The following is a 453130-nucleotide window of genomic DNA, read 5'->3' on the forward strand; positions in this document are numbered from 1 at the left end:
GCCAGGGGCGGACCGCTCCGGCCGGGCGACGCTCGCGTCCCGCAGTTCCGCCTGTCCGACGCAGCAGCCGTTCGCGCCGGCTGAAACCCGCGTCCGAGCGGGCCCTAAGACAACGGCTGCAGATCTCATCGGGCATGGCGGCGCACCGTGATCGGCGCCTGCCGGTTCGCGGCAGGCGCCGGGTCGGTCATGACCGGTGCCGATGGGCGGGATCGAGAGTGAGCTGGTCGGTGTCGGTGTCGTAGTCGAACAGTTCGGCGTAGCGGCCCCAGTCGATCGCGGTGTCGAGCTGTCGCTGGGCGTCCTCGGCGGAGAAGCCGCGCCGGAGGAGGTCGAGGAAGAACCCGGCGCGGAGGGTGCCGTCGGCACCGGCGGCGAGGCCGCGATGGATGGTGCGGACCAAGGGGGCACGGTGCCGGGCCTGTTCGGCGAAGATCTTCTTGCTCTGCTGGATGTCCGCGGTGGTGAAGGCCTCCCCGATGGGTGTCAGGTTCAGATCCGCCCCGGCGACGAACAGCAGATCGAGCAGCGCGGCGGCGTCGACCAGCGGCAGGAGATCGTCGACCTCGAAGTTGAGTTCCGCGGCGATGTCGGGCAGGTCGACGCGGCCGCCCTGGGCGTGGACGATCTCGACGAGCCCCGCGAGGCCACCGACCGACGCGGCGGGCAGCGGCCGGGCGGTGGGCGTGGCCTGAGTCGGTTCGGGCACGTCGCGGTCGGGCTCACGGCCGGTGAGCAGGTCGTAGAGCCGGTCGACGAGCGCGGCGAAGCCGGGAGCACGCCGGTCGCGGGGCCGGGCGAGATCGACCGGGACCTCGGCGCGGATGTGTCCGGGGCCGGCGCCGAGCACGATGACCCGGTCGGCCAGCAGGACGGCTTCCTCGATGTTGTGGGTGACGACGCAGATCGACTTGGTCGGGAAATCCTGCCCGGCCCACAGCGCCATCAGCTCGGTGCGGAGGTTTTCCGCGGTGAGGACGTCGAGCGCGGAGAACGGTTCGTCCATCAGCAGCAGGTCGGGTTCGAGTACCAGTGCTCTGGCGAAGCCGACGCGCTGGCGCATCCCTCCGGAGAGTTCCTTGGGATAGGCGGATTCGAAACCGTCGAGTCCGATGAGGTCGATGGCTTTCAGCGCGCGTTCCCGCCGCTGCGCGGGCGGCACTCCTCGTGCGGCGAGGCCGAGTTCGACGTTGTCCTGCACGGTGAGCCAGGGCATCAGGGCGAAGGATTGGAAGACCATCGCGGTGCCGGGATTGGCGCCGGTGAGTTCGGCGCCGCGGTAGCGCACCACGCCGGTGGTCGGGCCGATCAGCCCGGCGATGGTGCGCAGCAACGTCGATTTGCCGGAGCCGGAGCGGCCGAGCAGGGCGACGATCTCGCCCGCGCGCAGGTCGAGTGTGATGTCGTCGAGGACGCGGAGTTCGTCACCGGCGGCACCGGTGAAGCTCTTGGACACCGAGTCGACGCCGACGAGGATTTCGCCGTCGGTGACGGTTGTGCTGGACAAAGCGATTCCTCCGGTGGGAAGTCGTTCAGGACAGGGAAAAGCGGCGTTCGGCGAGGGCGTAGAGAGGCCGCCAGAACAGGCGGTTGAGGCCGACGACGTAGAGGCTCATCACGGTGACGCCGATGAGGATCCGGCCGGCGTCACCGGCGCTGGTGGCGCCGGCGATGTAGGCACCGAGCCCGGTGGCGGTGAGTGTGGTGCCGCCGTAGGAGACGATTTCGGCGACGATGGAGGCGTTCCACGCTCCCCCGGCCGCGGTGATCCCACCGGTGACATAGCTGGGGAAGACGGCGGGCAGGATCAGTTTGCGCCACCACAGCGCGCGCGGGAGCCGCAGGTTCGCCGACGCTTCCCGCAGGTCGTTGGGGATGGCGCTGGCCCCGGCGATGACGTTGAACAGGATGTACCACTGCGCGCCGAGGCTCATCAGCAGGATCCCACCCCAGTTCAGGCTGATGCCGGTGGCGACGAGCACCCCGGTGATCAGAGGGAACAGGAAGTTGGCCGGGAAGCTGGCGAGTACCTGCACGATCGGTTGCGCGAGGCGGGAAACCCGGGGATTCAGCCCGATCCACACGCCGACCGGCACCCAGACCAGCGTGGCGACGACCACCAGCGCGATCACGCGGCCGAAGGTGATCAGCCCGAGCAGCAGCGCGTGGCCGACCTCGCCGAAGCCGCTGGTGCCGGCGATGAAGCCCGTCATCCGCGCCAGGCCGTACGCGAGCAGCCCCAGCACGATCACTGCGAAGACCACGTCCCCGGTGCGGCGCCGGACAGGCGAGGTCCGCAGCGGGTGTTCGGCCAGCCCGAACACGGCCATCATCCGGTCGAACGGGAACACCAGCTTGCCGAGGACCCGGCCGAGCAGGGCGGGGATACGGGATCGGCGCAGCACCTGCAAGGCGATGCTGCGAGGTGCTTCAGCCGCTTCGGAGTCCTCCACCCGGAATCGCTCGGCCCACGCGGTGAGCGGCCGCCAGAACAGCACGTTCACGCCGACCACCATGATGATCATGGCCACGATCGCGAGCAGGACCTTGTCCAGCTCGCCCGCGTCGGTCGCGGTGGCCACGTAGGCGCCGATCCCCGGCAGTGCCCAGTCGTGGTTGTTCACGCTGAGCGCCTCCGAGGCGACCAGGAAGAACCATCCGCCGCCGAAGCTCATCATGCCGTTCCAGACCAGCGGGATCATCCCGCCGGGAACGTCGACGCGCCAGAATCGTTGCCAGCGCGACAAGCGCAGCGACCGGGACGCCTCGTCGAGATCACGTGGCTGGGAGACGAGCGAGTGGTAGAACGCGAAGGTCATGTTCCACGCCTGGGAGGTGAAGATCGCGAAGATCGACGCGCATTCCAGGCCCAGCTGGGAACCGGGGAACAGGGCGATGAAGCCGGTGATCGTGACCGACAGGAATCCCAGGATCGGCACCGACTGCAGGATGTCCAGCAGCGGCAGCATCACCTTCTCCGCCCGCCGCGACCTCGCCGCGGCCGTGGCGTAGACGAAGGTGAAGACGATCGACAGTGCGAGCGCGGCGAACATCCGCAACAGCGAACGTGCCGCGTAATAAGGAAGTTCGGCCGGGTCGGTGGACACTGTGGACGGCGCGGTCACCTCGTCCCACGGGACGGTCATCCCGTGGGCGAGCGTCACGAGAAGCCACAGCAGGACGGCCGCCCCGAGGAAGACGACGACATCGGCGGCGCCACGCCGTGGCCGGTCCACCACCCCGCGGGTGGGAAAGGTACGCAGCAGGGACATGTTCAGCTCTCTTCGTCACTGTCGCGATAGGACAGTTCGGTTTCCCAGCGCACACTGGTCACCGACGGTTCCAGGGACAGCCGGCTCACGGCCGACTCCATCTGCTTGTCGTCGCGGTGATCGGCCTGCAGCTCCGCCCGCACCTCGACCCGGCCGCCCAGGTCGAGATTGGTGCTGGTGATCGACCGCAGCGCGAAGTCGGTACGCGCCAGGGCCTGCACCAGCAGCGCGCGGACATGCGCCTCGGCATCGTCCTTCGTCACCGCGAGAAACGTGTAGGAGGTAGGGGTTTCCGTGCCGGTGTCCGGCCGCCGGTCGACCGCTCTCCCCAGGGGCCGCAGCGCGACGTTCACCGCCACCACGGCCACGGTCCCGGACAGCGCGACGACGTAGAGTCCCGCTCCCGCAAGGGATCCGACGGCCGCGGAACACCACAGGGTCGCCGCCGTGTTCAATCCGCGCACGGTCAGGCCCTCCCGCAGAATGACGCCGGCACCGAGGAAGCCGATACCGGACACGATCTGTGCCGCGACCCGGGTGGGGTCCGCGCTCTCCCCGGTGAACCCGTGCGCCGAGAGCAGGACGAACAAGGTCGCCCCGGCGGCGACCAGCGCGTTGGTCCGCAAGCCGGCCATCCGGGCCCGGTATTGGCGTTCGAAACCGATCACGGTTCCCAGTCCTACGCCGCCGCCCAGGCGCAGCAGCATCTCCGCAGTCGTCATCTGCGCTCGCTTTCGCTTGTGTGCTTGGAAAAGTTCGGTTACCACCAGGCCGGGCGGCCGCGACCGTAAGCTCTCTTGGCCAGCTGGGCGGACAACCCGTAACCCACCAGCACGACGAGCAGCCACACCGAGTACCCCGAGGGAAGTGGCTGCATCCGGAGCGCTTCCGCCAAAGGCGACAGCGGCATCAGCAGCCCTGTGATCCCCGCGACGGCGGCCGCGACCAGCACCGGCCGCGCCGGTCGCGAGCCCCGCCTCGGCGACAGGCGGCCGCGGAGGAGGAGAACGACGAACAGCTGGGTCACCAGGCTTTCCACGAACCAGCCGGTCTGGAAGGTCGCGGGATCGCCACCGGTGTCGAACACCCACCACAGCACCGCGAACGTCGACAGGTCGAACAGTGAGCTCAGCGGCCCGAACACCAGCATGAACCGGGTCAGGCCCCGCGCGTCCCACCGCCGGGGCGAACGCAGATAGCCGTCATCGACCCGGTCCCACGCGAGCGAGAGTTGCGCGGCGTCGTAGAGCAGGTTCGCCACCATCAGCTGGACGGGCAGGATCGGCAGGAACGGCAGGAACGCGCCGGCCACCAGCACGGTGAGCACGTTGCCGAAATTGGAACTCGCCGTGATGTTGACGTATTTCAGGGTGTTGCCCAGCGTCCGCCTGCCCTCGACGACGCCGCGGGCGAGCACGCCCAGGTCCTTCTCGAGCAGGACCAGATCGGCCGCTTCCTTGGCGACGTCGGTCGCGGTGTCCGGGGCGACGCCGACGTCGGCGGTGCGCAGCGCGGTCACGTCGTTGACCCCGTCGCCGATGAACCCGACCGCGTGCCCGTCCTCGCGCAGCGCGGTCACGATCCGGGCCTTGTGCCCCGGACCGGCTTTCGCGAACACGGTCGTGCGCCGGACCAGCGAACGGAGGTCGGTGTCGTCGGCGGCGTCGATCTGGCTGCCGAGCACGACCTCACCCACCGGGACACCGGCTTCGGTGGCGACCTGCGCCGCGACGTGGCCGTTGTCCCCGGTGAGGATCTTGACCGCCACGCCGTGGGCGTTCAGCTCCCGCACCGCGGACGCGGCGCTGTCGCGGACCGGGTCGACGAAGCCGACGAACCCGACGAGCACGAGGTCGGTTTCGTCCTCTTCGCCGTAGTCACCGAGCCGCGCCGGATACTTCCGCGCGGCGACGGCCAGGATCCGCATCCCGTGCTCGCCGTAGGCCCGCACCAGATCGTCCGCGTCCGTCCGGGCCGTCGGCGTCAGTTCGACGACGTCGCCTGCCTGGCGTGCGTGCGTGCATCGCGGCAGGATCTCGTCGGGATCCCCTTTGGTGATCAGGATGTCCTCACCCGCCCGGCGCACGATCACCGTCGCCCGCCGCCGGACATGGTCGAACCCGATCTCGTCGGCCTTGGCGAACAAGGCTTCGGTCACCAGGTCGTCGTCGTCATCCGCCAGCTGCGCCACGATCGCCTCGTCGAGCCGGTCGCGGACCCGGTCCTGGAAGTGCACGGCGAGATAGGCGTACTCGGCCGCCTCACCGTCGGGCCGGCCACCCGGATCGACACTGTGCGCATAGGCGACCCGGTCCTCGGTCAGCGTGCCGGTCTTGTCCACGCAGAGCACGTCCATCGCTGCCAGGTCCTGGATCGCGTTGAGCCGCTTGACGATCACCTTCCGCCGCGACAGCAGCATCGCGCCCCGCGCCAGATTCGTCGTGACGATCACCGGGAGCATCTCCGGGGTCAGCCCGACCGCCACCGCCGCCGCGAACATCCCCGCCTGCGCCCAGTCGCCGGTCACCGTGCCGTTGACCACCAGCACGATCGGCACCATCACCAGCATGAACCGGATCAAGGTCCAGCCGACCGCGCGCACTCCCCGATCGAAACTCGACTCCGGACGCCGACCGGAAAGCTCCGCCGCGACAGCACCGGAATAGGTGCCGGCTCCGGTCGAGACCACCACCGCCGTCGCGGTTCCGCCGAGCACCGAGGTCCCGGCGAAACACAGGGACGGCATGTCGACCAGTTCCGGTTCGTGCCGACGCGGGGGCCCGCCGGCGGGCGGCAGCCGCTTGGAGACCGGCAGGGCTTCACCCGACAACGCGGATTGGTCCACGAGCAATCCGGAAGCGGCGACCACCCGCAGGTCGGCGGGTACGAGGTCACCCGGGCCCAGTAACACGACGTCGCCCGGCACCAGATCCTCCGGCGGAATTTCACGTTCGAGCGCCGGATAGCCGTCGCCGGCACGGCGCCGGACGGTCACCGTCGTCCTCACCCCACGGCGCAGTGCCCGCACCGCCCGATCGGACCGGGTGTACTGCCAGAACCGCAGCGCCACACTCAGCGCCACCATCACGCCGACCGTGACCGCCCCGCGCAGATCACCCACGACCACGAAAACCACACCGAGACCCGTCAGCAACGCGACGAACGGGCTGGACACCGCCGCCGCGACCCGCCTGGCGCCGGAATCGACGACGTCACGCGTCCGGTTCTCGCCCAGGGCACGCAGGCGGCTCTCAGCTTCGGATTCGGTCAGCCCTTTCGGCGAGCCGCCCAGCCGCTGGAACACCGTGAGAACGGGAGCCAGGGCGAGTTCACGCAGCATCGCGTCATCGCCCGAGCCGGGACCGCGTCGCGTCCGCGACACGGGAAGTGAAGTCATCCGAAAAGTCCTGTCCGTGGAGGCCGGTGCTGCGGAAACCACAGCGACAGCTGCCACGCGGACGGCACGGGCCTACCCCGGCCCGGCGGCGTACGGCCGGGAGTCCGCGTGACTGCGACTACTACTTCCTTCGCCGGTCACCCGGCTCACCTCCCTCCGCACCTCACGTCGTGAGCCTGAAACCAGTCAAGCGCACACCCCCGGAACAGTCAAACACTTGTGCAAGTGTTTGTCCTACGTCACGCTGGGAGGGCCACCTGAGAGGATGACCCCGTGCCCGCCGCCCATCCCCCGCAGACCGAGCCCCTGCCGCCTGACGTCCTCCAAGACGCCGCGGCGACCTTCGGGCTGCTCTCGGCCACCGTCCGCCTGCACATCATGTGGCTGCTGGCCTCCGGCGAACGCGACGTCGGCACGCTCGCCACCGAAACCGGGCAAACCGTCGCCACCACCAGCCAGCATCTGAGCAAGCTCAAACTCGCCGGGCTCGTCCGTTCACGCCGTGAAGGCAAGCGGCAGATCTACCTCGTCGACGACCCCCATGTCCTCGACATCGTCCACCTCACGGTCCAGCACCACACCGACCTGCGAGCGCCGTCGCGCCGACGACGATCCCGCAGCGCTTGACGCGCAGCACCGCCCCTCCTCCTGCCGATCAAGAACGAGGCTGCGGAGAGTCACCGTCCTCAGCATCCACGACATCGAGCGTCTCTTCCGCCAGCCTCGTCGACGCGTCCCGAATCCGTCCGTCGAGTGCCGCGAAAACCTGTTCCGCGCGGATGGCTGGCCAGTCCGGGGGAAGATGTTCGGCGGGGAGATGGGGATCCTGGCGGACGGCCTGAAGCCAGTCGGTGTGCAACAGCAGGCGGCGCGCGAGGTCGTCCGGCGCCGACGGGAGGGGACTCGGCACGTCCCACCGGTCGAGGAAGGCGTGGTACCGGGCGGAGATCTCGTCGATGTCGAAGGCCTTGCGGACCAGGTCCGCTGATTCGGTCGGCTTGGCCTCCTGCGCGGTGAACACCGTGACGTGGTCGAGCAGGCCGAGCGGACCGGCGATCGCGGTGACGTCCCGCGTGCCCGGCGCGATCCACAAACCGTTCTGCAGCAACCCGAAACCTGCCCAGACGAGCTGACTGCGCAAATCGTGCCGCTCACTGCGCCTGCTGTCGGGCAGCGAGTAGCCGACGAGTGTCCAGGTGCCGTCCCAGTCGCGATTGACCGCACCGGTGTCCCAGATCCGCCGCCGGCCGTCCTCCAGCACCTCGGTCGCGCGGGCCGTCAGTCCAAAGTAGACCCGGCGGCCGTGACGCTGCCTCGTCAGCAGCCCGCGGCCGACCATCCGGGTCAGCGTGGAGCGCACCGCCTCCTCCGAGACGCCCACCCTGGCGAACACGTCGATCACGCTGCCGGAGTAGACGGCGGTGTCGCGCCCGAGCACGTACAGCCCCAGGAAGTTGAGCATCAAGGATTGCGGCCGATGGGCCGGGCCGGGCGCGGTGTCGTCTTCGGTCACGGAGAGCAGCTTAACCGATGATGTTGGGCAGATTGTTGACGGCGGTTTCAATTCTGACCTACTTTGGGCTCGCAACGGACGACGAGAGGACGGCTCCATGGACTTGTCGGGCAAGGTCACGGTGGTCACCGGCGGTGGCCGCGGGCTGGGGCGCGCCTACGCCGAAGCTCTCGCCGCCGCGGGTGCGGCCGTCGTGGTCAACGACGTGGACGAGGCGGCGGCCGGTGAAACCGTCGCGACGATCGCGGCGGCGGGCGGGCGTGCCGTTCCCGTGATCGCGCCCGTGGGTGGCGCGGAGGTCGCCGACCGGCTGGTCCGCACCGCGATCGAGGAGTTCGGCCGGCTCGATGTGATGGTCACCAACGCGGGCATCCTGCGCGACCGGGTGCTGTGGAAGATGTCGGACGAGGACTTCGACGACGTCGTCCGCGTCCACCTTCGCGGCACCTTCACCTGCGCGCGGGCGGCCGCCGTGCGGATGAGGGAACAGGGAGAAGGCGGCAGGCTGATCCTCGTTTCGTCCCCCGCGGGGCAACGGGGCAATTTCGGGCAGACCAACTACGCCGCCGCGAAGGCCGGGATCGCCGCGATGGCGCGCACCTGGGCGATGGAACTGGCCAAGGCGGAAATCCTGGTCAACGCCGTCGTCCCGGTCGCCGCGACCGAAATGACCCGCACCATCCCGGCCTTCGCCCCGGCGATCGACGAGGCCGAACGCGCCGGAAAGCCGTTCCCGCCTTGGCTCCGCCGGGACGAAGGGCTGGGGACGGCCGAGGACGCCGCGTCGCTCGTCGTTTTCCTGGCTTCGGACGAAGCGAAGGGCGTCACCGGCCAGGCGATCGGCATCGGCGGTGACCGGCTCACCCTCTGGGCGCATCCGCGGGAGAAGGCCGTCGCCTTCGCCGACGGCGGCTGGACCGCCGGCGGAATCGCGGCCGAATGGCCGGGTGGGGTCGGCGCGGCGCCCGAGACTTTCGGGATCCCGGCGCCGAAAGGACCGTGACATGCCCATCGACATCGACGCGGTGGTCGCGATCGACGTGCACACCCACGCCGAAATCTCCAAGGACGGGCACGGTTCGCTGAGCCCGGCTCTGTTCGGAGCCTCGGAAAAGTACTTCAAGGCACACGGGCACCGGCAGCCGTCCATCGCGGAAACGGCGGCGTACTACCGGGAGCGCGACATGGCCGCGGTCGTGTTCACCGTCGATGCCGAACACGCCACCGGCCATCCGCGGATCGCGAACGAGGAGGTCGCCGAGAGCTGCTCCGAACACGGGGACGTGCTCATCCCCTTCGCGAGCGTCGACCCGTGGAAGGGCAAGGCCGGCGTCCGCGAAGCACGCAGGCTGGTCGAAGAGCACGGCGTCCGCGGCTTCAAATTCCATCCGAGCATCCAGGACTTCGCTCCGAACGATCCGATGGCGTATCCGCTGTACGAGGTCATCGAAGAACTCGAGGTGCCCGCGCTCTTCCACACCGGACAGACCGGCATCGGCGCCGGTGTTCCCGGCGGCGGCGGGATCCGGCTCAAGTATTCGAATCCCATGCTGGTCGACGACGTCGCGGTGGACTTCCCCGAGCTCCGGATCATCCTCGCGCATCCGTCGTTCCCCTGGCAGGACGAGGCGTTGGCGGTCGCGACGCACAAGCCGTACGTCCACATCGACCTGTCCGGCTGGTCGCCGAAGTACTTCCCGCCGCAACTGGTGCGCTACGCCAACACCCTGTTGAAGGACAAGGTCCTGTTCGGTTCCGACTACCCGGTGATCGCCCCGGACCGCTGGCTCGCCGACTTCGCCGAACTGGAGATCAAACCCGAAGTCCGCCCGAAGATCCTCAAGGACAACGCGGCGAGGCTGCTGGGTCTCGTCAAAGGCGATCAGGAGAAACCATGACGCACGCGAACGGCATCGAAGAGATCAAGGCGCTCGCCGGCGCGGACCTCGGCCATGGCGACTGGGTGGAGATCACCCAGGAACGCATCGACCGGTTCGCCGACGCGACCGACGATCACCAATGGATCCACGTCGACCCCGAACGCGCCGCCGTCGGACCGTTCGGTGGAACCATCGCGCACGGATACCTGACCCTTTCCCTCCTGATCCCGCTTTTCTCCAGCCTGCTTCAGATCACGGGCGTGCGGATGAGCGTGAACTACGGGTTGGAAAGGGTGCGTTTCCCCAGTCCCGTCCCGGCCGGCGGCAAGATCCGCCTCGCGGGGAAGGTCGCCGAAGTCGTCGACATCGCCGACGGCGTGCAGATGGTGCTCGACTTCACGATCGAACTCGACGGCTCCGCCAAACCGGCCTGCGTCGCGCGGGCCGTCTACCGGCATTACGCCTGACGAGGAGGAGAAGGCCATGGGCAACGTCCAGCTCCGCCGAGCGGTCGCTTCGAGCTATCTCGGCAGCCTGATCGAGTACTACGACTTCCTGCTCTACGCCACGGCGTCCGCTGTGGTGTTCAACAAGGTCTTCTTCTCCAATCTGGATCCCGCGCTCGCCACGGTGGCCAGCTTCGGCACGTTCGCCACCGGATACCTCGCGCGGCCGCTGGGTGGCGTGCTCTTCGGCCATTTCGGCGACAGGCTCGGCCGCAAGCGGATGCTCGTGATGACCATGACGCTGATGGGCGTCTCCAGCTTCCTCATCGGGCTTTTGCCGACCTACGGCCAGATCGGCGCGGCCGCACCGCTCGGGCTGATCCTGCTGCGGGTGCTGCAAGGCGTCTCGGTCGGCGGCGAATGGGGCGGAGCGGTCCTGATGTCGGCGGAGCACGCCACCACACGGCGTGGTCTGTGGGCGAGTTTCGCGAACGCGGGAGCGCCCAGCGGGATGGTCGTGTCCACTCTCGCGATGACGACGACGGTGGCCGTCACCGGGGAGGCCGCGTTCCTCGATTGGGGCTGGCGTGTGCCGTTCCTGCTCAGCGTGGTGCTGCTCGCGATCGGGTTGTTCGTCCGCTCCAGGGTCGAGGAGACCCCGGTGTTCCTTGCCGCGAAGACCACGGCGCCACGCCGGCGCTTCCCGCTCGTGGCCGTGCTGCGTGACCAGCCGAAGACGCTTTCGCTGGGCGTCGGAGTCGGTCTCGCGGCGTTCGTCGTGCAGGCGACGTTGACCACTTTCGTGCTCGCATACGGCGTTCAAGCGGGCCATGGACGGCAAGCGGTGCTCAACGCGCTCACCGTTTCGTCCGCCTGCGCGGTCTTCGGGATCGTCGGCTGGTCGGCGGCCTCGGACCGGTTCGGCAGGCGGCCGATCGTGATGATCGGCGCGCTGGTGACAGCGGTTTACGGATTCCTGCTGTTCCCGCTCGTCGACAGCGGGAACGGGGCGTTGCTGCTCGTGGCGCTCGTCGTGGGGCAAGGCGTGCTTCACCCCATGATGTACGGGCCACTGGCCGCTCTCTACACCGAACTGTTCGCCACGGAGAACCGGTACACGGGAGCCTCACTCGGCTATCAGCTCGCCGGACTCGGCGCGGGCTTCGCGCCGGTGCTGTTCGCGGAGTTCCAGCGCGCGTCCGGCGGAGCCTCGACGACGGCGGTCTCCTGGACGATCGCGGCGTTCTGCCTGCTGTCGGTCGGTTGCGTGCTGGCGCTGAAGGAAACGAACCGGCGAGACTTGGCCGAAAATCGCCCCTCCGTCCGAACCGCCGATTAGGAGAGCATGGATGTGCGACGAGGGAATCGGCGGCTGGCCCGCCCGCCGTGCGCGGATCTCGCCCGGCCGGACCGCGCTGCTCTTCGAGGACGAGCCGACGACCTACGCCCAGCTGTCCCAGCGGATCGCGAAGCTCGCGTCACGGCTCAACGCCGCGGGCGTGCGGCAAGGAGACCGGGTGGCGTACCTCGGCCCGAACCACCCGTCGTTCGTCGAGACCCTCTTCGCGACGACCTCGCTCGGGGCGATCTTCGTCCCGATCAACTTCCGGCTGTCCGCGCCGGAGGTCGAGCATGTCCTCACCGATTCCGGTGCCACGGTGCTGATCCACGCGCCCCGGGACATTCCGGAGAATCTCACTGTTCGAACCGTCGCGCTGGACGACTACGAAGCCTGGCTCACCGAAAGCGGTGTGGAACCGGCCGCCGTGACGGTGGCTCCCGACGACGTCGCACTGATCCTCTACACCTCCGGCACGACGGGGCGGCCGAAGGGCGCGACGCTCACCCACGCCAATCTGCTTTGGAACACCTTCAACCTGCTGATCGGGGTCGACGTCGCGGGCGACGAGGTCGCGCTCGTCACCGCGCCGCTCTTCCACATCGCCGCGCTCGCACAGACCTTGCTGCCGACGCTGATCAAGGGCGGCTGTGCCCTCCTCACCCCGTCGTGGGACGTCGACGGCTGCTTCGACCTGATCGAGCGGCACCGAGTGACCTGGATGTTCGGCGTGACGACGATGTACGCGGCGCTCGCGGCCTCCCCTCGATGGCCGACGGCCGACCTGTCGTCGGTACGCAGCCTGCTGTGCGGCGGCGCGTCGGTACCGGAGGAGCTGGTACGGACGTATCAGCGTCGCGGCCTCGTTTTCTGCCAGGGGTACGGGATGACCGAGACCGCGCCGGGAGTGACGTTCCTGGAGGCTCGGGAAAGCCGCGGCCGGGCAGGCTCGGCGGGCGTGCCGGTGTTCTTCGCCGACGTCCGGCTGGACACGCCCGGAACCGGCGAGATCCAGGTGAAGGGACCGAATGTGTCGCCCGGCTACTGGCGAAACCGAGCCGCGACGGCGGCGGCGTTCACCGAGGACGGCTGGTTCCGCACCGGCGACCTCGCCACCGTCGACGAGGATGGGCATTACCGGATAGTCGACCGGCTCAAGGACATGTTCATCTCCGGCGGGGAGAACGTGTACCCGGCCGAGGTGGAGAACGCCCTCTTCGAGCATCCGGCGGTGACCGAGACGGCCGTGATCGGTGTCCCTGACAAGAAATGGGGCGAGGTCGGCTACGCCTTCGTCGTCCCTTCCGGTGACGTCAGCGCCGGGGATCTGCGCGACTTCCTGCTGGGCAGGCTGGCGAAATACAAGGTGCCCGCGCGGTTCGAGTTCGTCGAGCGGTTGCCGAGGACCGCGTCCGGGAAAGTGCGGAAATCCGAACTGCGAGCACGGTACTGACTCATCGGACTCCGAAGGGGACGGGCAAGCACCACGCGCCCGGAGAACCGGCCGGCGTTCCATCGGTCGACTTGGTACGCGGTGGTATAGCCCCAAAGCGGGCTGCGGTCGTCGGATGCGTCCGCAACGAAGCCGCGTACTACCTCTGCCAGATCAGGAACAACGACCGAGACCGGCCGGACAAGTACGCCGACCTCGCCGCCGACTCGACGAGGCCGATAAGGCGGAGCAACGTCCACTCGACGAAACGGACATCGATCTGCTGGACGCCCAGCCCCACCTGGCGCTCGACTTGGCCAAGGCCCCAAGACAGCCACTCGGCACACTGGCCGACATCACCCAGCTCAGGGTGGAACTACCCGCCGACCAGCTACCTGCAGGTCGATGGCCAGGGCGCTGGAGAAGGCTCGTGCCTTGATGTCGACCATGCCGATGTTGAGCAGTACCCGGAGCTGGAGCTGATCGGCATGGCGGAGGTTGTCTTCCTCGAGGTGGCGACGGGTGCGCATGGTCAGGTCCGCGACGAAGCCGGGCCGCCATTCCTGTTTCGGGACGAACACCAGGATCGCGTCGCCGGTGGTCGTGGCCAGGGCCTCGGGCAGGATCCGGTCGACGAGGTCGCGTAGCCTCCGGCGAAGTGGTCCACATCTGTTCAGCGACCGGCAGCACGAGGTCGACGAGCTGATCGTGCTCGTGCTCGCTGGCGATGCCTTTCTGCCAGCGCACGTGCCGGCGGGCCAGGACGTCGTCGGCGGAATAGCAGAACTGCTGCACCGTTTCCCGCGCGATCGAGCACAACGTCACCGGCTTTCAGCTCCCGGGCGCCGATGGTGACCTCCATCGTGATCCCCAGGAGTTGCGCCAGCTTCACCGTGCTCATCCTCGGCCGGTCCAGCCGTTCTACGAACTGGCGGCCGACGACGTTGAAGGCCAGCTTGTGCGCGGTCGCGCAGCGGACGTTGCCGCCGAACTTTCGCTCGGTCTCGGCCGCGATCGACTTGTTGAACTCCAGATACCGGCCTTGCCAGCGGGTGGCGTTGCCCAGCATCGTCAGCGTGGTCGTCTTCCCTGTCCCGGCGCCGGCCTGTAGTACCAAGTCGTCGCCGCGGCGGAACGCCGCGACCGCGACCTCCTGCTCCGGCGTTGGACGACGTGACGACATCCTGCTCCCTCCCCTGCGAACAACGAGCGAGTACACGATCACACACCGGTACGACAGTTTCGTTGTTCGGTCTCACGGAAGGCGAAAGAGCACGATCACCGCAGCGGCGGCAATCCGGCGAGGTCGGCGAGGTCATCGGGGAGGTGCTCGCGGGTCACCCCGGCGTCCTCGAGCACGGCGCGGACTTGGCCGGGCGCGGTGCGGGGCAGGAGGTCGAGGATGCCGCCGCGCAGCCGCTGCAGCCGGTGTACCACGCGGTCGACGTCGACGTGCCGGTGTTCACCGGCCCGTACTTGGTCCCAAACGAAGCGGTGCTTGCCGGCCCAATCCGCGAGGTGCTTGAGTTCCCCCGACTCCGCGACCGTGGAGGCGGGAGCGTCCGCGCGGCCGTGGACGTCGAGGGTAGTCATGGGGGTGTGGCGGTGGTGGTCCGCGGCGGACACGGTGTGGAAGGCCCACACGAAAGCCGTGTCTGCGGTCCCGGTCCGGCTGTCTTCGACCACCACCGCTCCGCGCTGCAGTCCGTAGGTCGCGGCGATGAAGTCCTCTGCGTCGCGAACGTCACCGATGTGGTGTTCGCCCGGCACGAGTTGCACCTGACCGCACCAGCCTGTCGGCAGCGGCGCCGGGTCAAGGATCGCTCCGGCCAGCGGCCCGCCTGAGCCTGCCACGCTGCGCTCCCACAGCGCGAGCAACCGGTCGCGTTCGGCGGTGTAGTCCTGGTGCCGGGCTCGGGCGTTGTCCATCAACTCTCCTTCTGATGCGGATCCAGGGCGTTGGCCGCTCGTGGAAACTTGCTCCTGCGGCAGCCGTCCTGCACGTGCGCGATGCGGAGGGTCACCCTGAGGCCGAGGGACGTACCGACGTCTGTTCGGCCGACATGATCGGTGGCCAGGTGGTGCCGGGGAGCAGGTCGGTTTCGGTGAGCAGGAAAAGCGCCGCCGGGCCGTATTGCGAGTCGACGAACGCAGCGGTCCGGCCCGTCGAGCACAGCCCCATGTCCTCGAGCTGGTTCGTCGTTCGCAGAAACGGGGGCGCGGCGCCCGGGCGGTAGCAGGGCAGACCTGTCTCGGACCGGCGGTACGGCGTCGGCATCCGCGAATTCCTCTCCGGCTCGTCGGAGTACGTGTGCACGCCAGTGCATCGTGATCGGCGAAGCCGGCGTCGTGCGACGCGCCGCCGCCCTACCCGGACGCCGCAAAAGAATCACCCGCTTGCCGTACAGGTGAACGACGTGATCGCGATCGTGGATTCTTCAGCGAACTAACTTGTCAGACCCCGGTCGTATCCTGGGAGGTCGTCGCAGGGAGGCGCCGATGTCGACGTTGGTGCGTTACAGCAGAGCCGGGGAAGAACGGCTGCTCGATCTGGCCAGCTCGCCCCCGAGGATCTCCAGCTGATCGAGGGACTGCGCGGCGAGATATGCCGCGGTGGCCGGGTCCTGTTGTGTCAACAGGCGCCGGCTGACGACGATGGCGCGGAGATGTTCGTCCGGCTGCGCGGCGGCCGGTTCTGGGCGGTGCATTTCCCCGGCAGCTCCTGTAAGGAGCAACAGGTCGATCACAGCCCGCATGGTTCAGGAGACCCGGCGACACAGTCACGTCAATCGCCTTCCGAGCCGGAGGGCGAGGCTCTGGTGGCCAGGAGGGCGAGTAGGACAACTGCGGCGAGGAAACCTGTGGTGCTCGTGCTGGCGGCGATCAGCGGCCCGAGCAGCAGCGGGGACACGAACTGCCCGGTTAAGGACGCGGTCGCCGACAACGCCAACGTCTGTTCACGCAGTTCCGGCGGCGCGGCCTCGGCGACCAGCAGACCTCAGCCAGCAGCGCCGAGCTTTCCCCGATCGCGCTCACCGTTCCCGCCTTGCTCGGCGCCCGGGTGAGGTCCGCCCCGCAGCGACGATCGGCCTCGAGATCGGCGGTCCGCCCTACCAGCTCCGCGCGACACACTCCGGCTTCGAGGTCGACCCGCACGACGGCTGCGAACTGGACGCCGTCGTCCGCACCGTCTTCGCCGCCTGCCCTCGCCGGGTCAGGCGGCCGCACTCATCGCTACAGGACCAGTTCTCTCTCCTTGTCACTGATCCTGTGGTGAACGGCGGCTGGGGTATGGCGTTGTGTGCTCCGGGAAAGGAAGCCGGCGCTGTGGTTTTCGCTGTCAGACATACGTGATTTCTGCTGTCTTGACATCGTTTTGGTGAGTGTTTCGATCGCACAGAGATTGGTTTGCTCCGTGGCGAGCCAGGTCCGTGCTTGTTCGGAGGTGACGAAATTCTGGGTGCGCGCGTAGTCGCCACGTCCGCCGAGGATGGTCTTCTCCGGGGCGATCTGCGCCATCGCGGCCGTGGCGGTGTGCCGGTAATGGTCGACCAGGCGGGTGAGTGCTTTGGTTCGGCAGCTGATCGGCTGGTCGATGCGAGCCCGCTCGTTCGCGTACGCGCGGACCAGATCGTGCATGCCGTAGCGCTTGTTTCCCCGGGGCTCGAGCAGGTGCGCGGAGAGCAGCGTGTCGAGATAGTGCTGAGCGGCGGTGACGGTCACGTTGGCCGTCGCGGCGGCCGCGGAGGCGTCGAAGTCGTGCCCTGGATGCATGGCCAGCAGACGCAGTAGTCGCTGGGATTCCGCGGGAAGACCCCTGTCGGACATCGCCAGGGCGGCTCGGAGGCCGCCTTCCATCGCCAAGGTGGTCAAGGGTTCGAGGTAGTCGGCGAGGGTCCAGTTCAAATGGTCGTGCAGGTGCCTGCCGATGATCGACAACGCGAGTGGATGATGGCCGAGTAGCGCGGCGATCTTGCGCGCGGTGTCCTGGTGCACGTCGACTCGCCGCGGGCGAGCGGTGCTGCGAAGGAGCTGCAGGGCCTCGTTGGGAGAAAGGACGCCCACGGCCAGGCGGTTCGTGCCGGGGATCTCGGTGAGCTTGTTGCGGGTCGTGATCAGCGCGGTGCAGGTCGGCGGCGGCAGCAGGGGTGTCACCTGGTTGTCGCTTGCCGCGTTGTCCAGCACGACGAGCGCGCGGACACCGCGGAGCTTGCGCTGGTACAGCGTGACGCGGGTCTCCAGGCCTGGCGGTACCTGATCGTCGGGGACGCCGAGCAGGCGCAGGAACGACTCCAGCACTGCCTCGGCGGCGACCGGACGGCCGTGGGGGTCGTCACCGGCCAGGTCGACGTGGAGTACTACGTCGTCGACAAGCTGGCGGCGTCGCAGGGCATGGCCGAAATGGATCGCTGCGGCTGTTTTGCCGATCCCTGGCATGCCTTCGAAGATCAGGGTGCGGCACCTATCGTCGAGCATGGAGGCGGCCCGGCCCAACAGGTCCGCGCGTCCGGCGAACTCGGGCACGTCGGCGGGAAGCCGCCCGGACACGGACACGCAGCCGTCCGCGTCGGCCTCTCCCAGCACGGCGTGCAGGGCATGCCGCCATTGGGCGACCACCGCGACGTCGCTGTCCACCAGCGTTTCCACGACCGCCAACACCAGGTCGACGTTCGGCCGGCGCCGTCCGGTCAGAAAACAGTTGCCCACGGTGGATCGGGCAGGCCACTCGCTGCGTGGTCGGCCGGCGTGCTGCCACGTCCGATGGATCCGCCGCGTGATCTCGGTGATGGACGGGCTACCGGCTGCGAGTTTCAGCGACCGCAAGGCCGCGGTGAACTCATCGAGCGTGCGCGGTTTCCCTGGTGTCATCGTATTCGACATAGGCGCCTCCCCCTGTTGTCAGCACCGCGCAGGCGTCAGTCGCGGTGCTCATCCCCCCTTTGAACGACCTCGGCGTGGGACGGCACCGGCCCGGCCGGTCGACGGCTGTCTCTTCACCGAGAATCAACCTGGAACGACTGTTCCAGGTTACTGTGCCGGGCTCACCTGCTGTCAAGGGATTTCCCATCCCGGATTTTCGGCCGTCCAGGATCGTCCACGACCGGCCACCGCGAGGTGTCGTTCCGGCAAAGCTGGCTCCGACAACCACACCGGTGGAACAGGAGCGGAAACTGCTGTGGCCGAACTCAGCGTGACACTCGAACCGTTGGTCGACACCGTCATCTCCGGGCACGCCCGGACCCACGACATAACTGTCGACCGACCGGCGGAAAAAGGCGGAACTGACAAGGGACCCATGGGCGGAGAGCTGCTGTTGCTCGCGCTCGGCGGCTGCTTTTTGAGCACCCTCATCGGCATCGTGAAGGCCGAGGAAAGCTCGCTTGACCTGACGCAGGTGAACGTGCGTGTCATCGGATCGCTGGAGACGGCACCGAGCCGGTTCGCACGGATCCTCGTCGCAGTGTCCGCGCCGCAACGGTTTCAGGACCAATTGGCGAAGCCTCTGCTGAAAGCGGAGCGCGCGTGCATCGTTCACAACTCGATCAAGAACGCCGTCGACGTCGTATTCGAACAGCACTGGACGCCGTCGGTCTGAACCGACTCAATGTGGAAGGAAGAACAGATGGGGGAAATGCATCACGGCCCGGTCCGGAGAGTCACCGTCATCGGTGCCGGCTTCTCCGGAACGCTCACCGCGACCCGCTTGCTGCAATTCGCCGACACCCCGCTGGAGATCTGCGTCATCGAACGCAATCCCGGCGCCCGTTATGGCGGCATCGCCTTCGGTGAAGCGTCGACGACCTGGGACCACATGCTCAACATCCAAGCAGGGCGGATCACGCTCTATCGCGAGCGCGCCGAGGACTTCCTGGAGTGGGCCAACCACGAAGCAGATCGCTCGCGGTGGCCGCTGCGGTGGAAATACCACGCCTTCGGGCTCACGTGCGTCGTCCCGCGGCGTATCTACGGCCAGTATCTCGCCGAACGCCTGCACAGCACCGCCGCGAAGGCGAGTTCGGCCGTGTCCCTGCTGGAACTCACCGGGACTGTGGTGGACGTGCGAGCCGACGAGGACGCCCACCTCGTCCAGTACGTATCCGGTGACGAGGGCTTGGTCACCACGCTGCGCAGCGACTTCGTCGTGTTCGCCACCGGTCATCTCGAGCCGGTACGCAAGTCCTTCTATGACCCGCTCGAGGGTTCGGACCGGTTCATCGTGAACCCCTACAGCGCCTCCGCGCGCGGGAGGTTCGCCTCGGTGAGGCCGGACGAGAGCGTCCTGCTGGTCGGATCGGGACTCACCGCGTTCGATTCGATCGTGTCGCTGGTCAACGCGGGCCATGAGGGACAGATCCAGGTGTGCTCCCGTGCCGGGTACATGCACGCCACCTATCCCGCGGATCATCAGCACGACATCTGGCAGGTCCGCCGCCCTCCGTTCCTCGACGCGCCGGAGCTGACCGCGGACGACGTCGTCGACGGGGTGCGCGCTGAGTACGAGTACCTGCGCGGGACATTCACCGACACCGCTCCGCAGGTGCTGGCCGAGCGCATCATGAAGGCGTGGGAGCCCTACGTCATCGAAGTTGCATCGAGGCTGGACGCGGTGGACGTGCGGGCGCTGCTGGACAAGTACAAGAGCCTCATCGTGGCGAACCGCACCAGTACGGTGCCCGAGATCGGTGACGTCGTCCGCAGCAGGATGAAGAGCTACCCCGGAGCTCCCCGGACGATCTCGCAACTCCCCGGCGACATCACCGGCATGGCGCTGGTCGACGACGACACGCGGATCCGGGTCGCCTTCGCCGACCGCGACCCGGTCGTCGTCGACCGTGTCATCAACTGCCTGGGCAACACCACCGACTACGCCACCGCGGAACACCCGCTGTGGCGGGGGCTGGTCGGCGACCGTGGGCAGGCGATACCGCATGCCGTCACCGGCCGCGGTATCGAAGTCCGGCAGCACGGCCAGCTCACCGGGCTCGACGGTGCGGTCAGTGACCGCCTGTTCTGCGTCGGGCCCATGCGTCAAGGCGACGAAACCACCCGGCGCGGGCGCCTCGGCGCCTTTGTCTTCAGCATCGGAACGCTGCGCAACCAGTGCTTCGATACCGCGACCGAGATCGTCCGGCAGCTACGCACGGACTGGCGTGACGACATCGCCTCGATCCCCGACGGCCTCCACGAAGACCTCGCCGCGGCCGCGACCTGGCTGACCGAGGCCATCGTGCCGCCGACGACGGCCGACGTCACGGCGAAGCTGACACAGCGGCTCCAGAGCGAAGCGGCCGATTCGCTGGTCTCGGCGAACCGCAGTCACCTGACGGCCACCGATCACGACGAGCGTGTGAAGCTCCGCGGTGCCATCGACGACCGGCTGACCGAATTCGCCGAAACGCTGAGCGACGAGTTCGGCTTCGAGGGCGGCACGGCCCGCAGGCTGACCGACCTGCTCGACGTCATGGCCGAACGGCACGTCGTCCACACCATGTGCGACATCACCCGCCTGTCGGAATGGCAGTCACCGCAATACCTGGAACTGGTCAAGACATTCCAGCCCAAGCCGGTCGAGACCGCCCCGCCGGCCACGCTCCGGAAGCCGGCCCGATGACCAGAGCTGAGGAAGGCACGTTGTACGAGCGTCTGTTCATGGTCCGTCACGGCGAATCGTCCTGCAACGTCGTCCACCGGATCGCGGGCAACCTCGACGCACCACTGACCGGCATGGGCAGGGCCCAGGCCACCAAGGTCGCTGGAAAGCACACCGGAACCGACTTCGACCGGATCTACGTCTCCCCGCTCTCACGCGCCTACGACACGGCACGCACCATCCACGGGGACGACGCGGACCTCCTCGTCGACGACCGTCTCATGGAACGCGACTTCGGCGGCTACACGCTGGAAAGCAAGTCGCTGCTGCAGAAGAAGCACGGGATCGCCGAGTACGAGAAGGCGATGAACGGCGACAGCACGACCATGTCCGGAGGCGAGACGTTCGCCCAGTTCCGTGACCGGGTCCACGATTTCTACGAGGAGGAGGTCCTGCCGGCGTTGCGGCGGGGCGAGACCGTCTGCGTGGTCTCGCACAAGTACGTCGTGGAGCTGCTCTGCCGGTTCATCCTCGATCGGCCCGGCGACGAAGCCTACGACCTGCGCCTGCCGAACTCGGAGATGCTGCGCGGCGACCGGATCGAAGGCTACGTCCGCGGCGAGAGCAAACAGCGGAACATGGCCTACGACTGGCTCGTCGTGCACCATCCCGTCGTGTTCTGCGCCGGGATGGTGGCCGGTCTCCTGGCTAACCTGGCCGGTCTGCGGCTACCTCCGCTGCCCTACGTGCTTCTGGGGATTCTCGTCGTCGCCAGCGTCATCACGATGTGCCGCATCGAGATCGAAAGTTCCCGCCGCTATCTGACCGATCGTGGTGTGCTGCGGTCGGTTCTGGTTCGCTACGCGGCTTTGCCCGCCGTCGCGGCGCTGCTCCTCGCGCTGCTCGACGTCGGCGGATCGCATGCGTGGGGCTTCACCGCCGTTTTGGTGGCGACGCCGAGCTCGGTCGTGGCGATGACGGTCAGCCGTTGCCTGGGCGGCATGATCATGCCCGCGTTCGCGCACGTGATCCTCTCCTCCCTGGCGGGAATCGTCTCCTTCGCCGCGGTGCTGCCGGTCGTCCTGGCCCATGGCGCCGTGGCCGCGGTGGCGATCAGCGTGGCGGCGTCCACCGGCACGGTGCTGATCTCCTATCTGCTCGTGGCCCGCCTCCGCCGGAGCACACCGGTCCGCACCGCCAAGTTCGGCGAACGCAACGCCTACCTCGCCGTGCTTTTGCTCACCACCTTCATCGTCCTGGTGTCACTCACCATCGACCTGTCCAGCTTCTCCGCCTACGGCCCGACGGCGATCGCCATCGCCGTGGGCCTGCGGCTGATCGCTTTCGCCATGACCCGGCGACGTCACGTCCAAGGCATCGACGACTACGTCGCGATGACCTACCCCAACGTATTCGTCGTCGTGGTCATCGCCGGCCTCACCGGCAACACCGACCTGGCGACACTGGCGATCTGGTGCCTGCTGCCGACCTTCGCGCTGTCGTTCTTCGACAGCTGGTACGCCCGCCGCATCGCCGTGCCCGCTCGCGACCCGCGATGGTTCACCGAGCTCGGCATCCCGGCACACCGACCCGACCGCGCCGGCCATCGACGGCCTGCCACTCAGTAGATCAGGGGGATCCACTGTGCAAGACACCTATCTCGCATCGGCGACAGACCCGAACCTGATGCTCGTGCTCAAAGTCCTGCCCGCCATCGTGGTCATTCTCATCGCCTCGGCGATCTGCGGACGGCTCGCGATCTTGATCAAACAGCCCCGCGTTCTGGGAGAGATGGTCGCGGGCGTCCTGCTCGGTCCGACCTTGTTCGGCGCGCTGTTCCCCGAGGCGCAGCGCGCCATCTTCACCGCCGACGTCAAACCCATCCTCTACGTCCTGAGCACCATCGGCCTCACTGTGTTCATGTTCCTCGTCGGCGCCGGGCTCGACCACGGCCCCAAGGAAGGCAAGAGCCGCGCGGGCCGCAACGGTGCCGTCCTGGCGATCTCGGGAATCGTCCCGTCACTGGTGCTCGGCGCGGCCGCCGGTCTGCTGTTGTTCGACAAGCTTTCGCGTCCGGACGTCGGAAAATTCGAGTTCGCGATGTTCGTGGGCGGCGCGCTGTCCATCACCGCGTTCCCCATGCTCGCCCGCATCCTCTACGAGCGGAAACTGCAGAACTCCCGGCTGGGCCGCCTCACGCTCGTCGGGGCCTCGATCGACGACGCGATGGCCTGGTGCTTCCTGGCGGTGCTCTCCGCGATGCACGCGAACGCAGGCCTCGGCAGTGCCCTGGTGACGATCGGCCTCTCGGCGGTGTTCGTTGTGCTGATGCTGACCGTCGTCTCTCGTCTCCTGCGGCCGCTGGGCGAGAAGGTCGAACGAACCGGGCGGATGGGCTTCGACCAGCTGTACATCGTCATCGGCGTGATCCTGCTCGCCGGGTTCTTCACCGACTTCATCGGGATCTACTCCGTGTTCGGCGGCTTCATCGCCGGCCTGGCGATGCCGCGCAACGCCGCCTTCCGCAAGGCGCTGCAGGACAAGATGATGGACGTCACCTGCGTCCTGCTGCTGCCGATCTTCTTCGCGTTCTCCGGCCTCAACACCCAGCTCAACGGGCTCGCGGGCTGGGCGATGATCCTGCCGTTCCTCGTCATCCTCATCGCCGGCTTCGTCGGCAAGTACTTCGGCTGCGCGCTCGCGATGCGCAGCATCGGGTTCTCCTGGCGTGAGTCCTACGCCGTGGGAGGCCTGATGAACGCCCGCGGGCTGATGATCCTCATCTTCATCAACATCGGCCTCGCCCAGCAGATGATCACCCAGGAACTGTTCTCCATGCTGGTGCTCGTCGCCGTCATCACCACGGCGCTGGCCGTACCCCTGTATCGATGGGCGATCCCCACCAAGCACGAACAGGCACTCGTGCACGGCGAATTCGTACCGGACAAGCAGAAAGAACCGGCCCTGGTCTAGCGCGGAAACGTGGTGTGCCACCGGCGACCTCCCGGTGGCACACCACACTGTCCGTCAGGGGCGCTTCCACTCCTGCTGTTCCCACGCCGGATCGAGCGGGGTATGGGCGATGTGGTTGGTGTAGTTGGACAAAGTCTTCATGCCCACGCCGAGGATCACGTCCATCACATTGCGCTTGGTGTAACCCGCGGCCAGGAATTCCTCGACGTCCTCATCCGAAACCCAACCCTGGTTCGCGACCATCGACGCGGTGAAGCGCCGCGCAGCGTCCAGCTTATCGTCGGCCAGCGGTTTGCTTTCCCGCAAGGCGGTCACCGTGTCACTGTCCACACCGGACTTCAAGGCCAAGGTGGAATGCGCGGCGACGCAGTACTCGCAGCCGTTCTGGACGCTGGCGGTGATCCAGACGACGTGCTTCGCCCTGACCGGAAGGGAAGACTTGCCGAACAGTTCCGCCAAGGCGTTGTACCCGGCCAGCAGCTCCGGCGACTCGGCCATCACCGCGTTCAGCGTCGTGATGAAACCCATGCGCCGTTTCGCCGACTCCAGATGGGGCCGGGAGTCTTCGGGCGCGCTGGCCTCATCGTGCAGGGTGAACTCGGGCATCCGAACTCCTTTCAGGCGGCCAGCAGGCTGATCGTGGCCGACACGGTTTCCTTGAGCGTGTCCGGTTCCGCGCCCGCGCGAGACCGGAGATTGACGCCGTATGCCAGTAACGCCAGCATGTCGGCCGCCGCGGCCGCCGACACCTCCGGCCGCACCTGACCTGCCGCCGCCGCGTGCTCCACAGCGGTGCGCATCGCGGCACGCAGCTGGTCGTGATGCAGATGCAAGACGTCACGCACGTCGGGGTCGTCGTTCTCGCCGTTCGCGTGAGCGTTGGAGATCATGCACCCCCAGCGCGCGTACTCCCCGGAGCACCGCGTCGTTATCAGCCCGTCGAAGAAGTCCGAGATCGCCGGCAAGCCCCGGGTGTCCTCGGTGAGCCGCCGCATGATCGGCTGGGAGCGCTGCGTGACATAGCGGCGCAGCGCCGCCACGTAGAGATCGCGCTTACCGCCGAACGTCGAATACAGACTCGACCGGTTCACCCCGGTCGCGGTCACGATGTCCTGCACCCCGGTGGAATCCACACCCTGGCGCCAGAACAACCGCACGGCGGAGTCGAGTACCGCGTCCGGATCGAAGTGCTTCACGTCGGGCATAGTCACCCCGCTATCTTGAAACGTTCATTCCAAGATAGCGCCCTTTCGGGCAGCCCGCAAGCCACCATCCAGGATCGTCCACGAACGTGGACACCCTGCCGGTGGCGGCCGGACTCTGAGCAGATGACCAAAGTTCCCGTCCTATGGAGCATCGCCTACAACCCGAAGAACAACATCCTGACCCGGCTGGCAGCCCGCGCGACCCTGCGGGCACTCACGTTCCTGCGCGCACTCGCTCAAGCCGACCACGACACATTCGTTGTCCTATAAGACATATACGAAGCCGATCGACGCCCCCAGCGTTTGCAACCTCATGGGCTTGAGCACCGTTGGGGTCGCGGCCCCGCAGATCCGCGGGCGGTCCGGCGCGACCCGCGCGCTTGCGCGACCAAGCGCGCGAATCACTCCCGTCACCCTCCACACGAGGACGACCGGACGCGACCCACTGGATCACACGGCACGGAACAGCAGGATTGTTGAATTGGATGGGCGGTTCGCGACTAACCGTAGACCGTGTTGGGTTCCACTGTGGACACCGTCCTGGCCATGACTATCGCCACGGGAAGACAGTGCTCGTTTCAAACGTGCGAACTACGACTCGAGGCCTTGCCGCTCCCTACCCGGGGCGGTTCGTGCATCAAAACATCCACGGTAGACACCATCGCTTAGCTGACGGGGCTGCGGCGCTCGAGGAAGACGATGCCGTGCCAGACGCCGTCGCGTCGGGCGATGCGTTCGCGGATGCCGACGGTGCGGTAGCCGGCGCTGTGGCGCAAGGCGATGCTGGCGCGGTTGTCGGTGAAGATCGAGGTCTGCAACGTCCAGAGCCCGGCGGCGTCGGCTTCGGTGACCTGCTTGAAGAGCATCGCCTTGCCCACGCCGCGGCCACGATGGGATTCGGCGACGTAGACCGATGTCTCGGCGACTCCCTGGTAGCACTCGCTCGGCGAGACCGGGGTGACGGCGGTCCAGCCGGCGACCTCGCCGTCGATTTCGGCGCCCCAGCGGTCTTCGACTCCGGCGAGGCCGACGCGGCGCGAAGCTGTCAAGGCGCTGTCCGACCCCGGTGCGGATCAGCCTGCTGTCACTGGTCCGCTACTCCCCCGGCGGCGAGGCGTGCTTCTGCGATCTCGCCGAAGAGTTCGACTTGCCGCAGCCCTCACTTAGCCAGCACCTGCGCGTGCTGGTCTCCGCAGGCATCCTCGAGCGGGAACGCCGCGGCACCTGGAGCTGGTACAGCGTCGTCCCCGAACCCCTCGAAACCTTGAGTGACCTGCTCCCCGCGGGCGGGCCGCTCGCCGACCGGCTCGCTACGCCGCACTCCCCGATCTTCCGTTTCCCGCAGACCCCGAGTCGTATCCGGGCAAAGACCAGGTGGCCGACTACCTGGCCACCTACGCGTCCGGGATCATTCCCGGCGGTCTTCCCATCCAGTCCGCCACCGCGGTCACCGCACTGACCCGCACGGGCCGGATCTTCGATCTCGCCACCACCGCGGGCCCGGTCCGGGCACGCCAGGTCCTGGTGGCCACCGGACCCTTCCAGAAACCGGCGATCCCCACCTGCGCGACCGGGTTCGCTTCCGATGTTCTCCAACGGCACAGCAGCGCCTACCGCGATCCCGCACCATTCGGTGGGAGGCGGGTCCTGGTCGTCGGGGGCGGCAACTCCGGTTTCCAGATCGCCGCCGAACTGGCCGCCGCGCCGGTCACCTTGGCGGTCGGGACGCGCAATGCCTGCGTCCCGCAACGGATCCTGGGCCGCGACCTGTTCTGGTGGCAGATCCACACCGGTTTGATCGCCGCGCCGGCCACCTCACGCCGCGGCCGGTGGATGCGCCGCGGTGAAGGAGCCGTCATCGGGCACAGCCGCCGGTCCCTTCTCCGGCGCGGCGTCACCTTCCGCCCCCGGCTGCTACAAGCGCACGGGCACATCGCCGTCTTCGCCGACGGACAGTCCGCCCACGTCGACGCCGTCGTGTGGGCGACCGGCTTCCGGCAAGACCACACCTGGGTACACATCCCGGACGCGCTCACCGGTGGACGGCTACGCCATCACGGCGCGCACACCCCGGTCGACGGACTCTACGTTCTCGGCCTGCCATGGCAGCGCACCGCCGGCTCGGCGCTGCTCGGTTTCGTCGGCCACGACGCCGCCCACCTCGCCCGGCACATCCTCGAACGCCACCGCCACGGCACGGAGCCCCGATCGAACGAGTTCCGGGAAGCCTGACGCGACCTGTCGAGTTACGGTCGAGCCGTTCGTCATCCTCTTCGACGAATCGACACCGCCCGAGCTGGAGGACACGTGCAGTACATGCTGCTGATCTACAACTGCGACCGGCCCGAACCCACGGATCCGGCGTTCCCCGAGGCGCTCGCCAGAGTGAACGCCTTCGCCGAGGAGTGCCGCCGCCGCGGCGTGTTCGTCGCCGGGCATCCGCTCCAAAGCGAGCACACCGCCACCACGGTCAGCGTCCGCGACGGCAAGACCTTGATCACCGACGGCCCCTTCCCCGAGACCCACGAACACCTCGGCGGCGCCTACATCCTCGACTGCCGCAACCTCGACGAAGCACTCGAACTGGCCGCACTTTGCCCGCTGGCCGAGGTGGGCACGATCGAAGTCCGCCCGATCGCCGGAGTTCCCGACCTCGACCACCGGCCCTCGGCCGGAGTATGAGCGCGGCGGCGGTCCTGCGGGAGGTCTACCGCGAACACAGGTCACGCATGCTCGCGGCACTGGTGCGCGTCCTCGGCGATTTCGAGCTGGCCGAGGACGCGCTGCAGGACGCGTGCGCGCTCGCCCTGCGCAAATGGGACGCCACCGTGCCGGACGATCCGGTGGCCTGGCTATTGACCGCGGCCCGCAACAGCGCGATCGACCGGCTCCGGCGTGCCCGCACTGGCCGGGACAAGCTCGCCGATCTGGGACCGCGACCGGAGGCGACGACCATGAACCTCGACGAGAGCAGCCTGCTCGGCGTCGGCGACGAGCGGCTCAGCCTCATCTTCACCTGCTGCCATCCCGCCCTGGCCGAAGAAGCCCGCGTCGCGCTGACGCTGCAAGCCGTGGCCGGGATGACCGCCGGGCAGATCGCCCGCACCTTCCTCGTCGCCGAACCCACACTCGCCCAGCGCCTGGTGCGGGCCAAACGCAAGATCCGCGACGCGGGCATCAGCCTCGATGTTCCCGCCGACCACCTACTGCCCGAGCGGCTCTCCGGCGTGCTTGCGGTGATCTACCTGATCTTCACCCGCGGCTACACCGCCGGCGGCGACGAGCCGGAGTACCGGGAACTGCAGCAGGAGGCAATCCGCCTCGCCAAACTCGTCGCCACCCTCATGCCCGACGAACCGGAACCTCCTGCCCTGGTCGCGCTGCTGCTGATCCACCACTCGCGCTCGGCCGCCCGGTACACACCGGCCGGGGACGTGGTCCTGCTCGAGGACCAGGACCGGTCACGCTGGGACCGCGCCGAGATCGCCGAAGCCGTCCGGCTCCTGGACCGCGCCCTGCGATTCGGGACGCCCGGGCCGTATCTCCTGCAGGCGACCATCGCGGTCCTGCACGCCCAGGCACCGACAGCGGAGGAGACGAACTGGTCCGCGATCGCCGCGCTGTACGAGCAGCTGCTCGCGGCGACCCCGTCGCCGGTGGTCGCGCTCAACCACGCCGTGGCGGTTGCCATGGCCACCACTCCGGACGAAGGTCTGGCGTTGATCGACCGCATCGAGGGCCTCGACGGCTACCACTTGCTGCACGCCGCCCGCGCCGACCTCCTGCGCCGTCTCGGCCGCACCGACGACGCGGTCGCGGCGTACCGGCGTGCGCACGAGCTCGCCACCAACCCCGCCGACCAGCGCTACCTCGCCGGCCGCATGCGCGCTCTCGAGAAAGCCGGAAACTCGATGAACTGAGCTGTCGAGAAGCCCGGCGGCCGTTCGTCCTCTGGTGCGTCAACCGACGATGCACCGAAAGGACCCACCCATGAGCAGCACTTCCCAAGCCGTGACCTCCGTGCAGGCCGACATCGTCGTCGATGTCGGCCAGGAGAACGCCTTCCGCGTGTTCACCGAACGGTTCGACGAGATCAAGCCTCGCGAGCACAACCTGCTCGCGACGCCGATCGAGCGGACAGTGCTGGAGCCTCGCGCCGACGGCACCGTGTACGACGTCGGCTCCGACGGCAGCCGCTGCACCTGGGCGCGGGTTCTGGCGTACGAGCCGTCGGAGCGGCTGGTCCTCAGCTGGGACATCAGCCCGCGCTGGCAACTGGAGACCGATCCCGGCCACGCCAGCGAGGTCGAGCTCCGGTTCATCGCCGATGGTGCCGAGCGCACCCGGGTCGCGCTCGAACACCGGCATCTCGACCGGCATGGCGAGGGCTGGGAGAGCTTCACGAGCCTCGGTGCCGGCTCGGGCTGGCCGCTGTATCTCGAGCGGTTCCGCGCCGCGACACGACGGGATGCCGCCGGGGACTGAAGCGGATACCGTCCACACCGGACCCGATCCCAGCGGCAGCGGAGAGGCCATATGAGCACAGGCACCGACGACTCGCACCGCTATCGCGCGGAAACGTTGCGCTCGGCGATGGCCGGCGACACCGGAATCACCGAGGTCGCACTGCGGACCGCGGTAGCGGCCCGCAGTGCGGGCGGGCCGCCTGTTGCCGAACCGTACGACGATCTGGCCTGGCAGATCGGTGACGCCTCCTACCGGGTGACCGACGCCGAGCTCGCTGCCGTCCGGCGGGCGGCCGGCAGCGACAAGGCCGCGTTCGAGATCGTCATGTCCGCCTGCATTGGGGCGGGTATGGCCCGGTGGGACGCCGCCACCCGAATACTCGCGGAGGCGACCGATGCGCCTTCCTGAAGTCGAACGCGGAGACGGTCTCCGCACCAGGATGCTGATCCGGGTCATCTCCCTGGCGCTGGGAGCGCGCCTCCCGGACGCGGCCCGCGTTGCCTTCTACCACAAGGGCTTTGTCGGCACAGCGCTCGGCGCGTGGACGCAGGATGCGATGCGCGGACCGAGCGAGTGGTCCGTGGCGGAGCGCGAACTGATGGCCGCGATGGTCGCCAAATGGAACTCGTGCCCGTTCTGCGTCGGAGCTCACCGGGCCATAGCCGTGCACGGAATGGACAAGGCGGTGGCCGACGCGGCCCTCGCCGACTACCACACCGCGCCGATCTCGGACCCCCTGCACGCCACACTCACCGTCCTGGAAACCGTGACCCTGCGTCCTGACGAACTGGAGGCCAGGCAAGTCCAAGCGGCGCTCGCCGCAGGTGCCACCCGGCAACAGCTCGAAGACGCGGCCGCGGTCGCAGCCGTGTTCAACATCGTCACCCGCTACGCCAACGCGTTGGACTTCGCCATCCCAACCGACGCCGAGTTCGACAAGGCCGCCGTAATGATGCTCAAACGCGGCTACTCCTAACCCCCAGTGGATTGTCGAATCAGCGTGATCGCAGCACCCGATGGCGGCTGTCTGGAGTTCACCACATCGCCGACCGTGGCGATGGCGTCGCGCAGCTTGTGCGTGTCGTGCCGGATCTGCACCGTGTTTTCGCCACAGCGCAAAGGCCTGGAATTCGGTCGACGCTCGTCGCGATGCTGCTCATACGGCTAACGAACTCAGAGGGGAAGACCATGACGAGCAGGCGCTTCGCCACATTCACCGGAGCGGTCGTCGGGCTGGCGATCACAGCTTTGACAGGGAGCGCCGCGCACGCGACGCCTCACTCCGAGGGCGCCAAGGCCGATAAGTGCGTGAACCTCGGCAACAGCGGCCGGGTCTGCCACCAAGACAAGGGCGATTGGTTCAGGGTCGAGGACCTGCGCAAGGACGGCTATGGCGTCTGGGGTTTTCTCGGTCGTTCCGATCATGAGAAGCCTGTCCTGGCCAGCAATTACGCGGGCGGCAAGGGCGAAATTGCGTTCTTCCAATACAACATCAAGGAAGGCAAGCGGTACAGGCTCGGCCTGTGCACCATGAAGAGTATGGACGTCGTCAAATGCGACGAGGCAAACCTCTACGAGTAGTTGCTCGGTCAGGCCAAGCTGGTGACCGCAGGACGGCGTCGAACCTGCACGCCCTCCTTCCACCGCCAACCTGGGGAGCCGCCGCATCGAGCGCGGCCCCACAGGGCCACGCTCTCCCAGGACAACCGCTGCCGAATGCCACGTCGCATGGCTGTGAGGGACTTCCCGTACTAAGCACCGTGTGCTGTTTCAGGACCTCACGGACAGATGTGTTTCAGGAGTTGTCGGACAGTTTGTTGTTGAGCGGTTGGTAGCGTACTGCTCGGTTGAGGGTGAGCTGGCGGGCGATGGTGTCGCCGATCATGATGGTGACACGGTCGCCTTGCCAGAACACGGTGGCTGTGTGTCCGGTCCAGTGCCGGCCCAGGACGATGGAGCAGCCGGAGAAGGCGATGACGCCGGTGGCTGAGACGGTGCGTTGAGTGCGGCCGCTGGGGGCTTCGCGGCCGCTGGCAGGGGTGGCTTTGGGGCTGGCGTCGTAGCGTTGCCGTGGGGTGTGGCCGTCGAGGCTTTGGTGGCGCCGGTGGTTGTTGTAGATGTGGCGGTAGTCCTCGAGTAGCTGTTGCAGGACGGCAAGGTTCTCGGCCGGCGGGCGGGCGGCAAGCCATTTCCGCAGGGTTCGGTGGACGCGTTCGTTCTTGCCGCAGGTTTGCGGGCGATAGGGCCTGGACGCGATGGCGGTAACGCCGTGTTCGGCGAGGTGACGTTCGAGTTCGACCATCTGCCCACGGTGTTTTCCGGAGAAGGCTAATCCGTTGTCGGTCAACACTTTCACCGGTAGGCCGTGGCCGGCGAAGGCCTGCTGCAGCGCGGCCCAGGTGTCGGCGCCGTTCTCGCTGGTGGCAGCGTAGGAGCCGACGTCGAGCCGGGAGTGGTCGTCGAGGATCTGGACGATGCAGACCTTCTGGCCGTCGGCCAGGTAGTACTCCATGCCATCGATCTGCCAGCACCCGTTCGGATCGGAGTACTCGAACCGGCGCCTCGTGCGGGGTCTCTTGCGGGGCTCCGGTTCGATCTGGCCGTGCTCGCACAGGATCCGATAGATCGCCGACTTCGACGGCAACGGCGCGAACCCCGCCTTCTCCAGCCGCCAGCGGATTGAGATCGGGCCGTTGTCCCAGCCCTCGTCCGCAAGTTCCTTGCGGGCCCGCAGCACCGCCTCGGCCACCTCCGCGCCTAATGCGGTGGGACGGTGACGCGGAGCGGTGCTGCGGCGGATGAACCCGTTCGCCGCCTCACTCCGAACCCGGGCCACATACCGATAGAACGTGTCCCGGGAAACCCCGTGCTCACGGCAGAACCGCGCCACGTTGACCTTCTCACCCGCAGCCACCCGAGCAACCGCGGCGACGAACTCAGGATCCATCGAAAACCCTGCACTGCCCATCGCCGCATGATCACCACACAAGCCCTGGTCACCACACCGACAGGCCGGTCAGTGTCCGTGAGGTCCTGAAACATCAACTGTCCGACATGTCCTGAACTCAGACACCGTACTAAGCACCGGAAGTCCCTCACAGCTGCTAGCACCAGCCAACGTTCCACCGGTCGATCTGGTACGACATGCCACCGCCCCAGAGCGTTGCCCAGATCCTTTGGCCACCGAAGTCAAGTACGTCGTACAGGCCCTGCCCCTTGTTGACGAACCGAAGGATTACGCCGTGATACCACAGCAGCACGTTGTCCTGGACGATGCACTGATAGAGCTCCTCGCGCGGCGAGGCCGAAGCTTGGGCGTCACTGACTCCCAGGACGGTCGCACAGGCGAAGGCGGTGAGAAGAATTCTTGTTGTGACAGACATGGTTTCTCCTAAGATTCGCGCGCCTTCGAGCGAAGGCGAGACCATGCCTATCGCGACGTATTCGGGTGAGTGCAAGGTAAATCCGTGGTGAGCCTGCCCTCACCAGGGTTGAGCAGGGTGTCGATGAGCGCGGTGGTTTCCTCGTCGATGTCGACATCGAGTGCAGCCGCGATATCGGCCAACTTCTCGACCGTGGCTTTCACCGTGGCGCGGTTACCCGCTCGGTGCTCAACGTGGAGGAGGTCGCGGTAGAGGAGTTCGCTGACGGGTTCGGCGAGGAGACCGCGCTAGATCGCGCGACGGACCGCTGGCAAATCGCCGTCCTGTTGGCAGATTCCGGCCAGGGCATGGGCGACGTCGACGATGGCGTCGATCATTTCTCGCTGGTGCCACGAGTTCCAGGCGTATCGGCCGGGACCGATGTTGCTGAAGGGCATGCCGGTGACGAGTTCCAGTGCGGCTTCCAGTCGAGCCCGCCGATCTGACGCGTCACGGTTCAGCCCGGAGCCGGCGAGTTGCCGGAACCGATACCAGTCGCTGTTCATCGACTTCGACAGGCGGTAGCCGCCTCCGTTGGCCTCGACGTTGGGAAGGTAGAGGTCGCCGTTCTCGTCGTGGCCGAGCCAGGTCCGCAAGCGGGAGATATAGCCCGTCGGCGGTCGCGCCGGGATGGAGCAGGAGGAACGCGGCGAGTTCGGTGAGCCGGTTGATCTTCTTGCCCTCGACCTTCATCGGGTCGACGTTGTGCAGCCCGACCGGCCCGAGGAGTCTCAGCTCGGGTCCCGTTGCCGACTGCGGCACGAACGGAACATCCACCTGGTCATCCGCGGGTATCTGTTCGGCGTTAGCCTCGGCGGTGAGCGTCGCGATGAGTTCTTCCGTCTGTTCGACGGTCAGACGCTGGAGTTCGACTTCGATGCCGAATTCGTCGATCGACGTGGACTTCCCGGAAACGTCCAGCCGCCAGCCACCCGAGGCCGACGGGCCGGTGGCAACCACAGCGGCAAGGCACTCAGGCTCCAAGTCGAACGGTTCAGTGGACAGGACGACGCCCGCTGGGACCGGGGCCGCCGCGGAAAACTCATCCACCGTCGTGAAGTGGCGGAAGCGATCAGGTTGTGCGCAGCCGTGGAACGACCGAAGCCGACCAAAGTCACGGGAACGGATTCGGACCAAGCTGACGTTGCCAGTTCCCAGGCCATGGCCAGCAGGACCGGCTCGGTTTCTTCCGCGGTTCCTTCGAGCGTGACCGTGCCGATCTCCGCGGCGGCGTCTCGCCGTTTGGAACGATAGGTCTCGGTAGGCCGGGACGGGACGGGCTGGACGAACACTTCTGGGACAGCGCGACCGTTCCCGAGCCTGCTACTGCAGGGTCCTGCGCTGCTCAGGAGTGGAAAGCATCGTCGAACGACAGGAGCGACTTCGGGTGAGCGAGCTGACGCCCGGAGCGAGGTGAGCGGGCTGGAGGCAGGTCCGTGGGCATGGACATCGTGGCGGTCCTTTGAGCGATGGCACGATCGCCACGAGGCTCGAATCCCACCAGCTTAGGCACCTGGAGGAGTCTCCAGACGCTTCCACCAGAACCGGGCGGAGGTCTCGCCGAGTTCCACGCAGACCGCGATTGTTCGAGGGCTACTCTCAGACGCCTGCCGCGCGTTTGGCGAGCGCCGACCAACGCATCGGTGACGGGTCGAGAACATGCCCAGCCCATCGATCAGGCTGTTCAGCACCATGCAGTTAAGCAGCCGAGAAGACCGGTCTCGACACCAGTATCTAAACGAGTGTACATCACCGGCATCTCTATCGATCGCCTCGATATTTATACTGCTCAAACCCCGTAACACCAGCCAACCTGAATTATTCGATGATACTGCTGCGCATGTCCTCAGAGACCTCTTCAGGCCGGCGAGACCGGATGCGAGACCGAGCGAGACCTGCCCCGACATAGGTCTCGGCTCCGCACCGACCGCCGAGTCGGAGTCTCGGAGGACCGGTGGAACGAGTATCAGAAGAGGCGGAAACCGAATCGGCGCCTCGCCCAGATGAGCCCGCTTGGCGCTACTCTCAGCCGAACAAACGCGGCATTGATCGCACCTTTTCCGGTCACGTTTACCGGGTCCATGGGAACCGAAGCCGAAACGATCCGGAAGCGACTTGCCGTCGCCACCAACGGTCTCTTGCGCTGGGCTCAAGAGACCGCCCGTGCCGAATTACACGAGGACGGCAAGCCCGAATGATTTCACCTGACGAGTTGCCGGCAGCCGCTCCGGCTCTGCTGTCCACTCCTGACGGCCGCATGACCCAGATTCCGGTGTCCGGTCCCTCGGGCCTCTCGGACTACGCGGTGTCGCCGTTGGGCATGCCCACAGCGCTCCTCCGCGACGAAGTCCGTGTCGCCTTCCTCGCGCGAACCCCTACTGAGGACCAGCAGGACCCGCGCCAGTCCATCCTTCGTCAGCTCGGCAACTCCAAGGCCGCCATCCCCGAATCCTGGGTGATCGTCGCGCACTTCTACGACGTCGAGTCGGGTCGGATGGACCTAGCGTCCCGCGGACGCGGCGAGAACTACGAGCGATTCGACATCCCGATCGCACGCGACGGCGGCATCACCGACCTCCTAGCCGAGTCCGCCAGCCCGAAACGCCGGTTCGACGTCGTGATCTGCGAGAACATCGCGCGAGTCGCCCGGCGGGCCTTCGAAGGCCTGTCGGTAGAGCGCGAACTGGAGCGCAACGATGTGCCGTTGTTCGCCTCGAACGAGCCGATCACGGTCTCCGGGAGCCGCGCTCAGCGGATCCTGCAGCGCCGGATCAACCAGTCGGTGGCCGAGTACGAGGTCCTCAACACTCTCGAACAGTCCTGGGGCGGCCTCTGCACCCATGTACGCGAGGGCTGGAACATCGGTAAACCCTGTCACGGCTACAAAGCGAAGGTCTTCAAGCACCCGAATCCAGCGAAGGCGGCCAAGGGCTACACGAAGTCGCGGCTCGAACCTGACGGCCTGAAGGGCGAGACAGTCACACAGATCGCGTTGTGGCGGTACTACGAACGTCTTGGCTGCGACACGATCGCCGACCGGCTGAACGCGGACCTGGACAAGTACCCGCCTCCCGAACCGCCGGGCAAGCGACGTGCACGTGGCGTTTGGGCACGATCAAGCGTGTACGACATCCTGCGGAACCCGAAGTACACCGGCTATCAGGTCTTCAACCGACGAGCCACCCGATCACGACGAGGCAAAGTCAACGACCCGATCAAGTGGGTCTGGTCGGCTGCCCCTGTGCATGAGCCGCTGATCCCGAAATGGATGTACGACGCGATCAACGCGGGCTGGAAGTCCAACCAGGGATCGAGGGACGCAACCGAGGCAACCAACAAACACCCGGCCACAGCCAGGACCTACCTGTTCCGTGGGCGAATGCTCCACGAATGTGGAAGACGGATGTTCGGCGACCCGCGCCATGACCGGGCGTACTACCTCTGCAGGCCGAACAACAACAACCGCGGCCGTTCAGACAAGTTCGCCGACCATGAAAGGGTCCTCTACCTTCGCGAGGACGCCGTGCTGGACGCCGTGTCCAAGTTCTTCGCCGACCGAGTCTTCGGCCCCGACCGGCGGGCGATCCTGGAAGCCGACCTGGCCGACGTCGACGATCACGCGGCAGCAGGGCGCGAGGCCGAACGGGACCGTATTCAGCGAAAGCTGGCCGAGATAACCAAACAACAGGCGTCGATCCTGAAACAGGCGCAGCGAGGTGCCCCTGACGATCCCTTCACCGCCGCACTGCGGGGTAGTTACAACGACCTCGCCAAAGAGGAGAAGCAACTCCAGGCCAAGATCACAGAGCTGGACGAAGCGGACCTTGCGGCGACGCCGAAGGGGGTGACGGCCGACGAACTGCCTCTGATCGACGCACTGCCGTACCTCGCAATGCACCTCGGGTCGGCGCCAGAACCGTATCTGCGGGCGCTGTTCGAAGCCGTCCAGTTCGCCATCGTGGTCCACGACGACGGCGAACATGCGCCAATCACGATCAAGCTCCCGGCAGACCAGCCGCTGGAGATCACTCACGTAGCGGAAAGGATCACCGACGTGACGCCCTCCCACGAGCTCCAGCGCGCAGCCGCGCCTGAGCTTGTGGGGATGTTGTCTGTGCCCCCGGACAGGCTCCTCCGGGATGCACAGCGAGAAGCACTCTGCCCGCAGTGAACGGGCGGCACTCTCAGGATGCACATCGATCACCGAGAAACCACTGGTCATCAGTGCACGCGTACCGCTGATCATGCGGCGTAGGAAACCTTCATCGACCTGAACGTGCCCCTACCGGCCTGCACACGCATCAAGTCTTCCAGACTGGACACAACCAGGCGACGTTGAAAAGTCACCAAGCCTGACAACATTTCCGTCATCAGGACCACGACGGGTCACCCCAGGCTCGACCTGAACATCGTTCGACCTGCAATTTCGCCCTTGAATCGGGCCCTAGTTCGTACCGAAGCGGCTAGCCCCAGGCGACTCGGTCCACCTGATCAAGGGTTTCGGTCAGACGCGACGGCAACCAAAGTGAACGAAATTCGCCGGTATGATCGCTAAACAACCAGGTCAAGCAGTGTCGTCCCCGCGCAGGCGGGGCTGGTCCCGGCCATGGAACGCGCCCTCACCCGGCTCCTGCGTCGTCCCCGCGCAGGCGGGGCTGGTCCGTCGGCTGGGCTTCGAGCCGGAACAGGTCCTTGGTCGTCCCCGCGCAGGCGGGGCTGGTCCCGCGACGGAGCCGATGAACACCAGCGCCGCGATGTCGTCCCCGCGCAGGCGGGGCTGATCCCTTCCTCGACCAGGCGGCGAAGAGCGCCGCTGAGTCGTCCCCGCGCAGGCGGGGCTGGTCCCACGTCCTCGGTACTCGCGGAGGCGTCGTGATCGTCGTCCCCGCGCAGGCGGGGCTGGTCCCACTCTGGCACGTAAGGGGAATCCGTTCCGGGCGTCGTCCCCGCGCAGGCGGGGCTGATCCCTTCCTCGACCAGGCGGCGAAGAGCGCCGCTGAGTCGTCCCCGCGCAGGCGGGGCTGGTCCCACGTCCTCGGTACTCGCGGAGGCGTCGTGATCGTCGTCCCCGCGCAGGCGGGGCTGGTCCCACTCTGGCACGTAAGGGGAATCCGTTCCGGGCGTCGTCCCCGCGCAGGCGGGGCTGGTCCCAAGGCGGTCGCCGAAAACAAGGCCTCCGTGATCGTCGTCCCCGCGCAGGCGGGGCTGGTCCTCCCACGGTCACGGTGGTGCCGCAGTCGTTCAGGTCGTCCCCGCGCAAGCGGGGCTGGTCCTCTGACATGTGTCAGTACGACCGAAGGGAACATGTCGTCCCCGCGCAGGCGGGGCTGGTCCCCTTTCCCCCGCCCCGCTGACAAAGGGCCGATAGTCGTCCCCGCGCAGGCGGGGCTGGTCCGACATGCAGCTCAGCGGGCCAGCGGTGCACGACGTCGTCCCCGCGCAGGCGGGGCTGGTCCCTTCTCCAGCGCCCGCCCGCAGTACAGGTCGTGGTCGTCCCGCGCAGGCGGGGCTGGTCCCTCGGCCACCGCTTCCACGGCGGCCGCCGCGCCGTCGTCCCCGCGCAGGCGGGGCTGGTCCGGGCCCGGCCGACGAGTGGCCGGCCGGGCCTGTGTCGTCCCCGCGCAGGCGGGGCTGGTCCTGCACGGCGGCGCCTCACCCCTGTCGCGCCAATGTCGTCCCCGCGCAGGCGGGGCTGGTCCGAAGGACAACCGGCCGTTCTGGCGGCCGGACTGGTCGTCCCCGCGCAGGCGGGGCTGGTCCGGTCCGCAGGCGCGTAGCCGTCGGGCTGCCACGGTCGTCCCCGCGCAGGCGGGGCTGGTCCCGTGGCCATCTGCCCGGTCGTGTCGTCTCCCGCGTCGTCCCCGCGCAGGCGAGGCTGGTCCCACCCGTACTCGACCCGGATGTTCCTGCTCGGTCGTCCCCGCGCAGGCGGGGCTGGTCCCTCCGCGGCCAACTTCTTGAGGTCGTCGGTCTTGTCGTCCCCGCGCAGGCGGGGCTGGTCCCCGGCGCCAGCGAAGAGCCGGCTCGACGCCGGTCCTGCTCGGTCGTCCCCGCGCAGGCGGGGCTGGTCCGGGCTACCCCGGCCCGGCCGGCTGGTCGGCAAAGTCGTCCCCGCGCAGGCGGGGCTGGTCCCTACACCGAGCTGATGATCTGGACCCAGCGCGGGTCGTCCCCGCGCAGGCAGGGCTGGTCCGTGGCACGAGGTCCAGCAGCTGACCGTCCTGGAGTCGTCCCCGCGCAGGCAGGGCTGGTCCGCCGACCGTCGAGGCCGTGCGGGACGCGCTCGAGTCGTCCCCGCGCAGGCGGGGCTGGTCCCAGCGGGGTGTTGAAGTCGGCTTCGGTCCAAGCGTCGTCCCCGCGCGAGCGGGGCTGGTCCCATCTGGAAGATCGCCAACCAGACCCGGCTCAAGTTCTCCCCGCGCGAGCGGGGCTGGTCCCATCTGGAAGATCGCCAACCAGACCCGGCTCAAGTTCTCCCCGCGCGAGCGGGGCTGGTCCCTGCGCGGCCTGGCGATCGGAGCCGCCGCAGCGATAGCCGGGCAGGTTCTTCCCGCGCGAGCGGGGCTTGTCCGCTCAGGGCGGGCGGCCCTACCAACACCTCCCGTTCTCTCCGCGCGAGTGGGGCTGGTTCAAGGCGCAGCTCGCCGGGGTCGAGCCCCCTGGAACGTTCTTCCCGCGCGAGCGGGGCCTGATCCGGTCCGCGCCGAGCTGGCCTCAGCGGTGGCCGAGTTCTCCCGTGTGAGCGGCTCTGGTCCGTGCCTGTTGACCTACGTCGAGTTCGCCGATTCTCCCCGGTCGCGAGCGGAGCTAGTCCAGGCCGGCGAGCGCCGCGTGCTCGTTCTCCCCGCGAGCGGCGTTTGCTCGGGTCGCCAAGCGCGCCACGAACTCGAGCAACTGTCGCCCCGGCGCAAGCTGGGCTGGTCCCTGGCTGCGTCCTCGACGGCGGCACAACGGCATACATCGTCCCGCGCAGGCGGAGCCGGTCCGGCGATTGACCCGCCGTCCACTCCGCCCGGATCCTGGCTGGTTCCAGCAGGTTCGAAATGCGGGGTCAAACAGTGCTCGTAATCGAAGTGTTGTGGCATATTCACAGGGCTCGCGCTTCTCGGCCCTCTTCGCCGAGTTGACCCCAGTGCACGCAGCCGAAGTGCTGTTTTCCCTGCTACGGCAGGGTTCGAAGGCGAGCATACGAAAGGACTGGACGTAACATGGGCGGAGAACGATCGAACGACGACGATTCAAGTAGATCACCAACTGCACGAACACTTGCGATTGTGATTGTCGCCAGCGTGCTGGCTTGCCTGACGGCGATGAGCACAGGCATGACCACATGGCTGAGCGTCCGAAGTGTGGCCGAACCGGCTCTCACCCTTATTGCGTCTCTGGCCGCAGGGTTGACCGGCGGGCTCGGCTCCTTTCTCCTGGCGGCGATAGCAATGAAGCAACTCCTGCGCTGACCCATGACTCTCAAAGACCTTCGCGCCCTCCTGGAAGCTAGCAGCCCAAGTCGCCTGCCCATCACGTGAACGCAAGCTCCGGTTGAGCACGCCCGCTAGCCCTCATGCCCGTGCCACGGCTAGGCCATTCGAATGAACCGTTTCGCGGAGCGAAACGAACACGAGGCTACTGAGGACCTTGGGGCGTGGGAGGTGGGTCGTTGGGAATCAGGAGGACATCGTGTCTTCAGTGTGGGCGAAGTCCAACCGAGATGAAGTTGGAGCTGTCACGGAATGGCTTCCCTTGCAGCAGCATCTGGACGATACGATTTCTGTTGCCCGATTGTTAATTGATCATTGGGTTTCGCCGCAGGTCTCGTCGAGGATCGAGCGTGATTTCGTGGGCGATGGCGCTGCCTTTCGAGCTGTTGCGTGTTGGCTGGCAGGGTGTCATGACGTCGGGAAGGCCAGTCCTGCGTTCAGCTGTCAGGTGGATGTGCTTGCGGATCGTATGCGTCAGCACGGTTTTCCGATGCAGCCACGCTTGAGCGAGGATCCAGGCCGACGAGCTGTGAATCACGCCTTGGTGGGCCAGTGGGCAGCGCGTGACTGGCTGGCCGATGAGGCGGGTTTCGACTTCGCTGGAACCGCGGTGCAGTGGGGTTCGGTGATCGGCAGTCATCATGGCGTGGCTCCGGAGGAATCTCAGCTGGCTCTCGTTGATAGCTCGTCACACCTCACAGGGTCGGGCGTTTGGGAGCGAGTACGAGCGGAGTTGTTCGCCTGGGTGACCGGCGAGATCGGCGGACTCGACGTCCTGAAGAACTACGCAGGCATGAATGTCTCGATGCCGGCGCAGGTACTAATCACCGCCGTTGTCATCGTCGCGGACTGGATCGCGTCGAATTCTGACTTGTTCCCGCTGGCGCCCATTTCCGAGACTGCATTCCACCCTTCAGCTGCGAGAACCACTACTGCCTGGGGCCAGCTGAATCTTCCGCCTCGATGGGCTGCCCAGTCCTTTGGCGGCGACGTTGATCAGCTGTTTCGTGCCCGGTTCGGGCCCGTCCACACGGTCGCGCGGCCGGTGCAGGCCGCTGCGGTGATGGCCGCGGCGGAGCAATCAGTGCCGGGCATGTTGATCGTCGAGGCTCCGATGGGTTCGGGGAAGACCGAGGCTGCGTTGCTGGCTGCGGAGGTCCTGGCCAATCGTTCGGGGCGAGCGGTGTGTTCTTCGCTTTGCCGACTCAGGCGACGACGGACGCCATGTACGGGCGGGTTCGGGCATGGCTGGACCGGTTTCCGGTAGAGGGCAAGCACAGCGTGAATCTGGCGCATGGCAAAGCACATCTCAACGACCAGCACGCCGGCCTGGTCCGAAGCGGAAAGTTCAACGATATCGGCGCGGGGGCCGAGTCGGTGGTGGCACATTGGTGGCTCAGCGGACGGAAGAAGTCGGGCTTGGCGTCGTTCGTTGTCGGGACGATCGATCAGGTGCTTTTCGCGGCGTTGAAGAGCAGGCACGTGATGCTGCGGCACCTCGGGCTGGCGGGCAAGGTCGTGATCATCGACGAGGTGCACGCCTATGACGTGTACATGTCGCAGTACCTGCATCGGGCCTTGCACTGGCTGGGCGCCTACGGGGTTCCCGTCGTGCTGTTGTCGGCGACCTTGCCCGACGAACGACGGGCCGGTCTTCTTGCCGCTTACGACAGCGGCCGCGACGTTGAGACGGAACAGCAGGATGGGCATCCGGGATACCCCGTCGTATGCGGCTCCGGGGGGTTGACCCCGCGCGCCATCGCTCTGACCGACGACGCCACCGACGTGACTCTTGATCATCTAGCCGATGATCTCGACGCACTCGTCGCCTACCTCCGGCTGCATCTGCGGGTGGGCGGATGCGCGGTCGTGGTCCGCAACACGGTGAGCCGGGTGCAGGAGACCGCCGAGCGATTGATCACCGAGTTCGGTGAGAGCGCTGTGACGATCTCGCATTCGCGTTTCCTGGCGTGTGACCGCGGCCGGATTGATACAGACCTGGTTCGACGGTTCGGACCGCCGAGTTCGGGCTCTGATCGGCCGGGTTTCCATATCGTTGTGGCCTCGCAGGTGGTGGAGCAATCCCTGGACGTCGACTTCGATTTGATGGTCAGCGATCTCGCCCCCGCCGATCTGGTCCTGCAGCGGCTGGGGCGGTTGCATCGGCATACTCGTTCGCGACCCGCAGGCGTGGTGAATCCGCGGTGCGGACTGGTCGGGGTCGAGAGCTGGTCATCCGCTCCGGTGACCGCGGTTCGTGGTTCCCGCCGTGTCTACGGTGACCACACGCTGCTTCGCTCAGCCGCGTTGCTGGTTGGCCGTGAGTCGCTCCGTCTCCCTGACGACATCGCTCCCCTGGTACAGCAGGCCTACGCGGACGATGCCCTCGGGCCGGCTGGATGGCAGCCCGCAATGCGTGCGGCCGCCGAGACGGCACGAGCCAACGCCGATCGCCGGATCCACCGTGCTCAGGAGTTCCTGCTCGGTGAGGTCGGCGAGTCCGACTCGCTCGTGGGTTGGATGCGGGCGAGCGTCGGCGACGTCCACGAGGACAGCCCGAAAGGCGCGGCTCAGGTACGGGACGGCGCGGAATCGCTGGAGGTCCTGGTCGTCCAGCAGGATGCCGACGGCGGTCTCCTCACACCCTCATGGATCCCCGGGGCGGCCGGCAAATTCCGTTGCTCGAGGCGGTTCCGTTCGGCCTGGCGAAAGTGATCGCGGCGTGCGCGCTGCGGCTACCGGTGGCGTTGAGTCATGGTGGTGTCATCGATGCCGTCATTGCCGAACTGGAACAGCACCGGTATTCCAGCTTTGAACTGAACCCGTGGCTGAAAGGGCAGTTGGTTCTGCCGCTCGACATCGACCGCCGCGCCCGCCTGCACGGCTACGCACTGACCTACGACCCGCGGCGAGGGCTGATCCATGAGCGACTCTGACGGATACAACCTGTTCGACGAACTCTGGCTACCGGCCCGCGACCTTAACGGAAAAGTGCAGGAGCTGTCGCTCACGGACGTGCTCCGCCGCGCGGACAGCCTCGCCGGCTTGCTTGGTGATGTGCCGACACAGGTGTTCGCCCTGAACCGCCTGCTCCTGGCCGTGCTGCACCGTGCCCTGGGTGAGCGGCTGAACATCGCCCTATGGAAGGACATGTGGCGAGATCGCGCGTTCCCCGAAGACGACCTCGAGCGCTACGTGACCGCCCACAGGAACCGGTTCGACCTCTTCCATCCCGTCGTTCCGTTTATGCAGGTCGCCGACCTGCGCACAGCCAAAGGTGACGTCCCGGAACTGAGCAAGTTCATTGCCGACGTCCCCAACGGCAACCTGTTCTTCTCTGCCCGGATGGACAAGGACTTGACTTTGTCCTACGCCGAAGCCGCGCGGTGGCTGGTCCACTGCCACGCGTTCGACCCGTCGGGCATCAAGTCCGGGGCCATCGGCGATCCGCGAATGAAGAACGGCAAGGGCTACCCCATCGGCACCGGCTGGTCCGGCTATCTCGGCGGGGTCCTGCCCCACGGCACCACCTTGCTGGAAACCTTGCTGCTCAACCTCATTCCCGGCTCCAACCTCGCCGACCTTCCCGCCTGGGAACGAGACCAGGCAGGCCCTCGCTGTGACGACCGCGAACCGACCGGGCCGGTCGACCTGTTCACGTGGCAGAGCCGCCGGATACGGCTGGCCCGCTCCCAGGGACGGGTGGCCGGGGCGCTCATCTGCAACGGCGACCGCCTCACCCCGCAGAACAGGTTCGGCGCAGAGAGCCACACCGCGTGGAGACGCAGCCTCAACCAGGAACGACTACGCAAATCATCGACACCCGTGTACATGCCGCTGGTCCACGATCCTGAACGGGCAGTGTGGCGGGGACTACAAGCGTTGCTGCCGATGAGCTCGTCGAGCCCTAGTGCTGACGCGGCATCGCGGCTGGCGCCGGCGGTGCTGGAATGGATCAGCAAACTCACCAACGACAGGGTCATCCCGAAGAACTTCCCGCTCCATGTACGCACCATCGGCATGACGTACGGGAACCAGAGTTCCACCACGGCCGACATCGTCGACGATGCGATGACCTTGCAAGCAGTTCTCCTCGCACAAGATGCCGACCACCTCAAACAGGCGGCTGTGGCGTGCGCCGCGGCTGCCGAGAACGCGGCAGCAGCCTTGGGAAAGCTCGCGGCGAATCTGGCCGAAGCCAGTGGCCTCAGAGATCCCAAACCTCAACCGGGTAGCCCGCTGGATGGGCATCGGTCGCGGGCGATCGAATCCGCGTACGCCGCCCTGGATCCGTTGTTTCGTTCCTGGCTGGCGTCACTAGGGCCGGACACCGCCGCTGTGAGCAGCCAGATCGACTGGCATACGACCGGACACGCCGTGGTAGGCGCGCTGGGCGCCAAGTTGATAAGCGACAGCTCGCCCCAGGCGTGGACGGGCCGCGTCGTCAACAAGAAATGGATGACGAGCAGTCACGCCGACATCTGGTTCCGCCGGGACTTGAATGCCGTGTTCCCTCTCGCCGACCGCGATCCCGTGAAGGACAGCGCATGACCGAGACCACCGCTCGCCCAGGTGCCGTAGTCGGTTCCCGGATCAGCGCATTGCAGAAGGGCTACCTGGCCAACCGTTCGGACTCGGTAGCGACCTTGGTCCGGCTTCGGCGTGCTGCCGGCAAACCGCCCGGCAGCGTGCTCGAGATTCTCGACTACACGACGGCTGAGGAGTTCGTCGTCGGCTGGAGTGCAGATGAGCCGAGCCGGGCCGAGATTGCGGCGCATCACGCCATGTCACTGTACTCGATCCACCAGCAATCACAACGTACTCCGATGCATGCGCGCGATCGATCGCTGGGCACCGCGATACGCCGTCTCATTCCCGCTGACGACTACAAGCCCGATCATGCTGTCGCCCGTCGGTTCGCAATCCTCGGCACCGCCGACGAGCTGTCCGAGCTGATTCACCATCTGCGCGGGATGGTGCAGCTTCTCCGAGTCGCCGGGATCGCCATCGACTACGGCCGCCTCACCGAAGATCTTCTGACATGGCAGCACAGCGGTGGCCCCGACCGTGTGCGGTTGCGATGGGGCCGGGACTTCCACGTACCGCCCAAGGCCCGGCCTGCCGACTCCGAACAACTCTGAGCAAAGGACATCTCACTCATGCCTCGCACCATTATCGACATCCACATCATTCAGACCGTTCCGCCGAGCAACATCAACCGCGACGACACCGGAAGCCCGAAGACCGCCGTCTACGGCGGCACCCGCCGCGCGAGAGTGTCCAGCCAGGCATGGAAACGCGCCACCCGCGACGCCTTCGACGAACTCCTTGACCGAGATCACCTGGGTGTCCGGACCAAACGTGTGGTCGAGCTCGTCGGTGACGAGATCACGCACCAGGCTCCCGATCTCGCCGACCGTGGTCCGGAACTGGCCACCGCGGTCCTGACGTCCGCCGGCTTCAAGCTCAAGGACGCACGAAACAAGAAGGACGCACCGCAGGAGTCCGAGTTCCTGCTGTTCCTGAGCAATCACCAGGTCACCAACCTGGCCGCACTCGCCATCGACGCCGCGCGTGACGCCGGTGAAGGCAAGCTGACAATCCCCAAGAACGAGGCCAAGGCCCGCGCCGACAGCGACCATTCAGTCGACGTGTCGCTCTTCGGGCGCATGGTCGCGAACCTGCCCGACCTCAATGTCGAAGCCGCCGTACAGGTCGCGCACGCGCTCAGCGTCCACGCCGTCACCAACGAATACGACTACTTCACCGCCGTCGACGACCACAAACGCGCCGACGACGAGGAAGACGCGGGCGCCGGGATGATCGGCACCGTCGAATTCAACTCCTCCACCCTCTACCGCTACGCCGCACTCGATGTCGATCAGCTCTCCGGGAACCTCGGCGACACCGAGGCCACCCGGCGCGCGGTCGAAGCATTCCTCCGCGCCTTCGTCTCGAGCATGCCGAGCGGAAAACAGAACACGTTCGCCAACCGCACACTCCCGGACGCGGTACTCGTCGTCGCCCGCGAAACCCAGCCGATCAACCTGGTAGGCGCCTTCGAGGATCCCGTACGGGAAGGCGAGAAGGGCGGCAGGATCGCCGCCTCCATCTACCGCCTCGCCACCCACGCCACCGAACTGCACGACGCCTTCGACGAGACACCCGTTCAAGCGTGGACCTTCGGAGCGGGCGAACGAGTCGAGCCCCTGACCGAACTCGGATCACGATCGACCTTCGACACCACCGTGCGCGCCGTCGGTGCCCTCGTGGCTGAACGGCTGGAATCATGACGGCTCTGCTGTTGCGGCTGGCCGCGCCCCTGCAATCATGGGGAACCAGCAGCCGGTTCGTCCGCCGTAACACCGACCGGGCACCGAGTAGAAGCGGAATCATCGGTCTCTTGGCGGCCGCCAAAGGGATCCGACGCATAGACCCGATCCAGCACCTGCTCGAACTCCGCATCGGCGTCCGTGTCGAGCAGCCGGGCCAGCTCGAACGGGACTTCCAGACCGCGAGAACCCGCGACGGCTCCGAGTCGATGCCCTTGTCCTACCGGTTCTATCTCGCCGACGCGGTCTTCGCCGTCGCGGTCGAAGGTGACCAGTCCACCCTGGACGGGCTCAGCGCCGCCTTGAACCGGCCCGCGTTCCCGTTGTTCCTCGGGCGGCGGTCCTGCCCGCCTGCCGGCAAGCTCGAACACGGCATCCACGAGGGCGACGTCGAACACGTCCTCCGCACCGTGCCGTGGATGGCATCGCCGCGGATACGCCAGTGCCACCGCCAGCCTCAGGTTCAGCTGGACACGATCATCGATTGCTCACCAGGTTCCGCTGGCAGCGACGTCGTCCGGGACGACCCGATCAGCTTCGACCCCCGCCACCGCCAGTACGGGTGGCACACCGTCGCGCACCGGCCCGTGACCGTCACCAACCCCGACTACCACGTCGACGACCGAGACGTGCATGACCCGATGGACCTGCTGGGAAGTGTCAGCTGATGCACCTCACCCGTTTTCAGATCAACCCCGCACGCCGAGGCGCGCGCGAGCTGCTCGCGTCGCCGCACCGTATGCACGGAGCAGTCCTGGCCGCGTTCCCGCCCGACCGACGCGACGCCACCACCGACGGACGCGTGCTCTGGCGCCTCGACCAGCGCGCCCACCAGACCACGCTCTACATCGTCAGCCCGCACGAACCCGAACTCACCCACCTCGTCGAGGCCGCGGGATGGGCGGCCGCACCTGGCGACACGCGCCCCTACGCACCGCTGCTCCACCGCTTGACCGCCGGCGACATGTGGGCGTTCCGCCTAACGGCCAACCCCGTGCGCAGTACCCGCAAAACCGACGACGCGACACGATCCCAACGATTCGGCCACGTGACCGTCAAACAGCAGACAACCTGGCTGCTCGACCGAGCCAACGGCCACGGCTTCACCATCCCGGAAGGAACCGGCAAAGAGCCGGACGTCGCGGTCCACAGCAGACGCACCTGGCGCTTCCAACGGCAGGGAAAAGCCGTCACGCTTGCCACCGCGACGTTCGAAGGCAGACTCGAGATCACCGACCCGGACGCCTTTCGTCACGCCCTGGCCCACGGCATCGGTCCCGCGAAGGGATACGGCTGCGGCTTGCTCACCATCGCCAGAATGACCTGACGATGCGCGAGATCCCCGGCGCGAAACCCGTTCCCCTCTCACAACTCACCCGCGCCCAAGACCGGCTGACGTTCGTGTACCTCGAGCACAGCGTCGTCCACCGCGACGCCAACGCCATCACCGCTCGAGACGCCCGCGGCACCGTCCACATCCCCGCCGCCACACTCGGCGCCCCTCCTGCTGGGCCCCGGTACCACCATCAGCCAACAAGCCATGATGCTCCTGGCCGAAAGCGGCTCGACAGCTGTCTGGGTCGGCGAACACGGAGTGCGCTACTACGCCCACGGCCGCACCCTCACCAACTCCTCACGCCTCCTTGAGCAACAAGCGGCGCTCGTGTCCAATCGCACCTCCCGCCTGCGAGTCGCACGACAGATGTACGCGATGAGGTTCCCCGACGACGACACCCACGCCCTGACCATGCAACAGCTCCGAGGCAAGGAAGGCGCCCGTGTCCGCCGGCTCTACCGGCTCCACGCCGAACGCACCGGCGTCGCATGGCAACGACGCGACTACGACACCGACGACTTCGCCAGCGGAACACCCGTCAACCAAGCCCTGTCCGCAGCCAACACCAGCCTCTACGGAGTCATCCACGCCGTCATCGTCGCCCTCGGCTGCGCACCCGGACTCGGCTTCGTCCACACAGGACACATCAAATCCTTCGTCTACGACATCGCCGATCTCTACAAGGCGGACCTCACCATCCCGATCGCCTTCGACATCGCCACCCGCGATGTAGCCGATATCGGCGCCGAAGCACGACGAACCGTCCGCGACCACATGAAGGACGGCGCTTTCCTCGAAACCTGCGTGCGCGACATCAAAACCTTGCTCACAACCAACGACGACGCGATCGAATACGGACCAGACGCCTTCGACAACCCCGACGTCGTCATGCTCTGGGACTACAACGGCCGCAACGTCGCCGGCGGCACAGCATACGGCGACGACATCCCCGAGGAACCCGAATGACCGTCATCGTGGTCACCGCCTGCCCCGTCGGCCTACGCGGCCACCTCACACGATGGCTCCTCGAAATCTCCCCAGGCGTCTTCGTCGGAAAAGTCACCGCACGTGTCCGAACGCTGATGTGGCAACGCGTCATCGACATGGTTAAAACAGGACGCGCCATCATGGTCTACACCGCAGACAACGAACAAGGACTCGCCTTCGAAGTCCACGCACACGACTGGACCCCCGTCGACTTCGACGGCATCAACCTCATGCTCCGACCAGCACCACGGCAGAAACCAAGCACCGGCCACCGCAAAACCGGCTGGAGCAACGCCGGCAAACGACGCAGGTACGGAAGCCGTTAACGCAGCCTCAAAAGCAGACTAACCGTCGTTATGGCACCTAATCTGCAGGTCAGAAAGTACGCTCCCCGCACGAGCGGGGCTGCCCCCGCGACCATTGGGCTTCCGCTGTACGTTCCCACGTGCTCCCCGCGCGAGCGGGACTGCCCCCTCGACGGCCTCATGTACTCCGTCGACGGCCACGTACTCCCCGTGTGAGCGGGGCTGATCCCAAGGTAGCTGCCCTGATGTCCGGTTCCAATCAGTTCTCCCTGCGCGAGCGCGGGGCCCTGACGGGTCCGGTTGCAGATCAGCGTACTCGCGCTGGCGACATTCCAAGTTGCCGCCATTCGGCATCCGACTTGCCCCCAGCACGAACTGCGCATCAGGGCCTCGGCGACGTATCAGCCGCAACCCGCCTACGGCGCCATCGCCGAACGCCACAAGCCTCACCGCAGGCCCGGCGGCCGATCTCAACGGCTTTCAGCGAAACTCTCGAAAGACGGCTGGTCGGGATAGCCGTCCGGAGCGCCCACCACTCGGTCACCAAGCACGTGGACTTCAAAGCGCCGAAGGTCGTAGCCTCCGGCTTCCCACGCCATGTCACTGGTCTCCACGCGCGGTGACACGCTCCCTCACCAACCAGCCCAACCCGCCCACCTCCTACCCGCGTCTCACGCTGCGACCTACCCCACTCCACCACGATAATAGAACACATGTTCGAGCCAAGTTCGAGAGGGCAGCCACCGTCACCCCGTGGCACCGACATGCCCAGAGCATGAACTCGTCAAAGGTCACGACTTCGGATTCGCGGTGCTGTCGCCGGCGCAACTCAAGGAGCCGCTGGGGTCGGACCACCTGATCACAGGATTGTGATCAGACGCGACAGCTACCAAACTAAACAAATTCGCCAGTACGATCTTCAAACAGCCAGGTCAAGCAGTGTCGTCCCCGCGCTGGCGGGGCTGGTCCTCGTCGGCATGATCGTGCTCACCGGTTCGGTGTGTCGTCCCCGCGCTGGCGGGGCTGGTCCCTGGCTGGCAGGTGAGGAGCTCTACCTGGCGGAGTCGTCCCCGCGCTGGCGGGGCTGGTTCCGCCGCGGCCGCGACCCGGGAACTGACCCGCTAGTCGCCCCCGCGCCGGCGGGGCTGGTCTGGCGTTCACCCCGCCGTCGGGCGCGATCCCGCCGTCGTCCCCGCGCCGGCGGGGCTGGTCCCGCTCGCGCTCCGAAACGCGTCCGTTCATATGGTCGTCCCCGCGCAAGCAGGGATGGTCCCGGCCCGCTGCTCTGCCGATTGAGCTACCAGGGGTCGTCCCCGCGCAGGCGGGGCTGCTCCCGGCAGGATGTGCGTGGCGTCGGAGTAGACCGGAGGCGCCCCCGCCCGAGCGGTACTGGTCCGTGCTGGGGGCGGTCGCCGGGCGGTACGTACACGCCGCCCCGAGCAGGCGGGCTGGTCCCACGCATGTGATCGAGCTGGCCAACAACCTTTCAGTCTTCACTGCCCATGCGGGGTTGTCCCACACCTGAAGTCCTTTGCAAGCAGGTGCTCGAGCCGTCCCCGCGCAAGCGGGACTGGTCCAGTCATCTGGACTTCAAGACCGCGGCGCGGGCCACGCCGTCCGGACTCAGTGGGTAGAGCCGGCGGCGTGGCCCGCGTGTCTGGATCACCGGTTGCCCGCTCACTCACATGCCCTGCGAGCGCTGTGGGGCACCGCTATCCGCCGATCGACCAGTGCGCAGAACCGAGATTATTGACAATTGATTCATTACCAAGCCCCGTGGCGGTCCCCGTACAGTTGCGATTCGTCCACAGCTTCTGAGAGGTTCCCGTTCGGTTGTACGCCGAGAGATACCCCCGCAACCCAACCAGGGTAGGGATGACCGCGAGAGTGCAACTACCCGGCATGGTGCGGCCAAAATGCTTCCACCCGGGAACTCCGCCACCGTTCGGGGCGGCGTAAACGCAGATACGACCGACTGGGCAGCTCGCGTAGTCGTCTGATCCAATTTTTCCGTCGACGACGAAAACACTTATCGCGCTTGCCATGCTTGCGGGCGCGTTGGCCCTATTTGCAACTGGCCGCGTCCCCATCGACCCCATCTTGTCATCCGTGAACAAACTGCCTGACGCTGCACTCGACTCCCGGGCAGGTACAGCGGCTGCCACAGGGTTGACGGCAGCCAACGACGAGGCCACGACAGCGGTAGCCAGAACAAGCATCTTGACGAACATCAGTCCTCCCCTTGTTTCCTGAGAATCTTCGTTTTGTCGGGATTCAATTCGAGTCGTTCCACCTCGTCTCCGATCGTCTTGACTAGGTATCGGCGGTCTAATGAACCGGCTGGCACCGCTGCGGCACAGCGGGGTGATAGCGATGGCCCGCGCACCCACTGACGTTCTTTGCTTGACCTGTGCATGTTCGAACACCCTGAGAATCAACTCGAGACCAACATCTCCGACGGTCGGTTTCTGCTAGATCACCGGAATCAACGGGGTTCACACGCATAGATCAGCGACGGACCACCCTCGGTGAATCAACGCTCCGAAAGGTCGAACGCACCATCGCGTCGATCAGCGCGAGCATCCCCGCGCTCCTGGACCGTCTCGTCTGGATTTATGGCCGCATTGCAAACCTCGGTTTCCGGCAGGTCTGTGCATCCCGTTCCTCGCGGAGGTCGTCACCCCCGCGCCAACCTGGTGGCGGATGGCGGCGGCCGCTGAGCGGGTACACGATCAATGGTGTAGTGCTCACCTGCGTCAACCAAGCCTGGAGAACCTGCGGCGGTATCCGCTCGCTGCTCGGTGCCCGCGAGCTCGGGTCAGCGCATCTCTGATCTGCAGCCTCCAGCGCCTGGCTGCGTCGTATTCGTGCTGAACATCGGCGATTCGGGCTCGGGCGTAGGCGTCGGAAATCATCACAGCTCCTGGCACTGGTCGTTCGGTGTTGTCACGGTGCACCGGGGACATGCGGAAAACCTTGAACAGACCTTGTACGAGCAACAGCGATCCGCTACCAGTGGAGATGGAGAGGAGCGGGATCGTGCTGAAGATGGGGGTACTGGGGCCTGTTGAGGTTGTTGCCGACGGGGTCCGGTTCGATGTCGGACATGCGCGTCAGCGTGATGTTCTGGCGGTGTTGCTGCTTGACGTCGCCCGGGTGGTACCGGTCGACGTTCTCATCAACCGTGTATGGGGTGAACGTCCGCCCACGCAGCCGAGGAACGCGTTGTACGGCTACGTATCGCGGCTACGCCGGGCCTTGGCCGCGCTGGACGGTGTGACTATCGAGCGTGACCGCGGTGGCTATGTTCTCCTCACCGACCCACAGACGGTGGACACCTACTATTTCGAGAGCCTGCTGGGCCGCGCGCGAACAACGGTGGACGACGATGCCGCGCTGGCCTTATACGAGGAGGCCTTGGGATTGTGGCGGGGCAGGCCGCTGGGCGAGCTGGAGTCTGCGTGGGCGGACAGCGTCCGCCTCGAGATGGAGTACAAGCGCGAAGCAGCCGTGCTGGAACGCAACGACCTCAGACTGCGGACCGGTGCCCACACAGCTGTGCTGACCGAGCCTCCGCCGGACGGCATGGCCGGTGAACGAGCAGCGGCGCAGCGGATCGAGGCGCTGTACCTCGACGGACGTCCGGCCGACGCACTTCGGGAGTACGAAACGTTCCGGTCACACCTGGCGGACGAGTTCGGCGCCGACCCGGGACCCCGATTGCGCGGTCTGCACCAACGAATCCTGATCGGCACCGTCCAGGATGGTGAGCGGCCGGCCCCTCGGCAGCTGCCGAGGGCGCCTCGCTCGTTCGCCGGCCGCGCGGACGAGTTGACGATGCTTGACCGGGCGCTCGCCGCACGGGGTGCGATCGCGGTGATCTCCGGCGCGGGTGGTCTCGGCAAGACCTGGCTCGCGGTGCGATGGGCGACCGACCATGTGAGCCGATTCCCCGACGGTCAGCTCTACGTCGATCTTCGCGGCTTCGACTCGGCCCTGGAGCCTGTGCCCGCAGTCTCCGCCCTCCGCGGTTTCGTGAGCGCGCTGGGCGTTGCCGGGACGTCGATTCCGTCCGAGCCGGACGCGCTGGCGGCTCTGTACCGGAGTCTGACCGCCCAGCGTCGGCTACTTGTGCTGCTCGACAACGCGCGAGACACCGATCAGGTCATTCCGCTGCTCCCTGGCGGCTCGTCGTGCTCGGTCCTCGTCACCAGCAGGCATGAGCTCGGCGGGCTGCTGACCACTCATGGCGCGAGCGCGTTGCCGCTCCGGGCCCTCGATGAGATCCAGGCGCGGGAGCTGCTCATGCGCAAGGTGGGCGCGGTCAGCCTGGCCGAGGAGCCTGAAGCAGCGCGGGAAATCGTGCGCCTGTGCGGTGGATTGTCCCTGGCGCTCGCGATCGCCGGGGCACGGATCGTCGCCCAGCCGGGTAGGCGACTTTCCGCAGTCGCCGCCGAGCTGCGTGAAAGCCGGCTGGACGCACTGGACACCGGGGAGCTGTCCGCGAGCGTGCGCGCGGTGTTCTCCGCCTCTTACCGTTCCCTCGACCTCCGGTGCGCATCCGCGTTCCGCCTCCTTGGTCTCTGGCCTGACGGTGATATCGATGGAGCGGCCGCGACCGCCCTCTTCGCTGACGCCCGACCGTTGCGCGCACTGTGCGCCGCCAATCTCCTGGAAGAGGATCCGCCGGGCCGCTTCCGGATGCACGACCTCGTCAAGCTCTACGCTGCTGAACTCCTCGCCGACACCGACTCCCCGGACGCCCGTCTGGCCGCCTCCACCCGGCTGTTCGATCACTACCTGTCTTGGGCATCAGCGGTCATGGACCTGATGTCGCCCAACGAGCCCTACCTCCGGCCACCAACAACGCATTCGGCCGGGCCGCAGCCACACTTCGCGGATCACGACGAGGCGCGCGCGTGGCTGGATACCGAACGCGCCACTATGCTCACGCTGGCCGAGCGCGCGAAGGAAATAGACCTGTCAAGGCACGTGGTTCGGCTATCCGCGATTCTGTGGCGATATCTGTATGTAGGGGCGCACTACCAAGAAGCGCTCACCCTCCACACGACCGCTCTCGCGCTGACCCCTCCCGGCACGACAGACCATGGCTTCGCCGGCCAGGCTGTGGGCATGGCCCTGTTTCGGCTCGGCCGGTACGACGATGCCGCCGGTCATTTCGAGCAGGCCTTATCAATTGCCATCGACCGGCGAAATGCTCTCCTCGAGAGCATGGTCCGCAACGGCCTCGCATCGGTGGATGACATGCGCGGCCGGCGGAAGACTGCCAGGAAGCAGTACATGCTCGCTCTCACCGCCGCACGCCGTACCGGTCACGCTTTGCTGGAGGGTATTGCACTGTGCAACCTCGGCGAGCACTACAGCTGGTGCGGCCACTATCAGACCGCGATCGGCTTCTTGGAGCAGAGCGGCAGAATCGCGGAAGACCTCGATTCGGCCGGTCTGGGTGGACCGGTGCTGGCCGCGCTCGGCAGTGCCTACGCTGGCCTCGGGCAGAGCCACAAGGCCGCACAGCACTTCCAGCGCGCCCTCAAGTTCGCCCGTGCCGGCAGGGACACCAACCTCGAAGTCGCCACCCTCAACGAGTTCGCCGCGACGAAAGCCGGTGCCGAGGCAATCACGCTGTATGAGGACGCGCTACTCCTCGCTCATCGGATCGGTCACCTGCACGAGCGCGCCAAGGCACACCACGGTATCGGCAAAACCCACCTAGGCTCGGGGAACTACAGCGAAGCACGACCGCATCTTGAGGCCGCCCTCGCCGCCTACAGCGAGCTCGACGCACCTGAAGCCCATGACGTGCGCGCGCTACTCAGCACGCGACGTCGTTGAGGTACTCCGACAGATCGATCACACCCAGTAGCGTGCCGCCTGATCATCCACTTCGGACAGATTCCCCGCGACCCGAAGTTGGCCGTTGCGTGGACGGAGTGCGGTCCCTTGCCGCGCCCAACGATGACGCATCGATCGAACGCCCTCATCTGGGTGAAGGAATGGTCAGTGCGGGAATCCATACAGCAGGGCGAACAAGCGGCCTTCCTCACGTCACGAGCCCACGACGACACGCGAGGAACCAAATGGCGGCTGACAGAGACCAGGCTCCGGCTGACCGAGCCGCGATCTTCAGCCGGAGCCTGCCTGGACCCGCCACGAAGCAGAACCGCCTGGACGAATCGTTCTTCGAAACGTATTGACACCAACGGTGTCGATACGTCCAAGCCACAGCAGGCTGCATGCCCCCTCTTGGCAACAGATTCCGTTATTGTCACAGGCACCTGTGACCACAGGCACTGGTCGTCATAGCGGTGGCCGAGGGCACTATGACTGACCAAATTGCTGGGATTTGAAGGTTCCGGCCTTCGTCGCCATGGTGGACTCGCTGACCCGGCTGGCGGCATCAGCGCTGGGTGTGATCGCGCGCGAGAGTGGCCAGCAGCTGCCTGAGCTTCTGGACGAATCGATGCCGTGGCTCCGACCCCGACGAGGGTGATCGGTACACAGGCACGCCGGTGATGCCCGTGCGGGCGAGTAGCGGCTGGTCGTTGCGGATCACCTGGTTGTTGACGCCACTGCGGCGATTCTCTTGGATGATCTTGAGGGTAGCTTCCACCAGGAAGGGCGCGGCGCCGTCCTGGCCGTGCTCGACGGAGCACACAAGTTCTTGGGGGTACACCGCGGTGATGGGCTGGCTGGCCATTCCGTGGGTGGCGAGGGTGACGTACTCGGGGCGTTCGTGCCGCTAGGTCTCGACACCGTCGATGTCGGCCTCTTTCGTGCCGGGTCCGAGGTAGCGGGTGAGGTGGTCGTCGAAGGCCTGGGCAAAGAGAGTCTCGGCTGGTTGTTCATCGACGAAGCCGGCCAGCCACACCCCAGCAAGCGGTCGGCGGCCTCTGGCGGTGCAGCCGCGCCGTCATCGTCGGCGATCCCCAACAGCTCGAGCCCATCGTCACACTCCCCCTGCCCGCCCAACACGCTCTACGCCGCCACCATGAGGTGCACGACCAATGGACCCCGGAAAACACCTCCACCCAACGCGTCGCCGACCGGCACGCCCGGCACGGCACGATGCTGCCCGAGCCCGACGGGGGCGCCGTGTGGGTTGGTGCCCCGCTACGCGTCCACCGCCGCTGCGACCGTCCGATGTTCGAGATCTCCAACACCATCGCCTACGGCGGCGACCTCATGATCTACGGCACCAGCCCCAACGACGACTACCCAGGACGGAACAGCTGGATCAACGTCCGATCCAGCCAATCACAAAGCAACTGGATTCCTGCCGAAGGTGAAGCGCTGATCCGGCTGCTCGTCGACCTGGAAAGGGACGGCGTGGAGCCACACGAGGACCGCGTGATCAGTCCGTTCCGCGACGTCGTCCGCGAAGGCAAGGACCTCATCGCCAAGCGATTCAAGCACTACGAAGGCTTCGCTGCGAAGAACATCGGCACCGTCCATACTGTACAGGGTCAAGAAGCCAACGTCGTGATTCTCGTTCTGGGCAGCAAACCCAACGGCACCGGCGCCCGCGCCTGGGCCTCAGGAAAGCCCAACCTCCTCAACGTCGCTGTTTCCCGTGCCAAACACCGTCTCTACGTCATCGGCAACCGCGACAACTGGAAAGGCCTCCGATACTTCGACGTTCTCGCAGCAGCCGTCCCCGACGACCTGAACTAGTGCGTGTCTCATAATTTGCGGGCGAGTGATGATCGGCTGGCGCTGGAAGGCATCGGCTGGCGGTTTCACACGGGTGCCCGTGGCGTGATGCGCCGGTGGAGCCGGGGTCGTGGAAGACGTTGTGGCGGGGCCATAAGGGCAGGTCCGGAACGGCCCGTATCAGGCGATGTTCGATCGTGTGCTGATTGCCCGGGACGATGCAGAGGGCTGGGCTGGCTGATCTCGGGCGGTTCCAGCGCTGTCCGCGCTCACCAGCACGCGCAGAGCAGGCAGTACAGCGGGCGGGATCGATGACAACAATCCCGTCCGGGAGATCATCGCCAAGCCCGCCGGGCACGCTGTGGGCCGGCCTCGGGCGGGTTAACCACCAGGATCCACGCCTTGGTCACGCCAGCCGCGGACACCGGAGCGGCCACGACCACCAGTGTCGCGCTGGGTGCCACCGACAACGTGATACCTCGACGAGATTCGGCTTCAAGCCACGCCAGGGGACGTTCCAGCCATAGGGAGGTGTTCGTAGGAGCCCTTCCCTGCGCTTGGCTACCGCATCCTGGGAATGAGCGCGAAGAGAGTACCTGTGCAGGACTACTGATACTGGTTGGTCATCATATATTTCGCGAACTTGTCCGCGACATCGTGGTGTGGACTGCGATGCACGAAGAGCTGCCGTCGAACCGTCGGGTTCAACGGCTTGAGGACCACTTCTTGCGGCAATCGAGACGGAGCAGCCATCGCCGGAACCACCCCGGCGGTGATGCCCGCGGAGACCATCGTGACCACTGTGGAGATCTCTCGCACCGTGTGCTCGGGCCGCCACGCCACGCCGTTCTCGGCGAAGCTTCGTGCGAGGATTGGTCCGCAAGTACCTCCCGGATCGACGAATCCCGCCGCAGCCAGATCCGCGAGGTCTACCCGGTCGGCCTTCGCGAGACGATGCCATGCTGGCAATACCGCGAGAAACTCGTCGATGACCGGCCTGGCCGACTCGATGCCGCCGATCCGAACGGTGGAGACACTCAGATCTATCGTTCCGGCCTCGAGCCATTCGGCAAGCTCGTCGTCGTCGCCTTGAATGGTGAGCACCTGAAGTTCCGGGAGCTCCGAATGCATCACGGCGAGCGTTTCGGGTACCAGCCGGACCAGCGCACTCGCCACCGCGCCGATCCTCAGGCGCGGTGGAGCGGATCGATGTCCTAGTGCCTCGATCATCTTCAGATGCCGGAGTATGGCATGCCCGTGCTCGGCAACCTCGCGGCCGGCTGCGGTCAGCGTGGCACCCTGTGCCCGCCGGTGCACGAGTGTGCGACCCAGCCGTCGTTCCAGCATCGCGACAGCCCGGCTGACCGCCGGCTGGGTCAGACCGAGTGCTTCGGCCGCACGGGTGAAGCTGCCGTGCTCCTCAACCGACAGCAGCGCTTCGACGTGCCCCACGGTGAGATCCACATGGTGATTATTTCACGGCATAGCCGGTATGCACAGGGATCATTGGACAGCCACCTGGGTGATCGGCTTTGCTCACAAGGTGCCAGCGTCAGCCCAGCCGCTTTCAGCCTCGACACCCAAGGTGCTCGCGGCACTGTTAGCCCTGTGGTTGTGCTGGGGTTCGTCGTTTCCGGCGATCCGGGTCATGGTGACGACGCTGCCACCTCTTCTTGCTTCCGGGGCGGTCTTCCTGACCGCGGGGCTGCTGCTCGCGGCGGTTCGGCCTCGCTATCTCCGCGGCCTCGAGTTCCGCTCGTCCTGCCGCACAGCGGGGGTAGGAGTATGCCTCCTGGGCGCACAGGGAACGATCGCCGTCGCTGAACAGCATGTGTTCGCGAGCACTGCCGCGCTACTGGCCGCGGCGGTGCCGCTTTGGGTGATCGTTCTCCGGCTCGTGACCGGAGACCCGCCCACGGCGGCCGGGGCGGGCAGGCTGTTGCTCGGCTTCACGGGGGTGAGCGCGGTGTTGCTGGCGGGCTCGGGCGGAGTCGGCGACTGGACACCGTGGAATCTCGCCATCCTCGGCGCGGCCGTGAGCTGGGCGGCCGGCACCCTCTGGGCGTCACGGTCACAAGATCTACCGCCCCCCGGCCCGTCGACGATCGTGCAATTACTCTCTGGCGGCGCCGCGCTTCTCATGCTCGGCGCCGCTACTGGTGAAGGTGCTGCCTTCACCGTGAGGGCCGTGGACACGACTTCCTGGATCGCGCTCGCCTACCTCGTTTTCGTCGACTCGGTCGCCGGATTCGCGCTCTACAACTGGCTGCTCCGTAGCGCACCGGTCACCATTGTGAGCACGTACGCCTATGCGGTTCCGATTGTGGCCTACATCGTCGGTATCGTTGTCCTGGCGGAGCCGTTCCATTTCATTGTCCTTCTCGGCGCGGCACTGATCGTGGCAGCCGTAGCCGGAGAGGTCACCTCCGCCGCTTCCCGATGAACGACGCGTCCACACAGCTCAGGCCGACGACGACTCGTCACACAATCCAGCATTGTCCAGCACCATCGCACTGCAGACCGAAGCGCCTTTCAGAGAGCTACGATTTTCGCGACAGACGCAACGGGATAACACGGATTCGTCACCTGTGGACACTCGAACCGAATTGACCGGAATGAATGCACGCAATGCCCGAAACTCGCCGATGCAGACCTGTCGGAAAGTAACGAACTAGGCGCAAACGACCCCCTTCTGGCCCAATGACAGAAGACTCTTCACCGAAGTAGGGTTGTGATGACCTCAAAATCCCACCCGCACCCAAGGGCCGCATTGACGCCGCCGGCGAGCTACTCACGGCAGGCAATGGCCAAGGAAATGGCGGCACCTTACGATCGCGGGGCGAATCGGAGGTGATACATGACTTCTCCACCTATCCGCCTCCAGCGAGCCGAGGCAAGGGGCGATACCATTCGCTTCGAAAGACCCGACGGGGCGGCCCGCGCTCTCGCGGACGGATTCTTCGCGTTGGCGATCCCGGACCACTTCGATCCAGGCCCCGGGATCAACTTCTGCCGGAAATTCCACCTGCCCAGGCACGGGCGGGAAGATGACGCATACCGTGGATTCCGGAGTCTCCCGAAAATCTACTTCGACCGCGAAGACTTTCAAGTCGAGCACGTGCTGACCGACACGGAAAGCCGCCGCCGCTACTTTCCTTCACAACTAACGAAGATGGTCGACTCCATGACGGACATCGGCCTGACCGTCCTGCGCTCGACGCTGGCCGATCTGAACATCCCGGCCACTCTGTGGGATCGCGCCACCAGCGGCGCCGCCCATGGCCACGGCACGCACTGGTTCGTGGCCCACCACTACCGCGGCCGCCGGGATCAACCGGGATGCGCTCCCCACAAGGACACGGGGTTCGTAACCATCCTCTTCGCCGAAACACCTGGCCTGGAGACTTTTCGCGACGGGACATGGCACGCAGTAGACCCCTTGCCAGGCCATTTCATAGTCAACTTCGGACAGTCCTTCGAGATCTTGACGAGACGGCTCGCTCGCAGCACGACGGCGAGCCTGCATCGAGTACGGAGATTCGCTTCGCGTGAGCTCGCGCAGGACAGGATCTCCTTCGCAGCATTCATCGACCCACCACTGACTGGGAAGCTCTATCGGATCCACGAGGACGAAACCGTCTCCAGCGAAATCAGCATCGAAGACTTCCTGAGGCTCAACAACGAGAAAACCTGGAATGACCATGCGGATTTCGGCGTGTCGGCGCCGTCGAGAAAGAACTGAGGCACGCCTTATCTGACTCATATAGCGGATCAATCCCATTCCGGAGGATTGCCATGCCGTGGCGCTTTTCCGAATCTCCATCCGGCATAACCGCGGATTCAGGCGTCTATATCGCGTCTACGGAGTCCGATCTCGATGATGTCGACGACCTGTGGCGGGAAGTCTACGGCCATCAATACGGCTGGCTACCCGTCAACGCGCCGGCGTTGCACAAGGACCACTATCACCACAACTCCACGTATCTGCTTGGCGTGTCCGAAGGGCGGGCGGTCGGTACGATGCGACTCGTGCGAGATTCCCCGCAACGGCTTCCGGTCGAACAATTCACCTCGATCGAAGAACTCCGCGCCGAGGAGCGGCGGCTGATCGAGGTTCAACGACTGATGATTATCGACGAATACCGCAACCGACGAGTGCCGGGGATGCCGTTCGGCGTCTTCGCGGCTCTGATCAAGGGCTGTCTTCACTGGTGCCTGCGCAACGGCTACTCGCATATCGTCGCGGATCTTTTCCTGAACACCGCCACGACACCGATGTCTCCGCTGCTCGCCTTGGGCTTCCAACAGACCGGCATCGAGTTCGTCGACACCGAACTCGACGAACCCGACCGTAGCGTCGCCTTACTCCTGGAGGTCGGCGAACTGTTCTCCAGACCGTTCCGCACCACCAACGCGTTCTATCGCTACCTGATAGAGCCGGACGCCGCTATCGACGTCTACGCCTGACTGATCACCGCACATTTCGCGTGAAAGGTGAAACAATCGTGCCTGAAAACGATGAAGTCTACGACGTCGTGGTGATCGGCGGTGGCCCCGGCGGTGCCATGTCCGGCACCTTGCTCGCGGACGCGGGCAAGCGCGTCCTGATCATCGAGGCAGCGAAATTCCCGCGCTACCACATCGGCGAGTCGCTGCTGTCCGGGACGGCGGACCTGCTGAACCGGATCGGAGTACTCGACCGGCTCGAGAGCGGTGGCTACGTCAAGAAGCACGGGGTCGAATGGGTCTGGGGCGACAACCGAGAGCCGTGGACGGTCTACTTCAAGGACGCGCTCGCGATGCCCTACGACTACGGCTATCAGGTGGAACGGGCCGAGTTCGACAAGCTCCTCCTGGACAACGCCCGCGAGCACGGGGTCGAGGTCCTCGAACAGACCAAGGTCGAAGACTTCGCGCTTGGTGGCGACGCGCCGTCGACCGTTTTCATGAAGGACGCCGACGGGAAACAGAGCACTGTGCGGACCCGATGGATACTCGACGCGTCCGGTCAGGGCGGCACGGTGACCAAGCGCCTGCACCGGCAGGAATGGGATCCCTACCTGAAGAACCTCGCCGTCTGGAGCTATTGGAAAGGTGCCCGGCGTCCGCCCGGCCTGGACGCGGGCAATACGTTCCTCCCGACTTTCGACGAAGGTTGGTGGTGGTTCATTCCCCTGCGTGACGACATCACCAGTGTCGGAATGGTCGTCGACAGCAAGGTCGTCCACGAAAACCGCGGGCAGGGCATGGAGTCGTACTACGCCGACTGCCTGGCACGTACCCCGGAACTGGCCGAGCGATTGGCGGGCGCGGAGCGCACCGACGAGATCCATGTAGCAAGGGACTGGTCGTACGTATACGACAGGTTCAGCGGGGACGGGTACATCGCCGTCGGGGACGCCGCATGCTTCATCGACCCGCTGTTCTCGACCGGCGTCCATCTCGCCATGCTCAGCGGCTTCCTGGCCGCGGTGGCGATCAACACCGCGCTCGACAAGCCCGAGATCGACCGGGATGAGGTGCTGGACTTCTACGAATCCGCTTATCGCAAGGAGTTCGCCAGGCTGCGCGCACAGGTGTACTTCCTCTACGGCGGGCACGGCAGCAGCAAGGACTCGTACTTCTGGCACGCCCGCAGCCAGTTCGAGGTCCCCGAGGTGGATCCGGAGAAGGCGTTCATCTCCCTGATCGCCGGCGCGTTCCAGCATCGCTCGTGGTACAGCCGCTACCTCGAACGGCTCGATGTGCCCTCCGATCTCCGATCCACCATCGAAAAGATCTTCGACGGCAAGTCGACGGGGATCGGTGTGGACCCGCACCGGCCGATCACCCGCGCTCCGGACATCGGGTATGTCGACGACCTGGCGATCGACGGGGCACATCTCCGCCGTGGCCGGTCGATCGTCACCTCCAGCGGTATGTCGGTTCCGCTGACCCCGCGACTCGAGCGGCTCGTGGAACTGGCCGACGGGACGAAGTCCAGCATCGAACTCGTCGACGAACTCGCCGGGACCGAGATCGTGGACCGCGACTCCGCGCAGAGCCTCGTACACGAGGCGACCAGCTACGGGTTGCTGGTCCCGGTCACGTGATCTCTCGCTCCCCCGGCCGAAGGCACCACACGAAAGGAGGTTCACGATGGCCATGATCGCCCCGCTCCACGAGGACGAGGTGACCCCGGAAGTCGCGCACGTATTCGCGAGGGTCGAACAGGAATACGGCTTCGTCCCCAACATCCTGCGTACAATGGCCCATTGCCCCGACCTGCTGACCACGTTCGTCCCGCTGTGGGCACAGATCTATCAGTCGCCGACGATCGGAGCGCGACTACGCGCACTTGCCGCCCTTGGAACGGCGAAGGCGCAGGAGTGCACCTACTGCGTCGCACACATGACCGCATCCGCCCGTAAGGCAGGGTTCGGAGAAGAGCAGATCCTGGCGGTCGGCGATCTCAGCGTCATCAACACGGCGTTCAACGACCGCGAGTCGCTGATCCTCGAGACCGCTGACGCGCTCACCCGCGACCCGGACGGCGTCTCGGATGAGCTGCGCCGCCGTCTGGCGGACGAATTCACCGAGAGTGAAATCGTCAACATCGTGCTCGCCATCGGCATGTACAACCTGACAAGCCGGTTTCTCAAGGCTCTTTCAGTGGACGTCGAGAACGTCTTCACCGAAGCGAATTCCGCGGCAGGATGAAGGAGGACAGCATGGCCGAAGCGATCGCATCGCGTCCCGATTCGACGACGTACAAGGACGAGATCATCGACCGGTACGGGAAACACGCGTGGGACCTCATCCTCACGGTGTACGTCAATTTCTACTACTCGGAGCTCGACATCATCGATCTGTGCGCGCGCTGGCTACCGCGCAGGCACGGTCTACGGGAGAAGAACTACCTCATCAGGCACGCCGCCGACGAAGTGGTCCACGCCAGGTTGTTCCGGGAGGGGGTCGAGCGGCTCGGCCAGCCCTGGCACGACTTCGATCATGACCCGTACCGGATCGACGACATCGGTGACCGGTTCGCGAAGCTGTTCTACAGCGACGACGAGGTCGAAGTGCTGATCGGCCTCAACCTCTACGCCGAAGGCGTGCTTGCCATGGAGGAACTCTGCCAGCTCGGGCGCAGCCAGTCGCCGTACTTCTACCAGTTCGACCGCATCGAGCGGGAAGAGCGACGTCACGTCGCGTTCGGTATCACCGTAGCCAACCAGTTCCTCGACGCCAATCCCGAGGCGCGGAAACGAGCAGTGGACTACTGCAAGTGGTACCGCGAGCATCTCGAGGGTTACCTCGGCGGCCAGCTCAAGGAATCCATCAGCTGGGCGATGGAAGCGGGGTTCGTCTCGTCAGACTACCTCGACCGCACGCGGGAACGATTCAACGACGTGATGGCGAAGATCGGAATCAAGGAGGAACTGGCATGACCTCGCCGTACGACCAGGCGCTCGAAGAAACCTCCTCGGTGCTGCAATCCGCGGTGGTCGACCACCCGTTCATCAAGATGATCATCGATGGCGAGCTGACCGAGGAGGTCTACGCTGCCTATCTCCGGGAAACCTACTTCCTGGTCAACCAGACCCCGTACTTCCTGTCGGCGGCGGCTTCCCGGAGTCGCGAGGGATGGTTGCAGGACTTCTTCCTGAATCTGGCCATCGAAGAACGTCATCACGACAGGCTGTGCGTCCAGGATCTGCGCCGGCTCGGCTACGACACCGACACGTATCTGGCCTGTCTGCCAGGGCTGGGAACCTGGACGATGATCGGGCAGAACCACTGGACCGTCTCTATGAAGGACCCGGTGGCGCTGCTCGGCTTCGCCGCGGCCACCGAAGGACTCGGCGCGTCACTCGGGCCGAAGGTGACCGCGGCGATGGCGGACTACCCGTTCGCGGAACGCGCCCTCACCTTCCTCAAAGTGCATTCGGAGGAAGACCAGGAGCACATCGAGATGGTGCGAAAAGCGTTCGACCGCGCGGGAAGCACACCAGAACGTCATGAGTTGATGCGCACCACCTGGACTTACACGCTCAGGGCGTACGGTCAGCTCTTCTCCGACGCCCTGGCACGGACTCCGGTCGGCGTATGAGCACCGCCACCCCGGTGACGGCACCCTGTCCCCTGCCGTCGATGCTCGACGCGATCACCACGGACGAGGTCTCCTCAGTGATCTTCCGCCGGGCCGGGCGCTCGATGCGGGTGAGCCATGGGCAGTGCCGCAAGGACGCCGGTGTCGTCGCGGCCGCTTTTCGCGAGAAGGGGATCTCGACCGGCGAGCGGGTCGCGATCCATGGGACGACCAGCTACGAGTGGGTGCTGGCGGACCTGGCCTGTGTCCTCGTCGGGGCGTTGTCCGTCGCCCTCTACCCCAGCGCTCCGCTCGAAAGAGCGGTGGGGGTCGCCGCCGAGAGCCGCTGCGGACTCGTGTGCACCGATCGGGCCGACGCGGTGACGGCGTTCCGAGAAGCAGGTTTCGCCGTACTGTTCCTCGGCTCGTCTTCGGAGGCTCCCGACGGCACCGAATCCGTGGAAGGGCTCCTCGCCGCCGCAGAGGACGAGCTCGCTGCCACGGCGGCGATTCCCCGAGAGGGGCCGTTCACCGTCGTCTCGACGAGCGGCACGCTGTCAGAACCCAAACTGTTCACGGTCGCGGCGACTCCGCTGCTGTTCACCATGGACCGGTTCGCCGAGATCTACGGGTTCGGCCGGGGCGATCGGCTTCTGCTGTACTTGCCGCTGTCCCATTTGCCGCAACGGATGATGCTCTACTGGGGACTGTGCAACGGACTCGACCTCATCTTGTCCGATCCCGCACACATGACCGCCGACGGTGTCGATCACCGGCCGACGCTGCACGTCACGGTCCCCAGGGTGCTCGAACACGTGCGCTGGCGCGTGACGAAGATGCTCCAGGGCACGGAGGCCACACCGGAGGCGGTGACGAACGCCTACCAAGCGGTCTTCGGCCCGGCGATCCGCTCGATCTTCGTCGGCAGTGCTCCGACCGATCCCGGTCTCATGGCCGAGTTGCTCGCCGCCGGCCTGCCGGTCCACGAGGTCTACGGCACGACCGAACTCGGGATGATCGGGCTGAACACCCCGGATCACCGCCGCCCGGGGACTGTGGGCAAGCCGATTCCCTGGGGCGCGGTGGAACTCGACCGGGAAACGCGCGAAGTGCGGGTTCGCACCCCCACACCGTTCTTGCACGGCAGGCTTGACGGCGGTGAGGTGCGGCCGCACCATTGGGAGCCCGGCCGGTTCGAGCCGACCGCCGACGTCGGCGAGTTCGACGCCGATGGGTTCCTCCGGGTGATCGGCAGGCTCCGAGACTTCGTGGCGCTTCCGAGTGGCGAGAAGGTCTTCGTCCGACCGATAGAGGACGCGGTGTCGAAGTCGGCGAAAGCCGAACTGTGCCAAGTATCGATTCGCGCCGATGGCGCACTCGGCGCACTCCTGTTTTTCGCGCCTGACGCCGACGAAACCGATGACGACGCTGTCAACGCGCTGATCCGTGTCAACCAGGACTTGCATCCGTGGGAACGGGTGAAGACCTACGCCGTCGTCAGGCGGCTGCCTACCGTCGAGGAGGGTTGCCTCACGGAGACGTCGAAACCAAGGAGGCATGTGATCGAGCAGGTCCACGGCGAGAAAGCGAACTGGCACCGGCTCGATACCAAATCCGTGAGAACGGGCTAGACCAGCGGTCCTCGGGCTGAAGGGATGAACAACGTGGAACGAATCGAGGTCGACGGAGGCGACATCCGCTACCGGTTTGACGGCAGCGGCCCCTCGCTGGTCCTGCTGACCACGCTGTCCGGCACCTGGATGCGGCAGCTACCGGTCTTGACCCGGCATTTCCGGGTATTGACCTACGATATGCGCGGCTTCGGCGAATCGGTGTCGGACACCGGATTCCCGGCCAACGCCGAGCACGCGGACGATCTCGCCGTCCTGTTCGACCGCTTGGACATCGACCGCGCCGCGGTGATCGGGATGTCCCACGGCGGCCTGGTCGCCCAGCACTTCGCGGCCAAACACAGCGAGCGGCTGTCCGGTCTGGGCCTGGTCGCCACGTTCGCGGCACCACACGGGCCGACCTCGCTGCTGCTGAGGATGCTGAACGGCTTCCTGGACCGCGGCGACCTGGCGGGCTTCTGGGAGGTGCTGAAGAGCATGCTGTTCTCGGCCGCGGGCGCGCCTGCCTTGCTTCGCCGGGAGAAGGCTTTGCGCAGGGCCATGTTCGACCAGTACGACGTCGATTCTCTCGGCAGTATCTACCGGCAGGCGATCGAGCACGACAGTCGGACGTGGCTCGGCGACCCCGGATGTCCGACGTTGGTCGTCGGCGGCGCCGAAGACATCCTCTTCCCGCCGGTGCTCACCGAGGAACTGGCGGATCTCGTCCCGGGTGCGCGGACGGAACTGCTTCCGGCTGCGCACATTCCACCAGTCGAGGCTTTCCGGCCGTTCAACGACCTCGTCGTCGAAACCTTCGGACGGGCCTCATGACCAGTGTGCGGCACAGTCTCGGTGAAGGACGAACGATTGAGCTGCCGGGAGAGTCACTTCACGTCTACGAGACAGGCCCGCCCGACGGTCCGCCTGTAGTCCTCCTTCACGGGTACCTGACTTCAGCTCTCACCTGGCGCGACATCCATCCGGTCCTCGCCGAGACCCACCGTGTGATCGCCGTCGACCTGCCGGGTTGCGGTCGTTCTCCCGCGCCGTCCCGCAGCGACTGGACGGCCGGACGGGCCGCGGACCTGATCGCCGGGCTCTTCGACGCGCTCGGCCTGTCGACGGCCGCCGTGGTGGGTAGCCAAATGGGCGGCTCTCTCGCCGCCTGGTTCGCAACCCGGCATCCACGACGGGTCTCGCGACTCGTCGTGATGGCCGCCGGCGCGCTCGGCGAGAGTTCCGCGAACCTGACGCTGTACCGCGCGTTGGCGACTCCCGGCCTGGGATCGCTGCTCGCCCGGCTGTTCCCGTACCGCGCCTTCACCCGGCTCTGGGCAGCGGCACACGGACCGGATCACCGGCTCGACCCCGGCCCCACCCGGATCTACCACGAACAATTCCGCAGGCACGGTCAGGCCATGACCCGGTTCGGACTCGGAGTACGGCTCAGCTACGGCGCGTCGTATGACGCACTGGCACGTCCGCTCACCGCACTCGGCATACCGACCCTGCTCCTTTTCGGAGACGCGGACCGGCTGGTCCCGCCGTCCACCGGAGAACGCTTCGCCTCCCTGATCCCCGGGTCCCGGCTCATCCTGTTGCCGGGCTGCGGGGACTTCCCGCAAGAAGAAGCACCTGTGGTCGTCGCCGCCACGATCAAGGAGTTCCTCACCGAGCCTGAGTGACACGGAGAATCCCACCGTCGCCAAGGAGCCGCCCATGGCCGCCTTCTCAGCATCCCGGTCCTCCCGATCGGCACTCGCGGTGGACGACCCCGCCGCCCCCACCGCGGTGATCGTCGATGGATACTCGACCGGCAATTTCCTCCCGCGGGCTTTCGCCGCACTCGGGGTCCGTGTGGTCCACGTACAAAGCACCCCGGAGTTGATGTCCGCCATTCTCGCGCCGAAGTTGGACGAGTACACGGACAATCACCTTTGCGCAGCACCTGACCAGCTCGAAGCCACCTGCACCACCCTCGTCCAGTTGAAGCCGATCGCAGTTCTGGCGGGCCAGGAACCTGGAGTGCGCTTGGCCGACCTGCTCGGCGAACGGCTCGGCGTCGCCTCGAACGGTGCGGCGAGTTCTGACGGGCGGAGGGACAAGTTCGTCATGATCGAGTCGCTGCGTTCAGCCGGACTTCACTGCGCGGCCCAGGCGAAAGCGGCAACAGCGGCGGATGCCGTGGTCTGGGCACAGCACGCCCCTGGCGGGTTTCCGGTAGTGGTCAAGCCGTTGAGCTCCGCGTCCACCGATCATGTCGTGATCTGCGACGGACCGGAGGAAGTCGCCGCAGCCGCGGAGGCCGTACTCGGCTCGACAGACATCTTCGGTGACACCAACACGGAAGTCCTGGTCCAGAGCTACCTTCCGGGCACCGAGTACATTGTGGACACCGTGAGCGCAGACGGATGCCACTACACCTGTGGTGTCTGGCAATACCGGAAGCGCACAACTCCGAGCGGGAACCGCATCTACGACCGCGACATCCTCCTGGATCCGGACGAGAAGCCGGTTCGAGAAATCGTCGAGTACGTCGAAACCGTCCTCAAAACGCTCGGCATTCGTTACGGGCCGGCTCACGCGGAAGTGATCGTGACCCCGAACGGTCCGGCCCTGGTGGAGATCGGTGCCCGCCTCAACGGCAACATGCATCCGGGATTCCACGACCGCTGTCTCGGGGTCAACCAAGCCGATCTGACCGCCCTGGCCTATACGCGTCCCGACGACTTCCTCGACCGCTACGCGGGGAAGAGCTACACACGGGTTCAACCCGCCGTCGTGCACAACACGTTCACCGCCAGGCACGGGGTCGTGGAAAAGGTGGATCAACGGACCGTCGACCGCATCTCGGCGTTGCCCAGCGTTCACCTCGTCACAGTGAAACTGTCCGCTGGGCGGGTCATGAAGCCGACCGTGGACCTGCTCACGAGTCCACTTCGGATCTTCCAGACTGCACCCGACCCGGGTGTGATCGAAGCCGACTACCGGGCCATCCAGGACCTCAAGGAGCAGGTCTATCAGCTGTATCCCAAGACATCCGATGACAGGTGGTGACAGGTTGCCGAATTCTACGAACGTTCAAAGGCTCACCGCGGCGATCAGGGTCGAACCCCGGCCTCTGTCTCGGCCCTTCCGGTTCGCTCATGCCGCGATCGAACGGGTCGACCTCGTCCACCTCGACCTCATCGGCGAGGGCACGGTCGGCGAAGGAGAGATCGCGGCCGGGATCGACCACGGCCAGAACCCCATCATGATCGCCGACGAAGCCCGAAAGCTGTCCTCCGTGGTGGCCCGTCAGGGGCGGCTCGACGTGGCCGGCTTGACGGCCGTGCTGCGCGAAAACGAAATCCAAGCTTCCGGGCCCGCCCGGCTGCTGGTCGAAATGGCATACCTGGACCTCCTCGCGAAGGACGCTGCTGTACCGGTTTGGCATTTGCTGGGCCTCCCGCCACCACGAAACATCCGCCTGGTCCGGACCGTGCCACTGGACGAGGAGTTTCCCGAACGGCAGCGTCCGCTCAAGGTCAAGCTCGGCGGTCCGGATGACGAACGGATTCTCGGCCGTCTCTCAGCCGTGCCCGGCCCGATCATCCTCGATGTGAATCGAGGATGGGGGCGAGCCGAGTGGCTGCGGTTTCGTGAAGCGGTACAGGCCATCGCGCCGGCAGTGCTGGAAGACCCGGTAAGCGACGAAGAACTCCTGCCGGAGATCAGAGCCGCCCTGCTGGGCACCGCGGTGGTGCTCGACGAGGGGATCGAAGGAATGGCGGACGTCGAACACGCGTCGACGATCGCCGACGGGGCGAACGTCAAGCTCATGCGCTTCGGGGGGATCCTGCCCGCGGCCGAAGCGCTCGACACGCTCCGCGAGGCTGACGCCACAACGATGCTGGGGTGCTACCTGGAACCGCCTCGGGCCATCGCATATGCCGCGCAACTGGCAGGCCTGTGCGATTGGACCGATCTGGACGGACACTTCTGGCTGACCGATGACGCCGCGACGTCGGCCTATCGGCTCGATTCCTCGCGGCCGGGTATTCCCGAAATCAGCTACACCGTGTGAACGCACCAGAGAGTGAAAAGAGGACACGATGAACGAACCGGCGTTCGAGATCAGGTACGTCGAGACCGACGACATCCTCTGGCACGACACGACTCACCTGACCCGATCCCTTTCCTCCGATCGGCCCCGAATCCCCGAGTACTACGGATATGACAAGCGGGGCAGTCTGCTCTTCGAAGCCGTCACGAAGCTCGCTCGATACTACCCGACCCGGGTCGAACAGGCTCTGCTGTCGGAGACCGCCGACAAGATCGCCACGACGATCGCAGGCTGCGCCCTGGTGGAACTCGGCAGCGGAAGCGCGAAGAAGACAGGCACCCTTCTCCGCGCCTGTGCGGAGATCTCGGATCCACACTTCGTACCGCTCGACGTCGATCCAGCGATGATCCAGCACAGCTTCGAATCCCTGTCCAAGTCCGTGCCGAATCTCAGAATGACCGGAGTGGTCGGGCGGTACGAGAACACCCTGCCGCAAGTGACGCGCGAGGAGTTCGGTCCTCGCTGCGTCACCGCTCTCGGCAGCAACATCGGCAACATGCTCCCTGAGGAGCGCCGCTCGCTGCTGGCGATGATCTGCGCCAACCTTCACGCTGGCGAATACTTGTTCGTCACAGCCGATCTGACGAAATCGAAGGCGATGCTGGAGACGGCGTACAACGATCCACCGACCGATCGGACACACACGGACTTCCGGCTCAACCGGCTGGTGCACCTGAACCGACTCTACGGCTCGTCGTTCCGGCCGGAGCGCTTCTACGAGTACGCGCACTACGACGTCGAGATGCAGCGGATCGTCGTACACCTTTACAGCACCGAAGACCAGGTCGTCGATCTGGGCGCGCTCGGCCGCTCACTCAAACTCGGCAAGGGTGACTCGATCATCATCGATCATTCCTGCAAATTCACCATCGACGCGCTCTCGGACGAGATCTGTGGACTGGGGTGCCGTCCAGTCAACTCGTGGTTCGACGCGCGGTACCGCTACGGCGCCTTCCTCTTCCAGAAGAGGTGACCCGTCGTACTCGGTACTGAACTGTTGACGGCTCGCTGCACCAGGCGCTGAAACGGAGGGACATGAGCGCGGCGGAGTTGAATGTCAGGATCCTGCTCGCGGTAGTGGTGATCCTCATCGGTGTACGCGCAGTCGGCTGGCTGTTCGGTCGATTCGGCCAGCCCCGGGTACTCGGCGAGATCGTTGCCGGAATCGTGTTAGGCCCCAGCGTGCTCGGCTTGCTCCAGCCGGCGGCCATGGCCTTCGTGTTTCCGGGCCCGGTGATCGACAGCCTGCGCGTACTGGCCCAGTTCGGGTTGGTGATCTTCATGTTCCTGCTCGGGCTGGACCTCGACCTCGGCAAACTACGCGGCAGCGGCCGCACCGTGACCGTCGTGGCGAACGCCTCCGTACTCGTTCCGTTCGCACTCGGAGCCGGCTTCGCGGTGCTGATCTGGCCGCGGTTCGGCGCGCCGGTCGACCCAGCCGTCTTCTACGTCTTTCTCGGCGCGACAATGAGCGTGACGGCGTTCCCGGTGCTGGCCCGGCTGTTGCAGGAGTCCGAGCTGGCGAAGGAGCGTGTCGGTGTGATCAGTCTGGTCTGCGCCGCGATCAACGACCTCGCCGCCTGGATTCTCGTCGGTGTTGTCGCCGCCCTCGCCGGCTCGTTCGGTGACTCGCACGCGACCCGATCGCTCGCATTCGCGGCGGCCTTCGTCGCCTGCATGCTCATGGTGGTCCGGCCACTGCTTCGACGCTGGGGTGAACCACCGGTATGGGCTGTTCTCGTCATCGCGCTGTTGAGCGCGTGGGCCACTGAGCAGATCGGCGTACACGCGATCATCGGCGGATTCGTCGCCGGCCTGGTGATGCCACGGAGACCGGAATGGCAAAGCCGGCTGAGCGACCGGATCGGCGTGGTCGTGTCGAATCTCCTGCTCCCGTTGTTCTTCGCGGTGGTCGGCCTGTCGACCCGCATCGATCAGCTTTCCGGCGCCGGACTCCTGCTGCTGGCCGGTGCCGTCGTCGTGGCGATCGCCGGGAAGCTGGGTGGGTCGGCCATCGCCGCGCGTCTCACCGGCGAGACACGGCGAGACGCTCTGACCATCGGAATCCTGATGAATACCAGAGGAATCACCGAAATCGTCATGCTGACTACCGGCCTGCAACTGGGCATCATCTCCACGACGGTCTTCACGGTCATGGTGCTGATGGCGCTGGTCACCACCGTGATGGCCGCCCCCGCGTTACGCATCGTTCGACGGCCACCGGAAACGCCGCGCAAGCCGCCCCTCCGGCAAAGCTCACCGACTGGCGCGGGGAGGCCGATGTCATGACAGGCAGTGGAGGACCGCGTCTGTTGGGACTCGACATCCCGCTGGCCCTGGCACCGATCGGCAGCGCGTGTACACCGGCCCTTGTGGCCGCTGTCAGCGAGACGGGGGCATTGGGCATCCTCGCGGGATCATGGTCGGACGGGGAACAACTGGCAAACCACATCCTCGCGATCCAAGCAGCTACTTCTCGTGTCTTCGGTGTGAACCTTGTCCTTTACCGGCCGCAGCGAGAACGACTCGCGGTCGTGCTCGACCACGGAGTCCCGATCGTCTCGACCTTCTGGGGAGACCCGGCTCCCTATCGTCGTGCGATAGCCGCGGCGGGTGCCCTGCACATCCACACCGTGGGTTCGAGCGAGGAAGCGCGAGCCGCCGCTGACCTCGGGGTAGACGTGCTCGTCGCCCAAGGCTGGGAGGCAGGTGGGCACGTCCGAGGTACGACCTCGACCCTCGCCCTCGTCCCGGCGGTCGTCGACCGCGTCCACCCGCTGCCGGTGTTCGCCGCGGGCGGGATCGCCGACGCACGGGGAGTCTCCGCAGTACACGCGCTGGGAGCCGTCGGCGCCTGGGTCGGCACCCGGTTCCTCCTGGCACAAGAAGCCGCGACGCACCCGACGTACCGCGAGCGGCTCATAGCCGCTGTCGGCGAGGATTGTGTTTACACCACCGCGTTCCGCGACAACTGGCCAAACGCACCTCATCGCGCTCTGCGTAACAGCACGATGGAACGCTGGCTGGACGCGGGAAGCTCGGCTTCCGGAGCACGCCCTGGCGAAGGCGACATCGTCGCCCGGCACAGCCGCGAAGGCGCGGTTCTCCGCTACGCCGACAAGGTTCCCACCGACGAGCACGTCGGAGACATCGAAGCCATGGCAATGTACGCGGGCCAGGGCACGGAACTTCTGCGTTCCAGCCAGCCGGCCAAGGAAATCGTGACAGAGCTGGCCCGCGGCTGTCCGCGACCGACCCCCTGATCCCGGAGGAGTCAGATGGGCGAGATGACCACCGTGTCGGTGACGCACTCGACGATGGATCGCCATGCTCGATACCTTCGCTCGCACGGCGTACCCGACGCGACGAGAATCGCTCAGGTCGATGGCACGATCGTCATCGACGTCCCTGAAGCCGAGTTCCGGGTATCGCTTGACAGCAATGCGGCAGGCGCGTCGACGCAGTTCTTCGCGGTCTTCCGGGAAGACAAACCAGCTGGTGGCACCTGGTGGTCCAGGTGGACTGTCCTGGTGGAGACATCGGCGAGCGCACACGAGATTGGTGTCCTGATCGCCGACCAGGTGCACGACAGTCGACGCCGATTCGCCAGAATCCTCGCCGAGCAGCGATAGGAGCGGGAAGGCATGTGAGCAAAGTGACAGCCTGTTCGTTCGGGGCACCAAGGCCGTGCCACGTATACCGCGTGCGACGCCTCTGCTCCTGCACAGGGCCTGCTGGAGACTGCCCTCGCCGACAGCGGCGTTCCGCACGGCCGCGGTCGCCGAAGCCTTCTTCGCCACACTGAAAACCGAGATCGGTGCCACGATCTGGCAGACCCGCAACCGGGCCCGCCAGAACGTATTCGCCTACCTGCACTACTACAACCACACAAGGCTGCACTCCACCCTCGGCCACAACACCCCAGCCGAAACCCGAACCAACCACCACGATCAAGTCTCCGCTGCCTGAAACCCCGTGTCCGCCCCACCGGGGCAACTACACGGTCGTTCGTTGGACGGGCGTCACTGTCGATACTGCATCGCTCTGGAGCCCTGACACGAGGAAGCCCAGACCACCTGCTCTGATCACCGCCTCACGCCGGAGCGTTCCTGCCTTGTCGGGATTTGTCGGTGCTGGATGTCATGCTCTCCACGCTCAAGATCTACTTGAGCTGGGTGGGTATCCGGCTGGGCCGCGTCGTCCATAACTGCGCTGCCCAGCGCCCATGCTTGGCCGTCAGTATTCGCCGGAGGTCGTGCCTGCCGCCCACCTGTCCGCTAGGTAGCAGGGTGCTCTTGCTTTGGCGATTCCGGGGCCGAGGAAATGACGGCGGCGAGTCGCTCGGCCGCTGTTTGGGCGGTGCCTTCCTCGGCGGCCTCCACCATCACCCGTACAAGCTGTTCGGCACCGGAGGGACGGATTAGAACCCGGCCATGGTCGCCGAGCTCGAGATTCGTCTTCTCGACTGCGTCACGGACCTCCGCTGAATTGACGATCGCGGTCTTGTCGTGAACCGGCACGTTGACTAGAACCTGCGGTAGGCGATGCATGACGCTGGCGAGTTCGGCAAGCGACCGGCCGGTCGACACGACCCTGCTCATCAGGAGCAGGGCGGTGAGTAGCCCATCACTGGTGGTGGAGTGGTCTGGCAGCACGATGGCTCCGAAAGGAGCCCCTCCCAGCGAGTACTTGCCGGCACGCAGCTCCTGCATCACATGCCGCTCCCCAACCGCCGTGGTCACCACGGTCACACCGTGTGCCCGCATAGCCAGGTGCAGACCGAGATTACTCATCACGGTGGTGACCACGGTGTCGTTCGCCAGCTTCCCAGCATCGGCAAGGGCCAGAGCCAACACCGCCGTGATCTGGTCACCGTCGACGATCTCACCATTTCCGTCGACGAAAAGGCAGCGGCGCCCTTCACTGTCGTGGGTAATGCCGAGATCGGCTTTGCGGTCCCGCACTGCGTCCCGGAGACGGCGCAGAGAAACTGACTCGTCGTCCTCACGCTGGGCGGTCTGGACAGCAGCGAGATCGACACCCGCCCGGCGGTAGACATCCGACGCGAACGTCACGACAGCACCAGCAGGACAGTCCAAGACGACCCGCAAGCCATCCAGCGGACGCGGTACAGAGGTGAGGAGGTGTGCGACGTAACCATCGCCAGCATCTCGGGAATCATTCACACGACCGATCGACCTGGACGCAGCCCCGGCGAACGACGCAGCGGCGAGAGCCACCTCGATCTCGTTCTCGATAGCCACAGGAAGGACATATCCATCCGCGCCAAAAAACGAGATCTTGACCTGCCCGACCTGACCGCGTGGCACAGAGATCATCACACCGAGATCGGCACCAGACTGGACGACCTGGTATACGAGAGACGGGATCGTCGACGAGCCGCACCGGTGAACATCGGCTCCGGCCGAAGCCAGGCCCGCGACCACAGCCGCCTCGAGCATCTCGCCAGCCTCGCCAGGTTCCACACCGACTACCGCGACCACACGATCCGTGGTGGTCCGCTGCCTGATGACATCGGCCGCGGCCGAGGCGAGCGACATCGCCAGGGCAGGACTCATTTCGGCGTTGGCAAGACCTTGGATTCCGGACGTCCCGAACAAGCGCCCCTTCGTGCTGCGGTCACGCGGCAGGCTGGCAGGGGTGGTCGGCGGTGGTGTCCCGGTTGAAGGATCAGACGTCTCGGCATCGGCAAATCGGCCTTGCTGTGCGCGCGTCTCGACGGCGCTGGCGGGCAGTATTCCCGGGTTCGCCATCTCAGCGATCCTCTGGACGAGCTCGGGCGTGTGCAGGCCGAGTTTTCTGTCCAGCACGATCCGCAGCTTCGCCGCCGCGATCTGCTGCGCGGTCACGTGAGGGAGTTCAGTCATGACTGAGTCGCCTCCTCCTGAGGATCAGGATGATCTCTCAGCAACTCGTCCAGTAGGCGCTTCTGAAACACATACAACAACTGACTCTCGTCCCGTTGAGCGAGATCGGACTCGGCGAGCGTGACAAGCAGCTGCAGCCCAGCCGTCTGCTTCGCCGGTGAATCGTCGGACAGCGCCAAGTCAGCTGCCCACGCGAACCGTCTCCACCATTCCTCACGCCGCGCTGCGAGCTCACGCTGTTCGGTCGCCCGATCGTTCCCCCTGACCACGTGTCGCACACCGATCAGCGCACCACCGGCAGTCAGCAATCCAACGCCCAGCGACAGCCCAGCCTGAAGCCACACATTCACGATTAACCGCCATCACGGGTCGACTGGCCAGAACGCATCTTAGCTGGCGACCGGAGCTCCTGTGGAGCTCCTCCACCCGCGCAGTGCCGCCCACCGGCCACCCAGTGCCGGTGGCACGGTCCTCGACCGGGATCGAGCCGCCTGCCCCGGTTCTCGGACGACCTGCCCGGCCAGCAACGTACAGGTGTCGCGGCGGCGCTGACAACTACGGGCCGGACCGATGTGCCACGCGGACGGCTTCCGGCCGATGCGCGAGCGCGCAGGCGCACTATTCGGTGATCGTGCCGCTTCTGCACTCAGTGATCTCGCCGTCGTCCCAGCTGCACGCAGACCAGTAGACGTAATCGCCGTTAGGAACGTTTCCCACGCCCATGCAATAGCCGTTGCCGCTGTAGACATGCTTGTAGTACTCCTTCCCGGTGGCGTGGTTCTTCACCCGTAGGGATACAGATCGTCCGTCGCCGAACGTGTCCTGAATGAAGAAGTTGTCCTTGTCCGTACTTCCGTCGTAGTCATGCCACTCGACCTTGCCCGCGTAGCCGCCCTCGCCGTCAGGAATCGACCAACTCTTGCTCGGCGACCAGCACGTCGGCGACTGGGCCTCTGGGGCCTGGGCTGTTGTGGTAGCCGCATTGGCCGAGGCCGGCGCATACAAGGCAGCGGCGATGAGAGCCACGAAGGCCAGACTAAAACATGTTCGGTTTTTCATCCTGCACTCCCGTGTCTTCTAGATAACTTCGTCCGACGCAGTGCCGACCAGTAGCTTGATGCGGCCGATGATCGCGGCTGCCACTAAAGGATGGAGCGACCGACCGGACTGGGCCACACCTTTGCGCCCTGTCGAAAACAGTCTCGTGAGGACTGACTGTTGCCATGCTCCGAGCCAGACAACGCCGCACGTACGCGAGATGTTTTGCGCCTGCTCCGGCACACAACCGGTTCACACACCACGACATCTGGAACTTGTGAGTGCCGAGAACTGTGTCACGTCATGCGACCTGCTGATATTCGTGGATCAGGCCGCCGAGGCGGTCACGTCGACGAACCCGTCCGACGCCAGTCATCCGGCTGGGAACCTGCCCTCGATCGGGCGGATGCTCGGCTAAGGAGCGATCGGGCTGATGCTGGTTGAACTGATCGACATACTCGGCCAGCACCTGCTCCGGATGACGCCAGCTGAACGACATTCACAACGCAGCGCGGACACCCGGAGCGAAAACAACGTAAGGCGCGGTGGTGAGCAGCACGGCGGAGCCACGGCCGAAGCTGACCAGCCCGGCGCACTGACCCCAGCCATAGACGTCCATAGTGCGCTACGGGCCATCGCCGACGAGTCCCTGGAGCACGGCGCGACCGGTTTGTTCGGCAGTCAGATAGGGACGGACATCGTGGGCCTTGGCACCGTTGTGGACCAAGACGTCCCGGAGTTCCTGCCCGAACAACGGAGCCAGGGCCTTGGTCAAGGCCACGATATCGCCGTCATCCGCGACATTCGTCCAGCGCCGGATTCCAGCCGGCCAGCGGCCACGGCCTTCCGTTGGCCGAGGAAGGAGCCGGTCGAAGATCAGATTGGGCACGCCGAGGGGCGAGCCGAGCGTCACGAACGTGGTCACCCGCTGGTGCGGCATTGCACACAGCGCCTCGTACGCGACGACGGAGCCCAAAGAGTGGCCCACAATGACCCGAGTCTCCGCTGTCACCGCGGCGAGAACCCGATGCTGGATCCGTTCCCGGATTCTCGCGTCTGCGAAATAGGCGTGGGTCTGCTTGAGGTTTCCGATCATGTCGGGCACACGATCAAGCGGACGTCACAGGCCCAGACCGGAGCAGGCAGGTGTGGCAGTCGGCTTGCGTTGTCGTCCGGCCACATCGATTCCGCCGATCCGTCGGTGTACGCGGCCGTCCTGGCGGAGTTCTTCGCCCGATGAGGTTCCAACCGATGACCGATCCGATGGTTCCGGCAGCAACCGAAGCGCGGACACCACTCCATCGACGAACAGGAGAGCCAACGTGCGGTAGTGGACGCCTTCGCCAGGACCCAGAAGCGATGGATGCGTTTCATCCGGCTACGTGTCGGCTGCCCGGCGAGGCCGAGGCCCGGGTGTGCGCGTCGCCGACATGCACGATCGCTCGAGAGGTCGGCCCAGCACGGCGGTCGACCGATTCCCGTCCATCGATCGCTCGGGTCGACCAGGCACGATGGCGTCGCCAGAGGCAGTCGATGGTGAATGATCCGTTCACGCAAGGGGTTCACATTCAAGCGCGTGATGCCCACGACACCGTCGTGCTCGACAGGACTCAGTAGCCGGGGCCGCCGGCCCGCGACGGCCAGATCGCGGGTGACGGGCGGGATCGTCGTCCCTGCGGCGACCGCGACACGCAATGCCTCGTCAACAAAGGTCTTGATCGTGCACGACGGCGCCAGCCACGTTGACCGAACAACTCCAGTGGCGCCGCCGACGCGAGACCCCACGAGTTTGTCGGCGCTCACGTAGTTCCAAGCAACTCGGCACACGTATAGTTCGCAGTCGCGCTGGAGCACTGGCACAAGCTGCTGACCGGTGCCCGTCGACTCGGTAGGGTTCGCGGGGAGTCGTGACCCATTATTACTTTTTGCAAAGCGGGATGACTCTCCGTAACTTGACTTCGCACCGGGAGCGCGGTTGACATCGAACCGGAAGCAAGTCGTCGTGGCCGCGTCGATCACCTCGATCAGCATCGGGGTCGCGATCACGGTGAACCTGCTGACGTCGGGCTGGAGCTGGCTGTTCTTCGTCGTGCTGGCCCTGCTGTCCGGCGCTTGGATCGGGCTCGAATCCTGGCGCGCGGTGCCCACGCGAGTCAGTGGGGAATCCCTCGGGGCACCGGTCAAGCCGACCGTCATCGGCAGTTTCGTGCCACGCCCCGAACTCGCCAGTCCCATCGTCCGCATGCTGCTCGCCGGCAAGACAGGCAAAGTCGGCATCACCACAGGACTTACCGGCGCCGGTGGCTTCGGTAAAACCACACTCGCCGAAGACGTCTGTTCCCGCACCGAGATCAACAAGGCCTTCGCGCACATCTATTGGATCCCGGTGGGGCAGGAGCTGCGGGGCGCAGCACTCGCCGACTCGATCAACGACATCAGCGAACGTGTCGACGGGCAGCGACCGGGACTGACCAGCCCGGAGCAGGCCGGTATCCGGCTCGGCGAACTGTTGAAAGCCAAGGGCAGATGTTTGCTCGTCGTCGACGACATCTGGACTGCCGAGCAGCTCAGACCGTTCGTCAACGCCGGCCGCGGCTGCACCCTGCTGGTGACCACGAGGTTCACCGAACTGCTCCCGAACGACACCGAAACCGTCGAAGTCGACCAAATGAGCCGGACGCAGGCCCGCGAGCTGGTCACCGGCGGGCTCGCACTGCCCGCCACCGTGAGCGACCAATTGCTGGACATCACCGGACGATGGCCGCTCGCGCTGGGCCTGGCCAATGGTGCGTTGCGGCGCGCAGCGCGGGATGGCGCCGACGTGACCACGGCTGCGGAGAAGTTGCTCCATCGGCTACGAGAACTGGGTCCGGCAGCACTCGACGTGACCGACGCCGCGCGGCGAAGCCGAGCCGTGGCCGCGACTTTGGAATCGTCGTTCAGCCTCCTAGGCGACCGCCGCGAACGCGTCGTCGAGCTGGGAATCTTCCCCGAGGACACCGAGATCCCCGTGGACCTGGTGATCCAGCTCTGGCAAGCGACAGCGGCGCTCACTCGTGACGAGGGTGACGAACTGTGCCGAGAACTGGCCGACCTGTCGTTAGTCGTCAGGTCCTCCAGCCAGCACACCTTGCGACTGCACGACGTCATTCGCGCCTACCTTCGCCACGACTCGGGCGCAGAACGAATCAAGTATTCGCACGGTGTCCTACTGGATGAGATCTCACCGGAACTGACGGCGCCGACGTCGAAGAGCACACAGTGGTGGCAGTTGCCTGAGTCTTCGGAGTATCTCTGGCGAAACCTCGCTTACCACCTCCTCGGCGCCGGCCGAGACACCGAGGTCGCGGCGCTGGTCACGGAACCACACTGGGTCATCAGGAAGCTCCGGAAACTGGGCCCGGTCGCCGTGGCCGAGGACCTCGCCCTGGTCGACACCGGCCCCGCCAGGGAACTGGGCAGATTCCTCGACCAGCTTGGCCACCTGCTGACTCCAACCGAACCTGAGCACGCAGTCGTCAACGCACTCGCTCACCGCCTGCCGCCCACCCCCACGTTCGCCGAGCTCCGACGAGTCGCGGTCGCGGAGGTGACTGGGTTCCCAAGGCTCGTCCCGTACCGGGAATTGCCGGACATGCCGAACCCGGCCCTCAACCGGGTGCTGATCGGACACCAGAACGACGTCGAAGCCTGCGCCTTCACCCCAGACGGGAAATGGCTGCTGTCCGCCGCGGACGACGGCCTTCGCGTCTGGGACGCAGAACGAGGCCAACTGGTCCGTCTCGTGGTCAGCACGGAGAGCTCCTTCTACAGCGGTTTCGCGTTGTCGCCGAGCGGGCGGCTGCTGGTAGCCGAAGGCAGCAACGACAAGACGGTGCAGGTCCTCGAGACAACCGGTTGGCAGACCGAAACGTTGCTGATCGGGCATCGCAGCTGGGTGACCAGCTGCTGTTTCTCCGCCGACGAACGCACCGTCATCAGCAGCGGGGACGACAACACATTGCGGGTCTGGGATATCGAGACCGGCAAGCAACTCCACGTCATCAAGACCACTGCCCAGGTCCGGGGCTGCGCAAGTCTCCTCGACGGACGTGTCATAGGCCTCGAAGACGGGCATCCGAAGATCTGGGATCCCGCGTCCGGAAATGCCATCACCCTGCCCAAGACACAAATGTCCCACGGCACAGAGCTTGCAGTGAGCCCGAACCAGCGGTGGGCCGTGGTTCCGGCAGAAGAAGGCATGGTGGTTCACGACCTGAAACGAGCCGGAGAGCCACCGCGGATGCTCCGCCACCACCACAACCTCACCTGTGCTGTGTTTTCACCGGACGGCACTGTCCTAGCGACAGGCAGCGAAGACGGACACATCGTGCTCTGGAACGTGGAGACTTGGCGGCCGGCGGGCCAGATCCCTGCTTATCTCACCGAAATCAACAAGCTGGCCTTCTCCCCGACGGCACGACGCTGGCATCGGCCGGAGACGACGCCACCGTGCGACTTTGGAACCCAGCGCTGGCTGAGAGCACCGTTCCGCAGAGGGCGACGAACACCAACGCCAACGCCTGCACCGCAGCGCCGGATGGGACCTGGCTCGCGGTTTCGACGAACACCGCAGTCGCCATTCACGACCCGAAGACGACCGAAGTACGAGAACTTCTCGACTCGCCCGAGCGAATCCACAACATGGCCCCGCTGGCGGACAGTTTCCTAACCGCCGAGTTGTACGACCAAGTCCTGGTCTGGGAGGTCGGTAACTGGAAGGCCTCCCGCATGCTCGGGAACCCCTCTGAATCCGTGATCAGAAATGTCTCCACAGGAGGCAACCTGGTGTGCGCCAACGATGATCGCCAGGTCATCGTGTGGAACGTCAGAACCTGGGACCCACCTGTCTATCTCGAGATCAGCGAATCAAGACTGTGCCTGCGCGATAAACCGCTACCAACACGGCCTCCGCTCCGAATTCGACTCGCGCGCAAGCTACGCGGTCCGATCAGCCGTATTCGCCGGTGGCCGCTCGGGCAGCAGCTCAACGGTTGGCTCAATCGACGGCTGACTCTGGCACGCAAGCCGGCAGGCGAGCTGGGTGTGGAGATCTCAGCGAGCGGCGACTGGATCGCCGTCGCCGCTCGCAACGAAGTGCACATCACTTCCACGCTAACGTGGAAATCAATCACCAAGCTGTCTCTGGACGACTCCGTACAAGGGCTGCTCGTCATACCCAAACGACACTGGCTCGCCATTGTGTCCAACGGGCGCGTCCAGTACTGGAATACCGAGAACTGGCTACCAGAGCAAGGAAACATCGACAAGCACATCATCGAGTCAGCGAATGACGGAGACTGGTCACCGGATGGCAGCCTGCTGGCCACCGTGTCGGAAGAGCGAACCCTCCGAGTACATGACAGTGGCACCGGCGTTCTCCGAACGGAGATCCGGATCGATGGCGAATTGACCGGCGTCGCATGGCTTTCGTCCGACCTTCTTGCCGCCGTCGGCGCGCACGGCGTGTACTGGTTCAACTATGTCTCCGACGACAAGGTCGCCGAAGCAACACAGAAAGCCGAAGCGGTGAGGAACGAATAAGTGCGACGACGTCGTTGCAGGCACTACTCGTGCACAAAGTTGACAGTTTACGAGCACGGTCTCTCGACATTTAGGTCAACCGGCCCGAATCGTTCTCGTCCGCCTGGCTACAAGGACCTCCGCTGGGGGCAAAGATGACGATTCCACCCAAAGTCGTTCGATCATCACGGAAAGTCGACTCGTACGCTTCAACCTCCCATCCGGCCCAGCACGCTGAATCTTCGCGCGCTCACCGATGCAGCTCGAAGTCGCCTAGTGAACTTCCGCCGTCGTGGACCACTTGCTCGACAGCCCATCTCGCACGTACTGCCAGCGGTCAGCCGGAATTCCCGTGGACGGCGACCCACGGACGGCCAGTTCGACCCCCTCTTGCGGCCAGTTGCACGGTCAGTTATCGCATCAGGTTCGTCGGCCGGCGCAGTAGTGCTGATCATGGCGCGAAGTTGATCGCGTCTCGCCCGCCAGCATGGTGCGGCGCGGTTGCACGGGGATCCATCAATGCCCAGGTCGCGGGAGCACCGTATTGCCAGCGATAGGCCCACCTTGCAGCTCAACGACATCGCAAGAACACGTTCTCGATAGCGGTGCCCGCGCCTCAGGCCCTCTCGTCACGAACGCCCGCTTCTGCCGACGTCAGGATGTCCGGGCGATGTTGGTCGCCCAGGTGATGAGAGCCGGGCGCATCATCGGTTCGTCTGCCGTGGTTCAGGTGGGCCAGCGGGCGCGGACGGTTCCGTCGTCGTCCGGTCGCACGGCGACGAGCAGTGGGTTGTGATCGGCGGTGGTGAGCGGTACGAGGATGGCCGCGCGTGCGCCCGCGAACGCTTCGGCCAGGTCCGCTCGGCTGTCGCCGTCGGTGTAAAGCCGTGGATGCTGCCGTCCGCGTGCTCCAGGACGGCCATGCCGGTGGAGTTCGGCGCATCGTGCGCAGCACTGCTGGAATATCGGTGGATAGGTCCGGCCACACGTTCAGCAGGGCGCGCGGACCGGGGTCGGGCACGGCGTCGCCGGTGAGTCGATGCCAGCGGGAGTGGTTGCCGACGACCTGCTCTTCCAGCAGGAGCCTGCCGTGCTGTGCCACGAGCGCCGCGACCTCGGCCCAGAAGCCCGTGTTCGCCGGACGCGATTCGTATGGTTCGTCGTCGTCCGGCTCGTAGGGCGATCCGTCCACCGGTTCGGCGAACAAACCACTCGCGGTCGTCAGCGCGATCCCACGTCCGCAGGGTTGGTCGCTTCCGATGTACATGTACTGGTCATAGCCGACGTGGACGAAGAACCGGTCCTCGGCCTCGAGGCGGCACCATGCACCGTTGTCGCGCAGCATGGCGCGCACCAGCTCACGTCCGACGTCCAGAATGGCCTGCGCGCCGTCGTGGTAGCCGGTGAGGTCGACGGGAAACAGTCCGTGCAGTCCGTGCAGTCCGTGGCCGTCGCCGGGTGGCTCTACTCCGAAGTGGACGAATCCGGCGACCTCGGGGTCGCGGCTATTCAGCTGGTCACGCCGGAGCCTTCGGCGAAGGCCGTCACCGCGGCGAGGTAGGCAGCCTCCACCGGACCGTGGTCGCTCGCCACGTCCTCGGACCCGCGGTACGTTCCCCTGGCGTCACGATCGGCCGGGTCGTACGTCGTGGTCCGGTAGAAGTAGGACGTGCTCATGATCGACGGGGCCGTCCTTCGAAAGTCGGATGATCGATTCGGTCGCGTTAGACGGGCCACCACGTCGACAGCGACCAGGTAACAGGCACAGCCCTGGACTGACACCGCCATGGCCTCGGCCCGACCGCGATTCCGCGCTCGCACGCCCCTATCTACACCTCCGCGTGCCCACGAACGCCCTGGCATGCCGCTGAGCGGTCGTTCAGGAACACGGCGGCGGCCCCACGAACCGCGTACTTCGCGACAGAGCAAGCGGTCCACCTCCTGCGTCAGGCGATCAAACTCGGACACGCCGCCGAGATCGCCGCAGGCGTGACGGCCGCGATCGACTCGGTATATCACCAGTTGCGAGAAGCACAGCGTCCTGTCGGCAAACGTGCGGTGCCCCGGGGTCGAGCGAGTCCCGGGGCACCACAGGCAGCACGAGGTCTATCTTGGGCCTGGTTGTCTCCCACCGACGTCTCGGCCGTCTCTGATTCCGCCGAGGCCTGCGGGCGACCCGCCGCCGCCTGCCATTAACGGTATGGTCAACGCGTCGGCCACGGCGTTGGCTGAAACGGTGAACCCTCGGCCGAGAGTCTCGGCTCCCGCTCGGACGACGTTCGCTCCGGCGCGAACTGTTCGGCCGACGGCCTTGCCGGTGATGTGCGCGCCGTTCACCATATGCCAGACGGCCGGAGTTACACCTTCCTGCAGCACCCAACGAGCGCCTTGCTGTGGACCGTGGAAAATCCATGTGAGGATGCTCTTCTCGCGGATATTCAATGCGCCCGCGACGGAGGAGACGGTGGCGAGCGTGGACGCCACATAGCCATTGACTATCAACCCGGACATCGGACCGCTGATCCACGTGATGCCGGCGACCTCACGCACGATGAGCAAGCCACCCAAAGCGTCTCCGAATCCTTCATTGAAGGGCTTCATGAACTCCCGATACTGCCGATAGGCGGCGTCATACCTGTTCTTCTGGACAATCGCCCTGACCCGGCGAGCTTCGGACACGGCCACCTTGGCCTTGGTGCGGGTGTGCACACGTTTGGCCGCCTGGATGCTCTTGATGCGTTTCACGTGCCGTGCCATCGTGGCGCGCTGGGCGGCGGCGCGAGCGTTGGCCTTGGCCGCTTTGTTGTACGCGAATCGGGCCATCGAGAACGCGAGGCCCCACAGTTTTCCGGTCGGGTCGCTGAAGCTGGCCGGGCTGTTGTTGGCGTAGGCGTAGGCGTTGAGCTGTTGCGGGTTGTCGGCGTCCAGGACGGGGTCGACGGACGTGAACCGGCCCGTGTCCGGGTCGTACTGCCGGACTCCGACGTTCACCAGACCGCCTGGTTCGCGTGCACCCATCTGGAATCCGTGGTCGTTCGGCCACGCCGCGGCCTGGCCGCGTACCTCGCCGAACGGGGTTTGCCTGCGCTGCACCACTTCCTGTGTTTTCTCGGTGACCGCGGTGTGTGCGGTGCCCTGGGTGTCGGTGACCAGCCAGGTCACCCCGGCGATGGTGCGCTGGGCGACGATGGCGCCTCCGTGCTCGTAGAACCTGATGCCGTCGACCTTGCCGGTGGCCCGGTCGAACCGGATCTGTGTGTCGGACAGGAACAGTGTGGTTCCGGCCGGGTCGGCGCGGACGATCCGGTTGCCTTCGGCGTCGTCGACGTAGGTCGTCGTGCCGGCGCGGTCGGCGGTGGAGACGAGGTTTCCTTCGACGTCCCAGGTCATTTTCTGCTCGCCGGGCCTGCTGGTGGTGTTGCCCAGTTCGTCGTAGGCGTAGCCGTCCGTGCGCGTCCCCGTGTTGTCGGTCGTGGTGGTCGAGGTCAGTGCGTGAGGCTTCGCCGCCTTCGCCGCCGGATAGGTGTAGGTGGTGGTGACGTCACCCGTCGGCGTCGCGTGCCGGACGCGGCGGGTGCGGTTGCCGACGGCGTCGTAGTCGAAGCTCTGCCAGTAAGGCGCGGGACCTCCGAGGCCTGCCGTGCTGGGTGTTCCCGCGCAGTCGCCGGACTTCGGGGTCCAGGCCCCTGTCATCCGCTGGTTGTGGTCGTAGGTGAAGCATTGGGTGTCGGCGGAGGCCGCCTCGGTGATCCGGGTGACGTTGCCCGCCGGGTCGTAGTCCTGCCGCAGGTCGGACACGACGGGCGTGCCGGTTTCCTTGGTGGTCAGGGCCTGCGTGAGGCGCCCTGTGGGTTCGTAGGTGTACTGCGTCTCCATCAGTTTGCCGGTCGTGCCGGTGGCGAAACTGTGCACGCCGGTCTGGCCGAGGTTGGTGTACTGGGTGGCCGCGACGTAGGTGGTCACCGGTCCGGTGCCGAGTTTGGACTTGAGCACCGAAGGTTTGCCCAGATCGTCGTAGCCGTACTCGACCACTTCCGTGGGCAGTTCGCCGACCTGAGGGTAGGTGCTGGTGACGAGCTGCCCGTTGGCCCGGTAGGAGTTCTTGAACTCGTAGACACCGGCGAGCTTGCCCGCCGGGGTGCCCGCGGTCTCCGGGATGGTGACCTTCGTGCCGGTCGGCTGGTAGTGGTTGTCGTAGCCGGTGACCTCGCTGGTGTAGGTCTTGCCGTCCTGGTGGCGGATGCTCGCGTCGAGGTGGCCGTCCTGTTTGTCGTCGTAGGTCCATTCGGCGCGTTTCACGGTGCCTTCGTGCAGGGCGGTGCGCCTGCCGAGCACGTCGTAGGTCGTGGTCAGGACGCGGCCTTTGGCATCGGTCGTCGTGAGTTCGTCACCGGCGGTGTTGTAGGTGCTCCTCGTGGTTCCCGAGTCCGGGTCGGTCGTGGACGTGCGACGGCCGCGCAGGTCGTAGCCGTAGCTCCACGTGTTGCCCGCGGGGTCGACGACGGTCGCTTCGAGGTTCTTGCGGGTGTAGGTGTACTTGGTGCTGTCGTAGGGCCCGGTCGGTGTGCCGCCCCGGTATTGGCGTAGTTCCACCTTGCGGTCGCGGCCGTCGGTGATCGTGCTCGTCGCGGTGCCGCCCTTCGGCGGGGTGACGTCCACGCGGTCGCCGCCGTAGGCGGTCGTGGTGGTGGACCGCACCTGGTCGTAGGACTTGACCACTTGGGACACGGGCCGGTCGGCCGCGTCGAAGGTGGTCAGCACCTGGTTGGGGATGCCGTTGTCCTGCAAGGCGATGAACAGTTCGGTGCCGGGTGTGCCGCTGGCAGGGTAGGCGGAGTTGGCCTTGGCGACCCGGCCCGCCGTGTCGTGCACGGTGTCGCTGACGATGCGCCCGGACGATCCGGGGCCCTGTGTCTGGCGTTGCCGCAGGAAACCGTCGTAGAGCACCGTGGACGTCACGTAGCGCACGTCGTCTGGATGCAGTTCGGCCGTGGTGACAGCGGTTGGCGCGTCGGCGCGGAACAGATAGGTGTGCTTGACGTGCGGCTCGGCCTTGCCCTGGAGACGTCCCGGTTTCCAGACGGCGGTGAGATGCCCCAGCGGGTCATACGCCTGACTGGTGATCTTGCCGTTGGGGTCGGTCGTGTTCAGTTCGGCCTCGTCCCAGGCCGGTTCCATGGTGGTGGTCGTGGTGTGCCCGAGGGCGTTGGTCTCGGCGATGGCGGTCACCGGGCCACCGGTCGCCGGGGTGAACACGGTCTTGGTGAGCGCGTCACGGGCGTCCCAGGACTCCACGACGCGACCGTGCACGTCGTACGTGGCGCGCGAGACGGTCGTGTAGCCGCGCGCGCCGCCCGAGACCGAGGAGATCTCCTCGGTCCGGGTCTCGTCGCCCTTGGTCGGCGCGAGGCCGAAATCACGGCCGTCGTAGGACGTCCGGGTGTCGCTGACGATCTCCTCGTCCCGGGTGGGCTGTTTGTCGCAGGACAGGGCATAGGTGTGTTCGCGGGCGGGAAACTCGATCAGCCAGCGTCCCTCGTCCCGGACGTATTCGGTCCTGGTGCACTGGTCGTCGTCGGCCGTGTTCTCGTCACCCAAGTCATTCTGTGCGACGGGAAGGCCGTGCTTGTCGAACTCGGTCGTGGTGCGGGTGCGGAGGAATCCTCGTTCGCCGTCGAGCGCGATGCGGTGCCGGGTCGTTCCGTCGGCGACGAAACGGGCATGCACCGTGGCACCACCGCGGACATCCGTAGCGGTCGGATCCGACAGCCACGGGTCGACGATCTCGCCGGAGATCTCGGAGCCGCCGGGTCCGGAGAAAGTGCGCTTCTCCCGAGCCCGTCCCTCCAGGCCGGGGCTGTCGGGCGCTTCGAAGTTCTCGGAGTCCTTGACACGCACGGAACGTTTGCCGCCGCCGGGCAGCTGGTCGCCGTCCATGCCCCGGTAGTAAAGCGTCTCGCTGTGGCGTGTGCCGGCGCCGGTCCCTTCGGTCACGCGGACTTTCTCGTAGCCGCGCCAGCCGTTCCATGTGCGGTATTTGTCGGGCACGGTCTCGTCCTCGGTGTGATGCCACGCCGCTCCGCCGACGTACTCGTAGGCCGTGGTGCTCACCGGATTGCCACCGGTGTGGTCCACTTCGGACACTGAGGTCACGACGTACTTGTGGAAGTAGTCGATCTTGGGGTCGGTGTCGCCGGTCCTCGTCCAGTAGGACGGGAAGCAGCGCAGCGTGTTGGTTTCGGGTGCGGCCGGCATCGTGCCGCCCACGGCGCATCCGGGATCGGAGTAGCCGACGACGATTTCACCGCCGGTGCCGTTGCGGATACGTTCAATGCGGCGCCACTTCATGGGTGGCGCGGTGTCGGAGACCGCGCGGACCCGGTTGTCCCGTGCCATTCCGGTGAAGGTGGTCTCGGGCAGGTTGAGCGTGCCACCGACGTGGCCGGTGTGGGTGATGCCGTCCAGCCACAGGCCGGCGCGCGTGTTGTCGCCAGGATCGGGGTAGGAATGCCGCAGCGTCCACGAATCGACCGCGCGGCGCCCGGTGCTCACGGCGACGCTGGTGGTGAGCTTGGCCAGGCGTTTGGTCGTCCAGAAGGTGGGACTTGCCACGCGGCACGGGCTGCCGGCGCACTCCAGGTCCCAGGGAACGTCCTTCCACGTGGTGGCGTTCTTGGTGCCGCAGTTGGCTTCGCACCGGTCGGCGACCTCGACCGCGACCTGCATGGGCACCTGGCCGTACTCGGAATCCGAGCGGGTGCCGTAGTCGATCCGGGTCAGCCAGCCGCCGCGGACGTAGTCGGTCGCCTTGGTCGCGTCGTTGTTCCGGGCGTACTTGTTGGTTTCCTTGGCGTACCACAGGGACATGGAGTTGCCGTGGGTGTCCACCACGTGGTCGAGGTTCCACCGCCAAGCCTGTGAGCACGACGGGCCCGTCTGATCGGCGGTGCGGCACGGATCGGTGCCGTACACGGGGACGGTCCACGTGGAGTCGGTCTGCGGACGGCCCTCGGCCCAGCCGGGCAGGCGGTTCCGGCCGAACCAGAACTCGGTGCCGTGCCGGTCGGTCACCACCCAGTGCTCGCCGTCGTTGTCGCCGTTGACGGCTCCGGTGCGGCGCTCGACGCGCATCCCGGCGTCGTGCCGGGCGCGCAATTTCCCGGTGACGTCGTCCCGCACCAGTTCGACGGTGCGCCCGTCCAGCGACAGGACGGCGTTGTCGGAGACCCAGCACTGGTCTCCGGTCTTGGCGACTCCCCCGCCCATGTCGGCGCAGGACCGGTAAGACCGCTCGACATAGCCTTGAGAGAACGAGAATCCTTCCCCCGCCCAGCTCGGCTGGTTGTTGGTGGCGGCGGTCATCCCGTCGACCGACTGGCTGGAGTAGTCCAGACGGAGCTGAGGCTGGGGCCCTTCCAGAGCGGGCGGAGTCCGCATCGGGTACTGCCAGGAGAAGTCGCCGGACGAGCCGCCGAACTCCCACGTGCCGGAGGGTTTGAGCTCGGTGGCCTTGAAGTCGCCCGAACTCCCCTCAGGGCCCGCCGCCAGCGCGACCAGGCCGCCGGCCGGGACCCGGCCGGAAACCCTGGTGCCGTCGTTGACCGACGGCACCACGATTCCGGTGCACTTCGGGTCGCCGGGCGTGTCCACGGCGCAGGCGGGCAGGCTGAGCAGCCGGAGCCGGTTGCCGTAGTCGGCGCCGAAAGCCGAGCGGAACGCCGAGTAGTCCAGAGAAAGGTCGGCGTGGCCCTTCTCCGCGCGGGTGTTGCTCTCCAGGCGCATCACCACGGCCCAGGAGCCGCGTTCGGCCACCTTCCGGTCCAGTACCTCGACGCTCGTCGTGCCGGCGGTCCCGACCGGGGTGACGCTGACCGGCAGGCCGCCCACCCTGGCGGTCGTGGCCTGGCGGACGGCGGCTTTGCCCGGCTGCGGCCACACGGGCGCGGGAACGGGTTTGCGGGCGGCTTCGTCGTCGGGGTCGGGCGCATAGGGCACCGCGGACGCGGTTTTTCCTTCCACCACAGGGTGTTGCTGGGCCTTCAGCCGCTCGTAAGCCGCGGCGTGGGGTGCTGTTGCGACGGACAGCCCGGCCGCCAGGATCGGCACCAACGTCGCCGCCAGTCCTCTGTGTACCAAGGAACGTAAGGGTCTTTTTCTTTGCACGTCGTCATCCCCTAGATGTGGTCACTGCTGGTAGAGCGCGGTGATTTCCAGGTCTGTCGGCACGCCGGCCAGCACCCGGACGTCGTCGAGACCGCCGAACCAGGAATCGGAGTCGGCGCCGTTCCACCGGCCTTGGCCGACGATCAGCGGGCCTGCGGAGTCCCAGGACGTCGGGGCCGACACGGTCGAGGCGAGTTGCCCGTCGACGTAGAGCCGGACTTGCCGTGCTCCTGGGTCGTGTACCCCAACCAGGTGCGTCCATCGCCCCGGCACCGCTTCGCCGGTCGAGTACGCGCGGTGCTGCACGGGGTTGTCGACGTCGGCACCGGTGACGGCGAACGCCCATTTCCGCGAAGTCGCGGCGTACTGGAGGAAGAACGGGCTCGTGCGTGAACCGTGGCCCGCGACCGCCGCCTGCCAGCCCGGCGTCAGCTGGTCGATCCTCACCCACGCGGATATCGCGAACCCGGTTGTGGACCGCGTCACCGCTCCCGGCGTCGTCCCCGGCCTGCCGCCGGTGTGGATCGAGCGTCCCGTCCCGCCGTGGCCCTCGCGCCTCCCCCAGCCGGGATGAGTGCCGCCGGGGAAGGTCAAGTTCCTGCCGAAACCAGAGGTGTCGAGCGCAGTGACCCCGGACTCCTCCTCGAAGAGCCACTCACCGACCGGGGTGGTCGCGTTGGCCAGCTCGGTGATTTCGCTGAGATAGATCCGGCGGGGCCAGACCTGGACGTCGGCCAGCTCTCCCTGCCAAGGATCGGCGGCACCGAGGCCCCGTCCCAGAACCAGCGGGCCGGTCGCGGCCCATGCCTCCGCCGGAGCGACGGTCTCCCCGGCATGGCGCCCGTCGACGTACAAGGTGAGCTTGCGGGTCGCCGAGTCGTAGGTGCCCGCCAAGTGGGTCCACACGCCTTGACGCACAGGAACGGCGGAGGACGCCGTGCTGCGTGCGGCGGTGCCGCTGTCGCTCTGCGGCATCGAGAACACCCAACGGTCACCGGCACGCCCGAGCGCGAAGCCACCCACGTGAGTGCCCTCTTGGGTGACGGCCGTACCTGCGGGCGCGGTCGAGCGCACCCACGCGGCCACGCTGAAACTGTCGGCGGTACCGACCACCGGTCCCGCCGTGGCCGCAGTACCGCCGGCCAGGGCGGTGGGGCCGCCGAAGAGCCTGCCGGGCGCGCCGGGGGCACCACCGCTCAAGGTCGCCGGTTGCCGTCCCTCCGCCGTGTCGGCGAGAGTCGGGCCGGTCGCTTCGTCCAGCTTCCAGCGGCCGACCGGAGGAGCGCCCGAGCCGACCCGGAAGTGGTACTGGGCGGTGCCGGACTGGTTACCCGCCCTGTCCACCGACCGGACGTACAACGTGTTGGTACCGCGCCATTCCGGCGTCACTCCGGCGGTCGCCGTGCCGCCAAGGGCGGTGGCGGGCACGAAGTGCGCGGGCGGGTCCGCGACCCCGACGAGGTAGCCGGCGACGTCGGCGACGCCCGCGGCCGCGAGCGTGAAGTCTCCGCTGACACCCACCCCACCGTGGACAACGCCATCGGACGGGTAGCGGCCATCGGCGGTGGCAATGGTGGGCGGCGCGTGCGGGCGGGTCACGTCGATGTGGAACTCGCAGTACGCGGACTTCTCACCGGGGTCGATGCCGTCGTGGGACTGGCTGTGGAAGGCATAGAGCTTCCCGTCGGCCAGCGGACCCGCCATGCGGTACTGGGCGACGGCTCCGGCGGGGATACCGGAGACGAACGTCGATTCCCAGGTGACGAACCGGCCTCCGGACGACTCGCGCTCGCCGCGGGCGAAGTAGGTGTCGTGGATCTGGCCGTCCTCGTCGCGGGGACGGGCACGCAACGTCGGGCTCGTCGTGCCGACGTAGAGCGGCTGTGCGCCACACGCCTTGCCTTCGATGCTGAGCTGGTCGGGAGCCTGGGGTAGGAGTTGTACTCGATCGACAGCGCCGTGCGGTTCTCGTCGAACTTCTTCCAGCCGGTGTTGATCGTGCCCTCGTCACCGGCACGCAGGCCGAGGGTGAGGGTCCCCCAGCCGGTGCCGTCCTGCGCGGCCTTGGTGACCTTGTCGCCGCCCCATTCGCTGTACCGCCCGGCGTCCCGGCAATCGCTGTTGTTCGCCCCCGCCAGATAGCTCGACCACGGCCACGAACCCCAGTGGTTGGCCCACGTGGTGCCGGCGTTGACCGAGTTGACCAGGTAGAGGTCGGTCCACGTGTCGGAACAGGAATAGGTGTGCTTGAGGTAGGAGCTGAACCAAGCGCGCAACACGTGTTTGCCGCGCAGGTTCTCCATCGGGAAGGTCCAGATCGAACGGTAGCGTTCCCACCCGTCGCCGCTCTGTTCGACGTAGCCGACTTTCGCGCCCTCACCGCGGTCATAGGACCAGTAGGACTGGTCCGGATGCCGTTCGTTGATCATGGTCCAGTTCGCGGCGCCCACGGTGGTCGCGGGCGCGACGACGGCGGGGTATACGGCGTCGGCAGCGGTCAGGCGCGCCAGATCCGAGTCAGGGACCGGCGAAAGTGTTCGCACCGCGGTGGCCAGTTCGGCGCTGCCCGCCGCCTCGCGGGACTTCACGCTCAGCGCGGTGACGACACCGCCGACGTCGAGGGTGGCGGCCAGGTCCACTCCCGGCAGGGCCTCGCGGTAGACGGCGGTGTTCCCGTCGAGGACCGGAACCGGAAGGGTGCGCGGCCACGTCAGGACGCGGTCACCCGACGCGAACAGCGGCCCGGTGCCGCCCCCAGAAAGCGTTGCTCGCAACGACGACATCGTGGCGGACACCCGGCCCCCGGCGTCGCGTCGCAGGGTCGTGTCGACCGGGGCCCAGGCTCCGCCGGGCAGGCGCACCCGCACCGGTCTCGCGTTCACGACCGCGGTGAACGTGCCGCTGGGGTTGGCGAACACCTGGGAGGTCTCCGACTTCAGGCCGGCGACCTCCACTTGCCTGTCGAACCGGCCGGCGGCCGCCGAGGCCGAAGCCTCGTCGGGCAGCTCGGCCGGCGCCGCGACCGCGGTGGCGCCACCCCCTTGTACGAAACCCGACACCACCGCGGCCACCATGAACGCCACGATCGATCTTCGCTTCGCCACCCTCGCCCTCCCCAGTCCGAGAGCGACGGAAGCGCGGCCGTGTGCTCCCGCCGGCGTGGCGGGCCGCGTCGCTCGAACAGGACCGTAGGGCGAGAAACGCGATGGCCTCTGTCGTCGCGCTTGCGCGGCGCTGTCAGCCGTGCGGCGCGGTCAGAAGTGCCCGAATCTCGTCGGCGGCGGTTTGATCGCCCTCGCGCAGGCATCGGTCATAAGCCTCCCGCCACACCTGGTGCGCCTGGTCGACGTCGCCGAGCGCGAGCAGCGCATGTCCCAGTTTCACCCGCAGCGGCACCGCCGACCTCGTCACGTGGACCTCCTCGACGAGGTCGATTGCTTCCCGGTAGGTCGCGGCGGCGGCGTGGTGATCGCCCGAGCCCGCTTGGACGGCGGCGATGGTCTCCAGACCGGCGACGATCCGCGCAGGTTCTTCCCCCTTTCGAAACGTGTCCAGCGCCCGCTGGGCGGGTCCCCACGCCTCCTCGAAGCGGCCGAGGCCGACGAGGGTGTCCGCGAGGTTGTTGAGCGCCATCGCGGCGGACAGGTGGTCACCGACGGCCTCGTAGAGCCGGACGGCCTCATGCAGAGGCTCGACCGCCTCGGCGAATCGGCGCAGCCAGTTGAGGGCGGACCCCACGTTGAGCAGCGACGTCCCCTGTTCGGCGCGATCACCCAGCTCGCGGAAAACCGCCAGCGCCGCGTAGCAGTAGTCGATCTGCTTGTCGCGCTCGAAGACCCGGCCGTAGCCCGTGCTCACCCCGTTGAAGCACTTCGCCTGCAGGAACCGGTCCCCCACGATGGCCGCGCTGCGGATGGCGGCCTCTCCCATCGCGACCATCCGCCGCCACTGCCCGCGCAAGTAGAGATACTGCCAAGACAGCTGGAAAAGCACTGCGGCTTGAACGTGTAGGCCATGCCCGTCGACACCGAGTACGAGCCTGGCGACAGTATCGATTTCCCGGTCGAACCAGGCAGCCGCCGAGTGGTGGTCGGTGAACTCGACCACGGGCACGTCCGGGCCGGCCGGAGCGATCGGCATCCGGTGCGGAGTGCCGCTGAGGTGACCGCGTGCCCTTTCCGCAGTGCACACATAGTGAGCCATCAGCCTTTCGAACGCCGCCTGCGCGCCTGGCAGCATCTCCGCCTTGTCGCGCGCGTACTGCCGCAGCAGGTCGTGCAGCTCGAACCGGTCGGGCAAGCGCTGCTGGAGCATGCTGACCTCCGCCAACCGCCTGAGCGCGGCACCCGCGTCCGCCGCCGGGATCGCGGCCAGGGCGGCGACCGCCTGCCGTCCGATGGTGTCGCCGGGAAACAGGCCCAGCACAGCGAAGACCGCGGCCGCCTGCGCATCGAGTACGTCGTACGACCAGTCGAACAGCGAACGCAGGTCAGTGTCGCGGTCGTCGTCGACCGACAGCACCTCCAGCCCGCGCTGGCCCGCCAGCTCGTCCCGCAGCGACGACAGCGGCCACTCCGGATGCCGGGCGGCGTGGTCCGCGGCCAGCCGTAACGCCAGTGGCAGCCGCGCGCACAACTCCACGATCGCCGCCGCCGCATCCGGTTCGGCCGCCACCCGGCTCTTGCCGACCTGATCGGTGAACAGCTCCAGCCCTTCAGCCGGCGAGAGCAAGCCCAGGGTGAGGTGGCGCGCTCCTTCCCGAGCGGACAGGCCGCGCAGCTTGCGGCGGCTGGTCACCACGACCGAGCCCCCGCCAGGCAGCAGCGGCCGCACCTGGGCACTGTCACGAGCGTTGTCCAGCACGACCAGCACCCGGCGCACCGCGGACTCGGTACGCCAGAGCGCGGCTCGTTCTTCGACATCCGCCGGGACACGCTCGGGCGGCACCCCCAGCGAACGCAGCAGCACGTCCAGCGCATCCGCCGGCTCGACCGGCGCGCTGGGGCCGTAACCACGAAGATTCAGATACAGCTGCCCGTCCGGGAACCGTGGCACGACCTGATGTGCCCAGTGCACGGCCAAAGTTGTCTTCCCGATGCCGGCGGCCCCGTCGACCGCGGAGATCACGACCGGTTGCCCGTCGGCTCCGCTCACCAGGCGATCCAAACCCGTCAGCTCGTCCCCACGCCCCACGAACCCGCGCACGTCACCCGGCAACTGGCGAGGCACCTGCACCGCGGCCGGCTGCTCGATCACGAGCGCCTCGTCGTCGAGCAGGATGGCTTGGTGCAGATCGGCGACCGCACGCCCCACGTCGAGCCCGAGTTGCTCGCGTACCAGTTCGGAGACCTGACGGTAGGCGTCCAACGCCTCGGCCCGCCGTCCTGCCCGGTGCAGCGCCAGCATCAACCTTGCCCACAGCGACTCGCGCAGCGGGTGCCGGGCGGTCAGGTCCCGCAGTTCGGCGACCACCTCCTGCCCGTGACCGCGTTCCAGCTCGACGTCCAGCATCCGCTCGCGGGCGGCGAACCACAGCTCGGCGACCTTCGGTCCCGCCTCCGCCCGCAGGCCCGGCGACGCGACGTCCTCCAACGGATCGCCACGCCACAGCCGGACCGCAGACGCCAGTAACGCGTACTCCCGGCCCGTATCCCCTTCTCGTGCCGCGGCGGCCGCCGAGTCGGCCAGCTCACGCAACGCGAGCAAGTCCAGCTCGGCGGCATCGGCACGCAGCAGGTACCCACCCTCGGTCGTCTCGATGACGTCCGCACCGAGACTCCGCCGCAACCTGCTCACCAGCGTCTGAAGGCCATTGCGCACGTCCAGCGGCGACTCCTCGCCCCACACGTGGTCGATCAGCTTCCACTGCGGGACGACCTGATTCGCCGAGAACGCCAGCGACGCCAGCAACGCCCGCTGCCGGCCACCCACCTCGACCGGCCCCGAGGCCGTCTCGACCTCGAACGGCCCCAGCACCCTGATCCGCAAAACTCGAGCCACCGATTCTCCCCGCAACCCGCCTGGCGTCTTCAGTCTCCGTGCACGCCGCAGAAGATATTCACCCGTGTCTGTTTCGCAAGGCACTATTCAGGAAGCTCGGGCAAGGTATCGGCAGAATCTGCGTGGCTGCCCAGGTCGCCGGCCGTGTCGCCGTCGGCGACCCGTCACAGGGCGTCGTCCGGACGGTCAGGCGCCGGGTTCCTCCTGGAGGGCGCGGACCTCGACCCTGCTCCGCAACGCGCGCGAGGCCTGCTTGGTCCACTCGATCGCGACGTCGTCGTTTTCGGCCTCGATGATCCAGAAGCCGCCCAGGTACTCCTTGGCCTCGGCGAACGGGCCAGGGGTGAGCACGGGGGTGTCACCGGAGTAGTCCACCGTGGTCGCGGTCGACGGCGGCTGCAGGCCGCCGGCGGTCACGAACGCGTCCGCCTCCTCGAGGGCGGTGTTGAACGCGCCGACCGCGGCCATGATCTCCTGCAGTTCGGCGGGGTCCATGTTCTCCATCGTCGGCTCCTCGGCGGAGTCGTGCGGGAGGCTCAGGAAGTACTTCGTCATGGTCGGCTCCTCGTTGTCGGTGCTGTACCGAAAAGCTATGCGGGAGACCCCGGCCGGCGAATCAGTCATCGTGACCGGTATCCGGCGACCGGACGAGCCAGGCCGGCCCCGCGTGAAGGGGTCGGCCGCGACGCACCCGACCCCTTCACGCTCCTCTGTGGACTGTCTTCAGGTACCGGTGGAGAGGATTCCGCCGTCACGGACGCTGGTGAGCGGTGGGCAGAACACGTAGGAAGCCTCACCGATCGCCGTCCAAGAGCCCGGTTCGCGAAAGACGTCCGGGCCCCCGCCCAAAGGCGTGCAGATCACTGTGGCCTTGTACCTGCCGGTACCCGAGGTGCATTGGGCCGTCCAGCCATTGCCGTTCTGAGCGTCAGTGCAGTTCTCCGGCCACGGTATGGGCGCCGCAGGCACCGCCACGGCAGGTGCGGACGCCCCCAGCACGGCCGCCGCGGCCATGCCGATGGCGGCGACCGGGACACGGATGTTCGTCATGTTCGTCCTCCTGGTTCGTGTCCGGGCCTTCACAGCGGGTCCGGCGACGAATTGATACCGGCACCGTCCGTCACGGCGTTCTCGGTGCCCTGGCAATACGCGTCGGAAAAACCACTCGACACCCAAGGGCCGAAGCGGTGAACGCGGCCGACCTGTCCGCCTTCGCAGATCACGATGCCCTGGTACTTTCCCCCATTGGGGTTCTGGCACACTGCTCGCGCCATGTAGCGGTTGAGGACGCCGTAGTTGCATTCGGACGGCCAGCCCATCACCTCCACCCCGGCGCCGCTCGCGGCCTGCGCGGCCGGGCCGGAGCCGAGCAACGCGCCTGCCACCCCCACCAGCACCGCGCCTGTCGCCGCCAGCGACCTGCGAATTTCTCGCTGCTTTCGCACGATCGACCTCCCCGATCTCTAGATGATCTGTCTCGGCTCACGATGCCGACACGGCGTTGTCCTGGGGTTGTGCGATCGTTGAACCCGAAGGTCAGCGACGCTCCGGCCCCTGAAATGTGCGGACCGGGACGAGGGTTGGGGGACCATGTCGATGGTGATCAGGTTGCTCGGCGAGGTATCCGCGGCCGTCGGCGGACACGAAGTGGATCTCGGGCCCGCACGCCAACGTTGTGTCCTGGCCGTACTGGCCTTCGAGGCGGGAGACCCGGTAACCGGTGACGAACTGATCGAACGGGTCTGGGGCGAACACGCACCGGTGCGCGCGGCCGGCACCCTTCGGTCTTATCTTTCGCGCCTGCGCGCCGCTCTCGACAGAGTGCCGGACGTGCGGATAGAGCGCACACCGTTCGGTTATGTGTGCCGTGTGGACCGAGAGGCCGTGGACGTGCACCGGTTCCGCGAGCTGGTGGGCCAAGCCAGGGGCGCCGACAGCGACGAACAGGCGGCCGGTCTCTTCGGTTCGGCGTTCATGCTGTGGCGAGGTGAACCGTTCGCGTCGCTGGACAGTCCATGGCTCGCGCAGATCCGGGCAGCACTGGCGGTGGAGAGATTCACCGCGAGGCTCGACCACATCGATGTGGAGTTACGGCTCGGCAGGGACGCGCTCGTGCTCCCCGCTCTCGCCGAAGAGGTGGCCGCGCACCCGCTGGACGAGCGGCTCGCCGCCCAGTATCTGCTGGCGATGTACCGGAGCGGGCAGCAGGCCGAGGCACTCGAACACTACCAGCGATTCCGGCGCGACCTCGCCGACCAGCTGGGCGTGGACCCCGGCCCCGCGTTACGTGAACTGCACAGCCGTGTGCTCAGCGCCGACCCCGCTCTCCGGCGGGCCGAAACACCCCGGCCGACACCCCGCCAGCTCCCGCTCGCGCCGCGCACGTTCACCGGCCGGCACCGAAAGCTGGAGGAACTCACCACGACACTGTCGGCCCCCGGCGGCGTCGTCGCGATCGTCGGACAAGGCGGTGTGGGCAAGACATGGCTCGCGCTCCGCTGGGCGCATCAGCACACCGGCCTGTTCCCCGACGGACAGCTGTATGCCGACCTGCGTGGCTGGTCACAGGACGAGATGCCGGTCACGCACACGACGGTGGTCCGGCGGTTCCTGGACGCGCTCGGAGTTCCGACGGCGGCGGTCCCCGACGACCCCGCGGCCCAGGTGACCCTGTACCGCAGCCTTTTGGCGGACAAGCGGATGCTCGTGCTGCTGGACAACGCACGCGACAGCGCACAAGTATCCGCGCTGCTTCCCGGCGGCGACTCCTCGGTCGTGGTGACCAGCCGCGACAGCCTGGTCGGCCTGGTCGTCGCCCACGGCCTTCACCTCTGCCCGCTCGAAGTACTCGATACCGCCGAGGCGGAACGGCTGCTGGAGAGCCACCTCGGACGTGACCGGCTCGCCGACGACCGTGCCGCCACCGACGTTCTCCTGGAAGTGGCGGCCGGGCTGCCACTGGCGCTGGGCGTGCTCGCCGCACAGCTCGCCGTACGACCGAAACTGGGCATCCGTTGGCTGGCCGCCAAACTCCACGACTCCGGCGCACGGCTCGACGTCCTGGACTACGGCGGTCTCACGGAGGGCTTGCGCGCGGTGTTCGCGGCGTCCACCAAGGCACTGCGCGATGACGAAGAACGAATGTTCCGCCTGCTGGGAACCTTCGACCTCCCCGACTTCACGGTGCACTCCGCCGCGGCCTTGTCCGGGGGCACCCACGAGGCGGCACAGTCGCTGCTGGAAGCGCTGGAGTCCACCCACCTGCTCGAACAGCATGTGCACGGCCGCTATCGCATGCACGATCTCGTGCGGTTGTACGCGGCCGAGCTCGGACACGAAGACACATTCGAAGCCGGACGGCGGCTCGTCGATTTCTACCTGCACACCGCCCTGAGCGCCGACCGGATGCTGCACCCCTACCGGCCAGGAACCGAAGCCGCGACTCCCGATCCCGCCATCGCACTACCGCACCAGGACCAGGATTCGGCGCTGCGCTGGTTCCAGGACGAGCGCCTGTGTATACCCGCGGTGCAGCGCCACGCGTTCGGACAGGGATTGCACACCGACTCGTGGCGGCTGGCATGGGCAGTCACCACAGCACAACGACGGCAAGCCGACTGGCAGGAGAACGCGGAGATCTGGAAGACCGGGGTGGCGGCAGCTGGCGGCGATCCGGAACGGCTGGCTGTGGCTCACCGGTTCCTCGGTCTGGCGCTGGCCCGGCTGGGCGGTACGCAGGAAGCTCTGGAACACCTCGAGCGCTCGCTGTCACTGGCCGAGAAACTGGGCGATCAACGTGGACAAGCACATTCACACTACGCGCTCACCCAAACTCTGGAGCTGGCCGGTGAACTGGACCAGGCCCTGACGCACGCCAACCGAACATGCCAGATCTACGAGGACCTGGACGCCCCAGCGGAGCAGGCCCACAGCCTCAACTCACTCGGCTGGTGCCATGCGCGAACAGGCGACTTCGACGAAGGCGAACGGCTCTGCGCACGCTCGCTCGAATTGCACCGCGACATGAACAACGACCTCGGAATCGCATCAGCGTCGGACAGCCTCGGCTACATCGCCTACCACGCCGGGAGACACCACGAGGCCACACAACACTATGAGACCGCGGCACGCGTGCACGAACGCCTGGGCGACATGGTCGTACTGGCCGACGTCCTGGCAAGACTGTCCGACGCTCTGCACGCGAACGGCGATACGACAGAAGCCGCCCGTGTCCGCACCCGAGCTGTCGAGCTCTTCCACGCACAACACCGCATCGAGGAAGCGAACCGCGCCGAAAACCGCCAACGATCGTGAGCCACAGCTAATGCCTCATCACGCTCTACTCCGCGATCGGAATTCGTAGTCCGAACACCCACGCCGTGCAGAGCCAGCTGGACGAGACAGTCGCACGGGAGCAGCTCGCCGCGTACAGCGTATTGGCACGTTCGGTCGACGACGCGAAGGGCGAGCGCTAACCTCGGCGCACACTGACCTGCAGGAATGCATCTGAATGCCGACCTCCGGTGCAGCCTCCGATTGGCTGACGCTCTGGGGAGGGCTGTTGCGAAGGGCACTGCCACGAAACCTGCCGGTCGGCACTCATGACAACGTTTCCAGCCCCGCTCCCGCCGTTACTTAAGTCGGCGATAAGCCGCACTCGATGACGTTCCTCTGCTTGGCCGCCGCGCTGTGCGCCACCGGCTGCGGTCCGTACTCTCCCTGTCCTGGTCGAAAATCCTGTCACCCGCTGTGGGCTGGAGTTTCACGCGGCGGGATGGTACTCGTTGAGCAGTCCTCCCAGGCGTTGTCGGCACATGATCCGGTGGAGAGCAGTGGGCAACGGGATCACGTTGGGGTCATCGTCGGGCGCGCGTAACCCCACGTCGTGACCTTGGTGGCTGCGGCCGACGTTGTAATGCCGAACGTAGTCGTCGAGCACCCGGTGGAGGTGGCTGCGGCCGGTGATGAGCAGCCGGTCAGTACATTCGCGGCGAGCCGAGGAAATCCATCGTTCGGCGATCGCGTTCATCCGCGGTGCCTGGGGCGCGGTCAGTACGACGTCGACACCGATCGAGGTTGCCTCCTCAGCACCGCCTCAGCATCAGCGCGCAACGCCGCGCGTAGTTGCGGCGGCAGCAGCACTTTGCACCGTGCCTGCACCGCACCTGGCGTGCGTTCCAAGCTCTCCGCCAGTGCTTCCAGCCTCGCACCGCGCCGGAGCCTGTCCAGCAGCATAGCGGTGTCCTCTTCCGACCGGGCCGCGCCCGCGCGGCCCGGTGCGGATCCGGCGCCCTCGTCTCGGCTCTCAGTAGTCACTTCGTCACGCTATCGGCAACCAGCGACAAATTTGCAGGTTCCGCGAACAGCAGGCCAACCGCGCTATGCGTAATAGCAGCAATGAGCCGTGGGATGATGCGTTTGACCAGCGGAAATCCCAGCGCGCCCAGACTGATCAAGCGCCGGTTAGCAACGCGAGGAAGTCGGCGTGGGCCTGCACAACGGCCCCGGGTAGGCCTGTCGTTCCTCGTTATCGGCCATAGCACGGTAGATGCTGGCGAAGCGCGGGTTCCGCCCCCGCCCTTTGCCGGACGAAATGATGAGGTCGTCGCGAATCGAGTTGACGGATTCACTGCTCGCGCGACCACGGAGCACGGTGTGGATCTTGTCGTCGATGACGTCGAGCCACTGACACGTGCCCAGTTCGGAGCAGTAACTGATTCGAGGACGATCGGCCGCTAATGTCGGATGTTACGTTCTGGAGTTGTTCAGCGACGATCCGAGTGGTCGTCGATCTCGCCGGGGAGGGGACGGGTTTATGGGTCTGGAAGTGGTGGTGGGGTTTCTGATCGCGTGGGCGGCTGGGAAGGCCCAGCGTGTGGGCAAGCAGCTGGACGGGGTCGCCGATCAGGTGGTGGATGCCTCGGCGGAGCGGTTGCGGAACGTCGTGATGCGCAAGCTGGGCGCCGATCCCGCGGTCGAGCGGCTCCGGCTGGAAGCCGGCCAGCCGGGCGGGGTTGGTGATCGAACCCAGCAGCGGGTGATGCTGGCGCTGGAGGACGCCGTCGAGCAGGACACTGATTTCGCTACCGAACTCAAGACCGCGCTCGCGGAAGCAGAGAAGAACGGCGTGGTCACCACGTCCGGCGGGACCGTGGTCAGCGGGGCGGTAACCGCGAGCGGGCATGGTGTCGCGATTGGCGCGGTCGGACGGGACGCGAACCTGGGGCAGGCGCCGGACCCTTATTGGCCGGACCGGGCCTAGAGCACCCCGGCCCCGGAACCACTGCCGCTCTCCCTTCTCCGTCGGGCGTGCACGCCACGCACGGTGGCGCCGCCGTCGCCGCCGTGGGTGGGGACTTCCATTTTCATCAAGCCGCCGTGCCCAGCGCGGCCGCGGTCGTCACCACAATCACCGGCAGCACACAGGTAACTCGGGAGCGGTTCGTCGGCCGAGCCGAACAGGTCACCCAGCTCCTGGAGCTCCTCGACCCCGTCGGACAGTGGCCGGGACCGATCGTGGTGTCAGGGATGGGCGGGCTCGGCAAGACCGCCTTGGCCAGCCACACAGCGGCGGCCACCGTCGACCGGGGCTGGTTTCCCGGCGGTGTACTGTTCGTAGACCTGCGCGGCTATGACCTTCAGGGCCAGCACGTCCGGCCCCAGCAGGTGTTCGCCTCGATGCTGCGCATCCTTGCCCCCGACAGTCCGATACCCGCCACGCTCGACGAGCAGGCAACGGCCTATCACCAAGTCCTTGACCGGCTAGCCACGCGGGAACGACGCGTCCTGCTGGTTCTCGACAACGTCGCCACCAGCACACAGATTGTCGATCTGCTGCCGCAGTCTGGATCGCATCGTGTGCTCGTCACCAGCCGTGACACCTTCTCTGTGCCCGCCGCACGCCAGTTCGCCCTGGACGTTCTAAAGCCCGAGGATGCGTTGCGGCTGCTGACCGACGGCCTTGTCCGGCGTTTCCCCGGTGACCAGCGGGCCGAACTCGAACCGGACGCCGCGCACCGGATCGCGGTGACCGTATGTGGTGCGCTGCCACTGGCACTCGAGATCACGACCGCGGTCCTGACCGGTGAACCTGACCTGTCCATCGCAGACTTGATCACCGAACTCACCGCGCCAGACGGGACCGGGGTACACCGGCTCTCCGACGGCGAACGCATCGTCGCGACCGTCATCGACCAGTCCTGGCACCGCCTACGCGCCCGCCACCCCGACGCCGCCCGCCTCCTCCCGCTCCTGACCCTCAACCCCGGACCCGACTTCCACACCGACGCCGCCGCCGCGCTCACCGGGCAACCCTCCGCGACCACGGTGGCCTGGCTACGAACACTTCGTCACGCGAACCTCCTGCACCACACCGGTAACGGACGGTGGGCGATGCACGACCTCATCCGCAGCCACGCTCGCGACCACCTCCACGACACTGCCACCCCGGACCCAAGCGCAGCGACCCTAGGACTTCTCGCGCACTACGTTTCCGCCACCGCCGCGGCAGACCGTCATTTACGTGTCTTGCCCGGCGATTCTCTGCCCGGACGGTTTACCGGACGAGCAGAAGCACTGGCGTGGCTAGACGCGGAGCGAGCCAATCTCACCGCCGCTGTCGTTCTCGCTCTGGCTGCCAGATGCTTCGAGATCGCCGGATTCCTGGCCGATTGCCTCGGCGCCTACCTGAAATGGCGTCGCCACATCAGCGACCTCGTCACGACAAGCGAACATGCTCTCACAGCCGCGCGGCAACTCGACGATCTCGGATTGCTTAGCTCTGCCTGGAACAACGTCGGGGTCGCACTACAAGAGGCGGGGAACTCCGATGGAGCTATCGCGGCTCTCCGGAAGGCCCGCGACACCCACCAAGAACTCGGTGACCTCCACGGCGAAGGCCTAGCCTGGAACAACCTCGGCAACACCCTGCGAAATGTGGAGCGCTTCGACGAAGCCCTCACCGCCCACCGCAAAGCCCTCGACATCTTCCAGAAAATCGGTGGCCTCCACAGCGAGGGCGACGCCTGGCACAACCTCGGCAACACCCTGCGAGATGTGGAGCGCTTCGACGAAGCCCTCACCGCACTACAGAAAGCCCACGAGATCTACCAAGAACTCGGCGACCTCCACGGCGAAGGCATAGCCTGGAACAACCTCGGCAACACCCTGCGAAATGTGGAGCGCTTCGACGAAGCCCTCACCGCCTACCGCAAGGCACGCGAGATCCACCAAAGACTCGACGACCGCCACAACGAAGGCAATTCTTGGGATGGCCTAGGCTGCGCCCTCCAAGCGAAGCGGCGCTTCGACGAAGCCCTCACTGCCCACTGCAAGGCACGCGACATCCACCAAGAACTCGACGACCGCCACAACGAAGGCAAGTCCTGGAACAACATCGGGCTCGTCCTTCAGGAAATGCGGCGCTTCGACGACGCCATCACCGCCCACTCCAGAGCCCTCGACATCTACCAAGCAGTTGGCGACCGCTGCCAAGAAGGCCTAACGTGGTGTTGCATCGTTTATGCCCTAGAGGAATTAGAAGAAGTCATGGGGGCGAAAGCCGCCGAAGACGCGTTTTCACGAGTGCTCACCACGGCAGATGACACCTACATCGAGGATGCGGTTCAAGAAGCCATGGAGAAGATGGACACCCGGCGCTCCACTCGGTCGCCGATCCCATCGAGTAGTGACGAGAAGTAGCACCAACACTGGACTTCGCTGCTGTAAGCATCCCTAGCCGGCTTGGCAGGTTAGGCCGCGCAGTTGGATCACCACCATTGTGTCCATCGCGATTCGCCGAGGACGACTCCTTGTTCGGTCTGGTGTGTGCAGGGGTACGGGCTAGGTGGCCCGATGGCTCCGACGCGTGCTCAGAACGCGACCGTCATCGGGTCCTGTCCGATCGGGAGCGTCGTCCAGTCGTAGCGTGGAGCCCGGGCGGCCGCGGCAGCGACCAGTACACGGCCGGCGCCGCGGCGGCGGTGCTTCTTCTCGACCTCGATGTGGACGAGGATCGCGCGGCGATCGATGCCGCACAAGGAGAAGCGGATCTCGCCGAAGATGGTGCGCCTCAGGTGCAGTTGGATAGCACCGATCCCGGCGGCCGTGACCGGTCGCATCAGCACCAGGCGCAGCCCGTACTCATCCGCCTGCTCTTCGGTGACGTCTGGCGCGGCTGCGGGGTCGATCATCGCCCATGCACCTTCTCGGCCGGGAAGGGCGTAGCACGCTTCGCAGAGCCATTCCGGCGACCGCGACGTCGTGCCCCCATGGGCACCGTGCCGGTGTCCCGGCGCCGGGGCGGATCGGGATCACTAGGGTGCGCCAGTGTAGGGTCTCGCCGCTCGTGACATGTCGATCTTGCACGACCTGTGCGTTCTCGGTTGTCTCGCGGTCACTCCACCATGATCAATCCCAAACTCTTGGCATTTCCTCGACCGATCAGCCATGACGCTGTCGTCTACGCCCATTTACGGGACTGCGGTTGCATATCCGAGGCTGGCCCTTGCTGCCCGACGTGGGCGGCAAGTGCTGTTCGATCTCTGACTGCCCAGCGGGTCAGGTCATGCACGCGCACCACGACGCGGGATCGAACCAGTTCATCCGCTGCCGCGTTGAGGACGTTGTCTAGCGCCAACTGGCGGCGGTGTCGCGCTCCATTCGCCGCGAGCCTGGGGCTGGACTTCGACTCGCCCGCGGTGCGGCTGGCAGTGCGGCTCTACGGCGACGGCGGCCGACCAACTCACCAGGGACTATCTAGCCGAGGGGATGCGCTCGATCCGGACGTGATCGTCGAGATGCTGGCGGCAGTGCTGGCAGGTGCGCTGCGCGCCGCGCAGGTCGCCGATCCCGAGTTGCGCGTCGAGTCGGTGCTGGAGGAGGTGGAGTCGCGCTAGACCCGTCGATCGTGTTGAGCGCCAACGACTCCGTCCCACATCGGCCGAGCGCGGGGGGGGGGCATGCCGAGGTCGCGTCCGAGCCGGCCGAGGTTGCGCAGAAGCTACGTGCGGTGACGCCGCGGCTGTCGGCGACCCTGTCCAGTGACCTGTGGCCGCGCAGGGCGGCGAAGCAGGTCAGGCTCACCTCGGCGATGAGTCCGCGATCAAGGCGTACACCTTGTTGTTCCAAGGCCCGGCTTCTCACCGACCGCTTCAGGTGACGCGAAAGACCGGCCAGCCGATCTCGGTGCGCCACGCGGCGGGATCGTCGGCGTCACGCGGGCCGACGAGGTAGACCTCCCGCACCGGCCCGGCCACCGACATCGCATTCTCCACCACCCAGGTCCCGAGTTCGCCGTAGGTGACTTCGACGCCGTCGTGCTCACCGACGTGGGTGGTGACGGCCAGTTCCACGGCCGGAAGAGTTACGGGGTGCACGCGTCCGCTGCGGGGTGGTACATCGGTCGGCAGGTAGACGAGCGCGCGACCGCGCTCCTGCTCGAACAAGGCGTTGTCGTAGCAGCCGCCCAGAGGTCCGGACACGGCGGCGCCGACGGCCGCCTCCAGCTCGGCCATCGCGCCAGCGAACCAGGCCTCGACCTCGTGATGCCCGACTACGGCTTCCACCGCCGCGACCGTCCGGGCAGGCTCCGCGCGCAGCTCGACGTCGATCGGCGCGGGGTCGGGCCGGAGCAGGCGCCGCAGCGACACAACCGCGGCCCGGGTGCGGTCGAGCACGTCCTCGAGGCGTTGCAGGTGGTCCGCGACCAGGGCCGCCCGGACACCGGGGTCGGGGGTCCGCAGGATGCGCTGCACATCGCTCAACGGGACGTCGAGTTCGCGGAGCCGGTGGATGACCTGCGCGGTCGGGATCTGGTCGAGCCCGTAGTAGCGGTAACCGGTGCTTTCGTCCACCACGGCGGGTTCCAGCAGGGCCGCCTCGTGATACCGCCGCAGCGTCCGCACGCTCAAGTGGGTCAGCCGCGAGAACTCCCCAATGCTCAGCACCTCTCCATTCTGGACTCTCCCCCGGGGAGAGAGTCCACGGCTTGACCCTCCCACCCCGCGAGATCACACGATGGGCTCATGACACAGCACACCGATTCCCAGTCCGATCTGCTCCCGACCACCGTGCGGGAGTTTTTCGCCGCCCACGTCGTCCACGACGCCGACACCGCCTCGTCGTTCCTCACCGAGGACGCGGTGATCATCGACCAGGACGAGACCTTCCGCGGACGCGAGAAGACGCACGCGTTCCTGCGGGAAGCCGGGACCGAGTTCGAGTACACGACCGAACAGATCGGCGCGCACCGCGCAGACGACAACCACTGGGTCGTGACCCTGCGGCTCGAAGGCAACTTCCCCGGCGGGATCGCCGAGCTCGACTACCGGTTCACGCTCCGGGACGACCGCATCGCCGAAATCGTCATCGCCAACCACGCGGCCTGACCGAACCCGCGCACGTCGATCTTGAATGGAGAAGAATCATGAAGGTTTGGTTCATCACCGGTGGGACGCCCGGAGGGTTCGGTCTGGTCTACGCCGAGGCCGCACTGGACCAGGGCGATCGAGTCGTGGTGACCGTGCGTCGGCCTGCTGAGCTTCGGGAATGGGCTGAGCCTTACGGCGACCGCGTGCTGGTTCTTGAGCTCGACGTCACCGATGCCCAGCAAGTGCGTGCGGCGGTCAAGGCGGCGGAGGATCGGTACGGCGGAATCGACGTGCTCGTCAACAACGCGGGCCGCGGCTGGTTCGGTTCGGTCGAAGGGGCCCCTGACGAGACGATCCGCCGCACGTTCGACCTCAACCTGTTCGCCGTGGTCGACGTGGTGCGTGCCGTCCTGCCGGGTATGCGGGCACGCGGCAGCGGCTGGATCGTGAACATGTCGTCGGTGGCGGGCCTCGTCACCGCGCAGGGGTTCGGCTACTACTCGGCGGCGAAGTTCGCGGTCGAAGGACTGTCGGAGGCGCTGCGGCTCGAGGTCGAGCCGTTCGGTGTGCGGGTGCTCGTCGTAGAGCCGGGAGCAACCCGCACCAAAGCCTTCGCCGGCTTCCAGGACCAGCCCGTCAACGAGACGCTTACGTGCCGATGATCGAGAGCGTCAAGGCGGCGTTCGTGGACCACAATGGCAAGCAAGAGGGCGATCCCGTGCGGGGAGTGCGGGCCGTGCTCAGTGCGATGAACGCACCCGTTCCGCCGCGCCGGATCGTACTCGGAAACTCTGGCTACGACGTCGTCACCGGGATGTACGAGAAAGCTCTCGTGGAGCTGCGCGCCAACGAGAAGCTTTCACGCAGCACGGACTTCTAGTCTTGTGGCTGCGGGCGTCGCTCGACTGCGCCCGGCGCCAGCTCCGCGCCGAAGCATTCACCGCAGCCGGGTACGCCGTGACCTTTCCCGAGCACGCCCCGGGTGAGCTCGGCGTCATGATCGTCAGCAAGCTCGCCGCCACACCCGACCCGCTCAGCACCGCCATGGACTACTTGCCCGCCCGTGCCGCCGGGGTCGTCGTTGGCACCACTGACGGACCGCTCCGCGTCGCCGGTGCCTACGTGCCGTCCCGCGATTCCAGCGCGGCCAAGACCGAACGCAAAGTGACCTGGTTACAACACTTCCAGGACGTCCTCGACCGCACGGCGAACGGCACTCCGCTGCTGCTGCTCGGCGACGGTTCGCCGAACGGTGGTCCCCATGAGAGGGTGTCGTCCCCCCGCGCCGGGCCGCTCGGTCTTCAACACTTCCCGCGTTCGCCTTTCCAGGCGGGGGCACCCCGTCTGGAAAGGCGAACGAGTCGACCGCGAGATCAGCGACGTCGTCCTGCCCCCCCCCGACACCTTCGTCGACACCGCCTAGCGATCAGCCCCGATCCAGGGCGAATCGGGTGCCCGGTGACGAAGAGGTCGCGAACCAGCCAGGTGTGGGCGGGCCGCAGGGATTACGCGGGACGTCCGAGGCTCGATTTCGCCGATGTCACGGGCAGTCCGGTGAGCCGGATTCCGGCGTGCGTCTTGTAGCGCCGGTTGACACCGACCAGCAACGCGGTGATCCGTTCACAGATACCGCTCATGTCCAGGGGGCCGCAGTCGACCGCGCGCAATCCGTGGATGCTTTCGATGAGACCAGCTGCGACAGCCTTGTCGGCGCTCTTGTCGCCGCAGATCAACACGTCCTCGTCGAGGCGCTGTCCGAGGTCCTGCAGGATGGCGGCGCTGACCGTCTGCATCGCGGAGATGACCGAGACGCCTGCCGGAAGCAGGTCTTGGGCCTGCTCGGCAGCTGAGCCCGCCCACGGCATGATCGGCCGAAGGCCTCGGCGCCCTGGCACCATCGGCGCGGTCGTGTCGATCAGCAACTGCCCCGGCTGGATGACCTTGGCGAGCGATCGCAGAGTCTCGAGGTGAGCGCTGAACGGGACCGCGATGACGACGACCGGCGCTCCATCGATCATCACGGCGTTCTCACCGCCGGACGCTCGTGGTAGCCGCGTAGCAACAGCCTGCGCGGAGTCCGCGCGGCGAGAACCGATGCGGACATCGATACCGGCGTGCGCCCACCGCGTCGCGAGTCCGAGCCCGAGGGCACCGGTGCCACCGACGATGGCGACGGTCCCGACGCGCTGGGACTGCTCATCGAGCCGTGGCGCGGGCTGAGGGGATGTCATGGGAGCTCCTTCGATCTCGGCCTGGTGGTTCATTCGCTGAGCGGGTGGTCTTGGCCGTTTTGCGCAGGCCCGACCCAGACGCTCTTGATGTTGGTGAACTGCCGGATCCCGAAGACGCCCAGCTCACGCCCATAGCCGCTGCGCTTGACGCCGCCGAAGGGCAGCCGGGGGTCGGACGCGACGATGCCGTTGACGAACACGGCGCCTGCGTCGATGCGGGGCACAAGGAGGTCAGCGCGGTCGAGGTCGGACGTCCACAGGGCCGCACCAAGACCGAACTCGGTGACGTTGGCGATGTCGACGGCATCGGACGCGTCCTTCGCCCGGACGACCGCGGCGACCGGTCCGAAGGTCTCCTCAGCCGCGACGGCCATCTCGGGGGTGACGTTGTCCAGGACGGCGGGCCAGAGGTAGAAGCCCGGTCCCTCGGGCACCGTGCCGCCGGTGACGATCCTGGCGCCCGCCGAGACGCTGCGGCGCACCTGGTCAAGCACGTCCGCGCGGATGCCCGCCCTGGCCAACGGGCCGATCCGGACGTCGCGGTCGAAGGGGTCGCCGACAGTCAGCGCGGCGACGCCTGCGGCGAACGCTTCGGTGAACTCCTCGGCGACCGCGTCCTCGACGATGAAGCGCTTGCCCGAGATGCAGCTCTGCCCAGCGTTGAGCATCCGCGCCGTGACGGCGGCGGCCGCGGCGGCGGGGATGTCGGCGTCTGCGAGGACGATGAACGGGTCTGAGCCACCGAGTTCGAGCACCTGCGGCTTGAGGTGCGCGGCGGCCATGGCCGCGACCTGGGCGCCGACCTCGGTCGAGCCGGTGAGGGTCAAGGCGTGGATGCGATCGTCGGCGATGAGGCTCGGCACGGCGTCCGGGCCGACCAGCAGCGTGGTGAACAGCCCGGCCGGGCAGCCCGCCTGCTCCCAGACCTCGGCGATCGCGAGGGCGCAGCGCGGGACGTTCGACGCGTGCTTCAGCACGGCGCCGTTGCCCGCCAGCAGCGCGGGCGGCGCGAACCGGAACACCTGCCACAGCGGGAAGTTCCACGGCATCACGGCGAGCACCAGACCCAGCGGGTCGTAGGCGATGTGGCTGCGCGTGGCGGCGGTCTCGACCGGCTCGCGGGCGAGCATCGCCGGACCGTGCTCGGCGTAGTACTCACAGCACCAGGCGGACTTCTCGACCTCGGCTTCAGCCTCAGCGATGGGCTTGCCCATCTCCTCGGTGATCAGCGCGGCGAGCCTGTCCCGGTCGGCGCGCATGATGGCTGCGGCGCGGAGGAGGTGCTGGGCGCGGACCTCGATCGGAGTTGACCGCCACTGGGCGGCCGCACCGGCCGCCCGGGCGAGGGCCGCCTCGATCTGGTCCGGGGTGTGCGGATCGAAGCGACCCAGGACTTCTTCGGTCGCGGGGTTGACGGAGGTAATCTGACGAACGGACATCGTGGTGCCCTTCTCTGGTCGGCACGGGAACGCGGCGGGAATCTCGGTGGCCCGACCTGGACGCCGCGCCACGCGGGGGACGGTCAGCCAACGGCCTGACGGCGGACGAGCTCCGCGTCCGGCCCACTCCACAGCACGTCGTCGGCGGCGACGCGCTCGTGAGCAGCGGTCGACTCGAGCGCGTCGAGCACCTCGCGTGCCACGCGCACGTACCAGTCCGCGACCTCGGCGGGGTAGTCGGCATAGCTGCCGTTCTCCCGCAGCACCGGGCCCTCGACGGTGGGGATGTCGGTGTGGCCGTCGTAGTCGACCGCGTACGGCTTGCCGAGCTTGGAGGCGGTGGGCGCGTCGATCGTGGCGTCGAGCTTGACCCACCGGCCGTCGACGAACGCCTCACCGAGCGAGTGCCACGGCAGCGGACGCCCGACCGGCCCGCCCCACAGCACGCGGACCTCGGGCGAGAGGAACTCCATCTCGGGGGCGTCCAGCGCCTGGAAGGCGACGCGCGCCGGGATGCCGGCAGCGCGGGCCAGCGCGACGAAAGAGCTGGCCTTGCCCATGCAGAACGCGACGCCGTTCTCGAGGACGTCGCTTGCGGCCGTCTGCCCCGTCGCGAGGTAGCGGAACGAGGCGAGGATGTCGTAGGGCAGGTCACGGACGTGGTGGTAGATGCGGCCCAGACGCTCGACGTCAGTCGTGACGCCCTCGGTGATCCGGCGGGCGGTCTCGACGACGGTCGGGTGGTCGGAGTCGATGTACTCGGTCGGGCGGAGGTACTCCTCACCGGCGGTCTCGGTCGACTGGGAGGTCACATCGGAGGTCATCGTGCGGCTCGCTTTCAGCGGGTGTGTACGGAGGTCAGGCGGGTTGGGGGCTCCGGCGGTATCGAGATGCGGAAGGATCTGCTCGCCCACCACGTCGAGATAGTCGGAGTCGGCGACGTCCGGGATCGTGAACAGGAAGTGGTTGATCCCAGCGGCCTGGTACTCGCGGATCTGCTCGACGCAGGCGTCGGCGGAGCCGGTGATGAGGCCGCTCTCCGGGATCGACTTGAACCGAGCGCGCAGCTGTTGCTGGACCGCGGGCGACTCGGTGGGTGCGAGCACCGTCGTCACTGAAAGCTCGAGGGTCGAGGGATCACGGTCGATCGCCTCGCACTCACTGTCGAGCAGCGCCCGGCGCTCTGCGCACTTCTCGGCAGACCACCACCTGACGTTGACGCCGTTCGCGTGTCGGACGGCGATGCGGTTGACCCGCAGCCCTTCGCCGCCGACCCACAGCGGCGGGTGCGGCTTCTGGACGGGCAGTGGGTCGCAGATCGCGCCGTCGATCGTGTAGAAGTCGCCGCTGAAACGGGGGTTGGCCTCGGTCCAGACGCTGCGCATCACCTGCAGCGACTCGGCGAGCGCCGAGACGCGGTCGCCGGTCGACGGGAACGGGATCCCATAGGCCTCGAACTCCTGCTGGAACCAGCCTGCCCCCAGCCCCAGGTCCACGCGCCCGCCCGAGATCACGTCGAGGGTCGCGGCCATCTTGGCGAGGACGGCGGGATGACGGTACGAGTTGCACAGCACGCTGGTGCCCAGGCGCAGAGAGGTCGTGTCGCGCGACAGCGCCGACAGCGCCGTCCAGCACTCCAGGAGCGGGATCGACGACGGACCCTGCGCCGCGGGCGCGTCACCGTTCGCGTTGTCGGTGATCCCGGCGTCGCGGACGTAGTCGTCGGGGCTGAGGGTCAGGAAGTGGTCGCACAGCCACGCCGAGTCGAACCCGTGGGACTCCGCCGTCTGCGCGACGCGGGTCATGTCCGGGTAGTTGCCCACGGAGAGGCCGCGGATGGTGAGGGCGAGGATCAGCCCGACGTGCGGGCCGTCCCCGCCGGAATGCCCCGGCGTGCCGGTATCGGTGTTGGTCATGAACGCAACCTTTCTGTTCTCTCTGTCATGCCGACCGTCCCGTTCGCGATGACGCGGGGAAGCGTCACCGAGAATCCGTAGCGATCCGGCCGGTAATGGAAGACCACGACCTCCAGCGGTCGGTTCTCGTGGTCGAAGCTGACGCGATCGAGGACGAGGACCGGTGCGCCCTCGTCGACGTCCAGCGCCGCCGCGACGTCCGCGGACGCGCCTGCGGCGTGGATTTCGTGCCGGGCCTCCGCGATGCGCGTGCCCAGCCGCTGTTCCCACATCGTGTAGGTGGTCTCGGTAGCCGGTTCGGCCGAGCGCAACGGCTCGGCGGCGTCCAGCACCCGCGTCGGGAGATGGATCGTCACCAACGCCACGGGCTGCTCGCCGTCGCCGTAGCGGCGGCGGATGGTGAGCACCTCACGCTCCCCCAGCGTTCGCGCGACGTACGCCGACGCAGGCTCGACTCCGAAGCTCATGACCTCGATCTGCGGCGTGACACCGCGGTCGAGCAGGACCTCCGTGATCGTGCGGACCCCGGACGACAGCTCCTGGTCCAGTGGTTCGGAAACGAAAGTGCCCAGCCCTTGCCTGCGCACGACCCAGCCCTGACGCTCGAGGGCGCCCACTGCGGCACGGACGGTGATCCGACTCAGACCGGACTCCTCGATCAGCTCCTTCTCGGTGGGCAGTCGTGCGCCCGGTGGCAATTGCTGCTTGACGATCAATGCCTTGATCTGTTCGGCCAGCTGCGCGGTGGCCGAGGTTCGACCGCGCTGGATCCGCAGGTCAGCGTCCGTCAGGTCGAGGCGAGGTTCGGCGTCTTCACGGGATGTCATAAGTCGTATTGAACTCGGTGGAGGTAACCCACCATGCCGCGACATGCCCATGAGAACAGGCGCCGAGCGGGCGAGCTGTGGCTCAGTCTTGACAACGGGCATAAGACGTTTTATAACGTATTACCGAGAGGGACGCAAGAGGCGCCCGCCCAACCGACTGGAGACGCCATGGCCGACGAGAGCCCCGTGACCGTGATCGCCCGCTTCACCCCGACGCCCGAGACCTCCGGCCGGCTGCGGGAACTGCTCGAGGGGATGGTGGCTCCGACGCGAGCCGAGGCGGGCTGCCACTTCTACAACCTGTTCGCCGCCCAGGGAGACGGTGCGGAGTTCGTCCTCCTCGAGTGCTACGAGGACTCGTCTGCCCTGGAGGCGCACCGCGTGTCGACGCATTACAAGAACTACCGGGCTCAGCTTCCGGACTTGCTCGCGGCGCCGATCAGCGTCACCGTTCTTGCCCCGGTCGACGCACTCAACTGATCACTCGGACGACGAAGCTTCGGCTCAAAGGAGAGCACTGTGTCCGACCTGGAGAGCGGCGTACCACCGCTCGACACCCGCGATCGAACCGTGACCCTGCGCAGCATCGACAAGACCAGCCGCCGCGCACTCGTAGCGTCGTGGCTCGGATGGACGTTCGACGGGTTCGAGACCTACGCACTTGTCCTCGCGGGTTCGGCAGCTGTCACCAGTCTGGGGACCAGCGGCCAACTCGAACGACTTCCCGCCTACGTCGGCGCACTGGTCGCCGCGACGCTTCTGGGCTGGGCCGTAGGCGGGATCGCCGCCGGCTTCGCCGCCGACTACCTCGGCCGTCGACGCACCCTGATGATCTCGATTCTCTGGTATGCGGTGTTCACGGGCCTGACCGCGTTCGCGCCCGACTACTGGTGGCTACTGGCCTTGCGCTTCGTCACAGGCATGGGCTTGGGCGCCGAGTGGGGCAGCGCGACGGCCCTCATCGGCGAACTGTGGCCCGACCGCTCCCGCGGACGGGCAGCCGCCGTATTGCAGTCCGGGTTCGGGGTCGGCGCCGTGCTCGCGGCCCTGACCTGGTTTCTCCTTCAGCCGGTGGGAACCGAGGCCTGGCGGTATCTGTTCCTCGTCGGTGCCCTGCCCGCACTGATCGTGCTCTACGTGCGCCGAGCCGTCCACGACCCGGAGATGTGGACAGAGATCCGCGACCGCAGGCGCAAGGCCAAGGCCACTGCTGTAGGCGGTGGACAGGTCGGCCCAGCGGACCGGGAGCTCCTGCGGTCTCCGTTCACGTCGGTGTTCAGTCAGCCGCACCTGCGTCGGCGGGCTCTGCGACTTCTCCTGATCACCGTGGTGTCGGTCATCGGCCTCTACAGCGTGTCGGCCTGGATCCCGCAGTACACCGACCAGCTCGCGAAGAACACGGGACTGCCCGCCGGCGCGTGGGCCGCGAACGCGGGCCTGGTGTTCAATGCCGCGTCCGTGCCGGGGTATCTACTGTTGGGCTATCTTGCCGACAAATGGGGCCGCAAACCCACCATGCTCGTCTACTACGCGGGTTCGGCGTTGATCCTCCCGGTCTTCTTCTTCGCCGTTTCGACGCCGGGGGCGGCCCTCGTCGCCGCAGGCGTCGCCGGATTCTTCATCCTGGGGCAGTTCGCGTGGATGCCGATCTACATGCCTGAGTTGTTCCCTACCGCGGGACGGGCGACCGCGATCTCGACGGTGTTCAACTCTGCCCGGATCGCAGGCTCGCTCGTCACGCTCGCCGCTGGTCTGCTCATCAACCTGCTCGGGAGCATCTCGACGGCGGCGACGACTATCGGTGTGGCGTCCTACGTGATCGCACTCGGCCTGATCTGGTTCGTCGGACCGGAGACCAAGGGACAGCCTCTGCCCCGCTGAGCCCGCCGTCTCACCCGCGACGTCTTGGGTGTGGGGCGCGAACCGGCGGTTCGCGCCCCACACCCACAAAGGACGGATGACGTCGGTCGTCCGCACGAGGGAGACGACGACGTGGTCGCCCGGGGCACGCCGCGGCGGTCAGCGCCGCCGCGGCGAGCCGTCGTCCGGTCATGGACCCGCTGGTGTCGATCAGCAGACACTGCGCGATCTCCGGTTTTCCCACTGCTGGGCGAAAAGCTCGTCCCGGTCGGGTGTGCGCCGGTGGCCGCCGCGTCCAGCAGGGCGGGCAGGGACGCGTCGAGATCGAGCTCGCCACCGAGTTCCGCCTTGACCCGGCTGAGCCTGCCGATCCCCCGGGTGCTCGCGACGCCTCGGCGGGCCAGGTCGAGCACGAGCCGGGTCGCCAGGCGCCTCGCGGCGGCGCGGACTTCTCATCGGTGGCGGAGGCCATCTCCACGAGCAGCGACACGGCCTGATCAGGGTCGCCGCGGAAGACCGCGTCGAAGGCCGGCTCGTCGAGCACGCCCACTTCTGGCGAGACTTCCCCGAACCGGCCTGTTTCGCCAGTTCGGCGCGTGGGGTGCTGCGTCTCCCCTGTCCAGGCCGTGGCCGGGGTTTGCCGGTGTTCGTGCCCACCCTCGGCGACCTCAGGCTTCCCCCGGCGAGCCACCTCGTGCCCGGTTCTCCTCGTCTTGGCCGTCTTCGGGTTTCGCGCCGAACACCGCAGTATAGAGGTCCTCGATCACCGACTCAGCGGTCGGTCATCCTCGCCGGCGACCGTTCCTTCGACGGCCCCGTCACCCTCGCCGCGCCGTCCGCCGTCACCTTCGGCGATCTCGCCGAGATCGCCTCCGACCTCACCGGTCGCACCATCGAACGCGTCGTCGTGGACGACGACCAGCGGGTCGCCGACCAGCTCGCGACCGGCGTCCCGGAGCAGATGGCCCGGCTTCTCCTCACCTGGTACCAGGCCGCCCGCGCCGGCCACTTCGCCGAAACCGGCCCGGTGCTGGCCGAACTCCTCGGCCGCGAACCCCGCAGCGTCACAGACCGGCTCGCAACCCACATCGCCACCTGAAGCTTCTTCTCGATCGCTTGATCGTTGATCTGGACATACCTTCAGCTGATGCGCATTGGGCGGATCGAGCCACCGCCACCGAGCCGAACACCGAAGCGCGGCGGCCGGTGGAGCGATCACCGGCAGGTGATCGCTCCACCACGTTCAAGTTCCAGACCTGGACGCAATGGGTCTATTTCCCCTCAGTGCCGCGACGGTACGGGAAGGGCTGGGACGGCCGAGTCGCTCGGCCAGCCACACACTCGTTTCGACCGACTTCTCCAGGCTGACACCGGTTTCGACGCCGAGGCCGTCGAGGTGCCAGAGGAGGTCCTCGGTGGCGAGGTTGCCCGTGGCTCTACGCGCGTACGGGCAACCACCGAGGCCGCCGGCACTGGCGTCGACAGTGGTGACACCGCACTGGAGAGCCGCCAGTGTGTTGGAAAGGGCCTGACCGTAGGTGTCGTGGAAATGCACCGCGACTCGCTCCAGTGGGGTTCCGGCCGCGGCGAGCGCCTTCAGCAGCAGCACCACACGCCCCGGCGTGGCGACACCGATGGTGTCGCCGAGGCTCAATTCGGTACATCCCAGCGCCATCATCCGGGACGCGACTTCGACGACCTTCCGGACCGGTACCTCACCTTCCCACGGGTCGCCGAAACACATCGACAGGTAGGCCCGCACGGCCATCCCGGCCTCACGTGCTCTTCCGACCACCGGGGCGAACATCTCCAGGGACTCGTCGATCGACCGGTTGAGATTGCGCTCGGCGAACGATTCGGTGGCGCTACCGAAGACGGCGATGTCCCGCACGCCGAGGTCGAGTGCGCGCTCCAAGCCACGCTCATTGGGCACCAGCACCGGGTACCGGACGCCCTCGGCCCGCTCGATCACCGCGAACAGGGCCTCGGCGTCGGCCAGTTGCGGTACCCACCTCGGGTGGACGAAGCTCGTGGTTTCCACCAGGGAATGGCCGGCATCGACGAGGCGGGCGATGAACTCGGCCTTCACCTCGACAGGCAACACTGCCGACTCGTTCTGCAGCCCATCCCGGGGGCCGACCTCGCAGATCGTGACCCGCGGCGGGAGACCGTCCAGAGGCGTTCGGCCGTAATTCATGGTTTCACCACGGTCGGATGACGGCTCCCGGTCGGTGATCATCGGTTCGCGAACCTGACAAGACCGGCCGAGATCGCCGGCGTTCCGTCCACCGTCCTGACATCGAAGGCGATGGCGTCCTCGGCCGCCAGGCCGGCGTTGACGGTGAGCGTCTGGCCGGGGAACACCGGGCTGGTGAAACGACCGTCGACGCCGGTCACCCTGGCATGGCGTGGAAAGACAGCGGATCCGGTCACGGTTGAGACCGCTCGCGCGAGGGTTTCCGTACCGTGCAGGACCGTGTCGGGCAGCCCGGCGTCGCGAGCGACGCGAATATCCGTGTGGATGGGATTCCAGATGTTCGCGCACTCGCTATAGATGACGGCGTTGGTCGCGTCGGTGTCGAAGGACCCGACGCGATCGAGCGCGCCGGTTTCAGGTGTGGGGACTTCTTCCACCGTTCCAGGGATCGGCACACCTTCGAGGCGTGTGCCGCGATAAAGCGTGCCCAGGTGGGTGGTGACGAGTCCCTCTCCGGTAGTGGAAAAGGTTCGGAACTCGGTGACGATGTGAACGGCACCGCGTCGCGCTTCAGCCCGATGCAGCCGGGCTTCCGTACGCACCCGCCGCCCGGGACGCAAAGGTTCTGCCATGCGCAGACGATGCGAAACATGCAGGCCCACGTTCAAGGTTTCCGTGCTCAACTCGATACCCGGGGCGCCGTGCGCGATGAGTGGCCATTCGACACAGACGGGGAACAGTGGATGGCCGACGATGCCGTTCTCCCGTTCGAGGTCGAAGAGTTCCTCTCGGAGGTCGCCGACAGCGACCGCGAAGGCCCGCAGCCACCGCTCGCCGATCCGATGCTCGATCGAGCGGGCCAGACCAGGAGTGCCCGGCGGCAATATGCGAATGACGTGTTCTCCTTGTGTCACAATGACCTTCCTTGTTCTGTGACATGACGCAACCCGCGGGCGACGAGCACGCGGATCGCTTCATCCACACCCAGCTCGTCCTGCCGCGCCATGTGCCCGGCGCGGAAGCGGGCGCCCACGCCCTCGAGGATCACGGCCAGCTTCAGCGAACCCAGGCCCAGGAAGAAGTTCAGGTGTTCGAGGCCCCCGCCGCTGAGCTCCGCGTATCGGTCGGCGACCTCAGCCGCGCTGGGAAAACCCGGGAAGGCGGTGACCCCGGCCGCGGCGGGGACGAGTGCACGCTCGTCATCGCCGAGGTCGTGCCAGTAGGTCAACGCCAGGCCGAGATCCGCTAGCGGGTCACCGAGTGTCGCCATCTCCCAGTCGAGGACGGCAGCGATCCGCGGGGCGCCGCCGAGGTCGACGATCACGTTGTCGAGCCGATAGTCGCCGTGCACGATGGAGACGCCGCTTTCCGGCGGGACCTGCCCCTCGAGCGCATCGAAGAGTTTGTCCATATCGGCAAGCCGGCGTCGCCTGCTGCTGTCCCATTGGCGGCGCCAGCGTCGCACCTGCCGTTCGTTGAATCGACCGGGCCGCCCGAAGTCCTGGAGCCCGACCTGCTCGGGAACCAAGCTGTGCAACCGGACGAGCGTCTCGACGAACGCTTCCGAGACCTGACGGCGTCGCTCGGCACCGAGCGCTTCGGTTTCCGCGGGTGAACGCAGTATCGCCCCGCTGATGTCGGACATCGCATAGAACGCCGCGCCGATCACCGAATCGTCTGTGCACAGCGCCAGCGGTTCCGGCACCGGGACGCCAGTGCGGGACAACGCCGTCAGCAGCCGCCATTCCCGGCGCATGTCGTGCGCGCTGGGCAGCACTCCGCCGAGCGGGGGCCGGCGGAGAATGACCGACTGGTCGCCGAGCCATACCCGGTAAGTCAGATTCGACAGCCCACCCGAGATCGCCTCGGCATGCCATTGCCCTACGTCGAAGCTTTCCCCGAGGGTCTCCACCAGCCAGCGATCGACCGGCGTCCGCGGCAACCCGACGAGTTCGTCCATGCCTTCGTTCATCCTTGCTGGCTTCCTTCTCCGCTGTTCACGCCTTGCCAAGAATCGACTGGTCGGTACAGTATGTACATCCCAGTACACGGTCAAGATGCCATCTAGCCTTTATGAATACCGCCGAACGACTGGTACAGATTCAGAACCGGAGGAGCACCGTGCGCGCGATCCAGATTTCTTCCCTGGCAGGCCCGGACGCCGTGGAGCGGGTGGACATACCCGAACCGGAAGCGGCGGCGGACGAGATCACCATCGATGTGAAGGCTGTCGGGGTGAGCTTCGTGGACGCCCTGATGACCCGAGGCCAATACCAGGTGCGCCCTGAGCTGCCCTTCGTCCCCGGTGTCGAAGTGGCAGGTGTGGTCCGGTCCGCTCCCCCGGGCGCGACCGTGAAGGCAGGAGATCGCTGTGCCGCCTATGTGCCCAGCGGCGGATACGCGGAGGTCGTCGTCGCCAAACCGGCGACGACGTTCGCTCTGCCCGACGAGCTCTCGTTCGAGCAGGGTGCGGCGTTCGCGATGAACTTCCAGACCGTGCACTTCGCCCTCGTCCGCCGAGGTCGGCTCAAGGCCGGCGAACACGTGCTGATACACGGAGCCGCGGGCGGCGTCGGCACGGCTGCGATCCAGGTCGCGAAAGGGCTCGGCGCGGAGGTCACCGCGGTCGTGGACTCGACGGCCATGATGCCGGTCGCGGAAGCGGCCGGCGCGGACACCGTTGTGGTGGCGCAGGACGACTGGGCGGACGAGGTGCGCGCGACCGGTCCCATCGACGTCACGGTGGATCCGGTCGGCGGCGACTACTTCGCCGATTCGATCCGGCTGCTGCGCCCCGAGGGGCGCCACCTGGTGATCGGCTTCGCGGCGGGCGGGATCCCCGAAATCGCGGTGAACCGTTTGCTGCTGAAGAACATCGAGGTCGTCGGCGTGTACTGGGGTGGCTTCGTCGAGCTCGACGACAGCATCGCCGCCACGTCCGCCGCGGAGCTGACCCGGCTCGCGCGGGAGGGATTCGTCCGTCCTGTGGTGGGCGCGGTCTATCCGCTGAACGACGCCACCAAGGCGCTGCAGGCCTTGGAGGACCGCACCGCTTCCGGGAAACTCGTACTCAAGGTCGGTAGTATCGGCTAGCCGCGTCGAGGCCGACGTCTCGCGTCCGGCCTGCCCCTGTCGTCGTCACATCAGCGAGGAACCGTCACATGGCTGCGAAGCCGAGCTTGTCACCGCGGCGATCGAATCGTGCGGGCGAGGACGCCAGGCAACGCATCATGGCGGCCGCGGTGCGACTGTTCGCCGAGAACGGCTACCACGCCACGGGAATCGAGATGCTCTCCAGCGAGACACAGATCGGCCGTGGCGCGATGTACCACCACATCGGCAGCAAAGAGGCGCTGCTGTTCGAGATCTGTCATACGCGGATGTCCGATCTGCTGACCCGGTCCGGCCGGATCCTCGCCGTGGACGCAAGTTACGAGCAGCGGTTCCGTGAGTTGATGCGCTCGACCATGCGCAACCTCGCCGACCATGCGCTCGAATGGACGGTTTCGTTCCAGGAGTTCCGCGCGCTCACCGGGCAGCGGCGCGTGGTGGTCCAGGAGGCCCGGGACCGCTACGAGCGCATGGTCGCCGAACTACTCGAAGGCGGCGCCGAGGCCGGCGAATTCCGACGGCTGGATCCGTTGGTCACCAAGGGCATCCTCGGTCAGTACAACTATTCGTACGCCTGGATCCGGCCGCACGGGAAACGGACGCCCGAGGAGATCGCGGATCTGTTCACCGACACCCTGTTGCGAGGGGTGCTCGAGGATCCGATGCGATAACGCCGATCGGGGGCCCGGTCGCCCCGGGCCCCCGATCCATCACCAGACCGATTCCAGCAGTTCGGAGATGACCGTCTCGTCGACCGTGCGAGGCGATTCACGGACCACGATGTCCCCCAGTGCCGCGCGGGCCACACCGGGCATCTTCTCCCGGCCGACACCGAACTTCGAGACCCGTCGTGGCACGCCGAGCTCGTCGAGAATCCGCTCCAACCGGTCGGCGGCGGACAAGTCCTCGCCGTCTCCCTGGACCCTCGCCAGCGTCTGCGCCATGCGAGCCTGTTCCGCGGAGGTCACCGGCTCCAGGAAACGCATGACGTGCGGCAGCATGATGCACGAAGTCACCCCGTGGGGGATGCCGACGGCGCCGAGTTGGTGACCGATGGCATGAGACAACCCGAGCGAGACGTTGTGCACTCCGATGATGGACATCCACGCCGCCCGCAGGCACGTGAGCGCGGCCTCGTGATCATGCGGATCGCGAACCGACCGGGGCAGGCTCTCGGCGAGCATCCCCAGCGCCCCATTGGCCAGCGCGGTGGTGAGAGGGTGCGCGTTCTTCGCGTATGCGGTCTCGACGGCGTGGTCCAAAGCGCGGACACCGGTGGTCGCCCACAGGTCGCGCGGTGTGTGGGCGCAGAACTCAGGATCGAGGAATACGACCCGGGGTGTGGCTTCGAGGTAGACGGTCAGATCCTTGGTGTCGCGGGAGGCGTCGACCGAGCCGGCGAAGCCGTCCCATTCGGCCGCCGACAGCGTCGTCGGTACAGCGAACACCGGCATCGGCGTCCCCGTCAGCGGTCGCTGACGGATCGTGCTCGGGTACTCGAACTCAAGATAGTTGCGAGCGAGGTCGGCGACGGAATCCGAGCCCTCGCACAGCCCGATCGCGGCCAGTTTCGCGGCGTCGCAGGGCGAACCACCGCCCACGGCGACGAAGGCCTCCGCTTTCGCGGATCGCGCCTCCCGGATCAGCTCGACGATCAGTTCGACCGGGTTGTGGGCCTTGACCCTGTCGAAGATCCCGACCACACGGTCCCCCAGATCGGCCGCCACCTCCTTGAACGCGGCACCGGACCCGACGGAGTTGCCGGTCACGAGGAACACCCGCCGGAGACCGCGGCGATCGAGTTCGGCGCCGATCTCACGCACGGCTCCGGCACCTTCGACAACCGTCTCGACTCGGGGCATCTCGAAGCTTCCGCACTCAGGCATATCGCTACCTCCAGGTTCCTCGCGTCATTGTGGGCGGCGCTCGCTACACGCCGCAGAACTGTACCGATCATTCGGTACTGAGTCCACGCCTGAAGTGACGAAGCCCGACACTTGACGGGCGGCAAAGGACATGAAACTGTACCGGTCGTTCAGTAAATTTACGCGCGGGTTCCGCGGAAGGAGCGTGCCGTGCCGACCGATCCGAGGATCCCCTCTCGTGAGGACGCTGTCCTGCGTTACGTGCTCGAACGCCGGGCCGCCGAGGAACCGGACAAGATTTTCGCGATCTTCGACGACGGGCCCACCTGGACGCGGAGCGATCTACTGCGGGAAGTCCGGCGAACGGCCGCCGCGCTGGAAGAACTCGGTGTTCGCCAGTTCGACAACGTGGTGTGCTGGCTGCCCAACGGTCCCGACATGGTCAGGTTCTGGTTCGCCCTCAACTACCTCGGTGCGGTATTCGTGCCGATCAACACCGCCTACCGCGGCGGTCTGCTGTCCCACGTCCTCGGCAACTCCGAGGCGAAGGTCATCATCGGGGACGCCGGCCTGTTGCCTCGCCTCGGCCAGATCGAGTCACGCGGCAGCCTTCGGCTCGCCGTCCAGGTCGGCGGCGTCGATCGGCTCGGCATCGACGGGATCGACGTACTGACCGCCGCGGAGCTCGACGGCGTGCGGGGCACGCCGTCGGAGCCGCCGGTTCCGGTCGAGCCCTGGCACACCCAGGCGATCCTCTACACGTCGGGCACAACCGGGCCTTCCAAGGGGGTGCTGACGTCCTATGTGCAGGCGTGGTCGGCCTTCGGCCCGGAGACGATGCCGATCATGACCGCCGACGACCGATTCCTGATCAACATGCCGGCTTTCCACGCCGGCGGGTCCACCTTGCTCTACGCGATGTTGCTCAACGGAGGCTCGGTGGCGGTCGTCGACCGATTCAGCGGGGAACGGTTCTGGCGGCAGATTCGGGACAGCCGGAGCACGATGGTCTTCCTGCTCGGCGTGATGGCCAATTTCGTGAACCGGCGGCCGCCCGAGGACGACGATGCCGACAACCCGCTGGCGAAGGTGTTCATCGTGCCGCTCCTGGACGACATCGCCGCCTTCTCACGACGGTTCGGAGTCGACGTCTACACGATCTACAACATGACCGAGCTGTCCGCGCCGATCGTTTCGGGGCCGAACCCGGTCGAGAAAGGCACCTGCGGCAAGGTGCGGCGCGGGATGGAAGTCCGGCTGGTGGACGAGGCCGATCGCGAAGTGCCGATCGGTGAGACCGGAGAAATCGTCGTGCGCGCCGACACCCCATGGGCGCTGACGCACGGGTACTTCCGCATGCCCGAAGCGACCGCGCGGGCCTGGCGGAACGGCTGGTTCCACACCGGCGACACCGCGAGAAGGGATGCCGAGGGCAACTACTACTTCGCCGACCGGCTCAAAGACTCGATCCGCCGCCGCGGCGAGAACATCTCGTCGATGGAGGTCGAAACGGAGATCATGGCGCATCCCCTGGTCCAAGAGGCGGCAGTGGTCGCCGTGCCCAGCGAGGTCTCCGAGGACGAGGTCATGGCCGTGATCGCACCCGTACCGGGCGCCCGGGTCGATCCGGTGGACCTCCTGCGTTTCCTCGAACCACGGATGGCGTACTACATGGTCCCCCGCTATCTCCGCTTCGTCACGGAGCTGCCGAAGACACCGACGGCCAAGATCCAGAAGTCCGTCCTGCGCGAGGCGGCCGTCACCTCCGACACGTGGGACCGGGAAACCGCCGGGATCAAGATCACGAGAGGCAACAGCGGATGAAGGCAGTGGTCTACACCGAAACCGGCGGACCGGACGTGCTCCGGCTCGTGGACAGGGAGAAGCCTGCGGTACGGGCCGGCCAGGTGCGGGTCCGCGTGGTCGTCTCGGCGGTGAACCCGACCGATTGGCGCAGCCGTTCCGGACAGTCCTCGGGCATGAAGTTCACGGAGCAGGTTCCACACCAGGACGGTGCCGGCGTGGTCGACGCGGTGGGGGACGGCGTCAGCGGCTTCGTGCCAGGGCAACGGGTTTGGCTGTGGGACGTCGCTTTCGGCCGCCCGTCAGGAACGGCGCAGGAATTCGTATCGGTGCCCGCTCGCCACGTACGGCCCTTGCCCGACACGGCGAGCTTCGACGTCGGCGCGTGTCTCGGCATCCCCGCTTTGACCGCGCACCGCACGCTCACCACCGCGGCCGACGGCCCCCGCCAGATCGCGCCCGGCACGTTCACCGGGAGAACCGTCCTTGTGCACGGTGGAGCCGGGGCGGTCGGCCACGCGGCCATCCAGCTCGCCGTCCGGGCGGGCGCGACGGTACTCACGACCGTCAGTAGCGCGGAAAAGGCCGACCTGGCCAGCTCAGCGGGTGCACACCACATCATCAACTACCGCACCGAAGACGTGGCCTCACGCGTGTTGTCCTTGGTGCGCCGAGGCGTCGACCACATCGTGGAGGTAGACCTGCCGGCCAATCTCGACACCGACGTCCAAGTACTTGCCCAGAACGGCAACATCAATGTCTACACCTACGGAAGCGGCGCGCCGTCCGCGATCCCGACCCCGGCGATGCTGATGAAGAACGTGCAGCTCGATTTCACCTACACCTATACGACGCCCGCCGCCCACAAGGATTCCGCTCTGTCCGATGTGGACGCCGCCATCAAGGACGGCGCCCTCCGCGTCGGCACGGAACACGGGCTGCCCCTCCAACGCTACCCCCTGGGCGACACCGCTCAAGCACACGCGGCCCTCGAACGCAACATCGTGGGAAAGGTACTCATCGACCTCACCGACGCATGAGACCGGACCATAATGGCACGGGCAGGCGCGTCGCACCGGCCCGTGCCAGTTGTGCCACCTGGTGTGGATGTCGGATCCATTCGAGCACGTCTTCGAGCGACGAAGGACGAGTTCGTCCCTGAGATTCCCCGGTTGTCAGGACACCTTGGCGCTGCTACACCCAGATGATGGACTCGGGTTTGTGGAGTCGATGGCTTGTCGTCTGGAGGGCGCGCTGACCGTCGAAACGGCAACAGCTGGGACCAGCCCATACAGCACGGCTCGAACTAAGGATGTGGCGCCGGTCGGGTTTCGTTCCCCGGCCGGGGTCACGCTCCGGAGGATCGTCCCCGGAAACATCGCCGACGTCATCACCTATCTTGCCGTCACTCACCCGGTTTCCTTCCTCGGTATCGAGGTCGGTCCCGACCCCGGTACCGAGGATCGGGAGCGGCAATACGAGCATTGAGCGACAGCGGGTGGAGCGTATCTTGCCCAAGTGTTGTACATAAATACGGGGCTCTGTAAGGAAACCTCGTCACACGTGTTGACGAAGTGACCGCGCGGACATCTCAAATGTCCCAGCGAACGTTAGGCGGTGGTCGTCATGGGAAAGCGCGGCCCCGCAGGGAAACCGACCTCACTGCGCATCCTGCACGGTGACCGCAAGGACCGGATCAACGACGCCGAGCCCGTGCCGCCTGCGGCGGAGATCGTGCCGCCGGAGTGGCTGTCGGAGAAGGGGAGGGCGATCTGGGCTCGGCTCGCGCCGAGCATGATCACCCGCAAAATCTTGACCGCGTGGGATGTCGACGCGTTCGGTGTGCTGTGTGAGGCGCTGGCCCGCTACACCGTGGCCACCGCGCTGGTGAATGGCTCGGCGCTGCTGGTTCCCGGTGGCGGCGGCTTGGTGCCGAATCCGGCATTGAAGGTGCAGGCCGATTCTGAGCGCACGTTCCTGACGTTCGCGGCGCGGTTCGGGCTGACGCCGTCGGACCGGCAGGCGATCAAGGCCGAGGTGAGCGCCGATGGCGGGACCTCGGGCGACGCGGGCCGCCTCCTCTCCTAAACCCCGTTCCCAAACGACCAAACCCAGTTCCCAGACCGGCACGCCGAAGCCTCCGCGGCTTCCGGTGTGCGGCTGGTCCTTCGACGGACGTGCCTGCCGTCAACGCGGCGACCACCTCTGTGCCCAGCGCGCCGATCATGCGCAGGCGTTCGCCGAAGAGATCTGCGTGCACACCAAAGACCGGTGGGCACGGACACCGTTCATCCTGGCCGACTGGCAGCGCGACGACATCGTCCGGCCGCTGTTCGGCGAGGTCCGGTGGGATCAGGAGTGGCAGACCTACGTCCGCCGCTACCGGTCCGGCTGGATCGAACTCGCCCGCAAGAACGGCAAGTCCGAGCTGCTGGCGTTCGTCGCGCTGTACATGCTCGTCGGGGACGATGTCGAGTCCGCCGAGGTCTACGGCGCCGCCCGCGATAAGGACCAGGCACGGCTGGTGTTCAACGTCGCCGCCCGCATGGTCGCCCTTTCACCAGTGCTGTCCAAGCGGCTGCGGGTGGTCGAGCACGCCGCCCGGATCGAGGACGAGAAAGCCAACAGCGTCTATCAGGTTGTCGCGGCCGACGCGCGCTGGGCAACCTCGGCTCGAACCCGTCGTGCGTGATCTTCGACGAGGTCCTGACCCAGCCGAACGGTGAGCTGTGGGCCGCGCTGCGGACCGGCATGGACACCCGAGTGCAGCCGCTGCTGCTCGCCGCCACGGCGGCGGGCAACGACCCCACCTCGTTCGCCAAGTCCGAGCACGACGAGTGCGTGAAGATCGCCGAAGACCCGTCCCGCGCGCCGCACAGGTTCGTCTATCTGCGCAACCTTCCCGCCGACGCGGACCCGTGGGACGAGGCGAACTGGTACTACGCCAACCCCCGCCCTAGGTGACTCTCTGTCACTGGCCGCGCTGCGCGAAGAAGCGCTGGAAGCGCGTAACGATCCGGCGCGGGAGAACAGCTTCCGGCAGTACCGGCTGAATCAATGGGTGTCGCAGTCCACGCGCTGGATGCCCATGCACCTCTACACCGCGTGCACCGGAACCGAGTTTCGCCGAACCCGCGCGGTTGCGGGAGCTGGTTGCTCGCCGGCCAGCGTGGGGCGGCCTGGACCTCGCGGCCAAGCTGGACCTGACCGCCTGGTACCTGATCGTGCCGGACAGCATCGACGGCCACGTCTCGGCGCTACGGCGGTTCTGGCTGCCCGAGGCCGGTGTTGATTTCCTTGACGAGCACACCGATCACCGCGTCTCTCAGTGGGTCGATCAAGGGTGGATCAAGGGTGGATCATCACCACTCCCGGCGAGGTCATCGACTACGAGGTGATCGAGGCCGACGTCGCCGCCGACTGCGCGGCGCTGCGGGTCGCCGATATCAACTACGACGAGTGGAGCGGCGAACCTGTCCGCCAGCGCCTCGAACGGGACACGCGGGTGCCCATGTACCCGGTGCCGCAGACGTTCCGCGGAATGACCCACGGCATGACCGAACTCATGACGCTCACCCGCTCCCGCTCATGGTCGCACCACGGCAACCCCGTGGCGGCCTTCTGCTTCGACTCGGCGGAAGTGCGCCATCCACCCGGAGAACCCGACCTCATCCGACCCGACAAACCCCTACGCGGGAAGACCGGCAAGCGCATCGACGCGGTACCCACCGCCGCTATGGCGGTCTCGGGCTGGCGGTTACGTGGTCAGAAGCCGAAGAAGTCTGGCGCGATGGTCGTAATGTGAGGCTACGAATACACTTGAGATTCGACACCAGACAAACCTAGGTCCATTCTAAAGCAGATCTCCAATGCCTGGCGCCCAGTATATATTTCCTGTGCAACCTCGCTGATTTCCTCAACAGTTTGCTTCCTCTTGATTCTGGAATAGTGCTTATAGACAAGTCCGAGCAGTCGGTCCGCGGCATCTTCAGTCTCGCGGCTGCCAACTACTCGAATTCGCGAAACAAGCTTGCGTAGCCTAGCGGCACGTTCGTCCATGCTGTCTATCTCCTTGGAAAATTCCACATCAGTCGCGTCCATGACCTTCAAGGCCCCTCTAGCCAGACCATGAGGGCATCGTGCAGGTCTGAGTACGCTTCAACGCGGCGATCTCGCCAGTTCATGCGAGACTCGTGACTAAGGTCTTGGCGCCTCTTGTCATCTTCCCTTTGCCAGCGCTCACGCTCTCTCGCCAGCTCCCGAGACCAACGTTTGTCGTCCCTTTTTGTTGTAATCCAGGCCGCGCCCAATGGTCCAATGAGTGCGATTCCAGCTAATAGCATCGATACCCAAAGCGGCGTCTGACTGTTCGGCATGCATGAATGATAGCCGTGGTTATGGATGGCAGTAGACTTCGCCACACTGAGCTCCGAGCAGTGGATCACTCGACAACACGATGCGCAGATCCCTGGGCTGGAAATACTCGATGCCTACTACGAGGGCGAACAGTCGCTGTCGTACATGCACCCGGAGCTGCTGCGCCGCCTGGACACCCGCGTGCGGCAGGTCGTGATCAACTGGCCTGAGCTGGTCGTGGACTCGCTGGATGAGCGCCTCGACGTGACCGGGTTCCGGCTCGGCGGTGAGCAGGCCGCCGACCGGGAGCTGTGGAACATCTGGGCGGCGAACGAGCTGGGCCTGCACTCCGAGCAGGCCCACATCGACGCCCTGGTGCTCGGCCGGTCCTTCGCGATCATCGGCACGAACGAGGCCCGGCCGTCGGTACCGCTGGTGACGGTCGAGTCCCCGTTCGACGTCCACGTGGACATTGACCCGCGCACTCGCGAGCTCCGGGCCGCGCTGAAGCGGCAGTTCTCCGAGGACGGCGACGGGAACCAGTCCGAGGCATACGCCACGCATACGTGCCCATGACGGCGGCTCCGACGATGGTCGCCGTGCCCACGCGTCCTTGCGCCACCCCCACTCCCCCTTGCCTTTGGCGGCTGCCTCAGCGTAGGCGCGCTCGATCGGCATGAGCCCGGCTTCGAGGTCGAGTGCTGTGGTGACACCGTCCATCGCTTGCAGCCGCCGGCCGGCGATGGTGTGGACGTGGCTGTGCAGGTCGACGAACCCGGGCCCGACGACATACCCGGAAACATCGATCTCCACCTGGTCCGCGGCAGCGGGCAACCTTGGCCCGACCGCGGCGACCGCGCCCTCCACGATCAGTACGTCGGCAGGCCCGTCGAACCCCGTCGCCGGGTCGACGCCGCGGCCGCCCCGCAGCAGTGTCCTCATCCTTGTCCTCCTAGCCTCACTGCTGGCGGCCCTAGGAGGTTTTGCCTCCCGGTCCGTTCGTCCCAGCCGACGAATCCGAGGGCGCAGGACTATCCGATCCCACATTTGCGGCCGGGATCGAGATCGCCCGAAGGGCACTGCCAGCCGCACGATCAGCGGGTACTGCCTGAACCGGGCTGACGTCTTGACGCCCAACAAGGGGTCCAGTTCGATCCACACCGGCCGCGGCTCGTCCTGAGCTGCGAGCGTTCACGTTCATGGTGGCGTCGGCACATCCGGAGACGTCGGGTTCTCCGATTCACGGTCGCGGTCGTTCCAGGACCCATGGGTCGAGCGGAACGGCTTGCACTGAGCAACCGTGAGAGTCGAGTACTCTGCCGGAGAGTTTGAACTGCTGTAGCACGACTTGCCGGTCGGTGACCGTGGCCTGCGGGCCATACGAGCGAGCCGGGCGACGAGCTCGTCAAGTTCACCGACTGAGCGCAATCCCCATGCAGCAACGAGGTTGGTATTGCCGACCACTTGGACGCACAGCCGCGATTCCGTCCACGCCGCAAGGCAGTGTCCCACCTGGGACAGTTGGTCGTCGGGGACCACGAGCCAGAGGAGGGCGAGCAGCGGCCATCCAGCCAGTGGCCGCGCCAGGTCGCATCTGAAGGCAATGTCCCCACTGCGCTGCAGGGTCGACAATCGGCGTTTGACGGCTTGCGGTGTGGTTCCCAGCCTGGCCGCGAGGTCGACGAATCGTTGTCGTCCGTCGACGGCCAAGGCGAGCAGCAAATCACGGTCTGCAGGTCCGAACGGGCGGGCCGTTTCTGCGCTCGGTTCTGGAGTGTCGTCGGCGATTCCTGCCGCCTGCGCGTCGCCGATGGCGCCCAGACGCCAGGAGATCGTTCCGAATAGCCGTCCACACACGACCGTGCGTACCGCCAGGACGGGCAGATCCTGTGGTATCGGGTCGATGAGCAGCCGCGACAACGTCGGCAGGCTGGGCGCGACGACTATGACGAACAACTCGTAGTCGCCCGTGGTGTGCTCGACGGTCGCGACGTATGGCAGGTGGGCCAGTGCGGTCGCCACGGCGCCCACGGCAGATGGGGCACAACGAACCTGGAGCAGTGCAGTGCTGAACAGTTGCCACTGCCTCATCCCGGGCCACGCGATGACCCAGGCGTACCCGGACCGCTCCAGCCGGGCCCACCGCCGGGCGAGGGTAACGGGCGCAACGTCCAGCTGGCGGCCCAGCCGTTCCCATGAGATCCGCGGTGAGATCTGCAGCGAGTCCACGAGCGCAAGGTCCAGCTCGTCGATCGGGTGGTCCACCGGCATCGTTGACATCACGGTCACATGATGCGGCGGCGCCCGGGTTCGGTCGAGTGGGAATCCTGCCCGACGGCGCGTCGCCGGGCAGGATTCCATCATCGGACGGCGCTCGAGGACGATTATCCGTAAGAACGGGCAGAGCTGCCGTAAGTCGCGGGAGCCTGTGGGCACTACTTCCGTTGACTATCGAAGGGTTCACCGTGCGACGTGGGCAGCTTGACGAACGGACCCTCGCCCCGGGTACTCCCACCCGTCCGTGTGACCTCGTGCTCCGTGGCGGGCGCGTCCTCGACCCCGAGACCGGCCTGGATGCAGTGCGGCATGTCGGTATTGCCGATGGTCGGATCACGGTGGTGAGCGATGAGTTGCCGGAGAGCGACGTCGTTCTGGACGTGACGGGCCAGGTTGTCGCGCCGGGGTTCATCGACTTGCACAGTCACGCACAGAGTGTTACCGGTCTGCGGCTGCAGGCCCTCGACGGAGTCACGACCGCGTTGGAGCTGGAGGCAGGGGTGGCGCCGTTCACTCGTACTCGTGAGACAGCCACCGAAGAGGGCCGGCCCATCAACTTCGGATACTCGGCTTCGTGGGCACTGGCACGGATGCAGATGCTCGCTCACGTTCGGCTCGATGGGGCGGAAGACCCGATCACTACGACCGTGCGCCTGATGGGAGATTCTCGCTGGCGCCGGCCGGCCACGCCGGCTGAGGTCGAGGCAATCCTCGACCTTCTCGAAGAAGAAGTAGCCGCCGGGGCTTTGGGAATTGGCGTGCTCCTCGGGTATGCCCCGGAGAGCGGCCGATCCGAATACGTCCGGATCGCTGCGCTGGCTGAACATCTCGGTGTCCCGACGTTCACCCACTCGCGCTTCATCTCCCGGCGGGAGCCACACACCTCGCTCGAAGGAGCCGCCGAAGTGCTGGCGGCAGCCGCGGGAACGGGTGCGCACATGCACCTGTGCCACCTCAACAGCACATCCAACTGGATGATCGATCAGATCGCCCAGATGGTCGCCACCGCACAACGGCTTGGCGTCCGGCTCACCACTGAGGCCTATCCCTACGGCTCGGCCGCCACCGGCATCGGAGCAGCGTTCCTCGACCCGGACAAGCTCGACCGCATCGGGATCACTCCCACGGATATCGTCTTTCTTCCGACCGGGGAACGCGTGGCTGACGCCGATCGGCTGCTGGAATTGCGCGAACAGGATCCCGGCGGGCTGGTCGTCTACGATTGGCTGAACGAGGCTGATGAGCGCCAGCGCGCCGTTCTCGAACGGTCGCTGCTGCTGACGGACACCGCTATCGCGTCCGACGCCACTCCACTGGTCAACGCCGCCGATCCCAACCTGCACGATCGGTGGCCGGTGCCACCGCACACGGTCACTCATCCACGCACCGCAGGGTGCTACGGCAAGTTGCTGCGCTGGGCAGTGCGGGAAACGCGGATTCTGTCCCTGGCCGAGGCTGTGCGACGATGCACGATCGTCCCGGCACAGGTTCTCGAACAGGTGGCACCGTCGATGGCCTGCAAGGGCCGGGTCCAGGTGGGCGCCGACGCCGACCTGGCGATATTCGACCCGGCGACAGTCAGCGACCGCTCGACGTACCACGACTCGGCACGGCCATCGGCCGGCTTCCGGCACGTCCTCGTCGGCGGCACCTTCGTGGTACGCGACGGTCAGCTGCTGCCCGACCGCCGACCAGGCCGATGCGTGCACAGCAAGTTCATCTGATCAGCGCTACCCGTGTGTCATCCGACTGCCGAGAGGTGGACCACGGCATCGATAGTTTGCCGCGACGGTCGTCGAATATGTCGACCGCTTCGGCGCCAAGCGAATGATCCTGTTCGCGCTCGTGGCCCGAGCGCCTGCGTCCCCAGCCGCTGCGCCAAACCGCTGCCCAGCGCCGTCGCTGCCAGCTGGCTTGAGCCAGCGACCTGTCTCGTTGCTGCGAATCGGGTTACTCTGGCGCCTCGCCGCGCTGAACATCGTCACCTACGGCATGCCTCGATCTCGTGCGCTCGCCGTCGCGATCAGCTGCACCAGCCCACTCAGCGCCGACCACTTCCCGTCACAATTCGCCAGAGCTACGACTGCCGGTTCCGCTTGAGTTCTCGAGGCGGTCGCAACACCGGCTGTGAAAGGTGTTGCTGTGGCTGGACTCCGGCGGAACATCCCCAGGCACGGTGCCGAGTCTCAAGTGGCCATGGCCTTTTCGAGGTGGCTGGTGGCGGTGTGAAGGGTGGTGGCGAGTTCGGCGAACCGGGTGTCGGGCAGTTCGGCGTCGAGGCCGACGAGGGTAAGTGCGCAGACGGGCGTTCCGGTGGTGGGATGGCGGACCGCGCGGGCGATGGAGGCGACGATGCTGTCGTTGCGGCCGCGGATGAGGGCATAGCCGTGGTGTTCGGTGGTGGTGATGTCCGCGTGCAAGCCATCTGGGCCGTCGAGCGGGTGCCCGGCATGCTCGGCGGCGAGCAGGTAGGGCGTGCGCGCGTCGCGGGAGAGCGCGGCGACGAGTGCGAGCGGTCCGGCGAAGCGATGGACTTGCAGCAGTTCCCCGAGCAGGTCTTTGATCATTTCCAGCCGGGCGGGGCGAGCGACGTCCACGACGCGGGAGCCGCCGGGTTCGAGGACCTGGAGGTTGGCCATCAGACCGGTGGTTCGGGCCAGGTTGTCGAGGGTGGGGCGGGCGAGGGCGATGATCGCATCGGGGGTCCGCAGGCGGGTCATCCGCATGATGACCGAGCCGGGGAGGTAAGCGTCGTCGGTGCGGGCGATCCAGTCGCGCCGCACGAGGTCGACCAGTACCCGGTAGGCGGTGGCCCGGTGCAGGCCGACGGCGCGGGCGACCTCGGCCAGTCGCACGGGCTGCCCTGCGTCGACGACGGCTTCGATGAGGTCGAGGGCCTTGTCGACGGCCGAGCTGGCCGGTTTCGGGTCGGGTTCGCCCATCGCGTGCGCTCCTTGTTCTTGCTGCTGACTGGCCGCCTTGCTACCGTGTAGCAGATACTGTAACACATGTTACCCCCACTGTAACAGTCGACCTGGGGAACGAGGATGGACTATGGCAAAGCAGTTACCGGCACAGCCGGACCTGGCAGCCGAGGAGCGGTTCCGGGCCGCGGTCACCGGCACGGAACGTGCGCCGGCGCCGGTGCCGTACGCCGAGCCGGCGTCAGGTGAGCGGGTGGTGTACCGGAATGCGACGGTGTTCGACGGCCGAGGTGGTCCGGCCCGGCCGCGTACCTCTGTCGTGGTGGACGGTCCGCTGATCGTGGGGGTGGAACCGGACGCGGCGGTGGACGCCGAGGCGCTGGTGGGCGTGGAGGTGGTCGAGCTGGGCGGGCGCTTCCTGCTGCCCGGGTTGATCGACACGCATCAGCATTTGAATACTCCGCCAAACAGGCAATGGGCCGAGCGGGTGTTGCGGCGCGCGGTCTACGGCGGGGTGACCGCGGTGCGGGACATGGCGGGCGATCTTCGTCAGACCGCCGACCTCGCCCGCGTCGCGCTGGTCGGGGAGACCGCGTCCCCGGACATCTTCTACGCCGCGCTGATGGCCGGTCCCGCGTTCTTCACTGATCCTCGGACCTGGTCCGTGGCCGCCGGGGCACAGCCAGGAGCGGTGCCATGGATGCAGGCGATCACCCCGGACACCGACCTGCCCCTGGCTGTGGCGAGAGCGAAAGGGACCGGCGCGGTCGCGATCAAGATCTATGCCGAACTGCCCGCCGAGCTGATCACGGCGATCACCGCCGAGGCGCACCGGCAGGACATGCAGGTCTGGGCACACGCCACGGTGTACCCGACCCCGCCGTCGCAGGTGGTCGCCGCGGGGGTGGACGTGATCTCCCATACCACCCTCCTGGTGCATGATCTGGACGGTTTTCCGCCCCCGGCGACGTTCGGCGACGCGATGCTCGAGCGGGATGCCCTGGACTGGTCGAGTGTCGGGGACAGCGATTGGTCGTCGCTGCGGGAGCTGTTCGCGCGGATGCACGGCCAGGGAACCATCCTCGACGCGACGATCGGCATGCTCACCACCAGCGGGACCTCCCCGCAGCGGGAGGCTGCGGTGACGGCCCGGCTGACGGCTGAGGCGTACCGGGCGGGGGTGACGATCTGCACCGGAACCGATGGGGAGAACGCGCTTGCGGACGAGTTCCCGGCGCTGCATCACGAGATGCGTGCCCTGGCCGAGGCCGGGGTGCCCGCTGCTCAGGTGATCCGTGCTGCGACTCAGGGCGGCGCGAGGGCGATGGGCCAGCAGCACCGGATGGGGACGATCACGCCCGGTCTCCTCGCCAACTTGGTGATCCTGGCCGAGGACCCGCTCGCGGACCTGGCCAACCTCTCGAGCGTGACATGCACGATCAAACGAGGCCGCCGCTTTCCCCGCGAGATCCGCATGCCCGCCGCGGCCGCGTCGGAGCCGCGGCCATGACCGGGAAGCCGCGGCCGTTGATCATCAACGCGCTCGGCGCGTTGGCGGATCCGAACACCCCTCCGGCGGACCGCGCCGGCGCCGACGATCCGGGCTCCGGCCAGACCGGACTCAGTGACCGGGTCCTGCGCGACGCACACGCCAGTGGGCTGACCGCGGTCAACGTCACCATCGGCGCGGTCACCGACCTCGGCGACCCGTTTCAGGACACCATGGCCGACCTCGCGGCCTGGGACACCGCTCTGTGCCGCCATTCCGGTGACTTGCTGCAGGTTCGCGAGGCCGCGGATCTCTCCCGGGCCCGCGACACCGGCCGGATCGGCGTGATCTACGGCGTGCAGAACACCACGATGCTGGGTGCCGACGCGTCCCGGGTCGCGGTGTTCGCCGAGCGGGGGGTGCGGATCGTGCAGCTCACCTACAACCCCGCCAACCGGGTGGGTGGTGGCTCGCAGGCACCCGCTGATCGCCCGCTCACCGACTTCGGCCAGGAGGTCGTCGCCCAGCTCAATCATCACCACCTGATGGTCGATCTGTCCCACAGCGGTACTCAGACCTGCCTCGACGCCATCCATGCGTCGACTCGGCCGGTGTCGATCAACCACACCGGCTGCCGTGCCCTGGTGGACCTGCCCCGCAACAAGACCGACGCCGAGCTGCGCCTGGTTGCCGAACAGGGCGGATTCATCGGCATCTACTCCATGCCCTTTCTCTCCACCTCGGGTTCCGCGACCGCCGAGGATGTGGTCGAGCACATCAGGCACGCGCTGAACGTGTGCGGCGAGGACCATGTCGGCATCGGCACCGACGGGACCACCACGCCCGTTGACGACCTCGCCGCCTTCCGCCGCCACATCGCCGTCGCCGTGGCGCGGCGCCGGAACCAGGGCATCGGCGCCGCCGGGGAAACCCCCGACACCCTCCCGTTCGTCGCCGACCTTTCCGGTCCCGGGCAGTTCACCCGGCTCGCCACCCTGCTGGCCGGACGGGGCGTGCGCTCCTCGGTGATCGACAAGGTCCTCGGGGCGAATTTCCTGCGCTACGCCCACGACATCTGGGACCACTGACCCGGCCCGCACGCACCTCCCTTTCCTCTGCACTCCCCTGTCACCGTGGACAAGGAGCAGACATGCCAACACAGACCATCCCGGGCCGCTTCGGTCCACTGGCCGTGACCACGGTCGGGCTGACCGTCGTTCTCCTCTATGCGCTGGAGGCAGTGATCGGCCCGGCCCTGCCGGAGCTGCAGCGGGCTCTGGAATTGCTCCCCAGCGAGGGAGCGCTGCTGATGGCTGCCAAAGGCCAGGCCGCCGCCGTCGCGACAGCGATCATGGGCCCGCTCGGGGACCGCTACGGACCCCGCCGGACTCTGGTGCTGCTGCTGGGCACCGTCGTCATCGGCGGCGCGATCTCCGCGACGGCCGCGTCGTTCCCGATGCTGCTGGCCGGGCAGATCCTGGAAGGCCTGGGAATCGGCGCCATCCCACTGGTCTTCGCTCTGACCCGTCAGCATACGACCCCCGACCGGATGAAAGTCCTGGTCGGCATGATCGGCGGAGCCGTGGTCGCCGGCGGCGTGGTGGGCAACCTGCTCGCCGGGCCGATCGCCGGCGCCTGGGGCTGGCGCTGGATATTCGGCGTGCCCGCATTGGCGGTCGCGGCGATCATCCCGGTGATCGTGGGGGTGCTTCCGGCAGCCGCTCCGCGCACGCGCAGCGGCATCCGGCTCAACTGGGGGAGCGCCCTGGTCTTGAGTGCCGCCCTGATCGCGCTGACCTACTGGATTTCCTCGCTGGCGGACTGGCCCGTCCTTCTCGTCCTCGGCGGCGCCGCCGTGGTGGTGGTCCTGGCTCTGCTCTGGATCCGGGTGGAGCGCCGCGGCCGCGGTTCCCTGGTCGACCTGCGCCTGCTGGCCATCCGCGGCATGCGCGGTACCACCCTGGCCGCCGTCGCCGTGTCCACCGGCGTCGGCATCACCAGCTTCCTCGTCCCGCAAATGCTGGCCGCCCCCGCCGCCTCCGGCATCGGGTTCGACGCGTCCACCACCCAGATCGGCCAGTACCTGCTCCCCGGCACCCTCGCTGCGGTCGCGGCCGGTCCGCTGGCCGGCTGGTGCCTGCGCCGCTGGGGGCCGCGCCTGGTGATCGTGTACTCCAGCCTCCTGCTGGTCGCCTCGTCGCTGATCGTACTGGTGCTCCATGACGCGGTGTGGCAGATCATCGCCGCGCAGGTCCTCGCAAATTTCGCGACCAACGGCGCCATCACCGCTCTCTACGGCTCCACAATCGCGCTCGCGCCAGCCTCCAGTACCGGCACTGCCACCGGGATGATCGGGGTCTTGCGCATCATCGGCATGAGCGCCGGCGCCCAGGTCGCTGCGCTCATCCTGACCTTCGGCCTGGTGTCCGCCACCCACAGCCCCAGCGAACACGCCTTCATGCTCATCCTCCTGGTCGGCGCGGTCATCTCCGCCTTCCCGCTGGTGTTCGCCCGCCTGCTCCCCCGACAGGACGCCACCCCGCCCACCTCCACTGGCGCGGCAAAGGACAGCGGGGCACCCGCCCGATGACTATCGCCCGGCCGACCTCCGCCCCGCACGGCACCCTCATACTCGACCGCGCCCACACCCGCGCCGCCCTCGACCCCACCCAGGTCATCGCCGCGGTGCGAACAGCGCTGATCGCGATCAGCCGCGACGAAGTGTCCGCTCCGCCCCGCATCGCCGCGCACACCCCCACCGGGCTCGTCGGCGCCATGCCCGCCTGGCTTCCCGGCACCGGGCTCGGCGCCAAACTCATCTCCGTGTTCCCTCAGCCCGCAGCCCCCGGGCGCAGCGCCCACGAAGGCGTCGTCGCGCTCTTCGACGACAAAACCGGGCGCCTGCAGGCACTGATCAACGCCTCCGAGATCACCGCCGCCCGCACTGCCGCCACCGCGACCCTGAGCATGCACGCCCTGGCCTCCCCGCACCCGCATCAGATCGCCGTCATCGGCACCGGCACCCAAGCCACCGCCCAGCTTGCGATGCTCGCCGCCCTCGACGACACCATCCCGGTCACCGTCGCCGGACGCGACCCGGCCCGCACCGCACACGCCGCCACGACCCACCCGCACAGCACCACCGACACCATCGAGAACGCCGTCCGCGGCGCCGACGTCATCTTCTGCTGCACCGGCGCCCGCGCCCCGGTCATCCACCGATCCTGGATCCGCGACGGCACCCACATCAGCTCCATCGGCGGATCCGACGGGCCTGAAATCGACCCCGGCACCATCGCCGACGCCACCCTCTTCACCGAATGGACCGGTGCCGCACACCATCCGCCCCCGCCGGAGCCCACGAACTCCACGGCCTGCCACACACCAAGCTCACCCTGCTCGGCCGCGTCCTCGACCACCACCACCCCGGCCGCCGGACCCCCACCGAAACAACCCTGTTCAAATCCACCGGTCATGGCGCCCTCGACATCGCCACCGCCGCCATCATCTACACCACGGCCCGCACCCGCGGCCTCGGAACCCACCTCGACCTCTAGCCACAACGACAAACACACACATCGACTGAGCTTGGCCCCCTGGTCCGGACGCATTGGCGGTCCTCCGGGCTTCCCGCCCGGGACCGTTCCAAGATCGGTGTTTCTGGCCCGACACCAGCGTAAGACGGATTTTGTCAAGTGGGATCGGGGGCTCGCCGGCTCCTCGACTCTACGCAGCTGGCAAGGGGGTTGTTGGCCCGACAGCGTGGCTTCAAGTCCGCCACGAAGCACCGGTCGAGCTAGTACTCCAGCCGGACTTCGTGATGTCGCTGGTGGGCTGCCTGAAAACAGGTGCGGCCACCAGTTGATCATGGTCGGTTGTGTGGACTAACCCTGATCGGCTGGTGGCCGCAGACCCTAGCGGAAACCCTGACCGATGGCGTGTGATGTTCGAGGAGTTGATCAGCCGGATCTCCGGCCGGTTCACCCGCGTCGAACCCCGTAGGAGAGCGCGGGCGTTGCTGCTGGGGTTGTTGTCGGACCTGCCTGCCAAGAATTGCTGGACGATGTCCGAACATGCCGGCGAGGACACCCCCGACGGGATGCAACACCTGCTGCGTAAGGCAGTCTGGGCCGCGGACCAGGTCCGCGACGACCTGCGTGAGTACGTCACGGAACACCTCGGTGACGCCGGTGCGGTGCTGGTCGTCGACGAGACCGGCGATCTGAAGAAAGGTGTTCACACCGTCGGGGTGCAACGCCAATACACCGGCACCGCTGGGCGGATCGAGAACGCCCAGGTCGCGGTGCATCTGACCTACGCCACCGACGCGGGGCACGCGTTCATCGACCGGGCGCTGTATCTGCCGAAATCCTGGACCGGCGATCCCGGCCGGTCCGCGGACGCCGGAATACCCACGGACACTGTGTTCGCGACGAAACCGGCCTTGGCGAAAACCATGATCGGCCGTGCACTCGACGCCGGGGTGAGGGCAGCGTGGGTAGCTGGCGACGAGGTCTACGGCGCCGACCCTGGCCTGCGCGAGGACCTCGAAACCCGGGGCGTCGGATACGTGCTCGCCATCGGCTGTGCCCGCAGAGTCGCCACCCCTGCGGGCATGTTGCGCGCCGACGTCGTCGCCGCACACCTGCCGAAACACGTGTGGCAACGGCTTTCCGCAGGCGCTGGGGCGAAAGGGCACCACTACTACGACTGGGCCTGGATCGACATCGATACCGAGGAGCCCGACGGGCATCGGTGGATGCTGATCCGCCGCAACCGCACCACCGGTGAACTGGCGTTCTACCGTTGCTACGCACACCACCCGGTTCCACTGCGCATCCTGGTCGGCGTCGCGGGCAGGCGGTGGACCGTCGAAGAATCCTTCCAGACCAGCAAAGGACTCACTGGTCTCGACCAGCACCAGGTCCGCACATGGACCTCCTGGCACCGCTGGACGATCATGGCGATGCTCGCCCACGCCTTCCTCGCCGCCGTCGCCACTACCGAACGAACCGACGAAACCACACCGAACGGATGGATTGCGTTGACCTGCAACGAAATCCGCCACCTGTTCACCACTCTGATCAGCCAGCACACGATGCCGCCCACCGGCTCCGCTGCTCGAAGTGGCGCAGACGCCACCAACACCGCGCCCAGCAAGGCCACTACCAGCGACAATCCACCCGCGAACCATAGACATCACAAACCACGGCGAGGTGGAAGACGAGCGGGGTGATGAGCTGGATCGTGCAGGCGATGGCGCGGGTAGGCCGCTGTCCGATGACGTTGACCCGCGTCGACCCGCGCGGAGACGACGCGTTCGCCAGGTATCAGCGCTCGTTTGTGGACCGAGCTAGGGTGTGCACGTAGAGGTTCTTGAGTCGTCGGTGCACGATCCGCCAGCCCTCGGGGCGCCGCTCCAAGGTGTCGTAGAACATGCCTGCGGCGATGACGTTGGCCGGCTCGCCAGACTTTGTCTCGTGAGTGTGCAGGTGCGGTGAAACGGCGGTGGCCCGGTCCCGTCGATCGTCACGGTGGCGTGTCCTTCGACGTGCTGCCATACGGTGTAGATGTTGGCCATGCCGCCATCGCGGTGGGGGCCGCGCATGAGGTCGGCGAGGTCCTCGCGGCTCATCGCTGCAGGCATCCCGGCCTCGGAGTAGTCGAGTACGGCATCCTGGGCGAACACGTCCGCCCAGTGCGCCAGTACATCGAGGTTCTCGTCGTGGGGCTGATGCACGTCCTGACCGAGACCGTAGCGCGCGATCACGTCCTGGATCTCGAGACGATCCAGGAGGTAGCGGACGTCTGACTCGAGTGACATCGGGTCCCTTCGTTTCCTGGGTGGTTTCCGCCGTACCGAGCCGAGCAGTGGGGACGCCCACGGCGTCGCGGCGTCGTCGGCGGTGGTCACGACGCCGCGAGCGATGACGACTCCGGAGCCGAGCCCACCGGGGCCGTCGGTGGGAGTGTAAGTCTCAGGGTAGCGCCCAAACGCGGGCGGCGCCTTATTGCAGCGCGTCTACCTGGGCTTGCCACTTGTCACCGATGGCGCGGCCCGCGGTTGCTAGGAAGTCCCGCCCCACCGGGGCAACTCCAGCGGCCCACCTTCCTGTTCGGTAGCTGTCGCTCGCCTCGCTTCGGCGCTCATGACGATTCTCGGCGAGCGCCCCGGCCGTTGAGGATGTCCCTGATCCGATCGAGCGCCGTGGCGTCCTCGATCGTCGAAGGGACCGGTTCGTCCCGGCCTTCCGCGATACCCCGCATCGTCTTCCGGAGGATCTTGCCCGACCGGGTCTTCGGCAGCGCGCTCGTGACGGACACCTGACGGAACGCCGCCACCGGGCCGATGTCCCGGCGCACGGCCGCGATCAGTTCGGCTTTCAGCGTCTCCTCGTCGACCTCCACACCGGCCTTGAGCACGACCAGCCCGTGCGGCAGCTGCCCCTTGAGCCGGTCGTGCACCCCGATCACCGCGCATTCGGCCACGGCCGGGTGGGCGGCCAGCACGGCCTCCATCGATCCGGTGGAAAGGCGATGGCCGGCGACGTTGATGACGTCGTCGGTGCGGCCCATGACGAACAGGTAGCCGTCTTCATCGAAATAGCCCGAATCACCGGTGAGGTAATGGCCCTCGTACCGCGACAGGTACGCCTGGACGTAGCGCTCGTCGTCGCCCCACAGTGTCGACAGCGTGCCCGGCGGCATCGGCAGCCTGATGCAGATCGCTCCCTCTTTCCCGGCGGGCAGTGGATTTCCGGCCCGATCCAGGATCCGCACGTCGTAGCCGGGCATCGGCTTGGTCGCGGAACCGGGCTTGACCGGCATCGGTTCGAGACCGCGCGGGTTCGCGGCGATCGGCCAGCCGCTCTCGGTCTGCCACCAGTGGTCGATCACCGGGACGCCGAGCTTGTCCACGGCCCAGTTCAGGGTCTCCGGGTCGAGCCGCTCACCGGCCATGAACAGAGTCCGGAACGCGGAGAGGTCGTACTTCGCCGACTCCGTGCCGTCCGGGTCGGCTCGCCTGATCGCCCTCAGCGCGGTCGGTGCGGTGAACAACGCCTTCACCCTGTGCTCGGCGATCACCCGCCAGAACGCGCCGGCGTCCGGAGTACCGACGGGCTTGCCCTCGTACATCACCGTCGTCGCGCCGACGAGCAACGGCGCGTACACGATGTAGGAATGTCCGACCACCCAGCCGACGTCGGAGGCGGTCCACCAGATGTCTCCAGGCCCGATGTCGTAGATCGCGCCCATGGACCAGGCCAGCGCGACCGCGTGCCCGCCCGTGTCACGCACCACGCCCTTGGGTTTCCCTGTCGTGCCGGAGGTGTAGAGGATGTACAACGGATCGGTGGCGGCGACCGGCACCGGGTCGGCCATCGGAGCGGCCGCGACCAGCTCTCTCCAGTCCACGTCCCGCTCGCCCAGCGTCGCGCGCGCCTCGTCGCGTTGCAGCATCACGACTTTCTCCGGCTGGTGGCCGGTCGCCGCGAGCGCCTCGTCGAGGATCGGCTTGTACTCGACGACCCGGTTCGGCTCGATGCCGCAGGACGCGGCGACGATGACCTTCGGCTTCGCGTCCTCGATCCGGGCCGCGAGCTCCTTCGGCGCGAATCCGCCGAAGACCACTGAATGCACCGCCCCAGCCGCGCGCAGGCCAACATCGCCACGACCGCCTCGGGCACCATCGGCAGGTACACGATCACCCGGTCGCCCTTGCCGACTCCGAGCGAGCGCAGCGCCCCCGCGAACCGCGCGACCTCGTCCCGCAACCGCGCGTAGGTGAAAGTGCGGTTGGCACCGGTCACCGGCGAGTCCCAGATCAGGGCGGGCTGCTCGCCGCGACCGCGCTCCACGTGCCGGTCGAGCGCGTTGTAGGCGGTGTTCAGCTCACCGTCGGCGAACCAGCGGTACAGCGGGGGCTCGGCCGGGTCCAAGGCGCCGGACGGTGCGCGCGTCCAGTCGATCGCCTTGGCCGCGGCGAGCCAGAACTCTTCCGGATCGGCGAGACTGCGCCGGTGTTCCTCCTCGTGCCGGCCATGGTGACGGGCTCCCCTACCGCCCTTCATCGCCCCTCCATGGCGAGTTCGGCGGGATAGAAAGCGTGCCCGGCCATCAACCGCCGCGCCGTGCGGCTGATGCCGAGCAGGCGGAACCCCGCATCCGAACCCTTCGCGACGTCGCGGGCCACCACGGACACCGTGGTGACACCCGACGGATGACCGATCAGGACCTCGTGCGAACCACGGTCGCGCGTCACCTCGGACACCGTCGTCCCCGGAATCCGGGACGCGGCGGCCAGGCTGATCGAGGCCGTGCCCGCCACACTTTCGTGCAAGCGGTTCATGAACATGAGGTGCAGCCGCAGGTCCATCTCCGCCGCGTCGACTTGCCGGCCGTTCAAAGTCCGGTACTCGACCGGAGGTGCGACGAAACCGATGATCGGAACCGCGGGAACAGTCGCCTCGCAACTCCGCCAGTCATCACACAGGCCCATCATGACGCAGGCCTTCCCTCGTGTTTCCCGTACGAGGCCGAGGAAGCGGTGATCCTCGTTGATCTCGCTCCGCGCGCTGGCGTCCAGGCCGAAGTCACCGGAATGAAGCCAGATCACGGGATTACCGGCGTCGACGATCGAAGCCGGGACGGTACGGCCGTCCTCCAGCGTGATCTTGTCGACGGCGGCGCCCGTCGGCAGGAGACGTCCGGTCATGGCGCCGACGGTGGCCGACCAGTCCATGACAATTTCCGCCCCGGTTCCCGGGACACCGGGGATCGCCAGGTCGCCTTCCACTTCGGCCACCCCACCCGAGACCGGTACAGCCGCCGTGAGGATCTTGCCGGTGTTCGTGTTGTGGATGCGTACCGTGGTGACACCGTCGTGTGCCGGCACGAGTCCTTCGTCGATCGCGAAAGGTCCCACACCGGACGAGATGTTGCCGCAGTTGCCGTTGTAGCTGACTTGCCGGCTTTCGATATCGACCTGTGCGAAGGTGTAGTCGACGTCCGCGTCCTCGCGTGCCGACGGCCCGACGATGGCGACCTTGGACGTGATCGGACGCGAACCGCCCAGCCCGTCGATCTGCAGAATGTCCGGAGATCCCATGAGCCTGCTCAGGAGCGCGTCCCGAACCGGCCCCACCGGCGGCAGATCGCGGTCGTGGAAGTAGAGCCCTTTGCTCGTGCCACCCCGCATGAGGACGAGCGGAATCGACGCCTGGCCTCCCATCAGACCGCACTCCCCTTCCCGGCGTGCGCCGGGCTCGACGGCGGCACGAGGCCGAGGCGATCGGGCCAGCGCAGCCAGTCGTCGAGACCGACGACGCCGAACAGCTCGGCCGGGCCCATCGCGTCCTGCGGTGGCAGCCCGGTTTCCCGTAACCCGGCCAGCGCCGAACCGACGACCGCGGTCACCGCGGCGATGTTCATGATCGGGTAGATCGCCAGGCGATATCCGAGCTCGGAATAGTCCGAAGACTTCAGCACCGGGGTCCGGGAATTCGCCAGCACGTTCACGACGAGCGGTACGTCGATGCTCCGCGCGATCCGCTCGAGCTGCCGGACGTCTTCTGGCGCCTCGACGAAGACCATGTCGGCGCCCGCGTCGGCGAAGCGACGACCACGGTCGATCGCCTCGTCGAGGCCGAGCGGGGTCAAGGCATCGGTGCGGGCGATGATCACGAGTTCCTCGGACCCGCGGGCGGCGACGGCGGCCCGGACCTTCGCGACCGCCTGGTCGGCGTCGACCACCGTCTTGCCGGCGAGGTGTCCACACCGTTTCGGGAAGACCTGGTCTTCGATGTGGACGGCGGCCGCACCCAGCCGGACGTACGTCTCGATCGTGTGGCGGACGTTGAGCTCGTTGCCATAGCCGGTGTCGATGTCCACGATCAGCGGCAACGAGGTGGCCCCTCGCAACCGGAAGACCTGTCCGGCGACCTCACCCGCGGTCATCAGGCCGATGTCGGGCCTGCCGAGGAGGCTGATCGACGCCGACGCGCCGCTGACGTACGCCGCGGGGAACCCGGCGTGCTCGACCAGCGTGGCGGTCAGGCCGTCGTAAACCCCTGGAGCGATCACCAAATCGTCGCCGTCGATGAGGTCACGCAACACACGCGCGCGATCAATGGTCACTCGTCGCTCCCTTGCGTCCTTGTCCCGCGATCCGCCCGCGGGAACTCGTCCCGTCAGTCTGTGTACGGGCCGGCGGATAAGGGAAATGACCGTCCTTCAGGCACCTTATGCGTCGCGCGTATGAAGCGTGTCCGTCACGAACGTGAAGAAGCGGCGGGCCGCGGGCGCGGCCGGCCCACCCGCGGCGGTCAGCATCCCGATCTCCCGCCTCGCCTTGGCGTCGGTCAACGCCAGTTCCACCGTGCCCGGATGGTGGGCGGCCCCCGGTCGCGATTCCGGCACGATCGCGATACCCGCCTCCGCCGCGACCAGGGCACGCACCGTGCCGATCTCGGTACCCTCGATGACCGCATCGGGAGTGAATCCCGCTTCGCCGCACACGCGGTCGAAGATCTGCCGCACTCCGAACACGCGCGGGAAAGCGACGAAGGACTCGGCCGCGAGTTCGGCGGCCGCGACCGACTCCCGCACGGCCAGCGGATGGTTCGCCGGGACGAGGACGTTGAGCCGTTCCTCCAGCAACGGGTACCAGCGAACGTCTTCCCCGGCGGGCCGGGGGCTGGTGACCCCGATGTCCAGGCGCCGGTGGCGAACCTCGTCCACCACGACGTCGGCCGCGTTGCCCCGCAGCTGGAAGGTGGTGGACGGCGCGACTTCCCGGTATTTCCGGATCAGGTCCGGGATGAGCCAGCCGCCGAGGGAATGAAGGAATCCCAACGCGACGGTGCCCGCGGCCGGGTCGAGCAGTGCGGTGATCCGCTGTTCGGCCGAAGCGACCTCGCCGATCGCTCGCAGCGCGTGCGCCCGCAGCACCTCGCCGTAGCGATTGAGGTGCAGCCGGTTCTGCCGCCGGTCGAACAGCCGCACACCCAGTTGCCGTTCGAGCCGCGCCACCGCGCGGGAGAGAGTCGGCTGCGAGATGTTCAGCTGCTGCGAGGCCGCGGTGACATGCTCGCACTCGGCGAGCGTGACGAACCATTGCAGCTCACGAAGCTCCATCCAGCGACTATACGTCTCACGCATGATCCGGTCGATATGTGTTCATTTCACAAGCACCTCCCGGCCGCCGATCCTTGGGCGAACACCAGCCGATCGAGCAAAGGAGCAGTCGGGATGACCATCGAAAGCCAGCGTGGCGAATCATTGGCTGGACGGGTAGGCGAGTTCGTCGCGCGAACAGGTTTCGGAGACATCCCCGACGAGGTACTCGTCCGGGCTCGCCACCTCATCCTCGACGCCGTCGGCATCGCCTTCGCATCCACGACGTTCCCTTTCGCCGACGTCGCACGCGACGCGCTGACTTCCTTCGAATCCGGGGAGCACGTGGTACTCGGCATGAAGGACCGGCTCAGCGCACGAGACGCCGCCTTGCTGAACGGAATCCTGATTCACGGTCTCGACTTCGACGACACCCACCTGCCCGCGGTCGCTCACGTCACCGCGGCGGTCCTTCCCGCCGCGCTCTCCACGGCGGTCGCTTCGAACGCCACGACGCGTGACCTCCTCCTCGCCTATGTCCTCGGCGTCGAGGTGATGGCGCGAGTCGGCATGGGCGGCGCCGGTGGACTACACGATGTCGGTTTCCATCCGACCGCTGTCGCCGGAGCGTTCGGTGCCGCCGTCGCCGCCGGCAAGGTCATGGGCCTCGACGCCACCGGATTGGCCGCCGCGCAAGGCATCGCCGGGTCGCAGGCAGCGGGCCTGATGGAGTTCCTGGAGGACGGCGCCTGGACGAAGCGCTTCCATCCTGGCTGGGCGGCCGCGAGCGGATTGACCGCCGCGAGCTTCGCCAGGGCCGGCTGGACCGGACCGCCCGCCGTTTACGAGGGTCGCTTCGGCCTCTACAACACCCACCTGGCCACCAGGGTCACCCGCCCGGACGCCGTCGTCGAGGGCCTCGGCTCGAGCTGGGAACTGCTTCGCACCGCGGTGAAACCGTTCCCCGTGTGCCACTTCAACCACGCCTTCGCCGATGCCGCACTGATTCTTCGCGAACGGCACGCCGTGCGGGCCGAAGACATCGCCGAGATCCGCTGCGCCATCCATCCTGTCCCGCGCAAGGTGGTGTGCGAGCCCGTCGAAGCGAAATGGGCACCGCGAGACGAGTACGACGCCAAGTTCAGCCTTCCGTTCGCCATCGCCGCTTCCCTGGTGCGTGGCCGATTCACCCTCGACGAACTCGAATCGGATGCCCGCGCCGACTCCCGGATCCGGGAGCTGTCCCGCAAGGTCGTCGTGCGAGACGATCCCGAGAGCGCGTTCCCCGCGGCCTATTCCGGCTTCGTGGAGATCGAGCTTCTCGACGGACAGGTGTTCAGCCATCGGGAGCAGTACAACCGCGGCCACGAGGAGCGGCCGCTCTCCGATGACGAAATCGTCCGGAAGTTCCGCGGCACGATCGGGCGGGTCGCCGATAGCGAAGAGGCGGACCGTGTGCGGCGCGCCGTGCTCGAGCTCCCCGTAGACCGTCCGGCCGCCGAATTCGCCGAGGCCTGCGGCGCCCGATAGAGAGGTGAGGAGCAATGTCGCTCGAACTCATCGGTGTCCTGATCCTTGTCGTCCTGTTCGCGCTGTCCGGTCTGCGCGGTCTCAATCTCGGAATCCTGGCCTTCGTCGCGACGTTTCTCTTCGGAACTGTCGCATTGGGACGAAGCACGAAGGAAATCCTGGCCGGTTTCCCTGGAGAACTGTTCATCGTCCTGCTCGCCGTGACGTTCCTGTTCGGCATCGCACGGGTCAACGGGACGGTCGACCTCCTCGTCCACCACGTCATGCGGCTGGCGGGCAAGCGCGTCGCCGTCATCCCGTGGGCGCTGTTCCTGATCACGGCCGGGCTGTGCGCCGCGGGAGCGGCCTCACCCGCGGCGATCGCGATCGTCGCGCCGATCGGCATCACCTTCGCCATCCGCAACGGCATCAAGCCACTGTATGCCGGCTTGATGGCGGCCAACGGCGCCGCGGCCGGCGCTTTCGCACCGAGCGGCATCCTCGGCGGGATCGTGCTCGCCTCCGTCGAGTCACAAGGCCTGCCCGTCGACCGCGCCCTGCTGTTCGGCGGGACATTCGCCTTCAACGTGGCCGTGGCGTTGTGCAGCTGGGTGCTGTTCGGCCGCAAACGTGATCCGAATCCACCACGGCCGACGGAATCGGCCGCCGAGGAAGCCACCGGTGGTACGGCGGCGGGTCGACCGGCAGGCGATTTGCCCGCCGGGGCAACGAGGTCGGGCACCGAGGTCGTCGCAGCGCCGACGGCGACCAAGGTGGGTGCACGCCCTGATCCCGACGAGCCGGAGGACACGCGGATGACCCCCGAGCGCATCGCCACGATGCTCGGGGTGGTCTTGCTCGTCGTCGGCGCGGCATTGGCGGGCCTCGACACGGGCTTCACGGCGCTGACGATCGCGACCGTGCTCGCCCTGGCGTTCCCGAAAACCGCCGCGCGTGCCGTCTCCGAGATCGCGTGGCCGGTGATCCTGCTGGTGTGCGGGATCGTCACGTATGTCTCGCTGCTCACCGCGCTGGGGGTGATCGACTCGCTCGGCGCCGCGATCGCGACGATCGGCGCACCACTGCTCGCGGCGTTGGTCATCTGTTACACCGGTGGAGTGGTGTCGGCGTTCGCCTCGACGACAGCCATCCTGGGAGCACTCATTCCGCTGTCGATGCCGTTTCTCACGACAGGCGCGCTTCCGGTCACCGCTGTGCTGATCGCCGTGTGCACCGCGTCCACCATCGTCGACGCGAGCCCGTTCTCCACGGGTGGGGCGCTCATCATCGCGAGCGCGCCCCACGAGCAACGGGCCCGTACCTATCGCGGGCTCCTGCTGTGGGGCGCGGGCGTCTGCGCCATCGGGCCGGCGGCGGGCTGGCTCCTTTTCGTCGCCCTGTGAGAGACCGGTGCCCGTCGCCGGCTCCCACGGGACGGGCACCGGATCCACAGCTGCCTATTGAGGGGTAAGGCAAATATGGCGTGTCCGACACCTCTGCGGCGAGCCTTCTCTCGAAGCCGGCGCCCGGTACTCGTGTCGCGAAAGCCACTTTCGGGACACCAGACGTCGCGAAAGTGGCTTTCGCGACACACCCGATCGCACCAGGACGTCGCACGCCACAATCGACCCTGCCTGACCGGCCACCCACCCCCGCCGACGTTGCGAAAGCCTCTTTCGCAACGTTGAAGGTTGCGAAAGAGGCTTCGCAACACGCCACCTTTGCCTTACTCCTCAATAGTGAGTCGCACGCGACAGCATCCGAGGGGCCGGGTTCACCGGACTCCGCCTTCTTCGCGTGGCGCCATGTTCAGGCGCTGCATCAGGAAGGCCAGCCAGTGGGTCGCGTGGGTGACGGCTTCGGACCTACTGGTAGCCGTTCCGTGTCCGACGCCGTCCCAGACGCGCAGTAACACCGGAGCCGGGCCCGCCGTGGCTTGCGCTCGAGCGATGAACTTGCGGACAGGCCCTGGAGGACACGCGACGTCCGCTCCACCCGCGTGCACGTAGAGCGCCGGGTAGACCGTGTCTCCCTCGATGAGCTGATAGGGCGACATCCCGGAGAGGCGCGCGATGTCGTCCGGGTCGCCGAGGTCGCCGTATTCCGCGGTGATGGCGAACCGGCCGTAGGGATGCCGGTGGCATCCGATGATGTCGAGGACAGGGCACTGGGAGACCACCGCCGTCCACAGGTCCGGGCGCTGGGCGAAGGCGACACCTGCCATGATCCCGCCATTGCTCCACCCGGTCACCGCGAGCCGTTCGGCTGTGGTCACCCCGCTGTCGACGAGATGTCCGGCAATGGCGTAGAGGTCGTCGAAGCTGTTCTGCTTGTTCCGGACGCGCCCGGCGTCGGCCCAGCCGGAACCGAGGTCACCGCCGCCGCGCTGGTGCGAGATGACCAGGGCTCCGCCGGCGGCGACGAAAGCCGCGACGGGGCCTGGGTACTGAGCCGGCCAGGCGACCCGGCCGCCACCGTAAGCGGTGATGAGGGTCGGGAGGGCGCGGGTTCCGTCCGCGCCGTCCGGCAGGACGAGGTGGTAGGGCACCCTGGTGCCGTCCGCGGACCGCGCCCAGCGGAGTGAAGAAGTCGCTCCCGGGAGATGAACGCGCGGCGCGCGGAGCGTGTCGACCCGCCCGGAGCCCGGGCGGTAGCGGTACAAGCCCGGTGACGAGGTCGGGGTGGAGAACAGGAAGACGAACTCCTCCGGGTGGCCGGTGGGAGTCAGAGCGGCATTGGGGAGCACGTCGAGCGGCAAGGCGCCCCGGCCGGGCAGCGGTACCTCCTCCAGTTCCCGTCCGTCGCGGTCGAACACCCAGGCGCGCGCCTCGGTGTCGACCGATCCGGTCACCACCAGACGCTCGCCGACCAGCCTGACGTGGCTGAGCACCCGCCCGGACTCAGGAACCAGTTCCCGCCAGGTGGCCGGGTCCGAGGGAGCAGGCTCGTCGAACGGGATCGCGATCACCCGCCCGCGAGGGGCTCCGTGGTCGGTGACCGCGATGTACCGGTCCCCATCGATCACCCCGGCGACGGACGAGCCGAGCCCCTGGACGAACGGCCGCCACGCTCGCTCCGGGAGATCACATACGTACTGCGGGAGCGGCCAGACACCGGAAACCACGGCACGTTTGCCGTCCACCGAGACCTGGACGGTCGCCCCGTGGGCGACATCGACCGGTTCGGGTTCGGTGGCGGGCGCGCCGCCGACCGCGTGGAAGTACACCCGGAAGGCGAACGACTCCGACGACAGGTCACCGGCCGTGTAGAAGAACCCGGAACTGTCGGGCAGCCAGTGCGGAGTGACCAACGGCCCCATCGTCCGCTGCGGGATCCGGTCCGGCAGGCGATCACCGGTTTCCGCGTCCAGCAACCAGATCTCGCCGAGTTCGGAACCGTCTTCGCAGACCCCGAAAGCGGCGATCCGCCCGTCCGGGGACGGGGCGAGCCACGAGATCTGCCGGGTTCCGTCGTCGTTCGGGTCATAGAGCGCGCGTCCAGGCCCGTCCGGCGCATCGGAGACCACGAGGACCGCCCGTTCCGGATAGTCCGGCGCGGGAGTCCGATCGAGGCGGAACCACCGGCCGCCGGCGAAGCGCGGCGCCGGGTCGACCATCCAGTTCGGCGAACCGGTGCCGTCCGTGACGCACCGGTCGACCGAGGCGCGGAGGGCCGCCATGTGCGGCCACCCTCCGACGAAGGCGTCGGTGAGGGAGTTCTGCGCCCGCTGCCACGCTTCCGTTTCGCCGGAATCGTCCTCCAGCCAACGGTAAGGATCGGGAAAGCTGATGTCCATGACGGTGTCCTGGGCATCGACAGTTCTCGCCGCCGGGTAATCCAAGCGTTCACCGACCATCGTTCCGTCCTTCCGCTGCCGCTTCCACTGTGGACAAGCACCGTATTTCCCGGTGCCCGCCACCGCCACCGACGATTGCCGGGCGATTCGCGCCGCAGGTCAGACATCTGTCGAACGACTCCGGCGCAGGCGATCGCTTTCGACAGATGTCGTGTTCGCCGACGCCGGCTTCCGCTGGAAGCATGATGCTTCGCGGGCACTCCGGCGCCGACAATGTCACTGTCCATTGTGGCCGGTGCGGGGACGCGCGCGGCCGAGCCTGGGAGGGAGCGAACCATGGCCACGGACGTCGTGGTGATCGGTGCGGGAGTCATGGGCGCGTCGATCGCATGGGAACTGGCCCGGAGGGGCCGGCGCGTGACGGTCGTCGACAAGGCAGGAGGAGCAGGGCACGGCTCCACGAGCGCGTCGAGCGCGGTGGTGCGGTTCAACTTCTCCACACTGGCCGGCGTCACCGCCGCCTGGGAGGCGCAGTTCGGCTGGCGGTCGTGGCCCGAGCACCTCGGTCATGACGTCGGCGAACCGGCCCGGTTCGTGCGGTGCGGGATCGCGTTGCTGGACGTGGACATCATGCCGCGGCAGGCTTTCCTGCCCCTGTTCGCCAAGGTCGGCGTCCCGTTCGAGGAGTGGTCCGACACGCAGCTGCGGGAGCGGATCCCGGGTATCGACGTGGGTAGGTACTGGCCGCCCAAACGCATCGACGACGAAGGATTCTGGCGGGAGACCGAAGGCACCCTCGGCGCGGTCTACACACCGGACGCCGGCTTCGTCAGCGACCCGCAACTGGCCGCGCAGAACCTCGCCGACGCGGCGCGGGCGCACGGCGCCGAGTTCAGGTTCCACGCCACCGTCAGCCACATCGAGCGGACGAACGACCGCGTGACCGCGGTGACGCTGGCGGACGGCACCCGGCTCCCCTGCGCCGTCGTGGTCAACGCCGCGGGCCCGTGGTCGGGCCGGATCAACGAACTCGCCGGGGTCGGCGCCGACTTCACGGTGCGCTCGCGACCGCTGCGCCAGGAGGTCGCGCACATGCCCGCCCCGCCCGGCGGGCTCGGCATCGCCGTCGCGGATCTGGACCTCGGGACGTATCTGCGCGGCGATACCGGCGGCGGGCTGCTGATCGGCGGGACCGAGCCGGACTGCGATCCGCTCCAGTGGATCGAAGACCCCGACGCCCTCACCCAGCATCCCACCATGGCCGTGTTCGAGGCACAGGTGACGCGCGCCGCGCGCCGGTTCCCGGAGCTCACGATCCCCAACCGTGCCCGAGGGGTGGCCGGGGTCTACGACGTCACCGACGACTGGACCCCGGTCTACGACCGCACCGACCTGGACGGCTTCTACGTCGCCATGGGAACAAGCGGCAACCAGTTCAAGAACGCCCCCGTCGTCGGCGGATTCCTGGCCGCGATCATCGAGCACACCGAGCGCGGTGCCGACCACGACGAACGGCCCGCGCGGTACGTCGGCGAGCACACCGGTCTGGAGATCGACCTGTCCGCGTTCTCCCGCAAACGTCCGCTCACGGCCGGGAACTCGGGCACGGTGCTGGGATGAGCGCCATCGAACCCCCGGGCACCCGCACCGGCGACGACATCGACGAGGCGGCCGGGGTCCGGTTCGCCGACCCCTACCGATGGCTGGAGGCGAACACCGACGAGGTCCGCGCCTGGCAGGACGAACAGGGCGAGGCGGCCGCCGCCTACGTCCGGGACTGGCCGCATTTCGATCGGTTGCGCGAACTGGTGGCGCACTACGACACCGAGCGGTTCCCCGCGGTGCCGACGGTCGCCGGCGGCCGCTGGTTCCGGATCGACGCGGGGACTGGCAGGCCGAGCGCGCTGGTGGCCGACGAACCCTACGGCGAAGGCCGGGTGCTGTTCGATCCGGCGTCGGAGAACTCCGGGAAACCGCCGTTCCTCTCGTGGATCTCGCCGTCACCGGATGGCACGCTGCTCGCGCTCGGCGTATGCACCGACGGCAGCGAGCGGAACACGATCCGGCTCGTCGACGTGGCCACCGGCCTACTGGTGCCGTCCCCGCCGACGCAGATCCTCAAGGACAACTGGACCGGCGGGGCGAGCTGGCTCCCCGACTCGTCCGGGTTCTACTTCACCGCCACCGACGACGATCCCGCCGGGCTCGCGCACCAGGTGTACCTGCACTCGCGGGGCCTCTCCCCCTCGACGGTCCCGGTCGAGGTGCCATGGTCGCCCGGTGACGACTACCGCGCCGTCGTGGCTTCGGCCGACGGCCGGCATGTGGTGGCGGTGCAGGGAATGCTCGACCCCGTACCGGTGGCCGTCGCGGCACTGGCCGACCCGGCGGCCCCGGCCTGGCGCGACTTCGTCACCGACGTTTCGCTGAACCTCGCGGGCTTCCTCGTCGGTGACGAGTGGATCGCCGTCACCGACGCCGACGCACCACGCGGCCGGGTGGTGGCGGTCAGTTTGGACAGCGCGACCCCGAACGAACCCGCTTCGTGGCGCACGATCGTGCCGGAGTCCGGCGCGACGATCCGGTCCGTGCGGCCGGTTGGTGACGTCCTGTACCTGTCGGAGCTCATCGACACCTGCGCTGGGCTCCGGATCGTCGGCCACGACGGGGCACCACGCGGGACCGTTCCGTTGCCGGGCAAGGGCGCGCTGGGCGAGCTGCCGCTGGCGATGATGAAGATCCTCCGGCCGACGGACGGGAACGACATGGTGTTCGGGTTCTCGACGCTGACCAGCGGCTGGGGCGTCTACCGCCACCGGCCGGGCGAATCACGCCTGGAGACGTTACGGGAACCCTCGGTGCGGCTCGAGGACTGCGTTGTCGAGGACGGCTGGGCCACCTCCGAAGACGGCACCCGGGTGCCGTACCACCTGGTGCGGCACCGGAGCGTCCCGCTGGACCGGCCGCGTCCGGTGTTGCTCTGGGGATACGGCGGTTTCGGCGCGCCATGGGTCCCGCAGTTCCCCGGCTCGATGGCGGCCTTCGTCGCGTCCGGCGGCGTGTTCGGGCACGTACACCTGCGAGGCGGCGGCGAACTCGGCCACGACTGGTGGGACGACGGCAGGCTCGAAAACAAACAGAACGGCTACGCCGACCTCTACGCGATCGCCGAGAACCTCATCGCCACCAAGGTCACCAGTCCGGACCTGCTCGCGCTGACCGGCGCGTCGGGTGGTGGACTGCTGTGCGGAGTCGCCGCCACGCAGCGGCCGGACCTCTGGCGGGTCGTGGCGCCACGCGTGCCGCTCCTCGACCTCATCGGCGCTTGCCGCGAGGGCTACGGCCGGTTCGTCGTCCAGTCGGAATTCGCGCGGATCGACGATCCGGACGAGGTCCGGCGGCTCGCCGGGTTCTCGCCCTACCAACTGGTGCGTGACGGAACCGGTTACCCCGCGATGTTCATCGAGGCAGGCGACACGGACCCCCGGTGCCCGCCATGGCACGCTCGCAAGTTCGCGGCCCGGATGCAGGCGGCCACCGGGTCCGGTGCACCCGTGTTCCTCCACGTCTGGCACGAGTCCGGGCACGGCTGGGCCACCGACAAGGAGCGCCAGCTCGCCCAGGCGACCGAATGGCTCGCCTTCGTCGAGAAAACACTCGGCATGACGCCGCCGGAGTGAGCGCGGCCGGGCGGGCGCGCCCATCGTGCGCCCGCCCGGCCGGTCAGCGACGATCCTTGACGATCCGTCCGTTCTGGACGACCAGGACCACGGCGTCCCGGTCGGCGAACAGTTCCGGCGCGGACAGCGGATCACCGGCGAACGCGACGAGATCGGCCCGCTTGCCCACCTCGATCGTGCCCACCTCGTCGGCGATCCCGAGGATCCCCGCGTTCACCGAAGTGGCGGCGACGAGCGCCGCCATCGGCGATTCGACCTCCGCCCTCAACACCAGCTCGTCGCCGCGGTGGCCCTGGTCCGGCCCGATGAGGTCGGCCCCGAGCCCGACCCGGACGCCCGCCGCACGGGACGCGTGGATCGCGTCGATCTGTCCTTGCCACGCGCCCTGCGCGCGCTGCGCGAGTTCGGCGGGCAGGCCGTGGCGGGTCGCGTCGTCAAGCAGGTCCCTGACCACGGTCAAGGTCGGAACGTGCGCCACGTCGCGCTCAGCCATCAACGCGGCCATCTCGTCGTCGATCTCGGTGCCGTGCTCCACACAGCGGGCACCGGCCTCGATCGCGTTGCGCAGACCGGCGTTGTTGTGGGCGTGCACGGTCACGTACGTGCCGCGCGCGGTGGCTTCCTCCACCGCGACGCGGATCTCGTCCACGGTGAACTGGGTGTCGGAAAGTTCGTCGTGGTAGGACACGACACCGCCGGTCACGCACAGCTTGAGGAAGTCCGCGCCGCGGCGGAACGCTTCCCGGACGTTGCCGCGCATCTGATCCGGGCTGTCGGAGAGCATGGCCAAGTGCCGCAGTCCGGGAATGCCGTGGCCGTCCCAGAGGTGCGTCGGCTCCCAGGCCGCTGCCAGATGACCGTGCCCGCCGGTCTGGCAGTGCACCGGACCGCATTGCAGGATGCGCGGTCCCGGGATCTTGCCCTTGGCCACCACCCCGGCCAGCCCGCCGTCGATACCGCCCGTGTCCCGGACGGTCGTGAACCCCGCGTCCAGCGTCTGCGCGCAGTTGGCGAACATGTCCGCGGCGATTTCGGCGACCGGCAACCCGTATCCGGTGTCGGCCCCGATGTCGCTGGAGATGCCCAGGTGGACATGAGCGTCGATCAAGCCGGGCAGGAGCGTCATCCCGCCCGAAAGGTCGACGACCTCAGCGCCGGCGGGCGGTTCCCCACCGAGCCGCGCGATCCTGCCGTCTTCGATGAACACGGTCTGCCCGATGACGGGGTCCGCGCCCGTCCCGTCGGCCACGGTCGCTCCTACCAGCCACATACTCGCGTCGCTCCCTACTGTCCTGCGTCGGAGATCCTTGGTGCGCAACAGCTTTCCGGTCCGCGGCGCACTCGGGCCAGTGAGTGACCGTCGGGCATCGCCTGGCCGCCGTGCGACGTTCGTCGCGACGGTGGTGTCCGATCAGGACACCGAGCGGATCCTTGGCGGCTCACCCGTGGTGGCCGCCGCGGCGGTTTCGGAGCGGTAGCCCGCGGCCAGCGCCCGCATCTTCAGGCCGAGGTGCAGGGTCAGCCGATCCTCGCCCCGATTCAGCGCGCAGCCCGTGAGCTGCTCGATCCGCTTCAACCGGTGGTACAGCGTCGCGCGGTGGATGTTGAGTTCCTGTGCGGTGCCGGCGACATCGCCCGCGTTGTCGAGGAATTTCTCCAGAGTGGTGACGAGTCCACGGCTCCCCGCCTCGCGCTCCAGCGCCTCGAGCGCGGGTGTGCGCGACGCGGCGATCAGGGCGTCCGCCGGCATCTGCAGCAGTAGTTCGTAAGGACCCAGTTCACCCCACTGGGCGACCGGCCCGAGCGAGGGCACGAGTCGCGCCGCACGAGCCGCGAGAAAGGCCTGCCGATAGGAATCGACGACGTGTTCGATGCGCTCGACGACCGTGCCGGCGCCGAATACGAGCTGCCCGCCGTCACCGGTGAACCGGTCGAACCGCGCGACGAGCCGTGCGCAGGTCGCGTCGAGCTCCTTACGGGAAAGCGGTTCGCGCCGGACGAACAGAAGCCACGCCCTGGCCTTGTTGGCGGCCATCAGCGAGCACCCCGCGGACGCGGACCCCTGGGCCGGCGGGTCGATGGCGTCCCCGACCGCCACCTCGAGCGCCGCGTGCTGTGGTGCGGTGGCACCGTCCACACCGGGATGCTGCACGCCGAGGACCTGGAATCGCATCGCGCCCGCCGGGAAGAGCTGCTCGGCCCGCAAGTCTTCCACGGCCTGGGAGCGGATGGCACGATCGGCGGAGACCAGCTCCCACAGGATCGCCTCGTGCCGCGCCTTGGTGCGCTCGTGCACGACGAGCCGCCGGTAGAGGATCACTCCGGCGCGTTCGGCGGCCTCACGAACCAGTTCCCGGTGCGGCTCGTCCAGCGGGATGCCGGCGTCGATGAGCCACAGGTAACCCAGCAGCAGCCCGGCGCAGCGCACCGGCGTGCACAACCTGGGGCGCGCTCCCTCCACCGGCGCCGGTACCCGGCCGGGCCTTGTCCACTGTGCGATGCCCAGCGCGAGGATCTTCTCCCGGATGTCCGCGTCGATCGAACGGTTGAGCACCGACGACACCCGGATCTCGTCCTCGTCCCCGAAGTGACGGCTCGCCGCGAGCAGCCGGATCGCGGGATCGTCGATCGCCACCGATCGCCGCAGCCGTTCGGCAAGGTCGTCGACGATGTCCTGCAGATCGTCAGCCACGGCGCCCGCCTTCCCGTCGTCCGGACCTGCCTCCACTGTGCCTCGGCAGCCCTCGAATAGCGAGCGACGTATGACGCGCCGCAGGCGCACTACCTGCGACAGCTGTCGCAGGGCCGGGATCTCCTGACGGGCGACATCCGTCGCAAGGCCGCCCACGTACTTCCCGACTCCTGTGTGAAGCGCGAGCGGGGCCGGCTGTCCGATACTTGACGATCAGCGAACGACGAGGAAGGAAACTCTCCTGAACACGCCGGAATTCATGTCCTCCGCACACGTCGACCGGATGAACCGGCTTCTCGCGGAGTCGGCCGAAGTGCGCGACGCGTCCGCGGCGTTGGGCGGGATCTACACCATGACCTTCCAGCTCGACAACGCTCCCGCGGGCACCGAGTACTGGACGACGATCTTCGGCCCGACCGGAATGCGCTTCGCCTTGACGGCTCCGCGAACGCACCCGGACGTCCTGGTCCGAGCGGACTGGACCACGACGATGCGCGCGTTGCACGCACAAAAGGAAGGGCGCGAAGCTCAGCCCGTGGCAGAGGAAACCACCGGCGACAAGGCGCTGGTGGAACGGCTCGAGCAGGTTCTGGCGATCGGCAGGCGCGTCGCGACGATCGACACCCGCCTTCCTCCCGTATGAAACGCTTCGCCGGGCGATCGCACAGCGCTCGAGCGTGCCGTTCGCCGCGCCATCCGGGACCTGGTCCGGATCTCATGCCCGCTTGGCTCCGAAACCAAGGAGATCTGTGATGACCGAACCCGTCCACGCTCCACGATCACACCGAGGTTTTCCCGCCTATCGGTCGTTGACCGTGCACGTCACCGACAGGCTCGACGGAGCCGCACGGGTGGTGATGCTGTTGCGGGCCCGCAGCTATCGGGTTCGCGACATGACCGTGGAAGTGCGCGAAGGAGTCGTCGAGAGCCGCGTCCAGTGCACGGTTTGGCTCGGCCGGGACGACGTGGAACTGTTGCTGTGCCGGCTACGGCGGATGCCCGGCGTGGTGTCGGCGGAGAAACGGTGACGCATCGAGACCTCGCCAGTGGTTCAGGACGGCGCGCAACGTCGGCTGGAGGCTCGCCGTCCGCACGACAAGGTCATCGACGCTCAAGTAGGTCCGGTCGATCGCGGCCGCTGCTGCGGCAGCACCGATAGCGCCGCGCGGTCAGGGCAAGCATTCCCTCAAGCTCGGCGTCCTTCCGCACCCGAGGCACGGCAGCACTGTCGCGTATTTGCCACATCGTGTCAAGTTCTTGCATGACATCTCCTGTCTGTTGCATGCTCGTACCGGCAGGTGGCATTCCGCCGCGGTTGCTCCCATCCCACGGCCAGTGGCCTGTCCACTGACTGCCGCTGCCGTTCAAGCCAGACCGGATCCACGCTGATCGACCACGTTCGACGACGAGGAGGTCGTTGTATGCGTTCCGTTCACGGCAAGGTCCCTCGGCTCCTGAGCATCGGGCTATCGGCCGCACTGGGGCTCACCCTGGTGACGGGGGCCGAGGCAACAGCCGTCTCCTCCACCGACGCCACCCCCGGGGAAGGCCGCACCGTGCTCCTGGTGACGGGTGACCGGGTCGACGTGCGCGAAGCCGCCGGACGGCAGACCGCCGTCGTCCGGCCGCGCGACGGTTCGACAGAAGCCTTCCTTACCCAGCAAGAGAAAGACGGCTCGCTGTATGTGATCCCGTCCAGCGCGCTGCCGTATCTCGGCACCACGCTGGACCGTTCGCTGTTCGACGTCTCGGCGTTGGCGCGCGCCGGTCTCACCGACAGCGTGCCTGTCGACATCACGGGAACCGCCCCCGGAGTCGTCGGCGGCAAGATCACCGCCGCCACCGCACCCGCCTTTGGGGCCGCGCTCGCCGCACAGGCCGCCGCAGACGGAGACCGTCCCGGCCGCGGGAAGCTCTTCGGCACGGCCGATCACATCCGGCGGGCGGGCACGAACGCACCGGCCGCTGTGACGCCGCGAGCCGAAACACACGCCGTCGGGTTGCTGAGTTACGACGACACCGGTGCCCCGAACAACGTCACGGTCGGAATCACCAACCTGGACGACGTGAGTCGGTACCGGCAGTTCGTGAACACCGTCGACGGCAAGGTCGGGCTCAACCTCCCCGCGGGGCGTTACGAGGCCGCCGCGATCATGCCCCGCTTCGTCGATGGCCGGTTCAGGGTCCGGTTCGTCATCCGGAACTTCACCGTCACCGGGAACCGGACCGTGGTGGTCGACGGGCGCACCGCGACCGTACCGGCGAAGAGCAGCACTCCCGAACCGGCGGACCTGGTCGGCAACTCCGCCCACTACTCCTCCGAGGACGCCGGCGGAATCCTGGGGCTCAACATCGGGTTCAACGCGAAGGACTGGGCCGACTACTATTTCTCGCCGGCACCCGCTCCCGAGGTCGGCACCCGCCATGTCGCCATCGGCGAGCACAAAGTGTCGCCGGTGAATGTCAAGGAGCCGTACACCTACGACCTGAAATTCAGGGTTGAAGGCGCCCTCGGCGACAACCTTCGGCACACCTACCGGAAGCGCGAACTGGCCTCCTTACGCGTGGCCTACTACGGTGACGTGCCCCACGACGCCGGGCAGGCCCGGGTGTCCCTCTTCGATTTCGAGGGCGTGGGCGTCGCCTTCTACCGCTACTTCCCAGCACCGGTGCGCCGAACCGAATACGTGGTGGGCTCACCCGATCTGTCCTACCAGGACACGGTCGTCGCCACCAGACAGGGCGGCGGGACGACCCGTGGACATCTCCAGACCTACCGGCCGGGCAGCACCGAGACGAAGGACTATCACCGCGGTCCGCTGGCGCCAGGGATCGCCACGCCGCCGCCGGGCGACGCACCCTGGGTCTGCGCGGGCTGCCGTCAAGGCGACTCGATGCTGTTCTACCTTGCCCCGCTCCAGAGCGCGGACGGGCGCGTGTACCTGTGGGACCGGCCCGGAACCTCCGCCCGCCTGCAACTACTGAAAGAGGACGGAACCAGCCTCATGGACATCGCGGACACCTACGCCGGAGAAGCCGCCGTCCCCGCCGAGAAGGGGCGCTACCGCGCCGTCATCGACGTCAACCGGGACGGGCCGTGGTTCCGGCATTCCACCGCCAGCCACACCGAATGGACCTTCACCTCCGGCCACTCGGACACCCAGACGGTGCCGGACAACTGGGCCTGCTCCGACAACACGCCGACGAACTGCTCGGCACTGCCGTTGATCACCGCGGCGGCCAAGCTGGACACCGGACTCGACGGGACATTGCCCGTCGGCCTGGCACAGCTGGGCGTCACCTTCGGCCACGCACCCGGCGCGCCGAAGCCCGCCATCACCAAAGCCTCGGCCGAGGTCTCCTTCGACAACGGAAAATCCTGGCGCAAAACGGTCATGATCCCGATCGGCGAAGGCCGCTACACCGCCTACTGGATCAATCCGTCGTCCGCCCAAGGGAACGACGTCGCTTTGCGCTTGAGCGCGACGGACGCCGGCGGCAGCTCGATCACGCAGTCCATCACCGCCGCCTACAGCGTCGCCAAGCGCTGAGCCGACGGGCGGCGGGAGCCCTGGCCGGGCTCCCGCCGCCCGATTCAAGCGGATACCTCGACGAGATCCGGCATTGTCGCGCCCGCAGGCTTGGTGGCCGCGACCGCCGTCGCGCTCGAAGTGATCAGACGGCTGTGCACCCCGACCGCAGCCCAGGCTGGGCACAGCGTTTTGTGTGGTGCCGGCGCGTCATCCGGCTCAGTATCGGTGTGACACTTCGGCTCGGCATCGGTGTGGTTGCGGCAGGCGGAAGCAGCCCGGCGTCCGCACGGATGATGCGTTCGGGTCGTAGTGGCGCAGACGAAAGGGCTCGCCGTCTTGCACGTACCGTGCTCCGACATCGCCTGACGGCCGACCGTTGTACCGCCGACGGCAGCACTCGACAGAAGCAGCTGGCAACTCTTCCTGGCCAGCCGTCCGCTCATGACGCTCCCGCGGGCGACACGATCGAATCGGTCGAGCGCGACGTGAGGAACGCATCTTCAATCTGACGCCCGCTTACGTGGAGGCCGTCGCACGTTCGGCGGACCCGGCGGTGGTTGCCGCGCGCTGCCTGAGGATCAGCGCGCCGTGCTCACCCCACCTGAGGTTTTCCTGCTCGAACGAGATCCCACGCAGCAGCGTCAGATAGGGGCCGACCCGGTCGTTATCGCGCAGATTCTCGCCTTCCGGCCGACCCCCCAGCATGCGCTCACGCAGCCGCTCGAAGCGAGAAAGCTTAGCGCGGCTCCACGCCATGCGTTCTTCAATGGCGGCGATCACACCTTCGACGTCACCGACGTCACAGCCCTGCACCTTGATCAGCAGCTCGTCCCGGATGGTGACGGGTTGGGCCGATTCGGCGGTGAACTCGCGCAGTGCGCGTCGCCCGGCGGAGGTGATGCTGAGCATCCGCTTGTTGGGACGGCGCTCCTGCTCGACGACTCGCGCAGTAACCAACCCGTCGGCCGACAGACGCTCCAGTTCACGGTAGAGCTGCTGGGGTGTCGGCTGCCAGAAGTCGACGACCGACGCGTCGAACGACTTGGCCAGGTCGTAGCCGGAGAACTCCCCCTCCGGCAGAGCTGCTAGCACCGCGAACTTCAAGGATACCTGGACACGGTAGCACATCAGCGATTAATCTCATCCGCACCTAATCAACAAAGTTACTAGGAGCCTGTATGCACCCCCTTCGCCTCGCCGTGGAGTGCGGTGAACACACGGCAGTTGAGGCCCTACTCGCGGATGACGTCGTATTCACCAGCCCGGTCGCCTACAGGCCGTACCCCGGCAAGCCGATCACCGCGGCCATCCTGCGCGCCGTGAGCGGCGTCTTCAGCAACTTTCGCTACGTCCGCGAGATCACCAGCGCCGACGGGCACGACCACGCTCTGATCTTCACGGCACAGGTCGGGGACAAGGAGGTCAACGGCTGCGACTTCGTACACACCGATGAGGATGGGCTGATCGACGACTTCATGGTCATGGTGCGTCCGCTGTCCGCAGCGAACGCTCTGGCCGAAGCGATGGCCGCCCGATTCGAGCAAATCAAACAGGAGGCTGGCGCGTGACCATCCGCTACGTCGCCCTGGGCGACAGCCAGAGTGAAGGCATCGGCGACGGTGACGAGACCACCGGCTACCGAGGGTGGGCGGACCGGTTCGCTGAACAGCTCGCCGCCACTGGGGAACCGGTCCTGTACGCCAACCTCGCGGTCCGGGGACGCCTCGCCGGCCAGATACACGCCGAACAGCTCGGCCCGGCCGTCGCTCTGCGCCCGACGCTCGCCACCGTCGTCGCGGGAATGAACGACCTAATCCGACCAAATTACGACGCCGAGGCGGTAGCCGGACACCTGGAAGCCATGTTTGCCGCACTTACCGCGGCTGGTGCCACAGTGGCCACCGTCGCCTTCCCGGATATCGGCCGGATCGCGCCGATCGCGGCGCCGCTGCGGCGGCGCGTCGCCGATCTCAACGGCCGTATCCGGAACGCGGCCGCCCGGCTCGGGGTGACCGTGGTCGACGGCGACCGGTACGAAGTCACCAGCGACCCACGCCTGTGGTGTGCGGATCGTCTGCACGCCAACCCTAGCGGCCACGCCCGCATCGCGGCCGCCGTCGCGCACGGCCTCGGCATCCCCGGCAGCGACGACAGCTGGACCCGCCCGCTGCCGTCAGCCACCGGCAGGACGGGATGGCAGTCGGCAAGCACCGAACTTCTCTGGCTTGCCGAATTCCTCGGCCCATGGCTGGTCCGCCGACTCCTCGGTAAGTCCTCCGGCGACGGCCGCACCGCGAAACGCCCTTCCCTGCTGCCCGTGTGAACCGAGTAACCCTGCATCCGGATGCGCAGCGTCGCCGACCACCGGGCGGAAGCACACCACCGTCGTCTCCGACGGCGACACCGCGTACCCGCCACGCTCTGTCCGGGAAACACGACCTGCTGCTGCTCGACATCGGCCTACCCGCCAAGGACGGGTTCGCCGTGCTTCACCAACTGCGCCAGCAGCTTTGTACGATCCCGGTCATCATCCTCACCGCCCGCGGCGGAGTAGCCGACACGGTCGCCGGCCTCGACGGCGGCGCCGACGACTACCTCAGCAAACCTTTCCGGTTCACCGAACTGCTCGCCCGCATCCGCAGGCGGGTACGTGACGACCACGGCCCCAGCGCCCACCAGCTCCGCCACGGCCGAATCACCTTGGACCTACACTCCCGCGTGATCGAAGTGGACGGTCGCACCATCGAATTGACAGCCCGCGAGTTCACCCTGGCGGAAACCTTTCTCCGCAGCGACGGCGAGGTACTCACCCGGGAACACCTGCTGGCGACCATCTGGGGTCCCGCCTACGACGGCGAATCCAACATCGTCGACGTCTATGTCCGCTACCTGCGACGCAAAGTCAGCACCGCCTGGATCACCACCGTCCGCGGTAAGGGCTACCGGCTGAACAACCCCGTGACAGCTCTCCCCGCCCATCACGACAGCCCCTGAGGTTCCTGCGCCCGCCCCGGGGTGAAGATCGACTTCCGGCACCGGCACCGGCGCCTACGCCCGGAGCGAGCCGGGAATCGTCATGACGTCGGACGCGAGTGGTAATGGACGGTCCGGCGACGTCGGCGGGGGCTTCCGTCTACGGAGGTCGCACTCTTTAGTGCGCCACCTAGCAGTACAAGTGCTACCTACGCCGCAGGGAGGTCAGGCGGCTGACCGGCTCCACAGTCACGCGGTCCGTCCTGATACTGATGGGCAGCTCGGCATACTTGGTACATGGGAGTCGTGGGCTGGACGCTGACCGGAATCGTTCCCTTGGGGCCGTGTTGCTGTTTACGGTTCAGAACCCTGTGGCTTCGCGGAGGAGCAGGACGGTGCTGCGCCCCGGAAAGGGTTCCGCGTTCAGGACGAGCAGGCGGTTGACGGCACTGGGCCACCCGTAGACGGCCTTGGCGCGGGCGCTTTCCAGCGGGAGGCAGTGGTCTTCGACGCGGCGCAGCGCGGTGCTCAGATCCGGCACCACCTTCTGCGCCCCGACGATCCAGATCGCGCGGGCGGCACCGCCGGAGTAACTGGGCAGCTGGCTACCGCTGCCGGAAGCGGCTACGAGTGAACCCGTTTCGGTGACCGCGGCGACGCTGCCCACGACGACGTCGGGGCTGGCGCGCAGCCGCCGGATCTCATCCATCTGACTGGCGCGATCCATGGCCAACGTGCTTGCCTTGATGGACCGGTACCGTCCGCCGGCGTTGATGTCATCGTCGATGCCGGACAGGCGGAGAGTTTCGCTGGCCGCGGTGAGCACGCTGGCACCCTCCGGGATCAGCTCGTTGACGCGGGCGCGCGCGGCGGCGGCGTCGTCGAGGATCTCGACGGTGAAACCGTGGTCCGTCAGAGCGGCGGCAGCCAGCTCCAGGCGGTGTGCGGGCACCGGGTCGGTGAACGAGGGTGCCGGTGTCGAGGTGGTCATGGTGTCTCCTGGGCTTGTCTTGTCGCGGGTGGTGGGCGCAGCGCCGGTCCGTCGAACGTCGGCGTGTCCCGGTAGTCCGACAACACGGCCGCTCGGAATGTGAGGCGGCACGCCGGCCTGACGTTCTGGTGCGTTGTCTTGTCGAACCAGTGAGGAAGATGCGACCGAGGGAGCCTCCGACACCATGCCCACCCCCGCCGCGCCGGGCACGAGCGCGATCCTGAGCGAACGACGTCAGCTGGTCAATCTCGCCTACCGGCTACTGGGCTCGCTGGCCGAGGCGGAAGATGTCGTCCAGGAAACCTACGCCCGCTGGTACGCCCAGCCCCGGGAACAGCAGGAAACCATCGAAAATCCCGGCGCCTGGCTGACGACGGTAGCCGGACGCGTCTGCCTCAACCTGCTCAACTCGGCACGGGTCCGACGAGAGACCTACGTGGGCGATTGGCTGCCCGAACCCCTACCCGAACCGTGCCGGCCCCACGGCAGCACCACGGACCCCGCCGACCGCGTCACCTTGGACGAGTCGGTCGACATGGCCCTTCTCGTCATACTCGAGTCGATGACCCCGGCCGAGCGCGTCGCGTTCGTCCTGCACGACGTCTTCCGATACTCCTTCGCCGAAATAGCCCAGATCGTCGGTCGTACCCCGGCGGCATCCCGCCAGCTGGCCTCCTCAGCCCGCCGCCGCATCAGGGCCGCACGACCCTCCACGACTCCCCCCGCACAGCGCGCCATCATCGTCAAAGACTTCAGACAGGCATGGGAGGCCAAGGACATCAAGGCACTCCTTGGCCTCCTCGACCCCAACGCCACAGCGACCGCCGACAGCGGCGGGCTCGTCACCAGCTTCCTGCACCCCATCGAAGGCCGGGAGCAGATCGCCCGCGCCTGGATAGAACTCACCCGCCGGAAGCCGGACAACATGACCTTCCGGGAACGTACGGTCAACGGGCAACCCGGACTGGTGGCCGAACAAGACGGCATCGCCGTGACCGTGTTCGCGTTCGCATTCACCGACGACCGGATCAAGCACATCTGGGTAGTACGCAATCCCGAGAAACTCCGCCACTGGACAACGGATCAAGTCACTTGACCCTGAAACATCCGCCAACCGATCTCGTGGAGCGCAGGGATCAACAGATCGACATCGGCCTACGACGGCTCGCCGACCTGGCCCCAGCAGCCCAAGGTGGTGTGCGTGGATCCGATCAAGACATCCCAGCAACCGGCCTCGTCGTAGACGGCGACCTCACCGTCGAGGACGGCGCGCCGTCCATTCCGCTGATCAGTGAAACACCAAGGAGGCCTGCCAATTCGTCGGTGAATACTGATGAGCGGCTAACGCTTGATCGCGACGCCTCCGGTCATGAAGCGCACCCCGATGGTGGTCGCGTCGGTGACAACCTTTTCGGGCCGCCAGAGCGCCAGAGGCACGATGCCGGGCAGCAGGATCTCCAGCCCGTCGAAGAAGCCCTTCAGCTCCGCCGGAGTCCGGACCCTGCCTGTGCCGAGCTGGGACAGCAGCACGCGCTCCAGCTCCTCACTCTCCGAAGAATCGCTCAAGCGCGTGAAGTTCGTGATGAAGAAGTACGAACCGGCCGGAACGGCGTCGCGAAGCTTCGCGACGATGCCGTTCGGGTCCTCCTCGTCGAGGATGTGGTGCAGGATGCCGCACAGCATCACGCACACCGGCTTGCCGAAGTCGATCATCTCCCGCACGTCGGGGTGTGCGATGACCTCTTCCGGCTCGCGAATATCGGCGGTGACGACCCTCGTGTTCGCGTTGTCCTGCAGCAACGCCCTGCCATGCGCGAGCACGATCGGGTCGATGTCGACGTAGACGACCTTCGCGTCCGGATTCACCTCCTGCGCCACCTCGTGAGTGTTGCGCACGGTCGGCAGCCCGGAGCCCAGGTCCAAGAACTGCGTGATGCCCTCGTCGGCGGCGAGCTGCCGCACCACACGATGCAGCATCGCCCGGTTGTGCAACGCGATCTCTTTCAGCTCCGGCATCACCTCGAGGCTCGCCGCGGCAACCTTCCGGTCAGCCGCGTAGTTGTCCTTACCATTCAGCATCACGTCATAGACGCGTGCCGCGGTGGGGACCCCGTCGTCGAGAATGACGACATCGGACCCAGGATATGCACTGTCGGAGGACATCGGAAGCAACTCTCCTCGCCGATCGTCAAGAACACCCGGCATCGTAGCGGTTCCGGCACCGCGCGTCACCGGGCCACCCGCGGTCTCACGGCGTCGCGTCTCGACCGAATCAACGAATATGAAGAGGTGCTGAAAGGGTAGACCGCTAGCGGACGGCCACCGCGACCGCGGCGCGGAGACAAAGAGGCCGGGCGTTGCGTCGTCGGCGACCCAACGCGGTACAAATGGCGCGCGTCTGAGTCGTTACACCGCTCCCCCGGCGGCTGCGCGCCGGCACTTCTTCGCCTCGTCCTTCTTACCGCCCTCTTCCTTGTCCTTGCGTTCCTGCGTCATTGTCGGTCGTTGCGCAGGTGTGCTGGTCACACTTCTGGTGACAGAGTCACCGTTGATCAACAGACCACGGTCACCGGGGATCTGCGTGAGCACGTGGGTCTCGCGGATGGTCCGGCCGTCCGGGAGCGCGATCTCGAGTCCGGCGGACACGGAGTCGACCGCACTGACGACGGGTCGCGTGGTGACCTTGAGACCACGCCGACCTTCATGGCGAACCCGCCGTCGAGACGAGCCGGGGGCGAAGGACTGGGCCGGCGCAGGCGTCGTACGCCCGGAAGTGACCGCCGCGGACATTTTCGCCCTTATGACCGCAAGCGCGTGGACGCGGAGGCACGCATCCACCGGCCAGGCGAACAACCTGGTCGGCTATGTCATAGACGGACTGCTGAAGACCCGTCAAGGATCGTGAATCCCTTGCGCTCCTCCTTGCCGCCTTCAGTCGTCCGGCCGTCTGTGAGCAGCACGAGAAGATGACGGGAGGCGTCGAGAAGATCGCTTCTCAGCTCATCGGTCCGGCCCACGGCCGCGTGCGAGAAGGCCGCTCGCAAGTAGACGAGAATCACCGGTTCCTCGACCGCGAGCAGCCGCTCGAGGCTGATCGCCGTGCCCGCGAGCCGCTGCATCAGTATCCGCACGTCGGCCGGGCCGGACGCGACGGTCAGCATCACCACCAGTTCCTGCAGTTGTTTGTGCAGGAGGGAGAGACTGTCCAGTGTCAACCTGCCGTCGAGCTGGTTCATGTCGCCGTCCTTCCTCACCGCAGTTCTCGGAGGGTACGTACGAGATGACGAACACGTCGTCGGCTCATGACGGGAAAGTAGACAGAGCCGGGCCGAACACGCACCGGCCGGACAAAAATGCGAGTGCTCAACTCGATCGAGTGAAGATCAGTTCATAACACGGTTCCACATAGGTGGCTCTCGACACATTTGCCTGCTGGGACTGTCACCGTGGTCCAGCACATTGGCTCGGGTACTTCACAAACAGCGATGCGCTTGCGGCCCAGGTTCGGCCAACGCGTCGCCGCCCAGGTAGAACCCGCGCCGCCGTACGACGCGCTGCCCGGGATGATCCGCGTCCGGTGGGTGTCCCCAGCGTGGGCGCGATCAAGCCGCGCGATACACCCGGCACCGGGCACTCACCGGCGAGCACCGCGCCCGAGCGCTGCACCTCCGGCCGGCCGCGCCTACCTGGCACGCCACGCCCTCGCCGGCACGCTCGGTTCCCCTGGCGCCGGAGCCGGGGTTGGCCCCCTTAGCTGGCTGCTGACCCTCGTCGGCGAATACCTCACCGTCGCCCGCTTGAGCGGCATCCTGGACCTGCTGTCCAGCCCACTTCAGATTCCTCTGACGACGAACACTGATGTCTGATCGGAACACCTGTCAATGCGTTGACGGGCAGGTGAGCTCGGCCGCCATGAGTGAGACAAGGCGTTCGACGGCGCTGTCGACTGCGCCGATGGCAACCGTGCCGCGTCTGGCGGCGCGCGAGCCGGGCGCGGAGATCATCTGTTGGTTCATGCGCTGCCGCCGCTTCGAGTACCCGGGCCCACGGAGGTGCGTCGCTGTATATGGGCCCGGTCGCCGCGAGGCTGATACCGAGCTACAGTTGCGGAGTCGCGAAAAACGATGCTCCGCGGTTCAGCCGCCGAGCTTCGCGCATACATCGATGCGGACAGTTCTGATCGATGAGCGTCTCCTTGCCGAGATCGGACGTCCCGTTCGCTCACGGCGCTGACCACCGCTGGCGCGTGCCGGCGCAACAGAGGAGCGTCTCATGCAGAAGACTGTCGCCATCGTCGGAGCAGGACTGGGCGGGCTGATGCTCGCCCGGGTGCTTCAAACTCATGGCGTCGCCACGATGATCTACGAGGGTGAGGCGTCGGCGACGAGCCGCGGGCAGGGTGGGCTGCTCGACATCCATGAAGAGACCGGACAGGCCGCGCTCCGCGCAGCCGGTCTGTACGACGAGTTCCTCACTCTGGTCCGTCCGGGCGAGGACGCCAAGCGCGTGGTCGACCGCCACGGCACGCTTCTGCTCGACAAGCCCGCCGGCCCTGGTTCGCCCCGACCGGAAGTGGACCGAGGCGAACTGCGGCGCCTGCTCATCGACTCGCTGGCGCCCGGAACGATCTGGTGGGACCACAAGCTCACCTTGATCCGGCATCACCCGGCTGGTGGCCTCGACCTCACCTTCGCGGCAGGATCCCCGGCCCACGCCGACATCGTCGTCGGCGCCGACGGCGCCTGGTCGAAGGTGCGTCCACTGCTCACCTCCGCAGAGCCTCGCTACAGCGGAACCTGCTTCGTCGAGATCGCGCTGACCTCAAGCGGCCGCACCCATCAGGAGAGTGTGGCCGCGATCGGCAGCGGCACGCTGATGGCGGTTGCGCCTGGCAAGGGCATTATCGTCCACCGCTACGCCGACGGGCGGGTACGCGGATATGTGGCGCTGAACCGGCCCGAGGAGTGGATGAGGTCGATCGATTTCGACGACCCGTCCGCAGGGCTCCGCCGGCTCAGCCGCGAGTTCGACGGCTGGTCGCCGCTGCTCACCGCGTTCGTGACCGAGAGTGATGCGGACCCGTGGCTGCGGCCGATCCACGCCCTACCTGTCGGGTTGCGCTGGGACAGGCTGCCCGGTGTGACGCTCGTCGGCGACGCCGCGCACCTGATGTCGCCCTTCGCCGGGGAGGGCGCGAACCTCGCGATGTATGACGGTGCCGAACTGGCGGCCGAACTGGCCGCGCACTCCGACGTCGAGGCCGCACTTGCCACATTCGAAGAGCGGCTATTTACGCGCAGCCGCGAGGTCGCCGACCGCTCGGCGCAAAACCTCGAAGTCTTCTTCGGCGAAAAGGCGCCACAGAGCGTCGTCGCGTTGTTCGACCATTCCTGAGCGGCCGTCTCTCACCACGGTTAGCCTCATCGCTGCGGAGACGGCCTATGACGGAGACGTGCGGGGTCGGCCGGACAAGTCGGCGTAGCTGACGACGCCATCCGGGGCGCGCTTGTCCGTGACCGACAGGCCGCCGCCGTTTGCGTGAATCGCGTTGCCCTCGTGCTTCTGGGCTTCGTCTGCTGCCGTTCGACGCTGACGTCGCAGGCTGCGCTGTAACCGGCTGTGGACCTGGTCTAATACGAACCGGACCTTGGACGATTTGCTGCACGGCAACGGCTTCGGAACATTCACGGACGTATCGCGCCAGCTCAGGACCCCAGGAAGCTGGGCCCTTAGCTTGACAGCCGAAATTCGGCCCGACCAGGAGTGCCACGGATGACCGCTACCGGCACCGTGTCGCGGTCACCGACCGACCTTCAGGTACGAGGAGTTGCACCATGCCCTCCTCCTCCCCGGGCCGCATGTGGGAGCCCGGGTTCTGCTGCTCGATGCCCAGGATCGTGTCCTGCTCATTCACGCGTGCGATCCCGACGTTCCCGCTCATCGCTGGTGGGAACTCCCCGGCGTCGGCGTGGAAACTGGCGAGACGCTCGCCCACGCTGCGTACCGGGAGATCATTGAAGAGTCCGGCATCATCCTGTCCGGACTCAACCGGAAATTGTGGACTCGTGGGCGGTGCTGCGGATCGAGACCTAGCCAGGACGCCACGACCTACCGGAGGATGGCGGGCATCGGAGCGACTACGTCCGAGGCGGAGCTGCAACCACGGTGCCGTGTCCGCACGACCAGCCCGACCCCGAAAATCGCCTAATCCTCGTCACCGACCTGGAGGGGTGCGCCGCGCCCTACCAGAGCACCAATGATCGGCTTTCGCTTCGCCAAGGGCTGTACGACATCCTGCAGCAGGCATTCGACGCCGTGGCCCTGCCCTAGGAGAAGACCCGCACGCTCAGGAACGGTTCTTCATCCAGATCAACCCCTGACGAGAACCTGTAACGACACCATGGTGGTCAGCCGGGGACGAACGCCCCCGGCGGACCACCGCTGGCATGGATGACCGGGAGGAGCCCGTGACGGTGAGCGGCGTCGTCGACGCGGCCTGGGAACGGATCACAACCTGGCTGCAGAGCCATACGCCGGTCACCGCGGCCACCCTCCGGCCTCCGGCACCGGCCGACGACATCCACGCGGTGCAGGACACAGCGGGCCGGCCGTTCCCGGACGATCTGCTGGTGTGGTGGCGGCTGATGGACGGTGTCGACGACGAGGCCGACTACCGCACCGCCTTCACCCTGCCTGGGGTGTACATGCCGCTGTCGGTCGCTCGCGTGCGGGAGGAGTGGGCCAGCCTCAGCGCCTACCCCGACCAGGACTGCTGCCGCCCCGACGGACACCACCGACGTGCCGCAGGCGACGCCACCTTCGGATACTGCACCGCGCTGCTGCCCGTCTGCCGCGCCGTCGATGGCGCCGTCCTCGCCCTCGACCTGCGCCCCGGCCCCGACCACGGCTGTGTGATGGACTGGATGGCGCAAGCAAGCGCCCACCACACCAGCTGGACCAGCATCGGCGGCATGCTCACCGACACCGCCGAACGCCTCGACCGCCACACCACACCCACGACCCCACCGCGGCCAGGCGAGCCGACTGTCCGCGACGACGGAGCACTGACCTGGACGTGAATCTCAGCCGCGGACGCGGGACCCGCTGACCACGGTGGGCCGTGAGGCCCATTCGGGTTCGGCTGTCCTGGGTCAGGCTTCCTCCGCCAGTGAGGCGATGGCGGCCGAGGTCACCGGGCTGGCGAGATAGTTCGTGACCTTGTGGAAGTCGAACAGGCCGATCTGGTCGGTGAGATCTGCGGCGATGCCGGTGAACCGCTCAGGCAGGCCATGCGGGACCGCGACGATGTCGCCGCTGTCGGCGACGTTGATCCATCTCCGCACACCCGGCGGCCGGCTCCCTTGTCCGTTGTCCGGCACAGGATCCAGCCTGTCGAAGATCACGTCGGGAAGACCTAGAGGAGAGCCGAGCGTGACGAGCAGCTCCACGTCGAGGTCCGGCAGTCGCCACAGTGCCTCATAGGCGAGTACGGATCCGAGCGAGTGCCCGATCACCACCTTGGGCCGAGCGTCGGTGAGCAGCCCGGTGACCCGTCCGCGGGCAGCGTCGCGGCGTTCCGGTTCCTCGAAGTAAGTGGATACCTCACGGCAGAACCGGCTCACGAAGATCCGCACCATTCGGGAGTCGAGCCCGAATTTCTGGGCGATCCAGCTCGCGGCTACGCGGGCTGGGGCGGTGAGACGACCTTGCGCGACCTCGGCCGGCGCGCCAAGCTGGCCCGCCCAGGCCAGCAGCAGTTCCCGCTCGGGTTCGGTCAGCGTCTCCAGATCATCCACCGCGCCCTGCGCAGTGCCTCGGTCGAGCCGGTCCGCGTAGTAGGCCACGCGAAGGTCGAGTCCGACGTTCCCACCCAGCCGCCGCCGCATCGCGGCGAGCCACCGTCTACTCACGAGAGCCGCGGCTTGGTCGGCTGTGAGACCCGATTCATGGTTACCGATCCCATGCACACCAACGATCCGGGTCATTCAGTCTCCCTGTGTTCCAGCATCACCACATCGTTGCCGCAGCTGACCACGAGCCGGCCATCGGCTGTACCCGCCACCGCGCCGACCCAGCCCGGAATCAGGATCTCGTCCAGTACCCGGTGTTCTCGCAGGTCGTATCGCGCGACGAAGCCGTGCATCACGTCCTGAGATCCCGGGACTCCGCCCAAGATCAGCGTCTCTCCGACGGAGGCGACGGGAATGCATGCCCAGCTGTCCGGCCAGTGCGTCGGCAGTCGTTCGCGGGTGGCCAGATCGAAAAGAAGCGCGCTGAATCTCGGGGACTCGCCGGAGGCCCACCGCGTCGTGATGGCCAGCACAGCTCGGCCTTGGACGTTAGTCATGGCCAGCCGGATCAGGTCCCAGTCCGATCGGCGCCCGGGCGTCGGTAACGGTACAGGGTCTGTAGCCGGATGGTTGAGATCCCAGACAAGCACTGTCTCCATATCGGCGATCGCGACCAGGGAGCCACAGCAGACGACCGTGCCTGCGTTGTAACCCGGCACGGTGGTCGAGCCGATCACGACCTCGCTCTCCACATCGAGGATGCCCCAGCCTGTGCCGTCTGCGCGCTCGCCGATCACCACGGCGAGGGGCCGTCCACCGACCACAGTGGCCAGGACGACATCCTTCTTTCCCTGCGCCCACGGCGGTGTGCTCACGCGTCCATCTGCGAGGTACCGGATTGCGTGCCCGTCAAGAATCATGGGCACCTCGCCCATCAGTGTGGTCGTGGATCTCCGCCACGCCATGGCCGATCGGATCGGCGGCCCGAACGGTGCACCGTCCGCCAGCCTCCAGGAGCGGACCTCGTAGTCGTCCCAGGTAACGACAAGTGGTTCCGGTGCTTCGTCGAGGATGTCGATCCGTCGGACGGGCTCGTCGTGCGCGCCTGAATGACGTGGCGTGGCCAGGTGCGCGGCCAGATCCCAGATGCGAATTCTCGTGCCGTCCACGGCGACCAGGCGGACGTCGCCGCCATCGGCCACCGTGGTCACGGCAGAGGGGAAAGCCCTTGCGAGCAGGCGCTGACCGACTGGTTTGCGTCGGGCGAGATCCCACAGTTGGATTCCTCCCGTCTCCAGACTGATCGCCGCGATAACCAGCTCACCCCAGTGGACGCAGTGGATGGCGGAGGCGTTTCCGACGCAGGGAACCGGGTCACCGACGCTGTCCCCTGTCACGAGATCAATCACGGCCAGAGTGCTCCCACCTACGATGACCAACACTGTGCGCTTGTCGAGCTCGGTGACGGCGAGGGTGAACTGCAGGTTCCCGTACCTGTCCGGCCGGCGTATCAGCTCGGCCAGCTCGCGGCCCGTGTCCGAGGAGCAGATCCAGATCGACGACGAACCACCCAGTAGCGGCCCCTTTTTGCCGCTGACGATCAGCACATCCCGATCAGAGACGGTGGCACACGCAACCTCGCGGACGTTCAGATACAGTGGCGGCTCCAGCGGTTCGCCGGTGGCGAGGTCCAGGATTTGGGGTTGGTTCGTTCGTTTCCCCACGCGGATCGCGACCGTGCCGCCGGCCCAGGGGGCACAGCTCAACCCGTGGTGTGGGAATCGCTTCGTCGGGTCGCCCCATCTACCCAGCCAACGCAGGGTCCGTAGATCCCACAAATCGACCGCATCGGTGTGACCGGCGCTGACCACGATCTGCCGACCCGCCACCGTGGCACAGGCGATCTCCAGGCCGTAGGTCTCGGTGTCCACCTCGGCGATCTGCTTGTGCTCACGCACGTCCCACAGCCGCAGCTTGCGGTCCGTGCTCGCGGTAACGACCACTGGATGGCCATCCAGCGTCGCACAATCAAGGCCGGTAATGATGCCTGTCTTCCCGACACCACCGATCGTGGCAACTAAGGCAGGGTTGACCTGGCCATCCGTGGCCCAGCGCGGCACCCAGTCCAAGGCGGGCAGCCCGGCAGGGTTGGCCAGCCGGCGAGTCAAGTCGACGTGATGGTGCCTGGCGGCGTCGATGGCGAGGAGCTGGCGACGTTCTGCCGGGCTCACGCGGCGGTGCTGGTCAACCGAGGTGTGGTAGATCGCGGAGGCCCACCATCCAGCTCGGGATTGCGCTCGCGAAAGGTCGGGGCCGAGCCATTCTGGCTCAGCGTGGACGAGGAACTCGGCATCGTCGAGCAGTTCGTCCAGGCGGCCCGCATCGATCGCGTGTTGGCTGGCGTGCCGGAGCATGTAGGGCTCGGCCAGGTGCCATCGTCGACTCCGACCGGCTGGTGTGGACAGTGGCGGCAAGATTCGGTCCAGCAGCGCACCACGATCGGCTTCGGGGTGAAGGTGATCGGCGAGCGCTTGGTGGAAGAGCCGGTAGAGCGTGGTGCCGTCGTCGTCGGCCATGCTGCGCAGGTAGTACCGGCAGCGACGCAAGGTCTCGCGTACCTCGGCCTGGCTCGGCTCCGTGCCGTCGAGCAGGGCGGCGACCGCGCGGGTCGCGACGTCGAGCGGCATCCCTTCGCCTCGCGCGCAGGCGAGCGTGACCATCAACGGCCGTCCGAGCGGTCCGACACGCGCCGGTGCCAGCTCGGCTTCGAACAGGTCGGGCAGCGTGAACGCCAGGTTCTTCACCAGCCAGGCGGTAATCGCATCGGGGTCGCGCGGCAGGCCCGACTTGAGCGCGTAGTGCGTGATCATACCCGCGCGCAGGAACCCGCCCCACGGTCCAGCTTCGGTGGTGACGAGCCGCTCGGCGACGGTGTCCGCGAACAGTTCCCGCAAGGGCCGGAACGCGACCTCACCGAACTCCGGTGAGAGTTCGAGCAGTTCGGTCAGGTAGGCGGCCAGATCACTGCGCAGCTGACCCGGGACCACAGCATCCAGGTCGATCACGAGCCCGCCTCGGTCCGCCGCCGTGCGCAGGTCGCCCAGCTCGGGCCACGGGCGCGTACCCACAAGTACCCGGGCGCGACCGCGCTCGGCCAGCGGCAGCACTAGGTCCCGCAGCACATTCTCCGGATCAATCGCTTCGTCCAGGGCGTCCAGCACAATCACCGGGCTCAGTCCCGGCCGATCGTCGAACTCGGAGCACAGTTTGGCCGGCGGCAGTGCGCCGATCCCGAGCTGTCGCCCGATTGAGGCGGCGATCTCGTCCACGTCGCACTGGCGGCCGTGCACCGCGACCAGGTTTCCGTTCGCGGATGGGCGATGGGCGACATGCCGCCACAGATCCATGGTCGACGACCGCAGAACCGGATGGGCCGCGCAGACAAGCACACCCAGCAGAGCCGACTTACCCGACCCCGGGCCACCCGCGACCATCGCCAGCGGGCTGTGTCCTCGGTCGAGCCAGTCCGACAGCGCGGCCAGTTCCTCGGCGCGACCGCTGAAGCAGCCGGCCCGGATCCGGCCTCGCAGTGGCCCCAGGCCCGAGGCACGATCGCGAAAGTGGTCGGCATCCAGCCGCACATCCACGAACGGCTCCACCCGGACATCCACCGCGGACAGCGCCCGCCGGACCGGGTCGTCGTGGAAGTTCGGATTCGCGAAGAACGGCAGGTCCGGGTATTCACCGCTCACCGGTGTGGCCTGCACCCGCTGGCCGAACCCGGCCGCGCCGAGCCGCTCTACCTCGCGGCCGATCCGTGTGATCACCGTGCCCAGCGGCACGTGTCGCAGGTTCGGGTGCACGTCCAGCTCACCGCGTCGGATCGCTCCCAGCACCTCCACCACTGCCTGGCTGAAGTACCCGTTATAGGCGGGATCGCGGGGTCCGGTCGCCGCGATCACCCAGGCACGGGCGGTCTCGGCGGCGACTTCCAACCGCCAGCCATGCCGGGTCGCCGAGCCCGAATAGCACAGATCCAGCAGGAACAGCGTCGGCGGACGATCCGGGAAATCCTCGACCCACGACAGCCAGTTCTCCACCCTCGTGTCCAGGTCATGGACACCGTCAGCGCCGATCGCGTACAGACCCGATGGCAGTACCTCGCCATGGCTGAGCAGGTGTACCACCAGCACGTCCTCCGGCCCGGCCGACGTGATCATCGATCGCAGCCGCCCGGCGAGCTCAGCGGCCCCCAGAAAATCAGCGTCCACGGTGAGACAGCGATATCCGTGCTCGGCCAATTCGGCACCCAGAGCCGACGATCGCTCGCCCGCGAAGGGCAACGCTGGCCAACGATCCAGCTCGGGCTCGCATTCAGGATCAGGCGGAGGTGAGAATGACTCGACGCCAAGGCAGAGTGCCTGCCGCTGTCCGGTCTCGCTCACCACGCCCCCACTCCCCCGCTCGTATCCGACCACGGTAGCGAATGCCCGCAGCCGGCAGGACCCGCCGAGCACCGCTATCGGGGCGCAGGTGGTGCTATCTCGGCCGGTGGGCATAGGGCGTTCGAGACACCGAAGGAAACCACAGGCGCGGTCGTGTAAGAGACGGCTGAGGAGTTCGGCGGCTCGTGAGTTGCCCTCGCGGCCTCGACCAGCAGGTGGGTGTCGAGACGAGTTTGAGTTCTTCGGCTGGGCTAGAGGAGTGTGCTGTCCTGCGGCGCCGGTCATGCATCACGTACGTGGAGGGCGGCGTTCGACGGGACACGCCCACACAGCCGAGCCCCATCGTCGGGAACTCTCTTGGCCGATCAGAAGTCGGCCAACCCAGCGAGAGACGACGAAGATCACGTGCCCCTCAAGCCACTCGCGAAAGGCCCGGTGGACGCCGAGGCAACTCATCACCACTGCGGGATCGCCCATTCGTGTCGACCTCGATGCGGCTACGTTGACACTCTCCAAGCCGAGGGTTCCTCTCGCTCCGCGAGGTGGACGCCGCACGGATCAGCAGGAGACGAGGTGTCAGGAGTGCGCAGGAGCCGTCGACGACGGGACAAGCTGCGGGCCCGCCTGGGCGCCCCAGGGACGACGACTGCTCCTGAACAGGTGCCGCTGGTGGTCGGACCACTTCGAGCAGTTCCCGATCATGGTGCTGCACAGGGCCTTGCTTGGCCGCGGCTGGGTATGGAACTGGCCAGCGGGGCAATTCCCGCCGCCGGGAATGCGCCCCGAAGACGAGTGGGTCCGCTACATCCCCACGGACTGCGCGTGGCGCTTTCCCGAATCCGTGGAGGGCCCGGGAGAAGAGGACCCGGCGGCACTTCAGTGGATCGCCGAGGCGGGGATCAGCTGGGACGCCCACCACGACAGCGAGGCGGAGATCGGTGTACATCCCGCCTACGTCGACTGCTGCGGCGACCACGAACTCCGGACCTACCGCAGCATGGTGTACCCCCCGACCCGGGACGGTGTCCAGGCGCTGCTGGCCGAGCTCGAGCAGATCGAGCGGCAGGTTCTCCGTCCCGCGGAGTTCGCCGCCTGCCCAGGGACGAGCACCGCGACGCCGCGGACCGATGACATCGACTCTGCAGTACTGGTCGCGCCAGACCTGCTACCCGCGGATGCCGCGGACACGCCCCTGGTGTTCCGGTGCGCGCCCGCAGTGCTGACTCAGCCGCATGTCCTCGGGATGTCGCGTCCTGACTGGGAGCTCGTCTTCGGCCGCATCGATCAAGTGCGACGCAACGCCACCGGCAGAGTTGATGGGCAGTTCGGGCCGCGGCAGAAGATGTCCTCGGCCGACATCGTCCTCGCGGCCGCGCTGTCACGCCGCTTCCAGACGCCGCTCACAGCGATCGCCGAGTTGTACGGTCTTGCATACGAGACAGTGGTGCGGCGAGTTCAGCGAGAGAAACCGTGGCTTGAGGCCGTCCTTCCGGACCGCGCGATTGCCCGCGCTGACGTGACGCTCCGTACGGCCTCCGCAGTCCGGAACCACTGGGGACTCGACCGGCCGGTCGTGCAATCAGTGGTGGCGACCGACGACAGCTTCCCGCCTAGCCACGACCGCCCGTACTCCGAAGTGCCGCCGACAATGCCGGGTCAGGTGCCGTCCGCCTGAGGACACAGACCGCCACGGTGACTATCGCGTGTGCTCCCTCGCCCCTAGGAGTCGAGCAGATCTGCTCATACGCAGCTCATCGGATTGATACCGGGCACCGCTGACGTTGCTCCAGCCCGCCCCTGCTCGATCGAGATCTCGCCAGAACACCACGGTCTGCCGCAGGCTGGCGGACAACTTGGACATCGGGCGACCATACGGCATCGTTCATTCTGACCTTTCGGTTTCGGAATAGACGTATGCTCGTTGCCGAGGAATCCGCCTTCGAGAAGCGCGTCGACATTCCCCGCGGCTGGCGCCGACCCCGCCGCCGCCAATCGGGGCAAGACTCAGCGCCCGGTACCAGCACACCTGCGAGTCGGTGCCGGTACCGGACGCTCGTCAAAGGCCTTGCCAGTGTGTCACTCCGCGATGCGGCGTCCTGCGGTTCGCGCCTTACAGCGTGGTCGGCTCAACGTCGGCTACCGATCGAATGAACGCGATCATGCGCGAGCGCAGACCCTCGCTGCGTTGCTTGATGGCGTCCTCGACCGACGAGTCGATGGGCCTGCGCACCGGCTTGCTGCGAATAATCGCCATGCAATCGAGATCAGTGCATAAGTGCAGACCGCGGGCGCTGAGCCGTTGACGCTTGTCCCGCGACGAGCGCTGAGCGGTGAAGAGCGAAACCTCGTTGAACCGGCGGCTGGACCGGCACAGGTCACACATCATCGCGCGCGACGCGAGAAACGCGTGATTCGGGGCCTGGCGCAGAAGCACGCCGAAAGCCTGATCATCGGTCGCGGTGACGAGATAAGCCCGTTTCGGGGCGCGCAGATCTCGCCATCCGAGGTAGTCGATCTCGTGCCACGACACGTCGTCGAACCAGACCGGTAGCCGAACCTTCTTCTCAGCTGGTTCCAGGTTCACGATCGCACCGCGCACCTCGTCTCGGGTCATGGGGCGCATAGCGTTCTCCTCGCAGATCGCACCAGGGGTGCAGGAGTATTGGTATAGGTCAATGGCCCGAGCTCCTCGGCTTTCGATGACGAAGCCCCTCGGGACGGGAAACGGGTTACCGACGACTGTGCAGCCTCTGCACACGGGCCGTCATCAGTCCGCAACTCGACACGCTGGCACCATTCGTCACGGGCGCGGAGTGGCAGCACTCCAAATGACTTGGAAATGCCCTCACGAACGATTCAGCGGCATGCATTCACACGAACGCGCATAAACGCCGAGAGCTGTGCACGTCAGCCAAGAACTGGCATACGTGGAAAGTCCTTACCAGGACATGTGGCTTTTCGATCCGGCGAGATGAACAGAACCGAACGATAGCCAAATCTCATGTCTCTGTACGGATCACCGCCCCAAGCGACTCACACGATCGTGACGCGACTTGACGGCTGTCCGGGACATAATTCACCACTTTCCACCTGCGTCTCGTACACCACGCCACCCCAACATCGAGCCTTGGTTCGCAATGCCCGACGTAACCACACCAGAGCGACCCGGCTCATACGAGGAGACTTCTGGCAGTGTACCGCAGCAGTCAATATCGGCGTACGACCTCCGTGCTCGTGGAAAATCTTGCGCGGAACCCCCACCTTCGCGGCATGCGGCGTCTCCCATATCGTCTCCACGACGACTCAAAGACGAACTCACCGACGGGCAACGACTGAGTCAAGCTGCGATCGCCACCGCAGCAGACGACTAGAGACGGCGACCTAATAAGGATCGCCCGTCGATCAGGCGAGCGCCATTGGGTCACCGGCCCGAGAGTGCTGCCGACGAGAGAGTTCTAGTCGGGAGCAGCCCTTGTCCCGACGTCCGGACACCGGCCGTAGTTCACTCCGCCCGGCGGTCGTCGCGCGCCTTCTTGGTAAGCGACCTGCTGACGTAGACCAGCCCGCTGGCCAGGACCACGATGTCGTCGAAGTACACCGGGTCGGGCAACAAGTCGAACGGGAACACCGTGTAGGCCAGGGAAACCCAGTAGGCGGCCTTGGTCGGCACCGGCGTGCCCGGCTGATGGACCTGACGATGCTTCCGCACCAGCTTGACCACAAGGAACAACGCGACCAGAACGAGGACGATGGCCACCACCACGGCCACGACGCCGAGTGTCGTCCACAGAGACTCCATTAATCCTCGCTCATCAGGTCACGCCGTGGCGGATGTCGAAAGACGAGCCGTGAGATCGCCGGCGCCGTCGCCGGACAGGCGAGGGAGAGCGGCCAGGCGGCCGGCGCAGACCAGCAGCAGTGCGCTCATCGGGCCGCAGACCTCCGGACCGGCGCCGGTGGACCAGGAGATGTCGGTGGCGGTCAGCCGGAACCCGGCCATCTTGCGCGCCGCCGGCAGCGGCGGCGGCCAGCGCATGGACAGCACTCGGTCCGCGGCGACGGCCGCCGCGTCCGGTGGCATCTCGTGGCGGAGGCCGAGGGGGATGGCGATGTCCTGGCCGTGGATGAGGATGTCGGTGAGCGTTTCCAGGTAGGTGACGCCGAGGGTGTGCCGCCGCGAGCCGGCCGTCGCGCGGATCTCGGCGGTGATCCGGGCGGTCGACAGTTCCGCGGCGCGCCGGCGGGCCGCGTCCTGGATGGTCCGGTCCATGCTGCCGCGCCAGTGGGCCATCGTCGCGATCAGGTCGCGGAGGCCGAGCTGTTGCAGCGTCAGGTGCGCGGCGACGTCGCGAACGGTCCAGCCGGCGCACAGCGACGGGTGCCGCCACTGGTCGTCGGACAGGTCGTCGAGCAGGTCTGCCAGGCTGGTCCGTTGGGCGGCGATGACCCGCCAGATCGCGTCGCGGTCCGGCGCCGGTCGTTTGCCGGTCATGTCGGGACCTCCTCGGAGCGGGGGCGGACGACGCTCGTCACGAGCGCCGCGATCTGCGGGTAGGGGTCGAAAGCCGGGTCCGGGATGGCCAGCTCGTGCAGCACGATCCCGGTCCAGTGGTTGGCGATGATGGGCGCGTGACGCTCGGGATCGGTGGAGCCGGCGGCGCGCAGCCAGTTCATGAACCAGGCGTTGACCCGGGCGCCGGTGGCCAGCAGCTGTGGCCGCAGCGTGGGATGGATGCCGGCCTCGACGAGGATCGCGTACCGGGCCAGGGTCAGCGTCCGGTTCGGGCCGGTCGCCTCACGGGCCAGCCCGGCCATCGCCTGCGCCAGCTCCTCCGGCGTGACCGGGTAGTACGTCGTCGCGAGGGCCTCCCAGATCGCGCGCTCCCGGTCGGACGTGCGTTCCACGACCGCGTTGAGCAAGGCGTCCCGGGTGCGGAAGTGATTGGAGGCCGAGCCGGTGGGCAGCCCGGCAGCGGCGTCGATGGCGCGGTGGGTCAGGCGCGGAGTACGCCGCCGCGATCGGCAAAGCGATCGGCGAACCGGTGCGCTACCAGGCGGTACCCTTCGAACAGATGCGGGAGTCCTCGGTGGAGATGGCCAACATGATGCAGTTCTACGCCGAAAACGAGAAGCGGTTCGTCGGCGACCGCGACCTCGACGCCGTACGTGCGCTCAACCCGGATCTACAGTCTTTCGGCACTTGGCTCGCAGCCAACAAGGAAGCCCTTTCCGGCATCTGACCGGATCTGTCCGCGTCGGTGCTTCGACGTGGCCCGGCCGACTTGGCTGACACATCCTGGCGCCGATGGCGGCCCCGAGATGTGTCAGTGTCGGCGGCCGGCGTCGTCTGATCGCGATTCCAAGACTCTCGACCGTGCGAGTTGCAGCGTGAGGTAGGCGAGATCCGTTCCGATCTGATCGGCTTCCGCGCTGGCTCGGCGCATCGCCCGGATCATCGCCGTGTTCGCTTCCTGGACGATAGCGACGACTGCCGCTGTGTCTTCGGACCGCGCGAGGGTGACCAGCCGGTCGAGCAGGGCCGTTCCGATCCGCCGCCCTTGCCACCGGTCCTCGACGAGGATGCCGACCTCCGCGCATCGGCCGCTTTTCCGCACCGTCGCCACCGCGACCACCGCACCCGTCTGGGTCTCGGCGAGGTAGGTACGACTCCCCTTGTGTCCGAGCAAACGCTCAATGCCCGGCGGCCGGTGCGCCGGCGAGGCGGCGCTGGAGGTCGAGGACGGCCTTTACCCTCGCGAACTCCACCGGGGTGAACGGCAACAACGAACGCGTGATCACCATCAGACCACCGTCGGGATCGACCAGGCGCATCGACGTGCCCTCGACCTTCTCACCGAATTTCGCCTCCCGCCCCCTTCCTTCAGGCGGCTGCCAGGTGATGTCGCACTCGCCCAGCATGGCCTGGAGCAGCTGCGCCAAGCCGGCTTGCGAACCGGCCGATTGGGCCGCGATCGTCAGCACACGGGTGGGCAGGTCGACGAACTCGTGAACGTCCGCAGGTACGACCCGCACCTCCCGGCCACCGCCCAACTCGGTCACCTCCGCGATGTCCGCTGCCGTCGCGCCGGCCGGAGCGCGCACCAAGAACTCGTCGACCGCACCATCCGGCAGCGACAGAACCTGCATCGAGACGATGTCGTACCGGTGTGCCGCCAACGCGGCCGTCACACTCGCCAGACTCCCGGGCACGTCACGCACGGTGGCGCGGATCCGCCACGCCACGCCCGGTTGCGGCGCGTCATCCTTCGGCGCCTCACGAGTCGCTTCCGCTTGCGGCCGGTGTACCCACCATCGCCGCAGGGCGGCAGTGGCTATCAGGAGCAGGCCGAGCCCGAACAACACGACCGGTCCCACGCTGTTGAGCGACACCGTGCTGACGAACAGATGGGCGACACCCGCAGCGATGAAGAGGGCCGCGAGCTCGATCAGCTCCCGGCCCATCGAGGTCTTCGCCCCCTTGGCGGTCTCCGACCGCACCTTCGATTCGCTCATGCAGACGAGCTTCGGCCGTTCCCTTTACCCCCAGCTTGTCCGCCTGTCACGATTCAGTTAACGCGGATCGGCCCCACAGCAGTGGGCGTCTCGAGCAGGCAGGTCGCCGGTAGCCAACCGCGTCCACAGCGGGCGGCGAGCACCCAGCCCCCTCCACACTCCGACCTCACACGAATCTTCCTGAGCAGATCTGAAGGGCGGCGTCGACCACGACTGCCGCGGCTCAGCGGGCCTGCTTGCCCTGAACCGCTTGGCACACAAGCGTTCTGTTCGAGCCGTGATACCGCCTTATGCCACAACACCGTGGCGGTATCGGAGTCCCGCTCAGTCCTGACGGTTCGCTGTCACACGACAAGATCACCAGTCAGCGATATGAAACCGGTTCGAACGATTACTCGTGGGACAGTCTCCAGGGGTTGATAAAGCAACCTTCACCGCCGGGAGAACAAGGCTGAGACAAAGTCAATGTGTGACCGTTGACGATCTTGCCCGGCTCAATACAAAACCGGCGATGCCGGGCCGAGTCGAAACGGCGGCACTTCCGGCTCGACAGTGCGCAACGAACGAAAAGGAGACCATCATGTCACGTAACTTGCCGACCGACGCGCCACAACGAAAGACGAACCGGCCGAGCCGGCGAGCCGGCGGCGGCCGAGCCGTCACGGTCGCCGCAGCCACCGGCGCAATGATTCTCGCAAGCGCAGGCGCCGTCAGCGCCCAGCAAACGCCGGCAGTCCCAGGACCTCCGTCGCACACGGCCGGGTTGGACGTGGTCCCGTGCAACACCTGGGGGCATGTGGGCGTGTGGAACAACCAAGGCGAACACTGCTTCGATGGCTGGGGATCCAGGACCGTGTACCTCGACACGGTGCGCAGGGTATGTTCGGGGAACAAGAATCTCGCCTTCCGGATTTCCTGGCGCGGAGGTGGACCCGCCCTCCATACGATCCCGGTTTGGACGTGCCAGGACTACATCGACGGTGTCGTCACCGAACTCATCACGCACTGACCCTCGGGGAGCGGATCTCGTGGAGTCGCCGCCCTGGCTATTGGTCAGGGCGGCCCGCCGCGTCAGGCCGCTCCGGTCTCCGCGCCATACGAGGCGGGCCGACCTCAATGCGGTGATACCACGTTTTCGGCGTGCTACCGGATTCCCGCACTGACGGGACCTCGAGTCTCACAGACCTACCAGGAATGCTATTCACCTGGCGCGCCGGCAATCCCGCGCAGCTCTGACGACGGCAGGCTGCCGAGTTCGGCATGCAAGGCGATCGCCTTTTCGGCGTGGTGCGCTGCATCAGCAGGTCTCTGAAGGTCGCGGTATACCTGGGCGAGCCCACCGCGTCCACGAGCTTCTTCATGTCGGAATCCGGTGTTTCTGGCGAGCGTGATGGCCTCCAGGTAATTGGAGATCGCCTCCTCCTGATAACCGAGGATTCGAGCCGTGCCCCCCAATCGGTTGAGCACCTCCACTTGGAGGCCGAGGTTGGCTCGTGCGCGCGCTATCACAAGCGCCTGACGATAGTTCTCAAACGCGTCTTGACATCGTCCGAGGCGTTCGTAGACCGTGGCCCGCGCGGACAGCAGCCAGTTGTCCAGCCCCGCTTCGGGAACGTCCCGTACGGCGTTCCCAGCCTGGTCAAGCGCTTCGAGCGCGGCTTCATAGTCACCGTTTTCCTCATGGTAGTAGGCAAGGTTAAGCAAGGCTGTGCCTTCTTCGGAGGGATGACCGGAACGCCGAGCCATATCCAGCGCATTCTCGATGTGGTGTAATTGCTCGTCGCTCCGACGGAGCTTGTCGGAAATCACTGCCAGCAGCATCGAGGCCGAGGTGCCCAGGACGAGGTCATCAGTCCTCGACGCGAAGTCGAGCACGCTCTGGCCGAGAGACTGGGCATGGGAATAGTCACCCAGGCGCACAAGTGCGTATGCGCGGTTCCACATGGTTCGATGGTAAGCACCCGGATCGTGTTCACGAACGGCTTCCATGGCGGCGGAATGTAGTTCGAGAGCGTCGTGGTAGCGGCCCGAGTAGTCGAGATAGCGCATCAACGTACTCGACAGGTGGGCAGCGTGGTCTGGCATCCCACTTCTCGCTGTGTAAAGGCCGGCGGCGAGCAAGGTGGCGCATTCCCTGTCCAGCCATGCCCTGGCTGCGTCCTGATCCGGTAGCGCGGGGGCCGACTCGATCGGCTCAGGGACCGGAGGCCGACGATATGGCTCCACCGGGTCGAGAAGGTCTGCCGCGATCGCGGCCGCGTAGCGATAATGGTCCATCAGGCGCAGCAGTCCCTCCTGACGCTGGAGGTGGCTGGTCAGGCCTGAGGCGAGTTCAGTCGCGTACAGACGAACCAAGTCGTGCATGCGATAACGCCGTGGAGCGTGCTGCCGCACCACGTTCGCGGCCTCCAGCGCTCGCAGGTCTGATGCGGCCGAAACGACCGATCGATTGATGAGGGTTGCCACGGCGTCCGCGGTGAAGTCAGGTACGGGCGCGACCCCGAGCAGCGCGAACGTCCGTGCAGGGCCCCGGTCGAGTGCCCGGTAGGACGTGGCGAAAACCGCGCGCAGGCTGGCAGGAAGCTCGCCGAGGTCGAGAGCGTCCAAACGTCCGGCCTCGTCTCGGAGGTCGTGCGCGAGGGTTTCGAGCGGGAATTCGGGGTGCGCTGCCGCTCGGGCCGCCATGACGCTTAGCGCCAATGGTAGTCCCGCGCATCGGCTGACCAGTTCGTCTGCGGCCTCTGATTCACGGCGCACGCGGTCATCGCCGATATGTCGTGTCAGCATCGTTCTCGCCGCGGCCGGAGGAAGGACATCCAGGATCAGCGTGTTGGCACCGTAGCCGGCTGTCAGGCCGCCGAGCCGATTCCGGCTCGTGATGAGCACAGCGACGCTGTCGGTTCCTGGCAGCAGCGGTATGACCTGGGCTGAGTCGCGTACGTCGTCAAGCAGCATCAGCACGCGCTTGTCAGCGAGTTGACTGCGATACAGGGCTGCGAGCGCGTCGAGGTCGCTGGGGATCGCTGATGCCGCCACGCCGAGGTCTCTGAGCACCCGTCGCAAGCAGGCCTGCGGTTCCAGCGGTTCACCAGCAGGGTCAAAGCCGCGCAGGTTCAGATAGAGTTGCCCGTCGGGGAACTCATCTGCGTGCTCGTGTGCCCAAAGTAGCGACAACGCGGTTTTGCCGATGCCTCCGACGCCGGTCACGATCGTGATCGGGGGCCCGTCTCCCCTGCCGGTGGCCGGTGAGAGAACCTTGGTCAGAACGGCGAGGTCCTGTTCTCTCCCGGTCAAGACGAGGCGGCGTGCCGGGAGCTGTCGCGGAACTATCGAGTGTGCCGATCCCGGATCTTTCTCTGGCGCGTTCAGCGTGGGGTCGAGGTTCAATATGCGCCTGTGCAGATCTTGGAGAGCCACGCCGGGGTCAGCGCCGAGTTCTTCCGCAAGCCGCAGGCGTAGCGTCTCGTACCGCGCGAGCGCGTCAGCCTGCCGCCCAGTTCTGTAGAGGGCGAGCATGATCAGTTCGGCAAGGCCCTCATGCAACGGATACTGCCCGGTCAACCTGCTGAGTTCGGGCAGAACGTCGGCATGTTCACCGTGACGCAGACGCCAGGAGATCAACAGCCGGTAGGCGGCAAGCACGCGTTCTTCGCACGGCCACACGAACTCCCGCAGCGCTGCTTCACCATCGACGTCGCCGAACGCCCGGCCACGTCGGAGCGAAAGTGCCTGATCGAGCATCGCCACGACGTCGTGTCCGGCACCTCGACGATCGGCCTCTCGAGCTTTCGTGAACAAGTCGTCGAACTCCGCCAAGTCCAATTCGATCGCGTCGGCGACGAATTGGTATCCGCCGATGTCGGTGCGAATCCGTTCGTCTCCGAGGATGTCCCGCAATCGCCGAACGTAGGTCTGGATGGCCGCCTTCGGGTTCGCGGGTTCACCGTCGTCCCACAGCCAGCGTGCCAGCGTGGCTGTCGGCACCGTCTCATCCGCCCGCGAAATCAGCCCACAGAGCAACGTCCGTAGCTTTCCAGCGGGCACGGGCACCTCATGCCGGCCCTCCCAGACCCGCAGGACCCCCAGCACCGCAAATTCCGCCACGCCCGGACACGTTACCGAAGTCGGCCACCCGCAGTGGCCGATTCAGACGATGCTCGCTACCTTCAGGCGCAGAAGCGTTGCGATGAGACCATCGAAAATGCCCGCTGGTACGAGCACGTGTCGCCCGATCCGGTGCAGCAGTAACTCACAATCGTGAAAGCTTAGCCGCTCCTGGCATTGTCGACGACCGGTGTGCGCCCGATTTCACCCAGACCGCGGTCGGCTTGACGAGGGCCAGCACCAGTGTGGCGATAGCGGGCAGCAGGGCGAGCAGGAATGTGAGGTAGTACCCGCCGAGTTCGACCCCCACGTGCAGATGCAGGCCAGCCGTGGCGGACAACAGTGGAGCCAGCACAAGATATCCGGCCGCCGTCCCGCTGCCGATGATCACCAACACGCGCCCGGCTGGTTTGCGGGCGAACAGCAGGATGCCGCCGATCAAGAGCAGCACGGCCAGCACGGCGTACAGCACCAGCAGCGCCACCTCCTCCGCCGCGATGGGCGCGGACGCGACGAGGAGTACCGTGGTGACAACCGCGCCGGCCAGGTACCAGAGAGCGTTGACGACCGTGAGCACGCCCGCGACGATGGCGGTGGCTGGGCTCGGCGGGGCCGGATACCCGAGCGGATGACCTCCCTGATGCGGGTACCACTGATACGGCGGCCGGTGCCCCATGTGTTCTCCCCCGTGACGTGTTTTCCTGACTTCGCGGGCACTGTAGCGACGCCCCGCTGACAGATTGCTTTCAGTTCGCGCACATCCGGACGGGATCGTCGCCACATTGCGACGGTCACGACGGCGTGACTAGATTGACGGCCCGGTCGGCGTCGGGGAGGGATTGTGGAAAGGCTCGCTGCGGGCGACCCCGTTGCCGTCGGCCAGTACAGGCTGGTCGGCTCGCTGGGCGAGGGCGGCATGGGGCGGGTGTGGCTCGGTGTCGCTCCGGACGGACGGCTGGCGGCGGTCAAGCTGGTCCACCCGCACCTTGCGCGCGATCCGGGCTTCCGGTCCCGGTTCCGCCGCGAGGTCGAGGTGTCTCGGGCGGTGTCGGGCGCCTACACCGCTGCCGTACTGGACGCGGACACCGATGCCGCCGCGCCCTGGCTGGCTTCGGTGTACGTGCCGGGCCTGTCGTTGCGGCAGGCGGTCGACCTGGCGGGACCGCTGCCGGTGCATACGCTGCGCGTGCTCACCGCCGGTCTGGCCTCCGCACTTGCCGACATCCATCGGGCCGGGCTGATCCACCGCGACCTCAAGCCGTCCAACGTTCTCCTGGCCGAGGACGGGCCCAGGGTCATCGACTTCGGCATCGCCCGCGCGATCGAGGGCAATCACGAACTGACCTCGACGGGCTCGATCATCGGCTCGCCGGGTTTCATGTCGCCCGAGCAGGCTCTGGGTGCCGGCCTCACGCCGGCCAGCGACGTGTTCTCCCTGGGCGCGATGCTGGTGATGGCCGCCGTCGGCCACGGGCCGTTCGCTGGGAACTCGACACCGCAGATCCTTTACAACGTCGTGCACGCCACGCCCCGGCTCGACGGCGTCCCGATGCCGTTGCGTGCCCTGCTGGGCGCCTGCCTCGACAAAACGCCGTCACGTCGGCCGGAGCCGCGGCAGATCCTGGACGCGGTCGCGGGTGCGTCCACCGCGCTCGGCTGGCTACCGCCACCGGTCGCGATGGCCGCTGACCAGCACCGCGCGCAGGCGCGCGCGTTGGTCACCGGAACTCCGGCTCCGAAGAAACGAATGCGCGCCACGAGATGGGTTCTCGCGGCCCTGCTCACGGTGCTGGTAGTGGCCGGTGGTGTGTTCACCGCCATCCAGCTCGGGTCACCGGGTGAGCTTCCCGCCGCCTCCTACGACCGGATGCCCGGCTGGTGCCGCAACTTCACCCCGGACGCGCTGCGCACCGTGTCGGTGGCGCATCCGTATCCCGAGGCCACCGGCGAACACGGCTCCACGGTCAGCTGCGAGTGGATCGGCGAGCCCAACGTGAACCACTTCTATGTCTCCCGTTCCGCCGTGGACGACGCGCCCGGCGAGTTCGAGCGCCGAGCGTCCAACGAAGGCTTTTACCAGGCCTCAGGCAGCACCGTCGGCACTGGCTGCCGGTGGAAGCACAGCGGCCGGGCCGGCGAACTGACCGTGGAACTGCTCGCCCACGACGCCCATGCGCTGGTCAACATCAAGTTCGCCAGCGACCGCCTCGACATGGGCAACGAGGCCGACATCGAAAAAGCACGCCAGCTCCTGCTCCCTCTCGCGAACACCGCGTTGACCAGCGGCAGTTGACTGTCAGCCGAATGAAAGCGCTCTGTGAGCGGTCCTCGGTTAGCGTCGCGGCGTTGACAGTCCGTGAGTTTCAGGGGGAGCACGAACGTGACACCATCGACGGCCAAGCCGGCCACCGGAAAAGGACCGGTCGGCGGCGGAAAGCAGTTCGGTACCGACCTGCACCGGCTCTACCGCGCGGGGCGAGTGCACCTGCCCGACTTCGCCATCAAGTACGCCGCCGGCACCGCACTGATCCATCAGGCGGGCCAGGGCTTGTCGGCTCTGCGCGAAACCTGCCCGAACCTGCTGGCCCTCACCTACCTGAGGCAGCTTCAGGAGGAACTGCAGGAAGGGATGCGCGTCACCGCGATCAGCGTGCACGACGCCGGCGAAGCCCTGGTGAAAGCCGCCGAAGCCTACGCCAAGTCCGACGACGACGCGCAGGCCGAGTTCAAGAAGCTGATGGCCGATCCGGCCCACCGGGCGGTGCTCGACCGCGGTCCCGCGCCGGGACGCCAGTGGCAGGCCCCGCCGACGGCCCGGTGAGGACGGAAATGTTCGGCGTAACCAGCCACGAGGCTTTTGTTGATTCCCTCGATCGACTTTCCGATTTGCTCCACGATGTCCTGGTGATGGACGGTGCCGCCGAGGTGGTCAAGGAGCCGCCGTTCAACAAGGACGTCCTGGTCAAGAATTTCGCGCCGCAGAGCCGCAGCGGCTGCCAGTATCTGGTCAGGGCTCCGGGGCTGATGACGACCCGGATCGACGGAACCGATGCGCGCAAGGAGTTCGAAGAGGCCCTTTCGTGGGTCAGTGCCGTCGCGGACGGCAAAGCGGCCGCCGTGGTCCAGGAAGTCAAGGACACCCTGGAACCGATCATGCTGCTGGACTCCGCCCACGTCCAAGAGACCCATCGCCTGCTCACGGAGGCATGGGAGATATCCCGGTATCCACCGGAGGACTTCGCTGACCTGAAAACCCACGACGACGCCTGGAACGGCGACGCGGCCGACGAGTTCTTCGGCAACTTCTACCAGCCGCTCCACGGCGTCCGGCAGAACCACGCCAAGGTCGTCCACGAACTCGCGAAACTGCTGGGCGCCACCAACATCGCCATCGACCGGATCCAGCAGGACATCTTGTCCTGGCTCGACGGCGAGGAGGTGACGCTGAAAGCCATCCTGGCCACGACGGTCGCCAAGCCGAAGGGCACCCCCTCGTACAAGGTGTGGAAGCGCATCGGCGCGATCACCTCCGTGGTCGGACCAGTCCTGGCAAGTCCCACGAATGTGGGTGCGGGCCTGTTCCAGGCCGTGGCCGCCCTTCCGTCCGCCATCGGCGAGCTGACCGAGCCGGAAGTCGTGACAGGCCAGGCAAGTCCGGCGCCCGACACGATCGTCAACTACATCCCGGAGCAAGCCGCCGAACTGCGACGGGACTTCTTCGAAGCAGGCGAGGCGATCACAGCCGAGGCGACGAAGATCCTGTCGGAGATCCATGGCCACCAGGAGTACGGCGACTTCGCCGTCCGGCGGCCGAGCATGGCAGACGGCGTCGACGGGCGCGGATTCCATCACAGGTCGGTCGCCGGGTCCTACGACTGATCCAGTGACCTCGGAAGTCCGAATCCGCTGCGGGCGCACCGCCACGGCCGCAGGTCGTCGCGGCTTCCGCGCGGTTGGTCCGTGAGAGGGCGTGACCGGAGCGGACCTGTTCGCCTTGATGAACGCCGGAGCGTGGACCCGCACCCCCCTCGGGTAGACGCCTCCCGCCGAGGGGACTTCCGTGTCACCGCAGCCAGCCGGTGACTTCTTCGATGAACCGGGTCCTGCCTTTCCCGGGCCGGTCCAGGTGCACATGGTGCGTGGCGCCTTCCAGTGTCACGGCGCGCACCTCCCTCGCCGCGGTCAGGTCCCCGGCCAGTGCCGTCAGATCGGCAGGCCGCGACCAGAAGTCGTACTCGGCGCGCAGCACGAGCGTCCGCGCGCGGATCCGATGTGCGTCCCAGAGCTGGGTGCCGTTCGCCAGCCGGTGGCTGTCGGCCATGGCGCCCGTCGGGGCGCGGAAGCTCGGCGGCTCGCGGTCCGCGGACGTGGGATCGCTCGCCAGCGCCGCATCCACATAGGACTGAGCGACGCGCGGGTCACGCCATTCGGTCTTGTCCGGCACTGGGATGCTGGAGTCCCACGCGGGCAGCAACTGGGCTCCCGTGCTCAGCCGGTACGCCCCGGAGGGCGGCGGTCCGCCGAACAGCGGGTGACCCACGGTGGCACCGTAGAGACTGCTGTGCACCACCAGGTTCGCGACCCGGTGCGGGTACTCGCTCGCGTACCACGCCGCCCAGTGCCCGCCGGTCGCCCAGCCGACGAGGTCCACGCGGCCGGACCGCAACCACCGCACCACCGCCTCGATGTCCTTGACTGCCTGCTCACCGGTCACCACGGGCGGGTTCGCCTCGGGTGGCTCGGTCATGGCAGGTGGGCGGGTCGAGCCGCCGTAACCGGTGGCGTCCATGACGATCACGCGACGCCCTTCCCTCGCCAGATCCTCGGCGAGCGACCCGCCCGCCACCGGGAGGTCGAACGACGCGACGCCGGGCACCCGCGCGCCGTGCACCAGGATCACCGGCCGGGCCCGCTTCGCCGAGTCGAGCCGCACTTCACGAACGTGGAGCGTGCCCGCGCCGCCAGGGATGTCCCAGTCGGCGCGCACGAGGTGATCCGGCGCCGACGCGGGCATGACAGTGGTCAACAACGCTACGACAAGACTTCGGAGCATGCCGCCAGGATGCCGCCGCCGGAGACCGGTTCGCCTATTCTGTACATAATCGACCCCCATTGATCTGGTGCCGATATGGATCTCAAACACCTGCGTGCCGCCGTCGCGGTCGCCGACCACCTGCACTTCGGCCGGGCGGCCGTCGCGCTCGGCATCGCGCAGCCACCGCTTTCCCAGCAGATCAAGGCTCTCGAGACCGAGCTGGGCGTGACATTGTTCGAGCGCAGCACCCGGACGGTGCACCTGACCCCGGCGGGCGAGGCGTTCGTGGCCGACGCCCGTACGGCACTGTCCATGGTGGACAGTGCCATACGCGGGGCGCGGGCGGCGGGGCGCGGGGAGACCGGCGAGCTGGCGATCGGCATGGTCGGGTCGGCGGTGGCCCACCCGCTGCCCGCGATCGTCCGTGCTTTCCGCGCCCGCTACCCGGACGTGACCCTGACCTTTCATGTGCTGCCCACGGTCACGCAGGTCGAGCGGCTCCGAGTGGCAGCACTCGACCTCGGTCTGCTGCGCCCGCCCCTGCCCAGTCCCGCCGATGACCTCGAACTGGTCTCCGTCTCTCGTGAACCACTCGTGGCGGTCCTGCCGAACGATCACCGGCTCGCCGGCAGGCGCCGCCTCGCGGTCAGCGCCCTCGCCGACGAGCCGTTCGTGCTGTTCCCACGCGTGCTCGGGCCTGGCCTGTACGACGAGATCACCGCACTGTGCAGACGCGGCGGCTTCACACCGAACGTCACCCAGGAAGCAGTGCAACTTCAGACGATCGTGGGCCTGGTCGCGGCGGGCTGCGGTGTCAGCATCCTGCCCGGCTCGGCCGCCCAGCCCCGGCACGAGGTGGTGTTCGTGCCGGTCAGCCCTCTGGTCCGGCTGGTGGACCTGGCGATCGCCCTGCCGAAGGCGAACCGCTCCGTCGGAGCGACCAACTTCACCGCGCTCGCGAAGGATCTGACCCGGTGACGACGCTGCGCCACAGGGCGTGGCGAAGGCTTCAGTCGGTGCGGGATCCGACGCCGGACTGATCACCCAGCTCGGAAACGGCGGCGCCGGATTGGCAGAGCTTCGTCCGCCTGGGTGCGTCCTCAGCCTGCTCGCCCTGGGACCGCCCACGGCGACGAGGTCGAACTCAGCGCAGACCGCGACCAGGCCCGCGAAGCGACCGATCTTGCCATCACTCATCGGGACCGGAGCGCCGTACCTGCATCTGTCGTCGATACGGCCGAGATGAGAGGCTGCAGGCCGTCGAACTTCCACGCGAGTCTTGCGGCACCGATGATCACGCGGCAGGACCGGCGCTTGGCGACCAGATCCGCGTAAGGAGCGCCGATGAACAAGGAGTCACCGACTGGCGAGCGCAATCCTCGGAGTGCGGGCTGGTCGTGGTTGACATCGCCCGACGGCGTCATCCTCGACGGTGGCGCCCTGACTTTCGTCCGTCACACGAGCGTGACCGACGTGTTCCGCGGGTTCGACATCGACCCCGGCTCAGCCAGAACGATGACCGCGAAGCAGGCATTGGCAGACCCGGTACTGCGCACCGCAGGGTTCGACGAGGGCCCTCAATGGATCCGCGTTGCCGAATCAGGCGACTGGACGGTCGCCGTGGAATATTTTCAGCAGAAGACCCATGTCGACGGCATCTCCAGCCATCTGGCCAAGGACACCGATGTCGTCTACATCGCCGCCAACGAATCCGAGCCCGCGGTCGTCACCTGGCTCTCACGCGGCGAATACGTCTTCGCCTTCGAGTGCGGGGCTTCCTACGACTCTCGTGGAGGGCGCCGCCGCCACATGTTCGATGACGCGATGTCCGACGCCGGTCTTCTGGAATTCGGCTCGGGAGCGTCGATCGGTGACTGCGCGATCGCGATGATGACGATCCTGGGACAGCACCATGGATTCACCCTCACCCCGGCGACAGTCGCCGGACCGCTCCCCACCGCCTATCGAACCCACCGTTACGCGCCACCACCGCCCGCTTTCGACCGCGGCTGAGCCCGGCCAGAACGACAAGAAACCCCTTCTTCGTCCTGCCTCACGACAGTGGTGAACAGGGTCAGCAGTGACCGCTGCCCTCAGTCGATCTACGGGCCCATCATGCAGGGACCACTTCCAGACGGTCTTTCTTGTCAGTCTTGGACGAAAGCCCCGCGCCCGCCCTCTGGCCGTATCGTCAGAACTACGTATCCGCGTGCGACGGCCTTGTTCCCGCGGACCCCGGCGCTGTTTGGATCAACCCTCGGAACCCGGGAGATCGTGATGCGCCGAACACGGTCGCTGCTGACCACGCTGACCGTCGCCATCGCGGCGCTGGGCCCACCGCCATCCGGACCGCGGTGGTACTGGCCGACTTCGGCGGGAAAACGGTAGATCCCGGACCGCGCTACCGCGGTTGGCTCACAGACACCTATTTCGGCTCCGCCGACTCACCGCGCTCCTACTAGTGTCGTGACCTCCCTGCTCCGCGTCCGTATCAGCACCGCTGCAGCCAGGCCGCCGTGTCCGGTGGCAGCGACCCGTCGCCGTCGAGCGGCCCGGACACCAGCAGAGGGCTGCAGCCGCCTGGGAGCGGGACAGGCCGGTAGGACAGGTTGATCATGCACAGCAGTCCATCGCCTCGTTCGAAGAGGAGAGTGCCGTCCGGGCCGTCGTGCCAGCGGAAATCCTCGGTTCTCAACGCGGCGTTCGTCCTGCGCAGGCGCAGTGCCGCGCGGTACAGGTGGAGCATGGAGGCGGGGTCGGCCTGGTTGCTGTCGACGGTGTAGGACTTCCAGTCCCGGGGTTGCGGAAGCCACGGGGTGGTTCCGGGTTCCCCGAAACCGAAGGGTGGTGCGTCACCGCTCCACGGCAGTGGGACTCGGCAGCCGTCCCGGCCGCGGAGGGTGTGGCCGGAGCGTTCCCAGGTGGGATCCTGGAGAGCGGTTTCGGGTAGGTCTTCGACCTCGGGGAGGCCGAGTTCTTCGCCTTGGTAGATGTAGGCGCCGCCGGGCAGGGCCAGCGTCAGCAGGGCGGCGGCTCGGGCGCGGCGTGTGCCGAGGACGTGGTCGGACGGGTGGCCTTGGTCCCGCATCGGGGTGGTCACCCCGGTGTAGACGCGGCCGTAGCGGGTGACGTGCCGGGTCTCGTCGTGATTGGACAGCACCCACGTCGCGGGGGCGCCGACGGTGGCGAGATCGGTGATGCTGCGGTCGATGACCTTTCTCAGTTCGGTGGACTCCAAGGGGCATTTGAGGAAGTCGAAGTTGAACGCCGTGTGCAGTTCGTCCTTGCGCAGGTAGGCGGCCAGCCGTCCGGGGCGAACGTGCGCCTCGGCCACGAAGACGCGGCCGCCGGGGTAGTCGTCCGCGATGGCCCGCCAACCGCGGAAGATGTCGTGGACACCCTCACGGTCCCAGTGTGGATGGTCTTCTTGGCCCTCCGCGGCCAGCACGGAGAATTCCGACATGCCCAGATCGGGTAGCGCGGGGTCTTTGACCATGCCGTGGGCCACGTCGATGCGGAAGCCGTCGACGCCGCGGTCGAACCAGAACCGCAGGATCGACTCGAATTCGTCACGGACGGCGGGGTTGTCCCAGTTGAGATCGGGCTGGGCGGGCGCGAACAGGTGCAGGTACCACTGGCCGTCCTCGGTCCGGGTCCAGGTGGGACCGCCGAAGGCCGCGTGCCAGTCGTTGGGAGGCAGGGAACCGTCCGGGCCCCTGCCCTCGCGGAACACGTACCGCTCCCGTTCCGGGGAGCCGGGTCCCGCGGCCAGCGCCTGCTGGAACCAGGGGTGCTGGTCGGAGGTGTGGTTGGGGACGATGTCCAGGATCACGCGCAGGCCGGCTTCGTGGGCCTCGGCGATCAGCTGTTCGGCTTCGCCGAGAGTGCCGTAGACGGGGTGGACGTCGCGGAAGTCGGAGACGTCGTATCCGCCGTCGGCCAGCGGCGAGGGGTACCAGGGATTGATCCAGATCGCGTCGACCCCGAGGTCGGCCAGGTATCGCAGGCGGGAGCGCAAGCCGGTGACATCGCCGACCCCGTCGCCGTTCCCGTCGGCGAAACTACGGATGTACACCTGGTAGATCACCGCGTTGCGCCACCAGGATTCGTTCGCGTCGACCACGTTTCTCCGTTCAGGAATGTCCATTGTGTACTTAGCCTTTGACCGCACCCTGCAGCAGGGCCTTGACGAAATGGCGTTGCAGGAAGAGGAACACGATGATCGTGGGGGTCATGATCAGCAGGGCTCCGGCGTTCAGCAGGACCTGGTCGGTGCTGTACTTGGTGGTGAAGGCCTGCAGCGCGCCGGCCATGGTGCGTTGCTCCGGATCGTCGATGAGCACGAGCGCGAGCAGGAACTGGTTCCAGGTGGACAGGAACATCAGCAGGCACAGGGACGCGATCGCGGGCCGGGCGAGCGGCAGGTGGATGTGGACCAGTGCGCGCCAGGAGCCCGCGCCGTCGATGCCGGCGGCTTCCGTCAATTCCCGCGGGACGTTGGCGAAGTGGGCCCGCATCCAGAAGATCGCGAAGGGCATGTTCAGTCCGATCAGCGGCAGGATCAACGACCACTGGGAGCCCAGCAGTCCCATTTCCTTGTTCTGTTCATAGAGCGGCACGATGACGATCTCGTACGGCAGGGTCAGGGTCAGGACGAGCACCGTGTAGAAGACGCGGCCGAGCGGGATCTTCAGGATGACGATCGCGTACGCGGCCATCGTCGAGATGAGCACCGCCGCCGGGACCACGCCGAGCACGATCAGCGTGCTGGACCGCAGCAGTGTCGTGATGTTGGCGACGTTCCAGGCGTCGACGAAGTTGTGCCATTGCGGGTCGGTGGGCCAGCTCAAACCGCTGGGGAACGTGCCTTGTGGCGAGAGCGCCGCGCTGACCATGCTCAGCAGCGGGACGACCGAGTAGAGCGCGGCTCCCGCGATGAGGATGACTCCGGGCGCGCGTCGGCTCATGGTCTGTGCGGGCATGCCTACTTCTCCCGGAACAGGCGCTGGAGGGGCGCGATGACGGCGATCACGATCAGGCTGAGGACGACGGCGAGCGCGGACGCCGCGCCGAGGCGGCTGTCGTTGAAGGCGAGGTTGTAGACCGCGACGCCCGGGACCATCGTTTGCGTGCCAGGACCGCCTTGGGTGGAGAGGTACACGACGTCGAAACTGGCCAGCGCGGCGATGATCGTGATGGTGACGCAGACACCGATCTCGTTGCGCAGCCCGGGAAGGGTGACCGCACGGAACTGGCGGAGCGGTCCGGCACCGTCGATGCGCGCGGCCTCGTACAGGCTTCCGTCGATCCTGCCGATCCCGGCCAGCAGCAGCATCGTGCACAACCCGGTGGACAGCCAGGTGCCGATGAAGCCGACCGCGGTCAGCGACCAGGAGAAGTCGGCCAGCCAGGAACGGGCCAGTGAGCCGAGACCGACGGCGCGCAGCACCTGGTTGACCACGCCGTTGTCGGAGTACATCCACGTCCAGGCCACACCGGCGGCGGCGCCCGGGATGATCTGTGGCAGGAAGAGCAGCGTCCGCGCCACCGCACCGGTGAACCGGCCACGGAGGTCACGCAGGACGGACGCGGTGAGCAGCGCCAAGCCCACCGGCAGGACGGTGAAGAACAGGATCAGATAGAAGGCGTGTGCCAGGGAGGAAATCTGCTCGGGGTCGGTGAACACCTCGACGTAGTTGTCCAGACCGACCCACGTGGAGGCTCCGACGCCGTCCCAGTCGTAGAAGGAGTACTGGATCGACATCAGTACCGGGCGGAAGCTGAAGACGCCGTAGAAGGCCAGTGCCGGCAGGGCGAAGAGCCAGCCCGTCCACCGCGTGCCCCGGAACGGGCGCCGGATTCTGGCGGCGGTGACCTTTTCCCGGCTGCCGGCGTTCCGGTTTCCGACGGGGAGGAGGTCGTGTGGTTTCGCCGGTTGCATGGTCGTCATTTGCCACTCTTGAGGGCGTCGGCGTAGGTAGCCTGAAGGGTCTTGACCATCGCGGCCGGCTCGACCTTGCCGGACATCAGCAGCTGGAGCTGCTGGGTGAGCTTCGTGTCGACGGCGGGTGCGGAGTTCTGCAGCCAGCTGTCGAAACCGTTGTCGGCGGCGATGGCCGCGTAACCGGTCTGGATCTGGTCGGTCAGATTCGCCGACAGTGACGGCGCCGGTTTGCCTGCCGGGCCAGACAGGAGCGCGGCATATCCGTTGCCGACCGCGACCTTCGCCGCTTCCGGCGTGGTGAGGAAGTCCAGGAACAAGGCGGCGGCGTCCTTCTGCTTGCTACGGGCGGCGATGGAGAACGCGAGCGTGTTGCTGGTCATCCCGGCGTACTTCCCGCCCATGTCGGCCGGTGGCATCGGGAACACCCCGTACCTGCCCTCGAAGTTCTTGTCGAGGGTCTGCACGATCCAGCTGCCCTGGAAGAAGAACAGGCCCTTGCCGCCGGTGAACCTGCCGTACGACGCCTCCTGGTTGAGGGCGTTGACGTCGGCATCGAAGTATCCGGCCCGGACCCACTTCCGCAGGGTCTCCGTGGCTTTCACCGCCGCCGGGGAATCCAGGGTGGCGCCCGGTTTGTGGTGCACGAGGTCGCTGAGCGCCTGGGCACCGAGGTAGTCGCCGAGCAGCAGGTTGTACAGGTGGCCGACGAGACCGTCCTGATTGGAGGCGACGATCGGGGTGATCCCGGCGTTCTTCGCCTTGTCCAAAAGGGTTTCGAGTTCGCCGATGCTCGACGGCGGGGCCGTCATGCCGATCCGGGCGGCCAGGTCCCTGTTGTAGAAGACGCCGGTCAGCGGTCCGGCCGAGCCACCGGCCTGGTACAGCGGACCGGAGCCGATCACCCCGTTCGACACCCGGCCGGGGGCCAGTGCGGATGCGGGGACCTTCTCGCTCCAGCCGTAGGCCTTGTCGTAGGCGTCGAGATCGGTGAGCAGATTGTCCTTGACACCGCCGAGGAGGTCGTAGGGCTGCACGATGTCCGGCGGCGAGTCGGAGGCGAGCAACCTCGGCAGCACGGTGTTGAAGTTGGTGTCCGCCTCGACCCGCAGCTTCACCGTGATCTTCGGGTACTTGGCGTGGAAGGCGTCGGCCAGGCCCTGCTCGTAGGCCTGGAGCCCGGCAGCGGAGAACAGCGTCAGCGTCGCCGGGGTGTCGCCGGCAGCGGTGTTCACCACCGTCGGCGTCGCGTCGGCCGGTGTGCCGGCACCCGAGCCGGGCGCGCCGCACGACGCCAACGCGACCAGCGCGGTGGCCGCCACGGCCATCAGCGATCCACGCACGCGCCGGACGGCGGTGCCCGGCTGGGCCGGGGACGGGTGCTCCAGCATGATGCCTCCTCGCATCCTGCGGCTGCCGTTCACGCTCGGCAGACGAAGTCTCTGCGTGCTTCCCGGCGACCACGAGACCTGGGCGGCCAGCTCATCGGAAGCGTTTCCGTTGCTGAAACAGTGGGCGCCATCACCAAGCCTGTCAAGTAACGAACGCGTAACGCGCACGCTACATGGACTTACGATGAAGTCGTCTCACCTACCCATTCGCACGAGAAGTAAGCAGCTCGCTCGCCCGTGCATCAAAATGGAAACGCTTCCGATAGTGGGTTAACCTTCCGGACATGGCGCAGAACCTCGCGAAGATCAACATGGCGGACGTGGCCCGCGCGGCCGGCGTCTCGATGGCCACCGCGTCCCGGGCACTCAACAACGAGAGCGGCGTCGCGGAAGCGACCCGGCGCCGCGTTCTCGCGATCGCGGAAGAACTGTCCTACGTCGTGTCGCCCGAGGCGTCGCGCCTGGCCGGCGGCGCCACCGGCCGGGTCGCGGTGGTCGTCCCGCACCTCTCCCGCTGGTACTTCGGCGCACTCCTCGAGGGCTTGGAATCGGTGCTGCGCGCCGCCGACCTGGACGTGCTGCTGTACCACGTCGGCGGTATCGACGACCGCCACGACTTCTTCCACCGCCTGCCCGCCAGGCGCAAGGTCGACGCCGTCGTCGTCCTTGCCTTCCCTGTCGAAGAAGAAGAACAACGCCGGCTGTCACTCATGGGCGTCACCATCATCGCCGCGGGCGGGCAGCACGCGCCGTACCCGAACGTGTCCATCGACGACGAGACCGCCGGCCGCCAGGCCATGGACCACCTGCTTTTCCTGGGACACCGCCGCATCGCCATGATCGCCGCGGTCGACCCCGACCAACCGGACGACGAGCAACCCTCCGGCCGCTCCAACGCCTATCACGCGGCCTTGCGCGAGGCGGGGATCCCGTTCGACGAGCGTCTCGTCGTCACCGTCGACTGGGGTGGCGCCGAAGGAGCGGACGCGATGGCGAAGCTGCTCAGCCAGCCTCAGCCCCCCACCGCCGTCTACGCCCACTCCGACGAGGTCGCCCTCGGCGCCGTCCGTACCCTGCGCCGCTCCGGGCTGCGCGTCCCCGACGACATCTCCGTGATCGGCATCGACGACCATCCCCTGGCCGAACTGACCGACCTCACCACCGTCCGCCAGCCCGTCCGGCAGCAGGGCGAACTCGCCGGACGGATGCTCATGGACATCCTCCGCGGCGACCGGACGGACCACGACGTCGTGGTACCGACCCAGCTCGTCATCCGCGGCAGCACGGCACCGCCACGCACCTGAGCGGCTCGCCGCAGTACCGGTCTAGAGTGAACACATGGCGCGGGTGACCTTACGGGACGTGGCCGCGCGCGCGGGGGTGTCCCGAGCGACGGCATCACTCGTCCTGCGAGGAACCGGACGGGTCTCGGACGAGACACGGCAACGCGTCATGGACACCATGGCCGAGCTGGGCTACGTCTACGACCGTGTCGCCGCGTCGTTACGCACTCAGCGCGCACCCTTCGTCGGCGTGGTGATCACCAACATCACGAACCCCTTCTTCGGCGAACTCTTCAAGGGACTGGAAGCGGCACTGCTGGAATCCGGGTTCATGCCCTTGGTCGCCAGCACGAGCGACGATCCGAAGCGGCAGGACGAAGTGCTCACCATGCTGCGGGAGCACCAGGTCGCCGGACTGGCCGTCGTACCCGCCACCGGCTCCGACTCGGTGCTGCTGGATCGATTGACCACCTGGGGCATCGGCCACATCCTGATGACCAGATACCTCAAGGACGGGCACGCGACCTACATCGGCGCGGACGACGTGCGCGGCGGGCAACTCGCCGGTGAACACCTCGTCGGACACGGCTGCCGCAAGCTCGCCTACATCGGCGGTCCCGTGACGATGGTGTCACGGCACGACAGGCTCACCGGATTACGTCAGGCAGCGGCCGACGCCGGGCTGCACGAGGCGGACGTGATCGACCTGCCGGGTGAGACCAGCGGCCCGGGCGGCCTCTCATTGGGGCGACGGCTGCTCGAACTCGACGAACTCCCGGACGGAATCCTGTGCCACAGCGACAATGTCGCCTTCGGCCTGTCCCGGGCGCTCCATGACCAAGGAATGGCCGACCTGCCGGTCATCGGGTACGACAACATCAGCAGCGCCGCGTTGTGGCAACCACCGCTGACCACGGTGGACACGCACGCCCACGCACTGGGCCGTCAGGCAGCCGAGATTCTGCTCCAGCGCATGGAACTGCCGGCCGCTCCGTCAGTGGTGACCTGGACACAACCCGAACTCGTCGTGCGCCGGTCATGCGGATGCCACAAGCCCTCTTGACAGCGCCACCCGAGCTGTCTGTAATAGTGCGCACATCTGCTAGATCGATCTATCACCACCGTCAGTGATCGATAGATCGATCTACCAATCGATTGTCCGACTGTTCGTGCTCGCGGACGGTCGCCCTGCAAAGGAGCAGTCATATGCCTCGTCGGGCGCTCAGCTCCGCCATCGCAGCGCTCGCCCTGGTCCTGTCGATGGCCGGATGCGGGCTCAGCACCACGGCGGCGAACGATTCCGTGACCATCTACGCCTCCCGGCCCAAGAACATCGCCGATCGGGTGGTCGCTCGGTTCGAGGCGGCGAATCCGCAATACAAAGGCAAGGTCAAGATGCTGACGATGGGCGCTCAGGAGGTTCTCGAGCGGGTCCGGGCCGAGGCCGGCCGCCCCCAGGCCGACATCTGGTGGGGCGGCACGTCGCAACAGTTCGAACAAGGTGTCGCGGCGGGCCTTCTGGCACCGATGCCCTCGGCCGCGGCTCGGCGAGTGCCCTTGGCGTACCACGGGCGGAACGATCTGTGGCTCGGCGAAATGCGGATGGCGCAGGTCATTTTCTACAACCGGGACATGCTGACCCCCGAGCAGGCGCCGAAGGACTGGGACGACCTCGTGACTCCCGCTTTCCGGGACAAGGTCCTGATCCGTGACGTCGCGGCCTCCGGCACCATGCGCAGTGCCTTTTCAGCGATGGTCGATCGGAGCTTCGCCCGCACGGGCAGCCCGGAGCAGGGCTACGAGTGGTTGCGGGCGCTCGACGCCAACACCAAGGAGTACGTGCCGAATCCATCCGATCTCTATCTGCGGGTACAACGGCGCGAAGCACCGGTCAGCGTATGGAATCTGCAGGACATCCTGGTCCAGCAGAAAAAAGGAGCTCCGTTCACCCCGGTGATACCGGCCTCGGGGGCGCCCATCCTGATTGACGGGGTCGGGAAGGTCAAAGGGGGCCCGAACGGTGCCGCCGCCGACGCCTTCGTCGATTTCCTGTTCCAGGAACCGATCCAGCAGGAACTCGCCGAGACCTCGTTCCAGATCCCGACACTGCGCCTCTCACGCGAGCCCGCCTGGCTCACCGCGATCGGCTTGAAGGAGATGCCGGTCGATTGGGCGACGGTGAACCAGCGAGAGCACGAATGGATCACCTACTGGAGCGAACACATCAAAGGACACCGGCGCTGAATGAGTTCCCCTTGTCAACCCGTTTCGGATCTATCACGGAGCTGTGAATGATTCCCGTCAGGCTCGACCAGGTCAGCAAGACCTACGCGAACAACACCCCCGCCGTGAGCATGGATGTCACCATCGAGAAGGGGGAGTTCTTCACTCTCCTCGGCCCATCCGGCTGCGGAAAGTCGACGATGCTCCGAACGATCGCGGGATTCGTCCAGCCGACCACCGGACGCGTTTACTTCGGCGAGCGCGATGTGACGCGCACTCCCCCACATCGCCGCGACACCGGGATGGTCTTCCAGAACTACGCGCTCTTCCCGCATCTGACCGTCGCTCAGAACGTGGCGTACGGCCTGACTGTCCGTAAGGTCACCAAGGCCGCGCGGGAATCCCGCGTCGAGCGCGCGCTGGATCAGGTCGGCCTCACCGGCTATGGAACACGCCGCATCGATCAGCTTTCCGGCGGCCAGCAGCAACGTGTCGCACTGGCCCGCGCGGTCGTGATCGAACCCGCCGTGCTGCTGCTGGACGAACCGCTGTCGAATCTCGACGCGAAGCTGCGAGAGGAGACCCGCGCCCAGATCCGCGAAGTCCAGCGGAATGCCGGAATCACCGCCGTGTATGTCACCCACGACCAGTCCGAAGCGATGGCGATGAGCGACCGGATCGCGGTCCTCGAAGGCGGGAAGGTCCACCAGGTCGGCACGCCGAGGGAGATCTACCACCAGCCCGAGACCGCGTTCGTCGCCAAATTCATCGGCCGTAGCAACGTATTGCCCGCGGAGCTCGGCGCGGTCGGCGCCGAGCGCACCACCGTGGTGCTGCCGGGCGGGATCAAGCTGGCGGTGCGGACGCCAGGGAACAAGCCGATCCATGGGACAAGCGTCGGCGTGTCCCTGCGCCCGGAAGCGCTGGCCTTCTGCGACCCGGCCGACGGGTTGCTGCGAGGCACGCTGACCAGTGAGGAGTTCACCGGCGCGACCAGTTCCTACGACGTCGCCGTCGGCGACCTCACCGTCACCGTCACCGGCGACGCACAGCGGGGCGGCCCGCGACAAGGAGACACTGTCGGCCTCACCACCGACCCGGAACGCGCCTGGCTGGTGTCACTGTGAGCACTCAAACCCTCGAGCCCGCCCCCGAATCGACGTCGTCGTCCGCCCGAAGGCGGCTGTCGGCCCGCGCCACGAGCAGCGACCGGTTCATCTACTTCCTCGCCGCCCCGGTCCTGTTCGTATTGCTGTTGTTCGTCGTCGTCCCGATGGGACAGACAATGCTCGCCAGCGTCGACGGCGGCGCCGCCGACAATTACGCGAGCTTTCTCGATGGCGCGTCAGGCGAGGCGCTGCTGCTGTCGGTCGGCACCTCGCTCGCCTCGGTACTGTCCTGTGGGCTGGTGGGTACCGTCCTCGCGATCCTGCTCGCTCGCTTCGACTTCCCCGGCAGACGGGTTCTCGAAGTCGTCGCCGTTCTGCCGATGGCGTTGCCGCCGTTGATCGGCGCGGTCTCGTTCGTGCTGCTCTACAGCGAAACCGGCATCGTCCCCAGGGCACTCGCCGAGTGGTTCGGCCTCTCCCCCGCCGACACGGCGGTCACCGGCGTCGCCGGTGTTCTCCTCGTGCACACCTTCACGATGTACCCGTTCTTCTATCTGTCCGTCTCCGCCGGTCTCGCCGGCCTGGATCCCTCACTCGAAGCAGCCGCGGCCAACCTCGGCGCCGGCCGGGCGAGGGTGTGGCGAACGGTGATCCTGCCGATGCTCACCCCGGCCCTCGTGTCCGGAGCATTGCTCACCTTCATGATCTCGATGGCGTCCTTCACCGCGCCGCAGCTGTACAACGTCCCCACGCTGACGATGCAGATCGTCTCGACGCGCACCTCGGGCAACGAAGGCCTCGCCGCGGCACAAGCCACAGTGCTGTCCTTGGTGTCGATCGTCTTCCTCGTGTCGATGCGCTGGTATCAGGGTCGACGCGTACACCGCAGCCTGTCCAAGGGAAGTCAGCTCGACCGCACCGTCACACGCGGTCCGGCGAGGATCGCCGCGTTAGTCGGCAGCGCACTGCTCACGGTCGTGCTGATGGCACCGATTCTGGTGATCGTGCTGGTGTCGCTGTCGGTCGACGCCTCGTGGACCACACAGGTCCTCCCCGAGCGGTACACGTTCGACAACTTCACCGGGATCTTCACCGACCCGGGCAGTCTGCTGCCGATTTCAGTGAGCGTCCAGATGAGCCTGCTCGCCACCGGGGTCGCCATCGTCATCGGCGCGATCGCCGCCTGGGTGGTGGCCCGCTGGAAGCGGCTCGGCGGGACCGTGCTGGACATCATGGTGATGCTGCCGTGGGCCCTGCCGGGAACCGTGATCGGCGTCAACCTGATCACCGCCTTCAACGAACCTCAGCCCGGCAACCTCGGCCTGACCCTCGTCGGCACGCTGTGGATCCTGCCCGCGGCCTACTTCGTCCGCTACGTACCGCTGATCTTCCGTTCGACCGGAGCAGCGCTCGACCAGATCTCCCCGTCGCTGGAGGAGGCCGCGCGCAACCTCGGGGCCGGACCGGTGCGAGTCCTGCGGACTGTCACCTTCCCGCTGGTCGCGCGAGGAGTGCTGGCGGGCGCGCTGCTCGCGTTCATCGACGGCGTCGGCGAATACGTGGCTTCGGTGGTGATCTATCCGGCCGGGCTCGCCCCCATGTCGGTCGAGATCTACAACCGGATCTATTCGTCGCAGTTCGGTTCCGCCGCCGCCTACGGAACGCTGCAGATCGTGCTCATCCTCGTCGTGCTGATCGTCTCGAACCGGCTCAAAGCAGGACGACGGGACTCGTCCGGCGCGGCACTCACCGCCGCTCCCGCCTCGTGACGGCCGACCTCTGAAGAAGGCAGGACAACGACATCATGACCGAACGCTTCACCGCGGGACGGGTACCCGAAGCGGGGATCGCGGAACTGTTCGCGACACCGGCTCGCTGGCAGGCATGGCTCGACGTCGAGGCAGCGCTGGCTCGCGCGCAGGCGGAGCTCGGTATCATCCCCGAACCGGCCGCGAAAGCCATCTCCGAAGTGTGCACGCTGGACCGCCTCGACCTCGCGCGAATCCAGGACGGCATCGCGCGGACCAGCCATCCGCTGATGCCGCTGATCACCGAGCTGGCCACCGCTGCCGGTGAACCGCACGGCAGGTGGGTCCATTGGGGCGTCACCACCCAGAACATCACCCAGACCGGAGACGTGCTGGTCATTCGCCGCGCCCACGAGAAGCTCCTCGGGATGCTCAGCGAACTGCTGAGGTCGCTGGCGGACCTCACCGAACGCGGCGCCGACATGGTGATGGCGGGCAGGACCCACGGCCAGCACGCCGTGCCGATCACGTTCGGCCTCAAAACCGCCTCGTGGCTGGACGAGCTGGGCCGGCACATCGTTCGGCTGAGACAGCTGGCCCCTCGCCTGTTCGTCGCCATCATCGGTGGCGCGGTCGGGAACTTCGCGTCACTCGGCGCCCGTGGCCCCGGCCTCCAAAGCGCCGTCGCCGACCGTCTCGGCCTCGCCTCGATGCTTGTGCCCGCCCGGAACATCAGTGACCATTTCGCCGAGTTCACCGGCGTTCTCGGCCTGCTCGCCGGTACCTGCGGTCGCATCGGGCGCGAGATCTACACCCTGATGAAGACCGAGTACGGCGAAGTCGAGGAGCCCGTGCCGCCAGGTACCGTCGGCAGTTCCACCATGCCACAGAAGCGAAACCCCCAGCTGTGCCAGGACATCATCGGGATCACCGCCGAGATCCGGGCCTTGGTGCCACTCGCCCTGGAGGCCATGGGCAACGAACACGAGGCGGACCACGCGCCGTCGATGATGTTCGACGTCGTCCGACGCTCGTGTGTGCTGACCGGCGACGCACTGACCCGGATCTCCGTCGTCACCGGCGGGCTCACGCTCCACCCGGACCGTATGCGAGCCAACCTCGGCCTCACCGGTGGCGCGATCAGCGCCGAAGCCATCATGCTCGAACTGGGCAGCACGATCGGACGGCAGACGGCACACGAAATCGTCTACGAGGCCGCCCAAACCGCGGCCGCCACGGGCCAACGGTTCGTCGACCTGGTGAAAGCCGACTCCCGGATCACCGATCACCTCTCCCCCGCCGCCCTCACCGCGATCCTCGATCCATCCGAGCACACCGGGCTTTCCGCCGCCATCGCGCACGGCAGTGCCGCCGACGCACGAACGGTCGCCGTCGAACTCGAAAGTGTGGGCAGCGGCGACTCGGACTGCCACGGCTGAACGGCCGGTCAAGCGTGCCGAGCATGGCTTCTTTCGGTCACTTGTCCTACGCGTTCGACGGAAGTGTCGACCTGGCCGCGCGGTTCATCGGCCACCACTACCGGTGATCGAAGGCTTGTTCCTCCGAATGGGCGAATGCGGGTTAAACTGATCATCCGTCGTACGGAGTCGGATGTGAGGTGGACGTGCTGTCATCCGCGCCGGTCTCGGCCGAGTCGACCAGCTATGTCGGCCGTGCCCAGGAGGGCGCCGCGATACGCCGGTTGCTCGGCCAGGCACGGCTGGTGACGCTCGCGGGTCCCGGCGGGGTGGGCAAGACGAGGCTGGCGGCCAGGGTCATGCGGGACTCCGTCCGGGCCTTCGAGCACGGCGCGGTGTTCGTGGAGCTGGCCCCGGTGCGAGACGGCGCGCTCGTGGCGAACCTGGTCGCGGACCGGCTCGGGCTTCAGGATCGGTCCGACGCGTCGGCGACGCGCATCGTGATCGAACATCTGCGGCACCAGACGCGGCTGCTGGTACTGGACAACTGCGAACACGTCATCGACGCCTGCGCCGGGTTCGTCGCGGAAATCCTGGCCGAATGCCCCCGGGTGGTGGTGCTGGCCACCAGCAGGCAGTAGCAACTTCCCGGACGAGCCGAAAGCCGGACAGCTCCAGCCCGCGCAGCGGAGGAACCCGAGCTGACCGGCGCGACCGTGTACGAAGCTGCCGACAAGCCCTCCCTCGGCGGAGGCCGCTGGTACGTCCTACCCGACACACCACCTACAACCGGCCCTTCGAAGATGCTCCTCGCCCCGCCCTCGTCGCCGCATCCACCCTGCGGGACATGCCCACCTGGAGCGCATTGGCGAGCTAGCCCTCGCACCATGAGGACTCCTACCGAGTGGCGCACACCAATCTGTGCTAAATCGGCCAGTCGCGCAAGGTCCAGCTCGACGCCCTTGATGTCCCCTGCCATGTCGACCAGAAACGTCTCCACCCGTTTGCGCGACGATGAAGGTCACGACCGACGATGCGCGGCCCGGAGCCGCCAGTCCACCTGCGCTGCCGCTCTCGACGTCTTCGTCAGTGAAGCGGCTGCCTGAGCTGACCCGGGCTGTGATGTGGTGAACCGCGATCGTGATCGCGATCCTAACCGCGGGTGTCGTGACCGTGCTGTGGTGGCCGATCACGGCCGGACTCACCGGCGCGGACCTAGTCAAGGCCCGCCTCGATGCGCTGAAGATCGGGCTCAGCATCGGTGTCGGCAGCGGCAGCGTGGTCGCGCTCTACCTCGCCTGGCGCCGCCAGCGCTCCACCGAAGCCGACCTCGACAACCGCGAACGCGCTCTCGCCCAGCAATACGAAGTCCTCGCCCACCAACAAACCGTCGCCGCCACCAGACAGGCACAGCAGGAGCGTGTCGCCGACGACGCCCGCGAACGCCGGATCACCGAGCTGTGCACCAAAGCCGTCGAGCAACTCGGTTCCGATAAGGCTCCGGTCCGTCTCGGTGGACTCTACGCGTTGGAGCGCCTCGCTCAGAACAACGAAACCCAGCGTCAGACCATCGTCAACGTCGGACACCATGGCGTTTTATCGACGCCGAATCGCCTCAGCAACACTGCCTCGACGGTGGCCAGCTCGCACCCTAGGGCATTACGTTCCTCTGCCTGGACTTGGACCAGAAATCCTGCAGGGTAACTGCTTCGACCCACGCCCCTGTTCTCGATGGCAAATACTTGAGACAGCCTTGTCCCCGAATGGCGGGTTTCATGGAGTTAGAGGATGCGAACCCGTTGCGCACCCGACAGACACGGCGCGCTTGACCAGAGCCCATCACCCGAGCGTAGATCTAGGTGGACATTGTTCGCATTATCGGGCAGGGCAGCCGAAGGGTAGAGATGTCACCACAAGAACAGCCACTTCTTTTGCGAACGGGTGCGGCGTGAGTACGCAGCACCCGGCTGGGCGACGGGATCCTGCCGGGCCAGGACGTGTGGGTCGCCCCAGCAGGAATCGCTTGGCGTCGCGAGCAGTCGGCGTCTACGGCGCCGAACGTGCTTGGACATTTGCTACCGAAGTGCGCCATGTCGAACCAGACGCCTGGCTGAGACAGCAGTTAGCGACCGTATTCCAGGAACTCGTGACATGGGCCCACCGCCGGAAGAGCAGCGGTTCATCGACGGAATACGAAGACCAGGCGAGGACTTCATGAGCACCGAAAAGGAGCGGACTCAGGACGGCGCCATGAAGAAACCAACTGGCACGCACGGTCTCAGCGATCTCGCGCGTTCTCCCTTCGGTCTGCCGCTCGCGCTTCACGCCAAAGACGTTCGGGTCGCCTGGGCCGGCCGGACATCCACCGAGGAGCACCAGGATCCCCGCCAGTCGCTGTTGCGACAACTCGACCGCTCGAAGTCCGCTCTGCCCGAGTCGTGGGTCGTGGTATGCCACTTCTACGATGTGGAATCCGGGCGTATGGAGCTCGAGCGGCGCGGCCGGGGTACTGGCTATGAACGTTTCGACATCCCTATCGCCCGAGACGGTGGCATAGCGGATCTGCTGTCCGAGGCGAAGCAGCCGGACCGCCGGTTCGATGTGGTGATCTGCGAGTCCATGTCCCGGATCGCGCGGAAAATGTATGAAACCTTGTCCGTCGAGCGAGAACTCGAACGCGCCGAGGTTCCCGTCTTCGCATCCAACGAGCCAATCCTGCTCTCAGGCGGCCGAGCCCAGCAAATCCTGCAACGCCGGATCAACCAGTCGGTCGCCGAGTACGAAGTCCTGAACATGCTGGAGCTGTCGTGGGGTGGCACCTGCACCCACGTCCGCGAGGGCTACAACATCGGCAAACCGCCCTACGGGTACCGCGCGAAGACCCTGCGCCACCCCAATCCCGCCAAAGCCGAGAAAGGGCTCACGAAGACACGCCTGGAGCCAGACGGAGAACAAGCGAAAACCGTGGCCTTGATCGCTAAGTGGCGATACCACGAAGCACTGGGTTTCGACACGATCGCCGAGCGCCTGAATCAGGGCACCGACGAGCACCCGCCCCCACAGCCACCTGGCGGAAGCCGGGCGCGGGGCGCGTGGTCGAAGTCCAGCGTCGCCGACATCCTGAAGAACCCGAAATACACGGGGTACCAGGTGTACAACCGGCGAGCGCGCCGCAGCCGTGGCGCACGAAACCGCCAGAACTCTCCAGAGATGTGGGTATGGTCCCCCGAACCCGCGCACGAGCCGCTCATCCCCAAGTGGATGTTCGACGAGATGACCGCCACCAGAACCCAACGCCAAGGATCACGCGACGGCGCCGGACTGAAGCAGGATCCGCGCTCGCGGCGAACCTACGTGCTGCGCAGCCGCGTCACCTGTGATTGCGGCCGCCGCATGATGGGCATGGTGCGCAAATCCGGCGTCTACTACCGCTGCCACCCGGCAGGCAACAACCGTGGACGACCGGACAAGCACGAGGGCCACCCGCCCACCGTCTACATCCGCGAAGACCTCATCCTCGAACAAGTGGAAGCCTTCTTCAACGAGCGCCTGTTCGGCACAGAACGGCACGCACTGCTACTCGCCGATCAAGACGACAGCCGAACCGACAAGCAAAAGGACACGGAGCGTCGGCGGCAAGCACTGCAGAAGAAGATCGCCGACGCCGCTCGAAAAAAAGACAACCTGCTACGCCAAGCAGAAAACGCGGACCCCGACGACCCCTTCACCCAAGGCCTCAGACAGCGTTACAACGAGGTGTTCAACGAGCGCAAGACACTCCTCGAAGCCTTAAGCCGAATCACCGAAGATGCGGAGGCCCACGGTCCATCGAACTTGGACCAAGCGAACCTGCTGGACGCTTTGCCATACCTGAAGGCCAACCTGCGCCACGCCCCAGCAGACCTGCTACACCGCCTGCTCGACCTGACCCAGCTCACGATCAAGGTCGACTACAAGAACGACCGAGCGACGATCACGGCCACCCTGCCCGCCGATCCAGCCTCGATCACATCCATCGGCGACACCGCTTCGCAGCAAAGCTGCGCAGGTGGGAGCGAATGTGCATCCTGCGTGTGCCCCCGGTGAGATTCGAACTCACACTGGACGGGTTTTGAATCCGTTGCCTCTGCCAGTTGGGCTACGGGGCGGTGCTTGGTGAACTTTACGGGATCACGGGAGCGCGCCGTTCGCCGGGCCCGGGAGTGTGACGACCGTCTGACGTGGTGAACGCCATCTAGCCGTCTGGATCGTTCCCGGTAGGCTTCAGGTTCGCGGACAGACCGCGAGCCGAACTGCCCGACGACCTTCAGGAGGACCCCGGTGACCGAGCAGGCTGCCGAGGCCAATGGTGCCGTCGCCGCACCCCAGCGACGGGTGCTCGTGGCCGAAGACGAGGCCCTCATCCGTTTGGACCTCGTCGAGATGCTCCGCGAAGAGGGCTACGAGGTGGTCGGTGAGGCCGGGGATGGCGAGCAGGCCATCAACCTGGCCACCGAGTTGAAGCCCGACCTGGTGATTCTCGACGTCAAGATGCCGAAGCTCGACGGTATCGAGGCCGCTTCCAAGATCACCGGCGACCGGATCGCGCCGGTCGTCATCCTGACCGCGTTCAGCCAGCGCGACCTCGTCGAGCGGGCCAGGGACGCGGGCACGATGGCGTATCTGGTCAAGCCGTTCGCCAAGCGTGACCTGGTGCCTGCCATCGAGCTGGCCGTGAGCCGGTTCGCCGAGCTCCAGGCGCTCGAGTCCGAGGTCGCGGGCCTCACGGACCGGCTCGAGACGCGCAAGGTCATCGACCGCGCCAAGGGGCTGCTGATGAGCCGTCAGGGGCTCACCGAGCCGGACGCGTTCCGGTGGATACAGCGCACCGCGATGGACCGCCGGACCACGATGAAGGCGGTCGCCGAGGCCGTCGTCGAGAGCATCGGCTGACGAACCCGCGAAGAAGGCCACCTCCGATGGCGGAGGTGGCCTTTTCCGTGTTCAGAGACCGCTCGCCAGCCGCATCACCCAGTAGACGTCGGTGTTCTCGACGGTGCCACCCAGCCGGGTGGCACCGGGGCCTTCGGCGGTGACCGGGGTGTCGGCGCCGGTGTGGTCGTGCGTCGTCCAGTCCACTGTGAACCGCAGGTTCGAACCGGGTACGTCGAAAGGACCGTCCTGGTCGGGATCGGTGTCAGAGGCGTCGTGGTTCTCGATGCTCAATCCGCCTGTCTCGTGGTCGCCGCCGATGATCACCAGCGTGTCGGGGTGCGCGCGGACGAACCGCAGGACATCGGCGACGGTGGCGTCGAGGGCGCGGCCCGCGTCGATCACGCCGTGCGCGTTGTTCTCGTGCGACATCCCGTCGGTCCCCTCTTCCTCCAGGAACAGGAAGAAGCCGCGCGGGTTCTTCGAGAGGGTGTCCAGCGCCTTGCGCGCCATCTGCTGGAGCGGCACCCGCGGCGCGTACTTCCCGACGCCGTCCGGCCCGTAGTCGACCATGTCCTCGTTCGCGAACAGGCCGAGGATCCGGTCCGCCCGCGTGGTCCGCAGTTCGTCGCCGTCGCGCACGTAGGTGTAGCCCGTTCGCTGCGCGCGTTCGACCAGGTTGCCGTACGGGCTGCGGCTCTCCTCCCCCGGTTTGTCCGGCCAGAGCCCGGGGTTCCCCTTCGGATACCACCAGTCCTCGCCGCCGCCGAGCAGGACGTCCGGGCGGCTGTTCTCGATGTACTGCTTCGCGATGTCGCTCTGCGAGTCCCGGCTGGGCACGTGCGCCGCGAAGGCCGCCGGCGACGCGCCCGTCACCTGCGCGGTGGTGACCAGGCCGGTCGACTTCCCCGCCCGTTTCGCCCGTTCGAGGATGGTTTCCAGCGGGCGTCCGTGGCCGTCCACCCCGACCGCGCCGTTGCGTGTCTTGTGCCCGGTCGCGAGGGCGGTGGCCGCCGCGGCGGAGTCGGTGACGATCTCGTCGGGGTCGGCCGAAGACGTCCGCACGAGACCGGTGGCCGCGAGTCCGTCCATCGCGAGCCTGCCGTTCTTGCCCTTGAGCGCCAGCCGGAGCAGATCCCGCTGGCCGAGGCCGAGGCCGTCGCCCTGGATGTAGATGATGTTGCGCGCCGGCCGCGCGCCGGACCCCGCCGTCGTCGTGTCCGCGACGGCGGCCGAGCCACCGCACAAGACCACCAGAACCGCCGCCACCGCAAGACCACGTCCGCGCACATCGCCTCCAGTTTGTTAGGAATCTTTCCTAACAGAGATGAGGGGCTCGTTCAACCGCGCAGAATGCCCGCGTCGTGCGCGCGGTTCGCGCAGACAGCTCGGCGAGGATGCGGCTGACGTGGATCTTCACCGCGCCGTTCGACAGCCGCAGCTCCCCGCGCGGCGTCCTCGTACGCGGCCAGATCGGTGACATGGGCACGGTCGAGACAGTTGACGACGGTGAGCGCTCGTCGGCGGGCTCGCGCCGGAAAAGTGAGTTTCGCGGAGATCAGCGAGCGGAGACCGCTCGGGGGCGCAGCGCGTGCTCAGGTTCGTCCACTTTGGTCACCGGCGCCGACACTTCTTTGCGACCTGGGACATCCAACCCGTGCGCACGACCCTCGACGGCGGGAAAGGCCACGGGACCAGGCCGAAAGGCATACCCACGATCGATGAGATCCAGACCACACGATCGGGTCGTGACGATCTTCGCGCGGCTGGGTCTATGGAGTGTGGAAGCGAAGAACTTCCACCGCAGGCAACGGAATCCGAACCGAGGAGATCGCGATGACGAACACCGCCACCACCGCCAAGCCGAGCTCGAACTCCACCGCCGCGGGCGAGAACAGCGCGCTCGTCTCCACGCAGGGCGTGACCACGATCGCCGACACCGTCGTGCAGAAGGTCGCGGGCCTCGCGACCCGTGAGATCACCGGTGTCCACGCACTGGGCGGCGGCGCCGTGCGGGCGTTCAACGCGCTGCGCGAGCGCATCCCGGGCGCCACCGCGTCCGCCGGGCAGGGCGTCTCCGTCGAGGTCGGCGAGCGCCAGGCCGCGGTCGACCTGCAGATCGTCGTCGAATACGGCGTCGCGATCGCGGACCTCGCGAAGTCGGTGCGCCGCAACGTGATCGGCGCGGTCGAGCAGATGACCGGGCTCGAGGTCGTCGAGGTCAACATCAACGTGTCCGACGTGCACATCCCGGGCGACGACGACGCCGACGACAACACCGAGTCCGGCCGCGTCCAGTGACCATCGGCGCCGGTCCGCGCCAGACAGCAAGGAGAACGTTCATGAACGCCACCCAACTCGGCCTGTTGACCGGTCTCGTGCTCGGCGTGGCCGGCGCGTTCGGCGGCTTCGGCGCCTTCCTCGTCGTGCTCGTGCTCGCCGCGCTCGGCCTGCTGGTCGGCCGGTTCCTCGACGGCAAGCTCGACCTTTCGGCCCTGGCAGGCCGCGACAGGGGCTGATCGCCATGACGACCATGACCGCCGCCGCGCCCGCAACGGACGGGCGCGGCGCGCTGACCGTGGCCGACGGCGCCGTCGAACGGCTCGCCACGCGGGCCATCACCGAACTCGAAGGTGTCGGCGGCGCGGCCTCCCGGGTGCTCGGGATCGCGGTCGGCGCCGAAGACCTCGACCGGGGCGCCAAGGTGAGCGCGCACGTCACCGGTTCGACGACCACATTGGACGTCCGGCTCTCGGTGAAGTACCCGCTTTCGGTGCGAGCCACCACCGAGACCGTGCGAGAACACCTGATCCGCCGCGTCGGCGGGCTCTCGGGCCTGACCGTCACACGGGTCGACATCACCGTCACGGCCCTGCACTCCGCCGAGACCGAAACGAGGAGGGTCCGATGAAACGGCGTCCCCGCCGCAGCGTCCCGGCCGTGCTGGTCGCCCTCGTGGTGCTCGCCGGATGTGTCCTGGCCGCCGCCGTCGCGATCCAGACGATCGCCGGGGAGAAACCGTGGATCCGCTACGACACCGTCGCGTCCGCGCTGCACGACATCCGGTGGAGTGATCCCCTTCCGGCGATCGCCGGCGGCGTGGTCGCGCTGCTCGGTCTGCTGCTCCTCGTGAGCGGGATCGTGCCGGGAAAGCCGACCGTGCTGCCGCTCGATGGCGGCACGGATTCAGGCGCCTCCCGGCGCAGCTACCGATCGACCCTGCGCACTGCGGCATCCACTGTGGACGGTGTCTCGACGGCGAAACTGAAGGTGAAGCGGCGCGGGATCGTCTCGGTGGTGACCACCGGGCGGACGAACACCGCCGGGCTCGCCGACGCCGTCCGCGCGGCCATCGAGCACCGCCTCGCCCAGATCGGCCCCGCCACCGTTCCCGCCGTGCGGGTCCGGGTCAAGGCCACCAGGAGCGCGTCATGACCGACCTCAACCGTCCCGCCCGGCTGAACCGCACCCTCCTGGTGCTGACCGGGCTCGTGCTGATCGCCGGTGGCGGGTTCGCCGTCGGCACCCATTTCGGCCGGATCCCGCTGCTCGATCCCGGCACCACGCTCGTCCCCGGCACCGCCATGCCACCCGGCTGGGTCTGGTACGCCGTCGCCGGCGGCGCGGTGCTCGTCGGCCTGCTGGCCCTGCGCTGGCTGATCGCGCAGCCCGTCCGCAAACCCAAGTCCCACACCTGGCGCTTCGAGCAGGACACCGGCCGGACCGCGCTGGCCGCGAGCACCGCGGTGGAACCCTTCACGGCGGAGGTCGCGACCTATCCCGGCGTCCACGCCGCGCACGCCACGCTCGGCGGCACCCAGGACGCGCCGGTGCTGGCCGTGGTGCTGAGCGCCGAACAGGACGGTGATCTGGCCGCCATCCGCGAGCGGATCGCCGAAGAAGGCCTGCCGCGCTTGCGCCAGGCGCTGGATCTCGCCGAGCTTCCGACGACCATCGAGTTCCGCTTCTCCGCGAAGGCCGGTCCCCGCATCCAGTGAGAAGTTTCCGCTGCGGGCCTGCCGGGAAGACGCGTACTACGACCGATGAAGGAGCGTCCGCATGTCCGCTGTGACCCGAGCCGCCGACACCGTGCTCGACCGGACCCTGCTCGGGTACGGCAACATCGGATACCTCCTGCGCCGGAAGTGGTGGCCGGAGGATCCCGCGCCGGACGCGCTCGCGGGCAAGGTCGCCGTGGTGACCGGCGCGAAGGCGGGCCTGGGCAAGGCGACGGCCATCGGCCTGGCGAAGCTGGGCGCGACCGTCCGCATCGCGATCCGCGGCGACGGCGAAACCGCTCGCGCCGAGATCGAACGCGCCGTCCCCGGTTCGCGGATCATCGTCGACCAGTGCGACGTCAGCCTGATCTCGTCCGTCCGCGACTACGCCAAGGATCTCGATGGCGAGGTCGACGTCCTCGTGCACAACGCCGGGGTCATGCCCGCGGAACGGACGGAGACGGCCGAGGGCAACGAACTCATGCTGGCCACGCACGTGCTCGGCCCGCATCTGCTCACCGCGTCGCTCCGGCCGAAGCTCGCCGGCGGCGCGAGGGTGATCTGGGTCAGCTCCGGTGGCATGTACGGCCAGCCGCTGCGCGCCGAAGACCTGCAGTACCGCCGCGACGAGTACAAACCGGCCGCCGGCTACGCGCGCACCAAACGGATGCAGGTGGTGCTCGCCGAGCTCTGGGCGGACCGCCTGGACGGTTCCGGGGTCACCGTGCACAGCGCCCATCCCGGCTGGGCCGACACGCCGGGGGTCGCGACCGCCCTGCCGGCGTTCCGGAAGCTGACGCGCCCGCTCCTGCGGAACCCCGAGCAGGGCGCGGACACGTTCGTCTGGCTCGCCGCCGCCGGGGAACCGGGCCGGTACAACGGCATGTTCTGGCACGACCGTGTCCAGCGCCCGACGCACTATCTCCGCAAGACCCGGGAAACCGCCGCGCAGCGCCGGGAACTCTGGCAGGCCTGCGAGCGGCTGACCGGGCTCTAGGCCAGATCCACCATGGCGACCGCCGGAACCGTCGGCGCGGGCGACCCGCCGGCGGGTTCCGCGGTGATGCCGACCCGGTCGATCCCGTCCGGCAGGTCCGCGAGGACCGGCCGAGTCCGTTGTGGACTGTCCGGCGCCAGCAGACCGGCGGAATGCACCCCGCTCTTTCCGATGAGCCACACCTGATACACCTTGCCCGCCGCCAAGGGCGGGAGGTCACCGGCCAGTACGACGATCTTGCCCTGGCTCCGCGAGGTCACCACCGTGGTCGTCCCGCGTTCGGCGCCCCTCACGGTCGAGGCGTCGGGCGCGGCGAGCACGGCGTCGACGCCGGTCAGCTGCGGTCGCGCGGGGTCGGTGCCCGTGGTCACCAGACCGAACACCAGCGCTCCGACGGCGGCCGCCGCGGCACCCCAAAGGGCGACGCGTGTCTTCACGGCCCCGCCGCGACGCGCGACCGCGGGCGACCACTGACGGGTTTGGGATACCCGCGTGAGCGTCGCTTCCCGCAGTCTCGGCGGCGGCGCGGTGGCCAGCCCCCTTCCCAACCGCGCGGCGGTCTCCCGGAGTTCCCGGACCTCCTGGCCGCACGCGGGACAACCCCGCAGATGCCGTTCGAACGCCGCGGCCTCTTCCACCGGGACGGCGTCCAAGGCGTAGGCCCCGGTCAACGTGTGCAGCTCGGCGGTCATTGCCCCACCCCCAAGCAGTCGCGCAGCCGGATCAGGCCGTCGCGGATACGGGTCTTCACCGTGCCGGGCGCGGTGTCGAGTACTTCCGCGACCTCCGGGTACGTGCACCCGTTGTAGTAGGCCAGCACCACCGATTCGCGTTGCAGGTCGGTCAGCGCGGACAGGCACTGGCGCACCCGCTGCTGCTCCAGGTTGCTGATCGTCGATTCGGCGACCTCGTCGAAGGGGCGCCGGAAATCGAGCCTGCCCGCGCGATCGTCCCGGTCGAGCGCGGCCTGATGCGACCGCACCCTGTCCACCGCCCGCCGGTGCGCGATGGTGAGCACCCAGGCCAGCGTGCTCCCCTTGCCCGGTTTGAACCGCGCGGCCGTCCGCCACACCTCCACCAGGACCTCTTGAGTGACCTCCTCGGCGAACGTGCCGTTGCGCACGACCCTGTTCACCACGCCCCACACCGGCCCCGCCACGACGTCGTACAGATCGGCGAACGCCTGTTCGTCGCCGGCCGCGACCCGTTGCATCAAGCTCGTCTCGGCGGGCTCCGTTCCGGTGCCGCCACTTCCGCGCGGACTCGTCCGCACACCCTCGACCATCAAGCCGCCTCCACCTCACCCGACGCCCGGCTACGCGGTTGCCATGGCGTCCGGGAGGGATTCGGTGCCGAGAGCGGATCGGACTGGTCCGGAGCTAAGCCTGTTCTTCGAGCACGTTGTCCATTGTGGACTTCAGCTGCCGCAGGAAGCCCTCGAAGCGTTCGATCTCCTCCGGCGGATACTCCGCCACGAGCGCCGCGAGCCCGGCGCTGAACGGCCCGAAGAACTCCCGCGCGGGCGCCTGGATGTCGGTGCCGCTGCGCAGGGTCACCACCCGGCGGTCGGTGTTCTCCCTGGTCCGCACCACGTAGCCGAGGTTCTCCAGCCGGTTGAGCAGGTTCGTGGTCGCGCCGGAGGTCAGTGCGATGCGTTCGCCGAGCCGGGCAGGCGACAACGGTGATCCGGTGTCTTCGGCGTAGAGGATCTCCACAAGCGCGGCGGCGTCGGTGGCGTGCAGCCCGAGCCAGTCCGCGAACCGGCGGGTGAACTCGGTGTAGTTCGCGCCGAAGCTCCGGAGGCCGTCCAGGAGCGACGCGCTCCGCGCCGCGACATCGTCCGCCATCACCCCTCCTCGGTTCCGTGCTTTGACAACCTACCGGCCACAAATATACCTTCATGGTGAAGCTACTTTCTCATGAAGGAGTTCTTGTGCTCCCCGCCCCGTTCGCCGCGTCGACCCGCGGCATCACCGAACCCGACCCGGTGCGTCCCGCGCTGCGTGCCGCCGGTCCCCTCGTCGAAGTGGCCGCCCCCGAGGGCGGAAGCGCGTGGATCGTCACCGAGGAGGCGCTGGCCCGCGAAGTCCTCTCCGACCCGCGCATCGCCAAGGATCCGGCGCTGGCCCCTGCGGGCTGGACCCAGCTCGAACAGACCGCCGCCGAACAGCCGTCCCTCACCACACTGGACGGGCCTGAACACACGCGTTTGCGGCGAGCGCACGCCCCACTGCTGAGCGCCAAACGGATCCAGGCTCAAGCGGACCGGATCCACCGGATCGCGCGCGCCCTGCTGACGGAACTCGGCGGCGGGACCGTCGACCTCATGGACGGCTTCTCCACCCGGTTCCCGCTCACCGTGCTGCTCGACCTGCTCGGCATCCCGCTCGCCCTGCTCGACACCGCCGTCGACGCCTGCCGCCGCATGTCGGACCCCGAGCCGGGCGCCCAGGGCAAGGCCATCGCCGCGATCGCGGACCTCGCCGCCGCGGGACTGACCCCGAACCGGACGGGGCTCGCGACGGAACTGCGCGACAGCCTTCCACCCGGGACGTCCGAAAAGGACCTGCGGTATCACCTGTTCGCGTTGATCTTCGCCGGACAGCTGACCACCGACGCCTCGATCGGTTTCCTGATCTCGCGGCTGCTGAACGGGGACAAGGCCTCCGTGAACGACCTCGTCCGCGAAACGCTCAAGGACCATCCGCCCGCGCCGTTCACGCTCTGGCGGTTCACCACCGAGGAACTCGACCTCGCCGGGATCCGGCTCCCCGCCGGAGCGCCGGTGCTCGTCGACATCCAGGGCATCAACACGGACCCGGAGAGGAGACCGGGTCCGGACCTGACTTTCGGCGCGGGGCCGCACTTCTGCGTCGGCGCCCAGCTCGCGCAGCTCGAACTGCGGGCGGTGGCGACGGTGCTGCGCACGGACTTCCCCGAAGCCCGGCTCGCCGTGCCGTACCGCGAACTCCGGCAGACGTTCCTCGGCGGCATCCAGGGCACGCGGCTCACCGGCCTGCCGGTACGGCTGCACAGCTGAACCGGGCCGGGGCGCGGGAAACCGCCGCCCCGGCCCGGAAGGACCGCTACTTCTTGAAGGTGTCGCGGATCTTGTCCGCCGCGTCGCCGACGGCGTCCTTCACGTTTTCGACGGCGCCCTTGAGACCGGCCTTCGCCTGGTCCGCCTGACCTTCCGCGCGCAGTTCGTCGTTGCCGGTGGCGTCGCCGGCGGCCTCCTTGGCCTTACCGCCGAACTCCTCGGCCTTGTTGCTGATCTTGTCGCCCAACGACATCGCGTCCTCCTCCGGATCGTGCGGCTTACGTCCGGAGGACAAACGAAGATCGGGATTCGTCACGCGCACGGACGGGTGATCGCCCTCACCGGAGCAGAGACGTCACCGCGTCGGCGAACGCCTCAGGCGCCTCCTGAGGAACGTTGTGCCCCACCCCCGGCAGCACCCGATGCTCGTACGGCCCGGTGAAGTACTCGCGGTCGCCCTCGGCACCGGGCCCGCCGATGCCGTCGTCCCCGCTCTCCAGCACGACCGTCGGCACCGTGATCGCCGGTTCCCCCGCGATCAGGTCTTCGAGCGCCTGATACCGCGGATCACCCTCCGCCAGACCGAACCGGTGCCGGTACGAATGGATGACGACGTCGACGAAGTCCGGGTTGTGGAGGCTGGGGGCGCTCGCCGGGAACGCCGTGCCGGCACCGGCCCAGGTCGGCGACCAGGTGCGCCACAACAGGGCGCACAGCTCGTCGCGATTCTCCGTCAGCCCGCGGCGGCCGCGCTCGGAATGGAAGTAGTACTGATACCAGTAGGTGCGTTCCCATTCCGGCGGCGCCGGTTCCCCGGCGTAAGCGAGGTTCTGGACGTTGTAGCCGTCCACCGACACCAGTCCGCGCACGCGCTCGGGCCGGAGCGCGGCCACGATACAGGCCGCGCGGCCGCCCCAGTCGTAGCCGGCGACGACGGCGTCTTCCAACCCCAGCGCGTCCATGAACTCGATCAGGTCCTGCGCGAGCGCGGCCTGCTGCCCGGAGCGGGGCGTGGCGTCGTCGAGGAACCGCGTCCCGCCGAAGCCGCGGAGATACGGGACGTACACCGAGGCGCCGTCCGCCGCGAGGACCGCGGCGACCTCGTCGTAGGCACGGACGTCGTACGGGAAGCCGTGCAGCAGGACCACCGGCGGCCCGCCCGCGTCGCCGAGGTGCTCGTATTCGATCTCCAAGACCGGGGTGGCGACACGCTTCGTGGCCATCAGCCGGACCAGCCGCTCAACCTCGTCAAAAGCCGTTCCAGGACTTCGGGATCGGCGCCGACGGGCTCACCGGAGACGGGTTCGTCCACCAGCGTGCGCCGGTCGCCTCGCCTCGGCAGCCGGACCTGTCCGGCGGACAGGCCACCGGGCAGCGGCAGCTCGCACCAGACGGTCACGCCGCCGGTCGCGCTCGGCGCCACCCCGGTCCGCTCGCCGGGCGCGGGCGTCGGCACGGGAAGCCCGTCCAGCTCGTGGTCGACCTCGATGACCAGCACGTCCGACCGCAGGCGCAATCTCAGCGTCAGGAACGGCGGCTCCTTCGGATCGGCCGCGTCGACCAGCGTGCCCACCAGTCTGGCGGCGGCGGTCTTCGCCTGATCGAGCAACGGCCGCAGGGACCAATCCGACAAGATGAGACGGACGAAGAGCTCGGAGCACAACACGGCGTTCGGTTGTGCCACCAGCCGGAGGTCGTCCACCTGGGAAGTGCGCGCGCTCAAACCAAGGCCTTCCTCGTCGACGTGCGAGCGTGCATCATGCCACTCCATCCGGTGAACCCGTCGATCAACCCTTTGGTCCAGTGAAGCGAAGCGGGTTTGGCTCTGTCCATCGGGCCAAACGGCGCGCACAGTGACCTCGTGAGCATCGCCTTCCTGATCACCACGCTGGTCGTGGTCGCCACGCCCGGCACCGGCGTGGTCTACACCCTTTCCGCCGGGCTGGCCCGCGGGAGACGCGCGAGCGTCCTCGCCGCGACCGCCTGCACCCTCGGCATCGTCCCCCACATGATCGCCGCGATCACCGGCCTCGCCGCGCTGCTGCACGCGAGCGCGGTGGCGTTCGAAATCCTGAAGTACCTCGGTGTGGCGTACCTGCTCTACATGGCGTGGGCGACGCTGAAGGATCGGGAAGCCATCGTCGTGGAGGGCGATCCCGAACCCGCGTCGGCGCTGCGGACGATCACCTCCGGTGTGCTGATCAACGTCCTGAACCCGAAGCTGACGCTGTTCTTCTTCGCGTTCCTGCCCCAGTTCGTCCCGGCGGGCGAGCCCGGTTCGCTTCCCCGGATGCTGCTGCTGAGCGGGGTGTTCATGCTGGCGACGTTCGTGGTGTTCAGCGTGTACGGCGTCCTCGCCGCCGGCGTGCGGCACCACGTCCTTTCCCGGCCGCGCGTGCTCGCCTGGCTCCGGCGGGTCTTCGCCGGTTCCTTCGCCGCGCTCGGCGTCAAACTCGCATTCACCACCCAGTAGACAGGCCCGGTATGCGACTCCAGCACCACCCGGAAATCCGCTCCGCCCACCCCGGCCTCGCCGTCGGCACGCTCCGAGCCGCCGGGATCACCCCGGAACTGCCGGTCGATCTCGAGAAGTTCGTCGCGCGGGCGACGCGACGGCTCTCGGACGGCCCGGAGTCCGAGTTCCCCGAGATCCAGGCGTGGCGGCGGGCGTTCGCCAAGATGGGCCTGAAGCCGACGCAGTACCGCTGCGCGTCGGAGTCGTTGCTGCGCAGGCTGCGGAAGGAAGGCACGCTCCCCCGCATCCATCCGGTGATCGACCTCTGCAACGCGGTTTCGGTCGCCTACGCCATCCCGGTGGCGGTGCTCGACGTCGCGAAGATCAGCGGCTCGCTGGAAGTCCGCCACGCGCGAGGCGACGAGAAGTACGTGACCTTCGCCGGCACGGTCGAGCAGCCGAACCCGGGCGAGGTGATCTTCGCCGACGAGGACGGTCAGGCCCACGCGCGGCGCTGGACGAACCGGCAGAGCGGGCACTCCGCGGTCTCCGCCACGACGTCCGACGTGCTGATCGTTTCCGAAGGGCTGCACGCGACGGCGGCGGAGGACGTCCGGCTGCTGATCGAGGCCATCGCGGGCGAACTCGCCGCGGCGGGCGTCGTCACGAGGCCTTGAGCGCCTTCTCCAGACTCGCGCGGGTCATCTTCGACCGTCCCTTGATGTCCCGTTCCCTCGCCAGCTTGTCCAGATCCGCCTTCGACAACGAGGACAGGTCCTTCTTCGGCGCGGCCTTCTTCGCCCCGGACTTCTTCTTGGCCTTCCCGCTCTCCACGCTCTTCGAAAGCGCCTCGAACAGGTCGACGACCTTCGTCGGCTCCCCGGGTTCGGTGGCCGGCGTGATGGTGTCGCCCTTCTTCTTGGCCTTGATCAGCTCCCGCACGCGGTCGGTGTAGGTGTCGCGGTACTCCTCGGGGCGCCAGTCGTCGCTCATCGCGTCGATCAGGTTGACGGCCATGTCGAGTTCCTTGCCGCGCGCCTTCGCCTTGCCGGGCAGATCCGGCAACTGCTCGGCGGGATCCCGCAGGTCGGCCGCGAAATGGAGGGTGTTGAGCACCATCACGCCGTCGCCGGAGCGCACCAGCGCCAGGTACTCGCGGCCGCGCATGACGAATTTGGCGATCCCGGCCTTGCCCGAGGAATCCATCGCCTCGAGCAGCAGCGCGTACGGACGCTCGAACTCGTCCTTCGCGGGCGCGAGCCAATAGGTCTTGTCGAAGAACATCGGGTCGATGGCGTCCAGCTCGACGAAGCTTTCGATGTCGAGCGACTTCGAGCGACCGGGCGCGATCTCGTCCAGTTCCTCCGGCTCGACGACGACGTACTCGCCGCTGTCGAGTTCGTAACCCTTGACGATGTCCTCGTAGCCGACTTCCTCGCCGGTGCGCTCGTTCACCCGCCGGTACCGGATGCGGTCCTCGGTGCCGCGCTGGAACTGGCGGAAGTGCACCGTATGGTCTTCGACCGCGCTGTACAGACGGACCGGCACGGTCACCAGACCGAGCGAAAGCGAACCGCTCCAGACCGGGCGCATGGGCACACACTCCTCTCCTCCAGCGACTGGTACCCGCGATCGCGGCGGATCACACCTGGTCAGAGGCTGAAGGCGAGGGACTGCAGCAGGACGACCCCGAGGAACACGAGGGTGAAGGCGAGGTCGAACGCCACGCCACCGGCCCGCACCGGGCGGACCACCCGGCGGACCGGCGCCAGCACGGGCTCGGTCAGCCGATGGGCGAAGTCGCGGACCCGGAACGCCCAGCCGGGCAGCCGGGTGGCGAGGTTGACGGCCCAGTCCAGCAGCATCCGGACGATGAGCACGACCAGGAACAGGGTGAGCAGGACACCTACAAGATCACCAAGAGCACTCATGACGGCACACTCCTCTTCGGTCCAGTGTGCCGCGCTTTGCTGGGAGCAACCTGTGACAGGAAAAAAGGGCTACCAGGGCGGTTGGCCACCCCCAGTACGAAGGCCAACCGCCGCGGAGCCCCTACACACGGTTCGGCGCGCTGCCCCGTCGCTCCGACCCGCCAGCTGTGCCACCAGCTTTCCAAGGGCCTGCATCGGAATTACATCGGCTCTCCACCGCCGGACATCCGCGCAGATCAGGGGTCGTGGGGCGTAGAATCGGGAAGGTTTCAGGGCACGCCCGCGCACGCTCGTTAGGCCGAATGCAGTACGGCGCACCCCGCGCCGATCTGGCTGGAGGCCGAAGCGGTGGGCTAGGGTGCCGATCAGCCGGCGAACGGACTGGAGGTAGTGCGTGAGCACGCTCACGGCCTCGGACGACATAGTCGCATATGACCGCTGATCGTCTACCCGATTCGGCGGGATCGCCTCGAACCGCCGTCCACAGTTCCCAGCTCGGCTTTTCCGTTCTCGGCCCGCTCGAAGCCGAGGTCGACGGTGTCCCCGTCCGGCTGGGCGGACGCCGTGAACAGCGGCTCCTCGCCGCCCTGCTGATCAACGCGGGGCGGTTGGTCCCGGTGTCGTACCTGATCGGCACGATGTGGCCCGAAAACCCGCCGAAGACCGCGGTCCGCCAGGTCAGCAACGCGATCGCGCGGCTGCGGCACGACCTCGGGGTGGCCCGGTCGGCCGTGGTCACCACCGGTTCGGCGTACCGCGTCGTCATCAGCAGCGCCTCGCTCGACTCGGCCCGTTTCGAAGCCGACTACAACCAGGGCGCCGAACTCCTGGCGGCCGGGCTGATCTCCCAGGCGGCCGCCAAACTGGCCGACGCGCTCTCGCTCTGGCGCGGCCCGGCGTTCGACGGTCTCGAAGGCGACGCCATCGAGCAGACGGCACGACGCCTCGACGAAGAACGGCTCGCCGCCTGTGAGCTCCTCATCGGCGCCAGGCTCCGGCTCGGCGAGACCGAGGCGGCGGCTCGCGAGGCTTTCGACCTCGCCGCCTGGCATCCCACCCGCGAGACCCTGCAGTGCCTCACCATGCTCGCGCTCTACCGGGCGGGCCGCGGCGCCGACGCGCTCCGGACGTTCGACCGGACCAGGATCGCGCTCGCCGAGGAACTCGGCGTCGATCCGAGCGCCGAGCTGAGCGCGCTCCACCAGCAGATTCTGCGCGCCGACACCGAACTGATGGAGGACGGCGCCCTCGTCCGGTACGGCGTCGGCGGGCTCCGGGCCGGAATGGACACCGGCGGGCGACGCGAGGACGCGGACGCGCAGAAGGCGCTCTTCCCCCGTCCCGCCCAGCTGCCCGCGGACCTCCCCGCGTTCGGCGGCCGCGCCGCGGAACTGCGGACCGTCCTCGAGATCGGCCAGGACGGCTCCTCGGCGGGGCCGCGGCTGATCGCGATCGACGGTATGCCCGGGGTCGGGAAGACCGCGCTGGCCGTCCACGCCGCGCACCGGCTCGCCCCGCTGTTCCCGGACGGGCAGCTGTTCGTGAACCTCGAAGGGTTCTCCCCGGCCGGAGACCCCGTCGACCCGGGGACCGCGCTCGAAGCGCTGCTGCGGTCCCTCGGCATCCAGGGTTCGGACATCCCCGCCGGGACCGAACAGCGCGCGGCGTTGTTCCGCAGCTGCCTCGCCGGCAAACGTGTGCTCCTGGTGCTGGACAACGCCATCGGGGCGACGCAGGTGAGCCCGCTGCTGCCCGGTGCGGCGAGCTGCTGCGTGCTGATCACCAGCCGCACCCGGCTCGTGGACCTCGACGGCGCCGAACTGCTCTCGCTGGAACCGTTCAGCCGGGCCGACGCGGTGGACCTGCTCGGCCGGATCGTCGGGCCGTCCCGGTTGAAGCGGGAGTCCCCGGACGCGGCCGACCAGGTCGCGAGCCTGTGCGGCGATCTCCCGCTCGCGCTGGCCGTCACGGCGAGCAGGCTGCGCGCGCGGGCGTCGTGGACGCTCGACTTCGTCGCCAGGCAGCTGCGCGACGAGCGGAACCGGTTCGGCGAGCTCACCGCCGGCGAACGCGACGTCGCGGGCGCGTTCCGGGTGTCCTATCTGAACTTGAGCGAAACCGAACGGCGGGTGTTCCGCCGGTTGAGCCACCATCCCGGCGCCGCGTTCGATCTCCACTCGACCGCGGCCCTGGCCGAAGTCGACCTCGCCGAAGCCCGGCGGCTCGCCGAACGCCTCGTCGACGTGAACCTCCTGCGCCAGCCGTCGATGGACCGCTACGAGATGCACGACCTCCTCCGCAGCTACGGTCGCGAGCTCCTGCTCGCCGAGGAGCCCGAACACCAGCGCGAGGCGATGATGCGGCGGCTGTTCGACTACTACCGCTGCACCGTCGCGGCCGCTATGGACTTCATCGACCCGGATTCCGAGGAGGAGCCGGGCGGCCTCGAGGTGCCGAAGAGCGAGTTCGGACAGTCCTTCGCCGACTACGACCAAGCCGCGCACTGGATGGACGCGCAATGGCAGAACGTGCTGCCGGTGGCCGTCGCGATGAACAACCACCAGCAGTACTCGGACCTGGTGCCCTTCTGTTCGGCCGTGTGGCGCTACTTCGACAACCGCGGCTACTACCGGCAGGCCAGAGAGCTGGAGACCCTCGCCCTGTCCGCCGCGCGGGTCACCGGGAACGTGGTCCTCGAGTACCAGGCCCTGCACATGTACGCGCTGACCCTGTGGCGGCTCAACGAGTTCACCGAGGCGAACCGCCTGTTCAACGAGGTGTTCGAGCTGGCCGCGACCACCGGCGACATCCGGATGCAGTGCCGGGCCAGGGGCAACTCGGGGGTCACCCACTGGCTCAAGGGCGAGTCGGACGAGGCGATCGAACACCTCGGCTGGGTCCGCGAGACCGCCCATGCCCACGGCAGCGTGCTCATCGAGGCCCGCGCCAGGCACCGGATCGGGCTGATCCACACCGAGAGCAGGCGCTATCCCGAAGCCGCCGAGGAACTCGACCAGGCACTGCGACTGGCGCAGGAGAACGAATCCCCCGATCTCGAGGCGGAATGCTTTCTCGCCCTCGGTATCAATTCGCGCGGACTCGGCGACGGCGCGCTCGCGGTCAGCCAGTTGCGGACGGCGGTGGAAGTGCTCGAATCGACCGGGAATCGCAGCATGCTGCCCATCGCCCACAAGGAGATGGCGTTCGCGTTCGACATTCTCGGTGATCGGCTGAATGCGGACCGTCATCGCCGGTTCGCATTGCGCCTCTACACCGATCTCGGCATTTCCGAGTCACCCGAGGTTCGTGAACTCAAACAGCGCCTGAACGATTACTCGGCGTAATTAGCCGTTCTGCTCCGGTACTCTGTTGGCGTAGGTATATTCGCTTGACCGGAGTAACCGTTCACGGAGAGGATCAACGGCATGCACGATGAGGACGACGAGGAGTTCTTGTACGAGCTCGAAGCGGAGTACAAGGCGCAGAGCACCTGGGGCGGGTTCGAGCCGCCGCACGGCGGGCCTCCTTTCCGCTCGCGACGCTGAATGACCTGAAGTATTCGGAAAGTATTACTGGGGACTGGGGCGCAAGACATTCGATGCTGGTCAGGGTTTCCTCATGCGGAACGCTCTATTGGTCCGATGGTGACGTCGTCTGGGACGATCACCTCGGACATCGCCAGCTCAAACTCGCCGAAGGAACCGAACGTGTCCTGCGATGGTTCAGTTCTTGGCGAGAACCGGAATCGGTCCGCGACGCGGATGAGAATCCCGAGATCGGGGAAAGGCTCGTCCGTATCGCGCGAGCGATGATCCGGTACGAAGTACTGGTGGTGAAAGGTTCTCACCGGCAACAACGCGAAGAAGAGATCCTTCGCGATTGGGGTCCTTGGGGAACGTCCGCGCGGGCGTTTCACTTCGGCACCCGCTCGTTGCGCGAGACCGAGTTCACGACCAGCGAAACGACGGCGAAAACCTTGCTGGAGAAGGCGAAGGTCAGCCCTCCGCCTTCTCCAGTGAGGCCGTCGGGCGAGCACCACACGATCGCGCTGCCCGAACCGTCACCGGAACCACTGAACACGATCGGGCTCGGCGACGCGCTGAGCCGGCGCAGAAGTGTCCGCGAGTTCGGTGAAGAACCCTTGCGGCTGCCCGATTTGAGCGCGCTTCTCACGGCGGCCAGGGCGACGAGGCCGGAAACGCATCCCGACATCCCCGCCACCGGGAACGTCTTCAAGACGAGCCCTTCGGGCGGGGCGCGGCATCCGACAGAGGTGTACGTCTACGCGAGGAACGTCGAGGGCCTGGCCCAGGGCGTCTACCACTACGACGGCTTCCGGCACGGCCTCACCCCGCTGGACGGCAAGATCGACGACGACCAGCTGATCGCGCTCGCCGGCGACCAGCAGTGGGCTGGGAACGCGGGCGCGCTGCTGATCTACACCAGCGTCATCGAGCGGAACCAGTGGAAGTACCCGGTGAGCCGCACGTACCGCGTGCTGCTGATGGACGTCGGCCACCTCAGCCAAACCGTGTACCTGCTGGCGACCGCGCTGGGCCTGAACGTCACGTTCACCGCCGCGCTTCGCGACGAACTGGTCGAGGACCTCCTCGGCTGCGATCCCGCGAACGAGCTGGTGCTCGGGATGTCGGTGGTCGGCACTCGCCGGTGACGGCGGTTGATGCTGTTCGGCGGCGGAGGCGCCTGGCCGGATTTCGGCGGCGGCTCTTCGCGGCCGCCGCGGGATCGCGCGGGCATGGCGCCGGGCCTGGCTCCGGGCCTGGCGGGGCATCGAAGAAGTACGTCGTGATGGCGGTCCTTGATCAACCCGTTGCCGCTTTTCGGCGACGGGTTGAACGGCGAGGTTCGTCCGAGCCGCCAGGTTCCTCGGTGAGGGGTTCGTGGGGCAGTCAGCTGATATCGAGCCGGGTTCTCTGGTGAGCGCATGGCCGTTTTCCGGCAACCGGGTCACGGTGGCGCCGCACAGGTCCCTCCATGCGGCCGATAGCGATCGCAACGCACGACAACGACTCAGAATGGTGACTCGTCAGCGCGGGGTGCGCGCAGTGGCGGGTGAGCCGTCGTAGCTCTGTCCGGTGGGTTTGGTGATGGTGAGGGGCCCATCCAGCCGGGTTTGTCGTTCAGGCATCGACCAGCTCGGTATCGGCGGTATGACCACCGAATTGCCAGGGCGACGAGTGGTCGAGGTCGCAGGCCTGGGATGCGGTGGCTGCCGGGTCTTCGGTACTCACGGTCCCTGCCCCGTCGCCAATTCCTGACAACGCCATCGTCGTTTTCCGGCAACAGCTCAGAACCCGCACGAACTCGTCCGCTCCAGCCATGGGTCGATACCGATCCCGCCCGAGGTCGAGAACCTGCCCCGAGGACGGGCCGGTGATCCGCCGCAGCAGCAACAACATCCACATCCCCCGACCCATCGCCAATCCCCGACAACACCGTCGTCGTTTTCCGGCAACGGCTCAGAACGGCGGTGGTTCCTCGGCGCGGGGTTGGCGCAGTGGCGGAGGTGAGCTGTCGTACCTCTGCCCCGTAGGTGTGGTGATCGTGAGGGTTCCGTCGGGGCCTAGTCGGTAGTTCCAGCCGGGTTCGTCTTTCAACCGGTGGTCGCGGCGGCACAGATCGACCAGCTCGGTATCGGCGGTATGCCCGCCGAACTGCCACGGCAGCGAATGATCAAGGTCGCAGGCCTGCGCCACACGGTGACAACCGGGTCTTCGGCACTCCCGATCCCGCACCCGCACGAACTCGCCCAGGCCCGCCGTCGGCCGATACCGGTCACGGCCCAAGTCGAGGACCTGTCCGGAGAGTGGGTCGGTGATGATCCGCCGCAACACCGTATTCGGCCCAGAAGCGATCTCCCGCGCCAGTGAGGCGGGGATGTGCCCGTGTCCGGCCAGCTCCGCGGGATCATCGTTCAACCCCAGATACGTGTGCAGGTCCATATAGAGGAACACCTCCGACCGCTCACTCGTCCCACCCTGACCACCCAGCAGAAGATCAAGAGCGACATCCGCCCGCAGCTGGTCCAGCGTGCGTGTCTCGCCACCGGCCCGTAGCGCGCGTGCCTCGCGGTCGATGCGGGTGTAGGCGGCGGCGACTTTCTCCACCGGCCCGTCTTCGACCTCGATGGAGGCCACTCCGGTCTCCCCCTGCCGCACCGTCAACCGGCGCCCGCCACGATTCCGCTCAGCCCGCCGCGCCGCACCCTCACGGTCGGCCATCATCGCCGCGTGATTCGCCGCCTTCCGGATCTGATCAGAGTTTCTGTCCGGCAGCCGGTCCTCCAACACCGCATCCACCGCGCGGGCGTCCTCATCGGAAAGCCAGGCGGTGGCGGCGGCGACTTTCATCGCTCCGAAGCCGCCCACCTTCCCCCGGTCCAGCAGCCCCAGCGTGCACGGCAGGCGGGTGGTCAACGCCTCAGCCGTCGACACCAGACCGGCAGCGTGACCGTCCACAACGGACAGAGCGAGCGCAACCTCCTGCACCACACTGCCGGCCCCATCACGATGACGGCTCAACCGCCCCAGCGCACGGAACCGGACCGCCTCCAACCGTGCGATCCCCTCCGACGCCGCCACCGCGGCATCAATGGCATCGTTGTCCCCCAACGAATCCAGTGAAGCATTGACCTCCCGAAGAGCATCCGACGACGTGATTTCCTTCAATAGCGCCACAGTGGCGTTGAGAGTGTCCACACACAGAACGTACAACCGACCACCGACAGTTTCCGACGAGAGCGACTCAGACCAGTCCGGAAGCCAGAAACTGTGGCACGGCAACACAATCAACCTGCTCCGCCAGCCAAAACTCCCCCTCTTCAACGGAAATCGCCCCCACCCGGACCGCGACCTCCACCAGCCCGCGAACGAACGATTCCCCGCCGAGAAACCCGACGACCGCCTCCACCGAGACATCACGAAACCCGCATCCGGTGAGCAGCCGCCGAAACCCGCGCGCGATCCGGGGCGCGGCGATCACCGAAGCCCGGGCACGCACGATCTCCCGCGTCAGCGCCGGATAGGAGGAGTCGATCATCAGGCCTTCCCAATCGGGCCCGGACAAGACGATCCGTCCACCTGGGACCAGAACCCGCCGCGCCTCCGCGAGAGCGAGCTCCGGCTCCGCCAGTTCGTGGAACACCTTGTCCGCCCGGTAGCCCGCGAACCCGCCCTCCACTGGCAGCGCGCAGGCGTCGCCGAGCAGGAAATCCCCCTCAGGCGACCGGCGACGCGCTTCGTCGATCATCTCGGCCGAGAGGTCGACGCCGGTAGCGCGGAAACCCCGCGACGACAACTCCGAGACTGCCAGCCCGGCGCCGCAGCCGACGTCGATCACCGCGTCACCCGGTTCGAGCCGGAGCAGTTCGTAGGTCCGGGCCCGCAGTTCGGCGGCTCCCGGCAGGGCATCGGCGGCGTCGAGCCGCTGCAACATGGACATACCCCGGATCGTCCGACTTAATGACGACATGAAGTCAAGCACCTTGAGCGTCGGCGAGGTCGCGGAGCGCTTCGGCCTGGCGACGCACGTCCTGCGCCATTGGGAATCCGTGGGCCTGCTCAAGCCGGCGCGGACGGGCGATCGGCGGCGGTACGACGACAACGACCTCTACCGGATCGCGATCATCCTGCGCGCGAAGGAAGCGGGGCTGAGCCTCGACGGCATCCGCGAGATGTTCCAGAAGCCCAGCGAGCGCGAAGCGATCCTCAAGCACCACAAGCAGGAACTCGAGCGACGTATCGCGACCGCGCAGGCCTCGCTGGCGATCATCGACTGTGCTCTCGGATGCGAGCACGACGACTTCACCCAGTGCGCGCATTTCCGGGAGGCGGTGGCACGGGCCGGTTGATCCCGGGCCCGCGCCACCGTCCCGCTCAGCCGAGCAGCGCGCGCATTTCGGTGATCTCGGCCTGCTGACCGTCGATCACCTTCTGCGCCAAGGCTTTCACCTCGGCGTTACTACCCTGCCGCAGCGCGGTCTTCGCCATTTCGAGCGCGCCTTCGTGATGCTTGACCATCATCTCCAGCCACTGCTTGTCGAAGGCGGCGTCCTTGGCCTTGCCGAGTTTCGCGAGATCGTCCTCGGTCATCATGCCGGACGCCGAGCCGTGTCCGGAGTGCTCGCCCGACGGCGCCACTCCCCAGCCCTTCAACAATCCGTTCAGCTGCTGGATCTCCGGATCCTGCGCCTTCTGGATCCGGGCGGCGAGGTCGACGACCTTCGCGTTCCGGGTGCGGCCGTCGACGAGTTTCGCCATCGCGAGCGCCTGTTCGTGATGCGGGATCATCCCTTGCGCGAACGTGACGTCGGCCTGGTTGTGGCCGGCATGCTGGGGGGCCGGCGCCTTCACGGTGGACATGTCGTGCCCGGTGGAAGCGGTGTCGGAGCTGGCGCATCCGGTGAGCACGGCGAAGGAGGCCAGGGCGGCGAGTGCCGCTCCGACCAGTTTCCTGCTGGTCATGGTTCTTCCTCGAATCGGTTTCGGGCAGGGCGGGACGAACCCGCCTGTCACACCCGCAACACGCAGAGGAGGGACAAATTCTCCGGTACCGGTCTCCAGCGGGGCGGATCACGGCCCGACGCCGAACCGCCCGCCCGCCGTGACTTCCACGTCGCCGCCGTCCGTCCATCGCGTACGAGCAGCCAGGTGACGATCAGCAGCACACCCGCGGCGAGCACCGCGAGGCACAGGTGCAGTCCACTGTGTCCACCGTCGTCGTGCGAAGGCGTGTCCGCGCAACAGGGATCCGCCATCGCGACCGCGGAGTGCCCCGCGTCGTGGCCGGACTCGGCGACGACGTGGTGCATGCCGACGAGCCCCAGCGCCACCACGCACAGCAGCAGCCACCGCAGGACGGCCGGGCGCGAGGACTGGGTCACGGCTCCACCGTAGCCGGATTCAGCGCGCCGCCGGACGGTGGGGTTTCGCCGCCGAATGCAGTGCCGGGATGTCGCGATCGATGTGGTCGGCGTGGAACAACGCCTGCGCGAGCAGGCCACGGACGTGATCGTTGGCCGCCGAGTAGTAGACGAACGTCCCCTCACGGCGGCCTTTCACCACGCCCGCGAGCCGCAGTTTCGCGAGGTGCTGGCTGACCGCCGTCGGCGCCGCGCCCGCCAGCTCCGCGAGACAGGCGACCGAGGACTCGCCCTGCAGGAGCGCCCAGAGGACCTTCACCCTCGTCGGATCCGCGAGCAGCCGGAACGTCTCCGCGGCCAGGTGGACCTGCTCCTCGGTGGGCATCTCGAAATCCGGAACCGACTCGTGCATACCAGGAGGATAGCCGCTATCCTTCTGGCTGCGTACCTGCATGACTGCGCAGGTATCAGAACAGTGAGGTGGAAGATGCCCGGGCATGGACACAGTCATGGCCACCAGCCTGCGAAGAGCCGTCTCCGGCACCTTCTGACCCCGCACAGCCACGACAGCGCAGACCGCGTCGACAGCGCGTTGGAGACCAGCAAACGCGGCGTCCGGACGCTGATCTGGTCGTTCGCCGCCCTGTTCCTCACCGCCGTCGTCCAGCTCGCGCTCGTGCTGATCACCGGATCGGTGGCCTTGCTCGGCGACACGATCCACAACTTCGCCGACGCGCTGACCGCGCTCCCGCTCGGTATCGCCTTCCTGCTCGGCCGCCGCGCCGCCACCCGCCGCTACACCTACGGGCTCGGCCGCGCCGAAGACCTGGCCGGTGTGCTCGTCGTGCTGCTCATCGCCGCTTCGGCCTTCCTCGCCGGGTACGAATCCGTGCAGCGGCTGCTCGATCCGCGGCCGGTCCAGCATCTGTGGGTGGTCGCGGCGGCGGGGGTCATCGGCTTCGCGGGCAACGAACTCGTGGCCCGGTATCGGATCACCGTCGGCCGCGAGATCGGCTCGGCCGCACTGGTCGCGGACGGCCTGCATGCCCGCACCGACGGGTTCACGTCGCTCGCCGTCGTGCTCGGCGCCGTCGGGGTGGGGCTGGGGTTCCCGATGGCCGACCCGATCATCGGTCTCGCCATCACCGTCGCGATCCTGTTCGTCCTGCGCGACGCGGCCAAGGAGGTCTTCCGCCGCCTGATGGACGCCGTCGACCCGGCCGACGTCGATCGTGCCGAACACGCGGCCGCCGAGGTCCCCGGCGTGCTCGGCACGCGGGACCTGCGGATGCGCTGGATCGGGCACAGTCTGCGCGCGGAGCTGGCGGTGTCGGTCGAGGCGGGGCTGACGGTCACCGAGGCGCACCGCCTTGCCCACCGCGTCGAGGCGCGGCTGCGTGAGGTCCTCCCGCGTCTCGCGGAAGCGGTCGTGCACACCGAACCGGTGAACGCCCATGAGATCGTCAGCGGGTGACGCCGTCCGACAACGACATCCGCGCCGTCCGTGCCCGCGCGCAACTGCTGACCGAGCCGGCCGCGGACGTGCTCACCGTCGCCACCTCCGTCGCCGCCGTCCAGGCGCAAGCGACGCCTGCCGCGCGGCTCGCCTTCCGGGCCCGTAGCCGGGGCCTGACCGCGCAGGACGTCGACGCGTCCCGCGAGGTGGCGCGCACCTGGCTGATGCGCAAGACGCTCCACTCGGTACCGACGGTGGATCTCCGCTGGCTGAACCGCCTGTTCGGGCCGCGAAACGTCCAGGCGGGGCAGGGCCGCCGCCGGCAGCTGGGCCTCACCGACGAACTCTGCGACCGAGCGCTCGACAAGCTCCAGGATCTCTTGCCCGGCAAGGCACTCACCCGCCAAGAGATCCTCGACGGCTTGGCCGCCGACGGCATCGCGCTCGACGCGAAGTCTCAGGCCCCGGCCCATCTCCTGGCGTATGCGGCCAATCGCGGGTTGCTGTGCCGGGGCCACGACGCCGGGACAGAGCCGACGTACGTGCTCCTCGACGAATGGACCACCGAAGACCATGCCCCGGCGGAACCGCATACCGAGCTCGCCCACCGGTACCTGACCGCGTACGGCATCGCGACCGCCGAGGACTTCGGTGCTTGGTCCGGGCTCCCGCTCGGACTCTGCCGCAAGGCTTTCGCCGCACTGGATCTCGTGCCCGCCGGTGGCGGTTTCGCGCTTGCGCGGACCGAGCTGACCGCTCTTCCCTGTCCGCCGCGTCTGCTCGGCGCCTTCGACACGTACCTGCTGGGCTACCGCGACCGCGATCTGCTCCTCGATCCGGCCGAGGCGAAACGCGTCAACGCCGGTGGCGGGATGATCGCGCCGACCGTACTCGTCAACGGCCGGATCGCCGGAACCTGGCACACCAAGCGGACCGCGAAGCAGACGAAGGTCGTCGTGGAGCCCTTCGCCGTGCTTCCTCGATCCGCCATCACCGGGCTGGAGTCCGAAGTGGACGATTACGGCCGCTTCCTCGGCGAGACGACCGTCCTCGTCATTTGAGGGACCGGAAGAACTCCCGTACGTCCGAGACCAGGATCTCGGGCTCTTCCAACGCCGCGAAATGCCCGCCGCGATCGACGTCGGTCCATCGCACGATCGTGTGGGCGTGCTCGGAGTACCGCCGGATCCCGACATCGTGCGCGAAGATCAGCGCCGCCGTCGGCACGCCGGAGTTCTTCTCGACGGCTCCCCAGGTCTCTGCCTGCGCGTAGCCGACGTACGCGGACGAAGCAGCCGTGCCGGTCAGCCAGGTGAACATGACGTTGGTCAGCAACCGGTCCCTGCCGATGATCTCCTCCGGCAGCGTGGGGCGCGGATGCGTCCACTCGCGGAACTTGTCCATGATCCAGGCCAGCTGCGCGACCGGGGAGTCGACGAGCCCGTAGCCGAGGGTCTGCGGCCGCGTCGACTGGATCGCGATGTAGCCGAACTCCTCCTGCATGAAAGCGCCGATCCGCTTGATGCGGTCACGTTCGACGTCGGTGAGCGAAGCGAGTTCCTCGTCCGACAGCGACATCGGGGGCATCGGTGTCAGCCCGCCGTTGACGTGCACGCCGATCACCTTGTCCGGCGCGGTCCTGGCCACCTCCGGCGACACCGAGGCGCCGAGGTCGCCGCCCTGCACGCCGTAGCGTTCGTATCCGAGCCGGCGCATCAGTTCCGCCCACGCCCGGCCGATCCGCGGCATGGTCCATCCGGAATCCGAGACAGGGCCCGAGAAACCGAAGCCCGGAAGCGACGGGATCACGAGGTGGAACGCGTCCGCCGGGTCGCCGCCGTACGCTTTCGGGTCCGTGAGCGGACCGATGACGTCGAGGAACTCCACGACCGACCCCGGCCAGCCGTGCGTGAGGACCAGCGGCGTCGCATCGGCTTCCGGCGAGCGCACGTGCAGGAAGTGGATCCGTTGCCCGTCGATGACCGTGGTGAACTGCGGGTGGCGGTTGATCTCGCGTTCGGCGGCGCGCCAGTCGTAGCCGTCGCGCCAGTATTCGGCGAGTCCGCGCAGCCAGGTCACCGGCACTCCGGTGTCCCAGCCGTCGCCGGGGAGCGGCGCGGGCCAGCGCGTGCTGTCGAGCTTCGCGTGCAGCTCGTCCAGCTGCTCCTGGGGGATGTCGAGGCGGAAGGGGCGGATCTCGGTGTTTTCCATAAAGCCCACGTTACGAGGGATTGCGGACAGTTTCGGTCCTCGATCAGGAAGACATTCCGGATGCGGGAGGATTCGCTCGTGACGGACAAGTACTTGGCATACGGCAGGCTCATCCGCGACGGAAAGATCCTGTTCATCCGGCGGCAGCCGTCGTCGTTCCTGGGCGGCCGCTGGGAACTGCCGGGCGGGACCGTCGAGCCCGGCGAGCGCCCCGCCGAGACCGTGGTCCGCGAGTTCGCCGAGGAGACCGGGCTGACCGTCCACGTCACCGGCGAACGCGGCACCCACAGCTGGGACGACGTCGCCGGCAGGCCGATGCGGATCCACGCCGCGGTGTACGCGCTCGCCGAGGAGGATCCGGGCGAGGTCGTGCTCGACCCCGAGGAACACGACGCCTTCGTCTGGTGCGCCCGGGACGAGGCCGCGGAGCTCGACCTCGCGGAGCACTTCAGGCGAGCACTCGAGGACTGACTCCCAGACCGGGCTTCGGCCTGGTCCGCTCCGCCCAGCGGACGGCGGGCGCGGTGAGCGTCCCCGCCAGCAGGAACAACCCGCCCAGCACCACCCAGCCAGCCGTCCCGCCGACCAGGATCAGACCGGTCAGCAGAACCGGGCCGAGCATCCGGGCGATGGCCGTCCCCGCACCGAATAGCCCTTGGTACTGCCCTTGTTTGCCGTCGGGCGCGAGACCGAAGCCGATCTCCCAGGAGCCCGCCGCCTGCGCCATCTCCCCCACCACCTGCAGCGCGGCCCCCGCGAGCAGGACCAGCGCCGCCGCCCACGCGGAATCACCCATGGCGGAGAACGAGAAGATCAGGCAGGAGACGAAAAGCAGCAGCCCCGCGTGCCGGACGTAGCGGGAGGCGCCACGCAGGCCGGTCACGCCGCGCGCCACCCGCACCTGGAACACCACCACACTCGCCGTGTTGAGCACCAGCATCGCCGAGACCAGCCAGCTCGGCGCCGCGGTCCGGGTCGAGATCCACAGCGGGAGGACCAGGCTGAACAGCGGCAGGTAGAGCAGCATGATCATGTTGAGCAGCGCCAGAAGCGCGTACGGGCGGTCGCGGAGGACGGCCACGGACGGCTCACCCGCCCGGATGGGCACCGGAGCGACCGAAGGCACTTTGCGGAGCATGAAAGCCGCGGCGACGAAGGTCAGCGCGTCGACGACGAACACGGTAAGGAACGCTTCCCGCGTCCCGATCGCCAAGGCGATCCCACCGAGCGCCGCGCCGATCGCGATCCCCGCATTGGACATCGCCTGCAACCGGGCGCGGAACGTGGTGCGCTCGGCGGGGTCGATCAGACCGGCGAGCAGTGCCTGCCGTGCCGCGCCGAGACCGCATTGGAAACAGGCGTAGACACAGGCCGCGATCACGAACGCGAAGACCGAGCCCACGAAGAGGAACGCCGTGACCGACGCGGCCGTGCCCAGCGCGAGCAGGACGGCCGTGCCCTTCGGCCCGCGGCGGTCGGCCAGCTGCCCCAGGGCGACCCCGGCCACCGAGCCGACCGCCCAGCCCACGGTGAGGCCGAGTCCCACCTGCGCGGGCGAAAGCCCGACGATCAGCGTGAAGTACAGCGCCGAGCTGACGTAGTAGGCGCCGTCGCCGACGGAGCTGATCAGCTGAGCCGAGGTCAGTCGCTTCATACGCTCAACCTAAGCACCGGATTGGCCACATCCCAGCGCCAATATCCGTCAATCCGGTTGGACCAATATAGGCTCGGCACGTGCCGTTCCACATCAGCCTCGACGGGCACGCCGACCTGGCCGCGCGGATCTACCGCCAGCTCCGCGACGGCATCCTCGACGGACGCCTGCGCGCCGGGGAACGCCTGCCGCCGACCAGGGAACTGGCCCGCGAGCTCGACGTCTCGCGCAACACCGTCGCGGTCGCCTACGAACGGCTGACCGCCGAAGGCTTCCTCGACAGCCATGTCGGACGCGGGACCTTCGTCAGCCCCGGCTTCGTGGCACGTGCGAAGCGCGCCGCGCCCGCGGGCACCGGGGTGCGGCCCATCGCGCGGTGGAGTTCGCCGCCGGGCCCCGTCGGCGACGACCGGCCCGAGTTCGACTTCCGGGTCGGCGCCCCGGATCCGGCCCTGTTCCCGTTGCGGACCTGGCGACGGCTGGTCAACCAGGCACTCCGGCCCTCGCTGCTGCCACCATCGGGGTACGCCGACCCCGCCGGGCTCGAAGCGCTGCGGGTGGCGATCGCCCGGCACATCGGCGCCGCCCGATCCGTGCGAACCGGCGCCGAGGACGTCCTGGTCACCCAAGGCGCGCAACAGGCCCTCGACCTGATCGGCCGGGTCTTGATCGAACCCGGCACGCGTGTCGCCGTCGAAGACCCCGGTTATCCCCCGGCCGAGCGGCTTTTCACCGCTCACGGCGCCCGGATCGTGAAGGTGCCGGTGGACGCCGAAGGCCTCGACGTCACCGCGCTGACGAAGGGCACCCGTCTGATCTATACGACGCCCTCGCACCAGTTCCCGCTCGGTACGCCGATGTCACTCACCAGGAGGACGGCGTTGCTGGCGTGGGCGGAACGGAACGACGCGGTGATCATCGAGGACGACTACGACAGCGAGTACCGCTTCTCCGATCGGCCGCTCGAACCGCTCCAAAGCCTGGACCACGACGGCAGGGTGCTCTACGTCGGATCCTTCTCGAAAACCCTGCTTCCCTTGCTGCGTCTGGGTTTCCTCGTCGCGCCCGGCTCACTGCGCCCGGCGTTGCGGCAGGCGAAGCAGCTCATGGACTGGCACGGGGACCTCGTCACGCAATCGGCGTTGGCGAGCTTCATCGACGAGGGGCTGCTCGCCCGCCACGTACGCAAGGCCACCCGGGAGTATTCGGCGCGACGAGACCGGATCCTGGCCTTCGTCCGCGACGAGCTGCGAGACTCGCTGGAGATCGTTCCTTCCAGCGCCGGGCTCCATCTGTGCGCGCCGGTCTCTCCACACGCGACGGTCACTGTGGACGGTGCGGTCGCCGCGGCGGCTCGGGCCGGAGTCGCCGTCGAAAGCCTGTCCACGTACGGAGGAACACGCGGCGGCCTGGTGATCGGCTACGGCCTGGTCGGTTCCGGCCGCATCGACGAAGGGCTCGCCCGGCTCGGAGAGTGCTTTTCCGGTTCCGGAATGCCCTGAACGACCCTGTCATGACATCCGATCGCCGCGGGACGCCGAAAACTGTCGTACCCCGGTGGTCTCCTCTTCCCAGGCGACAGCGGGCCCGTCCGGGGCCGCGCGCGAAGCAGAGGAGGAAAGTCCCATGGCCGGAGAAACGGTGCTCACGGTGATCGGCAACCTGACGACCGATCCGGAGCTGAAGTTCACCCCGTCGGGAGCCGCGGTCGCGAACTTCACGGTCGCGTCGACACCCCGCGTCCTGGACCGCGCGAGCGGGGAATGGCGCGACGGAGACCCGCTGTTCCTGCGCTGCGCGCTGTGGAAGCAGGCCGCGGAGAACCTGGCCGAGTCGCTCACCAGGGGGACGAGGGTGATCGTGCAGGGCAGGCTGAAACAGCGATCGTTCGAAACCAAGGAGGGCGAGAAACGCACGGTGGTGGAGCTCGACGTCGACGAGATCGGCCCGTCGCTGCGGTATGCCACGGCGAAGGTGAACAAAGCGGGCCGGAGCTCGGCCGGCACGCCGTCGGACGGCGCGTGGGAGCGAACGCCGGTGGCCGCCGGAAATCCGGAACCGCCCTTCTGACCGGGGCGGTTTCCCTCTCGGGAGGGAGCGATCTCCCTCCCGCGCGTCAGGCGGTCACGCACCTCCGGCTCGGATGCTGGAGGGCGTGAACACGACCACGATCGTCACGGAACTCGGGCTGGACCCGGCCCTCGAGGGGCACGTGGAATTCGCCGCCGAACTCCGCACCGGGCTCGCCCGGGTCGAGGAAAGACTTCAGGAGGTGTTGCGCAGCCCAGGTCATCCGGAGCTCACCGAAGCCGCCACCCATCTCGTCCGCGCGGGCGGAAAGAGGCTTCGCCCGTTGATGGCGTTGGCCGGAGCCGCGTTCGGCGACGGGCGGGACGAGGCGATCTCGGCGGCCGTACTCGTCGAGCTGGTCCATGTGGCGACGCTCTACCACGACGACGTCATGGACGAGGCGCCGATGCGGCACGGGGTCACCAGTGCGAACTCCTTGTGGGGGAACAAGAAAGCCGTCTTGGTCGGAGATTACGTGCTCGCCTGCGCGGCGCGGGTCGGTGCCGGGCTCGGCGACTACGCGTTGCGCTCGCAGGCGGAGACGTTCGGCAGGCTCGTGCGCGGCCAATTCCTGGAGACGACAGGGCCGTTCGAAGACTGCGGCCGTCACGCACCGTACGAGCACCACATCCAGGTGATGGCGGACAAGTCCGCGTCGCTGATAGCGATGGCGGGCAGGCTCGGCGCGCAAGTGTCGGGCGCGGATGAGCGGACCATCGAAACGTTGGGCCAGTACGGCGAACTGATCGGCGTGGCGTTCCAGATCTCCGACGACGTGCTCGACATCTCGGCGTCCACCACCGACCTCGGCAAGTCCGCGGGTACGGATCTCCGCGAAGGCATCGTCACCTTGCCGATGCTTCACGCGCTCGACGACGACGGGCCCGGCGCGGCTCGGCTGCGCGAGATCATCGGGCACGGGCCGGTTTCCGATCCGGCGGTCCGCCGGGAGGCGTTGGGGCTCCTGCGCGAGTCCGCCGGCGTCGTGCGTGCCCTGGCCGAAGCCCACGGGTACGCCTCGAAGGCGAGGGACCTCGCGCTGAGCCTTCCCGACCGGCCGGCCAGAGCGTTGCTGGTCGGCCTTTCGGCGTTCGTGGTCGACCGCGGCGAATAGGCGCACGGTGCCCGAAACCAGGGTTACAGTGGCGGAATGACCACCGAAACCCTGGAAAACGTCGAAGGCCGCGACATCGGCTCCGGAGTCTCGATCATCCGCGAACGGACCGACGTCGACGGGTCCGGACCGAGGCTGCACCAGCACCCGTATCGCGAAACCTTCGTCATCATCCGCGGCCGGGCCAGGTTCACCATCGGCGATTCCGAGCGCGAAGGAGGGGCGGGCGACGTCCTGGTCGTGCCCGCGGACACCCCGCACAAGTTCGCCGTGATCGGCCCGGAAGTCTACGAAGCCGTCCACATCCACGAAAGCGACCATTTCATCACCGAATGGCTCGAGTAATTCTGTCGCACGCCAGAAAACCCTTTCCCGGGCTAGAATCCGACGACGTGCTCGTGGCCGGGCGGGCACCCGAGGCGACGGGAACCGGGAACCGTGACCGACGTGGCGGACCGCAGCGGCGACAAGACCCGCCAGGTGGACAGATTCGACCAACGGCGCGCGCAGCTGGCGATGTCGGCGCTGGTCACCTTGTCCGAACTGGGCTACGCGCGCACGAGCCTGCGGGAGATCGCGCAGAACTCCGAGTTCTCCCACGGGGTACTGCACTACTACTTCCGGAACAAGGCCGAGCTGATCACGTACTGCGTCAAGCAGTACAAGGCCGAATGCGTCACCCGGTACGACCGGATAGTCGAGACCGCGGAAACGGCCGAAGCGTTGAAGACGGCCTTCGGTGCCGCGACGGCCGCCACGCTGCGTGAAAACGCCCGGCTGCACAGGCTCTGGTATGACCTGCGCAACCAAAGCCTGTTCGAGAAGCTGTTCCAGGCCGATGTGCTAGCGATCGACGAGACACTCGAACTGATGATCTGGCGGGTCGTGTCCCGGTACGCGGAGCTGCTGGGCAAGCCCACGGATTTCGCACCATCGACGACGTACGCGCTCTTCGACGGCCTGTTCCAGCAGGGCCTGCTGAAACACCTCGCCGGCCGGGAGGACGCGGCGAGGTGCCTTCAGGATTCGGTCGAGCAGGTGCTGACGCGGCTCTTCACCACTTGATGGTCGGATACCAGATGACGCCGGTCCGGCCGAGCACCCGCAGGTCCCAGTACAGCAGCGTGAACGTCCCGGCGACCAGCAACGCCGCACCGGTCACCACGGCGATCCGGGTGGGCTTCGCGAGCATCCACCGCTGCAGCCGCCCGCCCGTGCCGTGGGTGAGCAGCAGGAACAACAGCGCCATCACCAGGATGTTGCCGACCGATTGGAGGGCGAACGCGGCCGCGCCGTAGAAGACGTTGTGGCTTTCGGCCGCGCTGCGGAACATCATCCGGAACAGCGGGAACGGCCTGCCGATCAGGAACCCGCCGATGAGCGCGCCCATCAGCACCAGCGGCGCCGACGGGAACCGGCGGGTGAGCCCGGCGATCGGGTTGCGGACGACGCCGACGGAAGCCAGGCCCAGCACGATGAACACGATCCCGATCACGCCGTAGACGATCATCGACTGGATGTTCCGCGGCGTGAGCCCGCCCGGCGACGAGACGGTCGAGAACTGCGGCATCCGGGTGCCCACGAGCGCGACGACGACGCCGTACACCACGGAAACCGTCAACATCCCCGCCGCGATCCAGCCCAGCGGCTTCAAGGTGTCGATGAACTTCGGCCGCCCGGTGGCTCCTCCGCCGACAAGCGGGGCGACGGCACCGAAAGCGGCGATGTTGCACGCGGTGAACGTCCCGGCGAGGCCCGAGACGAACGCGAAGAACGTTCCGGCCAGCACTCCGCCGATCGGGGTCGCCTTGGCGTCGTGCCCCAGCAGGGTGTTGGCGACGCTGTCCCCGATCACACTGTCCACAAAAGGCGCCGACCAGATCACCGTCAGCGCGAAGCCGGCGAGAACGGACCAGAGGATCACTCGCCATCGGTGTTCCGGATACGGTCCGGAGCCGAGGAAATGCGCTCGCGGGGAAACGGGAGCGCGTTCGGTCACGGACATTCGTACCTCCAGCGGCTGGTGGCTTCCCCCCGCTGTTCATCGTTGTGCCGTGATCCGGGCCGCGCCACCTCCAAAGTGCCGATCCGCCCTTGGTCCGACCGGCTCCGGGCAATCCGCCGCGTGAGTGGAGCGTCACCGGGTCTCGTGGGATCATCGTCGGACGCGTGCGGCTACCGAACCTGCGGAGGGCGATGGACTTCGACGAGGTCGCGGACGAGCTCTACGCCGGCGATCCGGCCGAGTTCGTCGCGATGCGCAACCAGCGGGCGAAAGAGGCCAAGGCGGCGGGCGACGCGGCCTTGGCCGAGCGTATCCGCGCCCTGCGGAAGCCGACACTCGCGGCCACGATCCTCAACCGCCGCGCCGGGTCCCCCGAGCTGGCGGAGCTGGCCAGGCTGGGCGACGATCTCCGCAAGGCGCATTCGGCGCTGGCCGGTGAAGACCTGCGCAAGCTGGCCCGGCGGCGCCAGGAGCTGGTGAACGGGATCCTGCGGGACGAACGTTCGATGAGCGAATCCGTCAGCCGCGAAGTCGAAGCCACCCTCGAAGCCGTCGTGGCCGATCCCGCAGTGGCGGCGCTCGCCCTGGCCGGACGGCTCAGCAGCGGCGCGGACAGCTCCGGCGACCAATGGCTGACCAGCGGGTTCATCCCGCAGCCGAAGCGGAAACCCGCCCCGGAGCGCGAAAAGCCCGCCACGGTGTCGCATTTGGACGATCGGCGGAAGGCGAAACGCGCGGCCGCCGAAAAGGCCGAACAGGAGCGGATCGACAAGGCCCGCGAAGAGGCCGAACGCGAACAGAAGCGGGTGGCGGAGTTCAACCGGCTCCGGCGCGAGGCGGCCGATCTCGCCAAGGCCCGCAAGCAGGCCGAGATCGACCTTTCCCGCGCCGAACGCCGGGCCGAAAAGGCCACGGAGAAGGCGAACGACCTCCGGCGACGGCTCGCCGACGCCGAACTCGAGGAAGAGACGGCGAACGGTGAGACCGCGGCCGCGCAGACCGTCTTGGACGATCTGCGCGCCGAGGCCGACCGTATCGACGAAGCCCTCGAACAGTTCTAAGCCGGCTGCCGGTCACGAAGCCGCGTGGCGGTCACCCGGCGCCCGTACGGCGTCTTGCCGCCCGGCTTGTACACCGACAGCACGGTCATGGTCACGTACATCGTCGTGGACACGATGATCGGGTAGAACCCGTCCACGCGACGGCCCATTTCCACGAACGCACCGTCCATAGTGGACTCGGCGGCGGCCGCCAGCTCCCTCATCCCCGGCAGCAGGGAGAACAGGGTCAGCCCGGCGGCGATCAGGGTCAGCACGAGTTTGATCGCGACCCATTTGTACCTGACCAGTCCCCATTTCGTGCCGACGCTGAGCACGATCCCGCTGACCAGGGCGGTCATGCTCACCGGCAGCAGCAGGTAGCCGCCGACCTGCTCCATCATCAGGATGGCGGCGTGCTGACGCCGGGCGTCGTCGGTGAACACGGAGGTGAAGGTCAGGACCGCGTTCACCATGGTGATCCCGAGCCAGCCGAGCGAAGACACGACATGGACGACGAGGACGAGTTTCCGCCACCGCGGGGTGAGCGTCATCGGCGGTCGCCGCACTGTGGAAGTACTCATGCGACCAGTGTTTCCGCCGGTGGCGCTCCCGTCGTCCGTCGTGGAGCGGCACCTCGCCTACGTATAACGGAGTACGAGCCCGCGGACGTAGGCCGCCTGCCCGGCGTGCTGGAGATCGTCGGAAAGCACGCTGACCAGGCGAACCCCGAGGCTGACCGGCGGATCCCACGCCTCGTCGACGATACGGTCGAGGTCGGCCTCGCCGAGTCCGGCGACCCAGGCCGCCGTCGCCTCGTGCACCGCGTCGTAGTACCCGGTCAGCAGGTCGGCGGAGCCGACACGGACCGCCTCGACGTCCTCGGGGCGATGTCCGTAGCCGATGTCCGACGCCGGGAAGGGCAGCCCGAAGCGGCCGACCCAGTCCTGCGCGGTCCAGATCTGCTCGGTGCCCATCAGATCGGCGACGTGATCGTCCTGCACCCTGGCCAGATGCCACACCAGCCACGCGATCGTGTTCGCGCCCGGCGCCGGGCTCGCGATCAGCTGGTCGGCGTTCAGCCCTCGACGGCGTCGTGCACCACTTCCTGGACGCGGCCGAACCCGTCGGCCACCACTTCGGCCAGTTTCATCGATTCCCCTTCCTGCGTCTGCGGCCCACGATGCCACCGCGAGGTGACCCCGGCCTTGCAACCTTGACTTATATAAGCCCAGGCCGTGATAGTTGCCGGATGCACGCGTTCGACGTCCTCGGGGATCCGGTGCGCCGCCGGATCCTGGAACTGCTGGCGGGCGGGGAACAGAGTTCCGGCGACGTGACCACGGTGGTCCGCGCCGAATTCGGGATCTCTCAGCCCGCGGTGTCCCAGCATCTGCGCGTCCTGCGCGAAAACGGCTTCACCACGGTCCGCGCCGAGGGCGCACGGCGGCTGTACTCGGTCGATCCGGGCCCGCTCAAGGAGATCGACGGCTGGCTGGAACAGTACCGGCGGTTCTGGGCCGGACCGCTCGACGCGCTCGCCACCGAGATCGCCCGCGGCCGCCGCGAACGCCGGAAGGCGACCGAGGACTAGGCCGGGCCCTGGCCGCGCGGGGACTGTCGGACCCCGCCCCTAGAATCGTCCGGGTGGCAGCCCCCGACATCGGTACCTCGGAAGCCCTTGAAACGCTGAACCGCGTCTTCGGTTACGACGACTTCCGCGGCGACCAGCACGCCATCGTCGAACACGTCATCGCAGGCGGTGACGCGCTCGTCCTCATGCCCACCGGCGGCGGGAAGTCGCTGTGCTACCAGATCCCCGCGCTGGTGCGGCCGGGCGTCGGCGTGGTGATCTCGCCGCTGATCGCGTTGATGCAGGACCAGGTCGACGCGCTGCGCAACCTCGGCGTGCGCGCGGGGTTCCTGAACTCGACGCAGGATTACGCCGAGCGGAACAGGGTCGAGGCCGCGTTCCTCGCCGGCGAGCTGGACCTGCTGTACCTGGCGCCGGAACGGCTTTCGGTCGAGTCGACGGTGCGCCTGCTCGACCGCGGCAAGATCTCGCTCTTCGCGATCGACGAGGCGCACTGCGTCTCCCAGTGGGGTCACGACTTCCGGCCCGACTACCTGATGCTGTCCGCAGTGCACGAGCGCTGGCCGGACGTGCCGAGGATCGCACTCACCGCCACCGCCACGAAGGCGACGCACGCCGAGATCGCGTCCCGGCTCAACCTGGAGGACGCGCGGCATTTCGTCGCGAGCTTCGACCGGCCGAACATCCAGTACCGGATCGTCGGCAAGAACTCGCCGCAGCGGCAGCTGCTGGAGCTGCTGCGCACCGAGCACAAGGGCGACGCGGGGATCGTCTACTGCCTTTCCCGGAACTCGGTGGAGAAGACCGCGGACTTCCTGGTGGAGAACGGGATCCCGGCGGTGCCCTATCACGCCGGGCTCGACGCGCGGACCCGCGCGAAGCATCAGTCGCGGTTCCTGCGCGAAGACGGGCTGATCGTCGTCGCGACGATCGCGTTCGGCATGGGCATCGACAAGCCCGACGTCCGGTTCGTCGCGCATCTGGACCTGCCGAAGTCCGTCGAGGGCTACTACCAGGAGACCGGTCGCGCGGGCCGCGACGGGCTGCCGTCGACGGCGTGGCTGGCGTACGGCCTCCAGGACGTCGTCCAGCAACGCAAGATGATCGACACCTCGGAGGGATCCGACGCGCACAAGCGGCAGCTGAGCGCCCATCTCAACGCGATGCTGGCGCTGTGCGAGACGGTCGAATGCCGCCGTGTGCAGGTGCTGAGCTACTTCGGGCAGCGGAGCGAGCCCTGCGGCAACTGCGACACCTGTCTGGCACCGCCGGAGACCTGGGACGGCACGATCCCGGCCCAGAAGCTCCTCTCGACCATCGTCCGGCTGCAGAACGAGCGGCGCCAGAAGTTCGGCGCCGGGCAGATCATCGACATCCTGCTCGGCAAGTCGACCCCGAAGGTGACCCAGCATCGGCACGACACTTTGAAGGTCTTCGGGATCGGCACGGAGCTGAAGGAGCCGGAGTGGCGGGCCGTCGTGCGGCAGCTCCTGGCGCAGGGGCTCGCGGCGGTCGAGGGCGACTACGGCTCGCTGGTGCTCACCGAGGGCAGCGCGGAGGTACTGAACGGGACGCGGAAGGTCCAGCTGCGGCGCGAGCCGGAGCGGGCGGCGAAGGCCGCGGCCCGCTCCAGCGCGAAGAAGGCCGCGGCCGCCGACATGCCCGCCGAGGCGGCGCCGGTGTTCGAGCTGCTGCGGTCGTGGCGGGCCGCGGCGGCGAAGGAGCAGGGCGTGCCCGCGTACGTGATCTTCCACGACGCGACCCTGCGCCAGATCGCCACCAAACGGCCGTCCACGCTGCAGGAGCTGGGCACCGTCAGCGGCGTCGGCGAGAACAAGCTCGCGAAGTACGGCGAGCAGATCCTCGAGACGCTCGCCGAGGCTTAGTGCTCGTAGGGCCGGCGCGGCGGCCGTCCGGTCATCCCGTCCACCTTGCGCACCGCGCCGTCGATCTGGCTGTGGTACTTGCCCTTGGTCTTGTGGTCGACGAAGGTCGCGGCCTTGTTCACGGCCTTGGAGACCTTCTCGGGGTTCTTCCGCACGTAGGCGCGCACGGCCCCGGCGGTGCCGGCCAGGGCGGTCAACTTCCGCAGTAGAGCCACGATGGTCCCTTTCCTCGGGTCGTCTGGTTGTCCTGCTCAACGACCGGTGACGGCCCTAGGGTTCCCCGCCGGGAGCCGAATCACTCATTCCGCCGGAAAACGGGGCGCGCGGCGAGGGCCTTGACCACTAAATTCGTGCTCATGCGGGATCTTTCGCTGCTGCCCAAGGCCCATCTGCACGTCCACCTGGAGAGCACCATCCGGCCGGACACGCTCCGTGACATCGGCGAGGCGAACGGCATCGCCGTCCCCGCGGAGCAGCCCGTCTTCGACGGATTCCGCGCGTTCGGTGACTACAACGGGCTGCTGCGGTCCTGCCTGCGGAGGCCGGAGGACTTCGAACGGGTGGCGCGTGAGTTCTGCGAGGACCAGGTCGCGGACGGCGTCCGCTACGCCGAAGTCACCTTCACTGCGGCCTCGCACGGCGAACGGCTGGGCGAGCCGGACATGCCGCTGGCGTCCGTCCTCAAAGGACTGTCGGCGGGTGCCGCCGAGTACGGGCTCCACTGGCGGATGATCCTGGACCATTCGCGCCGCCGTCCGGTCGAACGCGCCCGGCTCACCCTCGACCTCGCTCGCCGGTACGCCCCGGACGGGGTGTTCGCGATCGGTCTCGCCGGGGAGGAGAAGTATCCGCTCGCGCCGTTCGCCGGGATCTGCGACGAGGCCGAGGAGGCGGGGCTGCACCTGATCCACCACGCCGGGGAGGAGGCCGGCCCGGCCAGCATCCGCGAGGCGCTGGAGGTCGGGCACAGCGAACGGATCGGCCACGGCATCCGGATCCTGGAGGATCTCGCGCTGGTCGCCGAAGTGCGGGAACGCGGTATCGCGCTGGAGGTCTGCCCGTCGTCGAACGTGATGCTCGGGCTCGTGCCGTCGTTCGAGGAGCACCCGCTCCCCCGGCTGGTCGACGCCGGGCTCGTGGTCACCCTCAGCACCGACGTCCCTTCGATCACCGGAACGACGCTGACCGACGAGTTCCTGCGCACCCGGGAGGCGTTCGCCTACCACGATCACGCGCTCGCCGGACTCGCCCGCGCGTCGGTCGACGCGTCCTTCGCGCCCGCCGAGCTCAAGCGTTCCCTCCACGCGGAGATCGACGCCTGGCTCTCCTGACGCGATCAGTCCTCTGGATGCGGTACTTGCGCGTGCAAGTACCGCATCCAGAGGACGAAACGCGAGGGGTCAGCCGGTCGGGAAGTCGTCCGGCGTGCGGATGCGGTCCCGCACCCAGACCCCGGCGGGCTTCAGCATCGAAGTGCCGGTGAAGGAGTTCCCGGCGCAGGTTCCGGTCTTGAACACGGCACCGGAGCGGAAGTCGTCGGAGAAGTTCCAGTTCGTCCAGCCGATCTTCTTGGCGGCCAGCAGATCCAGATACCTCTGCGAGTACGTGAAGTCGTTCCCGCCGTCACCCGTGTAGGTCTGGGTGCCGAATTCCGTGACGAACACCGGGAGCTTGTCGGCCGTCCGCGCCAGCGCGTCGTAGTGCTCGTCCTGGTGCGACGCGGCGTAGAAGTGGAACGTGTACATGATGTTGGTGGCGTTGACGGGGTTGTTCAGGATGTCGGTCTCGTCGCGCTGGTCGGAGACGCCGAAGGTCGACCAGCCGTGCGTACCGAGGAAGACGACGCTGTCCGGGTCCTGGGCCCGGATCACCGGGATGACCTCTTCGGCGTACCGCTTCACGTCCGCCCAGCTGACGCCGTTCGGTTCGTTCGCGACGTCGTAGATGATGTTGACCTTGTCCTTGTGCCGCTGGGCGATCTCGGTGAAGAAGGTCTTCGCGAGGTGGGTGTTCACGTTCGGGTCGCCCGGGTCGAGCTGGTGCCAGTCGACCAGGACGTACATCCCGCGTTTCGTCGCCTCTTCGATGTAGTTGTGCATCATGTCGGTGAACTTGCGCGGGTTGCTCTCGTAGCCGTCGTCCTGGATGTACATGGCGACGCGCAGGATGTCGGCCTTCCAATCGTTGGCCAGCGCGTCCAGCGAGGCGGTCTTCACGCACTGGCTGTACCACTGGATCCCGTGCGTGCTCATCCCCCGCAGCTGGATGGGCTTGCCGTACTGGTTGCACAGTTTGACGCCGCAGACGTGGAGCTTCCCGTTGATGGACACCGGTGTCCCGGTGCCGCACGCCGGCGTGGTGGCGGAGACGGTGTTGCTCGGCGCGGACGTGTTGCCCGCCGCGTCGTAGGCGACCACCGTGAACGAGTAGGCCGTCGACGCGGCGAGACCGGACACCGTCGCGGGCGGATTCACCGTCGTGGCGACGGTTTGCCCGTTCCGGAGGACGCGGTACCCGGCGACGCCGACGTTGTCGGCCGACGCCTGCCAGGTCAGGGTCACGCTGCCGCAGGTCACGTTCGACGCGCTGGGCGACCCCGGCGCCGACGGGGCTTCGGTGTCGTTCGAGCCGCCGCTGCCTTCGACCGATAGCGAGTCCGCGTTGGGGCCGCCGTTCGCCGTGACGGCGGTGGTGCGGATCTTGTTGCTGCCCGCGGCGAGGTTCACCGTGGTGGTCACGGTGCGCCAGGTCGTCCACGCGCCGGTGCCGGCGAAGCCGAGGTCGTCGACGGCGATGGAGCCGTTGACGGTGATGTCGAGCGGGCGGTTGGCGGTGGTGCCGTTGGCGTAGCGGAAGGTCAGCGTGTGCTGCCCCGCCTGCGCCGCGTTGACGGTGTACTCGACGTAACTACCGGTGACGTTCTCGTAGTTGACGAAGCCGGATCCGGTGAAACCGGTGTGATTCGATTCGACCGCGCCGCGCGAGATCGTCGCGTCCTCGGATTCGTAGCGGACGGGAGCCGCGGAAGCGGCCTGGGCGGAGATCGGGACCGAGGCGGCCGCGAGCACCGCGACCAGCGCCGCCCGCCATCTTGGGCGTACCACTTTGTGCCTCCTTCAGAAGCGTCGTTGCGTTCCGTGAAGCAGGGGCGCGGCGAGCCCTTGTTAAGAAACCTTCCTAACGCGGACCAGTCTCACCATTCGGGTGAAGCGCTGTCAACAGGGCAAACGGGGCGATCGCACCCCGCATTCAGTCCTCTACTTGCGGTAGTTGCACGCGCAAGGACCGCGTTCAGAGGACGAAACGCGGGGTGGGCCGGGTCACCCGGACGGCGGGCCACACAAGTTCTCCACATTCGTCACGTACCGTGGAACCGGTGACCGCTTCGTCCCCTTCGGCACTGGATCTCATGGACCAGTGGCAACCACCGCCCAGGAAACGTGGCCCGCGTGGCTGCGTGATGCTCGCGCTCCTGGTCGTTGGCGCCTTGGTCGCCGGTGCCGTCTGGGTCGTGATCAGCCTCAACGACCGTGAACCGGTGCCGGTCAAACCGGCATTCGAGGTCCCCGCGCTCAAGCCGGCCCCGCGTTCGGCCATCCCCGGCGACGCCGGACCGCTGCCCGCGGAGCCCGCGAAGGACGCGTGGATCGCGAAGGTGTCGGAGAACACGGACATCCCCTCCCGCGCGCTGCGGGCGTACGTGAACGCCGCCGAAAAGACCGCGAAGACCACTCCGCGGTGCGAAATCACCTGGGCGACCATCGCCGGGATCGGCCGGACCGAGTCACAGCACGCCCGGCACGACGGTTCCCGCGCCGGTGAGGACGGCGTGGTGACGCCGCCGATCATCGGTATCCCGCTCGACGGCTCCCCCGGGGTGCTGGCGGTCGTCGACACCGACAAGGGCGCCCTCGACGGCGACCCGAAATGGGACCGCGCGGTCGGGCCGATGCAGTTCCTGCCCGCCACCTGGAAGCGGTACGGCCTCCGCGCGAGCGGCGACGGCGCCGCGCCGGACCCGCAGAACATCGACGACGCGGCGCTGACGACCGCGCGGTACATGTGCGCACGGGGCGGCGACCTCGGCGATCCCGCCGGCTGGTGGAGCGCGGTGCTGACCTACAACAACTCCACCCAGTACGGGCAGGAAGTGTTCAGCAACGCCGACGCCTATGGGAAGGCTGCGCTGAAGCCTTAGGCGGGCAACAGCCGGGTGACCAACCTGGTCAGCTGGTGCACGTTCCGGCATTCGTACATCTCGACGACCTCCGCGTAGGCGTGCGCCTCGGAGTCGCCGGTGGACCACAGCGCGGTCCGCTCGGGGTTGAGCCAGTACGTATGCCTTGCCGCGGAAGCGATCCCGCGCACGGCGTCGAGGTTCGGGTCGCCGCCGTTGGTCCTCGCGTCACCGAGGATGAGCATGGACGTCCTGGGGCCCACCGCGTCCGAGTAGCGCTCGACGAACTCGCCGAGCGCGTGCCCGTAGTCGCTGTGCCCGTCCCAGCGGGTCAGTTCCGCGTCGGCGAGGATGCGCGCGCCGAGGTCTTCGGGATCGGCGGCGCCGGTGTCGACGAGATGGGTGATCTCGTCGCAGGCGTCGATGAACGCGAACACCCGCACCTTGCTGAACTGGTCGCGCAGAGCCTGCACCAGCAGCATGGTGAAGTTCGCGAAACCGGCCACCGAGCCCGACATGTCGCACAGCAGCACGATTTCCGGCCTTCCCGGCCGGTGCCGCCGGTACGACGGCCGCATCGGGACGCCGCCGGTGGACAGCGAGCGCCGCAGCGTCCGCCGCAGGTCGATATGCCCGCGCGCATGCCTCCGTCGCCGGGCGGCGAGCCGGGTGGCGAGCTTGCGTGACAGCGGCTGGACGACCCGGCGGAGTTCGGCGAGTTGCGCCCGGCTGGCGAGCAGGAAGTCGACGCGGTCGGCGGCAGGCGGCACCGCGTGCCGCGAAACCCGTTCCCTGCCACGGACTTCCGCCACGCGCCGCCGCGCCTCGGTCCGGACGAGACCACGGAAGCCTTCGACGCGGCGGCGGACGTCGTCACGATCCAGCCGGTCGGTGAACTCCTCCTGGCCGCCCGCGCGGATCGCTTCGAGCACGCGGACCACGAGGGTCTGCGGCTGAAGCCGTTCCAGCGTCTGGTGCGCCGACCAGCCGCCGCTTCCCGCCGTGCCGCCGTACTCCCCCAGCATGTCGACGGCGAGCCCGGCCAGCTGCGTCAGCTCCGGCTGGTCGTTCGCGGCGAGCGCGGTGGCGAGGCGGTCGCGCAACGCCGCCAGATCGTCGACGGGGTCCTGCGACGGAGCGCCGACGCCGAGCGGGAAGTAGATGTCGAAGGTCGCGTCGAACACCGCGCGCTGGCCGCCGCGCCGGACGAGCGCCGCCGCGAGCCCTTCCCGCATCTGCTCGCGGGAGTCGAGGCCCAGCACTTCGAGTGCCGCGGCGGCGTCGACCGTCTCACTGGGACCCGCCGGGATTCCGTGTTCCCGCAACGCTTCCACGAATTCGACGAGCCTGCCCGGCACGCCGCTCACGAGTCGAGGACCTTGCCGAGTTCCAGCCGCGCGTCCGCCTTCACGACGTCGTCCTGGTGTTTGAGGATGACGCCGAGGCTCGCGCGGACGACGTCCTCGCCGAGGCTGTCCGCGCCGAGGCTGTCCGCGCCGAGCGCCAGCAGGGTCCGCGCCCAGTCGATGGTCTCGGCGACCGACGGCGCCTTCCGCAGTTCCATCGCCCGCAGCGCGGTGATCACCTTGACCACCGACGCGGCGAGCGCGTCGTCGACGCCCGGCACCTTGAGCCGCACGATGCGCTGCTCCAGCGCCGCGTCAGGGAAATCGATGTGCAGGAACAGGCACCGTCGGCGCAGCGCCTCGGAAAGCTCCCGCGTCGCGTTGGAGGTCAGCACCACGAACGGTTTGCGCCCGGCGGTGATCGTGCCGAGTTCCGGGACGGTGATCTGGAAGTCGCCGAGCACCTCCAGCAGCAGCCCCTCGATCTCGACGTCGGCCTTGTCGGTCTCGTCGATGAGCAGGACGGTCGGCTCGTCGCCCTTGATCGCCGTCAGCAGCGGCCTGGCCAGCAGGAACTCTTCACCGAAGATGTCGTTGCGGGCTTCGTCCCACGTCTCGTCCTTGCCGGCGGTGATCCGGAGAAGCTGCTTCGCGTGGTTCCACTCGTACAGCGCGCGGGACTCGTCGACGCCTTCGTAGCACTGCAACCGCACGAGCCGGGAGCCGCTCGCCTGCGCGACCGCCTTCGCCAGCTCGGTCTTGCCGACCCCCGCGGGGCCCTCGATCAGCAACGGCTTGCCGAGGGCGTCCGCGAGGAACACCGTGGTGGCGACGGCCGCGGAGGCCAGGTAGCCGGTGTCGGCGAGCTTCGCCGTCACGTCTTCGACGGAAGTGAAGTACCCGGTCCCAGCCACGCGGCCTCCCAGCTCGATCGCCTACCCGGCCGACTCTACGTCGCGGATCCGCTTCGGCAGCAGGAACCCGACCGCGAAGGTGAGCATCACCATCACCGCGACCACCCAGAACGTCCGCTGGGCGGCGGCCGTGGGGTCGGCGGTCCCGGCGTCGAAGAACACCGTGCCCAACAGCGCGAGCCCCAAGGCGCCGCCGACCTGCTGGAGCGACGTCAACGCGCCCGACGCCGAGCCTGCCTCCGACGGTTCCACCCCGGACAGCGCGATCTCGAAATACGGCCCCATGATCAGCCCGGAACCGATCCCGACCACCAGCAACGCGGGCGCGATCTGCCACGGGCCGGTCTCCGGGCCGAGGAGCAGCAGCAACGCGACCACGCCGGCGGTCATGATGAGTGCGCCGGTGTGCAGCACCTTGCGGCCGTGTTTGCGCACCGCCTGCACCAGCCCCATCCCGACGATCATCCCCAGCGACATCGGCACGCCGGTCAGCCCGGCCTTGAGCGGCGAGAAACCGAGCCCGAGCTGCAGGTACAGCGTGAAGACCAGACCGAAGCCGGAGAACGCCGCGAAGTAGATCGTCCCGGTCGCCATCCCGGCGAGGAAGCTGCGCTTGCGGAACAGGCTCGGCTCGACCAGCGGGTCACCGCCGCGACGGCTCTTGCGCTTTTCGAACCACGCGAACACGCCGAACACCACGATCGCGGCGGCCATCATCGCGAACGTCCACAGCGGCCAGCCGTACTCGCGGCCCTGCACCAGCGGGAAGACGATCAGCAGCGCACCGGTCGTCGCGAGCAGCGCGCCGGGGATGTCGAGGGTGAGCGAACCGCCGGGGCGGGATTCGGGAAGGAACTTGAGCGCGGCGAGCACGGCCAGCGCGCCGATCGGGAGGTTGATCAGGAAGATCATCCGCCAGCCGGTGCCGAAGAGATCCGCGTCGACCAGCCAGCCCGCGAGGATCGGGCCGCCGACCGCGGCGAGCCCCATCACCGGGCCGAACATACCGAACGCGGACTGCAATTCCTTGCCCGCGAACATCTCCTTCATCATGCCGAGGCCCTGCGGCACCATCGCGGCGCCGAAGAGGCCCTGCACCACCCGCGCGGTGATGATCATCTCGGGGTTCACCGCGATCGCGCAGAACAGCGAGCCGACGACGAAACCGATCGCGCCGATGAGGAACATGCGCTTGCGGCCGAAGATGTCGCCGAGCCGCCCGCCGGTGAGCAGACCGGACACCATCGCGAGGGTGTACGCGACGCCGAGCCACTGGATCATCGCCGTGCCGCCGCCGAGCGACGACCGCATGACCGGTCCGGCGATGCTCGTGACCGTCATGTCGAGCAGCTCCATCACCGAGCCGGTCAGGATCACGAACAGCGCGGGCCAGCGCCAGCGGTACGGCTTGGTCGTGAGGGTGTTTTCCGAGGTCACACCGCTCGGGGTGTCCAGTGTCATCGTCATGGGAACAACGCTAAAGTCAATTCCGGCCACTTTCTGACCGGAATGCGAGCGAACCTGGATTCATGGCGAATACGAGTGCGCGGATGCTGCGGTTGCTCTCCCTGCTGCAGACACACCGCTTCTGGTCGGGGATCGAGCTGAGCGACAAGCTCGAAGTGAGCGAACGGACGCTGCGGCGCGACGTCGAACGGCTCCGCGAGCTGGGCTATCCGGTCAACGCGAGCCGCGGTGTCGCGGGCGGCTACCAGTTGCGGTCGGGCACGGTCATGCCGCCGCTGCTGCTGGACGACGAGGAGGCCGTGGCGATCGCGGTCGGCCTCCGGACGGCGGCGAGCGGTTCGGTGGAGGGCATCGAGGAGACGTCGGTCCGGGCGTTGACGAAGGTCGTCCAGGTGATGCCGCCCCGGCTGCGCCGACGTGTCGACGCGCTCCAGGCGTACACGACACCGGCGGCCGTCACGGGCCCCCGGGTCAACGCCGCGAGCCTGACGGTGATCGCGCAGGCGTGCCGGGACGACGAACGGCTGAAGTTCGACTACGCGGCACGCGGCGGCGAGGAGTCCGCGCGGCTGGTCGAGCCACACCGCCTCGTCTCGCTCGGACGGCGCTGGTATCTGGTGGCGTGGGACCTCGACAGGGTGGATTGGCGCACGTTCCGCGTCGACAGGCTCAGCGAGCCTCGCACCACCGGCGCGCGCTACCGGCCGCGCGAGATCCCCGGCGGCGACGCGGTCAAATTCGTCGAGGCGCAGATCAAGGCCAGGCCGACCACGCACACCCTCATCGTCCGGGTCGAGGCACCGAAGGCGCGGGTCGAGTCGGCCGTGCGGTATCTCGGCGGCGCGCTCGAAGCGATCGACGAGACGTCCTGCCGCCTGACGATGAACGTCGACACCTTCGACTGGCCCGTCCTGATCCTCGCCGCCATCGGCGCGCCGTTCGAGGTCGAGAGCCCTTCAGGGTTCAAAGATCACCTCGCGTCCGTCGCCGCGCTCTTCAAGGCGGCTAGCATCGGGCCGTGAGCACCTATGTCGCGGCCGAGGGCCGATACGAGAGCATCCCCTACCGCCGCACCGGGCGCAGCGGCCTGAAGCTGCCCGCGATCTCGCTGGGCCTGTGGCACAACTTCGGGAACGACAAACCGCTGGGCACGCAGCGGGACATCGCGCGACGCGCGTTCGACCTGGGTATCACCCATTTCGACCTCGCCAACAACTACGGCCCGCCCTACGGCTCGGCGGAGGAGAACTTCGGCAGGCTGCTGGCTTCGGACTTCAAGCCGTACCGGGATGAACTGGTCATCTCGACCAAGGCGGGCTACGACATGTGGCCCGGCCCGTACGGCGAATGGGGCTCGCGCAAGTACCTGCTGTCCTCTTTGGACCAATCGCTCGGGCGGATGGGCCTGGACTACGTCGACATCTTCTACTCGCACCGGTTCGACCCCGAGACGCCGCTCGAAGAGACGGTCGGCGCGCTCGACACCGCCGTCCGGTCCGGCCGCGCGCTGTACGTCGGCATCTCGTCGTACTCGTCGGAGAAGACCGCCGAGGCCGCCCGGCTCCTGCGCGAACTGGGCACCCCGCTGCTGATCCACCAGCCGTCGTACTCGATGTTCAACCGCTGGCTCGAAGGCGACAAACTGCTCGACACGCTCGAAGCCGAAGGCGCCGGCTGCATCGCCTTCTCGCCGCTGGCGCAGGGGCTGCTGACCAGCCGCTACCTCGACGGCGTCCCCGAGAATTCCCGTGCGGCGCAGGGGAAGTCGCTCAACCCGGACACGATCACCGAGAACACCCTCGGCAAGATCCGGGCACTGAACGAGATCGCCCGGCGGCGTGGGCAGACGCTGGCGCAGCTCGCGCTGGCGTGGGGCCTGCGCGACCCGCGGATGACGTCGGTGCTGATCGGCGCGAGCAGCGTCGCCCAGCTGGAGGACAACGTCGGCGCGCTGAAGAACCTGCACTTCACGCACGAGGAGCTGGCCGAGATCGACCGCTACGCCACCGAGGCCGACATCAACCTCTGGAAGCGCTCGACCGACGCCGGATAGCAAATCGTGTTGCCCCACCCGGCGCGCGAGCCGAGACTGCGAACATGACTTTCGAAGATCTGGTCGCCGAAGGAGAGGCCGTCCCGGTCGAAGGCTGGGACTTCTCGTGGTTCGAAGGCCGGGCCACGGAGGAGCGGCCGCCGTGGGGTTACTCGCGGTTGCTCGGCGAGCGGATGGCGGCGGCCGCCGCCGGGCTGGACCTGCAGACCGGCGGCGGCGAGGTGCTCGCGGGCATCCCGAAACCGCCGCCGGTCCTCGCCGCCACCGAAGGCTGGCCGCCGAACGTCGAAGTCGCGAGGAAGACCCTCGCGCCGTTGGGCGGCGAGGTGGTCGAGGCCGAGTACGACGCGCCGCTGCCCTTCCCCGACGAGTCCTTCGATCTGGTGAGCAGCCGTCATCCGATCGAGAACCCGTGGCGGGAGATCGCCCGTGTGCTGCGCCCGGGCGGAACCTTCCTGTCGCAACAGATCGGCGCCGGCACCGTGCGGGAGCTGAAGGAGTTCTTCCTCGGCCCGCAGGACTACGGCGGCTGGACGCCCGACGTGCTGCGCGTCGAGGCGGAGGCCGTCGGGCTCCGGGTGGACCGGCTCGAACCGGCGAAACTGCGGATGGAGTTCTTCGACCTGGCCGCGGTCGTCCACTTCCTCCGGAAGGTGATCTGGATCGTGCCGGGGTTCGAAGCCGGGAAGTACCGCGACAAGCTCGCGGAACTCCATCGGATGATCGAGACCGACGGGAAGTTCGTCGCGCACTCGCGGCGGGTGCTCGTGGAGGCCGTCAAGCCTCGTGAGTGGTGAGGACGGTTAGAACCGTCCTCACCACTCACGAGGGCTAGCGCAGCGGGTCCCGCGGAGAGGGCAGATGCGAAGTATCCGGGAACATGTGGAGCGCGCGCAGGGCCGCGCCGAGTTCGGCGATGTCGGCCGGGTCGGTCAGCGAACGGCCCAGTTCCTCGGAGATCCGCTTCAGCCGGTGCCGGATCGTGTTGGGGTGACAGAACATCCGCTCCGACGTCAGCTTCGTGGAGCCCTGGCATTCGAACCACGCCCGCAACGTCAGCAGCAGCACGTTCCGGTCGTCGCCGGGCAGGTCCAGGATCGGCCGGAGCACGTGGTGCGCGAGCTGGACCGACGCCTCCGGGGCGCTGGCGACGAGACCGGCGAGCGGGGATTCGTTGAACTGCACCATTCCCGTCGTCCCCGGCATCATGCTGGAGAGCGCGACCCGCGCGAGGTGCAGGGCGCGGGAGGTGTTCCCGAGACCGGTGAACACCGGGCTGACACCGATCCGGCCGGTCTGGTTCTCCCTCAGCAGCCCGATGATCACCTGGGACGCCGCCGGATCCCGCATCGAGACCACGCCCACCTGCAGGTCCGGCGTGAGCCGCCAGGCGGACGCGTGATGCCGTTCGCGCAGCCGGTTTTCGATCTGTGGCAGCGGTTCGTGCCCGACGCGCGGGGTCTCCGCCGCCACGACCACGTAGGTCCCGTCGAGCGAGAGTTCCAGCACGCGCGCGATGTCCCACAGCGTGCCTTCGGTGGCCGCGCCGCCGGCGAACAGCGCCTCGACCAACGCGGAGCGACGGCTTTGGTGCGCCAGCATGACTTCGGCGGTGGTGTCGCGATAGGTCGTCGTCAGCGCCTCGGCGTAGTCGTCGATCAGCGCCCAGATCGCCGACGTCGCGGCGACAAGGCCGCGGAGGTCCTGATGCTCGCCCGAAGCGGTCAGTTCGACGAACCGGTTCCACACCTCGGTGAGCCCGATCCGGTAGGCCCGCAGGAGTTCCGGCAGCGGCGCGCCCTGCAAAGCCCGCGCGCGCCCGGTCGCCCGCGCCTGCGCGAGATCGGGTTCCTCGGCACCGCGCAGGGTCCGCATGACGAACTCGAGGTTGTTCCGCACCGACGTCCGCAGTTCGGCGAGGGAGACGAACTGCGCGTCGCGGTACACCGGCATTTCGGCGCGGATCTGCTCGACGGTGCCGTCGATGAGCCCGGGCAGCTGCTTTTCGACCTCGACGGCCAGTTCGGCGACGATGACGGCCGAGCCTTCGCGGAGCACAGTTTCGTAGTGCATGGACGTCCTCCGGGGCAGGGACTCCTCGTCGAGTCCCTGGGGCCGTCATCTAACACGACTTGCCCGGAGGTGGCCTGTCGAAGCGCCAAGACTCCGCCGGTGCGGTGGGAAATCGGGATTCCCGCCGCACCAGCGGGATTTCACATCTTCGCGGCCGCGCTCTTGATGGCTTCGCGGATCCGGAAGTAGGTGCCGCACCGGCAGACGTTCTGGATCGCGTCGATCTCGGCGTCCGTCGGGTTCTTCGTCTTCTTCAGCAGCGCCACCGCGGCCATGATCTGCCCCGGCTGGCAGTAGCCGCATTGCGCGACGTCCTGCTCCAGCCAGGCCTCCTGCACCGGGTGCAGGTCCTCACCGTCGGCGAGGCCTTCGATCGTGGTGACCTCCTTGCCCGAGCAGTCGGACACCGGCGTCACGCACGGGTTGAACGCCTCACCGTCGAGGTGGCTGGTGCAGGCCTTGCAGACGTTGATCCCGCAGCCGTACTTCGGGCCGCGGACGCCGAGCTTGTCCCGCAGCGCCCACAGCATGGGCAGATCCGCGGGCGCGTCGACGGTGACGGTCTTCCCGTTCACCGTGAAGGTGTAGTTGGGCATCGGAACTCCTTGGCGGGGAAGGAAAGTCAGCGGGGGAAGGGGTCGAAGTCGATCGGGAAGTTGATCGGGAAGCTGCGCGGTTTGATCCCGGTCGCCCGCGCGTAGGCGTTCCCGATCGCGCCGACCGGGGCGGGCACGCCGAGCTCCCCGGCACCGCCGATCTCGCCCGTCTCCGGCATGACGAACACCTTGACGTCCATCGGCGAGTTCTTCTGCCGCGCGTAGTGGAACTGCGAGTAGCTGCCCTCCAGCGGCAGGCCCTTGTCGATATGCAGACCCGCGGTCAGCGTGGTGGAGATGCCGTCGGTGAGGCCACCGAGCATCTGCGCCTCGATACCGCGCGGGTTGATCGGCTTGCCGACGTCGACCGCGATGGTCGCCTTGGTGACCCGCGGCTTCTTCGGGTCGCGGGCGTCCATCTCGACGAGGCAGGCGGTGTACGACTTGTACTCGCCGTGCACGGCGACACCCTGCGCGAAGCCCTTGGGCATCTTCTTGCCCCACTCGCCGAGTTCCGCGACCTTGTCCAGCACGGCGCGCTGCCGGTCGTTCTTGATGAACTCGCGCCGGAACTCCACCGGGTCCTTGCCGAGCTTCGCGGCGATCTCGTCGACCATGATCTCTTCCGCGCCGCGCGTGCTCGCCGAGTACACCGACCGCCAGGCACCGGTGTGGAAATCCACCGGAACCTCGTTGAGCAGCTGCGTGGTGACGCCGAAGTTGTACGGCGACTTCACCGTCAGCAGGAACACCGTCTGCGCGAAGCTCAGGTTGCCGCCGACGGGCAGCTCGGAGGCGAACGCCGTGAGGACCTCGCCGAGACCGTGGCTCCAGTCGGTCTCCACGCTGACGACGCGGTGCTCGAAGGTGAGCACCTGGCCGAGCGCGAAGGTCGCGCGGATCTTGTGGTGGCTGGCGGCGCGGGCGCGGCCATGGCGCATGTCGTCGATGCGGCTCCACATCAGCCGCACCGGTCGTTTGAACGCCTTGGAGGCACGCGCGGCCTCGATGGCGCCGTCGGAGAACAGCCGACGGCCGAACGATCCGCCCGCCTGCTGGACGTGCACGGTGACCTTGTTCTCCGGCAGCCCGAGCTCCTGCGCGATGTTCTGCTTCGCGAGGATCGGGACCTTCATCCCGGACCAGATGGTCGCGCTGTCCTCCCGGACGTCGGCGACGGCCGAGTTGGTCTCCAGCGGGGCGTGGCTGGCGAAGGCGAAGTCGAACTCGCCGTCGACGTACTGGGTCAGCAGCGGCGGGACGACGAACGGGAGCGCCGCGGCCTGCAGCTTCTTCTTGATCGTCGCGTTGTTCTCGCCGTCGACCGTGCCGCCGTTCCAGCTGACGTCGAGGGCGTTCTTGCCGTCCAGCGCCTGGCCGAAGGTCTCGGCCATCACCGCGACCCCGGTCTTGATGACCGCGATGTCGATGATGCCCGGCATCGCGCGGACCGCGGCCTCGTTGTTCACCTTCGCAACCGTGCCGTTGATCGTCGGCGGGCGGCGGACCATGACCGGCTTCGCGCCGGGGACGTCCAGGTCGAGGGTGTATTTCAGCTGCCCGGTGACCATCGCGCGGGCGTCCTTGCGCGATTGCGGCGTGCCGACCAGCTTGTGCGCGGACTCCGCCTTCGGGGTCGCGGTGAGCTTGCCGAGGTCGGCGCGGGCGGCGGGTTTGGCCAGTGCGCCGTAGTCCGCGCGGCGGCCGTCGGGGGCGATCACCGCACCGTCCCTTGTGGACAGCCGGTCGGCCTTGGCTCCCCACTGCCGGGCGGCGGTCGCGACGAGGCGGGCGCGGGCGGCGGCCGCCGCGGTCCGCACCGGGGTGTAGAGCGAGCGCATCGTGTTGGAACCGCCGGTCAGCTGGTTGAACAGCAGTTCCGAGCGGGCGTCGGAGAGGACGACGTCGACCTGGTCGAGCGGGAGGTCCATCTCTTCGGCGACCAGCATCGCGTTCGCCGTGGTGATGCCCTGGCCGACCTCGGTCCGCGGCAGCTCCAGCCGGACCCGGCCGTCTTCGCGGACTTCGAGGACGAGCAGGTTGGCGGTGGGGGCGTTCGACAGGATCAGCACGTCGCCGAGATCGAGGATCTCGGCCGGGCCCGGCGGGGTCGGGATGACGGCTTCGGCCTCTTCGGGCGCGACGGTGTCGATGCCGATCTTCGTGGCGATCGTGAGGGTGGGCGCGGCGACGAGGAAGGTCAGGAACCGGCGGCGGCCGAGGCCTCCGGGGTCCGGAGCCTCACTGCCGTGGCCCGCAGCGGTGGTGGGACTGGCCATCGGGAAGATCCCTTCGAGAGCGCGCGGAGCAGGCGGGGACCCTCGCGCGGCCTGGGGTTGGATGGCGACACGCTAGGCATCGGCATTCGGCCTAGTCAACGCGGAGTAGTCGTGTCGCCCCATCTGTGTGACGAGATGACAGTGGACGGGCCCAAATGTGTGACGCGCCACAGCCGGCGTCAGATGGAGTCGCGCTCCCGGCCCGCTTCGAGCAGGTCTTCGCGGGCGCGCGCGATACGTGAGCGCACGGTGCCGACCGGGCAGCCGCAGATCTCGGCGGCCTCCGCGTAGGACAGGCCCAGCACCTGGGTGAGGACGAGGACCTCACGCCGCTCCGGGTCGAGCCCGTCGAGCAGCATCCGCAGTTCGACCAGGTCTTCGAACCCGGCGACACCCTCGGCCTGGCGGGCGCCGCGGCGTTCGGCGGTGGCCTCCCAGTCGACGTCGGCGAGCTTCGGGCGCGCAGAAGCCGCCCGGATGCGGTCGACGACCACGCGGCGCGCGATCGACAGGAGCCAGGTCCGCGAGGACGACCGGCCGGCGAACCGGCGCAGGCTGCCGAACGCGCGGAGGTACGTCTCCTGGGTGAGATCGTCGGCGGCGCCGACGTCGGCGAGGTGCGCGACGAAACGCCAGACGTCGGCCTGGGTGGCACGCACCCAGTCTTCGAGCGCCCGCCGGTCGCCGCGGGCGGCGGCGAGAGCGAGCTCGGTCACCCGCTCGTCGTCGTGGTTGCGCGCCCCGGCCATACGAGAAACGTAGCAGCGTCCCGGGAACCGGGGCAGGCCCGCGCCCGACAAGTGAGACGTGAAGTGCGAGACCTGCCGCGAGGCCCTGTCGGCCCGGCTCGACGGCGAAACCGAACCCGCCCCGCCGGAGGTGGTCGACCGGCATGTGGCCGGTTGCGCCGCCTGCCGGTCCTGGCTCGCGCGCGCCGAACGGCTGCACCGGACGATACTGCTGCGCCCGGCACCCCCGGTCCCGGACCTCACCGCCGTCATCCTCGAACGCACCCCAGCCCCGCCGAGCGAGGGCTGGCCGGCCAGGATCGCGCTCGCGCTGGTCGCGATCGCGCAGCTCGGCCTCGCCTTCGCCCAGCTGCTGGGCGTCGAAGACCACACCGCCGGGCACGGCACGGAATCCCTGATCGGGCACCTCTCCCACGAAAGCAGCGCGTGGAACCTCGCCGTCGGCGTCGGTCTCGGCTGGGCGGCCGTCCGCACGAAGGCGGCGTCCGGGCAGCTGCCCGCGCTGACCGGTTTCGTCGCGCTCCTCCTGGCATTGTCGGCGGGCGACCTCGCCACCGGACAGGTGACCGCCGGACGCGTGCTCACCCACGGGCTGGTCGTCGCCGGACTGCTGTTGCTGTACGTGGTGAACCGGCAGCACCGGCTGCGTAACCGCCCCAGCCCGGCGACGACGGCTGATCACCCGGATGCCTACAGCGCCGAAACGGACCACGAGACCGGCGAAACCCCCGAACGACCCCGGCAGCACAGGGGATTCCGGCGGCCCGCGAGCCGCCACGTCGCCTGAAGCCACCTGGTCTAGACCATTGCCGGTCACTGGGAGCACGCGTCCGGATACCGGGTGAATCACGGTTTTTCGCGCGCGGCGTGCGCGATTCGCGGCGCGGACACGTTTATCGTCGCCTGGGACCACCGAATGTAAACCTTCTTGCCCATTTCGGGCCGGAGGCGGATAACTTTGGTGGAACACCTTGGTTCGACAGGAGGCGAAGCTCGTGGTTGGCGCAGAAAACCCACCCGTCGGCACCCCCGCCGGGATGCGGAAGATCAATCAGCGCGCCGTGCTGGACCTCCTGCGCCGCAGCGGCCCGGCGACGCGGCCCCAAGTCGCCAAGGACACCGGTCTTTCGAAACCGACGGTGAGCCAAGCGTTACTGGCGCTCGAAGCCGCCGGTCTCGCCAGGGCGACCGGGCACACCTCGACCGGCACCGGCCGGTCCGCCGTCCTCTACGAAGCGGATCCCACGGCGGGCTACGTCCTCGGTGTCGACATCGGACGCGAGCACCTCCGCGTCGCGGTCTCGGATCTCGGCCACACCGTGGTCGCCCGCCGTGACGAGCGGAACACCTCGCGTTCGGGCACCGCGCTCGTCAGCGCCGTGGGCGCTCTCGCGGCGGCGACGGTGCGCGAAGCGGGACTGTCGCAGGCGGACATCGTCGTGCGGGTCCTCGGCTCCCCCGGCGTCGCCGACCCGGACAAACGCTGCTTCCGGCACGCGCCGAACCTGCCCGGCTGGGGCAAGGCCGGCCTGCTCGACGAACTCGAAGGCGTCCTCGGCCCGGACCTCATGGTCGAGAACGACGCGAACCTCACCGCCGTCGGCGAATGGGAACGCGGTGCCGCGCGTGGCGCGTCCGTGTTCGGCTGCATCACCATCGGCACCGGCGTCGGGATGGGCGTGATGGTCAACGGCCAGGTCTTCCGCGGCGCGACGGGCGCGGCGGGCGAGATCGGCTATCTGCCCTACGGCCAGTCGCACGCGGCGAGCGAGGGCGAGGACGCCCCGCCGGTCCGCGGCCACCTCGAAGAGGCGACGGCGGCGCAGTCCGTCGTGCGGGGCGCGCGCGAACTCGGCCTCGGCACGGCGAAATCGGCCCGCGAGGTCTTCCGGCTGGCCCGTGACGGCGACGAGCTCGCCCTGCGTGCCGTCGAGGCGGAGGCCGACAGGCTCGCGTACACCGTGGCGTCGGTCGCGGCGGTGATCGACCCCGAACTGATCGTGCTCGGCGGCGGTATCGGCACCGCGGCCGATCTGCTGCTCGACCCGATCGACCGCGCCCTGCGCTCGTTCACTCCCCTGGTCCCGGCGGTCGTCCAGGGCGAACTGGGCGACGACGGGGTGCTGACCGGTGCGATCAGCGTCGGGCTGCGCGCCGCCGAAGGCCTGGTCTTCGAACGCAAGGTCGGCGCGGCCTGAGCCGCGCGGCATTACCTCCGCGGTAATCGACAGCGGGGGCACGATGTTCTTATGACCACAGCGAAGAAAATCGTCCTCGACTGCTTCGAGAACCTGTTCGTACGCAAGGACTTCGCCGCCGCGGGCGCGAACGTGCACCCGGACTTCGTCACCCACAGCCCGGGTTTCCCCTCCGGCCGTGACGCTTTCGTCGAAGCGATGCGGAATTCCCCGATGGCGGGCGCGGACGTTTCGGTGAAACGCGTGATCGCCGACGACGAGCACGTCGTCGTGCACCTGCACGTCGTCCGGCCGGGCGAGGAACTCGGAGCCGCCATCGTCGACATCGTGCGTGTGGAGGACGGGCTCATCGTGGAGCACTGGGACGTCAAGCAGCCCGTGCCGCCGGGCGCCGAAATGTTCTAGGGCTTGATGATCAGGCAGGTGCTCGACGCCGTCGCGAGCACCTTGCCCTGCCCGTCGCGGAGGTCGCCCTCGGCGAACGCGACACGCGAACCGGCCTTCACGATCCAGCCGTGCGCACGGATCTCCCCCACCGAACCGGAAATGGCGCGCAGGTAGTTCACCTTCAGCTCCACCGAGGTGTACCCGACGCCGGCGGGCAGGGTCGAGTGCACCGCGCACGCCACCGCCGAATCCAGCAGCGTCGCCGCGACCCCGCCGTGCACGGTGCCGATCGGGTTGTAGAGCGACTCGTCCGGCGTCGCGGCGAGCACGACGTCGCCCTCGGCCACGCTCACCCAGCGCATGCCGAAATGCGCCGAGATCGGCGCGGGCGGGATCCGGCCCTCGGCGATCCCGGTCAGGTAGTCCAGCCCCGACAGCTCCCGGCCGAGGCGGGCGGTGGGCAGCGGATCCTGCCAGGTCACGGTCTTCTGCCTGGTCTGCCCGGTGACGTCGATGGTCATGGCTGCCTCCTAAGACGATCGTCCTAGGCTTTCCTAAGACGGTCGTCCTAGTCAAGGACTATGCTGGACCACGTGTCCGACACCACGACTCGCGAGCGGATGATCTCGACCGCCATGACGCTCTTCCGCCGGGAGGGCTACCAGGCGACCTCGTGGCGGCGGCTCGTCGAGCAGGCCGGCACGCCGTGGGGTTCGGCGTATCACCATTTCCCCGGCGGCAAGGAGCAACTCGCGGTCGCCGCGATCGAACTCGGCACCGCCGTCGTGGCGAAGACGGTCCGCCGTGCCTTCGAGCGCAACGAGACGGTCGAAGACGCCGTGGCCTGGTGGTATCGCAAGGCGGGTGAGGCGCTGGCGGCCGACGACTACCGCGGTGGCTGCCCGCTCGCCACGATCACGCTGGAGATGGCGCACGCCTCCCCCGCGATCACCAAGGCGTGCCAGGACGCGTTCACCGCCTGGCACGCGCTGCTCGTCGAACTGCTCCGCGATGTCGCGGATCCCGAAGACCTCGCGACGGCCATCATGAACAATCTCGAAGGCGCGCTGCTGGTGAGCCGGGTCCACCGTTCCCCGGAGCCGCTGGAGCGGGCCGCGCGGCACGTCGCGCTCGTGACCCGCGCGGGGAGCGGCGAGCCGGGGTAGCGTTCGGAGACATGATCGGTCTGCCCGACACCATCACGGCCTGTCTCTTCGACCTCGACGGCGTGCTGACCGGAACCGCGGCCCAGCATCGCGCGGCGTGGAAGCGCACGTTCGACGAGTTCCTGCGTGCCCGCGACGGTGACGCGTTCTCGCCGTTCACCGACACCGACTACGCGGCCTACGTCGACGGAAGGCCGAGGGCCGACGGTGTCCGCACCTTCCTCGTCTCACGAGGGATCGAGCTGCCCGAAGGAAGTCCCGACGACGGCATCGACGCCGCCACCGTCAACGGGGTCGGGAACCGGAAGAACCAGCTGGTACTGAAGATCATCGAAGAAGAGGGCGTGACTCCGTACCCGGGTTCCGTCCGGTATCTGGAAGCGGCGAAGGCGGCCGGACTGCGCATCGGTGTCGTCACCTCGTCGGCCAACGGCGCGAAGGTGCTCGACGCCGCCGACCTGACCAGGTTCGTCGAAGCGCGGATCGACGGGATCGTGATCACCGAGAAGAACCTGCGCGGCAAGCCCGCCCCCGATTCCTTCCTCGCCGGCGCCGAGGCGTTCGGTGTCGCCCCGGGGAACGCGGCCGTCTTCGAGGACGCGCTCGCCGGCGTGCAGGCGGGCAAGGACGGCGGTTTCGGTTACGTGGTCGGGGTGAACCGCGCCCACCAGGCCGGCGAACTGCTCGCGCACGGCGCCGACGTCGTGGTGGACGATCTCGCCGAACTTCTGGAGGACCGCAAGTGACCGAATCGCTTCTCCGCGGCTACGAGGTCGCGCCCTGGGAGCTGCGCTGGCACGGGATGGACGTCGACGCGTTGCAGCGCACCGAATCGGCGTTCGCGGTGTCCAACGGGCACATCGGCCTGCGCGGCACGCTGGAGGAGGCGGAGCCGCGCGGCCTGCCGGGCACGTACCTCAACGGTTTCTACGAGCAGCACGATCTTCCGTACGCGGAAACCGGTTACGGCTACCCCGAAGAAGGCCAGACCGTCGTCAACGTGACCGACGGCAAGATCATCCGGCTGCTGGTCGAGGACGAACCGCTCGACATGCGCTACGGCCAGGCCACCGAACACGACCGCGTCCTCGACTTCCGGAAGGGCACCCTCGCGCGCGACACCGTCTGGTCCTCGCCGACCGGGCGCCGGGTCCGGGTGAAGACCGAACGCCTGGTCTCCTTCACCCAGCGCGCCGTCGCCGCGATCCGGTACGAGGTCGAACCACTCGACGACGAACTCCAGCTGGTGGTGCAGTCGGATCTGCTGGCGAACGAACCGATCGAGTCCGACACACGCGATCCTCGGGTCGCGGCGGCGCTGGAATCGCCGCTGGTCGGGGAATACCACCACGCGGAGGCGTATCACGCGGTGCTGGTGCACCAGACCCGGCGATCCGGGCTGCGGATGGCCGCCGCGATGGACCACAAGATCGACGTCTCCGACGGCGTGCGCACGCATATCGAGGCCGAGGACGATCTGGCCCGGCTCACCATCGCCGTCGACGTGCCCAAGGGCGGCCGCCTGCGGATCACCAAGTTCCTCGCCTACGGCTGGTCCGCGCAGCGTTCGGTGCCCGCCGTGCGCGCGCAGGTCGAGGCCGCGCTGGCCGGGGCACGGCAGACCGGCTGGAAGGGGCTGCTCGCCGAGCAGAAGGAGTTCCTCGACGACTTCTGGGAGACCTCGGACATCGAGATCGACGGAGACCCGGAACTGCAGCAGGCCGTGCGGTTCGCGCTCTTCCATCTCCTGCAGGCCGGAGCCCGCGGCGAGACGAGGGCCTTGGCGGGCAAGGGATTGACCGGCCCCGGTTACGACGGGCACGCGTTCTGGGACACCGAGACCTTCGTCCTGCCCGTACTCACCTACAGCATGCCGGACGCCGCCCGCGACGCGCTGCGCTGGCGACACTCCACTTTGGACAAAGCACGGGAAAGGGCCACCCAGCTGGGTTTACGCGGGGCCGCGTTCCCCTGGCGGTCCATCAACGGCGCGGAATGCTCGGCGTACTGGCCGGCGGGCACGGCGGCGTTCCACGTCAGCGCGGACATCTCCGACGCCGTCGTCCGCTATCTCAACGCCACCGGTGACGACGAGTTCATGCGGACCTGCGGCGCGGAACTGCTCCTCGAAACCGCGCGGTTGTGGGTGTCGCTGGGGCATTTCGACCGGCGAGGCCGGTTCCGGATCGACGGGGTCACCGGGCCGGACGAGTACTCCGCGGTGGCGGACAACAACGTCTACACGAATCTGATGGCCCGCCGGAATCTGTTCTACGCCGCCGAAATCGTCGGCCGGCACGACGACATCGCCCGGCGGTTCGAGGTCGGCGAGGACGAGGTCGCGTTGTGGCGCAAGGCGGCCGAAGCGATGCTGCTGCCCTACGACGAGGATCTCGGCGTCCATCCGCAGTCCGAAGGGTTCCTGGAGCACGACGAATGGGACTTCGAGGCCACGGACCCGGATTTCTACCCGCTGCTGCTGAACTTCCCGTACTTCGACCTGTACCGCAAACAGGTGGTCAAACAGGCCGATCTGGTGCTCGCGCTGCACCTGTGCGGAGATTCCTTCACCCCGGAGGAAAAGGCTCGCGACTTCGCCTACTACGAGGCGATCACCGTGCGGGATTCCTCGCTGTCCGCGGGAACCCAGGCCGTGGTGGCGGCCGAGGTCGGGCATCTCGAACTGGCCTACGACTACCTCGCCGAGGCGGCGCTCACCGATCTGCACGACGTGCACAACAACGTGCGCAACGGATTGCACCTGGCCTCGCTGGCGGGCGCGTGGCAAGGCACCGTCGCCGGATTCGGCGGGCTGCGCGACCACGGCGGGCGGCTGACTTTCGCACCGCGGCTGCCGCCACAACTGGGGCGGATCGCGTTCCGGCTGACCTTCCGCGGCACCCGGTTCCAGGTCGAGATCGACGGCGAGGGCGCGACGTACCACGTGATCACCGGGGAACCGCTGGAACTGGCGCACCACGGCGAGACGTTCACGGTGACCGCCGAGCCGGTGCGGCTGCCGATCCCGGCGCTCGATCCGGGTCCGGCGCCGGCGCAGCCCGCGGGCCGCGCTCCGGCGCGACGGCAGCCGAAGGACGCGTGAGGCCGATCAGTCCGGAGGTTCGATCGGTACTTCGCCGCCACCCGGCACGTCGTCGACCTCCTTGGTGCCATGCGGCCCGACGTCACGGTTGGGCGCGCTCGGCACGTCGGTCTTCGGCTGGACCCCGCGGAGGTCGTCGAGGTCTTCTTCCTCGTCCTGCCCGAAGCTCTTCTTGCTTTCCCTCATGTGTCCGGGGTACCCGCTCGCGGCCGGATGCGCCAGTCTTCAGGCGGCTTTCGCCGGTTTGCCGTCGAGCGTGACCAGCCCGTCGAGCATGCCGAGCAGCAGGCCGTCCCTGGTGGACCACGGGCAGATGGCGACCTGGCCACCCGAAAGCGTCAGCAACGCCTCGGCGACGATCGCGCCCGCGAGCGCCTGGTGGGAGCGTTGCCGCGAAATACCCGGCAGTTCGGCGCGGCGTTTCGCGGGCAGCTTCGCCAGCCGCGGGATCCACGCGCGCAGGTCGTCGAGGTGCAGTTCCCTGGCGCGGGATGGCCGATCGCCGGCGAGCCGGGCGAGCTGCCGCAGCACCTTGGAGCAGCCGACGGCGCGATGGTCGCGGATCTGCGGCAGGACGTCCTGCATCGCGTCGCGGACTTCGTCGAGCACGTGTTCCCGCATCGCTCGGACGACCTTGGGTGACGGGCACTCGGTGCTGAACCAGTCCCGGGTCAGCGAGCGTGCGCCGAGCGGCAGGGAATGCGCGAACCCGGCTTCCTCGGCGTCCCCGGCGGCGAGTTCGACGGTCCCGCCGCCGATGTCGAGCACGAGCAGCCGCCCGGCGGAAGCGCCGTACCACCGGCGCGCGCCGACGTAAGCCAGCTCCGCCTCGCGGCGGCCGGTGAGGAAGCGCAGTTTGACCCCGGTGGCCTCGTGGACGGCGCAGACGACCTGCTTCACGTTGGCGGCGTCGCGGATCGACGACGTGGCGAGCGGGTACACGTCCTCGACGCCGTGCTTGGCGGCGATGGTCATCCCCGCCTCGACCGCGGAGGAGACCGCGTCGATGCCGCGCCGGGTCAGGTTCCCGTCATCGTCGAGTTCCCTGTCCAGGCGCAGCCGCGTCTGGTGGCTCAGCACGGGGTCGAGCGGTGACCCACCCTTGGCCAGTACCACCAGCCGTGCACTGAACGACCCGACGTCCAGGACCGCGGCGGACGGCTCGCCGATCTGCTTGCGCACGCGAGGCACCTCACCTTCGTCGCGAACGGATTCCCCCGAGGTCTCGCTTTCACTCCTGATAATGGCGGATTTTCCCGCCGTTCAGGCGTGATTCACGTTCTCTTTCCACCGGGAGGCCGTTTTTTGACCACGAAGGGGGTACACCGGCGCAGGTCAAGTATACCGTATCGATACAGGTGAGAGGTTCGCCTCCCCCTGCGCGCCTAGTCGATGAGTTCGCGCAGCTTCGAAACCTGCGCGACGCGGGCCTCACGACCGGGCAGCAGCGGGTTGACCACCAGCGTGGTCGCACCGGCCTCACGGAAGGCGGCCAGCCTCTCCTTGACGTAACCCTCGGGACCGATCAGCGAGATCGCCCTGATCAGTTCCTTCGGCACCGCCGCGGCGGCTTCTTCCTTCTTGCCGTCCAAGTAGAGGTCCTGGATGAGCTTCGCTTCGGCCTCGTAGCCGTACCGCTGGGCGAGACTGTTGTAGAAGTTCTTGCCGCGCGCGCCCATTCCGCCGATGTAGAGCGCGAGCATGCCGCGAAGGTGGTCCAGCATCCCTTCGACGTCGTCACCGATCGCCAGCGCGGTGCCGACGAAGGTGTCCAGCTCGCCCAGCGACGGGTCACGCTTCGCCTTGCCCTCCGCCAGCGACGCGCCCCAGACGTCGGCGACCTTCTCGGGGTGGAAGAAGATCGGCTCCCAGCCCTCGGCGAGCTCGGCGGTGAGCGCGACGTTCTTCGGGCCGATCGACGCCAGCAGGATCGGGATCCGCTCGCGCACCGGGTGGTTGATCAGCTTCAGCGGCTTGCCGAGACCCGTGCCCTGCTCGGGTGGCAGCGGGATCGAGTAGTGCGTGCCGGAATGCACCACCTTCTCCCGCCGCCACACCTGACGGCAGATGTCGATGATCTCGCGGGTGCGCCCTAGCGGCGCGTCGTACTTGACGCCGTGGAAACCCTCGATGACCTGCGGACCGGAGGCGCCGATGCCGAGCGTGAACCGGCCGTCGGACACGAAGTCGAGCCCGGCTGCGGTCATCGCGGTCAGCGTCGGCGTCCGCGTGTAGATCTGGAAGATGCCCGACGCGATCTGGACGCGATCGGTCTTCGCCGCGACGTAGCCGAGCTGGCTGACGGCGTCGAACGAATAGGCCTCGGGGACGAAGACGATGTCCAGCCCGGCCTTCTCCAGTTCGACGATGTCGGCCACGCTCTCGGCGAACCCGCCGGCGTAGCTGATCGCGGTCCCGATCCTCATCCGCATCTCCTCATCGAGTTACTGAGCGCTCGCTTAGCGATAGTATGCGCCGGGACGGCGTTCTTCGCGTGTGTCCCGGCTCACTGCGCGGCCACCCAGCCCTTCACCACGTCGTCCAGCACCCGCAGCGGCAGGATCCCGTTGCTCAGCACGACCTCGTGGAAGCCCTTGATGTCGAACCGGTCCCCGAGCGCGGCCTCGGCCTCGGCACGGATCCGCTCGATCTCCAGCCGCCCCACCATGTACGAAAGCGCCTGCCCGGGAACGGCGGCGTAACGGTCGATCTCGGCTTCGATCTCCACCCTGGCCATCGGCGTGTTCTCGGCCAGGTAGTCGACGGCCTGCTGACGGCTCCAGCCGAGCGCGTGCATCCCGGTGTCGACGACCAGCCGTCCGGCACGCATCGAATCCTGGGTGAGCATGCCGAACCTGGTCAGATCGCTGGAGTACAGGCCCATCTCGTCGGCGAGCCGCTCCGAGTAGAGCCCCAGCCTTCGACGTAGGCGTTGACGTCGGCGTGCCCGCGCAGCATCGGCAGGCCCTTGAGCTTGTGCGCGATGCAGATCTGGAAGTGGTGCCCCGGAACGGCTTCGTGGAAGGCGATCGCCTCGCTCGTGTGCTTGGGGCGCTGCTCGGCCTCGTAGGTGTTCGCGTAGTAGGTGCCCGGCCGCGAACCGTCGAGCGCCGCCTCGATGTAGTACGCCAGCGTGCCGCCGGGCGCCTCCGCGGGCGGGACCGGCTCGACCTGGCATCGCTCCTCGGGCACGGTCGAGAACCACTGCGGGGCAACGGCTTCGGCGCGGGTGATGGCGTCACGCGCGGCGTCGAGCAGTTCGTCGCCGTCCCGCCAGCGCAGGGCCGGGTCGGTGCGCAGCCGCTCGAAGATCTCGTCGAGATCCTTGGTGCCGAAGACCTTCTCGCCCAGCTCGCGGTACTGGTCGGCCAGCTTCGCGATCATGCCGAGGCCGGTGTCGTGCAGATCCTGGGCGGTGCGCTCGGTGGACGTGTGCGCCCGGATCAGCGCGGCGTACTTCTCCTGCCCGCCGGGAAGCGCGCAGAGACCCGGCTCGGTTTCGGGCTTCGCCACGGGCCGCAGCTCGTCGGCGAGGAAGTCGCGATACCGCGTGTAGGCGGGCCGGACGACCTCGGCCAGCAGCCGGTCCCGCTCGGACTCGTAACCCTCCACGGAAACGGACGCGGTGAGCGCCAGCGGATCCCCCGCCTCGTCACCGAGATAACGCTCCACGTAAGCGATCCCGCCTTCGACCAGGAAGCCGGGCGGGACCAGCCCATCGGCCGCGGCCGCGCGCTGGCGCACGATCAGGGCGTCCAGGTAGGCGCCCATACCTTCCAGCCGCTTCAGGTAACCGCGGACCTTTTCCTCGTCGTTCAGCGACAGCACCGAAAGTTCGTTGAGCATGAACAGCGCGGGCGAGGCGAGCCCGTCGCTGACCGAGAACTCCGATGCCCGCGAATCGATGACGTCGACCATCGCCTTCGCCTGCTGGATCACGACCTCGCGGGTGACCGCCTCGGCCGGGGAAAGTCCTTCGGTGGCAAGGGCTTCGGCCCGCTCGGCGATGGCGACCGCCGACGCGCGCCGGGCGGCCGCGGCCTCCGCGCCCGGATCGGGCAACGCGCCTTCGTCGCCGGGGAGGCCGAGGAGGGAACGCCACAGCGGGAGTTCTTCGAACTTGAGCTCCATCAGCTCCTCGGCGAGGCCGTTCGGGGTGTCGCCGTGGCCCTTCACCCAGTCGCGGACCACGCCGTCCAGCACCGAAAGCGGCAGCGACCCGCCGCCGAGCACGACGTCGTGGAAGGCCTTGATGTCGAACCGGCTGCCCAGCGTCAGCTCGGCCGCGGCACGGATGCGCTGGATCTCCAGCCGCCCCACCATGTACGACAGCGCCTGGCCGGGGAAGGCGATGTACCGGTCCACTTCGGACTCGATCTCCACGAGCGCCATCGGCGTGTTCTCGGTGAGGAAATCGATGGCCTGGCGCCGGCTCCAGCCCAGCGCGTGCAGCCCGGTGTCGACGACCAGCCGTCCGGCGCGCATCGAATCCATGGTCAGCATGCCGAGCTTCGCGACGTCGTCGGAGTACAGGCCCATCTCGTCGGCGAGGCGTTCGGTGTACAGGCCCCAGCCCTCGGCGTACGCGGTGAAGTCGCCGATGCGGCGCAGCAGCGGGAGCTCGGTGAGCCCCTGCGCGAGGCTCAGCTGGAAATGGTGACCGGGGATGGCCTCGTGGAAGGCCGTCGCCTCGGCCGCGTGCCGGAACCGCTCCTCCGCCTTGTGGGTGTTGGCGAAGTAGATACCCGGCCGGGAGCCGTCGACCGCGGGCCACATGTAGTACGCGGCGGGCGCGCCGGGCGCGGATTCGGCGGGGACCGCCTCGACCGTCCACGGCTGCGGCGGGATCCGGCCGAACCAGTTCGGCGCCTCGGCCTCGGCCCTGGTGATGGCCGCGCGGGCGGAGTCGAGCATCTCTTCGGCGCTGGACCAGCGCAGCTCCGGGTCGGTGCGGAGCTTGCTGAAGATCTCCTGGAGATCGCTGGTGCCGAAGACCCGGGAGCCGTACTCGCGGTACTCGGCGGCGAGACCGGCGATCACGTCGAGACCGGTCTGGTGCAGCTCACGCGGCGTGCGGACGGTCGTGGTGTGCATCTCGGCGAGCAAGGCGTAGAGCCGCTCGCCGTCGGGCAGCCAGCAGACGCCGGGCTTGTCCTCGGGACGGCCGTGCGGCGCGATCTCCTTCGCGAGCACCTCCCGGTACTCGGCGATCGCGGGCCGGACGGCGTCGCGCAGCAGGGCGGCGCGGCGGGTCTCGAAGTCCTCGTCGGGCGCGGGCTGGCGCAGCAGCGGATCGGCCGAGGGCTCGGCGAGGTGGCGGTCGAGGTACGCGACGGCGGCGTCGACCAGGTAGGCGACCGGGACCAGGCCGCGGGCGACGCCGTCCCGGTGCCGCTGCGCGGCCTGCCGCAGGTACTCCGGGATCGCGGCGATCCGCCCGAGATGCGCCTCCGCCTGCGCGCCCGTCCCGACCGACATCATCGGCAGCACGGTGAGCACCTCGGCGGCGGGCGAGATGAACAGGTCGCTGATGGTGAACTCGACGAACCGCGAGTCCAGCAGGGCGATCCTCGCCCGCGCCATCGCGATCAGGACGTCACGGGTGGTCTTCTCCTCCGCGCTCAACCCGTCGGTGGCCAAGGCCTCGGCCCGCTCGGCGAGCCCGGCGAGCCGCGCGCGGAAAGCGTCCCCGGCGGCCTCGCTGAGATCGGTGAGCCCGGTCGATTCCGGACGGAAGCCCTGCAAAGCGGGCATGACCGGCTCGGCGTCGAAGAGGGCTTCGACGAACTCGTCGGCGAGGGCGGAGACTTCGCTCATGTTTCTTTCCCCAGTGATCGGTGGAAGCGGTATCCCCGACCCTAATGGAGAGCGAGTACTACCGAAGCCGGGTTTTGCCGCGCTCGGGCGGCCTCTCCCCACGGCGCCGAGGGCGAGACGGTAGCGTTCCCGGACGTGGCCGTGACCGATCCCGTGGACATCCGCCTGCTCGCCGCCCTCGCGGACCTGGGCAAGGCGGCCGTACACGAGCTCGCGGCGAAGGTCGGGATGGATCCGCGCGAGGTCGCGTACCGCCTGGTCGCCCTCTCGGGCAGCGGATTGCCCCTGCTCGTGGGCGTGGAGAGCGACCCGAACGGGCTACGGTCCGCCATCGCCGGCGCGCCGCCCTCCTGGGCCCAGCAGCCCCAGCAACCTCAGCAGCCCCCTCAGCGTCCGCCCGGGCATTCCGGGCCGCACAACATCCAGGGCACCCCCTCCGGGCCGTACAACGTCCAAGGGACCCCGTCGGGCGCGTACAACGTGCACGGCACGCCTTCGGGCCGCTACCCCGGCCCGCCGTCGGCTCCGGTGCGCCAGCCGATGGCGCCACCTCAGCCACCGCCGCGCCCGCCCGCCCCGCCGCAGCAGCAGTTCGCGCCGCCGCCGATGGCGCCCGCCGACCCGGTGATGAGCACCTGGGGCGTCCCCCAGACCGCGTCGTGGGCACGCGGCGACGAACAGCAGGTCACCCCGCAGGCCGCCCCGGAGGGCAAGAAGGGCCGGACCGGCGACGTGATGGAGACCCAGGGCCTGGAGGGCGAGCAGCTCACCGTCCAGTTGCTCGAGGTCCAGGACCCGGCGGACTACCTGTTCAGCGCGGCGGGCTACTCGCTGGAGGCCGGGGAACGCTCGGTCGTGGTGCACACCGAGATCACCAACCGCGGGAACATCCCGTTCGTGTCGCTTCCGGACAACTACCTCGAACTGCTCACCGCGGACGGCAAGCCGATCGCGAAGGCGCCGGTCTCGCTGACCTCGCGGCCGCCGCACAAGATCGGCGTCCGGCCCGGCGAGACGCTGGGCGGGCACACCGTCTACGTGCTGCCGGACGCCACCCGCGTGGTCGCCGTGCGCTGGTCACCGCGGCCGGAGCCGGACGAGCGCACGCTGACCTGGTCGATCGAGGACTGAACGCGGCCCGGGCCTAGTTCTCGTCCTGCAGGATCCGCAGCGCGTTCGCCAGGTCGTCCGGGTACTCCGATTCGAACTCGACCCAGCGCCCGTCGGCCGGATGGGCGAAGGCGAGCGTCTTCGCGTGCAGCCACTGCCGCGAAAGACCCAGCTTGCGCGCCAGCACGGGATCCGCGCCGTAGGTCAGGTCGCCGACGCACGGGTGCTTGAGCGCCGAGAAGTGCACGCGGATCTGGTGCGTGCGGCCGGTCTCCAGCTTGATCTGCGCCAGCGACGCCGCGCGGAACGCCTCGACGACCTCGTAGTGCGTGACGCTGGGCCGCCCGCCCTGGACGACGGCGAATTTGTAGTCGTGCCGGGGGTGCCGGTCGATCGGCGCGTCGATGGTGCCGCGCGTCGGGTCGGGGTGGCCCTGGACGATGGCGTGGTAGCCCTTGTCGACGGTGCGTTCCTTGAACGCCCGCTTCAGCACGGTGTACGCGTGCTCGCTCTTCGCCACGACCATCACGCCGGTGGTGCCGGCGTCCAGCCGGTGCACGACGCCCTGGCGTTCGGCCGCGCCCGAGGTCGCGATGCGCAGCCCGGCGGCGGCGAGCCCGCCGACGACGGTCGGCCCGGTCCAGCCCGGGCTCGGGTGCACGGCGACGCCGACCGGCTTCGAGATCACCACGATGTCGTCGTCGTCGTGCAGGATCTTCATGCCCTCGACGGGCTCCGCGACGACCTCGATGGCCGAGGCCGGATCGGGCAGCGTCACTTCGAGCAGTCCGCCGGCGGTCAGCCGGTCCGACTTCCCGGCGGGCTTGCCGTCGAGATAGATCTCGCCGGATTCGGCCAGTTCCGCCACGACGGTGCGGGAAAGTCCCAGCAGTTTCGCCAGCCCCGCGTCGACGCGCATTCCGTCGAGCCCGTCGGGGACGGGCAGCATGCGCGCGCTCATTCGGTCGCCGCCTTCTTCTTGTCCTTTGTGGATGTTCCGTCGTAGTCCTTGCCCAGCAAGGAAAGGATCACGATGAGCACACCGCCGACGCAGATCGCGGAGTCGGCGACGTTGAAGATCGCCCAGCCCTGCCCGTTCGGTGCGAAGGCGGAGATCATGTCGACCACGTGCCCCTGCAGCGGGCCGGGGGCGCGGAAGATCCGGTCGGTCAGGTTGCCGAGCGCGCCGGCCAGCACCAGGCCGAGCCCGATCGCCCAGCCGACCGAGCGCAGCCGCCGCGACAGCCAGACGATGGCGATCACGACGGCGATCGCGACCAGCGCGAGCACCCAGGTCAGGCCGGTCGCCATCGAGAAGGCGGCACCGGGGTTGCGCACCAGCTGGAAGTACACGAGCCCGCCGAGGAACTCGACCGGCTGCCTGCCCTCCAGCGTGGACACGGCGATCTGCTTGGTGAGGAGGTCGATCCCCCACAGCACCGCGGCGACGACGAACACCACGGCGACGCGCTTCTTGGGCAGCGGCGGCGACGGTGGCGCGGTTTCGGGCTCTGTGCTCACTCCCCCATTGTCCACTGAGCGTGTTCAGGCCTCCCCTTCGGCCTGCTCAGCAGGGCCGCGAACGCTCCGGCGAGCGCGACCAGCGACGAAAGCACCAGCGCGAGCTGTCCCTGCGCGAGCACGACCGCGCAGAGCGCGAACGCCACGGCCACGATCAGCACCAGCACGCTGCGGTCCAGCCAGGCCAGCAGGACCAGGCCAAGCGTCAGCAGGAGCGCGCTCCGGGTGTCGCCGTCGAGGTCGAACTCCCAGTAGCCGACCAGATCGGCCAGCGCGATGGCGACCAGTACGCCGAGCGCGATCGCGACGACCTTCCACCACCGCATGGTCTTCGTCCGAAGGGCGTAGAACAGCACCGTGCCGAGGTAGACCGCGAAGACGGCGAACAGCCAGTTGTCCATCCTGCCGATGGCGCCGGCCGAAACCGCGGTCAGGGGCGTCCCCACGCTCTGGACGGAGCCGAACATGCCGCCGTCCCCGTAAGGCACGTAGGCGAACCACCCCTCGGACCGGCGCGTGCCGACGGACAAGGCCACCACGGCCAGCTGGGCGAATCCCAGCAACGCCAGCGGAAACCAGTAACGCGGTCGCTCGTTCCCCATGCGGGGTGAGGGTAGTGGCTCAGGCGCAGAACGGAGGCAGTTCGCGCGGATCGTTCTCCGGCACCCAGCGGCCTTCCGGCTTCTCGTACTGCCAGCGCGCGCCGCGGGCGACGATCTGGCGCAGCGCCAGCACGATCCGGTCCACGTGTTCGGTGGTGCTGCCGAGGCCGAGGCTGACGCGCACGGCCTGCTGGCCCGTCGAACCGGCGACGGCGATCAGCCGCTTGGTCGCCACGTGCGCGCAGAAAGCGCCGTCCCGCACGCCGATGCCGTACTCCGCGGAAAGGACCGCGGCCAGCCAGCCGGGGTCGAAACCGTCGACGACGAAGCTGAGCGTGCCGACGCGGTCGACAGGCGCGTCGAACAACCGCAGTTCGGCGAATCCGGGGATGGCGGCGAGGCCGCGACGCAGCCGCGCGAGCAGTTCCTCTTCGTGGGCGACGATGCCGTCCCAGGTCGCGGCCAGCGTCTCGCAGGCGACACCCAGCGCGTAGACGCCGACGGTGTTGGGGGAACCGGCTTCGTGCCGCTCGGCACCGGAATTCCAGACCACACCGAGGTTTTCGGAGTCACGGGTGACGAGTTTCGTCGCGCCGCCGCCGGCGAGGTACGGCTGGGCCGCACGCAGCCAGTCGGCGCGGCCGATCAGCGCGCCGGCGCCGAACGGCGCGTACAGCTTGTGGCCGGACAGCGCGACGTAGTCGACGTCCAGTTCGCGCACCGAGATCTTCCGGTGCGGCGCGAGCTGCGCCGCGTCGAGCGCGATCCGGGCGCCGTGCCGACGTGCCACGGCCGCGATCTCCTTGACCGGCAACAGTTCCCCGGTCACGTTGGAGGCACCGGTGAGGACGACCAGCCGCGGGCCCTGCGGGCAGTCGGCGAGCGCTTCGTCCACAGCGGACACCGCGGCGAGGCGGGTGCGCGGCGTCTCGACGCGGCGGACGTTCGGACCCTTCCACGGCAGCAGCGCGGCGTGGTGCTCGGTGTCGAACACGACGACCGACGTGTGCTTCGGCAGGCTGCGCGCGAGAAGGTTGAAGGAATCGGTGGTGTTGCGAGTGAACACGACGGTGTCGGTCGATCGCGCGTCGACGAAGTCCCGCAGGATTCCGCGCGTGCGCTCGTAAAGCTTGGTCGAAACCTGCGAGGCGAACCCGGCCCCGCGGTGCACGCTGGCGTACCAGGGCAGGAATTCGTCGACCGCGGCCCGCACCTTGTCCAGACAGGGGGCGCTCGCCGCGTGATCGAGGTTGGCGTAGCCGATGTCTCCGCCGGTGACCAGCGGAACCCGCAGATCGGCGCAGGCGACGGTCGGGATTTCGTGCGTGGCAACGGTTTCAGCGGAAACACCGGTGCGTTCGAGAGCGAGGGTCATCGTCATCCTCCGGGCCAGGGGACCCGGCGAGGATCCCGCGCTTGCCCGTCGCACCGCGCGACGAGCCAGGTCCTCACCCGGGGCACCCCACCGCGGAAGGAGGGTTGCCGGTCAGCTAGCCGGGGCTTGACGCTGACACTCGTGACCTACGGACGAAGTTAGCGGATGGGCGGGCGATCGAGCCAGCCCTCGTCCGCATCTTGAGACGCCGCTCACGTCGTCCGCGAGCGGGGATAACCGCTGCCCGGCGCCGCGCCGCGCCGGGCAACGGCAGGTCAGACCCGGAATCGGCCGGGCAGCGGGACGGTCGCGCGGGAGGAGACCTCGGTCGCGGTACCCGAGTACTGATCGGTGCCCGCGGTGAACTGCCAGCCGCCGAAGGTCTTGCCGTCGACGGCTTCGCCGTAGGCCTCGGCGACCTTGGTCGAGACCTCGTCGTAGGACAGGCCGTTCCAGTTGCCCGCGCCGACCCCGAAGTCGCGCGAGTCGCCGCCCTGGGCGGCGGCCGTGGGCAGGGTCCACAGGGTGAAGTGCACGTGGGCGCCGGTGCTGCTGCCGCCGCAGGGCAGCGCGTTGCCGGTGCGGCCGAGGGCGTCGCCCGGGGCGACCTTCTGGCCGTCGGTGACCGAAATGTTCTCCATGTGGTAGTACCCGGTGCGCCAGCCGCCGTCGTGGTCGACGGTCACCCAGTCGCCGCCGGAGCAGTGCTGGATCCGCACCGTGCCCGCCAGCGGGGCGCGGACGGTCTTGTCGCCCGGGCTGAAGTCGATGGCGTTCTTCACCCCGGACGTGCCGTTGTCCGAGTGGATCCCCGCCGAGTAGACGGACTGGCCCGTGTCGAAAGGCAGCCCGAAGGCGGGAAAAGCGCCGGCCGCAGTAGCCGTCGGGGCGGCGATAACCACTCCGACGAGTGCCAGAGTGGCCCCCAGGCCAGCGAACCGCGCAGGAAGTTTCGTCACCGTGCGTACTCCTTACCCCGTGACACTCACCCATTCGATGGAGTCGATTGCGGGGAAAGTAATCCAAAAGGAGTACAAATGGGAAGAAGTTTCTGAGATCACCCGACGAACAGCTGGTGCCGGTTCGTGACCTACTGGCCGGATTCGCCCTTCCACCTGGCGAGGCGGCCCGCGCGGTCGACGGCCCGCAGGCGTCGTTCGGCCGCGTCACGGGCTTCGGCGGTGGTCACGACGAGTAACTGGTCGCGCTCCTGAAGCCGGGTGTTCTTGTTCGGCGTGAAGCCGGACCCATCGCGGACGAGGAGGCTGATCGTCGCTCCCACCGGCAGCCGCAGTTCGGCCAGGTACACGCCGTGCATCTTCGATCCGGTGTTGATCCGGACCTGCAGGAGTTCCGCGCCCATCTCGTCGAGCGGCGCAGAGTCGACGTCGATCTCGTGCGCTTCGGCGTGCTGGGCCAGCCCGAGCGCTCGCGCGAGCGGGGTCAGCGTCGCCCCTTGGAGCAGCGTCAGCACGATGACCAGCACGAACACCGCATCGACCAGCTCTTGCGCGCCGGGCACCCCGGACGACAGCGGGATCAGCGCCAGCACGATCGGGACCGCTCCGCGCAGCCCCGCCCACGACAGGAACACCTGTTCTCGCCAAGGGATCTTGAACGGCAGCGCGGACAGGAGCACCGACAGCGGACGGGCGAGCAACAACACGACCGCGCCCGCGACCAGGCCCTGGACCAGGCTCTCGAAGATCCTGCTCGGCGAGGCGAACAGGCCCAGCAGCACGAACAGGCCGATCTGCGCGAGCCAGCCGAGCCCTTCGGCGAAGGAGAGCGTGTCCGAGCGGTGCGGCAGCTTCGAGTTGCCCAGCACCAGGGCCGCGACGTAGGTGGCGAGCAGCCCCGACGCGTGGGCGAGCTGCCCGCTCGAATACGCCACGACGCACACCGCGACGGTGGCCAGCGGGTACAGACCGGTGGCGGGAAGCGCCGCCCGGCGCAGCGCGAACGCCCCGCCCCAGCCGAAGGCCAGGCCGATCACCAGCCCGGCGGCGAGTTCGTAGACCACCAGCAGCGGCAGCGACCAGTCGACGGTCGCCCCCTCGGCGAGGACGACGACGGCGATGTAGGCCGGGGCGTCGTTGATCCCGGACTCGATCTCCAGCGCGCCCACGAGCCGCTTCCCGATCCCCGCCGATCTCAGCACGGAGAAGACCGCCGCGGCGTCGGTCGAGGCGAGCACCGCGCCCCACAGCAACGCCATCCGCCAGTCCAGGCCCAGCAACCAGTGCAAAGCCGCGCCGGTGACCGCGATGCTCACCGCGACGGCCACTGTGGACAGTGCGATTCCGATGCCCAGCGAGGGTTTCACGGCCGTCCACCGGGTGGTGAGGCCACCTTCGGACAGGATCATCACCAGCGCGGCGAGGCCGAGCGACTGGGTGAGCTCGGGGTTGTCGTACTGGATGCCGAACCCGGCTTCGCCGAGCAGGACACCCATCCCCAGGTACAGCAGGAGCGAGGGAAGGCCGACCCGGATCGACACCCGGACGGCGATCACGGCGACGAGAAGCACCGCACCACCGGTGCCGAGGATGAGCGGGAGCTGCTCCATGTCGCCTCCCGTTCCGGTCGCCGTGAGGGCTCCAGAATAGTGAGGCGGTGATCGTCACACGTTCGTGTACCGGTCGGAAAGCGCCCGGATAACCTGTGTTACAGACTGTCCATTAGGGACTGCGCAGGGCCACCAGGTCGACACCGAGTTCCGCGAACGGCTTTTCCGCCGCGGGCAGGACCTTCACCGCGCGGTTGCCCTCACGGGACAACCAGCCGGCGCTCACTCCGTGAGACAGTAACGCCGCGGGGACCCGGCCTGCCAAATGATCACGTCGAACCGTCCAATCGAGACAGTCACGCAGCATCGGACGGCGACCGCCGTCGATCTCCACCCCGAACGCGCCGAGCACCTCGCGTCCGCGACCGGTCAGCGTCAGCCCGTCGGCGTCGTCGATCAGCCCGGTGGCGAGCATCCCGTCCCGCAGCGCGACCCCGACCGTCCCGGCGAGGTGGTCGTAGCAGGTCCTGGCGAACTCGAGCCGCTTCGCCCGCACCGAAGACTTCAGCCCCTTTACCGGCCGGTGCTCCGCGTGCTGTGCCAGGTGCTCGATCAGCTCCGCCACCCGGGGGTCGGCTATCCGGACGTACCTGTGCCTCCCCTGCTTGACCCGCACGACGAACCCGGCGTCGGTCAGCTTCGTCACGTGCTCGCTCGCCGTCGACGTGGCCACCTCGGCCGCGCCCGCCAGCTCGGTCACCGTCCAGGCGCGGCCGTCGAGCAGCGCGAGGCACATCGACGCGCGGCTCGGATCGGCGAGCACGGCCGCGACCTCGGCGAGTGCGATCGTTTCCATGCGTCCACCGTAGAAGACCCACGCTTCGGCGACGGCCGAACTCCTCAGCCCGCCAGGAACTTCGCCGCCAGCTGGACCGCGGGCTTGGAATCGTTGGACCCTTCGAGCATGACGGCGAAGGCGACGTCCCCGCGATAGCCGACGAACCAGCCGTTGGCGTCCGCGCCCGACCCGAACTGCGCCGTGCCGGTCTTGCCGAAGACGGCCCCGCTGCCCTTCAACGCTTTCGCGGTCCCCGTCGTGCAGACCTCGCGCATCATCGCGCGGACCTGGTTCAGCACTCCCGCCGGCGGGGCCTGGTACCCGGCGTTGACCTTGGTCTCCAGCCCCTGCCAGAGCTTCGGAACCACCGGCTTCCCCGTCGCGACCGTCGCGGCCATGAGCGCCGCGCCCAGCGGGCTGACCTGCACCCTGCCCTGGCCGATCCCGGCCTCGACCTGCTCGTCACCGCTGCCCGACGGCTCCACCTTCCCGGCCTCCGTCGACAGTCCGGGGATCTCGAAGTCGGCGTTGAGGCCGAGCTGGCTCGCGGCCTTCGCGAGGCCGTCCGCAGGCAGCTGCCCGGCGAGCCGCCCGAAGGTCGTGTTGCACGACGCGGCGAACGCCGTCTTCAGGGAAACGGTCCCCAGGTCGAACCCGTTGTCGTTCTTGAGCGTACGGGTGCCGATCTGCTCGCTGCCCGGGCAGGGCAGCGGGGAGTCGGCGGTGACGCTGCCCTGCTGCAGCGCTGCGGTCGCCGTGGCGATCTTGAAGGCCGAGCCCGGCGAGTACAGGCCGTTGAGCGCCTTCGGCTGGTTCCCGGCGGCGCCATTCTGCGCGACCGCCAGGAGCTCGCCCGAGGTCTTCATCGCGACGATGATCGCCGGTCCTTGGAAGCCGTCGACGGCTTTCTGAGCCGCGGTCTGGGACGCCACACTCAACGTCGAAACCAGCGGCTTGTCGGTCTCGGCGGCCTGCCCGAACAGCGTCTCGACCGGTTTGCCGGAGACGTCGACGCGAGACACGGTGACGGTCGTCGCGGCGCCGCTGTTCTCCCCGGAGGCGACCTTGGCCAACGCTCCCTGCAGGATCGGCGCGACGCCCGTCGCGTCACCGCCGACCAGCGCCTTGCCGTCGCGGTCGGCCACGATCGGTTTGGCCGAAACGGGGGCGACGGAAAGCCGCTGCCCGGCTTCGAGCTTCGGGTGGATCACCGACATCGCCCAGCGGACCGTCCACTTCCCGGCGTTGCGCACCAGGTCCAGCTTGCCCTCGTACTTCCAGACGGTGTTACCCGCGAACGTCCACGCGACGTGGAAGGTGGCCGACGTCGTGGTCGCGTTGCCCGGCGTCGTCGGGACTTCGCCGAGCGACGTCCTGACCGACGCCCCGTTGAGCGTGTTGCGCGTCCCGGTCAGCGCGGCCGTGGCCGCCGCCGGATCGTCGACCGGGGCGGTGGTCAGGTCGCCGGTGTCGAACAGCCGCAGGAACCGGCCGGCGACCTGCGCCGGGCTGTCCTGCACGCTCTCGGTGGAGTCCCCCGGGCCGGAAGCCGCGGGCGCCCGGTCCTCCTTGACCAGCAGCACCACCCCGGCCACCACGATGGCGACCACCGCCAGCGCGGCGCCGATCAGGATCCCTCTTTTCCGGGCAGGACTCATGGATTCGCTCTCCCCCATTCGGCGCGTACCCTCGCGCGCCCCCGGGCGCCAGCCTGCCGATTTCCCCCGCGCAAGGCTCCCGCGCGGCGAGAAAGCCGCTGTTCCGAATCCGTTTCGTGATCCCGGTGATCGACACCCGGCCCAGACGCCATGGAAGGTCCTTTCCTTGCAAATTTGCAAGGAAAGGACCTTCCATGGCACTCGCGAGGGTCAGGCCTTGGTGACCGCCACGGTCACCTTCGTGCCTTCACCGACCGTCCCGGCCGAGCCGTCGGCGACGTCGCCGTACGCCACCGACGTCGCCAACGTCTCCGAAGCGATGAACTCCTCGTGCGTCTTCGCGGCCGTGACCACGTCTTCCGGCGCGTCGACCGTCAGCGCGATGCGGTCGGCGACGTCGAGCCCGGCGTCGCGGCGGGCCTGCTGCACGACCCGGACCAGGTCGCGGGCCAGGCCCTCGGCCGCCAGCTCGTCGGTCACGTCGGTGTCGAGCAGCACCAGCCCGGCACCACCCGGCAGTTCCGCGGCCGCGCCGCCGCCCTTGGCGACCAGGCGCCGGTCGTACTCGCCTTCGACGAGCTCGATCCCGGCCGCCACGACGGCGCCGCTCTCCGACGTCGTCCACTCACCGGCCTTGACGGCCTTGATCACCGTCTGGACATCCTTGCCCAGCCGCGGCCCGGCCGCACGGGCGTTCACCGCGACCTCGAAACCGCCGTGCGCGGCGACGTCCGTGGTCAGCTCGACGGATTTGACGTTGACCTCGTCGCGCAGGATGTCGGTGAAGTCGCGCAGCGAGTCGGCCTCGTGCGCGGCCACGACCAGCTTGGCCAGCGGCAGCCGCACCCGCAGCTTGTTGGACTTCCGCAGCGAAAGCGCCGAAGACGCCACCTGGCGCACCCGGTCCATCGCCGTCACCAGCGCCGCGTCGGCGGGCAGGTCGAGCGCGTTCGGCCAGTCGGTCAAGTGCACCGAACGGCCGCCGGTCAGCCCGCGCCAGACGACCTCCGTGGTCAGCGGCAGCAGCGGCGCCACCACCCGCGACGTCACCTCCAGCACGGTGTGCAGGGTGTCGATCGCGTCCTGCTCGCCCGCCCAGAACCGGTCGCGCGACCGGCGCACGTACCAGTTCGTCAGCACCTCGAGGAAGTCACGCACGGTCGAGCAAGCACCGGCGACGTCGTAGGTGTCGAGCGCGTGCTCGACGTCGGTCACCAGTTCGTGCGTCTTCGCCAGCACGTACCGGTCGAGGATGTGCTTCGAATCCGTGCGCCACTGGCCTTCCACGCCCTCGGCGTTCGCGTAGAGCGCGAGGAAGTAGTACGAGTTCCACAGCGGCAGCACGGCCTGGCGGACGGCGTCGCGGATGCCCTTGTCGGTGACGACCAGGTTCCCGCCGCGCAGGATCGGGCTCGCCATCAGATACCAGCGCATCGCGTCGGAGCCGTCGCGGTCGAAGACCTCGTTGACGTCCGGGTAGTTGCGCAGCGACTTGGACATCTTCTGGCCGTCCGAGCCGAGCACGATCCCGTGCGAGATGCAGGTGCGGAACGCCGGCCGGTCGAACAGCGCGGTCGCCAGCACGTGCAGGACGTAGAACCAGCCGCGGGTCTGACCGATGTACTCGACGATGAAGTCGCCCGGGTAGTGGTGCTCGAACCACTCGGTGTTCTCGAACGGGTAGTGCACCTGCGCGTACGGCATCGAACCCGAGTCGAACCAGACGTCGAGCACGTCCTCGATCCGGCGCATGGTGGACTTCCCGGTCGGGTCGTCCGGGTTGGGCCGGGTCAGTTCGTCGATGAACGGCCGGTGCAGGTTCTCCAGCCGCACGCCGAAGTCGCGCTCGATCTCGTCGAGCGAGCCGTAGACGTCCGTGCGCGGGTACGCCGGGTCGTCCGACTGCCACACCGGGATCGGCGTGCCGAAGTACCGGTTGCGGGAGACCGACCAGTCGCGGGCGTTCTCCAGCCATTTGCCGAACTGGCCGTCCTTGACGTTCTCCGGGTACCAGGTGATCTGCTGGTTCAGCTCGACCATCCGGTCCTTGAACTCGGTCACCGCGACGAACCACGACGAGACGGCGCGGTAGATCAGCGGGTTCCGGCAGCGCCAGCAGTGCGGGTACGGGTGCTCGTAGGTCTCGTGGCGCAGCAGCACCGCACCCTGACGGCCGGCGGAACCGGTGCCGTTCTTGAGGTCCTTGATGATGTTCGGGTTGGCGTCGAAGACCTGCTGGCCCTCGTAATCCGAGACGGTCGCGTCGAACTTGCCCTGCGCGTCCACCGGGGTGACCGGGACGATGCCCGCGGCGTCGGTGACGACCTTGTCTTCTTCACCGTAGGCGGGCGCGATGTGGACGACACCGGTGCCGTCCTCGGTGGTGACGTAGTCCGCGGACAGCACGCGGTGCGCGTTCTCGTGTCCGGCGAAGTACGGGAACGGTGGGGCGTAACGGGTTCCGAGCAGTTCGGTGCCGGTGTAGTGCCCGACGACGGTCGGCTCCTCGCCGAGCTCGCGGGCGTACGCGGCGACGCGGGCCTCGGCGAGCAGGAACCGCTTGCCGTCGCTTTCCACCACGACGTACCGCACGTCCGGGTGCACCGCGGTCGCGAGGTTGGACGGCAGCGTCCACGGGGTCGTGGTCCAGATCAGCAGATAGGTGCCGTCGAGCTCGTTGTCGTTGCCCTCCAAGCGGAAACCGACCGTGACGGCCGGGTCCTGGCGGCTGGCGTAGACGTCGTCGTCCATGCGCAGCTCGTGGTTGGACAGCGGGGTCTCGTCGCGCCAGCAGTAGGGCAGCACGCGGTAGCCCTCGTAGACCAGGCCCTTGTCCCACAGCTGCTTGAACGCCCAGATGACCGACTCCATGTAGGACAGGTCGAGCGTCTTGTAGTCGTTGTCGAAGTCGACCCAGCGGGCCTGACGGGTGACGTAGTCCTGCCATTCGCCGGTGTAGCGCAGCACGGACTCGCGACAGGCCTCGTTGAAGACGTCGATGCCCATCGCGTCGATCTCGGATTTCTCGGTGATCCCGAGCTGGCGCATGGCTTCGAGTTCGGCGGGCAGGCCGTGGGTGTCCCAGCCGAAGCGGCGCTCGACGCGCTTGCCCTTCATGGTCTGGTAGCGCGGCACCAGGTCCTTCACGTACCCGGTGAGGAGGTGCCCGTAGTGCGGGAGCCCGTTGGCGAACGGCGGGCCGTCGTAGAAGACGTACTCGTTCGAACCGTGGACGCCGGGGTCGCGGGCGTCGATCGAAGCCTGGAAGGTCCGATCGGCTTCCCAGTACGCGAGGACGCGCTTCTCCGACTCGGGGAACGAAGGCTGGGACGGGACGCCGGTCTCGCCGTCCACCTGTGCCTTGGGATACATCTTCGGTGCTCCTCGCGGTTCGTCTCTCGTACGGGTTTCCACCCACACGGGGACGAGACGGCCGTTTCCGGCGCGTTCCGCGGTACCACCCCGCTTGCCCGGCCGGTCGGTGTTCCGGCTGGGCCGCTCATTCGACGGCTGTGACGGGCCGTACCCGTCCGGTTCTACTGAGGGCGCGGGCCCTGTTCTTCCGGAGGCTCCCCGGTGATGGCCGGATCGGTGCCAGTTCAGTCAAGGGTAGCGCGCGGGCGCAACCGGCTTCTCACCCGGTCATCCGGACCAGGCCGACGCCCCGGGCGTGGACGGCCCGGACCGCGAAACTCCCCTCTCGATGTCGACGTACTCCTCCTGCGGCTTCCCGCCGGCGGGATATGCGATGCCCAGCTCGGTGCCCGCCGTCACCGAGTCCATGAGGATCGCGGGACCGTCGGTCTCCCAGTGGCCGCAGTCCTCCCACGGCGTCGCGGGGTCGGCGAGGAGCCGCTCGGCCTCGGCGAGCAACTCGTCCTCGGAGTCGGCGGCGAGCCACCGGAGGAACGCACGGTGCTCCGGGAGATAACAAGTGGCGGCGGGTTCGTCGCCGAGGACCAGGCCCGTCGTCCCCCGATGGGGAGCGTGCCCGCGAGCGCGTTCACCGCGCAGGCGCGGTCGTAGTCGTCCTCGCCTCCTTCCAGGCTTCCTTTCCAGTCCGCCAAAGCGGAAACGGGCACGACGACGAGCGGGCCGCCGAGGGATTCGACCCAGGATCGAGTCCGAGTGATCGTCACGGCGGCAGTGTCCCGCGAGGGACCGACACTTTCCGGCCATACTGCGAGCATGGGGCGAGACGAGTGGCTGGCGGTGCAGGCTCGGAACTTCAAGGCACTTCGTGGCAGACGAATCGACCGGTGGGTCGGCGTGGAGATGGCACTGCGGGAGGACCCGGCGGGAACCGGCCCGCAGTTCGCCGATCCCGAAGTCCCATGCGTTCAGCTGTACTGGCTTCAGGCTTGGCTGGACGACGGCAGCGCGGTCGAGATCGGCACCTATCAAGGCGACGACGGCTTCAGCCTCGGCGGCCACCCGTCGGACAAGTCGTCCGACGACGGACGATGGGACGGGATCTATCGTTGGCGCTCCTTTCCCGAGTTGCCCGCCGGTTCCGTCGAGCAGGTGGCGGTTTTCCTCGACCAATGCCTCCTGGCCGAGGTGCATTTCCTGATCGGAACACGGCCGCTGGCTCTGGTCGCCGGTGAACTGGAGGAAAGGCACGACGGCGGGCTGACCTTCCAGCGGCTCGACGAATCCGTCCTCGCCTTCACTGATCTTGTCGCCGTCGAACGTGCCCCGTGGAGCACGGCGCGGCAAATCCGCCGCTTCTGAACGCGAGAGCGTGTAGGTCGTTATACAGTCGTTTTCCGGTCCGTCTGGCGTGCAGCAACGCCAGCGCCTCGTCGTCCGAAAGCCCGGCGGGGTTATTTTCCGGCTGGTTTGAGGGTCGTGTTGTCTCGGCTTCGGGAACTACACGGTGCAGGTAAGAGTGGCCGGCCTGTGTCTTGAGGCACAGGATGTCGCATCTCGGTGTTCCGGTAGACCGTCTCGCGTGATCTGGACTTTCCATCCATGGGCAGGGGCGATCGCGGCCGGAGCTCTCAAGTTCGGCAGTGGGTTCGGTTTCGGTGGAGCGATGGGGTCGGCCTATGTCCTCAGGTGCATCGTGTTGCGCCTCGGGGCCCCGGTCGGGTCGAGGTAGGCGGGTGGGGTGAATTCGGGGAGGCCGTCTTGGGCGATCTGGACTTTCCATTCGCTGCGGTGGATCAACCGGTGATGCTTCGTGCAGAGGAGGACGAGGTTGTCGATTTTCGTTTCGCCGTGATGTCGCCAGAAAATGATGTGATGAGCGGTGCACCGCGGCACCGGCATGTCACAGCCTGGGAAGGCGCAGCCTCCGTCGCGGAGGGTGAGGGCGTATTTCTGGGCCAGGGACACGGTGCGTTTCGACCGGCCGATGTCCAGCGGTTCGCCCGCGGTGCCGAGGACGCCGGGTCTGACGCGGGCGTCGCAGGCAAGGATCCTCGCGTCGGTGGCACTGATCGGCCCGACCAGATCCAGGTGGGCTTCACCGAGATCGCTCATCAGGTCCTCGTAGGACATGGTGACGAGGATGTGCGTCGCTTCCCCCGCCTGGCCGGGAAGGTTCCGGCTGGTGGTCTTCAAGCGGACATAGTCGGTGAAGGCATCCCCGTAACGTTCATCCTGGCTACGGGGATCCCGGACCCCGTCGATGGCCTTGTGCGGCTTCGCCATCGGATCCAGGTCGGATTTGAGGCGGGCGTAGGTTTCCAGGTCGAGTCTGGCTTTGAGGCCGAGGGTGCCGTCGCGGTGCTTCACGAACCGCAACTCCGGCCGGGTCTCTTTCGGATCCTCGTTGCGGGGTTCCTTGCCATCGGGGTCGAGCTCGTCGAGCAGGCGCCGTCCGGCACGGGCGATCTGCCGAGGCCCAGCATGACGGGCCAACTCGACCAGGATCTTCTCCCCGGCCCGCACATCCTCTTCGGGGACGGCGGACGGGATGCGGGCGAGGGTTTTGATGATGGCGTCGATCTGGCCGCCGCCGATCGCGCCCTCAGCGGCGGCGTCGGCTGTGAGCGGTGCCAGGGGTGGTTCGGGGTCTCCGCCGATCGACGGACCAGGGTGCAGGGCGAGGACGCGGTCGGCGCGGGCGCTGGCTTCCTTGTCCGACACCAGGAAATCCTCGACAATCAACCCCGCCAACGTCGAATGACCACTACGGCCACGCACCCCACGGGAGTTGATTTCCGCGAGGATCGCGTTCTGCTCGGCATCCAACCGGCGCTTCTGGATTTCGAGTTCCTGTTTACGGGCATGCAGCGTCGCCGTGTCGACGCGCCACCACTCGGTGGACGTCTTCGGAGAGGCCTCGTCGCTGGACACAAGATCAACGCTACGCCGGGTCGAACACCTGTGCTATAGCACATTCAGACTATATCGCTCCCGATTGTCTGCGGAAAAGTGGAGCGAAGGAAATCCTGACATGGGCCAGGTAAAGACACGCACCGGATTCCTTGCCCATCACCAGAAAGCCGACACGGTCGCAATCAGCCGACTAATTGCGACCACATCGCAGCACCGGATCAGCTATCCCCGGCAGCACCCGAGGCAAACCGAACCGCGACCGAGGACAAAGCACTCCCCGGGGTCCGAGTTGCCGTCCCCGCCATCGCCTCTAGGTTGACGGGTATGCCGATCTGCGAGCCCCGATGAAAGGGCCCGGACTCCTCGTCGTCCTGCTGGTCGTCCTCGGCGGCGTCAGCGGGCTCGGGTTCCTGCTGGGACTGGGCAACGCGGCCGTCCTGGCCGCCCTCACCGCGCTGTTCTGTCTCATCGCGGCGGTCGGCGGGCCGCTCTGGGCGGATCTGCGGTTGCTGGCGTGGTTCGCGCCCGCGCTGATCCTCGCGGTCGGGGTGCCGCGGTTGCTGGGCGCGGTGTCGCAGTGGGCGGCGATCGGGCTGTTGGTGGCGATCGCGATCGTCGCGGGTCTGTTGCCCGTGCTCGGGCCGCGGTTCGTCACGGTCGGGCTGGGGCTCGGGATGGCATCGCTGTTCGGGTACGGCTTCCAGCTGACGGGGGCGGCGTCGGCGGGGCAGATCCTGGGCGCGCCCGCGCTCGCGGTGGGAGTCGTGATCCTGTTGCGGGTGCTGATGGGCGCGAAGGATCCCGCCAAGCCGACCCGGGACGCGCTGGCCGACGCGCTCTCGACGGGTACTTCCGAAACCCAGGAGCGCGCGGCGAGGCTTTGGCTCGCGGACCGGCCCCGTCGCTGGACCGGCGGGGTCCTCGGCGGCCTGTTCCGGTATCGCGCGGCCACCGGGCTGCTGGAGATCCGCGGGAAACGGCTCGACAGCGAAGAAATCGGCGAGACGCTCGACGCCGCCAATGAGGAAGCCGCCAGGCTGGCCGAAGCCGTCCGGAGCCCCACCGCGCCGGACGACGTCGAGCCGGTGCGGCGCAGGGAGCCCGGCGGCCTGCCCGGCGCCACGGCGAACCTCGTCACCGCGCTCTGGGAGGCACTCGACACCATCCGGACCGCGGCGACCGAACGCGACGAGTCGCGTGTGGACGTCCCGAAGGGACTCCGCAAGGAGTTGCGCCGGATCGAGCTGGGCGGCGCGTTCTCGTGGCAGTCGGCGCAGTTCCGGCACGCGCTCCGCTGCGGGCTCGGCGTCGGACTGGCGCTGGTGGTCGCGAGTTTCCGGCCCGGCGACCCGCTCACCGTGTCGTTCCTGCTCGCCACCTTCGCCATCCTGCAGCCGGAATGGCGGGACAGCCTCGGCAAGGCCTGGCAGCGGATCGGCGGCTCACTCGGCGGCGCCGTCGTGCTCACTCTCGTTCTTTGGCTTCTGCCGCAAGGGTTTCTGCTACCGATCGGGCTCGTCGCACTGCTCGGCGGGTTCTCGTTCATGCAGACGCGACCGGCGGTGTTCAACGGCTGCATGGTCCTGATGTCGGTCGGCATGAACGCGACCACCAGACATCTCGACCCACGCTACGTACTCGTCGAGTATCTGCTTCTGATGGTCCTCGCCGGCGCCATCGCGCTGCTGTTCGGTTTCGCCGCGATCCCCGGGGTGCCGAAACCCGGTCCGGCGGAACGGTTCGAGAACGCCGTCGGCGCCACCCGGGAGCTGCTCGGCTCGGTGGCGCGGAAACTCCGCGGCGAGGACGTCGGCCCGCGGACGCTAGGCCGCGAATTCCGCGCCGCCACCATCGCCCACCACGGTCTGCTCGCGGCCGAGCCGGGCACCAAGGAACCCGCGCCCGGTCAACGGGACGCGCTGGAGAGGGCGGCCGAAGCCTTGCGCGGCTTGTCCGTCACGGCATCGTCGCTCCTGCTGCGGCCTGGATCGGCCGAAGCGGCGAACGCCGTGGATGAGGCGGCGCGCACGCTCGGCACCGAAGGCACCGCGGAGATCCCCGTGCCGCGCGACGCGGACGAGGAGCAACGTCTGGTACTCGACACGATCGCCGCCGACGTCGTGGCGGTCGGCGAAGCGGCGCAGGAGCTTTAAGCCTTCTCGCGGTGCTTCCCGGCGATCTCGGCGTCGGGCGTGCACAGCGCGCACGGGGTGAACCCGAGTTGCCGTGCCTCACCGATGCCGAGCGGGATGGTGTCCCGGGTTTCGAGCCACTCGCACGAAGTCACGTGATAGCGCGGGTACTCGTCGACGACGACGACCTCGACTTCGAGTTCGGAGACGACCGCCACATCCGCGGGGTCGCTCTTCTCCTCGCCGGGGTCGCCGCTTTGCTGAGGCTCCGGGGTGTCTTCCGCGTCGCCGAGTTCACCCGCGGCGGGCATCAAGACGGTCTGCTCGACGTCCTCGGGTTTCTTTTCCTCACCCTCGGCGGGCTCGTCGTCTTCGGCCGGGTCTTCCGCCGCTTCTTCAGCGGGGGCGTCGGCCGCGCGCTTCTTCCTGCGACGCAGCAGGTCGAAGAGGAGCAGCAACCCCGCGACGACGGAGAGGCCGATGGAGATCCAGGCCCACAGGGAGTTCGCGGTGATGAGCGCCGCGACGAGCAGCCCCAGAGCCGCCAGTACCAGTACCAGGACGATGAAGAGCACGGTGAATTACAACACGAGCTCACAGCGAAACGGCCCCGACCCTCCGGAGAGTGCCGAGGCCGTTCCACTGGTAGAACCAGATCAGCCCGCTTCGGCCCGGGGGCCGAACGAGTAGCCCTGTCCGCTACCGGAGGACGACGACTGCCCCGAGTTCGACGAGGACGCCGAGGCGGGAGCGGCCGAACCGCGGTCGTCGAGCTCACGCAGCTGGGACTCGAGGAATCCACGCAGCCTCGTGCGGTACTCCCGCTCGATCGTGCGCAGCTCTTCGATCTTCTTGCCCAGCGAGCCCTTCTCCGCGTTCATGTTGTTCATGGTCTCGGTGTACTTGCGCTGAGCCTCGCGCTCCATGGTCGTCGCCTTGTCGCGCGCCTGGCGCTCCAAGGTCTCGGCACGGGTTCGCGCGTCGTTCAGCATCGTCTCGGCACGCGTGCGCGCCTCGTTCACCATCGAGTCCGACTTGGACCGCGCGTCCGACAGCAGCTGCTCGGACTTGGTCCGGGCCTCGGCGAGCATGCCGTCCGACTCGGTCTTGGCCTCGGCGGTGAGCCGGTCGGCCATTTCCTGCGCCAGCCCGAGCACCTTCGCGGCCTGGACGTTGGGCTCCCCGTTGTCCGGCACCATCGAGTGGGCCTGGGTCTGCTCCATCGCCGACTGCGGCGGCGGCACCGGCGCCAGGCGGCGCGACGGCTCGTCGCGTACCTGCGGCGGCGGGCCGACGGCGCCGGCCTTGGCGTTCTCGAGCTCACCACGGGTGGTCTCGAGCTCGTTGTCGAGCTGCTCGACCTGCTGCCGCAGCTCGTTGTTGTCCTCGATCAACCGGGCAAGCTCGGTCTCCACCAGGTCGAGGAACGCGTCCACCTCGTCCTCGTTGTAGCCCCTTTTGCCAATGGGCGGCTTGCTGAACGCGACGTTATGCACGTCAGCGGGGGTCAACGACATCAGATCACCTCACGCACTCCATGGCCTGCAGGTCCACCGGGGCTTCCCCGAAAATCACCCTGGCGTTGCCAGCTGCATCGCGAAGAACACAACCAACAGCAGCACCATAATCGATAAGTCCAGTCCGACGCCGCCGATTCGTACGGTCGGGATGATTCGTCTGAACAGACGAACCGGTGGGTCGGTCACTGTGTAGATGGTCTCGAGCGTTACCGCAACCCCTCCGGCAGGACGCCACTCGCGAGCGAAAGCACGCACGAGCTCGACGACGATCCGTGCCGTCAGCAGGAGCCAGAAGGCGAACAGCACGTACCAGACGACCAGCAACACAGCATTCACGTAACCACTCTGCCATGCCTCGCGTCAAAAGACGCAGTTGACGGGCCGCGGATGCCGATGAGTCGACAAAATCACATCCGGCTGCGCTCAGCGGTCACCGGGTGATCAGCCGCGCAGGAACAATCCGCCTTCGGCAATCCGCCGACGGTCCTCCGCGGTGACATCCACATCGGGCGGTGAGAGAAGGAACACCTTGTTGGTGACCTTGTCCATCGATCCGCGCAACGCGAAAGCGAGCCCCGCGGCGAAGTCGACGAGACGCTTCGCGTCCGCGTTCTCCATCTCCGTGAGGTTCATGATCACCGGGATGCCCTCCCGGTAGTGCTCCCCGATCGCCCGCGCTTCCGCGTAGCTCGTCGGGTGCAGCGTCGTGATCCGGCTCAACGGGTCACGCACCGCCGGACGGACCGGCTCGGTGACCGGCCGCAGCCGCGCGACCGGCTCCGGCTGACGGTCGATCGCCAGCGCTCCGTGGACGGCCGGCTCCGGACTGGCCACGGAGCGTGACCGAGGCCGGGGTGCGGGCTCGTCGTAAGTGTCAACTTCGTCCCGGTAACGTCCACCCCGTGACCGGGCCGGCGGCTCGTCGTCGTAGTCGTACTCGTCGTCGGCGTAGTCCTTCGAGGCATAGCCTCGCCGGTAGTCATCCTCGACGTCATAGCCGTCTTCGTCCGCGGGCACCATCCCGAAGTAGGCCTTCAGCTTCTGCAGCGCGCTCATGCCTCTCCCTAGCCTTAGCCGCGTCCCGCACCGTGCTCCCCCGCCCTCGCCGCCACTCCCCGTAACGACGAGACGGTATTCCCTAAGGCGAGGCTAAACCGCGTCCACCGAGCAACGCGGTTCCGACACGCACACAGGTCGAGCCGTGCGCGATCGCCTGCTCGAGATCATTGCTCATTCCGGCGGAGATCTCACGGGCATTTGGGTGTTCTTCCCGTAGACGCTCCGACGCACGGGCGAGTTTCCCGAACGCCTCCGCAGGATCAGTACCCAGCGGCGCGACCGCCATGAGCCCCCGGAGGCGAATATCACCCACTTGGGCTATCCGCTCCGCCAAATGGCTCACTTCGCTCAACCGAATGCCCCCGCGCTTCGGATCGTCATCGAGACTTACTTGAATGAGGACGTCCAACGGGTGATCACGTTGCCCCGAATCGAGCGCCGACCTGGTCGCCTTCGCGAGCGCGTCGGCGAGCCGTTCGGAGTCGACCGACTGCACCTCGTCCGCCCAGCGCACGACCGATTTGGCCTTGTTCCGCTGCAGGCTGCCGACCATATGCCAGCGGATCCGGGCGTCGGGCCGGAGAGCGGCGACCTCTTCGGCCTTCGCGCCCGCTTCTTGATCGCGGTTCTCGGCGAGGTCGAGCGCGCCGAGGTCGGCGAGCAGCGCGGCGTCGAGCGCCGGGAAGGTCTTGGTGACCGCGAGCAGTTTGACCTCGTCGCGGGCCCGGCCGGCGGCCTCGCACGCGGCGGCGATCCGCTTTTCCACTTCGGCAAGAGAGGCGGCGAGTTCCGCCTTTCGTGCGTCGTTCACGACGCGTCCAGCCACGTGATCCCCGCGATCCGCCCGGTGGTGCCGTCGCGACGGAAGCTGAAGAGGGTCTTGTCTTCGTTGGTACAGCGCGGATCGACGCCGATCTTGCCGACGCCGAGGTCGGCCAGCTGCCGCCAGAGCCCGGCGCGCAGGTCGAGCCCAGGCGTGCCCTTGCGGGTTTTGCAGGCACTGCCCGGCACGTGCTTCTCGACGTCGGCGGCCATGTCGGCCGGGACTTCGTAGCAGTCGCCGCAGATCGCGGGACCGAGCAGGGCTTCGGTGCGGGCCGGCTCGGCGCCGACCGAACGCATCGCCTCGATCGCGGCGGGGACGACACCGACCCTAGCGCCGACGCGGCCCGCGTGGACGGCGGCGACGACACCGGCTTCGGCGTCGGCCAGCAGAAGCGGAACGCAGTCGGCGACGAGCACCACGAGCGCGAGGCCGGGCTCGGCGGTCACGAGCGCGTCGGTCGCTTCGGCGGCGGAGGTCTCCGAGCCGTCGACGACGGTCGCGGTACGGCCGTGGACCTGCTCCATCCAAGCCAGCCTGTCCTCGGTGAGGCCGAGTTCGGTGGCGAGACGTTTGCGGTTGGCGTAGACGTCGCCCGCGTCGTCACCGACGTGATCACCGAGGTTGAAGGTGTCGTAAGGCGGACGGGAAGCCCCGCCCGCCCTTGTCGTGACGACCCGCCGTACCCGCACGCTTTTCCTCCTAGACCTGAGTGAAGGCCCCCTCGACTGTAGTCAAGGAGGCCTTCACGGAACGTACTGGCGAACTACCGGCGCATGAACGGCGGCACGTCGACCTCGTCGTCCGACGGGTCGTCGTGCACCGGGGTGGCGCGGCCGGGCAGGCTGCCGTGGTTCGTGTTCGACCCGATCGGCGAGTAGCCGCGCGAACCGCCGCCGGGCTGCGGGAGCCCGCCGCTCAGCGAACCGTTGCCCTCGTTACGGCCGGACGGCATCTGCGTGTGCGTGCGCGTCGGCGCCACCGGGTAGCCGTTCGAACCGGTCGACGGCACCGGCGTGGCGCCCGAAGGCGGGCTCTGCACCGGGGTCGCCCCGCCGCCGTTGACCTGGCCCGCCTGTGCGGACGCGGTCGAGCTCGTGCGGGAGCCGAACGCCGGCGGGTCGAGCTTCTTGTGGGTCGGGGTGCCGGCGTCGAAACCGGCCGCGATCACGGTGACCCGGACCTCGTCGCCGAGCGAGTCGTCGATGATCGTCCCGAAGATGATGTTGGCGTCGGGGTGCGCGGACTCCTGCACCAGCGACGCGGCCTCGTTGATCTCGAACAGGCCGAGGTCCGATCCGCCCGCGATCGACAGCAGCGCGCCGTGCGCCCCGTCCATCGACGCTTCCAGCAGCGGCGAGTTGATCGCCTTCTCCGCCGCCTGGATCGCCCGGCCCTCGCCGCGCGCCGAGCCGATGCCCATCAGCGCGGAGCCCGCGCCGGACATGACGCTCTTGACGTCGGCGAAGTCCAGGTTGATCAGACCCGGCGTGGTGATCAGGTCGGTGATGCCCTGGACACCCGAAAGCAGCACCTCGTCCGCCGAGCGGAAGGCGTCCATCAGCGAGACGCCGATGTCGCCCAGCTGCAGCAGCCGGTCGTTCGGGATCACGATGAGCGTGTCGCATTCGTTGCGCAGCTGCTGGATGCCCTCTTCGGCCTGCTTGCTGCGGCGCTTGCCCTCGAAGGTGAACGGGCGGGTGACGACGCCGATGGTCAGCGCGCCGAGCTTGCGGGCGATCTGGGCGACGACCGGCGCGCCACCGGTGCCGGTGCCACCGCCCTCGCCCGCGGTCACGAACACCATGTCGGCGCCCTTGATGACCTCTTCGATCTCTTCGCGGTGGTCCTCGGCGGCCTTCTGCCCCACCTCGGGGGCGGCGCCGGCACCGAGGCCGCGGGTCAGTTCCCGGCCGATGTCGAGCTTGACGTCGGCGTCGGACATGAGCAGTGCCTGCGCGTCGGTGTTCACCGCGATGAACTCGACACCCTTGAGGCCGACCTCGATCATGCGGTTCACGGCGTTCACGCCGCCGCCGCCGATACCGACGACCTTGATCACCGCAAGGTAGTTGTGCGGGGGCGTCATCGGGGCCGCCTTCCTGATCGTGTGTGCCCGTGCTGCGCGCCGGTCGCTGAGCCTGTGCCGAACCCTCGAGCTGAAGTTCAGATTGAGAGTTATGTCAACTGCCGACGTTGAAGCAGGACGGTATGCACCAGGCTGGCTCGAATCCAGTAGCCACGCCGTGTGTCGCAAAGGTGTTTTGCCACAACATGTTCGCGGGCGCAAGAGCGAGACCCGGTCGCGGCGGCGAACGGCGGCCTGGTAAAGGCGAAGATCAGGAGGGCATGGACATGACCATGACGACGTCCTTCGACGGCGTCCCGGTCGGTGATCCGCCCGCCTGTTCGACGCTGAGCGCGAACTTCTCGGCCCCGCCCAGCCCGTCCGAGACCAGCAGCGCACCGTCCTGACCACCGGGAATGAGCCCGGCGGGTTTGGGCGCGGCACCCGGGTACATGAACCAGGCCTGGTAGATCCGGCCCGGTTCGTTCGCCGGCAGCTGCGCCGCCATGAACACCAGGCGGTCCTTCGCGCGCGACATCATCACGGTGCCGCCACCGCCCGCCGAGGTTTCGGCGTGCCCTGTCCGGAGGTCGGCGGCCGAAAGGACGTCGGCGACCGGGGCGTACCGGTCCGCGTACTCCGCCGCCCGCTCCCGCGCGGCCGTCAGCTGCGAGTGGTTGTCGTAGGCGATCCCGCCGAACACGGCGGTGCCCGCGAGCCCGACGACGGCCGCCGCGACCGCGGCGATCGCCCAGCGCGGGGTGCGACGGCGGTCCTTGACGCGCTCCCCCGCCTCGAAGCGCGTCTTCGGCGGCTGTTGCCTGGTCGCCATCGCCTCGGCGAGGACGCGGCGTTTGAGCTCGGGCGGCGGGTCCTCGGCCAGCGCCGCGCCGAGCCGGGTCGCGGTCATCTGCAGTTCGAGGACCTCTTGCGCGCACGAAGCGCACTCGGCGAGATGCCGCTGGAACTGGGCACGCTCCACTTCGGACAGCGCGTCGACGGCGTAGGCCCCGGTGAGCGTGTGCATTTCGGGCATGGTCATGCCGTCACCCCCAAACAGTCCCGGAGCCTGATCAGGCCGTCCCGGAGACGGGTCTTGATGGTCCCGTGCGGCGTCTGCAGCACCTCGGAGACCTCGCGATAGGTGTAGCCCTGGTAGTAGGCGAGCAGGACGGATTCCCGTTGCAGCTCGGTGAGGGTGGTCAGGCAGCGGCGAACCTGCGAACGCTCCCAGCGGGCCGCGACGGCCTCGGCCACCTCGTCGAAGGGCCGCGCGCGGGCGGCCTCGAAGGTCGCCTTGACCTCGCGATCCGAACTGGCCCGTGCCGAGCGGACGCGGTCGACGGCACGGCGGTGCGCGAGCGTCATGGCCCAGTTCAGCGCGCTCCCCCGCTCCGGGGAGTAGCGCGTGGCCGTGCGCCACAGCTCCACCATGACCTCCTGCGTGACCTCTTCGGACTGCGCGGCGTCACGGAGGATCCGGCGCACCAGGCCGAGGACCGGACCGGCGAGACGGTCGTACAAGGCGTCGAAGGCCCGCTCGTCCCCTTTCGCGACCCGGACGAGCAGGTCCTCGGCCGTCGGACCGGCCGGTTCACCGTCACCGGGGACGGGCGCCATCCGGCGCGGGCGTGCCGATTCATCCATCAAGCCTGCCTCCGGCCGTCTGCGGCGTCCGCTGGGTGATCGGCGCCTTCTTCAACCACAGTTTGACCCCGTGCCGCCGGATCAGCGCGGAGACCCGGTGCGGCATGAGCGGACGGGTGATCAGCATGTGCGCCAGCCACCTGGCGGTGGCGGGGCGTCGCACGCCGCGCAGCGACGCGGTCAGCGGTGTCTTCCCGTCCTGGTGGAGGGCGATCTTGACGGAAAGCAGGGACTCCGGCCTGGGTACCGCCATCCGGTACTCGCCGTCCATCGACTGGAACGGCGAGACATAGAACTCCTTGTCCGCGAAGGCGTTCCCGTCCGCGTCGGGGCGAAGGAGGTACGCGTGCCTGCCCCCGTAGGTGTTGTGGACCTCGGCGACGACGCATTCGAGCCCACCGTCGGGCCGGTGGCACCAGTACAGGGTGATCGGGTTGAAGTTGTGCCCGAGCATCCGCGCGCCGGCCAGCATCAGCACCCGGCCGCCGCGGAGGTCCACGCCGCGCGCGGCGAGCCAGCGGTCCAATTTGGACCGGATGCTGGAGGTGTCCTCGGGCGCGAAGTGGTCTCGCGAGTCGAAGCGGGCGAAGGGACGCAGCCACCACGGCAGCTTCGGCGGCACATCGAGGTCGACGAACCACAGGTAGATCCGGTGGGCGAACGAGATCGGCGGATCGGCGCGCCGGACATGTGCCACCGTGGAGTCGTAGAGCACGGCCATGACGGTCACCAGCGCACCCCGAAATTCTCGGCCGCGCGGACACCGGACGCGCAGCCGTCCTCGTGGAATCCCCAGCCGTGGTAGGCGCCGGCGAAGGCGACCGTGGCGTCGTTCAGTTCGGGCAGACGGCGCTGGGCGGCCACGGAATCCGGCGTGTAGACGGGGTGCTCGTAGGTCATCTTGGCCAGCACCGAGCCGTGGCCGGGGCCGGTGCCCGGATTGAGCGTGACGACGTAGCCGGTCGGCTCGTCGAGCCGCATCAGGCGGTTCATGTCGTAGGACACCTGGACCGCGCCGTGGTGGGCACCGCAGTACGGCGTCGCGTAGTTCCAGCCCGCCCGAGCCGATTCCGCCGTCGGGAGCACGCCGGTGTCGGTATGCAGCCACGCCTCGTTGCTGGAGTACCGGAAGGCCCCGAGGACGTCGCGCTCGGCCGCGGTCGGCGACGCGAGCAGCTTCAGCGCCTGGTCCGCGTGCGTGGCCAGGACGACCTTGTCGAACCGGTGCCGCGTGTCGGCGTCGTCGCGGACCTCGATCCCCCGCGCGGTGCGCTTGACCGAGCGGACCGGGGTCGACAGGTGCACCGCGGTCAGCTGTTTGGCGGCCCGCTCGACGTACTCGCGGGAGCCGCCGACGACGGTGCGCCACTTCGGGGACCCGCCGACCGACAGCATCCCGTGGTTGCGCAGGAACTCGAACAGGTAGCGCGCGGGGTACTTGAGCGTGTCGGTCCGGTCGGCGGACCAGACGGTCGACACGACCGGCAGCATGAAGTGGTCGACGAAGTACTTCGTGTACCCGCCGATCGCGAGGAACGCGCCGAGGGTGACATCACCGGCCTCAGGCGCTTCGAGGACGCGCTTCGCGTGCCGGTGGAAACGCTTGATGTCGGCGAGCATCCGCAGGTAGCGGCCCCGTGCGACGTTGCGAGGCTGCGCGAACAGGCCCTTCAGCCCCTTCGCGCCGGCGTACTGGAGCCCGCAGCCGTCGCAGCGGATGCTCATCGACATCTCGGTGTCGCGGGTGGCGACGCCCAGTTCGGCGAACAGGCGGAGCAGATTCGGGTAGGTACGCTCGTTGTGCACGATGAATCCGGAGTCGACGCCGACGGTGCCGCCGTGCGCGCTCGGGACGTCGTGGGTGTGCGCGTGCCCGCCCAGCCTGTCTTCGGCTTCGAACAGCAGTACCTCGTAGCGGCGTTGCAGGAGATACGCGGCCGTGAGGCCGGCGACGCCGCTGCCGATGACTCCGATGCGTTGACCCTTGGTGTGCACGCTGAGCATTCGGAGCCGGATCGGGCGAGGATTGGATCTCGTGAACCGGCTCGGCATCCGACCCATCCCTTTCCGGTCCGGGAGCGAATGACGACTATGCCGAACAGTCCCGCGTCTCGCCTAGTCCCGTTCGTCGAGCGGCTCCTCGGTGGCTCCCTTCCGGTCGGTCTGCGTACCTGGGATGGCGTACGCGCCGGTCCGCCGGATGCCCCGACCGTGGTACTCCGCAACCGGCGGGCCCTGCGCCGTCTCCTCTACGCCCCCGGCGAATTGGGCCTGGCCAGGGCGTACGTCTCGGGTGATCTCGAAGTCGAGGGCGACCTCGCCGACGGATTCCGCCGGATCTGGGCGTTGACCCGTTCGGGCGCCGTGCGCGGTGCGAAGCTCGGCCCGCGCGAATGGGCCGAGGCGCTGCGGCTCGCGGTGGGACTCGGTGTCGTCGGGCCGCCGCCCAAACCGCCCGCCGAGGAGGCCCGGCTGTCCGGGAAGCTGCACACCCTGCTCCGTGACAAGTCGGCGATCGCACACCACTACGACCTCGGCAACGCCTTCTACCAGCTGTTGATGGACGAATCGATGGCCTACTCGTCGGCGTACTGGACCTCCGAGGAGGAGGGTTACGACCTCGAACAGGCCCAGTGGGACAAGCTCGAACTGATCTGCCGCAAGCTCGGCCTGCGCCCGGGGATGCGGCTGCTCGACGTCGGCTGCGGCTGGGGCTCGCTCCTGGTGCACGCGGCGAAACACCACGGCGTCGAAGCCGTCGGGATCACCCTGTCGGCGGAACAGCTGCAGCACGTCCGCGGCCGCCTCGTGCAGCACGATCTGGAGGATCGCGTCGAGGTCCGGCGGCAGGACTATCGCGAACTTCGTGATGAGCCCTTCGACGCCGTCGCCACCATCGAGATGGGTGAGCACGTCGGCGAGGAGAACTACCCCGAGTACACGCGGACGCTGTACCGGATGCTCAAGCCCACCGGACGGCTGGTCTTGCAGCAGATGTCCCGCGGTGCGGTGGCGCCCGGAGGCGGCGCGTTCATCGAGCGCTACATCGCCCCCGACATGACGATGCGGCCGCTGAGCCGCACGCTCGGGCATCTGGAGACCGCCGGGTTCGAGATCCGCGACGTCCACGCGCTGCGCGAGCACTACGTGCGTACGGTCCGAGCATGGGAGAAGACGCTCGAGAGCAACTGGGACGACGTCGTCGCGCTGATCGGTGAATCCGGCGCGCGGGTCTGGCGGCTGTATCTCGTCGGCGGGGCGCTCGCGTTCGAGGAGAACCGGATGGGCGTGGACCAGATCCTCGCGGTCCGCTCGTCGGACGAAGGACTGAGCGCGCTGCCCGCCACCAGGGAGTGGTCCTGATGCCCCTCGGCGGCACCCTCGCGGTCACGGCGGGCACGACGCTGCTGGCCTTCGTCGTCACCTTCGGTATCGCGCGGTGGCGGAAGCGGTACGACACCGTCGACACGCTGTGGGGGCCGGGCTTCGCGCTCGTCGCGCTGGTGGCGGCGCCGCTCGGGACGGGTCCGTCGCGCTGCGCGTGGTCACCGCGCTGCTGACCGCGATCTGGGGTGTCCGCCTCGGCGTCCACCTCCACCTGCGCAACCACAAGCTGCCCGAAGACCCGCGCTACGTGCGGATGGCCGAGAGCGCCGGGGAGAATCCGGCGCTCAAGCTCTTCGTCCGTGTGTACCTCGTCCAGGCCGTGGTGCTGTGGTTCGTCTCGTTGCCGGTCCAGTTCGCGATGTACGGCGGCGCCTTCGGGGTGACGGCGTGGCTGGGCGTCGCGGTGTGGCTGATCGGCTTCGGGTTCGAGACGATCGGCGACGAGCAGCTGCGGCGCTTCAAGGCCGACCCGGGCAACAAGGGGAAGGTGCTCGACAGCGGGCTGTGGCGCTACACCCGGCATCCGAACTACTTCGGCGACGCGTGCGTGTGGTGGGGCCTGTACCTGCTGGCGTGTTCGAGCTGGGTGGGGGCGGCGACCGTGCTGTCGCCGATCGCGATGACGTACACACTGGCCAAGGGAACCGGAAAACCTTTGCTGGAGAAGGGTTTGCGGCGTTCCCGGCCCGGATACGCGGCGTACGTCGAGCGGACCAGCGGGTTCTTCCCGCTGCCCCCTCGCCGCGTCACTCCCCGGTGAGACCGTCCGTCAGTTCGCGCAACAGGTCGAGGTGGCCGGCGTGCCTGCCGGTCTCCTCGATCATATGCGCGACCACGAAGCGGACGTTGACCTTGCGCTCGCCGCGGAAGGGGACCTCGTCGTCCAGCCCCATCGCTTCGACGATCTTGCGGCTCCGCTCGCACTCGGCCTCGTAGGCGGCGATCAGCTGGTCGATCGGGGTCTGCATGGCGACCCGGAACTCCGCGTCCGGATCGGCCTCCAGTGCCTCCTTCCAGACGTCCTCCTGTCCGTTGAGCACCACGTTGAACCAGTACTGCTCGACGAGGGTCAGATGCCCGAGCAGACCGGCGACGGTGGTCAGTTCGCTGGGAACGAGCGGGCGCCGGGCCTGCTCGTCGGTGAGGCCGGAGCACTTCCACACCACGGTGGCGCGGAGGAAGTCGAGGAAGCCGTTCAGCTGGGTGCGCTCGTCGCCGGTGAGCGGCGGTTCGGGACGCTTCGGTTCGTCGGTCATGGTCGTGCAGTCTGCCGGTTTCCTCGGATGATCCGCTAACGAGTTACCCGGGGAGGCACTGTCCACCATCTGTCGCAGAGCCGTGGTCCATGTCCGAAGGTGATCCCATCGTTCGAGTGAAACCAGCGGTAGTTAGCGCCCAGGAAACATGACGACCACCCGCCCGTCATGTCAGGCTGGTGCAGTTGTGGCCACCGCCGCCGGAGTACCGAGAAAGGTCACTGATGTCAGGCCTGCAGCTGAGCGCACTCGATGTCGCTTTCCTTTGCCTGGAAAGCGAAACGACGCCCATGCACATGGGGGCGGTGGTCACCTTCCGCCCGCAAGGGCAGGTGCACGCGCGCGAGCTGACCACGCTGCTCGCCGAGCGGGCGGCGCGTCTCCCCAAGCTGCGTCAGCGCCCCCGCACCGCGCTGTTCCCGCCCGGGGCCGCGATCTGGGCCGAAGACCCGGATTTCGTTGCCAGTGAACATATTTCACATCACCACTTGAGCTCCCTGTACGAACCGGACCCGCTCTCCGCCTACGCGTCGCGCTGGATGGGACGGCCGCTCGACACCGGAAAACCGTTGTGGGACTTGCATCTCGTCACCGGCCTGCCGGACGGCGAGTTCGCGTTGCTGCTGAAACTGCACCACGCGCTGACCGACGGAGCGGGCGCGTACGCCGTCGCCGTGGGCCTGCTCGACGAAATGCCCCGCCCCACCCGGCGTACGCACAGCGGTGCCACGCCGCCTCCGCCGCGGTCCCCTGTGGACGCTGTCAAGGAGGCCGTCGGCTCGACGCTGACCCAGGCCGGGATCGCCTCTTCGGTGGTGCGCGCGACGCGTTCGCCGCTGTCGCCGATCAGCGCCCCGCCGTCGACCGAACGACGGCTCGGCCTCGTCCGGCTGGACACCGCCGAGATCCGGCGGATCCGCCGGGCCCACGGCGGGACCGCCAACGACGTCGTGCTGGCGATCCTCAGCGGCGCGCTGCGCGAATGGATGATCAACCGCGGCCAGCGCGCCGACGACCGGACGCTGCGGGCACTCATCCCGGTCAGCGTGCGCGGGCGGTCCGCCGAGCAGCTCGGCGGGAACAAGCTGTCCGGTTACCTCTGCGAGCTGCCGGTGGGCCTCGACGATCCGCGTGCGCGGCTGCTGGCCGTCCAGCGCGAGATGGGCCGGAACAAGGCCGCGGGCCCGGCGCGGGGCGCGGGCGCCTTCCCGCTGCTCGCCGACCGGATGCCGCCGATGCTGCACCGGCTCGGTTCGAAGGCCGCCGGGCTGGCCGCGCCGCTGCTGTTCGACCTCGTGGTGACCACGGTGCCGGTGCCGCCCAACCGGCTGACCCTGAACGGGACGAAGGTGTCGGGCGTGTACCCGTTCGTGCCGCTGGCGCCGCGGCAGGCGGTCGGGATCGCGGTGGCGACCTATCGCGACTCGGTCCACATCGGACTACAGGCGAACGGGGCGGCGGTCTCGGACGTGGGTTCGCTGCGCGACGGTGTGCTCAAATCGGCCGCGAGGCTGCTGGACACCGCCTGACAGTTCGTGAGTGGCGAGGACGGTTCTAACCGTCCTTGCCACTCACGAGGCGCGTCAGCCGCGCAGCATCTCCGCGACCAGGAACGCCAGCTCCAGCGACTGCTGCGTGTTCAGCCGAGGGTCGCACGCGGTCTCGTACCGGCCCGAAAGGTCCAGATCCGAGATCTCCTGCGCTCCGCCGAGGCATTCGGTGACGTCTTCGCCGGTGAGCTCGACGTGGATGCCGCCCGGGTACGTGCCGAGTTTGCGGTGCACCTCGAAGAAGCCCTGCACCTCGTCCACGATCCGGTCGAAGTGCCGGGTCTTGTAGCCCGTCGACGACTCGTGCGTGTTGCCGTGCATCGGGTCGCACTGCCAGATGACCTTGTGCCCGGACGCCTCGACCTTCTCGACGATCGCGGGCAGCACCTCGCGCACCTTGCCGTTGCCCATCCGGGCGATCAGCGTCAGGCGGCCGGGCTCGTTGCGCGGGTCGAGGCGGCGGACGTACTCGACGACCTGCTCGGGCGTGGTCGTCGGGCCGATCTTGAGACCGATCGGGTTGGCCAGCAGTTCGGCGAAGGCGATGTGCGCGCCGTCGAGCTGCCTCGTCCGCTCGCCCACCCACAGGAAATGCGAAGACAGGTTGTACAGCTTGGGGTTCGCCGCGTCCACGCGGTCCATCCGCAGCATGGACCGCTCGTAGTCCAGCAGCAGCGCCTCGTGGCTGGCGAAGATCTCGGTGGACTGGAGCGAGGCGTCGGTGACGCCGCAGGCCGACATGAACCGCAGGCCGCGGTCGATCTCCGAGGCCAGCGCCTCGTAGCGCTCGCTGGCGGGCGAGGACTTCACGAAGTCCTTGTTCCAGTCGTGCACCTGGTGCAGGTCCGCCATGCCGGCGCCGGTAAGCGCGCGGACGAGGTTCATCGCGGCGCCCGCGTTCGCGTAGGCGCGGATCATCCGGCCGGGGTCGGGCACGCGGAGTTCGGGCTTGGCGACGAGCGAGTTGATGATGTCGCCGCGGTACACCGGCAGGCCGAGCGCGTCGGTCGAGGCCGAACGCGGCTTCGCGTACTGGCCGGCGATCCGGCCGACCTTCACCACCGGCAGGCTCGCGCCGTAGGTGAGGACGACGGCCATCTGCAGCAGGGTGCGCAGGTTGGCGCGGATATGCGGCTCGGTGTTCGACTCGAACGTCTCCGCGCAGTCGCCGCCCTGCAGCAGGAACGCCTCGCCGCGGGCGACCATGGCGAGCCGGTCGGAAAGGCGGTCGATCTCGGCGGGGACGGTGATCGGCGGCACGCTCTCCAGCACGCCGCGGACGCGCTTCGTCAGCTCCGCGTCCGGCCACTCCGGCTGCTGCGCCGCGGGCCGGGAAAGCGCGTCGTCGAGCCGGTCACGCAGCGCGGGCGGCAGAGGTGGCAGTTCGGGGAGCGTGTCGACGGGAACGTCCACTGTCCAGTTCACAGGCACCAGGATATGCCGCGCCGAAAGCCGCCCGCCCACCGGGACGAAAGTCCCAGAACGTGGACGGGCGGCCGAGGAGATCAGGCGGCCTGGGCCTTGTTGTAGAGGTTCTGCGCGTCCGTGCCGAAGTACGGCCCGAACATGTAACCCGGCAGGAAGTTGTAGCCGAAGCTGTTCACCGAGGCCTGGATGCCCGCACCGGTCGCCTCGCTGAAGTTGAGGAACCACGGGCCGCCGCTCGAACCGCCGGTCATGTTGCAGTTCATCCCGTGGTCCTTGGTGAGCAGGAAGTCGGTGAAGGTGCTCCCGCTGCAGTAGATCAGCTTCGTGCCGTCGTACGGGGCCGCCGCCGGATACCCGAACGTGTACATCGACTGGTTGCGCGCCTGGTTGAACGCGATCCCCTGCGCGCCGACGACGTCGGTCAGCTTCTGCCCGTTGAGCGGGTTGACCACGGCCGCGCCGATGTCGTAGTTCATGTCCTCGCTCGCTTCCCACTGCGGAGTGGTCAGCGTGCTCTTCGCGGCCCAGGTGCCGTAGGGCGTGTTGCCGTTGTTGTAGCCGGGCGCGAAGGTCCAGTTGGTGTGCCAGGCGCCCTGGTACTTCACGCAGTGCCCGGCGGTGATCACGACACTGCCGTTCGTGCTGGTGACCGCGTCACCGGAGCACGACGCGTTCCGCCCGCCCATGGTGAAGAACACCCGGCCCGCGGTCTGCACGACCTTGCCCGCGCCGGTCCACGCGCCCCCGCCGTTGGGGATGCTCTGGATGATCGTGCTCGTCCCCTTCGCGACCTCCTTCGGGGTGAAGGCGGGCGCCTGGACCAGCTGTTCGATCGGCACCGCCGACCGCATCCGTTCCGGGGTCCAGTAGGCCGCGACCGCTCGCGCGTCGGCCGCGGCTTCATGGTGGACCGGTCCGGCGTTGGCGGGACTCGCGACGGCTGCCAGCCCCGTCACCGCCAGTCCCACGAGCGCCGCCAATATCCCCGCCCGGGAAGCCGTCCTCTTCATGGCGTACCACCTTTCGCCACCGGTGAATTGCCGTATGACTTGCACGACATTTCGAAAGTATTTGTCCTGCTACCAGGCGTACAAGCGGCCGTTCGGCCCAAATACGGCGAAGCGCGGCGCGTTAGCCTGGTTCGTGGGGATCTCCGTGAACGGCTTCGCCCGGTTGGGCCCGCACGTGGTGGCTCCGATCGCCTGGACCCTCCTGGCACCGATCGCGGTCGTCCTCGGCGATACCAGTGGCCTGGTCTGGCCATCGCTGTTGGCGCTGGCCGGTTCGGCGGTCCTGACGCTCGCCGTGGGATGGGTGATCAAGCAGGCATCCGGCTTCGGTATCTCGCCGCATACGGCGCCTGAATCCGCCGCGGTCACCGTCTTGGCGTTCACCCTCGGGCCGGTGATGCTGGTCGGCGGCCTGCTGGTGGCCTGGGTGTGCTGGGCGCGCGTCAAGCTGGGCGAAGACACCTTCGCCGAAGCCGCCGCCGGGGTCCTGCTGGGGATCCTGGTCGGCGGCCTCGGCTGGATCGGTCTGATCGTCTTCCTGTTCTCCTGATCAGGCCGGGCAGTGGGAATCGGCGGCCGGGAGGTCGCCGTCCCGCAGGTAGCGCACGACGAAGTCGTTTCCGCAGGCGTTCTCCTTGGTGAAGACGCCGTGCCCGCCGGCGTCCACGGTGACGAACTTCGCCCGTCCGCCCAGCGCCGAACGCAGCTCCCGCGCGCCGGACAGCGGCGTCGCCGGGTCGCGGAGGTTCTGCACCAGCAGGATGTTCGACGGTCCGCGGTCGTGGATCCGCACCGGAGGCTCGCGGCGCTCCACCGGCCAGAACGCGCACGGGGTGATGTTCGCGGCGGCGGGGCCGAACATCGGATGCGTCACGCGGGCGCGTTCGACCGCCTTTTGGTAGTAGCGCACGCTTTCCGGCCAGTCGGAGTCGTTGCAGAGCACCTGCAGCTGGAGCGCGGCGTGATTGTCGCCCTCGAGCGGCCCGCCCTGCGCCTTCGCCGCCGGAGCGGACCATCGTTCGGCGAGACCGGGGAAGTTCGCGTCGTCGTACAGCGCTCCCCAAGTGTCGCTCCGAATTCCCGGGCGCTTCTCGGCCAGTTCGAGGAACTTCGCCGTCACTTCGGTCTGTGTCCGCCCGAGGTGGTAGACGTCGTCGCGCGCCGCCGCCCAAGCCGTGAAGTCGCCGAATCGGTCGTCGAAACCTTCGGCGAAACGCTGATGTGCCCGGACGTCCAGTCCGCCGGGACCGACGAGGCTGTCCAGCACGATCCGGTCCGTGCGCGCGGGGAACATCGACGCGTAGGCGGCGCCGAGGTAGCTGCCGTACGAAACGCCGTAGTACGAGATCTTCCGCTCCCCCAGCGCCGCGCGGATCCGGTCCAGGTCGCGCGCGGTGTTGGCGGTGGTCATCTGCGGCAGGAGATCCGCGGTCTCCGACTCGGCGCACTGCCTCGCCACCACGCGGGACTTCGCCGCCTTCTCGGCGACGTCACGCGGGCCCGCCGCGTACGGGCCGACGGCGATGAACCGCTGTTCCTCGCTCAGGTCACAGGTCACCGGCGTGCTGTAAACGGTCCCGCGCGGATCGAAACCGATGACGTCGTAACCGTCGAGCAGGCCGGACTGCCCCTGTCGCTGCGCGAGTTGCGCGGGCATCGCCAGGCCGGGACTCCCTGGACCGCCGGGGTTCATCAGCAGCACGCCGCGCCGCTTCGGCGATTCGCTCGCCTTACGGGAGACGGTGAGTTCGATGGTCCGGCCGCCGGGATCGGCGTAGTCCAGCGGCACCTCGAGTTTCGCGCATTCGAGGCCCTCGGTCGGTGACGGTGTCATGCCGTAGTCCGGGCAGGGCGACGTCCACCGGAGTGCCGGAGCCGCCTCGGCGGTCGCCGGCAGTGCCACGGCCAAGGGCAGGAAAGCCAGTATCGCCAACGTTTTTCTCATGCGGCGAGCTTGGCGCGGCCGACGGCCCTACCGCGTCGCCCCGGGGCCTGATCCGGGACCTCCACCTTCGGTGGGAGACGGGGCTTCCTTCAGTACCCCCTCGGCCAGGCGCGTCTCCACGACGCGCGCGAAGCTGGGGCACGTCCGGATGTCCTCGTGCGGACAGGCCAGGACATGAGCGATCGCGGTCCTCGCCGCCTCGATCCGGGCGAGCCGCCGGTCGAGTTCGGCCAGCTTCCGCCGATGCAGCTCTCGCCACCCCTCCGCGGCCCGCTCACGGGCGGCGATGAGCTCCTTGAGCTCGCGCAAGGTGAAGCCCACGTCCTGCAGCAGCAGGATCTCCCCGACCCGCTCGATCACGGACGAGGGATACCGCCGCTGCCCGGAGACCCTGGCGGGAGGCGGCAGGAGACCGATCTCCTCCCAGTAGCGCAGGCCGGAGGCGGCGACCCCGGTACGGCTCGCCACTTCGCCGATCGTCAACTCGCCTTGGCCCATGTTGACTTCAAGCGTACTTGAAGCCGTTGACTCGGCTCATGACGAAAACAGGCGGGCTCTTCACCGAACACGTGCTTCCCAGGCTGGTCCGGCAGTTCGGCCATCCTCGCGGGCCGGTGGGACAGGTGGTCGGCTGGATCATGGCGAACAGCGAGTCCAACCGGCGGCGCAACGGCTGGGTGGTTTCCCTGCTGGAGATCCGGCCAACGGATCGGGTCCTCGAAATCGGTTTCGGTCCCGGTCTCGCCATCGCCGAACTCGCGGACCTGGCCGGCCGGGTCCACGGCATCGACCATTCCGCAGCGATGGTGCGGAAGGCCACCCGGCGCAATTCTCGCGCGATCCGCGACGGCCGGGTCCGGCTCGTGCGCGCTTCCGTGGACCGGTTGCCGGAATTCGGCGACCGTCTCGACGTGATCATGGCGGTCAATTCCGCCAAGTTCTGGGCGGAGCCCGCCGCACGGTTACGCGATCTGCGACGCCTGCTCCGGCCGTCGGGACGGATAGCGCTGGCGATCCAGCCAAGGTGTCCCGGTGCCGACGGCGCCACCACCGCACAGGCGGCCAAGGAACATCACGACCTGCTGGCCGAGGCGGGATTCACCGCGATCCGTGTCGAGACCCTCGACCTCGATCCGCCGGTCGCCTGCCTGCTGGCGGTCAACCCGGGATGAAGGCACGCGCCGACGACGCTGTCGGCGCGTGCCGGGGATCAGACCACCGCGAGCGGCAACGCCGTCGGGTGCACCGGAGCGGGCAGGTCTGAAGCGCCGGTGAGGTACGCGTCGACGGCGCTCGCCACCGAACGTCCCTCGGCGATCGCCCACACCACCAGCGAGGCACCGCGGTGCGCGTCGCCGCAGACGAACACGCCGGGCGACGAGGTCTGCCAGTCCGCGCCGCACGAGAGCGTGCCGCGCTGAGTCAGCGAAAGACCGAGCCCGTCCAGCAGCGGCATGTGCTCGACACCCTCGAACCCGATCGCGAGCAGCACGAGATCGGCGGGCAGCTCCTCGACCTCGTCGTTGACCGGGGTCACCATCCGCTTGCCGGTCTCCGGGTCCTTCACCACGCGGACCTGACGGAGCTCCACGGCGCGCACGTTGCCTTCGTCGTCACCGATGAACCGGGTGACCGCGACGGCGAACTTGCGCTCGCCCGCCTCCTCGTGCGCCGGATAGGTGCGCAGGATGTACGGCCACGTCGGCCACGGCGAGCGTTCATCGTCCCTTGTGGACGGTGGCGTCGGGTACTGGTCCAGCTGGGTCACCGAAAGCGCGCCCTGCCGGGTCGCGGTGCCGTAGGAGTCGGCCCCGGTGTCGCCGCCGCCGATGATGACGACGTGCTTGCCGGCCGCGTCGACCGGCGACGGGCCGTCGCCCTCGACGTACTTGTTGGCCGGGACCAGATGTTCCATCGCCAGATGGATCCCGGCGAGCTCGCGGCCGGGCGTGGTCTTGTCGTCGCGGCCGCGCAGCGCGCCGACGGCGAGGACCACGGCGTCGTACTCCGCCCGCAGTTCCTCGACGGTCAGGTCGACGCCGACCTCGCAGCCGGTGACGAACTTCGTGCCCTCCTTGCGAAGCTGCGCGAGCCGCCGGTCGAGGACCTTCTTCTCCATCTTGAACTCGGGGATGCCGTACCGCAGCAGGCCGCCGAGCCGGTCGTCCCGTTCGAACACGGTCACCTCGTGCCCGGCGCGGGTCAGCTGCTGCGCGGCGGCGAGCCCGGCCGGACCGGAGCCGACGACCGCGACCCGCTGCCCCGACGAAACCGCCGAGACCTGCGGCTGCACGTAACCCGCTTCCCAGGATTGGTCCGCGATCGTCTGCTCGACCCGCTTGATCGACACCGGACCGCCGGACAGCGGCGAGATCGACAGGACACAGCCCGCCTCGCACGGCGCGGGGCACAGCTTCCCGGTGAATTCGGGGAAGTTGTTGGTCGCGTGCAGCCGGTCGCTCGCCGCGGCCCAGTCGCCGCGGCGCACCAGGTCGTTCCATTCCGGGATCAGGTTGCCCAGCGGGCAGCCGGAACCACCGGAGTGGCAGAACGGGATGCCGCAGTCCATGCAGCGCGAAGCCTGCTTGCGCACCTGTTCGTTGCGCTCGCCGGGCTCCACGTCGGCGTACACCTCGCCCCAGGTGGCGAGACGCTCCTCTTTGGACTTCTTCTTCGGCTCTTCGCGTTCGTACTTCAGGAAACCCGTCGGATCAGCCACGAGCGGCCTCCATGATCGCTTCGTCGACGTCGCGGCCCGCGGCACGCGCCGCCTTCGCCGCGTCAAGGACACGCTGGTAGTCGCGGGGCATCACCTTGGTGAACGCCGCCGAGCGACGCGGCCAGTCGCCGAGCAGCGACGCGGCCACGGCCGAACGTGTGAGGTCGTAGTGTTTCTGCACGGTCTTCTTGAGCCAGGCGAGATCCTCGGACGACGGCGTCTGGAGGTTCACCATCTCCTCGTTGACCTTGCCTCGGTCGAGGTCGAGCACATAGGCCTCGCCGCCGGACATACCCGCCGCGAGGTTGCGCCCGGTCGGGCCGAGCACCACGGCCTGTCCGCCGGTCATGTACTCGAAGGCGTGGTCGCCGACGCCCTCGGCGACGACCACCGCGCCGGAGTTGCGCACGCAGAACCGTTCGCCGACCTGGCCGCGCAGGAACATCTCGCCGCCGGTGGCGCCGTACGCGAGGGTGTTCCCGGCGATGGTCTGGCCCTCCGCGGCGAACTTCGCGTCCGGATGCGGGCGCACGATGATCCGCCCGCCCGAAAGACCCTTGCCGACGTAGTCATTGGCGTCGCCGACCATGTCGAGCGTGATGCCGCGCGGCAGGAACGCCCCGAGCGACTGCCCGGCGGAACCGGTCAGCAGCACGTGGATCGTGTCCTCGGGCAGCCCTTCGCCGCCGTAGCGACGGGTGATCTCGGAACCGAGCAGCGTGCCGACGGTCCGGTTCACGTTCCGCACCGGCAGTTCGAGCCGCACCGGGTGCGCGTCCTCCAGCGCCGCCTCGGCGAGCTGGATCAGCGTCCGGTCGAGCGCGTGCTCCAGGCCGTGGTCCTGCGAACGCGTGCGCCGTTTCGCCCCGCCGTACGGGGTGTCGGACGGCATCTCGAAGATCGGCGCGAGGTCGAGACCGGAGGCCTTCCAGTGCTCGATCGCCTCGTCGGTGTCCAGTACCTCGGCGTGCCCGATGGCCTCGTCGAGGGTGCGGAAACCGAGTGCCGCCAACGTTTCCCGGACCTCTTCGGCGACGAACCGGAAGTAGTTCACGACGTGGTCGGCCTGGCCCGTGTACCGCTTGCGCAGATCCGGGCTCTGGGTCGCGACGCCCACCGGGCAGGTGTCGAGGTGACAGACGCGCATCATGACGCAGCCTTCGACGATCAGCGGCGCCGTCGCGAAGCCGTACTCCTCGGCGCCGAGCAGTGCGGCGATGACGACGTCCTTGCCGGTTTTCATCGCGCCGTCGACCTGCACGGTGATCCGGTCGCGCAAACCGTTGAGCAGCAACGTCTGCTGGGTCTCGGCGAGACCGATCTCCCACGGCGTGCCCGCGTGCTTGAGCGAGTTCATCGGGGAGGCGCCGGTGCCGCCGTCGTGGCCGGAGATGAGCACCACGTCGGCGTGTGCCTTGGACACGCCCGCCGCGACCGTGCCGACACCGAGCGAGGACACCAGCTTCACGTGGATGCGGGCGTTCTCGTTGGCGTTCTTGAGGTCGTGGATCAGCTGCGCCAGATCCTCGATCGAGTAGATGTCGTGGTGCGGCGGCGGCGAGATGAGCCCGACGCCCGGCGTCGAGTGCCGCGTGCGCGCGATCCACGGGTACACCTTATTGGGCGGCAGCTGCCCGCCCTCGCCCGGCTTCGCGCCCTGCGCCATCTTGATCTGGATGTCGTCGGCGTTGACCAGGTACTCGCTCGTGACACCGAAGCGGCCGCTCGCGACCTGCTTGATCGCGCTGCGGCGCGCCGGGTCGTAGAGCCGCTCGGGGTCTTCCCCGCCCTCACCGGTGTTCGACCGGCCGCCGATGCGGTTCATCGCGATGGCGAGGGTTTCGTGCGCCTCGGCCGAAATCGAGCCGTAGGACATCGCGCCGGTGTTGAACCGCTTGAAGATCGCCTCGACGGGCTCGACCTCGTCCAGCGGGACGGGCTCCCGGGCGCCCTCGCGGAAGGAGAACAGCCCGCGCAGCGCGCCACCCTGGCGGTACAGGCGGTGCACCTCGTCGGAGTACTTCTTGTACACCTCTTCCCGGCCGGTCTTCGTCGCGTGCTGCAACAGGAAGACGGTCTCGGGGGTGAACAGGTGCAGCTCGCCCTCGCGGCGGTACGCGTACTCGCCGCCGGTCTCGAGTCCACGGTGGACCCGGTCGGTCGGGTTGTCCGGGTACGCCCGGCGGTGGCGGGTGGCGACCTCTTCGGCGAGCACGGTCAGCCCGACCCCGCCGAGTTTCGACGACGTCCCGGTGAAGTACTCGTCGAGCAGATCCTGTGCCAGGCCGAAGGATTCGAAGACCTGCGCCGCGGTGTACGCGCCGACGGTCGAGATGCCCATCTTCGACATGATCTTCAGGACGCCCTTCACGAGCGCCTTGACGTAGTTGCGGACCGCCGTGGCGGGCTCGATACCGGTGATCGCGCCGGTCGAGATCATGTCCTCGATGGTCTCGAAGGCCAGGTACGGGTTCACCGCCGCGGCGCCGTAGCCGAGCAACAGCGCGACGTGGTGGACCTCGCGGGCGTCACCGGTCTCGACGACCAGCGCGACGCGGAGCCGCTCCTTGGTGCGCACCAGATGGTGGTGCACCGCGGACACCAGCAGCAGCGACGGGATCGGCGCCATACGGTGGTCGGAGTCGCGATCGGACAGCACGAGCGTGCGCGCGCCCGCCGCGATCGCCTCGGAGGCCTCGCGCCGGACCCTCTCGATCGCCGAAGCCAGCGCGTCGGCACCACCGTCCACTTCGTACAGTCCGGAAAGGACACTGCACGCGAACCCGGGAAGGTCGCCGTCGTCGTTGATGTGGATCAGCTTGGCGAGTTCGTCGTTGTCGATCACCGGATACGGCAGCTGCACGTGGCGGCAGGAGGCCGGGCCGGGGGCGAGCAGATTGCGCTCGGGGCCCATGATCCGGCTCATCGAGGTGACGAGCTCTTCGCGGATCGCGTCCAGCGGCGGGTTGGTGACCTGCGCGAAGTTCTGCTTGAAATAGTCGTAGAGCAGCCGGGAACGCTTCGACAGCACGGCGGGCGGGGTGTCGGAGCCCATCGAACCGATCGGCTCGGCCGCCTTGACCGCCATCGGCGCGAGGAGGATCTTCAGCTCTTCTTCGGTGTAGCCGAAGGAAAGCTGGCGCCGCAGCACGGAATCGTGGCTCTGCACGATGTGGTCGCGGTCCGGGAGGTCGGCGATCTGCAGGAGACCGGCGTGCAGCCAGCCCTCGTACGGGAGTTCCTTGGCCAGCGCCGACTTGACCTCTTCGTCGTCGACGATCCGGCCGGCTTCGGTGTCCACCAGGAACATGCGGCCGGGCTTGAGGCGGCCCTTGGCCACGACGTCCGCGGGGGCGACGTCGAGGACGCCCGCCTCACTGGCCAGCACGACACGGTCGTCCGCGGTACGCCACCATCGGGCGGGGCGCAGGCCGTTGCGGTCGAGCACCGCGCCGACGAGCGTGCCGTCGGTGAAGGTGACACAGGCCGGGCCGTCCCACGGCTCCATGAGGCTGGCGTGGAACTGGTAGAACGCACGGCGCTGGGCGTCCATCCCGGCGTGGTTCTCCCACGCTTCGGGGATCATCATCAGCACCGCGTGCGGCAGCGACCGCCCGCCGAGGTGCAGCAGCTCCAGCACCTCGTCGAAGGAGGCGGAGTCCGACGCGTCGGCCGAGCAGATCGGGTACAGCCGGGTGAGGTCGCCGGGGATGAGGTCCGATTCGAGCAGCGCCTCACGGGCGCGCATACGGTTGCGGTTGCCCCGGATGGTGTTGATCTCGCCGTTGTGCGCGACGAACCGGAACGGATGCGCCAGCGGCCACGACGGGAAGGTGTTGGTGGAGAACCGGGAGTGCACGAGCGCGATGGCGCTGGTGAGCCGGGTGTCGGTCAGGTCGGCGAAGAAGAGCGGGAGCTGCTCGGGGGTCAGCATTCCCTTGTAGACGATGGTCCGCGAGGACAGCGACGGGAAGTAGGTGCCGCAGCCCGCGGTCACGCTCTCGTTCTCGACGCGTTTGCGGAGACAGAAGGCCAGGCGGTCCAGTTCGAGCCCGGCGGGACATCGCCCGTCGGCCTCGGCGCCCGCGACGAACAGCATCGCGAAATGCGGCATCACCGAACGCGCCGTCGGGCCGATGTCGGCGCGGTCGGCGTCGACCGGTACCTCACGCCAGCCGAGGACGTCGAGGCCCTCTTCCGTGGCGATCCGCTCGATCAGGGCGATGGCCTTGTTCCGCTCCTCGATGTCCGAGGGCAGGAAACCGATCCCGGTCGCGTAGGTCTGGTGACCGCCGGCGTCCGCCTCGGGCAGGGGGAAGCCCACCTCCGCCCGCAGCAGCTCGTCCGGGAGCTGCAGCAGGATGCCGGCGCCGTCGCCACTGGTCGGCTCCGCGCCGGCGGCCCCGCGGTGGTCGAGGTTCGTCAGCGCGGACAGGCCGTCGGTGACGATGCCGTGCGAGCGCCGCCCGCGGACGTCGGCCACCATGGCCACACCGCAGGAGTCCTGTTCGGATTCGGGATCGTAGAGACCCTGTTTGCCTGGAATGGCGGAGAAGATCATGAAGGGACCTCCTTCGTCGTCTGTGCTCAGCGGCCGGACGGGCCGGCCGGGGGATGCGCACGGGACGACGATGGCCCGTTCGTTAGCGCGACTTTAACACCTGTGAAACACGTCGGCATCAGTTCGGCGGGCGCGAAAGCCCGCCGATGGGTAACGATCTGGACGCCCGGAACGACACAGTTCCTGATGAGGTCACAGTAGTTCGTTCCGCTAAGTATATGTCCCGTTCCGGGATGTCACGAGACTCGGTGAGGCGACCCTAGTCACTCCCGGCGTCCGGCGCGAGTCCGAGGCGCTCACACTAGAACGTGTTACAGTTCTGCTCATGATCCTGGACCGCTTCCGGCTCACCGACCAGGTCGCCGTGGTCACCGGCGCCGGACGCGGGATCGGCGCGGCGACCGCCGTGGCGCTCGCCGAGGCCGGCGCCGACGTGGTGATCTCCTCCCGCACCGAGACCCAGCTCGAAGACGTGGCGGCCCTGGTCGCCGCCACCGGACGGCGCGCCCACGTGGTACCCGCCGATCTGAGCGACCCGGCCGCCGCGGGCGAGCTGGCGCGGATCGCGGCGGCGGAGTTCGGGCGGCTGGACCTGGTGGTCAACAACGTCGGCGGCACGTATCCACGGCCGCTGCTGGAAACCACCCCGGACTTCCTCGAAGAAGCCTTTCGCTTCAACGTCTCCACCGCGCACGCGCTGACCGTGGCGGCGGCACCGTCCTTACTGGAGTCGGGCGGCTCGGTCGTCAACATCTCGTCGGTCATGGGCCGCGTGACCGGCCGCGGTTTCGCCGCGTACGGGACGGCGAAGGCCGCGCTGGCGCACTACACCCGGCTCGCGGCGGCCGACCTCGCGCCGAAGGTGCGCGTGAACGCGATCTCCGTCGGCTCGGTGGCGACCTCCGCGCTCGAAGTGGTGGTGGGCAACGACGAACTGCGCGGCCGGATGGAGGCCGCCACTCCCCTGCGCCGCATCGGCGAGGCCGAGGACATCGCGGCCACCGTCGTGTTCCTGGCGTCGGGCGCGGGCCGGTACGTCACCGGCAAGATCATCGAAGTCGACGGAGGACTGCAGGCCCCGAACCTGGAGCTGGGCCTGCCCGATCTGTAGGAGGCGAGCGCCTTGCGCGTGGTCCAGTGGAGTACCGGGAACGTCGGCCGCCACGCGCTGGCCGGGATAGCGGCGCGGCCCGATCTCGAACTCGCCGGGGTCTGGGTTTCGAGCGAGGCCAAGGCCGGTGTCGACGCCGGGGAGCTGGCCGGGCTCGGGCGCCCGCTCGGCGTCGCGGCCACCACCGACGCGGACGCGCTCATCGCGCTGAAGCCGGATTGCGTGCTCTACACGGCGATGGCCGACGACAGGCTCGTCGAAGCCGTCGAGGACCTGAAACGCTTCCTGCGCGCGGGGATCAACGTGGTGTCCAGCAGCCCGGTGTTCCTCCAGTACCCCGAAGGCGTCGTCCCGCCGGAGATGATCGAGCCGATCCGGGAGGCCGCCCGCGAAGGCGGTGCCTCGCTGTGGGTCAACGGCGTCGACCCCGGCTTCGCCAACGACTGGCTGCCGCTGGTGCTCACCGGTGTGTGCGAACGGATCGACGAGGTGCGCTGCCTGGAGATCCTCGACTATTCGACGTACGACAACGGCAAGGTCCTGTTCGACATCATGGGCTTCGGCCGGGAGATGGACGATCTGCCACTCCTGCTGCAGCCCGGCGTGCTGTCGCTGGCCTGGGGCAGCGTCGTGCGGCAGCTCGCGGCCGGGCTGGACGTCGAACTCGACGCCGTCGAGGAGGTCTATGAGCGGCTACCGGCGCCTGAGACTTTCGAGATCGCCTCGGGAACCATCAAGGAGGGCACGGCGGCGGCGCTGCGGTTCGAGGTGCGCGGCATGCGCGGCGGGCGGGCGGTGTGCGTGCTGGAGCACATCACGCGGCTGCGCGGCGACCTCGGGCCGGACTGGCCGCAGCCGACCGGGCAGGGCTGCTACCGCGTCCAGGTGACCGGCGAGCCCGAATACGTGCTGGACCTGCGCCTGGTCGGGACCGACGGCGACCACAACACCGCCGGGCTGAAGGCGACCGCGATGCGGCTGGTGAACGCGATCCCCGCGGTGGTGGCGGCTCCGCCGGGGCTGCTGACGGCGCTGGACCTGCCCTTGGTGACCGGGCGGGGTCTGGTCTCTCCCTGAAGTCCGTGAAGGCCTCCTTGAGGGACTCTGGGTCCCTCAAGGAGGCCTTCACGGACTTGGAGCGCTACTTCTCGGGGTCGGGCTTCGGGTCCTCGGTCGCCTTGTCGGCGGCGGAGTCCCGGACGGTGTCCGGAGCCGCGGCGACCTCCGCGTGCGACTCACCGGAATCGGAGGAGTCAGCGGAATCGGCGGAGTCGGAGGAGTCTTCCCGCGGCACGTCCTTGCTCCACAGCGTTTCCGGAGCTTCCCTCGGTCCCCGCTTGGCGGCCAGGACGAAGTACGCGATCGCCGCGGCGAACAGCAGGATCGAGGTCCACACGTTGACCCGCAGGCCGAGGATGTGGTTCGCGGTGTCGGTCCGCATCATCTCGATCCAGAAGCGGCCCGCAGTGTAGCCGGCGACGTACAGCGCGAACACGCGGCCGTGGCCGAGGCGGAACTTCTTGTCCGCCCAGATGACCAGCAGCGCGACACCGAGGTTCCAGAGCAGCTCGTAGAGGAACGTCGGGTGCACGGGGCTGTCCGGCAGCGGGACGTGCCCGATCGCGATGCCGTTCAGGAAGTCGTCCGGGTTGGTCGGGTTGTAGCGCTGGTAGATCTCCAGGCCCCACGGCAGATCGGTGTGCGCGCCGTAGAGCTCCTGGTTGAAGTAGTTGCCGAGCCGCCCGATGGCCTGCGCGATCACGATCCCCGGCGCGAGCGCGTCGGCCATCGCGGGCAGCGGGATGCCCCGGCGGCGGCAGGCGATCAGCGCGCCGACGGCGCCGAGCGCGATGGCACCCCAGATGCCGAGGCCGCCGTCCCAGATCTTCAGCGCGTTGAGCGGGTTCTTGCCCTCGCCGAAGTACAGCTGGTTGTCGGTGATGACGTGGTACAACCGGCCACCGACCAGGCCGAACGGCACCGCGAACACCGCGACGTCGATGACGGTGCCCTTCGTGCCGCCGCGGTTCACCCAGCGCCGTTCGCCCAGCCAGATCGCCACGATGATGCCGGCGATGATGCAGAGCGCGTAGGCCCGGATCGGGACCGGCCCGATATGCCAGACGCCCTGGTCGGGGCTGGGGATGGTCGCGAGGAACGCTGCCGAGGCGGTATTCACGTCGGCCACCGTAGCGCTTCATCCACTTCTTGGGGGCGTCAGCCCTCGACGGCGGCCAAATAGCCCGCGATCAGCGCCGACGCCACGTGCCCGATGGCCGCGTCGGGCGGCAGGAACAGCTCGTCGTGCAGGCTGGGCGCGCCCGCGGTGTCGCCGAGGCCGACGAACATCATCAGCCCGCGCGTCATCCCGCAGTAGTGCGCGAAGTCGTCGGCGCCGAACGAGCGGAACTCGGTGTCCACGCCCACCCCGGTCCGGAGCAGCCGCCGGTGCGCGCGCTGGGTGAGCCCGGGGTCGTTGTGCAGCACCGGTTCACACGGGCTGATCTCCAGTTCCGCGCGGCAGCCGTGCGCCTTCGCGGTGCCGTGGACGACCTCGGCGAGCCCCTCCAGCGCGAGGTCGCGGTCTTCGGCGCGCATCAGCCGCAGCGAGCCCGACAGGCGGGCCTCGTTCGGCACGACGTTGGCCGTGGTCCCGGCTTCGATCCGGCCGACCGAGCAGACCGCGCCGAACACCGGGTCGACCCGGCGGCTCGCGAGCTGCTGCAGACTCACCACGATCTGGCTGAGCGCGAGGATCGGGTCCCGCAGCAGATGCGGGTATCCGGCGTGCCCGCCCTGGCCGCGGACGACGACGTCGAACTCGTCGGTGGAGGCGTTGACCGGTCCCGGCACCGCGGACACCACACCCGCCGCGAGCCGGGGCTGGACGTGCGCGCCGATGACCGACTCGACGCCGTACTCGGCGAGCACGCCGGACTCGACGATGTCGAGCGCGCCGGACGGCGACGTCTCCTCACGCGGCTGCAGGAGCGCCAGGAGCGGCCGCGGCACCCCGACGACGGCGGCCGCGCGGCAGGTGGCGACGAGCGCGGCCATGTGGACGTCGTGTCCGCACGCGTGCATCAGCGGCGTCTCCGAAGCCCACGGGATCCCGGTGCGTTCGGTGACCGGCAGCGCGTCGAGTTCGGTGCGCAGCGCCACGGCCGGTCCCGGTCCGGTGCCGGGGAGCAGCACGGCGCGGCCGGTTTTGGCGACCTGGACGCCGTCGTCGATGCCCAGTGCCTCGACGACGACCCGCGCGGTGTCCTCCTCGTCCCCCGACGCCCGGGGATCGGCGTGTACGCGATGCCTCAGTTCTATCGCGGCAGGCAGCTCCGCTTCGACCGCGGCCTCCCACCGGTCGTGCAGTTCATCCAGCTCCGTCATGTCCCCTCCAGCCCGTACACCCGTTCGGCGTTGCGGTGCCCCACCAGCGCCGCTATCCGATGCGCGTCCACTTCGGACAGTACGTCCGAAGTGAGCCCCGCGTACAGGAAGTCGGACAGTCCTTGCCGGAACAGCGCGGTGCCGAGGTGGTACAGCTCGGCCAGCCCGAACGCGTCCGTGGAGAACAGCAGCTTCCCGAACGGCACGATCTCCATTGTCTCCGCGATGATCGCGGGCGCACGATGACCGGCGTTGTGCGTCGCGAGTCCCACGTCGACGAACACGTGCTCGAACACCTGCGCCAGATACGCCGCGTTCCGGTGGAAGGGATAGTTGTGCAGCAGCATGATCGGCACCCCGTGTGACCGGGTGGCCCGCAGCAGCCCGGTGAGCAGCAGCGGATCGCAGCGGTGCAGGTCGACGTCGGAATCGCCGAACCCGACATGGAACTGGATCGGCAGCGCCAGATCGATCCCGGTCCAGATCAGGAACCGGTGCAGCACCTCGTCCGCGAGGCGGACCGGTTCGCCCGCCTCGATCCGCGCGAGCCAGCGCCCCGCCGCTTCGGTGACTTCGGCGTCCGAGGGCCGCTCCCCCGCCAGGTCGAGGCCGACCCGGTAGGCGGCGATGGACTTGAACCCGACGGCCGTGGTGGCGCGTTTCGCCAGTTCCCCGGTGAAGGCCTCGATGAATCCGGCCGCGGTGGTCGCCCCGATCACCGATTCGGCGACCTGTTCGAGCCGGACGATATCCCGCGCGCGGGCGCCGGACAGGGCGGCGAACTGCTCGGTCGTGGTCAGCGTGTCCGGCAGGAAACCGCCGTCGAGCAGGAATTCGGTCGTGCCGGTGGCACGCAGGAACCGCGCGTTGACCTCCGTGGCGCCCAGTTCGGCGCGGCGGGCCAGGTAGACCTCGGCGGGCACGTGCGGCGGCAGGTCGAGCACGGGAGCGCAGCGGGCCCGCACCGCGAGCCCGATCAGCGAATCGAACAGGGTCGTGCCCAGTGACGAGACGGTGTCGGCCTCGGTGAGCATCTGTTCGAACTCGATCCGGCCGAGATCGCCGGTGACGACGCCGTGGCAGTGGTGGTCCACCAGCCGCGTCCGGGCCACGAACGGCAGGATCGGGGTTCCCGGCATGAGCGCGTCCCTTCTCGTGATCGACGAGTGCGGCCCCACCCTATGGCCGGATCCGGGCGTGGCAAGGGGCTGGAGAACAGGCCAGGATGAGGAACCATGGTGAACCGGGAAGCACTGACCGCCCGCGCGACCGCCCTCACCGGGGAGCTCCGGGCACGGGGTGTCGAGCTCGTGGCGCTGACCTTCGTGGACAACGCCGGGATCGCGCGGGTCAAGGCGGTGCCGCTGCGGAAGCTGCCGTCGGCGGCGGCGTGGGGTGTCGGCGCTTCGAATTCCTTCGACTTCTTCGGCTTCGACGACGTCATCACCGGTGGTGAACATTCCCTCGGCCCGGTCGGCGACCTGCGTCTGCATCCGGACCTCGACGCGCTGACCGTGCTCGCCGGGCAGCCCGGCTGGGCCTGGGCGCCGGTGACGAAACTCGACCAGGAGGGCGAGCCGCACGCACAGGATCCCGCGCCCTCCTGGCGACGGCGGTGGACCGGCTCGCCGCACGCGGTCAGCGGGCGCGGATGAGTTTCGAGATCGAATGGGTGATCACCAGCGCCGACGCCCCGGACGACGCGACGTCGGCCACGGCGGGCCCGGCCTACGGCTACGCGAGGCTTTCCGAACGCGCGGACTACCTCCGCGCCCTGGTGTCCACTTTGGACCAACAGGGCGCCGGGGTGGAGCAGATCCATCCCGAATACGCCGACGGCCAGTTCGAACTGTCCGTCGCCGCGGCCGATCCGGTGCGCGCGGCCGACGTCGCGGTGCTGACGAAGGAGACGATCCGCGCGCTCAGCCACCGGCACGGGCTGAAAGCGTCCTTCACCCCGAAGTTCGCGCCCGCCGGCGTCGGGAACGGCGGGCACGTGCATCTGAGCGTATGGGACGGCGCGCGGAATCTTTTCTCGGGCGGGGAAAGGGTTTTCGGGCTGACACCGGTCGCGGAGTCGTTCAGCGCGGGCATCCTGGAGCGGCTGCCCGCACTGCTCGCGATCGGGGCACCGTCAGTGGTCAGCTACCTGCGGCTGGAGCCGCACCATTGGGCGGGCGTGTACACCGCGTGGGGGCTGGAGAACCGGGAGACACCGCTGCGGCTGGTGCGCGGCGTCGCCGGGAATCGCGAGTCGGCGGCGAACCTCGAGGTCAAATGTTTCGACCTGACCGCGAATCCGTATCTGCTGGCGGCCGCGCTGCTGTTCGCCGGGATGGCCGGTGTCGACGCGGAAGCGTCACTGCCGGAACCTCTCGACGTCGACCCCGGAACGCTGACCGAGGAGGAACGCGCCGCCCGCGGGGTCGAGCGCCTGCCCCGGCGGCTGGAGGAGGCCGTCGCCGCGTTCGAGGCGGACAAGGACCTGACGGCCGCGTTCGGCGCTCCGCTGGCGACGACGATCGTGGACGTGCGGCGGGCGGAGATCGAGCGGTTCGCCGGTGCGAGCGCGAAGGAGATCACCGAAGCGCAGCGGTGGCGGCACTGAGGCCGGTGGCCGAAGGACGCTTTCCCCGCATCAGACGCAGTGAAAGGGCCCTTCACCGCATCACATGCGGTGAAGGGCCCTTTCAGCCCACGTAGGGATCAAGCGGGGGTGACGGCCTTCCGCACACCCGCGGCCAATTCGGCCGAAAGCCCGCGTACCGCGTCGGTCCCGCTCGCCGCGGCCGTCACCAGTGCCGAGCCGACGATGACGCCGTCCGCGAACCCGGCGACCTGCGCCGCCTGCTCGCCGGACCGGACGCCGATCCCGACACCGATCGGCAGTTCCGTATGCGCGCGGGTGCGCTCGACCAGCTCCTCGGCGTGCACGCCGACCTGGTCACGGGCGCCCGTCACGCCCATCACGGCGGTGGCGTACACGAAACCCGAAGCGGCCGCGACGGTCTTCGCGATCCGCTCCTCCGAAGAGGAGGGCGCGACCAGGAAGATCCGGTCCAAACCATGCTGCTCGGAGGCGGCCATCCACTCGTCGGCCTCGTCCGGGATCAGGTCCGGGGTGATCATCCCGAGCCCGCCCGCGGCGGCGAGATCCCGCGCGAAGCGGTCGACGCCGTAGCGGTGCACCGGGTTCCAGTACGTCATCACGACGGCCTTGCCGCCGCGCGACGACACCGACTCGACGACCTCGAACAGGTGCTTGAGCTTGAAGCCGCCCGAGAGCGCGCTCACCGAGGCGGCCTGGATGGTCGGGCCGTCCATCACCGGGTCCGAGTAGGGCACGCCCACCTCGACCAGGTCGGCGCCGCCGTCGACCACCGCGGCCAGCAGATCCTTGGACCCGTCGACCGTCGGGAAGCCCGCCGGAAGGTAGCCGATCAGCGCGCCGCGCCCCTCGGCCCGGGTCTTCGCGAAGATCTCGTCCAGCGCGCTCATGCGTTCTCCACCAGGCCGAAGTACTTCGCGGCGGTGTCCATGTCCTTGTCGCCGCGACCGGACAGGTTCACGATGATCAGCCCCTCGGGGCCGAGTTCACGGCCGAGCACCAGCGCGCCGGCCAGCGCGTGCGCCGACTCGATCGCCGGGATGATGCCCTCGGTGCGCGAAAGCAGCTTGAACGCGTCCATCGCCTCGGCGTCGGTCACCGGCCGGTACTCGGCGCGGCCGCTGTCCTTGAGCCACGAGTGCTCCGGGCCGACGCCCGGGTAGTCGAGGCCCGCGGAGATCGAGTGCGATTCGACGGTCTGGCCGTCCTCGTCCTGCAGCAGGTACGTCATCGCGCCGTGCAGGTTGCCCGGGGTGCCCTTGGTCAGCGTGGCGCCGTGACGGTTCCCCTCGATGCCCTCGCCGCCCGGTTCGAGACCGACCAGGCGCACCGACGCGTCGTCGATGAAGCCGTGGAAGATCCCGATCGCGTTGGATCCGCCGCCGACGCAGGCCGCGACGGCGTCGGGCAGGCGTCCGGCCTGCTCCAGGATCTGGGCGCGGGCCTCCTCGCCGATGATCTTGTGGAAGTTCCGCACCATCATCGGGAACGGGTACGGGCCCGCCGCCGTGCCGAACAGGTAGTGCGTGGTGTCTGCGTTGGTGACCCAGTCGCGCAGCGCCTCGTTGATCGCGTCCTTCAGCGTGCGCGAGCCGGTCTTCACCGGGATGACCTCGGCGCCGAGCAGTTTCATGCGGGCGACGTTCAGCGCCTGCCGCTCGGTGTCGACCTCGCCCATGTAGACGACGCATTCCAGGTCCAGCAGCGCGCAGGCGGTGGCGGTGGCCACGCCGTGCTGCCCGGCCCCGGTCTCGGCGATGACCCGCTTCTTGCCCATCCGCTTGGTGAGCAGCGCCTGGCCGAGCACGTTGTTGATCTTGTGCGAACCAGTGTGGTTCAGATCCTCGCGCTTGAGGAAGATCCGGGCGCCGCCGGCGTGCTCGCCGAAGCGCTTGGCCTCGGTGAGCAGCGACGGGCGGCCGGCGTACTCGCGCAGCAGGCGCCGGAACTCGTTGACGAAGTCCGGATCGGTCCTCGCCTTGTCGTATTCCGCCGCGACCTCGTCGACGACGCCGATCAGGGCCTCGGGCATGAACCGGCCGCCGTAGGGGCCGTAGTAGCCCCGGCCGTCCGGGTCGTGCTCGCCGTGCGGTGTTTCGGTGTACTCCACGCTCATCGAGAAGGCCTCGGGCAAGCGGGGTGCGAACCGGCGGTCACGAGCTTGACCAGGGCGCCCTTCGGGTCTCCCGAAGCGACGAGCCCTTCGCCCACGAGGACGGCGTCGGCGCCGTGACCCGCGTACGACATCAGGTCACCGGGGCCGCGGACACCGGACTCGGCGATCTTGAAGACGTCCATCGGCAGGCCGGGGGCCAGCCGCGAGAAGACGTCGCGATCCACCTCGAGGGTGTGCAGGTTGCGGGCGTTGACGCCGATCACCTTGGCGCCGGCTTCGAGCGCCTTGTCGGCCTCTTCGGCGTTGTGGATCTCGACCAGCGCGGTCATCCCGAGGGATTCGACGCGGTCCAGCAACGCGATCAGGGCGTTCTGCTCCAGCGCGGCCACGATCAGCAGGACCATGTCCGCGCCGTGCAGCCGCGCCTCGTGGACCTGGTACGGGCTGACGATGAAGTCCTTGCGCAGCACCGGGATGTCGACCGCCGCGCGGACCGCGTCGAGGTCGGCGAGCGAACCGCCGAACCGCCGCTGCTCGGTCAGCACGCTGATCACCCGCGCGCCGCCGTCGGCGTAGTCCTTCGCCAGCGCGGCCGGATCCGGGATCTCGGCCAGATCGCCCTTGGACGGGCTGCGCCGCTTCACCTCGGCGATGACGCCGATACCGGACTCGCGCAGGGCCGCGAGGACGTCACGTGGGGGCGCGACCTGGGTCGCGCGCTTCTTCAGTTCGTCGAACGGCAGAGCCGCCTCGCGCTCGGCGAGATCGGCACGGACGCCGGCGACGATGTCTTCGAGCACGCTCACCGGAGTCCCTCACCGGCCGTCGTACTCACGGATTCCTTCGCAAGGTCGCTCACAAAAACCTTCCCCTTCCCGCCGAAACGATGCTAACCCCCGCACGGATACGGCCTGGTTCCGGGTATGTCCGTTACTCCGAATGCCCACCGTGTCATCTTTCCCGGCGTAGATCTCCGAAACCCGCGAATTCCGCCGTCGTCACCGGGTCGCGGTGGGATCTTCGCCGTCGGACAGCGCCTCCCACAGCTCGGTCTCCGGATCCTTCGCGGCCTTCTTCTTCGCCCCCGGCGCCGAATACTTCGCGCCGAGGCGCGGCATCCGGCCCGCGCCCTTGATGGCTGCCAACCCGCCCGCGGTCACGAGAATTCCCCGAGGATCGCGAGGCCGCGGGCTCCCAGCATCTGGGCGACGGGCAGTCCGTCGGCGAATCCGCTGAACGAGCCGCCCGCCACGCCGATCCACACCGCGGCGACACCGGCCACGGCGAGTACCACGCCGAGCACCCGCCGTGGCCAGCCGCCGGTGGCGATCAGCCCCGCGGTGCCGGCGAGCGCCAGCAACGCGAGGGGAATCAGCGCAATCGCACGCTGTGAACCGGTTTCCGTGTACAGCACGGTGCCGCGCACGCCGCCGTCGCGGAACTCCGCGAACCACACGAGCTGCGAGGAACCCCACAACGCGACCGCGCCCAGCAGCAGGCCCACCACGGCGATCCACAGTGGACGCTTGGCTTTCTTCGCCGGGGCGTCAGACACGAGTGCTGTCACCCGCCGGGTCGAGTTCGTCCGCCGCGATCATCGTCTGCGCCGCCGCGACGGCGGAAAGCACCGTGCGGGCCTTGTTGAGCGACTCGTTGTCCTCGTAGTCGGCCACCGAGTCCGCGACGACCCCGCCGCCCGCCTGGACGTACGCCGTGCCGTCCTTCATCAGCGCGGTGCGGATCGCGATCGCGGTGTCGGCGTCCCCGGCGAAGTCGAGGTAGCCGACAACGCCGCCGTAGAGCGCCCTGCGGGTGGGCTCCAGCTCCTCGATCAGCTGCATCGCGCGGACCTTCGGCGCGCCCGAGAGCGTCCCCGCCGGGAAACAGGCGGTGACGGCGTCGAAAGCCGTCTTGTCGTCGAGGAGTTCCCCGGTGACCGTGGAGACGATGTGCATGACGTGGCTGTAGCGCTCGACGTCGAAGAAGTCGACGACGCGCACGGTGCCGGGCTTGCAGACCTTGCCGAGGTCGTTGCGGCCGAGGTCGACGAGCATCAGATGCTCGGCGCGTTCCTTCTCGTCCGCGAGCAGGTCCTTGGCCAGCTGCGCGTCCTCCTCCGGATCGGCGCCACGCCAGCGGGTGCCCGCGATCGGATGCGTGGTCGCGCGGCCGTCCCGCACGGTGACCAGCGACTCCGGGCTGGATCCGACGATGTCGAAACCGTCCAGGCGCAGCAGGTACATGTACGGGCTCGGATTGGACGTGCGCAGCACGCGGTAGACGTCGAGCGCGTCGGCCTGGGTCTCGATCTCGAAGCGTTGCGACGGCACGATCTGGAACGCTTCACCGGCCTTGATCGCCTCGACGGCCTTCTCGACGGCGGCGTGGAAGTCCGGCTTGGAGCGGCGGCGCGTGAATTCGGGCGCGGGACGATCGAAGACCGCGGCCGTGGCCGGGGCGGCGACGTGCAGCTGCTTGGTCATCGCGTTCAGGCGCGCGACGGCGTCGTCGTACGCGGCGTCGACGCGCTCGGCCGAGTCGTCCCAGTTGACCGCGTTGGCGATCAGGGTGACGGTGCCCTCGTGGTGGTCGAAGGCGGCCAGGTCGGTCGCCAAGAGCATGGTGAGCTCGGGGATGTCGAGGTCGCGCTCGGCGAGCTCGGGGAGCCGTTCGAGCCAGCGGACGGCGTCGTAGCCGATGTAGCCGACCATGCCGCCGGTGAGTGGCGGCATCCCGGGCAGCTGCTCGGTGTGCAGCGCGGCGACGGTCTCACGCAGAACGGTGAGCGGGTCGCCCTCGGTCGGCAGGCCGACCGGCGGGGTGCCGGTCCACACCGCCTCGCCGTCACGCACGGTCAGCGCGGCGGGGCTGTCGACGCCGATGAACGACCATCGGCTCCAGGAAGCGCCGTTCTCCGCCGATTCGAACAGGAACGTCCCCGGCCGGTCGGCGGCGAGCTTGCGGTAGACCCCGATGGGGGTCTCACCGTCGGCGAGCACGCGACGGACGACGGGGATGACGCGACGGCCCTCGGCGAGCGCGCGGAACTCGTCGCGCGAAGGGCTGACCGAGCCGAGCCCCGAGGGGCTGGCGTTTGCGGCGCTGACCATGTCGCTCATTGTGCTGCAACGGCCGTGAGGACCTGGACGGGGGGATGAATTCAAAGATTGTTGAATTTCTGGCCGGGTCCGTTCATGATGACGCCATGGCTGGTGAAGACACTACCGTGCGACGACGGGGCGGCGGCCCGGCGGACAGGACACCCGGACCGCGTTGATCGAAGCGGCGCGCGCGGTGTTCGGCGAGAGCGGTTTCGACGGCGCGACCGTGCGCGCGATCGCGACGCGGGCCGGGGTCGACGCGGCGATGGTCAACCACTGGTTCGGCAGCAAGGAAGGATTGTTCGCCCAAGCCATCCTGAAGCTCCCGTTCGACCCGCACGAACTGCTCGCCGAACTCCAGAACGGGCCCGACGACGAGTTCGGCCGGCGGATCGTGCGCACCTTCCTCACCCGATGGGACGGCGCGGGCGGCGAGGTGTTCCAGGCCCTCGTCCGCAGCGTCGCCGGGCACGAACAGGCCGCGGCCGTGCTGCGCGGTTTCTTCCAGAACTTCTTCACGAAGGTCATCGGCGGACTGGGCTCGGACCGCGTCGAACTGCGGACCACGCTCTGCGCTTCCCAGCTCGTCGGGATGGGGCTGGTGCGCTACGTCGCGAAGTTCGAGCCGATGGCTTCGAGCGAGATCGAGCCCTTGGTGACCGCGATCGCTCCGACGGTGCAGCGCTATCTCACCGGCGACATCGACTGACTCGTGAGTGGTAAGGACGGTTCTAACCGTCCTTACCACTCACGAGTCAGGCCGTGTCCGGCTCGATTTCCTTGACGGGGACCGTGTAAAGCGTGTCCTTGAAGAAGCGCCCGCGCGGGAAGATCACGATCATGTCGGTGTCCTCGCCGCCGATGAAGACGGGGACTTTCTCGAGCCCTTTGAAACGGGGAGCGATCCGCAGCGACCGGCGCGTCTGAAGCAACTTGTAGTCGCGGTCGAGATAGACGTCGATCCTGGGGAACAGCCAGCCGGGTCGCACGGTCGCCATGGCCTCGCGCAAACCGGTGCTCTCAGCGGACCGACGGCGGCCCTTCCAGAGCCAGGCGGCGTACAGACACGCCGGAATACCGTAGAAAGCCGCCAAAGAAAGCGGGGCCAGCACCTCGAACCGGCGATCTTCCGAAACTATCTGACACGCGACGAAGTAAGCGATCCAGAACACCGCCCAAGCCGTCGCCCGTTGTTCGAGAAGCGACAGTTTCCCGATCAAGGGGGTGGCCACTTCTTCGTGGACCGTCGGCGGCTCGAAGCTTTCGGTGAAGTCGTCGTCCGTACCGGAACGAGGTCGCCCGGCGACCCTTGGACGTCGTCTCGGACCGTCGATCTTCTTTTTCCCTCGCCCCAGTTTCATGCACTGAGGTTAATCGAGAAGAGCGGGCTTTCCGGATAACGAGTCGCTTCTCGCTCCAGGGCAACCGTGAGCGCCCCGCGCGCGTGCAAGTGAACAGGCGCCTCAGGCCGACGCCGTCCGGGTGGCTTCACCGATGGGTTCCGTCCGCGCGGGGATCGGATAGGGTTTCCCGCTCATCATGCCGCGCGGGAACAGCACGACCAGATCGCCACCCTCGCCGCCCACCTGAACCGGCGTAGCTCCCCAATTCCGGTACCGGAACGGTGAGCGGGCGCACCACGCCGTGGCCCACGCGACGGACTCGGTCCCGTCCTCGGACACGAGATGGATCACCAGCGGGTGTCGCCTGTCGCCGCTGCGGTCCCGTTTCACCGTCGCGACCGCAGGACGCCACCCGGACGCCCTCACCAAGTGGTACCGACGACGCCAGCCCGCGGCGGAAAGCCCCGAGCACACGGCGCCGACGAAGCCGATCGCCAACGGGAAAACGCCCGCCTTGCCGAATGGCTCCGCGTTCGTCTCGTTTTCGAGACGCATCCGGCCGGGATTCGCGGGATCGTAGAACACCATGACCGATCCGTAAGGCTCGTATTCATGGTCGTGATGCTTGTGGACCAGCACTTCCCGGCGCTCCGTCCGCACCCAGTACTCCACCCGCATATGGCCGCGATCCGGTATGTCGACCACGGTGCCGTTGACCCGATTCCCGGTTTCCAGCAAGGCGGCGGACCGGGTCCATGGCGAGACCACGATGAAGATCCCGGCGACGAACACGAGAAGGAACATCGGAGCGAGCACCGCGGACCGCAGCGCCAGCCTCTTCAGCCGCGGTGTCTCCGCGGCCGGATCCGCGACGCCGATCGTGGGCGTTTCCGGCACGGCCCCCAGTTTCATACACCGATTTTACGCCGCCGGAAGGGTCACCGGGATAGGACCAAGGTCCCGACGGCGTCAGCCAGCGAGCAGTACCGCGATCAACGCCAGCGTGCCCGGCACCACCTGCACGAAGAAGATCTTCTTGCTCGCCGTCGCCGTCCCGTAGAGCCCGGCGACGATCACGCACGCGAGACCGTAGATCTTGAACTGCCAAGCCGTGCCGCCGGTCGCGATCAGGCCCCAGATCAGCGCGGCGGCCAGGAAACCGTTGTACAGCCCCTGATTCGCCGCGAGCGCGGAGCTCTCCTTCGCGAACTCCTCGGTGGTGCCGAAGGAGGCGCGAGCGCGCGGAGTGGTCCACAGGAACATCTCCAGCACGACGATGTACAGGTGGATCAGCGCGACGATGCCGACCAGCACGTTGGCGACGACATTCACGGGTCACTCGCTCTCGTCGGCCAGCAGCAGCCGTTCGTCGGTGTCGAAACAGGTGTGCGTGCCGGTGTGACAGGCCGGGCCGGTCTGGTCGACGCGCAGCAGGACGGTATCGCCGTCGCAGTCGATCCGCATCTCGCGCACGTGCTGGACGTGCCCCGACGTCTCGCCCTTGACCCACAGTTCCTTGCGGCTGCGCGAGTAGTAGGTGCCGCGCCGCGTGGTGAGGGTGCGTTCGAGGGCCTCGTCGTTCATCCACGCCATCATCAGCACGTCCGATGTGGAGTGTTCCACGACGACGGCGGCGATCAGCCCGTCGGCGTTGCGCTTCAAGCGTTCCGACAAGGCGGGGTCAAGCGTCATTCGTGGCTCCGAGAAGGTGCCGTTTCACCGGCATCGAGTTGAGCAGGACCGCCGTGTAGATGTACCCGGCGAAGAGGATCCCGGAGACGATCTTCACCCAGAAGAGTTCCGCCGCCAGCATCGACAGCGCGTGCAGCAACCCGAAGAGGAAGCTGACCGCGAACCCGGCGAACCGCGCGGACGACATCTTCAGCACCAGTCCCGCCACGACGAGACCGCCGAGGACCAGCGACGTCCCCGGCAGCAGGAACGTCCGCGCGGAGGAGTACGGCGCGAACATGAGGACCCCGGCCATCGCGAGGTACGCGAGGGCGAGCCCGAGCAGCAGCGCGCAGACGACCTTGACCTCGGTGGCGGCCTTCCACTTGTTCGGGATCACCGGACCACGACTCCCCCGGCGCGCAGCGCGCTCTTGACCTCGCCGATCTTCAACTGTCCGAAGTGGAACACGCTGGCCGCGAGCACCGCGTCCGCACCCGCTTCGACGGCGGGCAGGAAGTGCTCCAGCGCGCCGGCGCCGCCGCTCGCGATCACCGGGACGCGGACGGCCGCGCGCACCTGGGTGAGGAGTTCGAGATCGAAGCCGTTCTTCGTGCCGTCGGCGTCCATGGAGTTGAGCAGGATCTCGCCGACGCCGAGTTCCTCGCCGCGCGCGGCCCATTCGACGGCGTCGATTCCGGTGCCGCGGCGACCGCCGTGGGTGGTCACCTCGAAACCGGAGGGGGTCGGCTCGGTGCCTTCGGGGACCCGGCGCGCGTCCACCGACAGCACGACACACTGCGCGCCGAACCGGCGGGACGCCTCGCGCAGGAACTCCGGCCGCGCGATGGCGGCGGTGTTGATGCTCACCTTGTCCGCCCCGGTGCGCAGCAGCCGGTTCACGTCGTCGTTCGTGCGCACGCCGCCACCGACGGTGAGCGGGATGAACACCTGCTCCGCGGTCCGGCGGACCACGTCGAAGGTGGTCTCGCGGTCGCCGGAGGAGGCCGTGACGTCGAGGAACGTGAGCTCGTCCGCGCCCTCGGCGTCGTACAGGCGGGCGAGTTCGACGGGGTCGCCGGCGTCGCGCAGGTCGGCGAAGTTGACGCCCTTCACCACACGGCCCGCGTCGACGTCGAGACACGGGATGACCCTGACTGCGACTGACATGGGGACAAGCGTAGTCAAGGGCGTTCTAAGCTCGCGGAATGGCACAGGCGGGGCGGCGGCCGGGGCAGACCGAGACGCGGGAGGTGATCCTCGACGCGGCACGGCGCAGGTTCGCCGAACAGGGCTACGACGGGGCGACCGTCCGCGGCATCGCGGCCGACGCCGGGGTCAACGCGGCGCTGCTGCACCATTTCTTCGGCACCAAGCAGCGGCTCTTCGCGATGTCGATGAACCTGCCGGTCGACCCTGGCGAGCTGGTCCCCCGGATCCTCGAAGGCCCGGAGGACGAGATCGGCGAGCGCCTCGTCCGCGCGTTCCTCGGCCTCTGGCAGGCCCCGGACGGCCGGGCGCCGTTCCTGGCGATGATCCGGTCCGCGACCACCAACGAGCAGGTCGCGACCATGATGCGGCAGTTCCTGGAGCGGGCGGTGCTGGCGCGGGTCGCCGAGGCGCGCGGCGTGCCGAAGGTCCGGGTGGCCGGGATCGCCGCGCAGATGATCGGGTTCGCGCTGCTGCGCTACGTCATCGGGCTCCCGCCGCTGGCCGCCGCCTCGGAGGACGAGATCGTCGCGATGCTGGCGCCGGTCGCGCAGTACTACCTGACCCCCGACGTTCACCGGCCGGACACTCCGCGCGGCTAGCTTCCCGGGAATGCGCATCGCTGCTCTCCTCCCCCTCCCCCTGCTGGCGGCCTCGCTGCTCACCGCCGTGCCCGCCGAAGCGGGCCAGAACCCCTCACCCGTGGCGCAGACCAGGGCGTACGTCGACGACGCGGGCGCGGACCCGGCGAACGCCGACGCCGACGACCCGGCGATCTGGGTCCACCCGAAGGATCCTTCGGCCAGCGTCGTGCTCGGCACGCTCAAGGAAGGCGGGCTGGCCGCGTTCGATCTGAAGGCGCGGCAGCTGCAGCATCTCGCCGTTCCCGAAGGCGGCCGGTTCAACAACGTCGACGTCGTCGGCGATCTCGCCGTGGTGAGCGACCGCGGCCGGGACCGCGTGCGCGTCTACCGGATCGACCCGGCCGGTGCCGCGGCCGGCTCGCGGGTGCTGCGCGACGTCACGGATCCTTCCGCCCCACCGGTCTTCTCCGCGTCGGAGTCCGAAGTGGACGAACAGCGGACCGCGTACGGGCTCGCCGCCGGACGCGACCCGCGCACCGGCGCGCGCTGGGTCGCGGTGACCCGGCGGCACGAAACCCGCGTGGCGCTCTTGCGACTTGTCGACAAAGCGGACGGCACCGTCGGCACGGCGCCGATCGGCACGATCGACCTGCCGTCGGAATTCCGGCTGCCGAACGGGAAGACATGGTCGCCGTGCGGCGAACCGGACGAGCGGCCGCAGCTGGAGGGTTCGATCCTCGACGCCGGGAACCGCGTGCTCTACACCGCGCAGGAGGACGTCGGGATCTGGCGGATCCCGGTGCACGGCGCCGGTTTCGGCCGTCCGGAACTGATCGACAAGGTGCGGTCGTTCGGGGTGCCGCAGCGTTTCGACGAGGCGACCGAGGAATGCGTCGCCGACGGCCCCGACCCCGGTTTCGGCGGCAAGTGGCTGACGGCGGACGCCGAAGGCCTGGCGCTGGCCGACGGCAAGCTGCTCGCGTCGAGCCAGGGCGACTCGCGGTTCGTGGTCTACGACCGCGCGCTCATCCCGCGACGCGAGTTCCGGATCGTCGCCGGACGCGGGACCGACTCGGTCGAGCATTCCGACGGCGCCGCGATCACCACCAGGCCGCTGGGGCCGCTATTCCCGCACGGCCTGCTGGTGGTGCACGACGGCGAACGCCGTCCCGCCGCCACCGGCCCCGCCGGCGAGGAGCTCGCGACCACCGGGTTCGCCTTCGTCCGGCTGGAGACCGCCGTGCGGTGATCACGTTCACCGAGAAAGTTCCGCTCCCGATGCATCAGCCGGGTGGTCTCGCGCGTCCTTAGAGGGAGACCACCGGCTGAGGGGGACACGTGCCTGCGACCTTCGACGAGTTCGTCGCGGATCGCCTGGACGGCCTCCTGCGCTACGCGACCGTCCTGACCGACGATCCGTACCTGGCGCAGGACATCGTCCAGGAGGTGCTGCTGCGTGCTCAGCAACGCTGGCCGAAGATCGACTCGCCGCCGACCTACGTCCGCCGGATGGTCACCAACGAGTACCTCTCGTGGCGAAGGCGGCTGGCGGCCCGCCGGGTGACCCCGTCGTCGCCGGAAGTGCTCGACCTGGTGAGCCCGCCGGTCTCCGATCACGCCGTCGAGTACGACGAACGCGACGCGATGCTGGACCGGCTCGCGAAGCTCCCGCGCAAACAACGCGCCGCGATCGTGCTCCGCTACTACGAGAACTACTCCGACGAGGAGATCGGCGCGGTACTCCGCTGCGCGACGTCGACCGTGCGCAGCCAGATTTCGCGCGCGCTCGCGACGCTGCGGGAAACCGGGCCGTCCCCGTCCGTGCAGCCCACGGGAGCCCGCAAATGACCCGACTGAGTGACGAGCACACCGAGGACCTGATCCGGGAGAGCCTGGAGCACCTGGCGACGCGGGCGCCCGACGGTGCCGAGATCCGCGACACGCTGGCCCAACGGCCGCGAAGCCGTCCGACGATGGCCTTGGCGCTGGTCGCGGCGGCTGTCGCGATCATCGCGCTCGGCGTCCCGCTGGGCCTGCGGGCCTACACCGCGGTCCCCCCTGCCTCGCCGCGCAACGCCGATTGGGCGGTGCTGCCGTACAAGCCCGGCTGGCTGCCCGACGGCTTCAAGGAGCTGAACCGGCGCGCGAAGGCCTATCCCGCGCCGCAGACCAGGACGTGGAGCAGCGGCGCGACGGGGCAGATCCAGCTGACCACCACTCCGCTGGACGACCGGCGCGGACCGTGGACCATCGCGCCCGCGCCGAACCAGATCATCGTGCACGGCCGCGTCGGGATGGTCGCGGAGGTCTACGGCGACGCGACGATGCTGACCTGGACGCCCGACGACACGTACCTGCTGAGCTTGACGTTGTTCGGGATCAAGGACCCGCGCGACGTCGGTCAGCGGATCGCGGACGAGATGGTGCGGGACGGCCGTGCCCGGGTTTCGGGCGAACTGCGGTTCGGCGGCCTGCCCGCCGGCCTGGAGCTGTCCGGGGTGCACACGTACATGACCGCCGGCGGGGGCGCGACCGAACTCGAAGCCACCCTCGCCGGGCAACCCACCGCGGCGCCGGTCGTCACGGCGTCGCTCCGCGCCGAACGGCCGGACTCGGGCGACGCCGTGCCCGTACCGCTGAAGGTCAGAGGTGCCGACGGCTTCTACCTGCCGAAACAGACCGGCCGGCTCGGTGTCGAGGACGAAACGGTCGCCGTCCAGGTGGAGGGCGGGCGGTGGCTCACCGTGTCCGGCAAACGGGACCAGGCCACCCTGCTCGGCATCGCGAACGGCGTCCAGCTGATCCCCGGCGACTACAGCTGGTTCGGGAAGCCGCCGGAATAGTGACGGAGGGACGGGGGTTGTCGACGGCATGACGGACACCTACCGCTCCATCGCGTTCACCGAATACGGCGACTCCGGGGTCCTGCGCGTCCTCGAACGGGAACTGCCCGAGCCGGGCCCCGGCCAGGTGCGGGTCGCGGTCCGGGCCGCGGGCGTGAACCCGATCGACTGGAAGATCCGCTCCGGGCTGATGGCCGAGGTGTATCCCTCGAAGTTCCCCGCCGTCCCCGGTGGCGACATCGCCGGCGTGATCGACGCGATCGGCGAGGGCGTGTCCGATTTCGCGGCCGGTGACGAGGTGCTCGGCTCCGGAGCGGGCGGATACGCGGAGTACGTTCTCGCGGATCCCGCGAAACTGATCCGCAAGCCCGAGGCGCTTTCGTGGGAAGTGGCGGCGGCGCTGCCGGCTGTCGTCAACACCGCCTATCGCGCCCTCAACCTGCTGGATCTCCAGAAGGGCGAGACGCTGCTCATCGACGGCGCCGCGGGCGGTGTCGGCACCATCGCCGTCCAGCTCGCCGTCGCGCGCGGGCTCACCGTGGTGGGCACCGCGAGCGAAGGGAACCACGAGTACCTGCGCTCGCTGGGCGCCGTCCCGGTGCAGTACGGCGAAGGACTCTCCGAGCGCGTACGCGACGTCGCGCCGCAGGGCGTCGACGCGTCCTTCGACGCCTCCGGGCGTGGCTCGCTCGCCACCCTGGTCGAGCTGACCGGCGGTCCGAAGCGGGTCATCACCATCGCCGCGCCGGACGCGGCCGACCACGGCGTCCGCTTCACGTCGGGATCTCCGGCCGAGCAGGTGCCCGGCTCGCTGGCCGAAGGCGCCGCGCTCGCCGCCGAAGGCAAGCTCGACCTGCCGATCGCCCGGGTCTACCCGCTCGCCGAAGCGGCCGCGGCCCAGGACGAGAGCGAAGCGGGCCACGTCCGGGGCAAGCTCGTCCTGGTCCCGTGAGCCTTCCCGCGGCGGCTAGCTGGCTGCATCGGGATTCGAGAACCGGCTTCGAGGTCGCGTTCTTCCAGAGCCACGAAGGCGGCTGGAGGATCAGCGGGGCGACGACGGCGGTCGAGGACGGCGATCCCTGGTTCGTCGAGTACACGATCACCGTCGATGCCGCCTGGCACACGAGGCGGGCGGAAATCTCCGGCCGCTCGGCGACCGGCACCCGTCGCACGGTGCTCGAATCCGGCGGCGACGGGCGATGGCGGGTGGACGGGGCCCCGGATCCGCGCCTCGACGGCTGTTTCGACGTGGATCTCGAGTCGTCGTCGATGACGAACACGCTGCCGGTGCACCGGCTCGGGATCGCGCCGGGCACCGCCGCCGAAGCGCCCGCCGTGTACGTCCGGGCGGAAGGCCTCGCCGTGGAACGGCTGGAGCAGCGCTACGAGCGGGTCGGTGACCGCGACTTCGCCTACACGGCGCCGGCTTTCGATTTCTCCTGCATGCTGCGCTACGACGAACACCTGCTCGTCGTCGACTACCCGGGTATCGCCGTCCGGCAGTCCTGAAACACGCCCCCTTGACGCGCGCTTCTCAACGGGCGCAGAATTAAACGCATGGCTAATTCAGCGATCTCCGTGACGGGCCTGCGGGTCGTCCGCGGCGGCCGTGAGGTCGTCAGGGACGTCGGTTTCGCGACGCCGCGCGGCCGGATCACCGGCCTGCTCGGCCCCAGTGGCTGCGGCAAGACGACGCTGATGCGCTCGATCGTCGGCGTGCAGATCGTCGCCGCGGGCGAGGTCACCGTGCTCGGCCATCCCGCGGGCAGCCCGCCGTTGCGGCGGCTGATCGGCTACGCCACCCAGAACCCGGCCATCTACGCCGACCTCACCATCACGGAAGCCTTGCGCTACTTCGCTTCCGTGCTCCGCGCACCGATGTCCGATGTGGACAGGGTGATCGGCGAAGTCGGGCTCGCCGAGCACGCGGGCAAGCTCGTCGGCGCCCTGTCGGGCGGCCAGCACAGCCGCGCCAACCTCGCCGTCGCGCTGCTCGGGAAGCCCGAACTGCTCGTCCTCGACGAACCGACCGTCGGCCTGGATCCCGTGCTCCGCGACGAACTCTGGGCGCTTTTCCGCCGTCTCGCCGAGGGCGGGGCGACGCTGCTCGTGTCCAGCCACGTCATGGACGAGGCCGCGCGATGCGACCGTCTGCTGCTCATGCGCGAAGGCCGGATCCTCGCCGACGACACCCCGGCCGGGCTGCGCGAACGCACCGGGACGACCGATCTGGAGCAGGCGTTCCTGCGGCTGGTCCGCGAGACCGAGGTGAGCCCGTCATGAATCCCGCCCTGACCTTGGCCACGGCTCGCCGCATCCTCCTGCAGCTGCGGCACGATCCGCGCACCGTCGCGATGCTGATCGTCGTCCCGTCGCTGCTGATGGTGCTGCTGCGCTTCGTCTTCAACTCCGAAGCGGTGTTCAGCCGCGTCGCGCCGGCGCTGCTCGGCGTCTTCCCGTTCCTGATCATGTTCCTGATCACCTCGATCACGACACTGCGCGAGCGCACCACCGCCACCCTGGAACGGCTGATGACCCTGCCGATCGGCAGGATGGACCTGCTCTTCGGCTACGCGCTCGCGTTCGGCTCGATCGCGATCGTCCAGGTCGGCGTCGCCGCCGGGGTGTCGCTCGCCTGGCTGGGCCTCGACATCGCGGGCTCGATCGGGATGCTGCTGCTCATCGCCGTCCTCGACGCGCTTCTCGGGATGGCGCTCGGCCTCTTCGTGAGCGCGTTCGCGCGGACTGAGTTCCAGGCCGTGCAGTTCATGCCGCTGTTCGTGCTGCCGCAGATCCTGCTATGCGGGCTGTTCGTGCCGCGCGGGGAGATGGGCTGGCTCCTGAACTGGCTTTCGAACGTGATGCCGCTTTCGTACGCCGTCGAAGCCCTCACCCGGGTCACCACGTCGAGCACCGTGGACGCGACGCTGATCCGGAACCTGATCATCGTCGGGGCGTGTGCCCTGGCGGCGCTGGTCCTCGGCGCGGCGACCTTGCGCAGGCGGACGGCCTAGGCGCTGTCTTGTAAGTCTGTTCGATGGGCTTCGTGATTCAGGGACCGCCTGGGCGCGAAGACCGCGAACAGACTTGCAGGACAGCGCCTAGACTTTCCACATGGGATCGGAGTTCGAGCGGATCGCCGCCGAGAAGTACGTCGTCCTGACCACCTTCCGCAAGAACGGCACCCCGGTGCCGACGCCGGTCTGGGCGGCGGGCGACGGCGGCGAACTGGTGCTCTGGTCCGAGCGGAAGGCGGGCAAGGTCAAGCGCATCCGCAACAGCGGGCGGGTCGAGGTCCAGGCCTGCGACTTCCGGGGCACCAAGACCCATGGCGACGTCGTCGCGGGCGAGGCGCGGCTGCTGGACCTCGACGAGACGGAACGCGTGCGCAAGGTGATCGCGCGGAAGTACGGGGTCACCGGCCGGGTCACGATGTTCTTCAGCAGGCTGCGGGGGCCGAAGGACCGGACCGTGGGGATCGCGATCAAACTGGCGGAATGACCTGGGTCTCGTGAGTGGCGAGGACGGTTCTAACCGTCCTCGCCACTCACGAGGCTTGTAGTGCCCGAAGCCCGGCCGCCAGCGCCGCCGAGTCGTGGTCCGGCCCGCATCCCTCCACCAGGATCAGATCGCCGGGGATGTGGTCCGCCCGCAGGTGCAGGATCTCCTGGTAGGCGGCCGACGCGTACCACTCCCGCGCGGCGTCGAGGCTCGGGAACTCGATGAGCACGAGCGCCCCCGGCCACTCCCCCTCGACGACCTGGACCGCGGCTCCGTGCACGAGGAACCGGCCGCCGAAGGGATCGAGCGTGGCCTGGATCCGTTCCATGTACTCGAAGACCTCTTCGGCCAGCACTGCGGCGGGGCGAAGGTGGGCGATACCGTACGCGGTCATGATGTCCTCCCGGGTTTCGTTGTCCTGGAAGGAATCCTGACCGAGCGGGCGCGTGGCGTCGATTACCCGGGAGGTAAAGCTCAGAACTCCGCGACGGCGGCGAGCGCCTCGGGCAGGGTGAACGCGCCGGCGTAGAGCGCCTTGCCGACGATGGAACCCTCGACCCCGTCGCGGGCCAGCGCGGCCAGCGCGCGGAGATCGTCCACACTGGACACCCCGCCGGAGGCGATGACCGGCGCGTCGGTGCGCGCGGCGACCTCGCGGAGCAGGTCGATGTTCGGGCCCTGGAGGGTGCCGTCCTTGCTCACGTCGGTGACGACGTAACGCTGCGCACCGTCGCGGTCGAGCCGGTCGAGGACCTCCCAGAGGTCACCGCCGTCCTGCGTCCAGCCGCGTGCGGACAGCCGGTGCCCGGCCTCGGTGATCCGCACGTCCAGCCCGATGGCGACCCGGTCGCCGTAGGAGGAGACGACCTTCGCGGTCCATTCCGGGTCTTCCAGCGCCGCCGTGCCGAGGTTGACCCGGCGGGCGCCGGTGGCCAGCGCGGCCTCCAGCGAGGCGTCGTCGCGGATGCCACCGGACAGCTCCACCTGGACGTCGAGCTTCGCCACGACGTCGGCGAGCAGCTCGCGGTTGGAGCCCTTGCCGAACGCGGCGTCGAGATCCACCAGGTGGATCCATTCCGCCCCGTCACGCTGCCAGGCGAGCGCCGCCTCCAGCGGGCTGCCATAGGAGGTTTCGGTGCCGGCCTCGCCCTGGACGAGTCGCACGGCCTGGCCATCGGCCACATCAACGGCGGGAAGGAGCGTGAAAGTCACGCGCCCACTCTAAGACAGGGTCTGGAGCCAGTTGCGCAGCAGGTGCGCACCCGCGTCACCGGACTTCTCCGGGTGGAACTGCGTCGCCCACAGCGGCCCGTTCTCGACGGCGGCGACGAAGTCCTGGCCGTGGTTCGCCCAGGTCACCTTGGGCTGCTGCCCGGCGAGGCCGGAGTCCAGCTCCCAGGTCCGCGCGGCGTAGGAGTGCACGAAGTAGAACCGCGTGTCCGCGTCGAGCCCGGCGAAAAGCCGCGAGTCCTCGGGAGCGCGGACGGTGTTCCACCCCATGTGGGGGAGGACGTCGGCCTCCAGCCGGTCGACCGTGCCCGGCCACTCGCCGGCCCCCTCGGCCTCCACACCGTGCTCGACCCCGCGTTCGAACAGGATCTGCATGCCGACGCAGATGCCCAGCACGGGGCGGCCACCGGCGAGACGTTTGCCGATGATCTTCTCCCCCGACACCGACCGCAGCCCCTCCATGCAGGCGGAGAAGGCGCCGACACCGGGGACGACCAGGCCGTCGGCTTCGAGCGCGGCATGCGGGTCGGCGGTGACCTCGACGTCGGCGCCGGCGCGCTGGACGGCGCGTTCGGCGGACCGGAGGTTGCCGGACCCGTAGTCCAGGATCACCACGCGAGGAGTAGCCACGCGCCCAGGTTAGCGGACCGGATTTTCCGCGGATTCGCCGTTTCGACCTTCACTCTTCTGGGTAATAGCGACTCCGAGTGAAAGGCCGGCGCAGGACCGCCCTGCACTTATGGAGGAACGATGCAGGACGCCGACGAACTGACCCGCCTGCTCAGCGCGTGGCGTGAGGACATCGACAGCGTGCCTTTCCCGACCTTCGCGGAGCTGCTGATCCCGGCGCAGAAGCGGCGCACCGCCCCGCCCGCGCGGCCACGGCATCGGTTCAGGTGACGAAGACCACCGGATGGCGCGATCGCTGACACCCGACTCCGGTCGCGTGTGTGGTTTTCTTCTTGGGTAGGTGCCCCACCGAGCCGACCAGGAGTGACCGCATGAGCAGCAGCCCGGATCCGCGCGACTTCCTCGATCTCGACGCCGAGCTCTCCGCAGAGGACCGGGCCATGCGGGACGCCGTGCGGTCCTACGCGCAGGACCAGCTCCTGCCGAACGTCGCCGAATGGTACGAAACGGGCGCTCTGCCCGCCGCCGAGCTCGCCAAGGGGTTCGGGCAGCTCGGGCTGCTCGGCATGCACCTGGAGGGCTACGGCTGCGCGGGCACCAGCGCGGTCGCCTATGGCATCGCCTGCCGCGAGCTGGAGGCCGTCGACTCCGGGCTGCGCAGCTTCGTCTCGGTGCAGGGTTCGCTGGCGATGTACGCGATCCACAAATGGGGCACCGAGGAGCAGAAGCAGGAGTGGCTGCCTCGGATGGCCGCCGGTGAGGCGCTCGGCTGCTTCGGCCTGACCGAACCGGACGCCGGCAGCGACCCCGGCAGCATGCGGACGCGCGCGGTGCGCGACGGCTCGGACTGGGTGCTGAGCGGCACGAAGATGTGGATCACCAACGGAACCGTCGCCGACGTCGCGGTCGTCTGGGCGCAGACCGACGAAGGCGTGCGCGGTTTCGTCGTCCCCACGAACACGCCGGGCTTCACCGCGAACGAGGTCAAGCACAAGCTGTCGCTGCGGGCCTCGCTGACCGCGGAACTCGTGCTCGACGGCGTCCGCCTGCCGGATTCGGCGGCGTTCCCCGAGGTCAGGGGGCTGCGCGGGCCGCTGTCCTGCCTGAACGAGGCGCGCTACGGGATCCTGTTCGGCGTCGTCGGCGCCGCTCGCTCCTGCTACGAGTCCGCGCTGGAGTACACGCTGAGCCGGGAACAGTTCGGCAAACCGCTGGCCGGTTTCCAGCTCACCCAGCGCAAGCTCGCCGATCTCGTCGTCGAGGTCAACCGCGCCGGGCTGGTCGCGCTGCGGATCGGACGGCTCAAGGACGCCGGGACGCTGCACCACAACCACGTCAGCTTCGGCAAGCTCGCCAACGTCCGCTCCGCGCTGGAGGTCGCCAGGACCGCGCGCGGCATGCTCGGCGCCAACGGGATCTCGCTGGAGTACCCGGTGATGCGGCATATGTCGAACCTGGAGACCGTGCTGACCTACGAGGGGACCGAGGAGATGCACGCGCTCTCGCTCGGGCAGTCGGTCACCGGGCTCGCCGCCTTCCGCTGAGTCGTCCGCCGGAAACTGTCGGTGCGGGCCCCTATGGTCCGCACATGACCGATTTCCCCGTCGTAGAGCTGCGCAGGTACACCCTGCACCCGGGCCGCCGGGACGAGCTGATCGAGCTCTTCGAGCGCGAGTTCGTGGAGAGCCAAGAAGCCTGCGGCATGCGCCTGTTCGGTCTCTTCCGCGAACCGGCGGAGCCGGACAAGTTCGTGTGGCTGCGCGGTTTCCGTGACATGGAGGCCAGGCGGGCCGCCCTCGAAGCGTTCTACGGCGGGCCGGTTTGGGGTGCGCACGGCCCGGCGGCGAACGAGACGATGATCGACGCTTCGGACGTGCTGCTGCTGCGACCGTCCGGGCCCGGCTTCCCCGCTCCTGGTGGTGGTGGCGGGGATTCCCGGGTGCTGGCGACGGTGTGCCATCCCGCCGTCCCGGTGAAGGAGTTCTCCGAGTACTTCGCGGACACCGTGGCCCCCAAGCTGCGGGCATCCGGCGTGGACACGTTCGGCCACTTCGAAACGGAGCCGGCGGAGAACACCTTCCCCCGCCTTCCCGTGCGGGAGGACGAGACGGTGTTCGTCTGGTTCTCGAAGATCGCCGACGAGCACCGGGAAGCACTCGCCCGGCTGGGCGCGGAACTCGCGGACAGGCTCGAACGCCCTTGGCACCAGCTGGAACTGTCCCCGACCGCGCGCTCAGTCCTGCGCTGAAAGGAGGTCCGCGAGTCCGTCCGGGTAGAGGATCGCCTTGCCACTCGCCACGTCGGCCATCGGCAGCCAGTGCACGCGTGCGCCGTCGTCGAGGACGACGCCGACCTCGTCGCGCTCGTAGAACGCCTTGTCGATGAGGTCGGCGGTGAACAGGAACACGATCTCGTGCCCCGGCCTGCCTTCGAAGGTGAACACGTTCTCCAGCACGGCGATCTGCTCGACCGAGGTCAGCTCCGCCGCGAGTTCCTCCTGGAATTCGCGATGCAGCGCCTCGGCGGCGGTCTCGCCGAACTCGATCCCGCCGCCGAGCGGGCGGTGGTAGGTCACGCCTTTGGTGTTGTCGCGACCTTCGAACACGAGAAGGTCTTCGCCCCGGCGGATGACACCGAGCGCGAGCGGGCGGATCTTCGTCATCTTGGTGACGCTAGCGGAGGAATTCCTTGACGGACAAGGCGATCGAGCCGGCGTCGAGACCGTGCGCGAGGTCGTGATCGGCCATTTCGCCGTAGATCCGGACTTCCGCGTCGCGCCGGACGCCGAGGGAGAGCAGCCGGTGCGGCGTTTCGGGCAAGGCGTCCGTCACCGCGTGCGCCGAGGTTCCCGCCAGGTAGGGCTCGACCAGTACGACGTCGGTGCTCCCCGTGGCCTCGACGGCCGCACGCAGCCCGGCGGCGTCGAACGGCCGGACCGTCGAGGTGTAGAGCACGGTGACGTCGAGATCGGTGGTCGCTTCCAGCACCCTGTCGAGCATCGGCCCGACGGCCACCACCACACCCCGCCCGCCTTCGCGCAGCGTCTGCAGGCCCGCGCCCAGATGCGCCCTCGCGTTCTCCTGCGCGGAAAGCCGGAGATAGACGCGCCCGGTGCCGGGGATCGACTCGAGCAGCAGCCGCCGTGCTTCCTCGGGGTGCCCCGGCACGTGCACGGTCCAGCCCGGCAACGTGTCGATGAGGGCGACGTCCCCTGGCGCCTGATGCGTCCGCCCGGCGGTCGGCATGTCGTAGGACGCGCCCGAGGACACCAGCACGGCGCCGACGTCCTGGTGCCCGAGGTCGAGTTTGACCTGCTCGAAAGCCCGCTCCACGAGGAACGACGAGAAGGTGTGGACGATCGGGCGCATCCCGGCCAGCGCCAGGCCGCCCGCGGTGCTCATCATCAGCTGTTCGCGGATGCCGACGTTGAGCACCCGGTCGGGGTGTTTCCTCGCGGCGAAGGCGAGTTGTGCCGCGGAGATGTCGGCGAGCACGACGGCGACATTCGCGTCCGTGTCGAGCACCTCGGCGGCGGCTTCCAGGAACGTTTCACGCATGTTCATGGGTTCAGGCCTTTCGCTCGACGGTCGCGACCACGGCGAGCGGCCGGTCCGGATGGGGTGTGGTGAAGGCTTCGTGGAGCGCGTCGTGATCGCGGCCGTCGACCGTACGCGTCGCCCAGCCCTCGACCTCGAACCGGCGCGCGAGCCCGCCGGGCCAGCCGTGCGTGGCCGAGGAGTTGTCGACGACGACGGCGGTCAGCTGCGGCATGCCGATCCGGCCCGCGATCGCGATGGCCTCGGCGTTGGAGCCCTCGTCGAGTTCCGCGTCGCCGACGAGGGTGACGACCTTGGCGTCACGGAATCCTTTGGCGCGCAGGCCGAACACGGTGCCGATGGCCAGCGGGAGGCCGTGCCCGAGCGAACCGCTGGAGATCTCGGCCACGGGCAGCCTCGCCCGATCCGGGTGGTGGCCGAGGCGGGACTCGGCCGAAGTCCAGTCGGCGAGTTCCTCCTCGTGGATGAAGCCCTTCTTCGCCAGCACCGCGTAATAGGCCATCGGGCCGTGACCCTTGGACAGCAGGAAGCGGTCGCGGCCGGGCTCTCGGATATTCTCCGGGGTGATGTCGAGCACACGGTCGTAGAGCACCCACAAGACGTCCACAGTGGACTCCGCGGCCGCCTGATGCTTCTCGTCCCCGGTCATCAGCGAGATCAGCCGCGGCAGATCCTCGTAACCGGTTTTGATGTCAGTGGTCATGAACCGAGGTTGCAACCTCGACTTAGGTCGAAGTCAAGGCTAGCCTGGCGACGTGACGAGACTGGCTGAACATCTGAGCATCGGACAGGTCGCCGACCGCAGCGGCGTGCCCCATACGGCTTTGCGTTTCTACGAGGACAAAGGGCTGATCAGCTCCGAGCGCTCGGCGGGCAACCAGCGGCGGTACTCGCGTTCGGTGCTGCGCCGGATCGCCTTCATCCGCGCCGCGCAGCGGGTCGGCCTCAGCCTGGACGACATCAGCTCGGCGCTGGAGACCCTGCCCAAGGACCACGCACCCACCAAGGCCGACTGGGCCCGCCTCTCGCGGGGCTGGCAGGACGAACTCGACGCGCGGATCGACGCGTTGCAGCGCCTGCGCGACAGGCTGACCGGCTGCGTCGGCTGCGGTTGCCTTTCCCTGCGCAGCTGCGGGCTCTACAACGCCGACGACCAGATGTCCCGGTTCGGCCCCGGCGCGGGCAAACTGCGCCCGGCTTCCGAGGGCGGGATCTGAATTCCGTTGCCACGCGGGTGCCGGATGTGCGTCACTGTGACTCGAAATGGACAAGAAACACCTCATCCGGGTCTCGAAACGACTCTCCCGGCATCTGCGGCACGCACCCGGCGACATCGGGATCACCCTCACCCCTGACGGCTGGGTCGAGGTCGACACCCTCCTGGCGGCCTTGCGGCGCAACGGCTTGAAGCTCACCCGCGCCGAACTCGACGAAGTCGTCGAGGGCAATGACAAGCGGCGCTTCGCCTTCGACGAGGACGGGCTGCGCATCCGCGCCAGCCAGGGCCACAGCGTCGACGTCGACCTCGCGCTGCCCGCCGCGATCCCGCCGGACGTGCTGTACCACGGCACGGTTTCCCGGTTCCTCGACGCGATCATGTACGAGGGGCTCCGGCCGATGAACCGGCACGCCGTGCATCTCTCGGCGACCGTGGACACCGCGCGGGCCGTCGGGGCGCGGCGCGGCGTCCCGGTGCTGCTCGCCGTCGACGCACGGGAGATGACCGCCGCCGGGCACGAATTCCAGGTGAGCGCCAACGGTGTCTGGCTCACCGCCGCCGTTCCGCCGGAGTTCCTGCGCCGTCTCGGCTAGACCAGGCCGTTGGCCCGTAGTAGCCCCAGCGTGCCCACGGTGAACATGCCGTTCCACTCCAGTGCGGCCGCGGGCGAATAGCTGGTGTAGTCGACCCGCCAGCCCCCGTCCTCGTGCTGCCCGCCCGCCACTCGCCGCAGATCCGCTTCGATGACTTCGGACCGGAACAGCTTCCGTGCCGGGCCGCCGGGCTCCGGGGCGAAATCGAGCGGGCGCATGGCCTCGCCCTCGATCCCGCCGCCGACGGCGACCACCCCGTCGTCCGGGAGGAACCGGCCGAGCTTCTCGACCAGGCGCGTGTCGCCCAGTGCGTCCACCAGCTTCATCGCGAAGGCGAGCACGAGCGCGTGCGGTGCCTCGTCGAGCTTTTCGATCTCGCCGAGGCAGTAGCTCGTGGCCTTCGCGAGCCACGGATGCGCGGCGACCGCGGGATCGTGCGCCGCGACGCGATGGGCGGTGACCGCGACGATCGCGGTGATCTGCAGCGAGGAGACCGACGGATCCGCAGTCGCCCAGAACGGCGCGCTGCCGTCGGGATCCGGCATCGGCAACGCGAACGGGATCCCGCCGTCGGGTAAGGAGATCGAGGCGAGCCAGTCGCAGAGTTCGGCCGCGCGCGGACTGGTCGCCGGGCCGACGTCGGCGAAGACCTCGAAAGCGTGCAGCGCGCCACCGGGCTGACTCGTCACCGAGCGGCAGTCTGGTTCGAGCCCGTGGCCGTAGCCACCGTCGGGATTGCGGTACGCCTCCAGCGCGGCTAGTGCCGCCGCCGGGTCACCGTCGCGGAAAAGGACCTCGAAGCGCCGCCTGTCGAGCAGCCGGGCCTGGGTGGCCATGAACGTGGCCGCCGTCTTCAGATCGATGTTCATACCGACAGGGTCGCGCGGATCGCGGCCGTCGTCTTGAACACATCGGTCACGAGCGGCGGCGCGGGCGGTTGTAGAGCTTGCGTCCGACGGCCAGGAGCGTTTCGCGCAGCGTCTCGTCGTCGAGCGAGGCGACCTCGGGCGAGCCGCCGGCGACGGCGATCCCCGCCAGCAGCACCTGGGCGGTCACGGTCGCGGTGAGATCCGGATCCGGGCCGACGAGGATCTCCATCATCCGGTTCTTGAAACTGTCCGAGCTGTGCACGGACTTCTCGATCGCGCGGGCGATGCCGGGGTCGCTGGAGAACAGGGCGACCAGCGAACGGTGCCGCACCACGAGATCGACGAAACCGTCCAGCAGGTGGTCGATCTGCGCGCCCCGGGTGCGCTGGGCGCGGGCGTCGTCGACGATGCCCTCCAGCTCGCGCAGCACGGGCTCGGCGACCGACTCGGTGATCTCCGCCTTCGTCTTGAAGTGGTAGTAGACGGCGGCCTTCGTGACGCCGAGGGCGTCCGCGATCATCTGCAGCGAGGTGCCTTCCACGCCGTGTTCGGTGAACAACCGCAACGCCGTGCCCAGTAGTCGCGTGCGGGTGTCCTCCGCGTGGACGACGTCCATGTTCCCTCCTCGTTCAGCCGTCGGAGATTACGTCAAGCGTGCCCGCGCGGCCAAACGAGTACTAGCCGTGCGGCTAGTCACACACTTGCCGATCGGCTTGTAGCCCCCTAGCCGGTCGGCTAGCTTGGAATGAACCTGATCGAGTGAACGGGAGACTTTCGTGGCCAGCTTCCTCTACCGCCTGGGCCGGTTCTCGTTCCGGCGCCGGGCACTGGTGACGGCGGTGTGGGCCGCCGTCCTGGTGGCCCTCGGCGCGGGAGCGCTGACCCTGTCCGGCCAGCTTTCGAACTCGGTGACCATCCCCGGCACCGAGTCGCAGAAGGCGATCGACCAGCTCGCCGACCGGTTCCCGGAGGCCGCCGCCGGTGGTGCGACGGCGCGCGTCGTCATCTCGACGCCCGGCGACATCACCGACGCCGCCGGCCAGGCGGCGATCACGGGACTCGTCAAGGGACTCGAAAACGCCCCGAAGGTCGCCGGCGTGGTCAACCCGCTGCAGATGCAGGCGATCTCCCCCGACAAACACGTCGCGCTGGCGCAGGTCTCCTATCGCGTGCCGGGCTTCGAGCTCACCGACGCCGACCGCGAAGGCCTGATGGCCGCCGCCGATTCCGCCAAGGCGGCCGGGTACACCGTGGACTTCGGCGGTGACGCCGTGCAGGCGATGCCCGCGACCAACGCCACCGAAGGCCTCGGTGTCGCTGTCGCCGCGGTCGTCCTGATCATCACCTTCGGCTCGCTGCTCGCGGCCGGGATCCCGCTGCTGACCGCGCTCATCGGCGTCGGCATCGGCATGGCGGGCATCACGACCGCGTCCGGTTTCCTCGAACTGAACACGAACACGCCGGTGCTCGCGCTGATGATCGGCCTCGCCGTCGGCATCGACTACGCGCTCTTCATCGTTTCCCGCTACCGGCACGAACTCACCATCGGCCGCGATCCGGAGGAAGCCGCCGGACGCGCCACCGGCACCGCGGGCTCCGCCGTGGTGTTCGCCGGGCTGACCGTCATCATCGCGCTGGCGGGCCTGACCGTCGTCGGGATCCCGTTCCTCGGCGAGATGGGGATCGCGGCGGCGATCACCGTCGCCATCGCGGTCGTCATCGCGCTCACCCTGCTGCCCGCCATCCTCGGTTTCGCGGGCGGCAAACTGGCGGGCGGCAAGATCCGCTTGCGCCGCAAGGAAAGCGCGACGACACACGGCGAGCGCTGGGCGAAGTTCGTCGCCCGCCACCGGATCCCGGTGCTGATCGCCGCGATCGCCGGGCTCGCGATCGTCGCCGTGCCCGCCGCGAGCATGCAGCTCGGCCTGCCGAACGACAGCACCGCCGCGCCGGACACCACCCAGCGCAAGGCTTACGACACCGTCGCGCGCAGCTTCGGCGAGGGCGCGAACGGGCCGCTGGTAATCGTCGTCGACCTGAGCGGCAGCACCGACCGGCAAGCCGCGCTCCAGCAGGCGGCCGCGGGTATCGGCGGCCTCCCCGAACGCCCGATCGTCACGCCGCCCAAGACCAACCGCGCCGGTGACCTGGCGCTGCTGACCGTCATCCCGAAGAGCGGTCCGAGCACCACCGCGACCGAAGACCTGGTCAGCGACATCCGGGGCCTGAACGCGGGGCTGGGTTCGGCCACCGGCGCGTCGCTGGCGGTGACCGGCCAGACCGCGGCCAACATCGACGTCTCGGAGAAACTCGCCGACGCGATGCTGCCCTATCTCGCGCTGATCGTCGGGCTCGCGTTCCTGCTGCTGATGCTGGTGTTCCGCTCGATCGTGGTCCCGCTGAAGGCGACACTGGGCTTCCTCGGCTCGGTGGTCGCGACGTTCGGCGCCGTGGTGGCCGTGTTCCAGTGGGGCTGGCTCACCGACCTGCTCGGCGTTAAGACGACCGGGCCGATCATGAGCATGCTGCCGATCCTGCTGATCGGCGTGCTGTTCGGGCTCGCGATGGACTACCAGGTGTTCCTGGTGACGCGGATGCGGGAGGAATACGTCCACGGCGCCGACCCGCAGCAGGCGATGGTGACCGGTTTCCGGCACGGTTCCCGTGTCGTGGTCGCGGCCGCGCTGATCATGATCAGCGTGTTCGCCGGATTCGTCCTCGCGGAGTCCTCGCTGATCCAGTCGATCGGGTTCGCGCTGGCCTTCGGGGTACTGGTGGACGCGTTCGTGATCCGGATGACCATCGTGCCGGCGCTGATGTCGCTGCTCGGCCGCGGTGCGTGGTGGCTGCCGAAGTGGCTGGATCGCGTGCTGCCCGATGTCGACGTCGAAGGCGAGAAGCTCGCGAAGCAGCTCGATGCGCCTGATGAGCGGGAGCTGGTCGACGCCTCGAAGTAGGTTCTGGCGGCGAAGGCGGCCTGGGCCCGTTGCGCCCATGTCGCGAAAGCCACTTTCGAGACATCAGACGTCGCGAAAGTGGCTTTCGCGACGCGCCGCTTGGCCCGCCCCTCGATAAGTACGTGAAGGCCCCCTTCATTGCGTCTAGCGCAGTGAAGGGGGCCTTCACGTACTTAGGTGAGCGCCGCGCGGGCCTCTCCCAGCGCGAAGCCGAGCAGGTTCAGCCCGCGCCAGCGTTCGGCGTTTTCGACGTGCGGATGGTCAGCCGCCAGCCCGATCCCCCAGACGGAGTCCAGCGGGCTGGCCTCGACCAGCACACGATTCCTGGTGCCGAGCAGGAAGTCCCGCAGGTCCGGATGTTGCCGGAACTTCGCGACCGTTCCGTCGAGAACGATGCCGTAGCGTTCGTCCTCCCAGCGAGCCTGCTCGAATCCCCGCACTTCGCGGCCCAGAGCCTTGGCCTCACGAGGGTGCCGCGCACCGAGGATCCGTGCCGCGCTCCCGGCGTCGTCGAACAGGATCGCCTTGCGCCACATCATGTAGTGCTCGGCAGTCGGGAAGGTTTCGCCGTCGGCGGTGAACCGGGCGGGCCACCACTGGCTGAAGCATCCGGGACCGACCGTGCCGTCGCGCCGAGGCTGATGGCCCCAGAAGCAGAGGAATTTGACCCGGCTCCCCGATCGCTGGAGCCGGACGACTTCGGCGACCGAGCGCGGGTTTCCGGACATGCCGGACAGCATGCTCGCCGTCGTCGCGGCGCGCAGCTGATTTACCGGGCGGCGGTCAGGCCAGCCAGGCGATCGCGCCGCCGATGGCCAGCAACGCGCCGATCCCCAGCACGACGGCCATGAACTTGACGCTCTTCCAGGTCGCGTAGACGCCGCCGATCAGGAAGCCGCCGAGCGCGAACAGCAGCACAGCGATGGTCGTGTTACTCACGACCGCCACCCTGCCACACGCCCGCCACCGGGACCGCGCCGGGCTCACACCTTGTCACCGGGAACGAACCCGGCTAACGTACAACCACATGGTTGTACTTCGAGAGGAGAGCGAGGAGTCGCTCAACCAGCTCTTCCGCGCCTTGGCCGACGGCACCCGCCGCGACATCCTGGCGCGGGCGATCGCGGAAGCGCCGTCGGTGTCCGAGCTCGCCGCGCGGTACGAGATGAGCTTCGCCGCCGTGCAGAAACACGTCGCCGTGCTCCAGCGCGCGGGGCTCGTGCGGAAACGCGCCAACGGCCGCGAACAGCTGGTCTCGACCGACCGCGAGCGGCTCCGGCTCGCCACCGAACTCCTCGACTCCTACGAAGTCCTTTGGCGCCAGCGGGTGGCGCAGCTCGACGACGTCCTCCGGGAAGGGGAATGACGATGCCGATCACCTCGGTCACCAAGGAGCCCGAAAAGCTCAGTCTCACCGTCGTGGCGGACTTTCCCGTTCCACGAAAGCGCCTTTGGGCGGCTTGGGCCGATCCCCGGCAACTCGAGCGCTTCTGGGGCCCGCCGTTCGCGCCCGCCACCTTCACCCATCACGATTTCCGGACGGGCGGCCGCGCCGAGTACTTCCTGTCCGGCCCAACGGCGAGAAGTGGCCCAATTCCTGGAAGTTCACCGAGGTGAACCCCATCGACTTCTTCGAGGCGGAGGACGGCGACGACAACGACGAGGACATGCCCACCTCGATGACCTTCACCTTCGAGTCGACACCCGAGGGATCCCGGATGATCCACGTGACGCGCTTTTCCAGCGTCGAAGCCATGGAGAAGACGATCCCGGGGATGGAAGAGGGCTTCCGCGCCGCGATGCCCCAGCTCGACGCGTTACTGGAGGCGTGATGAGAAGGCTCAAGATCATCGAGCACATCTCGCTCGACGGCGTGATCCAGCATTCCGCCGACGAGAACGGCTTCCCTTACAGCGGCTGGAACATGCCCTACCGGACCCCCGCCGGCCGGGAAGCCCTTCTCGCCGCGCACACCGAAAGCTTCGATCTGCTGCTCGGCCGCCGCACCTATGACCTCTGGTCGGAATTCTGGCCGGACGCGCCGAGCGAGCCGTTCGCGGACCGGCTCAAGGCGGCGACGAAGTTCGTCGTCACCCATCGGCCGGAAAGCCTGAAATGGGGCCCGTTCGAGGGGATCGGCCCGGACATCGTCACCGCCTTGAGCCGCATCAAGGCGGAGGACGGCCCGGATCTCATCCTCTCGGGCAGTTCCACGCTGACCTCGGCACTGCTCGAAAACGGGCTCGCGGACGAAGTCGTGCTGGCGGTCTACCCGCTCCTTTTGGGCACGGGCAAGCGTTTCTTCGCCGAAGGGACGCCTGCCCAGACCCTGGCCTTCGTCGGCTCCACGACGACCCCGTCCGGTGTCCAGCTCAACACCTACGAGCCGACCGGACGCATTTAGTCCTCTGGATGCGGTGGTTGCACACGCAAGGAACGCATCCAGAGGACGAAACGCGGGGGCTAGAGGACGCCCTTCGTGGACGGGATGCCGCCCGCCCGCGGGTCCGGCTCGGTGGCGGCACGCAGCGCCCGCGCGACGGCCTTGTACTCGGCCTCCGCGATGTGGTGCGGATCCCGGCCGTGCAGCACCCGGACGTGCAGCGCGATCTGCGCGTGGAACGACAGCGAGTCGAACACGTGCCGCGTCAGCACGAACGGGTAGTTCCCGCCGATGGTGAAGCTGTTGAACTGCTCGGGCTCGCCCAGGTGCACGCAGTACGGCCGCCCGGAGACGTCGATCGCGGCGTGCGCGAGGGTCTCGTCCATCGGGATCCACGCGTCGCCGAACCGGCGGATACCGCTCTTGTCGCCGAGCGCCTGCCGCAGCGCCTGGCCGAGCACGATCGCGGTGTCCTCGACGGTGTGGTGCGCGTCGATGTGCACGTCACCGGTCGCCTGCACCTTGAGGTCGAGCGAGCCGTGCACGCCGAACGCGGTGAGCATGTGGTCGTAGAACGGGACCCCGGTGTCGATCTCCACCTGTCCCGTGCCGTCCAGGTCGAGCTGGACCGAAATGGACGATTCCTTGGTGGTGCGGTCCACCTTGCCGACGCGACTCATCGCGGCACCTCCTTGCTGGCCTCGAGAAAGGCGTCGTTCTCTTCCGGCGTGCCGATGGTCACCCGCAGGTGCCCGGCGATGCCGACGTCCCTGATCAGCACGCCGTTGTCCAAATAGGACTTCCAGGTCGCTGGCGCGTCCGCGAACCGTCCGAAGAGGACGAAGTTCGCGTCGCTCGGGACCGGCGTGAATCCCAAGCCCAGCAACGATTCCACCACGCGGTCTCGTTCGGCCGCTAGTTTGGCGACCGAGGCGAGGGTGGCGTCCGCGTGCCGCAGCGCGGCGCGCGCGGCGGCCTGCGTGAGCTTCGAGAGGTGGTACGGCAGGCGCACCAGCTGCAGCGCGTCCACGATCGCGGGCGCGGCCGCGAGATAGCCGAGCCGTCCGCCCGCGAAGGCGAACGCCTTGCTCATCGTGCGCGACACGATCAGCTTCGCCGGGTACTCCTCGATCAGCTCGATGGCGCTCGGCTGCGACGAGAACTCGGCGTACGCCTCGTCGACCACGACGATGCCGGGCGCCGCTTCGAGCAGCCCGCGCAGCTCTCCGAACGGGATCGACCCGCCGGTCGGGTTGTTCGGGCTGGTCACGAACACGATGTCCGGACGGCGTTCGCCCACCAGCGCGGCCGCTTTCTCGGTGTCGAGCGTGAAATCGTCGCGGCGCGGCACGGGCAGCCAGTCGGTGCGGGTGCCCGCCGAGATGATCGGGTGCATCGAATACGACGGCTCGAAGCCCAGCGCCGACCGGCCGGGACCGCCGAAGGCCTGCAGGATCTGCTGCAGGATCTCGTTGGACCCGTTGGCGGCCCACACGTTCGACTCCGACACCAGCACACCGGTGGACACCGCGAGATAGTCCGCCAGGTCCTGGCGCAGCGCGACGGCGTCGCGATCCGGGTAGCGGTGCAGCGAAGCGGCTTCGGCGCGGACGGCCTCGGCGACGTCGGCGACCAGCTCGTCCGGCGGCGGATACGGGTTCTCGTTGGTGTTGAGCCGGATCGGCACGTCGAGCTGCGGTGCGCCGTACGGGGTCTTGCCCCGCAGGTCCTCCCGCAGCGGGAGCGCGTCGAGCGTGATCTCCTCGCCGATGCTCATGCCCGCTCCCCTTCGAACCGCGCCGTGATGGCCTCGCCGTGCGCGGGCAGGTCTTCGGCGTTCGCCAGCGCGACGACACGGCCGGCGATCTCGCGCAACGCGTCCTGGCTGTAGTCGACGACGTGCACGCCCTTGAGGAAGCTCTGCACCGAAAGCCCGGACGAGTGCCGCGCGAACCCGCCGGTGGGCAGGACGTGGTTCGACCCGGCGCAGTAATCACCGAGCGAGACCGGCGCGTACGCCCCGACGAAGATCGCGCCGGCGTTGCGCACGCGGGCCGCCACCGCGCGCGCGTCCGCGGTCTGGATCTCCAGGTGCTCCGCGGCGTACGCGTCGACGACCCGGATCCCGTCGTCCACAGTGGACACCAGAATAATGCCGGACTGCTTGCCGCCCAGTGCTTCCGTCACGCGCTCGGAGTGTTTGGTCGCGGCCACGCGGCCGGTGAGTTCCTTGTCGACGGCGTCCGCGAGCCCCTCCGACGTGGTCACCAGCACGCTCGCGGCGAGCGGGTCGTGCTCGGCCTGGCTGATCAGGTCGGCGGCGACGTGCACCGGGTCGGCGGTCTCGTCGGCGAGGATCGCGATCTCGGTCGGGCCCGCCTCGGAGTCGATGCCGATGATGCCGCGCAGCAGCCGCTTGGCCGCGGTGAGGTAGATGTTGCCGGGCCCGGTGACGATGTCGACGGGCTCCAGTGTCGTGCCGTCGGTGTCGGTGCCGCCGTACGCGAGCAGCGCGACGGCCTGCGCGCCGCCGACGGCCCAGACCTCGTCGACGCCGAGGAGTTCGGCGGCGGCCAGGATCGTCGGGTGCGGGAGCCCGCCGAACGCGGCCTGCGGCGGCGAGCACAGCACGAGCGTGCCGACGCCGGCGATCTGCGCCGGGACGACGTTCATCACCACGGTCGAGGGGTACACCGCGAGCCCGCCCGGCGCGTACAGCCCGACGCGCTCCACCGGGATCCAGCGTTCGGTGACGGTGCCGCCGTCGACGACCTCGGTCGTGACGTCCTGACGGCGTTGGTCGCCGTGGACCTTGCGGGCGCGGGCGATGGACTCCTCCAGCGCCTCGCGGACGGCCGGGTCCAGGTTCGCGAGCGCGCTCGTGAGCTCCGAGGCGGCCACGCGGACACCGCCGGGGCGGACCTTGTCGAACTTCTCGGTGTACTCGAGGACCGCCTCGACGCCGCGATCACGGACCGCCTCGACCACCGGCCGTACGTGATGCAGCGCCGCGTCCACGTCGTACTCGGCACGCGGGAGCGTGCTCCTGAGTTCGGCAACGGACGGGACCTGTCCACGCAGGTCGGTACGGTTCAGCATGGGTCAAGGGTACGAGGTGGCCGGATCGCCCCGAGCAGGCACACTGGGGTGGTGACCAGCGATCCCACGATGAGGGAGGCCTCCGTGCCGCGAATCGGGTTGTGCCAGCTCACGGCGGCCGAGGATCCCGAAACGAACCTGAAGCTGATTCGCGAAGGCGTGACGGCCGCGGCGGCCGAGGGCGCGCGGATCGTGGTGTTCCCCGAGGCGGCGATGGCGCGCTTCGGCATCCCGCTCGCGCCGGTCGCGCAGCCTTTGGACGGTCCGTGGGCGTCCACAGTGGCGGCACTCGCCGACGAGCACGGTGTCGTGGTCGTCGCGGGCATGTTCACGCCGTCGCCCGACGGCCGCGTGAGCAACACGCTGCTCGTCACCGGCGCCGGGCATCACTTCGGCTACGACAAGATCCACCTGTACGACGCGTTCGGGTTCGCCGAGTCCGACACGGTCGCCCCGGGGACCAAACCTGCCACCTTCGAAGTCGACGGGGTCACCTTCGGCGTCGCGACCTGTTACGACATCCGCTTCCCCGAACTGTTCCGGAAGCTGGCCGACGACGGCGCCGACATCGTGCTCGTGCCCACGTCCTGGGGCGCGGGCGAGGGCAAACGCGAGCAGTGGGAGGTGCTGGTGCGCGCCCGCGCGCTCGACTCCGGCTGCTGGGTGCTGGGCTGCGGGCAGGCCGATCCGGCCACGACCTCGACCCCGGTGAACCCCAAGGCACCGACCGGGATCGGCTACTCCACGGTGTCCGACGGTTTCGGCCGCGTCCACACCCAGCTGGGCGCCGGACCGGAACTGGTGGTCGTCGACCTGGATCCGGCGGTCAGCGGGAAGGCGCGGGCGGCGACGGGCGTTCTGGCGAACCGTCGCCTTTAGCGTCCACAGACCGCTCGAAGAAGGATTCGAGCACCACGATCGTCTGCGTCCCGGTGACCCCCTCGATCGCGTACAGCCTCCGCAGGGAGGCCTGCAGCTCCTCGGTGGTCGGCGTGCGCACCTTCACCAGCAGCGAGGCCGGGCCCGCGATGATGTGCGCCTCGACGACCTCCGGCAACGCCTCCAGCGCGGCCTTGGTCGGCGCGTCGCCCATCCACGAACCCGCCTCGACCAGCACGAACGCCATCACTCCCCGGCCGACGGCCGCCGGATCGACGTCGACGGTCGTGCGCCGGATGACGCCCTGTTCGCGCAGTTTGCGGACCCGTTCGTGCGCGGCGCCGGCGGACAGCCCGACCGCCTTGCCGAGCGCGGCGTACGCCTGAGTCGCGTCCTGCTGCAACGCGGTGAGCAGCATGCGATCCACGTCATCCATGGGTTGACCATATCAAGTTCGGCGGTTCATGATGATCGCAATATCTCATTCGGAACACTGGGGTTCTCTCATGGACATGGTCAAGGCGCACTTCGAAGTCCTCGACGAGCGGTTCGCCCGCGTCAACGGCGACGAGTGGATGCGGCGGCTGCACACCGGCTGCCGGTGGACCGAAGGGCCCGCCTACTTCCCCGCCGGGCGGTACCTGGTGTTCAGCGACATCCCGAACGACCGGGTGCTGCGCTGGGACGAGACCACGGGCGCGGTCGGTGTGTTCCGCGAGCCCGCCGGATTCCACAACGGGCACACCGTCGACCGGCTGGGCAGGCTCGTCAGCTGCGAACAGGGTGGCCGCCGGGTGACGCGCACCGAGCACGACGGCACGACCACCGTCCTCGCGGAGACCTATCAGGGCAAGAGGTTCAACAGCCCCAACGACGTCGTCGAGTCCTCGGACGGCGCGATCTGGTTCACCGACCCGAGTTACGGCATCGAAAGCGACTACGAGGGCCACCAAGCCGAGAGCGAGATCGGCGCCTGCCACGTCTACCGCGTCGATCCGGATGGTTCCGTGCGGATCGTCGCGGACGATTTCTCGCGTCCGAACGGGCTCGCGTTCTCGCTCGACGAATCGCTGCTCTACATCGCGGACACGCGCCAGAGTCCCAGCCACATCAGGGTTTTCTCGGTGGATGGATCCGTGCTGTCGGGCGGCGAGGTCTTCGCGACGAGTGACGCGGGCGGTTTCGACGGGGTCCGCGTGGACGCCGCCGGGCGGGTCTGGGCCGCCGCGCACGACGGCCTGCACTGCTTCGCGCCCGACGGCACGCGGATCGGGAAACTGCGGGTGCCGGAGGTCTGTTCGAACCTGACCTTCGGCGGGCCGCGGTGGAACGACCTGTTCATCACCGCGTCCAGTTCGGTGTACACGCTGCGGGTGAACTTCTCGGGGCCGCGGTTCTAGCGCAGCAGGCCTTCCCGGATCGCCACGCGGACGAACCCCGCCCGCCGCCGCTCGCCGGTCTTGTCCCGGATCCGGTCGAGATAGGACCGCACCGTCCGCACGCTGATGTTCAGGATCTCCGCCACGTCGACGTCCCGTTCGCCGGCCGCGACCAGCCGCAGGACCTGCTTTTCCCGCTCGGACAGGACGATCTTGGGCCCGGCGTGGCGGTCTTCGCTGTCCTGGATGATCATCCCGGCCAGCGTCGGCGACACGTACGCGTTGTCTTCGGCGATGGTGCGGATGGCGCGCAGGAGTTCGTCGCCGTCGACGTCCTTCGACAGGAAGCCCTTCGCCCCGGCCTGCATGGCGCCCAGCACCTCCGGCTGCTCGGCGTGCGCGGACACCACGAGCACCTTGTGCCCCATCTGCCCCACCTCGAGTACCGCGGCGGCGTCCTGGACACCGCGCAGCTTGAGGTCGAGGACGACGACGCTGCCGGGAGGCTGCTCCTGGACGGCGAAGCGCGCGACGGAATCCGCGACGGCACCCAGCTCGATGTCCGGCGCTTCGGTGAGGACACGCGCGACGGCGTCCCGGTACAGCGGATGATCTTCGATCACCCCGACGTTGATCGGCGTACTGCGTTTCGGCTGCTGCTCGTCTGCGTTCACCGGCGTCCTTCGAATCCGCCCGCGTCGGCGCGGGGCGCGACCGGCCGAGACGGACCGGGCACCTCCGGCGGAGACGCGAGCCCGAGCTGGATGGCCTTGCGGACCAGACCGGCCCGCCTTCTCTCTCCGAGTTTGTCACGGATCCGGTCCAGATAACCGCGAACCGTCCGAACTCCGATGCCCAGGATGCGGGCGATGTCCACGTCGCGTTCGCCCGCGGCGACGAGCCGCAGGACCTGCTTCTCCCGCGCGGAGAGCGCGACGTCCGGCGCCGACACGGGACGGTCGGCGTTGTCCTTGATGATCATTCCGGCCACCACCGCGGAAACGTACGCCCGGCCTCGCGCAACCGTCCTGATCGCGGTCAGCAGCTCGTCGACGTCGACGTCCTTGGACAGGAAACCCTTGGCACCGGCCGCGATCGCGCCGAGCACCTGCTCGGGCTCGGCCTGCGCGGACACCACGAGCACGTGATGCCCCAGTTCGCACACCTGGAGCACGGCCGCCGCCCCGGCGATCCCCGGCAGGCCGAGGTCGAGCAGCACCACGCTGCCGGGCGGCTGCGGATGGACGTGGAACCGGGCGACCGAATCGACCACCGCGCCCAGCTCGATGCCTTCGGCTTCGGTGAGGACCCGCACCACGGCGTGCCGGTACAGCGGATGGTCTTCGATCACCGCGACGTCGACCCGGTCGGTCTCCGGCCTGTCTTCGGTCCTCTGCACGTTCCCGATCACCCCGTCCCACCCGCCGCGGGCACCGCACGGCCCGCTTGCGCCGGATCCAGCGCGGGACCGCGCGGAACCAGTGCCAGCAATCCATTCGGAACCGGCTGCCGGTCGGCTTGGCCGTAGCCGAGGGAAGCGAGTGCCTCGGCGCTCGCCACCGGGTACTTCTGGCCCGTGTCGGTGACGACGTAGACCGTGCCGGAACCGGATTCCGCCACCACCGCGCCGCCCGACGGGGGCACGAAGACGGCGTCGGCGACCAACGCGTCCGTCCGCGCGGTCACCGGGATCGCCTTCGCACCTTGCGGCAACGGGACCTGTGCGGAGATAACGATTCGAGAACCCTGTGCGCATAACGTCACGGACTGTCCGGTAACGGGCGCTTTTCGCGGGATCCGGTCCGGATACTCCGCGGGATCGGCCCCGCCGGCCCTCGCCGTGCCCACCTTCGGCACCGCGGCGACGTCGGCCGCGCGCACCGCGACGGGCGCCGGGACTCCGGTGTAGGCGTCGGCGTTCTGCGGGGTGTTGATCAGCAGGCTCGCCTCGGTCTGGCCGATCGGTTCGAGCCCTTCGGCACGGACGAGGTAGTACGACGTCGCGTCGTTCGGCGACGCCATCGCGTCGACGACACCGAGCACCGAACCGACCTTCGTCGAGACGCCGCCGACCTTCGGGCCGGGCCGCCCGGCGTCTTCGACCGCGCGGTAGGCCAGATCGCGTCCGGCGGCGACGGTGCCGATCCACCGGGAGGACACCGCGATCGCCGGGTAGGTGTCGAACTGCAGCGCCGTGGCGGCCTCCGGGGTGAGCTTGTAGCGGCGCCCGGCCGTCACGAGGTAGCGCTCCCCCTCGGGGACACGGACCACGACGGCCTGATCCCTCGGCAGGTCGATCCCGGCGGCGGGCGCGCCGAGGAGCACCGTGGTCTCCGGTTCGGCCGACGCGGGCGCGTCCTGGGTCGTCCGCGAGCAGGCCGTCCACGGGGTGTTCACCAGCGCGGCCGCCGCGGGCAGCGAATCGGGGGCGCCGGGGATGCCGATCTGCGAACCCCTCGGCGCCTTCGCGAGCTTGTCGGACGGGACGGTCACGGTGGCCTCGCCGTTGCCGCCCGCCATCAGCCGCGCGGAGGCGTAGTTGAGCACCGGATGCAGAGCGCCGTCCTGGCCGAGGATGTAGCGCGCGCCGGTGTCTTCCTCGACGATCACCTTGCCGCCCGCCAGCCAGTCCTTGCCGCCGGAAGGGTTCAGGAGGCCGATCACGCCGAACACGGCGGTGACCAGCAACGCCACGCCGAGGCCGCACAGGGTGCCGATGACGAGCCTGCGGCTCGGGGCGACCGGATGGTTGGCGTCAGCCGAGACCAGTGCCGAAACCAGTCTCCTGCGGAGGAATTGGTAGGCCTGGATCTGGTCCCGCTGCGTCCACACGCTCCCGTCCCCCGCCGTTCGTGCCCACCCGTTTGGAGGGTGCTCACGTTAGGTCCGGCCCCGGTTCGCGGTGAGGGTATTTTTTACGCCCCTCCCCGCGCGGGGCGGGGCTACCGTCGGGCGCGTGCACGGAGGAGGGGAATTCCTTGTCGGTTGACGCCCCGGCCCGCCCGGTCCGGCGAGAGACACCCGCGCGCGGCGTCGCGGGCGCGGCGCCGCTGCCCTGGCTGCTGCCGGTCCGCCCGCTGCAGGCGGCGCTCTGGGAGATCGCAGGGATCGCGATCCTGCTGGCCTTCACCGTCGACGCGATCCCCCAGGCCGCGCGGATCAGCATCGCCGCCGTCGCCGGAGTCCTCGTGCTGACGACGTCGGTCCGCTTCGCCGGACGCCACGCCGCGGGCTGGGTGCTCACTTGGGCCGGTTACCGGCTGAACCGCCGGAAAAAGCCCGAAGTCCCCGATCCGCTGCACCGGATCGCCGGTCCGGTCCGGGTACGTCAGCACGTCGACCGCGCGGGCAACCGGTTCGGCGTCGCCGAGGTGAGCGACGGGTGGAGCGCGATCGTCCGGCTCACCCCCGGCGCCATGTCTCCCGCGCCGGACACCCTCGTCGGCATCCTGCGTGACGCGTACACGAATACCGGGATCCCTTTGTCCAGCGCGCAACTGCTGACCTGGACCGTCCCCAATGGACAGTCGGTGCTGCGCGTCCGCTGGCTCACCGTCCGGTACCGGCCCGAGGACGCGCCGATCGCGGCGCTGGCCAGGGGCGGCGGGGAACTGGGCGCGCTGCGGAGCACCGCCTGCGCGGCGCTGTCGCTCATGGGCGCGCTGGCCGAAGCCGGGTTCGAGAGCACCGTGCTCGAAGCCGGCGAGGTGGCGGAAAACCTGCGCGTGGCGCTCGGCAGCGGCCACGACGCGCCGGTGGACGGCTGGCGCGCCTGGGAGTGGGGCGGCGCGTCGCAGGTCTGCTACCGGCCACGGTCGGAGCGGGATCTCGCGCGGACACTGGATCTTCACGTCCCCGGCTCGGCGTTCACCGCGACTTCGTACACGCTGTACCGCTCTCCCGGCGGGCGCGAGAAGTCCGAAGTGACCATCCGGGTCGGCGGGCGGCCGGGGGCGGAAACGGTGCGGCCCAGCGGGATCGCGGTGACCCCGCTGCACGGACGGCACGCGGCGGCGGTCCGGCGGACCCTGCCGCTGGCGCTGGAGAACTGAGGGGACGGTCCGTGGAGGGTTCCTTTCTTCTCTGAGGGTAGGGAAGGAATCCTCCACGGACGTGACGCCGCTGAAGGGCGCTTTCCCCGCATGCGACGCGGGGAAAGCGCCCTTCACCGCATGGCATGCGGGGAAAGTCCCCTTCAGCCCCGAACGGCCTCGTAGACGCCCGCGATCATGCCGACGAACGGGATCAGCGACAGCAGCACCAGGAACTCGACGATATCGAGAGTCCTTGCCCAGTAAGGGGAACGCCGGCCCTTCGCGACCCGCGTCGCGTAGGTGAGACAGACGCCCGCCGCGACGACGACGGCACAACCGGCGGCGAAGACGAACGAGCGCGGTCCACCCGCGGCGAGCCAGAAACCGGCCGCCGCCAAGGCCGCCGCGCCGAAACCGATGAGCACCACCCGCTGCGAGCGGCCGGCGAACGCGCGCGAGCGCAGCATCAGCGCCAGCCCCAGCAGCGCGCACAGCCCCGCTTCCCAGGCCCCGCCGGAAGACGACAGGACCACCGACGCCGAAACCACGACGAGCCCGAGCGCGACGAGCAGCCCGGTCAGCAACGCCTGCGCGTAGGTCGTGCCGCCGACCATGTCCTCGCCCAGCGAAGGGTTCTCGTCGGCCCGGAACGAGTCCATGTCGTCGGGCACCCGCGGCAGCGGCAGCCTGCCGAGCCGCAGCGCCATCATCGGCGCCACCGCGGCCAGTGCCGTCGCGACGACGGCGACCACGGCGGCCGCCGAAACCGGGCGGACGTCGGCCAGCAGGACGATGGCGGTGGTGATCGCGCCGAGCCCGGCCGCCACCGTCACCGCGACGAACCACGGCAGCCGGTCCGCCACCGAAACGGCCGCGATCACGCCGTAGACGGTCACGATCGCGAGCCCGGCGGCCAGCGGTCCGGCCGACAGGGAGAACAGCGGATGCGGCGGCAGGATCGACATCCCCGCCAGCAGGGCCGCGCCGACCCCGGCGAGCGCGCCGGCGGCACCGGCCTCCGCGTCGCCGTACGCGCGGCTCAGCGCGCCGCCGCCCAGCACCAGGACGAGCGCGAGCAGCCCGGTCCCGATCGGCGCGAGCACGCTGCCGGACGCCGCCGCCTGCACCAGCAGCCCACCGGCGAGCAGCAGCACCACGGAGGCGACGATGCCCGCCTTGCGCGCCACCGACGGTCCCCAGCGGCCGGTGCCCGCCTCGGCGACGCTGGCGATCGAGTCGACGACGTCGTCGAACAGCAGCGGACCCCGCGGGCGTTCCCGCGGGGTCAGATGGAGGACCTCACCGTCGCGCACCTGCGCCGCGGCGACCGTGAGCCCGAGCGCGAGCGGAGCGCCGCCGAGCCGGGACAGCACCCAGCCGGGATGCTCGGCCGACGCCTGCCCCGAAGCACCCGCGAGCCGCACGAGCTGCGGGACGAGTTCGGCGAACGTGCTCTGCTGCGGCAGCGCCACGTCGACGCGCGCCCTCGGTGTCACCACCGTGACGCGCCGGGTGGAGCCCGCGATCGCGGCCGTCATGCTTCGATCGACTTGGCGGACTCGATGACCGGGGCGAATTTGGCGCTGCTGGCCTCGGCCAGCTTCTGCAGCCCGTTGTTGACCGCCTCCAGCACGATCTCCGAGAGGTTGCGCGCGTCGTACTGGCGCACCGCGCGCGGGTCGATGTCGATCGAGGTGAACCGGCCGTCTCCGCGCAGCACGACGGTGACCTCATTCTGCCGGGAGTGCGCCTTGACCTCCATCGCCTCGACCGAACGCTGGATGCGCTGCACCTCTTCGGTCTGCTTGCGGACCTGGTCCAGCAACTCGTCCATGTCCGGCATGGCGTAGGGGTCGGTGGTCACGAGTCTTCTCCTTCATCTGCGGTGGTACCCCGGCGGACGTGGACACTGCCCACGAACCGCCGGAAGTCGTCGCCGAGGCCACGGGCCGCCTCGGGGGTCGCGGTGCAGGCGATCTCGAGGACCAGCCGCTCGGCGGGGCTCGCCCCCGGCACGGTCAGCAGCACCTGGCTCTGGACGAGATCCTGGCCTTCGCCGGTGCGGATCCGGAGCACCTGCGTCACCCCCGGCGCGATACCGGTGCCGATCACCTTGCGCCGCACCACTTCGAGCGCGGCCATGGACCGGCCGAGGCGTTCGACGGCCTCGTCGGCGATGTCGGTGATCTGCGCCTGGTCCGGGCGCTGCCCGACGCTCAGGGTGATGTTCGGGGTGAACTCCGACGCGGTCCCGCGATGCACCGCCACGAAGACGGCGCCCTCGGCACCGACGGACGACGGCTCGACCGGCACCCAGCCGTCGGGCACGTCGAAGCCGAGCGGAAGGGAGACCCGGTCCTGCGTCGCCATGTCGTTCATCCCCGTCACCACGTGCCCACGTAGGTGATCGCGTCGTCCCACGCCTCGCCGACGGCGTCCGCCGCCTGGCCGGCCGCGCCGCTCACCGCGTCGACGGCCGCGCCGCCGTATTCGCCGACTGTGTCCGCGATCTTCGGCAGGTCGATGTCGATCTTCGCGCCGATCCCGGCGCCGAGGCCGAGCGCGACCCCCGCCTTGAAGTTGACCTTGATATGCCCGGCGTCGTAAACGGCCTGGCCGTCGAGCTGCGCGCCGAGTCCATATTGGAGGGTGCCGCTCGCGCCGACGCCGACACCCGCCACGTCCGCCGCGAGCTCGCCTTCGATCTTGCCGCCCACGAAGGCGTTCGCGTGCACGCCGACGCCGTGCGCGCCCGCCTGCAGCGATCCGTTCACCTCACCGCCGACGAACGCGGTCCCCTTGGCACCTGCCGAAGCGACGCCCCATTCCTTCTTGCCTTCGAGCTCTTCCTTGAAAGCGGCCAATTCCGCGTGGCCGGACGCCTTGAAGTCCCAGCCCTGGGTGGAGATCTTGGCGTCCCACCCCGGGGTGAAGCCGTCCTGCTCCTGCTTCCACTTGGCGTAGGTGATCTCGGTGTTGCCCCAGGCCTTTTCGCCAAGACCCTCCGGCTTCGGCCTGCCGAACGGGGTGTCGCCGGCACGCGGGGCGCGCGTGCCTTCGAGACCGTCCCAGGTGAGCTTCTTCCAGCCGGAATTGCCGAACCACGAAGGATGCGAACGCGGGCGCTTGCGGCCGTCGAGTGCTTCGCCGTTCAACCAGTACAACGGGCCGCGGCCCCATTTGCCGAGTTCGTGCTCGATCCGGCCCGTGCCCTCCGGTGGGAACAGCCGCGCGAGTTCCTCGCTCAGCTCGTCGGCGATCTCCTGCGCCGCCTGCACGGCCTGTTCGCCGAGCCGGCGCGCGGCGGAGATGAAGGCGTCGACCGCGTTCGCGTTCGCCGTCCGCGCCTGGCTGGTGAGCTGCGCGGCGTACTGGTCGAACTGCGCGAGGATCGAGTCCACACAGGACTTCGCGCCCTGCAGCGCCTGCGCGCCCGCCCGTAGCCGGTTCGACTGGTCGCTCAGTTTCGCGCCGAGCTCGCCGAGTTCCTGGCACAGTTTCGTGGCGGAGGTGGAGAACGCCGTGTAGGCGTCACCTTCCCAAGACGCGTTGAGCGCCTTCGACGCCTTGCCGATCTCGTCCGCCCGGCCGGAGACCGTCGACGCCCGGTCGCCGCACCGCTGACCGGCCGCGGTCAGCGCCGAAGGATCACCGGTGACCCGCCGCTGGTACTCGACCACGAGCCGCCGGTAATTCGACAGGATCGAGCTGACGACGCCCGAAGCGTCGACCACACCGCTCCCCCACACGGTTTACCTGCCCTTCGCCGGTGAATCCGCGCCTGCGTCGATGTCGATGTGCTGCTCGAAGTGCTTCCCGCCGTAGTTCATGTCGATGTCGATATCGATGTCCTGACCACCGGGCGCCTGCACGGTGGACTTGCCGGTGCTCAGGTCGGTGGTGATGGTGACGGTGTTCCCGTTGCCCGCGCCCGGATATGTGCCTCCGGCGCCCGCGCCACCACCCGAGGGTCTGTCCACCGGGATCCAGGCGTCGGCGCCGCCGGGCCAGTTGCCCTGGGATCCGTTGCCGCCCAGCGCGGGCGGCCGGTACTGGGTGAAGGGCGGTGTCTCGCCCGGCGTCGAACCACCGCCCGCGCCGCCACCGGAACCGCCGATCGCGGCCTGTCCCGAACCGCTCGCGACCGAACCCGGCGCCTGCGGATTGGTGACCGGGGTGCCGGAGACCGCCGAGTTGCCCGCCGCGCCGTTGTCCCCGGCGTCGTTGTGGCCGAACAGTTTCTGGACCTCGCCGATGATGGTGGCGATCTGGGTGATCTGGTTGGCGAGGTCGACCACGCCGAGCGCCTTCAGCAGCGCGCCGATCGCGGTGATGAACGCGCGCAGCGAAGCACTGGTGGCGGTGGAAAGCGCGACCGCGGCGCCGTAGGTCCACGGATTCGACATCAGGCCCGCGACCGTCGGGTTCACCGCCGAGACCACCGCTTTGTAGGCGGTCTGCGCGGTCTTGATCAGCGTCCCGGCGATGCCGAGCAGTTCGGCGCCCTTCTGCACGACCTGGATGATCTTGGTCAGCGAGTTCAGGGAGTCGGTGATCTTCTTCAGCGCGGAGTCCGACGCGCCGCCGGACCAGATCTTGCCCAGCTGCTCGGCGGCCTTCGTCACCTCGTTGTACATGGTGAGGAACTCGTTGGCCTTCTTGAGCACCTCGAGCACGTGCTTCGCGATCTGCTCCGGCTGGCCGGTGAGGATCTGCGGCAGGATGGTGATCGGCCCGCCCGAGGACGCCGTGGCGTCCATCGCGCTGGAATTGGGGTAAGTCAGCATGGTCGCTCCTCAGGCCGGAAGTCAGACGGAAGCCGGGCGGTAGACGCTGACCTTCGCCAGGCCGTTGATGTCCGCTTCGACGATTCCGTGGTTGTAGAGCAGCCCGCCTTCTCCGGCGATGGCGATGATCGGCTTGCTGTCGGAGAACAGGAGCGGTTCGACCACGACGACGTCGCCGCTGTGCACACCGCCCGGCACGTCGCCGAAGTTGCGCGCCGTACCGGCGTAGACCTCGATGACCCCGACCCGCGCCTGGTTGTCGGCGTCACCGGCCAGCCAGTCGTTGAAATCCGAGACGCCGTGGAACCGGGTGTCGGTGATCGGGTGGTCGCCGAGCTGCCCCAGGCGAGCGTCCTGCAAGTAGCGAAGCACGTTGCCGACCGAGGATGGCTCGCCGTCACCGCCGGCGCTGTCGTTGATGGCCAGCGTCGCCAGCTCGGAGGCGTGCGAGTTCCCCCAGATCGACGAAGACGGCGATCCGGCACCGCCGCCGGGGCGGCCGCCGTATCCGCCCGCGACCGCCTCGTCGGCGGCCTGGTAGGCGTCGGCGCTGCTCTTGATGAAGCCGTTGATCTGCTGCAGCAGCTGAAGCAGGGTGCGGACCGCGACCACCTGCTGGCTCTGCATCGCCGTGTTCGCCGCCGCCACCGCGCTGCCGAAGGTGGCGAACGACATCGGCTGCAGGACGGTGCGTTCGAGGTCGGCCACGACGTTGATGCCCTGCATGATGATGCCGCCCAGGTTCCCGACCGCCGAGCGCATGGCCTCGGGCTCCGCCCGGTACTCGCCCGTGCCGACCATGGCTCTCCTTCTCTCGTTCCCCCACGTCTGCGTGACCAGCAGCGTAAGTTCGCCACCAGACGTGAGCGGACGGCAAAAGTACCCACCGCAAGGGCGGCACGAGTGGCCAGAATGATCGGCAGGATTACCCACAAGCGGCCAGAAAGACCCTGATGAGCGCCACTCGCGACCGCCTGCCGGCCCTGGGCGAGCAGCCCGGTGAGATCGTCCTGCAGTCCCCGCCGATGCTGCCGAAGGGCTCCTCCGGCGGAGCCATGCAGCTACTGATGTTCATGCCGATGATGCTGGGCATGGGCGCCATGTCGTTCGTCTACATCGGACGCGACGGCGGGGTGATGACCTACATCTTCGGCGCGTTGTTCCTCACCGCGATGGTGGGCATGGTGGTGATGTCGCTCGGCCGCGGCGGCGCGCAGAAGAAGGCGCAGATCAACGAGGAACGCCGGGACTACCAGCGGTATCTGACCGGTTTGCGCGGCCAGGTCCGCGAGATCGCGGACAACCAGCGCGCGGCGATGGCGGCGTTGCAGCCCGACCCGGCGGATCTGTGGGCGTACGTCGAGACGGGGAAGCTGTGGGACCGCCGCCGGTCGGATTCGCAGTTCGCGCAGGTGCGCGTCGGGACGGGGCCGCAGCGGCTGGCGACCCCGTTGAAGGCGCCGCAGACCGTACCGCTGGAAGACCTCGACCCGGTGTGCTCGACGAACCTCAAGCACTTCATCCGGACCTACTCGACGGTGGACGGGCTCCCGGTCGCGATCTCGCTGCGGTCGTTCGCGCAGGTCAGCCTGTCCGGCCGCCGCCCGGACACCCTCGGGACGGCGCGAGCGCTGCTGACCCAGCTCGCGACCTTCCACTCGCCCGGCGACCTGCGGATCGCGTTGTGCGTGAAGAACGACAGGCTGCACGACTGGGAATGGGCGAAGTGGCTGCCGCACGTCGCCTCGACCGCCGCCGACGCCGCCGGCCCGCGACGGCTCGTCGACGCCGACTCGGGGAAGCTCGCCGACCTCCTCGGCCCCGACCTCGGCGACCGGCCCGCGTTCACCCGGCGGCCGGACGCCCGCCTCGATCTGCCGCACGTCGTCGTGATCGTGGACGGCGGGCACGTCCACGGCGACACGCGGCTCGTCGCCGAAGAGGGCAGGCTCGGCGTCACCGTGGTGGAGATCGGCACCGAGCAGCCGCGTTCGGTCTCGTCGGAACGGCTGCTGAGCCTGCACATGAGCCCCGACCAGCTCGGGATGGTCGTCGGCGACGGGACGGAGCAGCGGCTCGGTTTCCTCGGCAAGCCGGACACCCTGGACCGCGGCGCCGCCGAGGCGCTTTCCCGGATGCTGACGCCGCTGTTCCAGGGGGCGGCCGTGGTCAGCGAGGCGCCGATGTCGGCGACGTTCGGGCTGGCGGGGCTGCTCGGCATCGGCGATCCGCGCGACACCGACACTGCGGTCACCTGGGCTCCGCGTTCGGCGCGGGACCGGCTGCGGATCCCGCTGGGCATCAACCCCGAAGGCAGGCCCGTCGACCTCGACCTCAAGGAATCCGCGGAAGGCGGGATGGGCCCGCACGGTCTCGTCATCGGCGCGACCGGGTCCGGCAAGAGCGAGCTGCTGCGGACGCTGGTCACCGCGCTCGCCGTCACGCATTCTTCGGAGAAGCTCAACCTCGCGCTGATCGACTTCAAGGGCGGCGCGACGTTCGCGGGGATGACCGGGCTGCCGCACACCTGCGCCGTCATCACCAACCTGTCCGACGATCTCGCGCTGGTCGACCGCATGGCGGACGCGCTGAACGGCGAACTGTTGCGGCGTCAGGAGCTCCTGCACGCGGCCGGGAACTACGCCTCGGTGCGGGACTACGAAAAGGCCAGGGAATCGGGTGCCAACCTGCGGCCGTTGCCGTCGCTGCTGGTGATCATCGACGAATTCAGCGAGCTGCTGTCGTCGCGGCCGGAGTTCATCGACCTGTTCGTCGCGATCGGGCGGCTGGGCCGGAGCCTCGGCATCCACCTGCTGCTGGCCTCGCAGCGGCTGGAGGAAGGGCGCCTGCGCGGCCTGGACTCGCATCTTTCGTACCGGATCGGCCTTCGGACGTTCTCCGCGTCGGAGAGCCGCGCGGTGCTCGGCGTCGCGGACGCGTACCAGCTGCCGCCCGTGCCGGGTTCGGCGTATCTGAAGTCCGACAACGACACCCTCATCCGGCTCAAGGCCGCCTACGTCTCGGGGGAACTGCCGCCGCGCAGCAAGATCGTGCGCAAGGACGGCCAGAGTCTCGGCCTGATGCCGTTCACGCTGGCGCCGGTCGAGATCCCGGTGACCGTCGAAGCCGAGGAGCCGGTCGAAAAGGGCACCGGCGAGACGATCATCGGCGCGATGATCTCGCGGATCGAAGGCAAAGGCCCGGAGGCGCACCAGATCTGGCTTCCGCCGCTGGCCGAGCCGCCCACCCTGGACCAGCTGCTGCCGCCACTCGGCGAAGACCCCGCACGCGGTTTGTGCCCGTTGGGCTGGGGCGGCAACGGCAAGCTGATGATCCCGGTCGCGTTGGTGGACAAGCCTTTCGAGCAGCGGCGCGACATGCTGTGGGCCGATTTCTCCGGCGCCGCCGGGCACGCACTGATCGTCGGGGCGCCGCAGAGCGGCAAGAGCACGCTGATGCGCGACATCGCCGCGATGCTCGCGCTCACCCACACGCCGGAAGAGGTCCAGCTGTTCGTGCTGGACATGGGCGGTGGCGCGCTGGCGCCGATCGCCGGGCTGCCCCACGTGTCCGGCTACGCGACCCGGCGCGACGCCCAGCGGTGCCGCCGGGTGGTCGCGGAACTGACGACCCTGCTCGAACAACGCGAGGAGTTCTTCTCCGCCAACGGGATCGAGTCGATCACGACGTTCCGCCAGCGGCGTTCGGAATACCAGGAGAGCACGGAAGGGCGCGAATTCGGCGACGTCTTCCTGTTCGTGGACAACTGGACCACGATCCGCCAGGAATACGAGCAGCTGGAGGAACAGATCACCAGCCTGGCCTCGCGCGGGCTCGGCTTCGGCATCCACGTCGTCGTCTCGATCAACCAGTGGATGGGCATGCGCGCGCCGTTACGGGACGCGATCGGCACCAAGTTCGAACTGCGGCTCGGTGAACCGGCGGACTCGCTGATCGACCGCAAGATCGCGCAGAACGTCCCGGCGGACCGGCCGGGACGCGGGCTGACCGCGGACAAACTGCACTTCCTCGCGGCGCTCCCGCGGATCGACTCGGACCAGCGGCCGGACACCGTCGGCGCCGGCGGTCTCGACCTGAATCGCCGGATTTCGGCGGCCTGGAAGGGTAAGCCGGCACCTTCCGTGCGGTTGCTACCGGCCGAGGTCCCGCTGGACTCGCTGGAAGCCGGGCCGCGCAAGCAGATCACGCTCGGCATCGCGGAATCGAACCTGCGGCCGGTGCATCTCGACTTCGCCACCGAACCGCATTTCCTGGCCTTCGGCGACGTGGAATCCGGGAAGAGTTCGCTCCTTCGCGCGATCGCGCACGGCATCGTGTCGAAGTACTCCCCCGAAGAAGCCGCGATCGTCGTCGCCGATTATCGGCGAGGGATGCTGGGCGCGGTGCCGGATTCTCATCTGCTCGGTTACGCGGGTTCCGAAACCGTGTTGAGCGGGCTGATCGACCAATGCCAGCAGGCGATGCGGAACCGGCTGCCCGGCGCGGACGTCACGCCGGAACAGCTGCGGAACCGGTCTTGGTGGCGGGGACCGGAGCTGTTCGTGCTCGTCGACGACTACGAGATGGTCGCGACCGTGGGCCGGAACCCGTTGCAGCCGCTGCTGGAATTCCTGCCCCAGGCACGGGACATCGGGCTCCACCTCGTCATCGCGCGTGGCAGCGGCGGCGCCGGACGGTCCCTGTTCGAGCCTGTGCTGCAACGGATCCGGGAGCTGGGTTCGCCCGGTCTCGTGATGTCGGGCTCGCGGGACGAAGGAGCTCTGCTCGGGGATGTGAAGCCGGGACCGCAGCCTGCCGGGCGAGGGGTGCTGGTGTCGCGGCGGCATGGGACGGGGCTGGTGCAGGTGGCGTGGACGAAGCCGGTGGAGGACTGAGCGCCTGTTCGCGGTGCGCCGGCGTGGGCCGGGGCGGGGTCGAGCATCGTCTGGAGCTGCCTGCCGCGTTCGCCTTCGTTGGGCAGGGCGATGATCAGGCGCGACATCGAGTTTCGCGCGAGTCGGCGCAGGCAAGTGCGGCCGCGCCGGCTTGAGCGGAATGCTCGGCCCGAACATTCCGTGCTGGCCGAAAGCCTCTGCTCCCTTCTTTGTGGTTTCTTTCGCGCTCGTCGCCGATTCAGTGGTGGTCGAACGCGTGTTCGAGTATGATCTTGGTCATGACCCAGTCTCTTGCTTTCAATCCGAAAGCCGCTCAGTTTCTCGATGCCGCGTATGACGAGGAGGTGGTGCTTCGTCGCGCGCAGGGCCGGCAGGTGCATGCGATAGCCGGGTTCGCCGCGGTGGGTGGTTCGCGAAGATCGGTGACCGAGGAGGTCGCTCTGGCCTTCTCGGTCTCCCGTAACCAGGCGTATCTGCTGGTCGAAACCTCGTGTGCCTTGGTGGCCCGGTTGCCGAACACGTTGGCCGCGCTGGAGAAGGGTGACATCGACCTGTACAAGGCGTCGAAGGTCAGCCAGCTGACGCGTGAGGTGTCCGACGAGGTCGCCGCGCTGGTGGACGCGTTCATGACCAAGCGGCTCGCCGACCGCGATCCGACGGCGATCCGGAAATCGGTGGATCACGCGGTGCAGAAGTTCGATCCCGACGGTTATCGGGAACGCGCCGAGCAGAAACGGGCGCTGCGGCATGTGTCGCTGGACCACGAAGACGAGACCATGTCCAAACTGACGGGCTATCTTCCCGCCGAAGTGGCGAGTTCGGTCTACGCGTCCCTGTCCCGTGCGGCCAAGGCCCGCCGCCGATCCGACAAGTCCCGCACCTTGGATCAGCATCGGGCGGACATTTTCGCCGAACGGCTCCTCGCCGAAGACGGCCACGGCACGCCACGCGCGCATATCCACGTCTATGTCGACTTGCTGACCCTGGCCGGTGCGCGTGAAGATCCCGCGACGCTCGCTGGTTACGGCCCGATCCCGGGCTGGCTCACCCGGGAGATCGCCGTCGATCCCGGCTCGACCTGGTCACGGCTGATCACCGACCCCACGACCGGGCAACTCCTGGAAGCCGGGCCCGGCACCTACCGGCCCCCGGCCTCACTCGCCCGCCTCATCAAAGCCCGCGACCGCGAATGCACCCACCCCGGCTGCCACCGCCCCGCCGAATTCTCCGAAATCGACCACACCACCACCTGGGCCCGCCACGGCCACACCGACCACCACAACTGCCACGCCGCCTGCACAATCCACAACATGCTCAAAGAAGAACCCGGCTGGCACGCAGAACCCACCGGCAACGGTGGCATGACCATCACCACCCCCACCGGCCGCACCTACACAGCGGCCCCCGAACCACTCCACGACCCACGACCCCACCCGGAGGACGACGACACCCCACCCTTCTAACCGGCGCAGACACCCCGCAGCCCGCCGCGTGGTGACACCGGCGCGCCCAAGGCCCGGCCCCGCTGTGGACGGGTTCTGGTGGCCCCAGAAACGAATCAGGCGGCGACACCGGCGCCCAAGGACTGTCCACTTTGGAACCACGCGGAGAATAGACACGCCCTGACGGCCACCCCGGAACGCGCCGGGTGGCGACATCGGCGCGCGTCCTCCGCCGCACCAGCCCTCCGGCGATCGGCCTGCCGAGCCGTGCCACCCGCGCACGCCACCGCCAGGGCCCGAACTCCGCTTTCCGGCCATGCCGAGACCATTGACGCGAAGGTCCCAATCCACTACGGGACCGAGCCGGTGCTCGGGTGCCCGCTCAACGACAGGACTGTTTGCTGCGGGGTTGGTGCTCCAGGGTTCCCGGAGCCGAGGCAAGTGACCGGTTACGAAACCCGGGCGACCACACGCCAGCCCAGCCTCACCGAAGCGCTCCGCTACCCCTCAGGACAAGTACTGATGCACCGCACAGCGATGGTGGTGCTCATCTCGTTGCCAGGCCCCGAAATCATCCCGGTCAGCAGCTTGTCCAGATCCTCCCGCACCCCGCACCCCGAGAACGGCGGGATCTCGAAGCTGCTCGTGAGCACGGTCGGCGGCGCCGTGTCCTGCAGCCCCGTCAGTCCCTTGACCTTGATCGTCAGCGGGCCCGCCGTTTTGCAGTTGGGTCCCAGATCGAGCACCTTGCCGTCGACCTTGGTGTCACTCAGCCGAAGCCCGAGATTGAGCGTCAGGTCGATGATCACCGACAGGTACTTCTTGCCGTCCGGGAAAAGCCTGGGGGCCACCACGCCCGCGTCGCCGGGGTTCTTCACCAAGACCCCGTGCTGGTCCCCCTCGGAGACCAGGCTGACAGTGCTCGTCACCGGCATGAAACGAAAAGCCACGAAATACGCGTTCACGGTGGGCGGCAGGGTGATCGAACCCGTCAGGGTTTCTTTCACCGAGTCGACTGTGCCGTCGAAACGTCCTTCACCGGTGGCCAGTTGAGAGCCCAGTTTCGCGATCCGCGACACGGTATTCCGCACGAAATACGACGCCTTCAAACCCGCGGCCATGGCAGGCGCGTCCGCACGCGGTGCGTTGATCTCACCTTGGGCGGCGGAAGCCGAGCTCAGCGAAAAGGCTCCCAGCGAGAGCACCACGCCGGCGGCGAGCAGCCGGAAGGCGCGTCGATTCGCCAGAGACATAGGGCTCAAATCCTTCACAGCCAACGGAATCGAGGTAGCGGACCGAACCGTACCCGGCGCCGTTCACGCAAGGCAATCCATGCCCGCGTGCTTGTCACCCGCCTCAGAAATCCCACCGGCTCGATTGTGACGCGCGTGATAACGAATCGAAGGAGTTGACGTCTCTCGCCGGACGACGGCAGGCTGGGAAAGCGAATCAGAAACGAGGGGGAATTATGAAATCTTCGAGTTATGCGGTCACAGCCGCGATCGCCGTCGTCGTTCTCGGCGGCTCGACCGGCACAGCGGCGGCCCAGACGCAGGCCTGGACGATGTCCGTGTCGCCATCGACCGATCTCGCCGCCGAGCAGACCGTGACCGTCTCCGCCAGTGGCCTCGAAGCCAACCGCCAGATCCTGCTGCTCGAATGCCCCACCGCGGACGGCAGTTGTTACATCATCGGATATCCGACAGCGGATGCCAACGGAACCCTTTCGACCACCGCCACGGTTTATCGGCATATGTCCTTCGACGACCGCACCTATGATTGCAAGACGTTGAGCGGGGGCTGTTCGGTCGTCGGCAGCGATTTCTCCACGGGTGGCGAACTGGTCAAGGTGCAGCTCACTTTCCGGTAGCGGCGGCGATCTCCCGGGCGCAGGCCAGCGCCTCGTTCACCCCCGTGTCCACCTCGACGTCGTAGACCACGCCCTGGTGCACGAGCTCGGCCTGCGCCGCCGCCATTCCCGCGACCCGGTCCCCACGCGCCGTCTCCCGCCCGGCGGCCACGACACCGTCACACCGGACGCCGACCCACAGCACCTCGAGCCCGTCCAACGCGTCGCGCCACCGCTGCTGCGATGCCGCTCCACCCAGGAAGACGTCGTCGATGATCACCCTGGCCCCCGCCCGCGCCATCGCGGCGACACCGGCCATCCACGCGTCCTCGAGCCGCCGGAACCCGGATCCGACACTCACCCCGCCGTCCCCGGCGAAGTCGATCCCCTCGTCGACCGCGGCGGGCATGGCGCCGATCAAGGTGTCCACGCCGAGGGTGAGCCAGGGATCCGGCAGCACCGCTTGCAGACACCGGGCGATCCCCGATTTGCCGGAACTGGAGCCGCCGTTCAACACGATCACCTTGGTCGTCACAAGGGCAGCTTAAGGCCGGAATCGGAAAATTACTTTTCCAGCAAAACGGATACAACGGACTTCCCCAGGATTCCGACTTCGGTAGGTTACAAAAAACCTCACCGCCACCTAACTTGGTGAAACCGTTTCGGCTCGAAACGGTTTCCCCGACGCAGGCCGAAGGGCGTATTCATGCGTATGTCCCAGATCGTCGCGACGGTGGCCGGCGCCGCCGCCGCGCTGACCCTCGCCGCCACCCCCGCCGCGAACGCGGGCCAGGACATCATCGGCGGCGGCACCGTGAGTTCCGCGCCGTGGGGCGCCCAGATCTACTGGGACGACGCCACCGCGTTCGGCGGCTTCAACTGCTCCGGCACGATCATCGCGCCGCAGTGGGTCCTCACCGCGAAGCACTGCCTCAACAAGCCCGGCATGCACGTCAAGGTCGGCGACGTCGACCTGAACCAGGGCACCGAAGCCGACGTCGACCAGCAGAAGGCCGCCCCGAGCGGCGACATCGCCCTGCTGCACCTCACGACCGCGGTCAGCACGACGTACATGAAGCTCGGCACCGCGAATCCGGCCAACGGCTCCACCAACCAGATCTACGGCTGGGGCCGCACGCAAGGCAACAACCCGCCTTCGAGCGTCCTGAAGACGGCTGATGTCCGCATCACCGGCACCAGCAGTGACGCGTACGGCGGCCAGGCCATCGCCAGCGTCGGCATCGACGGTTCCGCCTGGCACGGCGACTCGGGCGGCCCGCAGCTCGCGAACGGCGTCCAGGTCGGCGTCTGCTCGACCGGCAGCAACTCCGGCACGAACCCGCAGGGCACCCAGAACTACGCCAGTGTCGCGGCGAGCCGCGACTGGATCCGCACCACCGCGGGAGTCTGACCCGAAAAGGGACCGTTCACCCCGAACGGTCCCTTTTCGCCGAGGCTCACGTCAATTGATGCATCGGCCGCGAAGTCCGAAGCGAAAGCGCCGAACCCGCGGCCACGACGGCGATGACTCCCGCACCCGCGACCAGCGTCCAGAAATCCGGGTGCACGATGGACTGTCCTCGCTGAGCCTGCCAAGTGAGCAGCACGAGCAGTCCCGCGAAGCCCACCGAAGCGGTCCGCACCAGGTTCCGCCGGACGAATTCCGATTCGAGCACCGGATACCGTCTGGCGAGTTTGAGCAGCCCGAAAGCCACCAGCGGCAGCACCTGGATCGCGTGGATCCCGAAGAAATGCGGGATCCGCATGTCCCCGCCCACCGTGCTCCACCCCAGCACCGGCAGCCCCGGTCCGCCGTCGGGCACGCCGACCGCGTGGGCACCGACGATCGACGGCCGTTCGCCGGCGCGGAACTGGGCCTTCTGCTGCTCGTTCGGCCCGAACATCAGCAGCGCGATCCCGATCCCGGCGACCGACAACGCGGCACCCGCGCGTAACGCGGAATTCATGGCCCGGTCGGGAAGACGTTGGAACAGCAGGAGAATCGCGATGGCCGCCGTCGCTCCCCAGCCGGTGAAGGCGCCGTTCGCGACCATGTTGTTGATCCACTGGTCGACCGGGGTCTCCCGGTTGAAGTGCAGCGTCCGCCCGCGGACGGCGATCTGCCAGAACAGCAGCGCCATGTCCATGCCGAGGCCGACCGCGAACACCGTCCCGAGCCACCAGCCGAGCCGCTTGCCCCGGGTCAGCTGCCCGATCAGCCAGGCCAGCGTCACCGCGTAGAGCCCCACGGAAATCGTGAACTTGAGCGGTTTGAGCCAAATGGGCGCGTTCACAAGGCTGCGATCGTCGAAGACCAGGCCACCGAGCGCGATCACCCCGAGCACCGCCATCGCCGCCGCCAAGATCATCAGCGGGCGATGCAGTACTGTCCTGGATCCCTTGTCCACCATGGATTCGAGCGTGCCGGGAAGCTCCGATCCGGACACTGGAGTACTCCCCCTGATCGAGGGTGGGGAAAGCCCTACCGCCGACCTGTGGGTAATAGTGCCGTCACCGCGACCGGCAGTTGTGCCGTTTGACCGCACTCCCCTCTTTTCTAGCGTGTCCTTCACAAGAGCAGACAGGGCGTCCCCTGGTGCTCACCGGGATTTCCAGCGAGATGAGAGGAGGTGGCCCATCAATGACCGGTACGGGATATCAGGCAGACGCAGCTGCGATGGCGCGCGCCGTCCAGGGGTTCGAGGAAACCGCGTCGAACGCCAAGACCACGATGGCCAGCTTGGAGAGCGAGCTGACCCAGACCCTGCACAACTACAAGGGTGACCAGGCGGTCGCGTTCTGGGACCTGCAGCGCCGCCTGCAGGAGAAGATGACCATCGCGGTGAACGAGCTCAACACGATGTCGCGCCTCGTGCACGAGAGCAACCGGAACTACAACTCGGGTGACGAGCAGGTCCGGGAAAGCCTCACCGGCGTCAGCGGAGTCGTCGACCAGACCGTGATCCACCGGCTGAACCCCTGATCCGCGAGAGGACCACCAATCATGGCTGACGTCGTCGAAATCAACTTCGCCGCGCTGCAGCACAGCTCGGCCTCGCTGGCCGCCAAGGCCAAGGCGCTCACCTCACAGCTCGAACAGCTGCACACCAACCTGCAGCCGATCACCCAGACCTGGTACGCCTCCGGCAGCTCCGCCGGTGAGGCCGCCCGTGCGTCTGAAACCCGCCTGCGCCAGGCCACCGCGGACATCGTGGCGATCATCGCGCAGTTCGGTGGCAAGGTCGGCGACGCCCACGATCTCCAGCACAGCCTGGAGAACCGCAACCAGGGCCTGTTCGCCGGCTGATCCCCATCCGTCGGCCGGCCGGTGCTTTCACCCCCCTCGGCACCGGCCGGCCGGCTTTGCGTGTTGTCGTCCCCCTTGTCGGCGTGGCCGTTCACGAGAGAGCCGGGATCAATGCAAGACCACTCGTACTACGTCCATCTGGAATCACTGAAGGACTTCGTGCGGGAACTGGAGACCCAGATCCACGCGATGTCCAAGCCGAACGACTTCCTGCTGACCCTGAGCGAACAGCCGCTGCTGTTCGGCGAGTTCGGGGAAGCGGGTTCACTCAACAAGGCGCACCAGGCGGCCGTCGCCGAGATGCAGGGCCTGCTGGATCAGGTCAAGGGCGCGATCACGTTCGCGCAGGACGTCACGACGACCGTCGCCGACGGGTACGCGGCGGCCGACGATTCGGTGGCGGGCGACATGAACCACTCGAGCCAGCAGACCGGGCTGCTCGATCCGCTGCTCAACGTCCTCGGGGGCGTGCTGGGCGGTAACAGCGGCTCGAACGGCGGGGGGAACAAGGGATGACCGACACCGCGCACACGAACTTCGCCGCGTATTCGCACCAGCAGCTCTACGCGATGCTGCAGGCGGGCGACCCCAACACGGCACGCCACGCGGCCCACAAATGGCAGTCCACCGGCTCCGGGCTGTTCGAACAGGCCGAGAACCTCACCGGCGAGCTGAAGGACTTCTCCACCAGCTGGACCGGCGGAGCGGCCGACAAGTACCACACGATGATCACCGACCTCGTCGGCGGAATCCGCAAGGTCGCCCAGACCGCGAACGCGATGAACCACCTCCTCGAGGACGCGGCCGACGCGCTGGTGAAGGCCAAGAAGGAGATGCCGCCGCCGGTCGCGGTGCCGGACGTCTCCCCGGCAGATCTCGCGCTGGCCGTCAATCCGCCGCTCCTGCCGCCGGATTCGTCGCAGGCGACGATCATCAACGCCGCCCAGCAGCGTCAGCAGGCCATCGCGAACGTCGAAGCGCAGCAGCAGGCGGCGGGCGCGGCCAGCGCGGCGCACAGCAAGGCGATCGTGGTGATGACCCAGCTCGCGGGCGAGTACTCCACGGCCGAGGAGTCGATCCCGGCCTCGCCGAACGCCGTCGCCCCGCCGCCGGTCACCGGTGGCGGCACGGCCCCCGGCGGCTCGATCGGCAACGACATCGGCGGGACGCCGGGTGTCGGCGTGGTTCCGGGCGACAACACGCATCCGCTGCCCTCGGACGGCTCCACGCCGCCCACCACCGGGCAGCCCGGCCAGCCGCCCAAATCGAACCCGCTGTTCGGCGACATGTTCACCGCCGGTCTCGCCGCGGCTTCGGCCGCCGCGTTCGGCCGGTTCGGCTCGATCATGCCGCGGGTGCCCGCGTGGGCGAACGGCAAGAACGACAAGGACAAGAACGGCGAGCCCGCCGGCGGCGGCGCCGGTGCGGCCGGCGCGACCGCGGGTGGCGCCGGCGGCGGTATCCCGATCGGCGGTGGCGGAGCGCCGTCGCTGGACGGCGGTGCGATCGGTGCCGGTGGCGGCGGCGGATTCTCCGGCCCTGGTGAGGCTCCGGCCGCGTTCTCCGGCCTGGCGGGCGACGGCGGTTCTGGCAGCGCGATGAGCGGCCTCGCCGGCGGAGCGGCCGGTGCCGCGGGCGCGGCGGCGGCCAAGGGCGCGATGCCGATGATGCCCATGATGCCGATGGGCATGGGCGCGGGCGGCGACATGGGCTCCGGACGGCGGATCCCGCCGTGGCTCGTGGAGACCGAGAACGTCTGGGGCCAGTCGTCCCCGGTCGCTCCCGCCGTGCTCGGCGAAGAACCCGAACAGTACTGATTTTCCGACCAGGAGAGGCGGCTCGGTGATGGCATCCAGTGCGGGCGGTTACCGAGTCGCCCCCGCCAGGCTCGAAGCGGCGGCGGCCGAACTCGAACAGCGCGCCGGCGTGCTCAAGACCGCGCAGACGGCGCTGGCGGGTGAGAACGTCCCCGCGACCGCGTTCGGCCAGGTTTCGGCCTCCAGCGCGGCTTCGGCCACGTACACCAAGACCATCAAGGACGTCGCAGGCAAACTCGACGGCCAGATCACCAAGGCGACGGTGATCCACCAGGGCCTGACGGCCGCGGGCGGCGGCTACCGGCGAGCCGACGTCCAGGTCGCCGCCTCGTACCGGTCGCTGATGCCGGAGAACCCGTTGCCCAAGGCCGGGAATCCGGCGGGCGTCGGCGGCGCGGCCGACACCGGATCGTGGGCCACCGCGATCGCCGAGAACCGCACGAAGGTCACCGACGCGCTGACGGCCGAACGCGAACGGCTCGCGAACCTCCTGGCACAGGGCGGAAAAGCCGACGACATCGCGAGCGCGCGCACCAGGATCGCGCTGTACGAGGACATCCTCGCCAACGACCGGCAGATCCTGCGGTTCGACCCGTCAGGCAACGGGCGCATCGTCGAACTGGTCGGCCGCATCGAGCCGGGCACGCGTAACGTCGGCTTGTTCGTCCCCGGCGTCAACACCTCGTTCGACAACTTCCAGAGCTACGCCGACCTCGGCAAGAGCCTGGTCGCCGCGGACGCCACCGGACGCACCGCGATGGTGGTCTGGGCCGACGGGGTGTTCCCCCAGAACGTCGTCACCGAAGGGCCCGCCGCGCACTACGCGCAGACGATGGCGCCCGACCTCAAAGCGTTCGGCGACGAACTGCGCGGCCAGATCGACAGCCACGCCGGTCCGGGCGTGGTGGTCACCGCCGTCGGGCACAGCTATGGCGGCGCGACCGTGGGTCTCGCCGAGCAGCTCGGGCTCAGGGCCGATCAGGTGCTGCACGTCGAGTCCGCGGGTATGGGACACGGGATCTGGAGCCCGAGCGACCTCCCGGCCAGCCAGGCCGGTGTGCAGCGGTACTCCATGACGGCCCCCTTCGACCCGATCGTGATCGCGCAGGGCAACGCGGGCCTCGTCGAATGGCTCGGCGCCGGGCACGGAGCGGACCCCGACCGCTTCCCCGGCGTCGTCGAACTGGAAACAGGCCGCGACGCGAACGGCGATCTGCAGTGGGGTTTCGATTCCCACAGCGGTGTGCTCAAACCCGGTTCCGATTCGTGGAACAACATCTACGGTGTGATCACGGGCGGCGCGGTCACCCACGAGGGCTTCACCGGCGGCTCGCTGCGCGAGATGGTCATCGAAGGCGTCGGACGAGGCTTGTGAGGGGTCTGTGATGCTCACCAGGAACACCGAACTCGACCCGCTGGCCGAGGACCTCACGGCGGTCATCGACGGTGTCGCGGGCATCTTCGGCACCACCGCAGAGCGCACCGTGGAAGGCGAACTGGACTGCGACCCCACTCAGCCGGGCCGGTCGCTCTGCTGGCAGTACGGCCTCCGCGTGGACGACGCGACCGACGCCATCCGCAAACTCGTCGAGGATGTCCTGCCCATGCTGGAAGGCCAGGGCTGGCGGTGGCGCGACCGCAGCAACCCGCGCGAGCTGATCGCGCAGTTCAGCCGCGACGGCGCCGACTTCAACGTGCACGTCTCCCGCGCCGGCGACGGCGTGGCCATCGTGGGCTCGACGGCCTGCGTATCCGTCCCCTAAACCCCAGGGGGTCGCGAAAGACCTCGTGAGCGGCAGTGGTGTCCCCCAGTACACCGCCGCCGCTCACGAGGCGCGGAATCGCGAAGGTTTCCAGCCCCGGCGCTTGCCCCGCCGGACCGCGGCCACCACCACGCCCGCCGCGACGGCGAGCGCCACCCCGGCGATGGCGAGCACCCCGGAAACCTTGTCGGCTTTGGTGGGAGCCGGGGCGGCCGCGGGAACGACGAAGGTGTCCGGACCGACGCTCGGCGGTCCCCCCGGGCCGGGCGTACCGGCCGGGATCGAGGCGGAAACGGCGGCGTAGGCGTCGATCGCGCCCCAGCCCCGGCGGGGATCGTGCCCACCGCTCGGGCCGCGGTGCGCGGTCAGCGTCAGCCGCGCGACGACCTGCTCCGGCGACAGCCCGGGGTGATACGCGCGCACGAGCGCGGCGACCCCGGCGACATGCGCGGCGGCCAGGCTCGGGTCGCTCACCGGCCATCGGTGTGCCACCGTCCCGCCCGCACCGGCGGACGTGCTGACCAGTTCGGCGCCGGGCGCGGAAATCCCCACGTAGGAACCGGATTCCGTCTGCACGGCCTCGCCCGCCTGATTGGTCGACCCCACGGCGAGCACTCCCGGCGTCGCGGTCGGGTACGACGTCTGGCCCTGCTGGGTCCCCGCGGCGGGCGAGACGATCAGCGCGCCCTTCTCCCTGGCACGCGAGACGGCGCCGGTCAGCGCGGGGCTGTCGGACGCGGCCGGGACGGCGATCAGGATGATCCCGGCGCCGCGGTTCAGCGCGGTTTCGATGGCGCCCGCGAGCTGCCCTGGATCACCACCGCCGTTCACCTGGGTGTAGCGGATCGGCAGGATCTTGGCTCCGGGCGCGATCCCGGTGAAGGTCGTGGACGGATCCGGTTGCGCGCCGACGATCCCGGCGGCGATCGTGCCCCGGCCGTCGCAGTCTTCGGCCTCGGTGCCCTGTCCGCCCAGCAGCTGTCCCGGCGCGAACTGGCCGTTGCCGCCGTCGACCCCGGTGCCGATCACCGCGACCAGCTGGCCGGTGCCGCGGGACAGCGGCCAGAGCCGTACGGGATCGATCAGCCGCTGTCCCCACGGGACGGCCGCGGTGTAGGTGCCCGTCGGGTTGGCGCACTGCTCGGCGACCGCCGTCGACGGGACGGGGGTGCCGAGCAGTGCCACGAAACCGACGCATCCCGCGACGGCACTTTTACCGGCAAAGCCCACCATTCCTCCAGAATCCCCTTGTCACACAAGGGAATTCTAGTGCGCCACGTCAGCGCAGGTCCATCCCGAGGTCGAGCGCGGGTGAGGAATGCGTGAGCGCGCCGACGGCGAGGAAGTCCACACCGGACTCCGCGTACGCCCGCGCGACGTCCAGCCGCAGACCGCCGGAGGATTCCAGGCGGGTCTTCGGGGAAACCTCGTCACGCCGGTCGACCGCTTTCGCGCATTCGTCGGGGGTGAAGTTGTCCAGCAGTACCTCGTCGGCGCCCGCGGTGAGCGCCTCCTCCAGCTGGGCAAGGTCGTCGACCTCGACCTCGCAGTGCAGTCCGGGCGCGTGCTCGCGCGCGGCGGCGAGCGCGGCGGTCACCGAACCGGCGGCGACCACGTGGTTGTCCTTGATCAGCACCGCGTCGCCGAGCCCGAGCCGGTGGTTCACCCCGCCGCCCGCGCGGACGGCGTACTTCTCCAGCAGCCGCAGCCCCGGCAGGGTCTTGCGGGAATCCCTGACCTGGCAACCGGTTCCCTCGACCGCGGCCACCCAGGCCGCGGTCGCGGTGGCGATACCGGACAGGTGGCACAGCAGGTTCAGCGCGGTGCGTTCGGCGGTGAGCAGGCCACGCACCGGGCCGCGGACGACCAGCGCGGGCTCGCCGGCGGTCAGCCGGTCGCCGTCGTCACGGGCGGCCAGGATCTCCAGGCTCGAACCGAGCACGACGTCGAACACCGCCAGCGCCACCGGGATCCCGGCGACCACCCCGGCCGACCTCGGCGTGAGTTCGGCCAGCGCACGCGCGGATTCGGGCACGGTGGCGTTCGTCGTCGCGTCGGGCCCGTACCGCAGATCCTCGGCCAGCGCCGTCGTGACGACGCGCTGTACATCTGCGACGTCGAGGCCGTGATCGGTCAGCGCCTTGACGACCCAAGGGGAGAATTCGCTCATGCCACACCCTCCAAAGCGATCGGATCGGCCAGCACCGGCTGCCCCGACGGGCTGAGCCGGATGAGCTGACCGCGTTGCCGGACGTCGTCGTCGCGTTCGGGGAAATCGGTCCGCACGTGGCAGCCGCGGGACTCCGTCCGGCGTGCGGCGGCCGCGACGAGCGCCTCCGCCACCAGGGTGAGCGCCGCGTCCTCCACGACGCGCGGTGTCCACAAAGGACTCTCGACCACCGAGAGATCCAGCACCGAACCGACGACCGACAACCCTTCGGCATCCCGGCCGATGGCGGCGTATCGGCTCATCGCCCGCTGCAGCGCGTCACGGTCGGCCACCGGCGCCTTGACCGGAGGCGCGAGCACGCCGCGCCGCGTATCAGCGAGCCGCCCGGTGGCGAGATCGGCGGCGACCGCCTCGGCCACCCGCCGCCCGACCACCAGACCTTCGAGCAAACTGTTGGAGGCCAAGCGGTTCGCGCCGTGCAGACCGGTCCTCGCGACCTCGCCCGCGGCGTAGAGACCGCGGACACCGGACCGTCCGTCCACAGTGGTCACCACCCCGCCGCACGCGAAATGCGCCGCGGGCGTGACCGGGATCGGCTCGTTCGCCGGGTCCAGCCCGATCGCCGCGCACGCCGCGTGCACGGTCGGGAACCGCTTGGCGAACCCGGAAATCCCGGTCGCGTCGAGGAAAACGTGGTCGTCGACGCCGCCCGGCGCCTGCGTCATCCGGCGCGTGATCGCCGCCGACACGACGTCCCGCGGCGCGAGATCGCCGAGCGGGTGGACGCCGCGCATCACCGACGCGCCCGTCGCGTCGTGCAGGGTCGCGCCCTCGCCGCGTACCGCTTCGGTGACCAGCGGGAGACGGCCGCGCGCGCCGGGCGTGAACAGGACCGTCGGGTGGAACTGCACGAACTCGACGTCCGCGAGCTGCGCGCCCGCGCGCAACGCCAGCGCCAGCCCGTCCCCCGTGGCGAGCTCCGGATTCGACGTCGCCTGGTAGAGCTGCCCCAGTCCGCCGCTGGCCAGCAGCACCGCCGGCGCCCGGACGACGCCGGGCACCCCGTTGTGGTCCAGGACGGTCACCCCGACGACCTCACCCGCGGGCGTGCGGACCGCGTCGACGGCGATGTGATGCTCCAGCACCGGGATCCGCCGCGATCCGGTCGTCGCGACCAGGGTCCGTTCGACCTCCGCGCCGGTCGCGTCGCCACCCGCGTGGATGACGCGGAACGCGCTGTGCCCGCCTTCCCGCGTGCGGGCCAGTTCGGGCCGCCCTTCGGCCGCCAGGTCGAACCGGGCCCCGTCGGCACGCAGCCGGGCCACCGCGGCCGGGCCGCCGGCGATGATCGACCGGACGGCGTCTTCGTCGCAGAGCCCGGCACCGGCGGTGAGCGTGTCCTCGGCGTGCTTGCCGACCGAGTCGCCCCGCTCGTGCTCGCCCTCCAGCACGACCGCGATACCGCCCTGGGCCCAGCGGGTGTTGCCGTCGGAGACCGTCGCCTTGGTGACCACCAGGACGTGCAGGCCGAGCTCGTGTGCGCGCAGCGCGGCGGTGAGCCCGGCCACCCCGCTGCCGATCACCACGAGATCGGCGGCGGCCTCCCAGACCGGGTGGGTTTTCGCCTGAAGAGCGGTAACCGGGTCGGTCATTCTCCGCCGCCAGGCTGCCCGATCTCGATCATGCGCTGCACGGAAGCGCGGGCACGGGCGGCGGTCTCGGCGTCGACGTGGACCTCGTCGGCTCCCTCGCGCAGCGACCGCAGCAGGGCGGCGGGCGTGATCATCTTCATGTACCGGCAGGACGCCCGGTCGTTCACGGCGCGGAAGTCGATCTCCGGCGCGGCCTTGCGGAGCTGGTGGATCATCCCGATCTCGGTGGCGACGAGCACCGACTTCGCCTTGGTGTCGCGGGCGGCGTGGACCATGTCGCCGGTCGAGAGGATCTTGACCCGCTCGGGGGCGACGGCGCCCTCGCCCGCCAGGTACAGCGCCGAGGTCGCGCAGCCGCATTCCGGGTGGATGAACAGGTCGGCGTCCGGATTCTCCGAGGCCCGCTCGGCCAGCTCGGCGCCGTTGATCCCGGCGTGCACGTGGCACTCCCCGGCCCAGATGTGCATGTTCTCCCGGCCGGTCACGCGCTTCACGTGCGCACCGAGGAACTGGTCCGGCAGGAAGAGAACCTCCTGGTCGGCGGGGATGGAGGCGACCACGTCGACGGCGTTCGACGATGTGCAGCAGATGTCGGTCTCCGCCTTGACCTCGGCCGTGGTGTTCACGTACGACACGACGACCGCGCCGGGGTGCTCGGCCTTCCAGGCGCGCAGTTCGGCGCCGGTGATCGAGTCCGCGAGCGAGCAGCCCGCCCGCGCGTCCGGAATCAGGACCGTCTTCCCGGGCGCCAGGATCTTCGCCGTCTCGGCCATGAAGTGCACGCCGCAGAAGACGATGGTGGACGCGTCACTGCTCGCCGCGATACGGCTGAGCGCGAGGGAGTCGCCGGTGAAATCGGCGATGTCCTGGATCTCGGGGACCTGGTAGTTGTGCGCGAGCAGGACGGCGTCGCGTTTGCGCGCGAGGCTTCGCACCTCCTCCGCCCAAGCCGCGTCGGCGACCACGCCACCGTACGGGGTCAAGTCGTTCTGCAGAGTGCTCGTCATCGTTCTGGCCCTCCTGGACCTGTCTCCGGTTTTCGCCTTATAATCGAAAACCGTGCGAAGTCATCTTAACACCCAGACCCCCCTCGCCCACGAGGTCTTGGGAGCGGTCCTTCAAGTGCGCTCCGACACACTCCGGGTCCTGCTGTGGCGGCGCGCGCTCGATCCGCATCTGGGCCGCTGGTCCCTTCCCGGCGGCAGGCTTCGCCCGGATGAAGACGTCGAGGCGTCCATCCGGCGGCAGCTCGCGGAGAAGGTCGACGTACGGCAGCTGAAGCATGTGGAGCAACTTGCGGTCTTCAGCGCGCCGGACCGGGTGCCCGGCCCCCGCGTCGTCGCGACGGCGTTCCTCGGCCTCGTACCGTCCGATGTGGACCCCGAGATCCCCGAAGACACCGAGTGGCACGACGTTTCCGAGCTCCCCCGGACCGCGTTCGACCACGAGTCCATCGTCCTGCGCGCGCGGGACCGGCTCCGCTCGAAGCTCTGCTACACGAACCTCGGGTTCGCGCTCGCCCCGGAAGAGTTCACCGTTTCGGCGTTGCGGAGGCTGTACTCGGCTGCGCTGGGTTACCGGGTGTCCGCGACGAACCTGCAGCGTGTGCTGTCGCGGCGCGGGCTGCTCCTCCCCACCGGCCACACCGCTCCGCCCGGGCGCAGCGGCGGCCGTCCGGCGGCACTGTTCTCCTTCGCGGGCAAGGGGATGCAGATCACCGACCCGTTCGCGGTGTTCCGTCCGCCCGGCGGGAAGTGACCGTCCTGCGAAGTCCTGCCGGTCCCCGTACCTTGAACGGGTGACCGAGCCGAGCGAGGAGTCCACCGGGAAGGCGATCTTGCCGCTGTTCCCGCTACAGACCGTGCTTCTGCCCGGAACACACCTCCCGTTGCACATCTTCGAGCCGCGGTACCGGCAGCTGATGGCCGATCTCGTCGCCGAAGTCGTCCCGGACCGCGAGTTCGGGGTCGTCGCGCTGCGTTCGGCGATGATCAGGGAGGTCAGCGGGCCCGAACACGTCCACGAATTCGGCTGCAGCACGGTGCTGCGCGAGGCGAAACGGCTGCCGGACGGCAGATTCGACGTCGTCACCACCGCGCGGCGCCGGTTCCGGCTGCTGGAGATCGACCGCGTTTCCGCGCCGTACCTGATCGGCTCGGTCGAATGGGTGCCCGACGACCGGGTCTCCACCGTGCACGGCGACACCGTGACCAGGCTCGCGGACGTCGCGAAGGCCGCGCACCGGCGCTACTGCGAGTCCGCCTGGAACGACGAAGACTGGACCACCCCGCCCGAGGACGGCGACATCGCGGCGCTCGCCTACCGGCTCACCGCCGACTGCCTGCTCCCGCTGGAAGACCGGCAGCGCCTGCTGGAGGAGACGAACCCGCTGCGGCGGCTGCGGATCGCGTGCCGTCTGCTGACGCGGGAGGCCGGGTTCCTGAGCACGCTGGGCGCGGTCCCGATGCCGCCGGGGGAACTCGGCGAGTTCACGCGCCCGTCGAACCTGAACTGAGGCGCCCGCCCCTCGGGGGCTGAAGGGAGCTTTCCCCGCATGTCACGCGACGAAAGCTCCCTTCACCACACGAGACGCGGGGAAAGTCCCCTTCAGCCCGCGCGAGGCGCTACTTACCGCCTTCCGAGGAAGACCCCTCGTCCGACCCGTTGCCCGAGCCGAACTTGCTCCACACCTTCCCGGCCGCCCGGACACCGCCTCGCCGACGTCGCTGAACACCTTGGTCAGCGGGTCGGTCGAGCTGTTCCAGGAGTCCTTGTACGACTTCGCGGCCGACTTCAGGTCGTCGGTCCAGGTGGACGAAGGCGCGTCGTCGTCGCGGCGCGGGTACTCGCCGGCCAGGATCCCCCGGTACTCCTCGGACGCGGCCCACTTCTGCAGCTGGGCGGCGCGCACCACGGCCAGCGGATGCGACATCGTCTCGACGTAACGCAGCTTCAGGTAGCTGTCGCGGATGTCGTCGACCGACTCGTACTCCGACGCCTGCTGCAGGAAGGCCGGGATGTCGATCTTCGACGGGTCGATCCCACCCGCGACCAGGATCTGCGAGCGCAGCGCCGCCGTCGGGTCCTGCGAGCACAGCAGCCCGGCGCGGTCGCAGGACAGCTCAGCCTTGCGGTACCACTCGCGCAGCGCCGCGATGACGACGCGGATGCCGATGGCGCTCACCGGCGTCCACGACATCGACATCTGCAGGCCGATCAGCCGGATCATGATCGTGCGGTACACCGCGTGCCCGGACAGCACGTGCCCCATCTCGTGCCCGATCACGAACCGCAGCGACGCGAGGTCCATCGCCTCGACGGCGGCGGTGTTGAGCACGATGAACGGCTCGTCCATCCCGATCGTCTGCGCGTTGACCTCGGGGCTGCGGGCGACGAACAGGTTCGGCACGCGGTCGAGGTCGAGTGTTTCGGCGCATTCGTGGCGCAGCCTGTCCAGTTCCGGATACTGCGTCGGGCCGACCCGGATCGCGGACGCGAGCGCCATGAGCCGCTCACCGCGTTCGGCGTAGAAACCCGAAACGGCCTTCACGACCTGCGCGAACCCGGGAACGGCGCGCAAGGTGGCCAAGGCACCGCGATCGACGGGGTGTTCGTACGCGCGCGGGCTGATACCCGGGAAGCGGACGGCGTTGTGCCGGGAAACCTCGATGTCGTCGGTCAAGAGAAAGCCCCCTAGAGAAGTTGCCGCCCACCCTAGAGGAAATTCGTCAGCCGAGGCGGCGTCCCAGGTCTTCCCGTCCGTTCCACGCGGTCAGCAGGGTGTACGCCAGCGTCGTCATCAACGGCGCGGCGAGCATGATCCACGGGGATTCGATCTGCGGCGCCTTCGCGATGACGTCGCCGACGGCGGGTGCCGCGCCGATCTCGTAGCGGCCGTTGGCGAACGAGACGCCCATCGTCGTCCCCAGCCAGCCGGCGAGGGTCGCGCCACCGGTCGCGGCGATCAGCACGACCGGCCCGCGGCGTTCCCGCAGCAGCCAGGTCACGATGCCGATCAGCAGCCCGGCGCCGAGCGCGAGGAAACCGTAGACGGCGAGGTCGTCGAAGCGGTGCCAGCTCTCCAGCTCCAGCGGGGCGAGGCCGCCATGGTCGTTGATCACCCGCATCCGCTGGGGCGGCGCGAGCCGCGCCCACAGCCAGGCCAGCGGGAAACCGAGCAACCCCGCCGTGGACAGGACGCTGACCGCCGGCAGCAGATCGGCCTTGACGACGACCTTGGGATACGGGCGGCGCGGCCTCGGCAGCACGGGTACCGACCAGGGGTCGGGCACACTGGAAGACAGGTGCGCCGGTTTACCCGTCGTCTCGCCCAACCCCGGACTCCTCCCTCGAGCTGCTTGCGCAGAGCGTAACCAATGACGCCCCCAGCGCACGCAACCCGGCACGCATCGCCCGCGTTTCGTCCTCTGAACGCGCGAAGTCAGCCGGAGAGTTCACCGTGACGGCTGCACCGGGCCGTCCAGCCGACCGGGGTGATCTGGACGACCATCCGCCGCGCGCAGTACGTGCAGTAGCGCGGCGGTTCGAGCGCCGTTCTCGGGTTGTGGCAGGCCGGATGTTCCGCGCCACCGTCGGACGTCTGTCCACAGTGGACGCAGTACGCCGCTGGGTCAGAGGACGTCACTGATCGCCTTCACCGGCATCTTCAGCTCGTCGAGCATCGCCAGGTCCGCGGTGGCCGGGCGGCCGAGGTTGGTCAGGTAGTTGCCGACGATGATCGCGTTGATGCCGCCGAGCATGCCCTGCTTGGTGCCCAGGTCGCCGAAGGTCAGCTCACGGCCGCCGGAGAAGCGCAGCAGCGGACGCGGCATCGCCAGCCGGAACGCGGCCACGGTGCGCAGCGCGTCCTTGCCCTCGACGACCTCGTAACCCTCGTACGGCGTGCCCGGCTGCGGGATGAGGAAGTTCATCGTGCACTCGTCCGGGTTCAGCTCGGCCAGCTGCGCGGCGAACTCGGCGCGCTGCTCGATGCTCTCCCCCATGCCGATGATGCCGCCGCAGCAGACCTCCATCCCCGCCTCGCGGATCATGCGCAGGGTCTCCCAGCGCTCTTCCCACGTATGCGTGGTGACGACGTTCGCGAAATGCGAGCGCGCGGTCTCCAGGTTGTGGTTGTAGCGGTGCACGCCCATCTCGACGAGCTCGTCGACCTGCTCCTGGGTGAGCATGCCGAGCGAGCAGGCGATCTGGATGTCGTTGCCGTCCTCGCGGATGGCCTTGATCCCCTCGCGGACCTGCGAAAGCAGCCGCTTGTCGGGGCCGCGGACGGCGGCGACGATGCAGAACTCGGTCGCGCCGGTCTCGGCGGTCTGGCGGGCGGCCTTGACCAGGCCGGGGATGTCCAGCCACGCCGACCGCACCGGCGTCGGGAACCGGCCGGACTGCGAGCAGAAGTGGCAGTCCTCCGGGCAGCCGCCGGTTTTGAGGCTGATGATGCCCTCGACCTCGACCTCGGGGCCGCACCAGCGCATCCGGACCTCGTGGGCCAGCGCCAGCAGGTCGGTGAGGTGGTCGTCGTCGAGTCGCAGGATTTCGACGAGCTGCTCTTCGCTGAGCCCGACACCACGCTCGAGGACCTGGTCACGCGCCACGGCGAGGATGTCGACGGTCTCCGGGGCTGTGGTCACGAGGCGGCTCCTGTTCGGGGTGGGGCGGTGAAGCAAAGGCACATCATCGTGCACGACCGGGCGGCTCGGCCACAGCGACGCAGGTCACTTCTGCGCCGAGGCGCGGCCGACGAAGCATTCCGGGTCGAACTCCCCGCCGAACCACGGCGAGAGGCCCGTCTTGGCCCGGTCGGCGAACTCCCCGGGCCCGGCGGTGCCCAGCCCGGCGGGCAGCACGCCCAGCAGCGGGGCCCCGGCGGCGACCGGCAGGTCCTGCAAGTTCGACACCGCCGCCAGATCCGGCTCGTCCGGCCACGAGCCGATGATCACCCCGGCCACGGTGAGCCCGCGCCTGGTGGCGACCTCGGCGGTCAGGGCGGTCGCGTTGAGCGTGCCCAGCCCGGCCTCGGCGACGATGATGACCAGCGCGCCCAGCGACCACGCGACGTCGGCCAGCGTGGCCCCGTCGGCGTCGAACCGGACCAGCAGCCCGCCGGCGCCCTCGATGAGGGTCAGGTCGTGTTCGCCGTCGAGGTCGCTCGCCGCGGCGGCGATCTCGCTCGGGGCGAGCGTCGGCAGTCCCGAGAGCCTGGCCGCCGCCTCCGGCGACAGCGGATCCGGGTATCTCCGCAGCTCACGAGTGGTGACCGGACCGGCGAGCCGAAGGACGTCGGCGAGGTCGCCGGGCTCGTCCGGGCCCACTCCGGTCTGCGCCGGTTTCAGCACGGCGACACGCTGGCCCTGACCGGCGGCCAGAGCGGCGATGGCGGCGGTGGAGATCGTCTTGCCGACACCCGTACCGGTGCCGGTCATGACCAGCATGCTCACGTGCGCTGAATCTAGTGGGTCCGGATCGAGTCGCGCTGAACGGCTTCCGTTAGCCCCCGGATGTGGTGACGGCCCCGACCGGCGTGAACGACGGGCTTCCCTCGTCCGACAGATAGACCTGCGCCGCCCCGACGTCGAAGTACATCCCGGTCAGGTGCAGCTCGCCGCGGGCCTCCGCCTCGGCGATCAGCGGATAGTGGCGCAGATGCTCCAGCTGCTGCAGGACGTTCTTGAGCGCCAGCCGGTCGACCTCGGTGTCCGGACGTTCGCCGTCGAGGGTCACCGGGGCCTCGCGGCGCGCGCTCGGCTCGGCGTGCCGCAGCCAGGAGGCCAGCATCGGCGCGCCGTCCGGGGCCCCGGTGGCCAGCGCCTGCATCGCGCCGCAGCCGGAGTGACCGCAGACCACGATCTCGCGCACCTTCAGCACGCCGACGGCGAACTCGACGGTGGCGCCCATCGACGGATCGGCGCGGCGGGCGGGCACCAGGTTCCCGATGTTGCGCACGGTGAACAGGTCGCCGGGACCGCTCGTGGTGATCATGTTCGGCACGATCCGCGCGTCCCCGCAGGTGATGAACAGCGTGTGCGGCGACTGGCCACCCGCCAATTTGCTGAGCGCCGGCTGCATGAGCGCGGCGGTGCGCCGCTGGAACTCGGTCGCCCCGCGCAGGGTCGGCCCGCCGCGCTGCCCGGGCAGCTCGACGTCCTTTGCCTGCCAGTCGGACCACGGCGCGAGGAACCGGGGCACCGAACGCGCCGCGGCCGTGCGGGTCAGCGTGGGATCACCGGATTTGCCCTTGGCGAACCACGGATGCCCGACCTCGTCGACGATCACCGTGCCGCCGGCGCGTTCGTGGCCGAGCTGCCAGTTCGACAGGCTCTCGAAGGCGGCGTGGTCGAGGTAGTCGACGACCAGTTCCAGCGTCACTTTCGCGCCGTCGGGCACGGTCGCGAGCACCCGGCTGAGCCGCGGCACCGACAGGAACGTGAGGACACCTTCGACGACGACACGCCATTCGCCGCCGTCGCGTTCGGCGTGGATCCCGGACCACACCGTGCGCCGCAGCATCAGCAGTACCGAGAGCGCGATCCCGAGCAGGACCCCGGTGAGCAGGTCGAAGACGACGACACCGGCGAGCGTCACCAGGTACAGCCCCAGGTCGCCGTGTTTGAGGACCTGCTTCATGTGGCCGGGGTTCACCAGTTTCGCGCCGACGTGCACGAGCAGGCCCGCCAGCGCGGCGAGCGGGATGTTCTGGATGAGCCCCGCGAACGCGGCGACGAACACCAGGATCCAGCCGCCGTGCAGGATCGCGGACGCCCTCGTGCGGGCACCGGCGGCGACGTTGGTCGAGCTGCGGACGATCACACCGGTGACCGGGAGACCGCCCAGCGCGCCGGAGGTCATGTTCGCGGCGCCCTGCCCGATCAGTTCGCGGTCGAGGTTCGACCGCGGCCCGGTGTGCATCTTGTCGACGGCGACGGCCGAAAGCAGGCTTTCCACGCTCGCGATCAGGGCGATGGTGACGACCGCGACGGCGAACGCGCCCCAGCCCGTGTCCGGGAATTCGGGCGCGAAGCGGATGTTGAGCAGATCACCCGGCAGGTCGACACGGGGCAGGGTCATCCCGGTGACGACGGACAGCACGGTCACCAGCCCGATCGCCGCGAGCGGGCCGGGCACCTTGCGGACGGACTGGGGCAGCCGCGGCCACAGCAGCAGGATGCCGATCGTGAGCACGCCGATCAGCGCGGCGGTGTCGTGGTGGCCGACGATCTGCGCGGGCAGTCCGGCGATGTTCTCGAGTGCCGAGCTCTGCGCCGATCCGCCCAGTACGACATGGAGCTGACCGAGAACGATCGTGACGCCGATCCCGGCGAGCATGCCGTGGACGATGGCGGGCGAGATGGCGAGCGCCGCGCGGGCGATGCGGCTCAGCCCCAGCAGGATCTGCAGCGCCCCCGCGGCGACGGTGATCGCGCAGGTGGTCGCCCAGCCGAAGGTCGCGATGGTTTCGGCCATGATCACCGTCAGGCCGGCGGCCGGGCCGCTCACCTGAAGAGGCGAGCCGCCGAGGGCCCCGGCGACCACACCTCCCACCACGGCCGCGATCAACCCCGCGACGATCGGCGCCCCGGACGCGAGAGCGATCCCGAGTGAAAGCGGGACGGCGACGAGGAACACCACCAACGAGGCGGGCAGGTCGTGACGAAGCACGGCAAGAGGTTTGGGCTTCTTCGAACTGGCGAGCATGATCACCAGGAAACTGGTGAATTGTCCGATATGCACCACCCTATCGAGTGAATATCACACTACGGATGGGTGGCGTGGCCCACTTTTGCCTCGATTCGTTGCCCGGAGATGTCTCCCGCGTTGCGAAAAGCCTTGCCTGGTCCCGAATCCTGGGATCTATCGGTCGGCCGCCCGGCCAACCCACGCCCCGAACGCGAAGCCGGATCTCGCGTGCTTGAAGACGTATCTCGCGTGCTTCGGGGCGGAACTCACGTGACCGGTGAGTTCCGCCTTCAAGCACGCGAGTTCCGCCTCTAATCACGCGTGATCCGTCTTCAAGCACGCGTGGTCGCCTTAACTCAGGACTTCACCGGGCTTGCCGCGGAGGTGAACGACCGCAGCGCTTCGTCGAGCAGGTACACGTTTGCCTTCCCGACGTCGAAGTACATCCCCGTCAGCCGGAGTTCCCCGCGTGCCAGCGCGGCGTCGACCACCGGGTACGAACGCAGGTTTTCCAGTTGCTGCACCACGTTGTGCAGGGCGAGCTGATCACCTTCGTGCGACGGCCGCGCGCCGTCGAGCAGCACCGGCCCTTCGCTTTCCCGGCGCCGCATGGTCGCCTCGCCATGACACAGCCAGCCGCCGAGGTGCGCGAGGCCGTCGGGCGCGTCCCCGAGCAACGCCTTCATCGCGCCACAGCCGGAATGCCCGCACACCACCACTTCCCGCACCCGCAGCAGCCCGACGGCGTACTCGATCGCCGCCCCCACCGAGAAATCCGCTCCGGCGCGCGGGACGAGATTTCCGATGTTCCGCACGGTGAACAGGTCGCCCGGCCCGCTCGTGGTGATCAGGTTCGGCACGATCCGCGCGTCGCCGCAGGTGATGAAAAGCGTATGCGGCTGTTGCCCGTTCGCCAGCCCGTCCCAGGTGCTCCGCAGCAGCGGCGCCGTCCGCCGCTGGAACTCCGAAGCGCCCCGGCACAACGGGACGCTGCCGCCGCGCTGGCTCGGCAGTTCGAGATGTTCGGCCTGCCATTGCGACCACGGCGCGAGCCAGCGCGGCACCACCCGGGACGCCACGCCGCGACGGACGGTCGGCACGCCCGCCTTGCCGCGTTCGAACCACGGATGCCCGATCTCGTCGACGATCACGGTTCCCCCGGCGCGTTCGTACGCGCACTGCCAGCCGCGCAGGCAGTCGAAGGCGGCGTGGTCGAGGTAGTCGACGAACAGTTCCAGCGTCACCTCCGCGCGCTCGGGGACTCCGGCCAGGACGGTCGTGAGCCTTGGCACGGAAAGGAAAGTGAGCGCGCCTTCGATGACGACCCTGGTCCGCGGGCCGTCGCGTTCGACGTGGATCCCGGAGAACAGCATCCGGCGCAGCATCAGCGCGAGCGCGACCGCGATCCCCGCGGCGACCCCGGTGAGCAGGTTGACGGCGACGGCGCCGAGCAGGGTCGCGAGATAGACCGGCAGGTCGCCGTGCCGCCGGACCTCGCGCAGGCTGGTGACGTTGACCAGTTTGGCGCCGACGTAGACGAGGAGACCGGCCAGCGCGGCGAGCGGGATCATCCGCAGCGCACCCACCAGGAACAGGCAGCAGCCGAGGATCCAGACGCTGTGGAGGATCGCCGACATCCGCGTGCGGGCGCCCGCCTCGAAGTTGGTCATGGTGCGCACGACGACGCCGGTGACCGGGAACCCGCCGAGCGAACCGGCGGCGACGTTCGCCAGGCCCTGGCCGACCAGTTCGCGGTTGAGGTCGGTGCGCGGCCCGTCGCGAAGCTTGTCGATGGCGACAGCGGAAAGCAGGCTCTCCAGGCTGGCGATGAGGGCGATGGAGAGGACGGCGGTGACGATCGCCGCCCAGGACCCGGTCGGCGCCTGGGGGACGAAACCCAGCCCCGGCATGCCGTTCGGGAGGTCGACGCGCGGCAGGTCCATCCCCGCCGCGACGGAAAGGCCGGTCGCCAGCACGACGGCGGCCAGCGGGCCGGGGACGCGGCGCACCGAACGCGGCATCCGGGTCCAGGCCAGCAGAACACCGACGGTGACGACACCGATCAGCGCGGCCTGGTCGTGGTGCCCGACGATCCGGCCGGGCAGCGCGAGGACGTTCTCGATCGCGGAACTCCGCGCCGTGCCACCGAGTACGACGTGCAGCTGGCCGAGGACGAGGATCAACCCGATCCCGGCGAGCAGGCCGTGCACGATCGCGGGCGAGATCGCGAGAGTCGCCCGTGCGACGCGAGTGAGGCCGAAGAGGATCTGGACCAAGCCCGCCGCGACGGTCATCGCGCAGGTGGCGGCCCAGCCGAAGGTGGCGATGGTCTCCGCGATGACGATGGTCAGCGCGGCCGAGGGACCGCTGACTTGCAGGACGGAGGCGCCGAAGAGGCTCGCGACGATCCCGCCGACGACGGCGGAGACGAGTCCGGCGAGCAAGGGGGCTCCGGCGGCGTGTGCGACGCCGAGCGAAAGCGGGACCGCCACGAGGAAGACGACGACCGAAGCCGGGACGTCGTGGCGAAGGTTCTTCAGGAGGGTCGATGCGGGATTGCGGCGGCCCGGAGGCCCGGTGTCGTGCTCGTCACCAACGATGTCGATCATGGGGGCAGGAAACCCGATCGGCGCGCAAAAGTCCGCTACGCAAAGGTTTCTCAGGTTTGCTTGTGCGCCCGTGAACTAGGACATACCACGCTTTCGCGGCAAACCGCCCGAGACGGACCCCGATCGGACTCGCCCGTTCGCTTGACCAAGATCAACTCGCGACCACGCTCTGTACCGAGCGTGGCCTCTCCGGATTGCTGTGGCCGCTGTCACACTCTTTGGGCTGAATTTCGCCGTTTTTACGCTTTTTGTGCGGCCGCGACCATTGCGGAAGTGATCGCCGCGAGGTCGTCAGCCTCGGAGATGTAGGGCGGCATCGTGTAGATCAGGTTCCGGAATGGGCGCAGCCAGACCCCGTTCGCCGTGAGGACCTCGGTCGCCACCGCCATGTCCACGGGGTGGTCCAGTTCGACCACGCCGATGGCGCCGAGCACCCGCACGTCGGCCACCGCGGGCAGCTCGCGAGCCGGTTCGAGCCCGGCCTTCAGCGCGGCCTCGATCCGCGGGACATCGGATTTCCAGCCGCCTTCGGCCAGGATCCCCAGCGAGGCGTTCGCGACGGCCGAGGACAGCGGGTTCGCCATGAACGTCGGGCCGTGCGCCAGCACGGGGAGCTCACCGCGCGAGATCCCGTCGGCGATCTCCGGTGTGCACAGCGCCGCCGCCATCGTCAGGTATCCACCGGTCAGCGCCTTGCCGAGGCACAGCACGTCGGGCGTGACCCCGGCGTGCTCGGCGGCGAACATCCGGCCGGTGCGGCCGAAACCGGTAGCGATCTCGTCGAAGATGAGCAGGACGTCGTTGGCCTCGGTGATCTCACGCAGCGCGCGCAGGTACGCGGGTGGGTGGAACCGCATACCGCCGGCGCCCTGCACGACCGGCTCGACGATGATCGCGGCCAGTTCGCCCGCGTGCCGCTCGATCTCGGTGGCGAGCAGTTCGAGGTACGCCGGATCCGGCTCGTCGGCGAAACCGCCGGGCGGTTTGGGCAGGAACAGCTGGTCCGGCAGGATCCCGCGCCACAGCGAGTGCATCCCGCCCTCGGGGTCGCAAACGCTCATCGGCGTGAACGTGTCGCCGTGGTAGCCGCCGCGCCAGGTCATAAGGCGCCGCTTTTCCTTGCGCCCCACCGACTGCCAGTACTGCAGGCACATCTTGACGGCGACCTCGACCGACACCGAGCCGGAATCGCACAGAAAGACGTGCCGCAGGCCATCCGGCGCGAGGTCGACCAGCGTCTTGGCCAGCCTGATGGCCGGTTCGTGGGTGAGCCCGCCGAACATCACGTGACTCATCCGGCCCGCCTGCTCCGCCAGCGCCGCGTCCAGCACCGGGTTCCGGTAGCCGTGGATCGCCGCCCACCAGGACGACATGCCGTCGAGCAGTTCGCGGCCGTCGTCGAGGGTGAGCCGCACCCCGCTCGCCTCGCGGACCAGCAGGGAGTCGATCGTGCTCGGCATCGGCCCGTACGGGTGCCAGACGTGTTCCGCGTCGAGCGCGAGGAGTTCGGCGGCGTCCATCCGGCGACCCTACGACACGCCCTCCTCAGCGCAGGCGCACAGGGAGGGTCTCCAGGCCGTGGACCAGGGTGCTTTCCCGCCACCGCAGGGTTTCCGGTTCGGCGTCCAGGCCGAGCGCGGGGAACCTCTCCAGCAGTCCGCGCAAGGCGATCTCGGCCTCCAGGCGGGCCAGCGGGGCGCCGACGCAGTAATGGATGCCGTGCCCGAACGCGAGATGCCCCGACGCCGAACGCGTGACGTCCAGGCGGTCCGGGTCTTCGAACCGTCCGGCGTCCCGGTTCGCGCCCAGCAGGGAGACGAGCACGAACTCGCCTGCCGGGATTTCGACGGCACCGACGGACACGGCCTCCTTGGTGAACCGGATGGTCGCCAGGTGGATCGCGCCGTCGTAGCGCAGGAACTCCTCGACCGCGCCGGGAATCAGGGCGGGATCGGAACGGAGGGCGGCCAGCTGGTCCGGCTCCCGAAGCAGCGCCAAAACGCTGTTCGCGATCAGGTTGACCGTCGTCTCGAATCCCGCCACCAGCAGCAGGAACGCCATGGCCAGCAATTCGTCCGCGGTGAGCGAATCGCCTTCGTCACTGGCGTGGATGAGGCCCGAAAGCAGGTCTTCGGCGGGCTCGGCGCGCTTCTCTTCGATCAGGTCGACGAGGTACGCGTGCATCTTCGCGGCCGCGGCTTGGAGATCCTCCGGCGTCGACCAGGCGACCATCGTGTTCGACCAGGTCGCGAACGCCGGCTGGTCGCCCGCGTGCACGCCGAGCAGTTCGCAGATCACCCGGATCGGCAACGGGACGGCGAAAGCGGGCAGCAGGTCGGCGCGCTCGGCGTCGCCGATGCCGTCCAGCAGTTCCGCGGTGATCTGCTCGATCCTCGGCCGCAGACGGGAAACCGTGCGCGAGGTGAAGGCCTGGTTGACCAGTTTGCGCAACCGCGTGTGGTCCGGCGGATCCGAGTTCAGCATGTGCGCGCCGAGCGCGCGTACGGCGTTGTCGGCCGCGGATTCGAAGCCGTCACGTTCGAAGAGCCGCCGGATCGCCTCCGGATCCTTGCCCACCCGGGAATCCGAGAGGATCGCGCGGGCTTCGGCGTATCCGGTGACGATCCAGACCTCCAGGCCGCGCGGCAGCCGGACCTTGCGGGCCGGGCCCTCTTCACGCAACAGCGCCGAAACCCGGTGCGGATCCTGGACGAGATCCCAGTCCAGGTTCTTCGGTTCCCCCATCGGTACGCCTCCCCCGGCGCGCCGGTCAGCGTTCGGCCAGCGCGGCCACCACTCGCTCGGTCACCTCGGTCCAGTATGCCCGCTGTTCCTCGCGCTCGTCGGCGCCCGCGAGCCATTCCTGGTGGAAACGGAGCGTGGTCTTCTGGTCGGAGCCGCTCACCGTGATCTGCAAGGTCGAGTCGTGGTCCCAGTCCTTCGGGCGCCAGGTCAGCCGGAGCTTGTCGCCCTCGGAGCGGCCGCGGATCTCGCCGGTCGTCCCGTTGGCCGTCTCGTACGCCGCGCCCAGCTCGTGACCGAGTTCGGCGCCCGGACCGAGCCAGATGCCCACGCCCTCGCGTCCGACCAGGAAGTCCCAGACCTGGGTGCTGGTGTACGGCACCGTCTGGGAAACGCCTACCTGCCAACCACTCCCGGCTGTTTTGGCCGTTGTTTTCACCACCGGGCCATCATCCCATCGGGTGTACCGTGCGACGGTCACCGGTCCGGGTGGAGGATGTCTTTCCGTGCGCTACCGTCCGATTTCTCCCGCTCTGCTGGTCTCCGAACTGACCGAGCGCATCACCTCGATCACGGGCCGCCGCCGGATCGCGGTCGCGATCGACGGCGCGGCCGGTGCGACCAACACCACAGAACTCGCCGACGCCCTGGTCGATCCCCTGCGGATCGCCGGTCACGCGGTGTTGCGGATCTCGGCGAACGACTTCCTCCGCCCCGCCTCACTGCGCTTCGAACGGGGCAAGGAGGACCCGGACTCGCGCTACAGCGACTGGCTCGACCTCGGTGCCCTGCGCCGCGAAGTGCTCGACCCGCTCGCCGAGGACGGCAGCGGCCTGGTCCTCCCGTCGCTCTGGGACCCGGTCCGCGATCGCGCCACCCGCGCCGAGCGCGTCGAACTGCCCGAGGGCGGCGTCGTCCTGCTGGAGGGCGAGTTCCTGTTCGGCGCGGGGCTCGCCTTCGACCTGAGCGTGCACCTGTGGCTCTCGCCAGCCGCGCTGAAGCGGCGGGTACCGGAAGACTGGGCGCTCCCCGCCTATGAGCGCTACGAACAGGAAGTCGACCCGTCGGCGCTGTCGGACGTGGTGATCCGCGTCGACGATCCGAAGCATCCGGCGCGCTACGAACCTTGACGCCTCAGCGCACCGCCGCGACGGGATCGCCGTCGAGCAGGCCGGAAAGCCTGCTCGCCATGGTGTCCCACCGCCAGTTCTCGCCCACCCAGTCGCGACCGGCGGCCCCCATCCGCCGGGCCCGCACCGGATCCGCCAGCAACGCGGCCAGCGTCTCCCTCAGCTGCTGTTCGTCACGGCCGTCGACGACGTGCCCGGTGACCTCGTCCAGCACCGTTTCCGGCGCGCCACCGGAATTCCCGGCGACGACCGGCAGCCCGGTCGCCGAGGCCTCCAGGTAGACGATGCCCAGCCCCTCGACGTCGAGCCCCTTGCCGCGCGTCCGCGCCGGCATCGCGAAGACGTCGCCCGCGTTGTAGTGCGCGGGAAGCTCCTTCCACGGCACCGATCCGGTGATGACGACGCTGTCCTCGACTCCCAGCGCTTCGACGAGCCCGGTGAGCGTCTTGCGGTACGGGCCGCCGCCGACGAGCAGCAACGCCACGTCCGGGATCCGCTTGCGGAGCTCGGGCAGGATCTTGATCAGCATGTCCTGGCCCTTGCGCGGCACCAGCCGCGAAACGCAGACGATCGTCGGCCGGTCGGCGAGACCGTGCCGCTCGCGGATCTCCTTGCCCGCGGCCGGATCCGGCCGGTAGAGCGCGGTGTCCACGCCGCACGGAAGCATCTCCAGCCCCGCCATCGGGCCGAAGGCCGCCGAAAAGCGGGACCGCGTGTACTTGCTGACGTAGGTGATCACGTCGACGGTGTCGCCGATCCGCCGCAGCGCCTGCCTGGAGCCCGGCAGCATCGACCAGCCGACCTCGTGGCCGTGCGTCGACGCCAGCACCCGGCGCGCGCCCGCCGACCGCAGCGGATGCCCCAGCAGCGCCAGCGGCGCCGCGGCGCCGAACCAGACGGCCTCGCACTCGCGGGCGCGCATGATCTCCTTCGCCCGCTTGAGCACGTCCGGGGTCGGCAGCATCAGCGACGTCGGATGGCGCACCACCTCGAACGGGGCGGCGGCGTCGAACTCGCCGTGCGAGCCGGTGCTCGATTCCCATGAGGGCGCGTAGACGACCAGGTCGTCCGCGGGCAGGCGGGTGGCCAGCGAGTTCAGGTAGTTCTGGATACCGCCCGGCCGGGGCGGGAAGTCGTTGGTCACCAGCAGGGTCCTCAGCACCCCTGCAGGCTACTTGGCCCGCCACAGACGAAAGGGGCGGCACCGCTCGCGCGGTACCGCCCCTTGTCGTCTGTTCGTCAGGCCGTCGGGCGACGGGCGCCGACGTAGTTGTTCTGCAGCGGCGACACCTTGACGACGTCACCGGTGGTCGGCGCGTGCACCATCATGCCGTTGCCGACGTACATGCCCACGTGCGAGACCGGCGAGTTGTAGAACACCAGGTCGCCCGGCTGCAGCTGCGACCTCTGCACCGGGGCGCCGAAGGTCGACTGCTGACGGCTGGACCGCGGCAGGGTGAGACCGGCCTGCTTGTACGCCCACAGCATCAGACCCGAGCAGTCGAACGACGACGGGCCGGTGTCGCCCCAGCCGTACGGGCTGCCGAGCTTGCTCTTCGCGGCCGCGAGGGCCGCCGCCGCGGCGGGACCCGGGGCGGGCAGGTTGGGGAACGCGCCGCCCTTGTCCTTCTGGGCGTTGCGATCCGCGGCGCTCAGGTTGCCGCCGGCCCGCTCGATCTCCTTGAGCTGGTCGGCCAGCGTCTTCTGGCGCGCCTCGATGTCCGTGGTCAGCTTGGCGGCCGTGTCACGGGCCGCGGTAGCCGTGTTCTGGGCGTCCGCCGCCTGCTTGGCCGCGGCCGCGGCCTGGGCGACGGCACCGCTCAGGTTGGTCAGCGCGGTGTTCTTGTTCGCGGCGAGGACCTCGAGTGCCGAAGAACGCTCCAGGAAGTCCTGGGTCGACGCGCCCGACAGCAGCGACGACAGCTTGTTCAGCTGCACACCGCTGGTGAACGAGGCACCGGCGAACTTGTTCACCTCGGCCTGGAAGGTCTTCTCGTCACCGGCCGCCTTGATGCCGAGCTCCTTGGCTGCGGCTGCGTCGGCGGTCGCCTTGTCGAGCTCACCCTGCTTCGCGGCGAGGTCGTCCTTCGCCTTGAGGAGGTCTTCGTTCGCCTTCTCGGCCTGTGCCGCGAGGTCGCGGTACTTGGCGAGGGCGTCCGAGCCGGACGGGGGCTGTTGGAGGGCGGGGCCTGGGGCAGCGGTGGCGGAAGGCTGGGCCACTGTCACCGCGGTGATCACCGCGGCCGCGGCCAAAGCTCCTGACACCACGCGCTTGACTGGATGCGACTGCACGGTCGCGCGTGTCTCCTTTGCTGTCGGCCACCGACTCGGAACCCGGGGCGAAGAGGTCGGGGGCCCTCTTCCGCGAAGCCGCGACGCCGACCGTGAGGCCCGCGCGGTTCCCCGCGTTCCCGCCTCGCGCCTGGCCGAGTGCTATCGCAACAGGTTTGGCGCGTGGCTGGTTCCGGTGCAGCTCCCCGACAAAGCTGCCTCAGTGGCGATCCCGTGTCGCCGTCTGGCGACGACTTCCGGCCACGAGATCTCGGACAGGTTACGAAACCACGGGCACCGCGTCCACCATGGCAAGCACAAAAACTCTCCGTGATGCGCCGAAACACCTTCGGACCAGCATGAGCGGAAAGGTGTGACGGGCGTTACAGCCTGGGGCTGATCACGACTACCTACCGTTCACCCGATCGGATCGACCACTCGTCGAATGCCCCGGTCGAGGCGTGTCCTCAGGCCGATTTCCGGCGCTCCTGCTCGACGATCTCGACCATCCGGAGGCGCGGCACCATCCCGGCTTCGGCGAGCGCGTCGACCGCTTTCCGCTCGTCGGCGTCCCATTCGAGCGCGAGCGGCGCGCCGAGAAGGACACTGACGACACAGTCATGACATGCGTCACCGCGGACCGCGCACCGGTCGCAATCGATGACGAGCGTCTCTATGTCCGCTATATCGGCGATGGCCTTGTCGTCCATCTCGGGCTCCTCACTTTCAGTGGTGAGGTGCACATTAAGAGCGACCACCGACAGTTTCGGACCTCGTGAGTGGCAAGGACGGTTAGAACCGTCCTTGCCACTCACGAGACCCGACCTATCCACAACCGCACCCTCCATCCACAACTTGCGCCCGCCACCCCGTTCGGTCGCTCTGCTCCGGCCAGTGTGAACGGCGTGCCCCTACACAAACGCTGGTCGGAAGAAGCCATCCCGGCCGAACAACGACCGAGCTGGCCTGTCCTGCTGCAGGAGCAGCACGGGATCGTCACCAGAGCTCAGCTCTTCGCCTACAGACACACCAAGGCGGACATCGTCGCCAATCTGGAAGCCGGACGCTGGCAGCGTGTTCTGCCGCGGGTCTACGCGACCTTCACCGGCCCCCTCCCGCGAAACGCGAGAATGCACGCCGCCCTCCGCTATGGAGGTGGGCACGCGGTTCTCAGCCATCGCACGGCGGCGGAAGAATGGCGTCTCCTTCCGATCGAAGAGGGTCCGATCGAGATCACCGTGCCGTATGCCGGCTCCGCCGTTTCCCAATCCCCCTTGGTGAAGGTCCACCGGTCGCGAGCGCTCCCGTACTCCACGGCCGAGGCGTGGCCGCCTCGTACCAAGCCCACGGACACGATCGTCGATCTGGCGGTCTCCCAGCCCACCGCGCGAGACGCTGTGAGCGTCGTCGTCGATCTGGTGAGCCGGAGCAAGGTCCCGGTGTCCGCGATGCGCGACTGCGTCTCGATGCGCCCGCCGTTCCGCTTCCGCGCCGAGATCCAGCGAGGTCTCGAACTGGTGGACGGAGGCCTCATGTCAGCGCTCGAAGTGGAGTTCAAGGAACAGGTCGAGGAGCGACACGGTCTACCACCGGGTGACCGGCAGACGGCGATCGAAGTCGATGGGAAGACCTTGTGGGAGGACGTCACCTACGACCCGCACGGGGCGGCCCTGACCGTCCGCCTGGACGGGCGGGCGACCCACGCGATGGCCTCCGTCGCATTCCGGGACCGTCGACGGGACAACGCCGCCGAACTGGCCGGCCGGGTACGCCTCGTCTACGGCTGGCAGGACGTCCGGAACTCACCGTGCGAGGTCGCGGCCGAGGTCCGCGCGATCCTCGTCCGAGAGGGCTGGCGACCGGCCGCCCGGCGCGTCACCTGCCCGGTCTGCTCGTGAGTGGTAAGGACGGTTCTAAGCGTCCTTACCACTCACGAGCCCCACGACCTCTGTCACCTTCAGACCCGGCTGAGCCGCGACACCAGCACCGCCGACGGCACCGGATGCGCGCCCTTGCCCCGCACCGAATCCGCCACCGCCCGGTCCGTGCTCGCGACCACCATCGGGCGCCCCGGCGGCTCGGCCGCGACGAGGGACCGGATGACGTCGTCCGCGAGCACGCCGCGTTCGGAGAACAGCACCCGGACCCCGCGCGGGACCGCGGCGGGCACGGAAAGCACACCGGCGCCGTCGAACACGACGGTGACCTCGGCCGAGGTCCGCGCGGCGAGCGCGGACAGCTGATGGATCAGCCGGTCGCGCTGGTCGGAAAGCGCCAGCTCCGGATATCCGGTCTTCGTGACGTTGTAACCGTCGACGATCAGGTGCACGTTGGGCAGCGCGAGGTACCGGTCGAGCGCGGTGACGTCCTGGATCTTGCCGCCCGCCCCGAGGCCCGACGTCGCGCCGCGCACCATGTCCGCCGGGCGCTGACCCCGCGCGCTCACCGAAAGCTCGCGGCGCAGCCCGCCGACGGCGCCTTCGATCGTGTCCAGCAGCAGCCCGAGCCTGACCTCGTCGGCCTGACGCGCCTCACGGGCGGACTGACGGGCGATCTCGGCGTCCGTGACGGCCTTCTCCGCCCGCGCCCGCTCTGTGGCGACACGCTGCCTCTCACGGTCCAACTGGGCCTTCAGCGCCTTGATCTCTTCGGCGCTCTCGGCGCCTCCGCTTTCCAGCCGGGCGTGTGCCTCGGCGACGGCGTCCTTCGCCTGGCGCAGCTGGACACCTTGCTCCCGCAGGCGCTTCAACAGCTTTTCGACCTCGGCGTCGCGTTCGCCACGCGCACCACCGGCGATTTCCTTGGCTTCGCGCAGTTCTTCACGCAGCTGGGCCAGTTCGGTCTCCAGCCGCTGGTTGCGGGCCAGCGCGGCGTCGCGTTCGGCGCGCAACGCCGTCTCCTCGGCGTTCTTCGCCACCAGCCGGACCCGTCCGGCCGCGCCCGCTTCGCCGAGCAGCACGGCGGCGGCCGCGGCGGCGACGGAGTCGGGGGCGTTCGGGTCGAGGGCGTCCTTGCGGTGGTCGCGCAGCCATTCGGTGACCGCGACCCGGAACTGCGAAGACTCCCCCAACGCGGTGAGCAACGCCGTCCCGCCGAGTTTCGCGCGTTTCGCCGGGGCGAACTTCGCGACCGGGCGCAGCTGCCTCGGCACGTCGGCGACCGGCAGTTTGCCGACGGCGGCGGCCGCCAGCTCGGCGATCCGCTCCCGTACGGTCTCCGGCAGGGCCGTCCAGCCTTCGGCAGGCACCTCTTCGGACGTCTCCGTCGCGCCCGCGGACGCCACGACACCCGAGGGGCCGCCGGTGGCGTCCTCGGGCGATTCGGGCACTGCGGGCTGCGGTTGCATCGCTCCAGCGTAGGCCCCATGCCCTCGGGGCGCGCTCGATGGGACGGCGTGCGCGCATCCTGGGATTGTCGGTGCCCGCCCCTACTGTGCCCGACCATGGACACCGGACGGCGGCCCGGCGCGGCGCAACTCGCCTTCGACGAGCTGGGAACTCCTTTGCGGGACATCACTTTCGTCGTATTCGACCTGGAGACCACCGGGACGAAACCCGGTCCGGACGGAATCACCGAGATCGGCGCGGTCAAGATCCGCGCGGGCGAGATCGTCGGCGAGTTCGCCACCTTCGTCAATCCGGGGATGCCGATCCCGCCCCAGATCGTCGAGCTCACCGGTATCACCGGGGCGATGGTCTACGACGCTCCCCGGATCGAGCGTGTGCTGCCCGCGTTCCTGGAATTCATCTCCGGCGCCGTGCTCGTGGCGCACAACGCCGCCTTCGACACCGGATTCATGCGGGCGGCCTGCGAGGGCCACGGCTACCACTGGCCCAAGACGGCCGTCGTCTGCACGGTCCGGCTCGCCCGCCGGGTCATCTCCCGCGACGAGACGCCCAGCTACCGGCTTTCCGCGCTGGCGGCGTTGTTCGGCGCGCGCACCACGCCGAATCACCGCGCGCTCGCGGACGCGCGCGCCACCGTCGACGTCCTGCACGCGCTGCTCGAACGGGTGGGCAATCTCGGCGTCCACACCCTCGAAGAGCTGCTGGACTATCTGCCCGAGGTGACCGCGGCCCAGCGGCGCAAACGGTCGCTGGCCGAGCATCTGCCGTCGAGGCCCGGGGTCTACCTGTTCCGCGGCCCGAGCGACGAGGTCCTCTACGTCGGGACGTCGTCCGATCTGCGCCGCCGGGTCCGGCAGTACTTCACCGGCTCGGAGAGCCGGGGGCGGATCCGCGAGATGGTCGCGCTGGCCGAGCGGGTCGACGCGGTCGAATGCGCGCACGCGCTGGAGGCCGCCGTCCGGGAGCTTCGGCTGATCGCCGCCCATCGCCCGATGTACAACCGCCGTTCCAAGAACCCACGGCACGCGTGGTGGGTCGCGCTGACCGAGGAGGCGTTCCCACGCCTGTCGGTGGTCCGCATGCCGCGAGACGGGATGCTGGGGCCCTTTCGCACCCAGACCGACGCCCGGTCCGCCGCGGACACCCTCGCCGGCGCCTCGGGGCTGCGGACGTGCACCCAGCGCATCTCGGCGACCGCGCCGAACGGGACACCCTGTGTCCTCGCCGAGCTCGGGCGCTGCGGAGCGCCGTGTGCCGGGCGGCAGACCGTCGAGGCGTACCGGCCGGGCGTGCTGGCGGTGTCCGGCCTCATCGCCGGAACGGACGGACGCCCGCTGCGGGCCGCCGCCGATCAGCTGGCCCGGCTCTCCGCCGCGGAGCACTACGAACAGGCCGCCCAGCACCGCGATCAGCTGGCCGGGCTGATCCGCGCGGTCGGGCGGGCACATCGGCAGTCGGCGCTGGCGGGCATCCCCGAGCTGATCGCCGCCGGGCCCGACGGGAACGGCGGCTGGGAACTGGCGGTGATCCGGCACGGCAGGCTCGCGTCGGCGGGGGTCGCGCGGCGCGGGGTGCCGCCGATGCCGGTCGTCGAGATGCTCGTGGCCTCGGCGGAGACGGTCATCCCGGGGCCCGGCCCGCTCTTCGGCGCGATCCCGGAGGAGATCGGCATCCTCCTGCGCTGGCTGACCCGTCCGGGTGTCCGGCTCGTGCGCACCACGCACCCCTGGGCGGAGCCCGCCGCGGTGGCGGGCGGCTGGCAGGAATGGCTCGATCTCGCGGCGAGCGCGACGGCGCTGGAACGTGTGGCGGGCTAGGATTCCGGCACCGGATTCCCTGAAGTAGGAGGCACTCTAGTGATCACCGCGATCGTGTTGATCCAGGTCGAAGCCGATGCCATCCCCGAGGCGGCGCAGGCGATCGCGGACATCGAGGGCGTCCGCGAGGTCTACTCCTGCGCGGGCGACGTCGACCTGATCGCCTCGGTCCGCGTCGCGGCCCACGAAGACCTCGCGGATCTGATCCCGGCGAAGATCGGCAAGGTCCCCGGCGTGCTGAGCACGGTCACGCATATCGCGTTCCGCTCATACTCGAAGGCCGACAGCGAGTCCGCTTTCGACATCGGCGTCGAAGGCGCCTGAGCTTCCCCCAAGTACGTGAAGGCCCCCTTCACTGCGTCTAGCGCAGTGAAGGGGGCCTTCACGTACTTCTCCCGGACTAGTGCCCGGAGGTGATCTCCTTGCGCTCCGCGGAAGGCTCGCCACCGATGTCGTCGACCTTGCCGTTGCCGTGCCCGTTGGCCCGGGCGCGCTCCAGCGCGATCGTCTCCTCGACCGGGTCCGGGGACCAGGTCGAACCGGCGACGGCGTGTCCGGCCGAGCCGAGCTTGTTCATCTTCTTCGGCACCGACGCGCCCTGGTATTCGAGCGGGATCGGGTGGCCGTGGTCGTCCACCGGGCCGAGCGGCTGGTGGATCTCGATGAACTCACCGTGCGGCAGGCGCTTGATGATGCCGGTCTCGACGCCGTGCTCCAGCACCTCGCGGTCGGCCCGCTGGAGGCCGAGACAGATCCGGTAGGTGATGTAGTACGCGATCGGCGGCAGCAGCAGGACACCGATCCGGCCCGCCCACGTCGTCGCGTTCAGCGAGATGTCGAAGGCGAACGCGATGATGTCGTTGAAGCCCGACAGCATGATGACCGCGAAGAACGTCAGGGCCATGATGCCCAGCGAGGTCCGGACCGGGACGTCGCGCGGGCGCTGCAGCAGGTTGTGGTGCGCGGTGTCCTTGGACAGCTTTCGCTCGATCCAGGGATACATCACCAGCAACCCGATCAGCAGCGGCATCCCGATCGCGCCGGGGAAGAACACCGCCGGGACCGTGTAGTTCCCGAGGTAGAGCTCCCACGCGGGCCAGATCCGCAGCATGCCGTCGGCCCAGGCCATGTACCAGTCCGGCTGTGAACCGGCCGAGACCTGCGCCGCGTTGTACGGGCCGATGTTCCAGATCGGGTTGATCTGGAAGAGCCCCGACATCAGCGCGATGACGCCGGTGACCAGCGCGAAGAACGCACCGCCCTTGAGCGCGAAGACCGGCATGATGCGGACGCCGACGACGTTGGTCTCCTTGCGGCGCACGCCCGGGAACTGCGTGTGCTTCTGGTACCAGACCAGCGCGAGGTGCGCGGCCACCAGGCCGAGCATGATGCCCGGCAGCAGCAGGATGTGGATCGTGTACAGGCGCGGGATGATCTCGTTGCCGGGGAACTCCCCGCCGAACAGCGCCCAGTGGATCCAGGTGCCCATGACCGGCACCGAGAGCACGATGCCCGACAGGGTCGCGCGGATACCGGTACCGGAGAGCAGGTCGTCCGGGAGCGAGTAGCCGAAGAAGCCCTCGAACATGCCCAGGACCAGCAGCAGCGCACCGATGACCCAGTTCGCCTCACGCGGGCGCCGGAACGCGCCGGTGAAGAAGATCCGGAACATGTGCACCATCATCGAAGCCACGAAGATCAGCGCGGCCCAGTGGTGCAGCTGGCGGACGAAGAGACCGCCCCGGACGTCGAACGAGATGTCGAGCGTGGTCGCGAAGGCCCGCGACATCTCGACGCCCTGCAGACCGGTGTAGCTGCCGTTGTAGACGACCTCCTCCATGGAGGGGTCGAAGAACAGCGTGAGATAGACACCCGACAGCAACAGGATGATGAAGCTGTACAGCGCGATCTCGCCGAGCAGGAACGACCAGTGCGTCGGGAACACCTTGTTGAGCTGGTGCCGCATGCCCTTGGCCAGGTGATACCGGTCGTCGGCCCACTTCGCACCAGCGCCCGCGGCCTTCTCGACCGGGTTCGTCCCCTTGGTCGGGGTGGTGAGTGAACTCATGACTTACGCTCCCAAAAGGCCGGTCCGACGGCCTCGTTGAAGTCTCCGCGCGCGATCAGGTAGCCCTCAGAGTCCACTGTAATCGGAAGCTGGGCCAACGGCCTCGTCGCCGGCCCGAAAATCGGCTTGGCGTAGTGGAGCGCGTCGAACTGCGACTGGTGACAGGGGCAGAGGATGCGGTTGGTCCGCTGCTCGTACAGGGAGGTCGGGCAGCCCACGTGGCTGCAGATCTTCGTGTACGCGTAGTAGTCGCCGAAGTTGTAGTCCTCCTGGCCCTGACGCTTGACGACCTTGGCGGCGTCGGTCGGGCGGAGGCGGATCAGCATGACCGGGTTGTCGACCCGCTTGAAGGCGGCCGACAGCGCGTGCTCGTCGTGCTCCTCGGACTTGCGGTACGGGAACACCGTCTCCATGGCGCCCGCGTCGAGGTCCTCGGCCTTGACCAGGGAGATCTCGTGCGGACGGCCGGTGTTGCGGCGCAGGTAGACGACCTCGTCCGGGAAGTTCTTCTTCCAGCCCGAGTGCCACAGCGAGTCGCGGTTCTCGGTGTCCTTCCACGGGTCCTTGATGAAGGACGCGACCGGCAGCGCCGCGACGGCGAGGCCGAGCACACCGGCACCGGCGCCCGCGGACCGCTTGATCATCGACCGGCGCGCGATGGTGCTGCGGCTGCCCGAATCGGCGAGCTGGGCGACGATGGTGGCCTTGTCGACCTCCTTGGAACCGCCGTCCCCGCGCTCCTGGACCGCGACCTCGGCCGGGATGAACTTCTTGGTGTAGAGGATCACACCGATACCGAGGCTGAGCACGGCGAGCCCGAGGGTGACCCCGAGCAGCGGCGTGTACAGCGTGTACATGGTGTAGCCGGTCTTACCCGGCTCCTTGTACTCGAACCAGTGCGGCCACGCGATGAGGACCACGAACGCGAGGCCGGACAGCGCGGCCAGCACGAACCAGAGGGCGACGGCGCGCTCGGCGCGCTTCTCCGCCCGTGTCCCCTCGACCGGCCACGGCTTCGGGTACTCCACGATCTCGACCCCGTCGAGCGCGGTACCCAGCTTGACGAGCTGGTCGCGATCCATGTCCGCCAATTCCGCCTCTGTCGGCGGCTTCGGCCCTTCGGCGCTCATGCCTTCGATCCAATCCACAACGTCACGCCGATCAGCGCGGCGATCCCGACGATCCACGCGATCGCGCCCTCCGAAGCCGGGCCAAGACCGCCGAGCGAGCTACCGCCGGGTGCGTTGTTCCCGTCGCTCACGGACTTCACGAACGCGATGATGTCCTTCTTCTCCTCCGGCGACAGCTGCCGGTCGGAGAACTTGGGCATGTTCTGCGGCCCGGTGAGCATCGCGGTGTAGATCTGCTCTTCCGTGGCCGGGTCCAGGTTCGGGGCGAACTTGCCCGAGGAGAGCGCGCCGCCGCGGCCGGTGAAGCCGTGGCAGGAGGCGCAGTTGAGGCGGAAGAGCTCGCTGCCGCGCGCGACGTCCTCGCCGCGCAGCGCGTCACCCTTCTCGGCGGGACGCTGCGCGCCGCCGCCGTTGGCCTGGATGTAGGCACCCAGCGCGTTGATCTCGGCCTCGGTCAGCTTCGGCGGCTTCCGCTGCGCCTGGGCTTCCTGGCGGACCGCCGGCATACGGCCGGTGGAGGTCTGGAAGTACACGGCCGCGTCGCCGATGCCGATGAGGCTCGGGCCACGGTCGGTGACACCTTCGAGCTTCGGCCCGTGACATTCGATACACGTGTTGTTGTAGAGCTTCTCGCCCTCGCGCAGGAGGGCGGATTCGCCCTGCGCCTGCGCGGTCTGCGGCTCCGGGGCGAAAACGGCGTACAACCCGCCCACGCTGAGCAGCGCGATCCCGAGCGCCAGCGCGCCGGCGAAACGCCTGCGTGCCTTCGACCGCTTGCGGAAGCGGCGCTCCGTGTTGTTCTTGCTGGAGGTCATCTTGCGGCAACCCTTGCTGTCAGTTCAGGCCGATAGGTCGTGGTGGCGGCTTCGTTCACGGAAGGATGTAGATCACCGCGAACAGGCCCACCCACACGATGTCGACGAAGTGCCAGTAGTACGACACGACGATCGCCGAGGTGGCCTGGGCCGGGGTGAACTTGCTCAGCTTGGTGCGGATGAGCAGGTACACGAACGCGATGAGCCCGCCGATGACGTGCAGGCCGTGGAACCCGGTCGCGAGGTAGAAGACCGTGCCGTACGCGCCGGACGGGATCGTCAGCCCCTCGTGGATCAGGTTCAGGTACTCGTAACCCTGGCCGCCCACGAAGATCGCGCCCATGATCAACGTGATGATGTACCAGCGACGGAGGCCGAACACGTCACCCTTTTCGGCGGCGAACACGCCGAACTGGCAGGTGAACGACGACGCCACGAGGATCACGGTGAACGGGATCGCCAGCGCGATGTTCAGATGGAAGGGCTCACCGTGCAGCGGCGGCGGCCACTGGCCGGACGCGTTCTGCGCCTTCACGGTGAAGAACATGGCGAACAGTCCGGCGAAGAACATCAGTTCGCTGGACAGCCACACGATGGTGCCGACACTGACCATGTTCGGCCGGTTCAGCGAGTGGACCCGCTGGCTGATGGTGGGAGCTGCCGTTGTCACGCGTCGCATTATGTCCTCTCACGCATGGCGCCCGCCGGGTGGGTCCACGGCGGGTCGCGTGCGTGTCGGGTCACATCTGAACGAAAGTGGGAACCGGGCTACTCATGGGTTTACTAGATCGGCTTCGTGACCTGGTCAAGAAGCCTTCCGCGCCGAGTCTGACGGTCGACACGCCCGGCGTGGAGATCGTCGTGGCGGCCTTCGATCCGGCCGAGGCGGATTCCGCGGCGTTGGCGAGATCACCCGCTTGGGTCGCCGAAGCGCCCGCGATCCTGCGCCATTACTTGAGGCTGCCGCCCGAAAAGCTCGCCGAGGCGGCCTCGATCCTCGCCCAGGACGGCTGGGAGCTGCGAGAACAGGCGCCCGACGGCGAGTTCGCCCTCGCGCACGCGCTGCGTGTCCAGACCCTCGACGCACTCCACTGCGCGCAGGAACGGTCACGGATGGCGGGGCTCGCGCAACGGCTCGGCGGCGATTCGCTGGGCTGGGACGCGCTCCAGCCGTCGGGTGCGTCCACGTGATGTCGGTCATGGCGGATAACATCGCGGGGTCGACATGACTAGACGAGGCGGAGGCGCGCTCATGGGCGAGCAGGCGATGCGGATCCTGGTGTTCAGCCACAAGGCGGAGGTGCGCGAGGCGATCATCAACGCCGTCGGCCGCAGGCCCGCCGCCGACCTCGGCCGGGTGGACTACACCGAGGCGTCCGGCATCTCCGAGGTCCTCGTCGAGATGGACGCGGGCAACGTGGACCTGGCCATCCTCGACGGCGAGGCCCAGCCGACCGGCGGTATCGGGCTGACCCGTCAGCTGAAGAACGAGATCGAGGACTGCCCGCCGATCGTGGTCTCGGTGCGGCGCAAGGACGATCGCTGGCTCGCGACCTGGTCGCAGGCCGACGCGGTGCTGGTCCACCCGCTCGACCCGCTGACCGCCGCCGAGACCGTCGCCGAAGTGCTGCGCGCCCGGCGGGTGCCGGCCGTGCACGGCTGAGCCGATGAGCGCGGCCGCGAAGACTTGGCCGTCCCTGCTCAATCAGCTCATCGCGCGCGCGGATCTGTCCGAGGAGGACACCGCGTGGGCGATGGACCAGATCATGAGCGGGGCGGCGACGCCCTCCCAGATCGCCGGATTCGCCGTCGCGCTGCGCGCGAAGGGTGAGACACCGGCGGAGATCTCCGGTATGGCCGACGCCATGCTGGCGCACGCCAAACGGGTGACCATCGACAGGCCGTCGGTGGACATCGTCGGCACCGGCGGCGACCGGTCGAACTCGGTCAACATCTCCACCATGGCCACGGTGGTGACGGCCGCGGCCGGTGCCCCGGTGGCCAAGCACGGCAACCGGAGCGCTTCGTCGAAGTCCGGCGCCGCGGACGTGCTGGAGGAGCTGGGCGTCACGATCGATCTGCCGCCGGAGACGGTGCAGCGCAGCGTGAACGAGCTGGGCATCGGCTTCTGCTTCGCGCCGAAGTTCCACCCGGCCCTGCGCCACGCCGGCCCGACCCGCGGCGAGCTCGGCGTGCCGACGACGTTCAACCTGCTGGGCCCCCTGACCAACCCGGCGCAGCCGCGCAGCTCGCTGATCGGCTGCGCCTACCAGGACAAGACCCGCGTGCTGGCCGAGGTGTTCGCGCGGCGCGGCATGACCGTGCTGCTCGTGCGCGGCGACGACGGGCTGGACGAGATCACGACCACGACCACGAGTTCGGTATGGGTGGTCTCCGGCGGCGAGATCACCGAGCGGAGCTTCGACCCCGCGTCCCTGGGCATCGCGCGGGCGACCGCGGACGACCTGCGCGGCGGCGACGCCGCGCACAACGCCGACGTGTTCCGCCAGGTGATGGCCGGGAAGACCGGGCCGGTGCGGGACGCGGTGCTGCTCAACTCGGCGGCCGCGCTGGCGGCCTTCGCCGGGTTCTCGGGGTCGCTGGAAGACGATCTGGCGGCCGGGCTCACGCGGGCGGCCTCGGCCATCGATTCGGGCGCCGCCGCGGATCTGCTGAACCGGTGGATCGCCTTCGCCTGACCTCGTGAGTGGCAAGGACGGTTCTAACCGTCCTTGCCACTCACGAGGCGGTGCTGAACCGCGCCCGGTAAGCCGTAGGCGTCAGTCCCGTAGCCCGCCGAAGCTGCGTACGCAGATTCGCCGCGGTCCCGAACCCGGAAGCCCGCGCAACCCGGTCCAGCCGCTGCTCCCCGCGCTCGATCAGCCGGCAAGCCAGCGCGATCCGTTCCGTCGTGAGCCACGCCAGCGGCGTGGTCCCCAGTTCGGCGCGGAAACGCCGGTGCAGCGTCGCCTGGCTGGCCGCCGCCCGCGCGGCGAGGTCGGCGACCGTGAGCGGCCGGTCCAGCCGTTCACGCGCCCAGGCGAGCACCGGAGCCAGCGACGTGTCCGGCACCGGCGGCAGCGGACGTTCGACGAACTGCCGCTGGCCGCCGTCACGGTGCCCGGCGAACACCAGCCGCCTGCTCACCGCGTTCGCGATCTCGGCGCCGTGGTCACGGCTGATCAGGTGCAGCCCCAGATCGAGGGCGGCCGCGCTGCCCGCCGCGGTCAGGACGTCGCCGTCGTCGACGAAGAGGACGTCCGGTTCCAGGAGCACTTCGGGATACAGCTCGCGGAAGAGCCCCGCCCACTTCCAGTGCGTCGTCGCGCGCCGCCCGTCCAGCACCCCCGCCTGCGCGAGGGTGAAGGCGCCGGTGCAGAAGCTCACCAGCCGGGCACCCCGCGCGGACGCGGCGCGAATGGCCGCCAGCACCGACTCCCTGGCCGGACTCTCCGGATCGGGCCGGTTGGGCACGATCACCGTGCCGGCGGTTTCCACGGCTTCGAGCCCGGCGACATCGGTGAGGGTGAACATGCCCAGGTGCATGCGCACGGACGGCTCGGCCGCGCACACCGTGAAGTCGTACCAAGGCCTGCCCAGCTCGGGCCGCCGCAGGCCGAACAGCTCGGTCGCGACGCCCATTTCGAAGGGGTTGGAGCCCTCGTCGACCAGGACGGCGACCTTGTGCGAGGAATCATGCGACATATGCGATTCCTAGCACTCACCCCTCGGGCGGTCCAGCCACGAGGATCGGGACATGAGCAAGCAGCCGATCGATCTGGGAACCGCGCTGGCCGGGTTCGACGAGATCTGGAGCCCGCGGATCGTCGCCCACGTCAACGACTACGACGTCCGTCTCGCCAAGGTCGCGGGCGAGCACGTCTGGCACGTCCACGAGAACACCGACGAGTTCTTCATGGTCCTCGAAGGCACCTTGGACATCGCGTTGCGCGAAGAGGACGGCGAACGTGTCGTCACACTGCCGCGTGGTTCCGTGTTCGTCGTCCCGCGCGGGACGTTCCACAAACCGTCCTCAGTGGACGGTGCGTCGCTGCTGCTGTTCGAGCCGACCGGCACACTCTCCGTCGGCGACGAACACGACGAGGTCCCCGACCACGTCCAGGTCACCGTCGGACAGGAAATCTCCTTCTAGCCGGCGGAAAAAGTCCTGCGATACGCGCTCGGGCTGGTACCCCGCAGCTTGCCGAACTGATGCCGCAGCGCGGCGGCGGAGGCGTATCCGCAGGCGACCGCGATGTCCTCAATGGACAGACGGCCTTCTTCGAGCAGTGACTGCGCGCGGTCGAGTCGGCGCTCGGTGAGCCACCGGTGCGGCGTCGTCCCGGTGGCCGCCGAGAACCGGCGCAGGAACGTGCGCTCCCCCAAACCGCTGCGCCGGGCGAGGTCGGCGACGGTGAACGGCCGATCCAACCGCCGCTCGATCCATTCGAGCGCTTCGGCGAGCACGGTGTCGTCCGGTGCGGCGATCTCGGGCACCGGCGCCTGAACGAACTGGGCCTGCCCGCCGACCCGATGTGGAGCCGCGACCATCCGCCTGGCCAGCGTGGTGGCCGCGGCGACACCGCGCAGCTCTCGCACCAGATGCAGGCACAGGTCGACGGCGGCGACGGTTCCCGCGCTGGTGAGGACGCCGCCGTCGTCGACGTACAACGCCTTCGGATCGACCTTCGCCGTCGGGAACCGCGACCGGAACTCCTGTTCGTAGACCCAGTGCACGGTGCAGTTGCGCCCGTCGAGCAGCCCGGCGTAGCCGAGCGAGAAGACGCCCGCGCAGAAGCCGGCGACCCAGGCCCCTCGGCTCGCCGCGTCGCGCAGGACTTCGAGCACCGGCTCCGGCGGGCTCGCGCTGCGCGGCGCACAGGTCGGGACGATCAGCAGATCCGCGGACGCCGCGAAGTCGAGGCCCCGCAGCCCATCGAGCCCGAAACCGGACCAGCTCAGGACGTTCGCACCGCCGGGTGAGCAGACCGCGAAGTCCCAGCCCTCGATGCCGTCGGCGCTGCGATCGGTGCCGAAGACCTCACAGGCGACCCCGAGTTCGAACGGCGAGACCTGGTCGGCGAGCACCACCGCGACCTTCTTCACATCCATCCGGGCAGTGTGTCACAAGTTTTGCGGTCGATGTCATCTCTGACACTGGTTGAACGCGGACGCGACGGCGAAAGTGGTCGCCATGAACAAGAACAACCCCGTGTTGCAGTGGACGGCCGCGATGGCGCTGTCCGGCACGATCGGCGCCGTCGTCCTGGAAAGCGGCGCCGACGCCCCCGCCGTGGCGTTCGCCAGGAGCCTCGTCGGCGGTCTGCTGCTCCTGGTGTGGAGCGCCGCCCGGGGCTGGCTCCGCCCGTGGACGCTCAGCCGCCGCGACCTGCTGCTCGCCATCCTCGGCGGGCTGTTCCTGGTCGGGAACTGGGTCCTGCTGTTCGCCTCGTACTCGCTGTCGTCGATCGGGGTCAGCACCGTCGTTTACCACACGCAACCGCTGATGCTGGTCGGCCTAGCGGCGGCGTTCCTCGGCGAGAAGATGGCGAAGAGCCAGCTGGTCCGGGCGCTGATCGCGTTCGGCGGGGTGACGCTCATCTCGCTGTCCGCGCACGGCGCCGACGGGAAACCCGTGCGGCTGGCGGGGATCGCGCTCGCCCTCGGCGCGGCCGCGCTCTACGCCGGCGCTTCGTTCGTCGCGAAGCAGCTCAAGCACGTCCGTCCGCACGTTCTCGCGGCCGTACAGCTGGTGACCGGCACGATCGTGCTCGCACCCGCCCTGCTGGTCACGCCGCTGCCCACGGACCCCTCAGGCCTGCTGTGGCTGGTCCTGCTGGGAACCGTGCACACCGCGCTGATGTACGTGCTGATGTACGCGAGCATCGGGAAGCTGCCGACCACCACGGTGGCGCTGCTGTCCTACGTCTATCCGGTGGTCGCGGTGGTGGTGGACGTCCTCGCCTACGGGCACCGGCCGACGTGGCCGGAAGGCCTCGGCATGCTGGCCGTCCTGGCCGCCGCGCTGGCCCCGAAACGCGTCCCGGCGGCCCAGCCCGCCCGCGTTTAGTCCTCTGAATGCGAAAAGCGGCGCCCGGTCCGAAGACCGAGGCGCCGCTTTCGGCGTCAGAACGTCACTCGTGGTTCGGACCGGTGTGGTACTCGAACACCAGCCCGCCGATGGCGATGATGACCAGGCCCAGCGCGATGATCAGCAGCCAGATGTGGAAGAACGCGAGCGCGACACCGGTCAGCGCGGCGGCCGCCGCGAGACCGATCGGCCAGTAGCTACCGGGGCTGAAGAAGCCCAGCTCACCGGCGCCGTCGCTGATCTCCGCGTCTTCCCGGTCCTCCGGCCGCGGCTCGATGCGCCGCGCCACGAACTGCAGGTAGCTCCCGGCCAGGAAGGCCAGGCCACCGGTGAGGATCAGGGCCACCACACCGACCGGCTCGACGCCGTCCCGGGTCATCGTTCCGGTCATGTACGCGTAGATACCCGCGACGATGACGGAGAAGACCGCGACGAGGAAGAAAATCCGTCCTTCGACCTTCATGGACGTTGCCTCACTCCTGTTTCGGGCTCGAACAGCCGGGTCAGTTGGACGCGACCCGCGCGGTGCGGTCGGTGTTGAACGGGGTGGTGGTGACGGCGTAGGGCGAGCACAGTTCGCCGCAGTTCATCGCCGTCAGCGCTTCGGAAGCCGTATTCGGCTTGCCGCTCTTCGGGTTCACCGTGCCACGCAGCTGGATGTACTGCGCGTACTTGTCCGGCGAGAGCGCCCTGACCTCGAAGTTCATCCCCGAGTGGTAGGTGCCGCACAGTTCGGCGCAGCGGCCGACGAACGACCCTTCCTTGTCGATCGAGTTCTGGAAGGTGAAGTCCTGGTTGTTCTTCTCCGGGTCCGGCATGACGTCCCGCTTGAAGTGGAACTCCGGCACCCAGAACGAGTGGATGACGTCGGCCGACCGCAGGTTGTACTGGATGGTCTTGTTCGTCGGCAGGACCAGCAGCGGGATCTCGGTCGAGCTGCCGACCGTGGTGATCTCGGGGTCCTCGTGGTTCTTGGAGTCGCTCTTGTACTTGAACTCCCAGTTCCACTGGAACGCGACGATGTCGACCGTGACGTCCGGGTTGTCCGTCTCGGCGAGCACCCGGTTCTCGGTGGTCGCGGTGAAGAAGAACAGCACACAGACCATGATCGTCGGGACGACGACCGTGAAGATCTCCAGCGGGATGTTGTACTGGAACTGACGGGGCAGTTCCTCTTCCGCGCCGTCGGCGGTCTTCTTCTTGCGGTGGAAGATCGCGGTCCAGAAGATCAGCGCCCAGACGATGACACCCACGGCCAGCGCCGCGATGACCGTCCACGTCCACAGGGTCCGCATGTCGTGCGCCTGCGGGGTCACCCCGACCGGCCAGCCGAAGCGGAGGATCTCGTCCCCGGAACAGCCCGTCGCGGTCAGCATCACCAGCGCGGCGAGCGCTGCGACGCGACCAGCCCGCTTAACTGGGGTGCGCTCTGGATTTCCCACTGCGCCTTGCCCTTTCACCCAGAGCCTCCTCGACCGATCTTCGTGACAGCCGGAGCCTAGCCGAGTTGCGGCGCCGCGCTGACTAAGGGGTAACCCCAACACGCGTATCCCCCACCACATCCGGGTGTACACACCCACCGGCATACTGGGCCCTTCTCCCCGCTCGGCCAACAAGAGGTGTGTGAACTAGACGTGTGCGGCCTGCTTGGACTGATCTGTTCGACCGAAGCCGACGCTGCGAGCGCCCGTGACGCCGTCGACGCGGCCATGCGCTGCCAGCGGCACCGCGGCCCCGACGAGCACGACACCTGGGCCGACGCCGAGGTGGTCTACGGCTTCAACCGGCTGGCCTTCATCGACGTCGACCACGCCCACCAGCCGCTGGTGTGGGGTCCGCCGGAGGCTCCCGAGCGCTACACGCTGAACTTCAACGGCGAGATCTACAACTACAAAGAGCTGCGCGACGAGCTTGCCGCCGAGCACGGTGCGAAGTTCGCCACAGAAGGCGACGGCGAGGCCATCGTCGCGGCATACCACTACCTCGGCGACGAGGCGGTCAAGAAGCTGCGCGGCATGTTCGCCTTCCTGATCTGGGACTCGCAGGAGAAGGTCGTCTTCGGCGCGCGGGACCCGTTCGGCATCAAGCCGCTCTTCTACTCGGCCGGTCCCGGCAAGGTCGCCTTCTCCAGCGAGAAGAAGAGCCTGCTGGAGCTTTCGGGCGTGCTCGGCGTCCAGGACGAGCTGGACAAGACGGCCCTGCAGCACTACCTGGTGCTGCAGTACGTGCCGGAGCCCGAGTCGATGCACACCGGCGTCCGCCGCGTCGAGTCCGGCACGTCGTTCCGGGTGGTCCCCGGCGGTGACGTCGAGTTCACGCGCTACTTCCACCCGACCTTCAACGCGAAGCCGGTGAACAGCCAGGCCGAGGCCGACGAACTGTACGAGCGCATCGCCGATGTGATGCGCGACTCGGTCGGCAAGCACATGATTTCCGACCCGGACGTCACGGTCGGCGCCTTCCTCTCCGGCGGTATCGACTCCACGGCGACCGCGACGCTGGCCAAGGAGCACAACCCGAACCTGATCGCGTTCACCACCGGGTTCGAGCGCGAGGGCTACTCCGAGGTCGACGTCGCCGCCGAGTCGGCCGCCGCGATCGGCGTGAAGCACGTGGTCCGCACGGTGTCGGCGGACGAGATGATGGAGGCGCTGCCGCTCATCGTCTGGTACCTCGACGACCCGGTGGCGGACCCGGCGCTCGTGCCCCTGTGGTTCATCGCCCGCGAAGCGCGTAAGCACGTCAAGGCGGTGCTGTCCGGCGAAGGCGCCGACGAGCTCTTCTGCGGCTACACGATCTACAACGAGCCGATCTCGCTGGCGCCGTTCGAGAAGATCCCCGGCGGGATGCGGAAGATCATCGGCAAGGTCTCCACGAAGATCCCGGAGGGCACCCGAGGCAAGGACCTGCTGCGCCGCGGGGCGCTGCCGCTGGAAGACCGCTACTACGGCAACGCCCGCAACTTCCGCGACGACCAGCTCCGCAAGGTGCTGCGCACGTACGAGGACGGGATCGGCTTCAAGGACGTCACCGCGCCTTGGTACAAGATCTCGGAGAACTGGGACCCGGTCGCGCGCATGCAGCACGTCGACCTCTACACCTGGCTGCGCGGCGACATCCTGGTCAAGGCCGACAAGGTCACCATGGCGAACTCGCTGGAACTGCGCGTGCCGTTCCTCGACGCCGAGGTGTTCAAGGTCGCCTCGACCATCCCGCTCGACCAGAAGCTCGCGCACGGCACCACGAAGTACGCGCTGCGCCAGGCGCTGGCGAAGATCATCCCGGGCCACGTGCTGAACCGGCGCAAGCTGGGCTTCCCCGTGCCGATCCGGCTGTGGCTGCGCAACGAGATGTACGACTGGGCCAAGGGCATCATCTCGGACTCGCAGACCGACGCGCTGCTCGACAAGAAGGCCGTCCTGGCGCTGCTCGAAGAGCACAAGGCCGGGCAGCTCGACCGCAGCCGTCAGCTGTGGGCGCTGCTGGTGTTCATGCTGTGGCACGGCATCTTCGTCGAGAACCGCATCAAACCCGAGGTGCCGGAACCCGTCTACCCGGTGAAGCTCTAGTCACGACTCGTGACGCTGGCCTTCACCGTTCACCCGGTGGAGGCCAGCATGGTGCGATGGACTTCGTCCTCGTGCACGGCACGACGCAGAGCCCTGCGGGCTGGGACCGGGTGGCGAAGCTGCTCACCGCCACCGGGCACCGGCCGATCGCGGTGGACCTGCTGACCCCGGTCGAGCCGCGGGTCGAGGGCTACGCGCAGCACGCGCGAGACCAGTACGACGGCGAGCGGCCGGTGGTCGTGGCCCATTCCGGCGCGGGGGTCCTGCTGCCCGCGATCGCCGAAGCCCTCGACGCGCGGGCGCTGGTGTGGCTCGCCGCCTACATCCCCGATTTCGCGGGCGGGCGGAGCCTGCGGGACGAGGCGCGGGACGTACTCGAACCGGACTGGATCGGCGTGGACCCGGCGGCCGATCCCGCGAAGGCGTCGGAATTCCTCTTCCACGACTGCGATCCCGAGACCGAACGGCTCGCGCTCGACAGCCTGCGGCTGTTCGACCCCGCGGTGCTCGCGACACATCCCGCCGGTACTGCTCCGGAGATCCCGTCGACGGTGATCGTCCCCACGCGGGACCGCGCTCTTCGGCCGGAATGGCTGCGGCGGGCCGCCCGGGAACGGCTCGGGGTCACCGCGGTCGAGATCGACGCGGGGCACTGCCCGCATATGTCCCGGCCCGCCGAGATCTGCGGCATCCTGACCGGACGCGGCTGAAGGGGCCCTTCCCCGCGTCTCACGCGGTGAAGGGCCCCTTCGCTGCATCACATGAGGGGAAGGTCCCCTTCAGCTCAAGCAGGCAGGACCGCCGCGATCTCCTCGGCGGACTCCGGCCCGAAGGCCTCCTTGAGCCGGCCCAGGACGTCGGCGCGGTCGAAGGACCATTCCTGCGTCCCCACGGTCTCCAGCACCAGCACGGCGATCAGCGAACCCAGCTGCGCCGAACGCTCCAGGCTGAGCCCGCCGTCGATACCGGCGATGAACCCGGCCCGGAAGCCGTCGCCGACGCCGGTCGGGTCGACCTTGCCGCGTTCCGGGACCGCGCCGATCTGCAGCGCGAGGCCGTCCTTGCCGATGATCTCGACGCCCTTCTCCCCGAGCGTGGTGATCCGCATGCCGACGCGGTCGAGGACCTCGGCCTCGGTCCAGCCGGTCTTCTGCAGCAGCAGTTCCCATTCGTAGTCGTTGCTGAACAGGTACTTCGCGCCCTCGATGAAGGCACGCACCTGCGCGCCGTCCATCCGGGCCAGCTGCTGCGAGGGGTCGACGGCGAAGGTGTAGCCGCGCTGGCGGCATTCCTCGGCGTGCCGGACCATGCCTTCGGGGTCGTCCGGGCTGATCAGCACGAGCGACAGTTCGCCGGCGTGCGCGGCGACCGGCGCGAGTTCGATGTTGCGGGATTCGGCCATCGCGCCGGCGTAGAAGGTCGCGATCTGGCAGAGGTCCTCGTCGGTGGTGCAGACGAAGCGGGCGGTGTGCGCGACCTCGGACACCAGCACCCCGGCCGTGTCGACCCCGTGCCGCTCGAGCCACGAGCGGTAGTCGGCGAAGTCGGAGCCCACCGCGCCGACCAGGATCGGGCTCTTGCCCAGCACCCCGAGGCCGAAGGCGATGTTCGCGCCGATGCCGCCCCGCCGGACGACGAGATCGTCTGCCAGGAAGCTCAGGGAAACCCGGTGCAGCTGCTCGGCGATGAGCTGCTCGGCGAACCTGCCCGGGAAGTGCATGAGATGGTCGGTTGCGATACTGCCGGATACTGCGATCCTGGCGCTGGCTGCCACCGGTTCTCCTTGATCGGTCGGCCCCGCGGAGGCGAGGACGGCTAAGTTACCCGCAGGTCATGCCCCATACGGGTTGCTTCAGGCACGGCCATCAACACTACCGGTTGGTAGTGGTGTCCGACTCCACGATGAGTCATTAGCTTGTCGTTCGTGACCACTTCCGCGTATCACCTCGAACCGGAATCGATCGGCGAACTCATCGCCGACTGTGCCGGCATCCCGTCGTCCCTCCAGGCCGAGAACATGCCCCTGCCCCGGGAGACCGCTCCGCCGTGGACCGTGGACGAGCGTTGTCACGCCCAGGTCGCCGATCTGGACGCCTACGTCTGATCCAGATCCGGGCATGAAGAAGGGCCGCGACCTGGGTGAGGTTCGCGGCCCTTCTTCATGCCTCGACGCGGATCAGTGGAAGCTGTCGCCGCAGGCGCAGCTGCCGGTCGCGTTGGGGTTGTCGATCGTGAAGCCCTGCTTCTCGATCGAGTCGACGAAGTCGATCACGGCGCTCGACACGTACGGCGCGCTCATCCGGTCGACGGCGACGCGGAGGCCGTCGAAGTCACGGAACAGGTCGCCGTCGAGCGTGCGCTCGTCGAAGAACAGCTGGTAGCGGAGGCCCGCGCACCCACCGGGCTGGACGGCGATGCGCAGGTGCATGTCGTCGCGGCCCTCCTGCTCAAGCAGGGCCTTCGCCTTGCCGGCGGCGGCGTCGGTCAACGTGACGCCGTGGGTCTCCTCGGCGGTTTCGGCCTGAGCTGCGGCTGCCTGCTCAGCGGTCGTCATGGTTCTCCCTCTGGTCGAACTCGCTGCGGGTACTCGTCTTGCACATGGTCCAACACGTCGGAGTCCCGATCTGTTCCCCTCCATGGTGACATATCGCTCGGCCTGGTGCGTGGCACCGTGACGCCTGCAACTACCCTGGTGAGGTGAGGTTCCTGCGCCGTAGCACCACAGACTCCGCCACGACGGACACCGAGACGCCCGACACCGAGGCCGTCGAGGTCCAGGCCAAGGCCTATACGCCGGGCAAGGGCAAGGCCACGCCCAAGCGGCGTGAGGCCGAAGCCAAGCGCCGCGGCCCGGTGGCGCCCCCGCCGACCACCATGCGGGAGGCGATGAAGCGGAACAAGGAGCTCCGCAAGTCCGCGAAGGCCGACCCGGAGTACAAGCAGAAGCAGCGCAACGCCGCCAAGGAACGCCGCGAGCGGATGATGGCCGGCGAGGACAAGTACCTGCTCCCCCGTGACCGCGGCCCGGTCAAGGCGTACATCCGCGACCTGGTCGACTCGCGGCGCAACCTGCTCGGCCTGTTCATGCCGCTGGCGATCCTGGTGTTCGTCGCGCTGATCCTGCCGTACCCCGAGGTCCAGCGGTACGCGACGCTGCTGTGCACCGTGATGCTGCTCGGCATGATCGTCGAGGGTTTCCTCAGCGGGCGCCGGATCGCGAAGATGGTCCGCCTGAAGTTCCCGAACGAGACGATCAAGGGCACCTCCGTCGGCTGGTACTCCTTCATCCGGGCGAGCCAGATCCGCAAGCTGCGGGTTCCCAAGCCGCGCGTGAAGCCCGGCGACAAGGTCTGAGACCAGGCGAAACCCAGGTCGTTAGCCAGCCTAACGGCCTGGGGTAGAGTCGCGTCCATGGAGTTTCGACGACTGGGCCGCAGCGGCCTCAATGTCAGTGAGATCTCGTACGGCAACTGGCTCACCCACGGGTCCCAGGTGGAAGAGGACCAGGCCCAGGCCTGCATCAAGGCGGCGCTCGACGTCGGCATCACCACCTTCGACACCGCCGATGTTTACGCGAACACGGCCGCCGAATCGGTACTCGGCCGCGGCCTGAAGGGCCTGCGCCGCGAAAGCCTGGAGATCTTCACCAAGGTCTACTGGCCCACCGGCCCCAAGGGCCCGAACGACCAGGGGCTCGGCCGCAAGCACATCATGGAGTCGGCGAACGCTTCGCTGAAGCGCCTCGGCACCGACTACGTCGACCTCTACCAGGCGCACCGGTTCGACCGGACCGTCCCGCTCGAAGAGACGTTCCTCGCCTTCGCCGACCTCGTCCGCCAGGGCAAGGTGCTCTACGTCGGCGTCTCCGAGTGGACCGCCGAGCAGATCACCCAGGGCGCGGCGATCGCGCGCGAGCTCAACGTGCCCCTCATCTCGAACCAGCCGCAGTACAACGCGCTGTGGCGGGTCATCGAGGCGCAGGTCGTCCCGGCCTCCGAACGCGAGGGCCTCAGCCAGATCGTCTGGTCGCCGATCGCGCAGGGCGTGCTCACCGGCAAGTACAAGCCCGGCCAGCCGCTGCCCGAGGGCTCCCGCGCGACCGACGAGAAGGGCGGCGCCAACATGGTCGCCCGCTTCCTCAACGACGACGTCCTCGAGCGCGTGCAGCGGCTCGAGCCGATCGCGGAGAAGGCGGGCCTGACGATGGCCCAGCTGGCCGTGGCATGGGTGCTGCAGAACCCGAACGTCGCTTCGGCGATCATCGGCGCCTCGCGGCCGGAGCAGGTGCACGAGAACGTGAAGGCGGCCGGCGTGAAGCTGGACGCGGATCTGCTCGCCGCGATCGACGAGGCCCTCGACGGCGTCACCGAGACCGACCCGACGCTGACCCGCTCGCCCTGATGCTGCTGAAGGACGCTTTCCCCGCATGCGATGGGGGGAAAGCGTCCTTCACCGCGTGTAATGCGGGGAAAGCGTCCTTCAGCGTCAGTCGCCGTGTACCCGTGACTGGTACGCGATCTGACCGTCGAGGTCGAGTGCGTCACCAGGGGCCCGCAAGGGATCGATTCCCAAGCCCCGCAACAACCTGCTCGCGCCGGCGACCCGGTCACCGGTCCGGCCGTCGAGCCGCACCGGTGCGTGGCCCCGCTGGATCAGCAGGCCCTCGACGTCGTCGATCAGCCGGTACGGGTCGTAGACCTGCTGTTCAGGCATGACCACCACCGGGAATCCAGGTGTTCCCGGTGATCCTTTCGTAGACCTCGGTGTAGCGCTTGCGGGTCGCCTCGACGATCTCGGCCGGGATGGCGGGGCCGGGCGGCGTCTTGTCCCAGCCGGTCGTCGTGGACCAGTCACGGACGAACTGCTTGTCGAACGCGTGCTGCGTCCGGCCCGGCTCGTACTCGTCGGCGGGCCAGAACCGCGACGAGTCCGACGTGAGGACCTCGTCCCCGAGCGTGAGCACACCATCGGCGTCGAACCCGAACTCGATCTTGGTGTCGGCGATGATGATGCCGTTCTTCGCCGCGTGCTCCGCACCCTTGGTATAGACCTCGAGCGTCAGGTCGCGGAGGCGGTCCGCGGTCTCCTGGCCGATCTCGTTCACGACGTCGGCGAAGGTCATGAACTCGTCGTGACCGGTGTCGGAGATCTTCGTGGTGGGCGTGAAGATCGGCTCGGGCAGCTTGTCGGCCTCGACGAGACCGGCGGGCAGTTCGACACCGGAAACCTTGCCGTCACGCTGATATTCGCGCATCCCCAGACCGGTGAGGTATCCGCGTGCGATGCACTCGACCTGGATCATCTTCAGCGGCTTGCAGCGCATGGCGCGGCCGGCGAATTCGGCGGGCACGTCGGTCGTGGAAACGACGTGGTTCGGCACCACGTCGGCCATCTTTTCGAACCACCACGCGGAAAGCTGGTTCAGCAGCGCGCCCTTGTCCGGGATCGGGGTCGGGAGCGAGACGTCGTAGACCGAAACGCGATCCGACGCGACGAGCAGAATGTCGCCGTCGATTTCGTAAAGGTCCCGGACCTTACCCGCGTGAATGTGCTTCATGCCCCGTCCTCGATGTTGTATTCGTAGAAAATCCAGTGGTCCGGCAAGGCCGCCGATTCGCCGTACTCGAGTACGTCACCCTCGGCGGACAAGAACCTGTTGCGGCTCAACAGAATCGCCGAACCTTCGGCCACGCCGAGTTCCGCCGCGTCCTCGGCACCCGCCAGCCCCGCGGCGTGCTGAGTATGCGTCGCGGTCAGTACCCGGCCCGTCCGGTCCGCCACGTATTTGACCGTGCCTTCGACGATCCGCACCGGCTCGAACAGCAAAGGGGCCTTCGACGCGACAGCGCCGTCGAACCACGAAACCGACGTCGACACCGGCCGTCCTTCGCCCGCGTACGTGGTCCTTCGCCGCCGGATCACCGGAGCACCTTCATCGATTCCGAGCGCGCCCGCCACTCTGTCCGGCGCGGGCACGAGGCCCGCTTCGCGGATTTTCGCGTAGTGGCCCGGCGGATAGACCTTGCCGGTTCGCGCGATCGAGATCGTCCGATCGTGCGCGGACCGATGCAGCGCCCTGGTCTGCACCACTGTCCCGATCCCGCGTACCGCGCGGACCAGACCTTCGGCGCGAAGCGTCGAGAGCACCTTCATCGCCGTCGCCATCGCGACGTTCCAGTTCCTGGCGATCTCGCGCGCGGACGGAACCGCGTCGCCTTCCTTGAGCCTGCCCGAAACGATGTCGTCGCGAATGTTCCCCGCGATCTGGAGATACGGCGGTTCGGGTCGATCGACGGCGGGCAAGGTGACTCCTCACAAGGTCGCGCGGTGCGCACAAGCGTTCTAGCACACCAATGGGCGAGCACCAAGGATCCTGCTCACACCCCATTATTACGTACTAGTACACATTCTGGACGGTGCTCTAGTACACCTGTTACTCTCCGAGAAGTTCCCGAAACCCGTTGGGGGGCTCGATGAACCATCTGAGCATCGACGAACTGCTCGAAGAGCTTCGAAGACGCCGGTGGGTCGTCTACATCTTCGGCCCCCGGGAGGAGCCGGAGGTCTGTGCCGCGGTGTTCCAGTGGGACACCTGCGCCGACGTCCTCATCCTCCGCGGGGAAGAACGGGCGAGCGCCTTCCGCGTCACCACGCTCGCCGACACCGACGTCTTCCAGCCGGCGCTCGTCTCCTGGCAGTACCACTCGACGGCCGACTGGACCCTGCGCGCCGTGCTCACCATCCCGCCGCCCGGCGACACCGCCGCGCCGATCCAGCTGCTGCAACCACATCCGGACTGCGTGATCCCGATGGAGGCACGACGGCCGGTCACCGTCCTGCCCGCCATACCGACCAAGGCCGACCAGGGAGATCCCTAACCTCGGCCGATCACCTGCTCGGCGACAACGAGGTCGTGCGGGTAGGTGATCTTGAGGTTCTCCGCGCTGCCCGGAACCCACCGCACCGGCAGCGCGGAGAACCTTTCCATGCACGAAGCCGTGTCCGTGCCGACGAATCCCTCACGCTCGGCCGTTTCGTACGCCTCGAGCAACGGGGCGGCGCGGAAACCCTGCGGTGTCTGCACCCTGATCGCCCCCGGCAGCGCGCCGGAGACGGTGCCGCCGTCGACGCGCACGATGTCGTCGGCCGCGACGCCGGGCACCGCTCCCCCATGGCGCCGGGTGCCGGCGAGGACGTCCGCGATCAGCTCCGGGGTGACGAGCGGGCGGGCCGCGTCGTGCAGCAGTACCGCGTCGATCTCGCCGCTCTCGATGCGGGAAGCCATATGGCGCAAGGCGTTCAGCTCCGAACCCTGTCGCGTCGCGCCGCCGTGGACGAGTTCGACCTCGCCCGGATGCGCGGCGAGCACCTCGCGCGCGAGTTCGGTGTCCTGCGGCCGGATGACGAGCACGAGCACGTCGATTCCGGGCACGCGGGCGAAGGCGTCGAGCGACCACGCGACGACCCTTTTGCCCGCCACCGGCAGATAGACCTTGTTGAGCTTGGCGCCGACCCGGGTACCCGCTCCGCTCGCGAGCACCACCCCGGCGGCCTTCGTCTGAGCCACAGGCAACTCTGGCACAGCCGGGTGGGTAGGTTGGGCCCGGCCACCAAAGTGATCCGAAGGGGCAGGGCATTGGACGACGAAAACCTCGAGTTCGCCGAAGTCGAGCAGCCTGATGAACACGCGCGTTCGGCGGCGATCGCCCTGCACACGAAACTGATCAAACCGGCCGGTTCGCTGGGCAGGCTCGAAGAACTGGGCGTCTGGGTCGCGGCCTGCCAGGGCCAGTCACCGCCGCGGCCGTTCACGCGGCCCCGCGTCGTGGTGTTCGCCGGGGACCACGGTGTCGCCGCCAAGGGCGTCTCGGCCTATCCGGGCGAGGTCACCGCACAACTCGTCGGAAGCATGCTGACCGGTGGCGCGGCCATCAACGTCCTGGCGGCCTCGGCGGGCGCGAGCGTGCGGGTGGTCGACATGGCCGTCGACAGCGACGCCCCCGCGACGCGGTCGATCGGCGAGTTCAAGGTGCGGCGCGGTTCCGGCTCGATCGACGTCGAAGACGCGCTGACCGACGACGAGGCGCGCGCCGCCGTCCGCGCGGGCCGGGCGATCGCCGACGCCGAGGTCGACGGCGGGGCCGACCTGCTCATCGCGGGCGACCTCGGGATCGGGAACAGCACCCCGGCCTCGGTGCTGGTCGCGGCGCTGACCGGCAGCGAACCGGTGGCCGTGGTCGGCCGCGGTTCCGGCATCGACGACAACGCCTGGATGCGCAAGGCCGCGGCGGTCCGTGACGCGCTGCGGCGGGCCAGGGCCGTGCTGGCCGACCCGGTCGCGCTGCTGCGCACCGCCGCGGGCGCGGACATCGCCGCCATGGCGGGCTTCCTCGCGCAGGCCTCGCTGCGGAAGACACCGGTGATCCTGGACGGCCTGGTCGCCTCCGCGGCCGCGCTGGTCGCCGAGGAACTCGTCCCGGGCGCGCGGCAGTGGTGGACCGCGGGCCAGCGCGGCGGCGAACCCGCGCACGCGCTGGCACTGGAGCATCTCGACCTGGAGCCGATCCTGGACCTGGACGTCCGCCTCGGCGAGGGAACGGGCGCGGTCGCCGCGCTTCCGCTGGTGTTCATGGCGACGCGGGTGCTCGCGGAGATGGCCACGCACGAGCAGGCCGGGGTGAGCGGGCCGCTGATCGAGACCCCTCCTTCCTGACCCTCCTTCCGCGTTTAGTCCTCTAAATGCGGAAGTCTGTGAAGGCCTCCTTGAGGGACTCTGGGTCCCTCAAGGAGGCCTTCACGGACTTGGCAGGGGTCGGAGCGTCAGCCCAGCGGGTACATCCAGCCTTCCGGAGCCTCCCGGGTGCCCTCCTGGATCCCGGTCAGCGCGCCGCGCAGCTTCATCGTCAGCTCGCCGGGCTGCCCGCCCGCGACGGAGAACTCGCCGCCGGCGTGCTTCACGTGCCCGACCGGCGTGATGACCGCCGCGGTCCCGCAGGCGAACACCTCGGTCAGCTCGCCCGAAGCCGCCGCCTTCTCCCATTCGTCGGTGGAGACGCGCCGCTCCTCGACCTGGTGCCCGAACGACTTCGCCAGCTCCAGCAGCGACTTGCGGGTCACACCCGGGAGCAGCGAACCGGTCAGTTCCGGCGTCACGACACGGGCCTCGTCGCCGGAGCCGAAGACGAAGAACAGGTTCATCCCGCCCATCTCCTCGACCCAGCGCCGCTCGACCGCGTCGAGCCACACGACCTGGTCGCAGCCCTTCTCCACGGCCTGGGCCTGCGCGACGAAGGAGGCCGCGTAGTTGCCCGCGCACTTCGCCTCGCCGGTGCCGCCGGGGACGGCGCGCACGTACTCGGTCGAGAGCCACACGCTCACCGGCTTGACGCCACCGGAGAAGTACGAGCCGGCGGGCGAGCCGATCAGCGCGTAGAGGTACTCGTTCGCGGGCCGGTTGACGCCGAGCCCGGCCTCGGTGGAGATCATGAACGGCCGCAGGTACAGCGATTCGCCCGGCTTCGTCGGGACCCACCGGCTGTCGACCGCGATGAGCTCGCGGATCGAGTCGAGGAAGGTCTCCACCGGCAGCTGCGGCATGGCGAGGCGCTCGGCCGAGTTACGGAAGCGGACCGCGTTCGCGTCGGGGCGGAACGCCGCGATCGTGCCGTCGGGCTGGCGGTACGCTTTCAGGCCTTCGAAGATCGCCTGGCCGTAGTGCAGCACGGAGGTGGCCGGGTCGAGCGCGAAGGGCGCGTACGGCCCGACGGTCGCGTCGTGCCAGCCCTGCTCGGCGCTCCATTTCACGGTCACCATGTGGTCGGTGAAGTGCAACCCGAAACCGGGTGCGGCCAATACGTCCGCGACGCGTTCCGGGCTCGCGGGGCTCGGGTGCGGGAGGTGGCTGAACTGCGTCGAGGTCGTCATGCCTAAAACGATAACGCTTGGTCGGACCCACGTTAGTCGGACGTCCGCATATCTTTACCTCCCTCGATCTGTCCGTCACGACGAACACGCGAGGGGTCGCGCCCCTAGGATGGCGGCGTGACGTACAACCAGATGCAGCCCGCTCACCCGGCCCAGCCCGCCACCCCCGGCGCGGGGGCCGACGTCAAGACCTTCGTGACGGCCGTGCTGCTCACCTTCGGCACCGGCGTGCTGATGATGGACGGCTGGGCCCTGCTCGACAGCGGTTTCGGCGCCTTCCTCGGCCTGGTCGCCGGCGGTTTCGGCATCTTCTGGTGGAAGAGCATCCACGGCAAGGTCTTCCCGCGCGAGCTGTCCACCAAATCGGTGGTCATCCTCACCGTGATCAACGTCGTGCTGGTGCTGCTCCTGCTTCTGCAGGTGAGCTAGAGCAACCCGTCGGGGAGGCCGGGCGCGGGCCAGTCCGGGTCGGGCCGGAAGTCGGTCCACGTCCCGTCGAAGGGGAACCGCCCGGCGTCCGCGAGTGCCCCGATCCGCTCGCCCTCGGCGCGCAGTCGTTCGAGCTGCCCCGCGGTGATGCGGCCGGCGAGCACGGCTTCCTCGGCCTCGTCCTCGTCCTTCCATTGCCAGCGTCCGCCGGGCTCGACGGCGACGTCGAGGATGCCGTCGATCCGGTCGGGCCCGGACGGCGTGCGCCCCAGCGGGACCTCGAGGTTGACGTACCAGTTCAGGAAGCGGCCGTCGGCGTCGAAGAACCACCAGACCGACGACCACTCGTCGTCGGCGATCCGGCGCAGCGTCGACGTGTCGCGCCAGAAATCGGCCACGCGCACTCTCGGCACCCGGAACCGCTCCTCCAGGGGCGCCTCGCGGAAGAGCCGCCCGTCGGCGAGCCTGCTACCGACGATCGGGGTGTCCGCGGGCAGCCAGCCGAGCAGCACGGTGCCGTCGTCGGCGATGACGCGCAGCGGGTGATGCTGGCCGATCGAGCCGTCCGGTCGCAGGAAGCGTTCGACGACCGTGTCGCCCGGGGTCCAGAGAGGATCACGCACGCCTTGCACGGTACCCACGGGCGCGGACCCGCAGAACCGATTCGGCGAGCGTTCCCACTCCCGCGAGCGCGAGGGCCACGACCGGCCCAGCGAAGGCGGCGGCGACGGCCACGATCAGTCCACAAGCGAGTGTCGCCTTCGGACGTTCCGGGGAAAGCCGTTCCCTGCCTTCGGTGAAGGCGTCCACCGCGACGGGCACGGTCGCCACGGCGGCCACCACGGTCAGCACCGGCAGCAGCGAGACCGCGTCGGCCGCGGCGAGGAGCTCACGGAACGAGGTCGCCGAAAGCCCCAGCCGGATCGGTCCCAGCTGGTAGAGGGCGACGGCCGTGATCGCGACGGCCACGGCCCCCACCGCGGCGGCCCGGCCCGCGCCGGGGCGGCGGGGCGCCAGGAACGGCAGAAGTACCAGCACGGCGAGGCCGAGACCGGGTACGGACGGCGGGTCCGGCGCGATGAACTGCGCCAACGGCGGGATGCCGACGCAGATCGCGATCAGGGACGCGGCGGCGGCCAGCAGCAGCCCGGTCACCCAGCGGGCGGCGTAGTCGCCGAGGCGGACTCCGGCCAGGTCGGCGGCCGCCACCACGACGGCGAACACCGCCGCGGCGGCTCCCGGCGCGGACGGGAAGAGGTACTGCCCGAACGTCGTCGCGAAGACCAGGACCAGGCCGAGCCGGGAAACGGAGCCCGCGATCCGTTCGGGCCGAGTGTCGCCCAGTGGCGGCAGCGACGCCTCGACCGCGACGGCGAGCACGGCCGCGACCACGGCGGCCACGAGTACCCAGTAGCCCGCTCCGGAGGTGGCCACCGCCAGCGCGACGAGCAGACCGCCGGCGAGTCGCATTCCGTCTCCCTTCCAGTCCGTCCAGTTACCCGGTCGGCCCCGCTGTTCCCCCAGGTCCCACTGTCATTAGCATGGCTCACGATCCAACCGGGCGGCCGCCCGGTACCACCGCGAACGCGCGAGGAGCCAGAAGTGACCGTGCCGAAGCTTGCCCTGACCGAGAACGCCGAAGCGGCGCTTGCCAAGACGCGCGCCGACGTCGTCGTCATCGGCACCCTGCAGGGTGAGGACGGCCTGGCGCTCGCCGCCGGCTCCTCCGTCGCCGACGCCGCTTTCGACGGCAAGCTCGCCGAAGTCCTCGGCACCCTCGGCGCGTCCGGCAAGGCCGACGAGGTCGTCAAGGTACCGACGCTGGGCAAGCTGTCCGCCGGTGTCGTGCTGGCCGTCGGCCTCGGCAAGGCCGGTGCGGACGGCGTCACCGCCGAGCAGGTCCGCCGGGGCGCCGGTGCCGCCGCGCGGGCGCTGAGCGGGACCGACCGCGCGTTCGTCACGCTGTCGGCGATCGACCTGCAGGCCGCCGTCGAGGGCACCGTGCTCGGCGCCTACAACTTCACCGAATACCGCTCCGAGAAGGGCGACGGCCCGGTCGCCAAGGTCGACTTCGTGAGCCCCGAAGAGGGCACCGCCAAGGACCACAAGGCGACGCTGAAGGCCGCCGGTCTGATCGCCGAGTCGGTCATCATCGCCCGCGACCTGATCAACACCCCGCCGAACGACCTGTTCCCGGCCTCCTTCGCCGACCGCGCGAAGACCCTGGCCGAGGCGAACAACCTCGACTTCGAGGTCCTCGACGAGAAGGCCTTGAAGCGCAAGGGCTTCGGCGGCATCCTCGGCGTCGGCGGCGGTTCGTCGCGGCAGCCGCGCCTGCTGCGCATCGCCTACAAGCCCGCGAAGGCCTCGAAGAAGGTCGCGCTGGTCGGCAAGGGCATCACCTTCGACTCGGGCGGCATCTCGATCAAGCCCGCCGCGAACATGGACCACATGACCTCGGACATGTCGGGCGCGGCCGCCGTGCTCGCCTCCGTGGTGCTGGCCGCGAAGCTGAAGTACCCGCTCGAGGTCGTCGCGCACATCCCGCTGGCGGAGAACCTGCCTTCGGCCACCTCGTACCGGCCGGGCGACGTGCTCAGCATGTACGGCGGCAAGACCGTCGAGGTGCTCAACACCGACGCCGAAGGCCGTCTCGTGCTGGCCGACGCGATCGTGCGCGCGGGCGAGGAGAACCCCGACTACCTGATCGAGACCTCGACGCTGACCGGCGCGCAGGTCGTCGCGCTCGGCAACCGCACCGCGGGCGTCATGGGCTCGGACGAGTTCCGCGACCGGATCGCTTCGATCGCGCAGGCCACCGGCGAGGGCGGCTGGGCCATGCCGCTGCCGGAGGAGCTGCGCGCCGACCTCGACTCGCGTCTCGCCGACCTGGCCAACGTCACCGGGCACCGCTGGGGCGGCATGCTCGCGGCGGGCATCTTCCTGCGCGAGTTCGTCACCGAGGGCCTGCCCTGGGCGCATATCGACATCGCGGGCCCGTCGTTCAACACCGCCGGCCCGTGGGGCTACACCGGCAAGGGCGGCACCGGCGTCCCGGTCCGCACCATCGCCGCCGTGCTCGCGGACATCGCCGCGAACGGCTGATCCGAGCTGAGCCGAAAGGGCCTTTCCCCGCGCGAGGAAAGGCCCTTTCGCACATCTGTGGCAGGGTCGGTGCCGTGGACAGGGACGCGTATCTCGAAGGCGCGATCAGGGACGTGCTCAGCGGTGACGACGCGACGCTCGACGACCGGATCGCGCACGCGGCGCTGCTGTTCGCCGCGTCCGGGGCGATGGCGGACGCCGACCGGCTGGTCACGCATTGGCACGCGCTCACCGAACGTCCCGTCACGGCGCTGGTCCCCAGCGCCGTGCAGGCCCGCGCGTGGGCGATGCTCTTCGAAGCGCGAGGAGCGCACCCCGAGTGGGCGGCGGGGATGATCCCGCTCGATCTCGACGCCGAGGAACGCGCCCACGACGACCACCTCGCCCGGCGGGTGTCCGATCTCGACGGTCTGCTCGGCGGTTCCCCGATCGGCGAGGCCGTCTCGCATCTCGGGCCGTCGCGGCCGGACCGGTTGCGCGAGGCCGTCGCGCGAGGCGATCTGGACGCCTGGGCGGAGATCGCGTCGCGACAGGGCCGCCCGGACGTCGCCGTGCTCGCCGCGACCCGGCGTCTCGCGCCGCGGCTCGCCGGCGGCGCGGACCCGCTCGGGCTCGGCGGCTGGACCGAAGTGTGCGCCGGGGCGCTGGTCGCGGCGCTGTACGAGCGCTACCCGCCCGACACCGGCTCCTGGCGCGAGATGATCGGGGGCATCCTCCGGCTGCGCGGCGGAGGCTCCGCTCCCCCGGCGGCGTCACCCCGCACCATCGACGCGGCCGAGGCACGGCTCGGGCTCCGGCTGCCCGGCGACTACCGCGAGTTCCTGCAGACCTGCGACGGCCTGCCCGCGGACGTCGTCTTCCCCCGGCTGCTCGGGACCGCGGAACTCCGCTCGGAAGGCGGTGTCGTCGTGATCTCGGATCCGGCCGTCGTGCTGCTGACGGCCGCCGGCGACGAGTGGCGGACGGTGGAGATCGACCCGGCGCTGGGCACGACGGTGCATCCGACGTTCCGTGCGCTGCTGGAGCGGCACTTGCTCCTTTTGGCGCAATCTGCGTGAATTCCGGCGGAGCGCGTCGCTAGCTTCGCGACCATGACCGCTCTCACGCTCACGAAGATCACCCGGGACAACGTCGGCGCCGCGTGCTCGATCGCCGTCGAGCCGCATCAGGAGTCCTACGTGGCCCCTGTGACCAGGTCACTCGCCGATGCCTACGCGCAGCCCGAAGTCGCCTGGCCGCGGCTGATCCTCGACGACGGCGAACCGGTCGGATTCGTGATGGGCGCGTTCGATCCGGACTGCCCGATCGGCTACTTCCGCTGCGGGCTCTGGCGGCTCAACGTCGCGGCCGGACGGCAGGGCAAGGGCTACGGCCGCTTCGCCGTCGAGGCCGTCCTCGACGAGGCTCGGCGCCGTGGCCGACGGCGGGCGACGACCCTCTGGGTCCCGGGCGAGCACAGTCCGGAGGCGTTCTACCTCCGGCTCGGCTTCCGCGCCACCGGCACCGTCCACGACGGACAGCACGTCGGCGAGATCGACCTCTGACCCGGGTCAGGCTTCGCCGCGCTTCTTCCGCTCGGTGTACTCCCGCATCCGCTTCGGGTAGCCGACCCGCGCCACCTCGTAGACGGGGATCGACCGTTTGTGACCGAACTGCTGAGCCGCGTCCAGGCTCTCGATCCGGCGCCGGGTCCACTCACCGTCATGGGCGATGAGGACGACGGTGGTCTCCGTGACGTTGGTCTTCGGCTCCACATACGCCTCGACACCGGTCCGTGAAGACGCCCACTCCTCAAGATGCTTGAAGTCGGTTGAAGAGGCTTTCCGCAGCGTACCGGGCTTTTGCCCGCCTTTTGAGCGCCGGCGCAGCGAGTCGAACAGACCCACTCCGACCACCTCACTTCCCATTCGCGTCCGATGTCCATTATCCCGACGCGGGCGTGTGCTCAGCGTGGCGGTCCGCGCGGGCCGTGTCCCGTGGGTCACAGGACGCGGCCTAGGTCGCAGGCTCTCCACACGTAGTGACAAGATGGCAAGTGTCCGCGCGCGCGTATACCGCGCGGAGCGGCGCCAGAGCACCACCCCTACCGCTTGCCGAGGAGTTATTGAAGTGACCGACACCTCCGCCGACCTTGTGATCCTGGGTGGCGGATCGGGCGGCTACGCCGCCGCGTTCCGCGCGGCCGAGCTGGGCCTTTCCGTCACCCTGATCGAAAAGGACAAGCTTGGCGGGACGTGCCTCCACCGAGGCTGCATCCCGACCAAGGCCCTCCTGCACGCGGCGGAGGTCGCCGACGAGACCCGCGACGCCGAGACCTTCGGTGTGAAGGCCGTGCTGGAAGGCATCGACATCGCCGGCGTCAACAAGTACAAGGACGGGATCATCTCGCGCCTGTACAAGGGCCTCCAGGGCCTGGCCAAGGCGCACAAGGTGAACCTCGTCGAGGGCACCGGGACGTTCGTCGGCGGCACGACCGTCGAGGTCGACGGCACCCGCTACACCGGCAAGAACGTCATCCTCGCCACCGGTTCGTACTCGAAGACGCTGCCGGGCCTGGAGCTGGGCGGGCGCATCATCGCCAGCGAGCAGGCGCTTTCGCTGGACTACATCCCGAAGAAGGCCATCGTCCTCGGCGGTGGTGTCATCGGTGTCGAATTCGCGTCCGTCTGGGCGTCCTTCGGCGTCGACGTCACCATCGTGGAGGCGCTGCCCCGCCTGGTCCCGAACGAGGACGAGTACGCGTCCAAGCAGCTCGAGCGCGCTTTCCGCCGTCGCAAGATCGCCTTCAAGACCGGTGTCCGGTTCACCGGCGCCAAGCAGGACGACAACGGCGTCAGCGTGTCGCTGGAGTCCGGCGAGACGCTCGAAGCCGACCTGCTCCTGGTCGCCGTCGGCCGTGGCCCGAACTCGGCCGGGCACGGCTACGAGGAGGCCGGCGTCAAGATGGAGCGCGGTTTCGTCCTCACCGACGACCGCCTGCGCACCAACCTGCCGAACGTCTACGCCGTCGGCGACATCGTCCCCGGCCTGCAGCTCGCGCACCGCGGGTTCCAGCAGGGCATCTTCGTCGCGGAAGAGATCGCCGGCCAGGAGCCGCGCGTGATCGACGAGAGCGGCATCCCGCGCGTCACCTACTCGCACCCCGAGGTCGCTTCGGTCGGCCTGACCGAGTCGCAGGCGAAGGAGAAGTACGGCTCCGACGTCACCACCTTCACCTACGACCTCGGCGGCAACGGCAAGAGCCAGATCCTCAAGACCTCCGGTGGGGTCAAGCTGATCAAGGCTCCGGACGGGCCGGTCGTGGGCGTGCACATGGTGGGCGACCGCGTCGGCGAGCTGATCGGCGAAGCGCAGCTGATCTACAGCTGGGAGGCCTTCCCCGAGGACGTCGCCCCGCTCATCCACGCGCACCCCACGCAGACCGAGGCCCTCGGTGAGGCGTTCCTCGCCCTGGCGGGCAAGCCGCTCCACGTCCACAGCTGACGTCTCACCGTCGAAGAACCAGACCAAGCAAGACATATCAAGGGAGTCAGCGAACGATGGCCTACTCCGTCACGTTGCCGGAGCTCGGTGAGAGCGTCACCGAGGGCACCGTCACCCGGTGGTTGAAGCAGGAGGGCGACACCGTCGAGGTCGACGAGCCGTTGCTCGAGATCTCCACGGACAAGGTCGACACCGAGGTCCCGTCCCCGGTCGCCGGCAAGGTCGTGAAGATCAGCGCTCAGGAAGACGAGACCGTCGAGGTCGGCGGCGAGCTCGCCGTCATCGACGACGGGACCGGCGGGGTGCCGGAGTCCTCCGGTTCGGCCGAGCCGGCCGCCGAAGAGGCGCAGCCCGAGCCGGAGCCCGAGCCCGCGAAGGAAGAGGCCTCCGCTCCGTCCCAGCCGGACACCGCGCCGGCTTCGGGCGGCGAAGGCACCGAGGTGAAGCTGCCTGAGCTGGGCGAGAGCGTCACCGAGGGCACCGTCACCCGGTGGCTCAAGCAGGTCGGCGAGAGCGTCGAGGTCGACGAGCCGTTGCTCGAGATCTCCACGGACAAGGTCGACACCGAGGTCCCGTCCCCGGTCGCCGGCACCGTGCTGGAGATCCGGGCAGGCGAGGACGAGACCGTCGAGGTCGGCGGTGTGCTCGCGGTGATCGGTGCCGCCGGTTCCGCCCCGGCCCCGAAGGCCGAGCCGAAGCCGGAGCCCAAGCCCGAGCCGAAGCCGGAGCCCAAGCCGGAACCGAAGCCCGAGCCCAAGGCCGAAGCGGCTCCCGCGCCGAAGCCCGCCCCGGCTCCGCAGGCCGCCCCGGCTCCCAAGGCCGAGGCGCCGAAGCCGGCCGCGAGCAGCGACAGCGGCTCGGACAACGCGCCGTACGTGACGCCGCTCGTCCGCAAGCTCGCTTCGGAGCACGGCATCGACCTGTCGTCGCTGTCCGGCAGCGGCGTCGGCGGCCGCATCCGCAAGCAGGACGTGCTCGCGGCCGCCGAGGCCAAGCAGAAGGCCGCCCCGGCTCCCGCCGCGCAGCCCGCTGCCGCCGCCCCGGCCGCCGCCGCGCCGTCGGCTCCGCGCAAGGCCACGGTTTCGCCGGAGCTCGCGGCTCTGCGCGGCACCGTGCAGAAGGCCAGCCGGATCCGGCAGATCACCGCCACGAAGACCCGCGAGTCGCTGCAGGTTTCCGCGCAGCTCACGCAGGTCCACGAGGTGGACGTCACGAAGATCGCCAAGCTCCGCCAGCGGGCGAAGGCGGCCTTCAAGGAGCGCGAGGGCGTCAACCTGACGTTCCTGCCGTTCTTCGCGAAGGCCACCGTCGAGGCGCTCAAGCAGCACCCGAACGTCAACGCGTCCTACAACGAGGACACGAAGGAGATCACCTACCACGGTGCTGTGCACCTGGGGATCGCGGTGGACACCGAAAAGGGTCTGCTGTCGGTGGTCATCCACGACGCGGGTGAGCTCAGCCTCGCCGGTCTCGCGCACCGCATCGCCGACCTGGCGGGCCGCGCGCGTTCGGGCCAGATCAAGCCGGACGAGCTGTCGGGCGGCACCTTCACGATCACGAACATCGGCTCCAACGGCGCCCTGTTCGACACGCCGATCATCGTGCAGCCGCAGTCCGGCATGCTCGGTACCGGCGCGGTCGTGAAGCGTCCGGTCGTGATCGCGGACGCCGACGGCAACGACACGATCGCCGTCCGGTCGATGGCGTTCCTGCCGCTGACCTACGACCACCGCCTGGTGGACGGGGCCGACGCGGGCCGCTTCGTCACGACGATCAAGCAGCGTCTGGAAGAGGGCAACTTCGAGGACGAGCTCGGTCTCTGATCCTCCGGTAGTGGCGTGAAGGCCCTCGTCCCGCTTCGGCGGGGCGGGGGCCTTCACGCATTTAGTCCTCTGAATGCGGTCGTTGGCATGACGAACTACCGCATTCAGAGGACTAAATGCGTGGGTTTGACAGAGTCCCCGAACTCTAGTATTCCGGAATTACGGAAAACAAGAGGGAGGGTATCGACCATGCTGACCAGACGCCATCTGCTGGCGGGCGCCGCCGCGGGGTCGGCCGCGCTGCTGCTGCCGGGGACCGCGAGCGCGGCGCAGCCGGACACGACGACCGAACAGGGCTGGCTCGACTGGATCGCCGCGCACCGGCACGACGTCTCCGTCCTGATCGACGACGGCGCCGGCCGCCGTGCCGAGCGCGATCCCGGCGTCCGGCGGGTGCTGGCCTCGTCGATCAAGGTCGTGCATCTCAGCGCGTACGCCGTCGCGGTCGCCGAAGGCAGGCTCGACCCCAAGGAGCGGATCCGGGTGGGCGACTGGGACGCCCACCACCCCTTCGTCGCCGACGGCCGCGCGCACTTCCAGGCGCTCAACTGGCTGGGCGTTCCCTGCGACGACTTCGGCATCGCCAAGGATCCCGAGCAGCGTGTCCCCTTGGCCAGGCTCGCCGAAGCGATGATCCTCTTCAGCGACAACGCCGCCACGGACTATCTCCGCACCCGTCTCGGCGATCCAGCCCTCCGGCGGGCGGCGGCGCGGGGCGGCTGGGCGAGGCCGGACACGCGCTCGCTGGGCGGCGAGGTCCTGATGCTGATGATGCCGGAGTACGCGCCCCCGCCCGGCAGCCCGGTCGCCGTCCGGCGGGCGATGGGCGACGCGGTCGCGCGCCGGTTCGTCCGCGATCCGGGGTTCCGCGCCGAAGCCTTCGAGCGCTGGCCGGACATGCCCGCCACCTCCGACGCCCAATGGCCGTGGATCAAGGGGCACGGTCAGGGCTCGGCGACGGATCTGTTCTCACTTCATCGCAACATCGCGAAGGGCCTCTACCCACCCGCGCGCGAGATCCTCGCGAAGCCGCTCTCGGACCGGGTGCCGCCCGGAGCGAGCGAAGTGCTCTTCAAGGGCGGAAGCCTGCCGCGCACACTGACCGTCGGGCTTTCCGTCCGCTGGCCGGGCGAGCGTTCGGGCACGGCGGCCCTGCTGCTCACCGGCCTGAGCGACCAGGACGTGCAGAACGCCCTGCCACTCGTCGAACTCGTACTCGCGGCGCTGTCCGATCCTGCGCGGTTCACGGCCCTGGAACGAGCGCTCCGCTGAGCGACGGTATAGATAACCGGTATGAACGCCGAGCTCGCCGACCGGATCGCCGCCCTCGAAGCACGGGTCGCCGCGCTGGAAGGGCAGCAGGACACCGAACCGGCGGCGAGCCCCGGCGGGCTGGTCGGCTACCACGGTGAACTGACCGAACCCGTCGAGCTGAGCTGGGCGATCAACGTCACGCCCGGCCCGATGCTGGCGTTCGCGGACGGGCCGCGGGTCGAAGTGCTCGCGGCCCTGTCCAGCACCGCGCGGGTGGCGCTCGTGCGGACGCTGGCCGAGAAGGGCGCGCAGACCGCGCCCGCCCTGCAGGAGGCCGCCGAACTCGGCTCGCCCGGCCAGCTGTACCACCATCTCAAGGCGCTGACCGGCGCCGGGATCGTCGAGCAGGACAAGCGCGGCAGCTACCGGCTTCGTCCCACCGCGACGATCCCGGTGCTGGTGCTGCTCACCGCCGCGTCGGACGTCGCCGGGCAGCTGAAGAACCTGAGCGTGCGTCCGGATCGCGGATAGGACACGATCGGATCATGCGAGTTCTGATCGCGGGCGCGAGCGGACTGATCGGCACCTCCCTCACGACACGGTTACGCCGTTCCGGGCACGAAGTGGTCCGGCTCGTCCGCCGGGAGGAGCGGGCGGCCGACGAGCGCCGCTGGGATCCTCCCGCCGGGGAGATCGCCGACGGCGCGCTCGACGGGGTCGACGCGGTCGTGAACCTCGCGGGCGCGCCGCTGCTGCCCGGACGCTGGAGCGCGGCCCGCAAACAGGTGCTCCTCGACAGCCGGGTCGAACCGACGGAGGTCCTCGCGGAGGCCGTCGCCGAACACGGGATCCCCGTGCTGGTCAACGCTTCCGCCGTCGGCTACTACGGAGATCCCGGTCCGTCCCTTGTGGACGAATCGAGCCCCGCGGGACGCGGTTTCCTCGCCGGGCTCTGCACCGCGTGGGAAGGCGCCACCGAGACCGCGGCCACCGCCGGCGCCCGTGTCGTGCGGATCCGCACCGGGCTGGTGCTCGCACGCAAGGGCGGGCTCCTGGACGTCCTGCGACCGCTGTTCCGCTTGGGGTTCGGCGGGAAACTCGGCGACGGCAAGCAGTACATGCCGTGGATCTCGCTCGACGACGAGGTCGGCGCGATCGTTTTCGCGCTGGAGAACGAATCGCTGTCGGGCGCGGTGAATCTCTCCGGGCCGCAGCCCGCCACGAACGCCGCCTTCACGAAGGCGCTCGCCCGCGCTGTGCACCGGCCGGCGATCTGGCAGGTGCCCGGTTTCGCGATGAAGATCGCCCTCGGGCAGGCGGCCGAGGAGATGGCGTTGTTCGGGCAACGGGCCATGCCGCGTGCGCTGGAGGAGGCGGGATACGCGTTCCGCCATCCGACCCTCGAGGACGCGCTGGCCGCCGCGACATGACCTTGCAGCGCGGGCTGTACACCCTCGCCGGATTCCTGCTGCTGGCCGGCTTCGTCCTCCTCGGGCTGTCCGTCGACGAGCGGCCGCCGCCGGTGGACGTCGCCCTCGCCGACGCGTTCCGCGACCAGCACACCCGGCCCGCCGGGCAGGTGGCCGGCCTGGTCACGCAGGTCCTCGGCCCGGTGCTGCCGTTCGCGCTGGGCGCCGTGCTGGTGGCGGTCGCGTGGCGCCGCCGCGACCTGACCGTCTTGTGCGTCAAGCTGGCCGTCGTCCTGCTGTTGTGCCGTATGACCAGCCTGATCGCGAAACCGGCCTTCTACCGGGAGCGGCCTCGTGAATTCCCCAATCTGAGTTATCCGAGCGGGCACGTGGTCGCGGTCGCCTGCACGGGGTTCGTCGCGGTGCTGCTGTGCGCGTGGACCCGGCCGCACCTCGCGCGCCTGGCGATCACGATCGCCGCCGCGGCGACGGTGCTCGGCGCCCTCTGCCGCATCGTGCTGGGCGTGCACTGGCTGACCGACACCGCGGGATCCGTGCTCGCGGTGGGTGGTGTGGGCCTGATTTCGGCGGCCGCTCTGGGCCTGCTGCCACTGCCGCGCGGCGGCGCGTAGTGTCGCTGACGTGAGCTCTTCGACCACGTCATGCCGTGCCGCCACCGAGCCCGTCGACGTCCGCGAGATCGGGACGATCGACTACACCGAAGCCTGGGAACTCCAGCGCCGGCACGTGACTGCCCGTGCCGACGGCGAGGGCCCCGACACCATGCTGCTGCTGGAGCACCCGTCGGTGTACACGGCGGGCAAGCGCACCGAAGCCGAGGACAGGCCGACCGACGGCACCCCGGTGATCGACGTCGACCGCGGCGGCAAGATCACCTGGCACGGTCCCGGTCAGCTGGTCGGATACCCGATCGTCAAACTCGCCGACCCGATCGACGTCGTGCACTACGTGCGGCGGCTCGAAGAGGCCCTGATCACCGTCTGCGACCAGCTCGGCGTGCACACCGGCCGGGTCGAGGGCCGCAGCGGCGTCTGGATCCCCGCCGACGACCGCGGCCCGGAGCGGAAGATCGCCGCGATCGGCATCCGCGTCCAGCGCGGCGTGACCATGCACGGTTTCGAGCTGAACTGCAACGCCGACCTGGGCGCCTTCGACAAGATCGTCCCGTGCGGCATCCGGGACGCGGGCGTGACTTCGCTTTCCTACGAGCTCGACCGCGAGGTCACCGTCGCGTCGGTGCTGCCGATGGCGCGTGAAGCCGTGCTCGCGGCGCTTGAAGGCGACCTGCCGGTGAGCGACGAGCGCTGGCTGCCGCGCCCCGAGGCCCCTGCCGCCCCCGGCGTCACTTTCGCTCTGCAGAGCTGACAACTCGTGAGTGGTAAGGACGGTTAGAACCGTCCTTACCACTCACGAGGCTCAGTCCAGCTGAGGAGCGACCTCGGAGGCGATCAGCTCGATCTGGTCCAGATCCGAAAGATCCAGCAGCTGCAGGTAGAGCCGGGTGATCCCGGTCTTCTCCCGCCACAGCCCGACCTTCTCGACGACCTCGGACGGCGTGCCCGCGAGCCCGTTCTCCCGCAGCTCGGAGACCTCGCGCCCGAGCACCGAAGCGCGCTTCGCGACCTCGGCGTCGTCACGGCCAACGGCGACGACGAGCGCGGCCGACCGGATGATCTCCTTGGGGTCGCGGCCGATCTCGCGCGCGGCGTCGTCGACGCGGCCGAACTGCGCCGCGGCGACGTCCGGTCCCACGAACGGCAGGTTGAACTCGTCCGCGTAGCGGGCGGCGAGCGCCGGGGTGCGCTTCTTGCCGCCACCGCCGATGATCACCGGCGGCCGGGGCCGCTGCGCCGGCTTCGGCAGGCCCGGCGAGTCGACGAGCTTGTAGTGCTCGCCGTCGAAGGAGAACGTCTCCCCCTCCGGCGTCTCCCACAGCCCGGTGACCACGGCGAGCTGCTCGGCGTAGCGGTCGAAGCGCTCCTTGATCGGCGGCAGGTCGAGGCCGTAAGCGGTGTGCTCGTCGTCGTACCAGCCCGATCCGAGGCCGAGTTCGACGCGGCCGCCGGACATCTGGTCCACCTGCGCGACCGAGATCGCGAGCACGGACGGATGCCGGAAGGTCGCGGCGGTGACGAGGGTGCCCAGCCGCACACGGCGGGTCTCGCGGGCGAGACCCGCGAGGGTGATCCACGCGTCGGTCGGCCCCGGCAGCCCGGTCGCAGAACCCATCTTCAGGTAGTGATCGCTGCGGAAGAAGGCGTCGTAGCCCGCGTCCTCGGTGGCCTTCGCCACCCGGAGCAGGTCTTCGTAGCTGGCCCCCTGCTGGGGCTCGGTAAAGATCCTGAGGTCCACGAACGCCACCCTAGCCAGGGCGCGATCAGCTCGCTTTCCCGTGCTCGGCGGGCGG

At 68.3% G+C, this 453130-nt stretch carries 426 protein-coding genes, 1 tRNA gene, 15 pseudogenes, 2 CRISPR repeat arrays and 1 riboswitch (1 of these 445 running past the window's edge); of the genes and pseudogenes, 220 read left to right on the plus strand and 222 right to left on the minus strand.

Translation table 11 applies throughout. The features are described 5' to 3' along the window. Positions 1 to 187: 187 nt before the first annotated feature. Genes MJQ72_RS25930 through mgtA form a run of 4 tightly spaced genes read right to left on the minus strand, consistent with a single transcriptional unit; the run spans position 188 to position 6669 of the window. Positions 188 to 1507 carry a nitrate/sulfonate/bicarbonate ABC transporter ATP-binding protein gene (locus MJQ72_RS25930; RefSeq protein WP_240593615.1) on the minus strand — a complete coding sequence of 440 codons (1320 nt, stop codon included), beginning with the start codon at positions 1505 to 1507 and terminating at the stop codon, positions 188 to 190. Between the two features lie 25 nt (positions 1508 to 1532). After that, positions 1533 to 3272 (minus strand): ABC transporter permease subunit, encoded by a 1740-nt coding sequence (locus MJQ72_RS25935; protein WP_240593616.1) that lies wholly within the window; start codon positions 3270 to 3272, stop codon positions 1533 to 1535. A gap of 2 nt (positions 3273 to 3274) precedes the next feature. Beyond that, positions 3275 to 3994, minus strand: a complete 720-nt coding sequence (locus MJQ72_RS25940) for an MgtC/SapB family protein (RefSeq protein ID WP_240593617.1) — start codon at positions 3992 to 3994, stop codon at positions 3275 to 3277. A gap of 38 nt (positions 3995 to 4032) precedes the next feature. Further along, complete coding sequence (gene mgtA / locus MJQ72_RS25945; RefSeq protein WP_240593618.1) at positions 4033 to 6669, minus strand: magnesium-translocating P-type ATPase; 2637 nt, start codon at positions 6667 to 6669, stop codon at positions 4033 to 4035. 273 nt (positions 6670 to 6942) lie between these two features. On the opposite strand from mgtA, the gene MJQ72_RS25950 reads away from it, so the two are divergent. Further along, positions 6943 to 7296: a metalloregulator ArsR/SmtB family transcription factor gene (locus MJQ72_RS25950; protein ID WP_240593619.1), complete on the plus strand. Its 354-nt coding sequence runs from the start codon at positions 6943 to 6945 to the stop codon at positions 7294 to 7296. 28 nt (positions 7297 to 7324) lie between these two features. Here the strand turns inward: MJQ72_RS25950 and MJQ72_RS25955 are convergent, their stop codons facing one another. Continuing rightward, the gene (locus tag MJQ72_RS25955; protein ID WP_240593620.1) at positions 7325 to 8182 is read right to left on the minus strand and encodes a PaaX family transcriptional regulator C-terminal domain-containing protein; all 858 of its coding nucleotides are present in this window, start codon (positions 8180 to 8182) and stop codon (positions 7325 to 7327) included. Between the two features lie 97 nt (positions 8183 to 8279). Here MJQ72_RS25955 and MJQ72_RS25960 point away from each other — a divergent pair, with 97 nt between their 5' ends. The 5 genes from MJQ72_RS25960 to menE are packed head-to-tail and all read left to right on the plus strand — an operon-like array spanning position 8280 to position 13300. Next, entirely contained in the window at positions 8280 to 9185 is a 906-nt protein-coding gene (locus tag MJQ72_RS25960; protein WP_240593621.1) for an SDR family NAD(P)-dependent oxidoreductase, read from the plus strand. Between the two features lie 7 nt (positions 9186 to 9192). Next, complete coding sequence (locus tag MJQ72_RS25965) at positions 9193 to 10080, plus strand: amidohydrolase family protein (protein ID WP_315860913.1); 888 nt, start codon at positions 9193 to 9195, stop codon at positions 10078 to 10080. Then, entirely contained in the window at positions 10077 to 10529 is a 453-nt protein-coding gene (locus MJQ72_RS25970; RefSeq protein WP_240593623.1) for a MaoC family dehydratase, read from the plus strand. The genes MJQ72_RS25965 and MJQ72_RS25970 overlap by 4 nt, the downstream gene beginning before the upstream one ends. A 16-nt stretch (positions 10530 to 10545) precedes the next feature. Then, on the plus strand, positions 10546 to 11847 hold the full coding sequence (locus MJQ72_RS25975; protein ID WP_240593624.1) for an MFS transporter: 1302 nt from the start codon (positions 10546 to 10548) through the stop codon (positions 11845 to 11847). 10 nt (positions 11848 to 11857) lie between these two features. Further along, positions 11858 to 13300 carry an o-succinylbenzoate--CoA ligase gene (gene menE, locus MJQ72_RS25980; protein WP_240593625.1) on the plus strand — a complete coding sequence of 481 codons (1443 nt, stop codon included), beginning with the start codon at positions 11858 to 11860 and terminating at the stop codon, positions 13298 to 13300. 344 nt (positions 13301 to 13644) lie between these two features. On the opposite strand, the gene MJQ72_RS25985 is transcribed toward menE, so the two are convergent. The 6 genes from MJQ72_RS25985 to MJQ72_RS26010 all read right to left on the minus strand — a co-directional run bounded on the left by MJQ72_RS25985 (position 13645) and on the right by MJQ72_RS26010 (position 18103). Next, positions 13645 to 13860, minus strand: coding sequence for a hypothetical protein (locus tag MJQ72_RS25985; RefSeq protein ID WP_240593626.1), 216 nt, complete (start codon positions 13858 to 13860; stop codon positions 13645 to 13647). A gap of 92 nt (positions 13861 to 13952) precedes the next feature. Next, positions 13953 to 14462, minus strand: coding sequence for a hypothetical protein (locus MJQ72_RS25990; protein WP_240593627.1), 510 nt, complete (start codon positions 14460 to 14462; stop codon positions 13953 to 13955). 95 nt (positions 14463 to 14557) lie between these two features. Beyond that, positions 14558 to 15208, minus strand: coding sequence for a hypothetical protein (locus MJQ72_RS25995; RefSeq protein WP_240593628.1), 651 nt, complete (start codon positions 15206 to 15208; stop codon positions 14558 to 14560). A 91-nt stretch (positions 15209 to 15299) separates the two neighbouring features. After that, the gene (locus MJQ72_RS26000) at positions 15300 to 15596 is read right to left on the minus strand and encodes a hypothetical protein (protein ID WP_240593629.1); all 297 of its coding nucleotides are present in this window, start codon (positions 15594 to 15596) and stop codon (positions 15300 to 15302) included. Positions 15597 to 15795: 199 nt separating this feature from the next. After that, the gene (locus MJQ72_RS26005) at positions 15796 to 15987 is read right to left on the minus strand and encodes a hypothetical protein (protein ID WP_240593630.1); all 192 of its coding nucleotides are present in this window, start codon (positions 15985 to 15987) and stop codon (positions 15796 to 15798) included. A gap of 526 nt (positions 15988 to 16513) precedes the next feature. Beyond that, positions 16514 to 18103, minus strand: a complete 1590-nt coding sequence (locus MJQ72_RS26010; protein WP_240593631.1) for an NB-ARC domain-containing protein — start codon at positions 18101 to 18103, stop codon at positions 16514 to 16516. A 352-nt stretch (positions 18104 to 18455) separates the two neighbouring features. On the opposite strand from MJQ72_RS26010, the gene MJQ72_RS26015 reads away from it, so the two are divergent. The 4 genes from MJQ72_RS26015 to MJQ72_RS26030 are packed head-to-tail and all read left to right on the plus strand — an operon-like array spanning position 18456 to position 23843. Continuing rightward, entirely contained in the window at positions 18456 to 18875 is a 420-nt protein-coding gene (locus MJQ72_RS26015; protein WP_240593632.1) for an OsmC family protein, read from the plus strand. Between the two features lie 27 nt (positions 18876 to 18902). Beyond that, positions 18903 to 20891, plus strand: a complete 1989-nt coding sequence (locus MJQ72_RS26020) for an FAD/NAD(P)-binding protein (protein WP_240593633.1) — start codon at positions 18903 to 18905, stop codon at positions 20889 to 20891. Continuing rightward, a complete protein-coding gene (locus MJQ72_RS26025) occupies positions 20888 to 22498 on the plus strand; it encodes a histidine phosphatase family protein (protein ID WP_240593634.1) in 1611 nt (536 codons plus the stop codon). Before MJQ72_RS26020 ends, MJQ72_RS26025 begins: the two co-directional genes overlap by 4 nt. Positions 22499 to 22514: 16 nt before the next feature. Next, a complete protein-coding gene (locus MJQ72_RS26030; RefSeq protein WP_240593635.1) occupies positions 22515 to 23843 on the plus strand; it encodes a cation:proton antiporter in 1329 nt (442 codons plus the stop codon). Between the two features lie 54 nt (positions 23844 to 23897). Here the strand turns inward: MJQ72_RS26030 and MJQ72_RS26035 are convergent, their stop codons facing one another. Together MJQ72_RS26035 and MJQ72_RS26040 are read right to left on the minus strand one after the other, a co-directional pair. Next, the gene (locus tag MJQ72_RS26035) at positions 23898 to 24449 is read right to left on the minus strand and encodes a carboxymuconolactone decarboxylase family protein (protein WP_240593636.1); all 552 of its coding nucleotides are present in this window, start codon (positions 24447 to 24449) and stop codon (positions 23898 to 23900) included. An 11-nt stretch (positions 24450 to 24460) separates the two neighbouring features. Then, on the minus strand, positions 24461 to 25048 hold the full coding sequence (locus MJQ72_RS26040; RefSeq protein WP_240593637.1) for a TetR/AcrR family transcriptional regulator: 588 nt from the start codon (positions 25046 to 25048) through the stop codon (positions 24461 to 24463). Positions 25049 to 25171: 123 nt separating this feature from the next. Here MJQ72_RS26040 and MJQ72_RS26045 point away from each other — a divergent pair, with 123 nt between their 5' ends. Then, positions 25172 to 25318 (plus strand): hypothetical protein, encoded by a 147-nt coding sequence (locus MJQ72_RS26045; protein ID WP_240593638.1) that lies wholly within the window; start codon positions 25172 to 25174, stop codon positions 25316 to 25318. 395 nt (positions 25319 to 25713) lie between these two features. On the opposite strand, the pseudogene MJQ72_RS26050 reads toward MJQ72_RS26045, so the two are convergent. Next, positions 25714 to 26061 (minus strand): annotated as a pseudogene (locus tag MJQ72_RS26050) (GNAT family N-acetyltransferase); the annotation flags it as partial. Positions 26062 to 26114: 53 nt separating this feature from the next. On the opposite strand from MJQ72_RS26050, the gene MJQ72_RS26055 reads away from it, so the two are divergent. The 8 genes and pseudogenes from MJQ72_RS26055 (at position 26115) to MJQ72_RS26090 (ending at position 31096) form a co-directional block, all read left to right on the plus strand. Then, positions 26115 to 26507, plus strand: coding sequence for a helix-turn-helix transcriptional regulator (locus MJQ72_RS26055; protein WP_240593639.1), 393 nt, complete (start codon positions 26115 to 26117; stop codon positions 26505 to 26507). Then, positions 26411 to 27280: pseudogene (locus MJQ72_RS26060) on the plus strand (NAD(P)-binding domain-containing protein); the annotation flags it as partial. The gene MJQ72_RS26055 and the pseudogene MJQ72_RS26060, both read left to right, overlap by 97 nt. Before the next feature lie 75 nt (positions 27281 to 27355). Then, positions 27356 to 27730, plus strand: a complete 375-nt coding sequence (locus MJQ72_RS26065) for a YciI family protein (RefSeq protein ID WP_240593641.1) — start codon at positions 27356 to 27358, stop codon at positions 27728 to 27730. Then, on the plus strand, positions 27727 to 28968 hold the full coding sequence (locus tag MJQ72_RS26070; protein ID WP_240593642.1) for an RNA polymerase sigma factor: 1242 nt from the start codon (positions 27727 to 27729) through the stop codon (positions 28966 to 28968). Before MJQ72_RS26065 ends, MJQ72_RS26070 begins: the two co-directional genes overlap by 4 nt. Positions 28969 to 29038: 70 nt before the next feature. Beyond that, positions 29039 to 29533 (plus strand): SRPBCC family protein, encoded by a 495-nt coding sequence (locus tag MJQ72_RS26075; RefSeq protein ID WP_240593643.1) that lies wholly within the window; start codon positions 29039 to 29041, stop codon positions 29531 to 29533. 51 nt (positions 29534 to 29584) lie between these two features. After that, positions 29585 to 29923, plus strand: a complete 339-nt coding sequence (locus MJQ72_RS26080; protein ID WP_240593644.1) for a hypothetical protein — start codon at positions 29585 to 29587, stop codon at positions 29921 to 29923. Further along, complete coding sequence (locus MJQ72_RS26085) at positions 29910 to 30491, plus strand: carboxymuconolactone decarboxylase family protein (protein ID WP_240593645.1); 582 nt, start codon at positions 29910 to 29912, stop codon at positions 30489 to 30491. The genes MJQ72_RS26080 and MJQ72_RS26085 overlap by 14 nt, the downstream gene beginning before the upstream one ends. A 212-nt stretch (positions 30492 to 30703) precedes the next feature. Further along, a complete protein-coding gene (locus MJQ72_RS26090) occupies positions 30704 to 31096 on the plus strand; it encodes a hypothetical protein (RefSeq protein ID WP_240593646.1) in 393 nt (130 codons plus the stop codon). Between the two features lie 214 nt (positions 31097 to 31310). On the opposite strand, the gene MJQ72_RS26095 is transcribed toward MJQ72_RS26090, so the two are convergent. The 4 genes from MJQ72_RS26095 to MJQ72_RS26110 all read right to left on the minus strand — a co-directional run bounded on the left by MJQ72_RS26095 (position 31311) and on the right by MJQ72_RS26110 (position 33533). After that, positions 31311 to 32483 (minus strand): IS481 family transposase, encoded by a 1173-nt coding sequence (locus MJQ72_RS26095; protein WP_240593647.1) that lies wholly within the window; start codon positions 32481 to 32483, stop codon positions 31311 to 31313. Between the two features lie 136 nt (positions 32484 to 32619). Continuing rightward, entirely contained in the window at positions 32620 to 32898 is a 279-nt protein-coding gene (locus MJQ72_RS26100) for a hypothetical protein (RefSeq protein ID WP_240593648.1), read from the minus strand. Positions 32899 to 32945: 47 nt separating this feature from the next. Beyond that, positions 32946 to 33101: a hypothetical protein gene (locus tag MJQ72_RS26105; protein WP_240593649.1), complete on the minus strand. Its 156-nt coding sequence runs from the start codon at positions 33099 to 33101 to the stop codon at positions 32946 to 32948. Positions 33102 to 33185: 84 nt separating this feature from the next. Continuing rightward, positions 33186 to 33533, minus strand: a complete 348-nt coding sequence (locus MJQ72_RS26110; RefSeq protein WP_240593650.1) for a hypothetical protein — start codon at positions 33531 to 33533, stop codon at positions 33186 to 33188. A 34-nt stretch (positions 33534 to 33567) separates the two neighbouring features. Between MJQ72_RS26110 and MJQ72_RS26115 the strand changes: the two genes are divergently transcribed. From MJQ72_RS26115 to cas2e, 13 genes are all read left to right on the plus strand, one after another. After that, positions 33568 to 34191, plus strand: coding sequence for a hypothetical protein (locus MJQ72_RS26115; protein WP_240593651.1), 624 nt, complete (start codon positions 33568 to 33570; stop codon positions 34189 to 34191). Between the two features lie 940 nt (positions 34192 to 35131). Next, positions 35132 to 37108, plus strand: coding sequence for a recombinase family protein (locus MJQ72_RS26120; protein WP_240593652.1), 1977 nt, complete (start codon positions 35132 to 35134; stop codon positions 37106 to 37108). Between the two features lie 402 nt (positions 37109 to 37510). Beyond that, a CRISPR array of direct repeats spans positions 37511 to 39631; the repeat unit is 28 nt; unit sequence GTCGTCCCCGCGCAGGCGGGGCTGGTCC. 514 nt (positions 39632 to 40145) lie between these two features. Next, positions 40146 to 40394, plus strand: coding sequence for a hypothetical protein (locus MJQ72_RS26125; protein ID WP_240593653.1), 249 nt, complete (start codon positions 40146 to 40148; stop codon positions 40392 to 40394). A 220-nt stretch (positions 40395 to 40614) separates the two neighbouring features. Next, positions 40615 to 41682 (plus strand): CRISPR-associated endonuclease Cas3'', encoded by a 1068-nt coding sequence (locus MJQ72_RS26130; RefSeq protein ID WP_240593654.1) that lies wholly within the window; start codon positions 40615 to 40617, stop codon positions 41680 to 41682. Beyond that, positions 41601 to 43130: a CRISPR-associated helicase Cas3' gene (gene cas3, locus MJQ72_RS26135; protein ID WP_240593655.1), complete on the plus strand. Its 1530-nt coding sequence runs from the start codon at positions 41601 to 41603 to the stop codon at positions 43128 to 43130. Before MJQ72_RS26130 ends, cas3 begins: the two co-directional genes overlap by 82 nt. After that, the gene (locus MJQ72_RS26140; protein WP_240593656.1) at positions 43094 to 43351 is read left to right on the plus strand and encodes a hypothetical protein; all 258 of its coding nucleotides are present in this window, start codon (positions 43094 to 43096) and stop codon (positions 43349 to 43351) included. The genes cas3 and MJQ72_RS26140 overlap by 37 nt, the downstream gene beginning before the upstream one ends. Then, entirely contained in the window at positions 43338 to 44966 is a 1629-nt protein-coding gene (gene casA, locus MJQ72_RS26145) for a type I-E CRISPR-associated protein Cse1/CasA (protein ID WP_240593657.1), read from the plus strand. The genes MJQ72_RS26140 and casA overlap by 14 nt, the downstream gene beginning before the upstream one ends. Continuing rightward, positions 44963 to 45556, plus strand: a complete 594-nt coding sequence (gene casB / locus MJQ72_RS26150; RefSeq protein ID WP_240593658.1) for a type I-E CRISPR-associated protein Cse2/CasB — start codon at positions 44963 to 44965, stop codon at positions 45554 to 45556. The genes casA and casB overlap by 4 nt, the downstream gene beginning before the upstream one ends. An 18-nt stretch (positions 45557 to 45574) precedes the next feature. After that, complete coding sequence (cas7e, locus tag MJQ72_RS26155) at positions 45575 to 46708, plus strand: type I-E CRISPR-associated protein Cas7/Cse4/CasC (RefSeq protein WP_240593659.1); 1134 nt, start codon at positions 45575 to 45577, stop codon at positions 46706 to 46708. Beyond that, positions 46705 to 47415, plus strand: a complete 711-nt coding sequence (gene cas5e, locus MJQ72_RS26160; RefSeq protein ID WP_240593660.1) for a type I-E CRISPR-associated protein Cas5/CasD — start codon at positions 46705 to 46707, stop codon at positions 47413 to 47415. The genes cas7e and cas5e overlap by 4 nt, the downstream gene beginning before the upstream one ends. Further along, the gene (gene cas6e, locus MJQ72_RS26165) at positions 47415 to 48074 is read left to right on the plus strand and encodes a type I-E CRISPR-associated protein Cas6/Cse3/CasE (RefSeq protein WP_240593661.1); all 660 of its coding nucleotides are present in this window, start codon (positions 47415 to 47417) and stop codon (positions 48072 to 48074) included. Before cas5e ends, cas6e begins: the two co-directional genes overlap by 1 nt. Positions 48075 to 48287: 213 nt before the next feature. Next, positions 48288 to 49049: a type I-E CRISPR-associated endonuclease Cas1e gene (gene cas1e, locus MJQ72_RS26170; RefSeq protein WP_240593662.1), complete on the plus strand. Its 762-nt coding sequence runs from the start codon at positions 48288 to 48290 to the stop codon at positions 49047 to 49049. Beyond that, complete coding sequence (gene cas2e, locus MJQ72_RS26175) at positions 49046 to 49396, plus strand: type I-E CRISPR-associated endoribonuclease Cas2e (RefSeq protein WP_240593663.1); 351 nt, start codon at positions 49046 to 49048, stop codon at positions 49394 to 49396. The genes cas1e and cas2e overlap by 4 nt, the downstream gene beginning before the upstream one ends. A 920-nt stretch (positions 49397 to 50316) precedes the next feature. Continuing rightward, a CRISPR array of direct repeats spans positions 50317 to 50707; the repeat unit is 26 nt; unit sequence GTCGTCCCCGCGCTGGCGGGGCTGGT. A 380-nt stretch (positions 50708 to 51087) separates the two neighbouring features. Here the strand turns inward: cas2e and MJQ72_RS45190 are convergent. Then, the gene (locus MJQ72_RS45190; RefSeq protein WP_396426873.1) at positions 51088 to 51606 is read right to left on the minus strand and encodes a peptidase inhibitor family I36 protein; all 519 of its coding nucleotides are present in this window, start codon (positions 51604 to 51606) and stop codon (positions 51088 to 51090) included. An 817-nt stretch (positions 51607 to 52423) separates the two neighbouring features. Here MJQ72_RS45190 and MJQ72_RS26180 point away from each other — a divergent pair. Beyond that, entirely contained in the window at positions 52424 to 55228 is a 2805-nt protein-coding gene (locus MJQ72_RS26180; RefSeq protein ID WP_240601421.1) for a BTAD domain-containing putative transcriptional regulator, read from the plus strand. Positions 55229 to 55793: 565 nt separating this feature from the next. Here MJQ72_RS26180 and MJQ72_RS26185 read toward each other — a convergent pair. Then, on the minus strand, positions 55794 to 56093 hold the full coding sequence (locus tag MJQ72_RS26185) for a hypothetical protein (protein WP_240593664.1): 300 nt from the start codon (positions 56091 to 56093) through the stop codon (positions 55794 to 55796). A 42-nt stretch (positions 56094 to 56135) separates the two neighbouring features. Then, positions 56136 to 56264 carry a hypothetical protein gene (locus MJQ72_RS44675; RefSeq protein WP_256464084.1) on the minus strand — a complete coding sequence of 43 codons (129 nt, stop codon included), beginning with the start codon at positions 56262 to 56264 and terminating at the stop codon, positions 56136 to 56138. A gap of 125 nt (positions 56265 to 56389) precedes the next feature. Between MJQ72_RS44675 and MJQ72_RS26190 the strand changes: the two genes are divergently transcribed. Further along, positions 56390 to 57067, plus strand: a complete 678-nt coding sequence (locus MJQ72_RS26190) for a DEAD/DEAH box helicase (RefSeq protein WP_240593665.1) — start codon at positions 56390 to 56392, stop codon at positions 57065 to 57067. Positions 57068 to 57652: 585 nt separating this feature from the next. Here the strand turns inward: MJQ72_RS26190 and MJQ72_RS26195 are convergent. Then, the gene (locus MJQ72_RS26195; RefSeq protein WP_240593666.1) at positions 57653 to 58510 is read right to left on the minus strand and encodes a LysR family transcriptional regulator; all 858 of its coding nucleotides are present in this window, start codon (positions 58508 to 58510) and stop codon (positions 57653 to 57655) included. A 58-nt stretch (positions 58511 to 58568) separates the two neighbouring features. Between MJQ72_RS26195 and MJQ72_RS26200 the strand changes: the two genes are divergently transcribed. From MJQ72_RS26200 to MJQ72_RS45195, 17 genes are all read left to right on the plus strand, one after another. Then, positions 58569 to 59489: an EamA family transporter gene (locus MJQ72_RS26200; protein ID WP_240593667.1), complete on the plus strand. Its 921-nt coding sequence runs from the start codon at positions 58569 to 58571 to the stop codon at positions 59487 to 59489. Between the two features lie 414 nt (positions 59490 to 59903). Next, positions 59904 to 60788 carry a 2OG-Fe(II) oxygenase family protein gene (locus tag MJQ72_RS26205; protein WP_240593668.1) on the plus strand — a complete coding sequence of 295 codons (885 nt, stop codon included), beginning with the start codon at positions 59904 to 59906 and terminating at the stop codon, positions 60786 to 60788. A 53-nt stretch (positions 60789 to 60841) separates the two neighbouring features. Next, positions 60842 to 61513 (plus strand): N-acyl amino acid synthase FeeM domain-containing protein, encoded by a 672-nt coding sequence (locus MJQ72_RS26210; RefSeq protein WP_240593669.1) that lies wholly within the window; start codon positions 60842 to 60844, stop codon positions 61511 to 61513. A 38-nt stretch (positions 61514 to 61551) separates the two neighbouring features. Further along, entirely contained in the window at positions 61552 to 63138 is a 1587-nt protein-coding gene (locus MJQ72_RS26215; protein WP_240593670.1) for an NAD(P)/FAD-dependent oxidoreductase, read from the plus strand. A 46-nt stretch (positions 63139 to 63184) separates the two neighbouring features. Beyond that, complete coding sequence (locus MJQ72_RS26220) at positions 63185 to 63745, plus strand: carboxymuconolactone decarboxylase family protein (protein ID WP_240593671.1); 561 nt, start codon at positions 63185 to 63187, stop codon at positions 63743 to 63745. Between the two features lie 11 nt (positions 63746 to 63756). Next, the gene (locus MJQ72_RS26225) at positions 63757 to 64476 is read left to right on the plus strand and encodes a hypothetical protein (protein ID WP_240593672.1); all 720 of its coding nucleotides are present in this window, start codon (positions 63757 to 63759) and stop codon (positions 64474 to 64476) included. Continuing rightward, the gene (locus tag MJQ72_RS26230; RefSeq protein ID WP_240593673.1) at positions 64473 to 65138 is read left to right on the plus strand and encodes an iron-containing redox enzyme family protein; all 666 of its coding nucleotides are present in this window, start codon (positions 64473 to 64475) and stop codon (positions 65136 to 65138) included. Before MJQ72_RS26225 ends, MJQ72_RS26230 begins: the two co-directional genes overlap by 4 nt. Then, entirely contained in the window at positions 65135 to 66748 is a 1614-nt protein-coding gene (locus MJQ72_RS26235) for an AMP-binding protein (RefSeq protein WP_240593674.1), read from the plus strand. Before MJQ72_RS26230 ends, MJQ72_RS26235 begins: the two co-directional genes overlap by 4 nt. Positions 66749 to 66781: 33 nt before the next feature. Beyond that, positions 66782 to 67561, plus strand: a complete 780-nt coding sequence (locus MJQ72_RS26240; RefSeq protein WP_240593675.1) for an alpha/beta fold hydrolase — start codon at positions 66782 to 66784, stop codon at positions 67559 to 67561. Further along, positions 67558 to 68415 carry an alpha/beta fold hydrolase gene (locus tag MJQ72_RS26245; RefSeq protein WP_240593676.1) on the plus strand — a complete coding sequence of 286 codons (858 nt, stop codon included), beginning with the start codon at positions 67558 to 67560 and terminating at the stop codon, positions 68413 to 68415. The genes MJQ72_RS26240 and MJQ72_RS26245 overlap by 4 nt, the downstream gene beginning before the upstream one ends. Positions 68416 to 68449: 34 nt before the next feature. Further along, positions 68450 to 69787 carry an ATP-grasp domain-containing protein gene (locus tag MJQ72_RS26250; protein WP_240593677.1) on the plus strand — a complete coding sequence of 446 codons (1338 nt, stop codon included), beginning with the start codon at positions 68450 to 68452 and terminating at the stop codon, positions 69785 to 69787. Further along, a complete protein-coding gene (locus MJQ72_RS26255) occupies positions 69774 to 70796 on the plus strand; it encodes an enolase C-terminal domain-like protein (protein WP_240593678.1) in 1023 nt (340 codons plus the stop codon). Before MJQ72_RS26250 ends, MJQ72_RS26255 begins: the two co-directional genes overlap by 14 nt. A 28-nt stretch (positions 70797 to 70824) precedes the next feature. Further along, positions 70825 to 71808: an L-histidine N(alpha)-methyltransferase gene (locus MJQ72_RS26260; RefSeq protein ID WP_240593679.1), complete on the plus strand. Its 984-nt coding sequence runs from the start codon at positions 70825 to 70827 to the stop codon at positions 71806 to 71808. Positions 71809 to 71870: 62 nt separating this feature from the next. Next, complete coding sequence (locus MJQ72_RS26265) at positions 71871 to 73124, plus strand: cation:proton antiporter (RefSeq protein ID WP_240593680.1); 1254 nt, start codon at positions 71871 to 71873, stop codon at positions 73122 to 73124. Further along, the gene (locus tag MJQ72_RS26270; protein WP_240593681.1) at positions 73121 to 74098 is read left to right on the plus strand and encodes a nitronate monooxygenase family protein; all 978 of its coding nucleotides are present in this window, start codon (positions 73121 to 73123) and stop codon (positions 74096 to 74098) included. Before MJQ72_RS26265 ends, MJQ72_RS26270 begins: the two co-directional genes overlap by 4 nt. A gap of 15 nt (positions 74099 to 74113) precedes the next feature. Continuing rightward, a complete protein-coding gene (locus MJQ72_RS26275) occupies positions 74114 to 74467 on the plus strand; it encodes a hypothetical protein (protein ID WP_240593682.1) in 354 nt (117 codons plus the stop codon). A 55-nt stretch (positions 74468 to 74522) separates the two neighbouring features. After that, complete coding sequence (locus tag MJQ72_RS45195) at positions 74523 to 74804, plus strand: IS3 family transposase (RefSeq protein WP_396426874.1); 282 nt, start codon at positions 74523 to 74525, stop codon at positions 74802 to 74804. A 308-nt stretch (positions 74805 to 75112) separates the two neighbouring features. Here MJQ72_RS45195 and MJQ72_RS26280 read toward each other — a convergent pair whose 3' ends face one another. The 5 genes from MJQ72_RS26280 to MJQ72_RS26300 form a co-directional block, all read right to left on the minus strand. Further along, positions 75113 to 76723, minus strand: coding sequence for a phosphoglucosamine mutase (locus tag MJQ72_RS26280; protein WP_396426875.1), 1611 nt, complete (start codon positions 76721 to 76723; stop codon positions 75113 to 75115). Further along, positions 76720 to 77073 (minus strand): hypothetical protein, encoded by a 354-nt coding sequence (locus MJQ72_RS26285; RefSeq protein WP_240593683.1) that lies wholly within the window; start codon positions 77071 to 77073, stop codon positions 76720 to 76722. The genes MJQ72_RS26280 and MJQ72_RS26285 overlap by 4 nt, the downstream gene beginning before the upstream one ends. 268 nt (positions 77074 to 77341) lie before the next feature. Then, positions 77342 to 77749 (minus strand): hypothetical protein, encoded by a 408-nt coding sequence (locus tag MJQ72_RS26290; protein WP_240593684.1) that lies wholly within the window; start codon positions 77747 to 77749, stop codon positions 77342 to 77344. Between the two features lie 313 nt (positions 77750 to 78062). Continuing rightward, positions 78063 to 78260, minus strand: coding sequence for a hypothetical protein (locus tag MJQ72_RS26295; protein ID WP_240593685.1), 198 nt, complete (start codon positions 78258 to 78260; stop codon positions 78063 to 78065). 126 nt (positions 78261 to 78386) lie between these two features. Next, positions 78387 to 78857, minus strand: a complete 471-nt coding sequence (locus tag MJQ72_RS26300) for a GPI inositol-deacylase (protein WP_240601423.1) — start codon at positions 78855 to 78857, stop codon at positions 78387 to 78389. 1146 nt (positions 78858 to 80003) lie between these two features. Between MJQ72_RS26300 and MJQ72_RS26305 the strand changes: the two are divergent. The 3 genes and pseudogenes from MJQ72_RS26305 to MJQ72_RS26310 form a co-directional block, all read left to right on the plus strand. Further along, positions 80004 to 82130: pseudogene (locus MJQ72_RS26305) on the plus strand (NB-ARC domain-containing protein); the annotation flags it as partial. Between the two features lie 20 nt (positions 82131 to 82150). Next, positions 82151 to 82240 (plus strand): annotated as a pseudogene (locus tag MJQ72_RS45200) (hypothetical protein); the annotation flags it as partial. Positions 82241 to 82444: 204 nt separating this feature from the next. After that, entirely contained in the window at positions 82445 to 83344 is a 900-nt protein-coding gene (locus tag MJQ72_RS26310) for a WD40 repeat domain-containing protein (protein ID WP_240593687.1), read from the plus strand. Positions 83345 to 83939: 595 nt separating this feature from the next. Here the strand turns inward: MJQ72_RS26310 and MJQ72_RS26315 are convergent. From MJQ72_RS26315 to MJQ72_RS26355, 9 genes are all read right to left on the minus strand, one after another. After that, entirely contained in the window at positions 83940 to 84677 is a 738-nt protein-coding gene (locus tag MJQ72_RS26315) for a hypothetical protein (protein WP_240593688.1), read from the minus strand. A gap of 155 nt (positions 84678 to 84832) precedes the next feature. After that, positions 84833 to 85000 carry a hypothetical protein gene (locus MJQ72_RS26320; protein ID WP_240593689.1) on the minus strand — a complete coding sequence of 56 codons (168 nt, stop codon included), beginning with the start codon at positions 84998 to 85000 and terminating at the stop codon, positions 84833 to 84835. 429 nt (positions 85001 to 85429) lie between these two features. Further along, complete coding sequence (locus MJQ72_RS26325; protein ID WP_240593690.1) at positions 85430 to 91459, minus strand: RHS repeat-associated core domain-containing protein; 6030 nt, start codon at positions 91457 to 91459, stop codon at positions 85430 to 85432. A 48-nt stretch (positions 91460 to 91507) separates the two neighbouring features. Continuing rightward, on the minus strand, positions 91508 to 93190 hold the full coding sequence (locus MJQ72_RS26330; protein ID WP_240601424.1) for a LamG domain-containing protein: 1683 nt from the start codon (positions 93188 to 93190) through the stop codon (positions 91508 to 91510). After that, positions 93082 to 94590 (minus strand): hypothetical protein, encoded by a 1509-nt coding sequence (locus tag MJQ72_RS26335; protein WP_240593691.1) that lies wholly within the window; start codon positions 94588 to 94590, stop codon positions 93082 to 93084. The genes MJQ72_RS26330 and MJQ72_RS26335 overlap by 109 nt, the downstream gene beginning before the upstream one ends. Before the next feature lie 133 nt (positions 94591 to 94723). Next, complete coding sequence (locus MJQ72_RS26340; protein ID WP_240593692.1) at positions 94724 to 97486, minus strand: BTAD domain-containing putative transcriptional regulator; 2763 nt, start codon at positions 97484 to 97486, stop codon at positions 94724 to 94726. 186 nt (positions 97487 to 97672) lie between these two features. Beyond that, positions 97673 to 98041 carry a YciI family protein gene (locus MJQ72_RS26345; protein WP_240593693.1) on the minus strand — a complete coding sequence of 123 codons (369 nt, stop codon included), beginning with the start codon at positions 98039 to 98041 and terminating at the stop codon, positions 97673 to 97675. Between the two features lie 168 nt (positions 98042 to 98209). Beyond that, positions 98210 to 98536 carry a hypothetical protein gene (locus tag MJQ72_RS26350; RefSeq protein ID WP_240593694.1) on the minus strand — a complete coding sequence of 109 codons (327 nt, stop codon included), beginning with the start codon at positions 98534 to 98536 and terminating at the stop codon, positions 98210 to 98212. A gap of 29 nt (positions 98537 to 98565) precedes the next feature. Further along, positions 98566 to 98931, minus strand: a complete 366-nt coding sequence (locus MJQ72_RS26355; protein ID WP_240593695.1) for a hypothetical protein — start codon at positions 98929 to 98931, stop codon at positions 98566 to 98568. Positions 98932 to 99076: 145 nt separating this feature from the next. Here MJQ72_RS26355 and MJQ72_RS26360 point away from each other — a divergent pair, with 145 nt between their 5' ends. Beyond that, the gene (locus MJQ72_RS26360; protein WP_240593696.1) at positions 99077 to 101800 is read left to right on the plus strand and encodes an AfsR/SARP family transcriptional regulator; all 2724 of its coding nucleotides are present in this window, start codon (positions 99077 to 99079) and stop codon (positions 101798 to 101800) included. A 448-nt stretch (positions 101801 to 102248) separates the two neighbouring features. On the opposite strand, the gene MJQ72_RS26365 is transcribed toward MJQ72_RS26360, so the two are convergent. Both MJQ72_RS26365 and MJQ72_RS26370 read right to left on the minus strand, forming a co-directional pair. Next, positions 102249 to 102515 carry a transposase gene (locus MJQ72_RS26365; RefSeq protein ID WP_240593697.1) on the minus strand — a complete coding sequence of 89 codons (267 nt, stop codon included), beginning with the start codon at positions 102513 to 102515 and terminating at the stop codon, positions 102249 to 102251. 20 nt (positions 102516 to 102535) lie between these two features. Further along, positions 102536 to 102802: a hypothetical protein gene (locus tag MJQ72_RS26370; protein ID WP_240593698.1), complete on the minus strand. Its 267-nt coding sequence runs from the start codon at positions 102800 to 102802 to the stop codon at positions 102536 to 102538. Positions 102803 to 103301: 499 nt separating this feature from the next. Between MJQ72_RS26370 and MJQ72_RS26375 the strand changes: the two genes are divergently transcribed. Together MJQ72_RS26375 and MJQ72_RS26380 are read left to right on the plus strand one after the other, a co-directional pair. Continuing rightward, complete coding sequence (locus MJQ72_RS26375) at positions 103302 to 103748, plus strand: hypothetical protein (protein ID WP_240593699.1); 447 nt, start codon at positions 103302 to 103304, stop codon at positions 103746 to 103748. 47 nt (positions 103749 to 103795) lie between these two features. Next, positions 103796 to 106186, plus strand: coding sequence for a tetratricopeptide repeat protein (locus MJQ72_RS26380; protein ID WP_240593700.1), 2391 nt, complete (start codon positions 103796 to 103798; stop codon positions 106184 to 106186). Positions 106187 to 106356: 170 nt separating this feature from the next. On the opposite strand, the gene MJQ72_RS26385 is transcribed toward MJQ72_RS26380, so the two are convergent. Continuing rightward, on the minus strand, positions 106357 to 106677 hold the full coding sequence (locus tag MJQ72_RS26385; protein WP_240593701.1) for a hypothetical protein: 321 nt from the start codon (positions 106675 to 106677) through the stop codon (positions 106357 to 106359). A 507-nt stretch (positions 106678 to 107184) separates the two neighbouring features. Here MJQ72_RS26385 and MJQ72_RS26390 point away from each other — a divergent pair. Further along, a complete protein-coding gene (locus tag MJQ72_RS26390; RefSeq protein ID WP_240593702.1) occupies positions 107185 to 107382 on the plus strand; it encodes a hypothetical protein in 198 nt (65 codons plus the stop codon). A gap of 255 nt (positions 107383 to 107637) precedes the next feature. Here MJQ72_RS26390 and MJQ72_RS26395 read toward each other — a convergent pair whose 3' ends face one another. After that, positions 107638 to 108432, minus strand: a complete 795-nt coding sequence (locus MJQ72_RS26395; RefSeq protein ID WP_240593703.1) for a MerR family transcriptional regulator — start codon at positions 108430 to 108432, stop codon at positions 107638 to 107640. A gap of 78 nt (positions 108433 to 108510) precedes the next feature. On the opposite strand from MJQ72_RS26395, the gene MJQ72_RS26400 reads away from it, so the two are divergent. The 3 genes from MJQ72_RS26400 to MJQ72_RS26410 are packed head-to-tail and all read left to right on the plus strand — an operon-like array spanning position 108511 to position 109735. Continuing rightward, a complete protein-coding gene (locus MJQ72_RS26400; protein ID WP_240593704.1) occupies positions 108511 to 108873 on the plus strand; it encodes a nuclear transport factor 2 family protein in 363 nt (120 codons plus the stop codon). A 38-nt stretch (positions 108874 to 108911) separates the two neighbouring features. After that, entirely contained in the window at positions 108912 to 109517 is a 606-nt protein-coding gene (locus MJQ72_RS26405; protein ID WP_240593705.1) for an SDR family NAD(P)-dependent oxidoreductase, read from the plus strand. Beyond that, positions 109508 to 109735, plus strand: a complete 228-nt coding sequence (locus MJQ72_RS26410; RefSeq protein WP_240593706.1) for a hypothetical protein — start codon at positions 109508 to 109510, stop codon at positions 109733 to 109735. The genes MJQ72_RS26405 and MJQ72_RS26410 overlap by 10 nt, the downstream gene beginning before the upstream one ends. Positions 109736 to 110360: 625 nt before the next feature. On the opposite strand, the gene npdG is transcribed toward MJQ72_RS26410, so the two are convergent. The 4 genes from npdG to MJQ72_RS26430 all read right to left on the minus strand — a co-directional run bounded on the left by npdG (position 110361) and on the right by MJQ72_RS26430 (position 115268). Continuing rightward, positions 110361 to 111086 (minus strand): NADPH-dependent F420 reductase, encoded by a 726-nt coding sequence (gene npdG / locus MJQ72_RS26415; RefSeq protein ID WP_240593707.1) that lies wholly within the window; start codon positions 111084 to 111086, stop codon positions 110361 to 110363. 29 nt (positions 111087 to 111115) lie between these two features. Further along, the gene (locus tag MJQ72_RS26420) at positions 111116 to 112525 is read right to left on the minus strand and encodes an NAD-dependent succinate-semialdehyde dehydrogenase (RefSeq protein ID WP_240593708.1); all 1410 of its coding nucleotides are present in this window, start codon (positions 112523 to 112525) and stop codon (positions 111116 to 111118) included. A gap of 83 nt (positions 112526 to 112608) precedes the next feature. Further along, positions 112609 to 114441 (minus strand): TIGR03619 family F420-dependent LLM class oxidoreductase, encoded by a 1833-nt coding sequence (locus MJQ72_RS26425; RefSeq protein ID WP_240593709.1) that lies wholly within the window; start codon positions 114439 to 114441, stop codon positions 112609 to 112611. Then, the gene (locus MJQ72_RS26430) at positions 114438 to 115268 is read right to left on the minus strand and encodes a GntR family transcriptional regulator (protein WP_240593710.1); all 831 of its coding nucleotides are present in this window, start codon (positions 115266 to 115268) and stop codon (positions 114438 to 114440) included. The genes MJQ72_RS26425 and MJQ72_RS26430 overlap by 4 nt, the downstream gene beginning before the upstream one ends. 168 nt (positions 115269 to 115436) lie before the next feature. On the opposite strand from MJQ72_RS26430, the gene MJQ72_RS26435 reads away from it, so the two are divergent. From MJQ72_RS26435 to MJQ72_RS26450, 4 genes are all read left to right on the plus strand, one after another. Further along, positions 115437 to 115748, plus strand: a complete 312-nt coding sequence (locus tag MJQ72_RS26435) for a putative quinol monooxygenase (RefSeq protein WP_240593711.1) — start codon at positions 115437 to 115439, stop codon at positions 115746 to 115748. Positions 115749 to 115787: 39 nt separating this feature from the next. Further along, positions 115788 to 117149 (plus strand): MFS transporter, encoded by a 1362-nt coding sequence (locus tag MJQ72_RS26440; RefSeq protein ID WP_240593712.1) that lies wholly within the window; start codon positions 115788 to 115790, stop codon positions 117147 to 117149. 182 nt (positions 117150 to 117331) lie between these two features. Next, complete coding sequence (locus MJQ72_RS26445) at positions 117332 to 117625, plus strand: hypothetical protein (RefSeq protein ID WP_240593713.1); 294 nt, start codon at positions 117332 to 117334, stop codon at positions 117623 to 117625. Positions 117626 to 117771: 146 nt separating this feature from the next. Next, positions 117772 to 118227: a hypothetical protein gene (locus MJQ72_RS26450; protein ID WP_240593714.1), complete on the plus strand. Its 456-nt coding sequence runs from the start codon at positions 117772 to 117774 to the stop codon at positions 118225 to 118227. A gap of 144 nt (positions 118228 to 118371) precedes the next feature. Here the strand turns inward: MJQ72_RS26450 and MJQ72_RS26455 are convergent, their stop codons facing one another. From MJQ72_RS26455 to MJQ72_RS26465, 3 genes are read right to left on the minus strand one after another with little or no spacing between them, the layout of a single operon-like run. Continuing rightward, entirely contained in the window at positions 118372 to 119325 is a 954-nt protein-coding gene (locus MJQ72_RS26455) for a hydroxymethylglutaryl-CoA lyase (RefSeq protein WP_240593715.1), read from the minus strand. 38 nt (positions 119326 to 119363) lie between these two features. Then, positions 119364 to 120239: a MaoC/PaaZ C-terminal domain-containing protein gene (locus tag MJQ72_RS26460; RefSeq protein WP_240593716.1), complete on the minus strand. Its 876-nt coding sequence runs from the start codon at positions 120237 to 120239 to the stop codon at positions 119364 to 119366. Next, positions 120236 to 121285, minus strand: a complete 1050-nt coding sequence (locus MJQ72_RS26465; RefSeq protein ID WP_240593717.1) for a phosphotransferase family protein — start codon at positions 121283 to 121285, stop codon at positions 120236 to 120238. The genes MJQ72_RS26460 and MJQ72_RS26465 overlap by 4 nt, the downstream gene beginning before the upstream one ends. A 161-nt stretch (positions 121286 to 121446) precedes the next feature. On the opposite strand from MJQ72_RS26465, the gene MJQ72_RS26470 reads away from it, so the two are divergent. Beyond that, positions 121447 to 122418, plus strand: coding sequence for an NADPH:quinone oxidoreductase family protein (locus MJQ72_RS26470; RefSeq protein ID WP_240593718.1), 972 nt, complete (start codon positions 121447 to 121449; stop codon positions 122416 to 122418). Between the two features lie 68 nt (positions 122419 to 122486). Then, a complete protein-coding gene (locus MJQ72_RS26475) occupies positions 122487 to 123107 on the plus strand; it encodes a TetR/AcrR family transcriptional regulator (RefSeq protein WP_240593719.1) in 621 nt (206 codons plus the stop codon). A 39-nt stretch (positions 123108 to 123146) separates the two neighbouring features. Here the strand turns inward: MJQ72_RS26475 and MJQ72_RS26480 are convergent, their stop codons facing one another. Next, positions 123147 to 124322 (minus strand): iron-containing alcohol dehydrogenase, encoded by a 1176-nt coding sequence (locus MJQ72_RS26480; protein WP_396426876.1) that lies wholly within the window; start codon positions 124320 to 124322, stop codon positions 123147 to 123149. 189 nt (positions 124323 to 124511) lie between these two features. Between MJQ72_RS26480 and MJQ72_RS26485 the strand changes: the two genes are divergently transcribed. The 7 genes from MJQ72_RS26485 (at position 124512) to MJQ72_RS26510 (ending at position 131036) form a co-directional block, all read left to right on the plus strand. Next, positions 124512 to 126125, plus strand: a complete 1614-nt coding sequence (locus MJQ72_RS26485) for an AMP-binding protein (protein WP_240593721.1) — start codon at positions 124512 to 124514, stop codon at positions 126123 to 126125. Then, positions 126122 to 127144 carry an NADPH:quinone reductase gene (locus tag MJQ72_RS26490; protein ID WP_240593722.1) on the plus strand — a complete coding sequence of 341 codons (1023 nt, stop codon included), beginning with the start codon at positions 126122 to 126124 and terminating at the stop codon, positions 127142 to 127144. The genes MJQ72_RS26485 and MJQ72_RS26490 overlap by 4 nt, the downstream gene beginning before the upstream one ends. Before the next feature lie 586 nt (positions 127145 to 127730). After that, positions 127731 to 128192, plus strand: a complete 462-nt coding sequence (locus tag MJQ72_RS26495; protein ID WP_240601425.1) for a phage terminase small subunit P27 family — start codon at positions 127731 to 127733, stop codon at positions 128190 to 128192. After that, complete coding sequence (locus tag MJQ72_RS26500; RefSeq protein ID WP_256464085.1) at positions 128152 to 128796, plus strand: terminase large subunit domain-containing protein; 645 nt, start codon at positions 128152 to 128154, stop codon at positions 128794 to 128796. The genes MJQ72_RS26495 and MJQ72_RS26500 overlap by 41 nt, the downstream gene beginning before the upstream one ends. Continuing rightward, positions 128793 to 129068 carry a terminase large subunit gene (locus MJQ72_RS44680; protein WP_256464086.1) on the plus strand — a complete coding sequence of 92 codons (276 nt, stop codon included), beginning with the start codon at positions 128793 to 128795 and terminating at the stop codon, positions 129066 to 129068. Before MJQ72_RS26500 ends, MJQ72_RS44680 begins: the two co-directional genes overlap by 4 nt. A gap of 379 nt (positions 129069 to 129447) precedes the next feature. Then, positions 129448 to 129909, plus strand: a complete 462-nt coding sequence (locus MJQ72_RS26505) for a terminase TerL endonuclease subunit (RefSeq protein WP_240593723.1) — start codon at positions 129448 to 129450, stop codon at positions 129907 to 129909. Between the two features lie 596 nt (positions 129910 to 130505). Then, complete coding sequence (locus MJQ72_RS26510) at positions 130506 to 131036, plus strand: phage portal protein (RefSeq protein ID WP_240593724.1); 531 nt, start codon at positions 130506 to 130508, stop codon at positions 131034 to 131036. Between the two features lie 57 nt (positions 131037 to 131093). Here the strand turns inward: MJQ72_RS26510 and MJQ72_RS26515 are convergent. Continuing rightward, a pseudogene (locus MJQ72_RS26515) lies at positions 131094 to 131402 on the minus strand (D-glutamate deacylase); the annotation flags it as partial. Positions 131403 to 131657: 255 nt separating this feature from the next. Continuing rightward, complete coding sequence (locus tag MJQ72_RS26520) at positions 131658 to 132740, minus strand: Lrp/AsnC family transcriptional regulator (RefSeq protein ID WP_240601426.1); 1083 nt, start codon at positions 132738 to 132740, stop codon at positions 131658 to 131660. On the opposite strand from MJQ72_RS26520, the gene MJQ72_RS26525 reads away from it, so the two are divergent. Next, a complete protein-coding gene (locus tag MJQ72_RS26525; RefSeq protein ID WP_396426877.1) occupies positions 132656 to 134461 on the plus strand; it encodes an amidohydrolase family protein in 1806 nt (601 codons plus the stop codon). The two genes, MJQ72_RS26520 and MJQ72_RS26525, sit on opposite strands and share 85 nt — an antisense overlap. Before the next feature lie 462 nt (positions 134462 to 134923). Here MJQ72_RS26525 and MJQ72_RS26530 read toward each other — a convergent pair whose 3' ends face one another. After that, positions 134924 to 135679: an IclR family transcriptional regulator gene (locus MJQ72_RS26530; protein ID WP_240593726.1), complete on the minus strand. Its 756-nt coding sequence runs from the start codon at positions 135677 to 135679 to the stop codon at positions 134924 to 134926. A 112-nt stretch (positions 135680 to 135791) separates the two neighbouring features. Between MJQ72_RS26530 and MJQ72_RS26535 the strand changes: the two genes are divergently transcribed. The 6 genes and pseudogenes from MJQ72_RS26535 to MJQ72_RS26555 all read left to right on the plus strand — a co-directional run bounded on the left by MJQ72_RS26535 (position 135792) and on the right by MJQ72_RS26555 (position 142346). After that, on the plus strand, positions 135792 to 137171 hold the full coding sequence (locus tag MJQ72_RS26535) for an amidohydrolase family protein (protein WP_240593727.1): 1380 nt from the start codon (positions 135792 to 135794) through the stop codon (positions 137169 to 137171). Beyond that, positions 137168 to 138238: a dipeptidase gene (locus MJQ72_RS26540; RefSeq protein ID WP_240593728.1), complete on the plus strand. Its 1071-nt coding sequence runs from the start codon at positions 137168 to 137170 to the stop codon at positions 138236 to 138238. The genes MJQ72_RS26535 and MJQ72_RS26540 overlap by 4 nt, the downstream gene beginning before the upstream one ends. Positions 138239 to 138300: 62 nt before the next feature. Further along, on the plus strand, positions 138301 to 139740 hold the full coding sequence (locus MJQ72_RS26545; protein WP_240593729.1) for an MFS transporter: 1440 nt from the start codon (positions 138301 to 138303) through the stop codon (positions 139738 to 139740). Next, positions 139737 to 140465: pseudogene (locus tag MJQ72_RS45205) on the plus strand (ornithine cyclodeaminase family protein); the annotation flags it as partial. The gene MJQ72_RS26545 and the pseudogene MJQ72_RS45205, both read left to right, overlap by 4 nt. A gap of 5 nt (positions 140466 to 140470) precedes the next feature. Next, complete coding sequence (locus MJQ72_RS45210; RefSeq protein ID WP_396427007.1) at positions 140471 to 140707, plus strand: hypothetical protein; 237 nt, start codon at positions 140471 to 140473, stop codon at positions 140705 to 140707. Positions 140708 to 141093: 386 nt separating this feature from the next. Beyond that, positions 141094 to 142346 (plus strand): annotated as a pseudogene (locus MJQ72_RS26555) (IS701 family transposase). A 157-nt stretch (positions 142347 to 142503) separates the two neighbouring features. Here MJQ72_RS26555 and MJQ72_RS45215 read toward each other — a convergent pair. The 5 genes and pseudogenes from MJQ72_RS45215 to MJQ72_RS26580 all read right to left on the minus strand — a co-directional run bounded on the left by MJQ72_RS45215 (position 142504) and on the right by MJQ72_RS26580 (position 148286). Then, on the minus strand, positions 142504 to 142974 hold the full coding sequence (locus tag MJQ72_RS45215; protein WP_396427008.1) for a nuclear transport factor 2 family protein: 471 nt from the start codon (positions 142972 to 142974) through the stop codon (positions 142504 to 142506). A gap of 323 nt (positions 142975 to 143297) precedes the next feature. Beyond that, positions 143298 to 145222, minus strand: a pseudogene (locus MJQ72_RS26565) (propionyl-CoA synthetase). After that, on the minus strand, positions 145219 to 146382 hold the full coding sequence (locus MJQ72_RS26570) for a 2-methylaconitate cis-trans isomerase PrpF family protein (protein WP_240593732.1): 1164 nt from the start codon (positions 146380 to 146382) through the stop codon (positions 145219 to 145221). The pseudogene MJQ72_RS26565 and the gene MJQ72_RS26570 overlap by 4 nt, the downstream one beginning before the upstream one ends. After that, on the minus strand, positions 146382 to 147287 hold the full coding sequence (locus MJQ72_RS26575; RefSeq protein ID WP_240593733.1) for an oxaloacetate decarboxylase: 906 nt from the start codon (positions 147285 to 147287) through the stop codon (positions 146382 to 146384). The genes MJQ72_RS26570 and MJQ72_RS26575 overlap by 1 nt, the downstream gene beginning before the upstream one ends. Before the next feature lie 105 nt (positions 147288 to 147392). Beyond that, the gene (locus MJQ72_RS26580; protein WP_240593734.1) at positions 147393 to 148286 is read right to left on the minus strand and encodes a LysR family transcriptional regulator; all 894 of its coding nucleotides are present in this window, start codon (positions 148284 to 148286) and stop codon (positions 147393 to 147395) included. Positions 148287 to 148400: 114 nt separating this feature from the next. On the opposite strand from MJQ72_RS26580, the gene MJQ72_RS26585 reads away from it, so the two are divergent. Both MJQ72_RS26585 and MJQ72_RS26590 read left to right on the plus strand, forming a co-directional pair. Further along, positions 148401 to 149795 (plus strand): MmgE/PrpD family protein, encoded by a 1395-nt coding sequence (locus MJQ72_RS26585; protein ID WP_240593735.1) that lies wholly within the window; start codon positions 148401 to 148403, stop codon positions 149793 to 149795. Positions 149796 to 149809: 14 nt separating this feature from the next. Beyond that, positions 149810 to 151177 carry an SLC13 family permease gene (locus tag MJQ72_RS26590; protein ID WP_240593736.1) on the plus strand — a complete coding sequence of 456 codons (1368 nt, stop codon included), beginning with the start codon at positions 149810 to 149812 and terminating at the stop codon, positions 151175 to 151177. A gap of 371 nt (positions 151178 to 151548) precedes the next feature. On the opposite strand, the gene MJQ72_RS26595 is transcribed toward MJQ72_RS26590, so the two are convergent. Continuing rightward, positions 151549 to 153630 (minus strand): prolyl oligopeptidase family serine peptidase, encoded by a 2082-nt coding sequence (locus MJQ72_RS26595; RefSeq protein WP_240593737.1) that lies wholly within the window; start codon positions 153628 to 153630, stop codon positions 151549 to 151551. A 276-nt stretch (positions 153631 to 153906) separates the two neighbouring features. Here MJQ72_RS26595 and MJQ72_RS26600 point away from each other — a divergent pair, with 276 nt between their 5' ends. Further along, on the plus strand, positions 153907 to 155190 hold the full coding sequence (locus MJQ72_RS26600) for an FAD-binding oxidoreductase (RefSeq protein WP_240593738.1): 1284 nt from the start codon (positions 153907 to 153909) through the stop codon (positions 155188 to 155190). After that, positions 155187 to 157250: a prolyl oligopeptidase family serine peptidase gene (locus tag MJQ72_RS26605; protein ID WP_240593739.1), complete on the plus strand. Its 2064-nt coding sequence runs from the start codon at positions 155187 to 155189 to the stop codon at positions 157248 to 157250. Before MJQ72_RS26600 ends, MJQ72_RS26605 begins: the two co-directional genes overlap by 4 nt. A gap of 43 nt (positions 157251 to 157293) precedes the next feature. Here MJQ72_RS26605 and MJQ72_RS26610 read toward each other — a convergent pair whose 3' ends face one another. Further along, positions 157294 to 158499, minus strand: coding sequence for an amidohydrolase family protein (locus MJQ72_RS26610; RefSeq protein ID WP_240593740.1), 1206 nt, complete (start codon positions 158497 to 158499; stop codon positions 157294 to 157296). Between the two features lie 162 nt (positions 158500 to 158661). Further along, a complete protein-coding gene (locus MJQ72_RS26615) occupies positions 158662 to 159942 on the minus strand; it encodes a CdaR family transcriptional regulator (protein ID WP_240593741.1) in 1281 nt (426 codons plus the stop codon). 259 nt (positions 159943 to 160201) lie between these two features. On the opposite strand from MJQ72_RS26615, the gene MJQ72_RS26620 reads away from it, so the two are divergent. The 3 genes from MJQ72_RS26620 (at position 160202) to MJQ72_RS26630 (ending at position 163493) form a co-directional block, all read left to right on the plus strand. Next, complete coding sequence (locus MJQ72_RS26620) at positions 160202 to 160585, plus strand: hypothetical protein (RefSeq protein ID WP_240593742.1); 384 nt, start codon at positions 160202 to 160204, stop codon at positions 160583 to 160585. Between the two features lie 109 nt (positions 160586 to 160694). Beyond that, on the plus strand, positions 160695 to 160970 hold the full coding sequence (locus tag MJQ72_RS26625) for an ACT domain-containing protein (RefSeq protein ID WP_240593743.1): 276 nt from the start codon (positions 160695 to 160697) through the stop codon (positions 160968 to 160970). Positions 160971 to 161363: 393 nt separating this feature from the next. Next, positions 161364 to 163493, plus strand: a complete 2130-nt coding sequence (locus MJQ72_RS26630; protein ID WP_240593744.1) for a hypothetical protein — start codon at positions 161364 to 161366, stop codon at positions 163491 to 163493. A 498-nt stretch (positions 163494 to 163991) separates the two neighbouring features. On the opposite strand, the gene MJQ72_RS26635 is transcribed toward MJQ72_RS26630, so the two are convergent. Next, entirely contained in the window at positions 163992 to 164603 is a 612-nt protein-coding gene (locus tag MJQ72_RS26635) for a PadR family transcriptional regulator (protein ID WP_240593745.1), read from the minus strand. A gap of 50 nt (positions 164604 to 164653) precedes the next feature. Here MJQ72_RS26635 and MJQ72_RS26640 point away from each other — a divergent pair, with 50 nt between their 5' ends. From MJQ72_RS26640 to MJQ72_RS26650, 3 genes are read left to right on the plus strand one after another with little or no spacing between them, the layout of a single operon-like run. Next, complete coding sequence (locus MJQ72_RS26640; protein ID WP_240593746.1) at positions 164654 to 165043, plus strand: nuclear transport factor 2 family protein; 390 nt, start codon at positions 164654 to 164656, stop codon at positions 165041 to 165043. Further along, positions 165040 to 165798, plus strand: a complete 759-nt coding sequence (locus tag MJQ72_RS26645) for an SGNH/GDSL hydrolase family protein (RefSeq protein ID WP_240593747.1) — start codon at positions 165040 to 165042, stop codon at positions 165796 to 165798. The genes MJQ72_RS26640 and MJQ72_RS26645 overlap by 4 nt, the downstream gene beginning before the upstream one ends. Next, a complete protein-coding gene (locus MJQ72_RS26650; protein ID WP_240593748.1) occupies positions 165795 to 166469 on the plus strand; it encodes a response regulator transcription factor in 675 nt (224 codons plus the stop codon). The genes MJQ72_RS26645 and MJQ72_RS26650 overlap by 4 nt, the downstream gene beginning before the upstream one ends. A gap of 340 nt (positions 166470 to 166809) precedes the next feature. Here MJQ72_RS26650 and MJQ72_RS26655 read toward each other — a convergent pair whose 3' ends face one another. After that, complete coding sequence (locus MJQ72_RS26655; RefSeq protein WP_240593749.1) at positions 166810 to 167439, minus strand: LUD domain-containing protein; 630 nt, start codon at positions 167437 to 167439, stop codon at positions 166810 to 166812. A 184-nt stretch (positions 167440 to 167623) separates the two neighbouring features. Between MJQ72_RS26655 and sigJ the strand changes: the two genes are divergently transcribed. After that, on the plus strand, positions 167624 to 168535 hold the full coding sequence (sigJ, locus tag MJQ72_RS26660) for an RNA polymerase sigma factor SigJ (RefSeq protein ID WP_240593750.1): 912 nt from the start codon (positions 167624 to 167626) through the stop codon (positions 168533 to 168535). A 245-nt stretch (positions 168536 to 168780) separates the two neighbouring features. Here the strand turns inward: sigJ and MJQ72_RS26665 are convergent, their stop codons facing one another. From MJQ72_RS26665 to MJQ72_RS26675, 3 genes are all read right to left on the minus strand, one after another. Then, on the minus strand, positions 168781 to 169602 hold the full coding sequence (locus MJQ72_RS26665) for an SAM-dependent methyltransferase (protein WP_315860914.1): 822 nt from the start codon (positions 169600 to 169602) through the stop codon (positions 168781 to 168783). Positions 169603 to 169845: 243 nt separating this feature from the next. Beyond that, entirely contained in the window at positions 169846 to 170085 is a 240-nt protein-coding gene (locus tag MJQ72_RS26670; RefSeq protein WP_240593752.1) for a hypothetical protein, read from the minus strand. A gap of 221 nt (positions 170086 to 170306) precedes the next feature. Then, a complete protein-coding gene (locus MJQ72_RS26675) occupies positions 170307 to 170675 on the minus strand; it encodes a hypothetical protein (protein WP_240593753.1) in 369 nt (122 codons plus the stop codon). Between the two features lie 1036 nt (positions 170676 to 171711). Between MJQ72_RS26675 and MJQ72_RS26680 the strand changes: the two genes are divergently transcribed. From MJQ72_RS26680 to MJQ72_RS26690, 3 genes are all read left to right on the plus strand, one after another. Continuing rightward, on the plus strand, positions 171712 to 172833 hold the full coding sequence (locus MJQ72_RS26680; RefSeq protein ID WP_240593754.1) for an NAD(P)/FAD-dependent oxidoreductase: 1122 nt from the start codon (positions 171712 to 171714) through the stop codon (positions 172831 to 172833). A gap of 466 nt (positions 172834 to 173299) precedes the next feature. Beyond that, on the plus strand, positions 173300 to 173647 hold the full coding sequence (locus MJQ72_RS26685; protein WP_240601427.1) for an NUDIX domain-containing protein: 348 nt from the start codon (positions 173300 to 173302) through the stop codon (positions 173645 to 173647). Positions 173648 to 173885: 238 nt separating this feature from the next. Next, positions 173886 to 174518 carry an SMI1/KNR4 family protein gene (locus tag MJQ72_RS26690; RefSeq protein WP_240593755.1) on the plus strand — a complete coding sequence of 211 codons (633 nt, stop codon included), beginning with the start codon at positions 173886 to 173888 and terminating at the stop codon, positions 174516 to 174518. 72 nt (positions 174519 to 174590) lie between these two features. On the opposite strand, the gene MJQ72_RS26695 is transcribed toward MJQ72_RS26690, so the two are convergent. Next, the gene (locus MJQ72_RS26695) at positions 174591 to 175424 is read right to left on the minus strand and encodes a GPI inositol-deacylase (protein WP_240593756.1); all 834 of its coding nucleotides are present in this window, start codon (positions 175422 to 175424) and stop codon (positions 174591 to 174593) included. Beyond that, positions 175421 to 179677 carry an NACHT and WD repeat domain-containing protein gene (locus tag MJQ72_RS26700; RefSeq protein WP_240593757.1) on the minus strand — a complete coding sequence of 1419 codons (4257 nt, stop codon included), beginning with the start codon at positions 179675 to 179677 and terminating at the stop codon, positions 175421 to 175423. The genes MJQ72_RS26695 and MJQ72_RS26700 overlap by 4 nt, the downstream gene beginning before the upstream one ends. Positions 179678 to 180449: 772 nt before the next feature. Here MJQ72_RS26700 and MJQ72_RS26705 point away from each other — a divergent pair. Continuing rightward, on the plus strand, positions 180450 to 181349 hold the full coding sequence (locus MJQ72_RS26705; RefSeq protein WP_240593758.1) for a hypothetical protein: 900 nt from the start codon (positions 180450 to 180452) through the stop codon (positions 181347 to 181349). 435 nt (positions 181350 to 181784) lie between these two features. On the opposite strand, the gene MJQ72_RS26710 is transcribed toward MJQ72_RS26705, so the two are convergent. The 4 genes from MJQ72_RS26710 to MJQ72_RS26725 all read right to left on the minus strand — a co-directional run bounded on the left by MJQ72_RS26710 (position 181785) and on the right by MJQ72_RS26725 (position 184594). Beyond that, positions 181785 to 182297, minus strand: a complete 513-nt coding sequence (locus MJQ72_RS26710; protein WP_240593759.1) for an FBP domain-containing protein — start codon at positions 182295 to 182297, stop codon at positions 181785 to 181787. 879 nt (positions 182298 to 183176) lie between these two features. Then, positions 183177 to 183473, minus strand: a complete 297-nt coding sequence (locus MJQ72_RS26715; RefSeq protein WP_240593760.1) for a YkvA family protein — start codon at positions 183471 to 183473, stop codon at positions 183177 to 183179. 18 nt (positions 183474 to 183491) lie between these two features. Continuing rightward, positions 183492 to 184166 (minus strand): maleylpyruvate isomerase family mycothiol-dependent enzyme, encoded by a 675-nt coding sequence (locus tag MJQ72_RS26720; RefSeq protein WP_240593761.1) that lies wholly within the window; start codon positions 184164 to 184166, stop codon positions 183492 to 183494. Beyond that, on the minus strand, positions 184163 to 184594 hold the full coding sequence (locus MJQ72_RS26725) for a hypothetical protein (RefSeq protein WP_240593762.1): 432 nt from the start codon (positions 184592 to 184594) through the stop codon (positions 184163 to 184165). Before MJQ72_RS26725 ends, MJQ72_RS26720 begins: the two co-directional genes overlap by 4 nt. A gap of 152 nt (positions 184595 to 184746) precedes the next feature. On the opposite strand from MJQ72_RS26725, the gene MJQ72_RS26730 reads away from it, so the two are divergent. Further along, complete coding sequence (locus MJQ72_RS26730) at positions 184747 to 184914, plus strand: hypothetical protein (RefSeq protein ID WP_240593763.1); 168 nt, start codon at positions 184747 to 184749, stop codon at positions 184912 to 184914. A gap of 84 nt (positions 184915 to 184998) precedes the next feature. On the opposite strand, the gene MJQ72_RS26735 is transcribed toward MJQ72_RS26730, so the two are convergent. Beyond that, positions 184999 to 185361, minus strand: coding sequence for a GNAT family N-acetyltransferase (locus MJQ72_RS26735; protein WP_396426878.1), 363 nt, complete (start codon positions 185359 to 185361; stop codon positions 184999 to 185001). A 4-nt stretch (positions 185362 to 185365) separates the two neighbouring features. Then, positions 185366 to 186136, minus strand: a complete 771-nt coding sequence (locus MJQ72_RS26740; RefSeq protein WP_240593765.1) for an ACT domain-containing protein — start codon at positions 186134 to 186136, stop codon at positions 185366 to 185368. Between the two features lie 520 nt (positions 186137 to 186656). On the opposite strand from MJQ72_RS26740, the gene MJQ72_RS26745 reads away from it, so the two are divergent. Further along, entirely contained in the window at positions 186657 to 187196 is a 540-nt protein-coding gene (locus MJQ72_RS26745) for a hypothetical protein (RefSeq protein ID WP_240593766.1), read from the plus strand. A 188-nt stretch (positions 187197 to 187384) separates the two neighbouring features. Here MJQ72_RS26745 and MJQ72_RS26750 read toward each other — a convergent pair whose 3' ends face one another. Beyond that, positions 187385 to 190291, minus strand: a complete 2907-nt coding sequence (locus MJQ72_RS26750; RefSeq protein ID WP_240593767.1) for a BTAD domain-containing putative transcriptional regulator — start codon at positions 190289 to 190291, stop codon at positions 187385 to 187387. A 145-nt stretch (positions 190292 to 190436) separates the two neighbouring features. Next, on the minus strand, positions 190437 to 190868 hold the full coding sequence (locus MJQ72_RS26755) for a hypothetical protein (RefSeq protein WP_240593768.1): 432 nt from the start codon (positions 190866 to 190868) through the stop codon (positions 190437 to 190439). A gap of 264 nt (positions 190869 to 191132) precedes the next feature. On the opposite strand from MJQ72_RS26755, the gene MJQ72_RS44920 reads away from it, so the two are divergent. From MJQ72_RS44920 to MJQ72_RS26770, 3 genes are all read left to right on the plus strand, one after another. After that, positions 191133 to 192584, plus strand: a complete 1452-nt coding sequence (locus MJQ72_RS44920; RefSeq protein WP_315860754.1) for a serine/threonine-protein kinase — start codon at positions 191133 to 191135, stop codon at positions 192582 to 192584. Positions 192585 to 192671: 87 nt separating this feature from the next. Continuing rightward, positions 192672 to 193112: a hypothetical protein gene (locus MJQ72_RS26765; RefSeq protein WP_240593769.1), complete on the plus strand. Its 441-nt coding sequence runs from the start codon at positions 192672 to 192674 to the stop codon at positions 193110 to 193112. A 65-nt stretch (positions 193113 to 193177) separates the two neighbouring features. Continuing rightward, positions 193178 to 194170, plus strand: a complete 993-nt coding sequence (locus MJQ72_RS26770) for a hypothetical protein (protein ID WP_240593770.1) — start codon at positions 193178 to 193180, stop codon at positions 194168 to 194170. A 184-nt stretch (positions 194171 to 194354) separates the two neighbouring features. On the opposite strand, the gene MJQ72_RS26775 is transcribed toward MJQ72_RS26770, so the two are convergent. Further along, entirely contained in the window at positions 194355 to 195344 is a 990-nt protein-coding gene (locus MJQ72_RS26775) for an alpha/beta fold hydrolase (RefSeq protein WP_240593771.1), read from the minus strand. 75 nt (positions 195345 to 195419) lie between these two features. On the opposite strand from MJQ72_RS26775, the gene MJQ72_RS26780 reads away from it, so the two are divergent. Then, entirely contained in the window at positions 195420 to 196304 is an 885-nt protein-coding gene (locus MJQ72_RS26780) for a LysR substrate-binding domain-containing protein (protein WP_240593772.1), read from the plus strand. A gap of 366 nt (positions 196305 to 196670) precedes the next feature. Then, complete coding sequence (locus tag MJQ72_RS26785) at positions 196671 to 197339, plus strand: DUF6461 domain-containing protein (RefSeq protein WP_240593773.1); 669 nt, start codon at positions 196671 to 196673, stop codon at positions 197337 to 197339. A gap of 478 nt (positions 197340 to 197817) precedes the next feature. Here the strand turns inward: MJQ72_RS26785 and MJQ72_RS26790 are convergent, their stop codons facing one another. Genes MJQ72_RS26790 through MJQ72_RS26805 form a run of 4 tightly spaced genes read right to left on the minus strand, consistent with a single transcriptional unit; the run spans position 197818 to position 202658 of the window. Beyond that, positions 197818 to 199473 (minus strand): glycoside hydrolase family 13 protein, encoded by a 1656-nt coding sequence (locus MJQ72_RS26790; protein ID WP_396426879.1) that lies wholly within the window; start codon positions 199471 to 199473, stop codon positions 197818 to 197820. Positions 199474 to 199480: 7 nt separating this feature from the next. Continuing rightward, positions 199481 to 200308, minus strand: coding sequence for a carbohydrate ABC transporter permease (locus MJQ72_RS26795; protein ID WP_240593775.1), 828 nt, complete (start codon positions 200306 to 200308; stop codon positions 199481 to 199483). A gap of 2 nt (positions 200309 to 200310) precedes the next feature. After that, the gene (locus MJQ72_RS26800; RefSeq protein WP_240593776.1) at positions 200311 to 201276 is read right to left on the minus strand and encodes a carbohydrate ABC transporter permease; all 966 of its coding nucleotides are present in this window, start codon (positions 201274 to 201276) and stop codon (positions 200311 to 200313) included. Next, the gene (locus MJQ72_RS26805) at positions 201273 to 202658 is read right to left on the minus strand and encodes an ABC transporter substrate-binding protein (protein WP_240593777.1); all 1386 of its coding nucleotides are present in this window, start codon (positions 202656 to 202658) and stop codon (positions 201273 to 201275) included. Before MJQ72_RS26805 ends, MJQ72_RS26800 begins: the two co-directional genes overlap by 4 nt. A gap of 284 nt (positions 202659 to 202942) precedes the next feature. Between MJQ72_RS26805 and MJQ72_RS26810 the strand changes: the two genes are divergently transcribed. From MJQ72_RS26810 to MJQ72_RS26850, 9 genes are all read left to right on the plus strand, one after another. Beyond that, positions 202943 to 203962, plus strand: coding sequence for a LacI family DNA-binding transcriptional regulator (locus tag MJQ72_RS26810; RefSeq protein WP_240593778.1), 1020 nt, complete (start codon positions 202943 to 202945; stop codon positions 203960 to 203962). Between the two features lie 34 nt (positions 203963 to 203996). Then, positions 203997 to 205004, plus strand: coding sequence for a LacI family DNA-binding transcriptional regulator (locus MJQ72_RS26815; protein WP_240593779.1), 1008 nt, complete (start codon positions 203997 to 203999; stop codon positions 205002 to 205004). Between the two features lie 239 nt (positions 205005 to 205243). Beyond that, positions 205244 to 206185, plus strand: coding sequence for an extracellular solute-binding protein (locus MJQ72_RS26820; protein WP_240593780.1), 942 nt, complete (start codon positions 205244 to 205246; stop codon positions 206183 to 206185). A gap of 47 nt (positions 206186 to 206232) precedes the next feature. After that, the gene (locus tag MJQ72_RS26825; protein ID WP_240593781.1) at positions 206233 to 207291 is read left to right on the plus strand and encodes an ABC transporter ATP-binding protein; all 1059 of its coding nucleotides are present in this window, start codon (positions 206233 to 206235) and stop codon (positions 207289 to 207291) included. Continuing rightward, a complete protein-coding gene (locus tag MJQ72_RS26830) occupies positions 207288 to 209042 on the plus strand; it encodes an iron ABC transporter permease (protein WP_240593782.1) in 1755 nt (584 codons plus the stop codon). Before MJQ72_RS26825 ends, MJQ72_RS26830 begins: the two co-directional genes overlap by 4 nt. A gap of 35 nt (positions 209043 to 209077) precedes the next feature. Then, on the plus strand, positions 209078 to 210460 hold the full coding sequence (locus MJQ72_RS26835) for an adenylosuccinate lyase family protein (RefSeq protein ID WP_240593783.1): 1383 nt from the start codon (positions 209078 to 209080) through the stop codon (positions 210458 to 210460). A gap of 179 nt (positions 210461 to 210639) precedes the next feature. Then, entirely contained in the window at positions 210640 to 211080 is a 441-nt protein-coding gene (locus MJQ72_RS26840) for an AAA family ATPase (protein WP_240593784.1), read from the plus strand. 526 nt (positions 211081 to 211606) lie between these two features. After that, on the plus strand, positions 211607 to 212143 hold the full coding sequence (locus MJQ72_RS26845) for a hypothetical protein (RefSeq protein ID WP_240593785.1): 537 nt from the start codon (positions 211607 to 211609) through the stop codon (positions 212141 to 212143). Positions 212144 to 212653: 510 nt separating this feature from the next. Then, the gene (locus tag MJQ72_RS26850; RefSeq protein WP_240593786.1) at positions 212654 to 214525 is read left to right on the plus strand and encodes a recombinase family protein; all 1872 of its coding nucleotides are present in this window, start codon (positions 212654 to 212656) and stop codon (positions 214523 to 214525) included. Here the strand turns inward: MJQ72_RS26850 and MJQ72_RS26855 are convergent. Next, positions 214514 to 214586, minus strand: a tRNA-Leu gene (locus MJQ72_RS26855). The two genes, MJQ72_RS26850 and MJQ72_RS26855, sit on opposite strands and share 12 nt — an antisense overlap. Before the next feature lie 173 nt (positions 214587 to 214759). Here MJQ72_RS26855 and MJQ72_RS26860 point away from each other — a divergent pair. Next, complete coding sequence (locus MJQ72_RS26860) at positions 214760 to 215371, plus strand: ANTAR domain-containing response regulator (RefSeq protein WP_005157321.1); 612 nt, start codon at positions 214760 to 214762, stop codon at positions 215369 to 215371. 51 nt (positions 215372 to 215422) lie between these two features. Here MJQ72_RS26860 and MJQ72_RS26865 read toward each other — a convergent pair whose 3' ends face one another. Continuing rightward, on the minus strand, positions 215423 to 216640 hold the full coding sequence (locus MJQ72_RS26865) for an alkaline phosphatase (protein WP_315860755.1): 1218 nt from the start codon (positions 216638 to 216640) through the stop codon (positions 215423 to 215425). Positions 216641 to 217186: 546 nt separating this feature from the next. On the opposite strand from MJQ72_RS26865, the gene MJQ72_RS26870 reads away from it, so the two are divergent. The 6 genes from MJQ72_RS26870 (at position 217187) to MJQ72_RS26895 (ending at position 220345) form a co-directional block, all read left to right on the plus strand. Beyond that, the gene (locus tag MJQ72_RS26870) at positions 217187 to 217651 is read left to right on the plus strand and encodes an Asp23/Gls24 family envelope stress response protein (protein ID WP_240593788.1); all 465 of its coding nucleotides are present in this window, start codon (positions 217187 to 217189) and stop codon (positions 217649 to 217651) included. Positions 217652 to 217692: 41 nt separating this feature from the next. Continuing rightward, positions 217693 to 217869 carry a hypothetical protein gene (locus MJQ72_RS26875; RefSeq protein WP_016335849.1) on the plus strand — a complete coding sequence of 59 codons (177 nt, stop codon included), beginning with the start codon at positions 217693 to 217695 and terminating at the stop codon, positions 217867 to 217869. Between the two features lie 5 nt (positions 217870 to 217874). Next, positions 217875 to 218261 (plus strand): Asp23/Gls24 family envelope stress response protein, encoded by a 387-nt coding sequence (locus tag MJQ72_RS26880; protein WP_240593789.1) that lies wholly within the window; start codon positions 217875 to 217877, stop codon positions 218259 to 218261. Further along, positions 218258 to 218785, plus strand: coding sequence for a DUF6286 domain-containing protein (locus tag MJQ72_RS26885; protein WP_240593790.1), 528 nt, complete (start codon positions 218258 to 218260; stop codon positions 218783 to 218785). The genes MJQ72_RS26880 and MJQ72_RS26885 overlap by 4 nt, the downstream gene beginning before the upstream one ends. Further along, entirely contained in the window at positions 218782 to 219348 is a 567-nt protein-coding gene (locus MJQ72_RS26890) for an alkaline shock response membrane anchor protein AmaP (RefSeq protein ID WP_240593791.1), read from the plus strand. Before MJQ72_RS26885 ends, MJQ72_RS26890 begins: the two co-directional genes overlap by 4 nt. Positions 219349 to 219409: 61 nt before the next feature. Next, the gene (locus MJQ72_RS26895) at positions 219410 to 220345 is read left to right on the plus strand and encodes an SDR family NAD(P)-dependent oxidoreductase (RefSeq protein ID WP_240593792.1); all 936 of its coding nucleotides are present in this window, start codon (positions 219410 to 219412) and stop codon (positions 220343 to 220345) included. On the opposite strand, the gene MJQ72_RS26900 is transcribed toward MJQ72_RS26895, so the two are convergent. The 3 genes from MJQ72_RS26900 to MJQ72_RS26910 form a co-directional block, all read right to left on the minus strand. After that, a complete protein-coding gene (locus MJQ72_RS26900) occupies positions 220342 to 221037 on the minus strand; it encodes an anti-sigma factor domain-containing protein (RefSeq protein WP_240593793.1) in 696 nt (231 codons plus the stop codon). The two genes, MJQ72_RS26895 and MJQ72_RS26900, sit on opposite strands and share 4 nt — an antisense overlap. Beyond that, positions 221034 to 221630, minus strand: a complete 597-nt coding sequence (gene sigK, locus MJQ72_RS26905; protein ID WP_240593794.1) for an ECF RNA polymerase sigma factor SigK — start codon at positions 221628 to 221630, stop codon at positions 221034 to 221036. Before sigK (MJQ72_RS26905) ends, MJQ72_RS26900 begins: the two co-directional genes overlap by 4 nt. A gap of 94 nt (positions 221631 to 221724) precedes the next feature. Next, a complete protein-coding gene (locus MJQ72_RS26910; protein ID WP_240593795.1) occupies positions 221725 to 222192 on the minus strand; it encodes a MarR family winged helix-turn-helix transcriptional regulator in 468 nt (155 codons plus the stop codon). An 86-nt stretch (positions 222193 to 222278) separates the two neighbouring features. Here MJQ72_RS26910 and MJQ72_RS26915 point away from each other — a divergent pair, with 86 nt between their 5' ends. Then, positions 222279 to 223385, plus strand: a complete 1107-nt coding sequence (locus MJQ72_RS26915) for a cytochrome P450 (protein WP_240593796.1) — start codon at positions 222279 to 222281, stop codon at positions 223383 to 223385. 46 nt (positions 223386 to 223431) lie between these two features. Here MJQ72_RS26915 and MJQ72_RS26920 read toward each other — a convergent pair whose 3' ends face one another. From MJQ72_RS26920 to MJQ72_RS26930, 3 genes are all read right to left on the minus strand, one after another. Beyond that, positions 223432 to 223638: a CsbD family protein gene (locus tag MJQ72_RS26920; RefSeq protein ID WP_016335858.1), complete on the minus strand. Its 207-nt coding sequence runs from the start codon at positions 223636 to 223638 to the stop codon at positions 223432 to 223434. A gap of 85 nt (positions 223639 to 223723) precedes the next feature. After that, the gene (locus MJQ72_RS26925) at positions 223724 to 224608 is read right to left on the minus strand and encodes an alpha/beta fold hydrolase (RefSeq protein WP_240593797.1); all 885 of its coding nucleotides are present in this window, start codon (positions 224606 to 224608) and stop codon (positions 223724 to 223726) included. Beyond that, complete coding sequence (locus MJQ72_RS26930; RefSeq protein WP_037344996.1) at positions 224608 to 225108, minus strand: hypothetical protein; 501 nt, start codon at positions 225106 to 225108, stop codon at positions 224608 to 224610. The genes MJQ72_RS26925 and MJQ72_RS26930 overlap by 1 nt, the downstream gene beginning before the upstream one ends. Before the next feature lie 138 nt (positions 225109 to 225246). On the opposite strand from MJQ72_RS26930, the gene MJQ72_RS26935 reads away from it, so the two are divergent. Further along, positions 225247 to 225858 (plus strand): LysE family translocator, encoded by a 612-nt coding sequence (locus MJQ72_RS26935; RefSeq protein WP_240593798.1) that lies wholly within the window; start codon positions 225247 to 225249, stop codon positions 225856 to 225858. A gap of 11 nt (positions 225859 to 225869) precedes the next feature. Further along, positions 225870 to 226517: a B3/4 domain-containing protein gene (locus MJQ72_RS26940; RefSeq protein ID WP_240593799.1), complete on the plus strand. Its 648-nt coding sequence runs from the start codon at positions 225870 to 225872 to the stop codon at positions 226515 to 226517. Here the strand turns inward: MJQ72_RS26940 and MJQ72_RS26945 are convergent. Beyond that, complete coding sequence (locus tag MJQ72_RS26945) at positions 226504 to 227433, minus strand: Ku protein (RefSeq protein WP_240593800.1); 930 nt, start codon at positions 227431 to 227433, stop codon at positions 226504 to 226506. The two genes, MJQ72_RS26940 and MJQ72_RS26945, sit on opposite strands and share 14 nt — an antisense overlap. A gap of 59 nt (positions 227434 to 227492) precedes the next feature. Next, positions 227493 to 227771 (minus strand): YggT family protein, encoded by a 279-nt coding sequence (locus tag MJQ72_RS26950; protein ID WP_240593801.1) that lies wholly within the window; start codon positions 227769 to 227771, stop codon positions 227493 to 227495. Positions 227772 to 228202: 431 nt separating this feature from the next. Here MJQ72_RS26950 and MJQ72_RS26955 point away from each other — a divergent pair, with 431 nt between their 5' ends. Further along, a complete protein-coding gene (locus MJQ72_RS26955) occupies positions 228203 to 231115 on the plus strand; it encodes a BTAD domain-containing putative transcriptional regulator (RefSeq protein WP_240593802.1) in 2913 nt (970 codons plus the stop codon). A 272-nt stretch (positions 231116 to 231387) separates the two neighbouring features. Here MJQ72_RS26955 and MJQ72_RS26960 read toward each other — a convergent pair whose 3' ends face one another. Beyond that, positions 231388 to 231687, minus strand: a complete 300-nt coding sequence (locus MJQ72_RS26960; protein WP_240593803.1) for a hypothetical protein — start codon at positions 231685 to 231687, stop codon at positions 231388 to 231390. A gap of 15 nt (positions 231688 to 231702) precedes the next feature. On the opposite strand from MJQ72_RS26960, the gene MJQ72_RS26965 reads away from it, so the two are divergent. Continuing rightward, positions 231703 to 232443: a SagB/ThcOx family dehydrogenase gene (locus MJQ72_RS26965; protein WP_240593804.1), complete on the plus strand. Its 741-nt coding sequence runs from the start codon at positions 231703 to 231705 to the stop codon at positions 232441 to 232443. Between the two features lie 469 nt (positions 232444 to 232912). Here MJQ72_RS26965 and MJQ72_RS26970 read toward each other — a convergent pair whose 3' ends face one another. The 3 genes from MJQ72_RS26970 to MJQ72_RS26980 are packed head-to-tail and all read right to left on the minus strand — an operon-like array spanning position 232913 to position 235232. Beyond that, complete coding sequence (locus tag MJQ72_RS26970; RefSeq protein ID WP_240593805.1) at positions 232913 to 233191, minus strand: hypothetical protein; 279 nt, start codon at positions 233189 to 233191, stop codon at positions 232913 to 232915. 60 nt (positions 233192 to 233251) lie between these two features. Beyond that, the gene (locus tag MJQ72_RS26975) at positions 233252 to 234490 is read right to left on the minus strand and encodes an HNH endonuclease signature motif containing protein (protein ID WP_240593806.1); all 1239 of its coding nucleotides are present in this window, start codon (positions 234488 to 234490) and stop codon (positions 233252 to 233254) included. A gap of 46 nt (positions 234491 to 234536) precedes the next feature. After that, positions 234537 to 235232, minus strand: a complete 696-nt coding sequence (locus MJQ72_RS26980) for a methyltransferase domain-containing protein (protein ID WP_240593807.1) — start codon at positions 235230 to 235232, stop codon at positions 234537 to 234539. Positions 235233 to 235260: 28 nt separating this feature from the next. On the opposite strand from MJQ72_RS26980, the gene MJQ72_RS26985 reads away from it, so the two are divergent. Continuing rightward, positions 235261 to 235641 carry a MerR family transcriptional regulator gene (locus tag MJQ72_RS26985; RefSeq protein WP_240593808.1) on the plus strand — a complete coding sequence of 127 codons (381 nt, stop codon included), beginning with the start codon at positions 235261 to 235263 and terminating at the stop codon, positions 235639 to 235641. A gap of 25 nt (positions 235642 to 235666) precedes the next feature. Here the strand turns inward: MJQ72_RS26985 and MJQ72_RS26990 are convergent, their stop codons facing one another. Genes MJQ72_RS26990 through MJQ72_RS27000 form a run of 3 tightly spaced genes read right to left on the minus strand, consistent with a single transcriptional unit; the run spans position 235667 to position 237064 of the window. After that, positions 235667 to 236254, minus strand: coding sequence for a DUF305 domain-containing protein (locus MJQ72_RS26990; RefSeq protein ID WP_240593809.1), 588 nt, complete (start codon positions 236252 to 236254; stop codon positions 235667 to 235669). A gap of 47 nt (positions 236255 to 236301) precedes the next feature. Continuing rightward, positions 236302 to 236673, minus strand: coding sequence for a DUF6153 family protein (locus tag MJQ72_RS26995; RefSeq protein WP_240593810.1), 372 nt, complete (start codon positions 236671 to 236673; stop codon positions 236302 to 236304). A 19-nt stretch (positions 236674 to 236692) separates the two neighbouring features. Further along, complete coding sequence (locus tag MJQ72_RS27000; protein ID WP_240593811.1) at positions 236693 to 237064, minus strand: metalloregulator ArsR/SmtB family transcription factor; 372 nt, start codon at positions 237062 to 237064, stop codon at positions 236693 to 236695. A gap of 75 nt (positions 237065 to 237139) precedes the next feature. Between MJQ72_RS27000 and MJQ72_RS27005 the strand changes: the two genes are divergently transcribed. Next, a complete protein-coding gene (locus MJQ72_RS27005) occupies positions 237140 to 238126 on the plus strand; it encodes a cation diffusion facilitator family transporter (protein WP_240593812.1) in 987 nt (328 codons plus the stop codon). Next, the gene (locus MJQ72_RS27010; protein WP_240593813.1) at positions 238123 to 239169 is read left to right on the plus strand and encodes a winged helix DNA-binding domain-containing protein; all 1047 of its coding nucleotides are present in this window, start codon (positions 238123 to 238125) and stop codon (positions 239167 to 239169) included. The genes MJQ72_RS27005 and MJQ72_RS27010 overlap by 4 nt, the downstream gene beginning before the upstream one ends. Here the strand turns inward: MJQ72_RS27010 and MJQ72_RS27015 are convergent. Next, positions 239162 to 240319, minus strand: coding sequence for an epoxide hydrolase family protein (locus tag MJQ72_RS27015; RefSeq protein ID WP_240593814.1), 1158 nt, complete (start codon positions 240317 to 240319; stop codon positions 239162 to 239164). The two genes, MJQ72_RS27010 and MJQ72_RS27015, sit on opposite strands and share 8 nt — an antisense overlap. Before the next feature lie 78 nt (positions 240320 to 240397). On the opposite strand from MJQ72_RS27015, the gene MJQ72_RS27020 reads away from it, so the two are divergent. Continuing rightward, complete coding sequence (locus tag MJQ72_RS27020) at positions 240398 to 240790, plus strand: NUDIX hydrolase (RefSeq protein ID WP_240593815.1); 393 nt, start codon at positions 240398 to 240400, stop codon at positions 240788 to 240790. Here the strand turns inward: MJQ72_RS27020 and MJQ72_RS27025 are convergent. Continuing rightward, positions 240768 to 241973: an MFS transporter gene (locus tag MJQ72_RS27025; RefSeq protein ID WP_240593816.1), complete on the minus strand. Its 1206-nt coding sequence runs from the start codon at positions 241971 to 241973 to the stop codon at positions 240768 to 240770. The genes MJQ72_RS27020 and MJQ72_RS27025 overlap by 23 nt on opposite strands. 80 nt (positions 241974 to 242053) lie before the next feature. Here MJQ72_RS27025 and MJQ72_RS27030 point away from each other — a divergent pair, with 80 nt between their 5' ends. The 5 genes from MJQ72_RS27030 to MJQ72_RS27050 all read left to right on the plus strand — a co-directional run bounded on the left by MJQ72_RS27030 (position 242054) and on the right by MJQ72_RS27050 (position 246222). After that, positions 242054 to 243475, plus strand: coding sequence for a PLP-dependent aminotransferase family protein (locus MJQ72_RS27030; RefSeq protein ID WP_240593817.1), 1422 nt, complete (start codon positions 242054 to 242056; stop codon positions 243473 to 243475). Positions 243476 to 243599: 124 nt separating this feature from the next. Continuing rightward, positions 243600 to 244043, plus strand: coding sequence for a single-stranded DNA-binding protein (locus MJQ72_RS27035; RefSeq protein ID WP_016335879.1), 444 nt, complete (start codon positions 243600 to 243602; stop codon positions 244041 to 244043). Positions 244044 to 244128: 85 nt separating this feature from the next. Next, positions 244129 to 245157 carry a polyprenyl synthetase family protein gene (locus MJQ72_RS27040; RefSeq protein ID WP_240593818.1) on the plus strand — a complete coding sequence of 343 codons (1029 nt, stop codon included), beginning with the start codon at positions 244129 to 244131 and terminating at the stop codon, positions 245155 to 245157. 36 nt (positions 245158 to 245193) lie between these two features. Next, a complete protein-coding gene (locus MJQ72_RS27045) occupies positions 245194 to 245502 on the plus strand; it encodes a cupin domain-containing protein (RefSeq protein WP_240593819.1) in 309 nt (102 codons plus the stop codon). A gap of 93 nt (positions 245503 to 245595) precedes the next feature. Further along, a complete protein-coding gene (locus tag MJQ72_RS27050) occupies positions 245596 to 246222 on the plus strand; it encodes a TetR/AcrR family transcriptional regulator (protein ID WP_240593820.1) in 627 nt (208 codons plus the stop codon). Here the strand turns inward: MJQ72_RS27050 and MJQ72_RS27055 are convergent. Further along, complete coding sequence (locus MJQ72_RS27055; RefSeq protein ID WP_240593821.1) at positions 246212 to 247162, minus strand: hypothetical protein; 951 nt, start codon at positions 247160 to 247162, stop codon at positions 246212 to 246214. The genes MJQ72_RS27050 and MJQ72_RS27055 overlap by 11 nt on opposite strands. Positions 247163 to 247353: 191 nt before the next feature. On the opposite strand from MJQ72_RS27055, the gene MJQ72_RS27060 reads away from it, so the two are divergent. Next, positions 247354 to 248223, plus strand: coding sequence for a hypothetical protein (locus tag MJQ72_RS27060; protein ID WP_396427009.1), 870 nt, complete (start codon positions 247354 to 247356; stop codon positions 248221 to 248223). Here the strand turns inward: MJQ72_RS27060 and MJQ72_RS27065 are convergent. Beyond that, complete coding sequence (locus MJQ72_RS27065) at positions 248220 to 248783, minus strand: hypothetical protein (protein ID WP_240593823.1); 564 nt, start codon at positions 248781 to 248783, stop codon at positions 248220 to 248222. The two genes, MJQ72_RS27060 and MJQ72_RS27065, sit on opposite strands and share 4 nt — an antisense overlap. 57 nt (positions 248784 to 248840) lie before the next feature. Then, positions 248841 to 249352, minus strand: a pseudogene (locus tag MJQ72_RS27070) (DinB family protein). A 99-nt stretch (positions 249353 to 249451) separates the two neighbouring features. On the opposite strand from MJQ72_RS27070, the gene MJQ72_RS27075 reads away from it, so the two are divergent. Both MJQ72_RS27075 and recQ read left to right on the plus strand, forming a co-directional pair. Beyond that, positions 249452 to 249793, plus strand: coding sequence for a helix-turn-helix transcriptional regulator (locus tag MJQ72_RS27075; RefSeq protein ID WP_240593824.1), 342 nt, complete (start codon positions 249452 to 249454; stop codon positions 249791 to 249793). A gap of 53 nt (positions 249794 to 249846) precedes the next feature. Next, the gene (gene recQ / locus MJQ72_RS27080) at positions 249847 to 251679 is read left to right on the plus strand and encodes a DNA helicase RecQ (protein WP_240593825.1); all 1833 of its coding nucleotides are present in this window, start codon (positions 249847 to 249849) and stop codon (positions 251677 to 251679) included. Here recQ and MJQ72_RS27085 read toward each other — a convergent pair. Then, positions 251676 to 251894 (minus strand): antitoxin, encoded by a 219-nt coding sequence (locus MJQ72_RS27085; protein ID WP_093936308.1) that lies wholly within the window; start codon positions 251892 to 251894, stop codon positions 251676 to 251678. The two genes, recQ and MJQ72_RS27085, sit on opposite strands and share 4 nt — an antisense overlap. 141 nt (positions 251895 to 252035) lie before the next feature. On the opposite strand from MJQ72_RS27085, the gene add reads away from it, so the two are divergent. Next, on the plus strand, positions 252036 to 253010 hold the full coding sequence (gene add, locus MJQ72_RS27090; protein ID WP_240593826.1) for an adenosine deaminase: 975 nt from the start codon (positions 252036 to 252038) through the stop codon (positions 253008 to 253010). A 69-nt stretch (positions 253011 to 253079) separates the two neighbouring features. Here add and MJQ72_RS27095 read toward each other — a convergent pair whose 3' ends face one another. Further along, positions 253080 to 254783, minus strand: a complete 1704-nt coding sequence (locus tag MJQ72_RS27095) for a cellulase family glycosylhydrolase (protein ID WP_240593827.1) — start codon at positions 254781 to 254783, stop codon at positions 253080 to 253082. Between the two features lie 272 nt (positions 254784 to 255055). Between MJQ72_RS27095 and MJQ72_RS27100 the strand changes: the two genes are divergently transcribed. Next, a complete protein-coding gene (locus MJQ72_RS27100; protein ID WP_240593828.1) occupies positions 255056 to 255877 on the plus strand; it encodes a transglycosylase SLT domain-containing protein in 822 nt (273 codons plus the stop codon). On the opposite strand, the gene MJQ72_RS27105 is transcribed toward MJQ72_RS27100, so the two are convergent. The 3 genes from MJQ72_RS27105 to MJQ72_RS27115 are packed head-to-tail and all read right to left on the minus strand — an operon-like array spanning position 255874 to position 259583. Beyond that, positions 255874 to 257223 carry a VWA domain-containing protein gene (locus tag MJQ72_RS27105; protein WP_240593829.1) on the minus strand — a complete coding sequence of 450 codons (1350 nt, stop codon included), beginning with the start codon at positions 257221 to 257223 and terminating at the stop codon, positions 255874 to 255876. The two genes, MJQ72_RS27100 and MJQ72_RS27105, sit on opposite strands and share 4 nt — an antisense overlap. Then, complete coding sequence (locus MJQ72_RS27110; protein WP_240593830.1) at positions 257220 to 258116, minus strand: MoxR family ATPase; 897 nt, start codon at positions 258114 to 258116, stop codon at positions 257220 to 257222. Before MJQ72_RS27110 ends, MJQ72_RS27105 begins: the two co-directional genes overlap by 4 nt. A gap of 21 nt (positions 258117 to 258137) precedes the next feature. Next, positions 258138 to 259583, minus strand: a complete 1446-nt coding sequence (locus tag MJQ72_RS27115) for an MFS transporter (RefSeq protein WP_240593831.1) — start codon at positions 259581 to 259583, stop codon at positions 258138 to 258140. Between the two features lie 62 nt (positions 259584 to 259645). Here MJQ72_RS27115 and MJQ72_RS27120 point away from each other — a divergent pair, with 62 nt between their 5' ends. From MJQ72_RS27120 to MJQ72_RS27130, 3 genes are read left to right on the plus strand one after another with little or no spacing between them, the layout of a single operon-like run. Continuing rightward, entirely contained in the window at positions 259646 to 260605 is a 960-nt protein-coding gene (locus MJQ72_RS27120) for a YafY family protein (RefSeq protein WP_240593832.1), read from the plus strand. Continuing rightward, positions 260602 to 261636: an L-glyceraldehyde 3-phosphate reductase gene (mgrA, locus tag MJQ72_RS27125; protein WP_240593833.1), complete on the plus strand. Its 1035-nt coding sequence runs from the start codon at positions 260602 to 260604 to the stop codon at positions 261634 to 261636. The genes MJQ72_RS27120 and mgrA overlap by 4 nt, the downstream gene beginning before the upstream one ends. A 44-nt stretch (positions 261637 to 261680) precedes the next feature. After that, positions 261681 to 262433 (plus strand): class I SAM-dependent methyltransferase, encoded by a 753-nt coding sequence (locus MJQ72_RS27130; protein WP_240593834.1) that lies wholly within the window; start codon positions 261681 to 261683, stop codon positions 262431 to 262433. A gap of 34 nt (positions 262434 to 262467) precedes the next feature. Here MJQ72_RS27130 and MJQ72_RS27135 read toward each other — a convergent pair whose 3' ends face one another. The 4 genes from MJQ72_RS27135 to sigC form a co-directional block, all read right to left on the minus strand. Further along, positions 262468 to 263709: a CdaR family transcriptional regulator gene (locus MJQ72_RS27135; RefSeq protein WP_240593835.1), complete on the minus strand. Its 1242-nt coding sequence runs from the start codon at positions 263707 to 263709 to the stop codon at positions 262468 to 262470. A 140-nt stretch (positions 263710 to 263849) separates the two neighbouring features. Then, entirely contained in the window at positions 263850 to 264305 is a 456-nt protein-coding gene (locus MJQ72_RS27140; RefSeq protein WP_007030011.1) for a (2Fe-2S)-binding protein, read from the minus strand. Between the two features lie 26 nt (positions 264306 to 264331). After that, positions 264332 to 266584 (minus strand): xanthine dehydrogenase family protein molybdopterin-binding subunit, encoded by a 2253-nt coding sequence (locus tag MJQ72_RS27145; RefSeq protein ID WP_240593836.1) that lies wholly within the window; start codon positions 266582 to 266584, stop codon positions 264332 to 264334. 179 nt (positions 266585 to 266763) lie between these two features. After that, complete coding sequence (gene sigC, locus MJQ72_RS27150) at positions 266764 to 267333, minus strand: RNA polymerase sigma factor SigC (protein ID WP_240593837.1); 570 nt, start codon at positions 267331 to 267333, stop codon at positions 266764 to 266766. A gap of 58 nt (positions 267334 to 267391) precedes the next feature. Here sigC and MJQ72_RS27155 point away from each other — a divergent pair, with 58 nt between their 5' ends. The 3 genes from MJQ72_RS27155 (at position 267392) to MJQ72_RS27165 (ending at position 269936) form a co-directional block, all read left to right on the plus strand. Then, positions 267392 to 268120 (plus strand): zf-HC2 domain-containing protein, encoded by a 729-nt coding sequence (locus tag MJQ72_RS27155; protein WP_240593838.1) that lies wholly within the window; start codon positions 267392 to 267394, stop codon positions 268118 to 268120. Positions 268121 to 268328: 208 nt separating this feature from the next. Next, complete coding sequence (locus MJQ72_RS27160) at positions 268329 to 269531, plus strand: ROK family protein (protein WP_240593839.1); 1203 nt, start codon at positions 268329 to 268331, stop codon at positions 269529 to 269531. A 51-nt stretch (positions 269532 to 269582) separates the two neighbouring features. Then, a complete protein-coding gene (locus MJQ72_RS27165; RefSeq protein WP_240593840.1) occupies positions 269583 to 269936 on the plus strand; it encodes a nuclear transport factor 2 family protein in 354 nt (117 codons plus the stop codon). On the opposite strand, the gene MJQ72_RS27170 is transcribed toward MJQ72_RS27165, so the two are convergent. Then, entirely contained in the window at positions 269933 to 270439 is a 507-nt protein-coding gene (locus MJQ72_RS27170; RefSeq protein WP_240593841.1) for a PaaI family thioesterase, read from the minus strand. The two genes, MJQ72_RS27165 and MJQ72_RS27170, sit on opposite strands and share 4 nt — an antisense overlap. 72 nt (positions 270440 to 270511) lie before the next feature. On the opposite strand from MJQ72_RS27170, the gene MJQ72_RS27175 reads away from it, so the two are divergent. From MJQ72_RS27175 to MJQ72_RS27185, 3 genes are read left to right on the plus strand one after another with little or no spacing between them, the layout of a single operon-like run. Beyond that, the gene (locus tag MJQ72_RS27175) at positions 270512 to 271084 is read left to right on the plus strand and encodes a TetR/AcrR family transcriptional regulator (protein ID WP_240593842.1); all 573 of its coding nucleotides are present in this window, start codon (positions 270512 to 270514) and stop codon (positions 271082 to 271084) included. Between the two features lie 11 nt (positions 271085 to 271095). Further along, entirely contained in the window at positions 271096 to 271830 is a 735-nt protein-coding gene (locus MJQ72_RS27180) for an HAD family phosphatase (RefSeq protein ID WP_240593843.1), read from the plus strand. Continuing rightward, on the plus strand, positions 271827 to 274187 hold the full coding sequence (locus MJQ72_RS27185; protein WP_240593845.1) for a glycoside hydrolase family 65 protein: 2361 nt from the start codon (positions 271827 to 271829) through the stop codon (positions 274185 to 274187). The genes MJQ72_RS27180 and MJQ72_RS27185 overlap by 4 nt, the downstream gene beginning before the upstream one ends. Before the next feature lie 6 nt (positions 274188 to 274193). On the opposite strand, the gene MJQ72_RS27190 is transcribed toward MJQ72_RS27185, so the two are convergent. The 4 genes and pseudogenes from MJQ72_RS27190 to MJQ72_RS27205 all read right to left on the minus strand — a co-directional run bounded on the left by MJQ72_RS27190 (position 274194) and on the right by MJQ72_RS27205 (position 280004). Next, the gene (locus MJQ72_RS27190) at positions 274194 to 274373 is read right to left on the minus strand and encodes a hypothetical protein (protein ID WP_240593847.1); all 180 of its coding nucleotides are present in this window, start codon (positions 274371 to 274373) and stop codon (positions 274194 to 274196) included. Positions 274374 to 274412: 39 nt separating this feature from the next. Further along, positions 274413 to 275369 carry a Ppx/GppA phosphatase family protein gene (locus MJQ72_RS27195; protein ID WP_240593848.1) on the minus strand — a complete coding sequence of 319 codons (957 nt, stop codon included), beginning with the start codon at positions 275367 to 275369 and terminating at the stop codon, positions 274413 to 274415. Positions 275370 to 275572: 203 nt separating this feature from the next. After that, positions 275573 to 276613: an LLM class F420-dependent oxidoreductase gene (locus MJQ72_RS27200; protein WP_240593850.1), complete on the minus strand. Its 1041-nt coding sequence runs from the start codon at positions 276611 to 276613 to the stop codon at positions 275573 to 275575. Positions 276614 to 276693: 80 nt separating this feature from the next. After that, positions 276694 to 280004: pseudogene (locus MJQ72_RS27205) on the minus strand (DUF885 domain-containing protein). 135 nt (positions 280005 to 280139) lie between these two features. On the opposite strand from MJQ72_RS27205, the gene MJQ72_RS27210 reads away from it, so the two are divergent. Beyond that, positions 280140 to 281135, plus strand: coding sequence for an AsnC family protein (locus MJQ72_RS27210; RefSeq protein ID WP_240593852.1), 996 nt, complete (start codon positions 280140 to 280142; stop codon positions 281133 to 281135). A gap of 13 nt (positions 281136 to 281148) precedes the next feature. On the opposite strand, the gene MJQ72_RS27215 is transcribed toward MJQ72_RS27210, so the two are convergent. The 10 genes and pseudogenes from MJQ72_RS27215 to MJQ72_RS45220 form a co-directional block, all read right to left on the minus strand. After that, a complete protein-coding gene (locus tag MJQ72_RS27215; RefSeq protein WP_240593854.1) occupies positions 281149 to 282075 on the minus strand; it encodes an RluA family pseudouridine synthase in 927 nt (308 codons plus the stop codon). After that, a complete protein-coding gene (gene lspA, locus MJQ72_RS27220) occupies positions 282072 to 282635 on the minus strand; it encodes a signal peptidase II (RefSeq protein ID WP_240593856.1) in 564 nt (187 codons plus the stop codon). Before lspA ends, MJQ72_RS27215 begins: the two co-directional genes overlap by 4 nt. After that, positions 282632 to 283237 (minus strand): hypothetical protein, encoded by a 606-nt coding sequence (locus tag MJQ72_RS27225; RefSeq protein WP_240593858.1) that lies wholly within the window; start codon positions 283235 to 283237, stop codon positions 282632 to 282634. The genes lspA and MJQ72_RS27225 overlap by 4 nt, the downstream gene beginning before the upstream one ends. Before the next feature lie 19 nt (positions 283238 to 283256). Next, positions 283257 to 284612 carry an aminotransferase class V-fold PLP-dependent enzyme gene (locus MJQ72_RS27230; RefSeq protein WP_240593860.1) on the minus strand — a complete coding sequence of 452 codons (1356 nt, stop codon included), beginning with the start codon at positions 284610 to 284612 and terminating at the stop codon, positions 283257 to 283259. A gap of 32 nt (positions 284613 to 284644) precedes the next feature. Next, positions 284645 to 284759, minus strand: a riboswitch (SAM riboswitch). Positions 284760 to 284887: 128 nt separating this feature from the next. Further along, positions 284888 to 285571 carry a M23 family metallopeptidase gene (locus MJQ72_RS27235; RefSeq protein ID WP_240593862.1) on the minus strand — a complete coding sequence of 228 codons (684 nt, stop codon included), beginning with the start codon at positions 285569 to 285571 and terminating at the stop codon, positions 284888 to 284890. Positions 285572 to 285702: 131 nt separating this feature from the next. Then, positions 285703 to 287181 carry a potassium/proton antiporter gene (locus MJQ72_RS27240; RefSeq protein ID WP_240593864.1) on the minus strand — a complete coding sequence of 493 codons (1479 nt, stop codon included), beginning with the start codon at positions 287179 to 287181 and terminating at the stop codon, positions 285703 to 285705. Between the two features lie 112 nt (positions 287182 to 287293). After that, the gene (locus tag MJQ72_RS27245; protein WP_240593866.1) at positions 287294 to 287977 is read right to left on the minus strand and encodes a helix-turn-helix transcriptional regulator; all 684 of its coding nucleotides are present in this window, start codon (positions 287975 to 287977) and stop codon (positions 287294 to 287296) included. Between the two features lie 44 nt (positions 287978 to 288021). Further along, entirely contained in the window at positions 288022 to 289617 is a 1596-nt protein-coding gene (locus MJQ72_RS27250) for a penicillin-binding transpeptidase domain-containing protein (RefSeq protein WP_240593875.1), read from the minus strand. 210 nt (positions 289618 to 289827) lie between these two features. After that, positions 289828 to 292989: an isoleucine--tRNA ligase gene (gene ileS / locus MJQ72_RS27255; protein WP_240593877.1), complete on the minus strand. Its 3162-nt coding sequence runs from the start codon at positions 292987 to 292989 to the stop codon at positions 289828 to 289830. A 270-nt stretch (positions 292990 to 293259) separates the two neighbouring features. Next, positions 293260 to 293807: pseudogene (locus MJQ72_RS45220) on the minus strand (Imm21 family immunity protein). On the opposite strand from MJQ72_RS45220, the gene MJQ72_RS27265 reads away from it, so the two are divergent. Continuing rightward, positions 293806 to 294351 carry a hypothetical protein gene (locus tag MJQ72_RS27265; protein WP_240593879.1) on the plus strand — a complete coding sequence of 182 codons (546 nt, stop codon included), beginning with the start codon at positions 293806 to 293808 and terminating at the stop codon, positions 294349 to 294351. The pseudogene MJQ72_RS45220 and the gene MJQ72_RS27265 sit on opposite strands and share 2 nt — an antisense overlap. A 315-nt stretch (positions 294352 to 294666) precedes the next feature. On the opposite strand, the gene MJQ72_RS27270 is transcribed toward MJQ72_RS27265, so the two are convergent. Next, positions 294667 to 295923: an HNH endonuclease signature motif containing protein gene (locus MJQ72_RS27270; protein WP_240593881.1), complete on the minus strand. Its 1257-nt coding sequence runs from the start codon at positions 295921 to 295923 to the stop codon at positions 294667 to 294669. 326 nt (positions 295924 to 296249) lie between these two features. Between MJQ72_RS27270 and MJQ72_RS27275 the strand changes: the two genes are divergently transcribed. Next, a complete protein-coding gene (locus tag MJQ72_RS27275; RefSeq protein ID WP_240593883.1) occupies positions 296250 to 298058 on the plus strand; it encodes an FUSC family protein in 1809 nt (602 codons plus the stop codon). On the opposite strand, the gene MJQ72_RS27280 is transcribed toward MJQ72_RS27275, so the two are convergent. The 11 genes from MJQ72_RS27280 to MJQ72_RS27330 form a co-directional block, all read right to left on the minus strand. Beyond that, on the minus strand, positions 298055 to 298612 hold the full coding sequence (locus tag MJQ72_RS27280; RefSeq protein WP_240593884.1) for a hypothetical protein: 558 nt from the start codon (positions 298610 to 298612) through the stop codon (positions 298055 to 298057). The two genes, MJQ72_RS27275 and MJQ72_RS27280, sit on opposite strands and share 4 nt — an antisense overlap. An 81-nt stretch (positions 298613 to 298693) precedes the next feature. Further along, positions 298694 to 299554, minus strand: a complete 861-nt coding sequence (locus MJQ72_RS27285) for a DivIVA domain-containing protein (RefSeq protein ID WP_037344910.1) — start codon at positions 299552 to 299554, stop codon at positions 298694 to 298696. Between the two features lie 54 nt (positions 299555 to 299608). Continuing rightward, on the minus strand, positions 299609 to 299884 hold the full coding sequence (locus MJQ72_RS27290; protein WP_005155180.1) for a YggT family protein: 276 nt from the start codon (positions 299882 to 299884) through the stop codon (positions 299609 to 299611). A 114-nt stretch (positions 299885 to 299998) separates the two neighbouring features. Next, positions 299999 to 300613, minus strand: a complete 615-nt coding sequence (locus MJQ72_RS27295; protein ID WP_240593885.1) for a cell division protein SepF — start codon at positions 300611 to 300613, stop codon at positions 299999 to 300001. 82 nt (positions 300614 to 300695) lie between these two features. Beyond that, entirely contained in the window at positions 300696 to 301427 is a 732-nt protein-coding gene (locus MJQ72_RS27300) for a YggS family pyridoxal phosphate-dependent enzyme (protein ID WP_240593886.1), read from the minus strand. Next, positions 301424 to 302131: a peptidoglycan editing factor PgeF gene (gene pgeF / locus MJQ72_RS27305; RefSeq protein WP_240593887.1), complete on the minus strand. Its 708-nt coding sequence runs from the start codon at positions 302129 to 302131 to the stop codon at positions 301424 to 301426. The genes MJQ72_RS27300 and pgeF overlap by 4 nt, the downstream gene beginning before the upstream one ends. Positions 302132 to 302205: 74 nt before the next feature. Then, on the minus strand, positions 302206 to 303528 hold the full coding sequence (gene ftsZ / locus MJQ72_RS27310; RefSeq protein ID WP_240593888.1) for a cell division protein FtsZ: 1323 nt from the start codon (positions 303526 to 303528) through the stop codon (positions 302206 to 302208). A gap of 250 nt (positions 303529 to 303778) precedes the next feature. Beyond that, positions 303779 to 304549 carry an anti-sigma factor domain-containing protein gene (locus tag MJQ72_RS27315; protein WP_240593889.1) on the minus strand — a complete coding sequence of 257 codons (771 nt, stop codon included), beginning with the start codon at positions 304547 to 304549 and terminating at the stop codon, positions 303779 to 303781. Further along, on the minus strand, positions 304546 to 305154 hold the full coding sequence (gene sigK / locus MJQ72_RS27320; RefSeq protein WP_125689216.1) for an ECF RNA polymerase sigma factor SigK: 609 nt from the start codon (positions 305152 to 305154) through the stop codon (positions 304546 to 304548). Before sigK (MJQ72_RS27320) ends, MJQ72_RS27315 begins: the two co-directional genes overlap by 4 nt. Continuing rightward, a complete protein-coding gene (locus MJQ72_RS27325; protein WP_240601429.1) occupies positions 305147 to 305875 on the minus strand; it encodes a DUF1365 domain-containing protein in 729 nt (242 codons plus the stop codon). The genes sigK (MJQ72_RS27320) and MJQ72_RS27325 overlap by 8 nt, the downstream gene beginning before the upstream one ends. A 5-nt stretch (positions 305876 to 305880) precedes the next feature. Further along, positions 305881 to 307158, minus strand: coding sequence for an NAD(P)/FAD-dependent oxidoreductase (locus tag MJQ72_RS27330; RefSeq protein WP_240601430.1), 1278 nt, complete (start codon positions 307156 to 307158; stop codon positions 305881 to 305883). Between the two features lie 87 nt (positions 307159 to 307245). Between MJQ72_RS27330 and MJQ72_RS27335 the strand changes: the two genes are divergently transcribed. Next, positions 307246 to 308517 (plus strand): cyclopropane-fatty-acyl-phospholipid synthase family protein, encoded by a 1272-nt coding sequence (locus tag MJQ72_RS27335; RefSeq protein ID WP_240593890.1) that lies wholly within the window; start codon positions 307246 to 307248, stop codon positions 308515 to 308517. Next, positions 308517 to 309301, plus strand: a pseudogene (locus MJQ72_RS27340) (DUF1295 domain-containing protein). Before MJQ72_RS27335 ends, MJQ72_RS27340 begins: the two are co-directional and overlap by 1 nt. Here MJQ72_RS27340 and MJQ72_RS27345 read toward each other — a convergent pair. Beyond that, positions 309288 to 309797, minus strand: coding sequence for a DinB family protein (locus tag MJQ72_RS27345; RefSeq protein WP_240593892.1), 510 nt, complete (start codon positions 309795 to 309797; stop codon positions 309288 to 309290). The pseudogene MJQ72_RS27340 and the gene MJQ72_RS27345 sit on opposite strands and share 14 nt — an antisense overlap. A 224-nt stretch (positions 309798 to 310021) precedes the next feature. Here MJQ72_RS27345 and MJQ72_RS27350 point away from each other — a divergent pair, with 224 nt between their 5' ends. Beyond that, positions 310022 to 311326 carry a wax ester/triacylglycerol synthase family O-acyltransferase gene (locus tag MJQ72_RS27350; RefSeq protein WP_240593894.1) on the plus strand — a complete coding sequence of 435 codons (1305 nt, stop codon included), beginning with the start codon at positions 310022 to 310024 and terminating at the stop codon, positions 311324 to 311326. A 54-nt stretch (positions 311327 to 311380) separates the two neighbouring features. On the opposite strand, the gene MJQ72_RS27355 is transcribed toward MJQ72_RS27350, so the two are convergent. Together MJQ72_RS27355 and MJQ72_RS27360 are read right to left on the minus strand one after the other, a co-directional pair. Beyond that, positions 311381 to 312772 (minus strand): class II 3-deoxy-7-phosphoheptulonate synthase, encoded by a 1392-nt coding sequence (locus MJQ72_RS27355; RefSeq protein WP_240593896.1) that lies wholly within the window; start codon positions 312770 to 312772, stop codon positions 311381 to 311383. Between the two features lie 80 nt (positions 312773 to 312852). Continuing rightward, positions 312853 to 313785 carry a serine protease gene (locus tag MJQ72_RS27360; protein ID WP_240593898.1) on the minus strand — a complete coding sequence of 311 codons (933 nt, stop codon included), beginning with the start codon at positions 313783 to 313785 and terminating at the stop codon, positions 312853 to 312855. Positions 313786 to 313918: 133 nt separating this feature from the next. On the opposite strand from MJQ72_RS27360, the gene MJQ72_RS27365 reads away from it, so the two are divergent. Beyond that, positions 313919 to 314335, plus strand: a complete 417-nt coding sequence (locus MJQ72_RS27365; protein ID WP_240593900.1) for a hypothetical protein — start codon at positions 313919 to 313921, stop codon at positions 314333 to 314335. On the opposite strand, the gene MJQ72_RS27370 is transcribed toward MJQ72_RS27365, so the two are convergent. Then, positions 314336 to 315730, minus strand: a complete 1395-nt coding sequence (locus tag MJQ72_RS27370; RefSeq protein WP_240593902.1) for an alpha/beta hydrolase — start codon at positions 315728 to 315730, stop codon at positions 314336 to 314338. It lies immediately after the preceding gene. A 27-nt stretch (positions 315731 to 315757) separates the two neighbouring features. Next, entirely contained in the window at positions 315758 to 316228 is a 471-nt protein-coding gene (locus tag MJQ72_RS27375; protein ID WP_240593904.1) for a MerR family transcriptional regulator, read from the minus strand. 38 nt (positions 316229 to 316266) lie between these two features. Here MJQ72_RS27375 and MJQ72_RS27380 point away from each other — a divergent pair, with 38 nt between their 5' ends. Continuing rightward, entirely contained in the window at positions 316267 to 316902 is a 636-nt protein-coding gene (locus MJQ72_RS27380; protein ID WP_240593906.1) for a class I SAM-dependent methyltransferase, read from the plus strand. 38 nt (positions 316903 to 316940) lie between these two features. Here the strand turns inward: MJQ72_RS27380 and MJQ72_RS27385 are convergent, their stop codons facing one another. Beyond that, positions 316941 to 318449 carry a glutamate synthase subunit beta gene (locus MJQ72_RS27385; protein ID WP_240593907.1) on the minus strand — a complete coding sequence of 503 codons (1509 nt, stop codon included), beginning with the start codon at positions 318447 to 318449 and terminating at the stop codon, positions 316941 to 316943. Beyond that, positions 318442 to 323010, minus strand: coding sequence for a glutamate synthase large subunit (gene gltB / locus MJQ72_RS27390; protein WP_240593909.1), 4569 nt, complete (start codon positions 323008 to 323010; stop codon positions 318442 to 318444). The genes MJQ72_RS27385 and gltB overlap by 8 nt, the downstream gene beginning before the upstream one ends. 325 nt (positions 323011 to 323335) lie before the next feature. On the opposite strand from gltB, the gene MJQ72_RS27395 reads away from it, so the two are divergent. Beyond that, positions 323336 to 324121 carry an SDR family oxidoreductase gene (locus tag MJQ72_RS27395; protein WP_240593911.1) on the plus strand — a complete coding sequence of 262 codons (786 nt, stop codon included), beginning with the start codon at positions 323336 to 323338 and terminating at the stop codon, positions 324119 to 324121. Between the two features lie 12 nt (positions 324122 to 324133). Next, positions 324134 to 325198, plus strand: a complete 1065-nt coding sequence (locus MJQ72_RS27400; protein WP_240593913.1) for a diacylglycerol kinase — start codon at positions 324134 to 324136, stop codon at positions 325196 to 325198. A gap of 64 nt (positions 325199 to 325262) precedes the next feature. On the opposite strand, the gene lgt is transcribed toward MJQ72_RS27400, so the two are convergent. From lgt to MJQ72_RS27415, 3 genes are read right to left on the minus strand one after another with little or no spacing between them, the layout of a single operon-like run. After that, complete coding sequence (gene lgt, locus MJQ72_RS27405) at positions 325263 to 326309, minus strand: prolipoprotein diacylglyceryl transferase (protein WP_240593915.1); 1047 nt, start codon at positions 326307 to 326309, stop codon at positions 325263 to 325265. Positions 326310 to 326338: 29 nt separating this feature from the next. Beyond that, a complete protein-coding gene (locus MJQ72_RS27410; protein WP_240593917.1) occupies positions 326339 to 327508 on the minus strand; it encodes a M20 family metallopeptidase in 1170 nt (389 codons plus the stop codon). Beyond that, a complete protein-coding gene (locus MJQ72_RS27415; protein WP_240593919.1) occupies positions 327505 to 328647 on the minus strand; it encodes an amidohydrolase family protein in 1143 nt (380 codons plus the stop codon). Before MJQ72_RS27415 ends, MJQ72_RS27410 begins: the two co-directional genes overlap by 4 nt. A 96-nt stretch (positions 328648 to 328743) precedes the next feature. Between MJQ72_RS27415 and MJQ72_RS27420 the strand changes: the two are divergent. Then, positions 328744 to 330116, plus strand: a pseudogene (locus MJQ72_RS27420) (glutamine synthetase). Between the two features lie 98 nt (positions 330117 to 330214). On the opposite strand, the gene trpA reads toward MJQ72_RS27420, so the two are convergent. From trpA to MJQ72_RS27445, 5 genes and pseudogenes are all read right to left on the minus strand, one after another. After that, on the minus strand, positions 330215 to 331006 hold the full coding sequence (gene trpA, locus MJQ72_RS27425; protein WP_240593924.1) for a tryptophan synthase subunit alpha: 792 nt from the start codon (positions 331004 to 331006) through the stop codon (positions 330215 to 330217). Then, positions 331003 to 332232 carry a tryptophan synthase subunit beta gene (trpB, locus tag MJQ72_RS27430; protein ID WP_240593926.1) on the minus strand — a complete coding sequence of 410 codons (1230 nt, stop codon included), beginning with the start codon at positions 332230 to 332232 and terminating at the stop codon, positions 331003 to 331005. Before trpB ends, trpA begins: the two co-directional genes overlap by 4 nt. Continuing rightward, entirely contained in the window at positions 332229 to 333038 is an 810-nt protein-coding gene (gene trpC / locus MJQ72_RS27435) for an indole-3-glycerol phosphate synthase TrpC (protein WP_005155232.1), read from the minus strand. The genes trpB and trpC overlap by 4 nt, the downstream gene beginning before the upstream one ends. Positions 333039 to 333230: 192 nt before the next feature. Beyond that, a pseudogene (locus MJQ72_RS27440) lies at positions 333231 to 333745 on the minus strand (Trp biosynthesis-associated membrane protein). Positions 333746 to 333779: 34 nt separating this feature from the next. After that, positions 333780 to 335342, minus strand: coding sequence for an anthranilate synthase component I (locus MJQ72_RS27445; protein WP_240593928.1), 1563 nt, complete (start codon positions 335340 to 335342; stop codon positions 333780 to 333782). Positions 335343 to 335505: 163 nt separating this feature from the next. On the opposite strand from MJQ72_RS27445, the gene MJQ72_RS27450 reads away from it, so the two are divergent. After that, positions 335506 to 336042 (plus strand): TetR family transcriptional regulator, encoded by a 537-nt coding sequence (locus MJQ72_RS27450; protein ID WP_240593930.1) that lies wholly within the window; start codon positions 335506 to 335508, stop codon positions 336040 to 336042. A gap of 46 nt (positions 336043 to 336088) precedes the next feature. Here MJQ72_RS27450 and MJQ72_RS27455 read toward each other — a convergent pair whose 3' ends face one another. The 6 genes from MJQ72_RS27455 to hisF form a co-directional block, all read right to left on the minus strand. Further along, positions 336089 to 336694 (minus strand): hypothetical protein, encoded by a 606-nt coding sequence (locus MJQ72_RS27455; RefSeq protein ID WP_240593932.1) that lies wholly within the window; start codon positions 336692 to 336694, stop codon positions 336089 to 336091. Between the two features lie 102 nt (positions 336695 to 336796). Continuing rightward, positions 336797 to 337588, minus strand: coding sequence for a DUF3592 domain-containing protein (locus MJQ72_RS27460; protein WP_240593934.1), 792 nt, complete (start codon positions 337586 to 337588; stop codon positions 336797 to 336799). Positions 337589 to 337645: 57 nt separating this feature from the next. After that, positions 337646 to 338008 (minus strand): DUF1304 domain-containing protein, encoded by a 363-nt coding sequence (locus MJQ72_RS27465; RefSeq protein ID WP_240593936.1) that lies wholly within the window; start codon positions 338006 to 338008, stop codon positions 337646 to 337648. Between the two features lie 3 nt (positions 338009 to 338011). Beyond that, entirely contained in the window at positions 338012 to 338368 is a 357-nt protein-coding gene (gene hisI / locus MJQ72_RS27470; protein ID WP_240593937.1) for a phosphoribosyl-AMP cyclohydrolase, read from the minus strand. Continuing rightward, positions 338358 to 338747, minus strand: a complete 390-nt coding sequence (locus MJQ72_RS27475) for a hypothetical protein (protein WP_240593939.1) — start codon at positions 338745 to 338747, stop codon at positions 338358 to 338360. Before MJQ72_RS27475 ends, hisI begins: the two co-directional genes overlap by 11 nt. Next, a complete protein-coding gene (gene hisF, locus MJQ72_RS27480) occupies positions 338744 to 339517 on the minus strand; it encodes an imidazole glycerol phosphate synthase subunit HisF (RefSeq protein ID WP_016335963.1) in 774 nt (257 codons plus the stop codon). Before hisF ends, MJQ72_RS27475 begins: the two co-directional genes overlap by 4 nt. Positions 339518 to 339555: 38 nt before the next feature. Between hisF and MJQ72_RS27485 the strand changes: the two genes are divergently transcribed. From MJQ72_RS27485 to MJQ72_RS27525, 9 genes are all read left to right on the plus strand, one after another. Then, complete coding sequence (locus tag MJQ72_RS27485; RefSeq protein WP_240593941.1) at positions 339556 to 340158, plus strand: TetR family transcriptional regulator; 603 nt, start codon at positions 339556 to 339558, stop codon at positions 340156 to 340158. 10 nt (positions 340159 to 340168) lie between these two features. Continuing rightward, positions 340169 to 341389 carry a phytase gene (locus tag MJQ72_RS27490; RefSeq protein ID WP_240593943.1) on the plus strand — a complete coding sequence of 407 codons (1221 nt, stop codon included), beginning with the start codon at positions 340169 to 340171 and terminating at the stop codon, positions 341387 to 341389. Positions 341390 to 341478: 89 nt separating this feature from the next. Continuing rightward, the gene (locus tag MJQ72_RS27495; RefSeq protein ID WP_240593945.1) at positions 341479 to 341988 is read left to right on the plus strand and encodes an RNA polymerase sigma factor; all 510 of its coding nucleotides are present in this window, start codon (positions 341479 to 341481) and stop codon (positions 341986 to 341988) included. Then, entirely contained in the window at positions 341985 to 342983 is a 999-nt protein-coding gene (locus tag MJQ72_RS27500; protein WP_240593947.1) for a hypothetical protein, read from the plus strand. Before MJQ72_RS27495 ends, MJQ72_RS27500 begins: the two co-directional genes overlap by 4 nt. Before the next feature lie 28 nt (positions 342984 to 343011). Continuing rightward, positions 343012 to 343935 carry an NADP-dependent oxidoreductase gene (locus MJQ72_RS27505; protein WP_240593949.1) on the plus strand — a complete coding sequence of 308 codons (924 nt, stop codon included), beginning with the start codon at positions 343012 to 343014 and terminating at the stop codon, positions 343933 to 343935. Beyond that, positions 343932 to 344492: a putative glycolipid-binding domain-containing protein gene (locus tag MJQ72_RS27510; protein ID WP_240593951.1), complete on the plus strand. Its 561-nt coding sequence runs from the start codon at positions 343932 to 343934 to the stop codon at positions 344490 to 344492. Before MJQ72_RS27505 ends, MJQ72_RS27510 begins: the two co-directional genes overlap by 4 nt. Before the next feature lie 48 nt (positions 344493 to 344540). Then, positions 344541 to 345266, plus strand: coding sequence for an ABC transporter ATP-binding protein (locus MJQ72_RS27515; protein WP_240593953.1), 726 nt, complete (start codon positions 344541 to 344543; stop codon positions 345264 to 345266). Next, positions 345263 to 345997, plus strand: coding sequence for an ABC transporter permease (locus MJQ72_RS27520; RefSeq protein ID WP_240593955.1), 735 nt, complete (start codon positions 345263 to 345265; stop codon positions 345995 to 345997). Before MJQ72_RS27515 ends, MJQ72_RS27520 begins: the two co-directional genes overlap by 4 nt. A gap of 100 nt (positions 345998 to 346097) precedes the next feature. Further along, positions 346098 to 346484: a PPOX class F420-dependent oxidoreductase gene (locus MJQ72_RS27525; protein WP_240593957.1), complete on the plus strand. Its 387-nt coding sequence runs from the start codon at positions 346098 to 346100 to the stop codon at positions 346482 to 346484. Between the two features lie 46 nt (positions 346485 to 346530). Here the strand turns inward: MJQ72_RS27525 and MJQ72_RS27530 are convergent, their stop codons facing one another. The 3 genes from MJQ72_RS27530 to hisH form a co-directional block, all read right to left on the minus strand. After that, positions 346531 to 346878: a DUF1330 domain-containing protein gene (locus MJQ72_RS27530; protein ID WP_240593958.1), complete on the minus strand. Its 348-nt coding sequence runs from the start codon at positions 346876 to 346878 to the stop codon at positions 346531 to 346533. 80 nt (positions 346879 to 346958) lie between these two features. Continuing rightward, the gene (gene priA / locus MJQ72_RS27535; protein ID WP_007029948.1) at positions 346959 to 347696 is read right to left on the minus strand and encodes a bifunctional 1-(5-phosphoribosyl)-5-((5-phosphoribosylamino)methylideneamino)imidazole-4-carboxamide isomerase/phosphoribosylanthranilate isomerase PriA; all 738 of its coding nucleotides are present in this window, start codon (positions 347694 to 347696) and stop codon (positions 346959 to 346961) included. 9 nt (positions 347697 to 347705) lie between these two features. Further along, positions 347706 to 348329 carry an imidazole glycerol phosphate synthase subunit HisH gene (hisH, locus tag MJQ72_RS27540; RefSeq protein ID WP_240601431.1) on the minus strand — a complete coding sequence of 208 codons (624 nt, stop codon included), beginning with the start codon at positions 348327 to 348329 and terminating at the stop codon, positions 347706 to 347708. A gap of 135 nt (positions 348330 to 348464) precedes the next feature. On the opposite strand from hisH, the gene MJQ72_RS27545 reads away from it, so the two are divergent. The 3 genes from MJQ72_RS27545 to MJQ72_RS27555 all read left to right on the plus strand — a co-directional run bounded on the left by MJQ72_RS27545 (position 348465) and on the right by MJQ72_RS27555 (position 350592). Continuing rightward, positions 348465 to 348614, plus strand: coding sequence for a hypothetical protein (locus MJQ72_RS27545; RefSeq protein ID WP_240593960.1), 150 nt, complete (start codon positions 348465 to 348467; stop codon positions 348612 to 348614). Positions 348615 to 348715: 101 nt separating this feature from the next. Beyond that, on the plus strand, positions 348716 to 349888 hold the full coding sequence (locus MJQ72_RS27550; RefSeq protein WP_240593962.1) for an acyl-CoA dehydrogenase family protein: 1173 nt from the start codon (positions 348716 to 348718) through the stop codon (positions 349886 to 349888). 44 nt (positions 349889 to 349932) lie between these two features. Further along, positions 349933 to 350592, plus strand: coding sequence for an NIPSNAP family protein (locus tag MJQ72_RS27555; protein ID WP_240593964.1), 660 nt, complete (start codon positions 349933 to 349935; stop codon positions 350590 to 350592). On the opposite strand, the gene MJQ72_RS27560 is transcribed toward MJQ72_RS27555, so the two are convergent. From MJQ72_RS27560 to MJQ72_RS27570, 3 genes are read right to left on the minus strand one after another with little or no spacing between them, the layout of a single operon-like run. After that, on the minus strand, positions 350578 to 351006 hold the full coding sequence (locus tag MJQ72_RS27560; protein WP_240593966.1) for an NUDIX hydrolase: 429 nt from the start codon (positions 351004 to 351006) through the stop codon (positions 350578 to 350580). The two genes, MJQ72_RS27555 and MJQ72_RS27560, sit on opposite strands and share 15 nt — an antisense overlap. Before the next feature lie 10 nt (positions 351007 to 351016). Beyond that, positions 351017 to 351907: a transketolase family protein gene (locus MJQ72_RS27565; RefSeq protein ID WP_240593967.1), complete on the minus strand. Its 891-nt coding sequence runs from the start codon at positions 351905 to 351907 to the stop codon at positions 351017 to 351019. A gap of 4 nt (positions 351908 to 351911) precedes the next feature. Next, on the minus strand, positions 351912 to 352604 hold the full coding sequence (locus tag MJQ72_RS27570) for a transketolase (RefSeq protein ID WP_240593969.1): 693 nt from the start codon (positions 352602 to 352604) through the stop codon (positions 351912 to 351914). A 52-nt stretch (positions 352605 to 352656) separates the two neighbouring features. Between MJQ72_RS27570 and soxR the strand changes: the two genes are divergently transcribed. Continuing rightward, the gene (soxR, locus tag MJQ72_RS27575; RefSeq protein WP_016335982.1) at positions 352657 to 353118 is read left to right on the plus strand and encodes a redox-sensitive transcriptional activator SoxR; all 462 of its coding nucleotides are present in this window, start codon (positions 352657 to 352659) and stop codon (positions 353116 to 353118) included. A gap of 46 nt (positions 353119 to 353164) precedes the next feature. Beyond that, positions 353165 to 353713 (plus strand): RNA 2'-phosphotransferase, encoded by a 549-nt coding sequence (locus MJQ72_RS27580; RefSeq protein ID WP_240593971.1) that lies wholly within the window; start codon positions 353165 to 353167, stop codon positions 353711 to 353713. Here the strand turns inward: MJQ72_RS27580 and MJQ72_RS27585 are convergent. Both MJQ72_RS27585 and MJQ72_RS27590 read right to left on the minus strand, forming a co-directional pair. Next, entirely contained in the window at positions 353710 to 354582 is an 873-nt protein-coding gene (locus tag MJQ72_RS27585; protein ID WP_240593973.1) for a hypothetical protein, read from the minus strand. The genes MJQ72_RS27580 and MJQ72_RS27585 overlap by 4 nt on opposite strands. 46 nt (positions 354583 to 354628) lie before the next feature. Further along, entirely contained in the window at positions 354629 to 355198 is a 570-nt protein-coding gene (locus MJQ72_RS27590) for a TetR/AcrR family transcriptional regulator (RefSeq protein WP_240593975.1), read from the minus strand. A gap of 160 nt (positions 355199 to 355358) precedes the next feature. Between MJQ72_RS27590 and MJQ72_RS27595 the strand changes: the two genes are divergently transcribed. Continuing rightward, positions 355359 to 357539, plus strand: coding sequence for an MMPL family transporter (locus MJQ72_RS27595; RefSeq protein ID WP_240593977.1), 2181 nt, complete (start codon positions 355359 to 355361; stop codon positions 357537 to 357539). Between the two features lie 173 nt (positions 357540 to 357712). Here the strand turns inward: MJQ72_RS27595 and MJQ72_RS27600 are convergent, their stop codons facing one another. Both MJQ72_RS27600 and MJQ72_RS27605 read right to left on the minus strand, forming a co-directional pair. Then, a complete protein-coding gene (locus MJQ72_RS27600; protein ID WP_240593979.1) occupies positions 357713 to 358267 on the minus strand; it encodes an NADAR family protein in 555 nt (184 codons plus the stop codon). Positions 358268 to 358322: 55 nt separating this feature from the next. Further along, on the minus strand, positions 358323 to 358478 hold the full coding sequence (locus MJQ72_RS27605; protein WP_016335988.1) for a hypothetical protein: 156 nt from the start codon (positions 358476 to 358478) through the stop codon (positions 358323 to 358325). A gap of 88 nt (positions 358479 to 358566) precedes the next feature. Between MJQ72_RS27605 and MJQ72_RS27610 the strand changes: the two genes are divergently transcribed. The 4 genes from MJQ72_RS27610 to MJQ72_RS27620 are packed head-to-tail and all read left to right on the plus strand — an operon-like array spanning position 358567 to position 359943. Then, positions 358567 to 358905, plus strand: coding sequence for a helix-turn-helix transcriptional regulator (locus MJQ72_RS27610; protein WP_240593981.1), 339 nt, complete (start codon positions 358567 to 358569; stop codon positions 358903 to 358905). Between the two features lie 2 nt (positions 358906 to 358907). Beyond that, the gene (locus MJQ72_RS44685) at positions 358908 to 359156 is read left to right on the plus strand and encodes an SRPBCC domain-containing protein (protein WP_256464087.1); all 249 of its coding nucleotides are present in this window, start codon (positions 358908 to 358910) and stop codon (positions 359154 to 359156) included. Then, a complete protein-coding gene (locus MJQ72_RS44690; RefSeq protein WP_256464088.1) occupies positions 359153 to 359371 on the plus strand; it encodes an SRPBCC domain-containing protein in 219 nt (72 codons plus the stop codon). Before MJQ72_RS44685 ends, MJQ72_RS44690 begins: the two co-directional genes overlap by 4 nt. Continuing rightward, positions 359371 to 359943, plus strand: coding sequence for a dihydrofolate reductase family protein (locus MJQ72_RS27620; protein ID WP_240593983.1), 573 nt, complete (start codon positions 359371 to 359373; stop codon positions 359941 to 359943). The genes MJQ72_RS44690 and MJQ72_RS27620 overlap by 1 nt, the downstream gene beginning before the upstream one ends. A 59-nt stretch (positions 359944 to 360002) precedes the next feature. On the opposite strand, the gene hisB is transcribed toward MJQ72_RS27620, so the two are convergent. Genes hisB through hisD form a run of 3 tightly spaced genes read right to left on the minus strand, consistent with a single transcriptional unit; the run spans position 360003 to position 363021 of the window. Continuing rightward, positions 360003 to 360602 carry an imidazoleglycerol-phosphate dehydratase HisB gene (gene hisB / locus MJQ72_RS27625; protein WP_007029930.1) on the minus strand — a complete coding sequence of 200 codons (600 nt, stop codon included), beginning with the start codon at positions 360600 to 360602 and terminating at the stop codon, positions 360003 to 360005. Further along, positions 360599 to 361699 (minus strand): histidinol-phosphate transaminase, encoded by a 1101-nt coding sequence (locus MJQ72_RS27630; protein WP_240593985.1) that lies wholly within the window; start codon positions 361697 to 361699, stop codon positions 360599 to 360601. Before MJQ72_RS27630 ends, hisB begins: the two co-directional genes overlap by 4 nt. Beyond that, complete coding sequence (gene hisD / locus MJQ72_RS27635) at positions 361696 to 363021, minus strand: histidinol dehydrogenase (protein WP_240593987.1); 1326 nt, start codon at positions 363019 to 363021, stop codon at positions 361696 to 361698. The genes MJQ72_RS27630 and hisD overlap by 4 nt, the downstream gene beginning before the upstream one ends. Positions 363022 to 363105: 84 nt before the next feature. Between hisD and MJQ72_RS27640 the strand changes: the two genes are divergently transcribed. After that, positions 363106 to 363900, plus strand: a complete 795-nt coding sequence (locus MJQ72_RS27640) for a carbon-nitrogen hydrolase family protein (RefSeq protein WP_240593988.1) — start codon at positions 363106 to 363108, stop codon at positions 363898 to 363900. Here the strand turns inward: MJQ72_RS27640 and MJQ72_RS27645 are convergent. Continuing rightward, complete coding sequence (locus MJQ72_RS27645) at positions 363848 to 364336, minus strand: Lrp/AsnC family transcriptional regulator (protein WP_240593990.1); 489 nt, start codon at positions 364334 to 364336, stop codon at positions 363848 to 363850. The genes MJQ72_RS27640 and MJQ72_RS27645 overlap by 53 nt on opposite strands. 70 nt (positions 364337 to 364406) lie before the next feature. Here MJQ72_RS27645 and MJQ72_RS27650 point away from each other — a divergent pair, with 70 nt between their 5' ends. Continuing rightward, on the plus strand, positions 364407 to 365300 hold the full coding sequence (locus MJQ72_RS27650) for an SMP-30/gluconolactonase/LRE family protein (protein WP_240593992.1): 894 nt from the start codon (positions 364407 to 364409) through the stop codon (positions 365298 to 365300). On the opposite strand, the gene MJQ72_RS27655 is transcribed toward MJQ72_RS27650, so the two are convergent. The 3 genes from MJQ72_RS27655 to eccB are packed head-to-tail and all read right to left on the minus strand — an operon-like array spanning position 365297 to position 368111. Further along, positions 365297 to 365953: a response regulator transcription factor gene (locus MJQ72_RS27655; protein WP_016335996.1), complete on the minus strand. Its 657-nt coding sequence runs from the start codon at positions 365951 to 365953 to the stop codon at positions 365297 to 365299. The two genes, MJQ72_RS27650 and MJQ72_RS27655, sit on opposite strands and share 4 nt — an antisense overlap. Beyond that, positions 365950 to 366690: a response regulator gene (locus MJQ72_RS27660; protein ID WP_396426880.1), complete on the minus strand. Its 741-nt coding sequence runs from the start codon at positions 366688 to 366690 to the stop codon at positions 365950 to 365952. Before MJQ72_RS27660 ends, MJQ72_RS27655 begins: the two co-directional genes overlap by 4 nt. Then, the gene (gene eccB, locus MJQ72_RS27665; RefSeq protein ID WP_240593996.1) at positions 366687 to 368111 is read right to left on the minus strand and encodes a type VII secretion protein EccB; all 1425 of its coding nucleotides are present in this window, start codon (positions 368109 to 368111) and stop codon (positions 366687 to 366689) included. The genes MJQ72_RS27660 and eccB overlap by 4 nt, the downstream gene beginning before the upstream one ends. A gap of 146 nt (positions 368112 to 368257) precedes the next feature. Here eccB and MJQ72_RS27670 point away from each other — a divergent pair, with 146 nt between their 5' ends. Beyond that, complete coding sequence (locus tag MJQ72_RS27670) at positions 368258 to 369331, plus strand: type VII secretion protein EccE (RefSeq protein ID WP_240593998.1); 1074 nt, start codon at positions 368258 to 368260, stop codon at positions 369329 to 369331. A 143-nt stretch (positions 369332 to 369474) separates the two neighbouring features. On the opposite strand, the gene eccD is transcribed toward MJQ72_RS27670, so the two are convergent. The 6 genes from eccD to MJQ72_RS27700 are packed head-to-tail and all read right to left on the minus strand — an operon-like array spanning position 369475 to position 374901. After that, positions 369475 to 370851, minus strand: coding sequence for a type VII secretion integral membrane protein EccD (gene eccD / locus MJQ72_RS27675; RefSeq protein ID WP_240594000.1), 1377 nt, complete (start codon positions 370849 to 370851; stop codon positions 369475 to 369477). Continuing rightward, on the minus strand, positions 370848 to 371177 hold the full coding sequence (locus MJQ72_RS27680) for a YbaB/EbfC family nucleoid-associated protein (protein WP_016336001.1): 330 nt from the start codon (positions 371175 to 371177) through the stop codon (positions 370848 to 370850). The genes eccD and MJQ72_RS27680 overlap by 4 nt, the downstream gene beginning before the upstream one ends. Then, a complete protein-coding gene (locus MJQ72_RS27685) occupies positions 371174 to 371683 on the minus strand; it encodes a hypothetical protein (RefSeq protein WP_240601432.1) in 510 nt (169 codons plus the stop codon). The genes MJQ72_RS27680 and MJQ72_RS27685 overlap by 4 nt, the downstream gene beginning before the upstream one ends. Positions 371684 to 371697: 14 nt before the next feature. Further along, positions 371698 to 373047, minus strand: a complete 1350-nt coding sequence (locus MJQ72_RS27690; RefSeq protein WP_240594002.1) for a WXG100 family type VII secretion target — start codon at positions 373045 to 373047, stop codon at positions 371698 to 371700. A gap of 18 nt (positions 373048 to 373065) precedes the next feature. Beyond that, positions 373066 to 374100: a hypothetical protein gene (locus tag MJQ72_RS27695; protein WP_240594004.1), complete on the minus strand. Its 1035-nt coding sequence runs from the start codon at positions 374098 to 374100 to the stop codon at positions 373066 to 373068. Between the two features lie 21 nt (positions 374101 to 374121). After that, positions 374122 to 374901: a WXG100 family type VII secretion target gene (locus tag MJQ72_RS27700; protein ID WP_240594005.1), complete on the minus strand. Its 780-nt coding sequence runs from the start codon at positions 374899 to 374901 to the stop codon at positions 374122 to 374124. Between the two features lie 152 nt (positions 374902 to 375053). Between MJQ72_RS27700 and eccCa the strand changes: the two genes are divergently transcribed. Both eccCa and MJQ72_RS27710 read left to right on the plus strand, forming a co-directional pair. Continuing rightward, entirely contained in the window at positions 375054 to 378995 is a 3942-nt protein-coding gene (gene eccCa, locus MJQ72_RS27705) for a type VII secretion protein EccCa (protein WP_240594006.1), read from the plus strand. A 278-nt stretch (positions 378996 to 379273) separates the two neighbouring features. Further along, positions 379274 to 380458, plus strand: coding sequence for an HNH endonuclease signature motif containing protein (locus MJQ72_RS27710; RefSeq protein WP_240594007.1), 1185 nt, complete (start codon positions 379274 to 379276; stop codon positions 380456 to 380458). 479 nt (positions 380459 to 380937) lie between these two features. On the opposite strand, the gene MJQ72_RS27715 is transcribed toward MJQ72_RS27710, so the two are convergent. After that, positions 380938 to 381690 carry a hypothetical protein gene (locus MJQ72_RS27715; protein WP_240594008.1) on the minus strand — a complete coding sequence of 251 codons (753 nt, stop codon included), beginning with the start codon at positions 381688 to 381690 and terminating at the stop codon, positions 380938 to 380940. Positions 381691 to 381845: 155 nt separating this feature from the next. Here MJQ72_RS27715 and MJQ72_RS27720 point away from each other — a divergent pair, with 155 nt between their 5' ends. Further along, a complete protein-coding gene (locus MJQ72_RS27720) occupies positions 381846 to 382307 on the plus strand; it encodes a neocarzinostatin apoprotein domain-containing protein (protein WP_240594009.1) in 462 nt (153 codons plus the stop codon). On the opposite strand, the gene cpt is transcribed toward MJQ72_RS27720, so the two are convergent. After that, a complete protein-coding gene (cpt, locus tag MJQ72_RS27725) occupies positions 382294 to 382821 on the minus strand; it encodes a chloramphenicol phosphotransferase CPT (RefSeq protein WP_240594011.1) in 528 nt (175 codons plus the stop codon). The genes MJQ72_RS27720 and cpt overlap by 14 nt on opposite strands. Before the next feature lie 177 nt (positions 382822 to 382998). Here cpt and MJQ72_RS27730 point away from each other — a divergent pair, with 177 nt between their 5' ends. Beyond that, the gene (locus MJQ72_RS27730) at positions 382999 to 383697 is read left to right on the plus strand and encodes a trypsin-like serine protease (protein WP_240601433.1); all 699 of its coding nucleotides are present in this window, start codon (positions 382999 to 383001) and stop codon (positions 383695 to 383697) included. A gap of 46 nt (positions 383698 to 383743) precedes the next feature. On the opposite strand, the gene MJQ72_RS27735 is transcribed toward MJQ72_RS27730, so the two are convergent. Continuing rightward, positions 383744 to 384697 (minus strand): hypothetical protein, encoded by a 954-nt coding sequence (locus MJQ72_RS27735; protein ID WP_396427010.1) that lies wholly within the window; start codon positions 384695 to 384697, stop codon positions 383744 to 383746. Positions 384698 to 384927: 230 nt separating this feature from the next. Between MJQ72_RS27735 and MJQ72_RS27740 the strand changes: the two genes are divergently transcribed. The 6 genes from MJQ72_RS27740 (at position 384928) to MJQ72_RS27765 (ending at position 389173) form a co-directional block, all read left to right on the plus strand. Continuing rightward, positions 384928 to 385269, plus strand: coding sequence for a WXG100 family type VII secretion target (locus MJQ72_RS27740; protein WP_076153289.1), 342 nt, complete (start codon positions 384928 to 384930; stop codon positions 385267 to 385269). A gap of 21 nt (positions 385270 to 385290) precedes the next feature. Next, the gene (locus MJQ72_RS27745) at positions 385291 to 385593 is read left to right on the plus strand and encodes a hypothetical protein (protein WP_005155348.1); all 303 of its coding nucleotides are present in this window, start codon (positions 385291 to 385293) and stop codon (positions 385591 to 385593) included. Between the two features lie 111 nt (positions 385594 to 385704). Then, positions 385705 to 386109: a hypothetical protein gene (locus tag MJQ72_RS27750; protein WP_016336011.1), complete on the plus strand. Its 405-nt coding sequence runs from the start codon at positions 385705 to 385707 to the stop codon at positions 386107 to 386109. Next, on the plus strand, positions 386106 to 387410 hold the full coding sequence (locus MJQ72_RS27755) for a WXG100 family type VII secretion target (protein WP_240594015.1): 1305 nt from the start codon (positions 386106 to 386108) through the stop codon (positions 387408 to 387410). The genes MJQ72_RS27750 and MJQ72_RS27755 overlap by 4 nt, the downstream gene beginning before the upstream one ends. 28 nt (positions 387411 to 387438) lie before the next feature. After that, positions 387439 to 388785 (plus strand): alpha/beta hydrolase, encoded by a 1347-nt coding sequence (locus MJQ72_RS27760; RefSeq protein WP_240594017.1) that lies wholly within the window; start codon positions 387439 to 387441, stop codon positions 388783 to 388785. Between the two features lie 10 nt (positions 388786 to 388795). Next, positions 388796 to 389173, plus strand: a complete 378-nt coding sequence (locus MJQ72_RS27765; protein ID WP_240594019.1) for a hypothetical protein — start codon at positions 388796 to 388798, stop codon at positions 389171 to 389173. A gap of 63 nt (positions 389174 to 389236) precedes the next feature. Here MJQ72_RS27765 and MJQ72_RS27770 read toward each other — a convergent pair whose 3' ends face one another. The 4 genes from MJQ72_RS27770 to nadA are packed head-to-tail and all read right to left on the minus strand — an operon-like array spanning position 389237 to position 394002. After that, the gene (locus MJQ72_RS27770; protein ID WP_240594021.1) at positions 389237 to 390406 is read right to left on the minus strand and encodes a S8 family serine peptidase; all 1170 of its coding nucleotides are present in this window, start codon (positions 390404 to 390406) and stop codon (positions 389237 to 389239) included. Between the two features lie 46 nt (positions 390407 to 390452). Beyond that, positions 390453 to 391343, minus strand: coding sequence for a carboxylating nicotinate-nucleotide diphosphorylase (gene nadC / locus MJQ72_RS27775; RefSeq protein ID WP_240594023.1), 891 nt, complete (start codon positions 391341 to 391343; stop codon positions 390453 to 390455). Next, entirely contained in the window at positions 391340 to 392995 is a 1656-nt protein-coding gene (locus tag MJQ72_RS27780) for an L-aspartate oxidase (protein WP_240594025.1), read from the minus strand. Before MJQ72_RS27780 ends, nadC begins: the two co-directional genes overlap by 4 nt. Beyond that, positions 392992 to 394002, minus strand: coding sequence for a quinolinate synthase NadA (gene nadA / locus MJQ72_RS27785; RefSeq protein WP_240594027.1), 1011 nt, complete (start codon positions 394000 to 394002; stop codon positions 392992 to 392994). The genes MJQ72_RS27780 and nadA overlap by 4 nt, the downstream gene beginning before the upstream one ends. Positions 394003 to 394117: 115 nt before the next feature. Between nadA and MJQ72_RS27790 the strand changes: the two genes are divergently transcribed. After that, positions 394118 to 394753, plus strand: a complete 636-nt coding sequence (locus tag MJQ72_RS27790; RefSeq protein ID WP_240594029.1) for an NUDIX domain-containing protein — start codon at positions 394118 to 394120, stop codon at positions 394751 to 394753. A gap of 40 nt (positions 394754 to 394793) precedes the next feature. Further along, on the plus strand, positions 394794 to 395510 hold the full coding sequence (locus MJQ72_RS27795) for an LON peptidase substrate-binding domain-containing protein (RefSeq protein ID WP_240594031.1): 717 nt from the start codon (positions 394794 to 394796) through the stop codon (positions 395508 to 395510). Between the two features lie 109 nt (positions 395511 to 395619). Here the strand turns inward: MJQ72_RS27795 and MJQ72_RS27800 are convergent. From MJQ72_RS27800 to MJQ72_RS27845, 10 genes and pseudogenes are all read right to left on the minus strand, one after another. Further along, positions 395620 to 396677: pseudogene (locus MJQ72_RS27800) on the minus strand (M48 family metallopeptidase). A 46-nt stretch (positions 396678 to 396723) separates the two neighbouring features. Beyond that, complete coding sequence (locus tag MJQ72_RS27805) at positions 396724 to 397329, minus strand: DUF2567 domain-containing protein (RefSeq protein ID WP_240594033.1); 606 nt, start codon at positions 397327 to 397329, stop codon at positions 396724 to 396726. A gap of 107 nt (positions 397330 to 397436) precedes the next feature. After that, entirely contained in the window at positions 397437 to 397640 is a 204-nt protein-coding gene (locus tag MJQ72_RS27810) for a hypothetical protein (protein WP_076153292.1), read from the minus strand. Beyond that, a complete protein-coding gene (gene bioB / locus MJQ72_RS27815; RefSeq protein ID WP_240594034.1) occupies positions 397627 to 398643 on the minus strand; it encodes a biotin synthase BioB in 1017 nt (338 codons plus the stop codon). Before bioB ends, MJQ72_RS27810 begins: the two co-directional genes overlap by 14 nt. A gap of 84 nt (positions 398644 to 398727) precedes the next feature. After that, positions 398728 to 399450 carry a dethiobiotin synthase gene (gene bioD / locus MJQ72_RS27820; protein WP_240594036.1) on the minus strand — a complete coding sequence of 241 codons (723 nt, stop codon included), beginning with the start codon at positions 399448 to 399450 and terminating at the stop codon, positions 398728 to 398730. 49 nt (positions 399451 to 399499) lie between these two features. Continuing rightward, positions 399500 to 401704, minus strand: a complete 2205-nt coding sequence (locus tag MJQ72_RS27825; protein WP_240594038.1) for a bifunctional SulP family inorganic anion transporter/carbonic anhydrase — start codon at positions 401702 to 401704, stop codon at positions 399500 to 399502. A gap of 338 nt (positions 401705 to 402042) precedes the next feature. After that, positions 402043 to 404295: a bifunctional SulP family inorganic anion transporter/carbonic anhydrase gene (locus MJQ72_RS27830; RefSeq protein WP_240594040.1), complete on the minus strand. Its 2253-nt coding sequence runs from the start codon at positions 404293 to 404295 to the stop codon at positions 402043 to 402045. 239 nt (positions 404296 to 404534) lie between these two features. After that, positions 404535 to 405815, minus strand: coding sequence for an adenosylmethionine--8-amino-7-oxononanoate transaminase (locus tag MJQ72_RS27835; RefSeq protein ID WP_240594042.1), 1281 nt, complete (start codon positions 405813 to 405815; stop codon positions 404535 to 404537). A 25-nt stretch (positions 405816 to 405840) separates the two neighbouring features. After that, complete coding sequence (locus MJQ72_RS27840; protein ID WP_240594044.1) at positions 405841 to 407040, minus strand: cytochrome P450; 1200 nt, start codon at positions 407038 to 407040, stop codon at positions 405841 to 405843. Positions 407041 to 407065: 25 nt separating this feature from the next. Continuing rightward, positions 407066 to 407419 (minus strand): SRPBCC domain-containing protein, encoded by a 354-nt coding sequence (locus MJQ72_RS27845; RefSeq protein WP_240601434.1) that lies wholly within the window; start codon positions 407417 to 407419, stop codon positions 407066 to 407068. A gap of 124 nt (positions 407420 to 407543) precedes the next feature. Between MJQ72_RS27845 and MJQ72_RS27850 the strand changes: the two genes are divergently transcribed. Continuing rightward, positions 407544 to 408167: a uridine kinase gene (locus MJQ72_RS27850; protein WP_240594046.1), complete on the plus strand. Its 624-nt coding sequence runs from the start codon at positions 407544 to 407546 to the stop codon at positions 408165 to 408167. A 4-nt stretch (positions 408168 to 408171) separates the two neighbouring features. Here the strand turns inward: MJQ72_RS27850 and MJQ72_RS27855 are convergent, their stop codons facing one another. The 3 genes from MJQ72_RS27855 to MJQ72_RS27865 all read right to left on the minus strand — a co-directional run bounded on the left by MJQ72_RS27855 (position 408172) and on the right by MJQ72_RS27865 (position 411148). Beyond that, positions 408172 to 409329 (minus strand): glycosyltransferase family 4 protein, encoded by a 1158-nt coding sequence (locus MJQ72_RS27855; protein ID WP_240594048.1) that lies wholly within the window; start codon positions 409327 to 409329, stop codon positions 408172 to 408174. A 77-nt stretch (positions 409330 to 409406) separates the two neighbouring features. Then, entirely contained in the window at positions 409407 to 410459 is a 1053-nt protein-coding gene (locus MJQ72_RS27860; protein WP_240594051.1) for an NlpC/P60 family protein, read from the minus strand. Between the two features lie 446 nt (positions 410460 to 410905). Further along, on the minus strand, positions 410906 to 411148 hold the full coding sequence (locus MJQ72_RS27865) for a hypothetical protein (RefSeq protein WP_240594053.1): 243 nt from the start codon (positions 411146 to 411148) through the stop codon (positions 410906 to 410908). Positions 411149 to 411343: 195 nt separating this feature from the next. Here MJQ72_RS27865 and MJQ72_RS27870 point away from each other — a divergent pair, with 195 nt between their 5' ends. Next, on the plus strand, positions 411344 to 412336 hold the full coding sequence (locus MJQ72_RS27870; RefSeq protein WP_240594055.1) for a hypothetical protein: 993 nt from the start codon (positions 411344 to 411346) through the stop codon (positions 412334 to 412336). 59 nt (positions 412337 to 412395) lie between these two features. On the opposite strand, the gene MJQ72_RS27875 is transcribed toward MJQ72_RS27870, so the two are convergent. Further along, on the minus strand, positions 412396 to 413784 hold the full coding sequence (locus MJQ72_RS27875) for an NYN domain-containing protein (RefSeq protein ID WP_240594057.1): 1389 nt from the start codon (positions 413782 to 413784) through the stop codon (positions 412396 to 412398). Between the two features lie 96 nt (positions 413785 to 413880). Between MJQ72_RS27875 and MJQ72_RS27880 the strand changes: the two genes are divergently transcribed. After that, a complete protein-coding gene (locus MJQ72_RS27880) occupies positions 413881 to 415602 on the plus strand; it encodes a DEDD exonuclease domain-containing protein (protein WP_240594066.1) in 1722 nt (573 codons plus the stop codon). A gap of 39 nt (positions 415603 to 415641) precedes the next feature. After that, positions 415642 to 415926, plus strand: coding sequence for an Lrp/AsnC family transcriptional regulator (locus tag MJQ72_RS27885; RefSeq protein ID WP_005154220.1), 285 nt, complete (start codon positions 415642 to 415644; stop codon positions 415924 to 415926). Positions 415927 to 416002: 76 nt separating this feature from the next. On the opposite strand, the gene MJQ72_RS27890 is transcribed toward MJQ72_RS27885, so the two are convergent. From MJQ72_RS27890 to MJQ72_RS27905, 4 genes are read right to left on the minus strand one after another with little or no spacing between them, the layout of a single operon-like run. Continuing rightward, positions 416003 to 417670 (minus strand): cytochrome bc complex cytochrome b subunit, encoded by a 1668-nt coding sequence (locus MJQ72_RS27890; RefSeq protein WP_315860757.1) that lies wholly within the window; start codon positions 417668 to 417670, stop codon positions 416003 to 416005. Next, complete coding sequence (locus tag MJQ72_RS27895; protein WP_240594068.1) at positions 417667 to 418800, minus strand: ubiquinol-cytochrome c reductase iron-sulfur subunit; 1134 nt, start codon at positions 418798 to 418800, stop codon at positions 417667 to 417669. The genes MJQ72_RS27890 and MJQ72_RS27895 overlap by 4 nt, the downstream gene beginning before the upstream one ends. Further along, positions 418797 to 419615 (minus strand): c-type cytochrome, encoded by an 819-nt coding sequence (locus MJQ72_RS27900; RefSeq protein WP_016336045.1) that lies wholly within the window; start codon positions 419613 to 419615, stop codon positions 418797 to 418799. Before MJQ72_RS27900 ends, MJQ72_RS27895 begins: the two co-directional genes overlap by 4 nt. 55 nt (positions 419616 to 419670) lie before the next feature. Then, entirely contained in the window at positions 419671 to 420294 is a 624-nt protein-coding gene (locus MJQ72_RS27905) for a heme-copper oxidase subunit III (protein ID WP_076168078.1), read from the minus strand. Between the two features lie 95 nt (positions 420295 to 420389). Here MJQ72_RS27905 and MJQ72_RS27910 point away from each other — a divergent pair, with 95 nt between their 5' ends. The 3 genes from MJQ72_RS27910 (at position 420390) to trpD (ending at position 422314) form a co-directional block, all read left to right on the plus strand. Then, positions 420390 to 420806 (plus strand): hypothetical protein, encoded by a 417-nt coding sequence (locus tag MJQ72_RS27910; protein ID WP_240594070.1) that lies wholly within the window; start codon positions 420390 to 420392, stop codon positions 420804 to 420806. Positions 420807 to 420867: 61 nt separating this feature from the next. Continuing rightward, positions 420868 to 421278 (plus strand): hypothetical protein, encoded by a 411-nt coding sequence (locus tag MJQ72_RS27915; RefSeq protein ID WP_005164172.1) that lies wholly within the window; start codon positions 420868 to 420870, stop codon positions 421276 to 421278. A gap of 4 nt (positions 421279 to 421282) precedes the next feature. Next, positions 421283 to 422314, plus strand: a complete 1032-nt coding sequence (trpD, locus tag MJQ72_RS27920; RefSeq protein WP_240594072.1) for an anthranilate phosphoribosyltransferase — start codon at positions 421283 to 421285, stop codon at positions 422312 to 422314. A 40-nt stretch (positions 422315 to 422354) separates the two neighbouring features. Here the strand turns inward: trpD and MJQ72_RS27925 are convergent, their stop codons facing one another. Further along, entirely contained in the window at positions 422355 to 423320 is a 966-nt protein-coding gene (locus MJQ72_RS27925) for a helix-turn-helix domain-containing protein (protein ID WP_240594074.1), read from the minus strand. Between the two features lie 52 nt (positions 423321 to 423372). On the opposite strand from MJQ72_RS27925, the gene MJQ72_RS27930 reads away from it, so the two are divergent. After that, positions 423373 to 423768, plus strand: coding sequence for a cupin domain-containing protein (locus MJQ72_RS27930; RefSeq protein ID WP_240594076.1), 396 nt, complete (start codon positions 423373 to 423375; stop codon positions 423766 to 423768). Here the strand turns inward: MJQ72_RS27930 and MJQ72_RS27935 are convergent. Then, positions 423765 to 424727, minus strand: a complete 963-nt coding sequence (locus MJQ72_RS27935; protein WP_240594078.1) for a GlxA family transcriptional regulator — start codon at positions 424725 to 424727, stop codon at positions 423765 to 423767. The two genes, MJQ72_RS27930 and MJQ72_RS27935, sit on opposite strands and share 4 nt — an antisense overlap. Positions 424728 to 424809: 82 nt before the next feature. On the opposite strand from MJQ72_RS27935, the gene MJQ72_RS27940 reads away from it, so the two are divergent. Beyond that, a complete protein-coding gene (locus MJQ72_RS27940; protein ID WP_240594080.1) occupies positions 424810 to 425685 on the plus strand; it encodes a DMT family transporter in 876 nt (291 codons plus the stop codon). Positions 425686 to 425749: 64 nt separating this feature from the next. On the opposite strand, the gene MJQ72_RS27945 is transcribed toward MJQ72_RS27940, so the two are convergent. Both MJQ72_RS27945 and MJQ72_RS27950 read right to left on the minus strand, forming a co-directional pair. Then, on the minus strand, positions 425750 to 426169 hold the full coding sequence (locus MJQ72_RS27945; RefSeq protein ID WP_240594082.1) for a cytochrome c oxidase subunit 4: 420 nt from the start codon (positions 426167 to 426169) through the stop codon (positions 425750 to 425752). A gap of 40 nt (positions 426170 to 426209) precedes the next feature. Then, on the minus strand, positions 426210 to 427148 hold the full coding sequence (locus MJQ72_RS27950) for a cytochrome c oxidase subunit II (protein WP_378371426.1): 939 nt from the start codon (positions 427146 to 427148) through the stop codon (positions 426210 to 426212). 192 nt (positions 427149 to 427340) lie between these two features. Between MJQ72_RS27950 and asnB the strand changes: the two genes are divergently transcribed. Continuing rightward, positions 427341 to 429275 (plus strand): asparagine synthase (glutamine-hydrolyzing), encoded by a 1935-nt coding sequence (gene asnB / locus MJQ72_RS27955; RefSeq protein WP_240594086.1) that lies wholly within the window; start codon positions 427341 to 427343, stop codon positions 429273 to 429275. 56 nt (positions 429276 to 429331) lie between these two features. After that, a complete protein-coding gene (locus MJQ72_RS27960) occupies positions 429332 to 429985 on the plus strand; it encodes an alpha/beta fold hydrolase (protein ID WP_240594088.1) in 654 nt (217 codons plus the stop codon). Positions 429986 to 430059: 74 nt separating this feature from the next. Here the strand turns inward: MJQ72_RS27960 and MJQ72_RS27965 are convergent, their stop codons facing one another. Continuing rightward, entirely contained in the window at positions 430060 to 431049 is a 990-nt protein-coding gene (locus MJQ72_RS27965) for a carbohydrate kinase family protein (RefSeq protein WP_240594090.1), read from the minus strand. A 141-nt stretch (positions 431050 to 431190) separates the two neighbouring features. On the opposite strand from MJQ72_RS27965, the gene MJQ72_RS27970 reads away from it, so the two are divergent. Next, positions 431191 to 431379: a hypothetical protein gene (locus MJQ72_RS27970; RefSeq protein ID WP_240594092.1), complete on the plus strand. Its 189-nt coding sequence runs from the start codon at positions 431191 to 431193 to the stop codon at positions 431377 to 431379. Positions 431380 to 431451: 72 nt separating this feature from the next. On the opposite strand, the gene MJQ72_RS27975 is transcribed toward MJQ72_RS27970, so the two are convergent. After that, the gene (locus MJQ72_RS27975) at positions 431452 to 431829 is read right to left on the minus strand and encodes an iron-sulfur cluster assembly accessory protein (RefSeq protein ID WP_125684465.1); all 378 of its coding nucleotides are present in this window, start codon (positions 431827 to 431829) and stop codon (positions 431452 to 431454) included. A 143-nt stretch (positions 431830 to 431972) separates the two neighbouring features. On the opposite strand from MJQ72_RS27975, the gene MJQ72_RS27980 reads away from it, so the two are divergent. After that, positions 431973 to 432629, plus strand: a complete 657-nt coding sequence (locus tag MJQ72_RS27980) for a DUF3043 domain-containing protein (protein ID WP_240594094.1) — start codon at positions 431973 to 431975, stop codon at positions 432627 to 432629. A 57-nt stretch (positions 432630 to 432686) separates the two neighbouring features. Further along, positions 432687 to 433676 (plus strand): aldo/keto reductase family protein, encoded by a 990-nt coding sequence (locus MJQ72_RS27985; RefSeq protein WP_037344716.1) that lies wholly within the window; start codon positions 432687 to 432689, stop codon positions 433674 to 433676. Positions 433677 to 433760: 84 nt separating this feature from the next. On the opposite strand, the gene MJQ72_RS27990 is transcribed toward MJQ72_RS27985, so the two are convergent. The 3 genes from MJQ72_RS27990 to MJQ72_RS28000 are packed head-to-tail and all read right to left on the minus strand — an operon-like array spanning position 433761 to position 435578. Next, positions 433761 to 433988 (minus strand): hypothetical protein, encoded by a 228-nt coding sequence (locus tag MJQ72_RS27990; RefSeq protein WP_016336063.1) that lies wholly within the window; start codon positions 433986 to 433988, stop codon positions 433761 to 433763. Then, the gene (locus tag MJQ72_RS27995) at positions 433981 to 434832 is read right to left on the minus strand and encodes a phosphoribosylaminoimidazolesuccinocarboxamide synthase (RefSeq protein ID WP_240594096.1); all 852 of its coding nucleotides are present in this window, start codon (positions 434830 to 434832) and stop codon (positions 433981 to 433983) included. The genes MJQ72_RS27990 and MJQ72_RS27995 overlap by 8 nt, the downstream gene beginning before the upstream one ends. Beyond that, the gene (locus MJQ72_RS28000) at positions 434829 to 435578 is read right to left on the minus strand and encodes a GntR family transcriptional regulator (protein ID WP_240594098.1); all 750 of its coding nucleotides are present in this window, start codon (positions 435576 to 435578) and stop codon (positions 434829 to 434831) included. Before MJQ72_RS28000 ends, MJQ72_RS27995 begins: the two co-directional genes overlap by 4 nt. Before the next feature lie 170 nt (positions 435579 to 435748). On the opposite strand from MJQ72_RS28000, the gene MJQ72_RS28005 reads away from it, so the two are divergent. After that, positions 435749 to 436153, plus strand: a complete 405-nt coding sequence (locus MJQ72_RS28005; protein ID WP_240594100.1) for a hypothetical protein — start codon at positions 435749 to 435751, stop codon at positions 436151 to 436153. On the opposite strand, the gene MJQ72_RS28010 is transcribed toward MJQ72_RS28005, so the two are convergent. Next, positions 436150 to 436818, minus strand: a complete 669-nt coding sequence (locus MJQ72_RS28010) for a 2-C-methyl-D-erythritol 4-phosphate cytidylyltransferase (RefSeq protein ID WP_240601436.1) — start codon at positions 436816 to 436818, stop codon at positions 436150 to 436152. The two genes, MJQ72_RS28005 and MJQ72_RS28010, sit on opposite strands and share 4 nt — an antisense overlap. Before the next feature lie 93 nt (positions 436819 to 436911). Here MJQ72_RS28010 and cobT point away from each other — a divergent pair, with 93 nt between their 5' ends. Next, complete coding sequence (gene cobT, locus MJQ72_RS28015; protein ID WP_240594101.1) at positions 436912 to 437988, plus strand: nicotinate-nucleotide--dimethylbenzimidazole phosphoribosyltransferase; 1077 nt, start codon at positions 436912 to 436914, stop codon at positions 437986 to 437988. A gap of 107 nt (positions 437989 to 438095) precedes the next feature. Here cobT and MJQ72_RS28020 read toward each other — a convergent pair whose 3' ends face one another. Further along, positions 438096 to 439199, minus strand: a complete 1104-nt coding sequence (locus MJQ72_RS28020) for a branched-chain amino acid aminotransferase (protein ID WP_240594102.1) — start codon at positions 439197 to 439199, stop codon at positions 438096 to 438098. Positions 439200 to 439316: 117 nt separating this feature from the next. On the opposite strand from MJQ72_RS28020, the gene MJQ72_RS28025 reads away from it, so the two are divergent. Continuing rightward, positions 439317 to 439628: a hypothetical protein gene (locus tag MJQ72_RS28025; RefSeq protein ID WP_126733793.1), complete on the plus strand. Its 312-nt coding sequence runs from the start codon at positions 439317 to 439319 to the stop codon at positions 439626 to 439628. Here MJQ72_RS28025 and MJQ72_RS28030 read toward each other — a convergent pair. Both MJQ72_RS28030 and MJQ72_RS28035 read right to left on the minus strand, forming a co-directional pair. Then, the gene (locus tag MJQ72_RS28030) at positions 439625 to 440251 is read right to left on the minus strand and encodes a DUF402 domain-containing protein (protein ID WP_315860759.1); all 627 of its coding nucleotides are present in this window, start codon (positions 440249 to 440251) and stop codon (positions 439625 to 439627) included. The two genes, MJQ72_RS28025 and MJQ72_RS28030, sit on opposite strands and share 4 nt — an antisense overlap. Continuing rightward, positions 440244 to 441098, minus strand: coding sequence for a hypothetical protein (locus MJQ72_RS28035; RefSeq protein WP_240594103.1), 855 nt, complete (start codon positions 441096 to 441098; stop codon positions 440244 to 440246). Before MJQ72_RS28035 ends, MJQ72_RS28030 begins: the two co-directional genes overlap by 8 nt. 132 nt (positions 441099 to 441230) lie before the next feature. On the opposite strand from MJQ72_RS28035, the gene MJQ72_RS28040 reads away from it, so the two are divergent. The 3 genes from MJQ72_RS28040 (at position 441231) to MJQ72_RS28050 (ending at position 444277) form a co-directional block, all read left to right on the plus strand. Beyond that, positions 441231 to 442733 (plus strand): leucyl aminopeptidase, encoded by a 1503-nt coding sequence (locus MJQ72_RS28040; protein WP_240594104.1) that lies wholly within the window; start codon positions 441231 to 441233, stop codon positions 442731 to 442733. Between the two features lie 74 nt (positions 442734 to 442807). Then, complete coding sequence (locus MJQ72_RS28045) at positions 442808 to 443791, plus strand: SMI1/KNR4 family protein (protein ID WP_240594105.1); 984 nt, start codon at positions 442808 to 442810, stop codon at positions 443789 to 443791. A 33-nt stretch (positions 443792 to 443824) separates the two neighbouring features. Next, positions 443825 to 444277 carry a GNAT family N-acetyltransferase gene (locus MJQ72_RS28050; RefSeq protein WP_240594106.1) on the plus strand — a complete coding sequence of 151 codons (453 nt, stop codon included), beginning with the start codon at positions 443825 to 443827 and terminating at the stop codon, positions 444275 to 444277. A gap of 6 nt (positions 444278 to 444283) precedes the next feature. On the opposite strand, the gene MJQ72_RS28055 is transcribed toward MJQ72_RS28050, so the two are convergent. Continuing rightward, complete coding sequence (locus MJQ72_RS28055) at positions 444284 to 444628, minus strand: oxidoreductase (protein WP_240594107.1); 345 nt, start codon at positions 444626 to 444628, stop codon at positions 444284 to 444286. A gap of 214 nt (positions 444629 to 444842) precedes the next feature. Here MJQ72_RS28055 and lpdA point away from each other — a divergent pair, with 214 nt between their 5' ends. The 7 genes from lpdA to lipB all read left to right on the plus strand — a co-directional run bounded on the left by lpdA (position 444843) and on the right by lipB (position 452088). Further along, complete coding sequence (lpdA, locus tag MJQ72_RS28060; RefSeq protein ID WP_240594108.1) at positions 444843 to 446216, plus strand: dihydrolipoyl dehydrogenase; 1374 nt, start codon at positions 444843 to 444845, stop codon at positions 446214 to 446216. A gap of 56 nt (positions 446217 to 446272) precedes the next feature. Next, positions 446273 to 448039 (plus strand): 2-oxoglutarate dehydrogenase, E2 component, dihydrolipoamide succinyltransferase, encoded by a 1767-nt coding sequence (gene sucB / locus MJQ72_RS28065; RefSeq protein ID WP_240594109.1) that lies wholly within the window; start codon positions 446273 to 446275, stop codon positions 448037 to 448039. A gap of 189 nt (positions 448040 to 448228) precedes the next feature. Then, positions 448229 to 449311 (plus strand): serine hydrolase, encoded by a 1083-nt coding sequence (locus MJQ72_RS28070; protein WP_240594110.1) that lies wholly within the window; start codon positions 448229 to 448231, stop codon positions 449309 to 449311. A gap of 21 nt (positions 449312 to 449332) precedes the next feature. After that, positions 449333 to 449824 carry a helix-turn-helix transcriptional regulator gene (locus MJQ72_RS28075; protein ID WP_240594111.1) on the plus strand — a complete coding sequence of 164 codons (492 nt, stop codon included), beginning with the start codon at positions 449333 to 449335 and terminating at the stop codon, positions 449822 to 449824. Positions 449825 to 449838: 14 nt separating this feature from the next. Next, positions 449839 to 450723: a TIGR01777 family oxidoreductase gene (locus tag MJQ72_RS28080; RefSeq protein WP_240594112.1), complete on the plus strand. Its 885-nt coding sequence runs from the start codon at positions 449839 to 449841 to the stop codon at positions 450721 to 450723. Continuing rightward, positions 450720 to 451334: a phosphatase PAP2 family protein gene (locus tag MJQ72_RS28085; RefSeq protein WP_240594113.1), complete on the plus strand. Its 615-nt coding sequence runs from the start codon at positions 450720 to 450722 to the stop codon at positions 451332 to 451334. The genes MJQ72_RS28080 and MJQ72_RS28085 overlap by 4 nt, the downstream gene beginning before the upstream one ends. Before the next feature lie 10 nt (positions 451335 to 451344). Further along, on the plus strand, positions 451345 to 452088 hold the full coding sequence (lipB, locus tag MJQ72_RS28090; protein WP_240594114.1) for a lipoyl(octanoyl) transferase LipB: 744 nt from the start codon (positions 451345 to 451347) through the stop codon (positions 452086 to 452088). 51 nt (positions 452089 to 452139) lie between these two features. Here the strand turns inward: lipB and MJQ72_RS28095 are convergent, their stop codons facing one another. Beyond that, positions 452140 to 453075, minus strand: coding sequence for an LLM class F420-dependent oxidoreductase (locus MJQ72_RS28095; RefSeq protein ID WP_240594115.1), 936 nt, complete (start codon positions 453073 to 453075; stop codon positions 452140 to 452142). Positions 453076 to 453100: 25 nt separating this feature from the next. Further along, on the minus strand, positions 453101 to 453130 hold the 3' end of the coding sequence (locus tag MJQ72_RS28100; RefSeq protein WP_034324103.1) for a TetR/AcrR family transcriptional regulator. The gene runs 588 nt beyond the window's last position; 30 of the gene's 618 nt are visible here — the last part of the coding sequence; its start codon lies beyond the right edge, outside the window; its stop codon occupies positions 453101 to 453103.

Source organism: Amycolatopsis sp. EV170708-02-1 (genome assembly GCF_022479115.1).
Classification (GTDB): domain Bacteria; phylum Actinomycetota; class Actinomycetes; order Mycobacteriales; family Pseudonocardiaceae; genus Amycolatopsis.

Coding starts and splice junctions, on each gene's coding strand:
- MJQ72_RS27750 (WP_016336011.1), top strand. CDS start 385,705: ATGCAAGACCACTCGTACTACGTCCATCTGGAATCACTGAAGGACTTC.
- MJQ72_RS26925 (WP_240593797.1), bottom strand. CDS start 224,608: ATGGCCACGAAGCGTGTCGCCACCCCGGTCTTGGAGATCGAATACGAG.
- MJQ72_RS27590 (WP_240593975.1), bottom strand. CDS start 355,198: ATGGACGTCGTCCACGCGGAGGACACCCGCACGCGACTACTGGGCACG.
- MJQ72_RS26125 (WP_240593653.1), top strand. CDS start 40,146: ATGGGCGGAGAACGATCGAACGACGACGATTCAAGTAGATCACCAACT.
- casA (WP_240593657.1), top strand. CDS start 43,338: ATGAGCGACTCTGACGGATACAACCTGTTCGACGAACTCTGGCTACCG.
- nadC (WP_240594023.1), bottom strand. CDS start 391,343: ATGAGCGAATTCTCCCCTTGGGTCGTCAAGGCGCTGACCGATCACGGC.
- MJQ72_RS26900 (WP_240593793.1), bottom strand. CDS start 221,037: ATGACCGCCGAGCTGCACACGTTGACCGGGGCCTACGCCTTGGACGCC.
- MJQ72_RS27140 (WP_007030011.1), bottom strand. CDS start 264,305: ATGCCCAACTACACCTTCACGGTGAACGGGAAGACCGTCACCGTCGAC.
- MJQ72_RS26480 (WP_396426876.1), bottom strand. CDS start 124,322: ATGCCTGAGTGCGGAAGCTTCGAGATGCCCCGAGTCGAGACGGTTGTC.
- MJQ72_RS27505 (WP_240593949.1), top strand. CDS start 343,012: ATGACGGACACCTACCGCTCCATCGCGTTCACCGAATACGGCGACTCC.
- MJQ72_RS27250 (WP_240593875.1), bottom strand. CDS start 289,617: ATGAGTCCTGCCCGGAAAAGAGGGATCCTGATCGGCGCCGCGCTGGCG.
- MJQ72_RS27325 (WP_240601429.1), bottom strand. CDS start 305,875: ATGGCCGTGCTCTACGACTCCACGGTGGCACATGTCCGGCGCGCCGAT.
- MJQ72_RS27825 (WP_240594038.1), bottom strand. CDS start 401,704: ATGCTCGCCAGTTCGAAGAAGCCCAAACCTCTTGCCGTGCTTCGTCAC.
- MJQ72_RS26970 (WP_240593805.1), bottom strand. CDS start 233,191: ATGTTGTTGCTGCTGCGGCGGATCACCGGCCCGTCCTCGGGGCAGGTT.
- MJQ72_RS26985 (WP_240593808.1), top strand. CDS start 235,261: ATGAAGTCAAGCACCTTGAGCGTCGGCGAGGTCGCGGAGCGCTTCGGC.
- MJQ72_RS26210 (WP_240593669.1), top strand. CDS start 60,842: ATGCCGTGGCGCTTTTCCGAATCTCCATCCGGCATAACCGCGGATTCA.
- MJQ72_RS27610 (WP_240593981.1), top strand. CDS start 358,567: ATGGTTGTACTTCGAGAGGAGAGCGAGGAGTCGCTCAACCAGCTCTTC.
- MJQ72_RS26270 (WP_240593681.1), top strand. CDS start 73,121: ATGACAGGCAGTGGAGGACCGCGTCTGTTGGGACTCGACATCCCGCTG.
- trpA (WP_240593924.1), bottom strand. CDS start 331,006: ATGAGCGCGCTGGACGAGATCTTCGCGAAGACCCGGGCCGAGGGGCGC.
- MJQ72_RS27755 (WP_240594015.1), top strand. CDS start 386,106: ATGACCGACACCGCGCACACGAACTTCGCCGCGTATTCGCACCAGCAG.
- MJQ72_RS27940 (WP_240594080.1), top strand. CDS start 424,810: ATGAACAAGAACAACCCCGTGTTGCAGTGGACGGCCGCGATGGCGCTG.
- MJQ72_RS26630 (WP_240593744.1), top strand. CDS start 161,364: ATGCGTTCCGTTCACGGCAAGGTCCCTCGGCTCCTGAGCATCGGGCTA.
- MJQ72_RS26405 (WP_240593705.1), top strand. CDS start 108,912: ATGAAGGTTTGGTTCATCACCGGTGGGACGCCCGGAGGGTTCGGTCTG.
- MJQ72_RS26940 (WP_240593799.1), top strand. CDS start 225,870: ATGCGACTCCAGCACCACCCGGAAATCCGCTCCGCCCACCCCGGCCTC.
- MJQ72_RS27545 (WP_240593960.1), top strand. CDS start 348,465: ATGCAGGACGCCGACGAACTGACCCGCCTGCTCAGCGCGTGGCGTGAG.
- MJQ72_RS26580 (WP_240593734.1), bottom strand. CDS start 148,286: ATGGAGCTTCGTGAGCTGCAATGGTTCGTCACGCTCGCCGAGTGCGAG.
- MJQ72_RS28020 (WP_240594102.1), bottom strand. CDS start 439,199: ATGACGACCTCGACGCAGTTCAGCCACCTCCCGCACCCGAGCCCCGCG.
- MJQ72_RS27895 (WP_240594068.1), bottom strand. CDS start 418,800: ATGAGCGCCGAAGGGCCGAAGCCGCCGACAGAGGCGGAATTGGCGGAC.
- MJQ72_RS26620 (WP_240593742.1), top strand. CDS start 160,202: ATGTCCTCCGCACACGTCGACCGGATGAACCGGCTTCTCGCGGAGTCG.
- MJQ72_RS26475 (WP_240593719.1), top strand. CDS start 122,487: ATGGCTGCGAAGCCGAGCTTGTCACCGCGGCGATCGAATCGTGCGGGC.
- MJQ72_RS27055 (WP_240593821.1), bottom strand. CDS start 247,162: ATGTCCGTGACCGAACGCGCTCCCGTTTCCCCGCGAGCGCATTTCCTC.
- MJQ72_RS27275 (WP_240593883.1), top strand. CDS start 296,250: ATGAAAGGGCCCGGACTCCTCGTCGTCCTGCTGGTCGTCCTCGGCGGC.
- MJQ72_RS26510 (WP_240593724.1), top strand. CDS start 130,506: ATGGCAGTAGACTTCGCCACACTGAGCTCCGAGCAGTGGATCACTCGA.
- gltB (WP_240593909.1), bottom strand. CDS start 323,010: ATGATCTTCTCCGCCATTCCAGGCAAACAGGGTCTCTACGATCCCGAA.
- MJQ72_RS26220 (WP_240593671.1), top strand. CDS start 63,185: ATGGCCATGATCGCCCCGCTCCACGAGGACGAGGTGACCCCGGAAGTC.
- MJQ72_RS26205 (WP_240593668.1), top strand. CDS start 59,904: ATGACTTCTCCACCTATCCGCCTCCAGCGAGCCGAGGCAAGGGGCGAT.
- MJQ72_RS26835 (WP_240593783.1), top strand. CDS start 209,078: ATGACCGAACGCTTCACCGCGGGACGGGTACCCGAAGCGGGGATCGCG.
- MJQ72_RS27370 (WP_240593902.1), bottom strand. CDS start 315,730: ATGAGAAAAACGTTGGCGATACTGGCTTTCCTGCCCTTGGCCGTGGCA.
- MJQ72_RS27065 (WP_240593823.1), bottom strand. CDS start 248,783: ATGAGTACTTCCACAGTGCGGCGACCGCCGATGACGCTCACCCCGCGG.
- mgtA (WP_240593618.1), bottom strand. CDS start 6,669: ATGACTTCACTTCCCGTGTCGCGGACGCGACGCGGTCCCGGCTCGGGC.
- MJQ72_RS27740 (WP_076153289.1), top strand. CDS start 384,928: ATGACCGGTACGGGATATCAGGCAGACGCAGCTGCGATGGCGCGCGCC.
- MJQ72_RS26655 (WP_240593749.1), bottom strand. CDS start 167,439: ATGACCACCTCGACACCGGCACCCTCGTTCACCGACCCGGTGCCCGCA.
- MJQ72_RS26245 (WP_240593676.1), top strand. CDS start 67,558: ATGACCAGTGTGCGGCACAGTCTCGGTGAAGGACGAACGATTGAGCTG.
- MJQ72_RS27730 (WP_240601433.1), top strand. CDS start 382,999: ATGTCCCAGATCGTCGCGACGGTGGCCGGCGCCGCCGCCGCGCTGACC.
- MJQ72_RS27005 (WP_240593812.1), top strand. CDS start 237,140: ATGCCCGGGCATGGACACAGTCATGGCCACCAGCCTGCGAAGAGCCGT.
- MJQ72_RS27180 (WP_240593843.1), top strand. CDS start 271,096: ATGATCGGTCTGCCCGACACCATCACGGCCTGTCTCTTCGACCTCGAC.
- MJQ72_RS27620 (WP_240593983.1), top strand. CDS start 359,371: ATGAGAAGGCTCAAGATCATCGAGCACATCTCGCTCGACGGCGTGATC.
- MJQ72_RS26225 (WP_240593672.1), top strand. CDS start 63,757: ATGGCCGAAGCGATCGCATCGCGTCCCGATTCGACGACGTACAAGGAC.
- MJQ72_RS27875 (WP_240594057.1), bottom strand. CDS start 413,784: ATGCAACCGCAGCCCGCAGTGCCCGAATCGCCCGAGGACGCCACCGGC.
- MJQ72_RS26320 (WP_240593689.1), bottom strand. CDS start 85,000: ATGAGCACGTCCTACTTCTACCGGACCACGACGTACGACCCGGCCGAT.
- MJQ72_RS28070 (WP_240594110.1), top strand. CDS start 448,229: ATGCTGACCAGACGCCATCTGCTGGCGGGCGCCGCCGCGGGGTCGGCC.
- MJQ72_RS26275 (WP_240593682.1), top strand. CDS start 74,114: ATGGGCGAGATGACCACCGTGTCGGTGACGCACTCGACGATGGATCGC.
- MJQ72_RS26040 (WP_240593637.1), bottom strand. CDS start 25,048: ATGCCCGACGTGAAGCACTTCGATCCGGACGCGGTACTCGACTCCGCC.
- sigK (WP_125689216.1), bottom strand. CDS start 305,154: ATGGATGAATCGGCACGCCCGCGCCGGATGGCGCCCGTCCCCGGTGAC.
- MJQ72_RS27115 (WP_240593831.1), bottom strand. CDS start 259,583: ATGACGATGACACTGGACACCCCGAGCGGTGTGACCTCGGAAAACACC.
- MJQ72_RS26095 (WP_240593647.1), bottom strand. CDS start 32,483: ATGGGCAGTGCAGGGTTTTCGATGGATCCTGAGTTCGTCGCCGCGGTT.
- MJQ72_RS26180 (WP_240601421.1), top strand. CDS start 52,424: ATGGGGGTACTGGGGCCTGTTGAGGTTGTTGCCGACGGGGTCCGGTTC.
- MJQ72_RS27315 (WP_240593889.1), bottom strand. CDS start 304,549: ATGACCATGCCCGAAATGCACACGCTCACCGGGGCCTACGCCGTCGAC.
- trpB (WP_240593926.1), bottom strand. CDS start 332,232: ATGAGCGTGGAGTACACCGAAACACCGCACGGCGAGCACGACCCGGAC.
- MJQ72_RS27330 (WP_240601430.1), bottom strand. CDS start 307,158: ATGCTCAGCGTGCACACCAAGGGTCAACGCATCGGAGTCATCGGCAGC.
- MJQ72_RS26430 (WP_240593710.1), bottom strand. CDS start 115,268: ATGACATCCCGTGAAGACGCCGAACCTCGCCTCGACCTGACGGACGCT.
- MJQ72_RS27925 (WP_240594074.1), bottom strand. CDS start 423,320: ATGTCGCATGATTCCTCGCACAAGGTCGCCGTCCTGGTCGACGAGGGC.
- MJQ72_RS26785 (WP_240593773.1), top strand. CDS start 196,671: ATGAACAAGGAGTCACCGACTGGCGAGCGCAATCCTCGGAGTGCGGGC.
- MJQ72_RS26255 (WP_240593678.1), top strand. CDS start 69,774: ATGACAGGTGGTGACAGGTTGCCGAATTCTACGAACGTTCAAAGGCTC.
- MJQ72_RS26300 (WP_240601423.1), bottom strand. CDS start 78,857: ATGATCGGAAACCTCAAGCAGACCCACGCCTATTTCGCAGACGCGAGA.
- MJQ72_RS27995 (WP_240594096.1), bottom strand. CDS start 434,832: ATGAAGCACATTCACGCGGGTAAGGTCCGGGACCTTTACGAAATCGAC.
- MJQ72_RS27445 (WP_240593928.1), bottom strand. CDS start 335,342: ATGGTCAGCGCCGCAAACGCCAGCCCCTCGGGGCTCGGCTCGGTCAGC.
- MJQ72_RS27990 (WP_016336063.1), bottom strand. CDS start 433,988: ATGCCTGAACAGCAGGTCTACGACCCGTACCGGCTGATCGACGACGTC.
- MJQ72_RS27490 (WP_240593943.1), top strand. CDS start 340,169: ATGCGCATCGCTGCTCTCCTCCCCCTCCCCCTGCTGGCGGCCTCGCTG.
- MJQ72_RS27900 (WP_016336045.1), bottom strand. CDS start 419,615: ATGACCTCCAGCAAGAACAACACGGAGCGCCGCTTCCGCAAGCGGTCG.
- MJQ72_RS26495 (WP_240601425.1), top strand. CDS start 127,731: ATGGGAAAGCGCGGCCCCGCAGGGAAACCGACCTCACTGCGCATCCTG.
- MJQ72_RS26265 (WP_240593680.1), top strand. CDS start 71,871: ATGAGCGCGGCGGAGTTGAATGTCAGGATCCTGCTCGCGGTAGTGGTG.
- casB (WP_240593658.1), top strand. CDS start 44,963: ATGACCGAGACCACCGCTCGCCCAGGTGCCGTAGTCGGTTCCCGGATC.
- MJQ72_RS26815 (WP_240593779.1), top strand. CDS start 203,997: ATGGCGCGGGTGACCTTACGGGACGTGGCCGCGCGCGCGGGGGTGTCC.
- npdG (WP_240593707.1), bottom strand. CDS start 111,086: ATGACATCCCCTCAGCCCGCGCCACGGCTCGATGAGCAGTCCCAGCGC.
- MJQ72_RS26955 (WP_240593802.1), top strand. CDS start 228,203: ATGACCGCTGATCGTCTACCCGATTCGGCGGGATCGCCTCGAACCGCC.
- MJQ72_RS26895 (WP_240593792.1), top strand. CDS start 219,410: ATGTCCGCTGTGACCCGAGCCGCCGACACCGTGCTCGACCGGACCCTG.
- MJQ72_RS27585 (WP_240593973.1), bottom strand. CDS start 354,582: ATGAACATCGATCTGAAGACGGCGGCCACGTTCATGGCCACCCAGGCC.
- MJQ72_RS27240 (WP_240593864.1), bottom strand. CDS start 287,181: ATGGAGCAGCTCCCGCTCATCCTCGGCACCGGTGGTGCGGTGCTTCTC.
- MJQ72_RS27245 (WP_240593866.1), bottom strand. CDS start 287,977: ATGGAAACGATCGCACTCGCCGAGGTCGCGGCCGTGCTCGCCGATCCG.
- MJQ72_RS25960 (WP_240593621.1), top strand. CDS start 8,280: ATGGACTTGTCGGGCAAGGTCACGGTGGTCACCGGCGGTGGCCGCGGG.
- MJQ72_RS26185 (WP_240593664.1), bottom strand. CDS start 56,093: ATGGCCAGCCAGCCCATCACCGCGGTGTACCCCCAAGAACTTGTGTGC.
- MJQ72_RS27455 (WP_240593932.1), bottom strand. CDS start 336,694: ATGAAACTGGGGCGAGGGAAAAAGAAGATCGACGGTCCGAGACGACGT.
- hisB (WP_007029930.1), bottom strand. CDS start 360,602: ATGAGTCGCGTCGGCAAGGTGGACCGCACCACCAAGGAATCGTCCATT.
- MJQ72_RS26005 (WP_240593630.1), bottom strand. CDS start 15,987: ATGCACCGCCCAGAACCGGCCGCCGCGCAGCCGGACGAACATCTCCGC.
- MJQ72_RS26090 (WP_240593646.1), top strand. CDS start 30,704: ATGACGAGCAGGCGCTTCGCCACATTCACCGGAGCGGTCGTCGGGCTG.
- MJQ72_RS27200 (WP_240593850.1), bottom strand. CDS start 276,613: ATGAGGATCGGGACCGCGATCAGCTACGCCGGCGGGTTCGCCGAGAGC.
- MJQ72_RS27415 (WP_240593919.1), bottom strand. CDS start 328,647: ATGCCGGGAACCCCGATCCTGCCGTTCGTGGCCCGGACGCGGCTGGTG.
- MJQ72_RS26100 (WP_240593648.1), bottom strand. CDS start 32,898: ATGTCTGTCACAACAAGAATTCTTCTCACCGCCTTCGCCTGTGCGACC.
- MJQ72_RS26420 (WP_240593708.1), bottom strand. CDS start 112,525: ATGTCCGTTCGTCAGATTACCTCCGTCAACCCCGCGACCGAAGAAGTC.
- MJQ72_RS27565 (WP_240593967.1), bottom strand. CDS start 351,907: ATGAACATGCGTGAAACGTTCCTGGAAGCCGCCGCCGAGGTGCTCGAC.
- MJQ72_RS27765 (WP_240594019.1), top strand. CDS start 388,796: ATGCTCACCAGGAACACCGAACTCGACCCGCTGGCCGAGGACCTCACG.
- MJQ72_RS28035 (WP_240594103.1), bottom strand. CDS start 441,098: ATGCGACTCGCCGGCGGTCTGCTCGTCGCGCTGGCGGTGGCCACCTCC.
- MJQ72_RS26535 (WP_240593727.1), top strand. CDS start 135,792: ATGGCAAAGCAGTTACCGGCACAGCCGGACCTGGCAGCCGAGGAGCGG.
- MJQ72_RS27345 (WP_240593892.1), bottom strand. CDS start 309,797: ATGACCGACGAACCGAAGCGTCCCGAACCGCCGCTCACCGGCGACGAG.
- MJQ72_RS27945 (WP_240594082.1), bottom strand. CDS start 426,169: ATGAAGGTCGAAGGACGGATTTTCTTCCTCGTCGCGGTCTTCTCCGTC.
- MJQ72_RS26715 (WP_240593760.1), bottom strand. CDS start 183,473: ATGGAGTCTCTGTGGACGACACTCGGCGTCGTGGCCGTGGTGGTGGCC.
- MJQ72_RS27700 (WP_240594005.1), bottom strand. CDS start 374,901: ATGGTCGGCACGGGCGAGTACCGGGCGGAGCCCGAGGCCATGCGCTCG.
- MJQ72_RS27910 (WP_240594070.1), top strand. CDS start 420,390: ATGGGTTTACTAGATCGGCTTCGTGACCTGGTCAAGAAGCCTTCCGCG.
- MJQ72_RS27225 (WP_240593858.1), bottom strand. CDS start 283,237: ATGGGGAACGAGCGACCGCGTTACTGGTTTCCGCTGGCGTTGCTGGGA.
- MJQ72_RS44685 (WP_256464087.1), top strand. CDS start 358,908: ATGCCGATCACCTCGGTCACCAAGGAGCCCGAAAAGCTCAGTCTCACC.
- MJQ72_RS26740 (WP_240593765.1), bottom strand. CDS start 186,136: ATGGGCCGGGAGCTGATCGAGCTCGCGGCCCTCTTCATCGCTGCGGGT.
- cas2e (WP_240593663.1), top strand. CDS start 49,046: ATGACCGTCATCGTGGTCACCGCCTGCCCCGTCGGCCTACGCGGCCAC.
- MJQ72_RS26790 (WP_396426879.1), bottom strand. CDS start 199,473: ATGGACATTCCTGAACGGAGAAACGTGGTCGACGCGAACGAATCCTGG.
- MJQ72_RS26020 (WP_240593633.1), top strand. CDS start 18,903: ATGGGGGAAATGCATCACGGCCCGGTCCGGAGAGTCACCGTCATCGGT.
- MJQ72_RS26425 (WP_240593709.1), bottom strand. CDS start 114,441: ATGACCAACACCGATACCGGCACGCCGGGGCATTCCGGCGGGGACGGC.
- trpD (WP_240594072.1), top strand. CDS start 421,283: ATGAGCGCGGCCGCGAAGACTTGGCCGTCCCTGCTCAATCAGCTCATC.
- MJQ72_RS27930 (WP_240594076.1), top strand. CDS start 423,373: ATGAGCAAGCAGCCGATCGATCTGGGAACCGCGCTGGCCGGGTTCGAC.
- MJQ72_RS27460 (WP_240593934.1), bottom strand. CDS start 337,588: ATGAAACTGGGGGCCGTGCCGGAAACGCCCACGATCGGCGTCGCGGAT.
- MJQ72_RS26920 (WP_016335858.1), bottom strand. CDS start 223,638: ATGTCGTTGGGCGACAAGATCAGCAACAAGGCCGAGGAGTTCGGCGGT.
- MJQ72_RS27555 (WP_240593964.1), top strand. CDS start 349,933: ATGACCGATTTCCCCGTCGTAGAGCTGCGCAGGTACACCCTGCACCCG.
- MJQ72_RS27135 (WP_240593835.1), bottom strand. CDS start 263,709: ATGCACTACGAAACTGTGCTCCGCGAAGGCTCGGCCGTCATCGTCGCC.
- MJQ72_RS27395 (WP_240593911.1), top strand. CDS start 323,336: ATGATCCTGGACCGCTTCCGGCTCACCGACCAGGTCGCCGTGGTCACC.
- MJQ72_RS27935 (WP_240594078.1), bottom strand. CDS start 424,727: ATGGATGTGAAGAAGGTCGCGGTGGTGCTCGCCGACCAGGTCTCGCCG.
- MJQ72_RS27380 (WP_240593906.1), top strand. CDS start 316,267: ATGACGAAAACAGGCGGGCTCTTCACCGAACACGTGCTTCCCAGGCTG.
- MJQ72_RS27130 (WP_240593834.1), top strand. CDS start 261,681: ATGACTTTCGAAGATCTGGTCGCCGAAGGAGAGGCCGTCCCGGTCGAA.
- MJQ72_RS27985 (WP_037344716.1), top strand. CDS start 432,687: ATGGAGTTTCGACGACTGGGCCGCAGCGGCCTCAATGTCAGTGAGATC.
- sigJ (WP_240593750.1), top strand. CDS start 167,624: ATGCCCACCCCCGCCGCGCCGGGCACGAGCGCGATCCTGAGCGAACGA.
- MJQ72_RS27000 (WP_240593811.1), bottom strand. CDS start 237,064: ATGCACGAGTCGGTTCCGGATTTCGAGATGCCCACCGAGGAGCAGGTC.
- MJQ72_RS27165 (WP_240593840.1), top strand. CDS start 269,583: ATGACCACAGCGAAGAAAATCGTCCTCGACTGCTTCGAGAACCTGTTC.
- MJQ72_RS27350 (WP_240593894.1), top strand. CDS start 310,022: ATGTCAGGCCTGCAGCTGAGCGCACTCGATGTCGCTTTCCTTTGCCTG.
- MJQ72_RS28075 (WP_240594111.1), top strand. CDS start 449,333: ATGAACGCCGAGCTCGCCGACCGGATCGCCGCCCTCGAAGCACGGGTC.
- MJQ72_RS26280 (WP_396426875.1), bottom strand. CDS start 76,723: ATGACTGAACTCCCTCACGTGACCGCGCAGCAGATCGCGGCGGCGAAG.
- hisD (WP_240593987.1), bottom strand. CDS start 363,021: ATGCTGAACCGTACCGACCTGCGTGGACAGGTCCCGTCCGTTGCCGAA.
- MJQ72_RS27500 (WP_240593947.1), top strand. CDS start 341,985: ATGACCCGACTGAGTGACGAGCACACCGAGGACCTGATCCGGGAGAGC.
- hisI (WP_240593937.1), bottom strand. CDS start 338,368: ATGACGCTTGACCCCGCCTTGTCGGAACGCTTGAAGCGCAACGCCGAC.
- eccD (WP_240594000.1), bottom strand. CDS start 370,851: ATGACGGCCGCGATCGCGGGCTCCACCCGGCGCGTCACGGTGGTGACA.
- cas7e (WP_240593659.1), top strand. CDS start 45,575: ATGCCTCGCACCATTATCGACATCCACATCATTCAGACCGTTCCGCCG.
- MJQ72_RS26295 (WP_240593685.1), bottom strand. CDS start 78,260: ATGTCGTTCAGCTGGCGTCATCCGGAGCAGGTGCTGGCCGAGTATGTC.
- MJQ72_RS26075 (WP_240593643.1), top strand. CDS start 29,039: ATGAGCAGCACTTCCCAAGCCGTGACCTCCGTGCAGGCCGACATCGTC.
- MJQ72_RS25940 (WP_240593617.1), bottom strand. CDS start 3,994: ATGACGACTGCGGAGATGCTGCTGCGCCTGGGCGGCGGCGTAGGACTG.
- MJQ72_RS27630 (WP_240593985.1), bottom strand. CDS start 361,699: ATGAGCATCGGCGAGGAGATCACGCTCGACGCGCTCCCGCTGCGGGAG.
- MJQ72_RS26120 (WP_240593652.1), top strand. CDS start 35,132: ATGATTTCACCTGACGAGTTGCCGGCAGCCGCTCCGGCTCTGCTGTCC.
- MJQ72_RS27015 (WP_240593814.1), bottom strand. CDS start 240,319: ATGGAAAACACCGAGATCCGCCCCTTCCGCCTCGACATCCCCCAGGAG.
- MJQ72_RS27695 (WP_240594004.1), bottom strand. CDS start 374,100: ATGCTGACTTACCCCAATTCCAGCGCGATGGACGCCACGGCGTCCTCG.
- MJQ72_RS26070 (WP_240593642.1), top strand. CDS start 27,727: ATGAGCGCGGCGGCGGTCCTGCGGGAGGTCTACCGCGAACACAGGTCA.
- MJQ72_RS26795 (WP_240593775.1), bottom strand. CDS start 200,308: ATGCCCGCACAGACCATGAGCCGACGCGCGCCCGGAGTCATCCTCATC.
- MJQ72_RS26635 (WP_240593745.1), bottom strand. CDS start 164,603: ATGTGCTACCGTGTCCAGGTATCCTTGAAGTTCGCGGTGCTAGCAGCT.
- MJQ72_RS27580 (WP_240593971.1), top strand. CDS start 353,165: ATGGACAAGAAACACCTCATCCGGGTCTCGAAACGACTCTCCCGGCAT.
- MJQ72_RS26885 (WP_240593790.1), top strand. CDS start 218,258: ATGAAACGGCGTCCCCGCCGCAGCGTCCCGGCCGTGCTGGTCGCCCTC.
- MJQ72_RS27230 (WP_240593860.1), bottom strand. CDS start 284,612: ATGACCCTCGCTCTCGAACGCACCGGTGTTTCCGCTGAAACCGTTGCC.
- cas6e (WP_240593661.1), top strand. CDS start 47,415: ATGCACCTCACCCGTTTTCAGATCAACCCCGCACGCCGAGGCGCGCGC.
- MJQ72_RS25975 (WP_240593624.1), top strand. CDS start 10,546: ATGGGCAACGTCCAGCTCCGCCGAGCGGTCGCTTCGAGCTATCTCGGC.
- MJQ72_RS26490 (WP_240593722.1), top strand. CDS start 126,122: ATGAAGGCAGTGGTCTACACCGAAACCGGCGGACCGGACGTGCTCCGG.
- MJQ72_RS27190 (WP_240593847.1), bottom strand. CDS start 274,373: ATGAGGGAAAGCAAGAAGAGCTTCGGGCAGGACGAGGAAGAAGACCTC.
- MJQ72_RS26950 (WP_240593801.1), bottom strand. CDS start 227,771: ATGAGTGCTCTTGGTGATCTTGTAGGTGTCCTGCTCACCCTGTTCCTG.
- MJQ72_RS27650 (WP_240593992.1), top strand. CDS start 364,407: ATGGACATGGTCAAGGCGCACTTCGAAGTCCTCGACGAGCGGTTCGCC.
- sucB (WP_240594109.1), top strand. CDS start 446,273: ATGGCCTACTCCGTCACGTTGCCGGAGCTCGGTGAGAGCGTCACCGAG.
- MJQ72_RS27770 (WP_240594021.1), bottom strand. CDS start 390,406: ATGGTGGGCTTTGCCGGTAAAAGTGCCGTCGCGGGATGCGTCGGTTTC.
- MJQ72_RS27265 (WP_240593879.1), top strand. CDS start 293,806: ATGGGGCGAGACGAGTGGCTGGCGGTGCAGGCTCGGAACTTCAAGGCA.
- MJQ72_RS26045 (WP_240593638.1), top strand. CDS start 25,172: ATGACCAAAGTTCCCGTCCTATGGAGCATCGCCTACAACCCGAAGAAC.
- MJQ72_RS27880 (WP_240594066.1), top strand. CDS start 413,881: ATGGACACCGGACGGCGGCCCGGCGCGGCGCAACTCGCCTTCGACGAG.
- MJQ72_RS26980 (WP_240593807.1), bottom strand. CDS start 235,232: ATGTCCATGTTGCAGCGGCTCGACGCCGCCGATGCCCTGCCGGGAGCC.
- MJQ72_RS26520 (WP_240601426.1), bottom strand. CDS start 132,740: ATGTCAACGATGCCGGTGGACCACCCGATCGACGAGCTGGACCTTGCG.
- MJQ72_RS26910 (WP_240593795.1), bottom strand. CDS start 222,192: ATGGCGGACGATGTCGCGGCGCGGAGCGCGTCGCTCCTGGACGGCCTC.
- MJQ72_RS26625 (WP_240593743.1), top strand. CDS start 160,695: ATGACCGAACCCGTCCACGCTCCACGATCACACCGAGGTTTTCCCGCC.
- MJQ72_RS27715 (WP_240594008.1), bottom strand. CDS start 381,690: ATGTCTCTGGCGAATCGACGCGCCTTCCGGCTGCTCGCCGCCGGCGTG.
- MJQ72_RS26345 (WP_240593693.1), bottom strand. CDS start 98,041: ATGACGAAGTACTTCCTGAGCCTCCCGCACGACTCCGCCGAGGAGCCG.
- hisF (WP_016335963.1), bottom strand. CDS start 339,517: ATGTCAGTCGCAGTCAGGGTCATCCCGTGTCTCGACGTCGACGCGGGC.
- MJQ72_RS26025 (WP_240593634.1), top strand. CDS start 20,888: ATGACCAGAGCTGAGGAAGGCACGTTGTACGAGCGTCTGTTCATGGTC.
- MJQ72_RS26880 (WP_240593789.1), top strand. CDS start 217,875: ATGACGACCATGACCGCCGCCGCGCCCGCAACGGACGGGCGCGGCGCG.
- MJQ72_RS25935 (WP_240593616.1), bottom strand. CDS start 3,272: ATGTCCCTGCTGCGTACCTTTCCCACCCGCGGGGTGGTGGACCGGCCA.
- MJQ72_RS27645 (WP_240593990.1), bottom strand. CDS start 364,336: ATGGATGACGTGGATCGCATGCTGCTCACCGCGTTGCAGCAGGACGCG.
- MJQ72_RS27685 (WP_240601432.1), bottom strand. CDS start 371,683: ATGGCGACGCAGGACCGGGTCTCCCTTCCGCTCGGCTTCGACGTGCCC.
- MJQ72_RS26230 (WP_240593673.1), top strand. CDS start 64,473: ATGACCTCGCCGTACGACCAGGCGCTCGAAGAAACCTCCTCGGTGCTG.
- MJQ72_RS26350 (WP_240593694.1), bottom strand. CDS start 98,536: ATGACGAACATCCGTGTCCCGGTCGCCGCCATCGGCATGGCCGCGGCG.
- MJQ72_RS26990 (WP_240593809.1), bottom strand. CDS start 236,254: ATGACCAGCAGGAAACTGGTCGGAGCGGCACTCGCCGCCCTGGCCTCC.
- MJQ72_RS26730 (WP_240593763.1), top strand. CDS start 184,747: ATGCGGGAGTCCTCGGTGGAGATGGCCAACATGATGCAGTTCTACGCC.
- MJQ72_RS27960 (WP_240594088.1), top strand. CDS start 429,332: ATGGACTTCGTCCTCGTGCACGGCACGACGCAGAGCCCTGCGGGCTGG.
- menE (WP_240593625.1), top strand. CDS start 11,858: ATGTGCGACGAGGGAATCGGCGGCTGGCCCGCCCGCCGTGCGCGGATC.
- MJQ72_RS26875 (WP_016335849.1), top strand. CDS start 217,693: ATGAACGCCACCCAACTCGGCCTGTTGACCGGTCTCGTGCTCGGCGTG.
- ileS (WP_240593877.1), bottom strand. CDS start 292,989: ATGTATCCCAAGGCACAGGTGGACGGCGAGACCGGCGTCCCGTCCCAG.
- sigC (WP_240593837.1), bottom strand. CDS start 267,333: ATGGCCGGGGCGCGCAACCACGACGACGAGCGGGTGACCGAGCTCGCT.
- MJQ72_RS26085 (WP_240593645.1), top strand. CDS start 29,910: ATGCGCCTTCCTGAAGTCGAACGCGGAGACGGTCTCCGCACCAGGATG.
- MJQ72_RS27890 (WP_315860757.1), bottom strand. CDS start 417,670: ATGAGTTCACTCACCACCCCGACCAAGGGGACGAACCCGGTCGAGAAG.
- MJQ72_RS26780 (WP_240593772.1), top strand. CDS start 195,420: ATGGATCTCAAACACCTGCGTGCCGCCGTCGCGGTCGCCGACCACCTG.
- MJQ72_RS27520 (WP_240593955.1), top strand. CDS start 345,263: ATGAATCCCGCCCTGACCTTGGCCACGGCTCGCCGCATCCTCCTGCAG.
- MJQ72_RS27515 (WP_240593953.1), top strand. CDS start 344,541: ATGGCTAATTCAGCGATCTCCGTGACGGGCCTGCGGGTCGTCCGCGGC.
- MJQ72_RS26850 (WP_240593786.1), top strand. CDS start 212,654: ATGAGCACCGAAAAGGAGCGGACTCAGGACGGCGCCATGAAGAAACCA.
- nadA (WP_240594027.1), bottom strand. CDS start 394,002: ATGACGAGCACTCTGCAGAACGACTTGACCCCGTACGGTGGCGTGGTC.
- MJQ72_RS26455 (WP_240593715.1), bottom strand. CDS start 119,325: ATGAATTACGGCCGAACGCCTCTGGACGGTCTCCCGCCGCGGGTCACG.
- MJQ72_RS27710 (WP_240594007.1), top strand. CDS start 379,274: ATGACCCAGTCTCTTGCTTTCAATCCGAAAGCCGCTCAGTTTCTCGAT.
- MJQ72_RS25970 (WP_240593623.1), top strand. CDS start 10,077: ATGACGCACGCGAACGGCATCGAAGAGATCAAGGCGCTCGCCGGCGCG.
- MJQ72_RS27060 (WP_396427009.1), top strand. CDS start 247,354: ATGGACTTCGACGAGGTCGCGGACGAGCTCTACGCCGGCGATCCGGCC.
- MJQ72_RS26385 (WP_240593701.1), bottom strand. CDS start 106,677: ATGATCGACCCCGCAGCCGCGCCAGACGTCACCGAAGAGCAGGCGGAT.
- MJQ72_RS27410 (WP_240593917.1), bottom strand. CDS start 327,508: ATGACGGAGCTGGATGAACTGCACGACCGGTGGGAGGCCGCGGTCGAA.
- MJQ72_RS25990 (WP_240593627.1), bottom strand. CDS start 14,462: ATGTCGTCACGTCGTCCAACGCCGGAGCAGGAGGTCGCGGTCGCGGCG.
- MJQ72_RS27560 (WP_240593966.1), bottom strand. CDS start 351,006: ATGACGAAGATCCGCCCGCTCGCGCTCGGTGTCATCCGCCGGGGCGAA.
- MJQ72_RS26525 (WP_396426877.1), top strand. CDS start 132,656: ATGAGATCCGCGGTGAGATCTGCAGCGAGTCCACGAGCGCAAGGTCCA.
- MJQ72_RS26720 (WP_240593761.1), bottom strand. CDS start 184,166: ATGACCGGCAAACGACCGGCGCCGGACCGCGACGCGATCTGGCGGGTC.
- MJQ72_RS27375 (WP_240593904.1), bottom strand. CDS start 316,228: ATGGGCCAAGGCGAGTTGACGATCGGCGAAGTGGCGAGCCGTACCGGG.
- MJQ72_RS27735 (WP_396427010.1), bottom strand. CDS start 384,697: ATGGTGGACAAGGGATCCAGGACAGTACTGCATCGCCCGCTGATGATC.
- MJQ72_RS26330 (WP_240601424.1), bottom strand. CDS start 93,190: ATGGCGGGTCCGCTGGCCGACGGGAAGCTCTATGCCTTCCACAGCCAG.
- cas1e (WP_240593662.1), top strand. CDS start 48,288: ATGATGCTCCTGGCCGAAAGCGGCTCGACAGCTGTCTGGGTCGGCGAA.
- MJQ72_RS27045 (WP_240593819.1), top strand. CDS start 245,194: ATGACCACCGAAACCCTGGAAAACGTCGAAGGCCGCGACATCGGCTCC.
- MJQ72_RS28085 (WP_240594113.1), top strand. CDS start 450,720: ATGACCTTGCAGCGCGGGCTGTACACCCTCGCCGGATTCCTGCTGCTG.
- MJQ72_RS26570 (WP_240593732.1), bottom strand. CDS start 146,382: ATGGGAGGCCAGGCGTCGATTCCGCTCGTCCTCATGCGGGGTGGCACG.
- MJQ72_RS26640 (WP_240593746.1), top strand. CDS start 164,654: ATGCACCCCCTTCGCCTCGCCGTGGAGTGCGGTGAACACACGGCAGTT.
- MJQ72_RS27285 (WP_037344910.1), bottom strand. CDS start 299,554: ATGTCGTTGACCCCCGCTGACGTGCATAACGTCGCGTTCAGCAAGCCG.
- MJQ72_RS26590 (WP_240593736.1), top strand. CDS start 149,810: ATGTCGCTCGAACTCATCGGTGTCCTGATCCTTGTCGTCCTGTTCGCG.
- MJQ72_RS27120 (WP_240593832.1), top strand. CDS start 259,646: ATGGCGAATACGAGTGCGCGGATGCTGCGGTTGCTCTCCCTGCTGCAG.
- MJQ72_RS27525 (WP_240593957.1), top strand. CDS start 346,098: ATGGGATCGGAGTTCGAGCGGATCGCCGCCGAGAAGTACGTCGTCCTG.
- MJQ72_RS27915 (WP_005164172.1), top strand. CDS start 420,868: ATGGGCGAGCAGGCGATGCGGATCCTGGTGTTCAGCCACAAGGCGGAG.
- MJQ72_RS45190 (WP_396426873.1), bottom strand. CDS start 51,606: ATGTTCGTCAAGATGCTTGTTCTGGCTACCGCTGTCGTGGCCTCGTCG.
- MJQ72_RS26260 (WP_240593679.1), top strand. CDS start 70,825: ATGAACGAACCGGCGTTCGAGATCAGGTACGTCGAGACCGACGACATC.
- MJQ72_RS26605 (WP_240593739.1), top strand. CDS start 155,187: ATGAGCGCCATCGAACCCCCGGGCACCCGCACCGGCGACGACATCGAC.
- MJQ72_RS25995 (WP_240593628.1), bottom strand. CDS start 15,208: ATGGACAACGCCCGAGCCCGGCACCAGGACTACACCGCCGAACGCGAC.
- MJQ72_RS27215 (WP_240593854.1), bottom strand. CDS start 282,075: ATGAGCGCGCGCATGCTGCCCGTCCCCGACGGGCTCGACGGAATGCGC.
- MJQ72_RS26375 (WP_240593699.1), top strand. CDS start 103,302: ATGGGTCTGGAAGTGGTGGTGGGGTTTCTGATCGCGTGGGCGGCTGGG.
- MJQ72_RS26530 (WP_240593726.1), bottom strand. CDS start 135,679: ATGGGCGAACCCGACCCGAAACCGGCCAGCTCGGCCGTCGACAAGGCC.
- MJQ72_RS27745 (WP_005155348.1), top strand. CDS start 385,291: ATGGCTGACGTCGTCGAAATCAACTTCGCCGCGCTGCAGCACAGCTCG.
- MJQ72_RS26665 (WP_315860914.1), bottom strand. CDS start 169,602: ATGTCCTCCGACAGTGCATATCCTGGGTCCGATGTCGTCATTCTCGAC.
- MJQ72_RS26710 (WP_240593759.1), bottom strand. CDS start 182,297: ATGCGCCCCATGACCCGAGACGAGGTGCGCGGTGCGATCGTGAACCTG.
- MJQ72_RS26540 (WP_240593728.1), top strand. CDS start 137,168: ATGACCGGGAAGCCGCGGCCGTTGATCATCAACGCGCTCGGCGCGTTG.
- MJQ72_RS26035 (WP_240593636.1), bottom strand. CDS start 24,449: ATGCCCGAGTTCACCCTGCACGATGAGGCCAGCGCGCCCGAAGACTCC.
- MJQ72_RS26690 (WP_240593755.1), top strand. CDS start 173,886: ATGGATGACCGGGAGGAGCCCGTGACGGTGAGCGGCGTCGTCGACGCG.
- MJQ72_RS26825 (WP_240593781.1), top strand. CDS start 206,233: ATGATTCCCGTCAGGCTCGACCAGGTCAGCAAGACCTACGCGAACAAC.
- MJQ72_RS27170 (WP_240593841.1), bottom strand. CDS start 270,439: ATGACCATCGACGTCACCGGGCAGACCAGGCAGAAGACCGTGACCTGG.
- MJQ72_RS26680 (WP_240593754.1), top strand. CDS start 171,712: ATGCAGAAGACTGTCGCCATCGTCGGAGCAGGACTGGGCGGGCTGATG.
- MJQ72_RS27295 (WP_240593885.1), bottom strand. CDS start 300,613: ATGAGCGCGCTGCAGAAGCTGAAGGCCTACTTCGGGATGGTGCCCGCG.
- MJQ72_RS26250 (WP_240593677.1), top strand. CDS start 68,450: ATGGCCGCCTTCTCAGCATCCCGGTCCTCCCGATCGGCACTCGCGGTG.
- eccCa (WP_240594006.1), top strand. CDS start 375,054: ATGAGCGCCACTCGCGACCGCCTGCCGGCCCTGGGCGAGCAGCCCGGT.
- MJQ72_RS26115 (WP_240593651.1), top strand. CDS start 33,568: ATGGAGCAGGAGGAACGCGGCGAGTTCGGTGAGCCGGTTGATCTTCTT.
- MJQ72_RS27570 (WP_240593969.1), bottom strand. CDS start 352,604: ATGACCACTGACATCAAAACCGGTTACGAGGATCTGCCGCGGCTGATC.
- MJQ72_RS27530 (WP_240593958.1), bottom strand. CDS start 346,878: ATGACCGCGTACGGTATCGCCCACCTTCGCCCCGCCGCAGTGCTGGCC.
- MJQ72_RS26810 (WP_240593778.1), top strand. CDS start 202,943: ATGGCGCAGAACCTCGCGAAGATCAACATGGCGGACGTGGCCCGCGCG.
- MJQ72_RS27335 (WP_240593890.1), top strand. CDS start 307,246: ATGCCGAACAGTCCCGCGTCTCGCCTAGTCCCGTTCGTCGAGCGGCTC.
- cas5e (WP_240593660.1), top strand. CDS start 46,705: ATGACGGCTCTGCTGTTGCGGCTGGCCGCGCCCCTGCAATCATGGGGA.
- MJQ72_RS27975 (WP_125684465.1), bottom strand. CDS start 431,829: ATGACGACCGCTGAGCAGGCAGCCGCAGCTCAGGCCGAAACCGCCGAG.
- MJQ72_RS26310 (WP_240593687.1), top strand. CDS start 82,445: ATGGCCCCGCTGGCGGACAGTTTCCTAACCGCCGAGTTGTACGACCAA.
- sigK (WP_240593794.1), bottom strand. CDS start 221,630: ATGGTCGAGGGTGTGCGGACGAGTCCGCGCGGAAGTGGCGGCACCGGA.
- MJQ72_RS27360 (WP_240593898.1), bottom strand. CDS start 313,785: ATGAAGAGGACGGCTTCCCGGGCGGGGATATTGGCGGCGCTCGTGGGA.
- MJQ72_RS26585 (WP_240593735.1), top strand. CDS start 148,401: ATGACCATCGAAAGCCAGCGTGGCGAATCATTGGCTGGACGGGTAGGC.
- MJQ72_RS26080 (WP_240593644.1), top strand. CDS start 29,585: ATGAGCACAGGCACCGACGACTCGCACCGCTATCGCGCGGAAACGTTG.
- MJQ72_RS26890 (WP_240593791.1), top strand. CDS start 218,782: ATGACCGACCTCAACCGTCCCGCCCGGCTGAACCGCACCCTCCTGGTG.
- ftsZ (WP_240593888.1), bottom strand. CDS start 303,528: ATGACGCCCCCGCACAACTACCTTGCGGTGATCAAGGTCGTCGGTATC.
- add (WP_240593826.1), top strand. CDS start 252,036: ATGCGGGATCTTTCGCTGCTGCCCAAGGCCCATCTGCACGTCCACCTG.
- MJQ72_RS27035 (WP_016335879.1), top strand. CDS start 243,600: ATGGCCGGAGAAACGGTGCTCACGGTGATCGGCAACCTGACGACCGAT.
- MJQ72_RS27075 (WP_240593824.1), top strand. CDS start 249,452: ATGCACGCGTTCGACGTCCTCGGGGATCCGGTGCGCCGCCGGATCCTG.
- MJQ72_RS28080 (WP_240594112.1), top strand. CDS start 449,839: ATGCGAGTTCTGATCGCGGGCGCGAGCGGACTGATCGGCACCTCCCTC.
- MJQ72_RS26705 (WP_240593758.1), top strand. CDS start 180,450: ATGCGCCCCGAAGACGAGTGGGTCCGCTACATCCCCACGGACTGCGCG.
- MJQ72_RS26365 (WP_240593697.1), bottom strand. CDS start 102,515: ATGAACGCGATCGCCGAACGATGGATTTCCTCGGCTCGCCGCGAATGT.
- MJQ72_RS27550 (WP_240593962.1), top strand. CDS start 348,716: ATGAGCAGCAGCCCGGATCCGCGCGACTTCCTCGATCTCGACGCCGAG.
- MJQ72_RS26805 (WP_240593777.1), bottom strand. CDS start 202,658: ATGCTGGAGCACCCGTCCCCGGCCCAGCCGGGCACCGCCGTCCGGCGC.
- MJQ72_RS27760 (WP_240594017.1), top strand. CDS start 387,439: ATGGCATCCAGTGCGGGCGGTTACCGAGTCGCCCCCGCCAGGCTCGAA.
- MJQ72_RS26545 (WP_240593729.1), top strand. CDS start 138,301: ATGCCAACACAGACCATCCCGGGCCGCTTCGGTCCACTGGCCGTGACC.
- MJQ72_RS26675 (WP_240593753.1), bottom strand. CDS start 170,675: ATGAACCAGCTCGACGGCAGGTTGACACTGGACAGTCTCTCCCTCCTG.
- MJQ72_RS26500 (WP_256464085.1), top strand. CDS start 128,152: ATGGCGGGACCTCGGGCGACGCGGGCCGCCTCCTCTCCTAAACCCCGT.
- MJQ72_RS27025 (WP_240593816.1), bottom strand. CDS start 241,973: ATGAAGCGACTGACCTCGGCTCAGCTGATCAGCTCCGTCGGCGACGGC.
- MJQ72_RS26800 (WP_240593776.1), bottom strand. CDS start 201,276: ATGACGACCATGCAACCGGCGAAACCACACGACCTCCTCCCCGTCGGA.
- MJQ72_RS26870 (WP_240593788.1), top strand. CDS start 217,187: ATGACGAACACCGCCACCACCGCCAAGCCGAGCTCGAACTCCACCGCC.
- MJQ72_RS26235 (WP_240593674.1), top strand. CDS start 65,135: ATGAGCACCGCCACCCCGGTGACGGCACCCTGTCCCCTGCCGTCGATG.
- MJQ72_RS28005 (WP_240594100.1), top strand. CDS start 435,749: ATGAACCATCTGAGCATCGACGAACTGCTCGAAGAGCTTCGAAGACGC.
- MJQ72_RS26360 (WP_240593696.1), top strand. CDS start 99,077: ATGTCGATGGTGATCAGGTTGCTCGGCGAGGTATCCGCGGCCGTCGGC.
- MJQ72_RS26695 (WP_240593756.1), bottom strand. CDS start 175,424: ATGACCCGGATCGTTGGTGTGCATGGGATCGGTAACCATGAATCGGGT.
- MJQ72_RS27485 (WP_240593941.1), top strand. CDS start 339,556: ATGGCACAGGCGGGGCGGCGGCCGGGGCAGACCGAGACGCGGGAGGTG.
- MJQ72_RS27835 (WP_240594042.1), bottom strand. CDS start 405,815: ATGGACGCCGCCGAACTCCTCGCGCTCGACGCGGAACACGTCTGGCAC.
- MJQ72_RS45210 (WP_396427007.1), top strand. CDS start 140,471: ATGGACCGGTGCCGCACACCATCCGCCCCCGCCGGAGCCCACGAACTC.
- MJQ72_RS45215 (WP_396427008.1), bottom strand. CDS start 142,974: ATGTCACTCGAGTCAGACGTCCGCTACCTCCTGGATCGTCTCGAGATC.
- MJQ72_RS27840 (WP_240594044.1), bottom strand. CDS start 407,040: ATGGGGGAACCGAAGAACCTGGACTGGGATCTCGTCCAGGATCCGCAC.
- MJQ72_RS28050 (WP_240594106.1), top strand. CDS start 443,825: ATGACCGCTCTCACGCTCACGAAGATCACCCGGGACAACGTCGGCGCC.
- MJQ72_RS26400 (WP_240593704.1), top strand. CDS start 108,511: ATGACACAGCACACCGATTCCCAGTCCGATCTGCTCCCGACCACCGTG.
- MJQ72_RS27600 (WP_240593979.1), bottom strand. CDS start 358,267: ATGTCCGGAAACCCGCGCTCGGTCGCCGAAGTCGTCCGGCTCCAGCGA.
- MJQ72_RS26945 (WP_240593800.1), bottom strand. CDS start 227,433: ATGCGCCCGGTCTGGAGCGGTTCGCTTTCGCTCGGTCTGGTGACCGTG.
- MJQ72_RS27830 (WP_240594040.1), bottom strand. CDS start 404,295: ATGATCGACATCGTTGGTGACGAGCACGACACCGGGCCTCCGGGCCGC.
- MJQ72_RS26775 (WP_240593771.1), bottom strand. CDS start 195,344: ATGCTCCGAAGTCTTGTCGTAGCGTTGTTGACCACTGTCATGCCCGCG.
- MJQ72_RS26465 (WP_240593717.1), bottom strand. CDS start 121,285: ATGGACGAACTCGTCGGGTTGCCGCGGACGCCGGTCGATCGCTGGCTG.
- MJQ72_RS27780 (WP_240594025.1), bottom strand. CDS start 392,995: ATGACCGACCCGGTTACCGCTCTTCAGGCGAAAACCCACCCGGTCTGG.
- MJQ72_RS27865 (WP_240594053.1), bottom strand. CDS start 411,148: ATGGACGACAAGGCCATCGCCGATATAGCGGACATAGAGACGCTCGTC.
- MJQ72_RS26600 (WP_240593738.1), top strand. CDS start 153,907: ATGGCCACGGACGTCGTGGTGATCGGTGCGGGAGTCATGGGCGCGTCG.
- MJQ72_RS26595 (WP_240593737.1), bottom strand. CDS start 153,630: ATGGTCGGTGAACGCTTGGATTACCCGGCGGCGAGAACTGTCGATGCC.
- MJQ72_RS27145 (WP_240593836.1), bottom strand. CDS start 266,584: ATGGCCAGTCCCACCACCGCTGCGGGCCACGGCAGTGAGGCTCCGGAC.
- MJQ72_RS27905 (WP_076168078.1), bottom strand. CDS start 420,294: ATGCGACGCGTGACAACGGCAGCTCCCACCATCAGCCAGCGGGTCCAC.
- MJQ72_RS26435 (WP_240593711.1), top strand. CDS start 115,437: ATGGCCGACGAGAGCCCCGTGACCGTGATCGCCCGCTTCACCCCGACG.